Raw genomic sequence first — 461,373 nt, forward strand, 5'->3', positions numbered from 1 at the left:
CTCGACGAGGGACAGCTTCAGAAGCAACAATCGCTGGAGGCGGCTGGGCTTCTAGCCACTCCAACGCTTCTCGTTCACCATCTTCCTCACCTGCTTCAGCCCATTCAGCAACAAGGGCTGAAAAAAGCCTTGCTGGCTCGGGAGGCCATTCGCTGGCCTTACGATCGTTGTATGCCGTAGCTACAAATCGTCCAGTGAGGAAATTGACCTCTACGGCAAGCACTGCTTACTCCCCAGGAGTCTCACGGGCAGAAACTTCACGGCTACGGCGGAGCAATTCAAGTAGTTTAGGGGCTGGTTTAAGCTTGATTTCAGCAGTCTCCCAACTTAAACCTAGATCGGCTGATGCTTGAGCTGCTTGCCCAACTATCCCTATAGCGACATCCCGGTTTACGTCTATAACTTCCGGTACTGAACCGTCCCGGCTGACTAATTCTATCCGAGGAGAATGTTGAGGAATTAACAAGCATCGAGAACGCAGGTCGTGATCCATCTCATATTGAAGAACGACAGCAGCCACACCTAGGGCTGCAATTGCTGTGCGAGCAGCAGTCTCGACTTCTCGACTATAACCGGCGAGACGCAGGCGTCTTAGTGCAGCCAAGGAAATAACGGTGGTCTGCACCGCGTTAGAAATTGTTACACCGCCAGCAGTGGCATCAATGCTGGGAGCTATGTTCCCATGATTTATCTCGGACGGACGTCCATCGTTGCCAGCCCGTTTAGGCTTGCTCTTTTCTACTGCTGCTTCATCTTCTTTCAGTGTCCAACTTTGATCTGGATCGTGATGCTCGTATACGACCGCTGCATCACGTTCGATCTGAAGTGGATCTAGTCTGCTTCCTACTTTTGTGCCGATTTGAACATCATGACCGACGATTTCTGAAACATAGGCTCGTTGGAACTTTGACCCCAGACCACCTTTGGGGCCAGTGGAGTCCCATTGACCAAATAAGAGGGTGGTGGGTGCATACCGGAACAAGGCAGTAGCATTGCGGGGTTGTGCATCGGTGATAGCCCGACCCACCTTAGACAGGCGGAATAACGTGTCGTCGAGAAGACTGTCGCGGAAAATTGCGTCGGCAAGTCGGTGAGGTGCTTCCAAGACGGTCAACCGGCCGATATCATTGAACTCGCCGTCCTCGGTTGAGAAGTCTACGTAGGGAACGGGGAATTTCAACTCACCCGCCTCCCAACTGTCGAGCAGTGCCAACTCAGCCCTATTGGCCTGCGAAGCAACCGAGTCAAGAAGTACGGTCTGTACCTCCCGATCACCTACTTGACGAGTTTCGGTGGCGTACTTGTGTGCAGCAGTAACGGCATAGGTGGGTGGGAACACCTTGCCACCCGGGCCATCCACGGGCTGTAGCTCGGTTCGGGACCTCAAGGCAACGGCCCCTCCGGCCACGGCACCCCGTAGTTTGTCGTAGGTCAACGTGGTCATTCGTCCTCCTGATGTTTTCGATTGCTTTCCGCCTAGTTCTTAGCACAGGGCGATGACAATTGCTTCTTATCACCTGGGAGTGACAACTTTGTCTAGCTCACGTTCGTGGTTTGCGTCACTGCGCGGGCCGATTGCGGCATCCGCCGACGAGCTTGGCGAGGTACCGCATCCACCTCGCGGTGGCCGCTGAAATATGGTGCGGGTGGATGCGGGGTGGCGCAGGAAGGCTGCGATCGCCATCGGCGACACACTCACATCACGTGTCAACAACCCTCGCGAATGTTACATCTACTACTGAAATAGTTCGATATGACAGGTTATACCTGGTGCTTCCGCAAGGCGAGCGTCTCCGGTGATGAGCAAGCAGCCAAGACCTTCGGCAAGGGCCACATAGCATGCGTCGTAGGGAGTGACATTGTCTCTCAACTCCCAAGCCCGTGAGAGCAACGACTTCGTAGGGTAGGTGATTATCGGCAATGCCAACAGGTTACCTACGGCCAATTCAGCCTGATGCGGTTCCAATCTGCCATGGTGCAGTTGTCGTCTGATGGCTGAGAGGCACTCCACCCGGATCAGGTCAGGAGCATCCAGGCGCTCCCCACGTATCCGCTGCCTGGCTCTGCGGCCTGCACCGGTACCATCGGCAACAACCGGCAGGAGCACCGAGGCATCAACGACGGGCACGCTCGGCTTCCAGCGCTGCAACTGCATCCTCACCGGTGAGTCGTCCCAGGTCCTGACCCTCGATGCGGTCTAGAACATCATCTACCGTAGGATGGAGCACCATCTGGCACAACTGGTCAAAGAGATACTGTTGAAGCGATTGACCGGCTGCTCTTGCTCGGCTAACCAACACGCTATGTACCTCAACCGGAACGTTTCTCACTTGGACATTTGGCATGCATGCATTATACATTCACAGATGAGCATCCAAGAAACGTCCATCTGGAAAAGCCAACGCTGGGAGCAAACCTGATCGATGGAAACCGCCATTGATACCTTGCTGATCGAGTTCGGGGGTGTCGTGCTGGGTCTTGCCATCACGGCCCGCCTGGCCCACCGGTTCGGTCTGCCGGTTCTGCCCATCTACCTGCTGGCGGGGCTGGCCTTCGGGGAGGGCGGCGTGCTGGAGCTGGGGGCGGCCACGGGGTTCATCGAAGTCGGCGCAGAGATCGGCGTGATCCTGATGCTGCTCATGCTCGGCCTCGAGTTCTCGGCCCACGAGCTCATCACAAACGTCCGCAGGTCAACCCTGGGCGGGCTGGTGGACCTCGTGTTGAACTTCACCCCCGGCTTCGTGGCCGGTCTGCTGCTCGACTTCGACATGGTGGTGGCCGTGCTCCTGGGTGGCGTGACCTACATATCGTCCTCGGGCATTGTGGCCAAGCTGGTTGCCGATCTCGACCGGGTACGCAACCGTGAAACCCCGGTCATCCTGAGCCTGCTCATCGTGGAAGACCTCGCCATGGTCATTTACCTGCCCATCGTCACCGGCGTTCTGTTCGGCAACTCCGCGGCGGAAACGATCATCATCGTTGCCATCTCGTTCATCGCCGTTGTCGGCATCTTGTCATTCGCCTACTACCACGGCGACCGCCTGAGCGAGATGGTGCTGAGCCACTCCAGCGAGGTGCTGCTTTTGACACTGCTCGGCAGCACCCTGATAATCGCCGGACTGGCCGAGCGCGTCCATGTCTCGGCCGCGGTGGGGGCCTTCCTCGTGGGCATCGCCCTATCCGGCAAACTCGTGGAACAGGCCCGCGAGCTCCTGGAGCCCCTGCGCGACCTGTTCGCCGCCTCGTTCTTCGTCTTCTTCGGCCTCCAAGTGGACCCCTCGCTCATACCCAACTTCGTGCTGGTGGCCATAGCCATGGGAGCCATCACGACCGTCACCAAGCTCGGCACCGGTTGGGTTGCGGCCCGCTCCGAGGGCCTCGGCACCCAGGCCCGGATCCTCGCCGGCATGGCACTCGTGGCTCACGGGGAGTTCTCAATCGTGATAGCCGAAATAGGAGTGGCCCGCGAACCGGACCTGGGGGCGGTTGCGGCAACCTACGTCATCTTCACCGCCGTTGTCGGGGGACTTCTCTACCACTTCGGCGACACGCTGAGCACTCGCCTCACCCTGCGCAAGACCAAGCGCCAGTAGCCAACAGGGAAATAAACTTCCGAAATAGCGGCAAATTCGCAAGGTTATCCAGAATAAACTTCCGAAATGGCATCGGATTCGGAAGGTTATCCAGGGCATTACCTCGAAACGGAGTGGAACGGGCGGCCGGTTCAGGCTTGGGTGCCTGCGCCGCTCAGCGAACGCAGCCTTAATCTTACCATTTAATCTTACCATTTCCACAATCTTACCATTTCCACAAAACGAGCCGGCGAGCAAGCCTGCGCCGCACTGAGGCTGGCCGATGCCCGGCTACCCGACCGCTGGGAGCCACTGGCCCGACTGCTTCTGCGCAACGAGGGGGTGGCCTCCAGCAGGATCGAAGGGCTGAACGAGCCCATGGAATCGGTGCTCATCGCAGCACGAACCGGCATGGGCGGTAACGCAGGCTGGATGGCCGACAACCTGGTGGTAATCGACTGGGCCCTGGACACCGCTCTCGCCCCGCTGACCATAGCAAAATTGCATCACTGGCATCGCCGACTCATGCGACACGCCCCGGCAATGGGCGGAACTTTCAGAACAGCGCTGGGGTGGGTTGGGGGTACCACTCCCCTGGACGCGGCTTACATTCCCCCACCCCCATCCGAGATCCCCCGGCTGATCGAAGACATGATCGCTTTCGCCAACAGCACCCCACCAAACCTCGATCCGCTATCCCACGCCGCAGTCATCCACGCCCAATTCGAAGCCATCCACCCCTATGGCGACGGTAACGGGCGTCTCGGACGGGTGCTCATCAGCCGAACGCTGCGGCGACGGGGCATCACCCTCCGCTCAACCGTTCCCATCAGCATGGCCATCGCCCGCGATCCCGGGGGCTACCTATCAGGTCTCCGGCTATTCGAGCAGGGGCAACTCGACCCATGGATCAGATGGTTTGCCGGAGTCGCCGAAACAGCCGCCACCGCCACCAATAGGATCATCGATCAGGCGGCCACCCTCATGGCCAGATGGGAGCAAGCAATTGCCGGGCTACGAGCCGACCATTCCGCACGAGCCCTGCTCACCCACCTACCCGCACACCCGATCCTCAGCGCCGGTGAAGTGGCCACGCTGCTCGGTGTCAGCGAACGCACTGCTCGAACCGCCCTAACCACGCTCGCAGACCATCAAATCCTGTCTCCCGCCGACTTCCCCACCCCCGCTCCAGGCCGTAACCGCCACTGGTTCACCGCCCCCGACCTGCTCCGGCTATGGGGCATCTGACACTGTGACATCCTGGTCGTGGGAGCGGAAGTGGGGGATGACCCGGTGGCCGAACTGGCGGATGGTCTCGAGCATCACTTCCTGGGGGATGGTGCCCATCTGGATCATGCACATGATCTCGTCGCAACCGATGGCCTCCAGCTCGCTCACGTAGCGGATGGCGTCCTGCGCGTTGCCGTAGGCGTGCTCGATGTTGAACGTGCTGGTGGCGTTGGGGCTGAGCGGTATGTTCATCTCGCTGATCTTGGCGTGGACATTGCCCACCGCCTCATCGATGGCCGCGGCGGTGTCCTCGTCGGCCGATCCGGCTCTCGGCGGGGGCGTACCCAGGTTCCAGTGCATTATGGCTTCGGCAAAAAATCGCTGACCCCGGGCCCCGACCCGGAAAGCCTCGTCACGGTCGTCGAGGATGGTGGTGGGGCACAGGGCCGAGAACCAGTCGTTGGGGTGGTCGCTCACGAAGCGCTCACCGGTGCGGGTGGCGATGGCCTCGTCGTAGGTCTGCTTCATCAGCCTGATCTCGTCGGCTCCGGCGAACCCCAGCACCAGGGCCCCGATGCCCCACTCGGCGGCCAACCTCACGGTGTCCACCTTGGTGCAGGCCAGATACAACGGAGGATGGGGATCCTGCACCGGCCGGGGCAAGATGGGGTGGGGTGAGATGTCGAGCAGGCCCTCCCACTCGAACTCCTTGTCGCGCCAGCAGTTGGAGATGATCCTCAGCGACTCCTCCACCTGGGCATAGGTGTCCTCGGGGCGGACCCCGAACGCCGACATCTCCTGAAGGGTGGCCCCCCGACCGGCCCCCACATCCAGCCGCCCGCCCGACAGCACATCGAGCATGGCGATCCGCTCGGCGGCCCGCAGCGGGTGGTTGTAACCGAACGGCATGCAAACCACCCCGTGACCGATGCGTATGCGAGAGGTCCGGGCCGCCACCCAGGTCAGGAAGATCTCGGGAGCACTCATGTGGGCGTACCACTTCAGGCAGTGGTGCTCCACCGCCCACACCCGGTCGAAGCCCACCTCCTCGGCCAGCACGGCCTGCTCCACGCAGTCGCGAATCACCTGCTGCTCAGCCGGCCGGGACGTATCAGCCATCTGAGCCTCGAAGATCATCGAAAATTTCACGCCGCCATTGAAGCACCCAACGCCACCTCGATCCGAATGCTGAAAACGGGGCGGGTAGGGGCAGTGCCGGTTGGTACTGCTTGGCGGCACCGCCGTGGCTACCATCAACCCGGCATGGACTTCGACGAAACCCCCCAGGAAGCCGCCTTCAGGGCCGAGTGCGTGGAGTGGTTGGATGCCAACCTGCCCCCCGACGGTGGCGGCCCCCGGGACCAGACCGCCATGACCATCACCGACCCCGAGGTGGAGCTGGCCTACGTGGCCCGGTGCAAGGCCTGGCAGCGCACCAAGTACGACGGCGGCTGGGGATCCATAACCTGGCCGGTAAGGTATGGGGGCCGGGGCCTCGGCGGCATCCAGGACGGCATCTTCAAGGAGGAGGAGGCCCGGCGGGTGTCGGCCACCGGGGTGTTCGCGGTGGGCATCGGTATGGCCGGTCCGACCATCATCGCCCACGGCACCGACACCCAGAAGGAACGGTTCCTGCCCACCATGCTCAAAGGTGAGGAGGTCTGGTGCCAACTGTTCTCGGAGCCGGCGGCCGGCTCCGACCTCGGTGGTTTGCGCACCACCGCGGTGCGCGACGGCGACGAGTGGGTGGTCAACGGTCAAAAGGTTTGGACCTCGGGGGCCCAGCACAGCGACTGGGGCATCCTGTTGACCCGTACCGACCCCGACCAGCCCAAGCATCGGGGCATCACCTACTTTTTGGTCGACATGAGGACCCCCGGCATAGAGGTGCGCCCGCTGGTGCAGATCACCGGGGCGGCCCACTTCAACGAGGTCTTCCTGTCGGACGTGCGGATCCCCCACGAGAACATCCTGGGCGAGGTCAACGCCGGGTGGGGGCCGATCATGACCACCCTGTCCAACGAGCGGGCGCTGATCGGTGGCGGCGGCAGCCGGTCGAGCTTCGAGGACATGGTGAGGCTGGCCCGGGTCACCGGTTGTGACCGCGACCCGGTTGTGCGCCAGGAACTGGCCCGGGCCTACACCCGGATGGAGGTGTTGAAGTACCAGGGCTACCGGGTGCGGACCGCGGCCAGCCGGGGCGAGCAGCCCGGACCGGAGAGCTCCACCATGAAGCTGGGGGTATCGCTGCACTACGGCCTTACCGGCGATCTGGTGATGGCCATGAACGGTGCGGCCGGGATGCTCAGCGGAGGCAGTGCCCGTGACGGCGGGCGTTGGCAGAACGAGTTTCTGGGTCAGTGGGCGTCGCGCATCGGCGGCGGCACCGACAACATCCAGCGCAACACCATCGGCGAGAAGGTTCTGGGCCTACCACCCGACATCCGGGTGGACAAGGGCATCGCCTTCAGGAACATCCCCGGCTGAACGGGGCGCTAAAGGGGTCAGCCGGCCCCGTAGACCGGGGCCGGAGAGGGAGAGGCGGTAATGGAGGTGTGGACCGCTTCGGCGATCTCGGCGGCCGAGTACTTGCGGCCCACGTCCACCACGTGGCCGTGCTGCCAGCCGTCGCACACGTTCAGCGCCCCGCCGGCGATCTCGAACACCCGCCCGGTCACGTCGCAGGCATCCGAACCCAGCCATACCACCAGCGGGGAGGCATTGGCCGGATCCTTGTCGTCCCAGCCCTGGGGGGCTTGCTCCTCGTACATGATGCCCGCCGTCATCCGGGTACGGGCATCGGGGGCGATGGCGTTCGCCCTCACCCCGTACCTTCCCCACTCGGCGGCCTGCTGAATGGTCAGTGCCGCCACCCCGGCCTTGGCCGCCGCGTAGTTGCCCTGGCCTATGGAACCCATGAGCCCGGCCCCCGAGCTGGTGTTGATGAGCCGGCCCCTAACGTCCTCCCCGGCCTTGGAGCGGTCCCGCCAGTGAGCGATGGCGTGGCGGGCCGGAGCGAAGTGTCCCTTGAGGTGCACCCGCACGATGGCGTCCCACTCCTGCTCGTTCATGGTGGCCAGCATCCGGTCGCGCAGAAAGCCGGCGTTGCACACCAGCGTGTCGAGGCGACCCCAGGTTTCAACGGCCTGGGCGATCATGGCCCCCGCCTGGTCCCAGTCGGCCACATCGGCGGCGTTGGCCTCGGCCTCGCCCCCCCCTGACCGGATCTCGGCCACCACCTCCCGGGCCGGTTCCGATGCGCCACCCGAGCCGTCGCGCTCCACCCCCAGGTCGTTGACCAGCACCCTGGCCCCCTCGGCAGCAAACTCCAGGGCGTGGGCCCGTCCCAACCCCCGCGCCGCCCCGGTGATCACCACCACCCGGCCGTCAACTATCCCGGCCATGCTCACAACCTCACCCCTGGCTCAAACACCCCGGCCACCGTCACAACCTCACCCCTGGCTCAAACACCCCGGCCACCGTCACAACACCGGGTTCAGCTCGGACGACACCATCCACATGGCGAAGTACTGGGCGGCCCCGCCGTAGGCATGGCCGATGGATATCTTGGCCCCCGGCACCTGGTACTCGCCGGCGGTGCCCCGCACCTGGTTGGCCGCCTCCAGGCAGCGGATCATGCCCGATGCCCCGATGGGGTTGGACGAAAGCACGCCGCCCGACATGTTCACCGGGAACGATCCTCCCAGCTCGGTGTCACCGGTGTCGGTCATCTTCCACCCCTCGCCCTCGGCGGCGATGAGGTGCCCCTCCAGCCACATGGGCTCGTACCACGAGAACGGCACGTACAGCTCGGCGCAGTCGATCTGCTCGCGGGGGTTGGTGATGCCCGCCTTGCGGTAGAGCGCCTCGGAACATTCCACCCCGGCCTGGGGTCGCACGGTGTCGCGCCCCGGGAACTGCCCGAACTCGGTGCGCTTGGCGTGGGATATGACCCAGGCCGGCGGGCGACCCGACCTTTTGGCCACGTCGTCGTTGCCAAGCACCATGGCCGCGGCCCCATCCGATGAGGGGCACGACTCCAAGAAGTGAAGGGGATCCCACAGCATGGGCGACTCCCGCACCTTTTCCACCGAGATGTCGGGAAGGTGGAGGTGGGCGTAGGGGTTCTTCAGTGCGTTGAGCCTGTCCTTCACCGCCACCATCCAGCCGATGTGCTCGGGAGCCTTCGAGCGAGCGATGTAGTTGCGGATCCACGGGGCGAACGTGCCCCCCGCACCCTGGCCGCCGCTCTTGCCCCCCGACAGGGCCCAGGTGGCGTTGCCCTCCGACTGCTTCTCGTAGGCCACGGTCAGCACCGTGTCGTACATGCCCGATTCCACCAGGTTCACCGCGGAGATGGCGGTGGATGCCCCCACCGACCCGGCGGTGTGGACCCGGTGGATGGGCTTGCCAACCGCACCCAGGGCGTCACACAGGCTGAGTAGGGGCATCATCACCCCCTCGAGGGCATCGGGGGCCTTGCCGAGCACGATTGCGTCAATGTCGTCGAAGGTGGCCCCGGCATCCTCCAGGGCCCGCAGGACGGCCTCGCGCACCAACCCGTCGAGGGTCAGGTCGTCGCGGCGGCGCTTGTACTTGGTCTGGCCCACGCCGATAACCGCACAGGGTCGAGGTGCCATCAGTTGCTTCCTTCCAGGAGGCATGTATAGGTGGCGCTTCCAAGTCGAGGTGCCATCAGCTATTCCCTTCCAAAACGCAGAGCAGGTTCTGTTGCAGGGCCGGCCCGCTGGATGCGTGCGCCACCCCCCGGCGGGCTTTTCCGTTCGTGATGGCCCGGGTCAACTCGATGACCCGGGTGAGCCCAACCGCCATGAACGGGCTGCCGGTGAGCGGCCCCCCCGAGGGGTTGACCTGTGTGTGCTCATCCAGGCCGAGCGCAGCGCGCAGGATGATCTCCTCGGGGCTGTAGGTAACGGTGAGCTCGGCCACGTCCACCGGGCCGTCATGCAAACCCACCCTTTGGGCCGCGGTGCGCACCGAGGGCGAGTCGGTCAAGTCCCGCAGCGTTGGATGGTGCGACTCGATCCGGTGGTCGATGGCTCTTATCCATACCGGGTTGTCGCACAATTGCTCGGCCTTTTCGGCCCTGGCGATGATCATGGCCGCCGCCCCATCGCTGGTGGGCGGGCAGTCATGGCCCCGCAACGGTTGCTGCACGTAGGGCCGGGCCAGCAGTTCCTCCACCGACGGGTCCCCGCTGAGCTGGGCATAGGGATTGCTCCTGGCGTTGGCGTGGCTGCGGGCCACCACCCCGGCGAAGTCCCGCTCGGTGGCCTTTCCCGCGGCGATGAGGGCCTGCGCCTGGAAACCGGCCTGGGTCCGGGGATCCAAGCCGAGGGGGGCGTGCACGTAGGGGTCGGTCTGGAGCGAGAAGCCCTCCCGGTAACTACCCGGCGAGCACTTGCCCGAGCCCGACACCAACACGGTGTCGATGTCGCCCGATTGCAGCCGCACGAACCCCTCGAACAGGGCCCAGGCCCCGTCCATCTCCACATGGCTCTCGTACACCGGCGGCCACGCCCCCACCGCGTCGATGTTCATGACGAAAGCGAACGGCATCCCCGACAGGTAATCGCAGCTCCCCGCAATGGTGAAGTCGATGTCGTGGCGGTCGAGGCCCACCTGCTCGACCACCGAGTTCACGCACGGCATGATCATGGCCGGCTCGCTGTCGTCGAAGCGGGCGTGGGAGGGGGTCTGCGCGAACGCAACGATGGCCACGTCCTCAGCCAGGCTCACCATGAATGCTCCTTTAGCTGTTCAACCAGGCTCACCATGAATGCTCCTTTAGCTGCTCTGTGGGAACGTCGGGCTCTCCGGTGGGTTCGAATCGCTCGTACACCGTCTCGGGGATGTTGCCGTAACGGTTGTCGATGTCGGCCACCGATCTTTCCTCGGGGTCGCGCCAGATGCAGCGCACCCTCATCCCCACCCGCATTTCGTCCACGGTCATGTCACGGATGTCTATGCCCACCACCGGCTGGTCGGATCCGTCGAACAGGATGGAGCACCGTACATAGGGTTCGGTCTCGGTCTGGCCGTAGTACTGAACCGGGTTCAGCTCGGTGAAGGCCACCACCGTGCCGGTGTCGGACACCTCCACCTCGTCCTCGGGTCCCATGAGCACACGGGACATATTGTCGTAGCCCCGGCCGGGCACGTACACCTTGGCGGTGACCGGGCTGCGCTGGCCGATGATCCTGCCGTCCAGCAGGCCTTGGGCGAACCGGGCCCGGTGGGGGTACAGCGGCTCGTTGATGCGAAGGCTGATCAGGTGCTCGGTGATGGTCACGGGCTCGTCCCCCGGTTGGATCGCCTGGTCGGCAGCATCGTCCTCGGGTACGAAATACACGTCGGTTACCGAACCGTGGCGATCGGGGCGGTACTGGGCCCGTACCCTCATGCCGGTGCTCATGGCCCGGGGGTCGCCCCCGGTGTCCACCGCGTGAACCAGAGCGGTGTCGGCCCCGTCCAGCTTGATGAAGGCAAACCCGAAAGGACGGTCGAAGGGGTGCTTGGCCGAGGGCTCAGCCACCCAGGTCCAGTTCACCACCTCCCCGCCGGGGCCCACCTCCACCAGGTCGGGCTCAAGCGTGGCGAAAGATTCCGGGTCGAACTCCATGGGCGGGCACAGCACCCGATCACCACAGCGCTGACCGAGAATGCGGCCATCGCGCAGCCCGGTGAGGAACGGCCCGATGACCGGCCCGGTGGTGCGGGTGTAGGGGTATTCGAGGGTGTAGTCGACCTCATGCAATCGGGGCACGCCCGCTAGTTCACCACACCCCCACCCCCCTTCCCAAAGCAGGAGTTCTCGACAAGCTGGAACTAATGAACTAAGTCGGGCTAAGCTAGGTTTGTGACTACTTTGATGGTTAATATTCATGCAGCGAAGAGCCGCCTGTCCGAGTTGCTCAGGGAGGTCGAGGCCGGTACCGATGTCATCGTCGCACGGGCCGGGCAACCTGTAGCCAAACTGATCCCGTGGCCCCCGGTGCAGCCTGAGCGGGAGATCGGCTTTCTGGCCGGCGAAATACAAATATATGAGGACGACGTCATCAGCTCCGACCCTGAAGTCGTTGCCGCTTTCGAGGAGTCCGCGACAACAGATCTGCCATGAGGCTCCTGCTCGACAGCCATGTTGTGCTCTGGGTGGCAGGGCTGGACCCTTCGCTCGGCAGCCAGGGGCGGGCAATCATCAAATCGGCCGGAGAAACATTTTTCTCGGCCGCGACACTGTGGGAGTTGGGCATCAAGCGTTCAAAAGGCAAAATTTTTTACCCGGACAGCCTGATTTCGAGCTTGAACGCCAACGGGTTCGTTGAACTGCCGATAACCGCAGCCCACGCCGAACGTGCTGCCGTGCTGCCCTTGCATCACCAGGACCCGTTCGACCGGATGCTCGTGGCCCAAGTCCAGATCGAGGCGCTCACTCTGGTCACCGCCGACCCCGTTCTCTCTGCTTACCCCGTGGAGGTGATCGACCCTCGTAAGTGACGGCTCGTGGCTATTCCAGACTGGTAAAGTAGTCGGTTACGTCGCTGATGTAGAGGTCGGGGGCTTCGAGGGAGGCGAAGTGGCCGCCACGGGGCATCTCGGTCCACCGCACGATGTTGTACCAGTACTCCACCCAGGGTCGGATCGGAACAATGCCATCGCCGGGAAAACGGGCAAAGGCGGTGGGTACCTCCACCCTCCCGTCGGGGGCAGCTGCCCCCCGACCTCCCTTTCGGGTCTCGTAGTAGAGGCGGTTGGCCGAAGCGATGGTACCGGTAACCCAGTACACCATCACGTTGGTCACGAGCTCTTCCCTGGTGAAACTGCTCTCCATGTCGTTATCGGGGCCGATGTCGCTCCACACCAGGAACTTCTCCACGATCCAGGCGGCCAGCCCGGCGGGGGAGTCGTTGAGCGCCACCGACAGCGACTGAGGGCGGGTGGCCTGCTGTTCCCGGTAGCCCCGCTCCACCCGATTACGAACCCGGGCCTCCACCCGGGCTGCCCTCTCCTCCGGTGTGAGATCGGGCACGTTACCCGGAGGCGGCTCGGGGGCGATCGCCATATTCAGGTGGATACCCACCAACCGCTCGGGAGCCCGAAGGGCCATTTGGGTGGTGATCGATGCCCCCCAGTCCCCGCCCTGGGCCCCGAACCGGTCGTAGCCCAGGCGGCTCATGAGCTCCAGCGAGGCTGCCGCCATCCGCCGGGGTGTCCATCCCGGTTCGGTGGTCGGCCCCGAGAAGCCATAGCCGGGAAGCGACGGGCAAACCACATGGAACCGTTCCGCCAGCGGCTCGATCACCTTGGTGAACTCGGTGATCGACCCCGGCCACCCGTGGTGGATCACCAGAGGCAAGGCCTCGGGGTGCCGGCTGCGAGCGTGGATGAAGTGGAGCCTCTGGTTGTCGATGGTGGTGATGTACTGGGGAAACCGGTTGAGCCCGGCCTCAACGGCCCGCCAGTCGTAATCATGGCGCCAGTAACGGCACAGCTCCCGGAGGTAACCGAGGTCGGTCCCCTCATCCCACCCGGCTCCCGGCAGGGGATCGAACCACCTGGTCGCATCCAGGCGGCGGTGCAGATCATCCAGCACCCCATCAGGCACCTCGATGGCAAACGGCTCAACGGTGTACATGCCCCGCCCACACTACAACCCCCCGGAGACACATCCCCCGGACCCGTGAAGGCTCTAGTCATTTGGAGTGGTGTAGGCCCCCTTCAACCCTTTGGTAGGGTTGTGCGATGCATGTGGCCGATCCGCCGATCCTGCTCACCGATGTGCTCTCGGATGTCGGGGCTGCCGTGGAGTTGCTGGCTCAGCAAGCGCCCTACGCTCCTCTGGGAGGCTGGTACAACCCTGGGGCCGATCCGCAGGCGCGCACCCGGCCGCTGTGGTTTCGTGGCGACTGGGTGAACGAAACCTATGCAATGCCTGGATCGGACCTGTTCCTGCACCACCAGGCGTACATCGAATGCTCCAAGGAGTTCTACGGTGCCGAGATTGTCGAACCCCACAGTGTGTATGTAAACCAGATGATGGCCATGGGCGAGGCGGGGCCGGCCCATACCGACAACCCCCGTTTCGCCGGGCGGGATCGAACCAACACCCCGATGTGGTTGCTACGAGCCATGCTGTGGTCGGGCCTGTTCGATGACATGAGCCTTCCCCAGGCCACCGCGATTTGGTGGCTCAACGATGTGGAGGGGGGCGGGTTCCGCTATTGGCCGAACGGCCCCGACGAGCCCCCTGAGGAACATGTCGAGGGCATGGCCAACTCGGCCTTGTTGGGCGACAACCACGGCATGTTTCACCAGGTGAACGCAGTGGGCCCATTCGAGTTCGGCACTCCTCGAGTCACCCCGATGGCACGGCTGGCCCCGATGTCCAACCCAGAGGGGAAGTGGATTGTAACCGACCACGACCAGGAGATTTACCGTTCGCAACTGTCGGACATTCGCGTGAGCGTGCTCTGGAAGGCCGACGTTTACCTGGATGCCGAGCACCGCCACCGGCTGGACTCCAACCCCTTGAGCCTGGCTGACATAGCAAACCGTTTCGACGCGGACCTGGCCGAAAGAGATGTGGATATAACCTTCGACACTTGCCGAATAAACGATCCTGATCACATTGCCGAGATCACCGGGCACTACCCCGAGGCTCGCCCCGTGGAGGCGCTACCCTCCATATTCGACTACTAGCTGCCGCGCCCGGCCACTGCCTATTCCCAGTGGTCGGAAACCTCGTAGAACTGTATGTAGAACTCGGCGTTGGGGTTGGGTACCACATGGTGCTTGAGGTTGGGGGTTATGGTCACGGGATTGCCGGGAGTGGCGGTTTGCGATCGGCCCGTCTCCTCGAGGAACTGCACCGATCCCCTCACCACGGTTAGCTCAGCCCACACCGTGGCGATGTGATCCCTGCCCAGCGCCGGTGGCATCGTTCGGGCGTTGAACACCGGGGTCTTTCGCCCGGTGACCGCACCGGAAGGGATACGGGGTTCGTTGCTGCCCATCCAAAAGCCCCCGGGACATCAGAGATCGGCCAGGCGCACCAACCTCGTGGTGATCTCGGGAACCGACTCGTGCTCCACGAACCGCAGGCCCATCACCCCGTGATCGCGCCCGGAGGTGTCCACCCAGATACCCGTGGCCGGCTTTTGGGCCGCCACCACCAGTCGAACCACGCCGCCGGGGTCGGCTTGAACATCTTGTGATGAGGCGTAACCCTGGCCGGTGAAATAGTTGGCCAGGTTCTCCATCCAGTGGTTGCAGAGCTGGAAGTTCCAGTGCCGGCACACCGGCGGGGTGAACTCCACCACGAGTGCCTCGCCGTCTCCCACTCGCCAGTAACCGAACTCGAAATGGCGGTCATCAGGAGAGCCGCCCACCCTCAGATAATGCTCGTTGGTGAGTTGGAGTTGGTTCTCGGCCTCAAGCAGCGTGTCCGTCCAGTCGGCGTAGTCGGACTGCACGGAAAGAACCATCTGGGCGGCGATGGATAAGCGTTTCGACATCTCGGCGGCGCTGGGGGTGAGATTCAACGGGATCGGCTTCAACGGTTCGATCATGAGCCGGGGCGGCGACTGGGAGGATCGGTCGTCGTAAACGATTCTCATCATCAACTCACGGGTTTGCGGTGCTACTGGCATCCAATTGTCAACCCCCGGATCGTCCACCGATAAAACGAAATCCACGTTGCCACCACCGTCGGTGAACTCGTCCAGAAGGGCGGTGTGAGGCGTTTGCGACCAGCTCGGGTTGAACTCCTCCAACACGGCCACGGCCCGCTCCCCCACCGATTCCACACCCACCCAACCGGGTATCTTGGGGGTCCAGGCCGACATGTGCACGTAGGGTGCCGAACCACGCTTACCGGTTACCCGATAGCGGTTGGATGAGTCGATGGCCTGAACCACGTGATCCTGGTCGGGGGATTGAACCCCCTGGCCTCCCATCTTGGGGGGTGGCATGACCCTAACCGGCATCTTCACCATCGGGGGAAGGTTCTCGATGCAGCGGCCGTAAGCCATCACCGACATGCGGGTCAGGTAGCGGAACCCCTCCACCCTGTCCTGCTCATCGGAGTTGGGGGTGCGGTCGATCACCACCTGGCCGGCGGCCCGCAGCGTGTCGCAAAAATCGTTCCAGGCCTCGCCAGACATCAGCCGGCGGCTGGCCCCCGCATCATTATCATCGGTCATGGGATTGGACATATCAGGACTCCTTGCGTTCGCACCCGCCGCAGCAAACAATGCCACCAAGCATCATCGGTCATGGGATTGGACATATCAGGACTCCCCCAGGCTGGTGGCAGGAAGCGGCAAATGGGCATCAATGGCTGAGACGTAGGGACGAGGGTCGCCGTCGCCGGCAAGTGCGATCAACTCCTGGCGGGTGCGGCGGCTGCTCAGAGCGCGATGGGCCTCCCAGGCATCGGCCCGCAATGTCCAGCCGGGTTCACCATCACCGCTCACCAGTCGAACCTCGCCGGTGTCCACGCACAGCGGAGCCAGGCCGGCTGTTGCCAGATGGCTGGACAGAGCACTTACGCTGGTCGCCAACTGCGAAGCCAGCTCGGGAGCATCCTTTTGGGCAGTGGAACCGAGTGCCCCGTAAAGATCGCCTTCGTGGATGAACAGGTCGTCCACCAGCAACGCCGCGTTTGCCAAAAGGCCGCTGAGAGCCTCGTCGTTGCTGCACCACCAGCCGGTCAAGTCTTGGATGCTGCGTTGGCCATGCCGCACGATCAGCCGATCTATCCAGGTGGCGGCCTCGGGACCCTCCGGAAGGTCGCCCGCAATTATCGACAGGGGCATGGAGACCACGTGGGTCAACAACTGCTGGATCGTCCAGTCGGGGCAGGCAGGAACCGTGGTTTTCAACTGCTCATCATCAAGATCGGTAACCGCCTCAACTAACCGCCCTCGAATGGCAAAATACTGTGCTGCCGGGCCCTCACCCGATGCATCGCCGCTCATCAGCTCTCCTTCTCTTGTGGCTATACATCTTCTATGTACCTATACACCTTCTATGCCGGATCTTCTGTTCCGGCCGCATCTTCCCAGATATCCGCGATACCCGCCAAAGGAGCGGGATCACCGGCACCGGCGATTTAGGATGAGGCAACAATGAGAATCGGGCGGCATTTTTGGGCCCTGATCTGCTGGCCCGGTTCATCACCGAAACCACCACGGCCCCGTTCATCAGCGCCAACCTGGACTTCTCGGCCGAGCCGACCCTTGCCGCCTTGGCGGAGCAGGGCCGGATCGCCCCGTCGGTGGTGGTGGAGAGGCGACCGCTTCTCCTCGCCGGTGCCGCCACGGTACTGCTGGGGCTCCTGCTAACCGCATCGGCCTACCTTCTCCTCCTCCGCCGCCAGCGCCGCCAGCAACTGACGATCTAGGCGAAACGAAACCGGGAAACAACCTCCATGGGCCCTCCACGGGCGTTACATCCAGGTGGGTTGCCTACCTCCACGGGCGTTACATCCAGGTGGTTTGCCTACCTCCACGGGCGTTACATCCAGGTGGTTTGCCTACCTGGACGAACCGGTCTTGGCTTGCTGGTGTTGGTTCGATTTGTTCAACCGGTGCGGTTGTGGAGGGGGCCAGGGGGGAGGCGGCCGTCGATGTCGGTGAAGCCGTAGGTGGCGGCCAGATCACGAGCAGAGATCGCCCGGCCGGTGTGACGGTAACGGTCGGGATCGGTGGCCAGGGCGGTAACGGCCCGGCCGGTGAACCGGGGGGACTCGGCCACCGACACATCCAGGCTGGGGGGCAAATCCACCCCCGCCTCCACAGCCACGTCGATGCGTTCGGTACGAACGAAACCGGGCCACACCGACACCATCGACACCCCGGAACCCTCGAGTTCACGGGCACAATCGGCGGTCATGCGGTCGAGGGCGCACTTGCCCACCCCGTAGGCCACGTGCCAGGCGTACTCGACCGCTCCCGACGAGCTGATGTTGACAATCAAACCGTCGCCCTGGCCGATCATCACCGGGGCGGCCAGCACCGAGGCCACGTAGGCCGACCGGGTGCCCACCTCGATGATGTCGTCCCAGTTGGAGATGGGAACCTCCCAGAACGGCAAGCCGGAGGTCATCTCGTCGGGGATGGCGAAAGCGTTGTTGACCAGGATGTCGAGGCGGCCCCGGTCGGCGGCGATCCGGTCGAACACCGCCTTTACCGCCGTGTCGTCACGATGGTCGCAGGCCACCGCGACCGCGGTGGCACCCGCTCGGGTGATCTCATCCGCGGTGGCACCCACCGTGCCGGGCAGCGGGTGCTGGCCGGGTTCGGTGGTGCGTCCGGTTACATACACGGTGGCCCCGGCCAGGGCCAGCTCCACCGCGCATCCCTTGCCGATGCCCCGGCTGGCCCCGGTGACCAGGGCCACCCTGCCGACCAGGGGCGAACTCTCGAATGGGCTCATGGCGGTGTCGGTGAGGGTGATCGGATGGACCCTGCCGGCCAGGGGCGAACCCTCGAATTGGCTCATGTCAACACCTCCGGTGGGTTGGCGATGGCCATGGGGGGTGATGAGCACGACGTGGACCCCCTGGCCCTGAACGGGGAGTGGCAGAACACGAACCGATCCACCCCGGCGGCGGCGATCTCCTCGCAGCTCAGCGACTCGGCCATGCGAATGCCCTCCTTGACCAGCATGATCTGATGACCGGCCGACATCCACCCCCCGGTGGCCTCCACATCCAGAACCCCCCACATCCAACTGTCGGTGGACACCAGCGCCGGCCGGTGGGAGGCCAGCCACTTGTTCTCGGCGATCCACGGGCCGGGCGACCCGGCCAGAAACCGCTCGGGATCCTCCCGGGTAAGGCTGATCCACCCGGTGCGCAGGCACAGGGCATCGCCTGGTGAGGGGGCGGGCAGGCCCTGGCGATCGCAAGCCCCCTCGATCTGCTCGACCGTGATGCGGTGGCTATCCACGAGCCGGGGTAGGCCGGCCCGGTTGATCTCCACGTTGCCGCTGGTGGCGGCCACCTGGGCGGCGATGTCGATCATCAGCCCCCGGGTGAGCAGCGGCGACCCCCACGAGCTCACGTCCATGGCGGTCACCCCCTCGGTGCCGGCCAGTTCGGCCCCCCGGTGGCCGTTGTAGAAGGTGCCGTCCACCGCCGCGTGGGTGAAGCCGTTGATCTTGGAACTCATGTTGAAGGTGTAGGCCACCCGCTCCTCGGTGTACCCCAGCTTGGACGGCCCCAAGGGCTCCCGGCCTCGGGGGAGCTCGCCCTCGAAACCCTCGCCGGGGTCGTAACCGGCAACAACCAGCGTTTGCGAGAACCGGCGGTCACCGAAAGCCGGGTACCCGGGCCAGATGCCGTCGCCCATTGAAAAGGTGCGTACCGGCCGGGTCAGGTCAATCATTCCCAGGGCTTCGGCCCGCTTGCGGTCGGTGACCTCGTTGTAAGTGCCCAGCACATCGTCGGGCCCGTACCGGCTCGGTGCCCACGCCCCGGCGGCCACCGCCTCGACATCGAACCTCTCGTCGTCAAACATCCAAGCATCCAAACGTCACGCCTCCAGCCTAACCGCACCCCCAAGTCGGGTTTACGGGTGTTCAGGCGGGGGCGGCGACGGTGAGGCGAGCCATCTCCCGGCGTTGGGGGAAATGGTCGGCCACCGCGAAGTGCTGGGTGCAGCGCTCGTCCCACACGATCACGTCACCCTCGGTCCACTCATGGCGGATGGTGTAGTTGGGCTGGGTGGCGTGCTCGTACAGGAGATTGAGCACGGCATCGCTCTCGGCCCGGTCGAAACCCACCAGATGGCTGGTGAAGTTCTTGTTCACGTTCAGATGGCGGCGGCCGGTGTCGGGGTGGACGGCGATCACCGGGCGTTCGGTGCCGGGGAACTGCTCGCGGGTGCGTTCCACCAACTCGCCCCCGGCCTTGGAGATGAACGCCTGGCCCGGTCCCATGTCGTGCCAGGCGGTCAGGCCCTCCAACCGCTCCCTCAGGGTCTCCGACAGGCCGTCGTGGGCCGCGTACATGCTGGCAAAGATGGTGTCGCCACCCCGGGCCGGCATCTCGACGGCCCGCAGGCTCCCCACGATGGGGGCATCCGGGTCCCAGGTCACGTCGGTGTGCCACTTGTCCTGGTAGGGCGGGCGCTCCCCGTCGTCGACGATGCGTTCCACCTTGGCCTCCACCATCCCGGCGGTCCGGCCGATGGGATGGATGTAGGGTCGCCCCCACGACGACAGCAGGTCCATCTGGTGGTCGTCGTGGATGGCCTGCTCGGGGAACACCAGTACCAGGTGCTCCAGCAGCAGCCCGTACAGTGCGTCCCGATCCTCGTCGCTCAGCGGCCCCCGCAGGTCGATGTCGCCCACCCGGGCCCCGAGCGTCCCCCCGATCGGTTCCACTGTCCATCCGGCCATATCTGCCTCCCCGAAGAACTAGAAGAACCCGCGACCCTGGGCCGCGGCGCTGGCCAGCCACACCTCGAAGTCCTGGATCGACTGGGACATGGCCTGGCCGATCAGGTCCAGCTTGCGCACCTGCTCGATGCGAGCCGATGCCTGCTCCAGCTCCCGCTTCGAGAGCAGCTCCCCGAAGATCCCGCAAGCGTGAGCAAGGCAGATGATCACCACGTCGCGGGGACTGGGGATCTCGTTGCTGAACAACACTCCCATGATCCGCAGCTTGACCTCCTTTTCGGCCTCACCGTCGACCATCGGGTAGCGCCGGGAGCGGAACACCCACAAGAAGCGGTCGTCCTGGCGCTCGAGGATGCCCCGTTCGACCAGGCGGTCAAGGGCTTTCTCACGAATTTCCGGTGCCTTTCGGGCAGTGCTCTCCACCCAGTGGCGGGCGTCGCTCCGCTCCTCCCCGGTCTCTTCCGCGATCAGGGCCAGAGTGGGATCCAGCAGGTCGTCACCCACCGGAGTGCCGTCGATCAGAAGCAGGTGATCCAGATCGGTGTCGATCCGGTTCTCCATGGCCAACTCCATCAACACCGCACCGGCTACGGCCCGATCCATGGACGACTGGGAAACCCCGATGAACTTCCCATCGTCGTCACGCAAAAGAAGCAGGATTATCTCTTCGACGAATCTCAGCATGGCCTCAAAGATAGGCGATTCAAGACAGTGGATGACCTTACAGGGAGGCGATTACTTCCTCGCCGTACTGCCCGATGGCCTCCGCTACCTGTGAACGGGTGTCGCCGGTCAGGTAAGCCGCTATCGAGGTCACTCCCAGCTTCGACAGCGCGGCGATGTTCTCCAGATGAAGCTGCGGGTTCCAAGCCGGTGAACCAACCGCGCCCACCTGGATGTCCATGTACTGGATGTCGATGGGCTCGGTGCGACCCACCGCCTCGGCGTGGTCACGCATGTAGGCGATCATCAGGGCCAGTTCGTCGAGGGTTTCCAGGGGGGCGGAGCGGCGGCGGGAGGCCAGCGACCTGGGGTTGGGCATGGGCATCCACCCCTGGGCGCTCTCGGCCACCCGGCGGCGGGAGAGCTTGGAGTTGCCCCCGATCCAAACCGGTACGGGCGATTGCACCGGCGTGGGCAGGGCGGTGCTTTGGGCGATGGAAAAGTTGGAGCCCCGGTAGTTCACCGACTCGCCGGTCCAGATCATGCGCATGACCTCCAGGCACTCGTCGAACAAGGCGTTGCGCTGCGCGAAATCAACCCCCACCGCTTCGAATTCCGACTCCAGGTAGCCCACCCCGGCACCGAGAATCACCCGCCCACCGCTGAGCCGATCCAGCGTGGCCACCGTCTTGGCCAGAATCGCCGGGTTCCGGTAGGGCACGGGGGTGAGGTTGGTGAGCAGCCGCAACCTGGTGGTGGCTGTGGCCGCCACTGCCAAGGCCACGAAAGGATCCAGGGCATCGTGGCCACCGCTGGTCAGCCAGGCGTCGTTGGGCAGGGGGTGCTCGGTGAACGAGCAGGAATCGAACCCGGCCGCTTCGGCGGCCCGAGCTAACTCGGCAATGGCCGGGGCCGCCAAGAAATCCGGGTTCTGCGGATGGGCCATGAGCGGGAAACCGAAACTGAACCTCATCTCGACCCTTCCGTAAACAAAGACGGCTGGTTACTGGCCACCTTCGGTAACCTGAACATCCTGGCGAGCGTAGTTGTTGCCGAACACATCGTGGCCGGCGGCTCGGAGATTATCCACGGCCTCTTGGGCTATGTCGGTGCGAAACGCTCCCGCGTCGGGGGCAGATGCCAGCACCCCCTGGGATGTGGCCACCTCGATGGTCTGGTCGTACAGCGCCTGATCCATGATGCCCACCCCGCCCGGTGAGGGCCAGATGAGGGCGTTGATCTCGTTCATCATCCACGCCTGATGGCCCGGCCCGCCAAGCGGGGACGCCGCCATGATTATGTCCACACATTCCTGGAAGTTGTCGCGGCAGTGGATCCACCCTCGCAAGGATGCCTCCACGAAACGAACCGCAATGTCGCGGTACTTGGCATGGCTTTCCAGGCGGTCGGCATCGGCCCAGATGGCATCCTGGAGCATGGCTGTGCCCACTTCGTTCCAGTCGATAACACGGAGGTCTTCGGGTTGGAACAGTTCGCCGGTTTCGGGGTTGATGGTTTCCAGAACCTGGGCGTACTCGTTGTAGATCATCGCCTGGGCTGCGTCGATGTCACCGTTGATGAGCGCGGTCATGTTGAAGTCCTGCTGCACCAGGGTGACATCGGACTTCGGATCGAGGCCGACGCTGTTGAGCCCGGCAAACAGCTCGAACTCGTTGCCGAAGCCCCAGTTGCCCACCTTCTTGCCGGCCAGGTCGGCCGGTTCGTTTATGCCGGCCTCGGCGAACGACACCTGCAAGGTGCCGCTGCGCTGGAACACCTGGGCGATGTTGGTGATGTTCAAGCCCTCCTCGCGGGGCACAAGCCCCCGCGGCACCCAGGAGATGGCAAAATCAGCACCCCCGGAGTCGAGCACGGTTGCCGGCACGATGTCCAAGCCGCCGTCGATGATTTCCACGTCCAAACCCACATCTTCGTAAAAGCCCAGGTCGCGGGCGGCAAAGTAGCCGGCGAACTGCGATTGCGGCACCCACTGGAGCTGTAGCGACACCTCGGTGAGCTCGGCTGGCTCGTCCTCGCTACCGGCGGCAGGCATCTCCGGCTGTTCACCCTCACCACCTGCGGTCGGTGACATCGTGGCTTCGGGCTGCTGGGTATCGCCGCCGTCATCGTTGCCGCAGGCGGTAGCCACCATGACCAGGGCACCGAGCAGAGCCAAAAAGCGCCAGAGTTTAGGTTGGCGAAAAATCTTTGCCTTCATGCTTTCCCTTTCGGTGGCGCATAAGCGAATGCCAGGGCATGGCCATCCGTTCGACCACAGTAACAGCCAGATAGAGCACTGCGCCTATGGAGGTGCCGGCGAGCACCGCGGCCCACGCCTCGTCGTAGCGGGCGAGGCCCGCCGACTGGGTTATCAACGGGCCAAGCGCATCCTGCCGCCCACCGAAGTACTCGGCAACTATCGCGGCGATTATCGCCAGCGAAGAGGCCAACTTCAAGGCGGTGAAGAAGAACGGCATGGCGCTGGGTATCCGTACCTCGCGGGTGATGCGCAGCTTTCCCGCCGCGTAGGACTCCATGAGCTCGACCTGGCTTCTGTCCACCTGGGTGAGCCCCCTGGTGGTGTTTATGAAGATGGGAAAGAAGACCAGCGCCACCACTATGGCCTGATTGGAGCGGGGTGAGGTGATCCCGAACCAGTTGTTGAAGATGGGTGCCAAAGCAATGATGGGCACGGCGTTGATGGCCACTGCCAGGGGGGTGATGGTTTCGTTGGCGGTGCGAAACCGCGACACCAGCAAGGCAGCAACAACCGCCAGAATCATGCCGGCCACCAACCCCGATACCACGACGAAGCCGGTGATGCGAGCCCCCCTGAACACCTCATCCCAATTGTCGATCAGAGCCCTTACTATCTCGTTGGGGGGCGGCAGCACGAACCCTTTGGGATTCACAAGGGCGAGCGTGCCCTCCCAAAAACCCAGAATCGCTGCCCCCGCAAGGGTGGGGGCCGCAAAATGTTTCGGTACCCTCACCCCTCCAACTCCCGCAAGGCGGTGCGCAACTCGGTTACCTTGGCAAAGAACTCCGGGGTATCGCGGGTTGCACCGTCGCGATCGTTGAGGTTCACCTCAACGATTGAGGCGATCCTGCCGGGGCGGGGCGACATCACCACCACCCTGGTGGAGAGATAAACGGCCTCCGGAATCGAATGGGTGACGAAAACCAGGGTGGTTCCGGTCTCCTGCCATATACGCAGCAACTCGTTCTGCATATGCTCGCGGGTCATCTCGTCGAGAGCGCCGAAGGGCTCGTCCATGAGCAAAAGCGACGGGCTGAACGACAGGGCTCGGGCTATGGCCACGCGCTGTTGCATACCCCCTGACAGCTCCTGGGGATGGTGGTTGGCGAAGTCCTCGAGCTTCACCAGCTCGAGCATCTGCCGGGCTCGCCGGCGGCGGTCGGCTTTCGACCATCCCATCAACTCGAGAGGCAACTCGATGTTCTTGGTCACGGTGCGCCAGTCGAACAGGCCGGAGGTTTGGAAGGCCATCCCGTAATCCCGATCCAGGCGGGCCTGCTCGGCGGGCTTTTCGTTGACCGTTACCGACCCCTCCGATGGCGACACCAGGGAGGCAATCAGCCGCAACAGGGTGCTCTTGCCACACCCGGACGGCCCAATGAGCGTGACGAACTCTCCCGACGCCACGGTCAGATCAACTTCCGCCAGGGCCTCCACCTGGTTGGGGCGGCCCGGGTTGAACACCTTGGTCGCCCCTTGGATTTTCACCATTGAACGTTCGGTCATTTGCCTAAATCCTGGTTCTGGGAGTACCCGGTCATTCGCCTAAATCCTGGTTCTGGGTGCCGACCACCGCTCGCTCCACTCCGCTTACCAACAAGAACACGAGGATTCCCAGGGCGGCCGCCCCCAGCACGGCGGCAAACAAACGATCGGGTCCGGTGGTGTAGTTGAACGCCTCGTGCAGGATGCGGCGGCCCAGCCCACCGTTGACCCCGGCGGATATCTCCCCCACGATTGCCCCCACGATGCTGGCCGTGGCTGCAATCTTCAGCGCGGCAAAGAGGTAAGGCAGCGACGCGGGCAGGCGCAGGTGCCGCAGCGTCTGGAACCAGCTCGCGGCATACGAATCCATCAACTCTGCGTTCTCCGGCTTGGGGGATTGTAACCCTCTCAGCCCGTTCACAGCCACGGGAAAGAACGTGAGGTATGTGGCGATGACCGAGACCGACATCCAGTCCTGCCATTCCCACGGGAAGAAGTCGATGTTCTTGCGGCCCCAGATCACGATGATAGGGGCGATGGCGATGAGCGGAACGGTTTGGCTGGCCATCACATACGGCAGCAGGCCCCGCTCGAGCCACCGCCATTGGGCCAGCGCTATGGATATGGCCATGCCGATCACCAGGCCCACCAGGAAACCGAAGAACGCTTCCCTCAGGGTGAAGCCCGCCTCGCCGAGCAGGATGCGAGCGTATACCTGGTTCTCGCCCCCCGGTGTCTCACCGAACTGCCCGATGATCTCGCTCACCGGCGGCATGCTCAGGTCGTCGGTACGGGGGAGCACCGAACCCACAAAGGGCCAGTCCTGCTGGCGGTCGCCGATGGCTTGACCGAAGGCCTTGTAGCCGGTGTAAGCCCCGACCAGGATGGCAATGAAAACCGCGAAGGTGATCGCACGGCGAAACAAGTTTCGGATTGATGGTTTCATTTGAGGTCGCTAGCTGTAACCCTTATGGAGGTTGTTGACAGTTCGGTTGGGTGAGTCTCGGATCAACGGTTGGGCCTCTACTTGCTCATTGCGGGTTGCTCATTGCGGGAATGATGCGCTGCCCGTAGGCGTTGAGGGTCTCGTCCTTCTGGTCATGCATGAGGTAGATGGCGAATTGATCCACACCCAGTGACTCCAACTCGCGCAACCGGGCCAGGTGGTCCTGCTCGTCGCCGAGCAGGCAGAACCGGTCGATGATCTCATCGGGGACGAAGTCGGTGTGGTCGTGCCCCGCTTTGCCGTGCCCGCGGTAGTCGTAGCCCTGGCGGCCGGCAATGTAGTCGGTTAGCTCTCGGGGTACGCCGGTGCCCTGATCGCCGTAGCGAGCCACCAGATCGGCCACATGGTTGCCCACCATCCCACCGAACCAGCGGCACTGTTCCCGCTGATGCGGAATGTCGTCGCCCACGTAAGCGGGTGCGGCCACGCAAATGTAAAGGCTTTCGGGGTCGCGACCGGCCTCCTCGGCGGCACGATGGACGGCGGCAATGGTCCACCGGGCGATGATCGGATCGGCCAACTGGAGGATGAAACCATCGGTCCGGCTCCCGCACAGGTGCAGAGCCTTGGGACCGTAGGCCGCCATCAGCATTTTGAGCTCGGACCTGCCCGCCCACGGGAAGTGCTGTCGGGTGCCGTTGTAGAGGGCTTCCCGACCCTCGGCGAGGTCTTTTATCACCGCCATGGCCTCGCCCAGGGTGGTCAGGCTGGCGGGCGGTTGGCCGATCACCCGCATGGCGGAGTCGCCCCGACCGATGCCGCACGCGGTGCGGTTGCCGAACATGTCGTTGAGCGTGGCGAACAGCGATGCCGTGACCGTCCAGTCGCGGGTACCCGGGTTGGTGACCATGGGTCCCACGATCATGCGTTTGGTGGCAGAAAGCATCTGGCTGTAGATGACGTAGGGCTCCTGCCACAGAACATGGCTGTCGAAGGTCCAGCCGTGGCTGAAGCCGTGCGACTCGGCCCGCCGGGCCAGGTCAACCACCCGCCACGCCGGGGGATCGGTTTGCAACACAACGCCAAAATCCACCACTACCTCCCCTTTGGCTGGTGTGAGTTGGTTCGGAACAGGGGGTTACTCATGGGTCGGAAAGCCCAGATCGACCGAGCTCGTGGCGGGATCGGGCCACCGGCTGGTTATCACCATGGGTCGGGTGTAGAAGCGGATACCCTCGGGGCCGTACATGGTGGTGTCGCCGAAGAGGGAGTCCTTCCACCCGCCGAAGGAGTGGTAGCCGACCGGCACCGGGATGGCAACGTTGATGCCCACCATGCCCGCGCCGGCATCGGTCTGGAAGCGGCGGGCCGCGCCCCCGTCACGGGTGAAAATGGCAGCACCGTTGCCCCAGGGGTTGCCGGCGATGAGCCCCACCGCTTCGGTATAGGAGCCGCACCGCACAACGCTCAGAACCGGTCCGAAGATCTCGTCGGTGTAGGCATCCATTCGGGGGGTGACGTTGTCGAGCAGCGATGCCCCCAGAAAGAAACCGTCGCCGTCGAATCGGGCCCCTCGACCGTCAACCACCACGGTCGCTCCCTGCTCGGCGGCAGAACCCACATAGCCGGCCACCCGGTCGCGGTGCTCGCGGGTGATGAGCGGCCCCATGTCGGATGCCGGGTCGGAGCCGTCACCAATCACCAGCTTCTCCATGCGCACCTTGATGGCCTCCACCAGGGGGTCGGCCACATCGCCCACCGCCACCACCACCGAGATGGCCATGCAGCGCTCGCCGGCCGAGCCGTAGGCCGCGGACACAGCCGAGTCGGCCGCCAAGCCGATGTCGGCATCGGGCAGTACCACCATGTGGTTCTTGGCTCCCCCCAGGGCCTGCACCCGCTTTTTGTGCGAGGTGCCCGTGGTGTACACGTGGCGGGCGATGGGGGTGGAACCCACGAAGCTGATGGCTTTCACGTCCGGGTGCTCCAGGAGCCGGTCAACCGCCACCTTGTCGCCGTTCACCACGTTGAGCACGCCGGGCGGAAAGCCCGCCTCACGGAAAAGCTCGGCGATGAACATGGGGGCCGAGGGGTCACGTTCGGAGGGCTTCAACACGAACGTGTTTCCGCAGGCCACGGCGTTGGGCAACATCCACAGTGGGACCATGGCCGGGAAGTTGAACGGCGTGATCCCCGCCACGACCCCGAGGGGACGGCGTACCGTGTAAACATCCACGCCGGTGGAGGCCGACTCGTTGTGATGACCCCCGAGGTGCTGGGCGAGACCGCAGGCGTACTCGATGTTCTCCAGGCCCCGGGCCACCTCGCCCAGGGCATCATTGTGAACCTTGCCGTGTTCGGCGGTGAGCAGCCGCGCTATCTCGGTGGTGTTCTCGGCCACCAGATTGCGGAACGCATACATGGCCGAGGTGCGCCGGGCCACCGACACCGTGCGCCACTCATCGAACGCCACCTTCGCCGAAGCAACCGCGGCATCCACCTCTTCGGCCGATGCCAGCGACACCGAACCGGTGCGGTGGCCGGTGGCCGGGTTGAACACCGGCGATGTGCGACCCGATGAGCCCGCAACGGATTGGCCATCCATCAGGTGATGGATCTCGTGCATTCCTCCCCCCATACCAGAACTAGATCAAGTAGGAGCTGAGCCCGCGGCGCAAGTACCGGCCGTCGCCCATGGCCCCCAGGTACCGGTTGCTGTCGATGATAACCCGGCCCCGCAACAGCACGGTGTCCACGTGGCCGGTCACCTCGATCCCCTCGTAGGCCGAGTGGTCGATGTTCATGTGGTGGTTGTCAACGCTGATGGTCCAGGTGGCTCGAGGGTCGTATATCACGATGTCGGCATCGGCGCCGGGTTGGATGGTGCCCTTGCGGGGATGGAGACCCATCATGCGAGCCGGCGTGGTCGAACACAGCTCCACCCAGCGGGGCTGGGTTATCTCCCCGTTCACAACCCCCTGATAGATCATGTCCATCCGGTGCTCAACCCCACCGATGCCGTTGGGGATCGCCCGGAAGTCGCCCTCACCCAGCTCCTTCTGCTCCTTCATACAAAACGGGCAGTGGTCGGTGGACACCACCGCCAGGTCGTTGGTGCGCAACCCTTTCCAGAGTTCTTGCTGGTGGTGTTCGTGTTTGGAGCGGATGGGGGTGGAACAAACATACGCGGCACCGTCCCAACCCCGATCCAGGTGATCCTCGAGGTTGAAGTACAGGTACTGGGGGCACGTTTCGGCGAACACGTTGGCACCGTCGTTGCGGGCGATGGCCACCTGCTCCAGGGCCTGTTTGGCGGACAGATGCACGATATACAGGGGGGCTGCGCCGACTCCTGCCAGTTGGATGGCCCGGTGGGTGGCCTCGGACTCCAGCTCGGCCCGGCGCACGTAGCCGTGGTTCACGGGGTCGGTCTCGCCCCGCTCGACCGCCTGCTGGGCGAGCACGTCGATGGCGATCCCGTTCTCGGCGTGCATCATCAAAAGGCCACCGTTGCCGGCGCACTGCTGCATGGCCCGAAGAATCTGGCCGTCGTCGCTGTAGAACACACCGGGGTAGGCCATGAACAGCTTGAAGCTGGTGACCCCCTCGTTCACCAGCAGGTCCATCTCCTTGAGGGCGGCATCGGTAACGTCGCCGATAATCATGTGGAAGCCGTAGTCGATGGCGCAACGGCCCTCGGCCAGCTCGAGGCGGGCCTCGAAGCACTCCCGCACATCCAGCCCGTAACTCTGGGTGGCGAAGTCCACGATGGTGGTGGTTCCCCCCCAGGCCGCGGCGCGGGTGCCGGTCTCGAAGTCGTCGGAGGCCACGGTACCGCCGAACGGCAGCTCCATGTGGGTGTGAACATCAACCCCGCCGGGAACCACCAGCTTGCCCCCGGCGTCGATCACCCGATCGGCCCCGTTCTCGGCCGACCGGGCCAGGTCGGATCCCGGTTGGAGCACACCGGCAATGGTCTCGCCATCGATCAGCACCTCGGCCGGATCGGCCCCGGTTGAACTCACCACCGTGCCGTTCTTGATGAGCGTGGTCACCGGGCTAAACCTCCCGGCTTCTTGATAAGCGTGGTCACCGAGCCAAACCTCCCGGCTTCGCCATTCGTACCCTGCCGTTCTTGATGAGCGTGGTCACCGGGCTAAACCTCCCGATCCATCTGTTGGATAGTTTCCACGATGGCTGTGACACCTTCGTCGATCTCGGCCTCGGCCACATCGAGCATCGGGGTGATCCGGATGGCGTTGCCATACAGACCCCCCTTGCCCACCAGCAACCCCCGCCGCTTGCAGCCCTCCAGCAAATCGGTGGCCCGGCCGGCGTCGGGCTGGATGGAACCCGGCTGCACCATCTCGATGGCCTGCATCAAGCCCTTGCCTCGCAACTCCGCGATCCACGGAGTCCGCTCCACCACCGGCAGCAACCGGTCCCGAAGCCGGGTTCCCATGCGCAGGGCGTTGCCCTGAAGATCCCGCTCCCGCACGTACCTCAGCGTGGCCAACCCGGCCGCGGCCGACAGCGGGTTCCCGCCGAACGTGGAGAAGCTCAGGGCCGAGATGGTGTCCATGATCTCGGCCCGAGCCACGATGCCGGCCAGCGTGATGCCGTTGCCCACCCCCTTGGCGAACGTGAGCATGTCGGGAACCATGTCGTGAGCCTGGTAACCCCAGAAGTGCTCACCGGTGCGCCCCCAGCCGGTTTGAACCTCATCGCTCACGAACAGGATGCCCCGGTTGGCCAGCACCTTGTGCAGGGAACCGAAGAACCCGTCGGGAGGGGTGGCGAACCCGCCCACGCCCTGGATGGGCTCGGCTATGAGGCAGGCCGCATTGCCGGTGGTCATCATGTCGATCACCTGGCGGAGATCCTCGGTGCAAGCCTCGGTGAACCCGTCGTCGTCCAGGTGCCGGAACGGGCTGCGCAGCCGGTACGGCCCATGAACGAAGCTCACCGAGAGGCCCGAGATGGCGGTTGACGACCATGATGAGTGCGAGGTGAGGGCCTGGGCGGTGAACGAGCGGCCGTGATAGCTGTTGCGCAGGGCCAGCACCTCGTTGGAACGGCGGAAACTGGTGGCCAGCAGGATGGCGGTGTCGTTGGCTTCGGTGCCCGAGGTGGTGAAGAACACCCTGGCATCGGGAATGCCACTCAGCGCCGCGATCTCCTCGGCCAGCTCGATCATCGGCTCGCAGAGATAAAGCGTGGAGGTGTGCAGCACTTTGGCGGCCTGGGACTGGATGGCCCCGGTGACCACAGGGTTGTTGTGCCCCACCATCGTGGTGAGCACACCTCCGAAGAAGTCCAGGTACCGGTTGCCCTCCACGTCCCACACATAGCTCCCCCGGCCCCGCTCGATGCTGATCGGCTCGGCATAGAGCGGTTTCACGTATGAGGGAAGAACCGCCCGGTAGCGCTGGTGGAGTTCGGCGCTGGTGGTACCCGTCATCCGGGGGTACTCATGGTCGCCCCGGCGAGCCGGCGGCGATGAAACTCTGCGCTGGCCGTGGGGCTCATGCCTGGGCCAGGTCCCCGTACAGGTCGGGACGGCGATCGCGGTAAAAGGCCCACTGGGCCCGAACCTCGTCAATCATGGCCAAGTCGAGGTCGCGGATAATCAGCTCCTGGTGCCGATCGGATGCTGCCTCCTCCACTATCTGGCCCCGAGGGTTGGCGAAGTACGAAGTCCCGTAGAAGTCATTGTCACCGAGCGGCTCGGTGCCCACCCGGTTGATCGCCCCCACGAAGTACATGTTGGCCGCCGCCGAGGCGGTCTGCTCCAGCTTCCACAGGTACGCCGACAGGTTCCGGCTGGTGGCCGAGGGGTTGAACACCACCTGGGCACCGTTGAGCCCGAGAGCGCGCCAACCCTCGGGAAAGTGGCGGTCGTAGCATATGTACACCCCCACCTTGCCCACCGCGGTGTCGAACACCGGGTAACCGAGGTTGCCGGGGCGGAAGTAGAACTTCTCCCAGAAGCCCTTCACCTGGGGAATATGGGTTTTTCGGTACTTGCCCAGGTAGGTTCCATCGGCATCTATTACGGCGGCGGTGTTGTAGAGAACGCCGGGCTGCTCCTGCTCGTAAAGGGGCAGCACCAGCACCATCCCGTGCTTTTCGGCGACTTCCTGGAAGCGCTTGGTGGTGGGTCCATCGGGGATGGCCTCGGCGTAGGCGTAGTAGCCGGCATCTTGTACCTGGCAGAAGTAGGGCCCGTTGAACAACTCCTGAAAGCACATCGCCTCAACCCCGCTGGAAGCGGCCTGGGCCACGTACTCCTCGTGCTGGGCGATCATCGACTCCTGATCCCCCGTCCATGCGGCCTGCACCATTGCGGCTCTCACAACCTCCATAAGGTTTACCCCTAACTACGCGCCGGCTCGAAGCAGCTTGCCGGCTCGAAGCGGCTTGCCGGCTCGAAGCAGCTTGCCGGGGCGGGCACCGGTGTCGGTGCCGTTGCGCCGGGTTACAACGCCGTTCACCAGGGTGGCCACGTAGCCGGTGGCCCTCTGGTCGAAGCGGCGGCCCCCGGCGGGGAGGTCGGCCACCAGCCGGGGCGGGTGCAGCGTGAGGCGCTCGTGGTCGATGATGTTCAAGTCGGCCTTCATGGCAGGCTCAATGGTGCCCCGGTCGGTGAGGCCGAACAGCCGGGCGGTGTCCCGGGATTGCTTGCGCACCACGTACTCCAGGGGCAGCTTCTCGCCCCGCCGGCGGTCACGGGCCCAGAAGGTGAGCAACCAGGTGGGCATGGAGGCATCGCAGATGGTTCCGCAGTGGGCTCCGCCGTCGGACAGCCCCGACACCCCCGACGGGTGCAGGAACATCTCTCGCACCGCGTCGGCGTTGCCATCGCTGTAGTTGAGGAACGGGAAGAGCAGCAGGGCCCGGCCCCCGTCCTCAAGCAGCAGGTCATAGAGCAGGTCTTCGGTGTCGCGCCCCTGAGCCTTGGCGATCGCCGCCACCGAGCGCTCGGGGCCGGGCTCGTAGTCGGGCGGGTCGCCCAGCACGTAGATGCGGTGAAGCTGGGTGCCCATGTATTCGGCGAATTGGTTGTCGAACGAACTCTGCTCCGACAGGATGGCCGCTTTGCGCTCGGGCCGGCTCAACTCGCCCACAAGCTCCTCCAGCGGGAGATCGGCAACCTCGCCGAAGCTGGGACGGCTGCTGAAGGCGTGATTGGTTTGAAGCCCGATGAGGATGCCGTTGCAGCGAGGTGCCACCTGGGGGTGGAGTTGGGCCCCATCGGCGGCGGCATCCGCGGACAGCTCCATGATCTCCCGCCACAGTTCCGGGGCGGCATCCACCTGCACGAGGGCAAAGGTCACCGGGCAACCGATCTCGGCCGACAGCCGGCGCATCCAGTCCACTTCCTTGGCGGGAGCAGCCAAGTCCTCTCCGATCACCCCGGCGGGGGCCAACTCGTACAGGCCATGCCCCACCTCCGAAATTGCCCGGCCGATTCCGAAAAGCTCCTCCTCGGCGGCAAAGGTGCCGGGCACCGGTTCGCCGTCTATGGCCATGTGGGCGATGGTGCGAGATGTCGAGAAGCCGAACGCACCGGCCCGCAAGGCATCGGCCACGATCTCGCGCATCCGGGCGATGTCGTCCGGGGTGGCGGGTTCGTTGCGGGCCCCCCGCTCGCCCATCACGTAGGCTCGCACGGCTCCGTGGGGCACCTGGCAACCCACGTCCAGGGCAAGCGGCTTGCGCTCCAGGGCATCCATGTATTCGGGGAAAGTCTCCCACTCCCACTCGATGCCCTCCGACAGGGCGGCACCGGGGATGTCCTCCACCCCCTCCATGAGCTGGATGAGCCACTCCTCGGTCCCGGGCCGCACCGGGGCGAAACCCACGCCGCAGTTGCCCATCATCACGGTTGTCACCCCGTGGTGAGCCGACGGTTCCAAGATGGGATCCCAGGTCACCTGGCCGTCGTAGTGGGTGTGGCAGTCCACGAACCCGGGGGTGACCAGCAACCCGGAGGCATCGATGATCTCCCGGCCCTCCAGTTCGGGGTTGCCCCCGGGATACACCCCGGCGATCCGATCCCCATCGATGGCCACATCCCCGGTGAACGGCTCCCCCCCGGTGCCGTCCACAACCAAGCCGCCCCTAATCACCAGATCGTGCATGGCGCAATGCTAGTAGGCAGCCGGCATTCTGGGAGGGCCGAAGTCGTGGAATGAAAACAAAGGTCCGTACCGGGAACCTCAGAGGACCGCTTGACCTGCTATCGCACCTTGTGCTGCATGACAAAATGCACAACTATCCGACACCCCACCGCAGAGCAGTTGGCGGGGGTGGGTCCCCGCCGGGGTTGACCCAGGGTGGTGGGGGACACCCCGGCGGGGAGAAATAGGGTGGGGGTGGGTTAGTTGTTGCAGATGTCGTTGTTGAGATCGGCAACGCCGTCGCCGTAGTTGCCGCGGCCCAGGCGGCGGCACTCCTCGGCAAGGATGGTCTTGTACTCATCGCGATAGGTAGCGGCCAGGGTGTCGCCGGCTTTTTGGCGGGCTATGGCCTCACGACGGGTGTAGGGCAGCGAACACACATCGGCCACCCCGTCACCGTCGCTGTCCAAGGGGTAAGTGGTGGGCCCACCCAGGGAGCGGTTGGCGCAATATGAGGGGCCGGTGATGGTCCCCGAATAATAAGGACCCCCATCGTTGGGTGGCGGGAAACCGGGTGCGGCCAGGGTGTCGCCGCCGCAAGCCTCGCTGCCGGGCTGGTTGGCGCACTCGGCGTTGACGAGTTGGCGGTACAGGTCGGGGTAACGGTTGGCCAGGGTGATAACCGCGTTGTGGCGGGCTATGGCCTCGCGCCGGGTGTACGGCAACGAGCACACATCAGCCACCCCATCACCATCGCTGTCGAGGGCAAACAGGCGGGCCCCACCCAAAGAGAACTCCGCGCAGAAACTCGGGCTATTGACGGGACCGGTGTAGTAACCCTCATCACCAGCCCGATCATCACCAGGAACCACGGTGGGCGAGGTGCCCGCGGGGCCGGCCCCCACCGCGTTCACCGCTCGCACCTCAAAGGTATAGGCCACCGGACCGGTGCCGGTGTTGGTATCGGTTATAACCGTGCTGGTCGTGGCCGCACCAACATCGGCCCAATCACCGAACCCGGAGCTCCCGACCCGGGTGCGCAACTGCCAACCCGTCACCACAGAACCCCCATCACCACCCGCCATCCAAGTGACGGTGATGGTGCCATCGGTAGCCGTCGCTGTGACGCTGGGAGCAGCCGGTACCGCAGCAGGTGTCGCCGACACCGAAGCCACCGCACCAGCACCCATCGCGTTCTGAGCCCTTAGGTGGAACGTGTAGCTGGTGCCATTAGTCAGGTTGGGCACCGGCACCGAAGTGGCATCAGCGCCCAAACCCATACCGGTCAAATCCACCCACTCACCATCATCAACCCGCAAATGCCAACCCGTCACCGCAGAACCCCCATCGGTGCCGGGTGTCCACGACAAAGTAACGGTGCCGTCACCGGGCGTGGTGGTAACCGTGGGCGCGGCGGGGGCGGTAGCAGGGGTTGCGGTGTCAACGCCGACCGCGCCGGCACCCATCACGTTTTCGGCTCGAACCTGGAACGTATAAGTAGTGCCGTTGGCGAGATTGGAGACGGGCACCGAGGTGGTACCAGCAGGATAGTTGGCCCACTCACCATCGCCGGTGCGCAACTGCCAACCCGTCACCGCAGAACCCCCGTCATCGCCCGGTGTCCAGCTCACCGTCACCGTCTTGTCACCAGCCGTGGTGGTAACCGTGGGCGCTTCGGGCACCGTCGCCGGTGTCGCCGTCGCAACAGCGGCAGTACCAGCACCAATCCTGTTCAGCGCTCGGACCTCAAACATATAGGCAACACCGTTGGTGAGACCATCAACCTCACGGGTGGTGGTAGCGGCAGGCACATCAACCCAAGCGCCGTAACCAGCGGTGCCGGTTTTCATCCGATACTGCCAACCAGTAACAACAGCAGCCCAATTGGACTCCCCCACCGCACCGCCAGCAACAGGACTCCAGTTCAAAGTGACCTTCATATCCGCAGCGGTGGCGGTCACCGACGGTGCCGGAGGCACCGCTGAGGGGGTGACCGGGGTGGACTCGAACGCCGCCCCAATCACCTGAACATTGGTGGTTATGGCTCGCACCTGGAAGGTATAGGCCCGACCGTTGGCGAGATCATCCACCACCAGGCTACGAGCCATCGCCCCACCGGTGACGGCGGTCCATGAACCGTAACCCCCACCATCAGTTTTCATGCGATACTGCCAACCCGTAACCGTGCTACCCCCCGTGTTCGCCGCTGCCCACGACAACGTGACCCGCCCATCACCAGCAACAGCAGACAGCGAACCCCCAACAGGTGCGCCCACCGGCGTAACCGGACCAACCACGCCTGCGGCGGGGCCAGCACCGAACTGGTTCACCGCCCGCACCTCAAAGTCATAGCCCACCCCATTGACCAAACCCCGCACCAGCACACCAACCGACTCCGCCAAATGGCGGGCCGGTGGAGTGACACGAGCTCCCAACGATTGCCACGCATCAAAACTGCTGCTACCGCTGCGCCGCATCCGAACCTCATAACCCAAAACCGCAGAACCACCCTGAGGGGCCAACAAAGAGACCCTCACCCCACCATCACCGGGCACCACCCGCACCTGGCGAGGCGCAGTGGGCGTATTGCCAGGGGTAACCGGCAACGACTGCGCCGGCGCACCCTTGTTGACAGTGGTAGTCACAGTCTCCAAAACACCCTCGCTGTCGAAGACCGCCAAAGCATTCACCGCCCGCACCCGGAACCGGTACGACGTGCCATTGGTCAAACCCTTTATCACCCCTTGAGTCCTCGACGGCCCCGAACCCGAAACCGGTGTCCAATCGCCCCAAGTACCAAAATTGTCAGCGTTCGCGGCTCGACTCTGTAGACGGTATTCCCAACGGATGATCGGCGGACCCCCCGACCCCACCGACATCCACGACAACGACACCTGACCATCACCACCCGAAGCAGCCAACCCTGCCGGTGCAGGCGGTGCCACACCCGGGATCACTACCCTGTCCGGCATCACATCGCCAGCTTTGCTATTCAAACCGGCACCGTTGGAATACAACACCGGACCCGCCAACCAACCGGTACCGTGCCGGTTCCGCGCCCTAACCCGGAACTCATAAGCCACCCCATTACGCAAACCCGACACCGTGATCCCATCACCAGCCACATCAGCGCTGCTCGCATCCCGATCAGCGAACCTTTGACCCACATTGGACACCGCCCACGGCGACCACTCACCACCGGCAGGACGATACGAATACTCCCAAACCGTCTCACCAGAATAAGTACCCTCGGTATCGGTGAAAGCATTATCATAACCAACCACATAATCACCACTGCGGCTTATAAACGTTGATTTGGGTCGAACGATGTTCAACTTCACCTGACCATTACCCGGCACCGCCGACACCTCCGGACGCGTGAAGGCTAAACCCGACCAACCATCAGCACCAGGCAAAGGCGGAGCCCCGAAAACAAACGGTTCCGACTCAATCGCATAACCCACACCTAAATCAGACACCGACCGGTGCCTGAACGTGTAAATCTCCCCAACCCGGAAAGTCATCTCATCAAAAAGCTCAGTAGCACGGGTCAAGCTACCCTGTTGAGTAACCCAACCACCCCACTGCCCATCACCCACCTTCCACGACCACTCAAACCGCAAATGCGTGCCACCATTAAGATAATTCAAAGGCAAGCCTACCCCCATATGAGGGCGACCATCGGTGCGGGGATCACCAGTGTAACCCCTCAAAAACGCGTTCACCGGCATAGCGGGAACACCATTGGGAATGTTCACCCTCACAACCCCCGACTCCAAACCCTCACCCCTAGCGTTCTGCGCCCGCAACACAAAATAATGATCCCCCACACCCAAACTACCCACACACAAATTAACAAGACATTCAGTTGCATTCTTATAATCAAAGGTCCGACCCGTGGGCAGCGTAACCGTCGACAATCCCGCACAGGTAGGATCCAACCCCGCTGTGTTATCACACAAATCATACCACGTCGCGCTGGTCAACTTCCCCACATTAGCCGCACCTTCTACCCGCTTCAGTTGCCACTTCGTCACCGGAGAACCACCATTGGAACCCGTCCACGACAAAACCACCTGATGCAACCCTATCGTATAATCCGACACCACCTCCGCAGACAACACCGGCGCCAGCGGCTCCGTACCCGGATAAACAACCCCCGTTTCAGCCACCGCACCAGCACCAACACTAGTAACCGCCCGCACCCGGAACCGATACCCGGTGCCCGCAGTCAAACCCTTAACCTCAAAACTTATAATAGCGAGATCCGCGTCACCCGGTACCGTCACCCAATCACCCCAATCACCATCACCGGCTCGCAGCGAATACTCATAACGCCGAAACGCAAGAACATCATTACCACCACCTAAATTAGCCGGCTTGTTCCACCTCAACGTCACCGACGACTCCGTCACCGTCGGCATCCGCAAATTACCAGGCGCCTCCAGTAGCTTACCCAAATACACAAACCCAGAACGCGCCCCCAAACCCCCACCCAACGCGTTGACAGCCCGCACCTCAAACGAATAACTCTCGTTATTATCCAAACCGGTCACATAATAAGACCTGGCCCCAGCCCCACCAGGAACCCTCAACCATGGAGCATCCGACGGTACCCTCATCCCTGACTGCCAGCGGACTTCCCAACCCGTTACCGGCGAGCCAACCACCCCCGGCGGCTGCCACGACAACAACGCCGACTTATCACCCGACATCACCACAAAGTTACGAGGAGCACCCGGCGCACCACCCACCACCACCGGTCCCACCTCACCCGCAGCACCGTTGCCATGCTTGTTAACCGCCCGCACCCGGAACGAATACCCAACATCGTTAACCAAACCCAAAACCACGAACGAATCACGATTCCCAGCCGCCAAAACCGAACTCCCACGCATCAAATCCGGCATCGACGACCACGCCGACCAACCCCCATCACCCCGTTTGATCGCATACTCATACCGCAAAATATCAGAAAACCCTGATCCCGCTACCTCACCCAGAGCCTTGGTCCACTTCAACTCCACCTGGGAATCGGAAACCTTAGCCCGCAAACCCCCCAGCACCGGCGGAACAACAGACATCAAATGCCCATCCACCGCGCCACTAAGCTCAACAATGTACCCCGCTCCCGCTGCGTTCACTGCCCGCACCCAGAACTTGTAACTGCTACCAAGCGTCAAACCCGACACCACCACCGAACGAGCAGCCCCACCCCCGGGCACCGACCGCCACACAACCCCACTACGATCCCCCGAAACAGGCGCTAAATTCGTAGAAGTATCCTCCACCCTGTTCTCCGGTGGAACCCAACTGCTCTGACCAAACGCCTGCTCAGAATACGTGTACTCATAACCCGAAACCCCCACAGCATCCGGCGGCGGCCCCCACGACAACCGCACCGCACCACCACCCAACACCACCACCACCGGCGACGACGGAGAATTCGGCACCGACTGCGCACCCACATCCCCCACCGAAACCAACACCGACCCCAACAGGATCAGGGGCCCAAACCAGGGCAGCCCTAAACGCCTACCCCCCCCCCCCCCGGCTAGAGCCCAAACCAACCCGCAAAAAACTCAACATAACCCCCTACTATAACAACCCCCCCCCCCCCCTTAGCAAGCATTCCAGCCCCAAATGTCGTACCGCCCTAAAGCTCAACTATCGGGTGCCGCGCACCAACCGGCCGGGACGGGCTCCGGTGTCGGCCCCGTTGCTTCGGGTTATCTCGCCGGCCACCACGGTGGCCACGTAGCCAACCGCCATCTGGTCCAAGCGACGACCCCCGGCCGGTAGGTCGTGAACCACCCGGGGGGAGCGCAGGGTCAGCGCCTGATGATCGATCACGTTGATATCAGCCCGTTTGCCCACCTCCAGGGTTCCCCGGTCGCCCAAACCGTACAGCGAGGCAGTGTCATGGGTCTGCTTGCGGACCACCCACTCCAGGGGAAGCTGCTCACCCCTGGTTCGATCCCGGGTCCAGTGGGTGAGCATGAAGGTGGGAATGGAGGCATCGCAGATCATGCCGCAATGGGCTCCACCGTCGGACAGCCCCGAAACCCCGGCGGGATGCAGGAGCTGCTCGCGGATGACATCGTGGTTCTCCTCGTAGTAGTTGAACATGGGCAGCATCATCAGCGCATGGCCGCCGTCGGCCAGGCAGAGGTCGTACAGCATCTCCAGCGGGTCCACCCCCCGGGCCCGGGCCATGGCTGCCACGGTGCGGTCGCCGGTGGGCTCGTAGTCGGGCGGGTCGCCGATCACGTAGAGCTTGTGGATCATCGAGGCCACCAGGGCGGGCATCCGGTCGAACAGCACGGTCGGGTCGGGGGCCAGGTCGTCCTCGGCCAGGATGGCGGCCCGAACCGGCGGCCGGCGCAACTCTGCCACCATCTCCTCGAAGGGCAGGTGGGCCAGCGACACGAAAGTGGGCCGCTTGGCAAAGGCATGATTGGTCTGGAGGCCGATCAGCATCCCGAACGGGCGGCCGGCAACCTGGGGATACACCCGAGCCCCCTCGTCCACCGCTCGCAACGACTCGTCCATCATCTCCCGCCACAGGTCGGGGGCGGCCTCCACCTGCAACAGGGCGAACGACACCGGCACGTCGAAGTGGGCCGATAGGCGGCGCATCCAGTCCATCTCCTTGGGTGGGGCCACCAGGTCCAGCCCGGCGGCCCCGGCGGGAGCGAGCTCGAACACGCCGGAACCGGCATCGGCCAGCGCCCGACCCAACCCGAACAGCTCGTCCTCGGCGGCGAAGGTGCCCGGCACCGGCTCACCGTCGATGGCCCGGTGACCCAGGGTGCGGGAGGTGGACACTCCCACCGCACCAGCCTCGATGGCCTCGCGCACGATGGCGTACATGGCCTCGATGTCGTCCGGGGTGGCCGGCTCGTTGCGGGCCCCCCGCTCGCCCATCACATAGCCCCGCACCGCCCCGTGGGCCACCTGGGCGGCCACGTCTATGGCCAGGTGGCGCTGCTCCACCACATCCAGGTACTCGGGGAAGCTCTCCCATCCCCACGAGATGCCCTCGGACAGGGCGGCACCGGGGATGTCCTCCACCCCCTCCATGAGCTGGATGAGCCACTCCTCGGTGCCGGGCCGCACCGGGGCGAACCCCACCCCGCAATTGCCCATAACCACGGTGGTCACCCCGTGAGCAGATGACGGCTGGAGCATGTCGTCCCAGGTCACCTGACCGTCGTAGTGGGTGTGGCAGTCCACGAACCCGGGAGTGACCAGCAACCCGGAGGCATCGATGGTCCGGGCCGCCTCGGGGGCAGGACCGCCGCTGCGGTCCACCACCGCCACCTTGCCGTCCGTGACTCCGATGTGACCGGTGAACCGGTCGGCACCGGTGCCGTCAACAATGACTCCACCCTTGATCACCAGATCGTGCATGGCGCGATGCTAGTAGGAAGCTAATGTTTGGGCATGGCTGACATTACCGTTTATCACAACCCCGGTTGAGATGGCTGGCATCACCGTTTATCACAACCCCGGTTGAGGCAATTCCCGGGGCGCGCTCGACATCCTCGAGTCGCGTGACGTCGAGTTCGACGTGGTCCGCTACCTCGACAATCCCCTGAGCCGATCCGACCTCGAAAGGTTCCTGGAGATCCTGCCCGGGGATCCCACCGATCTGGTTCGGGAGGATAACCATTTCAAGGAACTCGGCCTGAGCATCGACGACTACCGGAGCGCCGATGCCGTGCTTGATCTGCTGATGGAGCACCCCAGGCTGATGCAACGACCGGTGGTGGTCCGGGGCGACCGGGCCGTGATCGCCCGCCCCCCAGAGGTGGTCGAAGAGCTGCTGTGAGCACAGTGACCTCCCCGGCGAGCACCGAAGAGCTGCCTGAGGGCCGCAGGATGGTTGCCGGCCCCGGTGGCAACCCCTATCCCGTGGCGGTGCTGTGGCGGCGAGTGCTTGCCCGGCTCATCGATGCCATAACCGTGTTCTTCATCCAGTGGATGCTGACCGTGATCCAATTGCTGTGGTTCATGGACAGCGTGTCGAGCCGGTGGCAACCCGAACCCTGGGGGCGGGCCACGGCCGCGGTGCTCGCTTACATCTTCTTCCATTTCGTGTACACAATGGTGTTCTTGCGCTGGAACGAGGGGCAGACCCCGGCCATGGACCTGATGAAGCTGCGCGCCGTGCGCACCACCGACGGCAGCCACATCGGGTTGGGCCGATGCGCGGCCCGCTGGGTGGTGGGGGGAGCATCGTGGATAGTGCCTCCGGTGGCACTGGGTGGGCTGGTGGTCAACGCCGCGACCTACCTGACCGCGCCGGTGGACCGGCGCCGCCGCACGGTACCGGACTGGTTGGCCGGAACCACGGTCATCGCGTATGACCGCGACCGGGAGGATCCCGACGGGACCCCCGAGGAAGTTCTGGACGAGCACGGCCGGCCGATGTCGGTGCGAGCCCAGATCCGGCGCAAGTACGGGTTGTCGGGGCTCTTCGGGGGCTATGGTGAGCGACGTGGAAGCTGAACGACCGCTGCCCGAAAGCGACGCAGAAGCTGAACAACCACTGCCCGAGAGCAACGCAGAAGCGAAACGACCACTGCTGGAGGTGGAGAACCTTCGCACCTATTTCGACACGCCGCGGGGCATCCTGAAGGCGGTCGACGGGGTGAGCTTCTCGCTGGACCGGGGCGAGACCATCGGAATCGTGGGCGAGTCGGGTTCGGGCAAGTCGGTGCTGGTGCGCTCGATCATGAACATCTTGACCAGCAACGCCATCATCCCCGACGGCTCGAGGGTGATCTTCGACGGCAAGGACACCCGGAACCTGAGCCGAAGCGAGGCGAAACACTTCTGGGGCACCCAGATGGCAATGATCTTCCAGGATCCGATGACCTCGCTCAACCCGGTCAAGAAGGTGGGCGTGCAGATCACCGAATCCATCCGCTACCACCTCGGGGCGTCCAAGCAGGAGGCCATGGAGCGAGCCCTGGAGCTGATGGTGCAGGTGGGCATCCCCGAGCCCCGCAAGCGGCTCCGGGAGTACCCCCACCAGTTGTCGGGCGGGATGCGCCAGCGGGTCACCATCGCCATCGCGCTGGCCTGCAACCCCAAGCTGCTGATTGCCGATGAGCCCACCACCGCGCTGGACGTGACGGTGCAGAAGCAGATCCTCGACCTGCTTGGATCCCTCCAGGACGAGCTGGGCATGGCCATGATCCTCATCACCCACGATCTGGGCGTTGTGGCCGGCCGGGCCCGCCGCATCGGGGTCATGTACGCCGGGAAGATGGTGGAGACCGCCGGCACCACCACCCTGTTCCACCACATGAACCATCCGTACACCGAGGCGCTGTTCAAGTCGATCCCCAGGGTGGAGCACACCAGCCACACCCGGCTGGATGCCATCAGCGGCCGCCCGCCCGACATGGTGCTCGACCTGGTGGGTTGCCGGTTCGCCCCCCGGTGCCGCTACGCCCAGCAGAAGTGCCTCATCGAGGAGCCGACGCTGTTCGAGACCGGTCAGTCCGATCACCGCCAGGCCTGCTTCTTTCCGGTGGGATCACCGCAGAACCGTGAGGCGCTGGCTGCCAACCAGCAGGACGGGGTCACCGCCGCCGGTCTCGATCTGCACGCCGCCGCCGTCTCATAGGCCATAGCCCAGGAGGATCCAACGCATGGCTGGAACAGGCAAAGCCCATCTGAGGGGAGCCGAGGCCCTGGTTTCCGTCGAGGACCTGGTGGTGGAGTTCCCCGCCGGGCGCAAGGCGGTGGTGCACGCCGTGTCGGGCATCAGCTTTGACATCCTCGAGGGGGAAACCCTGGGGGTGGTAGGTGAATCGGGCTGCGGCAAATCCACCACCGGTCGAGCGATGATGCAGTTGCCTCCCCCCACCTCGGGATCGGTGCGTTTCGATTCCGTGGAGATGACCAAGCTGTCCAAGGAGGAACTGCGGCGCACCCGCACCCGGATGCAGATGATCTTCCAGGACCCCATCTCGTCGCTGAACCCCCGGCGCAAGGTGAAGGACATCGTGGCCGAGGGCCTGTCCATCTGGCACAACAACACCGGCAACCTGTCCACCCAGAAGGTGAACGAGGTGCTCGACGCGGTCGGGCTCGACCCCGAGGTCGTATCCGACCGTCGCCCCCACCAGTTCTCCGGCGGCCAGTGCCAGCGCATATGCATCGCCCGAGCCCTGGTGCTGGACCCCAAGGTGATCATCTGCGACGAACCGGTGTCGGCGCTGGACGTGTCGGTGCAGGCCCAGATCCTCAACCTGCTGGAGGACATGAAGGCTCGCTACGGGCTGACCCTGGTGTTCATCGCCCACGACCTGGCCGTGGTCAAGAACGTCTCCGATCGGGTGGTGGTGATGTACCTGGGCAAGGTGTGCGAGGTGGCCGGCCCCGATGCCCTCTACTCCCACCCCGCCCACCCCTACACCGACGTGCTGCTGGCCTCCATCCCCGAGCCCGATCCCGACCATCCGGTGTCCGACCGTCAGATCGAGGGGGAACTGCCCTCGCCCATCAACCCCCCGTCGGGGTGCCGGTTCCGTACCCGGTGCGAGAAGGTGCAGGATCTGTGCTCGACCGAGGAGCCCGAACTCCGGGAGATAGCCCCCGATCACTTCGTAGCCTGCCACTTCCCCAACGAGGTCCCGGTCGCCGTCAACGGCAGCTAGATGTAACCCTTATGGAGGTTGTTGACAGTTCGGTTGGGTGAGCCTGTGATGCCATTGTGGTGGTTGTAAAGCATCCATCTGGGTGGCAGTTCCGCCATCGCCCGCAGGCGGGGTCGGATTCTGTTGATTGTGGTGGTTGTAAAGCATCCATCTGGGTGGCAGTTCCGCCATCGCCCGCAGGCGGGGTCGGATTCTGTTGATTGTGGTGGTTGTAAAGCATCCATCTGGGTGGCAGGGAGGGGGCTTTGTGTCACATGGTAATGCGCTTTTATATCCGCGAGGTGGGTGTTGGTGGTACGAAGGGTTGAGTCGGGTATGGCTCAGGCTGATCACCATCGGTTAACCCTTTTTCTCGTGTTCAAAGGCAGCGCCGGGGGTGTCGAGGTCGCTTGCTGATCGGGTGGGTCTACATCATAGATGTTATATAAGGTCTGGTCTGTACCTATTTTTCCGGCCCTTCGCGTTTTGTGGGGTGGGGGGTGGTTTGGGGTCCTTGTGTGGGGGTCGAGGCCCTGTTGGAATCGGTGTTGTCAATACACCGAGTCTTGGAGGGCCTCGATGGTTGGAGATGTTATTGCGGTGCGGTTGGGTTTGAGGGTGTTGAACGCGAAGGCTCATTTTTCCTACTATTTTTCAGATTTTCAGAAATATGTTTATGTTTTGGGTGGGTATTGTCACCCTTGCTGATAGTATTGAGGGTATGAAGTTCGACCCCAGTGTTTCCGAACCTGAAACCAATTCTGATGCCAATGCTGCCGGCAGTTACGATGCTGGTGGTGGGGATGTTTTGCGGTTGGAGATGGTTGATTTAGATGACATGGATTCCAAGGGTTTGTTCGATTTGCTGTTCGAGATCAACGCGGCCCGCTGCACGCTGGACGGGTACATGACCGAGGTGTTGAACCGTTACGGTGATCTTTTGGGCGAGGGCGAGGTGCAGGCTCTTTGCCTCCAGTTCGGAATGGGCCGCTACCTGGCCAACCGCCAAGCCAGAACCGCTGGCGCTTTGCGGGAGCTGCCGGCCACGGTGGATGCGGTCAAAGCCGGCGGGTTTTCCATAGATCATGCTCGCTTGCTGGGGGAGTCTCATGGTCGGGCACCTTTGAACCGGGCCCAGGAAGACGAGTTGATCGACAAAGCCAAAACCGAGAACCTGGACAAGTTCAGGAAAACCCTGGCTCGCCAGGAGGATGACCGGCGCGGCACCGACGGTGAGTCGCGGCTCGATCAGCAGCGCCGCCGCCGCAAGGCCACGGTGTTCAACGGTGATGACGGCATGGTGGTGCTACACGCAGAACTCGACCAGGTGACCGGTGAGCGGGTCAAAACCGCACTCGATGGCATGTGTGATCGCATGTTCCGCGACGACTCCAAAAATGGCAACGACCGCACCCACCAGCAAAGAGCCGCCGACGCGCTCGCTGCTTTGATAACCCAAACCCCCCACAAGAACCCCAAAACCGCCAGTGGCACCTGTGGTGGTCATGGTGGTGACGTGGCGGTGCAGCCCACCACGCTTTTGGTGAAGGTTGACTACGACACAATCACCGGTCAACTCAAAAACGCCGGGCTCATGGACGACACCCCCATCGAGATAGAGGAGTTGCGCCGCATCGCTTGCGACGCAGCGCTAATACCATCCATTTTCACCGCTGAGGGGGTGCCCCTGTATTTGGGTCGTAAGCAACGCTCCGCCACCCAAAAACAAAAACTTGCTCTCTATGCCCGTGACCAACACTGCGTCAACTGCGGGCTGAGAGCTACTGCTTGTGATGTGCACCACATCAAGCCCTGGGAACACGGCGGCAGAACCAGCATCAACAACCTCGTCCTGCTCTGCCCCACCTGCCACGCCGAAACCCATAAACAGCAACCCCAACCACCACCCACCCCATGGACCCGAAAACCCATCTACAGCAACGTCCTACTCAGCACCTAACCAACACGCCAACCCACCGCGACCACCAGCGAAGCCTGCCAACCCCAACCGAACTGCCAACAACCTCCATAAGGATTACAACTAGATGTTTTTAGATGCTTTCTTTTGGTTCAATTTTCTTTGAACGTATACCGGTACACATTGGTGTCACGGGCAGCAAAACCTAGGCGCAGGTAGAGGCGATTGGCGGCTTCCCTCGACGGGCGGGAGGTTAGGTCCACGCTCACCGCCCCGGCATCGCGGGCCAGCTCCAGGGCTGCCTCGTTGAGCGCCCGGCCCACCCCCCGGCCCCGGGCCCCATCGTCCACCACCACGTCCTCGATGATGGCTCGCAACCCGGTGGGAATCCTCACCATAACCAGGGTGAGGCTGCCCACTATGGCCCCGTCCACCCGGGCGACCAGCAGCCTGGTGGCCTCCGAGCCGGCAATGGCACCCAGGGAGTCGGCCGCGGGCGGCGGGCTGGACGACGAGAGCTGGGGGATGAGCCGCTCGAACGCCTCCACCAGCTCCGCGGTGACCCGGCTTATCTCGGTGATCTCAACCGCCATGGGGCGAGACTACCGGCACGAGGCACAATCACCCCGCCAAAGGCGATAGTTTGAGGGGATAGTGGATACCACGCCAAGCAAGGCAACGGCACTGAGGATTACCCCGCCAAAGGCGATAGTTTGAGGGGGTGGCCTCCCCCAACCGGTTTCGTCGAGACAAGAGGAAAGCGGATCAGGTGTCGTTGATCGAATGGTTGAACGAGTCCCCTGCTAGCCAACCGCCCCTGGTGGTTGCCTTCGGTGGTTGGAATGATGCCGGCGAGGCCGCCTCCCTGGCGATGATGTGGATGAGCGGGCGCTGGAGTTCCACCATGATGGCCACGCTGGATCCCGAGCCGTTCTACGACTTTGCCGAGACCCGACCCGTGCTGAAGCTCGGCGACGACGGTTCCCGGTCGCTGATATGGCCCACCAACCTCCTGAGCCTGGCCACCGTCGGCACCTCCGACACCCCCGATGGCCGCGAGACCCAAGTAGCCCTGTTGCTGGGCACCGAACCCCAGCTCAGGTGGCGGACCTTCGCCCGCCAGGTTGTAGCCATGGCCCACCGGCTCGAAAGTCCGCAGGTGATCACTCTGGGGGCACTGCTGAGCGATGTTCCCCATACCCGCCCCACCCCGGTGCACGGAAGCTGTCCCGACCCGGAGATGAGGAAGAGGTTGAAGCTCTCACCGTCCAACTACGAGGGCCCCACCGGCATCGTGGGGGTGCTCAACGATGCCTGCACCACCGCCGGGCTGCCCACCACCTCGCTATGGGCCGCGGTGCCGGGCTACGCCTCCGAACTGCCCTCCCCCAAGGCCTGCCTCGCCCTGATGCAGAAGCTGGGAACACTGCTGGACATCAACCCCAACACCGAGGATCTGGAGGAGATGACCCAGGGCTACGAGCAGCACGTGTCCGAACTGGCGGCCCAGGGCGAGGATGCCTCCGACTTCATAACCCAGTTGGAGCAGGACTACGACCAGCAAGCCGGCAAGGCCAGGGAGATGGAGCAGATGCACTCCACCGATCCCGACGAATTCGTGGACCAGATAGAACAATTCCTCCGCGACCAACCCCAGTGACAACCCTGGCCCGGCAGTGACAACCCCGGCCTGATGGGTCGGGCCGGCAGTGACAACCCTGACCTGACAACCCAACCCCAATAGTTGGGGTCGGGCCACTACTCAAAGGGTCAGCTACGCGATCAGCTACGCCAGGGTGGGGTGCGGGGGTGATCGAAGAGGAACTCTATGGGATCGCCCCGGATGGCGGAGAAGGCGTGGGACAGCCACCAGTCGTTGCCCGGCATGCCGTCGGGCAGGTTGTCGGGACCGAAGAAACCGACATCCCGGCACTCGAGGGGATGGGGGACCAACTCGCCACCCACAGCCCAGCAGAGGAACACCATCGAGTACATCGGTACGGTGGTGAACCCCCGGCGCAGGCCGTCATGGATGGCAATGGGCCGCTCCACCTCGCAGATTATGCCGGTCTCCTCGAACACCTCCTTGACCACCACCTCCGAGGGGGAATAACCCACATCGGCCCACCCGGTGGGATAGAGCCACACCCCGGAGTCGGCTCGCTGCATGAGCAGCATCTCGCCGTCGTCGTTGCCCACCACCGCACCCACCGCCACCTTGGGGGTGATGTATCCGGGCACGCCGTCACCCACCGACTTCATCCACTCGGCGTAGAACTGCTCCGAGGTCCACCCCTCGCTCAGCGTGGCCGACATCTCGGCGGCCACATTCAACACCTCCTCGAACCGCTCCTGCTCGTACTGGTTGCGGGTGAAGGCCAACCCGGTGCGGGCAATCCCGGCCAGGGCCTCCGACCACCGCCGCAGATCGCCCTCGCCCACCACCGGCCGGCCCCCAGCAGTCATCGCCGGCTGGAACGGGGGTGAAGACAGGGGTGAGGCACGATCACACCCATCCGCACAATCACACCCGACCGGGATAGGTGTGGATGGCGTGCTGGAGAGCCAGATCGATCTCGTGCAGGTGATCGGGATCGGTGACCTTGGCCCCCTCACCGTTGCGAACGTAATAGGCGTGAACCACATCGCCGCCGAGATCCTGAACCTTGGCGCTGAGAATATCCAGATCGAGCTGGGACAAAGCGCCGGTAACCCGGCTCAGCAGGCCGATGCGGGCCTGAGCGGCCAACTCGATGATGGTGGCGGTGGAGGAGGAGTGGTTGTCGATGGTCACCTTGGGAGCCACCACCGGGCGGGGGGTGAAATCGGGGGTTGCCTCGTAGGTGTTGATCCGTTCGGCCAGGCGAGCCTCGATGGCCAATCGCCCGGCCAGAGCCTGCTCGACATGAGCGGTGACCTGGGGCCAGTCGATCTCGAGGCCCAGCGCGCTCTCCACCCGGAACCGCTCCAGCGCCATCCCGTACTCGGTGTGGGCCGCGGCCAGAAGCACTCGCAGCCCGCTCAGCGCCAGAGCCCCGGTCACCCGGGAGAACATCCCGTGGCGATCGGGGGCGATTACCACCAGGGTGTCGCCCTCGCCCAGCACCAGGCTCTCACCGGCCTCCATCATCCTCCGCTGCTCGGGGGTGGGAACCCTCGGCGTGATCTCATCGATGTCACCACCCTCCATGACATGGGCACAGCGGGTAATGAGCTCACGCACCAGGGTGGCCTTCCAGGTGCTCCACGCCGAGGGGCCGGTGGCCACCGAGTCGGCTTCGGTGAGCGCCCCCAGCAGGCGCAACGTTTCCACCGTGCGAACCTTGCGGGTCACCTCGGCAATGGTGTCGGGATCCTCCAGGTCGCGCCGGGTGGCCACATCGGGCAGCAGCAGGTGGTGCTCCACCATGGCCACCAGAACATCCACGTCGGTGGGTGGGTACCCCATCCGGTGGGCGATTTCGGCCACCAGCACCATACCCACCTCGGTGTGATCACCGGGATAGCCCTTGCCGATGTCGTGGAGCAGCGCGCCCAGAACCAGGAGGTCGGGACGGTCCACCCGGTCAACCAGCCCGGCAGCCAGGGCGGCGGCTTCGCACAGGTGCCGGTCCACGGTGAACCGGTGGTAGGCGTTGCGCTGAGGACGGCTGCGATTGGGGGCCCACTCGGGCAGGATGCGCACGAACAGATCCATCTGATCCAGCGCCTCGATCACCGGCAGGGCGGCCGGGCCGGTCAGCAACACATCCACGAACAGCCCCCGGGCCTCATCGGGCCACTCCCCGGACAGGGGAAGCATGTGCTCGTTGAGCCGCTCCAGACTGTGGCGATCCATTCGCAGCTCGTGGGAGGCGGCGGCTCGGGCCAGGCGTAGCATGGTGCAGGGGTCGGTGGCATCGGCATCGCCGGCCAGCCTCACCCACCCATCATTGACCAGCACGCCGGTGTCCGGTGCGGTACCGGTGCGGTTGGGCCGGCGGCGCAACCTCCGCTTCCAGTCGCCGGGCAAATCGGAATCCCCCAACCGGGCCCAGGTCTCGTCACTGCGCCATGCGATGGAGCGGGCCGAACCGGCGATGGCAGCCATCAGGTCGTCGGCATCGCCGTAACCCAGCGCGGCCGCCACCCCATCCTGCTCCTGGAGCAGGAGCAGATCACCGGGGCGGTCGGAGGTGCGATGCAACTCCACCCGGGCGGCCAGGATCACCTCGTAGTCGGCCCGCAGCCGGCGGCTCTCGGCCTCGTCGGCGGTGAAAGCAGCCGCCTCCACCCAACCCAGCGCGTGCACGTCCCGCATACCCCCACGACCCTGCTTGAGGTCGGGCTCCAGCTTGTAGGCCACCTCGCCGCTACGGCGATGGCGCTCGGCCACCCGCTCGGCCAGTACCGGAAGCCAGCGCCGGGCGTTGCGCCGCCATTGATTGGCGTTGTCGGCAGTGAAATCACCGGTCATGTCGCCATCGCCGGCGATATGGCGAGCATCCAACAGCGACGTGGCCGTGTCCAAATCGGTCTTGACCAGATCCCTGGTCTCCCGGGGCGTTCGCACCGAATGACCCAGCTTGAGCCCCTCGTCCCAGATCGGGTACCACAGGCGGGGGGCGATATCACCGATGTCGGGACGGTCACGGTGCAGCAGCAACAAGTCGATATCGCTGTGGGGGCACAGCTCCGACCGGCCGTACCCCCCCACCGCCACCAGTGCGATGCCTTCGCCATCCACCACCTCGGCCAAGAAGATGTCGTGGAGCCACTCATCGACCCGGCGGGCCAGGGCTCGGCACCAGACGGTGCCCGCCATGGTGCGATCAGCCAACAGCTCATCGCGACCCAGCACGCCGGTTCTGACCTCGCCGATCGCCACTACCCGCCGAGGCTAGCGGTTTCCCCCGGTTGACCAGCCCCGGGGCGGGAAACCAGTTGTTGTACGCGGTCTCGGCGTGCACCGCGGGGAGTCAGTTGTTGTACGCGGTCTCGGCGTGCAGCGACTGGTCGAGGCCGCTGCTCTCGTCGTCGGCCGACACCCGCAGGCCCATGGTGGCATTGAGCACCCAGGAGATGGCGTAGGTAACCACGAAGCTATAGGCCATGACCGCCAGGATGGAGATGATCTGGTTGAGCAGCAGCTCGCCGCCACCGAAGAAAACGCCGTTGAGGAAGTCCCCCCCCTCGATGGCACCGGAATCGGCGAGGAACCCGATCAACACCCCGCCGACTATGCCGCCGAACATGTGTACCCCCACAACATCGAGACTGTCGTCGTACTTGTAGCGCAGCTTGAGCCCGATGGCCAGAAAGCACACCACGCCGGCCAGAGCCCCGATCAGGATGGAGGCCATCGCCCCGACATGACCCGCCGCCGGGGTGATGGCCACCAGGCCGGCGACGATCCCCGAGGCCATGCCCAGAGCGGTGGGCTTGCCGTTCTTGAAGGTTTCGACCACCATCCACGCGCCCATCCCGGCGGCCGCGGCCAGAAAGGTGGTGAGAAAGGCGTGAGCGGCAACGCCATCGGCGGCCAGGGCCGACCCGGCGTTGAAACCGAACCAGCCGAACCACAAGATACCGGCCCCCAGCAGCACCAGGGGAAGGCTGTGGGGAAAATCAACGTCCCGGGGCCACCGCTGGCGGGGACCGAGCACCATGACCAGGGCCAGGGCCGCAGCACCGGCGTTTATGTGGATGGCGGTGCCGCCGGCGAAGTCGAGGGCCGGCAATTCACGGATCCAGCCATTGTCGCCGTAGACCCAGTAGACCACCGGCGAGTACACCAGGAACGACCACACCGGCACGAAGATCGCCCACGCGGTGAACTTCATGCGCCCGGCCACCGCACCGGATATCAGGGCCGGGGTGATGACCGCGAAGGTCATGGCGAACACGAACTCCCGATTGGCCGCCACCCCCTCGACGCCGTTGAGCAGCACCGCATCGAAGTTGCCGAAAAGGGGGAAACTCCAATCGCCGGTGGCGAACCCGAAGCCCAGCACCGCCCACAGGATCGGGATTATCCCCAGGCAGTAGAGGTTCATGTTGAGCATGTTGAGCACGTTCTTGGTGCCAACCATGCCTCCGTAGAACAGGGCCAAACCCGGCACCATGAACATCACCAGAGCCGCGCACACCAGTACCCATGCGGTGTTGGCAGCCATCTCTCCGGGATGGTGCGAAGCGGCCGTTATGCCTCCCAACACCAAAGTCCATGCGGTATCAGCAGCCATCTCTCCCCCTATCGTCCGGCAGCAACCCTGTTGAGGTTTCCTGCTGAGGCCAATCAGTATGACAGATTAACCGATCCCCGGGAAAGCCTCAGCCCGGCCCGCGGTGGCGGTGCACGAAGGCCTTGGCCGCACCCCAGGCAATTCCGGGGTCTCGCAGGTCGGGATGGATGTCGGAAAAGGACGCGGGCACCAAGTCGTAGGCATCGTCAGGAAACCGGGCGATGGCGAAATCGTCCCGATCCACCGGGACCACCCCCGCGGCCCGAAGCACCCCGGTGGGATAGCGCACCGCCCGGCGCAGAACAGCCAGGGGATTCTCCCGCTGGTTGTGGATGCCGGCCGCCAGCAGCTCGGCCACCTCCTCGCCAACCACCACCGCGGCCTGCGCGCCGGCCGCCTCGGCAGCTTGGCGAACCTCGAGGTCCATGTCGGGCAGCCGGCTATGCACCGCCGACACCACCCATCCGGGCAGGGCGGCCCGGATACCCTCGGCCAGTATTCGTCCGTGCTCCACAAGCTGCCGCTCAGCAGCTTCCAACCGCACTCGACCCCTGGCCTTTCCCCGTCCCACTGGCGAGAGCCGCCCCATCACCTTTCCCCATCCCACTGGTGAGGGCCGCCCCATCACCTTTCCCCATCCCACTGGTGAGGGCCGCGTTCAGGTTACCGGAGCGCAACCCTTCCAGGTCCAGCGTCACGTACCGGTAGCCGGCGTGGCGCACCGCTTCGACCACCGCAGCCCGCTGGGCCACGACATCATTCAAACGATCATCGGGCACCTCGATACGGGCCAGCTCCCCGTAATGGCGCACTCGCAGCTCGCCGAAGCCCAGGTTCCGCAGGGCGGCTTCGGCATCGCTCACCGAGGCCAGCGCTCCCAGCGTCACCGGCGTGCCGTAGGGAATCCGGGAGGCCAGGCACGGGGCAGCCGGTTTGTCCCAGGTTCGCAACCCCAGCCGCTTCGACCACTCCCTCACATCAGCCTTGGAAAAGCCGGCATTCACCAGGGGGAATACCGCCCCCCGCTCGGCGGCTGCCTGCTGGCCGGGACGGTGGTCACCCAGATCGTCGGTGTTCACCCCCAGCACAACCGTCGCCGACCGGGCCTCGGCCAGTGGCGCCACGACCTCCATCAGCGCGTCCTTGCACCAGTAGCACCGGTCGCCGTTGTTGGCAACGTAAGCAGCTCGTTGCATCTCCGTGGTGTGAACCTCACTCCACTGCAACCCCCATTCCCGGGCCAGAAGGGCGCAATCCCGCCGCTCGGCAACGGCCAGCGAGGGTGATACCGCAGTGACGGCGTGGGCCCGGTGGCCCAGCACATCATTGGCGGTCCAAGCCAAGAACGAGGAGTCGGCACCTCCGCTGAAGGCCACCACCACCCTGCCCAACTCCAAGAGATCCCGTCGCAGCCGTACCCAATCACCCATTCCCCCCCATTGTGGCCCCTCACCGGCACCCGGCAGAAAATGGTTACAGGACATGGCTATATTTACCAGGAATGCGGAAGTATGCCTTGGCCGCCGTTCCTGCCCTTCTGGTTGCCCTGCTGTGGGGAGCCACCGCAGCGGCCCAGACCCAAGACGATACCGACACTTTCCCGACAACCGCTCTGCAAAACGATACCGACACCTCCTCGCCAACTTTGCTGGTGGGCACGTTGCGGCTGGGTTTTGACCAGTTCTTCGAAGGCGTGGAAATCACGGTCGAGGATTCATCCGGCAACCGGGTCGGGCAAGCAACCACCGACTCCGGCGGGCGATGGTCGGTTGAGGTCCCCGGGGAGGGAACCTACTTGGTTACCCTGAACGAAGACACCCTTCCCGAGGGGGTCGGGTTGCGCGAGAACAGCCAACCCACCGTGGAAGTGACCGCCGGCGCGGGAACCTCCCAGGGGGTGGTCTTCGCGGTGGGAGATGCCCCGAAGGGAACACCTTTCAGCGAGCGATTCGCCCAGACGGTGTTCAACGGTTTCAAGTTCGGTCTGATCATAGCCATGAGCGCAGTCGGACTGTCCCTGGTGTACGGGACCACCGGCCTGGTCAACTTCGCTCACGGTGAGCTGGTCACTTTCGGGGCGGTCATCGCCTGGTACTTCAACAGCTCCTGGGGAGGGTTCAACCTGATCATCGCCGCGATCTTGACCGTCGCGGTGTGCGGGATGCTGGGTGCCGGCCTGGAATCGGGAATGTTCCGCCCGCTGCGGGCCCGAAAGCTGGCGGTGTTCCAGTTCGTGGTCATCACCATAGGCCTGTCGCTGCTGGGTCGGCAGCTCATTCAGCTCTTCTTCGGGGCCGAACCCTTGCCCTATCGAGATTTTCAGTTGCAGGACCGGTGGGAGTTCGGACCGTGGGCGATCACCCCCCGGGAACTCATCACCGTCGGGGTAATCATCGCAATCCTGGTGACGGTGGGGCTGATGCTCCAGCAAACCCGGTTCGGAAAAGCCACTCGAGCGGTGGCCGACAACGCCGACCTGGCCGGGGTGTCGGGTATCAACGTGAACCGGGTTGTGCTCATAGTGTGGGTGATAGGAGCGGCTCTGGCCGGCTTGGGGGGGGTGTTCGTGGGGTTGGACTCCGACATCGACCCGTTCCTGGGCTTCCAACTCCTTTTGCTCGTCTTCGCCGGAGTTGAGTTGGGAGGGATGGGCACGGCCTACGGAGCGCTGGTCGGGTCGATCATCATCGGCCTGTTCACCGAGCTCAGCACGCTGTGGATCTCACCGGAACTCAAGTTCGTGGTTCCACTGACCGCTCTAATCCTGGTGTTGCTGTTGCGACCCCAGGGCTTGTTCGGAATCAGGGCCCGGGTGGGTTAGATGGGCAGCTTCGGAATCAAGGCCCGGGTGGGTTAGATGAGCAGAAACTCATTGTTCGAGCCGGTGGTTTGAATGGATTTCGACATCATCTTCGGTAACGCGGCCCGAGCAGCCCTGGGCCCCGAGGCTGTGATCCTGAGCCTGGCCGCCATCGGGCTGAACGTGCACTTCGGTTTCACCGGCCTGCTGAACTTCGGGCAGGTCGGGTTCATGCTGCTGGGGGCCTACGGCACCAGCGTCACCGTGGCCACCTTCGGCTGGTCGCTGTGGATGGGCATACTGGTGGGCCTTTTCCTGTCCCTGGTGCTGGCGGTGGCTCTGGGTATACCCACGCTGAGGCTGCATTCGGTGATGTTCGCCATCGTCACCATTGCCGGTGCGGAGATAATCCGCATCCTCGTCGGCTCCACCGATGCCATCGGACTCACCGGTGGGCCGCTCAGCGTGAGCTTCGATGCCGGTGCCTTCTTCGATCTGAACCCCTACCCCGACGGCCCCCAAGATCGATACGGGTTCGGTACCTTCTCGTTCACCGGGCAACAGATGTGGGTCATCACCGTGGGGTGGGCGCTGGTGGCGCTGACCAGCCTGGGCGTGTTCCTGATCGTGCGCAGCCCGTGGGGTCGGGTGCTCAAGTCCATCCGGGAGGACGAGGACGCGGCTCGCAGCCTGGGCAAGAACGTGTTCCGGTACAAGATGCAAGCCCTCATCATCGGCGGGGTCATCGGCGGGATGGCCGGGGTCATCGATGCCATCAAGACTTCGGGGGCCGACCCCAACGGCTTCAAACCCCAAGTCACCTTCTTCACCTACACCGCCCTGCTGCTGGGAGGGGCGGCCACGTACCTGGGACCGGTGCTGGGAGCAATCCTGTTCTGGTTCCTGCGGGAGTGGATTGAATCGTTCTTGCGACAACTGGCCGCCGAGGCCTGGTTGCCCGACCCGGTGGCCGGCTTCCTCGAGGGCAGCGAGGGCATAATCAGCCTGTCCATGGTGGGGGTGACCCTGATCGTGCTCATGTTGTTCCGCCCCCAGGGCCTCACCGGTAACCGCACAGAAATGCAACTCGATGCCCAGTGACCTGAACCCGGAGATCGAGTCATCCCCCGAGGCGGCATCGCCCCCGGTAGCTGCATCGGCACCCGAGATTGGGTCGGCCCCCAAGTCTACATCGGCACCGGCAACAACCGCTGAGACCGAACCCATTCTCACCGTAACCCCGGTACCGGGGGTGGCCAAACCCAACCCCATTTTGACCATTGACGGGCTGCGGCGGAGCTTCGGCGGCGTAACCGCGGTGGATGTGGACCATCTCGAGATCGAACGGGGAATAGTCACGGCCCTCATCGGCCCCAACGGCGCGGGCAAAACCACCATGTTCAACCTGCTAACCGGCTTCAGCCGGGCCGAATCCGGCCACTGGACGTTCAACGATAAAACGGTTACCTCCTTGTCGCCCGACCGGCTGGCCCGCATGGGCATGGTCCGCACCTTTCAGTTGACGAAGTCGCTGGCGAAACTCTCGGTACTCCAGAACATGCTGCTGGGTGCTACCGGCCAGACCGGTGAGAAGCTGTGGGCCGCCCCCTTCCGCAAGCTGTGGCAGAGCGAGGAGCGGGCCAACACCGAGCGGGCCGACGAGCTGCTGGAGCGATTCAACCTGGCCCAAAAGCGCGACGATCTGGCCGGCACGCTGTCGGGGGGTCAGCGCAAGCTGCTGGAAATGGCCCGGGCGCTTATGTCCGACCCGGAGCTCATCATGTTGGACGAGCCCATGGCCGGGGTGAACCCCGCCCTGGCCCAATCACTGGTGGAGCACATAACCCAACTGGCCATGACCGGGGTCAGCGTGGTGTACATCGAACACGACATGGATGTGGTGTCGGGCATCAGCGACTGGGTGGTGGTGCTGGCCCAGGGACGGGTTATTGCCGAGGGAGGCCCGTGGAAGGTCATCCACGACGAAAAGGTGATAGATGCCTACCTGGGCCGCCAGCGAGGTGACAACAGGACATGACCGGAAAGCAAAGTCCAGCCCTGGACGCGACATCGCCAACCACCACCGAGGCCGGCTCGGACACAGCACCGCCAACCACCACCGAGGCCGGCTCGGACACAGCATCGCCAACCACCACCGAGGCCGGCTCGGACGCGACATCGCAAACCACGACCGAGGCCGACCTGTTGCTGTCGGTGGATGAGATGGTTGCCGGTTACCTGCCCGGCATCAACATCTTGAACGGATGCTCCCTGGAACTGCGCCGGGGAGAGATAATCGGGGTCATCGGCCCCAACGGGGCGGGCAAATCCACGTTGCTGAAGGCCATCTTCGGGCTGGTGGATGTCCGGGAGGGCACCGTCAGCCTGGAGGGGGAGGACATCACCGGACTCAACCCTCACAAACTGGTGGCCAGGGGCATCGGGTTCGTTCCCCAGTCCCACAACGTGTTCCCCCGACTGTCCATCCGGGAGAACCTGGAAATGGGGGTATTTCAAACCCCCAAGCAGTTCAACGATCGCTTGAAGATGGTCACCGAGCTGTTCCCGATGCTGGCCGAACGCAGTGACCAGCGGGCCGACGGGCTGTCGGGAGGGGAGCGCCAGATGGTGGCCATCGGCCGAGCTTTGATGATGGCCCCCACGGTCGTGCTGCTGGATGAGCCCTCCGCCGGCCTCTCCCCCGCTTACCAGGACAAGGTGTTCGAACAGATCACCGCCATCGCGGACCATGGGGTATCCCTCATCATGGTTGAGCAGAACGCCCATCGCTGCCTCCAGATATGTGACCGGGGCTACGTACTCGACCAGGGGATAAACGCCTACACCGGCACCGGCCAGGACCTCCTTGATGATCCCAAGGTGATCAGCCTCTACCTGGGTACCCTGTCCCGAGCCTGAACGAGCTTGTCAACCGCCCAGGGCTCGGAACGGAGGATCAGCACATTTAGTTTCGGTCCACTTCCTGGCTGTCGATGGGGGTGAGAACACCGTCCTGGAACTGGGAAACGACGTAGCGTCCCCAGGTGGGATCACCCACATCGTCGAGGTCCAGCGGTCCGGAGACTCCGTCGTAGTCGATGTTCTCACCGTCGGCGATCAGCCCGGCGCATTCCTCGTAATCGAAGCACTTGGTCCCATCCCTGGTGACACCCTGCACCTCGTCCATTATGGCCCGACCATCGGTGGAGCCCGCCGCCAGTGAGGCCAGTGCCAGGACCACCACACAGTCGTAGGCCTGGCCTCCGTAGGTAAGTTTGTTATCGGTTTCTTGAAGCAGACGAGTGCTGAAATCCTCATCCAACTGGTCGAAATCGGCGGAGAAAGCGATCAAACCGTCAACTACATTGGGATTGGATCGGTCCACTTTATCGGCCAGGTCAAGGTCATAAAGACCGTCGCTAGCGAAGATGGCGGTCGGGGGTACACCGGATTCCAGCAAGCCTCGAAGTATCTGGATCCCCTCGCTGAAGGAGATGAGAACTATAGCATTTGCTCCCATGCTGACGGCTTCCCCAATCGTGCCGTCGTAGGAAGGCGCATCCTCGTCGTAGGAGATAATCCGAGAATCAACCCCGGCATCGGCCAACTCGGCCTGGGTCAGCTTGCTCAGTTGATTGCCGTAATCATCAGCTCTGGCGACAATGGCCACGTTGGTAGCTCCTCTGGCAGCCACATGATTAGCCAGCAGAGGTGCTTGTGCATCATCTGGAGTCACCGTGCGGAAGTAGAATCCGGCGTTGTCCTGGATGCTGAAAGACGGTGATGTGTTGGAGGGTGAGCACTGGGGGATCTGAGCGTCGAAAAGGGTTTGGATGAACGACTGCGATACCCCCGACGAGGCCGCCCCCACAATCACGTGGGCTCCCTCGCCCAGCAGACGATTGACCGTCTCGGGGGCCACATCCAGGTCGGTGGCGGTGTCGCCGGTGATCATCCTCACGTTCCCGCCCGCAGCCTGGATGTCCTCAACCGCCAGCCTGGCCCCCACCACCATCGGTGGTGCCAAAAAAGCGAGGGAGCCGGTCTCGGGAAGGACTCGACCGATAACCAACTCCATAGCCGTGGGTTCCGAGGAGCTGTCATCATCATCCCCGCAACCAGCCACCACCAAGGCAACGGCCACCACCATACCCAGCAAGGGCCACAAGAACTTTTTATTCATCTTTTCCTACTTTATCTCAACCCGGTCCGAGGACAATCTTCGCAGGATTATATCAATGGGTGCCACCATGCCTGCATAAAAACTGCCGAACTCAGCATACTGGGCTGATGCCTCATCGTACCGCATCTTGTATACCACTTCCTTGAGGTCGTCGGGGTGGCAGCAGAACAGGGTCACCCCCCACTCGTAGTCGTCGATCCCGGTCGAGCCGGTGATTAGCTGTAGAACCCGGCCCGAGAACTTGCGACCGGTGGCTCCGTGCTCGTACATCAGCTCGCGGCGGCGGTCGAAGGGCAGCTCGTACCAGTTCTGCCCGGGGTTGCGGCGCTTGGACATGGGGTAGAAGCACCACGCCGGCTTGCCCTGTGGGGGAAGCTGGGGATGCAGCCGAGCCTGCTGGGCCTCCTCGGGCAGCCCGGCGGCGTACTCCGACAGCTCGGTGAGCGACACATAGGAGTCCACGATTTCGACACCGGCCCGACCCAGCCGGGTCTGAAGATCCCGCAGTTGCCACAGGTCGGGGTGCAGGGCCATGATCCCGAGGTCGGCCTTGTGACCCAAAACGGCCACCGCTACCACCTGGCCGCCACCGGCCCGGATGCGTTCGACGGCTTCCTGCACGGCCGTCGGATCGACAGCCGGACCCAGCTTGCCGAACAAATGAACAACCCCCAGACCGACCGACGGTTCCACCGGCGGCAATGCCTCAACCGGCTGCTCACCCCCAGGGTGGTAATCGCTCATTGCCGGCAAGCCTACGAACTCTTGGAGACATCCATGTCGATTATGTCAACCACCTCAAGGATAGTCAACGATGTCAACCACCTCGATGACACCGCCGCGCACCTCGGCAATGGCGTAGCGGCCCACCGTGGTGTCACCAACATCGTCGAGCTCCAGCGGGCCGGAGACACCGTCGTAGTCGATGTCCACCCCGGCGGCCAGCAGAGCGGCACAATCGGCGAACGAGGTGCACTTCTGGCCGTCCCGGGTCACACCGGGCACCTCGGCGATCAGCTCAGGACCATCGGTGGTGCCGGCGGCCAGCGTGGCCAGCGCCAACACGATCACGCAATCGTAAGCTTGACCACCGAAAACTATGTTGCCGCCGACGAACTCGGACAGCCGCTGGTTGAAATCGTCACCGCCCGACGCGGCGTAGACGGTGAACCCATCCAGTCTCTCCGGTTGGCCCGGACTCACTCGGGAGGGCAGTTCGAGGTCGTACATGCCCGCACCGCCATGAATCGCGCTGGGCGGCACCCCTTCCTCGAGCAGGCTCCGAACGATCTGTGCACCCTCGGCGAAGGCCAGCACCACAACGGTGTCCGCCCCCGTCCTGCTCGCCGCCAGTGCTACGTCCTGGAAGCTGGGGGCCTCATGGGAGAAGGGCACAACTTCGGAAGTTATGTTGAACTCCCCCAAGCTCTTCACCATCTGCTCGGCCAGCGACTGCCCCCAATCATCGGATCGGGCCAAAATGGCCACGCTGGTGCCCCCCTTCCGGGCAATGTTGCCAGCCATGATCGGCGCGTCCACCTCGGTACTGGAGACCGTTCGGAAGAAGTACTCGGCGTTGCTTTGAGTACTGAACTTGTGGGATGTGTTGGACGCTGCGCACTGAACCACCTGGGTCTCGTGCAGGGTCTGGATGAACGATTGGGATACCCCGGAGGCCGCAGCCCCAAAAATCACATCGGCCCCCTCGCCCAGGAGCCGGTTGACCGTCTCCACCGCGGTATCCGGATCTGTGCCCGAATCGCCGCTCAAAACCCTTACCCGACCTCCGGCGGCTCGGATGTCGTCCACCGCCAGCTTCGCGCCCGTGCTTTCGGGTGGAAAAACATAGCTGAGCGATCCGGTCTCGGGCAGCACCACGCCGATGGTCAGTTCGGGGCCGGCAGCCAGAAACTCCGAAAGGTCGGTGTCCGACGGCTCGGAAGCAACCGGCGGTAAAACAACTTCGACTTCTTCCACCACCTGGAATGCCCCGTTACGGACCTCGTTTATCCCGAGTCGCATGACCGTGGTATCACCCCCATCGGTGAACTCCAGCGGGCCGGACATCCCGTCATAGTCGATGTCCACCCCATCGATCAGCAGTTCCGCGCACTCGGCATACGAATAGCACTTCCGACCATACCGGGTCAGACCCGGAACCACCTCGATCAGTTCGGGTCCCGAAGCCGTTCCCGCCGCCAGGTATGCCAGCGACAGGAGCACAACACAGTCGTAGGCTGCCCCGCCACCCCACGCTTTCTCCCCGACAATTTCCATAACACGCTGCTCGAACTCATCATTGCTGGCAACACCGGCGTGACTACGCAGTCCGTCCAACTTCTTTAGATCATCGGGGTTGAAGTGCTTGGGCAGGTCATCGGAAAGGAGGCCGGAGCCCGCATGCACCTGCTCGCCGGTGAACCCATTTTCGAGGAGCCCCCTGAGAATGGGGATACCTTCATCGAATGCAATCAACCCCACCGAATCCGCTCCGCTGGCCACAACCTTCTCCACCAGATCATCGGGGTCGGAAGCGTCCGGGGGATAGGGAATGATCACTGAGTCAACCCCGAGCTTGCCCAACTCATTTTTCAGAAGATCGGCCAAGGCGCTGCCGTAGGCATCGGTCCGGGCCACCAGAGCAACCAGATTCGCCTCCCGGGAGTGCAAGCTGGCCGCCATGACGGGAGCCTCGGTCATGCTGCTGGCCGTCGTGCGGAAGTAGTACTCGGCGTTGGCTTGGGTGCTGAACGCCGGATCTCCGTTGGACGGTGAGCACTGGGGTATCCGAGCCTCGTACAGGGTTTGGATGATGCCCTGCGACACCCCCGAAGCGGCCGCCCCGACTATTACCTGAGCTCCCTCGTCCAGCAAGTCATTCACGGCTTCCAGCGCAATGTCGGGATTGGTTCCGGAATCACCCTTGAGAAGCCGAATCCGGCCACCGGCGGCAATCACATCGGCCACGGCCAGGTCCACCCCCGCAATGATCGGTTTCCCGACCTCCTCCAACCCTCCTGTCTCGGGAAGCACGCTGCCGATCACCAACTCCGAATCGACTTGGCCAGAACCATCCGAAGGTTCGATCAAGGGTGGATCGGGGGTGGCCGGGATCACCAACTCCGAATCCGAGTTGCCGCAAGCAGAGGTGACCAATGCCAAAACCGCCACAAGCGCAGGCACCAGAACCGGCACGGCGGACCTCCACCGGGGGCGTTTGCTACCTATTGTGGTGCCTATTGCCATCGGTCTACGTTCAACCACCGAACCCGTTCACCAGCACCGCGAAATGACGGCTGGTGGAGTCGTGGCGCTTTCCCACCACTGCCCTGTAAGCCTCCGATTCCCACACCTCGCGGGCTTTCTCCCTGGAGTCGAACTTGATCACGACGGTCTGATGGCCGGCGGTATCCCCCTCGATCACCTCTGACTCGGTGTCGAACGCAACCAGTTCACAGCCCTCCCCGATGCCGAGCGCACCAGCCGCACCCTGCATGTACTCGCCGTAAAGCTCGGGGTTGTCCACCTGATAGTTGACGATGATGTATGCAGCCATGAACAACTTATAGCAGGCCGGCTCAACCCCCAACGAACAGGAAGACCCCGCCCCGCAACCCAACCACGACCGATGACGGAGACTCAACCCCCAACGAACAGGAAGGCCCCACCGGGATGGCCGCCCCCGGTGGTGGCCACCACGACCTCGGCCGCATCGACCTGCCGGCCGCCGCCGTGACCTCGAAGCTGCACCACCGCCTCGTGCAGGAACCCGTACCCGTGCAAACGGCCGGCCGAGAGCTGACCCCCGTGGGGGTTGAGCGGGATCTCCCCGTCGCGGGCTATGCGGGTGCCGCCCTCCACGAACGCCGCCCCCTCGCCCCGACCGCAAAAGCCCAGGGCCTCCAACCACGACAGCGCGTTGAAGCTGAACCCGTCGTAGAGGAGGGCCACATCCACATCCTCCGGTTTCAGGTCGGTGCGGCTCCAAAGATGGCCGGAAGGACCATCCACCATGGGCTCATGCAGCAGCGTGCCCTGGTCCCATGACATCCGTTCCCGCATCTGGGTACCCACCGCCTCCACCAGCACCGGGCGGTGGGGGCGGTCGTGGGCGGTCTCCACCGCCGACACCACCAGGGCCGTGGAACCGTCGCAGGGCACGTCGCAGTCGAACAGGCCGAACGGGGTGGTGATCATGCGGGCATCCAGATAGTCGTCAATGGTGAGAGGGGCCTGGTAAATGGCCGACGGGTTGTGAGCGGCACCGGCCCGGGCGGTCACCGGAATCCACCCGAGCTGCTCCCGAGTGGCACCGTAGCGGTGCAGGTAATGGCCGGCCATGAGCGCTATCCAGTTGCCCGCCGACATGGCCCCGTAGGGCAGCCGCCATTCCATGTCTCCCGATACTCGAGCTCCCCCATCCACGCCGCTGTTGCGGCGATTACCCCAGGCGATGGACGTGGTCTCCCACACGGTGCGAAAGCACAGCACATGGCGGCACAACCCGGCGGCCACCGCCAGCATGGCGTTCACCACCGCACCGCTCTGGCCCGGGGTCTCCATGGTGCCGCAGAACCAGGTGGGGTGAATACCCAGGCTATCGGCCACCGGGTAGATGCCGCCCTCGGAATGACCCCCATCCCTGGCCCCGCCACCGGGATAGGTGGACAGGCCGTCGATGTCGTCCATGGTCAGCCCGGCATCGGCCACCGCAGCCCGGCAGGCATCCATGGCCAGGCTCATGGGATGGCGGCCCAGGCGGCGGCCCACCTCCGACATGCCTATCCCGGTGATGGCCACCCGGGACTCGAACTTCTCGGCCACCGCCATGGGCCTTACCGGTGCCGGGCTGGGTTCGGGATATTCGACCACCCCCGATGCGGGCTCGTCGGTGGGGGCGAACACCGGCAACCACACGTCGTCGTGCTGCTCGAACCGCACCGCCACCGGCAGGCCGATGACCACGTGGTCGGGATCGGCATCCACAATCAGCGTGGTGAGCCTCACCAGGGGGTCCTCCTCGATGGCCACCAGCCCGATCACGTAGGGAACCTTCATGTCGGGCAACCACGGCTGGTGGTTGACCGTGAACCCCACCACCGTTGCCCGGCCCGACACCGGTCGCACCCCGGGAACGCCCCCACACCGGGAGCAAACCACCCCGGGGGGATGCAAGTAGCGGTCGCAGGTGCCGCAGTACTGGAACCGCAGCTCCCCGTCGGCACCGGCCGTCCAGAAGAACTCGTTCTCCGGGGTCAGCTTGGGCAGTGGTCGCATGAGGGCTCCTTCTTTCCAGTGGCACCAGCGGCACGGAGAATAGAGGTTTCTTTTGGCACTAACCGTAAGGAGAATAGAGGTTTCTTTTGGCACTAACCGTAAGGAGAATAGAGGTTGAGCCGGCCGTCGCGGGCGAAGCCGGCCAGGCACAAACCGGCGGCCCGGGCGGTCTCCACCGCCAGCGAAGACGGGGCGCTCACCGCCACCACCGTGGTGAACCCCGCAGCCCACGCCTTCTGCACCATCTCGAACGATGCCCTACCGCTCACGAACAACCCCCGACCGTGAGCGGGCAGATCCCCATCCAGCAGCAGGCGACCCACAACTTTGTCCACCGCGTTGTGGCGACCGATGTCCTCCCGAACCAGGGTGGGCCGACCCCCGGCGGTGAAGGCGGCCGCGGCATGAACTCCCCCGGTCGTGTCGAACAGGTCCTGAGCAGCCCTAACCCGGTCGGGTACCGCGGCCAGAACGTCCATATCCCCAATGGGCTTCCCGCTCCCGGGCAGCGGGCCCAACTTGTTGCGCAACGTTTCGATGCTCTCGGTACCGCAGAGGCCGCAGGACGAGGTGGTCAGCCCCAGGCGGGGGGTAGCCGGGGGTGCCCCATCGGTCTCCACCGTCACCAGGTTGTACCCGGTGGCGATGGCAGGTTCGCGGTGGCGGGATGGAGCCGGAGGAACGTTGGGATGATCTCCGCTGGCGATGGCAGGTTCGGTGTAGCAGTAGCGGATGGTTGTTACCGAGGCATCGCCCAGAAGGCCCTCGGTGAAGCAGAAGCCGGCGGCCAGCTCGAAGTCGTGGCCCGGGGTGCGCATGGTGGTGGTTACGGTCACGCCGTCCAACCGGATGGTGAGCGGCTCCTCCACCACCAGATCATCGGGCCGGCGATGCTCATGGGAACCGTCCCAGTGGCGCATCAGTACTCGCTGGGACCGCCCCCGGGTCATGGCACCCGGCGCAACTCGGAAGCCACGTGGTGCTGGAGCCCCAACCCCATGGCGGCCATGGCCACCGAGGCGTGCAATACCTCACCGTCAACCCGAAAACACCGCTCGGTGGCGGCTACCGGCTTGGCCGTGGCCGTGCCCACCACTGCGGTGGAGACAAGTTGGATGTGGCGATCGGCAACCGTGCCCTCGAGCAACTCGGCTATACCCGAGGGCTGTACCAGCAGCAACTCCAGGTGCCCACCCTTGTGGGGGCGCAAGTATCCGGACTCGGCGTGCAGGGGCAGGCCGGTGCCGGCATCCCGGGTCTTTTGGGCATAAGCCACGAACGGCTTACCTGTATGGGTGAAAGCCACCTCCTCGGTATAGGAAAAGTCCCGAATGGTTGGATATTCCCCTACCCCGGTGCCCTTCCACGTTCCGAGCAAGAACTCCAATGGAGCGCACAAAGGGTGAAGCTCAACCATGGCAAGACGTTACCGCCCTTTGCCGGGCAGGCTTGAGCCGCTGCTGGTGGCTATGGCTGGTGGCTACTGCTGGTGGCTACGGCTGGTGGCTCCTAGAAGTCCATGTCGGGCATGCCGCCTCCGGGCATGCCGCCGCCACCCTCCTCGGGCTTGTCGGCCACGACCGCCTCGGTGGTCAGGAACAGGCCGGCGATCGACCCCGCGTTCTGGAGTGCCGAGCGAGTGACCTTGGCGGCATCGATGATGCCTGCGGCCATCAGATCCTCGTACTCGCCGGTGTCCGCGTTCAGCCCGAAGTTACCCTCCAGGTTGCGGACCCGTTCCACGATCACGCCCCCCTCGAGGCCGGCATTGACCGCGATCTGGGTCAAAGGACCCTCCAGAGCCTTGGCCACGATTCGGGAACCAGTGGCCTCATCGTCGTCCGCCAACCCCTCGGCCACGGCGTTCACCGCCACCTGGGCCCGCAGCAGGGTGACACCGCCGCCGGCGACCACGCCCTCCTCGATGGCCGCCTTGGTGGTGCTGACCGCGTCCTCGATCCGGTGCTTCTTCTCCTTGAGCTCCACCTCGGTAGCAGCCCCCACCTTGAGCACGGCCACGCCGCCCGACAGCTTGGCCAGGCGTTCCTGCAACTTCTCCCGGTCGTAATCGGAGTCGGTGTTGTCGATCTCACCCTTGATCTGGGCGATGCGGCCGTCAACATCGCTGCGGTTGCCGGCCCCCTCCACGATCGTGGTCTCGTCCTTGGTGATGACCACCTTGCGGGCCCGGCCCAGCAGGTCGAGGGTGGTGTTCTCCAGCTTGAGGCCCACCTCCTCGCTGATGACCTGGCCGGCGGTCAGTATGGCCATGTCCTGAAGCATGGCCTTGCGGCGGTCACCGAAGCCGGGGGCCTTCACCGCAGTGGAGTTGAAGGTACCCCTGATCTTGTTGACCACCAGGGTGGCCAGCGCCTCACCCTCAACATCCTCGGCGATGATCAGCAGCGGCTTGCCCGCCTGCATGACCTTCTCCAGCACCGGCACGATGTCGCGCACCGCGGTGATCTTGGTCCCGACGAACAGGATGTAGGGGTCGTCCAGCACGGCTTCCATCCGCTCGGCATCGGTCACGAAGTAGGGGGAGATGTAGCCCTTGTCGAAGCGCATGCCCTCGGTGAAGTCGAGCTCCAGGCCGAAGGTCTGCGATTCCTCGACGGTGACCACGCCATCCTTGCCCACCTTGTCGATGGCCTCGGAGATGAGCTCGCCGATCTCGGCATCGGCGGCGGAGATGGCAGCCACGTTGGATATCTGGGCCTTGTCGGAGGACACATCCACCGACTGTGAGTGGATGGCCTCCACCGCAGCCTCCACTCCGGCCTCGATGCCCTTCTTGATGGACATGGGGTTGGCCCCGGCGGCCACGTTCCGCAGCCCCTCACGAACCATCGACCAGGCCAGCACGGTGGCGGTGGTGGTGCCGTCGCCGGCCACGTCGTCGGTCTTCTTGGCCACCTCCTTGACCAGCTCCGCCCCGATCTTCTCGTAGGGATCCTCCAACTCGATCTCTTTGGCGATGGACACGCCGTCGTTGGTGATGGTGGGCGCTCCCCACTTCTTTTCCAGCACGACGTTGCGGCCCTTGGGACCAAGCGTCACCCGCACCGCGTCGGCCAGTTGGTTCATTCCCGACTCCAGCGCCCGCCGAGCCTCTTCATCGAACGAGATGATCTTGGGCATCCTTGAACACTCCCTTTCCTCTTGCTGCTCGTGCAGCAACTCTTTTAGAAGGTTTTAGCACTCTCAGTATGAGACTGCTAAAGACTAGCCAGGAGTACCCCAACCGGCCAAGCTCAAGTTGAAACCCAGCAACAAATCAGCCCCCGGCCACTGCGGGCACGATCGCCACCGTCTGGCCTTCGGGAACCGGCGTGGCCAGACCCTCCCGGAACCGCACATCGTCGTCATCCACGAACACGTTGACGTACCGGTGCAGGCGGCCGGACTCATCGATGAGCCGGTCCATGAAACCGGGATGAGCGGCATCCAGCGAAGAGATCACGTCGCGGATCGTCGCCCCCTCGACGGTAACCTCGCCGGCCCCTCCGGCCAGCGGACGAAGTGTGGTCGGTATCCGGACAGTCACGCTCATGGGCCATCATGCTATTCGAGTGAAGCAGTGGAAACGACTTATGAGACCGAGTCCACAATGAACGGGAGGCAACCATGAGACCTAGTCCACAATGAACGGGAGGCAACCATGAGACCGAACCCACAATGAACGGGAGGCGAAGGTTCGTGGCCGGGGAGTTCTTGGCCGATGAGCTGGTCGAGCGCAAGGGGGCAACGACGGTATCGGTCTGCCTGCCCGCCCGCAACGAGGAAGCCACGGTGGGGGCCATTGCCGAACTGGTCCGCACCCAGTTCATGGACAGGTTGGGACTGGTGGACGAGCTGATCGTGATGGACGACCACTCCACCGACGGCACCGCCGCCGCTGCCGCCGCCGCCGGGGCCACCGTGGTGGCGTGCTCCGACGTGCTGGCCCATCTGGGCAACCAACCCGGCAAGGGTGAGACGCTGTGGAAGTCGCTGTTCGTCTCCACCGGGGATCTGGTGGTGTGGTGCGACAGTGACGTGGCCAACTTCGCCCCCCACTTCATAACCGGTTTGCTGGGACCGCTGCTCATCGACGACTCCATCAGCTACTGCAAGGGCTACTACCACCGGCCGGTGGGAGCCGACCAGAGGGGCGGGGGGAGAACCACCGAGTTGGTGGCCCGACCGCTCATCGCCCTTTTGTTCCCCGAGTTGAGCGACATTGTCCAACCCCTGGCCGGGGAGTACGCCGGGCGGCGTGAAGTGCTGGAGCGGGTACCGTTCGTTCAGGGGTACGGAGTGGAGATGGGGCTGCTCATCGACATGTGCAAGCTGGCCGGTTACAGCACGATCGCCCAGGTGGATCTGGGCGTGCGGGTCCACCGCAACCGACCGCTGCACGAATTGTCGTCACAGGCGACCGAGGTTATGCAGGTAGCCCTTCACCGGGCCGACCGCACCCTGGTGAACACGGCTATCACCCTGCGCCGCCCCGGGTTCGGCGACACCGAGATCACCATGCAGGAGCGCCCACCCCTGATCGAAGTACCTGGATACCCCGGCGGTGGCCGTTGACCACTGCCTATTTCCTCAGAAACTCCGCTACCGCCTTCCCGGCAAGGCAGGCGGTTTGAGTCATGGCCAATTCAGGACCGTAGAGTTCGCTCAGGCTGATCAGGTCCCCGTGGGGGGGAGCAGTAGCTCCGTCCACTCGCCCCACCACGGTCAGCACCGGCAACCCGGCGGCGGCCGCCATCTCAACCACGCCCCCCACCACCTTGCCCTGGAAAGATGTCGGGTCCAGGCCCCCCTCGCCGGTCACCACCAGATCGGCCCGCTCGATGCGACCGTACAGGTCCACCTCATCGGCCAGCAGCTCGAAGCCGTTGCTCAGTTCGGCTCCCAGGCACGACAAGCCTCCGGCCAGCCCCCCGGCCGCACCCGAGCCCTCGATGTCGTTCACCATCACCCCGTAGGTATCGGCATACACCTGGCAGAGACGCTCCAGCCGCCGGTGGAGCAGCTCCACCTGCATGGGTCCAGCCCCTTTTTGCGGCCCGAACACCGCGGCGGCCTCGATGAAGCGGGTTCTCACATCGCAGGCCACGGCCAGCTCCACTCCCTTGAGCCGTTGCACCGGATACAGCGCCCGCAGTGCCCCCAAACCCCCGTCGGTACTGGCCGAGCCTCCCGCCCCCACCAGCACCCGCCGGGCCCCCCGATCCACCGCGGCCTCGATCAGCTCCCCGGTCCCGTAGGTGGTGGCTCCGAGGGGGTCGTTGCCCCCGGCCCCACCCGCAAGCGCCAGACCCGAGGCTCGGGCCATCTCGATCACCGCCACGTGCCGGTGCAGCCGCCACTCAGCCTCAACCGGATCACCCAGGGGACCGGTGACCATGGTGGTGCGGTTGGCCCCACCCACCACTTCCAGGGTTCCCTCTCCCCCGTCAGCCATCGGAACCGGCTCTGCGGTTGCGCCGGCCTGCTGGGCGGCAGTTACTACCGCCCGGGCGATTTGGGCCGCGGTGGCCGTGCCTCGGAACTTGTCGGGCGCGACAACGACATGCATGCTGCCACTTCCCTCACACCCTCAACCTGGGCCACTCAGCTATCACACCCTCAACCCAAGCCACTCTGCCCTCACACCCTTCAGCCGGGACTCCGGGCCAGGCTGTCGGGGCCGATCATGACCAGCACATAGGCTTGGCCCAAAGTGTCCAGGGTGATGCCTCCCGGAGGAGGATCGGTCATCGGGAAGAACGGTCCGGAGCTGGCCCCCAGCTTTTCGGCCACACACTGGGCGTCAACCCGGTAGCCGGCCCGGTAGTAGAAGGCCGAGCTGGTCTGGGGGCTGGCATTCACCGGTGCCAGCACCACATAGTTGGCGATGCCCAACTCGCTAGAGAGCCGGCCGGCAGCCCCGGTGACATCGGTGCCGTTGGCCACCAGCACCTGGATGGTGGCCGGATCACGGCATTGCAGCTCCTCGGTGGGGTCGGAGGCGGGCGGCTGGGGCTCCTCGGTGGGGTCAGTGGTGGGCGGCTGGGGCTCCTCGGTGGCCCCTACGGGGGTGGAGGCCGGGTCATCGCTGTCGGGCGGGGAATCAACCGGCTCGGAATCCGGTTGCGATGTCGGCTCGGCCTCCCCGACCGGCTCGTTGCCGTTCTGAGCAGTAACCGGTGCGGGATCATCATTGAGGCCGCGAGCCAGCACGAAGGCACCGGCGGCAATCAGGGCAAGAACCAGCACCACTCCCCTGATGGCCATCTGGTTGCTGGGTACTGGGTTCGACTCCATGATGTCTCCAACTCCGGACTGTTACTGCGACGGCTGCCAGCCAACCGAGGTGTGGCCGAATCTGGACCGTCTGCGGCGATCACGAACCCGCCGCAGACGCCTTACAACCATGGGGTCGTACTCCATTGCATCCGCCTCTTCCAGTAGTTCGTTCAGTAGTTGATAATAACGGGTGGTGGAAAGATCGAAACGCTTTCGGATAGCGACCTCCTTCGATCCGGTCCCCTGCCACCAGGTACGCTCAAAATCCAGGATTTCCCGATCTCGCCTCGTAAGAGCCATCCCAACCAGAGTTACCCACACAAGGGCACTATTCAAGCACCCTCCCCAAACCCGCACCTCTTATACTTTTCCCGGATCCTGAATACCCTCCAATAACCACCCACAAATGCCCGAGTAGCTCACCAGCACTCGAACAAATGCCCGAGTAGCCCGCCCGGCTCTGGGGCCACATAACCGAGTAGCTCACCAGCACTCGAACAAATGCCCGAGTAGCTCAGTCGGTAGAGCAGCTGTCTTGTAAACAGCCGGTCGCAGGTTCGATTCCTGTCTCGGGCTCTCGTGAAGCAGGCTCTGGCCGAGGAGTTCCACCCCTACTCAGACCTTCCTGTCTCGGGCTCTGGTTCAGCGGGTTTTCGGGAACCGGCAGTGCGGCCGCACCGAGATCATCGACCCGATCCTCGCGGGGAAGCTGGTTCAGCGGGTTTTCGGGAACCGGCAGTGCGGCGGTGACGGGCGACTTCAAAGCAACCGATGGCGGTGGCGGCCGCGGCGTTGAGAGAACCGAGGTTGCCCGACAGGGGGATGGTAACCACGATGTCGCAACGTTGGCGGACCAGACGGGACAAGCCCCGACCCTCGCTGCCCACCACCAGCGCCACCGCATCGGCAGCCACATTCATCTCGTACACCGTGATCGGCGCAACCGTGTCCAAACCCACCGTCCAAACCCCGAGTTCGGCCAGGCGACTCAACGCGGTGGGTATCCCCGCCACCACTGCCATGGGTACGTGCTCCACCGCGCCGGCCGCAGCTTTGGCAGCCGCCGGGGTGATGTGTGCCGATCGGTGCCGTCCCAGGACCGCGCCGGTAACCCCAGCGCCCTCGGCGGTCCGCAACGCCGCCCCGAGGTTGCCCGGATCGGTGATCCCGTCGAGCACCAGCAGAAATGGGGGGCGACCGTCGGAGGAGCTAGCCAGCTCGTCCAGATCGTGCTCTGTGAGGGGAGCAGCTCGGGCCATCACTCCCTGCGGGACCTCGGTGGCGGCCATCGACTCGAACTTGCTCATCGCCACCTCCTTGATCGGCACCCGCAACTCGGTAGCCAACTCCACTATCTGAGCCAGAGCTCCGGTGCGGTTCTGACCGGCACCGATCACAATTTCATGGACGGGGCGGGTCCCGGCCAAAAGCAACTCCCGAACCGCTTGGCGGCCCTCCACCCGATCCCCACCCAAACCGGACCGCGAGCGGGCTTGGCGGCCCTCCACCCGATCCCCACCCAAACCGGACCGCGAGCGGGCTTTTTGGCCACCCGAGGATGGGCGACCCCCGCCCCGGCGACCCCCGCCCCGGTCATGGCCACGCCCCCGTCCCCGATGGCGAGAACTCATGGCCGCTCGATCAGCGCGACCGCCCAGCAGGCCAGACCCTCACCTCGACCCAGCGCCCCCAGGGCCTCGGCTCGCTTGCCCTTCACCGTTACCGGGGCACCGACGACACCGGTCAACCGGGCCTCCATATCTTGGCGGTACGGGGCGATGCGGGGGGCCTCGGCCACCACGGTGCAATCGGCGTTAACCACCTGCCATCCCCCGGCAACCAACCGGCTCACCGCGCCGGCCAGCATCCGCAGGCTGTCGGCACCGGCCCAGGCATCGTCGGTATCGGGGAACATCCCGCCGATGTCACCCAAACCGGCGGCGCTCAACAGTGCATCGGTTAGGGCATGAGCCACCGCGTCACCATCGCTGTGACCGACCAGTCCCGGTGTGCCCTCGAACCGGACTCCACCCAGGATGAGGGGGCGGTCCGGGTCGGCGCTGAACCGGTGGGTGTCGAACCCGTGACCCACCCTCATGGCCACGGTCATGTCGCCAACCAGGCCTCGGCCACCACCCTCAAGATCACGTCCCCGGGAGTGGTCTCGCTCGGAACGGTCATGTCGCCAACCAGGCCTCGGCCACCACCAGGTCATGGGGGTGGGTGATCTTGATGTTGCGGGGATGGCCCTCAACCGCAACCACCGGATACCCGGCTGCTTGCACCAGACCGGCATCATCGGTGGCATCACCGGCACCGGTGTGAGCCATCCGCAACAGCTCGGCTCTGAACGCCTGCGGGGTCTGCACGGCCTGAAGCGTGCTGCGATCCACCACCTCCCCGTCCACCCTGCGAATGGTATCGGTCACCGGCACCACCGGCACGGCCCCGCCGGCCCCCGCTCGCACCTCACCGACAACCTTGTGGTAAATGTCGGGGCCGGCCAGGGGGCGGGCCGCATCGTGGACGCAGATGATGGCCGCTTCCGGGGGTACGGCGGCCAGCCCGTTGCGGACCGAGGCAGCCCGGCTCGGCCCCCCAGCCACCACCGCGGTCGCGGCCGAGCGAGACGACTCGGTGCTCACATCCGCCGGGGGCACCACAACCACCACACCGTCACTCACCTGGGCGGCGGCGGCCACGCTGCGGTCCACCACCCGCATGCCGGCCAGCTCCAGGTATTGCTTGGCCCCCCCGAAGCGGGTGCCCGAGCCGGCCGCAACGATCACCGTCCACACCGGAGTTCGGTCATCCATCGATGTCAAGGCAGACCCGGTTCTACCGGCAATGGCGCACCATGCATCCACACCGGGGTTCGGTTCTGCATCGATGTCAAGGTAAACCCGGTTCTACCGGCAGAGGTTCGGTCATCCATCGATGTCAAGCGCTCAGGAACTCGATGGCCCGAGCCCAGGCATCGGCGGCGTCCTTTGGGCGATGGGTCGGGCGGTCGGGATCATGGACGAAACCATGATTGGCATCCTCGTAGGACACGATCACCGCCCCGGCCTCCTCCAGGGCGGCCACATCAGCGGCCGGGGTGAACGGATCCTGAGTGCCGACGATGGCCAGCAGCGGGCAGGGGTCGCCCCCGGCCAGCAGCTCCAGTGGCTCGCTCTGACCGGGACCCCGCCAGTGCTCGGGCAGGCGGATCATCCCGTAGAAGGCGGCCGCCCGGTGGAACCGCCCGGTGGCTGAAGCCTTGATGGCATACATACCACCCATGCAGAAGCCGGTTACCACTACCGTGCTGCACCCGGTGGCATCGGCCGCGGCTGAAACGTCGGCCAGTACCTGCTGGTCAACCAGCTCGGCTGCCGCCGCCATCCGCTCCTCGACCGTGAGATGCTCCCGACCGGCAAAAAGCTGAGGAGCGCACACGGTCCAGCCCTGCCCGGTTGCGATGCGGGCAACGTGATCGTCGAACAGGGGGCGCAATCCCATTATGTCGGGGATGAGCACCAGCCCCCGCTCGGCCCCGTCAACCCGAACCAGCTCGGCCGGTGTCCCGGTCGGCAACTCAACGCGCATACCCCTTGTCTACCGCATCGCCGGCGCGCCATCAGCAGCGCACAACGGGCAAAGGCCCCCAGCAACCCCGCCCCTTACATCCCCGCCCGCCATCAGCAGCGCACAACGGGGCCGGGGATGGGAACATTGGAGAATGCCTCTGGAGTTGATCGCCCGACCGAGACGGAACCGGCGCACCCCCGCCATCCGGGACATGGTGCGCGAGACCGAGCTGACCCCGGCCCACCTCGTGCTGCCCCTGTTCGTTCACGGAGGTTCCGACGAACCCATCGACTCGATGCCCGGCGTGAACCGCTGGAGCACGAAGGGCCTGGTGGACGAGGTGGGACGGGCCGCCGATCTCGGGGTTCGGGCTGTGGTCCTGTTCGAAGTCACCCCCGAGGAGTTGAAGACCCCGACCGGCGACGAGGCCTGGAACCCCGACGGGCTGGTACCCCGAGCCATCGAAGCCATCAAGGCCACCCATCCCGACACGGTGGTGATGACCGATGTGGCCCTCGACCCTTACAGCAGCGACGGCCACGACGGCATCGTGAGCCCCGACGGTACCGTCCTCAACGACGAAACCGTGGAGGTGCTGTGCCGCCAGGCGTTGATGCATGCCGATGCCGGGGCCGACATCGTCGCGCCCAGCGACATGATGGACGGTCGGGTTGGGGCCATCCGGGAAACGCTCGACCACCACGACCACCACGGCGTGGGTATCTGCGCCTACACCGCCAAATACGCATCGGCTTTTTTCGGGCCGTTCCGGGGGGCACTGGACTCGGCCCCCCGCCATGGCGACAAGAAGACCTACCAGATGGACCCGGCCAACAGCCGCGAAGCCCTGCGGGAACTGGAGCTGGACACAGCCGAGGGGGCCGACATGGTGATGGTCAAACCCGCCGGCCCCTACCTGGACGTGGTGAGGAGGTTCGCCGATGCATCGGTGGTGCCGGTGGCGGCCTACCAGGTCAGCGGCGAGTACCTGATGATCAAGGCGGCCGCCGCGTCGGGATGGCTGGACGAGCAAGCCCTCATCAGCGAGACTCTCACCGGTATCCGCCGGGCAGGAGCGGATGTGATCCTGACCTACTTCGCCACCCAGGCCGCCAAACACCTTTGATTTTCACCTACTTCGCCACCCAGGCCGCCAGGCTGATCTTATAGTTGCCCGGGGTCTTCTAGTTGCCCGGGATCTTCTAATCACCCGGGGTCGGGTCAGGAGCGGGGGCGGCGGCGGAAGAAGTCGGAGAAGCTGGTCACAACCGCGTGGCCAGGGGCCTCGGGGCGAACCTCGGCCAGCAGCGCGGTGGACATACCCAGCGCCTGGGCGGTGTCCAGATGTTCAACCCTCACATCCACCAAGAGCGCGTTCTCGTAAGGAATCGCCGTCGTCCGGCGCAGAGCCTCGTAGATACCGGGAGCGGGCATGCACACACCCACCTCGCTGCTCACTATCCAGGTGCCCACGGTGTTTATCTGGAGCCGATCCCGCAGCGCCGACGACCACAGGGCGATGTCGTTGGTGAGGCAGGCCACCGGCAGCTCCCGGCGAGCCATCTCGCCCACGAAATCCCGGGCCCCGGACCTCACGGTGTACTGATCCAGGTACTGCTCGGTGAGTTCGGCGGGGTCGCCGTCCAGTCCCAGCCCGGACCACAACTCGGCAGGGGTTATGCGGCCGAGAACCGCCTGGTGGTGGAGGTTGTACACGCTCTCGTCGTCCATCTCCCCGCCACGCTCGGCCACGAAGGAGGCAAGAAGCCGGGCCGGCTCGTCCGCCGGTTCGAACAGCACCCCGAGCGGGTTCAGAACCACCAACCGCAACCGGCGAGCCGGGGGTGGGGTCGCCGCGGGACCGGCGGAGCGGGCAGGGGATTCCTGGGCCATGGTCGGATCGGTGCTGAGATCCCGGGCTCGCCGCTCCAGCAGGTACCCGGCCCCGGCAATGAGCACGGCCAGGCCCAGTAGCGCGAACGCGGCCCAGGCCACCCACCGGAGGGTCACCGCGGTGGCGCTCTCCTCCTGGCCGGTCATCTCGATACTAATCGGGGCCCCTCCCAGCTCCAGGATCTCCTGCTGCTCGGTACCCACCGGCATGTCCAGGACCAGCCGCACGGCCACCATGTCGATCAGCGACCCTCCCAGCTCGGCCTCCAGCTCGGAGATGGGGCGCCCCAGGGGTTGCCCACCCAGGCGCTCGGTGAGTTCGGGATGAGTGAACAGGTCCAGCCCGCCCGACAGATCGACCACCCCGGTAACCCGGTAGTTGGTCTGAGCGAAAGGAGTGGACCGCTCGAACTTGAAATCCCGGAACACCTCCTCGGAGCCGAAGATCTCGTCCAGCACCGATTCGAGCTGGCCGGGCGACCCGAACGGTTTGGACGCGGAGAAGTTGGTCCGGCCCTGGTCGTCGATCCTGGGTTCGTTGTATATCCAGCCCGAGGCCGGATCCTCGATGTCCTCGGTCAGCAACCGGGAGGTGATGCCGGGGGCCAGCGCCACCGCTTCCCCGTCCAGCGCCACCTCCACCGTGACCACCCCGGAGCCGTCCTCGTTGAAGTCGATGCCCACCTCGATGTCCACCTGGCAGGCGGTCAGCCCTAATACCAATGCCAAAAGAAGGGCTACCCGGCGGAACCGCGAAAACCCGAGGACCACCGAGGGCCCCGACACCGCCGCACCCTCAGCCGAAACCCGGCGGAACCGCGAAAACCCGAGGATCACCGAGGGCACGCTCGTCCATCGTCTCGCGGCCTGCATGCCGACCCGCTCGGGCATGTCTACTGGGTGCCGGCCAGTTCTTCCACCGGGGGCGGCTCGAAGCCCTCGGTGGCCCGAAAGCAGATCCGCTCCGAGCCGGGCTCGTCGGGATCGTCCTCGGCATCCACCAGGATGATCTCACCCGCCCGGAACTCCTTCCACAGGAGACGCTCCGACAGCGGATCCTCCACCAGGCGCTGGATGGCCCGGCGCAGCGGGCGGGCCCCCAGCGTCGGGTCGTACCCCCGCTGGGCCAGCAATACCTTGGCCATATCGGTGAGCTCCAACCCTATGCCCTGAGCCTCGAGCTGGTTCTGCAACCGCTTGATCATGAGGTCCACAATCCGGGTTACCTCCTCCCGGGTCAACTCGTGGAACACGATGACCTCGTCTATGCGATTCAGGAACTCGGGGCGGAAGTGATCCTTGAGGGCATCGGTGACCTTCTCCTTCATACGCTCGTAGGTAACGGCCCCGTCGGCCTTGGTGAACCCCAGGTTGGCCTTGCGAAGGTTCTGGGTGCCCAGGTTGGAGGTCATGATGAGCACGGTGTTGCGAAAGTCCACCGACCGACCCTGGCTGTCGGTCAAACGACCCTCCTCCAGGATTTGCAGGAGGGTGTTGAACACATCGGGATGGGCCTTCTCTATCTCGTCGAACAGGACCACCGAGAACGGTTTGCGACGCACCGCCTCGGTGAGCTGCCCGCCCTCCTCATAACCCACGTAACCCGGCGGTGAACCCACCAACCGGCTGACCGTGTGCTTTTCCATGTACTCCGACATGTCCAGGGAGATGAGGGCCTGCTCATCGCCGAACAGGAACTCGGCCAGCGTCTTGGCCAGCTCGGTCTTGCCCACGCCCGACGGACCCAAAAAGATGAATGATCCGCTGGGCCGCTTGGGATCCTTGAGGCCGGCCCGAGTGCGGCGAATGGCTTGCGACACCGCCTTGATGGAGTCCTCCTGGCCGATGACCCGCTTGTGCAGCTCGTCCTCCATCCGCAGGAGCTTGGCCGTTTCCTCCTCGGTGAGCTTGTAGACGGGGATGCCGGTCCAGATCGACAGCACCTCGGCCACGGCCTCCTCGTCCACCTCGTCGAACAGATCCACGCCCTTGGACCGGATCTCCTCCTCCATCTTCTCCTTGCCGGCCAGAAGTTCCTTCTCCTGATCCCGCAGCCGTCCGGCCTCCTCGAAGTCCTGCTGCTCCACCGCGCTCTTCTTCTGGGCCACGACCTGGGCGAGCTGGTTCTCGAAGTCCCGGTAGTCGTTGGGGGTGTCCATGCGCTTGATTCGCAGGCGGGAGCCGGCCTCGTCGATCAGGTCTATGGCCTTGTCGGGCAGGTGGCGATCGGAGATGTAGCGGTCGGCCAGGTTGGCCGAGGCCACCAGGGCCTGGTCGGTGATGGTGACCTGGTGGTGCGCCTCGTAGCGATCCCTCAACCCCTTGAGGATCTCAATGGTGTGGGCGATGGTGGGCTCCTCGACCTTGACCGGCTGGAAGCGACGCTCCAGGGCGGAGTCCTTCTCCAGGTGCTTGCGGTATTCGTCCAGGGTGGTGGCCCCAATGGTCTGAAGCTCGCCCCGGGCCAGCATGGGCTTGAGGATGGAGGCGGCATCAATGGCCCCCTCGGCGGCCCCCGCTCCCACCAGGGTGTGCAACTCGTCGATGAACAGGATGATGTCACCCCGGGTCTTGATCTCCTTGAGCACCTTCTTGAGACGCTCCTCGAAATCCCCCCGGTAGCGGGACCCGGCCACCAGCGCGCCCAAATCCAGGGTATAGAGCTGCTTGTTGCGGATGGTCTCGGGAACGTCGTCGACCGCGATCCTCTGGGCCAGGCCCTCGACAATGGCGGTCTTGCCCACACCGGGCTCCCCCACCAGAACCGGGTTGTTCTTGGTGCGGCGGGACAGCACCTGCATGACCCGCTCGGTCTCCCGCTGGCGACCGATGACCGGGTCCAGCCCCTTATCCCGGGCCATCTTGGTGAGGTTGCGTCCGAACTGGTCGAGCACCAGCGAGCCCGATGGGCTTCCGTCACCGCTACCGCCGGGAGAGGTGGTTGCCTTCTCCGAGCCGCCCACCCCATGGGGGCCGCCAAAACCCGACAGGAGCTGGATGACCTGTTGACGGACCCGGGACAGATCGGCACCCAGCTTGACCAGGACCTGGGCGGCCACCCCCTCGCCCTCCCGGATCAGGCCCAAAAGGATGTGCTCGGTACCTATGTAGTTGTGGCCGAGCTGCAACGCCTCCCGCAGCGACAGCTCCAGAACCTTCTTGGCCCGGGGGGTGAACGGGATGTGCCCCGACGGGGACGACCCGCCCTGACCGATGATCTCCTCAACCTGCTTGCGCACCGCCTCCAGGGAGATGCCCAAAGATTCCAGGGACTTGGCGGCCACCCCCTCGCCCTCGTGGATCAGGCCCAGAAGGATGTGCTCGGTACCTATGTAGTTGTGGTGAAGCAGGCGCGCCTCCTCCTGGGCCAGCACAACAACCCGGCGGGCACGATCGGTGAATCTCTCGAACACAGCAGTCTCCAGTAGGGGAGGGGGTTAGACCTGAAGTGTAACCATCCCACTGCCCCCTTTCGTTCCCCAAGCCCGAACCCGGTCGGATGGGGCCCGAACCCGGTCGGATGGGGAGAAAGCGGGCAGGGCCACTACGCTTGACGGCGTGGCTCGCAGCCCCCTCGATCTGATTCCCACCATGGGGCGCGACCTGGAAAGGCTGGAGCTGCGCCTGGAGGCCGCGGTACAGACCCAGGATCCATTCCTCACCGAGGTTGCCGGCCACCTCATCCGGGCCGGCGGTAAGAGGGTTCGGCCCGGGTTCGTGATCGCCGCCGCCGCCATCGCCCACAACCGGCCCGGACCCGCGAACGACGATGTGCTCACCGGGGGCGTGGCGGTGGAGCTGGTTCACCTCGGCTCGCTGTATCACGACGACGTGATGGACGAGGCCCAGGTGCGCCGCAACGTGGCCAGCGTGAACGCCAAGTGGGGCAATCTGCGGGCCATCCTGGCCGGCGATTTCCTGCTGGCCCGAGCGTCGGAGCTGGCCGCCTCACTGGGCACGGAGGTGGCGGGGCTGCTGGCCGCCACCATCGGCCGGCTCTGCGAGGGACAGGTGCGGGAGTTGCAGGACACCGGTAACCCCAATCGTACCGAGACCTCCTATACCGACTCGATCGAGGGCAAGACCGCCTCCCTGCTCGCCACCTCGTGCCGCATCGGTGGGTTGGTGGCGGGGCTGGACCGGCTGATGGTGGACGCCCTCACGGAGTTCGGCCGCTGCTACGGGCTGGCCTTCCAGGTGGTGGACGACATTCTGGACATCGTCGCCACCGACGAGCACCTGGGAAAGCCGTCGGGCAACGACCTGCACGAGGGGGTCTACACCCTGCCGGTGATCCGAGCGCTGGGTTCCGATTGCGGCCCGCAGCTCCGGGATTTGCTGGGCGGAACGGTGTCGGACGCCAACATCCGCTCGGCCCTGCAACTGGTGCGGACCAGCGGCGGGGTGGAGGAAGCCCTGGACACGGCCCGGCGCTACGCCCAAGAGGCATCGGCCAACCTGGAGAAGCTGCCACCCACCACCACCACCGCAGCCCTCGGTATGGCCACCGATCACCTGATCGACCGAGCCCGCATCCCCCTCGGCGACCGCTGACCAACCAATCGTGGCCCAACACGGAGTGGGTTAGTTAGGGCATACCATCTGGGTGATGCGGGGTCGGCCACCAAGAATCGTTTGAAAGGAATCGGTTGAAAGCAAAGGTGGGTCCCCGCCGGGGTTGACCCCGGGTGGTGGGGGACACCCCGGCGGGGAGAAATAGGGTGGGGGTGGGTCAGTTGTTGCAGATGTCGTTGTTCAGATCAGCCACGCTGTCGCCGTAGTTACCACGACCCAGGCGGCGGCACTCCTCAACCAGAATGGTTCTGTACTCGTCGCGATAGGTGGCAGCCAGGGTGTCACCGGCTTTTTGGCGGGCTATGGCCTCGCGGCGGGTGTAGGGCAACGAGCAGACATCGGCCACGCCGTCACCATCGCTGTCGAGGGGGTAGGTGGTTGGCCCTCCCAGGGAACGGTTGGCGCAATAGGAGGGGCCGGTGATGGTACCCGAGTAATAGGGACCCCCGTCGTTGGGAGGTGGGAACCCCGGTGCGGCCAACTCCTCGCCACCGCAAGCCTCGTTGCCGGGTTGGTTGGCGCACTCGGCGTTGACGAGTCGGCGATACAGGTCGGGATACCGGTTGGCCAGGGTGATAACCGCGTTTTGGCGGGCTATGGCTTCGCGGCGGGTGTAGGGCAGCGAGCAAATATCGGCCACCCCATCACCATCACTGTCGAGGGCGAACAAGCGGGCCCCACCCAAAGATAACTCCGCACAAAAACTCGGACCGGTGACCGGGCCGGAGTAATAAACCTGATCACTGGGGGTGTCACCACCAGGAGCATCGTCGCCGGAGGTGATGGTGGACGAGGTACCCGCGGGACCGGCACCGATGGCGTTTACGGCTCGCACCTCAAAGGTATAGGTCACCGGACCGGTACCAGTATTAGTACCGGTTATGACCGTGCTCATCGTGACCGCACCAACATCGGCCCACTCACCAAAACCGGCACTCCCGACCTGGGTGCGCCACTGCCAACCCGTCACCACAGAACCCCCATCACCACGCGCCATCCAGGTGACGGTGATGGTGCCATCGGTGGCCGTCGCAGACACAGTGGGGGCCTCAGGCACTGCGGCGGGTGTCGCCGTGACAGAGGCGACAGCACCGAGGCCCATCGCGTTCTGGGCTCTTATGTGGAACGTGTAACTGGTGCCGTTGACCATGTCCGACACCGGCACCGAGGTGGCATCGGCACCCAAACCCATCGTGGTCAGTTCCTGCCACTGGCCATCATCGACCCGCAAATGCCAACCGGTCACCGCAGACCCCCCATTGGTACCGGGTGTCCACGACAAAGTAACGGTGCCGTCACCAGGTGTGGCGGTAACAGTAGGCGCAGCAGGGGTGGTAGCAGGCGTCGCGGTCACAACCCCAACAGCACCAGCACCCATCGCGTTTTGAGCTCGAACCTGGAAGGTGTAAGCGGTGCCGTTGGTGAGATCCTGCACCGGCACCGAGGTGGTACCAGCAAGATGGTCCGCCCACTGGCCATCACCGGTACGCAACTGCCAACCCGTCACCACCGAACCCCCATCACCACCCGGTGTCCACGACACTGTCACCGTCTTGTCACCAGCCGTGGTGGACACTTCCGGCGCATAGGGCACCGTCGCCGGCGTCGCCGTCGCAGTACCAGCGGTTCCGGGACCCATCTTGTTCTGAGCCCTGACCTCGAACATGTAAGCGGTGCCGTTCATCAAATCACCAATATCAACGGTGGTGGTCGCGGTGGGAAGATCAGACCAGGTGCCGTAATCACCGTCGGCGGGTTTGGCCCGGTACTGCCACCCGGTAACGGGGGCAGCCCACGACGATTCCCCTACCGCCCCGCCAGCACCGGGGTCCCAGTTCAAAGTGACCATCATGTTGCCCGCGGTGGCGGTCACCGTGGGTGCGGGGGGCACCGCTGAGGGGGTGACCGGATCGGACTGGAACGCCGCCCCGATCACCTGGGTGTTGGTGGTGATGGCTCGCACCTGGAACGTGTAGGCCCGGCCGTTGGCGAGATCATCCACCACCAGGCTGCGCGCTGGGGCACCCCCGGTGACGGTCGTCCATGAACCGTAACCCCCACTGTTGGTTTTCATTCGGTACTGCCAACCCGTAACCGTGCTACCCCCCGTGTTCACCGCATCCCACGACAGCATGACCTGACCATCGCCGGCGGTGGCTTGCAGCGAACCCCCGGTGGGTGCACCCACCGGTGTTATCGGACCAACCACCCCCGCAGCCGGGCCGGCACCGAATTGGTTCACCGCCCGCACCTCGAAGTCATAGCCCACCCCGTTGACCAGGCCCCGCACCGGCACCCCAACCGACTCCGCCAAATGGCGAGCCGGTGGGGTGATACGAGCTCCCAACGATTGCCACGCATCAAAACTGCCACTACCGCTGCGACGCGTCCGAACCTCATAACCCAAAACCGCAGAACCACCCACCGGGGCCAACAAAGCGATTCTCACCCCACCATCGGCCGGTGTCACCCGCACCTGGCGAGGCGAGGTAGGTGTCTTGCCCGGGGTGACTGCCAACGACTGCGCCTCCGCGCCGTTAGCGGCGGTGTTAGTTCCAAGATTGAAAACACCACCGCTGTCCAAAGATGCCAGCGCGTTCACCGCCCGCAACCGGAACCGGAACGTCGTGCCATTGGTCAAACCCTTTATCACCGCCGAAGTCGTAGACGGCCCCGAACCCGGAACCGGTGTCCAATCGCCCCAAGTACCAAAATTGTCAGCGTTCGCGGCTCGGCTCTGTTGACGGTATTCCCAGCGGATGATCGGCGGGCCTCCAGACCCAACCGACGTCCACGACAACGTCACCTGGCCATCGCCACCCGAAGCGGTCAACCCTGCCGGCGCGGGGGGTGCCACACCGGGTATGGCCACCTTGTCGGGGTAAACATCGGCGGATTTGTTAGTCAAACCGGCACCGTTGGAATACAATGCAGGACCCTCCAACCAACCGGTGCCGTGCCGGTTCCGCGCCCGAACCCTGAACTCGTAGGCCACCCCATTACGCAAACCCGACACCGTTATCCCATCGGTATGCACATTGGTGCTGCTCGCATCCCGCCCCGCGAACCTTTGACCCGTGTTGGACACCGCCCACGGCGACCACTCACCACCCACAGGACGATACGAATACTCCCAAACCGTGTCATCATAAGTACCATCGGTATCGGTGAAAGCATTCTCATAACCAACCACAAAAGCACCACCACGCCTTACAAAAAGCGCTTTGGCTCGGATGATGTTCAACCTCACCTGACCATTACCCGGTATTGCCAAAACCTCCGGGCGCGTCAAGTTAGCACCTGCCCAACCATCAGCACCGGGCAAAGGCGGAGCCCCGAACACAAACGGTTCCGACTCACCCGCATAACCCGCCCCCAAATCAGACACCGTCCGGTACCTGAACGTGTAAGTCTCCCCAACCCGAAAAGTCATCTCATCAAAACGCTCAGTAGCTCTAGCAAGGGTACCATCTTGAGTAACCCACCCACCCCACGGCCCATCACCCACCCTCCACGAATACTCATTCCGCAAACGCGTACCACCATGAAGATAACTACCAGGAGAATTTGCACCCATATGAGGCCGACCATCGGTGCGGGGGTCATCAGTATAACCCCTAAAAACCACCGTCAACGGCATAGAGGGAACACCCTTGGCGATGTTCACCCTCACCACCCCCGACTCCAAACCCACACCCCTAGCATTCTCCGCCCGCAACACAAAATAACGATCCCCCGCACCCAAACGCCCCATACACAACCTAAGAAAACACGTAGTTGCACTCAGATAATCGAAGGTCCGATACTGGGGCAACGTCACCGTCGACAACCCCGCACAGGTCGGATCCGCCCCCGCTGTGTTATCACACAAATCATGCCGCACCGCGCTGGTCAACCCGTCCACCGTTGTCGCATGTTTCAACTGCCACTTCGTTATCGGGGAACCACCATCACCACCAGTCCATGACAAAACCACCTGATGCAACCCTATCGTGTAATCCGACACCACCTCCGCGGACACCGCCGGCGCTGCTGGCACCGTACCCGGATAAACAACCCCCGTCTCTGCTGCCGCACCCGCACCAACACTATTCACCATCCGCAACCTGAACCGATAACCCACACCCGCCGTCAAACCCGGAACCTCATACTCTCTGGTCCTGTAGTCGCCCGGTATCGCCACCCAACCACCCCAGTCATCATCACCAGCCCGCACCGAATACTCATACCGCCTAAACCTCACACCACCACCACTACTATCGAAATTAGCCGACTGATCCCACCCCAATGTCACCGACGACTCCGTCACCGTCTTCGCCTTAAACTCACCAGGCGCATCCAGCAGCGCACCCAAATACACGAACCCAGAACGCGCCCCCAAACCCCCACCCAACGCATTAACCGCTCGCACCTCAAACAAATAACTCTTGGTATTATCCAAACCACTCACAAAATAAGACCTGACCCCCACCCCACCAGGAACCCTCAACCACGCCGCGCTATCCAGACGGCTGTAAGTCCCCAAATTCGTCCACCGCACTTCCCAACCCGTTACCGGGGAGCCAACCACCCCCGGCGGCTGCCACGACAACAACGCCGACTTATCCCCCGGTGTCACCACAAAGTTACGAGGAGCACCCGGCGCACCCCCCACCACCACCGGCCCCACCACACCGGTGGCACCATTGCCATGCTTGTTAACCGCCCGCACCCGGAACGAATACCCAACATCATTAACCAAACCCGAAACCACGAACGAATCACGATTCCCAGCCGCCAAAACCGAACTCCCACGCATCAAATCCGGCATCGACGACCACGCCGACCACTTTCCATCACCCTGTTTGATCGCGTACTCGTACCGCAAAATAGGAGAAAACCCGGACCCCGCAACCTCACCGGAAGCCTTGGTCCACTTCAACTCCACCTGGGAATCCCCAGGAACCGCCCGCAAACCCGCCGGCACCGGCGCAACACCAGACATCAAATCCCCCTCAGCCACGCTACTAAGCTCACGAATTAGCCCCGCTCCCGCAGCGTTCACAGCCCTTACGAAGAACCGGTAGGTGCTACCAACCACCAAACCCGACACCACCACCGACCGAGCAGCCCCACCCCCCGGCACCGGCACCCACACAACCCCACTACGATCCCCCGAAGTAGGCGCTAAATTCGTAGAAGCATCCACCACCCTATCCACCGGCGGATCCCACGTGGTACCCTCATCGGTCGACCGCGAAAACACATACTCATAACGCACCTCACCCGACCCCGGCGATTCCCACGACAACCGAACCTGACCACCACCCAACACCACCAACCCCGGCGATCGCGGATACGACGGCACACCCCCCTGCGCACCCACACCCCCAACCGAAACCAACACCGACCCCAACAACCCCACCAAAACCAGGAGCCCAAACCAGGGCAGCCCTAAACGACTACCCCCCCCCCGGCTAGAAACCAAACCAACCCGCAAAAAACTCAACATAACCCCCACTATAACCAAACCCCCCCCCCCGCGCAAGTACCCCCTACAAAACCGTCACGACCACCAGCAGAGCTAGCCCACTGTCAACAACCTCCGTAGGCGCTACAGCTAGGAGTAATGCCTATGGAGCTTCGGGGCGTAGGGTGGGGAACAGGATCACGTCGCGAATGGAGGGCACGTCGGCCAGGAGCATGGCCAGCCGGTCCATGCCTACCCCCAGGCCACCGGTGGGAGGAAGGCCGAACTCCAGAGCCCGCAGGTAGTCGGTATCCACATCCATGGCCTCGGTGTCGCCCGCGTCCCGGTCGGTGGCCTGCTCCTCGAAGCGGGCCCGCTGCTCGTCGGGATCGGTCAGCTCGCTGAAGGCGTTGGCCAGTTCCCGGCCGGCCACGATGGTCTCGAAGCGCTCGGCCCAACCGGGGTGCTCGCGGTGGCGGCGGGCCAGGGGCGACACCTCCTCGGGGTAGTCGCACACGAACACCGGGCCCCACAGTTCGGCCTCGGTGGTCTTCTCATACAACTCCAGCAAGAGCTTGCCCGGTCCCCAACGGTCCTCAACCGGTATATCCCGGGCCGTGCAGTGCGAACGTAACTCCTCCAGCGGGGTCTCCAAATCCACATCCAGGCCGCTGTGCTCGGTGAGGAGGTCGATGAACCGGGCCCTGCGCCATGGAGGGGTGAGGTCCAGCTCCCGGCCGCCGTAGCTGATCACGGTGGTGCCCTTGAGTTCGCGGGCCAGATGGGCAACCAGCTCCTCCACCAGTTCCATGACATCGCCGTAATCGGCGTAGGCCCAGTACAACTCCAGCATGGTGAACTCGGGATTGTGACGGGTGGAGATCCCCTCGTTGCGAAACACCCGGGCAATCTCGAACACCTTCTCCATTCCCCCCACCACCAGCCGCTTCAGATACAACTCGGGGGCGATCCGCAGGAACAGGTCCATGTCCAAAGCGTTGTGGTGGGTGCTGAACGGTCGAGCCAGCGCCCCCCCGGGAACCGGGTGGAACACCGGGGTCTCGACCTCGCAGAACCCCCGATACTCCAACCACCGGCGGGTCAGCGACATCATCTCGGACCGTAACCGGAATGTCCGGCGAGCCTCTTCGGTAACCCACAGATCCACATACCGCCGGCGGAACCGGATGTCAGGATCGGACAGACCATGCCACTTGTCGGGAAAACCCCGCCGAGCCTCGGCCAGCAATTCCCACCGCTCCACCTTCACCGACAATTCCCCGGCCCGAGTTCTCATCACCTCACCGCTCACCCCGACCCAATCACCCAACGACAAGTCGCCGAACCCGTCAAAATCGGGAGTGACCGCAGCCGGGGCGAACAACTGGATACGCCCGGTGGAATCCTGAAGCGTGGCAAAGACCAGTTTTCCCAGCACCCGCCGAAGCATCACACGCCCCGCCACCGACACCTCCTCACCGGTCTCAACACCGGCCTCGACCCCCCCGAAACGCTGATGACACCAGGCCGCCGTGGCCGTGACATCGAACCGGTACGGAAAACTCACCGGTTACGCCCTACCAACGACCGGCGGGGGCCGATGACGACCAGGGCGACCTCGAACCGGTACGGGAAACTCACCGGTTACGCCTATGGACCAGCCACAGGCCATGCAAGGTCAAGTAAGGCTCCACATGCCCAATACTCACCGACAGCGGAGCGATCAAATGAGCCAGACCACCAGTGGCGATCACCGCAACATCTGTACCGTCCCCGTTCTTGTCCAGAACGGCGGAGAACCGATCCACCATCCCGTCGATCTGGGCCACGAAGCCGTATATGACCCCCGACTGGATGGACTCCATCGTGGTCTTGCCGATAACGCTTCGGGGCTCGGTCAACGCCACCGGACCCAGCGCCGCGGCCCGACCCACCATGGCATCCAGGCTCACCTCGATGCCCGGACCTATGGCTCCCCCGAGGAACTCCCCGGCCTCGGAGACCACATCGAAGTTGTTGGTGGTGCCGAAGTCCACAATCACCGCGGGACCACCGTAGAGATGGTGGGCAGCCACCGCGTTGGCGATCCGATCGGCCCCCACCTCGCGGGGGTTGTCGTACAGGATGGGAATGCCGCTACGGGTACCGGGCTCGATCACTACCGGCTCGAATTGCAGGTAGCGCTGCACCATCATCCTCACGCTCTCCCGGATCTGGGGTACGCCGGAGCACACCGCCACTCCGGTGAGATCATGTTCCATGCTCACGCCGATGCTGTCCAGCAGGCTACGAATGAGCACCGACACCTCATCGGGAGTGCGTTCGTGAACGGTGGACAGGCGCCAGTGCCCGATCAACCCGTCCTCGGCGCGGCAGTCCTCGGCGCGGTCGGCCTCATACAGACCAACCACCGTCTGGGTGTTGCCAATATCGATTGCCAGCAACATGAGAACCCCGTTTATACCGCCCGATCCCGGCCCGGGCCACCATCCCCATCCGGGGCTATGGTCCCATCCGGGGCTATGTCCGTTGCATCCAGGGCCATGTCCAGGGCGGGGGCTGAGTTGGTGATGCGACCCACCGAGATGAAGTCCACTCCGGTGGCAGCGTACTCGGCCACCGTCTCCTCGGTGACACCACCGCTCACCTCCAGCAGGCAGTCGTGCCCTTCGGCCCGGGCCACGCATACCCGCACCTCGTCAGGGGCCATGTTGTCCAGCAACAGGGCATCGGCACCGGCCACCAGGGCCTCATCCACCTGCTGGATGTGATCGCACTCCACCTGAACGGTGCGACCAGGCCACCGCTGCCGGGCCGCGGCCACCACTTCGGCAATGTCGATACCAACCAGGTGGTTGTCCTTGAGCATGATCCAGTCCGACAATCCCGACCGGTGGTTGTGGCCCCCGCCGGCCCTTACCGCGGCCTTCTCCAAGGATCGCAAACCGGGGGTTGTCTTGCGGGTGTCCCGGATGCGAGCCCTCCCTGCCGCCGTGGCCAGGGCCGCGTACCGGGAAACCTCGGTGGCGATACCCGACAGATGACTCAAGAAGTTGAGCGCGGTTCGCTCCGCGGTCAGCACCGAGGCCCGGGGTCCGGCGACCACCGCCAGCATCTGGCCCGGAGTTACCGGATTGCCATCGGCAGCCCGCCAACTCACGGTGACCGAGGGGTCAACCTGGCGGAACACCTCGACCGCGCAGGCTCGCCCGGCCAGGCAACCCGCGGCCCGGGCCACGATCTCGGCGGTCATACCGGCCGGGGTCAGAAGCGAGGAGGTGAGATCGCCCAGTAACCCCACATCCTCGGCCAGAGCCCGCTCCACCACAGCCCGCACCTCATCCGCCGGGGGATCGAAATCAGCCGAGGGATCACAGTCAGCCGGGGGATCGAAATCAGTCACAGCTCACCCCCAGATTGTCGATCAGGCGGGCCCGGCCGATCCGAGCGGCCACCAGCAGTCGCAGCTCGCCGGCCAGGACATCGGGACGATCCAAGGTGGTGGCATCAACCACCGCAACATAGTCGGGAGATGCCTTGGGCTCGGCAGCCAGCACCGCGGCAATGGCTGCCTCCACCTCACCGGGATCCCGGCTACCCCCGACCACCGCGTCCCGTCCGGCTTGCAGAGAACGCCACAGCACGGTGGCTGCCGGTCGCTCGCCGGTGGATAGGTAGACATTCCGGCTGGACATGGCCAAGCCATCGGGCTCCCTGAAAGTGGGGCAACCCACCACCTCGACCGGCAGGCACAGATCGGCCACCATGCGCCGGATGATCACCAGTTGCTGGTAGTCCTTCTCACCGAAATAGGCCCGGCCCGGCCCCAGAATGGAGAGCAGTTTGGCCACCACGGTGGTCACCCCGTCGAAGTGGGTCGGGCGGATTTGGCCCTCCAGCATGGCGTTGAGCCCCTTGACCGTCACCGAGGTGATCGGGGTTTGGGGATACATCTCCTCAGCGGGGGGAGCGAATACAAGGCCGGCCCCCGCGGCGGCGCTCATCTCGGTGTCCCGGTCCAGATCCCGGGGATAGGTTCCGTAATCCTCCCCCTCGGCGAACTGGAGCGGGTTCACGAAAACGCTCACCACGGTCAGATCGTCACCGGCGGCCGACCGGGCCACCAGCGACTGGTGACCCTCATGCAGGTAGCCCATGGTCGGCACCAAACCAACCGAGCCGCCCCGGCGGCGGACGGCCTCGACCGCAGCCCGCAACTCGGACACCCGCTCGATGACCGGTAGTTGGGTGGCGGTATTCACCGGCCGCCCCATCGAAGAGAAAACCGGGCCCCGATGCTCACCGGCCGCCCCCGCGGGGGGAAGGCGCCAAATCGGCCCAGTCCCCCAGGCGACGGCAACCCCCGGGGTCGGGGCCGATCCGATCCCCGACCAGATCGGGAGCCAGTTCGGCCAGGGGTAACATCACGAACGCCCGCTCGAACATCCGGGGATGGGGCACCACCAGATCGGGTTCGTCAACCACCTGCCCGTCCACCCACAGAACATCGACGTCCAGCGTGCGGGGACCCCAGCGGACCTCCCGCATCCGGCCGGCAGCAGCCTCCAGCGCCTGGCCCAGTTCCAGCAGGTCCCGGGCCGACCGCCGGGTGTCCAACTCGACCACCGCGTTCAGGTACCGGCCCTGGTCGGGACCGCCCACCGGCTCGGTCTCGTACACCCCGGAGACGGCGACGCGGTCGGGAACGCCGGCCACCGCGCCCTCGAGATACCCAATCCGGTTGCCCAGGTTCGACCCCAAACCCAAAAAGGCCTGGGTCATTGAACCCAACTCACGTTCATGGGCGAGACACGTAGCATGAAGCTGCCTGAGGATCGAAAGCACCCACAAGCACACTCACGTTCATGGGCGATAGCGAGTGATGCGCACCCCGCTGGTGGACAGGTGCTGGGGTACCGGGGGACGCAGCTTGCGGACCTCCACGGTGACCCACTGCACCCGCCGGTCACCGGCCAAGCAGGCTTCGGCCACTCGCTGGGCCAGGGCCTCCATCAAGGTGAACTGCTCACCCTCCACCGCGGCCCCCACCGCGGCCCCTACCACCCCGTAGTCAACGGTGTCGGCCAGATCGTCGGAACCGCCCGCGGGCATCAGGTCGGCACCGATGTCCAGATCCAACTCGAAGGGTTGGGGTCGAACCTTCTCCTCCGGCAACGCCCCGCAAAGGGCCATCAACCGCAAACCGCGAAGCACCAGGCAGTCCTCAACCATCCCCGCCGCGCCCCTCATCTTCATCGGGCTCCCCGGTTTCGGCCACCGATTCCGGCGCAAGGGCGGGTGGGTTCAAGCCCTCATCTGTATCGGGCTCCCCGGTTTCGGAAACTTGTTCTCCCGGTTTGGGAAGTGTGAGGGCGATGCTCACGATACCGCGACCCACCGAACCCAGAGGGCGCCCAGTCAACTTCTCCACCACCACCACCACCTGCGGCTCGCTGGCAACCATACCGCTCCACAACAGGTACCCAGCCGTGAAGCCGCACACCACATCACCCAGGGCTCGGCGGTGGACCAACAGCTTCTCCCCGGCGGCCAGCAGCGATCGCAACTCGACGAACAGGGGGCCCAGCCGCGCCCGATAGTCCTCGTTGTCGGCGATGGGCCAGTGATTCCAAGCAATGTTTTGCTCGCTGTAGTTGTGAAGGTTATGGGTGGAAGGGATCAACGACACCACCCGGGTAAACCCCTGCTGGCGGATCCAGTTGATCTCCTCGGTACGCCGAACCCGGCGGTGGCTCTCACCCCGACCGCCCGGGCGCTCGCAGATCGCGAAGCGGTCCCTCATTATCCAGTGGAAGTTGCGGGGACAAATACCCGTCACCCACTTGTTCCTCATGCTCCCACCACCTTCAATACCCGGACCGAGGCCGCCTTGTTCCTCATACCACCACCTTCAATACCCGGACCGAGGCCGCCACATCGTGGGCCCGGACAACCGATGCTCCTTGGGCCAACGACCAGGCCGCGGTGGCCAGCGACCCCTCCAGGCGGTCGTCGACGGGCACTTCGGGCACTTTTAGTCCGTCACTGCGGGCGTGCAATTCCCCGATGAAGCGCTTGCGGCTGGCCCCGACCACGACGGGTTGTCCCCGGGCCACGATCCGGCTCAGGTTGGCCAGTAGCTCCAGGTTGTGGGTTGTGGTCTTGCCGAAGCCTATTCCGGGATCCACCCAAACCTCGGGCACCCCGGCGGCCAACCCCCGCTCGGAAGCGGCAGCCAGAAAGTCACCCACCTCAACCACCACGTCGGCATAGTGAGGATCCCTCTGCATGGTGGCGGGGGTCCCCTGGCAATGGACCGCTATCCAAATCATGTCCAACTCGGCCGCCACCTCGTGCAGGGATGCCGAGACATCGTTGATGATACCGGCACCGGCGGCGGCGGCGGCTCGGGCCACCTCCGGTTTGGTGGTGTCGATGGACACCCGGCCGCGGGGGGCCAGGCCGGCCACCACATCCACCACCCGGGCCAGTTCCTCGTCCAGGGGTACCGGGCGGGCTCCCGGGCGGGTGGACTCGCCACCCACATCCACCACGGCAGCCCCCTCGTCGAACAGCTCGAGCCCCCGGGTCACCGCGGCCTCGGGGGTCAAAAACCGGGCACCGTCATAAAAGGAGTCCGGAGTCACGTTGACTATACCCATGACCAACGGCTCCATGGTCAACGATCAACGAACCGCATCGCCTCGGCGCGGGTGGCCATGTCGGTACGGAACAAACCCCGCACTGCCGACGTGACCGTGTTGGCCCCCGGCTTGCGGATGCCCCGCATCGACATGCACAGGTGCTCGGCCACCACCACCACCAGCACGCCCCGAGGATTCAATATGGTCTCGATGGCATCGGCTATCTGGGTGGTGAGCCTCTCCTGCACCTGGGGCATGCGGGCATAACCCTCCACCACCCGAGCCAGCTTGGACAGCCCGGTGATGCAACCGTCGTTGTTGGGGATGTAACCCACGTGGGCCTTGCCCAGAAACGGAATCAGGTGGTGCTCGCACAGCGAGTACAGCGGTATATCCCTCACCAGGATCATCTCGTCGTGGTCGGCCTCGAACTGCCGGGTCAAATGGGTTGCCGGATCCTGGTGCAGACCCTCGCAGATGGTGGCATACATGCGAGCCACCCGGCTGGGCGTGTCCCTCAGACCATCCCGGTTGGGGTCCTCACCGATGGCGGCCAGGATCTCTCGAACCGCGGCCTCTATCCGGGGTTGATCCACCGATCCATGCCGGTGTTGAGTTGGTTGATCCACCGATGCCTGCTCGTTGCCTGCCACCGGCCAAGACAGTAGTTCACTAGTCTGGGGAACTCATGGTTGCGGGGGAGCTCATGGGTACAGGAGAACTCATGGTTGGGCGACCGGCACTGGATGGGGTTCGGGTTGTCGATATGGGCTGGGGTATCGCCGGGGGCTATGCCACCAAGCTGCTGGCCGACGCCGGAGCCGATGTGGTGAAGGTGGAGCTGCCCGGCGGCGACCCGCTGCGGGGCTACTCCGCCTCGTTCGCACCCATCCACGATCACGGACCCCTGTTCGGATTCCTGAACACCACCAAGCGGAGCGTGGTGCTGGACTACCGGACCGCCGGGGGACGGGACAGGCTGCTGGAGCTGTACGCCACCGCCGAGTTGGTGATTGAGCGGTCCGAACCGGGAGAGATGGAAGCCCTGGGAGTCGGTTGGGAGGCGCTGTCCCGGTGCCGGCCCGGAGCCACCATGGTGTCGGTGTCCAACTTCGGCCGGGGTGGACCGTGGAGCAACCGTCCGGCCAACGAGTTCACGCTCATGGCCATCGCCGGATCCACCGCCACTCGAGGCCGGCCCGGACGAGCCCCGTTCAACGCCGGTGGTCGCATCGGGGAGTGGATGGGCGGGGTCAGCGCGGCGGTGGCGGCCATCGCCGCGCTGCGCAGGGCTCAACGAACCGGGGTCGGCGACCACGTGGACCTGTCCCTGCTCGAGACCATCACCCCCACCTGTACCAACGTGCAGACCCTGTGGGGTTCGTTCACCGGCGAGTACGACACCAGGGCCCTGCTGGAGGTGCCGTCGGTGGAACCCACCCGGGACGGCTACGTGGGATTCTGCGTGTTCACCGGCCAGCAGTGGCAGGACTTCACCGTTCTGATCGGTCGACCGGAGTGGGGCGACGATCCCCGGTTGGCCACCATGGGCAGGCGCATTGCCGCGGGGGAGTCCATTGCCGGACCCATCAGGGAGTGGACCGCGGCTCGTACCACCGAGGAGGTGGTGGCCGAAGCCATACTTCTCCGCATCCCGGTCGCCCCGATCGGCAATGGGGCCAACCTGGTGGAGTTGGATCACTTGGTGCAGCGAGGGGTGTACGTACCCCACCCCGGTGGTGGATTCGTTCAACCCCGGGTGCCCTATCGCAATGCCGCCCATCCCCCGGTTCCCTTCCGGCCCACCCCCCTGCTGGGGCAGCACACCAACGAAGTGCTGGGCGAGACGCAACCCACGAGGCATCCTCTTGGCCAACCGGTGGGTGGCACCGATACCGCGGTACCGGCTGATTCCATGCCCCTGAGCGGGGTCCGGGTGGTGGACATGACCGCCTTCTGGGCCGGTCCCTATGCCACGCTGGTGCTGACCGCCCTGGGGGCCGACGTCATCCACATCGAGTCGGTGCAGCGACCCGACGGGATGAGATTCGGCTCGGTCCGCAACCCCGATGACGACTGGTGGTGGGAGTTCGGCCCCACCTTCCACCACGCCAACGTGGGTAAGCGATCGGTGACCCTGGATCTGACCCGACCCGAGGGTATGGAGTTGCTGCACCGGCTGATCGGGGTGTCCGATGCCCTGGTGGAGAACTTCTCGCCCCGGGTGATCGACCAGTTCGGCCTGAATTGGGATGTGGTCAGCGAGATAAACCCCCGCCTGGTGATGGTGCGGATGCCGGCTTTCGGGCTGGACGGGCCGTGGCGCGACCGGGTGGGCTTCGCCCAAACGATGGAGCAGGTCAGCGGTATGTGCTGGCTGAGCGGCTACCCCGACACCTCCCCCCAGCTCGCCCGGGGCCCGTCCGATCCGCTGGCCGGTCTGCACGCCGCCTACGCGGTTATCTGCGGTCTGCACGCCCGGGAGCGCACCGGCCGGGGCAGCTTCGTGGAGGCAACCATGGTGGAGGCTGCGCTGAACGCGGCGGCCGAGCAGGTGGTGGAGTACTCGGCCACCGGCCATCTCATGTCGAGAGACACCAACCACCACCCCCACGCCTGCCCCCAGGGGATTTACGCCTGCTCGGATGGCAGGCTGATCGCCCTCTCGGTGGAGACCGATCAGCACTGGACGGGTCTGCTGGCCGCCGCCCCCGAACTGGAGCTGGACCGGGTGGCGGTCTCGGCCTCGCCGGCTGACCGTTTCGCGGCCCGCCACGCCTTCGACGAGCGGCTCAGCCGGTGGTGCGCCGACCTCCCCGCCGCCGATGCCGTGGACCGGCTCATCTCGTTCGGTGTTCCCACCGCCGAGTTGGGCACACCCCGGGGAGGCGACCGCAACCCCCAGGTCAACGCCCGAGGCTTTTACGAGGCAGTAGAGCATCCACTGGTCGGCACCCACCGCTTCCCGGCCCTACCGGTGCGCTTCGGTCGCCGGCCCGAGCGATGGTTCACCCGCCCCGCCCCCATGCTGGGAGAACACAACGCCGAGGTTCTTGGCGGCCTACTGGGTGTGAGCAAGAACGACCTGGCCCGCCTCGAAGCCACCCAAATCATCGGCACAAGGCCAACTTTCGCCTCCCCACCACAGTAATCTTCGCTTGCATTGGTATCTGAACCATTGGGTTGTTCAGGTAGGCTGACACTATGAAGCCAGTAATACGGTCTGGACAAGAATTACTGGATTTAGAATGTAGCAGATGAGTGGGCAGCTCCGATATGGAGGACTTACGGTTCGCAGCAGGCGGCAGCTTGTTGCGCTGTTTGGCGCTGGTCAGCGAGCGGTCACAGTTGAGGCTGCGGCTGAGACACTAGGAGTGAGCCGAAACGTGGCTGCTCGGCGACTTGCTGCCTGGGCTGCCAACGGCTGGCTACGACGGGTGCGACGGGGACTTTACATAGCAGTTCCCGTCGACGCTCGTGACCCAGCGACTTGGAGTGAGGATCCGTGGTACCTCGCAGATCTGGTATGGAGTCCCTGCTACATTGCCGGCTGGTCTGCGGCACACCACTGGGCACTTACCGATCAGGTCTTTCGATCAACTGTCGTTGCAACCGCACAACGGGTCCGCCATGTAGACCAAGTGCTCGCCGGGGTGCCATACCGGATACATCATGTCCCGGCGGACCGGTTAGCTTGGGGACTCGATCAAGAATGGCGCGGTAACAAGAAGATCAAGGTGTCGAGCAGAGAGCGCACAGTCGCAGATATGTTGTCAGAACCTGCGCTCGGCGGTGGGATCCGTCACACGATGGAGGTACTCGACGCTGCCCTCCAGGACTCGGCGGACGAAATGGTTGTTGATATCCTGAAAGCTCTTGAGCGTCTGGGCAACGGAGCTGGAATCAAAAGGCTCGGGTACCTAATGGAAGCACTTGGCTATGAGACATCGGCGATCGCGCGACCACTGACCACAGGGTTCCCACTGCTTGACCCAGCGCTGGGGGCAAATGGGTCGCGCTCAAGCGAGTGGGGTCTTATAGTCAACGCAGACATCTCCGCGTGATCAGAAACCGGGAGATAGCAAACCTCGCGGGTCAGTGGCAGCTCGCACACCACGTTGTCGAGAAGGATTACGTGCTGGGATGGCTACTAGCTGGCATCGCAGCACATCCGAGGACGCAGTCGTGGGCGTTCAAGGGCGGGACGTGGGTAGGCTCTATTGGTGATCGCGACAGAGTTTAGTGTAGATGGTTTGGGCGGGTTGCCATTGGTGGATTCTGCGGGGCATGGTGTTGATGAGGTCTTCGATGATGGCGAGGCGTACCGGGCCGATGTTGAGGTTGGTGCTTTTGGGTAGCCAGCGTCTGAGTGTGGCGTTGTTTTGTTCGTTGGTGGGTCGTTGCCAGGGGGATCGGGGTTCGCAGAAATAGACCTGTATGTTGAGGGTTTTTTCGATGTCGGCCCATTTGGCCATTTCTGTTCCTTGGTCCCAGGTCAGGGTTTTGACCATTTCGGCGGGTTGGCGTTTGAGTGCGGCGGTGACGGCTTTGGCGGTGTTTCGGGCGTCGTAACCATCACATAAAGGCACTACCAGGGTGTGGCGGCTGGTGCGCTCCACCAGGGTGGCTACGGCTGATTGGTTGTTCGCACCGATTATCAGATCACCTTCCCAGTGGCCCGCCTCGGCTCGGGTGTCGACTATTGCGGGGCGCTGCGCTATGGGCCGGAAATCACCCAGCACGGAGCGTTTCGCCTGCTCACAACGGCTTCGGGGTTTGCGCCGCCGGCGACGGCGCACCAGCAGTTTCCAGCTATCGGCTGCTAGGCCGCTGCGTCCGCTGGGGTCGTAACACGCCCGGTAGATGGTTTCTGCGCACACCCGCAGCCCTTGTTTGCGGAGAGATTCTGAGATCGCATGAGGGGACCAACGAAGCGCCAACAACTCGGCCACCGCGTCGGCCAACACCGGATCTGTGGCCAACTTGGATGGGCGAGGCCTCAAAGCCCGCACATCGGCAACGGCTTGGGCCGCATCGGCCCGATACACCGAACCACCCCCGTTGCGCCGCAACTCCCGCCACACCGCGGAGCGGCTCCTGCCCAACCGGCGGGCCATCTCAGCTGTCCCCACCCCCATCCCAACCATAGTCTCGATGCGGGCACGCTCGCCCGCACACAACCTCTGTGCCATACTGGAACACCTCCACCGGTGATTCGCCAATGTTTCTGATCGACCATCATGGCCGACCTGTCGCGATCACCGGTGGAGCCTTCCGTGCCTCAGGAAATGCTGGTTTGAGACTTACCGATTCTCCGAAGACCTGGACTTCACCGTTACCAAGGCCGACCTCAATACGAGTCACCTGATAAAGATGTTCACGGAGATTGCCACGTGGCTTGACAATCAGTGTGGGTTGCGCCTCATTGTTGACAACAGATCGTTTCGTCAGCGCCAAAACAAACGAGGCCACCCGACCATTGAAGGACGGCTGGCCTACATCGGCCCGCTCGGGTCGCCGACTCCGCCAAAGGTGAAGCTCGACCTCACAGCCGATGAAGTCCTGGTTAGAGAACTAGAGCTACGACCAATCTTTCATCCGTTCAGTGATATACTGCCCAACTCCACGATGGGTCAACTCACAAATGTCATTTGCTACTCGTTGCCTGAGCTTCTTGGCGAGAAAATCCGGGCGCTTTTCGAGCGATGCCGACCGCGCGACCTCTACGACGTTGTCCATACTTATCGGCACCCGGAACTAGCCGGTCGCGCCCTTGATGTCAGGGCTGTCCTTGAAGCAAAGTGTGTGCATGCCGGAATAGAAATACCCACGCTCGAAACAATCCATGCCACACCATTCCGAAAAGAGATCGAGACTGAGTGGTCCAACATGCTCGGCCACCAATTGCCATTCTTGCCCCAGTTCGAGAATTTCTGGTCACAACTCGATAATGTCTTCTCGTGGCTTGAGGGAACGCAACCTATGCTAGTTTTTACCGAAATCCAGTCGGAGGAAGAAACTACTGACTGGCGACCAGCGCGCCATATGACCACATGGCAAGAAGGCTTGCCGATTGAACTGATCCGCTTCGCTGGAGCGAACCGCCTCAAGGTCACAATTAATTACCGCGCACTGAAAGGACGAGTCGGGCCGCGAACCGTTGAACCTTACTCCTTGCGCTACTCGCAACAGGGAAACCTCCTTGTCATGGTGGTCAACGACCAAAGTCAGATCCGAAGCTACCGAGCTGACCGGATTGCTAGTGTGCGTATAGAACCCGAGAGTTTCTTGCCCCGATACCTCGTTGAATTCTAGAAAACATACCCACTTCCTCTAACCAGTACATCCACCCTGAACGACACTGACACAGCCCAAAATCCACAAAATTGCGACGGCTCAAGATCAATGAATTATACTTAGAAATGTATTGACCATTAGCCACTTGAATTTATGCTTATGAGTTATATGCTAACTGCTTGTACTATTGTGGTTCCGACTATAGTACTGTATACATTCTTTGTATGTAAAAAATCATGAAATTACTGTAATTGATTTTATTGACCATTCTCCCTAGACTGGCTTACGCATGACGGCCACCGAGCCGAGCCTCAGCTACCAACTTTCCGACCGCTACACCAACGAGTACGGGACGGTCCTGCTCACCGGTATACAAGCCATGGCTCGGCTCCCGCTGGAGCAACTCCGGGCCGATCGGGCTGTGGGACTGAATACCGCGGTGTTCGCGGCGGGCTACCCCGGCTCGCCGCTGGGCGGGCTCGACTCGGCGCTGGAACGGGCCGTGCGGGAATCGGGGGAGGGGGCCGTCACGCTGCGGCCCTCGGTCAACGAGGAGTGTGCCGCCACCGCGGTGATGGGCAGCCAGCTCGCCGCCTCGAGGCCCGATGCCCGCTTCGACGGTGTCATCGGCATCTGGTACGGCAAGGCCCCCGGAGTGGACCGGGCCACCGATGCCATCCGCCATGCGACCTTCGCCGGTGCCTGCCCCAACGGCGGTGCGGTGCTGCTGGCCGGCGATGACCCCAACGCCAAGTCCTCCACCCTGCCGTCCACCTCGGCCGGGGTGCTGGCCGATCTGCACATCCCCGTCCTGTACCCCGGCGATCCCGCCGATGTGCTGGAGCTGGGCCGCCACGCCATCGCCATGAGCCGGGCCACCGGCCTGTGGGTGGGGATGAAGATCGTGGCCGACGTGGCCGACGGCTCGGCCAGCGTGAGGCTCGACCCCAACCGGGTCGAACCAACCATACCCCTGCACGAGGGTGCACCCTACCGGCACCGCCCCGACCCCCGGCTGCTCACCCCCTACACGCTGGACATCGAGCGGGAGATAGTCGAGGTCCGCACCGATCTGGCCCTTCGCTACGCCCAGATGAACCACCTCAACCGGGTGGTGGTGGACTCTCCCGATGCCTGGATCGGGATCATCTCCTCGGGTATCACCTACTGGGAGGTGCGCGAGGCGCTGGAGGTGCTCGGCCTGGGTAGCGACGAGAAGCTGGCCGACTCCGGCATTCGCCTGCTTCGCATGGGGATGCCCATCCCGTTCAACACCTCCACCATCCGGGAGTTCGCCACCGGCCTGGAGGAGATCCTCGTCATCGAGGAGAAAACCCCCAACGTGGAGTCACGGGTCAAGGATGCCCTGTACAACACCCCCCACCGACCCCGGATCGTGGGTGGGTTCGACGAGTTCGACCGGCGCCTCATCAAGAGCCACGGTGCCCTTCACGCCGACGATCTCATCGAGCCGCTGCGCAGCCGGCTGGCCCGGTTGTCCGACCGGCTGGCCCCGGTGCCCCGAGTCCGGGAGCGCATACCTCTGAGCGTCAACCGCACCCCGTACTTCTGCTCGGGATGCCCCCACAACCGCAGTACCGTGACCGGCACCGACACTGCGGTGGGCGCGGGCATCGGCTGCCACACCATGATCCTGCTGGGAGGCGAGTCCCGCTACGGCGACATCGTTGGGCTCACCTGCATGGGCAGCGAGGGCACCCAGTGGATCGGCATGGCCCCGTTCGTGGACACCCCCCATCTGATCCAGAACATGGGCGACGGGACGTTCTTCCACTCCGGGCAACTGGCGATTACCGCGGCCATAGCCGCCGGGGTGAACATCACCTACAGGCTTTTGTGGAACGGTGCGGTGGCCATGACCGGGGGGCAGGATCCCACCGGCGGCATCGGTCTGGATCGGGTTTGCCGGGTTCTGCTGGCCCAGGGGGTGGCCCGCATAATCATCACTTCCGACGACCCCGATCGCACCCGCCGCTCGGGGCTGCCCCGGGAGGTGGAGGTCAAGAACCGCACCGAGCTGGCCGGAGTCCAAAAGCAACTGGCCGGGGTGAGCGGGGTGACCGTGCTCATCCACGACCAGAGATGCGCCGCCGAGCTGCGCCGGGACCGCAAGCGGAACCGGATCCCCCAACCCCGAACCCGGGTGGCCATAAACCATCGGGTTTGCGAGGGGTGCGGACACTGTGCCGAGATATCCAACTGCCTGTCGGTGCAACCCATCGACACCCCGTTCGGCCGCAAGACCACCATCGATCAGGACAGTTGCAACGTGGACCTGTCGTGCCTGGAGGGAGACTGTCCCGCGTTCATCACCATCCGCCGCCCCCGCCGGCGCTGGTGGCATCCAGACCGACGCTCAGCCCCCGTGGCGGTCACCCCACCGGTGCCCCCCACACCCATCCCGGCCCCACCGGAACCGGCCGGCACCGATGTGAGCATCCGCATCACCGGAATCGGCGGCACCGGGGTGGTCACCACCGGCCAGCTAATCGCCACCGCGGCCATGCTCGACGGGTTCGACGTGCAGGGTCTGGATCAAATCGGGTTGTCGCAGAAGGCCGGACCGGTGGTGAGCGATCTGCGCATCACCCGAAACGGCCGCTCGGGAAGCAACCGGCTCGGCGACCACCAGGCCGACCTGCTTTTGGCCTTCGACCTGCTGGTGGCGGCATCGGATGCCGGTCTGGACACGACCGACCCAACCCGCACATCGGTGGTGGGATCGCTGGATCTGGTACCCCCCGGGGTCAAGACCGCTCATCCCGAGATCGACATGCCCACCGCCTCCGAGTTGCTGGAGCGATTGCAAACCGAGACCCGGCCCGATGCCCGGTTCTGGGCCCGGGCCTCCGACCTGGCCCAGGCGCTGGTGGGCGACACGGTGGGGGCCAACGTATTCGTCGTGGGCATGGCCACCCAGACCGGGTTGCTACCGGTATCGCCCGAATCCCTGGAAACCGCAATCGCACTCAATGCGGTGGAGGTGGAGATGAACACCGCCGCGTTCCGCTGGGGCCGGTGGTGGGTGGCAGATCAACCCATGGTGGAGCAAGCTGCCGCCCGCGGCCCAAAATATGCCCCCGCCGGCACCCCGGCCACCGGAGGAACGCCCAACGACGCCGCGTTGAAAGGACGTTCCTCTATCCCCGAACCCGCCAGCACCCCCGCCACCGGCGGAATGCCCAACCCCGGAAACCGGGCCGTTCTGGGACAGGAGCTGAGCGACCGCATCGAAGGTTTGGCCAACGGCGACACCGTGCTGGGGGCCGCGGTGGAGATGTTCGGCGCGGAGCTGGTGCGGTTCCAAAACCGGACGCTGGCCGGCCGCTATCTGGACGGGATCGCCGAGTTTGCCGCGGTGGAGCGCCGGGTGAACCCGAACTCCACCGCGCTGGTGACGGCGGTGGCTAACGGCCTGTTCAGGCTGATGGCCTACAAGGACGAGTACGAGGTGGCCCGATTGCTGCTCGACACCGGCGGGCACGCCCCGGCCCTGGCCGCTTCCCAACCCGGGGACCGGCTGGCCTGGCAACTGCATCCACCCATCCTGCGAGCCCTGGGCCGGAGCAGCAAGATCTCCTTTCCGGTAAGGCGATGGAGGCCACTGATCGGTTTGCTGGCCCGGGCCAAGCGCCTCCGGGGCACACCGTTCGACCCCTTCGGTCGGGCCGGAATCCGCCGGCAGGAGCGCCGGCTCCCCGGCGAGTACCTAACCGCTCTTCGCCACGCCACGAAGGGGGCCACAACCCCTGACGACCTGGCCCCCGCCGTGGCCATCGCCGAAGCCGCCGACCTGGTCCGCGGCTACGAGGACATAAAGCTGGCCAACATCGAACGTTTCCGATCAGCCATAAAAGCCGACAACAAATAACCGATCAGCCATCAAGGCCGACAACAAGTAACCGATCAACCATCAAAGCCGACGACAAATAATCAACGAATAACCGATCAGAGCTGGGTTTCGCGGGGGTCCCAGCGCTCGCGAGCCTTGTCTCCGATCCGGTTGAGGGCGAACACTGTCATGAACATCACGATTCCGGGTACGAACACTATGTGGGGATGGTCCTGGAATCGCTCGAAGCCCCCCCTGATCATGTTGCCCCAGGTGGGTTCGGGGGGTTGGATGCCCACCCCGAGGAAGCTGAGCGAGGCTTCGGCCACGATCAGCACCGCGGTCACCAGAAAGGCATACGATGCCAGCGGCAGAGCCACGTTGGGCATCAACTCCCGGAATATCACCCGCCGGTTGTCCGAGCCCATGGCCTTGGCGGCCAGAACAAACTCCCGCTGGGCGAATGTCAACGTGTTGGCTCGGGACAACCGGATATAGGTGGGAATACCCAGCAGCGATAGTTCCAACGCCATGGTCCACTGGTTCTGGGTGAACACCGTTGCCACCGCCACCAGCAGGATGAGCGGGGGGAAAGCCAGAAGGGAGTCGGCCAGGATACCCACACCGGTATCCAACGAACCCCGGAAGTAGCCCGCGGCGATACCGATCACCCCGCCGATCAGGATGCCGATGGCCACCGCGCCCAAGCTGATGATGAGCGAGGTGCGGGCCCCCCACATGACCCCACCCAGGATGTCGAGTTCCTGGCTGTTGGTACCGAACGGATGGCGGGAGAACAGATCGGGGCGGAGCCGCAAACCCTCACCGAAGGAGTTCTTCACCAGCTTGGATTCCGGCAGGGGCAGCCACGACACGGTGATGGCCGACAACCCAATCATTACCAGCCAAATCCCCGACAGCCATGCCGAGGTGTCGAAACCCGCCCCCCATCGTTTCTGGCAGGCGGCATCCAAACCCAGGTAGGCGGCCACGATACCCACCAGGACCAGCAGAACCCTGATCTCCGCGGTGGTGCCGTTGAGTGTTTTGGTGCCGATAAAGATCAAAGCGATACCGATGGGCAGCAGCAGTGCCAGCCAGAACGGCCTCGGCTCGGAACTGCGGGCCCGAATCTCCGGCTCGAACGCGGCCATAGGCTCGGCAGCGGCCATAGGCTCGGCAGCCATAGGTTCGGAGGAAGCCGCAGTCGGCACCTCAGACACGGCCTCGCCTGATTCTGGGATCCAGATACTGGTAGGAAATGTCAATAACAGCGTTCAGCAGCACATAGGCCACCGCGAAGACCAGCACCCCACCCTGCACGATCGTGTAGTTCTTGGTGAGCACACCCATCGCCACCACCAGCTTGCCCAAACCATCCAGCCCGAAGATGACCTCGATGATCAGCGTGCCCCCAATGAGCCGGCCCAGGGTTATACCCGCAATGGTGATGAGCGAGAACGACGACGGCCGCAGGGCATCACGCAAAAGGATCCTCCAAGTGGGCATCCCCTTAGCCCGCGACGACAGCACGAACTGCTCCTGAAGCGTGGAGATCATGTCGGCTCTCAACAGGCGGGTGAATATGGCTATCTCGGTGATGGCCAGGGTCAGCGCGGGTAAGAACAACGACCGGAGTTGCTCCCGCCAGTTGTCGTCATAACGGTGGGATGCCGTGCGGGGGAAGTCGGGCCACTGGACGAATACCCAGGACATGAGTCCCGCAGCCACCAGCGCGGCGGCGGCGTACCCCAGCCAACCGGATACCTCGAAGGGGTCCTCCCAGTATCGGGTCACGGCCAGGTAGCCCAACCGCAGGACGATAAGCCCTACCCCTACTAACCACAAGTAGCGGGGAACGGATTCCCTGAACACGAAGAAGAAGATGAACAGCACACCGGCCAAGAACGGCGGAACCGATATGAAGCCGAACATGGTGCCGCTCACCAGCCGATCGGCTCGATTCCCGGCGGCATGGGCCGACCACACCCCCAGGAACAGGGAGATCACGATGGACATGCCCAGAGCCATGGCCGCCAACCGCAAAGTGGGTCCCACGCTGACCTGCAACAGGTCGGAAACCGGCTGGTTGGGGGGCTTCAGTGACTGGCCCAGGTCGCCGGTGAGCGCGCTGCCTATCCAGTCCCCGTACCGCTCGACTATGGGCTTGTCCAAACCCAGCGACTTGCGGATCGCCTCCAGGTCTTCGAGGGTGGCATCCGTCCCCAACGCCGCGGCGGCCGGGTCGCCGGGTATGAGGTCGATCATGAAGAACGTGGCCAAAGAAACGAGGAAGAGCACCGGCACGAGCCGGACCAACTTCAAGCCGATCGCTCGCAGCACGGTGCTCTTCCCCCTGGAGTTCTATGAACCCGGTTGACCGGTTGGGATCAGTTCTCCATGTAGGCGTTGCCGAACAGGAACAGGGTGGTCATGCTGCGCTGCACACCCTTGATGTTCGGGGCCAGTGCCAGACCCTCCTCGTTCACCGACCAGATCACGCTGGGTAGGTGCTCGGCCCAGAGGCACTGCACCTCGGCCAGCGCCGCCCGCTGGTCATCCAGGGTGACGGCCTTGTACAGATTGAGCAGCGCGGCATCCATGTCCGGGTGGCTGAAGCCGGTCCGGTTGGACGTGCTCTCGGAGTGGAAGTTCTGGTTCACTGCCGATATCCAGGAAGCACCGTCCATGTTCACACCCCAACCGGCGACCTCGTAGTCGGCCTGGACTATGACCCGGGGAATGAGAACGGTGGTTATGCCCCCGTACTCGGTGGTCACGTCGAAGCCCACCCGCTCCAGCAGACCCTCCAGGGCCTGGCCGATGGCGGGGGCGGGGTCCTGATCGGTGTAGACGAAGAACAGCGACCCGTCCCAGCCGGTTTCATCCTTGACCTCCTGCACCAGCGCTGCGGCGGCATCGGGATCGTACTGCGGCTCCCCATCGGCGCATTCCTGCATCTGCGGCGACCACAGCAGTGTTCCCTCGTGGGCCAGGGCGTTGGTCACGACACCCTTGCCCTCGAACGCCCGATCGTTGATGATCTGCCGGTCGATGGCGTGGTGAATGGCTCGGCGGATGCGGATGTCCTGACCGATCCGGTCGGCACCTCGCACCCCGTTGTTGATGAGGAACACCCCGCCCACGTTCTGGATCTCAGTGTTCAACGACGCACCCGCCTCGCGGGCATCGGCGAACACCCTGGGATCCCGGAGGAAAGCGGCGTTGAAATCACCGGCCTGGAAGGCCTCCCAGTTGGCCGTGGAGCTACCGGGGAAGGTGAACTCGATTTCCTCGATGCACACCGGGCCGCCCCAGTAATTGTCGCGGGCCCGGAGCACGGTCTTGACCGAGGGTTCCACCTCGACCACCTCGTAGGGGCCGAAGCTGGCTTTGTTGATGAGATCGGGGCTAACCGCCATCCGGTTGCGGACCAACCTCTCCGCGCTGGTCTCCTCGGTGGCGTTGCCCGACTCCTCCTCCAGCAGTTGGGCGATCACCCGCGGGTTCACGATCATGCCGGCCTCGTCCCCCAGAACCAGCGGGAACGTGGTCCAGGGGTCGGTGAGATGAAAGACAACGGTGTTGTCGTCGGGCACCGTGGTGGCCTCGAAATCAACGATTCGCAAGGAGCCTTCGATGGTGTTGGTCACACCGTTGCCCCGCCCCTCCCTGAACCGTTTCATGGAATCCACCACGTCCTGGGCAACCAGGGTTTCGCCGTTGCCGTAGGTGATTCCCGAGGGGATCTTCAGCGTCCACTGAGTGAAGTCGTCATTGGGGGTCAGCGACTCGGCCACGTGGCCGTTGTAAACACCGGCATCGGGATCAAAGGTCATCATGACATCCCACACGTTCACGAGCTGGGTGCCACCCACCAGCGAGCCGCTGCTGGCGGTTGGATCCAGGCTGGAGTTGGGTGAGTACACCGCGTAGTTGATCTTGGTGCCCGGTACCGTGGCCTCGCAGCCACCGGCCAGCTCCTCCTCGGAAGGTACTGCGGGCTCGCTGGCCCCGTCATCCTCCACCGGAGCGGACACGCTGCTGTCCCCACCATCGTCATCGGACGGAGCGGGTTCTTCGCCATCATCATCGGACGGAGTCGAGGGCTGCTCTTCAGCCGCCTGGGTGGGATCCGGCTCGCCCGAGCCGGTGGACACCCCACCGTCGTCGTCATTTCCGCATGCCGCGGCCACCAGACCGCATGCCAGCAGCAACGCCAACAGTTTCAAGAACCGTGAACGCATGAATAATCCCCCTCTTGGTATAAGGTCACGACACTTTAGGGAACCAGGCCGGCGCTAGCAACCTACGGACCCTACAACTCCGATCCCCTGACTCCGGGATGCCCATTGCTATAGCCCCGTCCCTCAACCATGGGAGGCCCATTGCTCACCTCATGGGCCATGGCCGCCGCGAACTCCCCAGTGCTCAGATCCTCCAGGTGCCAGGTGGTGTCGGGAATCTGGGGGAACCGGCAAACGCTGCTTCGGGCTCCGCGCCGTACTTCCCCGGGGATCTCGAATCGAGACAGCGCCCGGGCGGAGGCAATGCCCCGGCCCTGGGCTTTCGCCACCGCCTCCTTGAACGTCCAGAGGCGCAACAACAGCCGAAATCTCTGGTCATCCTCAAGCTGCTCGAAATCAGCCTGCTCATCAGGGCTGGAAATAGCCCTGATCACTGCGTCGGGATCATGGCGACGCAAAGCACGATCCTCGATATCCACCCCCAGTTGCCCACCAGCAGCCACAGCCAACAATCCATACCGGCCGCTGTGGCTCACGCTGAAGCTCAGAGGCACCGGATTCCCATCCACTTGGGCCGTGGGTTTGCCCTGCTCAGCGGCCGTGAACCTCAACGAGTCGTTGGCACAGCCGGTCAGACGGTGGATAACAGCACGGAGCGCAGCGCGACACAGCAGGAATCGCCGCCGAGCATCAGGGGATTCAGCCCGCTGATGACGCGAGCGCTCCCGGTCGTCGAGCCAGCCCCAAGCTTCGACCTCGTGACCCTCGTGGGGGGCCAGATCGACAGAAAAAATCGCAGCGCCATCTATCTCCCTGAACAACCTCCACCAACGAGAGGTGCCCATACTGAGAGGCACGGGCCGGGGAGCGGTATCCACGAACTACCAATCGACCCGCCTGCTCAGAGCTTGGTTTCTCGGGGATCCCAGAGGGCCCTGAGGGATTCCCCGATGCGGTTCAGCGACAGCACGGTGAGGAACATGAGAACTCCGGGCACGAACACGATGTGGGGGGCACCCTTGAGCACGGTTTGCTGGCGCCCCTCGCTGATCATGTTTCCCCAAGTCGGGGTGCTGATGGGATCGATCCCCACGCCCAGAAAGCTCAACGAGGCTTCGGCCACTATCACCACCGCAACGATGATGATGGCGTAGGAAGCCAGAGGCAGCGCCACGTTGGGCATGATCTCCCGAAAGAGAATGCGATTGCTGGTGGATCCCATGGCCCTGGCCGCGGTGACAAACTCCCGGGCAGCGAAGGTCAACGTGTTGGCACGGGCCAGCCTGCCCATGGTGGGGATGCTCAGCATGGAGAGCGCCAGCGTGACGATAAGAACGCTGCCGCCAAAAATAGCCACGATCGTAAAGAGAAGGATCAGAGCCGGAAACGCCAGGATGGAGTCGGTGAGCACGTTGAATACGGCTTCGGGAACCCCTCGAAAGTAGCCGGCAACCAAACCGAGAATTGTTCCCACCGCCAAACCTATGCCCACCGAACCCATTCCCACTATGAGCGACACCCTGGCCCCCTGGATGGCCTGATTCATCACGCTCTTGCCCACACGATCGGTGCCCAAGGGCTCATGGGTACTGAACTTCGGCGGCTGCTCCCGGTTCGAGAAATCGGCCGTCAGGTTGTCGAAAAAACCCGCGAGCTGCAACAGCACGAACACGACTACCACAACCATCCACGCCACCGACATCCATGTGGCGGGATCAACCTGGGAACCGAACACTCCCATGATGAGCATCCCCAGGCCGGTAATCAAAGCGTAGAAACCGGCCAGGGTAACTATTACCTGGAACCACGCGTTGCTGTCGTACAACACGTTCAACTGCACCAGCAAAAGGGGCACTCCCAGGACGACGCGGATGCTGCCCTCAAGCAGGTTGCGTCTGCGGCGCTGCCGCTCGGGGTCGATTAGGAGGGGCGGTGCCATGGCGGTGGCCGGCGGTGCCATATCAGCCACGCCTGATCCTCGGATCCAGGAGCGCATACGTGATCTCAACCAGCAAGTTCAACAGCACGTAGGCGACCACCACCACGATCACCAATCCTTGCAACATCACAAGATCGTTGCCGGTGATCGAGTCCACCATCTTCCTTCCCATGCCGGGGATAGTGAACAGCACCTCTATGATGACCGTCCCCCCGATGAGCCGCCCGGTGCTGACTCCCGCCAGGGTGATCAGCGAGAACGAGGACGGGCGCAGGGCATGCCGGAACAGAATGTGAGTGGGCGACATACCCTTGGCCTTGGCGGTGAGCACGAAGTCGTTCTGAAGTGTGGCCATCATGTCGGCCCGCAACAGGCGCTGGAATACGGCGATCTCGGTAAGCGAAAGGGCAACAACCGGCATGATCAGGCGCTGTATGTGATCCCACCAGTTCCATTCGGTGAGCCGGGTCCATCCCTGGGGCGGCAGCAGGTCGAGCTGGTTGAAAAGGATTAGAACCAGCAGGATTCCCACCAGGAACTGGGGCACCGAAATGGCGGCGAACGAGGCCGAGTTCAACGTTCTGTCGGCCCTCGAACCCGCCCGATAGGCGGCATACACCCCCAGGGGAATCGCGATTAGCAGCGCGAACGCCTGGGCCACCAGGGCAAGCTCCAGGGTGACCGGCAACCGGTTCCGCAACTCCGACACGACGGTCAAACCCGGGGTTTTTACCGACTCGCCGAGATCGCCGGTGACCACATCACCCAACCATTTGCCGTAGCGAACCACCACGTTGTCGTCCAGGCGCAACTCGCGGTTGACCAACTCACGCGCCCCCGGCTCCTGGGCCCGTTCCTGACCCAGCAGCCGTACCGCCGGATCACCCCCCAAGAACTCCACATAGGAAGAGGTGAAGAAGCTGACGATCAACAGCACGGGGATGAGCCTGATAATGCTGCGCCCGATGCCTTTCAACAGCACTCACCTCCCAGCGGGCCACTGCACGGTTGTCGAAGCACAATCTCCAACATCATGCTCCAACTTCATGCCTCGGCGAGGAAGGGGGATGAGCGCCGAACCGCACCCAACCCCCTCCGCCTCCAATCGAAGCTTGAGCTACCCCTTGGCGGTGAACGCCAGCAGGACTATGCCCGTTTCCGATTGGAAGATACCCGACACCTCGTCGGTGTAGTAATAACCGGTTTCCGGCTTGTCCAGGATGATGATGGGTACCTGTTCGGCGAACTTCCGCTGGAAGCGGCTGTACCCCTCGTAGCGCTCCTCGAAGGTAAGCCCTTGACGGCCCATCGTGAGCGCTTCGTCATACTCCGGGGAGCAGGCCTTGGCCCAGTTGCGGGAAGAAACCCCCTCGCCGCACACCCCGTCCTCGGGGGAATCGCCCCAGTACAGGTCGTACATGTAGTCGGGATCGGCCGCCGGTGCAGCCCATGGGTTGGCCAGAGCCTCACCCGCGAACACGGCGCTCACCATCTCACCCACCTCCGAACAGTTGGCGGTGGCGTTGATCCCAACCGCTTCCCACATTGCAATGAGGGTCTCAGCAGTCAAGACATTGGTCGGGTCGGTGGTGCACCAGGTTTCGAATTCCATCGGACCACCCAGGGCGGCCTCACACTCGGCCAGGGCCGCAGCCGCAGCTTCGGGATCGTAGCCGGGCAGGGTGGCTTCGGGGTCGTGCCAGGGAGAGCCTTCCCGCATCAACTGGCGCGGCACCGACCTCAAGCCATCCCAGGCAATATCATTGAGCGTGTCGTAGTCAACTGCGTGAGCCGCGGCCTGGCGGCAGGCTCTGATGTTGAACGGTTCCTTCTGGTTGTTGAGCATCCAGTAGCCACCGTGGTTGTCGGTACGGGTGACAGTGTTCACGCCGTTGTCCCTGGCGTCGTTCACGTTGATGGGGTCCCGGTCGAATGCGATGTCGAGATCGCCCGCCAAAAAAGCGTTGTACCGGGACGGATTCTCAACGATGGGCTTGAAGACAATCTTGTCCAGATACGGGCAGCCCGGCCGGAAATAGTCCGGGTTGCGCACCAGAACGGCCTCGTCGTCCTGCACCCAGGACTCGAAGATGAAGGGGCCGGCCCCTGCGCCCACCGGGTTCACGTTGAAATCCGAGTTCAAGCCGGTCTCCGGATCCTGACCGTCCTGGTAAGCAGTGGGGGACATCATCCACGCCAAGCGGTTGGTGAAGATCTGCGGGAACGTGGCGTTCACGGATGTGGCGGTGAGCACCAGCGTGTGGTCATCAACCTTGTCCATGTTCTCGATGAGGTTGGCCTGCGAGGCGGATTGCGATCCCGCCGCCGTCTGGTGGTGCACAATGTTCCACATGAACGCATCGGCATCCAGCGGCGTGCCATCGGTGAAGTTGATGCCCTCACGCAGTTTCAGGGTGAAGACCTGGCTGTCCTCGGTGGTGATGCTCTCCGCCAGACCGGGCACGATCTGGCCGGTGGTTAGATCCAGGTAGAACAGCGCGTCGTACAGGGCGGTCATCTGGGTGCCCCCCAGCGAGGCCCCTCCCTGAATCAGGGTTGGATCCCAACCGGTGATCTCACCGAACGTTCCCATGGTGAGGGTGCCGCCGGTGGGCCGGCCATCGCTGCACTCGGTGGTGAGGATGGCACCACTGGTATGGCCGGTGTTGCCCGTGGGCACGAGGCCGTCCCCAACCTCGTCTTCCGACCCTTCAATGGTTACCTGAATCTCCTCGGTGGGTTCGGGCCCAGCCTCGTCGGACGGGGCAGGAGCGGGCTCGGCAGGCTCCTCCGGTGCCGGCTCTTCCGGACCATCGTCACCGGTGTCACCGGGTTCCTGGACCGGAGCAGATGTCGCAGTCCCGGCCCCGGCCTCCATGCCCCCTGGGTCGTCGTCATCGTCATTGCCGCAGGCAACGGCCACCACCGACAGTGCCAGCAGGACGGCAACCAGCCTCAACCAGCGATACTTCATGAGAATGTCCCCCTCGGGTTCGTTGTGAACGGCCGGACCCAGCCCGGCTACAAGTTGTCAGACTTTAGGGACTCAATACGGTATTTGCCAAATGCCACCCGATCACCCAACCCATTGACCGGCGGATCACAAGTACTTCTCAACCGATTCGGGCCGCGGCCGGAGCCAACTCTTTTCCCAACCGGTCGGCAACACCTCTGAAGCAGGCCAGGGACTCGCCAATGGGATCGGGTATCTCATCGGCGGCTCGGCCCATGAACCGGGGATCGGACTCGCGCTCGCGCCGGGCTGCCAGGCCAGCCACCCATTGGCCCGCATCGACTCCGTTGCGAGCGCCCTCCGAAACAGCCAGCCGGGACAACTCAGCCGGCAGGAAAACGGCTCCCGCTTTTTGCCGGTTGCGGGCGGCTACTGCCCAGCCGTGGTTGCGGGTCATGGCCACGATCAAGTCGGCGGTGTCAACCAGGTAATGGGAGAGGCGACTGCTGCGATGGGTTGACAGATCCAGTCCTCGCTCGGCCATGGCGGCGATGGCATGTTCGTGGGCAGGCTGCCCGCTCCAGTCCATGGTGCCGGCCGAGACCACCTCCACCTCCGGCGCCATGGACGCGAACAGTGCCTCGGCCATGGGAGAGCGGCAGATGTTGCCGGTGCAAACGAAAAGTACCTTGATATTGGCAGTCTATGGCTCGGCTGCGCCCCCAGAACGGCTACGACACCAGAATATGATTGACAGCGCTTTGGCGATCCAATACGATTGAATGTGCCGTCGAAGCTGGCAAAGTCTTCGGACGACGGACTTCCCCCAAGCAAACAACCAGGGGAATCCCGATGCCGATCACGGAAATGCAACGCACGAGTCTGGCCAACCAGCTCATAGAGACAATCGGAGAGGAGAGCACTGATACCCTGATGCAGTCCCTCATCTTCGAAGGTCGAGACCAACTCGCCACCAAGGCGGACATCCTCGCCACCAAGGCCGACATCAAAGCCACCAAGGCCGACATCGCCGAGGTCAAGGCTGAGCTCAAAACCGACATAGCCGGCCTCCAGACCCAAATGGCCGAATTGAGAGCCGATCTCTTCGAACAGTTCTTCAAGCTCACTCGCTACCTCACCTTCTTGATCGTTGGCTCGATGGCCACCACGTGGGCCACCATGATCCCCCTCATCCTCGCCACCTAGCAGATCTCCCAGCACCGCCCTCCCCCGGAAGGAGCAACTGGCGGTATTGGTCTGATACCACCGCCTTTCTATGCTCATGCCCATGGCAGGACCGATGGATGGCGTGAAGGTAGTGGAATTGGGAGTGTGGGTGGCCGGCCCCGCGGCTGGTGGCATCCTGTGCGACTGGGGGGCCGACGTGATCAAGATCGAGCCCCCCTCCGGGGATCCGGCCCGGACCTTCCAGCGGATGCTGGGTGGAGACATGCCTACCAATCCGGTTTTCGAGCTGGACAACCGTTCGAAACGCTCGGTGGTCGTGGATCTGTCCCGCACCGAGGGTCGGGCCGTCGCCACCGACATCATCGCCCGCGCCGACGTGTTTCTCACCAACCTGCGGCTGGGCGCGCTGGACCGGCTGGGGCTCGACTACGAATCGCTGGCCGCCCGCAACCCGGCGCTGGTTTACTGCGCCATCACCGGCTACGGGGTGGAGGGCCCCGATGCCGACCGTCCGGCTTACGACATAGCCGCTTTCTGGGCCCGTTCGGGTATCGCCGCTCAACTCACCCCACCGGGCGGGGCCCTGCCCTTCCAGCGGGGGGGAATGGGCGACCACAACGTGGGCCTGGCCGGGGCGGCAGCCATCAGCGCGGCCCTGTTCCACCGGGAACGCACCGGCGATGGCCAAATGGTGTCCACTTCACTGTTCCGGGAGGGCATGTACACCATCGGATTCGACATCAACGTGCTGCTGATGTGGGGGTTGTCGATGGCGGTGGGAACCCGGGAGGCGATGGGCAACCCGGCCATCAACAACTACACCGCGGGCGGCGGGCGGCGGTTCTGGGTGGTTGGACTCGAAGGCGACCGCCACTGGCCTCCCCTGGCCCGAGCGGTGGGCCACCCCGAATGGATCGACGACGAGCGGTTCGCCACCGCCCGGGATCGAGCGATCAATGCCGCCGAGTTGATCGCCGCGCTGGACGAGGTGTTCGCCACCCGTCCCCTGGAGGAGTGGGCTGAAATCTTTGCCGCCGAGCCCGACATGTTCTGGGCCCCGGTGAATACTCTCGACGACCTGCTGTCCGATCCCCAGACCGTGCCGTCGGGAGCGCTGGTAGAGGTTCCCGACGGAGCCACCGGCACCACCATGCTGGCCACCCCGGTGGACTTCCACGGCACCCCCTGGTCACCCCGCAGCCTGGCCCCAACCCTGGGGGAGCACACCGACCAGATCCTGGCCGAGATCGGCCATAGCCCCGATCAAATCGCCCACCTCCGAGCCGGCGGCACCGTAGCCTGACCCCGATATAAGCGCCGCCAACCGAACCAACCCGTCCAACCTACCCCCCCCCCCCCCCGAACCAACCCGGAAGCGGTGGGCGCTGCGCTGGTGGGCATCAGCCGTAGTGGTGGGCGACGTTGTCCGGGTAGCTGCGCGAGAAGTAGTTCCAGAGTTGCTCGCCGTAGGTGGAAGGGCGATGGGAGCTGGCCATATCGCCCACGCCGCTCTCCGTTTCGACAATGCTGGCCATGAATCCAGCGGTTCTGTGATGCGGGCTGGCAGCCACCGCGGCTGCGAAACGATCATCGAGGGGCAGCGGAGCCAGGCTCACATCAAGAGAAGGGCCATGAAAATAGCCCGCGGAGTAACGTTCGCCGGCGGTGATCACCCGGTGGGCGGTGGCCACCAGGTAGTTGCCGGTCATGGCTTGAAGCGTCTCACCCAGGTTGATGACGAACGAACCTTCCACCGAGGGTACGTCGATCCACTGGCCCGCCTGGTTCTGCACTTGCAGGCCCGCGGTGGGACCCGGATCCAGCACGGTCAGAAAACCGGTGTCGTGATGCGCATTGACCCCGGCGGAGCCTTCCGGAGTGGGGGGATAGTGGATGAACTTGGCCAAAGACATGGTCTCATCACCGAAGTACTGCTCCAGGTAGTCCTCGGCCAACCCGAGCCCCAACGAGAGCAATCGCATCAAACGGTTGGCCAACCCTCCCAACTCGTCGAACCACTGCTTGGTCAACTCCTGATTCCCGGGCAGCACATCATCGGGCAGCCACTGATTGGGACCGAGCAGGCGCAGGTAGTAGGGCTCCACATCCTTGGGGCGGGCAGGCCACTCGGTCCACCAGTCGATCTGCTCCCGGATGTCGGGACGGTGGTTGGTGTACTCGGCTCCCACCGGTTCCCATCCCCGGAAATGGGGGGAGCGCCGCTTATCGATCATGGCCTTCTGCTCGCCGGGCAAAGCGAAGAATCGATGCATCATGTCGAAGATGGCATCGCGCAATCCGGCCGACACTCCGTGATTCACCACCAGCAAAAACCCGATCTCGTGGCAGATCCGGCCCAGCTCCTCAGCCAGCTCCTGCCGCTGTTCGGACGATCCCGACAACGGCTCCAGATCCAACACCGGAATCCGACTGAACACCCCCGGATCCACCACCGGAATCCGGCTGAACATCCCCGGAGAAGTCACCCGATCCAGCGTAGCGGTCATAACGATAAAACCCGGCCCGGCATCAGGCGAACACCCCACCGGAAAACCAGCGCTGGAAGGCCGGGCGCATGGCCGCATCGATCAGCTCGATCCTCTGACCTGTGGGAGGCATCAGGAAGGCGAAACCCTCCAGCGTGCCCCCGGTGCCGGCCCCGCCGTAGAGCAACTTGCATCCCCCGGCCTGGAGTGCGGCGATGTCGTCGTGCAGGTTCTCGGTCCAGTAGCCGAGGTGGTTCAACCCGCCGTAGAGGTCAACGTCCCAGAACGATCCCGGCGGACCGGAGGCCAACTCGATCTGCAACGGCCCGTCCACCGAGTAGGTGAACCGGACGGCGGCAGGCACCACTTCACCTTCCACCAACAGGTTCAAATCCACGCTCTGCACCGAGTGCCAAGCCAGCCCGGCGGCCTCCGAGATCTGGGCCATGGCCTCCTCGACATCGGCCACCACTATGCCTACGTGAAATGGATCGGTGAGCGCAATCATGCCAGCACCTGGAACGGGCGATCCTCGTCCGCTATCGCCTCGACGTGAAATGGATCGGTGTCGTTGGGGTGGGCATCCAGGTGACGTCGGCCCTGGCGGCGCATGAGGGTCCAGGTTTGCTCCAGGTAGCCGGCCTGCTCGTCCACCAGCTTCTTGAGTCCGAGCCGCAGGTCTTCGGGTATCTCCGGCGCTTCGGTGGGCTCCAGCATCACATCGAGTTGGGCCTGGTCCTCCAGGGTGGCATGGAGAGCAGCGGCTCGGGCCAGGGTGTCCCCCACGGTTATGGCTCCATGCCACGGGATGATCACCGTGTGATTGCTCTCTATGGCTGGTCCGATCGACTCGAACCGGTCGTCGGGGCTGAGCACCTGATCGTCGTGGAAGATGCAGCACAGGTTGTGGCGCATCTTCAGCGGTCGGGCCATCGAGGCCAGCGCGGTGATCCACCGTCCGTGACTGTGGACGATGGCGTTCACATCGTCACGGTGCTGGTACACCCCGGCGTGAAACTCGAACCCCAGGCTTACCTCCCGACTCCCCTCCAGCAGCTTGCCGTCGAAATCCAGCTTCATCACGTCGGCCGAGGTGATCTCGCCCAGGGTCCGGTCGAAGGCATTGATCCAGAATGCGTCCTCCCCGGCGGCCCGCATGCTCACATGACCACCGATGCCGGTATCGCACCCCCGAGCGGCCAAGGCGCGGCAAGCCAGCACAATATCGTTGACGATCTCCTGAGCATCCATGGCTCTAGGCTATGTCACAAATGCGAAATGGCCGATGACGACCGGGACAAAACCCATGCCCACCACCCCCCGAAACACACCACCACCAACGGAAAACGGCCGATGACGACCGTGGTTGTGCTGGGGGCGGGGGCATTGGGGTCGGTGTACGGGGCATGGTTCGCCCAAGCCGGGGCCGAGGTGACCCTTGTGGCCCGCCCGGCCCATGCCGAAGCGGTGAACCGGCGGGGGCTGCTGATCGACGATCAACCCCCCGTGGCGGTCAGAGCGGTCACCGATTCTGCCGAGGCCGGCGACTGCGACATCCTACTGCTGGCCGGCAAGGCATTCGACAACTCCGAACTGCTGGCCGGCTATCGAGGTTCGGCCCGAGCCGCCTTCTCGGTACAGAACGGGGTGCGCCAGGCCGAGCCCCTGACCGCGGCTTTCGGTTCCCGCGCGGTGGGGTGCGTGTCGCTGGTGGGGGGTACACTGGGCCAACCCGGCCAGGCCCATCACACGTTCGACGGTGCCACCCTGCTGGGTGATCTGCCCACCACTACCCCGGGCACGGCAGCCGCCATAGCCCGAGCCCTGCCCGGGCGCAACGTGGAGGTTCACGACGATATTGCCCCCGCACTGTGGTCCAAGGGGGTGCTGGCCGCGGCCGCCATGGGAGCAGTGGGGCTCACCCGCCTGGTGTACCACCGGATCTTTCTCAGGCCCGAGACCCGGGACGTGTTCTACGACCTGGCCTGCGAGTGCGCCTCCATAGCGTCGGCCGAGGGGGTGGAGCTGATCGATGGCCACGGTCCGTTTCAGGTTCGGGCCCTGACCCGGGAGAGTCGGGCCAAGGCCCACCAGCGGCTGACCGCGGTGGGTGAACGCATGGAGGCGGCGGGGCAGACCGAGGTGAGGGTATCCATATTGCAGAGCATCGACCGGGGCCGACCGTTCGAGGTGCAGGCGGTGTTCGGGGATCTGGTGGAAATAGCCGACCGCCATGATCTGGCGGTACCCGTGCTGCGAACCGTGACCCGGCTTTTGACCGCAGCCATGCCCGGAACCGGAACCGGGGCTAGGACCATGAGACTGGGACTAGACCCGAAACCCGAATCATGAGACCGGAACCTAGAACCGAGACCAAAACCACGAGACTGGGACTAGAACCATGAGATTTGGCGAGTTGAGCCGGATGCTGGCCCGGACTCCGAAAGGAGCCGGCCGGTGGCACACCTACGACGACTTCCGGCTAAAAGCCCGGCGATGCCTGCCCAAGATGGTGTTCGATTTCGTGGAGGGGGGTGCGGAGGGTGAGCTAACCATTGCCGCCAACCGGGCAGCCATCGACGCGGTGCAACTGGCTCCGAGTTTCCTGGTGAACGTGGCCGAGCGGGAGATGTCCACCACGGTGCTGGGCCGCCCGGTATCCCTGCCGTTCTTGCTGGCCCCCGCCGGGCTGGCCACGCTGGTCCACCGGGAGGGCGAGCTGGCCGCGGCCCGAGCCGCTGCCGCCGCGGGCACGGTGTTCGCCGTGAGCACCGGGTCGGGCTATTCGCTGGAGGACATCGCCGCCGCCGCCCCCGATGGGAGGAGGTGGTTCCAGCTCTACCTATGGCGCAGTACCGAAGTGGTCAGATCGCTGGTCAACCGGGCCCGGGATGCCGGATACGAAGCTCTGATACTGACCGTGGACGTGCCGGTGGTGGGCAAGCGGGAGCGCGACCTTCGCAACGGCATGTCGCTGCCTCCCCGCATCCGCTGGAACCGCGCCCTGGACACCGCCCGGCGACCCCGATGGCTGCACCAACTGGTGACCGGCCCGGACATAACCTTTGGCAGCCTGGTGGGGTTGGGCATCGGCAACGACGCCAGTGCCATAGGTGCCTACGTGGATCGCGAGCTGGCCGACCCATCCCGCACATGGGAAGACCTGGCGTGGCTACGAAGAGAGTGGGATGGCCCGCTGCTGATCAAGGGGGTCATCACCGTGGCCGATGCCGAAGCCGCGGTGCAGTGGGGTGCCGATGCCGTGATCGTGTCCAACCACGGCGGCCGCCAGCTCGACTCGGTGCCCGGTGCCTTCGCAATGCTCCCCCGAATTGCCGATGCGGTGGGCGACCGGGTTGAGGTGCTGGTGGACGGCGGGTGTCAAAGGGGCACAGATGTGGTGAAGGCTCGGGCCCTGGGGGCTAGAGCAGTGATGGGGGGGCGGAGCTGGTTCTGGGGCCTGGCGGTTGACGGCGAGGCCGGGGTTGCTCGGATGCTCGACATCTACCGAACCGACATCGACCGCACCCTGGCCCTGGTCGGTCGCCGCTGCTTCGACGACATCGGCCCCGACCTGCTGGCCTGACCCCATCCCTGCTGACCCCGTTCGGTCGCCGCTGCTTCGACGACATCGGCCATAACCCCATCCCGGGTCGGGCCTCAAAGATCTCCCACCTGGTTGGCGCGGAAAAAGCAGGCGGCGGCGGCAACGCTGCCCAGGGCCATGAACAGCCAGGCCCAGGTGTAGGTGCTCAGCCAGTCGACCAACGCCCCGAAACTGACCGGGGTGGCCAACGCCCCCAGGTAGTAGCCGGTCATGGTAACGCCGGTGGCGCGAGCCACCGCGTGGGGAGCCCGGTCGACCACGGCGGCGTGCATGGTCCCTATAGCCGCCAATTGGACGATCAAGCCGGCGAACAAACCGGCAGAGGCCACGGCCAAGCCCAATCTCAGACCGCTCATCACCACCAGAATGGCCCCGGTCAGCACCAGGCACAGCCCCACGATGAGCGGTACCCGCCTCCGGCGGCCTATGCGGTCGGCCCGCAAAGCACTCAAGGACATGCAGATGGCACCAACCCCGGAGGCTGCCCCCGCTATGGCCCCGGCAACCGGTTTGGATCCGCCCAACCCCTCGTCGAGGTAGGGCACCGCCCATGAATACAGTGGCTGCGAGGAACCCACCAGGAAGAATGCGGACACGGCGAACCACCAGAACCCCCTGGGAAGCACGGGCTCACCAGCCCGGGACCGAAGCCTCGAAGCAGGAGACCAAAACCGGCCACCTCCAGATCTGGCCGGGACGGGCTCACCGGCTTGGGGCCGAAGCCGGACCGACCGGCGGTCGGGTATGACGGCGGATGCAATCAGCGCGCCGGCCACGGCGGCAGTCCCGGCCACCATGAGAACGATGTTCCAACCCCAACGGTCGGAAGCCCAGGGCACCAGGACCGCGCCGATCAACGCCGCCAGGGGAATCCCGGATGTCTTGGCCGACAGGGCCAGCGTGCGGCGAGTTTCCGGCACCGCGGCGGCCACGACCTCATTGGTGGCGGCATTGGCCAGCGCATAAGCGAAACCGGCTAGAACCGAAGCCACGAGCAAGGCGGCATAGCTGTCGAGGATGGCGGCCCCCCACGCGGCCCCGGCCACGATCACCTGGTCGGCGACCACCGCAGCCCGAGTCCCTATCCTCTCCGTTATCCGAGCACAGATGATGGATCCCAAACCAGTGCAGCCGAAGTGCAGGCTGACCAGTAGCCCCACCTGGGCCCGGGAGATACCGAGATCGTCGCGGACCGCGGCAACAAAATAACCGGGCAGAAAGCCCAGGCTCGACCCGATACCCAGCACCACCATGCTGACCACGACCACGGGCACACCCTGGCCTGCGGTCAGCTTTGCCCTCATGCGCATCCCCCACCCAACACTTCAGGCGACATTACCGGCCGGCAAACCATTCCCAACGATCAAAAACCGATGAGGGGTCCAGGCATCGGCAAAGCGACCAGAGGGTCATGGCTTTGTCGATACACTTCAACGGTGGTCTGGGCAAAATAATGGTCTGGACAACCGCGGACCTGATACGGTCGGCCCCATGACCACCCCGAACCCCACACCCGCACCCAACCCGGACAACACCCCGATGACCCCGACCGGGAGCTTAAGCCCAATCAACACCGCGCCTCCACCGAAACCGTTACCGACCTCGTTGTGGTATCGCTTCTTCGCACATTCGGAAAACACTTTTGTAAATCTATCAAGGTGTGTGTTGTTGCTATTCTTTGGATTTTCGTTTGGAATTTTTCACTATTGGTATGGTTTAGATAAACAACTTGGTTGGGCTTTATCTATGATATTTAACTGGACATATGCTTGTTATTTATATAGAGATGCCAAGAAGCGGTTCGAGCTTGAGGAGTATTATAAGGGTAGGGATGGGGGAGGGTGTTCGTGAAGAAACTGTTGGTGTTTGTTGTTGTTGCCGGGTTGTTGGCTTCGGTTACTCCTAATGTTGCGCTCGCGCATGATCCGGAGACTAAAACTGAGGTTGTAACTCCGGCGACCACTCGAGAAGAAGCCATTTTGGAGTGGCGTAATGAGGAATATAGGGCTAGAGTTCCCCCCTATACAAAGGAAGTTACCGATCGGGTTCCTTATACAGTGGAAGAGGATTGTACTGTGCGAACGCCTTATACTGTTAATGTTTACTTTGGTGTTCGTATTGGTGCTCGTAAGACATCGAGCGGTATTAAGGTTGAGTTAGCTTTACAACGACGCGGTACTGGGCTGACTGGTTCCTGGGGTAGCACAATATACCCTACATCTCGTTTCTTCCCGGCAACTACTACGGTTGGAAAATGGTTGCATACTTCCGCAGTTACCGTTGGTAGCACTTCGGTGCGTATTGTTGCCCGCAAGACGGCGAGTAACAGTGTTGAGGTAGCTTTACAACAACGAGTTGGTAATTCTTGGGGTGCTTATATATATCCTTCTGGCCGTTTCTTTCCCCTATCTACTGCCGCTGGGGAATGGAAAATAGCAACCCCAGTCACCATTACCTACCCCGAAACCAGGTATAGCGAAGCAACCGAGCGGTGTGAGGTTACTAAGTATAGTGAGGTTACTAAGAGCGCGCGCAGATAGGTTAGTCGGGGTTGAGTTTGGTGAGTTTGATGGTGATGATGAGGGTGATGGCGAGTGCGAGTTGGCCGAGGCGTGCTTTGGTGTTGCGGTCGGTGTTGCGGCGTAGTTGTCCGAAGTTGGATAGCCAGGAGTTGGTGCGTTCTATGGTCCAGCGTTTCCCCAGGGGTATGGGTTTGGGTTCTTGGGGGGTGGTGGCGGGTGCTCGTTTGGGAGCGCAGACGATGTCTTCGATTCCGTAGCTCCAGCAGGTTCGGCGGACGGGCTCACCGGTATAGCCGCGATCTAGGTGCAGGGTCTCAATGTCTAGGTGTAGACCGCGTTGTGCTGTGGCCGCCAAAGTGGGAGCGAACAGTTGCTGGTCGTGACGGTTCGCGGCCCCAGCGGCCCAACCCACTGGGATAGCTGTTACGGTGCGCCAGAAGCGACCATTTCCACCCGGATTTGCCCCTGTCAACAGGGCTTTTACCCGTTCCCTCCCCACCGCAGGGTGCTTTGTGGGTCGAGGTGTCCACCGATGCTTCGGACAAATCGATGCCCACAACGCGGTCGTAGCCCTCTATGGCTTCGGTGACGACACCTTCGAACACACCCTGGGCGTTCCACTCGTTGAACCGGGTGCGCAACACCGTTTCACCGCCTTTGCCCAACCGGCCGGCCACATCCCAAGAGCACCCGGTCACCAATCGCAACAAGATCCCCTCAAACACGTCACGGTCAGGGATCCTCGGCCGGTGACAACCCAACGGATGGAACACCTCCCCCCGCACCGGCACAAACGGCTCCACCGCCGCCCACACAGCATCCACCACCCGCGGATCCAAAGCACCCATGATCACAACACCTCCACCATGTCGTTGTCGTTGAGTAACTACCCGACATCAAAGCCGGACCAACACAACGACAGGTGGATGGTCACCTATCTGCGCGCGCTCTAAGATTGTTCCCGCGTACAATTATGAAACTAGAACAAAAAGAGTGCAAAGACCAACCGGAAGAACTAGAACAGTTCAAGTCCCCGCCGTGACAAGAACTGTTACCAAGCATACACCACATGAAGACTGCCCAACAGGAAGCTATACTGATTATACTTGGAGAGCGCAGTTAGGTAGATTGTTGATTGATGATAGAGGCAATACTTATATGCATAGTCAAATATACCAAGTATGGGCCGAGTATCAGAGAGCAGGGCGAGATCCTTTTCCTGTATACCCGACAGTAGGAGTAAAAAATAATGAGTATCATCCTAACTGTATATACCCAGTTCGTGACCGTACACGGGATACAGAAAGTAGCGATAACCTATTCAGGATAAGAAGTAAATACCCTGAGTTTTATTACTACCTATGCCATTATGGCAGTTGGAGTAATGTAGGGACAGCTGGGGCCAGCGCAGCGTTTGCGGCATCTATGGAAGCCTCGAAAGGGGCTGCGTGGGTGGCTAAGTTTGCTCCAGCGATAAAAATTATGAGGACAGCGGGTTGGACTGGTGTCGCTATATCTGCTTTGCTTACGGTTATGTGTTTGATTTGGCGGCCTAATTGGAGTCCTTCTGATGTTGTTCCTGTGCCTTCTAGGGTGTCTTCTAGGTGTTCGGTTGATCGTCGTACTTCGAGGGTTGCTTTGGCTGTTAGTTGGGGTGCTGCTAGTGGGATCGTATCTTATGAGGTGAAGGTGGGTGTTGAGCCTAATAAGAGGGTAAATAATGTTACTTCTACTACTTTCACTGCGTCTCCTGGTCATGCTTATTCGGTTAAAGTAAGAAGTGTTAAGTCTAGTGGTAATACTGATAAGTATTCGGATTGGGTTACCCAGACTGGTAATACTACTTGTCCTGTGCCTGCTCCTTCTAGTGTGTCTTCTAGTTGTTCGGCTGATGGCCGTACTTTGACTGTTAGTTGGGGGGCCGTTGAGGGGGCTACATCTTATCGAGTGGGTTTGGGTTACCCTGAAGATCCAAAGATAGTGAGAGCTCCTGGTACTTCTACTGTTTCTACTACTATTCCCGTGGCTTCCGGCGGTACTTACACACCTCAAATACAAACTGGTATTAGGGCTACTATTAGTGATAGAGATATTTACAAGTATTCGGATTGGGCTTTCCAGTCTGGTGCTACTACTTGTCCTAATCCTAATCCTGCCCCTGCGCCTTCTAATGTGAGAGCTAGTTGTTCGACTAGTGGCCGTATCTTGAGTGTTACATGGACACCTGCTGCAAGGGCTACTTCTTATGAGTTCAAGGTGGTTAGTGGGTCTGCTGAGACGGTGGATGCTCCTGCTACTTCTGGTACTCTTACTGTGTCTCCCGGCCGTGCTTATACTGCTCAAGTAAGAACTTTTCTAACTAGAGATGGTAATAGTGGGTATTCGGGTTGGGTGAGTTCTAATAGTGTTACTTGTATTACGACGGTGCCTGTGCCTGCTAATGTGCGGGCTAAGTGTGTCACTCCTAGTCGTAATCCGAATGATCCTAGAACTGGTGTTATAAATGTTGTTGTTGAGTGGGATGCTGACCCGATGTTTGTAACTACGGACTACAGTGTGAAGGATCTTAATCGTCCTTTGGGGGTGACCAAGAGAGTAAAGGGTGTTACTAGGGCTGTGTTTCCTCGTACTGTGAATGGTACTTATCGGTTTGTGGTTGCCGGGTATTCTAGGCCTTTGAATAAGTGGTCGCATTGGTCTTCTCAGTATAATAGTAATGCTCATGTTACTTGTAATGTTCCCACTCCCACTGTTACGCCTGATAATAGGCCGATGGTGGTGCCTTCTAATGTGGCTGTTGGGTGTTATGCCGGTGGGATAAAGGGTAGGGCTGGTGTTGTTAGTGTTATTGTTAGTTGGGATGCTGACTCGACGGGTAGGACTGAGCGTTATGAAGTGGAATCGAATGCGTCGCTTGGTAATGGGTTGTCTAAAATTGTGATCGGTGCTAATACGGCTACTTTTATTAGGACGGATAGCGGTAGGTATAGTTTCAGGGTTCGCGGGTATTCTTCTGGGTCTGGGTTGGGTTGGTCGGGTTGGTCTTCTTACAGCCCTGTTAAGACTTGTAATGCTCCTACGGCTTCGCCATTGGGGGTTCCTTCTGGGTTGATTGTCAATTGTCTTTCTAGTAGCACGCCGGGCACGGTGAATGTTTATGTTAAGTGGGTGAGCGGTGATATAAGAACTCAGAGTTTTAGTGTTAGGGATACGCTGAGTTCGGGGTTGACTAAAACAGGAGTGACTGGTATTTCGACTATGTTTCCTCGAACGGTGAGAGGTGCCTACCAATTCCAGGTCCAAGCCCGAGCTTCCGGTATACCTAGCTCTGAGTGGTCTTCTAAGAGTACTCGCATCACTTGCACCCCGCCCGCCACTAACACCCCTGCCACCCAGCCTACTGCTACACCTACCCCCACGCCTACTGCTACACCTACCCCTACTCCTACGCCTACTGCTACTACTACGCCTGCGCCTACGGTTGTTCCTGCGCGGTTGGGGGTGCCTTCTGTTTATCGTGTTGATTGTGTTGCTAGTAGTACGCCGGGTACGGTGAATGTGTCGGTTGAGTGGCGTAGTGGGGATAGTAGGACTCGGAGTTATGCTGTTCGCGATGTGTTGGGTTCGGGTTTGTCGAGAACTGGTTTGATTGGTACTTCGGTTTTGTTTCCTCGAACGGTGAGGGGTACTTATCAGTTCGAGGTTCAGGCCCGGGCTTCTGGTATTCCTTCTTCTGAGTGGTCTTCAAGGAGTATTCGATTTAGTTGTTCCCCGCCCGGTTAGGTGTTTGGTTCTGAGACAGGATCGGTTGAGGGTTTGACTTTGTTACGGGACGCTTTAGCGGGTGAGGGTTTGCCGTCGCTACAGGAGGCGTTGGTTGGGTTGGTCGAGGTTGTGGCCGAGGCTCCCAGCGATGGGTTGGCTGAGGCGTTGGAGGGGGTCGAGCGAGATCGAGCGTGGACCACCAGCACCCGGTGGAGGTGAGGCTCCTGGCGAGGCGTTGACGGCCACATTGAGCACTCTAGGAGAAACTCTGACCGCGAGACTGGCCGAGGCGGTGGCGGTGCTCATGGCAACCCTGGTGGCTCCTATGGTGGCTATTCGCGTTTGAGCGGGGTTTTGTGGGTTCTGATTCTTGTGGTGGGTGTATTTTGGTGGGGTTTGTGGCCGGTGGCAACTAGGATGCGGAGTCGGTAGTTGCCGATGTTGGTGTAGCCTCTGGCTTTGCGTTTGATGTCTTTGATTTTGGCGTTGGCGGCTTCGGTTCGGGCGTTGGTGGTGGCGGTGGCGACGCTGGTTATGGTTTCGGTGTGCCAGCGGTTGAGGGTACCGGCGAGGGCTTGTAGTTCTGGGGGTGCGTCGGGATCGGAGCAGTAGGCAATAGTGTCGTCGAGGCGTTGGGCGGCGGTTTGGGGGTTGGTGGTTTTGAAAATGGATCGGGTTTGTTCTTTGGCTTGCCAGCACTCGAGGACCTCATCGCAGGGGTCACCGGCTTTGAGGGCTTGGTGTAGGCGTTGCCAGCCTCGGGGGTCCAGCCGCTCGGCGGCCATCAGTAGGAGTTTGCGGATACCGTAGAGAGGGTCACCTTTGCGGCCCCGGTGACCGGTGGTTTGTTGCTGGGTGCGTTGACGGGCCCGAGTGATGGCCTGGTTGGCCAGCCGGACGATGTGGAACGGATCGGTGGCCAACCGTGTGCCGGCTGGTAACAGGCCCTGGGCTATGAGGGCTCGAATGGCTTTTCTGTACCCCTCGTGGGGATCACAACACACCACCCGAATATTTTGTCTCCACCCCCGGGGTTGTGCACTCACCCATTTGTGCAGGTCATTGGCATCGCGGCCGTCGAAGACATCTATGACCTGGCCGGTCGCGGTGTCCACCGCGGCGGTGATGTAGCGGCACCGGCGCCGGCGGGTGGCGGAGTTCATCACGGTCTCATCGAATCCCACCCCGAAGGTGGCCCCCACCCTGTCGGGATCATCGGCCCGCTGTTTTAGTTCCGGTTCAACTGCTGACCAAACGGTGTGCCAACCCGACCGCCAAACTACGAGCCACACCGGCGACCGAGCCCTCCACCGCGGCCAACACCTCAACCGCGTGAGCTGCGGCCCGACGTGTGAGCTGGCAGCGAGGCTTCGCCAAACAGTGCTGCTCAGTCCATGTCTTGGTCTCACAATCAGCGTTCCCGCAAACCCATAAACGCTTGTTCCACACCACCCGCACCCGGTGACCCCCCGGGATGCAAGCATCCCGCAACCGGGTTCTGCGTCGCCCCTTGGACCTGGCCCTGTGACCGCACCGCTCACAACAAACCCGCCGACCTGGAGGTGTTTCCACCTCCACCACCACCTCGCCATCAACCACACACTGGCCGGTCACCACCAAACCCAACGCACCGTAACCCAACACCCAACTAACATCAACCACCAGGGACCTCCCGACTCCACGACTATGTGACAGTCACAAGAATCGGCGAGGCCCCCACCCAAAAGACAGACCCCACCCAAAAACACCCCCTCCCCACTCAAACGCGAAGAGCCGCTTATGTCCATGTTCCAACTTACAAAACCCCATTTCAGAATGGGTGCGTCAACACAAATATATAATTCCCAAAATAATGGTCTGGACAACCGCGGACCTGATACCGGCGGTGGTGGGGCGAGCGGTTGCCGAGGTGTTCGACGGGCGGTGCCATCATTTCCACCTTTGATCTAACCGCTTCGGCGGTGGGGCGAGCCGTTGCCGAGGTGTTCGACGGGGTAAGCCTCCGACCTCGGGTGCGGCGTATGGGCCGGGGGTACTCGTGGGTGACGCTGGCGGTGGACGGCGTGATTGTGCGGGTGGCTCCTGCGGGAGGCACGCTCGACCCCTACGACCCCCGGGAGGAAGCCCGCAGCCTGCGCCGGGTTGACGGTGTTGTGCCCGCACCCCGAGTGCTGGCTGTACAGCCCGACCCCGACAACCCCATCGGTCGGCCTTTCGGCGTTCACTCCCGGGTACCGGGTCGGGTGCTCCGGCTGGATGAAGTGACCGAGGATCGCGAGCGATACATCACCGCTACGGCCCGGGTATTGGGGAAACTTCACCGTTTGGCCGCCCCGGTGACCGTGGCCGAGGCTTACGATGCCGAGCTGGACCGAGCCGAGGCCGCCTACCGGCGAGCCGCTCCCGGGCGGCACCCCGAGTTCGAGACCGCACTGGCCTGGCTCCGAACCCACCGGCCTCCCAGCAAGGACCCGGCGGTCTGGTGTCACGGCGACTTCCGGTTCGCCAACCTGAGCTGGGTGGGACCGGGAGAGTTGGGAGGAATCCTGGACTGGGAACGGGCCTGGGCCGGCGATCCGATGTGCGATGTGGCCTTCACCCGCGGTTTTTCCGGGTGGTGCGCAATCGGGGACACCACCGCCTACGGCCATTCACTGGATCAGAGCCGGCTGGCCTACGCCACTCGCTTTGAACAAGTCCGCTCCTACACCGCGTCGATGAGGGGACTGCGAGCCTGGCTGGACGGCCGCTCCGACGATCCCCGCCTGCTGAGAATCGGCCGCCGGGGCGAGATCGCCATGAAGAAAGAACTGGGCTGGGCAACCGTCCAGTGACCAACCCTAAGCACGACCCAGAACCATCACATTGTGATACTGGGCATTCACTTGGTTCGGTCACGGTGTCCCAACCCTAAACGCCACCCAGAACCATCACATTGTGATACTGGGCACCGGAGCCGGCCCCGGTCACCAGAGCAACCTCGGCATCAGGAACTTGGCCGGGACCGGCGGTCCCCCGCAACTGCCTCACCGCCTCGACGATCTTCAGGGTGGGGCCGCCCCATCCTATGTGGCTGTAGCCGAGCAGGCCGCCGTCGGTGTTGATCGGGTGACGGCCGCCGGCACCGATGCCCACCTCCCCCAGGTAGTCGGCCCCCTCGCCCTCGGCGCACAGCCCCAACATCTCGAACTGGCGCACAACCTCGTAGGTGTTGATGTCGTAGAGCTCGAACACGTCCACATCCTGAGGGCCCAGCCCGGCCGCCTCGAACGCCCGGTGGGCGGCATCGGCTCCCAAACCCCAAACCTCGTCGTAGCGGGGTGGGTTCACGTACTGCTGGCGGTGCCATTCCGAGCCCCCGCCCAGAATGGTCACGGGGGGTCGGCGGAGATCCCGGGCACGCTCAGCGGTGGTGAGCACCATGGCCGCGGCCCCCTCGGTGGCCAGGCACAGATCCAGCAACCGGAAAGGTTCGGCCACCAGGGGGGAGGCCAGCACGTCGTCGGCGGTGTAGGGGCCGCGCCCGGCCATCACCGCCGCCGGATTGGCATGGCCGGCGTTGCGGATGGTCGCGGCAATGGCGGCCATCCGCTCGGGGTCGGGGGCGAAACGATGCCGGTAAACCTGGGCCACCAGGGCGAACTGGGCCGCGGTCAGCGAACCCCAGCAGGCCACGAACTCATTGTCGGGGCGGGTGTAACCAGCCACCGCCGCGGCACCCAAGACCTGATCAGAGCCCTCCTGTCCAGCCGATTGGCGGGTGTAACCAGCCACCGCCGCGCCACCCAAGACCCCGGCCTGGCCGCCGAACACCACCGCCACCCGGCACTGCCCGGCCGCGATGGCCGCGGCGGCATCCAGCGCGCCGGGCACCCCCTGGGGATAGGTGTCTCCCACCCACCGCAGCGGCCGGCCGAACACCTCGGCCCAATCGGCGGAACCGGGCTGGAACACTGCTCCCCCCGGTCCGGGCCAGCGAGCGGCCACGCCGTCCACATCGGTCGCCTCCAGTCCGGCATCGTCCAGGGCCGCCAGCGCCGCCCTGAGGGATACCTCCGCCGAGGTGGTGTCCAGCCGCCGGGCCATCTCGGTGGCCGCCACCCCGACAATGGCCACCCGATGAAGCGGATGCGAACCGCTCATACCCGACGACCCTCTCCCCAGTAGCAGCCGGGGCTCATACCCGACGACCCTCTCCCCAGTAGCGGGCCCGCAGCTCCTGTTTGGCAATCTTGCCCACCGCGTTCTTGGGCAGCGAGTCGGTGAACTCCACCCGTTCGGGAACCTTGATGGAGGTCAATTCCGATTGGCGGCACCACCGTTGCAGTTCCTGGTCGCCGACCACCGCCCCCTGCTTTAGGGCCACCACGGCCACGATCGCCTCGCCCCACTCGGCATCCGGCACGCCGATCACCGATGCCTCCAGCACCGCGGGATGGCGGTAGAGAACGTTCTCGATCTCGGTGGGGGCAATGTTCAGCCCACCCCGGATTATCAGGTTCTTCATCCGATCCACGATGTGGATGAAGCCCTCGTGGTCGATCTCGGCCACATCGCCGCTGTGCATCCACCCATTCCGCAGCGATTCCGCGGTGCGTACCGGATCCCGGAAATAGCCCTTCATCACGTGGGGGCCGGCGAATATCACCTCGCCCCGCTCACCCACACCCACGTCTCGACCATCGGGATCCACCACCCGCACATCCACCGCGTAAGACGGCTGCCCGCAGGAGGACAGCAGCTCGGGCCGCTCCTCGAGGCCTCGCACATGGTCCTCCTTGCGCAGGATGGTGCCGATGGAAGCGATCTCGGCCATGCCGTAGAGCTGGTTGAACACCGGCCCGAAACGCTCGACCAACTCGGCCAACCGGTCGGGAGAAATGGGCGACGAGCCATAGCCCAGGGTGAGCAGCGACCCCAGGCGGTGGTCATCGGCTGGTTCCAGGTGATCGAGCAAGCGCATGAGCTGGGTGGGGACCAGAAACGAGTGGCTGACCCCATGCTCCTCGACCAGGCGGGCATAGCGCACCGGGTCGAAATGGCGACTGTCGACGAACCCCTGGGCCGCGCCCACCAGCAGGCACGGGAGAATGGTGATGTTCACGCTGGAGTTGTGGGGAATCTGGATGAGATAGCGACTGTGGCGATCGATCTCGTACTCGAGGCAGGCCACGGCGGCGTGCTGGAGCACCCGGGCGTGGTCGAAGTGGACACCCTTGGGTCGCCCGGTGGTGCCGCTGGTGTAGACGATGCAGAAGTCGTCGCTGGGGCCGACCTGGTGGAGGGTGTCGGGCGGTGCAGCCGAGCCCTCCTCGGCCAGGGGATCCAGGTCGCGATCGATATCTATGATCGGCAGGTCGAACCCGCTGAGCTGCTCCCGGTGCTCGCTGTCGGTGATGGCCAGCACCGGGTCGGCGTTGTCGAACACCTGCTCGAGTTCTACCGGGCCCAATCGAAAGTTGAGTCCCACGTAGCATCCACCGGCCTTGGTGATGCCACCCATAACCTCCACCACCTCCGGGCGGTTGGCCACCATCAGGGCCACCCGGTCGCCCCGGCCCAGGCGATGGGCCCCCAGCAACGCGTTGGCAATGCGGTTGGTTCTCTCGTCCAACTGGCGATTGGTCAGTTCGCGGTCACCGAACAGCGCCACCTCCCGGGGATGGCGGGCACCGTTGCGGGCAAAGGCCAACCCGACGTTCATCCCAACCCGACGTTCATCCCAACCCGACGTTCATCCCAACCCGACGTTCATCAAAGTGCCCCGTCGGGGGCGAACGCCGGGAGGCGGTGACCGTCGGGGCCGCTTATGAACCTCACCCTCACCGCCATGTCGATGGCAACATGATCGGGTTCGCAGTCCACGATCCAGGTGAGCAGGTGCCACCCCTCCTCCACATCCACATCAGCCAGAACATAGGGGGTGGCGAACTCCGGGGTCGGGGGGCGGTAAACGGTGGTATGGCTGTACACCCGGCCCCGGCCGCTGCTGGGTTGGTAGGCCCAGCTTGTGGCCTGGCACCGGGGGCAGGCGAACTGGGGCACGAAGAAGCTCCGGCCGCAGCGATCGCATACCGGGCGAACCAGCTCCCCCCGATCCACCGCGGCCCAGAACTCCCCGGTGAGCGGCCGCTGGGTGCGGTCGTTGGCAATAATCACACTCCTGCTGTCGCCTACCGGAAAACCACCGGGTAGCGCCCCCACCAGACCCTGGTGATGTTGGGATCCTGCTGCGGGGGATCATCGGGATCGGGTTGGGCACCGCGGGCCAGCAGGCCCCGCAGTATCAGCGCGACCGTGCCCAGCAGGATGGGCGCACCGGTGGTCTCGTCGGCGGGAACTCCCCCGTCGAGTTCCATGCCGATGCAGGCGTGGCGCCCACCACCGAAGGTGTGACCCCATCGGGGGACATCATCTCGAATGTCCCGAAGGGGATTGAACCGGTCGGCATCGGCCCCGAACACTTCGGTGTCCCGATTGGCCGACCAGAGGTCCATCACCACGGTGTCACCCACCTTCATCTCGGTGCCATCCCGCAGCGTTGCCGGCTCGACCGCCTCCCGGCGGGCAACCGGGCTGGCCGGGTGCAGGCGCATGGACTCGTGGACGCAGTGCTGAAGGAAAACGGGATCGTCAAGCATGCGCTTGCGGTCGTCGGGGTGGTGATCGAACCATCCGAACGCGCCGTGAACGGCGTGGGTGGTGGCCGCCCCGGTGGAGTGCATCCCGGCCAGCATGTAGAAGGCCACCTCCCTACGGATCACGTCGCGGGGCAGATCCAGGGAGTCCTGATTCCGCACCAGCACGGTGAGGACATCCCGGGGCAGGTCGTCCTCGGCAACCTCGCCGGTGGCGAATCGCTCGAACAGCCCGGTGCGGCGAGCCAGTGACGGTCCGAAGAAGTCCTCGTCCCAGCGCTCCAACGCCTCGACCACCTCGGCTCTCAACTCTGCCGGATCCCTGGTGCTGTGGACCGCAGTGGCCCCCTCGCTGAACTTGACCGCGTAGGAATACAGGCGGTCGGTTTCCGCAGGGGTACCCTCGGAACGATCCACCCCGGCCGCGGCCGCAGTGAGGTTCACCACTATGCGACGGGCCAGGGGCACCACGTCGCCCCGGCCACTGGCCGCCGCCGGATCCAGCACCTCGTCAACGGCTACGGGCAGCAGGTCACGCTCATAGTGCTCGAAGGTATCCCGGCGAAAGAGCCGATTCTCCAGGCGGCGCCGACGGCGGTGCTCATCGCCCCACAAGGTGAGCACCGTGTCGGCCATGATCACACCGGCGGCATCGTACAGCGCCTGCTTGAGGCCCTTCTGCCGGTAGGCGTCGCGCACCTCATCGAACCGGGTGAGGGTTATCTCTGCCATTTCAGGTTGCCTTTCTGGGTGATGGGGTTGTGCTGTTGGGAGTCAGCGGGCATCGCTCACACCGTCTATGTGCTGGGGGCGGGGCATCCCGGCCAGCACGGTCGATACCACCCCTCCGTCCACCACCAGGTTGTGGCCCGAGACATACCCGGCATCGTCGGAACCCAGCCATAGAACCGCTCTGGCGATATCGGCCGCGGTGCCCAGGCGTTGGATGGGGGTGCGGGCCGAGCGGGTCGCCCTGACCTCAGGGTCGGCCAGGATGGGGGCCGACATGCCGTCGTCGATGATGCCGGGGGCCACCGAGTTGACCCGGATGCCGGCCGGGCCCCATTCGATGGCCATCTGCCGGGTGAGTTGGATCACCCCGGCCTTGGTCGCGCTGTAGGCCCCCGAGTTAGGGCCGGGGGCTATGCCGTTGATGGAGGAGACGTTGACGATCGTCCCCCCACGACCCTCGGTGATCAGCCGGCGAGCCACCGCTCGGCCACAGACGAACGGGCCGGTGAGGTTCACCTCCACCACCGCCCGCCAATCGGTTTCCGAATGATCCAGCAGCGGGCTGAAGCGGACAATGCCGGCGTTGTTCACCAGCACATCGGGAGTCCCGAAAACATCGAGTACGGCCTCCACCACGTCCGAGTCGGTGGTCGAGGCCTCCAGAGCCACCGCCTCGGGTAGTTCTCCGGCAACCCGCTCAGCCGCATCGGTATCAATGTCCAACACCCCCACCCGGTAACCATCCCCAGCCGCCTGCCGGGCTATCTCAGCCCCGATCCCCCGCCCGGCCCCGGTCACGATCATCGATCCAGCCATGAGCCCCAACCATAGTGGGATGTCGGGTTGCCGAAGCGGGCCGGGGTCTGCGGATAGGTCACTCCAGGAGGTTGCCGGAGGAGTCGTACACGCTGATGGCTCGGGAGGGGCAGTTGCGGGCCGCCCTCAGGATTTGCTGGTCGGGCAGATCACTGACCTCGGGTAGAACCACAGCCAGCTCCTCGTCATCGAAGCCGAAGGCGGTCGGATGGTCGGCCACGCACCGCCCCGAGCTCATGCACTCGTCCCGATCAATCTCCACCCGATACGCCATAGCTTTATCCTAGTAAGGCAGCACCCACATTGATGCTCAGCCCTGGCACTGGCATTCAAGGTCCAACAATGCTTTTGAAATGAAATAGCTTGATCGGTTGATGAAGTCAATCCTCGGAATGTCCATTTTGATTACCGGTGGTGGATCGGGCATAGGTGCGGGAGCAGCGGAGCACCTGGCCGGCCTGGGAGCCCGGGTGACCATCACCGGTCGCCGGGCGGAGCGGGTGCAGGCAGTGGCGGAGCGGAGCGGCGATCGGTGCCAGGCAGTGGCCGGGGACGTGACTGTGGCTGAGGACCGAACCGCCATGATCGAAGCCGCCGTGGAGCACGGCGGTGGCCTGGATGCTTTGATCAGCAACGCCGCTAACATGTACCGCGGCCCGGTGGAAGACCTGGAAGAGCAGGCCTTGCTGGATGTTTTTCACACAAACGTGGTTGCGGGCATGATGCTGGTGGGCTCGGCGCTGCCCCATCTGCGAGAGCGTCGAGGTTGTGTGCTGTTCGTGGGGTCGGTGCATACCCAAAGGGCGTTCCCCGGGGTGGCCCCCTATGCCGCCACCAAGGGGGCGCTGGAGGCGCTTACCGGGGTGCTGGCCGCCGAACTCGGCCCTCAAGGAGTACGGGTGGGGTGCGTGAGACCGGGCGCGGTGTTCACCGAGATAAACCAGCGAGCCGGGCTGATGGGCGACGACGAGGCCAGAGCTCGCCTCGAGGGGTTGGGCCCAGCCCACGCCCTGGGGCGTATCGGCACCGTCACCGAAATCGCCGAGGCGTTCGAGTACCTCATCGGAGCCGAATGGGCCACCGGCTCGGTGCTGACAATCGACGGCGGCCTCAGCCTCGGCGTGACCAATGCCTGATCTCGCTGATCTACACTCCTGTCGCGCCAGTCAACGGGGCTTTCCCACCCGGGTGGGCTACGACCTTAGCCGCCCATTCCGCTGGGGTCGGTGGCTGCGGGGAAGTCTGCTCCGGCCAGCCAATCCAGGAATGCCTGCCGGCGGGCTGCGTCCACCAGTTCGACCCGGAGCCCGGTGGTCGGGAGCCAGTGGTAGGTGAATCCCAGCGGGCGACCATCGGGATGGTCGGGGTTGTCGTAGGAGGCCAGGCACTCATAGCCGGCATCGGCCAGCCTCCGAGCATCGGCCACCAGGTCGTGGCTCCAGTAACCCAGATGGTGGATGCCACCGGCGGTGGACGGATCCCACACCGTACCCGGGGTGGCGGAGATGAACTCGATGTGGGGCGGTCCGGCAATGGAGTAAGTGAACCGGAAATCGGCCTGCACCACCCCGTTGGGCTGGCGCACCATGAACTCCCGATGCTGAACCCCGGCCCAATCCATGCCGTGAACGGCACTCCACTCGGCCATGGCCGCGTCCAGGTCGGGCACCACCATGCCGAAGTGGTAGAAGTCTTCGAGGGGCAGGATCGGACTCAACACCAACGCTCAGTGCCCCAAATAGGAACGGACGAGGTCGTGGGATGCTCGCAGCTCCGAGGACGGCCCGCTGATGTCGTTGTTGCCGGTGCGCAGCACGTAGGTGCGGTCGGATACCTCCAGCACTCCGGCGTTCTGCTCCACCAGCAAGAAGGTGGTGCCGCCCTCCTCCCGCAGATCCACCACCAGCTCGAACAGTTGGTCCACCAGGTTGGGAGCCAGACCGAAGGACAGCTCGTCGATCATCAGCACCGTGGGCCGGGTGATCATGGCCCGGGCCAGCGCCAGCATCTGCTGCTGGCCACCCGACAGCGAGGAGGCCTGCTCGCCGATCTTCTCGGCCAAAGCGGGCAACAGGTCGAGCAGGCGGTCCCGGTCCCTGCGGATGGCAGCAGCGCCGTCGGAGCGAAGCCCCAAGCCGAGTTCCAGGTTCTCCTTCACCGACAGGTTTTGGAAGATGCCCCGCCCCTCGGGCAGGTGACCCAGCCCCCGCATGGCCCGCCGTTCGATGGCCAAACCACCCAGATTCTCGCCCTTCAGCACCACCGAACCCGACCAGGTGTCCAGTACCCCCGAGATCGCCCGCAACAACGTGGTTTTGCCCGCGCCATTGGCACCCAGCACCGAAACGATCTCGCCCTGGGACACCGACAGCGAAACCCCGTGCAGCACCTCCAAGCGACCATACCCCGACACCAGATCCTTGACCTCAAGCAGCATCAGGATTGTTCCTTCTGATCAGTCTCGGCTTGGTTGCTTTCCTTCTGATCAGTGTCAGCACCGTTGCTTTCCTTCCGATCGTGATCGGTGTCGGCATCGACCGGCGAGTCCCCTTCGTCGCTCCAAACCTCCGATAACGAACTTTCCTCCTCGACATGGTCGATGTGGTGGTGCTCCGATAGCGGGCCTCGGGTCTCATGGATATCACCACCGGCCTCGGCCTCGAAGCCATGGCCAAGGTAGGCCTCGATAACCGCCGGATCGGAGGTCACGTGCTCGGGACTGCCCTCGGAGATGATCTTGCCGAAATGCAGCACGCTTATCCTGGGGCAGAGGCTGGTCACCAGTTGCAGGTCGTGCTCGATGATGATCACGCACAAGCCACGCTCGGCCACGATGCCCCTCAAACCCCGCAAAAGCACGGTCACGTCGTCGGCCCCCAACCCGGCAGCGGGCTCGTCCAGCAACACCACGGTGGGGTCGGCCACCAGGGCGCGGGCCACCTCAACCAGCTTCTGCGATCCCAGCGACAACGCCCCGGCTTCCTCGTGAGCCACCTCGGCCAGGCCGAACCGGTCGAGCATGCCCATGCAGATGCGCCGGGCTTCGGTCTCCTCACGACGCTGCTGGGGCAGCAACAACAACTCGGCCAGGTGCCCCCAGCGAAACAGGTGGTGGCGACCCAACAGGGTGTTCTCCATGACGGTGGCATCCAGGATGAGGCGGGGGGCTTGGAAGGTGCGGCCGATGCCCGCCTTCACCCTCCGGGTACGCGACATCGACAGCAAATCCTGACCATGCAGGCGCACGCTGCCCTGGCTGCGCCGAACGTAGCCGGAAATCACGTTGAACACCGTGGTCTTGCCGGCACCGTTGGGTCCGATGAGGCCGTTGAAACCCGGGGTGAACTGCAAATCCACCCCCAACAATACCCGGTTGCCCCCGAAAGCCACATGGAGGTCATCGACGGTCAGCGAAGCCGCACCTCCGCCATTACTGGAATCTACAGGGATTGTGTCGACAAGGCTCATGATATTCAACCGGTAAACATCTCGAATCTTCGCTGGAGATCCTTTGCCCAGCGACTGTCACTAATACGCTTGGGGAGTGCGGCAATGCCACTGGGCAGTATGAGCACAGCCAGGATGAGGGTTATACCCAGAATCAGAAAGAGCAGCTTTTCGGTGCCTTGGAGCTTCTGACGCAAGAAAATAAAGAACACCGCACCGATCAACGGCCCCCACTTGTGGCTCAACCCACCTACGATCAACACCACCAGCAAGAATACCAGCATCCGGGTGCGGAAGGCTGAAGGGTTGGCAAAGGAACTGTTCTGCGCCCACATGGCCCCTGCCAGCGCCGCGGCAAAAGCTGATAGCCCGAAAGCCAGCAGCTTGTAGTAGGTGGATGATATACCCAGCGGTCCGGTGGCAATATCTATGTCTCGTACCGCTTTTAGAGTGCGACCGAGCCGGCGGCGAGTTAGTACTATATAGGCCACCATTATTATGAGCAGTGCACCTAGCGACAGCATGTAATAACTGAGAGCACGATCCAGGCCAGGGACACGGAATTGTGGAACCTGCTTGCCAGTTCCTCCGTTTGTCTTGAGTCCAGCCCAAACTTTTTCGTCAAGTCGGATGATTGTAATAATCAACTCACCCAGGGCCAAGGTGGCAATTGCCAGAAAGAACCCTTTCAATCGAGCGGCAGGGAAACCCACAACAACACCGATAATTGCCGCAGCAATACAGACAACCGGCAATGCAAGAAAGAATGGCCAGTCGTATCCTGCCAATGCTTCGCGAGCACCGCTTGGCGCTGAAAGCACTGCCGTTCCGTAAGCTCCCAGAGCGAACAGGCCGGCTACTGCTAGACCCAGTGTCCCGGAGTAGCCTACCAGAAGGTTGAATCCCACTGCCGCAACTGCAAAAGCAAAAACAAAAGCCAGGTTACCTCGCCCATAATTGTTGCTGCTATCAAAGATTTCGGTCCAACTCAGAGCCCATCCCATCCATGGCAGGCCCGCTAGAAAGCCAAACACCGCAGCAGTGGTGACCCATTCGGGCACAACCCGGCGGAGCGTGCTTCTAGGTGGATAAAGCGGAGTATCCACGTGGTCGGCCATGACTTTACACCTCGCGCGTTCGAGCCGAACGACTGAACCCACCAGGAGCAACCAGCAACACGACTACCACCACTAGCAAAGCGATGGTTGGCTGCAAGCTGGTGCTGATCTGCCCCCCGGCCAGAGCTTCACCCACACCAATAAGCAGCCCTCCGATGAAGGTTCCACCAAGGGAAGTGAACCCACCCAACACTGCGGCAATAAACCCCTTGAGGATCAACCCCTCGGCACTACCCAACTCCAGCACCGTAGAGCTGGTGTTGAGGATCATGGCTGCTCCAGCTACCAAAGTTCCGATTGCCCAGGCAATTAGCGACACCATCCCGGCGTTGATGCCCAGCAAGCGAGCGGTTGGCCCGTCTTCGGCAATAGCTCGCATCCTCACACCCCATTTCGACCAGAAGAACAGAGCCATTGCGATAGCGATAGCAATACCTACAGTTATGGTTACTACTTGATCCCAACCAATACGGGTACTGCCCAGATCGAAAGTCTCGCCAGACCAGGGAGCGTTAAAACGTTTTGGAGTGGATCCCCAAATATTTTCGATAACTGAACCCAATGCAAAGTTCAACCCTATGGTCAGCAATAGTAGTGGAAAGTGATCCACTATGGCTAGTGGCTTAACCCAATGGCGGATCATCAAATACGTGAGAACCACCGTGAATATAGCCAGTATAATTGCTACTGCGAGAGGGAACCCTCCCTTGGTAACCGGGAACCAATCCAAGAAAGATGGAAGGCCCTCATCATTGATGAAACCGACGCTAGCATAGCCCAGTCCCAGTGCAGCAAATATGGCTAGAGGTTGGTTCGACAGTCCCGTAAGTGGACGCACCAAGAAGAACTGAGTAATAGCCCCGAACACCGCAGCAAAAGCCAGGGCCAGGACGATAGCCAACCAGAAGGGCCACCCCACCCCCCCCTTATCCGGATCTCCGGACAGGAACCAGGCCATGAACGCTGCTACCAGGCCCATCTCGGCCATGGCAAAGTTGGGCACGTCGGTTGACTTCATGATGACCACAACAGCCAAGCCGATCAGAGCGTAACTCGAGCCGGTTTCCAGCCCGGCAACAATTTGCTGGAGGAGTTGGTCCACCTATGGCGCTCCTATGAATTGTCAGCCCGGGATTGGCGCTTGCCAACCCCGGGCCGGCAAGCGAATTAGCTCACTGGTGCCAGGAAGTCCCTGATCTGAACCCAGGACTCGGTTTCGGCATCGTACTCCGAAATTCCAGCACCGGAAGCGCAGCTATGCCCACCGGGGAGCGGCCCGCAGGCCACTATAGGAATGGAGGGAACCATGATGGGATCATCAACCAAGGCCTCAGCGGTGGCGTGGAAGTTCTCGTAGGAGTAGTCACCGTTGAGCCGGTCAAAAAGCTCGAAGAAGGCGATAGCTATGGAATAGGTCTGAAGACTGAAGTTGGGGGCAAGGCTCTCGGATCCAGGACCATCGTAAGCCTCCCACAGTTCTGCCCAGTGCTGCACGAACTCATCCTCGGAGTCGGGCAGAGCCACCTGGAGGGCACCCAAGTAACCGTCGGCAGCCTCCGGGACGGCCAGACCAACAGTTGTCTGGCCCCCAGAACCGGAGGAACCGGCATCGGAGCACACCAGCGGATCGAAACCGGCCTCATGGAACTGGTCGAGCACCAAGCCGTTCTGCGTGCCGTCCAGCGCGGTTAGCACCGCATCGGCACCGGAGTCGATCACCGACAGCACCGCAGGGGCTACCGCGTCGGAGAGTACCTCGACCTCTTCCTTGGCCACGATCTCCATGCCATGAACCGGTGCCTGCATGTCGATGGCGTTGAACGCCTCCTCACCCAACTCGTTGTCCTGGCCGATGGCGGCAACCTTTTTGGCCCCCTGCTCGGCGAAGTAGTCGATGCAGATGCGGCCCTGCTCGGTGCGGGTCGGGTTGGTGAGGTAGACCTCCTGGATGTCCTGGTCGGCGGGCGAGACCGGACCCCACAGCGGGGTGCCGGCAGCTTCGATATCGGGATAGGTGGAAGGAATGGCCTGCGATCCGGCGGTACCCACGAACGCCCACACCTTGTCCTGCTCGATCATCTTGCGGACGTTGGTGACCATCTGCTCGATCTCGAAGCGGTCGTCCTCCCAAACCAACTCGAACGTGCAGCCGTCGATGCCGCCGTTGGCGTTGACCTCGGCCACCGCCATGATGATGCCCGCAATCAGGCCCTCACCTGCTACCGCAGCTCGCCCGGTGAAAGGCTGGGAGGAGCCGATGGTGATCACGCCGTTCTCCTTGTCCACCCCTCGAACATCGCCCTCGGTGGCCGAAGCGCACTCACCCATGCCGTCGGAACCGGCCACCTCGTCACCGTGATCATCGTCATCACCATCACCGTGATCATCGTCACCGTGATCATCGTCATCACCATCACCGTGATCATCGTCATCACCATCACCGTGATCATCGTCACCATCACCCATGCCCCCATCCGAGTCGGGGGCCTCGGTAGAGGCTGGGGTAGAGGTTGGGGCCGGTTCTCCGGCTCCCGTACCGTCGTCATCGTCATTGCCGCAAGCAGCGGCTACCAGAGCTACCGCGAACAGCAACGCCAGAAGCTTCATTACCTTACCCATGGAATCCCCTCCAGGTGTTTGGGCTTACAAGATTTCGAGACTCTAACAGATGGACTTGCTAGGGCAAAATGTTCGGGCAACAGCAGTCATCCGAGCAAGTCTCGGGTGAGGCTTCGAGCGGCCCAGTTGGCCACCTTCTCACCGGGGATAGGAGCTCGGGTGGGCCAGGGGCGATCGAGATCCACGGGCCGGCCGCGACTGATCACCTGGCGCAGATTGGACCGATCGGCCAGGACAGTGACATCGGCGGCCGGATTGCCGTTCACCACCAGCACATCGGCGGCCATGCCCGGCACCAAAGCACCCACCTCGCCCTCCATACGCAGCGCGATGGCTCCGTTGGCGGTCGCGCAGGCGATGGCCTGCACCGGGGACAGCCCCACCGATTCCACCAGCACCTGCATCTCCCGGGCGTGCCAGTGGCCGTAGGGGGTTAGGGCGAATCCCGATTCCGACCCGCACAGCAGCGGAACGCCGGCATCGTGAGCCCGGGCCATCATCTTGGCGGTGGCCTCGATCTCGCCCCGGAACACATCCTTCATCCCTGCCCCGGCCCCAACCAGATGGCCGTAGTCGGTCAGGTTGGCCAGGAAGGTGAAGGTGGGCATGAGGGCGGCCCCGGCATCCACCACCGCCTCCAGGGCGGGGTCGTCCATGAACGAGGCGTGCAGGATGAGATCCACCCCGGCCTCGGCGCAGGCCCGAGTGCTTTCGGCCGAGCGGGCATGAGCCATCACCGGGGTCTCCAGCTCATGAGCGGTTTCGCACACCGCCTTGAGTTCCTCCAACTTCCACGCCAGCAACTCCCCCCGGTGGCGGGGGATGGATCCGGTGGCGTGGATCTTGATCCAGTCGGCACCATATTTGATGTGGCGGCGGGTTATCTGGATCATCTCATCGATGGTGGTGACCACCTGGGCATAGCCCACCACCCCGGTGTCGGGAATAAGCCGCCCGGCGGTACCACCCACCGCAGTGACCAGCGCCTGCACCCCGGTGGCCATGCGGGGGCCCTCCACCACACCGGCCTCAATCGCATCCCGAAGCGACGGCCCCATTGAGAACAAGGTGTCGGGGTCGCAGAACCCGGTCACCCCGGCCAGCAGCAACTTCTGAAGGTTCCGGGCCGCAATCAACGCGGCCAGGGTGTGGTCGCGATGGAAGAACAGCTCATCGTTGGACTGGACATCATCGAACGTGCAATGGACATGGGCATCAATGAGCCCGGGCATCACCGTGCATCCCGTGGCATCGATGACCCTGACATCGGAACCGGCCCCAGACACCTCGGGGGCGGACGAAACCGTTTCTGGGCCGACGGCCGTGATCCGGTCACCCTCCAGGAGCACCGGCGTGTCGGGCCGGGGCGGGGTGCCGGTGCCGTCCAGCACCGTGCCGCCGGTGATCAGGATGGGTATGGGCTCGGGCATCTCTCTCAATCCCTCAGCCATCCAGCAGGGCCGCGGCCGCGTCCCGGACAGCCATACCCACATCCACACCCCGGTCACGGGCCGGCTGATTGCATGCGCTGATGATCCCCTCATCGTAGGCCTTGAAGGCATCGCCCACTGGAGCGCTCCACGCGTCGCAGCACGCTCCGGCCAGCCCGTGGGTCTCGGTGATCTCAAGACCAGCAATGCCGGCGTCGTTCTTGCTGCGACCCCCGTCGGAGCAAATGAAACCGTGGGGGCTCACCTCCAGCAAGAACGCGGCCCCGCTGCGCCCGGTGTGCCCGGCGGTGACCAGCACGTTGCGGGAGTCCTCGGGTAGGGCGAACACGATGGAGTCGGTTACCACGATCTGGCGGCCGGCCGCCGAGGTGGCCTTGACCTCACGGCGAATCTTGGTGCCCTCGTCCACCTCGCCGGGATCATTGGTGAGCAATAACCGGGCGGCCTCCGACACCGCCATCCCCTCTCTGACCCCGCACCGCTCGGCGTAGATGTTGATCCGGGAGATCACCCCGGTTTCGTACAGGTCGAGGCCGTTGCCCAGCTCGGCGCTCATCCCCTCGGCGGCAGCCGCGGGAATGCCCAGCGCCTCCAGGAACCACAGCCCGGCGATACCGGCCCCGTCCTTTCCGATACAGCCGTCGTGGCCGATAATCCCTCTCGGGCGGTGGGGAGCCATCAACCGAGCCGGCAGCACCCCAAGATACGACGACGGCACCACCACATCGGTGCGGTGGTTACGGCCGTCCACGTACCGGGCCGAGTCCATGGCCACGATCCGGCGGTGGCCGTCGGTATGGACCACCTCCTGGGGATGATCGCTCTCGTTGGCCAGCAGAGGTGCTTCTTCAGCCATGATTCAGACGTTACTCGGTTGGTCCTGGCAGGGCGGGGGTCCTCGCAGAACGCTTTTACATCTACATTTGCCTTTATATATGGCTACTATATATGGCTACATATGGCGATACACGCCAACCCCGACGCTGCCTCCATTGCAGGAGAAAACTAAAAGCCACAAAAACACTAAAGTTCACAAAAACACTAAAGGCTGCAAATCCTCTAGGATGAGGTTGTGGCGGTCAAGGAACCAGGCGGCCCGACGGCTCGCAACCCATTTGCGCCCAGCTTCGGCATCTCACCACCCGTCCTCGCTGGACGCGGCGACGTGCTTGACGGCATCGGTGACGCTCTGACCACCGGCCCGACCCACCCTGACTACACGATGCTTCTGGTCGGAGTGCGGGGTGCGGGCAAGACGGTGACGCTCAATGCGGTGGAGGAACTGGCACGTCACCGAGGCTGGTTGACGCTGGCGGGGAGTACCTCACCGGCTGATCTAGCGAGTCGAAGCTGGCCGACATCGCCGCTCGACTCGGAGTCAACACCAGCTACGCCGGTGTCTACCGCAACCGCCTGCTGCGAGTCGGCCTCATCATCGCCACCGGACGGGGTCACATCGCCCTTGCCCACCAATCAGCCCAAGACTGGATCCGCAACCAATCCACCGACCACCAAACACTTTGGAACCAGTGATGGCTTAGCATCCTGCTGCGACTATATTATGATGTTGAAAAGATATAATGTTGAAAGCCTAAGGTTAGTCAAAACTAGGATGCTAAGGACATGGTGACTCCACGTTTGACAAGACTTGCGGTCTCTAATTTCCGATCGCTGGAAAAAGTGGACATTCCATTGGGCACACTAACTGTCATGATAGGGCCAAACGGATCGGGAAAAACAAACGTGCTCAACCTTCTCCGCTTTCTGGCATCCACCGTTAGGTTCGACCTAGCGGCAACCATAGAACAATGGGGTGGCCTTGAGCATGTGAAGCGCCGCTCCTCCGTGGGCAACCAAAAAGTTACGATAGAAGTCAGTGGCTTGTTGACCGAGCATGCGAGCGATACAGCCCTTGACCAGTACAAGCTAAGTTTCCACTCTACCCCCAAAGGTGCTCTCAAACGTTCGGAGGAATTCACCTTCAAACGCACCAAGGGACGTGGACGACGTATCAATACCCACATCAACGTTAGCGGCAGACAAGTCAAGATTCGGCCTGAAGGTGAAATTACTGGTACCGAGACTGATCAACGAGAACTAGCTACTGAACAGTCAACTGGACTTTCAATTCTACCGCGGCTAAGTGATGAAGAAGGCGGTGAAGGCATACGCTCTTTGGCAGATTTCTTATCGTCTATTCGCGTTCTGGAACCAAATGTAGATAGCGCTCGGTGGCCTTCCCGACTGGTATTTCGAGAAAGCATTGCCGACGACGCTGACAATCTTTCCTCAGCCCTGTATAACCTATATAGCACTGCTGAGGAATCATTTAACAGTTTGGTTGAAGAATTGCGAATTTGCCTTCCGGGCCTTGATGCTATCGAATTCTTGCCTGTGGGAGGGCCCGGTAGGGGTGTCATCATAGCTCTGAAGGAAAAAGGGCTTACCTCGCCAATTGAGCTGACATATGCTTCATTTGGGACCATCCGCCTTTTAGCACTCCTCACCGCACTTCATGAGCCCAACCCTCCGCCTTTCACTGCTATAGAAGAAGTAGACCACGGACTACACCCATATGCCTTGGATGTGCTCGTTGACCGTCTGAGGGCTGCGTCGAGAAACACTCAAATTCTCATTACAACCCACTCACCTACCCTAGTAAATCGGCTTGAACCCTCCGAGCTAGTGATCTGCAACCGTGACCCCAAAACGAGTGCCTCCATAATTCCCTACAAGAACAGCGCCACCCTAGCTTCAGCTCAAGAAAAGTCATCTCTCCCACTCGGCGAACTTTGGTTTGCTGGTGCATTGGGTGGTGTACCCGACAACGACACATGAAAGCTAAAGCTTCTAAACAGGATCGTTTCATAGTGCTGGTCTTTGGTGAGAGTCTTCATGATGCCAAAGCCATAGCACATTTGATCAGGGTGCTATGTCCACCCTTGAAAGACAAAGTACGCTCACGACCAAGGCCCATATCATTGAATCGGAATGCGTCACAGTCCAAAGTAAAGGCTTGGATGGATCAACTTCGTAGCGCTGTTGATGCCTATGAAGAACAAGTTGTCTGCGTTTTCGTGCATAGAGACGCTGACACCCCTGATCTGCAAGGTGAAGTTGAGCAGCAATTGCAGGCAAATTTACGTAAAGCTGGCATAGATCAGGCACACGCAATCGTACCTGTAGAGGAGATAGAAGCGTGGTGGTTATTGTTCCCCACTGCTACCGAAAAGTTGAAACAATCATGGTCCGACACTCTCAAAAAACAACCTGGAAATGTAGATATGATCTCCAACCCCAAACATGAGCTAATCCAGCGCACAGGACGTAACACCAAAAGAGATGCCTATACCGAGGCGGACTCCTCAAAAGTTGCTGAAAGGGTAGCAGCAGCAATCCAAGGGGGTTCGCTGCCATCAGGCCAGAGTAACTCCTACAACCGCTTCAAGTCATCAGTTGAGGCTTGCTGCGACTATGTACATAATTCATAAACACCTTGAGGCTATCTATTTTATCGAAATATCCGGGCTTGCACCCATCAAACCCCACAGATTCTGAGTTGGTTATGACACTTTAGGTGGAGCGAATGCAAATGCGACAGGACCATAGCCCGTATCGTTCACTGCGCGTAGTTCGAATTGATGCGACCTACGATCTATCCCACTGGAACGTGTATAACCGATAGTCATACCAGTCACTGTGTGTCGGATTGTGGAAGCGTCGGAGCTCTCAATATCGGTCCATTGACCCCATCGGCGTCCGGTTCGACGTTGCCTCAGTTGATACTTGGTGATTGAATCATCTCCAGGACTATCCCAAGACAGCACAAACGTCTCATTGTTATTGATGGGCGTGATTTGGAAGTTTTTCGGCTTCCCAGGCTTAGACGGAACTGGGGGGGTAGTTTCTTGCTGAACCGATTCCGGCTCCGTGGTTGTGGGATTAGCCCTAAGTGGCGAAGTGGCTATGGTATTTGACTTGCGGCTCTTGCCTCCATCGTTCACGGCGCGTATCCGAAATTGATAACCCCTGTTATCAATTTTACCTGTTCGAGTATTTGTGGCAGGCAAAATTACTGTGTAAGTAGTGGTGGTAGCGCTGGAGTTAGGAATATCGGTCCATTTGTCCCAGCGCTTCCCGTTCCGGCGCTGCCGCATCTGGTACTTCGTGATCGATTCGTCTCCGGGATCATCCCATGACAGGATTACCGAATTGAGCGCCGGCTCACCTCGGAGGTTCTCGGGCCTGTCAGGCGCTGCCACACCGACCTGAGCCTGCACCGGCTGAGGCAGCAGAACCGCGATCAGCGCTACCGTCGCAACGACTGCGAGAACCGAGTGGCGACCCCTACCTGCAACTTGGCCGGCCCAGCACCGCCCAGTCATCAGAACGGGGGGGGGGGGGGGTAGTACCCTTGTGCTGATATCTGTCCTGCCTACCATCGGTGGCCTCCCATTGGCATCAGGGGGAACTCTGGCATCTAAGCTAAAGTTCCCGTTAGCTCACCCTAAAACTTCGGGTGCTACAAGTTCTACTAGCACATGGGGCCTGCGGTGTCAAGAGCATACAGGGTGATCTTTGCGCATCCGCGAGACGATCCCGGCGATGGCCATGACCAGAGGCTCAGCCCATCAACGAAGCCAGCCGGTTCGATCCCGCTTCTATCCACCTGGACGTATTGAACGAAGCCCTGCTCGCCGATGGAAGGCCGCCAATCGAGGACGACCATGAAAGCATTGTCAGGGCACTGGTGGATTTCAACGTGGCCGAGCGATCCCAGGACCCGTCAACCCCGGGAGTAATCGCGGCAGCACTGGTGTTGTTCGGCAAAAAGCCCGAACAGCAAATTCCAGGTGCTCGGGTGCAACTCATTCGCCGTCCCGGAATCGGCCCCGGTCCCGGCCCTACCTCCGCAAGGGAGGAGTGTACGGGGCCACTGAGCAGGGTCCTGGACATGCCCCCACCCCGGGGGGTGGGGGCATCGGTGGGTGGAGGAGTGTACGGGGCCACTGAGCAGGGTCCTGGACTGCTGTTTGGACTTCATTACCCGGCACACCAGGCAGTTCGAGATAGTAGTACGTCGCAAGCGCGAGACAATTTCTGAGTACCCCGAAGCCGTACCGCGCGAGGCAATTCTCAATGCTCTGGCCCACCGCGACTACGGGCTGGTGGGAACGACCATCGACATCACGGTCTGGGATAATCGCATCGAGGTACAAAGCCCCGGCCCGTTGCCCGGGCACATAACCGTGGACAACATGCGCGTCGAGCACTACAGCCGCAACCCCAAGATCATGCGAGTGTTGAAGACAATGGGACTTGTAGAGGAGTACGGCGAAGGCGTGGACCGGATGCACCAGGAGATGGAGGTTCGCCTCATGGAGCCGCCAATCTTCAATGTCACCACCGACTCGGTGACGGTCACCCTGCTCAACAGGTCGATCGCATCGGTGGAGGATCAGGTTTGGCTGGCAATGCTGGGAACTGAGCAGTTGAGTGCCGACGAACGCCTTGCTGTGTTCCTAGCTCAAAACGAGATGACCGTTACCCCGCGCCGTTTGCGACAGATACGTCCAGAGTCGGATGCCGGCGGCATTCTTGACGTTGCCGTAACCAAGGGACTTCTTGTACGCACAGGCAAGCGAGGAGGCTCCCGCTACGAACTATCCCTCGAGATGAGGTTACGTGTGGGGGCAACTGGTATCGCGGCCCAGACCCGCAAGCAGCAGATGTTAATTGAGGAGATCCATCGGCGGGGAAGCATCTCGACTGCTGAAGGCACCAAGCTCCTTGATGAGTCGATGGCAACAACTCGCAGCCTGCTGAACGGTCTGGTACAAGAAGGTGCAGCCCGAGCCGAAGGCCAGACCCGAGCCCGCCGCTACTACCCATTCGATTAACGTAACTTGACTATCAACAGCCATTTTAAGCCTATTTATTTGAAAGATATTAATATCTTTCAAATGTTCCTGGGACAGCAAACCTTGAACTCAGCATACTACCCCCAACCTCTGAGATAGCCCCGTGCCGGTCGGCTACACTTATCTATACCTAGGTTGAACAGGGAAAATACTGATGGAGAAGCAGATGACACCAAGAGAGGAGAGCCTGAGTAGAGCAAGGTTCAGCCGAGCCGAAGACCAAACCCGAGGCCATCACTGCTATCCCATTCGATTGACACAACTTGGCTACCAATAGCCACCCTAAGCCTATTATTCCAAAAGATATTATTATCTTTCAAATGGCTGTATCGAGAACGGTGCCCAGCTTCTTGGGGGGTTTGCGGTCGGCCTCGGTGGGGGTTGGGAGGTCTGAGGCGGGGATCAGCGGGCCAGCAGTGATCCGCTCCAGCAGGTCGGCGGCTTTCGGGGTGACCTCGACGGTGTGCTCAATGATTGACAGAACCAGGAGGAGTTCCTCGGTCTGAGTCCAGTGGGTGGGGCGGATGTCGTCGAGAGGGCTGGACTTTCTGCCCTTGCGGACTCGCATCCGGTAGCCGAGCCAGGACTTGAGCACTTCGTGGCCGGAAACCTCGAAGTCCCAAACCTCCGGTGCAACAGGGGCAAAGGTACCTGAGCCGACCGTCAAGGTTCGAGTGGCGGGGTCGTAGTCATATCTATCGGGCATTTCGACCACTGGATGCACTTGCTTGGCGCTGCCGGGCGGAAGCTCCCGGTGGCCAGGCGGAGCGAAGCGCTCTCCCCATGTGTGCCACCACAGCAGATCGCGACCGAGGGCCACCGCTTCGGCAAAGAGTTCGGGGTCACGAGTGATCGGGATACGAACCGGACCAGTTGCCTCGGCCAGGCGCTCACCGAATTTGTCGCTGAACGCTGGGGTGGCCCCGAGGCCGTAGACATAAGCCAGCAGATCCTCGGCAGCCACCTCGGTACCAAGTATCCGGCTGAGAGCGGGGAGCAGTCCCTGGGTTATATTGGGAATTGTCGCGGCTGTGTCGCGATATAGAGGTATGGTGTCCCTGGCACCTCGACCACTGAAATGATGAAGGTCAGGTACATAGGGAGTAGCAGTTAGTACTGGACCTTGACCGAGTTTTGTGGAGGTAAGGGTAGTCAAGTACACCTGCCTAGAGCCTCGGACATGCCAAAGGTAAGGGCCTGGGGCATCGCAGAGACGGTTGTCAGCAATCAGCCATTGCCGGTCAAAGCTCCTATATCCATATCGTACTATACCTTCAAAAAATTGAGTAGATTCCAAGTTTTCTACTGGGGTGAGTTTAGGGCCAAAAGTTAGCAAAGGATCAAGGTAACTAGTTGAACGTCGGCCGGTTGGCCTATCAACAAATAGCTTATATCGTTGCCCTTTAGCTTCCGATACCAATTCTTGCTGTCGAAGTTCTAAACTGGCCACATTCTCTGCTATAGGCCATGTTCTCCCAACCTTGCAGCCAGAACGTATCCATGGCAATAAGTCGGTAATATCAGGCCAACTATAGTACTCACTTTCGATAAGGGGAGTGAAATTGTCCAGCCCTGAACCAGATACTGCATCAGTTACTTCTTCAAGGCTGAGCTTGTACAGGCGCTGAAGTTTATCAGCCCGAAAGTCGGACACCCTGAGATACCTCACCTGGCAATCCTTGTTTTGTTCCTTCCCAGTTCGGATTCCTAAACCGATCGTTACCGGGGTTTTAATGTCAAAGATGTTGTCATCTATATAAGCCCCACGACCCTCACCACCTAGATCGATTATCCATAGCTCGTCAAACCTGTCTCGGAGGAGGTGGCGCAAACCACCGAAAGAGACTCCCTCTACATATGACGACGCGGTGATAAAGGCAACTACACCAGGACCCGGATGTAACTCGGTGGCCTGCCACAGGGCCCAGCGCCAGAAATATATATAGTCATTGTAAATATTTTTGAGATGGCGACCAAGGCCAGCCTCTTTCATCGGCTTGATAACTGCTTCAAGTAACGGCGGTATACCGGGCACTCCATGTCGTACTACTCCGCCTTTACGCCTACCGGTTTCATCAATAGCTCGCTGTTCCCGATCGTAGGGAGGGTTGCCAATTACCACTGTGAACCGCTCCGATTCCTTGAGGTTGGCGGCTCGCTGGCCCTCTAGGGCGACGGGATTGGAGTCGATGCCTAGCTGGCCTTGCTTGGGTGCGTGATCAAGCGTGTCAGTGAGCAAAATCTGGGTCTCAACACTGCTGGCACCGGAGTCGTGCAGTTCTAGGGCAACCTTGAGGTGGGCAATGGCGTAAGGAGCGAGCATCAGCTCAAAGGCGTGCATCGATTTAATCACATGGTTCTTGAGATGTGCCGGCCAGTCATCGCCGGTGTAGGACTTCTTGGCCCGCTTCAACCACTCCACTAGGAACGTGCCCGTGCCGGTGGCGGGGTCGATCATTGACACGAAAGGCTTGGCGGGATCAATGCCTTCGGGTACCTCAAAGCCGTTTCGTTCGGCCACCTGTTGCCAGGTGGAGGCATCGGCTATGCCCATCTCCAGGTTGAACCGAGTCCGTAGCACCTCGTCAACCGCCCGCACGATGAACTCGACCGCGGGCTGCGGGGTATAGAAGGCACCGGCATTGAGGCGTTCTTTGGGATCATACTTCTTGAGGAAATCCTCATAAAAGTGAATGACCGGATCACCGCCCTTGGCAGTGCTGCCAATTTGATCGAGGATTGCCTCAACGTTGGTCTCGCGCAGGTCGGCCACAAGCTGAGACAAGTCGCTTCCGGTTAGCTCATGGGCTTCGACCTGGTCGTGAACCTGCTCAAAAAACGCCTCCAAAAACGGGTTGGCAAGCGGAACCGTGGAGAAGATGGGGCTGGCACCAAAATCCTCGGGGTTGGTCACCCGGCTGCTGAGCATCCCATAAACCAGAGTCTGAGCACACATGTTGGCAAAGCTCTCGGTATTCACATCGCTTACGAGCTGGGTGCGTACCTCTCCCATAAGTTCGGCAAATGCCCCCCCCCCCCCCGTTCTTCGGCTATGAGAACACAGCGAATCTGATCCCGAAGGTCGCGGGCCGTGTCAGCCATGCGCTCAACAAGTCTTTTCGCATCAGTGATGGGCTGCCCAGGTCGAAGTTTGAATGCTTTGCGCCACTGCTGTCGCCAATTCTCGACATCCCTCTCATCGTTTGGCCAGGTCAGATGTGGTAGTAGCTCTTCGTGAAGGCGTCTGAGGTGCCTGTGGGGTGAATGAGTCGGACACCAGGAGAGCGTGCGGAACTCTGCGATAGCATGATTATCGCCACTAAACGCCAGCAAGTGGAGCTCAACTGGGTCATCACTGCCGGTAAGAATCACAAAGAGCAAATCATCCAGACTCCACGTAGGGTGGGTAGCGGTGGAAGAACGTTTGCGGCGCACGAGAGCCTGCAACAGGCGGCGCACCTGGGTTCTAGGGAGCCTGGAACCTGCAAATTCTAAAAAGAACACACCCCACGGCTGACCAGTGGTAATGGGCCGCAACTGCTGGAACCGCCTGAGGTCTCGCACCTGATCCTTTGGGATACCAAGTTGGCCTGTCTCCCATTCGTAGATGACAGATGCAAGATCTTCATCATCCAGCAAATCGTCCCGTTCTGCTGGCCAGCCGAGATCATCCACCAGATAACTGAAAACCTGTGTGAACTTGCGAATGCGTCGCAGTGCCTCTTCGGGGCTCTCGGTAGCCACATGATCTGCCATCAGTTGAGCTCCATCCAGCAATGTAACTTCGGTTTAGGGGCATCCCCTGGGGCTTGTACCTGCTTCAGATAGGTGTTACGCACATGATGGAGCACCTTCTTGCGAACTTCCTTGAGAGTGGACCGCGACATCGTGCACCGGCGGGGAGTGTTGGGGTTGGAGCGGATGCTGTCGGCTATCTCTCCCGGGGAGTCAGCGATGGTGTCGTTGGTGAGGTCGTAGAGGTACCAGCGAGTGGGGCCGGCTTCCAGGGTGAACTCCCCCACCGAGGTGTCCATAGCCGGCAGGGAGTAGCAGAAGAACACGCCGCGGGTACCCTTGCTGAGCTTGCGACTACCCGAGAAGACCGAGCCGGGGAAACCTTCGAGACGCTCGGAGAGGCCGGGGTGGGCCTTGAGCAGTGCCTGATACTCCAACTGCATCTCCTCAATCGCAGAACGCTTACCCTCATACTTTGCGTTGAACTCTCGTAGCTCATCGTAGTCGTCGTCAGGGTGCAGCAACTTACGGCCCTCGATACCGAGCGTCTCGGAGATCAGAAGCGTCTTACCGCTCACCCGCTCGTAGAGGTTCAGGATACGTTCGAGTTCGTCCGGGGGCAAAAAGTTCCAGAAGCGGACAGCCCCCCGATCCTTGGCGGCTTCGGGATGGTCGGTAACCAAGCGAGCTTCGATTTCGGAGTTCATGCGCCGATCAACCCGGCCGATGCGCTGCATGAGCCTCACGGGGTTCCAGTGCAAATCGTAGTTTATGAGCCGAGTGGCATCCTGAAGATTGAGTCCTTCCGAAAGCACGTCGGTGGATACCAGCACCTGGATCTCGGTTTGACCAGCACGGGCAAGCTCGGCAGTACTGGATCCGTTGTAGTAGGGTGAGAACCGGCGAATTGCCTCGGTCCGATTGAGCGTTGAGCCACTGTCTATGCGTTCCAAGCCTTCAATTTCGGCGGCTTTGAGTTCATTCTCCACATAGCGAGCAGTGTCGGCAAACTCCGTGAAAACTAACACCTTGAGCCCCGCAAGCTGGTTGGATCGCAGTAACCTGACGAGCTTTTGCACCTTGTCGTCCTGGGTGGGAGTGAGACGGCGGGTGACCTCCAGAAACTTGGCGATCTCATCGAGGTCATCAAAGGTCTGCTCCAATATGGTTTCCAGGTCGTACTCGTTGCGGGGCAAGACCTCGACCGCCTCAAGCATTTCGGGTGGGATCACATCCTCGTCTGCGTCGGCATCGTCCTCGTTTTCCTCGTCCTCCATATCGCCAAGGGCCAGGCTTAGCTGTGTCTCGGGCCGGTAGTTGACGATTTTTTTATGCTGTTGCCGCCAGTGGTTATACCGGTCAAGCTCAGCACCCGGTTCGCTGTTGGCTCTCACGAAAGCAAGTAGCTTGCGCATCAACCGGTCGAGTGACTTCTCGAACGCATACACCGAGCTCTCAAACCGCTTGAGAAACATGGTTCGAATCAGGCCCACTACCTGTCGCTGGCGATTTTTCTCGAAAGCATCGACTTCTTCGGAACCGGTGTAATGCGCCAGCGGGTAGTAGATGGCCAGCGAAAACAACGGATGCTCGCGGTTGCAGGCCTCTTCGAACATGTCCAGTACCCGCTGATACTGTTTGCGAATGGTGTAATCGGCCACCTGGGGGCGCTCCCGCTGGGGGAACGCTGCTGATTGGCCGATTTCCTGCATCTGGCTGGCCCTGGCGTAGGACCGGCTGCGCTGCACCACCAGAGCCCCGAACACCACATCATCCGCCAGGGCCTCTTGAGCCTCAGGTGTCATCCCATCGACCAGACCCGTTGCCATATCCGCAGATCCGGTTCTGCTTTCAGCTAGGTATTCCCGAAGGGCGTGTTCCTTCTGGTTGAAGTGTGCCGACAGATTGTTCACCCCGAGGCTGCCGGCGAAGTAAGCCTCTTCGCCGCGGGTGAAAAGTTCGGCCATGTGGCGAAAGTCGGCCAACCTGTTGTTGATCGGGGTGGCGGTGAGCAAGAACACCAACTTGGAGCGTTGAGCCTCATCCAGCATGTCGTAGAGACGCCAATAGCGAGACCGGCCATCTTGAACGCCTTCGGTATCTGCCGCCATGTGCCGGGAACCTTGACTGCCCCGGTTGCGGAAGTGATGGGCCTCATCGACTATCACCGCGTCGGCCAGTTCGGTAATTCGCTTGAACCTCTCCGGGAACTCCTTGCCTCGGCTCAGATCGGTATGGTTGAACACGCTGAGGCTGGAGAAGTCCTCTCCACCGCCTACTCCCCCAATATGGGGCAGCCACTCCCGCAGGTGCGGATCCCACACCCCCTTGCGTGCCGCCTTGGGGGCGAACAACACCACCCGCTTGTTCTCGTGCAGCACCAGCCGTTCGATCAGCATCAACCCCACAAAGGTCTTGCCCAATCCCACCCCGTCGCATAGGAACGCACCACCGTGCCGGCGGGCGATCTTCATCAGCGACCCGTACGCCTCCTGCTGGTAGCGGTCGAGCTGGGGGAACATCCTTGACCGGGTTTGGTCCCATTCCCCGGCGGTGAGTTCTCGACCCCTAAACAGTTCGTACAGAGCCTTGGCGTACACATCAAACGGCGTGAACTCGGCGGTGTGGCGGGTGACAGTGTGCAGGATTTCTGCGGTCACATCCTCAGCTTCGACCCAGTGGGCCTCAAACCAGTCCTGGAGTTGTGTGACCTCCCGGCCGCTCTGAACCTGAATGTTCAACTCGATGTTCTTGGTGAGGCCCGCTCGGGTGAAGTTGCTCGACCCTACCAGCGCCTGAGCACCCACGACATCGAACTTGGCGTGAGTTATGTAGGCCTTGGCGTGAAACTTGTCCCTTCTGTAGACCCGGCACTCGATTTTCCCCGCCGCAATGGCCTCCACAACTGCCTCCACCCCCTCCAGAAAGGGGTTCTGCTCCTTCTCCCTCTCCAAGCTGTTGGCAAAGTGATCCACCCTCTTGGCCAAGGCTTTCTCAAAGGCCTTGAGGGTGCGCAGCGACACCTCATCACCCATCAGAAGCCGGATCTTGTCCAACTGCTGCCACTTGCCGTCGAGAGCCAGCAGCGCGCCGATCTCGAAGAAGCCGGTTGCTATGTCGAACGAACGGGCCAAGTCGCTCCACTGCCGCAGATACTCCAGCCCCGTCCACCCCGACACGCTGTTGTCGACAATGAACAGATCACCGCCGCTGCCGTCGCTCACGCCCGACACTGTAACCGGGTCATGTGATCACTACGGGAAAAGTACCGAGCAAACGGCTTGCCCTTCATAGCCACTACCAGCAGGCGAACGGTAGCAAGTGCTCCTAAGCCACTCTTTTCTCAAGTTTGCGACTGAGATATGTTTTTGAATCAAGAGACGAAATCATTTCTCCACCTACATCGGAAAGCCTTGCAATGTCAAGCCCTTGTATCTCTGCTAAATCACGAAAAACTATTATCGACTCAAATTCTAAATTATGTCGATGAAAATGAGCCAGTTTTATTGTTGCAAGATGTGCCTTGTCACGATTGAGGATCCCATATACAAAAAGAGGAATGTTATTTTTTCCCTCAATCCTGTAGTCAACAGAATAAGCTTCGGCATTTGGAACATCTGGAATGTAATCACGATATATTTTACTCTCACCCACAAGACTTTCTAAAGTAGTAGCCAGGTCATCATAAAAAGTGGAACCTACATTAGTACGAGATAGAAATGTTAGATCATATATCCTAGTTAGAGCTTGTCCAAAATTAAAAATAGATTCAGGGAGCCGTTCCGCAGAGGTATCAATATAAAACACTCCGCCATCGTAGCAGATTTGATTTTCTCCGATGACTTGCTCAAGTAGAATCCATCGCTTTCCAGTAAGAAATGAATCAATATCATGCTCATAGCTAATATGCATTAGCGTATGTCCGTCATCTGACAGACGGAAACCGCCAGCAGGTGCCTCGGCCAGGTGAAATGGGAAGCTGTCACCGTCAGGAAAAGTGAAATGCGTCCGTAGCATAAGTTCCCCGTCCGGGCGACGCTCAACTTCGATGTCTTCACATAGGCGCTCACAAAGCAGTGCCCTCAATGATTCTATATCGAAAGCCATTAGAAGAGCCTCATCTTTTCCCCTACAGGTGGATCTATCCCCCTAAGTTCAAAATCTTCAATCAAACAGCGAAAAGCGCCTTCTAGCGTGGTAAATCGGTCAGTCTCAATAGCTTCAAACTCGGGTTTTTTGCCTGCTGCTATAGCTTTAGCAGTAGCTTTATGAATATGTGATTGGTATTTGATGTCCCCATGCCTGTGGCTCGGGCCATTATATCGAGCCAATGTTATCCGAGTGCCATCAGCCACCGGAAGGTAAGCTATTCCACAAGAGAAGTCTTTGCTGTCCTTAAGGCTCTCCCGCTGGAACACCTCAAAGTTGCTACCGCCATCACCAGCAACCTTATAGGTACGCTGGCGATGGCCTGGCTTTTCGACCCAGCGAGCACCTGGGTTGGTTACCCACTTTGGAATCAAGCGGAAACTGGTGAGTTCTTCATCACTGTAGAGGCTGAAGGTCACAATTGCCTCAATGGGGGCGAACGGCTCTCGTGCTTGGAATGCCCTGTGAATTGGCTTGGGGTGTCAATAGCGGGTGCAGGCAGCCCATGTATCCCTCCAACTGGTTGCTTGGTTACTCAACCTACCACCCACTGGATCCCCATGTCCCACAATTTTTGCTCGGGATTGCGGGAGCCAAACTGCTGAGCAAGCACACGGTGCCTACAAACCTATGCGGCCGGCCTCGCGGATCATGGGGGCGTAGTCGGCGAAGCCGGGGGCATCGGGGCGGGCTCCGGTGGTGTAGCCGGCATCGGTGGTGAGGCAGTGGCCGCTGGTGTAGCCCGATTCCTCGGAGGCCAGCCACAGGGCGGCGTTGGCCACGTCGGTAGCCAGGCCGGGGCGGCCGATCAGGGGGGAATTGGCGGCCAGTTCGGCCCGGGCACCGTCCATGTTGGTGTGGTCGCCGGTGTGGGCGAAGGCCACCATGGGGGTCAGCACCGAGGCGGGGGCGATGCAGTTCACCCGGATACCGAAGCGGCACAGCTCGGCCGCCGCGTTCTTGGTCAGCCCCACCACGGCGTGTTTGGCGGTGGCATAGGCGTGGGGCCCGAGGCCGCCCATCACCCCGGCGGTGCTGGCCATGGAAATGATCGACCCCACCATCCGAGGCTTCATCACCCGGGCGGCGTGCTTGACCCCGTAGAACACCCCATGTAGAAGGATGTCGATGCTGGCGTGCCACTCATCGGTCGGGGTGGTGTCGATGGGGCCCACCGCGCCGACTATGCCGGCGTTGTTGTACATGATGTCGAGATGGCCGAACCGGTCCACCGCGGTGTCCACCAACCCGGCCACATCGTCCTCGGAGGTCACGTCGCAACGGGCGAACACCGCGCCGTCGCCCAGCGACTCGGCCAGCGCCCGGCCGGCATCATCCTGGATGTCGCCCAGGACCACCTCGGCCCCCTCCTCGACGAACCGCTCGGCTGCGGCCCGACCGATGCCGCTGGATGCCCCGGTGATGGCCGCCACCCGGCCTGCCAGTCGCCCGCTCATACCAACCTCCTATCTCAATGAATGAGTTCTCATGAATGTCCAGTGGGCAGCACCGTAACCTGGGTGGCCTATGAATACCCGATCAGAAGACCTCATGACCCTGGATGTGGGTCGCCTCCGGAACCTGCTGGACCGAGATGCCATCCGCCACATCCAGATCCGCTACGCGTGGTCACTGGACAGCCACCGCTGGGACGCGCTGGCCGAGGTGTTCCTGGCTGATGCCGTGGCCGACTACAGGGGCGAGCGCTTCGAGGGACTGGCGGCCATCGTGGCCAAGTGTGCATCCTCCCTGGAACCGGCGGATGCCAGCCAGCACCTCAACGGCTGCCACTGGGCCGATGTGGACGGCGACAAGGCGGTGGCAGGCTGCTACTTCATCGCCACCAAGTATGTCGCCGGCACCCCCGGCGGCGACACCTTCATAGTCGGCGGCAAGTACATCGACCAGATGGTGCGCACCCCCGACGGATGGCGCATCGCCCACCGCCTGCTGGAGCAGACATTTCTGGACGGCAACCCCGAAGTGGAAACCGCCTGCCAGACCCGCTGGGCAAGCCGTCAAAACCAGTAGACCGGCTGGTCCAATACATTCAGAGCCTCAGTAGGCGGGTGGCGTTGGCGTTGAGGATGCCGGCCAGACCATCCACTGCGGGGCCGGTGCCCCGATCCCAGCCACCGAAGTTGGTGCCGTACACCAAGCGGTCGGTGCCGTACTGCTCCAGCGCCAGGGCCAACTCGGCCCCACCGGTGACGTGGCAGTCGAACCAGAGGCGGCCAAGGGCTCGATCGAAGGCCCCCGGCTCCTTGATCCACTCGGGGGTGGCAGGGCGGCGCTCGGCCAGCTTGCGGAGCTTTGACAAAACCATGGGGGTGGTACCCCCACCGTGGGATATGCACAGATCCAGGTCGCGGTGGCGCTCGGTGACCCCGCCGAACACCAGGGTGGCCACCGCCACCGCCTCCTCGTAGGAGTACTCCAACACCAAGTCGAGGTCCCAGCGACGGAGCCGGGGGTCGAGCAACGGGCCGTCGATTCCCGACTGGGTGGGGTGCAGGAAGTGGGGCACATCCAACTCGGTGCACAACGACCAGAGCTGATCGAGGGCGGGATCGTCCAGCGGGGTGCCGAAGTCGGTGCCGGTGTAACCCCCCAGCAGGCCCAGCTCCCGAACCGCCCGGCGCAGTTCGGCGCAGGCGGCATCAATATCCTGCATGGGCAACGCCGCCAGCCCGACGAACCGGTCGGGGTGGGCAGCCACTGCGGCAGCCAGATCGTCGTTGTGGCGGCGGCAGAAGTCGATGGCCAGACGCGGTTCGACGAAGTGCAGGTAGGTGAGCGGGTTGGGTGACAGGGCCTGCACCGAGATGCCCTGGGAGTCCATCGCCTCCAAACGCAGTCCCAACTCGATGAACAACGACCCCCGGTAGGCCACCCCGTCGAGCCGGTAACCGCCCACCCGGAACCAGGGGGTGCCGTCGTCGTGGGAACCGATCTCGGGACCGCACGGCCCGGCTGCCCACATCGTGCCCTCCAGCACGATGTGGGCGTGAACATCAATCAGCCCGGCCACAGCCTCAAACCCTCTTCGTCCGACCAGGCTGCGGGCAACAGGCCGAAAGTCACCGCAACCAAACCGGCCACAGCCTCAAACCCTGCTGGTGGGGGACAGCGTCAACGGCCCTCCATGATCCCGTCGGCACCGGGAAGCCAGGAGGCCACGCCCGATATGGGAATGGCACACACCACCGCCTCGGTAATCTCGGCCTCGCTGGCCCCGGCCTTGCGGGCACCGTTGGCGTGCACGTTCACGAAACGACTGGAGAACTCAGCGGCGTTTATTGTGCACAGCAACAGCTCCACGTGCTTGGCTTCGAGCATGTTCTCGGCCAGCGACCACTGCCGCATGAGCACGTACCCCTCCAATGCCCGGGGAGCGTCGTTCGCCATCAGCTCCACATAATCGGGCACGAACCCGAAGTAGCTCTCGAAGTATTCCAGCGCAGCTTGCCGATCCAGCGAGTACTCGGGAATCGGTTCGCTCCCATGACCCACCGTCTGGTCGAACACCTGGTCGACGGCCCGGGCAAACGCATCGTAAGTGGCCTCCCCCCGGGAGATGAGCACCGCCAGCGATGCGCCCCGGGCATCGCTCAGGGTCAACCCCAGGTCGCGGGACCGGGCCAGCTCCCGCCGGGCCAGCTCGTGCTGACCCCGCACGGTGGCTGCGCAGGCCATGTACAGCGCCTTGGCCCAGGCCGGGCAGGCCCCATCGCGGTCGGTCACGTCGCGTATGCGGGCGTAACCCTCGGCAAACTTGGGGGACACGGCGGCCAGCTCACCACCCGACAGAGCGGAGCTGGCCAGCTCGTGATGCACGGCGTTTTTGGCCATGCTTTGAGGGGATGAGGCTTGGTTGGATGGGGCTTGCAGGGTCATGGCTTGTTCCTGGATGGGGCTTGCAGGGTCATGGCTTCCTCTCGGGTTTGCTCACAGTTTGGACACTTCTCCGCCGTCGATCACAACACACGATCCGGTTACGAATGCGGACAGTCCCGATGCTAGGTAACAAACCAGCGGCCCGATCTCATCGGGCAACCCCATGCGGCGCACGGGAATCCGGCGCAGCCGGGCGGACAAGGTGTCGGGGTCATCCAGCACCGCGGACTGGGCCGCAGTCTCGAACGCTCCGGGGGCGATCACGTTTACCCGGATACGGTGCCGGGCCCACTCCCCGGCCAGGGCCTCGGTCAACCGCAGCAGGCCCCCCTTGGATGCCGAGTAGGCGGCCAGCAGAGGTTTGCCCCTGAGCCCGGAGGTGGAGGCCACATTGATGACCGAACCGGGACTGCCGGTGCCGATCCAATGGTGAGCGGCTCGACGGGCCAGGGCTGCGGGCGCGGCCAGGTTGACCGCCAGAACCTCGTCCAGCACCTCATCGGGCTGGCTGACGAACGTTGATGCCGGGGCAATACCCGCGTTGTTGACCACCGAGTCGAGGCGGCCGAACCGGCTGATCGCCTCGTCCACCAGGCCGGCAACCCCGGTCCGGTCACGCATGTCGCACGGCACCGCGGCCACTGCGTCGCCCAGCTCGCCGGCCAGCGCCTCGAGAGCATCAACCGAGCGGGCCGCAGCCACCACGCAGGCTCCTTCGGCCACCAGTGCCCGCACTGCGGCTTCCCCCAAACCCCGGCTGGCCCCGGTTACCACCGCCACATGGTTGTCCAATCCCAGTTCCATCGCCACCGCCCCCTACTCGTCCAATCCCAGTTCCATCGCCACCGCCCCCTACTCGTCCAATCCCAGTTCCATCGCCGCCACCCCCTACTCGTTGGCCTGCGAGGCGGTGACGTCTTGGCACAGGCGATTGGCGATACCCAGGCGAAGCACCTCGGAAGCCCCCTCGTAAATCCTCATGGGTCGGGCCTGGCGGTAGTAGCGCTCAATGTCGGAGCCCTGCACCAAACCCCACCGCCCCATGACCTGCACGCATCGGTCCACCACCCGGCTGGCCGCTTCGGTGGCGGCCAGCTTGGCCAGCGAGGATCGATCCAGATGGGCCGAGGGGTCTTGGCGGGCCGCCTCGGCGGTGGCGTAGGCCAGCAAACGGGTGGCCTCCAACTCGGCCCAGGAGTCGGCCAGGAGCCCGGCCACCGGCCCCAGCCGCACCAGGGGGCGACCGAACTGCTCGCGGGTGGCGGCGTGATCGGCGGCACAGGTCAAGGCCCCGTCCATGAGCCCGACCGCGGCTCCGGCCACCGATATGCGGAACACCGACAGGGTAGCCAGTACATGACGAAACCCGGTGCCGGGCTCACCGAGGCAGGCCGAGGCGGGCAGGCGCACCCGGTCGAAGGTCACTTCACCCAGTACGTGAGGGGCGATTATCCGTGGGGAGGGCTCGACTGCCACCCCCGGGGCATCGGCGGGCACCAGCACCAACGAGAAGCGGTCGCCCTCCCGGGCCATGGTGGTGTAAAAGCCGGCCGCACCCCCGTTGGAGATGAATGACTTGACCCCGTTCAGCTCCAGCTCGGTGCCATGGTCGACCAGCGTGGTTCGAATCGCCCGGAGGTCGGACCCGGCCACCGGCTCGGTGAGGGCCAGAGCGGCCAGCACATCGGCGGTGGCCACTCGGGGCAACCAGTGCCGGCGCTGCTCGCCGGTGCCGGCCAGAGCGATGGCGTAGCTGCCGATGCCCTGAAGGGCGAACAGCGAGTCGAGATGCGAGGAGGCCCGCATCAGGACCTCCCGAACCACGCACACCGCCAGCGGGTCCACCCGCTCGTGGCGACCACCGTGGGCGGCGGGCACCATCAGCGAGCACAGGTCACTGGCCCGCAACACTTCGAGGGTGGGTTGATGAACATGGCTGGATTCGTCGGCCTCCGCGGCGAACGGCCTCACCCGGCGGGCCACCTCCTGGGCCTCCTGCTGGATGGCCAACATGTCGGGGTCGAGCTCAAAGGCCATACGATGCCGGACAGTACGCGCTGCGTGAAAGGAAGACCACCGTGAACAACGTCATATTCGAAAGAAAAGGCCGCATCTTATGGATGCCGTGAACGACATCATCGTCGATAGGAAAGACCGCATCGTATGGATAAGGCTGAACCGGCCCGAGCGCCTCAACTCCTACGACCGCAACACCATCGATGAGATCATCACCGCATTTCGAGAGCACATGGATGCCGGTGTGGTGGTGATCACCGGGCAGGGGCGGGCGTTCTGCGCCGGTGGATACCTGGCCAACCTGGCCGAGGCCGACTTCTACGAGCTGCGAGGTATGTTCTACGGCTCGCTGGAGTTGTTCGATGCCATCCGCAACGCCCCCATGCCGGTGATAGCCGCCGTGAACGGCCCGGCGTTCGGAGGGGGCAACGAGCTGGTGGTGGCCTGCGACTTCGCCATCGCCGCCGCCTCGGCCGAGTTGGGCCAGACCGGGGTCAAGGTGGGCAGCGCCCCGGTGCTGGGGGGCACCAACCTGCTGGCCATGACCATCGGGGAGAAACGGGCCAAGGAGGTAGCTTTCTTGTGCCGCCGCTACACCGCCCAGCAGGCCCATGACATGGGCTGGATCAACGCGGTGGTGCCCGACGACGAGCTGGAGGCCGAGGTCCAGCGATGGTGCGACGAGCTTCTGGCCATGAGTCCCCGCTACCTGGAGGCCGCCAAGATCAGCTCCAACGTGTACTGGAACCAGCTTCGCGACAACATGGCCTCGGGACTGGGGATGCTGGCTCAAGCAATAGGGTCGCCCGACATGATCGAGGGAGCCACCGCATTCATGGAAAAGCGCCGCCCGCAGTTCCCCCCGCGAGCTGCCCGATGAAACGGAACACGGATCCCCGAACCGGCACAAACCCCCCAACCACCAACCCAGGAACAACCCGATGAGCACGAGCACCGGCCCCCGAACCGGCACAAACCCCCCAACCACCAATCCGCGAGCTGCCCGATGAGCACGAGCACCAGCAAGCAGACCGAGGTGCTGGCCACAGGGCGGGGGCGGGTGATGTGCATGGACTCGGCCTACGACGTGGACGCGACCAACCGGGGGCGGGACGTGTGTGTCAACTCGTCCTACTGCGGGGTGCTGCCCGCCCGGTTCATTGCCGAACACCGGCCCCGGGCCGCCATCGGAATGGACTGCGGGGTGGGACCGGAGGGCTCAGCCATTGCCGGACTTTGGTACCTGGAGGCGCTGGGGGTGCCCGCTGCGGCCGCCGATGTGATGACCGCCCACCTGGGCGACGGAGTGCACCTGTTCGAGAACGGGGTGATCAGCTTCGCCAACCAGCCGGCCCTCGACTGCGGGGTGACCGCGGGCATGGCGGTACGGGAGGCAGCCCAAGCGCTGCTGGATAACGACCCGATCGCAGCGGGGGCGGCCGAGATAACCAACCGCACGGTGATGGAAACCACCCCCGACGGGCGCTGCGTGGTGGCGGCCGACTCCATAGCGTTCGGCACCAGCGAGGACACGGGTCGCAACGTGCTGGTCACCGCCGGTCACACCGGCCGCTCCGCGGTGCCTTACCTCCGCCGGATCGCACCGTTCGGGTTCATATGCTCCGACGGTGGCCGGGGCTTGGAGGACTCGGGCCTGGCCGGCCTGTACATCGTGGAAACCGACGGCCTGGCCGGGGCCACCGTGGATGCCCGCCGAGCCCGCATGGGCAGCGGCCTGTCCCACTACCACGACGGCATCATCTCCGCCGCCAACACCCTAGCGGTAGCCAGCGGCATCGAGATCGGCATGCCCTGCCCCCAAGCCGCCCATTTGCTGCTCAACCGAACCACAACCAATGACTGACGGGGTGGTTACTCGAAGGACTGCATGGCTTCAAGACGCAACCGTCACAACCCATAAGTACTGGTGGAATGCATGGCTTCAAGACGCAACCGTCACAACCCATAAGTAGGGTGACCGAGGTGGTAGGTCAACCATTGCGTTACCCCCATGCGATTCCAATCGAAGCTTTAGTAGCCCAAACCGGCATACCAGGCTGCCCCGAAAGCGTGGAGGAGGCTGTAAAACAGCTCCTGGAGAAAGAGGCAACAGCCCAGGCCGCGCCCAGCCGCTGAGACCGGTATGAACCAGATCGTTTTCAGGCTCTTGTTCCCCTCCGCCCGAGATGCCGATCCCCTCTTCGACGGCTCCAAGGATGAGGTGCTTGCCTACCTCAAAGGCAGAGCTCCCCAAGTGGAGCAAGCCCTCCACCAGCGCCGCTCCTGCACCGAGTAGTTGGCCTTCACCGGAGCTGGTGATCCTTCAGGTGGGTGCGCTTGCCCGAGCGGAGGGCAGGTGAACAAGGTGGGCAGGTGAACGAGCGGAGGTCAGGTGAACAAGGTGGGCAGGGTATCCACGTGGTGAAGCCATTCGTCGGCGGAGCGGGCCAGGGGTACCAAAAGCACGTGCTCCAGTCCGGTGTTGATGTAGGGGGATAGCACCTCGGCCATGTGGTCAACGTCGCCCACCACCATCTCGCGATCGCCGTAACCGTCGCCCACCACCGACCAGCGACCGGCGGTGCTCAATTCTTCACCCAGGCGAAGCTCCATATGGATGGAGATGGTGGTTTCGCCGGGGAAGCGGCCGAGGCGGCGCTGCTCGGCCCGCAGCATCTCCAGGCGATCGGCGAACACCCCGGGCGGGGCCCACGTGCCCATCCAGCCGTCGCACCGGGCGGCCCGGCGGAGCGCCCCGGGTGACGATCCGCCGATCCAGATGGGTACGGGCACCGCGGGCCGGGGGTTGATCCGAACCCCGGTGAAGCTGAAGTGCTCGCTGCGGTACTCGGTGGCCCCCGACCAGGCCGCCCGCCACCCGTCCAGGTAGTCGTCAAGCCGCGGGGCCCGGCGGATCATGGGCACGCCGCAGGCCTCGAACTCCGCCTCCAGCCATCCGGCACCCACCCCCAAAATGGTGCGGCCCGGTGCCAGCCAGTCGAGCGTGGCCCACTGCTTGGCGAAATGCATCGGGTTCCGGTACGCCGGAACCAGCACCGACGTGCCCAGACCCACCCGCTGGGTGTGGGCCGCCACCGCAGCCAGCAGCGGAACCGGCTCGGGGAAGAACGAAGGCATGCCCTCCAAGTCAACGGGCACGGCCACATGGTCGGCTACCCAAACATCTTGGAACCCCCCGGCCTCGGCCCGCCGGGCCACCTCCACCAGCAGATCCAGCGAGGCGGCCCGACCGAGCTGGGGCAGATGGATACCCCATTTCACAGAATGCGCTCCATCACAGGATGCCCCATTTCACATCGGTATCGGGCACATCAATACCGGTAGCGGGGCCAGGGCGGGTGGATCGAGTACTCCACCACTCCGTAGCCTCGCTCGCCGGTCTCCACCACCTCGAAATCGAAGAACGGCTCGTGGCAATCGAGTCTGACCTCGGCATCGTTCTCGTCGCGCATCAGCCCGTTGCGCGTGTGGGCATGCTTGCGACCGGTGCGAACGGTGAGCACCTCGCCGCTGGTGGTCTCGAAGGTCATGTCGAAGGCCATGGCCGTGCGCTGGTCCTCCTCCAGGCGGGGCACGCAGGTGGCCGACCGCAGCGGCCGGGTGCCACCGGCATCGCCGATCCAGCCCCCCACCGCGGGGGTACCATCGGGCAGCGGCTGGGTGGGGCTCATCCATCCGAAGGAGTTGAGGTGGCGGTCGGCGAGTTGCACCGATGGCCAGAAATGCCCCCACGACTCGGCCTGGGTGCGGCGGTGACGCACATCCCAGGGACCGGGACGCTCGAAACGGTGGGTCCAGGAGTGGTCCCGGTGTGACCAGCACGCCACCGGACGGCGCTCCCCGGCCCGCGGACCACCCCGGGTTTCCAGCTCACCCCGGCACACCAGCGCCTGCTCGTAGTGACCGCCGTAGCCCTCGTAGGCCCCCAGCGGGTTCCCGCCCAGGCAGTGGTTGTAATCGAACACGCCGAAACGGTCGTCGAAGGTCAGATCAAAGCCGAAGCGGGGGGCATCGAGCTGCCAGCGATAGCGGGCAAACGGCTTCTCAACGGAATACGACAGCCGGCCATCGCCCAACACCGAGAACATCGGATCGGCCTCGAGTGGTTGGCGGGAGGCCCACTGCACCGCCATACCGTCGATGACGTAGAACGCGCTGGCCCGCAGGTAGCCGTGCGACAAGCTGGCATGAATATGGTTGATACCGAAGACATCGGCATCCCGGTCGCAAACCGAGAACCAGAAGTTGTCGCTCCACAGGGCACCGCCGGACGGCGGCGGCCTATGGAGGTACTCATCGGAGTCGCTGAGCGGCGCTGAAGGACTACTTGGCATCAGGGGACTCATGGCGCTGAGGGGCATTGAGAAACTCATGGCGCTGAGAGACTACTTGGCATCAGGGGACTCATGGCGCTGGGGAACTACGTGGTGTGAAGGGACGGCGCGGCACTGTCCGGCTATCAAGGGGCTACCAAGGCCCGCCGGGTTCCCCCACGAGCCGGACCCGGCCTTCGCCCTTCTCGACGGCCCCCACCACCGTGGCCCGGTGACCGCCGGTTCGCAGCAGATCGATGGCTCTGGTGGCATCGCGGTCCCGCACCACCACCACCATTCCCAACCCGAGGTTGAACACCCGAGCCATCTCCTCATCGGCCACCCCACCGATGTGCTTCAGCTCGGCGAACACCGGGGGCTGCTCCCAACAACTCCGGTCGACAACGGCATCCACCTTGCCCGGCAGCACCCGGGCCAGGTTGCCGACGATGCCCCCTCCGGTCACATGGGCGATGGCCCGGGCCTCGACCTTGGCCAGCATGGCCCCAACCGCGGGGGCGTAGATCACCGAGGGCAGCAACAGCTCATCGGCCACCGAGTGCGGGCTTCCCTCCCAGGCGGGGTCGTCCAAGCCCCTGCCTGCCACCTCGAAGTAGAGCCGGCGAGCCAGGGAATAGCCGTTGCACCGCAGTCCGGGCGACGGCAGACCGATCAGCGTGTCACCGGGGCGCACCTGAGTACCGGTTATCAGCCGGGACCGTTCCACCACTCCCACTGCGAACCCCACCAGCTCGAACTCATCCCCCGGTTCCCCCGTGCCTGGGTCCCCAGCCCCTTGATGATCACCCTCCTGGTTGGGACCGGCGGGGGGATGCTCGGCCATCTCCCCACCGATGAGCGCGCAACCCGCCTGCCGGCACCCATCCACCACCCCTATGACCAACTGCTCGATCCGCTCGGGATCCAGCTTGCGGACCGATATGTAGTCGAGGAGAAAGAGAGGCTCGGCCCCCTGGCACACCAGGTCGTCCACGCACATGGCCACCAGGTCGATGCCGATGGTGTTGAACCGACCGGCCGCCGAGGCCACGTAGGCCTTGGTGCCCACCCCGTCGGTGGTGGAGACCAGCACCGGCTTCTTGTAGCCGTGGTGGGTGAAATCGAACAGCCCCCCGAACCCGCCGATGTCGCCGACCGCCTCGGGGCGAAACGTGGAGCGCACCCTCTGCTTGATGCGCTGCACCGCATCCTCACCGGCGGCGATGTTCACCCCCGAGGAGGCGTAGGTCTCAACCACCGGCGACTGCCCCCAACCGGACCTCAACCACGACTACCGTTCATGGGCCTCACATCCACCGGATAGTCCCCGGTGAGGCAGGCATTGCAGAAACCGGCACCCACCGCCCCGGTTGCCGCGGTCAGCTCCTCCATCTCGATGAAGACCAGCGTATCCGCACCCACGTAATCCACCATCTCGGCCACGGAGAGGCGGGCGGCCAGCAGCTCGGACCGGTCGCCGGTGTCCATGCCGAAAAGGCAGGGCCAGCGGTAGGGGGGAGAGGTTATGCGCAGGTGAACCTCGGCGGCCCCCGCCTCCCTGAGCATTGCCACCAGGGCTCGGGTGGTGGTTCCCCGAACGATGGAGTCGTCCACCACCACCAACCGGTTGCCCTTGATGTTGTCCCGCAGGGGGTTGAGCTTCATGCGTACCCCCAACGACCGCATCTGCTGGCTGGGGGCAATGAACGTCCTGCCGATATAGCGGTTCTTGACCAGACCCTGACCGTAGGGAATGCCGCTGGCCCGGGAGAACCCCTCGGCCGCGGGCAAGCCCGATTCGGGCACCCCCATCACCAGGTCGGCATCCACCGGGGCCTGACGGGCCAGCAGCTCCCCCATGCGCACCCGGGCGTGGTGCACGCTCTGGCCGTAGATCACCGAATCGGGCCGGGAGAAGTAGACGAACTCGAATATGCACAGGCGGGGATCCACCCGATCGGTGGGAAACGGGTGGTTCGACCGGACCCCATCGCCGTCGATCACCACCATCTCTCCCGGGGACAGCTCCCGCACGAAATGCGCACCCACGATGTCCAGCGCCGGTGTCTCCGAGGCCAGAACCCATCCCCGGTCGAGCCGACCCAGGCACAGGGGGCGAAAGCCGTTGGGATCCCGCACCCCGATCACCCGCTCCTCATCGGCGAGCACCAGCGAGAAAGCCCCTATGAGCCGGGGCAATACCCGCTCCAGGGCCCGCTCCAGAACCCGGCCCCGGACCTGATCGGACGGAGCCATCGCCGATATCTCCATTTGAAGCAGCTCGGCAATCAAGTTGCTGTCGGAGCCCACCATGCCGGGCAGGATCGACGTCTCGGTGGCCAACGACCCCGTGTTGACAAGGTTGCCGTTGTGGCCCAGCACGAACTGGTGGTTGGCCGTGCTGCGATACACCGGTTGGGCGTTCTCCCACGAACTGGTGCCGGTCGTGGAGTAGCGGGTGTGGCCGATACCCAAAACGCCCCCCAGGGTGGCCAGCGTGCGCTCGTCGAATACCGAGGCCACCAGGCCCATGTCCTTCACCACGGTGATGTCATCGCCGTTGCTCACCGCGATCCCTGCCGATTCCTGGCCCCGGTGCTGCAACGCGTGGAGAGCCAGGTAGCTCAGATGAGCAACAGAATCGCTCGGGGCGTAGATTCCCACCACCCCGCAGGCTTCCCGGGGAGAGTCACTCGTACAGGGAGTGACCGGCTCTACTCCTGGCACCCCCCGGGGGGGCTCATCCACGGGAAGAGCCACTGCCCTAGTTTGTCATGGCCGATTGCCGGCGGGAAGTCAACTCGGCAATTCCCATATCGACCAGACCCTTGATTGAGAAACGGTCACCGGTGGCCAGGCCCATGCGAGTGACGGTCACCCCGGCCGCTCCGGCCATCTCCTCGACCTCGGGCAGCAATTCAGGATCCACCGCGGCCACCACCCGGGAGGAGGCTTCGCTGAACAGCTCGGCGTGGTTGTGAATGCGAGCCCCCCGAAAACCCACCCCGGAAGCGGCGGCCATCTCGGCCAGGGCCACCCCCAATCCCCCGCCGGACACGTCGTGGACCGCCGACAGCCGGTCGCCGGCCACCAGGTGCCTGACCAGCTCGGCCACTCGCCGGTGCTGGTCGTAGTCCACCGGAGGCAGGATCCCCCGCTTGTGGCCCGCGGTGGTCGCGGCCCACAAAGATCCCGACAAACCGGGCTCGCCGGTGCCCAGGACCACCACCCGCTCGCCTTCCCGCCAGGCCAGGCCGGGAGGTATGCGGGTCAGGCTGTCGATGATCCCCAGGAGGCCGATCACCGGAGTGGGATCGATGTTGTGGTCATGGAATTCGTTGTAAAGGCTGACGTTACCGCCCACCACCGGGATGTCGAAGGCCCCGCAGGCCTCGGCCATGCCGTCCACCGCCTCGGAGAGCTGCCACATGACCTCGGGATGCTCGGGGTTGCCGAAGTTCAAGCAGTTGACCAGAGCCAGCGGGCGAGCTCCCACGCAAGCCAGGTTGAGCACCGACTCGGCCACGGTCATGGCCGTGCCGGCCCGGGGGTCAACCGCGCACCAACGGTGGTTGCCATCGACGGTGAGGGCCAGCCCCCTTCCGGTATCGGCACCGGTGGTGGGGTGCTTGAGCCGCAGAACGGTGGCATCCCCACCGGGGCCGACCACCGTGTTGCAGAACAGCATGTGGTCGTACTGGCGGTAGACCCACGAAGGGTCGTCCAAAAGATCCAGCAGGTCGGCGGCCAGGTCAGCGGGCGGGGGCAACCGCTCGGCTCCATCGGCCCGAGCCTTTTGCCAATCGGTTGGGGGGCGGCGAGGCCGGTCCAGCAGCGGGGCCTCCTCGTGCAGGGAAGCCGCCGGCAGCTCCCCCAGCACCGGACCATCGATTCCATCCCTGACCCGGAGCTGCCCGCCCGCGGTGACCCGCCCAACCACCGCGGCCCGAACGTCCCAGCGGTCGCAAATGGCCAGAACCTCACCCAGGTCGTCGGGAGCCACTATGGCCAGCATCCGCTCCTGCGACTCGCTGGTAAGCACCTCGAAGGGTTCCATGCCCGGCTCCCTTTTGGGCACCGCCGCCACATCCACGTCCATACCCACCTGGCCCCGGGACGCGGTCTCGCTGGTGGCGCAGGTGAGTCCCGCCCCCCCGAGATCCTGGATACCCACCACCAACCCGGCATCCAGCAGGGCCAGGCAAGCCTCGATGAGACGTTTCTCCTCGAACGGATCCCCCACCTGCACGCTGGGGCGCTTGGTGGCCTGCTGCTGCTCGTCGCCGAAGGAAGCGGAGGCCAGCACGCTCACCCCACCAATACCGTCACGCCCGGTTGCTGCGCCCAGAAGCACCGCAAGATTTCCCTCACCGCTGGCCCGGCCAAGCACTAACCGATCGGCAGGCATCAACCCCAGACACAGGACATTCACCAACGGGTTGCCGGCATAGGTATCGTCAAAAACGGTTTCACCACCCACAGTCGGCACCCCCACCGCGTTGCCGTACCCCGAGATACCCGACACCACTCCCTCGGCAATCCAACGGCTGCGGGGGTCATCGGGACACCCGAATCTGAGCGAGTCCATAACCGCCACCGGGCGAGCCCCCATGGTGAAGATATCCCGCAGAATACCGCCAACCCCGGTAGCTGCCCCCTGGTAGGGCTCGATAGCCGACGGATGATTATGGCTCTCAATCCGGATGGCAGCAGCAATGCCATCGCCAACATCCACCACCCCGGCGTTCTCACCGGGACCAACCAGTACCCAGGGTGCCTCGGAGGGCAACCGGCGCAGATGGAGTCGGGAGGATTTGTACGAGCAGTGCTCCGACCACATCACCGCGTACATCGCCAATTCGAGAGGGTTCGGAGGACGTTTCAGAATGTTCCCAATGGCATCGGCCTCTTCATCGGTCAACCCCAGTGACCGGTGCAGCGGCTCGTTCATCTCGAATCTCCTGACAAGGTCGGAGGCACTAAATCCTCATGAATTGGATAGTTTGCCGAAAAACTTGAAATGGGACGCAAAACATAGTTGTATATTCGGACGTACAGCAGTGCAATCACTACTGCAACCCAAACCAGGAGGCATAATGGTTTCTGAGGAAGTAAAAAGCGCTCGAGCGATCGGGCAAGCGCAGGGCCGCCAGGTCAGCCGTTACTTGAATGCCCTGGATTCGACCAAGCCCAAGCGGGGCAGGCAACGGTCCACCGAGAAGATGGAGGCTCGCAGGGACGAGCTCCCCGGTGAGATCGCTCAGGCCAAGCCGCTCAAGCGTGTTCATCTCATCCAGGAGCTCATGGATATCGAGGCCGAGTTGGCCAAGGAATCCGACCCGATGGACATCAGCAGCGCGGAGGGAGATTTCATCGCTATCGCTGCCGACTACAGCCAGCGCAAGGGGATTTCCTACGCCGCATGGCGTGAGATCGGGGTTCCCGCCAGCGTGCTGAAGTCTGCGGGAGTGCCCCGCACTCGCTCATCCGACTAACCGTCACCGAGCAACCCTTTCAGTAGGGCAACACCGTCGGTGCTGCCCAACAACGGGTGAGCGGCCCGCTCGGGGTGGGGCATAAGACCCACCACGTTGCCTTGATCGTTGCAAATCCCGGCGATATCGGCGGTTGACCCGTTGGGGTTGTCCTTATAGGTCAACACGATCCGGTTCTTGTCATGCAACTCGTCCAAGGTTACCTTGGAGCAGATGTAGTTACCTTCGAAGTGGTTGATGGGGATGTTCAACTCGTCGCCCTCCTTCAGTGCCCGAGTCAGTACCGAATCGGTTGAAGCAACTCGCAGCATTGCGTTCTGGCACAGGAACTTGAGTCCTCGGTTCTTGTAGAGGGCACCCGGCAACAACCGAGCTTCGGTGAGTATCTGAAATCCATTACAGATGCCCACGACCGGCCCACCGTCGTGAGCAAAGCGTTCCACCGCCCTCATGATCGGGGAAAACCGAGCCATTGCACCGGTACGGAGATAGTCGCCGTGGGCGAACCCCCCGGGTAGCACCACTGCGTCGGCATCTCCCAAATCCGTGTCCTTGTGCCAGAGAAGCTTGCCGGACCCCCCAATCGAATCAACCGCCTCCACCACGTCGTGTTCACAGTTGGAACCGGGAAATACCACCACACCGACCGTGATGGTCACCACCACACCCCCACTGCCGTTGAGACGAGTGCCATGCTTCCCCGATAGTGGTTGGCGAATGCCGTCACAAGGCTTCCCCGATAGTGATTACCGCATCCTCGATCACCGGATTGATCAAGAAGCGCTCGCACATTGCTTCGACTTGCCGGCGGGCATCGTCCTCATCGACAGCGTGCAGGGTGAACCTCAGACACTTGCCCACCCGAACGCCGCTCACTGCGGTAAAACCCAGCGCCGGTAATGCCCGCTCGATGGTCAACCCCTCGGGGTCGGCCACACCTTCCCGAAGCCTAACCTCAACGGATACATGGAAAATCCCGGTCACGAGAACCCGTTTCCCCCAGGCCAGTCACAGAAAATACCAGTCACGAGAACCCGTTTCCCCCGGGCCAGTCACAGAAAATACCAGTCACGAGAACCCGTTTCCCCCGGGCCAGTTGGCGAAGCTCCGGCCGGTGATGATCTCGTAAGCGCTTACATAGCGGGCCGAACTGGCCGCCACCACCTCATCGGGCAGCGCCGGTGGCGGGTACTGCTTGTCCCAGTCCAGCGTGCTGAGGTAATCGCGCACGGGCTGCTTGTCGTATGACGGGGGCGTGGCTCCCGGCTTCCAACCATCCACGGGCCAGAACCGGGAGGAGTCGGGAGTGAGAACCTCATCGGCCACCACCAGAGTTCCGTTCACCAACCCCATCTCGAACTTCGTGTCGGCAATTATTATGCCCCGTTGCGCGGCGGTCTCGGACGCCCGGCGATACAGCTCCAGCGACGCGCTCCGGGCCTGTTCGGCCAGGTCGGGACCCACCAACTCCACCGCCCGGTCGTAGGAGATGTTCTCATCATGACCGGACTCGGCCTTGGTCGAGGGGGTGAACACCGGTTCGGGCAACTTGGCGGACTCCAGGAGCCCGGCCGGCAGGCGCTGACCATGCATGGTTCCCCGGCTCCTGTACTCCCGCCAGGCCGAGCCGCTGAGATACCCCCGGACGATGCACTCAATGGGCAGCATGTCGGCCCGGTGGCACAGCATGGCCCGGCCGTCCACCCCATCCACCCGGGCCTCCTCGGGCAGATCGGCCCAATTGGTGGAAATCAGGTGGCTGGGGAGCACATCGGCCAGGGTCTCGAACCAGTAGGCCGACATGGCGGTCAACACCCGCCCCTTGCTGGGGACGGGCTCGTTCATGACGACATCGAAGGCCGAGATGCGATCGGAAGCGATCATCAAAAGCCGGCCGTCACCAGCATCGAAGATGTCGCGGACCTTGCCGGAATGAACCGGTGGGAGATTGATGTTCAAAGATTTCAAAGGATCGACTCCGGCTGGTAATGGGCGGTATCAGGATGTTTCTCAGCCAGGAGTTCAGCCTGCTTGGCAAACTCCCGGGCTTGGGTGGACGCGGCCCCGCACAGGCGCTGCTTGTAGTGGACAACGTCGCCGAGCTGGTCCCTGGTCAAGCAAAGGCGCGGGTCGCTCTCCAGAGAATCCAGCAGATCCGGTACGTCAACGGATGAGCCCGCCGCCCGCACTCCCAGCGGGCGGGAACTCATTTTCGAGCGGTACCCAACAAGATGCTCCGTGATCGCCCGATGGGCTTCCTCGCGGTTCGCCCCGGCCCCGACCGCGGCCATCAACAACGGGGTGGCCAACAAATCCGGTATGTACATGGTGAGTTCGGCGTCGATCTCATCACCGAACACCTCCAGCTCGTTCAGCACGGTCAGAGCCGCCTCGAGTTGGCCGTCGAGAGCCAGAAAAGCTCCGGGCAGGGCCACTCGCCGCACCACCGAGCAGCTCACATCACCCTCGTTCCATTGGTCACCCACCAGGGAGGCAACCATGTCGGCGTACCCCTGCACCACGATGGAAAGACCGCAGATGCGCTCGCAAGTGCGGGCGTTGCGCTTGCCGGGCATGGCTGAGGAGCCCACCTGGCCGGCTCTGAAGCCCTCGGAAATCAGGCCGTGGCCAGCCATGAGCCGGATGGTTCGGGCCAGGTTGGCGGGGGCCGACGAAACCTGCACCAGCGCCGAAACCACGTCATAGTCCAGAGATCGGGGATACACCTGCCCCACGCTTCCCATCACTGCCTCGAAACCGAGGCCGGCCGCCACCCTTTGTTCCAGTCCGGCCACCTTGTTGATTTCTCCGGGCTGCATGTCCAACTGGTCTTTCTGGATACCCATGAGCACGTCCAACTGGTCCTGCTGGGTTCCCACCGGCCCCTTGAGACCGCGCAGCCGGTACCGACCCAGCAGATCCTCCAGGCGGTCCAGGGCAACCAGCGCCTCCTCGCCGTAGTTGGCAAAGCGCTTGCCCAGGGTGGTGGCTTGGGCGGGCACGTTGTGGGAACGACCCACCATCACCAGTTCGGCGTGCTCGGCGGCTCGGCGGCCCAGGGCGCAAATCACCGCCACCAGCTTGTCCCGCACCAGTTGCAGGGAATCCCGGATCTGGAGCTGTTCGATGTTCTCGGTCAGGTCGCGCGATGTCATCCCCTTGTGGATGTGCTGATGACCGGCCAGAGCGCAGAACTCCTCAATGCGGGCCTTGACATCATGGCGGGTGACCCGCTCCCGCTCCCGGATGGAGTCCAGATCAACCTCATCCATGACCGCCCGGTAAGCCTCGACGACCCCATCGGGCACGCCGACCCCGAGATCCTGCTGGGCCTCCAGAACCGTCACCCACAGGCGACGTTCGGCCATGACCTTTCCCCTCGGCGACCAGATGGTCACCATCGCCGCACTAGCGTAACGATCAGCCAGAACGTCAGGAATATGGTGGTTTTCAGCCACCCCCGGAGTGAGCGGCAACGCCTTTTCAGCCACCGGCCGTCTCGGTGCGCCGGGCGGCCAGGCGATCGGCCAGTTCGGGGTCGGATACCGCCAGGATCTGAATGGCCAGCAAAGCAGCATTCATGGCTCCGTTGATGGCCACGGTGGCCACGGGCACTCCCTTGGGCATCTGCACGGTGGCGTACAGGGCATCAACCCCGTTCAGCGCCCCGCCGGCCAGGGGAACGCCAATCACAGGCAAGGTGGTCTGGGCCGCGGCCGCGCCGGCCAGGTGGGCGGCCATGCCCGCCCCGCAGATGATCACACCAAACCCGGCGTCGCGTGCCCCGGCCACGAACCGGCGGACCTTCTCGGGGGTCCGATGGGCCGACATGACCTCCCAGTAGCACTCCACCCCGAACTCCTCCAGCGTGGCGCGGGCCGGCTCCATGGTGCTTTCGTCGCTTTGCGACCCCATGATGACGGCAACTCTCAAGCTCATCCGACCCCTCCCGAAGCGAGGCTATCCACCGCAGCAGCGGCAATATCAAAGCGAACGTAGCGGCCCGGCCAGCGGATGTGCGCGATGCCCGCATAGGCCCTATTTCTGGCGGTAACCAGGTCGGGACCTTGACCGGTTACGGTCAGCACCCGACCCCCGGCTGTGAGCATGCTCTGACTAAGCATACTCTGACCGGCCCCGCTGGGCGCACCACCGGTAACACCACCCCCGGGCATCGAAGACACCCCGGCGCAGAACACGGTCACGCCCTCCTCCGCGCCGGCAGCATCGATGCCGGTGATGATGTCTCCGGTTCGGGGGGATGCGGGATACCCCTCGGCGGCACAGACCACGGTGACCGCGGCGTCGTCGCCGTAAACCGGGGGCTCCCCCAGCACACCGGCGGCCGCGCCGGCCAGCAGATCGGCCAGATCCGACCGCAGCCGGGGCAGCACCACCTGAGCTTCGGGATCACCGAAACGGACGTTGTACTCCAGCACCTTCATGCCCTGGGGGGTGAGCATCAAACCGGCATACAGCACACCCCGGTAGTCGATACCCCGCCGCCGAAGCTCGGCCAGCGTGGGCAGCACGGCGCGGTCCATGACCTCGGCCACCACCTCGTCCCCGGCCACCGGCACTGGGGAGTACGCCCCCATGCCCCCGGTGTTGGGACCGGTATCACCCTCGCCGATGCGCTTGAAATCCTGAGCCGGGGCCAGGGGAACAGCGTGGCGACCATCGCACACCGCCAGCACCGACAACTCGGGACCGGTGAGCCCCTCCTCGATCACCACCCGCCGGCCGGCATCCCCAAAGGCCTGCCCCGACAGGTAGGACCGCACGGCATCAACCGCCTCCCCCCGATCCTCGGTCACCAGCACCCCCTTACCCGCGGCCAGACCGTCGGTCTTGATCACGAACAGATCCCCCATACCGTCGAGAAACCGGATGGCCTCACCCGGCTCGGTGAACGAACCGTGACCGGCGGTGGGCACCCCGGCGGCCACCAGCAGCTCCTTCATCCACGCCTTGGACCCCTCCAGGCGGGCCCCGTCGGCACCGGGGCCGAACACCGGACAACCCGATGCCCGCAACTCATCGGCCAGACCGTGCACCAGGGGGGCCTCGGGCCCGATCACGTAGAGGTCGGCTTCGATCTCGTTGGGTGGTGCCGGGGTGGAACCCGCGATACCAGGATTACCGGGGGTGACCACCACATCGCACGACCGGCCGAGCACATGAGCCAGCGCATGCTCCCGGCCGCCCCCTCCAACCACACAAACCTTCACAGGACCAACCCCCACTGCCCCCCGCACACAACCCCGACCCGGCCCAACCAACCGCTCAACGCACCAACCCCCACTGCCCCCCGCACACAACCCCGACCCGGCCCAACCAACCGCTCAACGCACCAACCCCGACCCGGCCCAACCAACCGCTCAAGAAACCGAGCTGTAGGGGAGGAACTGATCCCGGCCGGGGCCCACACCCACCAGGGAGGCGGGCACTCCGGCTTGTTCCTCGATAAAGCGCAGGTAGTCATCGGCCGCTGGTGGCAGCTCGGAGCGATCGCTGACCCCGGTCAGGCTGGTGCGCCAGCCGGGCAGCTCCTCATAAACCGGTACCGCCCGATGGAGTTCCGACTGGTGGTAGGGCAGCGAGTGATGACGCTCGCCGTCCACTTCGTAAGCCACGCACACCTTGATCGGATCCAGAGCGTCCAGCACGTCCAGCTTGGTTATGGCCAGATCCGACAGTGAGTTCACCCGCACCGCGTGGCGCAGCATCACCATGTCCAGCCACCCGCACCGGCGGCGGCGCTTGGTGTTGGTGCCGTACTCGTGGCCCACCTCCACCAGATGGTCACCGATCTCGCCGGTCAGTTCGCAGGGAAAGGGTCCCGAACCCACCCGGGTCACGTAGGCCTTGGTCACGCCGATGACCCGGTTGATGTGCCGGGGGCCGATACCCGCACCGACGCAGGCCCCCCCGGCCACCGGGTTGGAGGAGGTGACGAACGGGTAGGTGCCGTGGTCGAGATCCAGAAAAGTGGCCTGGGCCCCCTCGAGCAGCACGTTTTGGCCTGCTTCCAATCCATCGTGGAGCAGCCCCACCGTGTCGGCGATGTGCGGTGCCAGCCGGGGGCCGCACACATTCAGGTAGTGATCGGCCACCGTGTCAAGATCGAACGGCAACCGGTTGTACACCTTGGCCAGCAGCGGGTTCTTCTCGTGCAGGACCACGCCGAGCTTCTCCCGGAAGATCTTGGGGTCGAGCAGATCCTGGAGCCGCAACCCGACCCGGCTGGCCTTGTCGGCGTAGGCCGGACCGATACCCCGCTTGGTGGTGCCCAGCTTGTTGCGCCCCAGGTGCCGCTCGGCCACCACGTCCAGCGTCTGGTGATAGGGGAGGATGAGGTGGGCGTTCCCACTCACCCGCAGTCGATCGCAGTTGACTCCCGAGGCGGCCAGGCCGTCCATCTCGGCGATGAGCACCACCGGATCGACCACGACCCCATTACCGATGATCGGGGTGACATGGGAATAGAGCACGCCGCTGGGAACCAGTTGGAGCTTGAAGGTCAGCCCGTCCACCACCAGGGTGTGGCCCGCGTTGTGCCCTCCCTGGTAGCGCACCACCATGTCCATTTCGCGGGCCAGGAGGTCGGTGAACTTGCCCTTCCCCTCATCACCCCATTGCGTCCCTACGACCACCGTTGCTGGCAAAACGCTACCCCGTCAGCGTGGCTCACGAACCGACACTACTGGCACCATACTCCACCATCCGGGAAAGGGTCAGGGCGTAGTCACCCCGGGAATCGGTCCACAGGTGCTCCATGACCAAACCCACACCGGCCAACTCCGGGCCGATGGCCTCGGGGCGGAACTTGGCGCTGATCTCGGTCCGCATACGCTCACCCTGGGCGAAGTCCACGGTCATGCCCAACCCCTTGATGGTCACCCGCTGGGGGCGGCGGGACCGCAGCCACATTTCGACCCACAGTTCGTCGGGATCGAAACGAGCCTCGTGCTCGAACTGCCCGAGGTCGAAGTCGGCATCCAGCCGGCGGTTGATCACCGCCAGCACGTTGCGGTTGAACGCCGCGGTCACCCCCTCGGGATCGTCGTAGGCCGCGATCAGCCGGTCGTGGTCCTTCACCAGGTCGAAACCCAGAAGGAAGGTGTCCCCCGGGATCATGGTCGCCGCCACGGTGGCCAGGAAGTCTTTCCGGGCGGGCGGGGTGAAATTGCCGATTGTGCCCCCCAGAAGCATGATCAAACGGCACCCACCTTGAGGGATGTGGGCCAGATGGTGTTCAAAGTCGCCAACCACCCCATGAACTTCCAGCCCCTCGTAGGCCGCTGCCAGACCAGCGGATGCGTTGCGCAGCGTGGCCTCGCTGCTGTCGAACGGCACGTAGCGGCGCAGCCGGCCGGTGGCGGCCAGGGCATCCAGCACGATCCGGGTCTTCTCCGACGTACCCGAACCCAGCTCCACCACGGTATCGGCCCCCGACCGTTCGGCAATGGCGTGCACCTCGCGCTCGAGGATTTCCCGCTCCCGCCGGGTCGGGTAGTAGTCGGGCAGCCGGGTAATCCGGTCGAACAGCTCGCTGCCCCGGTCGTCGTAGAACCACTTGGGGGGCAACTCCTTGGGCCTTGAGGTTAGCCCCTCGGCCACATCATCCCTCAGCGCCCGGTCAATCCAGGCGCGATCCAGATGGATGTCGATTAGCGGTTCGATCACGCAGCATCCCCAGCACGAACGTCGATTACCGGTTCGATCACGCAGCATCCCCAGCACGAACGTCGATTACCGGTTCGATCACGCAGCATCCCGAGCCAGGCGCAACCCCGAGAAGTGCCAGCGGGTGTGAGGGTGGAAGAAATTGCGGTAAGTGGGCCGAATATGCCCTGGCGGGGTGACGCAGGCCCCACCCCGGAGCACGAACTGATTGACCATGAACTTGCCGTTGTACTCCCCCACCGCACCGGGAGCGGTCCGGAATCCGGGATAGGGGCCATAGGGGCTGGAAGTCCACTCCCACACATCCCCGTAAAGCTGGTCCAGGCCCGAACCTGGCTGGGCCCGAACAGGGTGCCACCGGCCCCGGTCACCCAGATTGCCTCTCGGCTCCTGCCCGGCCGCGGCGTGCTCCCACTCGGCCTCGGTGGGGAGCCGGGCACCGGCCCAGCGGGCGAAGGCATCGGCCTCGTAGTAGGACAGGTGGCAAACCGGCTCGTCCAACGACAGCGGCTGCAACCCGTGCAGGGTGAACACCCGCCAGCCCTCATCAGGATGGAAGTCCCAGTAGGAGGGCGCTTCCCAGCGATGCTCCAGCCGCTGGTGCCAGCCGTCCGACAACCACAAAGTGGGGGTTTCGTAACCACCGGCGGCCATGAACTCCAACCACTGGCCGCAGGTCACCAGCCGGTCGGCCAGAAGGTAGGAAGGCAGGATGGTGCGGTGGCGGGGGCTCTCGTTGTCGAAGGCAAAACCGTCGCCGTCATGGCCCACCCCGATCTCGCCGCCGGCAAAGCGGGTCCAACCCCCAGCCGATCGACCGGGGGCCGCCGAGACTGCCGAGACCGCCGAGACTGGGGGCGACTCCGGTAGCTCCTGGTAGGCGGGCCACAGCGCCCGGTTGGTGGACAGGACATGCTTGATGTCCATGAGCAGCAATTCCTGGTGCTGCTGCTCATGGTGCAGACCCAAGGTCACCAGATCGGCGGCGGGGCCATCCAGCGACCGGGCCAGCAGCTCGGCCATGGCCAGATCCACGTAGGCCCGGTAGGAGTCCACCTCCGCGCACGACGGCCGGGAGAGGTTGCCGCGTTCGGGTCGGGGATGCCGCCGGCCCACTGTCTCGTAGTAGGAGTTGAACAGGTAGCCGAAGGCCGGGTCGAAATCGACATAACCATCCAGATGGGGTTTGAGCAGGAAGGTCTCGAAGAACCAGGTGACATGGGCCCGATGCCACTTGGTGGGGCTCACGTCGGGCATCGACTGGATGCACTGGTCTTCGCTGCTCAACGGAGCGGCCAGCGCATCGGTGTACGACCGAACAGCTCGGTAGGCCACCAGGAGGTCGGGAACAAGGGTGGTGGTTACAGGCACGGATAGGACATTGCGATGGGGGCTGGACCCAACCTTACCGCCCCCGGCCCGGACTTTTCGACTCAACAGGGCCCAGACCCAACCGCCTGGGGATGCCGGGACTTTTCGACTCAACCCCTGCGATACAGCACTATCTCGGCCCGCCGGGACTCCAATTCCCGGGTGAGGCGCTCAACTTGGGCCTTGAGCTGGGCAACCTCGGCTTCGAGGGCCAGTACCTGCTCCACACCATCCAGGTTCATACCCTCGCTGGTCAGCTCGTACACCCGGCGCAGCTTCTCGATGTCCGCGTCGCTGTAGCGCCGGCTCCCCCCACCGGTGCGAGCCGGCTGAACCAAACCCCGGCGATCGTAGATCCGCAAGGTTTGGGGATGAATGCCCGACAGCTCAGAAGCCACCGAGATGATATAAACCGCACGATCCCGGCCGCGAGGATCAATCATGACTGCTTCCCCATCGTTTTATCGAAAACGACGACATAAACCGCACGATCCCGGCCGCGAGGATCAATCATGACTGCTTCCCCATCGTTTTATCGAACGCCTCCAGGGCCTGGCGTTGCTCGTCGTTCAGCTCACTGGGCACCTCCAGAACCACCGTCACCAGCAGATCGCCGGTTCCCTTGCCGGTTTTTACCCCCCGACCCCGCACCCGCAGAACCCGACCGGGCTGGCTACCGGGGGGCAGGCGCAGCCGCACCGGATCACCCTCGAACGTGGGCACCGATATATTCGCCCCCAGCGCAGCCTGGGTAAACGTCACCGGAGTGGTGACGGTTAGGTTCTTGCCCTGGCGACCGAACACCGGGTGGGGGTTGACCTTGACGGCCACATAAAGATCGCCGGGGGGACCACCGTTGACCCCCGGCTCCCCCTTACCGGCCAGTTTGATCTTCTGGCCGTTGTCGACACCGGCGGGGATCCGCACCGAGATAGAGCGACTGGCTGGGCCGGTAACCCCGCTCAGCACCACATCGGTGGTCAAACCCTGCACGGCATCGGCAAAATCCAAAACCAGATGGGCTTGGATATCGTGCCCCCGCATGGGCCGAGTATGGCCGCTGAACGGGGGACCGCCCTGGTCGAAGCGGCCACCGCCCACTAACGCCGAAAAGATGTCAGCCAGGTCCCCCTCCATGGTGAACCCGCCCGGCCCGGCTTGAAAGTTCATCGGCCCCATGTGGCGCACCTGGTCGTACTGGGCCCGACGCTCGCCATTGCCGAGAACGTCGTAGGCCGCCGACACCTCCTTGAATTTCTCCTCGGCTCCCGTGTCACCGGGATTGGCATCGGGGTGGAACTTGCGGGCCAACTGGCGGTAGGCCTTGGTTATCTCCTTGTCGGATGCGGACGGAGATACACCGAGCACCTTGTAGTAGTCGGTCTCCAACCACTCCCGCTTGACATCCATGACCTCGGATAATCCTCTAGCCGCGAACCTTCACCATTGCCGGCCGCAGCACCCGGCTGTTCCACCGGTAACCGGCCCGCAGGACTTCGGTGATCACCGCCCCTCCATCACCGGGCTCGTGGACAACGGCCTCGTGGCAGTTGGGATCAAAGGCCTCGCCCAGGTCTCCCACCCGGGCCAGACCCTCTCTTTCCAGCGCACCGAACAACGCGTCCCTGATGGGTACGACATCCTCAGCCCCCTGGGCTACCGCCGCCTCGCAGGCATCCAGCACCGGTAGGATCTTCTCGGCCATATCGGCCGCGGCCATGGCAACGGTGTCCTGCTGGCGCTCGGCCGCCTTACGGCGGTAGTTGGCGAACTCGGCTGTCACCCGCTGGAGGTCGTTGAGGTAGCCATCCCGCTGGGCGAGCAGCTCCTCCACCGAGGGCAGCGGCTCACCCCGGTCCATGACCTTTTCGGAGACGACCTCTTGGCCCGCGACCTCCTCGGCGGCGACCTCTTGGCCCGCGACCTCCTCGGATGCTGATCGGCCTCGATCAGAGGGGTCCGCAGCCGGCTCTTTGCCAACCCGATCCCCGGCCGGTGGATCGACCGCCGACCGACCCCGATCCCCGGCCGGTGGGTCGACCGCCGACCGATCCCGATCCCCGGATGGCGGATCGGTGCCGAGCACTTCGCTCACCGGGACTCCCCGTCATCTTCCTCGATGATCTCGGCATCCACGATGTCGTCTTCCTCGACCGAGCCATCAGCCCCGCCATCGGGATTGAAACCTCCCGGCGCGTTGGTGGCCGCGGCCTGCTCGTACATCGCGGCCCCGATCTGCTGGCTGATGACCGACAGCGCCTCGGTGGCTGAGCGCATGCCATCCAGATCCTTGGCCTCGATGGCCGACTTCAGCTCACCCAGCTTGGCCTCCGCTTCGGATCGGCGGTCGGTGTCCAGCGAGTCACCCGCTTCGGCCAGCAGCTTCTCCACCTGGTACACCAGGCTGTCGGCGTTGTTGATCGCCTCGGCCTCCTCCCGGCGGCGGGCATCCTCGGACGCATGGGCCTCGGCATCGGCGATCATCTGATCGATGGTGCTCTTGTCCAACGAAGTCTGCCCGGTGATGGTGATGGACTGCTCCTTACCGGTGGCCCGGTCCTTGGCCGACACATGGACGATCCCGTTGGCGTCGATGTCGAAGGTGACCTCGATCTGGGGTACCCCCCGGGGGGCGGGGGGAAGGTCCACGAGCTGGAACTTGCCCAGCGTCTTGTTGTAGCCGGCCATCTCGCGCTCACCCTGAAGCACATGGATCTCCACGGTGGGCTGGTTGTCGTCAGCGGTGGTGAACACCTCGGTCCGGCGGGTGGGGATGGTGGTATTGCGCTCGATGAGTCGGGTCATCACTCCCCCCTTGGTCTCTATGCCCAGCGACAGCGGGGTCACGTCCAGGAGCAGCACATCCTTGACCTCACCCTTGAGCACGCCGGCCTGCACCGCGGCGCCCACTGCCACCACCTCGTCGGGATTGACCCCCTGGTGAGGCTGGGTGCCGGTCATGCCGGTGACCAGATCCACCACCGCGGGCATCCGGGTGGACCCGCCCACCAGGATCACGTGATCCACATCGCCGGAGGACAACCCGGAATCGGAGAGGGCCTGCTCGAAGGGCTTGCGGCACCGTTCCAGCAGGTCGCTGGTGAGGTCCTGGAACTTGGCCCGGCTCAGCTCGTAGTTCATGTGCAGGGGACCGGCATCGGTGGCGGTGATGAACGGGAGGTTCACGCTGGTGCTCTGGGTTTGCGACAGCTCGATCTTGGCCCGCTCCGCACCCTCCTTGAGCCGCTGCATGGCCATGTTGTCCTTGCTCAGGTCCACCCCGTGGTCGTTACGGAACGAGTCCACCAGCCAACCGATCACCCGGTCGTCCCAGTCGTCGCCACCCAGGGCGGTGTCACCGCTGGTGGATTTCACCTCGAAGACCCCGTCGCCGATCTCCAGCACCGATACATCGAAGGTGCCCCCGCCCAGATCGAACACCAGGATGGTCTGATCGGTGTCGCCCTTGTCGAGCCCGTAGGCCAGGGCGGCCGCAGTGGGCTCGTTGATGATCCGCAGCACCTCCAGCCCGGCGATGGTGCCCGCCTCCTTGGTGGCGGTTCTTTGGGCATCATCAAAATAGGCTGGGACGGTGATGACCGCCTCGGTCACATCGGTGCCCAGATAGGTCTCGGCATCCCGCTTCAACTTCTGGAGGACACGGGCCGAGATCTCCTGGCTGCTGTAGTCCTTGCCATCGATGCCCACCGACCAGTTGGTGCCCACATGGCGCTTGACCGAACGGATGGTGCGATCGGGGTTGGTGATGGCCTGGCGCTTTGCCACCTCCCCCACCAGCACCTCCCCCTCCTTGGAGAAGGCCACCACCGAAGGGGTGGTGCGAGATCCCTCGGCGTTGGCAATCACCGTGGGCTCACCCCCCTCGAGCACGGCCACAACGCTGTTGGTGGTACCCAAATCGATACCGACAACCTTTCCCATCTTGTTTGACTCCTTGTCAGATTTGGCCCTGGGGTTTGATTACCAGGGTTTGATTACCGGGGTTTGATTACCAGGTTTGATCCTGTGCCTCCTATGCTACCCCTATGTTTGGCATATGGCAAAACTTGAGTGATATTCACTAAGGGTTTATATCGCTACCATGACCGGCGTGCACCCCACCATGTTGATCCTGCTCCGTCACGGGCAGAGCCAATGGAACGCCTCCAACCGGTTCACCGGCTGGTACGACTGCGACCTGACCCCCAAAGGTGAGGCCGAGGCCCGGGCCGGGGGGTCGGCTCTGGCCGAAGCCGGAATCCGGCCCGATGTCGTGCACACCTCGGTGCAGACCCGGGCCATCCGTACCGCCGAGCTGGCTCTGGCCGAGATGTGCCGATCCTGGGTACCGGTGAAACGACACTGGCGGTTGAACGAGCGCCACTACGGCGACCTCACCGGGCTGGACAAGACCGATGCCCGCAAAACCCACGGGGAGGAGCAACTCCATGCTTGGCGCCGGGGGTATCGCACCCCGCCCCCGCCCATCGCCGACGACAACCCGTGGAACCCCAACCACGATCCCCGCTACGCCCACCTCCCGCCCGAGGTGATCCCCCGAAGCGAGTGCCTGGCCGACGTGGTGGAACGGCTGCTGCCCTACTGGTACGACGCGGTGATCCCCGATCTGCGGTCCGGCCTAACAGTGCTGATCTCAGCCCACGGCAACAGTCTGCGGGCGCTGGCCAAGCATCTCGACCGGATCGACGACGACACCATTGCTGAACTAAACATTCCCACCGGTATGCCGCTGGTGTACGAGCTGGGGCCGGACATGACACCGGTTGAGGCGGAAACGACGCTCGCCCGCTCACTCGACCCGGTGGCGGCAACCGAAGCCGCCGCAACCGTGGCCAAGCAAGCGGGCTGAGCACCAGCGGCCCCGGAACCGCCCGGAGGAGCGGGAGAACCGGGAGCAGCGTCCTACACCCGGAACCTCCCGGTTAGGGCCTCACCGGGAGGTGATGTCTGGGCCGTAGCCGGGCAGGCCGTGCTCGTGGAGGTCGAGACCGCCGATCTCCTCCTCCCGGGACACCCGAAGACCCATGGTCTTTTTCATCACCGCGAACAGGATGCCGGTGGTGACGGTCACCCATGCGAATACCAGCAGCACGCCGAGCAACTGCACCACCAACTGGTCGATACCCCCGCCGTAGAACAGGCCGGCCTTGTCGGTGGCCACGAACCCGTCGGCGTAGCGGGCGAACAAGCCAACAGCCAGGGTACCCCACACCCCGCACACTCCGTGTACCGAGATGGCCCCCACCGGGTCGTCAATACCCCGCCGGTCGAAGAACAGCACCGAGTAAACCACGATGAACCCGGCTATGGCCCCGGTAACCACCGCGCCCATCGGGTTCATGGTCGCGGTTCCCGCGGTGATCCCCACCAGACCGGCCAGAACACCGTTGGCGGTCATGGCCACATCCAGCGAGCCGGACCGGCGCCAGATAACCGCCCCGGCGGTGACACCCCCAGCAGCCGCGGCCAAAAGAGTGGTTAGGGCGGCGTGCATCACCACGTTGTCGGCGGCCAGCTCCGAACCGGGATTGAACCCGAACCAACCGAACCAGAGAATGAACACGCCCAGCACCACGAAGGCAATGTTGTGGCCGGGCATGGCCCGGGGTTTGCCGTTCTCGTCGTACTTGCCGATGCGGGCACCGAGGAAGATCGCCCCCATCAGGGCGGCCCAGCCGCCGGTGCTGTGAACGATTGTGGACCCCGCGAAGTCACCGAACTTGGCGTCGCCGATCTTGAGGTCGGCGATCAGACCCTCGCCGCTCCAGAAGGAATGCACCACCACCGGATAGATCAACGCGGTCATGAAGAAGCTGAACACCAGGTAGGCGGAGAACTTGGTCCGCTCCGCCATGGCCCCCGAGGCGATGGTCACCGCAGTGGCCGCGAACACCACCTGGAAGAAGAAATCGGTGGGGCCGCTCAAGCCACCGTCGATGACATTGGACATGCCGCTCAAAAAGAACTTGTCGGTACCGAACAGTGACCCGGCATCGGTTCCGTAGGCGATCCCGAACCCAAAGGCGAAAAAGGCCAGCGCCCCGATGCACATGTCGGCCAGGTTCTTGGCCATTATGTTGCCGACATTCTTGGCCCGGGTCATCCCGGCCTCGACCATGCCGAAACCGGCCTGCATCAAGAACACCAGGACACCGGCGATGAACACCCACAGGTTGTCCATGATCGCTTGAACCGCTTCGGCACCGCCGTCCTGGGCCATTGCCGGAACAGCCCCTATGAGCACTGTTCCGGCGGCGATCAGCGCTCCCACTCCAAATTTTCTTCTCATTGGTACTCGGCCCTCCTCAGCCGTTTCCTGCGCTCACGCCACGGTTGGCACCAGCGCAATCGGGGCCAAGGTAGAGGGGCCAGGTTTCACCATTGTTTCTGCGCTGTGAATTCCGAGCGCCGAGCCACCCCCACAAGTACGGATGGGGAGCAAGCACGGATGGGGGAAGACCGCGGCGACCACCGGCGAGGCCGGCGACAAGCCACCCCTACAAGTACGGATGGGGGGTTACCGACCACTAGGTTGGCGTAACCATGGACCGAAAGAGGCTGCGCCCCTTCCACATAGTGCTCGGCCTCGGGCTGGGCTTCGCTGCCTTCACCATCGCCTCGGGCATCGCATCCACCATCACCGAATTCGAGAGCTCGGCCCGGATAACCCGCCACCCGTGGGAGAACATTCCCAACGGCTGGAAGGCAGCCTTCTACACCATCATCCCCATCTTCCTGGTGTGGTCGGCCTGGGAGTTCGCCAAGCGGGTCAAGAACTGGGAGCGGGGAGGCCCCGACAACCGGCGCACCACTACGGCGAACGTGAGAACCCGCCTTGAGGATCTCCGGCGGGGCGTGTACATGCGGACGCTTCTCCGGGAACCCGGGGCCGGGATCATGCACTCCATGATCTATGTCGGGTTCATCATCCTTTTGGGGGTGACCACCACCCTGGAGATCGACGAGCAGTTGCCCGACGGGGCCAAGTTCCTGCACGGTCGGGTGTACCAGGTGTACTCCGCAGTGGGCGACATCGCGGGAGCGGTCTTTCTGGTGGGGGTGCTGTGGGCCATCGTTCGCCGCTACGGCCCCCGGCAACTGCGGCCCTACCGCATACGCATAAAGTCCCGACCCGAGCACGCGGTGATTCTGGGCACGTTCCTCGCCATCGGCATCACCGGGTTCGGGGTCGAAGTGTTCCGGATCGCCCACCACGGCGTGCCCGACTTCGAGAAGTGGTCGGTCATCAGCTACCAGATCGCCGGGCAGGTGAGAGGTCTGGAGGGACTCGACCACTGGCACCAGTTCTGGTGGGTCGGCCACGTAATCACCTTCGTGGCCTTCCTGGTGCTACTGCCCATTACCATGCTGCGCCATATGTTCACCTCCCCGGTGAACATGTACCTGGGGGACAAGGATCGGCCCAAGGGAGCCATGAAGCCGATGCCCAACCTGATGGAGACCGATCTGGAGTCGTTCGGCGCGGCCACGGTGGAGGATTTCACCTGGAAACAGCTTCTGGACACCGATGCCTGCACGATGTGCGGCCGATGCACATCGGTGTGCCCGGCCCACGCCACCGGCAAGCCGCTCGACCCCCGGGAGATAGTGCTCAAGACCGGGGAGGTCATGGCCGCCACCGGCGACCCGGTGGTCAGCCCACCGCTGGGAACGGTTCCGGAGATCAAGGTTGAGGCCAACTCGCTGTTCGAACGGATCACCGGCGAGGAGATCTGGGCGTGCACGTCCTGCAAGGCCTGCGACGAGATCTGCCCGGTGAACATTGAAATTTTGGACAAGATCCTCGATATGCGGCGCTACCTGTCCCTGATGGAGTCGGACTTCCCCTCCGAGCTGGGCCAGGCCTACCGGTCGATGGAGAACTCCGGGAACCCGTGGGGTATGTCCCAGGGCGACCGGGGGGCGTGGGCCGAGGAGTTCGAGGGCATCACCGTGCTGGACGGCGGCAACCCGCTGGAATCCGAGTACCTGTACTGGGTGGGATGCGCAGGCTCGTTCGACGACAAGAACCGCAAGGTCACCCGGGCGGTGGCCAAGCTGTTGCAGCGGGCCGGGGTCAGCTTCTCCATCCTGGGGCCGGCCGAGAACTGCACCGGCGATCCGGCTCGGCGGTCGGGCAACGAGTACATCTTCCAGATGCTGGCGATGCAGAACATCGAGACCCTCAACAAGATGGGGGTCCGCAAGATCGTCACCCAGTGCCCCCACTGCTTCAACACGCTGGCCAACGAGTACCCCCAGCTCGGCGGCTACTACGAGGTGGTTCACCATACCCAGTTCCTGGAGGGGCTCATCGACAGCGGCCGCCTCGACATGACCGGGGCCCGCCTGGACGAGCGGGTGGTGTACCACGACTCCTGCTACCTGGGCCGTCACAACGATGTGTACCTGGCCCCCCGGCGGGTGGTCGGGTCGCTGGGCGGCGTTGAGGTGGTGGAGGCCCCGCGCAACGGCACCAAGGGGATGTGCTGCGGAGCGGGCGGAGCCCGCATGTGGATGGAGGAGACCATCGGCAAGCAGGTCAACGTGGAGCGATCCCAGGAGCTGCTGGCCACCGGGGCCGACCGGATCGCCACCGCCTGCCCGTTCTGCTACATAATGATCGACGACGGCGTAAAGGCCGAGGGAAGCGGCGAGGACGTGGTGGTGGGGGATATCTCGATGCACCTGTTGGAGGCGTTGGAGAACCGCGACACCGACCGGGAGGCCGCCCGCCGGGCCGATCTGCTCACCGTGCGCACCCGGACTCCGAGATCCGAGCCGGAAACCCTCGAACCAGCAGCCCAACCCCAACCCCTCGAACCCGCAGCCCAACCCCAAACAACCGAACCCGCAGCCACCCCAGATACTGCCCCCGACCCCACCCCCACGAGGACACCGGCAGCGGAACCAACCCGGCAGCCGGACGACTTCACCCGCATCAAGGGCACCGACCCGGCGCTGGCCCGGGCCCTACCCGAGCACGGGATCAACACCTATGAGGATCTGGCCGCCCTGGATGCCGCCGCGGTGCGCGACCTCGAAACCGCCCTGGAGATTCCCGGTCGAATCAGCAAGTGGAAATGGCCCGCCCAGGCGGCCGCCCTCATAGCCGAACACGAAGAACCCGACTGACCAATACCCCCCTCCCATGTATAAGGCGTGGTAAGCGCGGATCGTTGGCGGTCTTGATCGAGCCGGACGGACTCAGCGGATCGAGGTGGCAACAAGGCTGAGCACCAGTAGGCCCAGCATCACCCGGTACATGGCGAATGGGGCGAAACTGCGGGTGCGGACCAGGGCCAGCAAACCCCGTACCGCGCCAAACCCGGTCACCGCCGAGGCGATCATGCCCCAGATGAATCCGGCTCGGGCATCGGTGGGAATACCCCCCCACCCGCCGATGTCGATGAACAGGTACAGACCGGCACCGGCAATCACCGGAACGCTCATGAGCATGGCCAGCCTGGCCGCCGCCTCCCGGTCGAAGTCCAGCAAGCGTCCGGCGGTCATGATCACCCCCGACCGGGACACCCCAGGCTGGAGCGAGCACGCCTGGGCCAGTCCCAGCAGCAGCGCGTCGCGCACCCCCGCCTCTCCGGCAACCCGCCGGCCCGAACGGCGATCCGCCCACCACAGCAGGATTCCGAACCCGACCAGCATTATCCCGGTCAGCCATACCTGGTCATCGGCCCTGTCGATCACCGCCACCCCCCCCACCACCGCCGGCAAAGTGGCAAGCACCAGCAGCCATCCCAACTTGCCCTCGGTGGTCACCGGTGCCCGGCGCCATCCCAACTTGCCCTCGGTGGTCACCGGTGCCCGGCGCCATCCCAACTTGCCCTCGGTGGTCATTGGGGCCAGGCACCTGACCATCAGGCCGATCCCGTCGCGCAGCAACGACCACAACTCCCGCCGCAGGCACACCACCAACCCCACCAGCGTTCCCAGGTGCAGGGCCACGTCGAATGCCTTCTTGAGGTCGTCACGGTTCTCGAAATCGTTCCAACCCGCCAACCAGGGGATGATCTGCAAGTGCCCGCTGGACGAAACCGGCAGGAACTCGGTGAGCCCCTGGGCGATGCCCAGCAGGATGGCGTGCAGGACCGGCATGGCCCTAACCGGTTAGGGTTACGCGCCGGACATGGTGACCCCGGTCACCACCAGCGACACCCCGGCGGCGCTCATCGGCAACCAGGTGAGGTCGGATCCCACGGCGGCAACGTCCAGCAACATCCGCTGGAGGGTGGAGGCGATGGTGATCTCCCTGACCGGTTCGGCCAACTCGCCGTTACGGATCCTGAGGCCCTCCGCGCCGGTGGAGAAGTCCCCGCTAACCGGATTCACCCCCGAGTGCAGACCCGAGACCCCCTGCACCAGCACCCCGCTGTCGATACCGGCGATGAGATCGGCCGGCGACCGGGTGCCGGGCACCAGCGACAGCGCCTGGCAGCCCACCCCGGGGGTGCTGGCATAACCCCGCACCGCAGAACCGGTGGATGCGGTGCCTGACCGCCGGCCGGTGTAGCTGTTGTGCAAGAACCGCTTCAGCCTGCCGCCATCGATGAGCTGGTTGCGGCGGGTGGCCAGGCCCTCGCCGTCGGCATCGGCGGCGGTGAACGCCTCCGGGTTGGTAGGGTCGTCCACCAGACTGATGACCGCGGCCCCGACCTGGTCGTTCAGGCGATCGGCGAACAGCGAGCGCCCCTTGAGCACCGCCTCTCCCGACAGGGTGCTCCCGATGATGCCCAGGAACTGGGCGGTCACGAACGGATCCAGCACCACCGTGACCCGCTCGGTGGGGGGCTGCACCGCGCCCAGCATCCGGGTGGCCCGCTCCACGGCATCGGCCGCCGCCGCCGCTATGTCCAGAGTGTTGGGGTCCCGGCCCACCGAGAAGCCGAAACCGGTTTGGGTCTCATCACCCTCGGCGGCCAGCGAGTAAGCGGTGAGATAGCAGGAGGTATCCCGGCCGAAGCTGCGGATTCCGGTGGTGGTGACAATGGCATCGGCGCTCACCGAGTCGGCGTAGTCGGCCGATTCCACCCCCACGATGCGGGGGTCACCGGCCCGAACCGCCTGCTCCAGCTCCAGAGCCAGGTTGATCTTGGCCTCGGTGCCAAACCTCAGCAGCGCCTCGTTGTAGAGATCGAGCGGCGGCGGGTCCACCCCATCGGGCTCGGCCAGGCCGAAGAACTCATCGGGAGAGCCGAACGCCGCGTTGTCGCGGGCCTCGTCCAGGGTCTCGCCCAGCACCTCGGGGTCAAGGGTGCCGGCGTGGGCGAACCCCTGGCGACCCCCGGTGATGACCCGTATGCCCACCCCCTGCGAGTCGGCCACCGACAGCGACTCGATCTCCCCGTCGTACACCCGCACCTCGGTCTCGTGGCTATGACCAACAATCGCCTCGATCTGCTCCCCGTCACGCCCCCAACCCACGATCCGCTCAGCAATCCCCAGCAGCTCCTGAGGGTTCACAACGCAACACTCCCAATCATCCCCAACAGCTCCTGAGGGTTCACAACGCAACACTCCCAATCATCCCCAACAGCTCCTGAGGGTTCACAACGCAACGCTCCCAATGGCCTCCCGCAACCGGGATGGGCTCATGCTGCGGTTCCGCCCACGGTCATCGACGCCACCCGGAGCGTGGGGGTGCCGTCACCCACCGGTACACCCTGGCCATCCTTGCCGCAGGTGCCCGGTGATCCCATGGCGAAGTCGTTGCCCAGTGCCTCGATCCCGGCCAGCACCTCCGGGCCATTGCCGATCAGGTTCCCCTCCCGGATCGGGGGCCCGATCTCACCGTTCACGATCAGGTAGGCCTCGCTCATACCGAACACGAAGTCGCCGGTGGCGGTATTCACCTGCCCGCCACCCAGGTGGGCCACGTACACACCCCGGTCGGTGTCCCCGATGATGTCGCCGGGGTTCTCACGGCCGTTGGCCAGATAGGTATTGGTCATACGCACCATGGGCAGGTGCTGGTAGCTCTGGCGGCGGCCGTTGCCCGAGCTCTCCCGCCCCTTTTTGCGAGCCCGCAGCAGATCCCACATGTAGTCGGTGAGCACGCCGTTCTTGATGAGCACGTTGCGCTGGGCGGGACGACCCTCGTCGTCGATGGCGTAAGCACCCCACTCTCGGGCCATTGTCCCGTCATCCACGAGGGTGACCTCGGGATGAGCCACCTGCTCACCCACCCGGTTGCGGAACACCGAGGCCTGCTTGGCCACCAGATCGGCCTCCAGACCATGACCGCAGGCCTCGTGGAACAGCACCCCGCCCCCACCGGCACCGATCACCACCGGCATGGAGCCGCTGGGCGCGGGCTGAGCGGCCAGCTTGATGATCGCCCGGTTGGCCGCGGTGCGAGCCAGGGTGTCCACCTCGTACTCGTCAAAGAGCTCGAATCCCACGGGGCGGCCCACGCTCTCGAATCCGGTCTGCATGCCGGTGTCTCCCACCGCCACGCACGACACCGCGAACCGGGTACGAACCTGGTCGTCGCCCGCCAGCAGCCCGTCGCTGTTGGCCACCAGGATGCGACGGCGACCGTCGGCGTAGCGGGCCGACACCTGGGTGATGGCCGAACCGGCCCCCCGGGCGGCCTCGTCGGCCCGTCGCAAAAGCTCGACCTTGGCCGCCTTGGCCACCGACTCGGGCAAAAGCTCCACATCGGGGGACACCGGGACATCCAAACGGTCGAGCGTCACCACCCGGTGGCCACCCCCACCTCCCCGGGCCGCGGCCGCGGCCGCTCGGGCCGCCCCGGCCAAGCCGGCCTCGCTCAGATCGGAGGTTTGGGCGAATCCGGTGGTCTCCCCCACCACCACTCGGATCCCCGCCCCCCGGGTACGCCCCGAGGCCAGTTCCTCCACCTTGCCGTCGTCCAGCAGCGCCGAAGAGGATCGCCTGTCCTCCACGAAAACCTCGGCGAACTCACCACCGGTGGCCAGCGCCTCTGACAGCGTACCGGCAACAACTGACTCGTCGATCACAACCATTCTCCCCATCTCCAGATGTTGCAGCCTACCCGCTTCATAACCCAACCGGGAACAGTTACGCCCAGCTACTCACCATCACCCCAGCCCACCGCTGGGCCTACCGCTTCATAACCGAACCGGGAACAGTTACGCCGGCACTTCAAGTGCTGATCAAATGCGTCAAATGGGCGGAAACTGTGTCGCTTCTCGGGCTGGGTCTTCGATTTCAGCCCAGGTTGGAGCGGCGGGGGTAGGCGTGTTCGGGGTCGCAGATGATGTTGACCAAGTAGGGCACCCCGGCATTCAATGCCCGCTTCAGGGCGGGGGCGATGGCATCGGGACGCTCCACCGTCTCGCCGGCACCGCCGAGGGCGGACACCACCTGGTCGTAGCGGCACCCGGGCTGGAGGTCGGCGGCCACGTCGTAGCCGTAGATCTGGCGCATGGGGTGCTTCTCCAACCCCCAGCAACCGTTGTTGCCCACCACGATGGCCACGGCCAGGTTGTGGCGCACCAGCGAGTCGGCATCCATCAGCGAGAACCCCGCGGCTCCGTCGCCCAACAGCAGCACCACCTGGCGATCGGGATGGGCCACCCGAGCGGCCATGGCGTAACCCAAGCCGGTTCCCAGGCAACCGTAGGGGCCGGGATCCAGCCAGTGGCCCGGCCGGTGCGAATCCACAAACCTCCCGGCGTAGGAGACGAAGTCGCCACCGTCGCCAATCACCACCGCGTCCCGATCCAGCAACCGGCGCAGCTCCCCGTACACTCGGGTGGGCAGGATCGGTTCGGTCGCCGCCGCCAGCAACCCCTCCTCCCCCAATCGAGCCTCCTCCTCGGCATCTCGCAGTTCGGCCACCCACCGGCCCCGCTCGTTCGGGTGAGCCGGAGAGGGGCCGCCGGCCAGTGCCCGCAGTACCCGCACCAGGTCGCCAGACACCGATGCGGCCGGCTCGGTATGGGTCGATACCGATGCGGCACTATCGGTGAGGTGCACCACCCGGGCATCGCCGAACCGGCCGAACGAAAGCCGGAAGTCGAGCGGGGTGCCGGCCACGATCACCAGGTCGGCATCGGTACGCAGCCGCCCCCGGGTGCGGCTGAAGAACAGCTCGTGGTCGGCAGGCAGGCACCCCCGACCCAGACCGTTGGCAAATGTGGGCAACCGCTGGGCCTCCACCCAGGCGCGGAGGGCATCCCAGGCACCGTCCCAGTAAACATCGGTTCCCACCAGCACCGCGGGCCGAGAGGCTGTGGACACCATGGCGGCCACCGCGGCCACCCCGCCGGGATCGGGGGCGGCTCCGGCCGGCATGGGCTCGCCGGGCACAACCCCGGTGCCCTCGGAGAACAGCACATCCATGGGGTAGTCCACGAACACCGGCCCCCTATGGGGGGTCATGGCCTGCTGCACCGCTCGGTAGGTGACCGTGGCCAGATCATCACCGCCCCTCGCGGTGAGCGACCGCTTGGTTACCGGGGCCAGGATGGGAACGTGGTCCAACTCCTGGAGCGACCCCGACCCCCAGCGGTTCTCCGGGGCCCGCCCCCCCAGCACCACCAGCGGGGCACCGTTGAACCAGGCGGTGGTCACCGCGCTCACCGAGTTGGTCACGCCGGGACCGGCGGTAACCGCAGCCACCCCCGGCCGGCGGGTCAGCTTGGCCAGAGCCTCGGCGGCGAACACCGCTGTCTGCTCGTGCCGCACGTCGTAGAGCGTGACATCGCCCCGCTTCACCGCCGCGTCGTACAGCGGGAATATGTGGCCTCCCGACAGGGTGAAGAGTTCCCGTACCCCGAAGGGAGCCAGCGCGGCCATCACATGATCGCCCCCATGACCGATAATCCGCATGCCCGACATTCGCCTTACCGTAATGTCCAATTACCAATACCGGCCCGACATTCGCCTTACCGTAATGTCCAAGTAACCCCTGTTGGGGCAATAGTGTTGGCCGGGTGACCCCGATGGCCGCCCCAGACGGTTACGCGGGCCCGGTTTGACCGCTAGGCAAACCCGGCGCCGCCGAGTCGGCATCGCCGTGAGGGTGGCCATCAGCATGGCCCTGCTCGGTCTGCTGGTGGTGTGGGTGCCATCGTTCGATGCCGACAAGCTCTGGCCCGACTTCAACCCGGCCACCCCGTTCTGGCTGCTGGGGGCGTTCGGTCTCACCCTGGGCAGCATGGTACTGGCCACCGCCCGGTGGTACGAGGTGGCCCGGGCCCTGGGGCTGCGCGTCAAACCCCGGCGCATGTTCTCGCACTACATGGCGGGAATCTTCATCTCCAACTTCGTGCCCACCACCGTGGGGGGCGACCTGCTGCGAATTTCCCGTCTCAGCAACGACACCAACAACGGCCCCCACAGCTTCGCCTCGGTACTGCTCGAGCGGCTCAGCGGCTGGATCGTGCTGCCGGCCTTCACCTTGCTCGGCTTGGCGCTGGACGAGGAGTTGCGGGGTCTGGGGGCCCCCACCCGGGTAGCGGCCATCACCGCGGGCCTCACGCTGCTGGCCCTGGGCCTGATCCTGGTGCTGGTGGGCAACCAGGGCTTCGGTAACTGGGTCCGCCGGCACAACGGCTGGGTCCGCTTCGTGAACGGGCTGCACACCGGCATCGACGAACTGCGAACCAAACCCCGGGACACCGGCCGGGTTGTGCTCACGGCCTTCGCCTACCAGGCTGTGCTGCTCGCCGCGGCCGGCTGTGCCGCCAAGGTGGTGGGAATCAACGGGTTGGGACCGACCGAGCTGATGGCGTTCATCCCCGCGGTGCTAATCATCCAGGTGCTGCCCCTGGGGTTGGGGGGGCTGGGTTTGCGAGAGAGCGCGCTGGTTCTGTTCCTGCGCGATCTGGGGGTGGCCGACGAGCGGGCCGTCGCCATGGGTCTTCTGCTCTACTTGCTCACCCTGGTGGCCAGCTTGGTGGGCCTACCCACACTGGTCTTCGACCGGCGCCTCAAGACCCCCCACTCCGATCCGGAATGAACCCCAAACACCGCACCAGGCCCGACCCGGAATGAACCCCGGCCCCAAACACCGCACCAGGCCCGACCCGGCATGAACCCCAAACACCGCACCAGGCCCGACCCGGAATGAACCCCAAACACCGCACCAGGCCCGACCCGGAATGAACCCCAAACACCGCACCAGGCCCGACCCGGAATGAACCCCAAACACCGCACCAGGCCCGACCCGGAATGAACCCCAAACACCGCACCAGGCCCGACCCGGAATGAACCCCGGCCCCAAACACCGCACCAGGCCCCGCTGGTACCTGGAGTTGGCCGTCATCGGTGCCTTCTACGGCGTCTACTCCTGGGTGCGCAACCGGTTCGGCTCCGCGGCGGTGGAACCGGCCGAGGCTCAGACCAACGCCGAACGAGTGATCCACTGGGAGCGCAGCATCGGGTTGTACTTCGAGCGCGACCTTCAGGACCTGTTCATCGGCTGGGTGTCGTTCATCCAGTTTTGGAACCTGTTCTACGGGTTGATGCACTTCGCGGTCACCGCCCTCACCCTCATATGGCTCTACTACCGTTTCCCCCGCCACTACCCGTTCTGGCGCACCACCGGGTTGTTCACCACCGGATCGGCCCTGGTGGGGTTCGCACTGTTCCCGCTGATGCCTCCCCGCCTGCTGTCGGCGGGTGGCCGTTACGGGGGCACCCTGCCCGAAACCGGATACGTGGACACGGTGACCGAACTGGGCGGCCTGTGGTCGTTCACCTCGGGAGCGGCCGAGCAGCTCTCCAACCAGTACGCCGCTATGCCCAGCCTGCACTTCGCCTGGAGCCTGTGGTGCTTTCTGGCGCTGCGCAAGCACCTGGTGAACCCGGTGGCCCGGTGGGCCCTGGCCGCCTACCCCTGGCTAACCCTGTTCGCCATCGTGGTGACCGCCAATCATTACTGGCTGGATGCCGCCGGCGGGCTGGGTGCGCTGGGCGTGGGCTGGGTCGGGGCCCGGGGCTATCACAAATGGCGGGAGCGCGAGTAGTCTGGAACCCCCCGAACCCATGGGAGGGACATGGGCACCAACCACCTCCACAGGATCAGTTGTCCGGCCGACCTGCGCCGGATGAGCGCTGATCAGTTGACCGAACTGGCCGGGGAGATCCGCCAGTTCATTGTCGAAACGGTCCAGACCACCGGAGGCCATCTGGGCTCCAATCTGGGCGCGGTGGAGCTGACGCTGGCCCTGCATCGGGTGTTCGACTCCCCCCGGGACATCATCCTGTGGGACACCGGCCATCAGGCTTACGTTCACAAGCTGCTGACCGGAAGGGCGAGCCGGTTCGACACTCTGCGCCAACCCGGTGGCCTGTCGGGATACCCCAGCCGGGAAGAATCCCCCCACGACTGGATCGAGAACAGTCATGCCTCCACCGTTTTGGGTTATGCCCACGGTCTGGCCACGGCCCAGCAGTCGGAGGGTGGCGACCAGCGGCGGGTGATCGCCGTGGTGGGCGACGGTTCCCTCACCGGGGGCATGGCCTACGAGGGGCTCAACAACTTGGGGCACTCGGGTCGAAGCGTCACCATCGTGTTCAACGACAACGGACGGTCATACGCTCCCACGGTCTCCCGGCTGTCGGAGAGCCTTATCAAGGTCCGCATGGACCCCAGGTATGTCCGCACCGACAATCAGGTTCGCAAGGTGCTGAGGGACATACCCTGGGTCGGCGATCTGGCCGGCCGGGCCCTGGGAGCCACCAAGGCGGCCGTGAGAGAGATGTGGGAACCTCGCACGTTCTTCGACGAGCTGGGCATCCGTTACTTCGGCCCCTTCGATGGCCACGACATGGCCGAGTTGGAGCGGGTGTTCAGCCGGGTGGCCAAGCTGGAAGGTCCGTGCCTGGTGCATGTTCTGACCCAGAAGGGTCGGGGATACGCCCCGGCCGAGAACGACCCGGTGAAGAACATGCACGACACTTCGTACGCCAAGCCGGGCAGCTACACCGAGGCGTTCACCGAGGCATTGATAAAGGAGGCCGAGGCCCGGCCCGAGCTGGTGGCCATCACCGCCGCCATGCCCGACTCCACCGGGCTGCTGCCGTTCGCTGAACGATTCGGTGCGCGGTGCATCGACGTGGGCATCGCGGAGCAACACGCGGTGACCGCAGCCGCGGGCATGGCCATGGGCGGGCTCCGACCGGTGGTGGCCATTTACTCAACGTTTTTGACCAGGGCCATCGACCAGGTGAACCTGGATGTGGGCCTGCACAACCAGCCCGTGGTGTTCTGCCTGGATCGGGCGGGCATCACCGGCGACGACGGGCCGTCACACCACGGAGTACTGGACATGGTGCTGCTCACCAAGGTACCGGGCATGACCGTGTTGGCACCGTCGTCGTACCAGGAACTCCAGCAGATGCTCCATGATGCCCTGGAGATCACCACCGGCCCGGTGGCCCTACGCTGGGCCAAGACCGCAGCCCCCTCTGTGCCCGATGACCAGGTGGGCTACGGCCTGCGGGGCCGCAAGGCCCGGGACGGCACCGACGTATGCCTGCTGGCCGTGGGCAAGATGCTGGCTGCCACCACCGAAGCCGCCGACCTGCTGGCCGCCGAAGGCATATCGGCCACGGTGTGGGATGTCCGCTGCGTCAAACCGCTCGACCCCGACATGCTGGCCGATGCCGCCACCCACCGAGCGGTGGTGACCATCGAGGACGGCTGGCGCGAGGGCGGGGCCGGTAGCTCCATCGCCGACCACCTGGCCCACTCCGGCAACAACGGCCCCGTGCCTGCCATCCGGGTATTGGGGGTACCCAACCAGTACATCCCCCACGGCAAACCCGATCAGATCCTCGCCGACTGCGGCCTGGACGCCCCCGCCATAGCCACCGCCGCCCGCCAAACCCTCACCTAGCGCCGGCCCCGCTAAAAACTCTGTGCCCTGCTAAAGGGAACTACATACGTAGGTTGGCAACACTGAGCTTAAGCGGTGCTTTCACCCTCAAAACCCCAGCTACAAACCTTCTATCAACCCAAATATACAATTCCCTTTATTTTTGGGGATTACATACTTAATTACCCAAAGGTGGGGTTTAGGTGGGGTCGGTGGGGGTTTGGCGGTCTTGGGCGGTGTGGCCCTCCAGGTACCGCCATTGTTGTTTGGGTGGCTGGGCGAGGATGGCCCGCGCGATGTTTTCGGGGGTGTCGTCGATGGGGTCTGGCATCGTGCGGGGGGTGCGGTGGCGAGTCATGCAACTATGCTAGCCCGCCGATGCCTGTAGATGCCTACGCCAGCGGAGGCGGTTAGAGCGATTCCAGCGATGAGCACGAGGTACAACCCTTCCCCGACCCTGACTAACCCCTCCGAGTCATCTGTTAGGCTTTCTATGTCACCGATGTAGTAGAGGGCGATGAAGGCGATGATGATGCCGCACAGGGTGACCAGGACGGCCATCCAGAGTTTGCGTCGGGCTGCGAAGCCTGCCGTCAGCATCAGCGCTACGGCAGCGACCACCACCACGATCACACCATCTCCTTCGGCACCAGATACGGAAATGAAGGCGACTTTGGCCCAGGGCAGGAACGCTCCGATGCCTGCTGCGACGCAGGACAGGCCAGCGGTCCAGTCGGCAACGGTCATTTTGGGGGATGTTGTCATGGGAGGCTCCCTTCGGAGAGTCGAGGTTCGTTTGCTGTCGAACGCCATGACGGTGCCGAAGGGAGCCAGGGGTGATCCCCGGCTCCTTCACGTCATGGCTTGTTTTCGACAGCACCCGGCAAACTAGCCCAACCGACACGGCGTGTCCATCCGACTGGCACTGACCCCGCAACCCCGCTACCATCCTTGAGGCACCCATCACCCCCAGGAGACGTAATGAGTTCAGAAACAACCCTAGAGAGGCGATCCAGCCGCAAAGCTCTCACCTATGCTGAGGAGGCAGAGATGTGGGCCGAAGCCGACAAGGAAATCCGGCGGCTGCACGAAGCGGGGGAACTGGGCCGCAACGCCGCCAACGGTGCTGAACTGCGCGCCAGGATGGAAGAGGCAGCGAGACGCTGTGGTGTCTGCCTTTGATGCCCTATTGGCGATGGGAGCGGGATAAAGAGTGCATTGAAGAATGGGCAGAAGGCCACGCCCCTAACGAGGTTAGGGAAGTCATAGATGTCGTAGATCGGGTTACTCAAAACAGCCCAGATAATTGGCCCGGCACCATAATACGCGACAGCCCATCCGAAGCATTTAGAGAACTTTGCGTGGGACAAGCTGTCATCAAGTTCACGGTCTGCGACTCGTTCGCGCGTGGAATTCTCTACATGGTCTGCATTCAAGACGTTTAGTTGGATATTAACATGTCGTAGGGGAGCCGCCGCCCGTCGAGTTGGGCGGCCATGCGTTCCAGTTGGTCTGCGGTGTGCATGGGCCGCTGGTTGTGTCTGCCCGCGAACTCCGCCACGTACCGGCCTAGATGCTTCGGGCTTACCTGGTGGTAGGTGCCGTGGTAGCCGCGTTTGAGCATCGCCCAGAATGATTCGATGCCGTTGGTGTGGGCTTGCCCGTCCACCCACTCCCCAACCGAGTGGCGCACCGTTCGATGGGCAAACCCGAAGCGGGGTAGATGCCGGTAAGCGGCGTGCTCGTCGGTGAACACCATAGCCCCCTCCGCCGTGGTGTCCTTGACCATACCCACCAGGATCGGAGCTGTCGTGTCCCCCACATGTCTGGCCGCGATTTTGCCGGTCGCCCGGTCTCTGGCCCCGGCCACAACCTCCTTGCCCACTATTCCGCGCCCTGCGTTCAGCTTCTTATGGGCGTGTTTGTTGGCTTCCTTGCCGCCCACGAACGTCTCATCCACCTCCACCGGCCCGCAAAACGCTTCGGCCTGTCCATCCACCCAAGACTCGCGAATGCGATGGGCCAGATGCCATGCCGTCTTCTGCGTCACCCCAAGATCACGGTGCAACTTCATAGACGACACACCCTTCAAGCTGGTGGACATCAGATAGATGGCTAACACCCAAAGCCTGCACCCCAACTTCGACGCGTGCATCAACGTCCCGGTCTTCACCGAGAAATCTTTGCGGCAAGCCCGGCACCGATACGGTTGCGGCTTACGTGTCGCTCGCTCTTGCACATTGGCTGACTGGCAATCTGGGCAGCGCACCCCGTCGGGCCACCGCTGTTCAACAAACCACCGTTCCGCAGTCTCATCGTCTGGGAACATCTCAAACAGTTCCACCAAACTGATCCCCGTGCGATCCGCGCGACCTGGAGCTTTCCCCTTCATTGGCTGCTTCCTCTCTTGACTAGCTGTACACTCATTAGGAAACACTTTACCCGAAGGGTGTGACAGTTACCCCCACCCACCCACCAATGCGGGTAATTAGGTATATAATCCCCTTATTTTTACCCTTATCTTTATCTTTATAATAAGTCAGGGGGGTAAGTGTCACTGGGGTTGGTAGACTTGTAAACATGGCAGTTGAACCCATCAGCCAACACAGACACCTAAACAAAACAACCCAGCATGAAGCAACCCAGAGTTGTTGTGTTTGCCCTTGCTGTGGCGGTGTTGATTATTCCAGCATGGATTCCGGTGAGGTGGAGATAATCGGTTTAGCCATAACCCAGGATTTGGACGAGTTCAAAAAAACCGTGCTCCACAAAGAAGACCTGCGCCGCAGCGACGAAGCCCCCACCCGCATTGAACGCCAGCGTCGCCGCCGCAAAGCCGTGGTGTTCAACGGTGACGACGACATGGTCATCCTTCGCGCCGAACTCGACAGCATCTCCGGTGAGCGGGTCAAAACCGCCCTGGATGATTTGTGTGACCGCATGTTCCGCGACGACTTCCAAGCGGGCCGCGACCGCACCCACAAGCAACGCTACGCCGATGCGCTGGTGAGCCTCATCACCAGCACTGCCACCCCAGCCGGCGACAACCAAACCGACCCGGCACCGCAAGCCACCACCCTTTTGGTCAAGGTTGACTACGACAACCTCAAAGGCCAACTCAAAGATGCCGGCCTCATCGACGGCACCCCCATCAGCGTAGACGAGCTACGCCGCATCGCTTGCGATGCCGGGGTGGTACCAGCCATCTTCAACACCAACGGAATGCCCCTATACCTGGGCCGCAAGCAACGAGCAGCCTCCCAAACCCAGAAACTGGGCTTATATGCCAGGGACCAGCGCTGTGTGGGATGCCGACTCAGAGCCACCGCTTGCGAAGTTCATCACATCTTGTGGTGGGAACAGGGCGGAACCACCAACATCGACAACCTCGTACTGCTCTGCCCAAGCTGTCACACCAAAGTACACAAACACGGTTACACCATCACCACCGATCCCAAAGGCCGACACCGACTCAAACCCCCACCCCCGCAAAGGCCTCCTTCCCCAGGGGGTACATCCCCCAGAATCACGTTTCTACCAAAACGGGGCAACTCCATTTAGGTTCACATCAGAAATCGGGCAAGGGTAGATCGCCCATCGTCCTGCGTCCAGGCTTCTTGGCTGATCAGGGGAACTCACGGAGAACTTTTTTGATGTCTTCACCATAGGTATCGAGCTTGGCGGGACCGATACCGGAAATGGCTAGAAGTTCGGCATTGGTGGTTGGACGGCGAGTGGCCAGCTCTACCAGGGTGATGTTGCTGAACACAACGAAAGCGGGCACACCATCAGTTCGACTGCGTTCAAGCCTCCAAGCCTTCAGGGCTTTGAACGCAGCTTCGCCTACGATGTCGTTGGGGCGTTGGAGCTTGGGACGCGGGGTTGATTTTCTGGGGGCCGGTTCTACTGGTGTTACCGGCCGGGTTCGGGCGGCCCGGTCGGTGGAAGACACCGGGTTCGATTCGGGAGGGGGCCGGTAGCGAGCATCGAGTTCTTCCAGAAAATCAGTAGGCGGGTCGCCGCATATGAGGGTGACCGATTCCGAACATCGGGTGAGGGCCACGTGGAACACCCGCCGCTCCTCTTCCAGGTCTTTGGACAAGCGGTGGGGCATCAGCCCCTTGGAGGCCTCATAAATAATCACGTGGGGCCATTCGAGGCCCTTCACCTTGTGGATGGTGGCCAGCCGGATGCCCAAATCGCTCCCGCCCCCACCCATCAGCCGGTCGGTCAGCCATTCCCGGAAATCGGTGGGGTCGGGATGCAGGTGCGCCACCGAGATGAGCGCTCGCAGGTCGTCGCCGTGGGCTGACCGATCCACCGAACGGCGGGAGGTGTCCAGCCGGGTGTCCAAGCTCCGGCCGAGACCCATCTCGTCCCGCACCGTCTCCAGCAGGAATCTGGTGGTGACATGATCACCGCCATGCCGGGTTCTCAACCGCAGCGTGTTGATGTCCTTGGCCAACTCCTGCACCTTCTTTGAAGAACGTTCATCCTTGATGCGGCTTGCCAGGGCCTTCATCTGCGAGACGCTCTGCTGCTCGGCGATCCACTCTATGACCCGGGGGGAGATACCTCGGGGCGGGCGGCGGGCCGCTTCTGCCAGCGCCCGGGCCGGCAGACCCCGCTCGGGAGCGGTGGCAATGTCCAACCAGGCCAGCGCGGCGGCCACCCCGGTGCGCTCCAAGAACCCGCGGCCCACCGGGCGGGTGGACAGCACCCCCATCTCCCCCAGAACGATCTGAGGAACCAGCAGCGTGCTGTTGACCCGGGTCAGCACGGCAATGTTCTGGGGATCGGTACCGGCTTCGAGCAAGGACTCAACAGCTTGCCGCAGCTCCGGCGCTCCGTCCGGAGCCGTAAGCACGGTGAGGGGCGGAACCTGATGGAAGCTGCCGGAGCGGTTGAGGCTGGAACTATCGGGGCCAGAGCTATCGCCATGATCGGGCTGATCCTGAGCTGCGGTGATCCGCTTGTCGATGCGCTGATGGTTGTGGGACAAAAGGTTGGATGCCGCATCCACCACTTTGGGAGGGCAGCGGTAGTTGACATGCAGTTCGTGACGCTGGGCTCCGGGGAAGAACCTGTCGTAATCGATCAGCCACTCCGGGGAAGCCCCCGAATAGCCGTAAATGGTCTGGTCGTCATCGCCCACCCCGAATACATCGGCCCGGGGCCCGGCCAGTAACCGCACCAGCAGCAGGTGCGCGGGGGTGAGATCCTGGAACTCATCCACCAGCAGGATTCCGCACGCCCGCCGGGCCGCGGCCCGGGCCTCGGGATCAACAAGCAGGATTTCGATGGCCCGAATGATCTGCTGGTCGAAATCCACCAGGCCCCGAGCGTCGAGCAGATCAACGTACTGGGGAGCGATCTTCGAGAAATCCGGCACATCGGGCTGGAAGTCGCGCTCCACCTCCTCGGGATCCCGCAAACCCAGCCGGGACGCGCCCAGCGCTTCGATCCAGGGAGCAATCTGGTCGGTCATCGCCCGCCGCTTGCGGGGCACCATGCCGTCGAGCAGGTCCCGCACCCCCCGCTCCTCGACCACCTCCACCCGGCCGTGGTTACGGGGGCGAGCAAACGGGCCGGTGCCGTTGGCCACCGCCAGCGCCAAGCTGTTGAGCGTGCGCACCTCCAAACCCGGTAGATCGGCGGTGCGTTCGGCCATCTCGGCCCGAGCCCGCACGTTGAACGCCACCAGGCAGACCGCCCGGGGATCCACCCCGAGGTCGCGCACCAGGTAGCGGGCCCGTTCGGTGAGCACCCGGGTCTTGCCCGAACCGGCCGGGGCAACGATGCAGGCCCCACCGCCCCGGTGACCGACCGCGGCCATCTGGTCGTCGGCAAGATCGGCTTGGGGCAGCACTGAAGCCACGGGTTTCAAGCTCCCAACAGCCAGATTTACCGCCGGAACCAACCCGGCACCCAGCATTTCGGGGCTGAATACATCGAACGGTCCACCGTCGCACCAGATCGGTCCGGCCCCGGTAACCACATCACCGGGCTCGCCCTTTGCAGTTGGCCGGGCCCCCAGCGCCACCGCCCGCTCGGCCGGCTCGAACCGGGGCCGCCGGGGATCGCGCCAATCCACGGTGTTGGCAACCAGAAGATGGCAGAACACCTCGGGCGGCATGGTGAACTTCGGGGTCAACTCCCACCATTTCCGCGGCATCACGGGCTTGGCCTCCGGCAAGTCGCCGTCCAGCTCGATCACCAGCGGGGTACGCCCCACCCACGCATCCCTCAGCTTTAGCCCCACCTCACGGCTGAAATCGCCGGCCCGAACCACCAGCCGCTCACAATCCTCCCAACCCGCAGGAGCCGGCTGCCCCACCCCAACAAGAGCGCTCCGGCCCAGGCAACGAGGAGCAGGAGAACTCAACGCGTATCGCTCGTGGACAATGGTTTGGGGCGAGCACTCACCGGCCGGGAGGCTGAGGGAGGTTCAGATACGAGCGAAGTAGGGGTGACGAAAAGGCTCAGGTACGAGCAAAGTAGGGGTTGTCGCCCGCCGCATGGTCGGTGGTATCCACCACATCGGTGATCTCGGGGATGGCCTCGGTGATCATCACGGTAATACCTTCCCGCAGGGTGGCCGCGCTCATGGCGCAACCCTGACAGCCACCACCCATGGTTATGTAAGCGGTGGAGCCGTCCACCCCCATCAGGTTGGCGAAACCGCCATGGGAGGCCAGCGAGGGGTTGATGTGCTGGTCGAGGAGCTGCTGAAGCTTTTCGGGCACCGTACCGGTGAGTTGCAGGTCGGCCCCGGCCAGAAGATCGGGCTTGTTGGGGTTGCGGATGACCAACCCACCTTGCATGGGGTTGTTGGGCAAGTCCAGGGTTGCCCCGGTCAACGCCTCGACCGACTCCTCGGGGATCATCACCGTGAGACCCCCGGCGATGATGCTGCGATGGCCCTCCTCACACTGAGCCAGCTCCTCGAAAGCCAGATCGTAGGTGTAGTCGGAACCGCTGACCCCGGTTACCTCGATGCGCAGGCCGAGGGACTCGGAGTCACCCTCGTTGGACCGGATCTCAAGCACCTTGGCAATGGCCGCCTCGGTCACCTCGAACAGTTGGGCTTCAACGGTTTCACTCACGATCACCAGCCTACCCGACCCTGACCCCGGACTTCATGTCCCGAACCTGGAAAACCTCCACCGGCCGATCACGGATACCTATAACCGACCATCACGGTAACCGGCCATCACGGTCGATCCGTCGCAATCGCCAGTGTCGCTTTGGTATTCGACGAGGACAGGCCGAGCGCTTCCAACCCGCCGGCTACACCAGCGAGCCGGAAGCTCCGGCCCTCGCGTTACCCGCCTGTTAAATCCGCCATGTGAAGCTATTACCTGTGGACCACTTGTTGTCACACGCCATATAGGTTACCGCGAAAACCGTCACCCGTAGCCTGGACCCAGTTCCCAGGTTTTCGCCACTAAAATCAATGACCTTTGACAGGCTCGCTTCAGAGGAGGTGAAAAACACGTCGGCGATCATCTTACCTGTATTCAGATTCTCTAAATAGTACTTGTAACCTATCGTTGTATTGGCATGGTTACCACCGCTATTAGTATAGGTACAGCGGATATTAGAGTTGCCATTAAGGGGCTTCATCCAGTTAATAGTCACCTGGTTGCTAGTACTGGTGTTTACCTGCAAACTCCTCACCGGGTTAGGAGCGAGTAGCTTATTAGGTGAAAGCGCGTCAACCGTTCCCGCGGAGGATGTAGAGGTCAAGAACCTAGTTGTTGCCCGATTAGCGGAGTAGTTCCCACAAGCCGAGCCAAATGCATAGACCTCAGCCGTGTACCAGACACCCGCGCTCAAACTACTCACAGACCAACTGGTAGCACCCGTGATAATCTCTGACTCCTTAGCCACAGGTTCCGGATGCCCCAGTTTTGAATTTTCATACACTCTAACCAGATACCCGGTAGACGGGCAGTTACCACCCACACCACTACCGCCACTGGACCAAGAGATAACTGCCGTGTCATTGTCTTTCTGGACAGTAAGGCCAGACGGCGTACTCGGCCTAACCGGTTCCGAAACCTGAAGCTGATACTGAGGTGGAGTAGGCTCAGCTTGAACAATGATCTCAGTGGCAACAGCAGGCTGTGTGGTGATCACGGGGGCACTATCGTCATTGATGATAGTACCGGTAGCTTTGAGTTTTCTTTTACCACCAGCGAACTTTACTCGAGGGTCGTTTGTCCGCAGATTGCTCAACTTCAAGATCAGCGTCTCGTCTTCTTCGACAACCGTGTCGCCCAGCACTGATACTGTGACTGTCTGAGATAGATCAGCCCCCGTAGCGTTAGCTGGGAACACAACCTGTCTGAACCTGTAATAGTGTATAAAGTCCCGACCGGCTCCGTAGCCTCCTGTAGCTGTGCGGGACTTAGCCTCCGCGCTGACTCTCACCTCGTGGCTAGGAGAACCACTCAACGTGACAGTGAAATTCATGTCAGTCTTACTGCTGTCCCCCTCAGCCACGCTCACATCCGACGTGGAAATCGTCAGCTCAGCCCCAGTGGGCGGCAGCTCCTGGCTAGCCGCACCACTCAACCCGAAAGCAACAACGGTCACCAACAAGCCCGCAACGACCACCAACCACGAGGCCGACCGCCGGGGGGGACCACTCATCTCGGTCCCATACCGTGATCCACAACTATTCAGCATCAAATGCTCCTCTCTCCATCGGTTTGAATATGGACACCGGGCAGCGTCCAGGAAAAAGCTACCTCTCACCCCCCCCCCCCCCCCGTCAAGTCAAGTCGGCTAGAACCACCAGCGAAACCAGCACCGCTTCAACCCGAGGTGGCATGGGACCCGACCCAACCTCGGCGGATACGGCCCCGCAACGATCCATTCAACCTCGGCGGATACGGCCCCGCAACGATCTAAAAGCCAGCGTCTGAGCCAAAAGCCCCACCACCGCCAGGGACAAAAGCGCCCGGCCCAGCGCCCAGCCGTCCCAGCCCGAGAACAACGAGCGCATACCCTCCAAGGCATAGGTCATGGGGTTGAACCAGGTGATGGCGGCCAGCCAATCGGTCATCACTTCCCGGCTCACCCAGGCGGTGGTCAGGAACATGAAGGGGAAGAACAGCAAGAAGCTGGAGTTCACCGCGGCGGGATTCCCGGTGCGCAACGCGATGGCGTAGGGAAACCCGGTGTAGGCCAGCCCCCACAGCGCGCCGATCAGCACGAACACCACCAGGCCCGGCAACCCGGTGGCCCCGAAGCTCACGCCGATGGCGAACCCCAGCACGATCACCGGCACCGACATGACCACGAACAGCGTGAAGTCAGCCACCATCAGCCCCAGCAGCAGGGCGTGACGGTTCACCGGGGTCATGAGCAGCCGGTCGAAGTATCCCTCGGAGATGTCGGTCACCAGCGAGTTGGCCCGGGACATGCCGGTGACCGCGGTCATTATCGCCACCGGAAGCTGGAATGCCTTGTAGTCGATACCCGAAACCGCCTCACCGGCCAGGTTCTGGATGGCCCCGATGGTGACCACCAGGAAGAACAGGGGAACCAGCATGGCCGGGACGATCGCCTCCAAGTCCCGGGGCAGCAGCCGCAGTGCCCGGCTGGAAACCGAGGCCATATCGGTGAAGAACCCCGACGGGCGAGCCCCGATCACCGGGGTGGCCGGGCGGGCGGGCGGGGCCGTCCCGCTCATTCCTCCACCTCTATCCGGGCCCCGGTGAGTTCGAGGAACACGTCATCCAGCGTGGTGGGATGAATCGACAGGTCGGACACCTCCACGCCGGCCGCCGCCAGCGCCACCGCCACCGGGCTTATCACCGAGGCCCCGTCGCCGGTGGCCGCACTCACCTCGTTCTCGTAGATCTCGACGTTGTCTATGCCCGGTACTTGACCTATGGCCCCGGCCGCCACTTCGGGGTTGCCGACAACCCTGACCACCACCACGTCGGAGCCAACCGTGCGCTTGAGATCATCGGGTGTCCCCTCGGCCACGAGGCGGCCCCGGTTCAAGATGCCCACCCGGTGGGTCAGCACGTCGGCCTCCTCCAGATACTGGGTGGTGAGGAAGATGGTCATGCCCAGCTCACGGTTCAACCGCCGGATCTGCTCCCATACCGTGGCCCGGCTGATGGGATCGAGCCCGGTGGTGGGTTCGTCCAGGAACAGAACCCGGGGGTTGTGCATCAGCGCGGCCGCCAGATCCAAGCGACGCTTCATGCCCCCCGAATAGGTGGACACCCGCCGGTCGATGGCATCCATCTCCAGCAGGGGAGCCAGCTCCTCGATGCGAGCGGCAATGGACTTACGCTCCAGGCCGTAGTATCGCCCCTGGAGAATCAGCGTTTCCCTCCCGGTCAGCTTACCGTCGAGGGCCGCCTCCTGGAGGGCTACCCCGATGCTGAGCCGCACCCGGTCGCCCTGGGTGGCCACGTCGTAACCGGCGACCGAAGCCGTCCCCGAAGTCATGGAGGCCAGCGTGCACAGCATCCGCACCGCGGTTGACTTACCCGCACCGTTGGGGCCCAGAAATCCGTAGACCTCCCCGTCCGCAACCTCCAGGTCCAGCGAGTCCACCGCCACCACCTCCCCGTAGGTTCGGCGCAAACCGTGAACGGAAATAGCAGATGCCACGGTTGATGATCCTAATGCTGCTGATCCTGGTTACCACCGCCGTTTCTAATGCTGCTGATCCTGGTTACCACTTACAATCCAACCACCCGAACCCACCTCATGGTTGCTGCTGATCCTGGTTACCGCCGCCGTTGGTGCGGTAGGGTCATCGCCCATGTCGGAGACAATCAGCGCCTCGGTCGGCTACGAACCGGTCGGCGATGTCGCCATCATCCGGCTGGATGACGGCAAGGTCAACGTACTGTCCCACGAGGTCATCGCCGGCCTGCACTCAGCACTCGACCAGGCCGCCCGGGAGGCCAGGGCAGTGGTGATGATGGGACGCCCGGGCCGGTTCACCGCGGGCTTCGACCTGAAGGTGATGGAGTCCGGCCCCGAAGCGGCCCGAAACCTGTTCCGAGCGGGCATGGACCTATTTCTCAAGCTGTACGAGTTCCCCATCCCGGTGGTGGCCGCCTGCACCGGTCACGCCCTGGCCGCCGGAGCCATCTGGTTGATGAGCTGCGACGTGCGCATCGGCGCGGACGTACCGGCCAAGATCGGGCTCAACGAGACCGCCATAGGCATGGTGCTGCCCGCGTCGGTGATCACGCTGGCCCGGGATCGGCTCTCCCCCCGCCACGTTCACTCCTCGGTGTTGCTGGCCCGGCTCTACTCACCGGCAACAGCGGTGGATGCGGGCTATCTCGACCGGGTGGTGCCCGACGCAGAGTTGGAGGAGGCCGCAACGGCCGAGGCCGCGGGGCTGGCCGAGAGTCTGTCGCTCAAGGCTTTCGCAGCCACCAGGCGCATCATCCGGGGCCCGGTTGCCGATGAGATACACCGGCTGCTCGACAACGACACCCAGTCGTTCACCGTGGGCCTGACAAAATGAGCAGCTCTGAGGCTCGGAACCGTGCCCGCGGGTGGGTTGGCAGCATGAGAGGCCTGACAAAATGAGCAGCAATCCATCCAGCGGAGGGCCACCGGAATGAGCGACCCGGTAATCGAGTTGCTGGAATCGGTCTGGGACTCCATTGCCGGTCTCGGTGCCGATCTGAGCGACGAGCAGTGGGACACGCCCACCGAGTGCCCCGGCTGGTCGGTGCGCGACCAGGTGAGCCACATCATCGGCACCGAGCTAATGCTGGCCGGGATGAAAACCGAGCCCCCCGCCGGTGAGGGCGGATTGAACGACATCGCGGCGTTCAACGAGGCTCAGATCGCTCCCCGGCGATCCCGCCCCGGCCCGGAGGTGCTGGCCGAGATGGTGGACATCTGTGGCCGGCGGCTGGAGATGCTGCGAATCATGCCCGCCGAGAAGTGGGACGAGATGGGCTTCACCCCGATCGGCAAGGCCCCGTACCGGACGTTCATGCACATAAGGGTTTTCGACTGCTGGGCCCACGAGCAGGACATGCGCCGGGCGCTGGACATACCCGGTCATCTGAGCGGCCCGGTGGTTCAGCACTGCCTCGACTGGCACGCCCGCAACATGGGCTTCGTTGTGGGCAAGAAAGCCGGCGCTCCCGAGGGGAGCAACGTGGTCTTCGACATCGATGGCGATGCCGGCAGCCCCCGGGGTGTGGCAGTTATCGATGGCCGAGCCAAGCCATCGGCCCCGGCCCCCCACCCCACCGTTACCGTGCATACCGATGTTGATACCTACAACGCGCTGTGCTGCGGCCGCATCGATCCAGGGGCAGCACTGGCAGCCGGGCTGGTAACCGTGGGCGGCGACACCGAACTGGGAAAACAGATTGTGCTGTCACTTCCCTACGTGTCGTGAGTTGGAATCCCCAGTCGCGGTCCCGACCAATCACCCCGTGGCTGGCATCCAGACCCTACGTGTCGTGAGTTGAAACCCCTGCAATCATCCCACCGTTACCATCCAATCCCTACGTGTCGTGAGTTGAAACCCCCGGTCGCCGGCAATCACCCCGTGGCCGCCATCCGGGATTCCAGGTTGAGAGCCCGGTGGCTTACCGATAGGTCGAAGTCTGAGCTACCCAAAACCGAGTCGTTCCAAACCTCCCGATCCACCAGCCAATTGGCCCAACCGGAGAACCACCCGTCGTGATAGGACGAGAACTGGGGTGCCCACCAGTCCCGCAGAGGTAATCGGGTGGTCTGGTAAAGGCCCGGATCGGGGAGCGACTCGAGGACGTTGTTCGACGGCAGGTGCAGGACAAAATCGGCGGTCGGCGGCGACGCCGAGTTGGCGGAAACCCACGTAAGGGCCTCGTAGTCCCGGAAGTACCACAGGTTGGGCACACCCATAGCCACGTCTATAGCCACCGTTACCGGACCCTCATCGATCGACCGGCTGTACTCGTCGAGTGCTTCGATGCGTTGCACAGTGCTCACGTACTCATGGGTGGTGTGAACCTGGGTGAGCAGTTCCCGGGGGTCGCGCTGATTCACGTAGTTGGCGGTGTAGGAGGTGTACAGCGTGGTGACCAGAAGCCCCAGCAAAACCACTCCGGCTAGACATGTCCCCGCTCGGCGCAACCCGTTGAGGCGCGTCCCCACCCAACTTCGCGCCTGCCACAGCACCTGGATGCCGTAACCGGCCAGAAAGCTCATCGGCACCAGAAGGTGCAGCGTCAACCAGGGGAACCGCTCGGCGGCCCAGGAGTACGACAACCAGCTCGCCCCGGCGGTCCACACCATGAACTTGCCGGTGAACGTGGGGTTGCGGAATACGTGGACGCTGCCGATTACCCCCAGCGCGCACACCAGGTACTCGTACAGCGGGACGGTGTACAAGTAGTAGTACCACGGCTCGCCACCCCGGTTGGTGCTCTGCTCGCCCCGCCAGTAGGTGATGCCCTCGGTGAAACCGTCCCAAAAGCCGTCCATCTGAGTGAAAAAAACTGTGAACCACAAGGCGAAGAACACCAGGAACACCGCCGCCGCCAACATCCACCCCCAAAAGGGCACGCTCCGCACAATCCGCACCGTGGGCAGCCCGCCGATGGCCCGGAACCCGGCCGGAGCCCAAACGGCCGCCACCAGCAGTATCCCGTAGATACCCAGTGTGATGAAGATCTCCAGATCGAACAGGGAACTGACCACGTATGCGACCCCCATGGGCACCAGCCCGGCGGGCAGCATCCACGACCACCCGGTCGACCCGCCCCTTGTGCCTGGGTTTGGGGGAGTGGCCCCCCGCGAGCGACCGCCCGATGGCCCCGAGAAATCCGTGCCCGTGGCTCCGGAAAAGGCCTGCTCGGCCAGCAGGGCCAAGAAGAAGGATCCGAAGATGAACAGAACGATGAACGTGGTTTCCTTGACCGCGAACCCGGCGGCCAGCAGGAACCCGAGCAGGGAGGGGAACATCAGCAGGGGGCGGTCCATGAACCTTACGATCACGACCATCATCGCCAGCGTGATCAGGGCAATCAGCGCGTCCTCCCGACCCAGCCGGGTCATGTACAGGGCAATCGGGCTGAACGCCAACACCGCCGACGCGGTCAAGGTGGCGACCGGGCCCAGGGATCGGCGCAGGAACCACGGCAGAACGATCAGTCCCACCCCAGCCAGAACCGAAACCAGGCGGGCGGTGGTGTGCGACTCCCCGAATGCCCAGAACACCCCCCCGGTCAGGTAGAACCGCAGCGGCCCGTGGTACACCGGGTCGTACCCTTCATAGGTACCCTCCAGGAACTTCCACGAGTACCAGGCATCCAGGCTCTCATCGTGATGCAGCGGGCGTTCGGCCAACTCGACGAGCCGCAGGACCAATCCGGCCACCGCCATCGCACCAATGGCAATGGCCAGCGCCGTCTCGGGTCGACGGTGCCAGAACTCCAGAAGGTTCCTACCCCCCGGGGACCCCTCCTGCTCGCGGACCATCGCCGGCACTGCTCAATTCACCTCGGGGTCAGTTCACCCTGTAGATGGTGTACTCGCCCTGGGCGAAGGCCGGGGTTCCCCGGGATGCCCAGAACGACTCGTTGACCCCGGCACGACGCTCGATCGGCCCGACCACCACATAGTCCACCCCGTAATCATCCAGCAGTTGCTCCGTGCCCGCCGAGCCACTCAGCATTGTCCGGGCATGGTCATGGCGTTCCCCCCAGTCGATGACCCCGAGGTCGTTTATCCAACCGGCGTATCCCACCACGGTTTGGCGACCGCTGAGCGCCGGCACCGGATGGGTGTGCTCGAAACCGATCAAGAACACGCTGCCGGGTGGGGTTTGATCCCGGGCCCACTCCCCGGCGGCCACGCCATCGCCCGAGGCTATCGGATGGGGCCACGCGTTTACTTCCGGATCCACCGCCTTCCAGACATCCAGGGCACCGGCAAAAGTCAGGGCGAACAGCAGCACGGCAACGCCGGATACCCCCCAGTTTCCGATTGAGGCAAGCCGCGCCAGCACCGCGGCCACCAGTAGCGAACCAAGCAGGATGAACGGCACGAACCAATGGGTGTTGTTCCAGGGGTGCGATGGGGCCACATGCACGAAATTGGGCACTATCAGCCAAAGCCACAAGGGGATGGATGCCCACAACAGGGTGCGGGGCAGCGTGTTCCGCCACAGTTGCGCCACCAGCACCAACACCAGGAAAACCCCGGCGTTGCGCCACCAGAAGGTGAGCAAGTTGTCCGGATCGATGGAATACGAAGGGGGTTGCATCCACGGGCCGTCAACCCACCACTCCCACTCAATGGTTGTGTTCAGGGGTTTGATCCACAACGCCACCGGTACGGAGAGAATCAACGCCGGCAAAGCGAACCAGAGCCACTGCCGGCGACGGTCGAACACCGCCCAGATCAGCCCGAGTCCCAGAGCCACTGCGAAGGAATAAACGTGGAACAGGGGCATCAGCCCCACAATCAGCCCCGTAGCGGCGAACAAGCGGCGTGATCCCGATTTGTGACCCTCCCGCAACAACATGACGGTGATCAACAAGAGCGAGAACCCCGCCAATGTCGGGCGCTGGGGAAAGAGGTTGCCGGTGACCGCGTTCTCCATGAGGATGTTTCCCTCGTGGTGGCGGGTGTAGTCGGTGGGCAGGTTCCAGATGACACTCCAACCGCCCTCGGCCACATCCTCGAAGAAGCGAAGCCACCCCAAACCGCCGAACAGGGTGAACACCATCACCGCGAGCGCCGCCGGTGCCCGGCTGTCGAACAGTCGCACTCCTACCAGGTACATGACCGGCACGAACGCGAACGCCAGATAGCCCGAAGACACCTCCAAACCGCCGAAAGCACTCAACCCGGCCCGGTCGAGCATGGCGGCAAAGAAGTCGATACCGAAGTGGTAGGGCAGCCGGTCCACCCCGGCGGCTGTCGGTAACTCCGGGGGGAAATTCTCGGCGTGGGCGAACGAGGAGGCGTAGATGAGATGGGCCTGCCAGTCGGTGTAGGACGAGAGGTGGCCGGCCATCACGCCGCCGGAGCCATCGGGCAGGTAGGCCCGGTTGAGGATGATCACGGTGAGCACCCAGGCCGGAGCGGTCAACAGGAGAAGGGGTGCCGGGTTATCCGGGTGGTAGATCGAACGCCCCAGACGGCGCCTGAAGTGGCGGCACTCCCCGCCGATGTATCGAACACCGGTCCGCCAACCGGCCACCGATATCGCGGTGGCCACCAGGGCAGCCCCGGCCACCACCCAGCCGTTCAGCGCTCCCCACACCCACCCGGTGGCATAACCGATCAGGGTCACCGCCACGAACCCCAGCACCGATCCGTAAGCCACCCGCTCCTCGACGCGCAGCTTCAGCCCGGTCAGATAGGTGAGGCCGATGCCTACGACCACACAGTTGGCAAGAAACAGAGCGACCCAGAAGATCATTCGCTCACGAAACTAAACCCGGACCAAAGCCAGCGGCAACCATCCCCAAGACCGAAGCAACCTCAAGGCCGGGGCAACCCCAAAACCGGGGGCGGAACTAGGGCAACCAGCGGCCGCAGTAATCCCGGGGCCAGGGCTGGGCTCCCCTTCGGGCGTACAAAAGGCGGGCTCGGGCATCCTGCTCCTCGGGCGGGGCGTGAGCGGGATTGCCGGTGCCCCCCACTGTTCTCCATGTTCGGGGCTCGAACTGGTAGGCACCGTAGAACAGGCCATTGGAACTCTCGATGCTGTAGTTGTTGCGGGATTCGCACCACCGGAGGTTGTACCAATGGCGCTCGGTGGGCTCTATCCATCCGTTGGCGGCCAGCTCGCGGTCGGCCAGATCGTTGATCTCAGCGATATACACCACCCACTCGGCCGCAGCCACCGATTGCTCCGCGTCAACGAGACGGTCGTTCAGGTACGGGACGGCGTCGCGGAGTCGCCCGATGCGAGCCTCCGTTCGCTGCCGCTCCCCGGGTACATCACCAGTGGCAACCAAGGTTCCGCCGACCACCTCGGCCACCTCCGACAGCAGGGCATTGCGCCAGATGGCATCAGTGGCTTCGGATACCCCCAGGACGAACACCAGATCCTCGAGATGGCCCCCATGCATGTACTCCTGCACGACCAACTGCCGGGCCTCCGACTCCAGCAACCGCCTGCCGGTATCAGCGTTGCCGAGCTGATCCAGTCGACCCATTTCGTGGTTCAGCTCGCCAGTGATGCGGCTTATGGCCCCCTGCACGCTGTCACGGGCCGCCACGGCGGTCTTGAGGTCCTGGCGGGCCCGATCCAGATCACGCCACGCCGGCTCGGCCGACTCGACCGCTACGGGCAGGACCGGATCGTCGCTTCCCTGGATCTGCCCGAGAGCAACCCCGCCGGCAACCGCCAGGGTGGTGGCCACAGCACCGAGAAGAACTGTCAATCGACTGCGTTCTCGAGCCCGCAAACTCTCTCCCAAGTCCGGTTACCCTCAAAATGGGTTCACACCACTACCTTGCTGGGTGACAAAACCCCTACCCCGTTACCAAACCATACCGACTATGCCCACCCCACCCTCAACCGCAATACCTGGATCCGACCCCGGAGCGCTCCTGATCGTGTCGTTCGGAGGCCCCGAGGGGCCCGACGATGTCATGCCGTTCTTACACAACGTCACCCGGGGGCGGGGCATCAGTGACGAACGGTTGGCCACGGTGGCCGAGCATTACTACCTGTTCGGCGGCATCAGTCCCATCAACCAGTGCAACCGCGACCTGATCGCCGCCCTGGTCGGCGAGCTGTCCGGACGCGGGGTGGAGATTCCGGTGTACTGGGGCAACCGGAACTGGACCCCCATGCTGGCCGACACCTTGGCCCAGATGCGCGACGACGGCATCACCCGGGCAATAGGGTTCGCCACCTCGGCCTTCGGTTCCTACTCGGGCTGCCGCCAGTACGCCGAGGACATCCACCGGGCCCGGGCCGCGGTAGGTCCCGGCGCACCGATCGTCGACAAGCTGCCCCCGTTCTGGGAGCACGAGGGCTTTCTGTCGGCCATGGCCGGTAATCTGGCGACCGCCCGAGGGGCAGAGCCGAGTGCCCCGGTGGTGTTCACCGCCCACAGCATTCCCCACTCCATGGCGGCCACCGCTCCTTACGAGTCCCAGCTCCACCGGGCCTGTCTCGAGGTAGCTGCCCGCACCGGGACCGACCAGTGGTCGCTGGCCTACCAGAGCCGCAGCGGGCCGGCCCGGGTTCCATGGTTGGAACCCGACATAGGTGACGAGCTGGACCGGTTGGCCCAAAACGGGGCCGGCGCGGTGATCGTGGCCCCCATCGGTTTCGTATCCGACCACATGGAGGTGATCTACGACCTCGACACCGAGGCCCGCCGGCGAGCCGACTCCCTGGGACTCCGGTTCACCCGGGTCCCCACCGTCGGCACCCATCCCGCATTCGTGGCCATGATCGCCGACCTGGTGCTCAGCCCCCCACCCCCACCCTGCCCCCCCAACTGCTGTTTGCGGGAGTCGCTTTCCGTCCGGGAGTTCACACCCGAATAAAACCAATTTATAGCGATCTGCGCGACTTTTAAAAGAATCTGTTAAAAGCCGTGCAGATCGCTATATCTGCCCGGGGCGTTCCCCGGGGTTACTCGCGGGAACCGATCTCGGTGTTGATCCAGGCTAGGAGCTGTTGCTGGTTGCGGGTCTGGGTCAAGATGTCGCCGGGGCCGGTGAAGTGGAACACGAAGCCCTCACCCGACTTCATCGACTGGATCGAGCGGCCCTCCACCGCCCGGCGCAGCTCGTAGCTGACCGTGTCGGGGAAGGCCAGCATGTGGCTGGTGTCCACCACCACCGATTCGCCGGCTGCCAGCGATATCACATCGATGGCCCCGTAGGAGGCCACCACCACCTTGCCGGTGCCCTCGGCGTGGACCATGAAACCGCCCTCGCCGCCGATCAGCGACTTGAACCCGCTCCACTTGGTGTCCACCACCACCGAGGCATCGGAGGCCAGCCAGTTGCCCCGCTCGATCACCCACGCCTGCGAGCCGTCCAACTCCAGCACCCGCAGATCGCCGGGCAGCTTGGCGGCCACATCCACCCAACCCCCTGGGGCCGGGGCGGTGAACGTGGACAGGAACAGCGACTCACCCCCCAGGATGCTCCGCTTGAGCCCCTTCAACACACCCCCATCCACCTTGGCCTCCAGCGACATCCCGGTGGAATGGGCCGACATGGCCCCCGCCTCGACCTTGACCTGCTCCCCCCCACTCAGAACGCACCGGGCGACCGCAAAACTGGGGGCATGACGTATCTCAACCTGCATGCCCACCAGCCTACCCACCGGAGGCTCGGAAGCGGGCCAGGGCTGGCCAATGGGTCGGTACGGAAGCGGGCCGGGGCTGGCCAATGGGTCGGTACGGTTACCCGACGTTGCTGTCCCGGTCCTGCCAGTAGGGGGCTCGTAGCTCCCGCTTGAGCACCTTCATGGCTCCCGATAGGGGCAGTGGCTCCGAACGGAACTCCACCGACTTGGGCACCTTGTACCCGGCAATGGACCGGCGGGCGTGCTCGCAAACCTCCTCGCTGGTCAACTCCTGACCGGCGACGGGAACCACCACGGCATGCACCGCCTCCCCCCACAACGGATCGGGAATGCCGATCACAGCCACCTGGGCGACGCTCGGATGGGTGGATATGGCGCTCTCCACCTCGGAGGAGTACACGTTCTCGCCCCCGGAGACGATCATGTCCTTCACCCGGTCGACCAAAAACAGGTACCCGCCCTCGTCGAGGTAGCCGGCATCGCCGGTGCGGTACCAGCCGTCCCGGAAGACCTCGGCGGTCGCCTCGGGCTTGTTCCAGTACTCCTTCATGAAGTTGCCGCCCCGGGCACACACCTCACCGATCTCGCCATCGGGCAGGACGTTGCCGCCTTCGTCGCGGATCGAAAGGTTCACCCCGAGCAACGGGCGACCCACCGACCGCAACCGGGGGCTACCGATCCGATGGTCCTCGGGAGACAGGAAGGTGAGCACCGATGAGCACTCGGTCATTCCGTAACCCTGAAGCAGGCTCACATCCGGCAGGTGCTCCAGAAGGTGATTCAGGATGGCCTCGGGCATCGGTGAGGCCCCGTAGATCAGCTCGCGCAGAGAGCCCAGCCGGTCGGGCCGGTACTCGGGGTGCTGGATGCACATCCCGATCATGGTGGGCACCATCACCGTCTGGGTGACCCCCTCGGCCTCGATGAGGTTCATCACCCCGGCCGGGTCGAACGCGGGAATGGTCACCATCTTCGACCCGGTGGCGGGGATGGACAGCAGGCTGGCCATGGAAGCGGCATGAAACAGCGGGGTCTGGCTCAAGAACACCTCGCTCTCCGACAGGCCACCCAACCCGATGGCCACGTGATAGATGTTGAGCATCTCGGCCCGCTGCTGGATCAGCACCCCCTTGGGCCGGCCGGTGGTGCCCCCGGTGTACATGAGCACCACCGGATCTTCCTCCTCCGGCTCCGGCGGTACGACGTTGTCACCCGCGGCGATCAAGTCCTCGTAAGCCACATCGTGGGGAACGTCACCTTGTCCCATGAGTACCACGGTGCGGATGGGGGTGTCGCCGGCGGCTTTCATGGCCTCGACGAAGGGTCCGGCGAAGAAGGGATCCACGAACGCCACCTCGGTGCCCGAGTCCCGCACGATGTAATCCAGTTCGGGGCCGGCCAACCGCAGGTTCAGGGGGTTCACGATACCCGCGCCCAGGTAGCAGGCATGGTACAGCTCGAGGTAGGCGGCGCTGTTGAGGGCCATTACCGCCACCCGGTCGCTCTTTTCGACCCCCAGCTCGCTTCCCATGGCGTTGGCCAGCCGGGTGACCCGCTCCCCGTGGGCCTCGAAGCTCACCCGGTGGCTGCCATCGACAACCGCCTCCTTTTTGGCGTACCGTTCCACCGCCGGGTAGAACAACCGGTGATATACCAGCTCTTTCATGGGGCCACCGTAGCGCGAGGACGGCGGCCCGGATGGGGAAAACGGAGGCGAGATGAACATGGAAGCTACGGTGGGCTGGCTGAAGGATCGAGAGCTCATAAGGGATTTGCCCTTGCGGTATGCCCTCGGGGTGGATCGAATCGACTTCGACCTGGTGCGCTTCAACTTCCACCCCGACTGCCAAGTTAAGGGCACGGTGGTGTCCGGGCCGCTGGACCCATACCTGGACTGGACCGAAGCCGAACTGCGCAAGTTCGACTCCACCCTGCACGTGATGGGGAACCAGTACGTTGAGCTGGACGAAGGTGCCGACGAGGGCCGCATGGAAACCTACGCGGTGGCCTACCACATGCGCCCCGAAGAATCGGGAGTTGATGATCTCATCCTGGGCTTGCGCTACTGCGACGATGTGGCCCGATTCGGGGATCGCTGGCTCATAACCGCCCGCACCGCGGTTCCCCAATGGGTTCGGGGCCCGATCCCCAACGCCCCCGAAGAGCTGAAGAGCAAGTGGCACGGAAAGACCTTCCCCAGTGTCTAGCAGGAGCGGGCCGACAGACCTTCCCAAGCGTGCAGCAGGAACGGGGGCCGACAGAACTTCCCCAGTGTCTAGCAGGAACGGGCCGACAGACCTTCCCAAGCGTGCAGCAAATGGCAATGAGTGATCGACCGGTGGCTTTTGTCACCGGGGCCAGCCGGGGAATCGGCAAGGCGTGTTCGGTGCATCTGGCCCGGGTGGGCTTCAACGTGGCGGTGTCGGCCCGCACCGTGCAGGACGGGGAACAGCGGGAGCACTCCTCGACGGTGAAAAGGTCGGACACCTCCCCCCTGCCCGGCAGCCTGTCGGCCACCGCCGGCCTGGTGTCCGAGGCGGGTGCCGATTCGCTGGTCGTGGCCGCCGACCTGCTCGACTTCGACTCCCTGGTGGCAGCGGCAGAAACGGTGCTGGAACGCTGGGGGCGGGTGGATGTGCTGGTGAACAATGGCCGCTACATCGGACCCGGCCATATGGATCGCCTGCTGGACACGCCCATCGAACTGCTGGATGCCCATCTCAAGGCCAACTGCCTGGCCCCCTTGGTGCTCACCAAGACCTTGCTGCCCCAGATGATCCAGCGGGGTAGCGGCACAATCGTGAACATCACCTCGGCCTCGGGCTATGCCGACCCCACCACCGCGGCCGGTGACGGGGGCTGGGGCATGGGCTACGGCATCAGCAAGGGGGCCTTCCACCGGGTGGCCGGCTTTTTGGCCGTGGAGCACGGCAGCGACGGCATCAACGCCTTCAACGTGCAACCCGGCTACATATCCACCGAGCGCATCGCCCAGGACATGGCCCGGTTCGGCTTTGACGACACCGGCCAGCCTCCCGACGTTATCGGCGCGGTGGTGGCCTGGCTGGCCACCGACCCCGAGGCCCGGCAACTCAACGGCACCAACGTGGAAGCCCAGTTCTTCTGCCACGAGCGGGGCCTGCTGGCGGGCTGGGACGGGCCGGAGCCCAACACCGCCGCCATCAGCTACGACCTGAGCGGGGCCATACTGGCTGAGCACGAAGCCCGACTACTCGCCCAGCGCACCCCGGAGGCGTGACCGCCGAACCTCCCCCACCGGCGGATAAACCCATGACCTCCGAACCTCCCCCACCGGCGGATAAACGGCTGGATCTTTGTGCGGTCATGCCGGTGTACAACGAGGAGGGGATCATCGCGAAGGTGGCCGAGGATTGGCTCGGAGTTCTGGGCCACCTGGGAATCCGGTACGAGCTGGTGGCCATTGTGGACGGGGCCACCGACGCCAGCGAGCAGATTTTGCGTTCGATGGCCGAGCAGCATCCCCGCCTGGTGGTGGATGTCAAGGTGAACAGCGGGCACGGCCCCACAATCCTGAGGGGCTACCGGCGGGGGGTGATCACCGCCGACTGGGTGTTCCAGACCGACTCCGATGACGAGATGCCCGCTGACGCTTTCGGCGAGCTGTGGAACCTTCGCCATGAGGTGGACGCGGTGATCGGCATCCGCACCAACCGGAACCAGTCGGCGGGCCGGCGGGCCATCTCCCGGGTGGCCCGGCTCACCACCCGAGCTGCTTTCGGCTGCCGGCTGGCCGACGTGAACTGCCCCTATCGGCTGATGCGCTCGACCGTGCTGGCCCGATTGTCGGCGCTCGTGCCCGACGACACCTTTGCCCCCAACGTGGTGATCTCGGGGCTGCTGGCCCGATCCGGGACCCGGCTGGCCGAGGTGCCCGTGCCCCACCGGGATCGCACCACCGGGCAGATCTCCATACTGGGCCTGAGGGCGCTGCGAGCCGCCGCGGTTTCTTTCGGCCAGACCGTGCGGCTCAGTCGTATCCCCATCCCGCCCACACCGGCGAGCAACTGACTTCCAGCTCGCGTTGCCCTGAATCAGGCACCCCCATCCCGCAACGATGATTTACCCATAATCGTCGCCTCCACCGGGTACCGTCTGGCTAGGCGCAACAACCCTGCTCGCCCCCGAGAACCTGCCAAGGCAACCATGACCCCAACAACACAGCTATCGCTCCCCACCGGGCCCGGCGACTCCGAAACCGGGGTTGATTTCGCCCGCGAGCTGGTCAGGGTCCCGGTGGCCGACGAGATGTCCGAGTCTTTCCTGGCCTACTCCCTGTCGGTCATCACCTCCCGAGCCATACCCGACGCCCGTGACGGCCTGAAGCCGGTGCAGCGCCGCATCCTCTACTCGATGCTGAACATGGGGATACGCCCCGACGGTCCCCACCGCAAGAGTGCCCGAGTGGTGGGCGACACCATGGGCAAATACCATCCCCACGGGGATGCCGCCATATACGATGCCCTCGTTCGGCTGGCCCAGGAGTTCTCCCGGCCCATCCCGCTGATCGATCCCCACGGCAACTTCGGTTCCCCGGACGACCCCCCGGCCGCCCCCCGCTACACCGAGTGCCGCCTGGCCGAGGCCGCCATGGAGATGCTGGCCGAGATCGACGAGGACACCGTGGACCACCGATCCACCTACGACGGGGAGAGCTCGGAACCCGAGTGCCTGCCGGGGCGGTTGCCCAACCTGCTGGTGAACGGCACCACCGGTATCGCGGTGGGCATGGCCACCAACATGGCTCCCCACAACCTGCGGGAGGTGGCCGAGGCCATCAAGCTGGTGATGAACAAGCGCCGTCCCCGGCCAACCATCGATGAGTTGCTGGAGGCGCTGCCCGGCCCCGATTTCCCCACCGGGGGAAGGATCATGGACCTGGAGGAGGGAGGGTTGCGCCAGGCCACGGCCACCGGCCGGGGATCTTTCCGCATCCAGGCCCGGATGAAGCCGGTGCGGCTGACTCGTAGCCGCTGGGGCATCGAGGTCACCGAGCTGCCCTACATGGTGGGGCCCGAGAAGGCGGTGAAGCGCATCAACGAGCTGATAGTGGACGGCAGGCTCCCCGGTGTCCACGATGCTCGCAACCTGTCCGACCGCCACCACGGCCTCCGCATCCTCATCGAGTGCGAGCCCAACGTGAAGCCCGAGAAGCTCTATTACGACCTGTGCCGCCTCACCCCCCTGGAGGAGACCTTCGCGGTGAACAACGTGGTGCTGGTGAACGGCATCCCCACCACCGTCGGCCTCTACGACCTGTGCCGCCTCTACATAGATCACCGCCTCGACGTGGTGGTGCGCCGCACCCGGTACCGCCTGGGACGGGCCCGCGACCGCCTCCACATTCTCGAGGGGCTGATTATCGCGCTGGACAACATCGACGAGGTGGTGGCCATCATCCGGGGGTCAGACGATGCCGCTGCCGCCCGCCGCCGGTTGCAGGACGCCCTCAACCTGACCGAGACCCAGGCCGCCCACATCCTGGACATGCAGCTCCGGCGGCTCACCGCGCTGGAGAAGCAGAAGATCGTCGAGGAGCGCAACGAGCTGATCACCCTCATCACAAGGTTGGAGAAGCTCCTGGGCTCCGAGCAGCGCCAGCGTTCGGTGGTTCTGAGGGAACTGGACGATCTGGTGGCGCGATTCGGGCAGGATCGCCGGAGCGAGATCGTGGCCCATCAGGACACCCCGGTGTACGAGGCCACCCCGGGGGCCGAGCCGGTCCCCACCGCCGATGAATCGTGCACGATCACGCTGTCCACCACCGGCATCGTGGGCCGGGCCCCGGCGGGGGGACGCCGTCGATCCCGGTTCGGGCGTCACGACGTGCTGGCGGTATCTGTGGAGGCCGGCATCGGAGAAACGGTTCTGGCCGTGACCTCGGCGGGACGGATCATCACCTCACCTGTGGCGGCCCTGCCCGAGGTTGCCGGTCGCAGCCGGGGGGCACCCGCATCTGAGGTGTTCGGAACCATCCGCAGCGAGGCGGTGCTCAACCTGGTCACCCCGGGTGGCGATCCTCTGGTGATGGTCACCGCCACCGGCGGGGCGAAGCGGGTCGACCTGTCCGAGGCGGCCCGGGGTCGGGTGACCAAGCAGATCATCAAGCTGAAACCCGGCGACAGGGTGGTTGCCGCTTTCTGCGCCCCACAGGACGCGGAGATGGTGCTGGTCAGCGCTCAGGGCCGGGCCCTGCGAGCCCCGGTCGCATCGGTCCCGGTGCAGGGACGGGGCGCAGCCGGGGTTGCGGGCATGAAGCTGCGAAACGGTGACCGCATCATCGCCGCCGGCGGGGCGAGTGCGAACGAGGCGATCATCACGGTCAGCACCGGAGGGTCGGTGAGCATCACCCCGGTGACCGACATCCCGGCCACCGCTCGGGGCGGGCTGGGCACACCGTTGAGCGGGGATGACCCACCGGCCATGGCCGTGGTGGCCCCCCCGGCCGACCTGCTGGCCGAGGTGGGCGAGAACGGTAAGCCGGCCAAGGCCCCGGTGCCGCTCCCCCGGGCGGGCCAAGATGTCGATGACGTCGATGACGTTGCCGTCCTGAGCGTGGGAATACCCCGATGGTGACCCGGACCGGCTCCGCCTCCCGAACCTCGGGGCGGGGGGACAACCTTCTGGCCTCCCCCCCGGCCGGTAACGGCAACGGCCGCTACGATGCCGCCGACATCGTCACCCTGGAAGGGTTGGAAGCGGTCCGCAAGCGCCCCGGAATGTACATCGGGAGCACCGGCAGCGACGGCCTCATGCACCTGGTGTGGGAGCTGATCGACAACGGGGTGGACGAGGCCGGGGCCGGATTCGCCACCCGCATCGACGTGACCCTCCATGCCGACGATTCGATCGAGGTGGGAGACAACGGCCGGGGGATTCCAATCGACCCTCACCCCACCAAGAAGGTGTCGGCCCTGGAGGTGGTGCTCACCGAACTGCACTCCGGCGGTAAGTTCGGGGGCGGGGTCTACAGTGCCTCCGGCGGGTTGCACGGGGTGGGGGCCTCAGTGGTGAACGCCCTGTCCACCCGACTGAGAGCCGAGGTGGACCGCGACGGTGCCACCTGGCAGCTCTGGTTCTCCAACCAGAAGGCGGGCCAGTTAGACGGGAACCGCTTCACCAGGGGCCACAAGCTCCACAAGGCCCGCACCACCCGCCGAACCGGCACCCGCATCCGCTTCTGGCCCGACCTGGACATGTTCGATCCCGATGCCACGGTGAGCTTCGAATCCATCGGGGAACGAGCCCGGCAGGCCTGCTTCCTGGTGCCCGGGTTGCGGATCAGGCTGGAGGACAAACGGCGGGGCAGTGACAACGAACCGGTGGATCTGATCTCCCACGGGGGGCTGGCCGATATGGTGAGCCACCTGTCGGCGGCGGAGGCCGTGACCGAGATCATTTCCATCCCCGGAGAGGGCACCTTCGAGGAGAAAGTCCCGGTGGACGGCAGCATGACCATGGTCAACCGCCAGTGCCAGGTGGACATCGCCATGCGCTGGGTGAAGAACTACGACACCCGGGTGGCCACGTTCGTCAACACCATTCCCACCCCCCACGGCGGCACCCATCTGGCCGGATTCGAGCGGGCCCTGACCCGAGCCATCAACGACAGCTTGCTGGCCGACTCCAAGAAGCTGGCCCGCCTGGCCAAGCAGGGCAATGATCGGGCCCAGCGGGAAGATGTACAGGAGGGCCTGGTGGCGGCCATCAAGGTCACCCTGCCCGAACCGCAATTCCGGGGTCAGACCAAGCAGGAGCTGGGCACCCCGCCGGTTCAGTCCATCGTCTACAACGTGCTGAAGGACGGGCTGGAGAGCTGGTTCCAAACCGGGCCCAAGAGCCATGTCACCGCCTTGCAGTCCAAGATTGTGGACGCGGTGGTAACCAGGGTGTCGGCCCGCCAGACCCTGGAGAACAGGCGGCGGGCCGCGTCGTTGGGCTCCACCGGGATGCCCGACAAGCTGGCCGACTGCCGGGTCCACGGCCCGGAGTCCGAGCTGATCCTGGTGGAGGGCGACTCGGCCGCCGGACCGGCCAAGGCCGGGCGCAACGCCGAGAACATGGCCATCCTGCCCTTGCGGGGCAAGGTGGTGAACGCGGCCAAGTCATCGGTGAAACAGGTGCTGGACAACGCCGAGGCCCAGGCCCTGTTCACCGCCATGGGGGCTGGTTCGGGTGAGGGCTTCGACATGACCAGGATCAGGTACGGGCGCATCATCATTTTGTGCGATGCCGATGTGGACGGCAGCCACATCCGCTGCCTGCTGCTCACCCTCATCCACCGGTTCATGCGCCCGATGCTGGAGGCGGGCCGGGTGTACGCCGCCCAACCCCCCCTGTACACCGCCAAGGTGGGTGACCGCACCCACCGGGCCTGGTCCGACGCCGAGCGGGACCGGAAAACCGCCGAGCTGTCGAGAGGCAACCGCAAGGCCGAGAACATTCGGTGGTCCCGGTTCAAGGGGTTGGGGGAGATGGACACCGACGAGCTGGCCGAGTGCGCCCTCGACCCGACCACCCGCACCCTGCGCCAACTCACCCTGGGCGACGGCACGGATGCCGAGGAGATGTTCGAAACCCTGATGGGCTCCGATGTGGGGCGCCGCAAGGACTTCCTGATAACCCACAGCGAGCTGGTGGACCGTGACGCTCTCGACTACTGACCTTTTGACCACCGACCTTTAACCATCAACCTGCAAGGAGAAAACCGATGACCGGAACCACGATGGCAGAACCCGCCGAACTAACCGGAGCCGGCAACCGGGATCACAACCACGCGCCGCTGCTTGGCTCCCCCGAACCCGGCAACCGGGGTCACAGCCCCACTCCCCGACCTGGCTCCCCCGAACCCGACGGCACCTTTACCGGTGAACAGCTCCTGGAGATCCCCGAACGCTACGCGCCCAAGTACCTGTCCCCCTCCAGTGCTTCCTCCTACCGGGAGTGTGCCCGGCGCTGGAAGTTCCGCTACGTGGATCGCCTGCCCGACCCGCCCGGCGAAGCCGCGGTCACCGGCACCTTCGCCCACATGGTGCTGGAGAGATTGATGCAGGAGCCGGTGGAGGAACGCACGGTGCCACGGGCCAAAGAGTTGGCCCGTGAACTCTGGCCCCGGATGGAGAACCACCCCGATTACCGGGGCCTGGAGCTGGACGAGCGGGGAGGGTTGAACTTTCGCATCAACGGCTGGAAGGCCATAGAGGGTTTATGGGACCTGGAGGACCCCCGCGAGGTCAAGGTGGCTGCCACCGAGCAGGATGTGCGGGTCAAGATCAACGGGGTACCGTTCCGAGGCATCATCGACCGGGTGGACGATACCGGCGACGGCCTGGTGGTCACCGACTACAAGTCGGGCAAGGCCCCCTCCGAGCGGTTCTCATCCAACTACGCCACCCAGATGCTGCTGTATGCGGCCGCGTTGACCGAGCTGGAGAACCGCAGGCCGGCCCGGGCACAGTTGCTGTACCTGGGCCAGAAGGTGGTCGAGGTTGAGATCACCGACGAGAACCTCACCGAGGCGCTTGAAGAGCTGAGAGTCACCTGGCTGAACATCATGAATAGCTGCATAACACTGGAGTTCCCCGCCTCAACCGGCCCGCTGTGCGGCTGGTGCCCATTCGTGGCCCAGTGCCCCGAGGGCACCGACGAGGTGCTCCATCGTGACCGGACCGGGCAGTTGCGCGCCGACGCTCCCGCCCTCGAACGTATCGCCCGAGCCGGCAACCCCTCACCGGACTCCCATAGCAATTGACCCCGCCCACGACCGGCAACGAAACCGGAGCCGAGCTGAATCATAAGAATGTTCTGACCGTTGGCTCCACAACCGCCAACCAAACCGGAGGCGGGCAATGAGCGAAACCGGAGGCGGGCAATGAGCGATCTGGTTGCTGAGGTGGCGCGGTGGGTTGAGGAGTGCTGCGGGCAGCCGGTGGCCACGGCGGTGCGGATTCCAGGGGGTGCCTCTCGCCAGGCCTGGACGGTGACACTGAGAAGCGGTGAGCGGCGGTTCCTGCGAATGGATACCGGCACGTCGCCGCTGTCCATCGAGGGATACGACCTGGCCCGGGAAGCCCGGGTTTACCAGTGGTTGGCCGCAAAGCCGGTCCGGGTGGCCGGGTTCTGCGGGGTGAGCCCCGACGGGCGAGCGTTGCTGCTGGAGTTCGTGGATGGAACGGCGGGACCACTGGATGATCCTCACCTGGCCCGGCAATTCATGGACCAGGTAAACGCCCTCCACGCCCTGGAATCACCCCATCACCTGCTGATGGACGACTTGGCTCTATGGACCCGGGTCTACCGGGAGCACTGCCCCCAACCCGATCCGCTCATCGATCTCGGCCTGCGCCAACTGGCCAGGGCCGCGCCCGAGCCTCCCGAGCGCGCGGTTCTAGTACACGGCGACCTGGGACCGGGAAACGTGCTTCACGATGGCCACCGGGTGAACGGTTTGTGCGACTGGGAGCTGGCCCACGTCGGCGATCCCATGGAGGATCTGGCCTGGATCACGGTGCGGGCCATGCTCACTCCGTTCCTGGATATTGACACCGCGTTCGGATGGTACGACGGTCCGGTGGATACCGATCGGGTGGGTTACTGGCAACTGGCCTGCCAAATCCGCAACCTGATCGGCCTGGGAATGTCGGGAGCGGCCGGTGGCGACCTGGGCATGGGCAAGCTATTCGCCACTCTCCACCGCCGGGTGGCCGCCGAGCTGGTTTGCCAAGCTCTGGGGGTGGAGATCGAACCCCCTGAGCTACCCGAACCCCTGGACACCGGCGTTAGTCACATATATTCCGCCGTTCTGGACGACCTGCGCACGGTAATCACCCCGGCCCTGGACGGGTACGCTGCCGCCCGGGCCAAATCAATGGCCCGCCTGGTTCGCTACCTGGACATGACCGACCGCATCGGCCCGCTGCTGGCCCAGCAGGACATGGCCGACCGAAATCGCCTCAACCTCGACGACGACACCGAACTGGCCTGCTACCTAGCCCGGAACGCAATACGAGAACAAGCACTCATGGCCCCGGCCATGGGCCGCCTCGCGAACGTTCAACTAACCCGCTTCTGAAGCCACCATGTTTTGGCCATCAAAGCTACCATAGATAATGGTTTCTTGGTTATTTAAATCTTTTAAATTGTCAGATATGGTTTCATTCCCAATTAAACTGGTTAATAACTCTTGGGTAGCTAGTAAAGTTGTTTGCGCTTTTTCTAAGAGTTGTTTAAATCTTTGTAAGTGTTTGTCTTCAATTTGGGGCATGGTGTTTTATTTGTTTATTCCGGGAAGGTGAGGTGTTGGAAGTATTCATTAAACCCGCCACCAACTTTTCTGACTAAATCTTTATAATCTTTAAAATAACGATTATAATATTCATCTAAATCTGGCGTACGATCTTGATAAGATGGCATATTCGCTCCTGAATTAGCAAAGAGTTCGGTTAAAAACATCCAATGGTCGGGTTCATGATCTCGGGGTATGTCGCCAAATCGCATATAATTTTCAATCCTGGTTTGCAAATAACTACTTTGAGCATACAGTTGTCTTAATTGTTGGGTAATATTAGCAAAATCTTTGGAACCAACTAGTTTTTTAAAATAGACCGCGTGTAAGAATTCATGCATTAAATTTCTTATAGTTCTGTATTGTTTTGTCTTAGAACGGGTCACATATATAATCCCATAGTTCGGATCATAACAAACACAAGGGTTGCCACTACCTTTTATAACTACCTTGACATCATAAAAGACTTCTTTGCCAAGGTCTGTTAAACCCATCGCGTTAGCTATTTCAACTAAATATTGAGGTTTGGTTTTTTCAATGGCAGCTATCCTTTGGGCTAAGGTTTGGTTGGGGTTAACAGCCGGGGCGAGAATAGTCGTCGTCGTTGTTGTAGTTGTGGTCGCTGGAATGATAGTCGTGGTTGTCGTAGTGGTAGTTGTCGGTGGGATTATTGTAGTAGTGGTTGTTGTGGAAGGAATTGGTGGTTGAGTGGTGGTTGTGGTTGTGGGGTTGCAGTTGTTGGGGGTTAGGTGGGTGTCGATGTTGTATTTGCAGCGGTAGACGTTGAGTAGGTTTTCCTGGTTCCGGATCAGCAGGTCACGGGTTGTGATCTCTTGGGGGGTGGGGGTACCGGTGAAAAGCACCGGGGGTGGGGGAGGCTGGGTGGGGTGGCCATCGGAGCAGCCGCCGTCAACGATGTGGGTGTCGATGTCGAACATGCACCGGTAAACGTTCAACAACGCTTCCTGATCAGCTACCAAACGATCCCGCAACCGAACATCACCAACAGTCACACCACCGCCACCAGCCGCCACCGGGGCCAACCCGAACACCACCACAACCACCACCCAACCAACCAACAACAAACGCCTCACAACACGCCTCCCAACACCTGGGCATCTATTCTTACGCCAGTAAATATAGATGCCCACCCGATACGGAACCCCAACCGCAGCCGGCCAAAACATGCTATCCACAACCCAAAACATTCCTTGACCTGGTGAAATACACCAACTGTCACCCCCCACCCCTACAATCGCAAGCATGGTCTTACGAACCGAATACACCCCATACGGCGAACCCGCTCGCAACCGGCTGGAAACACTCATACACGAGCACAAGAGCAACGACCCGCTTCAAACCGTCACCGTAGTTGTACCCACCAACATGGCCGGAGTTGCCACCCGGCGAGCCCTTGGCGCAAAAAAGCCGGGGATCGCCGCGGTGCATTTTCTCAAACTGTTCGACTTGGCCGAACGATTGGCAAACCCAACCAATCAAAAGCCTCTGCCAGACCCGGTGCTCAGCGCGACCCTGAGAAGCGTGCTGGATGCCGACCCCGGCCTGTTCCAAGCCTCAGCCCGACATCCCGCCACCGAACAAGCTCTGGTTCAGGCCTATCGTGACCTTCGCAACCTGACCAACGAGCAACTCGATGTGTTGGCAACACAGAGCCGCCGAGCCGCCGACATGGTACGCGTTTGCCGCCAGGCCCGCGACAGGCTGAAGGGCGAGTGGTACGACGGCCAGGATCTGAACGAACTATCCATAACGGCGCTGGAATCGGGGGCGATCAGCCCCATTCTCAAAGAACTCGGTCCGGCGATCATTTACCTACCCCAGCGCGTCACCCACTCCCAGGGATGCATGGTTTCTGCCCTGGCCAAAAAAACACCGGTGGCGGTTATTGCCGGGCTAACCGGCAACGCTGGTGCCGACACCGCCGTGCTGGAGTCGGTAAACAACATGGGAGGAGAACTCAACGTTGGCGTGGAGATCAACCAACCGCATGGGGAGTGGATCATCAGCACAACCAGCGCCGACGAGGAGGTGCAGGTGGCGGTCCGTGAGGTGCTCAACGCTACACGAGAAGGGATTGCTTTGAACCGGATCGCCGTTTTGAGCGGCGGGGGCATGCCCACCATCCGCCACCTCCAGGATCACCTGGAAGCTGCCGGCATCCCATTCAACGGCCCCAGCGGGCTCACGCTGGCCGAATCCCTGGTGGGTCGGGGCCTTCTGGCCCTGCTCAACCTGCAAGACCGTGACTTCCGTCGGGATGAAGTGTTCAACCTGTTATCGGTGGTGGAACCCTTCACGACCGTTCCAACCCAAATCAGCGCCCAAACCTGGCCTCGTGCCATTCCGGTGACCGCTTGGGATCGAATAGCGCGCCGGGCTGGAGTGGTTCGGAGTGCCGATCAGTGGAGGGAGCGGCTCGAGGCTCACTACCAAAAACTACAACAGGCCGCAGAACAGAAGAAGGGCGATCCGGACGAGATCGAAAGCTGGGCCGAGTGGAACCGGCGAGAAATCAACCACACCAACTCCCTGATCGAGTTCATGGCCGAACTCATTGGCGATCTATCCCCCGACCCTGAACCGGCCACCTGGAAAGCGTGGTGCAAGTGGATCAAGGGCCTGATCGACAAATACCTGACCGGCGACCGGGCCCGGTCCGGTTGGCCCGAGGCCGAGCAGGAGGCAGCCGATCAGATCGAAAGCATCCTGGACAGTTTTACCAACCTGGATCGGATCGAGCCGTCTCCCCGTCCAGCAGCCTTCCGGCACGCCTTGATCTCCGAGTTGGCTGCACCCACCAAGCGCGCCGGTCGGATCGGCCAAGGGGTGTTGACCGAGCAAATCGGTGGCTCCACCGGCATGGAGCAGGACAGGACAATCCTCATCGGCCTGGCCGAGGGAACATTCCCGCACAGCCCCTCCGACAATCCGCTGCTTCCCGACCGGGAGCGCAAGGCCGTGAGCGACAACCTGACCCTGCTATCCGACCGGTTGGAAGAACAGCACCGGCACTTCTTGACCGTACTGGCCTCCTCCGCCACCAGCACACTTGTCTACGCTCGAGGCAATTCGAGGCAGGCTTGTGAACAGCACCCGTCCCGCTGGCTCCTGGACACCGCCACCGCCCTGGCCGGAAAGCCGGTGGACAGCACCAACCTTGAAACGCCGGCAGTCGACCGAACCATCGGCTGGTTCGAGCATGTGCCCTCGTTCTCGGAAAGGGTGCTGCGCGCCGATTTCCCCACCACGGCCCAGGAGTTCCGGTTACGGGCTATTACCCGTGCGAACCGAGCCGGACAGCCGCTCAACCAGCAACCAGCAGCCCCCGCTGCCGTTACGAACCGGACCGAACAGCCGCTCAACCAGCAACCAGCAAACCTCAATACCACCCCCGCTGCGGTTGCGAACCGGACCGCATACGATCTTCTGGAGAACGATCCGGTGCTGGCCCGGGGAGCCGAGCTGGTTGCCGCCCGATCCTCGAATCAATTCACCCGTTTCGACGGCAACCTGGCCGGTGTGGACACAACCGGGCTGATCGGAGGTTTGGTATCGCCGACCAGCCTGGAAACGTGGGCCGACTGCCCGATGCGCTACCTGTTCCAGCATGTCCTCGGGGTGCAGGAAGCAGACCAGCCCGAAGAGGTACTGGGGATATCCGCCCTGGACAAAGGCTCGCTGATTCACAATGCTCTCGACCTTTTCTTGCGCGAGCAGATGGAAACCGGCCAGGTTCCGCCACCTTGCCAACCCTGGAACACGGACCAGCGAGAGCGGCTCCGCGCCATCGGAACCGAACAGTGCGATCAAGCCGAAGCCCGGGGGCTGACCGGCTACTCGGTGTTCTGGCACTACGAACGAAACCAAATATTGAAAGACCTGGACCGCTTCCTGACAGCCGACGACGAACATCGCGGCCAGGAAAATGTCACCCCGGCTGCCAGCGAGCTGGGCTTCGGGACACCCGATGATGACCTGGATGCGATAACCGTTGAACTGCCCCGCGGCCAGAAAGCCCGGTTCAGGGGCCGGGCCGACCGGGTGGACGAAGGCCGCAGCGGCAAGCTGGTGGTCATCGACTACAAGACCGGCAGGGCCGATGGTTACCGGGGTCTGAACGAGTCAAGCGCTAACCGGGATCCCGTCCAGCGGGGAACCCGGCTCCAGCTTCCGGTGTACGGGCTGGCCGCCCGGGCCCACACAGAGCATTCCGAGGCTCCGGTAGCAGCCCGATACTGGTTCGTCACCAGCGAGGCACGGTTCAAAACCGTCGGCTATCCGATGGACGGCACGGTGATGGATCGTTTCGCCTCGGTGGTTGGCACCATCACCGAGGGCATCGAGGCCGGAGTGTTCTGCGACCGGCCCCGACCCGATAGCTCCGGGGGCCAGTACAGCCAGCGCTGCGGCTACTGCAACGCCGACCGGCTCGGCACCGGCGACCGCCGCCGGCAGTGGGAGACCATGCGGGAACGAGAAGAGCTGGCCGCCTACCGCCAACTGGCGGAGCCGCCCGAAGATTCGGAGCAGGAAGAGCAATGACCATGGCTGGCGACAAGAACAACGCCCGCGACCGGACCCCCTTCGTCACCACCGGGAAGGTCACTAAATAATGCCCGCCACCAACACCGCCCGCGACCAACCCGACCGGGACGCCATCGTCGCCGAGCTCGATTCGACCTTGTTCGTGGAAGCCGGGGCCGGATCGGGCAAGACCACCGAGCTGGTCAACCGGGTGCTGGCCCTTATCGACTCCGGGGTGGCGATGGAGAACATCGCGGCCATTACCTTCACCGAGAAAGCCGCAGCCGAACTGAAGAACCGCCTGCGCCAGAAGCTCTCCGCCTCCGGTGAGCACCCCGAGGCCCTCAACCACCTGGACGGCGCGGCCATCACCACCCTCCACGGGTTCGCGCTCCGCATTCTTTCTCAACATGCCATCGAAGCCGGGCTGCCCCCCCGCATCGAGGTGACCCCCAACGAAGCATTCGAGGATCGCTGGGACGAGCATCTGCACCGCCTGCTGAGCGACCCCGATCAGCAGCACTGCCTGGTTCTGGCTCGAACCTTGAACGTCAAACCGAACCATCTGCGGGAGCTGGCCCAAGAGCTGCACAGCAATTGGGATTTGGTGGCTCAACGAATGGGCAACGAGCCACCCCCCAGCGGGCCGATGGAACTCCCCAACCTAAGTGGTGCCTTCAAGCGGTTCAGCCGAGTAGCCGCCTTGCAATCGTACTGCAAGGACCCCGACGACACGATGGTGGCCAAGCTGAGCAAGATTGCCGAGCGGGCCGAGTTGCTGCGCCAGGCGGGAGACGACCGCGACCAGATCCTTCAACTGCTGTTCGAGACCGAACCGAAGAACTTCACCGGAGCAGGCCGTAAAGCCAACTGGCCCGACGAAGACGAAGGGGCACCATCCTTGACCGAGGTGGCCCATGAGCTAGCCCAACTCGGGGAAGCCATCGAAGATCTGAGGGAGCGCGTGGCCGATGATGTGATCCGGCGGTTGACCCTGGTTCTGGGAGCGTTCACCCTTGAAGCCGCCGAGGATCGCCGCCGGCAGGGAGTGCTGGAATACCACGACCTGCTGGTGATGGCCCGGGATCTGCTGCGGCACCCCCAGCACGGCATGGAAGTGAGGCAAGCGCTGTCCGAGCGCTACCAAAAATTGCTGCTGGACGAGTTCCAGGACACCGACCCCATCCAGATCGAACTGGTCAAGCTGATCGCCGCACCTCCTGACGACACCCGAGGCTGGCCCGAACTACGGGACGAACCTGGACAGCTCTTCTACGTGGGCGATCCCAAGCAATCCATCTACCGGTTCCGCCGGGCAGACATCGACCTGTTCACCCAGGCGGGGCGCTCCCGAACCGTTGTTTGCAAATCGCTCACCCGCAACTTCCGATCGTCCGAACCGGTGGTTCGTTGGATAAACGCCCTTTTCGATGAGTTCATGGTTTCAACCGGTATCCAGGATTCGCACATCCAACCCGATTATCAAGCCCTGGAGCCGGTTCGAGGATCACCACCCAAGGGGCCACCGGTGTCGGTGCTGGACTGTGAACACCCCAAAGAGACGAACATGCCCGAACTGCGTGAGGGGGAAGCACAGCAGGTGGCGCAGGTCATCTCTGCTGCCATCAGCCAGGGCTGGTCGGTGGGCGACGGCAAGGACGGCAACGGCCGGGATTGCTGGCGACCGGCCCGGCTGGAGGACATCTGCATCCTGCTGCCGACCCGCACATCGCTACCGCAACTGGAGGAGGCGCTGGAGGCACGCAACATCGCCTACCGTATCGAAGCCGGCTCGCTGATCTGGGCCAGCCGCATCGTGCGGGAGGTGATGGCCACGGTTCGAGCGCTGGCCGACCCCACCGACGAGGTGTCCCTGGTGAACGCCTTGCGCTCCCCCGTTTTCGGCTGCGGTGACGACGACCTGTTCGATTTCAAGGTAACCCACGAAGGCCGGTGGGACTACACAGCGCGCCGACCCGAACTCCTGGCTGAGGACCACCCGGTGGGTGAGGCCATGGCCTGGCTTGAGGGCTTGCACGCGCAGGTGCGCTGGTTGCGACCCAGCCAGTTGGTCGAGCGCTTGGTGCACGAACGAAGGCTGCTGGAATCGAGCTGTTACGGCCACCGCAGACCTCGCGATGTGTGGCGCAACCTCAACCTGGTGATCGACCAGGCCCGCCAGTTCGAGGAGTCCGGCGGGCGGGGGCTGAGGGAGTTCGTAGCCTGGGTGGACCGCAAGATCCACGAGCGAGCCAGGGAATCCGATGTCATACTGTCGGAGACCGATGACGACGCGGTTCGCATCACCACCATCCACGCCGCCAAGGGACGGGAGTTCCCCATCGTCATCCTGTCGGGTACCCACACCCAGCGCCGGTACGTGCCGGCCACGGTGCTATGGCCCACCACTGGTGGGTTCGAGGCCGGGTTCAACAAGTCGTTACGCACAAAAGCATTCGCAAAGCACCAGGAGTACGAGGATCAGAGGCAGCGCGCCGAGCAAGTACGCCTGCTGTACGTGGCCCTGACCCGGGCCAGGGACCATCTGGTGGTGTCAACCCACCGCCAGGCAAGAAGCGAGAACAGCAACGCCGAACCCTCCATGGCCGAGATGGTGGTGGACAACGCCGCAGAGCTTCCCCAAGCATTGTGGATGGCCGAACACCCGTATCCCGACAAATCCCCTTCGGCGGTTTCCAAACAGCCCCGCGATACGAGCGAGCACCGGCTTGGCGAGCACGGAAGCCGGACATCTTTTCGAGACTGGGAAAGCGGGCGGCAAGCTCTTCTGGATCGGGCTGCAAAGCCGTCGGCCACAAGCCCCTCGCAAATCGCCCGGGCCGGCACCGGAGAGCTGCAATCGCAAATCGCCCGAGCCGATCCAGGAGAGCTGCAATCGCAAATCGCCCGAGCCGATCCAGGAGAGCTGCAATCGCAAATCGCCCGAGCCGATCCAGGAGGGGTTGAACCCACCTCCAAATCCGACCACCCCGGCTACCTTGGCCTCGATAAGGACAAAGCCGACGACGGCGACGATGATCAACCCCCGGGGCGCAGGGGTCGGGGCGGTACCCAGGTGGGCCGGGCAGTCCACGGCGTGCTGCAAGACGTGGAGCTGAACCCCGACTCCGACCGCTTGGCGCCGCTCGCGAAGGAACAAGCCAGAACCGAGGGCATTCCCCAAGCCACAAGCACCGTCCGCTCTCTGGCCGAATCCGTGCTCAGGTCGGACACCGTCAAGGAAGCCGCCGCCGGCGCTCACTGGAAGGAGCTGTTCGTGGCCGCCCCGGTGGAGGGCATGGTGGTGGAGGGTTTCGTGGATCTGCTTTACCGCACCGGCAACGAATTGGTGGTGGTGGACTACAAAACCGACGACATCCACGATGACGAAACCCGGCAAGCCAAGATCGACCTCTACAGGCTCCAGGTGGCTGCCTACTCCCTTACGGTGGAGCAGGCGGTGGGTGAGCCCGTGACCCGCTGCGTGCTGGTGTTCGCCCGAAACGGCCGGCCGGCCGAGGAGGTCACCATCGCCGGTGACGACCTAGCCTCGGCCCGCGCCGAGGTAAGGCGGAGGCTGAGCGGGACCGCCGCCTGAGAGCGAGACAAGCGAGCAAGGCTTAGCATTGGTGTCCGCCCGGGTCTTGGTGGCATCGGCGGTAGCGAGACAAGCGAGCAAGGCTTAGCAAGGCTTAGCAAGGCTTAGCAAGGCTTAGCAAGGCTTAGCAAGGCTTAGCAAGGCTTAGCAAGGCTTAGGAGGTCACTGGTGTTCACTCTGGTTGTTATGGCCGCTGGATTGGGATCGCGTTTTGGGGGGACCAAGCAACTCGCCCCGGTGGGAGCCCATGGCGAGGCCTTCCTGGACTTTGCCATCACCGATGCCCGAGCCGCGGGCGCTGACCGAGTGGTGCTCATCGTGCGAAGCGACATCGAGGACGACGTGAACCGGCACTTCGAGGGTCGCGGCGGGCCGCCCGCCGATCTTGACGTGATCTTCGTGCGCCAGGATACCCACGGCCCACCCCGACCCAAACCATGGGGCACGGCCCACGCCGTACTGTCGGCCTCCGCAGCGGTGAGAGGCCCGTTCGTGGTGTGCAACGCCGACGACTACTACGGCCCCACCGCGTACACCGCCCTGGCCCGAGCCATGAAGGAAATGGCCGGCAACGAGGCCCGGCTGTGTGGCTACCGGCTCGACCGCACCCTGCCGGCCGAGGGCTCGGTGACCCGAGGCGTGTGCCGGGTTGACGGTGACCGGCTCACCGGCATCTTCGAGCAAGAGGGCATCTCTCGAGCCGGCAACGATTTTCCCGCCGGCACCCTGGTGTCCATGAACCTGTGGGGCTTTCCCCCGGCGTTCATGAACAGCCTGCGGGACGGCTTTGCCCGGTTTCTCGAGAACAACCGCCACAGCCCCACCGCCGAGTACCTCTTGCCCCACGCCGTCGCGGCCCAAATGGAGGCCGGGACGCTCACCGTCCGAGTTGTCCCCACCGACGAATCCTGGATAGGGGTCACCAACCCCGAGGACCTGGAAACCGCCCGCCGCACCCTGGCCCACCGCCGGTAAGCCCCTGCTACATATTCTGGCCCACCGCCGGTAAGCCCCTGCTTCGTATTCGTGCGACAATCGGGCTGGTGCCCGAACTGCCCGAAGTGGAAACGATCCGCCGCCAGCTCGCACCCCGGCTACCGGGGCGACGCATCCTGGCCGCCCACACCCACCCCTCGGACAAGTTCACCCCCGCCCGGGCAGCCACCGGTACCACGATCCAGGGCATCAACCGCCGGGGCAAGTACCTGATCGCCCCCCTGGACGACGGCCGGGAACTCATCATCCACCTGGGCATGACCGGCTCCCTGATGGTCATGGCCGAAAGCAGCCCCGAGCGCAACGAGGATCCCTACATACGGGCATGGTGGCAACTAGATCACGGGGAGAGCCTCATCTTCCGGGACATCCGCCGCTTCGGTCGGATCCGTTGCGTGCCCGCGGGCCGCTACGACACCATTCCCACGCTGGCTGCCCAGGGCCCCGATGCCCTCAGCGCAGAGTTCACCCCCGAAGGCTTTTACCAGGCCCTGCGCCGGAGCCGGCGGCGCATCCCCACCCAGTTGCTGAGCCAGAAACCGGTGGCCGGGGTCGGCAACATCTACGCCACCGAGGCCCTGTGGATGGCCGGAATCCACCCGGGCGAGCGCCGGATCAGCCGGATCCAGGCCGCGAAGCTCCACACCACCCTGGTCCAGGTTCTCGAGGCCGGGCTGGCCAACGGCGGCACCACGCTGCGGGATTATCGCAACGCCGACGGTGGCCGGGGGAGTCACCAGCACGCCCTGGCCTGCTACGGCCGCTCCGGCCAGCCGTGCCTGAGCTGCGCAACCCCGCTCCAGCACCGTACCTACGATGCCCGCACCCTCACCTTCTGCCCCCAATGCCAATCGCGCTAACGTCCACTGCGGCAAAAGGGGGAGCATGAGCGATGACATGACGGGGGAGCAAAAGCAAAAACGCGAAGCTGGTCGTGACGATCCCGGGAGCATGAGCGATGACATGACCGGGGAGCAAAAGGAGGCGTTCCTCGCCGAGCTACGCCGGCAGGTTGGCAGCACCGGCACCCCGACCACTGCTCGTGACCCGGTGAACCAGCCCATGATCCGCCACTGGTGCGATGCCATGGACGACGCCAACCCCATCTACACCGACCCCGATGCCGCCCGCCGCGGCCCCCACGGCGAGATCACCGCCCCACCGGCCATGCTCAACGCCTGGACGATGGTCGGCAACGTTCCCAGGGTCAACGACCCCCAGGATCCCGCCTCCGGGGTGTACGCCATGCTGGATGAACACGGCTACGCCGGCGTGGTGGCCACCAACTCCGAGCATGTCTACCACCGCTACCTCAGGCTTGGTGATCACCTCACCGGAACCGTGAAGCTGGTGGAGGTCTCCGACGAGAAGCAGACCGCTCTGGGCATCGGCCACTTCGTTACCACCGAAACCGAGTACCACGACCAGCATGGTCACCACGTCGGGTCGATGTTCTTTCGCATCCTCAAGTTCCGGCCCGGCACGGGACGCAGTACCGGCAGTGGCGATGGCGACGGCGCGAACCAACCCCAGCCCCGCCCCCGCCCCAGCCGAAACCAGGACACCGACTTCTTCTGGCAGGGCAGCCGGGTCGGTGAGCTGCGAATCCAGCAGTGCCTCGGATGCGGGCACCTCCAGCACCCACCCGGCAACCGCTGCCCGGCCTGCGGTGCCACCGAAATGGGTTACCGCGTCACCTCCGGCCGGGGCACCCTTTACTCCTACGTGGTGGCCCACCACCCCCGGGTGCCCTCGTTCGACTACCCGTTGAACATCGGGTTGGTGGAGTTGGAGGAGGGGGTTCGCCTGATCAGCAACGTCACCGACTGTCGATCCGATCAACTCAAGGTGGGCATGCCCCTGGAGGTCTGGCACATGCAGACCCACGAGGATGTCAGCCTGCCGGTGTTCCGGCCCGCTCGGGTTCCCCGCAACCCGACCACCCTCACCATCAACGAGGTGGGGGCCGGCGACGAGTTGCCGCTGTGCCCGATCCCGCTCACCCCCACGCTGATCGTGTCCACCGCCATCGCGTCACGCGACTACCAGGAGGTCCACCACGACCGGGACATGGCCATCCGGAAGGGGTCCGAGGACATATTCATGAACATCTTGACCTCCAGCGGCCTCTCGGCCCGCTACCTCGGTGACTGGGCCGGCCCCAACGCCATCCTCAAGAACCTGAGGATACGCCTCGGTGTCCCCAACTACCCCTACGACTGCATGACCATGTCGGGATCGGTCACCGCCACCCAGGAGGTGGACGGGGTGGCAACCGTCACGGTTTCCTTCCAGGGCCTGAACAGCCGGGGACCGCACGTGACCGGAACAGCCGAACTGGGCCTACCCCGGCCCTAGGAGAACGCCATGACCCTGCAATACGCCTATCACTGCGCCATCGCCGGTATCGGTGCCACCCGGTTCACCAAGAACTCGGGCCGCACCCCCATGGACCAGGCGGTGGAGGCCTGCCTGGCCGCCTGCGAGGATGCCGGCCTGCCCCCCGAGAAGGTGAACGGCATGGTGACCTACTCGGCCGAGCAGAATCCCGAGATAGAGCTGGCCCGAAACCTGGGTATCCAGGAGCTGACCCACTTCTCCATGGTCCACCACGGGGGGGGTGCAGCTTGCGGGGTGATCGCCCTGGCCTGCCAGGCCATCTACTCCGGGGCCGCCGACCACGTGCTGTGCTACCGGGCTTTCAACGAGCGCTCCTGGCACCGTTTCGGCACCGGAGTGCAGGATCGACCCGCCGGCGCGGAAGCCACCGAGGTCAGCTTCTCGTGGAGTTCACCGTTCGGCCTGGTCACTCCGGCCTCCTGGGTGGCCATGTTCGCCACCCGTTACATGCACGAGTACGGGGCCACTTCCGAGGACTTCGGTCGGGTATCGGTGGTGGACCGATCCTTCGCGGCCACCAACCCCCACGCCCACTTCTTCCAGCGACCCATCACCCTCGAGGACCATCAGAACAGCCGCTGGATCGTGGAGCCGCTGCACCTGCTGGACTGCTGCCAGGAGACCGACGGGGCTCAAGCACTGCTGGTGACCTCCGCCGAGCGGGCCGGGGACCTTCAGCAGAAGCCGGCCATTATCGCGGCCGCCGCCCAGGGCGTGGCCGAGGACCAGCACATGATGAGGAGCTACTACCGGGACAACATCACCGGCATCCCCGAGATGGGGTTGTGCGCCCGCCAGCTCTACCGGTCGAGCGGGCTGGCGGCCAGCGACATCCGGACCGCCATCGTCTACGACCACTTCACCCCCCTGGTACTGCCCCAGCTCGAGGAGTTCGGCTTCTGCGACCGGGGCGAGGCCAAGGACTTCATCCGCGACGGCAACCTCGAGCGGGACGGCCGCCTACCCATCAACACCAACGGTGGGCAGCTCGGGGAGGCCTACATTCACGGCCTGAACGGCATCGCCGAAGCAGTGAGGCAGATCCGGGGCACCTCGGTTAACCAGATCGACAACGTCGAGAACGTGCTGGCCACCGCCGGTACCGCCGTACCCACCAGCGCGCTCATCCTCTCCCAACCCCGCTGATCCCTCCCCGCCACCGGGGGCGGGCACCGGCATCCCGGTGCCGAGATGCCGGCACCGGGAACTGCACCGGGGGCGGGCCACCCGTCACCGCTGTTGGCTTGTGTATAGTTCTGGTTGGCAAGATAGCCGGCAACCGAATGCAAAAAGAGAGGCAGCCGCCATGGAATTAAGCCACAATCGCACCGGCGATGTATTGGTCATCAATGCTTCGGGGCGGGTGGACGGATCCAACGCATCCGATCTCCTCGAGTCCCTCCAGGGCCTGTTCGACCCCGCCGATCAGAAGGTGATCCTGAACCTCGCCGGCCTCGAATACATAAGCAGTGCCGGTTTACGGGTACTGCTCATGGCGGCTCAGAACCTCGACAAGCAGGACAAGTCCTTCAGCATCTGCGCCTTGTCGGACACCGTGGGCGATGTGTTCCGCATCAGCGGCTTTGACCAAATCATCGACGTATTCCAATCGGTGGAAGACGCCAAACAGGGGTAACCCCTTGAATTCGCCCTACAGAATCCTGGTCGTCGACGACGAACCGGATCTTGAGCCTTTAATACTTCAGAGGATGCGGCGCAAAATCCGCTCCAGCGAATACGAGTTTGTTTTTGCCCAAAACGGGTTGGAGGCACTGGAGAAACTCAACGCCGATCCGACCATCGACATGGTTCTGTCGGACATCAACATGCCCAAGATGGACGGCCTCACCCTGCTCCAACAGCTTCCCGGGGTTGATCCCAATCTCAGAGCGGTGATTATCTCCGCCTACGGGGATATGGACAACATCCGCACCGCCATGAACCGGGGTGCCTTCGACTTCGTGACCAAGCCCATCGACTTCGACGATCTCAAGATCACCATAAGTCGCACTCTGGAGCACCTGGCCGAATGGCGGGAAGCACTGTCGTCCCGAGACCAGCTAGTGGCCCTTCAGAACGAGCTGAGCATCGCCAGCCAGCTCCAGCAATCAATCCTGCCCAAAACTCCCCCCGTCAACGATAAGTACGAGGTTTCGGCCAACATGGAGCCGGCCCGCAATATCGGCGGCGACTTCTACGACTATTTCACCCTTGATAACCAGGTCGCCCTCGTGGTGGCCGACGTTTCCGACAAGGGAATCCCCGCCTCGATGTTCATGATGTCCAGCCGCACCGCGCTGAAGGGAGCGGCCATCGGTGTCCGCACCCCCGAGATGGTGGTGGGCGAGGTCAATAACCAACTCCATCAGGACAACCCGACTTTCATGTTCGTGACCCTGATCTATGCCCTGTTCAACCCGGACACCGGATTGTTCACCTACTCCACCGCGGGCCACGACCCCCCGCTTCTGGTGAGCGGTGAAGGTACGGTCACCGAGTTGCCGCTCACCAAGGGTGTAGCCCTGGGGGTCGCCCCCGACATCGCCTACAGCCAGCATACGGTTACGTTGGCCCCCGGGGACACCATCGTGTTGTTCACCGATGGGGTGACCGAGGCCATGAACGCGAGCAAAGAGCAGTTCGGTATGCAGCGATTGATCGAAGTCTTCAACGGCCGCCCCCCCAGCAGCGCCTCAGCAGCCACCGAAGCGGTGTTCGAATACGTGAGAGAGTTCACCGGTGATGCCCCCCAGTCCGACGACATCACCTGCCTGACACTTCGTCGCCCCTAATGACCCCAACAGCTCGCGCGCTGACAGTCAGAGGGCCATTGATAACCGCCACCAACCCTAACACCCCCTAATGACCCCAACAGCTCGCGCGCTGACCATGGAGGAGGGCCACTGACATGCAGCGCTCCCTACGCCTGGTTATGCCCCCGGAACAGGGCGAGTACTCGGCTGTTTTGTCACCGATAGAGAACGTCCTGGAAGAGATGGCCGCAGCGGAGAACTGGCCGGTGACGCTGACCATGAGGGCCAACCTGATACTGGAGGAGCTGGTGCTCAACACCTTTACCCATGGTGCCGCCGGCGGGCTCACCGCCGTCGAGCTCGAACTGGATTTCAGTGACGAAACCCTCACCATCCGCATAACCGATGACGGGGCCCCCTTCAACCCGCTGGAGGATGCCCCCGACCCCGATTTGACCTTGTCGCTGGCCGAACGGCCCATCGGCGGTCTGGGACTCCACCTGGTGCGGAGCCTGGGAAAGGATTTGGAGTACCGCAACAAAAACGGCCGCAACCACCTCAAACTGGCCGTAATTGCCGAGTCGTGAGACGCGCCTCCCGACCGAAAATACGCGCCCTTTGGCAGGTGGGACTGGCAAGACGCGCCTCCCGACCGAAAATACGCGCCCTTTGGCGGGTGGGACTGGTCATCGCCGTTTTGGCCCTGGTCGCACCGGCATGCCGATCGGGGGGATCCGACCCGGCCGCCTCTGGTTCAACCCCCACCCCGACTCCCGAACCCACCCTGGTCGATCGGAAGGGGATCGGGGTTTTCGACGACCGGGTGATTTTTGGGCAGTCGGCGGCTTTCAGCGGTCCGGCTCAAGAACTGGGCATCAACATGAGGCTGGGCATCCAGGCCGCCTTCAATGAGGTCAACCAGCGGGGCGGGGTGCACGAGCGCCGCCTGGAGTTGATCTCACAAGACGATGAATACGAGCCCGAGGCCGCCATAACCAATACCCAGGAACTCATCCATGACAAGCAGGTTTTTGCCCTCATCGGTGCGGTGGGCACCCCCACGTCGCGTTCGGCCACTCCGGTGGCAGCCGGCGCCGGCGTCCCCTACATAGCCCCGTTCACCGGAGCGGGCTTTTTGCGCGATGACGATCGGGACAACATCGTCAACCTTCGAGCCTCCTACGCCCAGGAGACCGAAGAGATGGTTGAACGCCTCACCACTGATGCCAACATCACCCGTATCGCAGTGATGTTCCAGGACGACTCGTTCGGGCGGGCCGGATACAACGGGGTGCTAGCCGCACTGGACAAGCGAGGAATGGCCCTGGTGGCCACCGGTGTGTATCCCCGCAACACCACCGCAGTGAAATCGGCGTTGCTCGACCTGAGGCAGGGCAATCCCGAAGCGGTGATCCTGGTGGGGGCCTACAAACCGGTTGCCGCCCTCATATCCTGGGCCCGCCACATCGGCTTCGACCCCGAATTCATGACGGTCTCCTTCGTGGGCAGCAACGCGTTGGCCACCGAACTGGGCCCGGGCGGAGAGGGTGTTTACGTCACCCAGGTGGTTCCCTTCCCCCAGGACAACTCCATCCCGGTCGTAGCCTCCTACACCCGGGCCCTAGCCGCGTTCGATCCCACAGCCGAGCCCGGTTTCGTGTCCTTGGAGGGATACCTGGCCGGCAGGCTGGCCATAGCCGGGCTGGAGGGGTGCGGTGCCGACCTGACTCGCGACTGCTTCCTGGAGAACCTCCTGGGTGCCGGTCGAATCGACATCGACGGATTCGTGCTCGACTTCGGCAGCGAGGCGGACCGGGCCGTGGACAACCAGGGTTCGGAGGCCGTCTTTTTGACCGTTATAGATTCCGACGGCCAATACCGGTCCGCAAGCTCTCTGGGAGACACCGGCCCATGACCGAGACGACCGGCCCCCACCCCGCCGAAGCCGAGAACAACACCGAAGCCGAGAACAACACCGAGGCCGAAAGCAACACCGAAGCCGGTCAACGGCCCGCGCTGCATCGGCGGATCTCCACTCAACTTTATGCCGGTATATTCGGGGCACTGGCTCTTACCATCGTAGCCGGCGTTGTGAGCTGGATATCGTTCACCAACATAAGCAAAAGCCAGAACCGGGTGAACGAGGAAAGCGTTCCCGAGTTGGCCGGCGCGTTCCGGCTGGCCGAACTGAGCAACTCCCTGGTGGCCGCCGCACCCCGGCTTACCACGGCCTCGCCCAGTCAATTCTGGACCATCTCAGAAGAGGTTCGCACCGTGCGGCAGGAGTTCAAGAAGAATCTCGAACTCCTGGATAGCGAAAACCCCGAGGACGTTCACGTTCTGGGCATCAAGGAATCCGCCAGAACGTTGGAGATAAACATAGCGACCATCACTTCCGACATGCCCCATTACTACAACCTGACCCGGCAGATCGAAGTACTTCAAAGCCAGATCCCGGCTCTTCACGATCAGGCCGCCGGCATCATCCTGCCCGCCATCGACGATCAGCTCTTCTTCCAGGTGACCGGTTACCGGGACTTGGATTCCGAACCGGTCGATGCTAGTACCCGGACATCGGGGGACGAACTACTCCTCTACCGGCATCTCAACGCTTTGCAGGCCGATGTGGCCCAGGTATCCGAGTTGATGGGCAGCGCTCTCATTGCTTCCACCGCTGAATTCGTCGAACCTCTACAGGAAAGCTTCGAGTCGGTCGAGGGTCGCATCCGGATCAGCCTGGCCTCGGTTGCCGCCTCAGAACAGATGGTCCCGGAACTGAGATCAGCGGTGAACGAACTGCTGGCTCTCGGTCGTGACGATCAGAGTGCCTTCAAAGTATCCGTTGATCGCCTGGAGATCATCGAGCGCCAGAACGAACTTCTGGCCCAGAACCAAGTTGTGGCGGTCGAACTCCTGGACGAGGTCCGCGCCCTGGTGGAAGCCGCTCGAGACGGTGCCGACCAAGCCACCGAGAACTCCGCGCAAACCATCACCACCGCCCGGATCCTTCTGGTGATCATCAGCATCATCGGCATAATCGGGTCCGGGCTGATCAGTTGGCTCTTCGTGGGCCGGGTGCTGCTACGGCGGATCGGCCGCCTGTCCGGTCGCATGCGGACGCTGGCCGGCGGGGATTTGGAGGAGGAGGTGGAGGTCAGCGGCCGCGACGAGATCGCGGAGATGGCTTCGGCCCTTGAGGTGTTCCGCCGTCACGCCCTGGAGATCCAGCGGTTGAACCTGGTGGAGGAGCTGGCGCAGGAGCTGAGCTCGCGCAACGACGAGCTCCAATCCGTTCTGGAGGAGCTGAGCCAGGCCCAGGATCAGATCGTTGCCCGGGAGAAGCTGGCCGCGCTGGGCGAGGTAACCGCCGGCGTGGCCCACGAGATTCGTAATCCGCTCAACTTCATCAACAACTTCTCGGCGGCATCCGCCGAGTTGCTCGAGGAGATGAACGAGATAGTGGAGGAGTTCAGCGACGACCTTACCGGCGAGCAGCGGGACCTGCTGGAGGAAATCAACCAAGACCTGAACGACAACCTGGAGCGCATTCAATCGCATGGAAACCGGGCCAACAGGATCGTCCAGGACATGCTTCTCATGGGCCGGGGCGGGGGCGATACCCAACTTACCTCCATCAACGACCTTATCCATGAGCACTCCTTGCTGGCCTATCACAGCGCTCGAGCCCAGGACCCGGACTTCCAGGTCACCCTGGAGGAGGAGTTCGATCCGGACATGGGCCAACTCGAGGTCGTCCCTCAGGACCTGGGACGGGTGTTCTTGAACTTTGTGGCCAACGCCGGCTACGCAACCAACAAGAAACAGAAAGAGCTGATCGAATCGGGTTCGAGCGAGGCCAACGATTACTCCCCCACCATCGTTCTGAGAACCCGCCGTACCGATGAGAGCGCCGTTCTCATCGTGAAGGACAACGGAAACGGGATCCCCCCGGAGGTGGCCGAGAAAATCTTCGATCCTTTCTTCACCACCAAACCCACCAACGAGGGCACGGGTCTGGGCCTGGCCCTGTCCAACGACATCATCCGCGAACATGGCGGCACCATCACCGTGAATACCGAACCCGGTGAGTTCACCGAAATGGTCGTGGAATTACCATTGACCCGCTCCTCCTCTTAGGAGGGGTCAGAGCTGACCCGCTCCTCCTCTTAGGAGGGGTCAGAGCTGACCCGCTCCTCCTCTTAGGAGGGGTCAGAGCAATCTCGGTCTGAGCAATACCCCGCTCAAGGAGGCCGCAGCTCCTCCGGCATAGGCAACGAACAGGCCCGAACCAACCCGACTTCCTGCCGTGTCCAGACCCTCGTCCATGGCCAGCCCCTCCGAAACGCAAAACCCCATAACGGCCAAACCGGCGACCAGCATCACCAGCCACACCCGCCGGTTGTTGCCGGTCAACGACACAACCAGCACCGCCCACAGCATCACCGCGGCCATCGGTAACAGCAACCAGGAATCGGCCACCCCTCCCGGACCCACCAGCCACGGTATCTCGCCGTCCAGCACCCCCTGGCGGGCCGAACCGGTTTCAGCCCAGGGAAGCAGCAGCCCGGCGACCACCAGGGCCACCCCGGCCCCCAGAAGGGCAAGTCCGACTCTTTGACGGCTGGGGGATGACCGGTTACCGCTTGACCCAACCGGCAAACCGATGGGCTCGCCCGCGCCGGAGGCCCACGCCTGCCCATCCCAGTACCGGTAACCGCCTCGACCCTGCTCGGCATACCAGCCCGGTGGGGCCCGGCGTGCCGGTTGGTCACTCACCCCGACTCCCCTGATGTCACGAATGCAAAGCTAATGCAGTGCCGGGCCAACACAGCGCAAAGCTAAAGCAGTTCCCGGCCAACACAGCGCAAAGCTAATGCAGTGCCGGGCCAACACAGCGCCGGGCCGGTAGCGTCGAAAGTATGGACCCCAAGACCGGCAGGCTCACGGCCTACAGCCACGGTGCCGGTTGAGCCGGCAAGCTCGGACCGGCCGAGCTGGCGCAGGTCATGCGCTCCCTGCCCATCAGCACCCACGAGAACCTGATCGTGGGCCCAGAGACCGGGGACGACGCTGCCGTCTGGCGACTCGGAGATGGTTGTAACCTGATCTCAACCGCCGACTTCTTTGCCCCGGTGGTCGACGATCCCCATACCTGGGGACGGATCGCGGCGGCCAACGCCGCCTCGGATGTGTATGCCATGGGCGGCACTCCCCGTTTCGGGTTGAATCTGGTGGCCTGGCCTCATGGGGATCTCCCACTGGAGGTGCTCTCCGAGGTGCTCGCCGGGGGAGCGGCCACCGCTTCGGAGGGGGGATGGATCGTGGTCGGTGGCCATACGGTTGACGGCCCCGAACCGCTGTACGGCCAAGCCGTGACCGGGGAGGCGGACGAGAGCACACTGCTCACCAATGCTGGGGCCAGGCCGGGGCAGTCCCTGGTGCTGACCAAGCCGCTGGGGACCGGCCTGCTGGCCACCGCGGTCAAACGCTCCAACCCGGATGCCGTTGAGCCGGGCGGCCAACTGGCCGAGACCTACCACGCCGGCGTGGCCGAGATGACCCGGCTGAACGACCGGGCCGCGGCGGCCGCGCTGGGTGCCGGAGCCACCGCGGCAACCGACATAACCGGTTTCGGGCTGCTCGGCCATCTCCAGAAACTGGCTGCGGCCAGCGGAACCGGGGCGGTGATACAAGCAGAATCGGTACCGGTTCTTCCCCAGGCGTGGGAACTGCTGGACCAGGGATTCGTACCCGGCGGCACCGCCCGCAACCTGGACCATGTACGACCTCGACTACGGGGATCGGACGACGAAAGAACCCTCACCATGCTGGCCGATGCCCAGACCTCGGGCGGCCTACTGTTTTGCTGCCCGCCCCCAGGGGCCGGCGATGCGGTTGCCCAATTGGCCGCAACCGGTCACACCGCGGCAATTATCGGAGAACTCACCTCAATCGACCCCGGCACGATCCTCGTGATCTGAGCGGTCGGCCGGTTCGGTGCGAGCCGACAGCCCGGCCAAATGGGCGGCATCGTTGTAGCGCGCCAGTTGCCAAACCCCGGGATCATCGGTGGCCACGAACTCGGTAATGGAGGTGTTGAGGGTCCAGAGGACGAACTGCCTGCTCATACCCAAACCCATGAAGAGCCGCATGGCCACATCGATCACCCCACCATGGCACACCACCATCATCGTGGTCCCGGGGTTGCCCTCGATGAGTTCGTACAAGGCCCTGCCGGTCCGGTAGGAGAAGGTGGCCAGACTCTCGCCGCCCGGTGCCAGCGGTATGTGGGGGTGGAAATCGCCGGTCCACTCGAACAAGGATCCGAACTCCTCGTAACCCACCCCGTCGGCCTCACCGGGGCGGCGTTCCACCAGGTCGACGTGGGTCTGCACCAGCAATCCTCCCAGTGCGGGAGACAGCAGTTCTGCCGTCTCCACCGCTCGGGGCAACGTGCTGGCCCACAGTGCATCCACGTTGGGTTCGTAACCCCTGGCCCATCGCTCACTCAGAGCTTGGGCTTGACGCCGGCCCAGATGCGACAAACCCGTGCATGACAAATCGCCACCGATGATCTGCTTGACCGTCACCTGCGATTCGCCATGGCGGATCAACAGCAATCGGGTTCGCGGGCGAGAGCTCATCGTTGACCAGCAATCATCGTTACCCAGTACTCATGGTTGACCAGTAATCATCTCGGCCCCAACCGGGTTGGTTGACCAGCAATCATCTCGGCCCCATCTTGTCACGTTCTGCTTCGGTGCCGGGCGGTGTTGCTGGGAACCTGTGGCAAAGGAGCGGTGATATGGGGCAGAATATCCCCTGATGTGGGGGACGATGGTGCTGATGGTCGCTTTTGCGGCCGGGGCTGTGCCTTTCTCCTATCTCATGGCGCAGTCGCTGGCCGGTACCGACCTTCGCCAGGTCGGTACCGGGACGGTTTCGGGTACCGGTCTCTACCGAGTTGCCGGTTTCGTTCCTTTGGTGGCCGGCGGTTTGCTGGACGTGGGCAAAGGCGCACTCGGACCTTTGCTGGCCGGCGACCGCTGGTTGTTGATGGCGTTCGCCGGTGCCGTGTCGGTAATTGGTCACAACTGGTCGTTGTTCATCAATGGGGCCGGCGGGCGAGGCCTGTCACCGGCACTGGGAGCCTTCGCAGTGATCGCCTGGCCCGCGGCGCTCTTTTTGCTGGGGGGATTGGCCGCGGGTCGCATCCTGCGCCAAACCGGGCTGGTGGTGTTCCTGACCATGCCTGCCCTGCCCGGATTCCTGCTGCTGGTGGGCGATGGCCGGGCCGCCGTAGCCGGAACGCTGATCATTCTGCCCATACTGATCAAGCGGGTCCTGGGCAACGAGCCCCTGCCAACCCCCAACCGCTGGAGAGCCGCCGCCCACCGGTTGGTATTCGATAACGACAGTTGGGTCTCGACATCCCGGGCCGGCCATTGAGCTTTGAAGCCTCGATCCACTCAGTCCCGGGCCGGCCATTGAGCTTTGCAGCCTTGATCCGCTCAGCCCCGGGCCGGCCATTGAGCCCCGACATCTTGATCTGCTCAGGACGGCTTCGGGGCTGTTGAACCTTCTAACCCGGGCCGCCTTCCGCCGCCTTCTCATCGGTCAGGGGGCATCAGCTCTCGGAGACTGGATGGGCACCTTCGCCCTGATGGCGCTGGTGGAACGGCTGAGCGGCTCGGCCGCGGCTGTGGGCGGCATCCTCGCCTTCAGGCTGATCCCCGCGGCACTGGGCGGGACGCTGGCCGCCAGGCTGGCGGGGCGATGGGACCGCCGCCGAACCATGATCACGATGGATCTGCTGCGAGCGGGGATGATCGCCGTGGTGCCCTTCGTGCAAGAGCTGTGGTGGGTCTACTTGTGGGCATTCGCACTGGAGGCTCCCAGCGTGGTGTTCTTGGCATCCCGGGATTCGGCGATCCCCGATCTGGTGGAGGAATCCGACCTGCCACTGGCCAACGCCGCCATGATGGGATCCTCCTACGGCAACATCCCGGTGGGAGCGGGCCTGTTCGCCCTGTTCGCCGCGCTTCCGCTGAACGAAGGTTGGCTGGGGGCGCACCCCTACGCCCTGGTGTTCTGGATCGACGCAGCAACCTTCGGGGTCTCAGCCTATTTCATTGCCCGGATCCTGGAACTTCGGGAACGGGGACCAGCCTCCGCGACGACCACCGTTGACACGCCTGGTACTCCCAATACATCTGAGGCTCCCAATCCATCTGAGGCTCCCAATACATCTGGGACTCCCAATCCATCTGAGGCTCCCGGTCCATCCCTAACCCCCGGGCGGCTTCGAGATGCCTGGTCGGTACCACTGGTGCGTATGATCCTGCCGGCCACCGCGGCTGCCGCGGTGGGGCTGGGGGCGTTGTTCTCGCTGGGCATCAAGCTGGTTCAGGAGGAGTTGCAGGCATCCGACATCGAATACGGCGTGCTCATCGTTTTGTTCGGTGCCGGCGCGGGTGTGGGCCTGGCTCTCACCCACAAGTCTCGACACGTGGATCTGCTGGTGCTCACCCGGCGGGGTGCCCTGGTAATGGGTGCTCTGGTGGCGTTGATGAGCCAGAGTCCCACCATCTGGCTGACCTTTCTGGGAGCGGCCGGCTTCGGGGTCGGGACCACCGTCACCCTGACCGCGGGGATGAGCGCGCTCCAGTCCCGGATTCCCCAGGAAGCAGAGCGGGTGCTGGCCTTCTCGGCGTTTCACGTAGTAATCCGCATCGGGTTGGGGGTCGCCGCACTGGGGGCCGGCGCCATAGGCGATGGCTTGAACCAACTTGGCCTGCCCGGTACTCGCTCGGTGCTCACGGCCTCGGGTTTGCTGGTTCTGGCCTCAGCCGCCACCGTGCGCCCCATGATCGAAAAGAAAATCCGCTAGATGGCAGTAGGCATTATCACCGACAGCACTGCGGCGTTGCCCGAAGAGGTGCGGTCTCGCTGGAACATCGCCGTGGTCCCGCTCATGATCACCGTTGACGGCCTTACGGTGAGCGACGGCGAGCTGGCCACCGCAGACATAATCGCCGCCCGGAACCACTCCTCCTCGAGCCCACCGCCAGGAGCGTTTACCGAGGCCATAACCGGCCATGATCAGGGTGACGGGGTGGTGCTGGTAACCGTGTCCTCCACCTTGAGCAGCACCCACCAGTCCGCGGTGCTGGCGGCCAGGAGCGCGCCCGGCCCGGTAGCGGTGGTGGACAGCCGAACCGCAGCCGGGGGCCAGGGGCTGGTCACCGTGGCCGCCGCCCGAGCCGCCCGAGCCGGAGCCTCCCTGGACGAAGTGGTGGCCCGGGCCGAGGAGGTGGCCAGACGGGTCAAACTGGTGGGAGCGCTGGCCAACCTCGACCAGCTCATCCGCAGCGGGCGGGTGCCAGGTCTGGCGGGCCGGGCCGGCAACCTGATCGGGGTGCGGCCCCTGTTCGACATCCACGGTGGAGTCATCGGTAGATTGCGCCCGGCTCTCAGTGACGAGGCCGCCATGCAGCGCCTTTTGACCATCTGGCGGCGCACCCGGCCGGCCGGCGAGGCCCGGTTGCATCTGGTCTGCCTCCATGCCGATGCCCCCGGCCCGGCCTTGGAGCTGATGGCAACGATCACTGCCGAGGTGCAACCCGCCGACGCGTTCATCAGCGGCTTCGGGCAGGCCATGATGATCAATTCCGGCACCGGGGTCCGCGGCCTGGCCTGGTACTGGGACTAGAACCAACCCGAACCCACCAACACCCTGCCCACACCGGGGTTTGGGCCTGGCCTGGTACTGGGATTAGAGATGGCTCAGATCAATTCCGGGCGTACACCCTCGCTAGAGATGGCTCGGATCAATTCCGGGCGTACACCTCGGCGGCACCCTCTCCGCGGGGCGTGCGGGTGAGGATCTCCGCGCCGTCATCGGCGCACAGCAGGGTGTGCTCGAACTGGGCGCTGCGGCGCTGGTCGGCAGTAACCGCAGTCCACTGGTCGTCCCACAGATACAACTCGGCGGTACCCAGGGTGAGCATGGGTTCGATGGTGAAGCTCATACCCGTCTCCAGCAAGGTGGTGTGGCGGCGGTCGAAATAATGGGGAATCTGGAGCCCGGAGTGGAACTCGGTGCCCACCCCGTGGCCGATGAACTCGCGCACCACCCCAAGATGGTGAGCCCGGGCGTGGGTCTCGATGGCCCGCCCGATGGCGTGCACCGGCACACCGTTTCTTACCGCACCAATGCCCAGGTACATGGCCTCTCGGGTTTCCCTCACCAGCAGGCGGGAATGCTCATCCACCTCGCCCACCTCGAAGGTAACCGAGGTGTCACCGTGGACCCCGTCGAGATAAACGGTCACATCGATGTTGACAATGTCACCATCGGCCAGCGCCCGGCTGTCGGGAATGCCATGGCAGATGACCTCGTTGACCGATGTACACACCGACTTGGGATAACCCCGGTAGTTGAGCGGGCTGGGATAGGCCCCCCGGCGCACGATCTCTTCATGCACCTCGGCGTCAATACGATCGGTGGTCACCCCCGGAACCACCAACCTCCCGGCAAGCAGCAGCACCTCGGCGGCCACCTGCCCGGCCCGGCGCATGGCCTCGACCTCGGAAGGGCTGCGCACCATGGACGAGACCGGCGGCCCCGGCTCCCCCGTCCGGGCATAAGGAGGACGCCCGATCTGGCGGGGCACCCGGCGACGGGGACCGATCAGTCCCGGCCTAACCGGCGGATCCGAGACCGGCACCCGCTCCAATGTTGCCACCCGAGTCCGCTTACGCTTGGCCATCCCCAACCAACTCTACTTCTCCACCATCAACCACAAAAACAAACACTGGAGACAAATCTCACCGCAGGTAGCGGGTCAGGCTCTCCACCACGCAGGCTGGTTTGGGGCTGCCCTCCACCTCGACGGTGATGGTGATGGTCGCTTGCACGCCACCGGTGATCTCGTCCACCGCGCTCAGTTCGGCACCCACTCTGATGCGTGATCCCACCGGGACCGGGGCCGGGAACCGCACCTTGTTGACACCGTAGTTGATGCCCATGGAGATCTGCTCCACCGTGATCAGTTCGGGCAGGAACATGTTGGTGAGCGACAGGGTGAGGTAACCGTGGGCGATGGTGGTGCCGTAGGGGCTCTCGGCTGCGGCCCGCTCGGGGTCGATGTGGATCCACTGGTGGTCACCGGTGGCATCGGCGAACCGGTTCACCCGTTCCTGGGTGATCTCCATCCAGTCGCTCCACCCCAGGTGCCAGCCGGCAGCAGCAGCAACATCGGTAACAGTGGCAAAAACGGTTCCCATGGGTGGACAAACTAGTTTCCCCGGCGGCCCGACCACGACGGGGAGCGCTTGGCCAAAAAGGCTTCCATGCCCTCCCGGGCATCGGTGGTGGTCGCATTGGTGGCCATCACCTGACGGGTCAGGTCGTAGGCCTCGGGCTCACCGCAGTCGAGTTGGCGGTAGAACACCTGCTTGCCGATGGCGATGGTGTGGTCGCTGAACCGGGTGATGCGGGCGGCCAGATCGTCCACCGCCGACCGCAGCTCATCGGGTGGCACCACCCGGTTCACCAGTCCCCACTCGGCGGCGGTGTTGGCATCGATGGGATCACCGGTGAGCAGCATCTCCATGGCCCGCTTACGCCCCACCGCCCGGGAGATGGGCACCATCGGCGTGGAGCAGAACAGACCGATGCGCACCCCGGGGGTGGCGAAGGTGGCCTCGGCGGAGGCCACGGCCAGGTCGCAGGCCGCCACCAACTGGCAGCCGGCGGCGGTGGCCACCCCAGCCACCTCGGCAATCACCGGCTGGGGCACCTCATGGACAGCCGCCATCAACTCGGTGCATACCTCGAACAGCCGGGTGTAGAACCCAGCATCCCGGTCGACCATCTCCGACAGGTCGTGGCCGGCGGAGAACGCCGGTCCCTCGGCCCCGATCACGATCACGGCAACGTCGGTTCGCTCCCCCAGCTTGCGGAGCGCCTCGATGAGATCCTCCATCAGCCCCAGGCTCAGCGCGTTGCGCCGCTTCGGGTTGGTCAGCGTGATCCGAGCCACCCGTTCCTGGACATCCATGCGGAACACGACACGAGACTACCCGCCCTGGGTTGTGGCATGGCCGCTGACCATCGCAGTGCTGCTGTGGAAGATACCGACCAGCGGGTCCTGGGTGTGCTACTCATTGGGCATGGCCGCTGGAGGAAGCACCAAGGCCGTTTTGGCCGCCCTCCTGGCCAACCTGGCCATTGCCATCGCCAAGTTCGTGGGATACGTCATCACCCGCTCGGCCTCCATGCTGGCCGAGGCGGTCCATTCCTGTGCCGATACCGGCAACCAGGCCCTGCTCCTGCTGGGAGGCCGCCTGGCCAAGCGGGAACCCACCCCCCGCCACCCGTTCGGCTACGGCAGGGAGCGCTACTTCTGGTCGTTCGTGGTGACCATCATCTTGTTCACGCTGGGGGCGCTGTTCGCCATCAACGAGGGCATCGAGAAGCTGCGCCACCCCCACAAGTTGGAATCACTGGGCATAGCCATCGGGATCCTCATCTTCGGCATAGTGGTCGAGTCGCTGTCGTTCCGCACCGCCATCGTGGAATCCAACCGGGTGCGGGGCAAGCTCTCGTGGGGAACGTTCATCCGCCGCTCCCGCACCCCGGAGCTGCCGGTGGTGCTGCTGGAGGACTTGGGGGCCATGCTCGGCATGGTCATCGCACTGGTGGCCGTGGTGCTGGCCGAGATCACCGGCGAGCCCCGCTGGGACGGTGCCGGAACCCTGGCCATCGGCGTGCTGCTGGGCCTGATTGCCATTGTTCTGGCCATCGAGATGAAGAGCCTGCTGATCGGCGAGAGCGCCACCGCCAAGGATCGAGCCCGGCTGCGGGCCGCACTGGAACAATCGCCCGAAGTTGACAAAGTGGTGGATCTGCGCACTCAGCATCTGGGGCCCGAGGAGTTGCTGGTGGCCGCGGAAGTGGATTTCGCCGACCACCTCCCCAATGATGGGATACCGGCGGCGGTAGCAGCGATAGAGGCCCACCTCCGAGCCGAGGTCCCGGCCGCCACCCGGATCTACCTGGAACCGTCCACCGCCACCGACTCGAACTAGGGCGAGGAACCACCCACCGCCACCGACTCGAACTAGGGCGAGGAACCACCCACCGGCTCGAAGTAGGGCAGGGTGATCTCGTCGCTCATCTCCACGAAGGTGACGCTTACCCTCATCCCGACATGGACAGCATCCACGGCGCAGCCGACAAGGTTGGACAGCAGCCAGAAGCCCTCGTCCAGTTCAACGATCACCGCCACGTAGGGGACGGTGAACGCCGGGGTCTGGGGTCGCCACACCGTTGTCCACGAATACACCTCGCCCAGCCCGGTGCTCACCTCCCAGCTCAAGTCCGAGGAGAAGCAGCCCGAGCAGGCCGGGGCCGGGTCCATGGTGATGACCCCGCAGTGCCGGCACCTCTGGTAGCGCAGCTCACCGATCCGGCAGCCGTCCCAGTAGGGCTGGGAGTAAAGGGTGGGAACCGGCAGGGGGATACCGGGGGACTGGGGTCGCAGCATCTCACTCATGGGGTCTGACCCTCCTCGAGTTCCGAAACGGAAGCGTCCAGCAGCAATGCTGGGTACAAGGCACTCACGAAAAAGGCACTCATGGGGTCTCGGTTCCCAGCAACATGACATCGGTGAACAGCGCCCCGGCCCCACCGTTGGAGCACATGGCCACCCCGGCCCCCGGCACCTGAGCCGTGGCGCAGGTACCCCGGAGCTGCTCCACCCCCCGGATCACCCTTTGGAGCTGCTGCACCGCGGCCCCACCGTGGCTGAACGACATGGTGCCCCCGTCGGTGGTCACCGGGAACCGGCCACCGGGCCCGATACGCCCGTCCATGACGAAATCGCCCCCCTCACCCTCATCGCAGAACCCGTAGGCCTCGAACTGGCGGATGATCTCGAACGAGAACGGATCGTAGAACTCACACACGTCCACGTCGGCGGGCCCAAGGCCGGCCATGGCGAACGCTTTGGCTGCGGCCCACCGACCGGTGTAGCCGTTGTTCCGGCCATCGGGACCGGCCAGATCCCACGCCGGTGGATGCTGGTAGGACGGGCCGAAGCTGTCACCGGCCCCGCCCAGGATGTAAACCGGATCGGTCGGCAGGTCCCGGGCCCGCTCCCGGGTGGTGAGGATCAAAGCACAGGCCCCCTCCGAGGTCATGGCGCAGTCGAGCAGGTGAAACGGATCGGCCACCATGCGAGAGGCCAGGATGTCGTCGGGGGTGAACGGCCCTCGCCCGTGGTACACCGCATCGGGATGGGCATGGCCGTTGTTGCGAATGGTGGCGGCCACAGTGGCCAACTGCTCGGGGGTGGTGCCGTACATGTGCATGTGGCGCTGGGCAATGAGGGCGAACTCGGCGGCGGTGAACATACCGTAGGCCACCACGAACTCGTTGGCCGGCCGGGTCCACGGGGCTGTGGATGCCCGCTCGGTGTAGATACCGGCCGATCCGTGAGCCACCAGCACGGTGTGGCACTGACCGGTGACGATGGCCGCGGCCGCATCCAGGATGATGGGGATGGAAGGAGTCATGTAGTGTCGCCAGGCCGGTCCGTTGCGCATGTAGTAGGTGAGCGGGCCACTGAACGGGCCGGCGGCAACCCCGTCTATGTCCGATGGGGACAGGCCGGAATCGGCCAGCACCCGGCGCACCGCCTGGACGGTGATGGTCATGGAATCGTGACCCTCCAGCACCCGGGCCTGCTCGGAGTTGGCAATGCCGACGATGGCGACATCGTGAAAAGGGTGTTCGCCCATGCCCCCTTGTTCTAGTCGCGCTGGTAACAGCTTGGGGAATGCTAAGCATCGTGGAGGGTTCCCCCACCCCACCCTCGCTTGGCCGCATGAGCCGCTACCCGGGAGATGGTAAGCAAGGAGATATGAAGCCATTGGACGGGATCCGGGTAATCGACTTGACCAGGGTGGTGTCGGGGCCGGTATGCACCTGGATGCTGGCATCGCTGGGAGCCGAGGTCATCCGGGTGGATCCTCCGGGCGGGGACGTGACCTGGCGCATACCTCCGTGGGTGGGGCCGGGCGGTGAGCAGTCCGAGGCCCAGGGACCCGACGACATCGGCATCAGCTACCTCCGCAAGGGTCGGGGCAAGCGCAGCGTGGTGATCGACCTCGGTCGGCCCGAGGGGGTGGAAGTGCTCCGGCGGCTGGTGGCCAAAACCGATGTGCTGGTGGACAACTTCCGCCCCGGAGTAATGCTTTCGTTGGGCTTGGACTACGAGTCACTGGCCGAGTTGAACCCTCGGCTCGTCCAGGCATCCATCACCGGTTTCGGGCCGGATGGGCCGGATGCCGACCTCGCATCCATGGATTTGATCATCCAGGCCCGCTCGGGCTTGATGGCCAAAACCGGCTTTCCGGACGGCCCTCCCACCAAGGCCGGTGCCACAGTGGGTGACCAGTTCCCGGCGGCGCTCTGCGCACTCGGAATAGTCGCAGCGCTGCGGCAACGAGACATTGACGGGCGCGGTCAGAGCATCGACGTTTCCATGCTCGACGGCTTGGTCTCGATGCTGTGGGACGAGCCCCTCGATCTTTACCACCACCAGGGTTTGCCCGACAGGATGGGAAACGGCGACCCCAGGGGTATTCTCGACACCTTCGCCACCCAGGACGGTTGGGTAGCGCTGGTGATCACCACCGATGCCCAGTTCCAGAGGCTCGCACGCGAGATGGAACGTCCCGACCTGCTCGAATTGGGCCCCACAGTACCCGCCCGGGCCGAACACCGGGAAGAGATCTGCAAACTCGTGGCCACATGGATGGCAGATCGCACCACCGAGGCCACTCTGGATCGCCTCCGCGCCATCCGGGTTCCCGCCGGTGCTGCGGCCTCGGCTTCCGCTGCATCCGAGGACCCTCAAATACAGCACCGCCGAGCCCTGGTACCGCTGCGCCATCCCCGAGCATCCGAACCCTCCCGCTGGCTCGGACCGGCTTTCCCGGTCAAGTTCTCCCGGGCCGACACCGACCAGGTACCCGCCGAGACCCTCGGAGCCAGCACCCATGCCGTGCTCCACGACATCGCCGGCCTCACCCCCGAAGAAATCGACCACCTAAGAGCCGCCGGAGTTCTGGGATAGGAGCTCCGGGGCCAAAGTTATGCCAGTGACCGGGGGTTGAACCCAGAACCCGGCCCAGATCAAGCAGAGTTCCGGGGTAGGAGTTATGCCAGTGGCCGGGGGTCTGGCAGGCTGGCGGGATGTTCAGAGCCCTGCTCCTCAGCCAGGATGACGACGGAAACCGGTCCCATGCCATCACCGAGTTGGATGATGCCGCTTTGCCCGACCGGCCGGTGCTCGTGGCCGTGGACTACTCCACTCTCAACTACAAGGACGGTTTGGCCATCTTGAACGGTGCCCCCATCGTGCGCACCTGGCCCCTGGTACCGGGGATCGACCTGGCCGGCACGGTGGCCCGCAGCACCGACCCGGCGTGGTCACCGGGCGACCGGGTGATAGTCAACGGCTGGGATGTGGGCGAGTCGTACTGGGGGGGCATGGCCACCCGGGCCGCCCTGGACGGCGGTTGGCTAACCCCCCTGCCCGATGCCTACTCCACTCATCAGGCCATGGCGGTGGGCACCGCGGGCTACACCGCCATGCTGTGCGTGCTGGCCCTGGAGGAGCACGGCATAACCCCCGATTCCGGGCCGGTGGTGGTCACCGGCGCGGCGGGTGGGGTGGGCAGCGTGGCCGTGGCCGTGCTGGCCCAACTGGGGTACGAAGTGGTGGCCTCCAGCGGGCGCATCGACACCGAGGGTGACTACCTGCGGGGGCTGGGAGCAGCCGAGCTGATACACCGCGACGAGTTCTCGGAGGCGGCCCGTCCCCTGGGCCGAGCCCGTTTCGCCGGGGGCATCGACACGGTGGGCAGCCACACCCTGGCCAACATTGTCTCCCAGGTCCAACCCCACGGGTGCGTGACCGCCTGCGGGCTGGCCCAGGGCATGGACTTCCCCGGTTCTGTGGCCCCGTTCATCCTGCGGGCGATCACCCTGGTCGGGATCAACTGCGTTCACGAACCGGCCGAGCGCCGGGCCGAGGCCTGGAGCCGCCTGGCCCGAGACCTCGATACCACCAAGCTGGACACCATGACCACCACCATCGGCCTGGCCGATGTCCCTGCCGCTGCCCTCCAGATCCTCGCCGGAGAGATCCGGGGTCGGGTAGTGGTGGACGTAAACCACTAGATTGCCCACCAGCAGGGGTGGTGGGCGCAAACCACTAGATTGCCCACCAGTGGGGGTGGTGGACGTAAACCACTAGATTACGGCAGTGGGGAAACCATGGATCATCACATCGTCATAAGCGCCGACACCCATTGCGGGGCCGACCTGTGGGACTACAAGCCCTACCTGGAGTCGCGTTACCACGCCGAGTTCGACGAATGGGCCCGGTTCATGGAGGACCACAACCAGCGGCGCAAGGCCACCTACGCCGGCATGGAGCGGTCGCCGCTGGAGGTGGGGGTGGACGGCGATCCCGAGGTTTGGGGCCACCGCAACTGGTCGTCGCCGCATCGTCTGGCCGAGCAGGAGACCGACGGTTTCATAGCCGAGGTTCTGTTCCCCAATACCCAACCCCCGTTCTCCCCGCCGGCGGCCACCGCTTTCGAGGCCCCACCCTACAGTGACAACTTCGAGCACCGCTGGGCCGGGCTGCGGGCCCACAACCGGTGGTTGGTGGATTTCGTGAATCAGGCCCCCGGACGCCGGGCGGGCATCATCCAGGTGTTCCTGGGGGATGTGGAAGGTTCGGTGGCCGAGATCGAGTGGGCCGCCGATCAGGGGTTGACCGGCGGCGTGCTGATTCCCGGGGCCCCGCCCGACTCACCGTTCGAACCGCTGTACTCCCAAACCTACGAGCCCATCTGGGCCGCCACCGCCGCGGCCGGGTTACCGCTGAACCACCACGCCGGCGGCGGCTCCCCCAATTACGGCAACCACTTCCCCGCGTCGCTGGCCATGTTCATGCTGGAAGCCACCTGGTGGACCCAGCGAGCTCTCTGGCATCTCATCTTCTCGGGAGTGTTCGAACGCTACCCCACGCTGAAGTACGTGACCACCGAAACCGGCACCGCCTGGGTACCAGAAACCCTGGAGAAGCTGGACAGCTTCTTTCACCGCATGAGGCATTCCAAGTACGGCTCGGAGTCGGTGTTCGGCGGCCTGGCGGTGGCCGGGCTGTCGCTGACCCCCAGCGAGTACTTCGCCCGGCAGTGCTACATCGGGGCGTCGTTTCTGCGACCGGCGGAGGTGCTGATCACCCGGGCCATCGGCACCGACCGCATCATGTGGGGCTCCGACTACCCCCACATTGAAGGGTCCCACCCCCATACCCACGAACACCTGAGATTGACGTTCGCCAACCTCACCGAGGAGGAGACCACTCGCATCCTGACCACCAACGCGGCCGAGGTCTACGGGTTCGACCTGGAGGCTCTGGCCCCGCTGGCCGAGCAGCACTGCCCCACCAAGGCCGAGGTAGCCACCCCCATCGACTATGCCGAGATCCCCGAGCGGGCCAAGGGGTGCCCGGGCATGAACCCCCTGAACCAGATCCGACCCGCGGCCTAGCGGGTTTGCATCGAGTTATCGGAGGGGTGGTCAGACACTCGGCCCACGCGGATAGAAAGCACGACTGCGGCCCGATCGTTGCATCGAGTTACCGGATGGGCGGTTAGATACTCGGGGTCAGATCGGCCAGGAACTCCCGGGTGCGCCGGCTGGAGGCCACCAGCTCGCCCCGGTCTTCGCCGATGGGCAGCACCCGCACCGAAAGGTCGGTGACCCCGGCATCAGCGAATGAGCGCAGCCGATCCAGCACCGCGGTCTCGTCACCCACGGCCATGATGTCGGACACCCCCCGGGCATCGCCCCGATCCAGCAGCCGCTGGTAGTTGGGGGACACCTCGGCTTCGGCCAGCAGCCGCTCGGCCCGGTCCTTGGCCATCCGAACCTGGCCGGGAGCGCAGAGACACACCGGCACACCGGCCACGATCCGGGGAGGGGGGCGGCCGGCGTGGGCAGCCGCCTCGGTGATCCGGGGAACGATGAACTCGCCAATGGCCCGCTCGTCGGCCAACCACAGCACCGTACCGTCGGCCCGGGCCCCCGCCAGCCGGAGCATCACCGGCCCCAGAGCGGCCAAAAGCACCGGGGTGGCCGCCCGATCGGTGATGTCCAGCGGGTTGTCTATTTGAAAGTACTCGTTCTTGACCCGCACCGGTCCCGGGCCGGCCAGGGCCTGCTCCAGCACGTCCAGGTAGGCCCCGATCCGGGGAGCCGGCCGGTCGTAGGACAAACCCAGCATGTTTTCCACGATCCAGTGGTGTGACGGGCCCAGACCCAGGGTGAATCGCCCCTCGCAGGCGATCTGCACCGACAGCGCCTGCTGGCACAGGGCGATTGGGTGGCGGGTCTGCGCCACCACCACTGCGGTCCCCACCTCCACCGTCGAGGTGGAGTTTCCGATCAGAGCTGCCGCGGTCATGGCATCAAACTCGTCGGGAATCTGGGGAATCCACACCGACGTGAACCCCCCGGCCTCAGCCCGCCGAGCCGCTTCGACCATGCGATTCGCCTTGTCGAAATACCGGTGCCGCTCGGGCCCGATCATCAGTCCGATACGCACGACACCTCCTGGTGCTAATGACCCCGAAACAGCACCTTTTCATATAAAACCGTTCTGCTTGTCATCAGCCCGGTCATATTGAATCGCATCAATCCCGCAGGAACCATGGTTGTTGAATCGCAGCAATCCAGCAGGAACCATGGTTGTTGAATCGCAGCAATCCAGCAAGAACCATGGTTGATTCCGGACTCCGCAGGGTCGGTTACCATCGGGTGGATGCCCGGAGATGACCGGTCGAGCGGTTCGGTCGAGAAAACGTCCGGCGCCGAGAGCAAGCCTCGCATCGCGCCGCTGGACTTGCCGGACTGGACGGTCGAGGCAATGGCAGCCATGGAGCCGATGCGCCCGCCGTCCGGTACCACCTACGACCGGCGCAAAACCGATCGCAACCGGCAGGCCCGGCGACCGAACAACGCCTTGTCGGTTCTGGCCCATCACCCCGAGTTGGCCGAGGCCTTCCTGATGTTCAACCGTCACCTGCTATACTTCAACACCCTCTCCGAGCGGACCCGCGAGCTGGTGATTCTGCGGGTGGCCTGGCACCGCCGGAGCGAGTACGAGTGGGCCCAGCACGCCGCCACTGGGCTCGAGGTGGGGCTCACCGCCGGGGAGATCGACCGCACCGCCACCGGCTCGGTTGACGGGTGGTCGCCCGGGGATGCCCTGGTGTTGCGGGCGGTGGACGAACTCCACCACAACGGCAACTGGGACGACCCCACCTGGAACGAGTTGGCCGGAACATTCACCACCCGCCAGATCATGGACCTGCTGTTCACCGTCGGGGCATACGACACCCTGGCGGTGGCGTTCAACTGCTTCGACCTGCCTCTGGATCCCGAACTGGAGACCAGGGGCTTCCCACCCGGCACCGGGCAGTGAGCCGTGCCCCCGACTTTTCTCCCACTAAAATACCCGAAACCCCAGATCAAAACGGTGTAAGGGATCGGCGTGACGGTGCCCCCGATCTTCCCCCCACTGCAATACCCGAAAGGAACCAGCCTTCAGAGCTTGCTGGAGTTGGCCGCCAGCCGGTTCGGCGACCGGGTGGCCATACGGTTCGGAGACCGGCTGCTGACCTACCGGGAGTTAAACCGGCAAGCCGACGGGTTCGCCCACCTGCTGGCCGCACGCGGCGTGAAAGCCGGGCAGCGGGTAGCGGTCATGGCCTCCAACCGGCCCGAGTTCTTCACCGCGATGTTCGGGATCCTCAAGCTGGGCGGGTCGGCCGTGATGATCAGCCCGGCGTGGAAGCAAGCCGAGACCGCTCACGCCACCGGCCTCACCGAGCCCGTGCTGACCATCACCGACGGTGACACCCACCGGAACCGGCCCGATCATTCCCCGAACCGGGTGATCCACCTGGACCAGGACTCCGCAGTGGCGACCCTGGCCCACCACCCGTGCGAACCTTTCCAAACCCACCGGGATTGGGACCGGTCCGAGGCCGTCCTGGTGTTCAGCTCCGGAACCACCGGGCTGCCCAAAGCGGTGCGCCACACCCACGCCAGCATCGGGGCCGCCACGGTCCAGTGGGCGGCCACACTCGGTTTGACCCCTGACGACCGGTTCCAGATCGCCACCCCGCCCTTTCACATTCTCGGTTTGCTGAACATGCTCGCCTCCGTGGGGGCCGGATCGTCGGTGCGGCTCCACCCCCGGTTCGACCTCGACGCGGTGCTGGCCGCCATCGAGGCCGACCGGGTAACCCTGGAGATGGCAGTGGCCCCGATTGCCCTGGCCCTGGCCAACCACCCCCGCTTGGAGGAGTACGACCTGTCGTCGCTGCGCTACATCATGTGGGGGGCCACACCCGTTACCGAGAGCGTGGCCCAAAGGGTATCCGAACGCACGGGGGTTGCCTTCATGCCCGCCTACGGGGCCAGCGAGGTACCGGTGATAACCAGCAACCCTGTGCATCATCCCGACCGGTGGCGGCTGGACTCTCCCGGCCTTCCCGTGCCCGACGTCGAGATACGCATCACCGATCCAAGGACCGGTACCGCCCTGCCGCCGGGCGAGACGGGCGAGATCCAGGTCCGCAGCCCCGCGACGATGGCCGGCTACCTGCCCGACGAGGCCAACGCCGAGGCCTTCTCCGGCGGGTGGTACCGCACCGGGGACATGGGCTGGATGGAGCCGGAGGGTTGGTTGCACATAACCGACAGGTTGAAGGAGATGATCAAGGTCAAGGGCTTCCAAGTAGCCCCCGCCGAGGTGGAGGCAGTGCTGTTGACCCATTCCGAAGTGGTTGATTGCGCAGTATTCGGAGTGCCCGATGCCGAATCCGGCGAGGCCGTGGAGGCCGCCGTGCAACTCGCCGGCGGATCCACGGCCACCAGCGGTGACCTCAAGCACCTGGTGGCCGGCACGCTGGCTTCCTACAAGCACCTCCGGGCGGTGCACATGGTGGATTCCATCCCCCGGTTGCCCTCGGGCAAAACCTTGCGGCGGGAGCTGAGGCACACGCTCCGGCCACCCACCGGCTAGTGGCCGGCCGGTGGGGTTACCGATCCCGACATGGCTTCCAATTGGGTTTTCATCACCTTTCCGATGGCGTTCAGCGGGAGTGACTCCAGGAACACAACCGACCTTGGGGCTTTGTAGTTGGCCATGCGTTCCCGGCACCAGGCGATGAGCTCGGCCTCGTCCATGGAGGCTCCGGGCTGGGGCACTATGTAGGCCCTACCCACTTCCCCCAACCGCTCGTCTGGAACCCCGACCACCGCCGCCTGGGCCACACCGGGATGACCCATCAAAATGTTCTCCACCTCTGCGGGATAGACGTTGAACCCCCCCACTATGAACATGTCCTTCAGCCGGCCGACGATCCTCAGGTAGCCCTGGTCGTCCAGGTTTCCCAGGTCCCCGGTGTGCAACCAACCGTCGCCGTCAATGGCCGCGGCGGTGGCTTCGGGGTCGTCGAGGTAGCCGGCCATCACGCTGAAACCCCGAACAAGCACCTCACCGGTTGCCCCCCGGTCGGCTTGCTCATCGCCTGGCTGGTCGGCCCCCCGCTCGGCTTGCCGGTCGCCTTCGGCAACCTTCACCTCCAAACCGGGCATGGCCCGCCCCACGCTGGTTGCGATGGTCTCGGGATCGTCCCCGGGCCGAGTTCCGGTGCAGGTACCGGCCTCGGTGAGTCCATAACCGGTACAGATCCGCTGAAACGGCAACTCCCGGCGCATCCTGCGGATCAACTCCACCGGGATGTCGGCCGCCCCGGTGACGGCCACCCGCAAGCTGGACAGGTCCCGGCCAGGGCGGGAGGGATGATCCAGGATGGCCTGGTAGATGGTGGGCGGACCGGGAAGCACTGTTATCCGCTCGGTTTCCACCAGTTCCAGCACCCGGCCCACATCGAACACCGGGATCGGATACATGACAGCCCCCCGCAAGAGGCAGGCCAGCCAACCCGCCTTGTAGCCGAACATGTGGAAGAAAGGGTTGATGATGAGGTACCTATCTCCCCGCCGCAGGTCGGCAAAATCGCACCAGTCGGAGAACTGCCGCAGGGTCTGACCGTGGGTCATCATCACGCCCTTGGGGGCTCCGGTGGTGCCCGATGTGAACAAGACGTCGCTGATACCGGCTGCATCCACCCCCTGATACCGGGCCGTAACCGCAGCTTGGGGCACCCTGTCACCGGCAGCCAGAAATTCGGCCCACGACACCCCTGGATAATTGCCGGTTTCCGGTTGGTCGGTTTCGGGGTCGGTTTCCGGTTGACCGGTTTCCGGTTGGGCCGGAGGCAGCACCACGACCTGCTTCAAACCGGACAGGCCGGGCTCATCGAACAGGGCGGCCGGGTTGATGCCCGCAAACCCGGATTCCACCACCAGTATCCGGCTCCGGCTGCGAGCCAGGATGTGGGCAGCCTCAGCCGGTTTGAACCGGGTATTCACCGGCACCAGCGCGGCCCCGGCACCCTGGAGCCCCAGCGCGGCGATTATCCACTCCGAGCGGTTGGAGGCCCAGATCGCCACCCGATCGCCGGCCCGGACCCCACCAGCCTGCATGGCGGCCGCAGCCCGGTTGGCCCACCGGCCCAGTTCGGCGTAGGTCACCACCTTGTCGCCCTCAACCACCGCGGGGGCATCCCCGAAACCGGTCGCGGCCGCCTGAGCCGCCTGAGGGATGCCGGCCCACTCCCCCGAGGCGCGCATTCCGGCTGGGTCCGACCGTTACCCGGCCGGTTCGGCCAGGGTCTTGATCTCGAGGAACTCCTCGAATCCGGCCACGCCCATCTCCCGGCCGATGCCCGATTGCTTGAAACCTCCGAAGGGGGCATCGGGGGCGTAGTACAGGCCGCCGTTCACGCTGATGGTGCCCGAGCGGATCCGGCGAGCCACGGCGCGGGCCCGATCGGGATCGGCGCTGCTAACCGCGCCCGACAACCCGTAGATGGAGTTGTTGGCAATCCGGACCGCCTCGTCATCACCCCCCTCATAGCCGATTATGGCCATTACCGGCCCGAAGACCTCCTCCTGGGCCACCAGCTCATTCTCGCCCACTCCGGCCAGCACGGTGGGTTCGTAGTAGTAGCCGACCGGCAGATGATCCGGCCGCCGCCCGCCGGCCACCAGCTTCGCCCCCTGATCCACCGCGGTGGTCACCAACCGGTGCACCTTGTCCCGCTGGCGGGAGTTGATGAGCGGCCCCATCATCACCCCGGGATCGGTGGGGTCGCCGTAGGGGATGCCGGCCATCGTGGCCGCGGCCACCTCGGCGGCGAGTTCGGCCTTCGCCGCGGGGACCACCAGGCGGGTGGCAATGGCACACCCCTGCCCGGCGTGGGTGCATACCATGAAAGAGTTCATGGTGGCCGCGGCCTGCACATCAGCATCGTCCAGCACCACATGGGCGCTCTTGCCCCCCAACTCCAAGAAGGTCTTCACCGTGGCGCTCGCCGCGGCCATAACCCGCCTCCCGGTGGCGGTGGAACCGGTGAAGGTCACCATGTCCACATCCGGGTGGGTGGTCAGCACCTCGCCCACCGAAGTGGTCGAAGAACTCAAGATGTTGACCACACCGGGGGGTATGTCGGTCTCTTCGGCGATCAACCGCCCCAGGGCCAGCGCCGACAACGGCGTGTCGGGGGCTCCCTTCAGCACAACCGTGTTACCGGCACCCAGCGCCGGGGCCAGCTTGGCCAGGTTGAGCTGAACCGGGAAGTTGTAAGCAGTAATGGCGGCCACCACCCCCACCGGCTCCCGCTCGATCCACCGCCGGTGGTTGGTCCCGTAAGCCTCGATCACTCCCAGTTCCTCCACCCACCGGTAGTCATCCATCATCTCCGCCACCCACTTGACCGAAGCCACCGGGGCCTCGAGCTGCGGGCCCCCGTGAGTGAGCATCACCGGCGTGCCCACTTCGGCCACGGTCAGCGCCCGCAACTCCTCCAAGTGACGCTCCATGGCGGCGTGGAACTGGTGCAGGCAGTGGGCCCGAAAACCATGATCCCGGGCCCAGCCGGTGGTGTCGAACGCCCGGCGGGCGGACTCTACTGCGGCCCGAGCATCGGCCTCGGTGGCATCGGCCGCCCCACCCATGACTTCCTCGGTGGCCGGGTTAACCACCTCGAACACCCCACCCCCGCCGGCAGCCCTCAACTCCCCGTCGATCAGCAATCGTTCCTCATGCCCCATGGTTGGTGCACCCCCCGTCATCCGAGAACCGGACCAACCCTAGTGGCAACATTCGCGGAGGTTGTTGACGCATGATGCGAGTCATCCGCGGAGGTTGTTGACGCATGATGGCGGTGGGGCGGGGTTCATCGGGGCTCGTCCCCCTCCAGGGTGATGCGGTGCATTATCCGGCACCGGCCGTGGTAGTCATTGATGGGATTGTGCATGGTGCAGCGGTTGTCCCAAAGCGCCAGCGACCCCACCTCCCAGCGGAACCGGCAGGTGAACTCGGGGCGCGACTGGTGAGCGAACAGGAACCCCAGCAGGGGTTGGCTCTCCTCCTCGGTCATGGACTCGAAGCGGGCGGTGTGGGCCACGTTGACATAGAGAGCGGGGCGGCCGGTCTCCGGGTGGGTACGAACCACCGGATGAACCGCCTCGTAATCCCCGATTTCCCCATATCCAGTAATGACCGCGTCCTCAGGTTCCCCATATCCAGTAATGACCGCGTCCTCAGGTTCCCCATATCCAGTAATGACCGCGTCCTCAGGTTCCCCATATCCAGTAATGGCCGCTTCGGCCATACGGTCCTCACGGGTTCTGGATACGTCGGCCAGAGCCGAGCTGTTCACTGCCCCAAGACCCCGGAGGAACCGCTTCAGGCCATCGGAAAGCGCGTCGTAGGCGGCGTACATGTTGGCAAACTCGGTGTCGCCACCAGCAGTGGGCACCTCCCGGGCCAGCAGCAGCGAAGCCATGGGCGGCCTTTCCAGGTAGGCGGTGTCGCTGTGCCAGATACCCCCGAAATTGACTGTCTCGCCGGGCAGCTTCTTGACCTCGATGATCTCGGGATGGCCGGGAAGTCCGGGTACGAATGGGTACCGGCCCGGGGTGCCGATACGGCGGGCGAACGCCGAGAACTGATCCAGAGTCAGTGGCTGATCGCGAAAGAACACCACCAGGTGGGTCAACCATGCCCGGCGAATCTCGGCGACCACCTCGTCGGGCAGGTCAGCCCGCAAATCCACGTTGCTGATTTCCGCACCGATGCAGCCGCCCAATCGCTCTACTGCCAGGTGGCGGTAACCGGTTTCCGATTCCATTGCATAACCTTGGGCTAGAGATGACCTCCAGTTCGAGGAGGTTGCTCTAGGGTAGCTTTGGCATGCCAAAAGTACTGATGGCTGAACCTTTGTGCGACCGGCGGTTGTACCGCGTATGTCCCAGATAGCGGGCATGGCTGATGGCTGAACCTTTCGATCTGGCAGGAAGGGTGGTGCTGGTCACGGGGGCCAGCCGGGGGGTGGGCGCGGCCATAGCCCGGGCCGCGGCGAGCCGGGGGGCCAAGGTGGCGTGCGCGGCCCGATCCACCCGGGCTTCGCCCAAACCGCTGCCCGGCACCATCGATGAAACCGTGGAGGCGGTGATCGCCGCCGGAGGCGATGCTCTGGCCGTACCCACCGATCTGACATCGGCCGACAGCATCGAGGCCATGGTGGCCGCCCCGGTAAGGAAATGGGGCCATCTGGATGTGGTGGTCAACAACGCGGCGGTCACCTTCGTGGGTGAGGTGGACATCCCCCTGAAGCGTTACGACCTCATCATGGACATCAACCTGCGAGCTCCCATGCTCACCGTTAGGGCCGCTCTGCCCCACCTGCGGGCGGCGGGACGGGGACGCATCCTCAACCTTTCGTCTCAGGCCTCGCTGCGCCCGGTACCCGGCCTGATGGCCTACGGCATGTCAAAGCTGGCTCTGGAGCGGATGACCACCGACCTGGCCCGGCAGTTTTATCCCGACCGCATCGCGGTCAACTGCTTCCGTATCGACATTCCAGTGGCTTCCGAGGGGACGCTGGCCAACATGGGTGATATCGACCTCACCGACTGGGAGCCCACATCGGTGCCGGCCGAGGGCATCATCTGGATGCTGGAACAACCCGACCACTACTCGGGTCGCTGCGAGAGCATGTGGGATCTGCGCCGCCGGGAGAAGATCATGCCCAGCCGAGCCAAAAGGGAGTTCGCCACCGAGCCTCCGCTTCAATTCATCAACGGCCTCTACGACCTCGACACCCAGGACGCCTTCGCCCAAGGCGCGAAGAAATCCGGCAACTAACCAATGGTGGATCTTCGGGGAAGAACCGCTCTGGTCACCGGGGCGGCATCAGGAATCGGCGCCGCCTGCGCCCGCCGTTACGCCAGGGCCGGGGCTCACGTCATCTGCACCGATGTGGCCGACGATGCCGGCCGGCGGGTGGCTCACGATATCGGCGGGCGGTACCACCACCTGGATGTGGCCGACTCCCGGGCCTGGGCCGCCCTGGCCACCGAGCTGGCTACCGACCCGGGCCATCTCGATCTGGTCCACCTCAACGCCGGCATCAGATCGGGGGTGGGAGACATCACCACCCTCAGCGACGACGACTACCTGCGCATCATCGGGGTCAACCAGCACGGCGTGGTGTTCGGCCTGCGAGCCGCGGTCCCGCTGCTGCAAGCAGCCGGCGGCGGGCATGCGCTGATCACCGCGTCGATGGCCTCGTTCAGCCCGCTGCCATTGGACCTGGGCTACTCCATGTCTAAGCACGCCGTGGCCGCCCTGGTCCGCAGCGCGGCCCCAAACCTGACCGGGCAGAACATCAACCTGAATGCGGTCTGCCCGGCTACGGTGGACACCGGGTTCCTGGACGGCAACCGCGACCGCCTGGAGGCCGCAGGGATGACAATCATGGAGGCAGAGGAGGTGGCCGAAGCGGCCATGACAATTTTCTCATCGGGTCTCACCGGTGAATGTTTCGCACTGCTCGCGGGCCGCCAACCCGAACCCTTCCGGTTCGCCACCATCCCCGGTGCCGACTACCGATCACGTCGCTAACCGGCCATGACCAAACCCACACACCCCAAACCCACACACCCCGGATCGGGACACCCCAAACCAACACACCCCGGATCGGGACCCGCGAGCATCGGTCTCACCGTGGCCGAGTCCACCCCCCACCATCCCGAACTATCCCGAGTACCCCGGGGAGCACCCAACGTGCTGATCGTCCTGCTGGACGACACCGGTTTCGCTCAACTGGGCTGCTTCGGTTCCGACATCGCCACCCCCAACATTGATCGGCTCGCGGCCGGTGGGCTGTCGTTCAACCGCTTCCACGTGACGGCCCTGTGCTCACCCACCCGAGCCGCTCTTCTAACCGGACGCAACCACCACGCGGTGGGCATGGGTTTTCTGTCCGACATGGCCATGGGCTTCCCCGGCTACACGGCCCGCATCCCCCCGTCGGCGGCCATGATACCCCGCATCCTCAGAGATGCCGGTTGGGGGACCATGGCCGTGGGCAAGTGGCACCTCACCCCCCGGGGGGAACGCAGCGCGGCCGGCCCGTTCACTCTTTGGCCCACCGGGGTGGGCTTCGAGCGCTACTACGGGGTGCTTCACGGCGGGGCCAACTACTGGACCCCCAATCTGGTGCGCGATCAGCACTATGTAGACCCCCCAGGTGACTACGAGGATGGCTACCACCTCAGCGCCGACCTGGCCGATCGGGTGATCACCACCATTACCGACCACAAGCACGCCGCCCCCGGCAAGCCGTTCTTCTGCTACTACGCCGAAGCGGCCACCCATGCCCCCCACCATGTGGCCCCCGATTGGGTGGAACCCTACCGGGGGGCGTTCGACGACGGGTGGGAAAGATGGCGGGAACGAACTTTCGAGCGCCAACTGGCATCGGGCATCGTGCCCGCCGGAACCAGGCTCACCGAGCGTCCCCCCTGGGTGCAACCCTGGGACGATCTGGACGGCGACTCCCGGCGGCTGTTCACCCGGATGCACGAGGTGTACGCCGGGATGCTGACTCACACCGATGCCCAGATCGGCCGGGTAATCGACCACCTGGAGGGTATCGGCGAGCTGGACAACACCGTGGTCATCCTGTGTTCCGACAACGGGGCCAGCGCCGAGGGCGGCCAGGTGGGATCGGTCAACGAGCACCGGTTCACCAAGGGCCTGCCCGAGTCGGTGACCGCCAACCTGGAATGGTTCGACGAGCTGGGCGGGCCCCGCACCTACAACCACTACGCCTGGGGATGGGCATGGGCCGGCAACACCCCCTTCCGGTTGTGGAAGCGGTACGCCTGGCTGGGCGGCACCCGCACCCCACTGGTAATACGCTGGCCCGCCGGCATAACCACCCGCGGCGAGGTGCGCAACCAGTTCTGCCACGCGGTGGACCTGGCCCCCACGGTGCTTGAGCTGTGCGGGGTGGACTCCCCCGAATCGGTTGACGGGGTAACCCAGATGCCCATGCACGGGGTTAGCCTGGCGGCCACCTTCGACGACCCCGATGCTCCGTCACCCCGATCCGAGCAGTATTTCGAGATTCAGGGGTCACGAGCCATGTACCTGAACGGTTGGAAAGCCACCACCGACCATGTGGGCCAGGCCCACGGCGACGAGATCGCGCTGATGGAAGGTAGCCTCTCCTTTCCGGACGACAACTGGTCGCTGTTCAACCTCGACGATGACTTCTCCGAGGCTCACGACCGGGCCGCCGAGCTTCCCGAGAAGCTGGCCGAGCTGAAAGCCGCCTGGTGGGAGGCGGCCCAGCGCTACCACGTGCTGCCTCTTGATGATGGTTACGCCGGGCGTATGACGGCCATAAGCCCGGCGGCCCATCCGCCCCCGACCTACGCCCGTTACCGGCCCGGTGCCGGCCGGGTGGCCGACGAGGTCCTGCCGGTGCTGGTGAGGGGCTTTACCATCGAAGCCGAGGTAACGGTGGACCCGAACGGAGCCAGTGGCATCGTGTGGGCCTTGGGGGATTGGACCAGCGGCATCGCCCTTTACGGCCTGGAGGGTACCCTGGTGCTGGGCCTGTGCCTTTCGGGCGACCAGTACCGGTTGGCCACCGACCGGAGGATTCCCCAGAACACTACCGGGTTGGGGTGCCGTTACCAGCCCACATCGGTGGCATCGGGCCTGGTGGAGCTGCTGGTGGACGGCGATCTGGCCGTCCGGCTGGAGCTGGACCGCACGCTGCCCAACTCCTGGCAAAACGGCGGTACCGGTCTGATCATCGGTTACGACACCGGCTTCCCGGTCAACGGCGAGTACCGGCCCCCCTTCCCCTGGACCGGCACCATCCACCACATCGACATCACCACTCCCAGTGCCGCACCCCCCAACCCCGCCCGGATCATTCAAGAATCCCTCAACGCCGATTAGGCGGCCGATGCGCCATCGGCGTGAGCCGGACCGGAAAAAGCTGCTAGACCTCGACTGTTAGCAAAGCGCAGGAGGTGCCATGAGCATCGACACCCCATCCGAACATCTCTCCGAACATCTCGCTGTCAGCAAGCTCGATGTCAGCAATATGGTGGCGGTGGTAACCGGCGGGGCCGGCGGAATAGGCAAGGGGATCGTTACCGCCCTTTTGCAGCGAGGATCCACCGTGGTGATCGCCGACATCGAGGCCGGCACCACCGAAGCCACCGTGAACGAGCTGTCCGAGCTTGGTCCGGTGTCGGGATGGGCCACCGATGTGAGCGACGAGGGGTCGGTGACCGCATTGGCCGAACATGTCTACGACACCCACGGACGTTGCAATCTGCTGTTCAACAATGCCGGGGTGACCTCCGGAGGGGGTGGCAAACCCTGGGAGCAGGAGCCCAATGACTGGCGCTGGTGCTTCGGCGTGAACGTGTTCGGCGTGGCCATATGCACCACCGAGTTCGTGCCCCGCATGATTGCCGGCGGCCGGCCCGGCCAGATAATCAACACCTCCTCGGGTGACGGCGGGTTCGCCCCCGTACCCACCGCTTCGGTCTACGCCGCGTCCAAGGCCGCTGTGAGCTGTTTCACCGAGGCCCTGCACACCAACCTGGTCCGGGAGGGCCACAATCTGCGAGCCTCGGTGCTGTACCCGTCGGGCGGCATGATGGATACCGGCCTGTTCACCGCCCAGCGCAACCGCCCGGCCCACCTCGCCCGGGTGGGCGAATCCACCGGGCGGCGCAGCATGACCTTCACCGAGCTCAAGGAGATAATGACCAAAGTCCGGGGTTACGAACCCGAAGTGGCCGACCTGGTGGAACACGGCAATTTCGTGATTGATTGTGTGGAGGCCCGCCGCTTCATCATTGCTCGTGACCTCGAGGACACCGTCGCGCTGCTGCACCGCCGGGCCGAGGCCATCGGCCGCTTCGAGGTTCCCGACCACCACAACCTCGGCCTATGAACCCCCCACCATGCAAATCCCGACGAACCCGCAAATCCCATGGTTGACAGCGAGCAGAGCTGCCGGTACAGTGAGGCCAAGCAATCGGAGCCGGCTTCGTTTTTGAGCGTCAATGGGTTCCCTCCAAGAAAACTCTCGGAGGAATTCGAATGACAATCAGCGAACTTGAGCGCACAGAATTGGCAAGCAACCTGGTAGTTGCCATCGGGAAGGAACCAACGGAAACCCTGATGCAGTGCATCCTCCCAGACGGGCGCGAGCAACTTGCCACCAAGGACGACCTGAAAGTCCTCCGGAGCGAGATGCGAAGCGAGATCAGCGAACTCCGGAGCGAGATGCGAAGCGAGATCAGCGAACTCCGGAGCGAGATGCGAAGCGAGATCAGCGAACTCCGGGGATACATAGACTTGGCGCTCTCCAAGCAGACCCGCATCTACTTGGTGACCATGATCGGGTTCATGGTCACCATCTGGGGCACATTGGCGGTGCACTTCGTCGCCTAACCGGAAACCGGTCCCAACTCCTTTCTCCGGGCCGGCAATGCCTCCGGCTGGAGGTGCCCATCGGTGCGGCGTGGCATGGATCTGCTGTGGGTGCTCATCTCACCGTGGCTCGGCCCCTGTCCAGCAAGATGGAACCCCGGTTGGAGACCACCCGGAACAACACTTCGCGGTCCTCACCGGGGTTATGCCAGATTTGGGCGGTGAGAACATCACCGTTGTAACCGGGAGCGGCAAAGCGCCCCGACATCGATCCCAGGACCCCGGGGTTGCCCTCGCACACCGTCTCCACCAGAGCCCGGCAGGCGAAACCATACGTGTTCAACCCCATGAGGATGGGGCCGTCGAACCCGGCCGCCCCGGCCACCGAGGGGTCGTAGTGGATGAGGTTGGGGTCGTTGCCCCCATGCCGGTAAAGCAGCGATTGCACCGGCAGGGTTTGCCAGTCCACTTGGACATCGGGGGCCTCGTCACCCACCGGCCAGGCCGGTGCTTTCGGACCGGGATCACCACCGAAACCACCCTCGCCGATGATGAACAGCTTGGAACCCACTGTGAACACCGGCTCACCGGTGGCAGCATCCACCGCCTCGCCCCGGGAGTGGACCACCGCCCCGGAGCCTTTGTCGTAGATGCCCACCACTGTTGAGGTGCTAATCACCGATCCCGACGGCCCTATCTCCCCGTGGATGGTCAACTCCTGCTCACCGTGAACCAGTTGATGAACCTGGTAATCACCGAACCGGAGCATGGAGCCATCGTCCTGACCGGTGCCGTCGGACCGCCCACCGGAGCAAACGAAGCTGGGATACACCTGCTGGGGAAAGCCTGCTGCCCGCTCCCCCACGAACGCCAGATCGTCGAATCCCGCCCCCACGCTGAGGGCGTACAAAGTGCAATCCCGGGGCAGCCAACCCCGCCGGCGGGGTTCGCTCTGGTGCCCGATCATTTCCAAGTTCATCGCCATGGTGTCATTCTCCTCAATAAAATCGGCAAACCCGGCACGCTCTCCACATTCTCCTCAATAAAACTGGCAAACCCGGCATCGGCTAGACACCCCGTTATCGGCTAGACACTGGGTATGGCCGATGATCGAGTACAGCTCACAGTGGACGGGCCCATAGCCGTCATCACCAACAATAACCCTGCCAAGCACAACGCCTTCGACGACGACATGGATGTAGCGCTGTTCGACATCCTGGGCGAACTCAAAGCCAACAAGTCCATCCGGGCGGTGGTGTGGCGGGGTGAGGGCAAATCGTGGTCATCGGGCCGGGATGTGGCTGCCATCGGCGGCCAGCAGGTGGAACTGGCCCACCACGCCCTGATGGAGCGAGGCCAGAAGGGTATCCAGCAGATCTGGGACATCGACGCCCCCATCATCGTGGCCCTCCATGGCTGGGCTATCGGGGGATCGTTCCAGCGGGCCCTTCTGTGTGACATCCGGGTGGCCGCCGAGGGGTCCCGGTTCATGCTGCCCGAGGTGACCCACGGGGTGATCCCCGACACCGGTGGCGTGGGTCGCCTGTTTGAGATTTGCGGGTCGGGCCTGGTCAGCGACATGGTGCTCACCGGCCGGGTGCTGAGTGCCGAGGAGGCGCTGACCCATGGCATTGTATCCCGCATCGTGGCCCCCGAAGCGCTGGACGACTGCGTGATGGAGATGGCCGCCGGTATCGCCGCCGCCCCTCCCTACACCGTCCAACTCGCCCGCCGGGTGATCCGCAACCTGGCCGACGAGGGGTTGCGCCGCTCCATGAACGACGAGTACGCCTACCAGACGCTGATCAACCGGTCGGACGACTTCGCCGAGTTCCGAGCCGCCCGAGCCCAACAGCGCAACCCCGATTACCACCGGTCCTGAGAAGAACCACTGCCAATGCTGACCACCGGTCCTGATAATCGGTACTTACCACCGGTCCCGAGGAGGAAATGAGCCATGGCTGAGATCATCGGACTGCCCGAGCCGGCCCCGGAAGGAGCCACCGCTCTGGTACCGGGCACCTACCAGGATCAGACCGTTCTGGTCACCGGTGGGGGTACCGGCCTGGGCAAAGCCATTGCCACCGAATTCGCCCGGCTGGGGGCCAACCTGGTTATCGCCAGCCGTAAACCCGAGCACCTCGAAGCCGGGCGGGCGGCCATCCAGGAAGTCGGTGCCGAAGTGCTGGCGGTGAGTTGCGACATCCGCCAGGCCGAAAATATTGCCGAAGCCTTCGACGCGGCCACCGATCGATTCGGCCTGCCCGATGTGCTCATCAACAACGCGGCAGCCAACTTCCCGGTTCCGGCCGAGGACATGTCCCCCAACGCCTGGCGCACGGTGGTGGACATCACCCTCAACGGCACGTTCTTCTGCGCCCGGGAGTTCGGACGCCGCCATCTGGCCGCCGGCACACCGGGCTCCATTGTCAACATCGGGGCTTCCTACGCCTGGACCGGCGGACCCGGGTTCGCCCACTCAGCCGCGGCCAAAGCCGGGGTCAAGTCGATGACCGAGAGCCTGGCGGTGGAGTGGGGCCCCTACGGCATCCAGGTGAACGGCCTGGTACCAGGACTGTTTCCCCACGCCGACATGACCAGCGACATCCGCTCCAGCCTCGACCGGACCCACGAGAAGGACCCGTGCCAGCCTGCCATGAGGGTGGGGCAGGTGCGCGAGCTGGGGTGGGCAGCAACCTTTTTGGCCTCCCCCTTCGCCCGGTTCATCAGCGGCCATACCATGGTGGTGGACGGTGCCAACTGGCAGCGGCGCTCCATGACCAACCCGGCCGTCGTCACCATCCGCGACCAGATGGGCAAGGGACCGTTCCAACCCTGATGCCCGACCGACCCGAACACCTGACCGAACCCTGATGCCCGACCGACCCGAACACCTGACCGAACCCTGATGCCCGATTGACCCGAACACCGTTCCAACCCTGATGCCTGATTGACTATGACCGCATGGACGGCCTCGCCCTGACCGAACCCGGTAAGAGCCCGAGCGACCCGGTCGCGCTGGAGGTGGTAAAGAACGCCCTGGCCGCCATAGCCGAGGAGATGGGGCTCACCACCGTGAGGGCGGCCTATTCCTCGGTGGTGAAGGAGGGTGGTGATTCGACCGCCGCGGTTTTCGACCACCGGGGCCGGTTCATCGCCCAGTCGATGGGTGCCCCCCTCATGCACCTATCCAGCCTGCGCCCATCGCTGCGCTCTCTACTGGACCACTTTCCCCCCGAGTCGATGACCGATGGTGACGTTTACGCCTCCAACGATCCCTACCGGGGTGGTATCCACTCCAACGACGTGATGGTGTTCCGCCCGGTGTTCATCGACGACATCCTGGGGTTCTTCACCTGCGCATTGCTGCACGTGGCCGATCTGGGGGGTATGGCCGCCGGCGGGTTGCCGGCCAACGCCACCGAGATGTTCCAGGAGGGTCTGGTGCTACCCCCCGTGCCCCTGGTCGTCGCGGGGCAACCCAACCAACCCATACTGGACGTGATAGCAGCCAACAGCCGCACCCCCGAGAAGGTTCTGGGCGACATCCGAGCCATGATGGCAGCCACGAACCTGGGAGCGGGCCGGCTGGGCGATCTGGCTACCCGTTACGGCCTGGCCCGGCTGCACCGGATCACCGGCGAGCTGCTGGACTACACCGAACGCCGCACCCGGATGGGCATAGAGGCATTGCCCGACGGCACCTACACCGGCTCGTTCGTCATCGACGACGACGGGGTGGACCCCACTGCTGATCACGAGGTGCGGGTAACCCTCGTGGTTGACGGCTCGACCATCACCGCCGACTTTGCCGGAACCTCCACCCAGGCCCCGGGGCCCATCAACGCCTCGGTGTCGCAGACCACCTCGGGGGTGCTGTTCGCCATCCGCTGCATGCTGGCCCCGGACATCCCGGTGAACGACGGCACCTTCCGACCCCTTGAGCTGCGCCTGCCCCCGGGTACGCTGGTCAACCCCAACCCGCCCGCTGCGCTGAACGCCCGCATGGCCACGGTCATGGCGGTGGCGGAGGCCATGCTGGGAGCGTTCTCCCAGCTCGACCCGGCCCGGGCGGTGGCCGCCTCCTGCAACGTCCATGTCTACATAATGAGCGGCATCGACAGTGGCGGGCAGCCGTGGGCGTTCATGGACCCCCAGTTCGGCGGCTCCGGGGCCCGCTCGGATCGGGATGGGGTTGACGTGACCGGCCCGCTGGTGTTCGGCTCCGGCGGGGCTTTCCACACCGTGGAGGCTTACGAGCAGGAGCATCCCGTGCGTTTCGAACGTTTCGAGTTGTGGACCGACTCCGGGGGGGCGGGCCGGTGGCGGGGCGGCACCGGGTCGCGCCGCGATATCCGTATCCTGACCGATGGTCGGTTCACCGGCCGGGCCACCGACCGATGCCGCCGCCCACCCCCGGGGATTCTTGGCGGCTCTCCCGGTGCCGGTGGTGGCTGGGTGCTCAACCACGGCACCCCCGATGAGCAGCCGCTACCGGCCAAGGTGACCGCCCATCCCCTGCGGGCCGGGGACATGATCACCATGTTCACCTCAGCGGGGGGAGGCTACGGCGACCCGCTGGAGCGCGACCCCGAGCTGGTGGCCGCCGATGTGGGCGACAATCTGGTGTCGCCCGAGGCCGCCCACCGGGATTACGGCGTGGCCATCAACCCCGAAAACGGAGAGGTTGACCCCCTGGCAACGGCCGCACTGAGAAGCAAATGACCAAAGCCATGGGCATCGACATTGGGGGGACGTTTACCGATGTGGTGCTGATCGACAGATCCAGCGGCGACATGGCCACCACCAAGGTGCTCACCACCCCCGACGATCCCACCACGGGAGTGCTGGCCGGAATGGTCGAACTGCTGACCAGCACCGGGATTGACCCGGCCGATGTGTCCCAGGTCGTCCACGCCACCACCCTGGCCACCAACCTGATCCTGGAGCGCAAGGGCGGCCCGGTGGCCTATGTCACCACCGCCGGATTCGGCGACATCTTGATCATCGGAGACGAGCGCAAGGGTGACCGCGAGAAGTACGACCTCTTCTACACCAAGCAGGCCCCCATCGTCGCTCGGCGGCACATAATCGAGGTTCAGGAACGAGTAGGGGCCGGCGGCTCGGTGGTTGTACCCCTGGATGCCGAGCAGGCCCGCTCTGCGCTGCTCGACCTTTTGGAGCGCGAACCGGTAACGGCGGTGGCGGTGTGCCTTCTCCACTCGTATGCCAACGGGGACCACGAACGCCAGGTTGCCGGCATCATCGCAGAGCTGGACCCAGATATGTACGTGGCAACGTCCGGGGAGGTGTGGCCCGAGTACCGGGAGCTGCCCCGAGCATGCACCACGGTGATATCGGCCTATGTGGGCCCCACCGTCACCCGCTACATCGCCCGGTTGGACACCGAGCTGGCCCGCCAGGGGATTGGGGCAGGATTGCAGATAATGGGCTCATCCGGGGGGATCATCTCGGCGGCCACCGTGGCCCGCAGACCAGTGCAACTGGTGGAGTCGGGCCCGGCCGCCGGGGTGATGGCCGCCGCCCACATCGGTCGCCTCACCGGCATCGACAACCTGATCTCCTTCGACATGGGGGGTACCACCGCGAAGGCCGGGCTGGTACGGGACGGGCGAGTGGCCATCGCCCACGAGTTCTACGTGGGAGGTACCGCGTCGGCGGGGCTCAAGCAGATCAAAACCGGCTACCCGATCAAGATCCCGGTGATCGATCTGGCCGAGGTGGGGGCGGGGGGTGGATCCATCGCCTACCGCGACAGCGGCGGCGCGCTGAGGGTGGGTCCCGATTCGGCCGGGGCCGAGCCGGGGCCGGCCTGCTACAACCGGGGCGGCACCCTACCCACGGTGACCGATGCCAACCTGGTTCTGGGCTACCTGAATCCCGATCACTTCCTGGGAGGGCGCATGACCATCCGGGCAGATCGAGCCCTACACGCCCTGGCCGGGCTGGGTGAATCCATGGGTCTGAACCCGAACGAGGCCGCGGCCGGGGTGTACGAGGTGGTCAACGCCACCATGGCCGCCACGGTGAGGGTGGTGACGCTGGAGCGGGGCATCGACCCCCGGGACTTCACCCTGCTGGCCTCGGGAGGAGCGGCGGGAATGCATGCGGCCCGCCTCGCCGAGGAGTTCGACATCGGCGAAATAGTCATCCCCACCAATCCCGGCGTGGGCTCAGCGGTGGGCCTGCTGACCTCCGACGTGGTGACCGATCATGTCCGCACCCGAGTTATCGGCCCGGTTGCTGGGGTCATCAGTACTGGGGAAATTGGTACTGGGGAAATCAGTGCCGAGCACATCAGCGCGGTGGAGGAGATCTACGCCGAGTTGGAGGCAACCGCGGTGGCCGAGATCGTCTCCGAGGGCTTCGCAGCCGGCGAGATCGTGCTGGAACGGGAGATCGACGTTCGCTACCGCCACCAGGCCCACGAGCTGACCGTCCCCCTGGATGGCTGCGACCTGGGCCGAGCCGCCATTGCTTTCGGCCACCTCTACCAGCAGTTGTACGGCATCCGCCCCGCCGATCCGGTGGAGTTCGTCAACTACCGGGTGCGGGTGATCGGGCCGGTGCCCAAACCCGACTGGTCCACCAGCAAAGTATCCTCCATCCCGCCCGAGCCCCACTCCCATCGCCCAGCCTGGTTCGGCGGCGGCATGGTCGACACCCCTGTTTATCGCCGCGACACCCTCCTTCCCGGCCCCATGATCTCCGGCCCCGCCATCGTTGAGGAGTCGTCCTCGACCGTGATCATTCCCCCCGGCTGGACCGCCTCCACCGACCGGTGGCTCAACCTGGTACTACGGTTTGGTTAGCCCTGGTCAGCCGGGGCCAGGCCGCGGGTGTTGATCTTGGGGTTGTTTTGATCTTTGAAGTCGCCCGATCTTGAAGTAGTCCGATCTTGGAGAAAATGATGGAACTGCGCCAGACAATCAGCCCGGCGACCACCGCTCTGGTGCTCCAGGAGTGCCAGAACGGCGTGATCGGTGAGCTTTCGGCCCTGCCTGCGCTGGCCGAGGCCGCCCGGCAGGGGTTGATCCCCAACCTGGCCGCACTGGCCACGGCGGCCAGAGCTGCGGGGGTGCGGGTTGTTCACTGCACTGCCCAGCACCGGGTTGACGGCTGGGGCGGCAACCGCAACGCCCGCCTGTTTCGGGCCATGCCCAAGATGCCGGTGCAGCTACATGCAGGTACCCCGGCGGTGGAGGTGGTACCCGAGATCGGCGTGACCAGTACCGACATGGTTCTGCCCCGCCACCACGGCTTGTCACCATTCGAGGGCACCGAGTTGGACTCGCTGCTGCGCAACGAGAGCATAAACACCATCGTGATTGGTGGGGTGTCGGTGAACGTGGCCATCCTCAACCTGACCTTCGACGCAGTCAACGCCGGCTACACCGTTGTGATCCCCCGCGACGCGGTGGCCGGAACCCCCAGCCACTATGTGGATGCAGTGTTCGAGCACACTCTCAGCCTGGTCTCCACCATCACCACCACCGAGGCTGTAATCAAAGCGCTGAAGCAATCAGCGCTTTGAAACAAGGATAGGGGGTGGAGGTTTGAGTCGGTGCCGGCCTTTGGGGTCGGTGGCGGCCGTGTTTGTGTATTTTGGTGTGACAGCTCGGGCAGAGCAGTACAAGGTTGTCGATGTTGGTGGTTCCACCCTGTTCCCACCACAAGATGTGATGAACTTCACAAGCAGTGGCCCTCAGCCGGCATCCCACACAGCGTTGATCTCTGGCGTGTAAGCCCAGTTTTTGGGTTTGGGAGGCTGCTCTTTGCTTGCGGCCCAGGTACAGGGGCATCCCGTCTGAGTTGAAAATTGCTGGTACCACCCCGGCATCGCAAGCTATGTGGCGTAGCTCATCAACGCTGATGGGGGTGCCGCCGATCAGGCCGGCATCTTTAAGTTGGCCTTTGAGAGTGTCGTAGTCAACCTTGACCAAAAGCGTGGTGGCCTGCGGCACCGGGTCGCTTTGGTCGTCACTGGTAGAGGTTTCATTTCCGGGGGTTTGGGTTATGAGGTTCACCAGCGCGTCGGCGTAGCGTTGCTTATGGGTACGATCGCGGCCCGCTTGGAAATCGTCGCGGAACATGCGATCACACAAATCATCCAAAGCAGTTTTGACTCGCTCACCGGAGACGCTGTCGAGTTCGGCGCGAAGGATGACCATGTCGTCGTCACCGTTGAACACCACAGCTTTGCGGCGACGCTGCTGTTCACCACGGGTGGGGGCTTCGCCGCTGCGGCGCAGGTCTTCTTTGTGCAACACGGTTTTTTTGAACTCGTCCAAATCCTGGGTTATCGCCAAACCGATTATCTCCACCTCCTGAGCAGAAGTGAAAGACACCCGCTGGTTCGACTCACCAATCAAGCGGGCGTGATCCACCGACACCAAACCCTCAGCCGTGGCATCCAGCGTGGCCGCCAAACCCTTCAACAACCACGTGCCTTTGGCTTGACGGCGAGCCGCGTATCGGCCCCTACCGAACTGCTCGCACACTTCTTCAACCGAATCGTTACCTTCCAACTCGCCCAACCGAACCAGCATCTCAGCCACCAAACCTTCCAACTTGCGGCGGGTACGGTCAGTGCTAAGAATCAACTGCACCAACTCGCCGGAATCCGTACCGGAATAATCAACACCGCCACAGCAAGGGCAACCACAGCAATGCTGGGTTGGTTTATGCTGGGTTGTTTCATTTAGGGTTTCGGGTTGGCTGATGGGTTCAACTGCCATGTTTACAAGTATATCAACCCCGGTGACACTTACCCCTCTGATTTGCCATAAAATCAGAAATAACTTCAAAATTAGCCGAATTCATACAGCTTTAGGGGCAAGCCTGGCTCCGCCCTGGTTGGGGCCGAGACTGTTCAAATCTGCGGGAATTATATCTGAAAGTGGCGTAAACCGGGTCTGACCTGGGAAAACAGGCAAATCGTCGCAGAGTGCTCCTTGCTGAGCCGGATAGGTGAGGCGACCTCCCGTTATGCGCAAGATGGCTGGGCTGTGCGCCACTTTCAGATATAAGCCCCTATTATTTGGTCTTACCTCAGCCTTTTAGCGGTATCTTGCTGTTAGCGTGAAGGAACTATTATAGGGGAATTTCGGAGCTCTGCTAAATCCATGTTTGCTTGGTGAAGCAACTGTTGCAACGCTTCCAAGAATTCATCTAACCTCTCATGAAAAATAGCGATTCCGAGTTGCACTCGTTCTGCCGCTATTTCAGCTTCTATTTCGTCACAATCCATGGCAATACCGGAAACTTTGACCCGGCTTGAAACAGGTAACAGCAGCAAAATCAATTTTTTCCAATCATACAGCTGATAGGACAATATTTTCGACCATAAAAATTCTCTTGTCTGCTTTTTACCGACATATACGGCGCGTTGAGTCGTGACCACAAAAGTTCCGTTATTGTCTATCAGCGCTTGCTCTTCAGGTGCCTGATTAACTCGACCTCTGTGCTGCCCGGTGCGAACAGTCAGACCCTTAGCTACGCGTATCGACACTCCAGCTGAACCGCCTTGATAGGTTGTCTGCCCGCGCCTTGTTTCAGTGAGTCCTACGCCTTCCATGACAAACAACAATTCTTCACCCTTCTTCATAACCAAGTGAGAGTACTCAATCTCGGAGAAGATCGACTCGTAGTTTCTATAAGTTATTATCCGGTTTTCCAACGACTCAACATCAGCTTCAAACTCTCGGATTTGTTGATTTCGTTGAGCAGCAGCTTGCGCCGCAATCCTTTCTTCTTTTGCGCGGCGTTTCTCTTCGCGTAGACGTATTTTTTCTTCTCGTAGACGTCTTTGTTCTTGATGCCACCGTTCACGCCTCTCAGCCTGCTTTTTAGAAAAGTTCCGAAATCCCATTCCTCAACTTTACCGCATTTTCGACTTCAACTCAAATACAATTTGGGAATTATATCTGAAAGTGGCGTAAAACGGGTCTGACCTGGGAAAACAGGCAAATCGTCGCAGGGTGCTCCTTGCTGAGCCGGATAGGTGAGGCGACCTCCCGTTATGCGCAAGATGGCTGGGCTGTGCGTCACTTTCAGATATAAGCCCCAAATCTGCCAGTTGGGTTACAGCAAGCACTGCGCAATCGCTCCGGTTGTTTTGCTGAGCCATCAGGATCGCCGGGCCCTGCGGGGAATGCCCCCCCCCCCCCCGTCATTATGGAGATGGAGGTCATAAGCCGAATCAGTGGCCAACGGGGTGGAGTACTGGCCTCGGGAACCGCCGGAGCGCTTTATGACTATGGCACCCTGCGAGGTATCAGGCGGCTCTGCATCGACCCCTTGAGCGCCGCCAGGTCCGATGGTACCGGGGTCGCCAGAATCGTGAACGGGCTGGTCGGCGGCGGGGTTATCAGGATCGCCCACTCCACTTGGGTGCCCCCCTGGTTTGCCTGCCGGTAACGCAGAGGTCGTAGATGATGTTGCCGGCCAGCGCTCCGAACGGGATCTGGTCTGTGAGGTTGAAGAGAATGAACGGGCTGGTCGGGGGGGGGGGGGGGGTTACGGGGTTGGATGCCGGAACGCTGCTCGCGTCTGCTGGCCCGCCGCCAGCAGGTGAAGATCCATCAGGTTGCTGGCTGCCAGCACGCTGAAAACTGCCATGTTCGACGGGCCGGTTATCGAGATCGCCAGGGGATGTACCGGCAAGCGGCGGCGATTCCGGCTGATTTGAGGTCGCCGATCCGGTTGCTGGCCAGTGTGCAGAAGATCGTCGTGTCGGACGGAGTAGAGATGATGATTCGGGGGGGGGGGACATCGGAAGCAGGGAACATCTCCGAGACAGCCCTACCAGCCGACAGGATACGGTAGTCCTCGTACAGCCATTTTTTGAGGAATGGGCGATACAACACCTCCCGGATGCGGGACTCATCGAACTCCAGCAACTCTCCGGTGCGCACGGCCTTCTTCAGGGACTGCTTCAGCCGGCCAGTCCATTTTATGCTCGCTAAGTCATTATGTTCTGTGGCATCTTCTAGGGTGGATAGCTCTGCATAGGTGTCCTCCAACGCATCATTGAAAGCATCAATCAACCTTTTAACCTTCTGTATAAGTTCATCCCTAGAAAAGGCATAGACATAAGAGTCAAGGTTTGTTGTTATTCCAAGAGCATGAGAGCGCATAGCTACTTCCCTGTTGGGGCTTATATATGTGACTAGCCAAACTACTGTTGACCTGGGGAATTGGGCCACAGAGAAAGTGTCGCTTGTGTTGGTATAATAGTAAATATGGAGAATAATAAATCCTCGGGTAAAGGGCCGGGACGGTCGGGCAGGAAAGGCATTTCCTTGCCTCAATTTTTTCGACTCTTTCCCGACGATCAAAGTGCAGAAGCTTTTATAGAAGCGGCGCGGTGGCCGAACGGTGTGGCCTGTCCACGATGCCAAAGTGAACGGATCAGTCGTATAAGAACCCGCCAGCCGATGCCCTTTCGGTGTAAGGACTGCCGTAAGCATTTCTCAGTGAAGACCGGCACGGTGATGGCCGACTCAAAGCTCTCCTGCCAGACATGGTTGTTAGCCGTGTATTTGTTCAACACCGGGTTGAAAGGTGTGTCTAGTATGAAGTTGCATCGTGATCTTGGGGTGACGCAGAAAACGGCGTGGCATTTGGCGCACCGGATTCGTGAGGGGATGAAGGTTGACGATTTCCTGTTTGTCGGCCCGGTGGAGGCCGATGAGACCTATGTGGGCGGGCTGGAGCGCAACAAGCACCAGCACAAACGGATGAAAGCAGCAGGCGGCCCATCGGGGAAGGCTATCGTCGCCGGTGTGAGGGAGCGGACAACGGGTCGAGTTGCTGCCGGTGTGGTGGCTGACACCAAAGCTGCTACCTTGACCGCCGTGGTCACCGACCACACTGAGAGGGAGTCTGTGGTGTTCACCGACGAGGCCCCCGGCTACCTGCCGTTGAACAGGGCCGGGTACAAGCACCACGCCGTTACGCATTCGACAGGTCGCTGGGTTGATGGGATGGCCCACACGAATGGGCTGGAATCCTTTTGGGCGTTGCTCAAGCGCGGCTATCAGGGCACCTACCACCACATATCGCCTGAACATCTCCACCGCTACATCGCTGAGTTCCAGCACAGGCACAACGAGCGTCCCAAGAACACGATTCAGCAAATGGCGGATGCGTTCTCCATGATGGAGGACAAACTACTAACCTATGACCGTCTAACCGCCGAGGGGGTCCAAGCGAATGCAGCCTGACTATCCCACAGAGGAAGAACTAGCGGATACGCTCCGAGCCGTGCTCATCATGCCACCCGACGCTGTGGACACAACCGATTTGGAGGATAGCGTCTAATGCGGAAATTATATACAAAGCTAACCACATCTGTTTTGACCAGGGCTTTTCTCTCTAACCAGTCAAAAAAATCCCAGGCCAGATGTAGTTTGGCTAGTCACATATATAAGCCCCTCCCTGTTGCCCTTATTGGTATCACATATAGCCAGCAACTCATCAAAAGATCCGTCGGATAGATTCACCCAATCGTGGCTAACATTTATCGGAACAGTAACGAACTGGTCCCCATTAGTAACATCACCGATCCCTTCGAGCCAGGCGAACTTGGCCTCCAGCAACTGCCCTTCCGGCACCTCGGCGTAGTGCAACACTGCGGATTCGGATTGCTCCTTGGCCGGGTTGCGAACCAGAACGGTGATCTGGACCCCGTTGCGCGAACCTGGTCCGAATATTTGATCGCCCTCCCGGCGGAACTCCTCGCCGCTGGTGTAGGCATTTCCCCGGAGATTGACAACGTATATGTCAGTGAACTCGTCGCGCAGGGCGGCCCGCATGCCAGCCAGTGATGTTGCGTTCAACAATGAGTTGGGATGAACAATGGCGATGATCCCGCCTTCTTGTTCATCCAACCGGTCGCTTGCCCATCTGATAGCCTGCACATAGAGATTACCGGATGCTTTGCCAGCCCCTCTGCCAGTAACCTCCCGGTGTCGTTTGCCGTAGGTTTGCTGGACACGCTCGGCAATCTCTTCGTAGTCCTGATTGGGGTTGTCGTCACCAGCCGATTTCTGGCCGGCTGACCAGGGTGGATTGGCCACGATCACCTGTATCTGGGTGGTGGCCTGGTTCAGACCCCGCTCGGAGTTGCCCTGGCCGCTTCGCATGGTCTCCAACTGCTCTTGCCTAACCTCATCGGACAAAAGGAACGTGTCACCAAAAACGATGCCCGGAAACTCCCGATAATCAGCATCCGGTCTGCGCTCCGAGTAACCGGCTTCGATCTTGAGCGCAGCAATGTAGTAGGCCAAAAGCACGATCTCGTTGGCGTGAAGCTCGCCCTCATACTTGCTGGTCAGTTCATCGTCGCTGATGAACGGTTCACCGTCGGTGCCGGTGCCGGTCAAGAGCCGGTAGATGAAGGTTCCGGTACCGCTGAACGGGTCGAGCACGTTTACACCGGCCGCGCCCAAGCCCTTGCCGAACTCCTGCTTGCACACCGCATCGGCCGATCTCAATATGAAATCCACCAGCTCCACCGGGGTGTACACGATGCCCAGGCGCTTCACCGTGTCGGCCATGGCGTGATGGAAGAAGCCCTCGTACACCTGGCGCAGGATGTCCACCCGCTCCGCCGAGTCGATGGCCCCGTCGAAGGTCTTGTTCATCGAATCGTAAGCCCGCTTCAGTGGTTCAAGCTCCACCTCGAACCGGGTTTCCTCGGGGTCGATCACCTCCAGCAGCTTCTGGATCGCCCGCGACACCGGGTTCAGCTCGGCGAAACGTGACTCGGCGAACATGTGGTCGAACACGGGCATGGTGACGATGTGCTGGGCCACCATCTCCGCCGCTTCGGTTTGGCCCACCGAGGGGTTGAGCGTGGCTCTCATCCACTCCACAAAACGGTCGAACTCGTGGCGGGCCTCTGCGGTTTCGTTCACTGCTTCCTCGACCCGATCGTGTACTTGCCGGCACACCCCGGCGGCTTTCTCGCCCCAGGTGATCCACGACCGGCGGTCGCCGCACATTTCCACCAGCTTGGATGCCACCGCCTCCTTGACCTGGGCAAATATGAGCTGCAATTGCTCATCGGTGGCTTCGCCCTCGGGGCGGTCGGTTCTGGAGTCGAGAACCTTGACCCGCACCTTGTCTTTTTTCGCCACCGTTTTGGGGTGGTTGATCCAGTAGTCGATGCGCTCGTCGTGCGACCGCAGCGCCCGCACCACATCCCACACCACCTTGAAGTCCGACCCGTTCAGCACCTCCTGGTCGGTCACGTTCTTGCCCTCGGGCACCACCACCGGGATGACCACCCGGCCGATCTCCTTGCCCGGAGCACGACGCATCACCCGACCCACGGCCTGGGTTATGTCGATCTTGGAGGTGCGGCGCTCGAAGAAGATGATGGAGTCCAGCGCCGGAACATCCACCCCCTCGGTGAGCACCCGGGCATTGGTGAGCACCCGGCAGGAGTTCTCGGGCCGGCCCCCGGCTTCTTCGTCCTTCAGCTTTTGCAGCATCTGCCCCCGCCGCAAAGCCGGGGTGGAGCCGTCGATATGGTTCACCTCTATGTTCAAGTAGTGGCCCCCGAACCGGCTGTCGGGCGTGTGCCGCTCAACCACTTGGGGCCAGCATTCGGCCAGGGTCTTGGAAACCTTCACCGTGTTGGTGAAGGCAATGGCAGAGCGGGCGTGATCGGAGTGGGCCATGCCCGCTTTGCGGTCGGGATGCTCACCCACACCCCGGGTGGTGGGGTCGGCCAGCGCATCCCAGCAGCCCAGCAACTTCACCGCCTGCTCGTTGGACAGGTTCACCCCGTTGCCGCTTGCGATCCCATAGCGGTGATCGGGCGTGTCGGACACCGCAATCACCAGCACCTGGTAATCGCTCAGCAACCGCTGGTCGATGGCATCGGCGAAGCTCATCTGGTGGAACACCGGGCCGTAGAGCTTCTCGTCGTCCATGCAGTAGGAGTCCACATCGAACCCGTAACCGGCCCGCTCGGCCTGGCGGGCCGCTTTCTTCTTGGCCTGCTCGGTGTACACCCGGGGGGTGGCGGTCATGAACAGGCGGCGGTCGGCCACGAGCCGGTCTTTTTGATGGATGAGGGTGAAACCCGAGGGATCGTCAATCGACAACCTGTCCACCGCCGCCAACCCTGTGGTGCGGTGGGCTTCATCACATACGGCCAGATCGAAGCGCACCCCCGATTTCAACTGAGCATCGGCGACTACTTTGGCCGACTGGTAGGTGCTGAACACCACCCGCAGCGCATGGCCCGCCGGCTGCTCCAGCGCTTCGGCCAACTGCCCGGCATCGGTGCTCACCGGCATGGCCAACTCGCTCATGGACAAACCCGAATCGTCGTCGCGCCGCCCGCTGGTGTGATCCGAGCACACCCCCAGGTAGGTGTGCGGCATGGTCTTGTGGCGCGCCCACTCGCGCATGGTCTGGCCCATCAGCGAGATGGACGGCACCAGATACAGCACGCTTCCCCCGCGGCCGACCAGATTCTCAGCGGCCCACATCGCCAGCACCGACTTGCCGGTACCGCACGGCAGGATCACCTTGCCCCGGTCGCTGTGCTCAAAGCCGGCGGCGATGTTGGCCAGCGCCTCTTGTTGGTCGGCACGAGGCGTGTGCTTGGTCAACCCGTTTACCTTGAGGGCATCGGGATTGTCGAGGTACTCACGCCAGTCCGTCACCCACTCGTCCATGTCGGCCACCGCCAGCAATTCGCAGCGGGGCGATGCCGACTCCACGCGCTTGCGACCCCTTGCCGGCAACTCGGCGGTGGCGATGAGGATTCTCGAGGCGAACCTGCCCTCGGAGGCAGCCAGGAAGCTGTCGATGTCCTTCGCCGGAATCTGCCCGCTGGGAGCGTAGAACTTGCATTGGATGGCACAGAGGGTTCCGTCCACCTGCTCGGCCACTATGTCGATGCCGTGATCCGGCCCGTCACGGGCGGGCCAATCCGACCACAGCCACACCTGGGTGAACCGGCTCGTACCGTACTCACCGGTATGCGTGGCCAGGGCTTGGCGCATGAGGATCTCGAAGCTCCGCCCCTTGCGGGCCTGGTTACCTTCGGATCTCTGCCGCAGTACCTCCAACGCCTCGGCCAAGTAAGCCATCAGAGCCTCCTGTGTAGATGAGGGGTTTCAGCCATCGGCATCGGTCGCGGCTGCCCCCACCCCACCGTCCAGCAACGCCTCCTGTGTAGATGAGGGGTTTCAGCCATCGGCATCGGGCAGTGACGGGGGCAGGGTGGTGATGATCTCCGCCGACCTCGTTCCCACATAAGCCAACCGCCGCAGGTGGCGGATCAGCTCGAACGGCTCATCGGCCCAGGCGTGCCAGCCGTTGGGATCATCCACCACCCCCGAGTCCTTGTCAGTTTTCACGGTTAGCGCGTTCACCATCCACTCCAGCGGGGAGCGGCCCGAGACCTCGTAGATATGGGTTTGGGGAGGTATGCCCGTCAACCGGCACCGGTCGTTCACCTCCAGCACCGACTGGTCGTGCTCGCGGGGATTGTCCGGGTTCTTGCCCCACCGCAACTTGCCCAGCCGGTACACCTCGGTATCGGGGTGATTCCCCTCGTCGGGCACGCCGTCCACCTCGCACACCACCTCGGGATGTTCCGGGCAGGTCTCGTAGCCGATGTGCAGAGCCATCAGCTCCTCACCGGCCCGCCGGAACGCCTCGAAGTGAGCGGCCAGCGGCACCCTGGGCAGGCTGCGCTGCAAATCGTGTTTGTACCGCTCCCGCCAATCGGGCGCGTGCATCACCCCGTACAGGTAATGCCAGATGTCGTCCTTGTTTAGGTCTAACTCGGGATAATGATCCCGGAATTGCGAAAGGCACCAGTCGGTGATGTTGTCGCCATCATCGGTGATACCCCCCCCCCCCCGGCTAGATCGAGCGGGAGCGTCGGAGTTTCTTGCCTCCCGCTCATGGCCGAATACTAAGAGCGCCAGCCATTACCAGCAACCCGGCATCAGCCCAGGCCCGCCCATACATAGTTGGCCACCGCGGTGATCTCGGCGTCCGTCAGCTTGGAGCCGAACTCAGGCATCTCACCAGCGCCGTCGCGGATCAGCCCGGTCATCTCCGCTGCCGATGAATACTTGACCTGAATATTTCCAGGACGAATGTCGGGACCGACGATGCCGCTGCCGTCAAGAGCGTGGCAACCCACGCACCGCCGCAGGTACACGCTCTTGCCGCCCGAAACCGGCACCGCCTCGCCCGGCTCGGGCGGAGCTGGCTCGGCCTCGACCGGCTCGGGCGGGGCTGGCTCGGACACCGGCGCAGCATCAGGAACGGAAGGTCCACCCGAACCCGGCTCCGTCCCGGTGCTGCATCCGGCTACGAACACCAACATGGACACCAGCGCCAGGCAGCTTCCCAGCCTCACCCCGGCTGCCGGCATCTCCCCGCTTCCCAGCATCACCCCGGCTGCCGACATCTCCCCGCTTCCCAGCCTCACCCCGGCTGCCGGCATCTCCCCGCTTCCAAGCCTCACCCCGGCTGCCCTTTTCTTGGAGCGGGAACGGGGTGGCATCAACCTCGCAGCGGGGCGCTCGGGGTGAACGTGACCGGCATACCCTCGGGACCGACGATGAAGTTGGAGGCCCGAAACGGCAGGGGTTCATCGTTGGCCAGTTGGATATCGGGCATCCGCTCGGCCAGGCGCTGGAACATGATCTTGAGTTCCAGCCGGGCCAGCGACGACCCGAGGCAGAAGTGCGTGCCCCAACCGAAGGCCAGATGGTGGTTGGGCTCCCGGGTCAGGTCGAACCTGAACGGGTCCTCGAACACCGTCTCATCCCGGTTGGCCGACGGGTAGAACAGGATGATCTGATCACCCTCGCCGATGATCTCGCCGTGCATCTCCACATCCCGCATGGCGCTGCGGGACATGTTCTTGATGGGGGTCACCCACCGCAGCATCTCCTCCACCGCCCGCTCCATCCAGGCATCATCGCCGGCCCGCTGGTTGAACAGCTCCCGCTGGTCGGGATGCTCCATCAGCGCCAGCATCCCCCCGCTGATCACGTGGCGGGTGGTCTCGTCACCCCCGATGAGGATGAGCAGCGTCTCCTGCACCAGGGACTCGTCGTCCAGCCTCTCGCCGTCCACCTCGGCGTGGCACAGCACGCTCACCAGATCGGGTTGGGGTGGGCGCGAGCGGCGGTCGGCGATCACCCCCAACTGGAACTCCCGAAAGGCGATCCCGGCCAGCATCCCCTTCTCGGCCGCCGCCGGGTCGGTCTCGGTGGTGGCCCGGATCATGTCGTCCGACCACTCCAGCAGGTCGCCGTAACTCTCCCGGGGAAAGCCCAGCATGTCGCCGATCAGGATCAGCGGCAGGGGAGCGGCGATGTCCCACACGAAGTCGCACTCACCCCGCTCGCACACCTTGTCCAGGATCTCGTCGCAGATGGCGGTGACCTCGGCGGCCCGGTCCCGCACCCGCTTGGGGGTGAAACCCCGGTTCACCAGCTTGCGGCGCTGCTTGTGCATGGGGTCGTCCATGGAGATCATCATCGGGAGCGGATCGCCGTGGGGGCGGGGGCTGCGCCAAGACGAGAAGGTCTTGGGATCCTTCTCTATCTCCAGGATGTCGTTGTAGCGGGAGATGCCCCATATGTCGCTGTTGGCGTCGTAGTAGACGGGGGCGTTCTCCCGCAGCCACGTCCAGGTGTCGTGGGGTTCGTGCTGGTACCAGAAACCGTCGAGGAAGTTGATGTCGTCTCGGGTGGGGTGATTGGGCACGATCGGCTCCTCGTTGCTAGTGGTGATCGGTTACCGGTGGCTAAACCTCGCCCATGAGCCGGGCGATCATCCTGGCACCTTGCTCGGCATCATAAGCCGCCACCATGTCGGCGATCCCGTCCTCCCACGAAACGGTGCACGGCCCGGTGATGGCCCGGCGCCTGGTGCTGTCGAAGGCCCGGCTGTGGGTACCCACCGGGGCGTACTGGAAATCGGGGGTCACTCCGGCCAGCTCTCCCATGCGCCGGCACATGTCCTCCATGCTCACGTTCTGGTCGCCTCCCCAATTGACTACTACCGCCGGCACGGTAGCCGCCTCCAGGAAAGCCTCGGCGTGAGCGCACATGTCGTCCTCGTGCACCGGAGCGAACACGTTGGGCTCGGAGTCCTTGAGCATCACCGGCATGTTGTTCATCATCATGGCCAAAAGGATGGCGGGCAGACCCCCGTTGCGTCCGTAGGCCACGTTGATGCGACCGATCACCGTGGGCAGCTCGTAGAGCCGGCACAGGGTGCGGGCCACCGCCTCGGCGGCCAGCTTCGACACGGCGTAGGTCTCGGAGTAGGGCTGCTCGCTGTCGCCCAGCGGATCACCCTCGGCGTAGGGGTGGGTGTGATCGGGGTTGTTCTTGTAGGACGCCGCGGTGGCCGCGTGCAAAAAGCCCCTGGCGTTGCGGCAGTGAGCCATCAGCAGGCCGGTGGCCTCGGCATTCTGGGCGAGGGCGTAATCGAAATCGGAGCCGCCGGCCATGAAGGCGGCCATGTGGATCACGTAGTCGAAGTCGTCGGGCAACCCGTTCAGCTCACCGGAGGCCAGATCGGCGGCGTGGGGTATGGCTCCGGCCTCCTCGACTTGCCGGCGCGACCCGGGCTGGCTGAACCGGGCCAGTCCCCATACCTCGTTGGTCCGGGCGAAATATCGGGTCATGGGTAGGGCGATCTGCCCCGCACACCCGGTTATCAAGATCTTCTGACCATCCACTGCCGTACCTCCTGGATTGCGCGGGATTGCGACTCACCTTTTGCTAGCACGCTGGGCACCCGATATTGCCATGGCCATGATAGGGAAGTGGGAGTTCGAGCAATAACATCCTGGACCAAGTACCAGCCTCACCCCAGGAGTTGCGCCATGATAGGGAAGTGGGAGTTCGAGCAATCATTTCCTGGACCAAGTACCAGCCTCACCCCAGAAGTTGCGCCATGATAGGGAAGTGGGAGTTCGAGCAATCATTTCCTGCGTGGCTGCGGCCGGGTTGGCGTTTGCCGGCTTGTCACTGGCAGGAATCGTTAGCGCCTGGGGGTTCGACTGGGTGACCATCGAGTCCGAGGAAGCCGCCCCCACCTCCACTGCCGAGGCCTCCCCCACCCCCACCGAAGAACCCCTGCCCGAGCCGAACCTGGAAATAGATTCCCGCTACCCACCCGACTCGCAGTGGACGGTCTTCGATGTGGCCGCTGCCCTCAATATCCGAGCCGGCCCTCACACCGGCCATGAGATCCTGGGTACCGCCGGCCTGGGCACCACCGTCACCCTCACCGGCCAGGTGGCGGAATCCCCCACCAGCGGCACCTGGGTTCAAATCCGCACCAACACCCTGACCGGCTGGGTCTTCGCCGCCTACCTGACCCCCGAGGCTTGACAAACCCCGGATCGAGCAGGAAAAACTCCGGAGTGGCGCTTGCAAAACGATGCTATCAATGGCATTATGCAAGCATGGCGATTCAGATAACGATCAGGGGCGTACCCGAGGAAGTCCGCGACGAGTTGGCCGCCAGAGCTGCCCTCACCCGCCAATCCATGCAGCAGTACCTCCGAGGTGAACTGGAACGGATCGCAGCACGGCCATCGCTTGATGCCTGGCTTCAGCAGGTGCAACAACGCAAGGACGCCTTCGGCACCAGCATTCCCACATCAGCAATTCTCGAAGCTCGCGACGCCGACCGTAGATGACCGCAGTCGTCGACCCGATGAGCGCCGATGATCCACCGCGACGCAGACCGTAGATGACCGCAGTCGTCGACGCTTCCTTGCTGGTTGGGGCGCTGATTTCCTCCGGCTCGGACGGGCGCTGGTGCGAGACGGCCATAGCGCGTGGTTCCCTCGCCGCGCCCGAACTGGCTCTGGTCGAAACCACCAACATCCTCCGCCGGCTGGAGCTTTCGGGGGCCACCTCAGGACCGGAAACGACCGCCGCTCAGCGCGATCTGCTCCGGCTGGATCTAACCCTCTATCCCTTTGCTCCCTTCGCGGCCCGGGTGTGGGAGCTCCGAGCCAACCTCACCGCCTACGATGCCTGGTACGTTGCCCTGGCCGAAGCACTGAACTGGCCGCTGATCACACTCGACCGGCGAATCGGGGGGGCCAACGGACCGCGCTGCGAGGTCATCCTTCCCCCATCAACCCCCTAGTTGTAACCCTTATGGAGGTTGTTGATGGTTCGGTTGGGTGAGTCTGTGATGCCATTGTGGTGGTTGTAAATTATCTCGGTGGTGGGGGAAAATATTGATCAGAATTATTTTTATATTTCGGGTGGGTATTGTCACCCAGTCTGATAGTATTTGGGGTATGAAGTTCGACCCCAGTGTTTCCGAACCTGAGACCAATTCTGATGCTAACACTGCTGGTAGCAGTGATGCTGGTGGTGGGGATGTTTTGCGGTTGGAGTTGGTTGATTTGGAGGGGATGGACTCCAAGGGTTTGTTCAATTTGATGTTTGATATCCTCGCTACCCGCCACATACTCGATGGGTACATGACCGAAGCGTTGAATCGTTACGGCGATCTTGTGGGCGAGGGCGAACTACGGGCGCTTTGCCTTCAGTTCGGTATGGGCCGCTACCTGGCCAACCGCGAAGCCCGAACCGCCGGCGCGTTGCGGGAGCTGCCGGCCACGGTGGATGCGGTCAAATCCGGCGGGTTTTCGATAGATCATGCCCGCTTGTTGGGGGAGTCCCACGGTCGGGTCCCTTTGACCCGGGCCCAAGAAGACGAGTTGATCGACAAAGCCAAAACCGAGGACCTGGACCGGTTCAGGAAAACCCTGGCCCGCCAGGAGGACGACCGGCGCTGCACCGATGGCGAGCCGCGGCTCGATCAGCAGCGCCGCCGCCGCAAAGCCGCTGTGTTCAACGGTGATGACGCCATGGTGGTACTACACGCCGAACTCGACCAGGTGACCGGTGAGCGAGTCAAAACCGCACTCGACGGCATGTGTGATCGCCTGTTCCGCGACGACTCCAAAAATGGCAACGACCGCACCCACCAACAGCGCGCAGCCGACGCGCTGGCCGCGCTAATCACCCAAACCCCTGGTAAGAACCCCAAAACCACCGATGACACCTGCGGTGGTCATGGCGATGACGTGGCGGTGCAGCCGACGACGCTGCTGGTGAAAGTCGATTACGACTTGCTCACCGGCCAGCTCAAAAACGCCGGGCTCATGGACGACACCCCCATTTCGATGGACGAGTTGCGCCGCATCGCCTGCGATGCAGCCCTAATACCAGCCATCTTCACCGCCGAAGGAATACCCCTATACCTGGGCCGCAAGCAACGCTCCGCCACCCAAAAGCAAAAACTCGCCCTCTACGCCCGTGACAAACACTGCGTAAACTGCGGGCTAAGAGCCACCGCCTGCGATGTTCACCACATCAAACCCTGGGAACACGGCGGCAAAACCAACATCAACAACCTCGTCCTACTCTGCCCCACCTGCCACACCCAAACCCACAAACACAACCCCCCACCACCCACCCGACGATTCAAACAGCCCATCTACAGCAACGTCCTACTCAGCACATAACAAACCAACGCAACCAACCCATCACAACCACCGGCGAAACCTGCCAACCCCAACCAAAGCATCAACAACCTCCAAAAGGGTTACACCTAGCGAGGCCCCTCAGCAATCAAACCCGGCAACAATCAAGCCCGGAACGATCAAGCCGAACAATCAAGAGGTTCCCAGGGGATCGACGACGGGGATGTGCTCGTCGGGTAGAGGTTCCAGGGGGATGCGCCGGGCCAGAGCGGCTTGGATGTGGGGGGCCAGGCGGGTGGCTTTGGCTGCTTCCCGGTCGGCCTCGCCCTCCTTGAGCACGGGCATCACCTCGTGGGCGAACAGCTCCAGCGACTGGCAGATGTGCTCGTGGCGGTTGCGGCCCGATTGCTGGATGAACATAACCTGATCCACCCCGGCCTCGGCGTACCCCCGGAGCTGGTTGGTGACCTGATCGGGGGTACCGATGCCCAACGTCTCGCCCAACCCCTCGAAAGAGTGGTTAGCGGCTCGGAAGCTGTCCCACACGCTTGTCCTCCCCGGCTGGTGTCGGCCACTCACGTAGTAGTGCAACAGGCCGTGGCCGAAGAACCGGAACCCTTCGAGACCCCGACGCTCGGCCTCTTGTTGGTCGGGATGTACCGACAGCCCTACCACCATGGCGATGTTGGCGTTGACGGTGTGGCCGATGGGCACGCATTCGGTTGACAGGATCCGGTAGTAATCATCCACCCAGTGGGCAGCCTCGTCGGGGTCCACGAAGGCAAAGGTCAACGCCCCCATGCCCAGCCGGGCCGCCAGCTTGATGGTCTCCCGGTTCGAGCACGCCACCCAGAGAGGAGGATGGGGCTTCTGAGCCGGTTTCGGTACCACGTTGCGGCACGGCATGGAGAAGTACTGGCCCTCAAAACCCGGATATGGATCCATCACCATCATGTTGCAGCACTGCTCGGTGGCTTCGGCCCACGCCGGGCGCTTGTCGGCATGGGCGATGTTGAAACCGCCCAGCTCCACCGCGGCCGATGACTCACCCGTGCCGAACTCCACCCGCCCGTTGGAGATCAAATCCAGGGTGGCGATGCGTTCGGCCACCCGAGCCGGATGGTTGTACGCCGGGGGCATTTGCACGATGCCGTGACCCAGCCTGATCCGCTCGGTGCGCTGGCTGGCCGCGGCCAAAAACACCTCGGGGGCCGATGAGTGCGAGTACTCCTCCAAGAAGTGGTGCTCCACCTCCCAGGCGTAGTCAAAACCCAACTCATCGGCCCGCTCCACCTGCTCCAAAGCCTCATGCAGCAGCCGCTGCTCATCTCCGTCCCGCCACGGTCGAGGCAACTGATGCTCATAAAAGACACCAAACTTCACACCCCCAGCCTACGCCGTGAGCCTTTGACCCGCTAATAACGGTTCGGACTCGGTGGTCAGTTATAAATGTTTGCCCTTAAAAGGATGTCTAATGTTTGGCCATGTATTCACCAAACATTTTTACAAATATTTTTTGTTTCGGATCGCCTCAGCAACAACTACTCGTCCAAGCGAACGATCCAGAAAGAATACTGGTGGCGGTGGTTCAGGCCGCTTGCTGGGCCGGCCAGATGGCATGAATCGCTTCGGTTATTTCATCGCCTGGGACACCGTAGTCTTGTGAAACTGACTTGACCGGCTCACCAGCTATAAGGCGGGAACGTACTGCTGAGAGCGGTGCTCCCCCGTTGATGAAGAGGGGATCACCACCCTGCACGCTGGGCAAAGCCCGAAGCCTCGTGCCCACGTTCTAAGGGTTGAAGGGTGCATACCCACGAACCGGGCTGCTTCGGCAACCGTGTACAGGCGGCGAGCAAAACGCTCATCATCTTTCACGGTGCCTCCTCACTTGTGTCTACGGGGCCGAGTCTAGAGGTGGGTAGTGGCCACCATTGGGTTATTGCCGCCCCCCATCCCGAGTATTCGCAAGAACGGCGCGACAACCCCCGTGGGCTTCAGTCAACCGCGACACCGACGGGGCAGGTCACGCCGGTACCGCCCAGGCCGCAGTAGCCGTTGGGGATCTTGGCCAGGTACTGCTGGTGGTAGTCCTCGGCATAGTAGAAGGGCGAGGCGGCGATGATCTCGGTGGTGACCTCCCCGTAGCCGGCATCTCGCAGGCGGGGGGCGAACCGGTTGCGGGATGCCTCGGCCGCGGCTCGTTGGACCTCGTCGAAGTAGTAGATGCCCGACCGGTACTGGGTGCCCACATCGTTGCCCTGACGCATGCCCTGGGTGGGGTCGTGGTTCTCCCAGAACAGGGCCAGCATCCGCTCGTAGCTGGTGGCAGACGGGTCGAACACGGCCAGCACAACCTCGTTGTGACCGGTAAGGCCGGTGCAAACCTCCTGGTAGGAGGGATTGGGGGTGAAACCCGCGGCATAACCCACCGCAGTGGTGAACACCCCGGGTGCTTGCCAGAACACCCGCTCCGCCCCCCAGAAGCAGCCCATGCCCACCATGATCTGCTGCATCCCGTCAGGAAACGGCGGCTTCAGCGGGTTGCCGTTCACAAAATGGGCCTCAGGCACCGCCATCTCGACCTCCCTGCCGGCCAGCGCATCGCCAGGAGCCACCATCATTGTCTTGTCACGCCCGAACAACCCCATGATAAGCAGTCTATAGGCCACCACCCCCAACCCCTCCAGCAGCTACTCTAAACCTACTCTAAACCAACTATTTTCCCTGGTAGATGGGCTATTTTTTGTCTACTATAAAGCTACTATAAATTATTTAGAGTAGGTGTGAGCAGGGTCGCCGTAGCAACCGACCCAGCACGCCAGCAGGGCTAGATCAGGTGGCCCTGCCATAGGTGGCGGGCGAAGTCGGTTGCGGGGAGGATGTCTATGCCCTCATCGGTGCGCCGGGGGCGGGGCTCGATGCAAACAACCACCCTGCGACCCAAACCTGGATGCTCCGCAGCCAGGGCGCGCAGTCCCTTCAGGTGCGAGCTGGTTACTCTCGCGGTGGCCTTGGCCTCGATCGCCAGCCGCAGGTCACCCACCACAAAATCCACTTCAATACCGCTGGCCAGCCGCCAGTACGTGAGTTCGTCGTCAATCTCCCGGTAGGACACGAAAGCCGAAAGCTCGTGAAAAACCCAGTTCTCGAACGCCTTGCCGTAGGCATCGGAACCCCGCAGAAGCTCACCCCGGCGGGCCAGGCGGTTCACCACGCCCACATCTTCGAAATAGAGCTTCGGTGCCCCAGCGAGGCGACGCTTCATCCGCCTCTGCCAGCGCGGAAGCCAGCGGGCCAGCAGCGTGTCGGTGAGGATGCCGAAGTATGCCTTGACCGTGGTTGCCGATACCCCGCACTCACGGGCGATGTTCGCGTGATTGACCGGATCACCATCGCTCAAAGCAGCGGCATCGAGAAAATCCGAGAACGCGGGCAGGTTTCGCACCAGGCCCTCGGCGGCAACCTCTTGGCGCAAGTAATCGGCAATGTAGGCATTCAGCAGGCGTCGGGGCTGGGCCGATTCATAAATCCGGGGCAGGTAGCCATGATTGAGGGCCCGATCCAGATCGAAATCCTGCCCGATCTCACCTGCGGTTAGACCTCTAAGCTCGTAGCGCAGGGCCCGCCCACCCAGCAGGTTCGCAGCACCGTGGCGCACCTTGCGGGCACTCGATCCGCACAGGGCAAATCGCAAACCACGGTTCTCGATCAACCAGTGCACCTCATCAAGAAGGGCGGGAACCTTTTGTATCTCATCGATTACCACTTGCCGGGATGCGCCCGGGGCCGTGAAGGCAAACTCACCTCGGAATTGCTCACCCGGCATCGGCCGGGATGCGCCCGGGGCCGTGCAGGCAGACTCACCTCGGGATTGCTCACCCGGTATCGACCGGGATGCGCCCGGGGCCATGGCTTCGAGTTCCTGGCGCAACATCTCGGGGCGAACGGCGTAGCGTCGATACTCTTCGGACTTGAGCAAATCCACCCAGATCGCATCGGGATATCGCTGCTTGAGCAGGGTGCTCTTGCCCGCCTGTCGCGGCCCCCAGAGAAAGAACGTCTCCGCTCCAGCCTCGGGCAGCGACAGCGACCGTTCGTACACCTCCCTCAGGTTATCGCGGACTTTGCTTGTAATACCAAAGGATAACTTTGGATTATCATGATAATTCACAGTACTGCTTTGATTGGGAAGCAGCGGTAACCCGATAGGGGCACTCGCTCGGTGCGCCAAACCGGCCCCATCCGCGAGACTGTCGGCCATGACTGCCCGTTTGACCGGCCAGAGCGTCGACCGAATCGATGGGCCCCGCCTGCTGCGAGGGGAGGGGCGCTTCACCGGCAACATCCGCCATCCCGACCTTTTGCACATAGCCTTCGTTCGCAGCCAGATGGGTCACGCCCGCCTCGAAGCGGTGGATACCGCGCCGGCCGAAGCCACCCCCGATGTGGTGGCGGTGCTGACAGCGGAACACCTGGAGGGAGTGGTCGCCCCCATCGCGGTCACCGGCCCCCCGGAACTGGCCGTCACCCCGTTCACCGCGCTGGCCGGGGACCGGGTCCGAACTGTGGGCGAGCCCATCGCCGTGGTCGTCGCCCGCACCCGCCAAGCCGCCGCCGACGGGGCCGGCGCAGTGGTGGTGGACTACCACCCCCTTCCCGTAGTGGTGAACATGCACGAAGCCGCCGCCCCCGGAGCTCCATTGCTGTTCGAGGACCTGGACACCAACGTGGTGTACGAGACCGCACAGTCGTGGGGGGCCGACATCGACCAAACCTTCGCCGCCGCCGACCACGTTTTCGCCCGCACCTTCACCCAGCACCGCTTCGGCCATGCCCCGCTGGAGGGCCGGGCGATGGTGGCTTCCTACACCCCCTCCGACGGCCGGCTCGACATAGAGCTGGCCACCAAGCGCCCCCACGCGGTGAAGCTCTACCTGTCGAACCTTCTGGGCATCCCCTTCGGCAACGTCCGGGTGCGCACCGGCGACATAGGGGGCGCGTTCGGCTCCAAGGGCCAGGTGGGGCGGGAGGACATCTGCGTGGCCGCGGCCGCCATGGCAGTGGGCGGTAGCGTCCAGTGGGTCGAGGACCGCACCGAGAACCTCCAGATGGCCGGACACAGCCGCGAGGAGGACATAACCGTGGAGATGGCGGTGGACAACGACGGCACCCTGCGGGGCATCCGGGCCGCCATGACCATGGATCAGGGGGCCTATCCCATGCCGCCCTACCCGTCGTCGCTGTTCTGCAACCTGGTGAAGATGCTGATCCCCAACGCCTACCGGGTGGGGGCCTACGCCTTTGAGGGCCGGGTGGTGGCCACCAACAAGTGCAGCTACATCGCCTACCGGGGACCGTGGGCCGCGGAGACCTGGGTGCGGGAGCGGATGCTGGACGAGATCGCCGCCGAGCTGGGGATCGACCGGGTGGAGATCCGCCGCCGCAACCTCATCGACCAGGACCAACCCACCCGCATGATCACCGGCCCCACCATCTCGGGCATAGCCGCCCGCCAAACCCTGGATCGGGCCGCCGAACTCATGGAAATGGACGGCTTCGCAACCCGGCAGGCCGCGGCCCGCGCCGAGGGCAAGCTGCTGGGTTTGGGGTTTGCCACCTTCATCGAGATCGCCCCCGGCCCCCCTGATTTCGCCCGGTCGGCCGGCTTCGACCTGCGAGGAGAGCTGGCCCGGGCCCGTTTGGAACCCACCGGCGACCTGACCATCGCCAGTTGCCAGTCGCCCCACGGCCAGGGCCACGAAACCACCATCGCCCAGGTTGTTGCCGATGAGCTGGGGGTTGGCCTCGACCGAGTACGGATCGTGTTCGGCGACACCGACACCACCCCGTTCACCACATTGGGCACCGGCGGCAGCCGAGCCTCGATGATGGCCTCCGGTGCGGCCCGCGCCGCCACTGCCGAGGTCAAGGCCAAGGTGCTGGCCATCGCCGCCGATCGGTTGGAGGCCAACCCGGCCGACCTGGAGATAGTCGACGGTACCGTCTCGGTGCGGGGCACTCCGGGCCGGGGCATTGCCCTCACGGAAATCGCCCAGCAGGCCTGGTTCGCGCCGTCGTCGCTGCCCGATGGCATGGACCAGGGCATCGAGGCTCAGGTGGAATATCGCACACCCCCGGGCGGTTGGGCATCGGCCACGCACTGCTGCTGGGTGGAGATCGACCCCGACACCGGCGAGATCACCATCGACCGCTACGTGGTGGTGGAGGATTGCGGCCGGATGATCCACCCGGCCATCGTGGACGGCCAGATCCGGGGCGGGGTGGCCCAGGGCATCGCCGCCGTACTGTTCGAACGCCATTTCTACGACCACGACGGCAACCTGCTGACCGCGTCGATGGCCGACTATCTGGTCCCCTCGGCGGCGGAAATGCCGATCATCGAGGTGGAACATCTCGAGGTCGAGCCCCTGCACGATGCCGACTGGCGGGGAGTGGGCGAGGGGGGCCTCATCGGCGCTCCCGCAGCTATCACCAACGCGGTGGCCGATGCGGTCCGCCATCTGGGAATCGACATCTGCGAGCAGCACCTCCCACCCCAACGGATGCGGGAGCTGCTGGAACCCACGCCGATCAGCGACTAACCCCGACCCTCAATTGGCGGTTAGGCTCATCGGCATATCGTGGAGCGAGCTCAGAATCCATTACCGCAATCCACACAATCCGCAATCCACGCAATCCATAGGGGGATATTGATGGCTGTCGAACCGGAGAAGATCCGCAACGTCGCGCTGGTGGGATCTCAGGGATCGGGGAAGACCACCCTGGCCGAGGCGATGCTGTACCGGGCCGGCACCATCGAACGGACCGGGAGGGTGGAGGACGGCACCACGGTGTGCGACTTCAGCCCCGAGGAGAAGGCCGCCGGCCACAGCCAATCACTGGCGTTGGCCAGCTTCGACTGGCACGGCCACAAGATCAACCTGATCGACACCCCCGGTGCCCCCGACTACGCCGGCGAACTCCACGCCGCCTTCCAGGTGGCTGACCTGCTGGTATTCGTGATCGATGCCTCCAGCGGCGTGGACCACCGGGCCACCGCCATCTGGCACCAGGCGGCCGATGCCGGGCTGGCGCGCATCGTGTTCATCAACAAGCTCGACCGGGAGCATGCCAGCTTCGAGAACGTGCTGGCCGAGTTGCAGGATGCCTTCGGGGCCGGCATCGCCCCCCTGGAGCTGCCCATCGGCAACGGCCCGAACTTCCACGGCATCGCCGATCTGATCACCGACAAGGCCTACATCTACGACAGCGGCTCGGCGGAGGAGGCCGAGATCCCCGCCGAGATGGAGGATCAGGAGCAGGAAGTCCACGAGCAGCTCATCGAGGGCATCGTCGTGGCCGACGACGACATGCTGGAGCGCTACCTGGAGGGCGATGTCCCCAACCCGGCCGAACTGGAGGTGGTTCTCGGGCGGGGAGTGGCCGATGGCTCGGTGTTCCCGGTGGTGTGCGGCTCGGCCACCGGTCCGATCGCCGTGGATCGCCTGGTCAACTTCCTGGTGGAGATCGGCCCTCCCCCCACCGATCGCACCATCACCGTGACCATGAGCGATATCGACACCGAGCCGGCCTGCGACCCCGGCGGCGACCAGCTCGCCTGCGTGTTCAAGACCATCAGCGACGACTACGTGGGCCAGATATCGCTGTTCCGGGTTCTGTCGGGCACAATCCGCAGGGACGACAACCTCACCAACTCCTCCACCGGCAACAGCGAGCGGCTGCGAGGTCTGGTCAGCCTGGTGGGGGGCAAGCAGCAGGACATCAACTCCGTATCCGCCGGGGACATCGGCGGCGTGACCAAGCTTCAGCAGACCCACACCGGCGATACCCTCACCAACGCGGGCCGAGCCGTCATCCAACTGGAGCCATGGCCAGAGCCGGTACTGGCCTACGGGCTGGTGCCCAGAACCAGGGCAGCGGAGGACAAACTGGGCACCGGGCTTCGCCGCCTCATCGACGAGGATCCGTCCCTGCAACTGGAGCGCAGCGAAGAAACCCACCAAACCCTGCTGTGGGGTTTGGGTGAAGCCCATTTGAGGCTGGCGATATCCCGCCTCGACCGCATGGGCATAGAGGTGGACACCGAGGACATGCGGGTTCCCTACCGCCAGACCATCACCGGGACCGGCGATGCCGAGGGCAAGCACAAGAAGCAGTCCGGCGGGCACGGCCAGTTCGGTGTGGCCTATGTGCGCATCGAACCCTTGGCCCGGGGTGCCGGCTTCGAGTTCGTGGATGCCATAAGTGGGGGGTCGATTCCCCGGCAGTACATACCCGCGGTGGAGGCCGGTGTTCGCGAGGCCATGGCCGATGGTGCCAGCCTGGGCTTTCCCATCGTGGACATCAAGGCCACCGTGTACGACGGCAAGCACCACTCGGTGGACTCCTCGGAGTTCAGCTTCAACATGGCGGGCAAGCTCGCCTTCAACGCCGCCTTCGCCCAGGCCGGTCCGGTGGTGCTGGAACCCATGGCCCGGGTGGAGATAACCGTGTCCTCCGAGTACCAGGGAGATGTGATGGGCGATCTGTCCTCCCGCCGGGGCCAGGTGCAGGGCACCGAGTCCGGACCGTGGGGCGAGCAGGTCATCCACGCCGTCGTTCCCGAGTCGGAACTGGTGCGTTACGCCATCGAACTGCGGTCGCTGACCGGCGGCCGGGCCCGGTTCAAGGCCGAACGAGTGGCCTACGAAATCCTGAGCGGGGCACTCCCCGAAGCAGCAACCGCGTAGAATCAAAGGATGCCCGAGCCGGAGGAAACCGAGGATCTGGAGTTCCAGTGGGATGACCCCCGGGACTACCAGCCGCCGGAGGGTCTGATCCGCAAGGCCACCGGCACATCGGCCGGTTCCGCCCTCGGGGCGGCGATGGTAGCTTTGGGCGAGATCCTGGAGCCGGAGAAGATCCGGGTGGAGATCCAGCAGGAGGATGACGAACCCGACCCCGACCTACCGTTCACCATCGACTTCGGTGATCTCCCACCCCTGAACTAGCCGCCCGCGATACCCTGCCCGCCACCGGCTACCCCGGCTACCCGTGGCTGGGACGGCCTTTCCCGCTCATGGTCGCCCCCGCGGCCGGCGACCACCGGGCAACGAGAGCCGAAAGCGAGGCGATGGCCGCCGCCAGTACGAAAACGGCGAAGAACCGCTCGGGCGAATCGCTCGATCCCAGAACGGTGATCATGATGGTGATGCCAGTAGCCGCCCCTATGTGGCCCAGCGTCTGCAAGAATCCCGAGGCCGATCCCAGGTCGGTGTCGTCCACCGAATTGGCCACTGCGGTCACCGCCGCCGGCCGGGTGGCTCCCTGGCCCACCCCGGTCAAGAACAGCAAAACGATGACCGCAGCCAGCCAGCCCGCCAGTATGGATACCCCGGTTCCGGCCAGCGCCACCGACATGATGAGTGCCCCCGAGACCATGATTGCCCGCCCGCCCCGGCGGGATTCCACCCGTCCGGCGTACCACGCTCCCACGCTGAACCCCACCGGACGGGCGATGAGGGCTGCCGACCGGGTGCTGACCTCGGCAATGCCGAAGGCTCCCTCCAGCATGAAGGGGGCCACCACCAGCGTGCCCATGTACGCCATGTGACCCAAAAACGTCATAAGGTTGGGGATGACGAAGCCGCGACGGCGCAGAAAATCCAGGGGCAGTATCGGGTCGCGGGTCCGGCGCTCGACGGCCCAGAACACCGCCACGGCCACAGGGCCGCCGACCAGTCCGACCACCACCAGCGGGTGAGTCCACCCCCATTCCGGACCCCGGTTGATGGCCAGAAGCAGGGCGGCCACCGCCAGGCCCAGGCTCACTGCGCCGCTGATGTCGAAGCGCACATCGGGTTTGCGGGGGGTTTCGGGCAGCAGCGGGATGGCGGCCAGCAACGCCAGCAAGGACGGTACCGCCTGGACGTAGAAGATGGTCCGCCAGCCGAAGGCATCCACCATGAACCCGCCGAAAGCCACCCCGATGGCCGGCGACAGGGCAGTGACCGCCGACCAGTAGCCCATGGCCAGCGCCCGCTCCCTCCGGGCGAACACCGTCATGATGATGGCCATGGAAGCCGGCAGGGTGGCCGCTCCGATGAACTGGCCCAATGTCCGCATCGCCACCAGTGAGCCCACATTCCACGACAAGCCGGTGAGAACCGTGAACCCGGTGGCCAGCGCGTATCCCCACAGGTACAGCCGCCGGTGGCCGTAGAGATCGCCGAACTTGCCGGCTATGGGAGTGCCCACCGCCATGGCCACCAGGGGGGCGGACTGCACCCAGCTCACCGCGCTCTCCGAGGTGTTGAGATCGGCAGCGATCTCGGGCAACGATGCCGACAGGACGGTTATCGGAAAGCTGGTTGAGGCGATGCCCACCATGGTGAGCCCCAGCACCGCCCAGCGGTAGTGGGGCCAATCCTGAAACCGCCGCCGCCGCTCATCAAGACGGGACCCAGCGCTCACCCCCCGGGCGTTGTGATGGGACCCAGCGCTCACCCCCCGGGCGTTGCGATTGGATCCGGCGCTCACCCCCCGGGCGTTGCGATGGCAGGACCGGAGTTGGGGCCAAGCTTGGTCCGCAGGTCGGCTTCTAGGGCTTTCATCATCTCCCCCGCGTGCTGATCGCGCAGCTCGTTCAGCCGGGGAGCGCCGGCAGCCGACTCGGTGTCCCACTCGTCCGCGAACCGGCCCGAGGCGATCTCACCGGCCAACTCCCTCATGGTCGTACCCACATCCAGGTGGTCGAACCGGCCCCGCCGGGAGAGCTGGCCGTACTGGCTGGCCGGGGAGTGGTGGTTGAGCTGGGTCACAAAGCCCTCTTCGCGCAGCAACCGGTAATTACGCTCCACCTCGCCGGAGTAGAACAACTCGGTGGTGATCGCCTCCAGGGGGATGCCCAGCTCCAGCATCACCATAGCGAACGTGGCATTCACATGGGTCAGAGCCGGCGACAGGAGTTGCTCCACCGCAAGATCCAGTACCGCCTCCTGGTGGGGGGTCATGGAAATGGCACCCTGGCGCAACCCGCCGATGGCCTTGGCCACCGCCAGCATCCGGGGTTCGGCGGTACCGGTGACATCTTGATGAACGCCGACGGCGGTGATGAAGCCAACCCCCTCGGTGTAGCAGCGCCTCACCTCCGGGCCCAGCATCCGGGGGGCGACCATGGCAATGTCACCACCCGGGGTGAACCGATCGAATGCCAGTGTGTAGCCGCTGGCCACGATGGTCAGCGCTTCCGGGCGGGGGGACAGGCCCAGACCGGGAATGGCATCGTCGGGCACCAGCACGCAGACCACATCGGCCGCTGAAGCACTGCCGATGCCGGCAGCCTCGAACCCGTCGGCAACGGCTTGGTCCCGGCTCTCATCGGCCCGCACATGCACCGACACCGAAACACCCGAGTCCCGCAGGTTCAGGGCCCACGGCCTGCCCTGGTTGCCGTAGCCGACCACCGCCACCCGCTGCCCATCCAGTGCCGCCGGATCAGCGTCCTGCTCGTAGAAGAATCCGCTCATAACCTTCACTCTCCCACTTCTTGCGGTCTGGAGTCGATCTTTTGGAACTCGATTATTTAGCTACCCTAACCTCGTGGCGTGAAAGTTGTCGGTTGATTACGGGAGCTTTTCCAATTTGAGATGGTCCATTTTATGAAAGCATCCAGAATGGCAATAAAAATCAAAGAAGGCAATATGATCCAGTTTGGAATGGCAACAAAACCAAGGGCAGCAGTGCTACTTTCATCCATCTCCGAATTTACAATTGCTATGTTCATCGGATATCCAACCAAAATCACACCACTACCTAGCAATACAGCTAGACGAGACCGTAATGCAAACAGATAGAATGCAAAGGGTGGCAACCATCCAGTTATTGGAAGTATGAGAATCTGTTGAACTTCCTCCCACCCCAACCCATCATTGACGTAGTACAACACCACAGGGTGAGTAGCTATTGCAACAATAACAACAGCAATTCTGAGCTTCAGTAAGTACTGCACCGGATTTTTCAGTAAGTACTGCAACAAATTACAACTTTCTAGCAATACCTGATCCGAGATCATCATACCAAATAAGAATCACAAATGCGCCAAAAACCCTTTTCAAAAAGTGACAACTTAATGTCACTTTTTGAAAAGGGTTTCAGTATATTTATTATCTTTTCAATCAATTTGAATGCACCAGGCTGTCAAGCTGGCTGGTATCGGGCCTCTGAGCAACAAAGCCCTGGCCACAGCAACGCTGCAACCAGGGCTTTTATGGTGGCGGGGGCGGGATTTGAACCCGCGACCTTCGGGTTATGAGCCCGACGAGCTACCAGACTGCTCCACCCCGCGTTGATTGGATTAATCATATTACCCCAACACCACCGGGATGTCACCTGATTTTGGCCTGATTTTTTGATTCGTATGCGATGACGGCCCGGCGGGTCACCCGGGGGCATGGGACAGGGCAACCCATCCGGAGGTGGCGAGGGCCTGAACCTCGGCTACGGCAATGGGGCGGGGAGGGGCGACAAGCACTTGAGTGGGGACCGCGGGGAGCGGGTTGGGGCAGGGGCCGCCGTTGAACTCGCACTGCACCGAGACCTCCCAGTAAGCAGTCACCACCACCGAGTAGCGGAGGTCGGGACGGTTGACCGACGGGTGCCGGTAGTAGTGGAAGCATCCGGACGGCTGGTCGAGCGGGTCACGGGTGGGGTCGAACTCCACCACGTCCTGGGCATCGCACCAAAGCGTGTTCCCATCGCCCATGTCGGCCCGCAGAAAGCCCAGGCGGCGGGGGTGGGCCGTGGCGGTGAGGCTCAGCTCCTGGCCCTCCAGAGTGGTGGCAATTGTCGCGGAGATCGGGGTGCGATCGGCGGCAGGCACCCATACATAGGTGGGGATATGGACGACTGTGACGCGGCTGGGGGCCATATGCGTAGCCGGCTCGGGAATGGCCAGTTGGCCCCAAGCCTCGTTGCGCAGCCGGGTGGTCTCCCGGACCGTGGGTGCCGGTGGCGGCACGGGTTGATAAACCCAGAAGGTGGCAAGCTCGAAATCCTGATCGGTCTTGCAGATCTTGAGGATATACACCTCGCCCGGATCGGGACCGGCCACGTAGTGGTTCTCCAACCAGGCCATCAGCTCACTGAAATGGCCCTGCCGCAAGTAACAGACGGGCCCGCCGGGGTTGCCGGAGTTGCCCCCGGGGGTTACCGAACCGGGGATGACCACCTCGAGCCACACGCCCAACCTCACCTCCCCGTCCTTGGAATCCACCGAGGAACCTCCACCCTGCTGCGGGCGAGACACCGGGGGGAGCAGCGTGTTCTTCTGGTAGGTAACCGAGGAACCTCCACCCTGCTGCGGGCGAGACACCGGGGGGAGCAGCGTGTTCTTCTGGTAGGTAACCGAGGAACCTCCACCCTGCTGCGGGGGAGACATGGCTCCTGGCCCGCCCGGTGTGGCAATGGCACCCGAGGCCACCATCGCCGAACCGCAGGTCAGAACCAGGACCAGAAGCGTGCAAGCCCGCATTGTGCTTCCCTTCGTATGATGCCGGACACACTCGGCGCGACGAGGGGGAAGTTCAAGGCGAAGGTGCTCACTTTGCTAAACCCGCTGAGCACTGTCAATAGGCAATTCTGCAACTGGCCCCTCATATGCCCTTTACTTGTATGCCCTTTGCAATCAGGCCGGTACGATTCAGGTACGGGTCAAGGGGCAACCGCCGGGCCGGGGCGGACCAGCGTGCGGCTCACTAACAGCGCTATCCATGCCAGCGACCCGCCGACGAAGAAAGCCGCCGGGCGGGACGAGAGCCACACCACCGCCCCCATGGTCAAGCCGCCCAGACCTATGGCCAGGTCAAAGGCGATGCTGAAGGTCCCTATGGCCTGGCTGCGCCTATGGATAGGGGCCGATTCAACCGCCATCACGAACAGCGCGGGAAACAGGAACGTCTGGCCCACGGCCAGAAGGGCGGTCCCCACGAACACCCCGATGATCTGCTGCCACGAGGCGATGGTCCACAGGCCGGCGGCCGAGAACAGGTACGACATCGTGCTGGTGCGCTGCGGACCGAGCCGGTCGGGGAGGCGAGCCAGCAGGATGCGCAGACCGATCACCATCACCGCAAAGGTGGTGAATACCGCCCCGGTTGGGGCGAACCCGAGGTGCTCGACGTGCAGGGCGATGAAGGCCAGGAATCCGGAGTAGCCGAGCAGCCCCAACCCCAGCAGCAGGGCGGGACGGAGAGCGGGGAAGTACAGCAACGTGTTCGGCCACCCCGAGGGGGCGTTGCGGGGAGGTCCGGGCATGCATACCCCCAGCAGCATGCCCATTGCGCAAAGTATTCCGCCCATGATCCACACTGCGTCGGCCCCACCCGCCGATTCCAGGGCCTCGCCGATGACCGGCCCAACGGCCAACCCGGTGTACACGGTGACCGAGAAGTACGAGGTGGCCTCACCCCGGCGGTTTTCGGGGGCCATGTCCTGGGTGGCGGCGGCAATGCCCACGAAGAAAGCAGCCTCGCCCAGCCCGGTGAGCAGCCGGAACAGGACGGCCGCCGCCACGTTGACGGCCCACAGGTTGCCGAGAATGCCGAATCCGGCCAGCACACTCCCCCACATCACCACGAAACGCCGACCCTTGGAGTCGCCCAACGGTCCCACGAACGGGCGGGCCACCGCCGCCGACAGCCCGAACCCACCAACGGCCAAGCCGACCGCCACCGGCCCACCACCCAGCTCGTTCTCCACAAACCCGGGGAGTACCGGGTAGACCAAACCCAGCGACATGAAATAGAACATCCCGCACAGACACAGCAGGACGAACCGGACAGTGATCAGCGGTTGAGGCGCTTGCGGCATCGAACAGTTACCAGCGGTTGAGGCGCTTGCGGCATCGAACAGTTACCAGCGGTTGAGGCGCTTGCGGCATCGAACAGTTACCAGCGGTCCAAGCTCTTGCGGCATTGGCGGGCTAGCGCCGGTCGTCAAGAAACCCGTAACGGGATCGAGCCCCCTCAACCGCCGCCGGATCGATGTCGGCGTAGACAACCGCCTCCCCGGAATCAGGGGCACCGGCGATCTCAGCCCCCAACGGGTCGATGACCACGGTGTCGCCGGAGTAGTGCAAGCCTCCCCCGGTACCCACCCGGTTCACCCCCACCACATAGGCCTGGTTCTCTATAGCCCGGGCCACCAGCAGCGCCGACCAGTGGGCTCGCCGGGGTGCCGGCCAGTTGGCCACCACCAAATAGCAGTCGGTGTCGGGGGCCAACGCCCAGAACTCGTCGGAGAACCGGAGGTCGTAGCACACGAACGGGCTGATCCTCACCCCCTCGACGGTGACGGTGATCCGCTGGGTACCGGCGGCGTAGTGCTCGTGCTCGCCGCCGTAGGTGAACGGATGGATCTTGTCGTAGACCGCAGCCACCCCGCCCGGTCCGGCCAGCACGAACCGGTTGTAGGGCAGTTCGGCGCTCGACGGATCCTTGACCGGAATCGAGCCGCACACCCACACCTGGTGGGTGGCGGCCTGGTCAACCAGAAAGGTGGTACTGGGTCCGTCGGGGGGCTCAGATATCCGGTCAACGTTCATGGAGAACCCGATTGAGTACATCTCGGGCAGCACCACCAGTCGAGCACCCTTGGCCGCGGCTCGGGCAATCCCGGGTCCCAGCTTGCTGAAATTGGCCTCGCGATCCTCCCATACGATGTCGTGCTGCACCGCCGCCACCCTCATGAACCATCACCCCCCAGGCCAGCCAGGCGGGCCAGCCGCTCCACAGCCTCGTCGAGCACCTCGGGGCGCTTGCAGAAGGCGAACCGCACCAGGTGCCGACCCTCGTCCTCGTTGTCATAGAACACCACATTCGGCACGGCCACCACCCCGCACATCTCGGGCAGCCCCCGGCAGAGGGCCATACCGTCGTCGAACCCCAGGGGTCGCACATCGGCGGTCACGAAGTAAGTGCCTGCGGGGCGGTAGACCTCGAACCCCGCCGCCGCCAGCCCGGCGGTGAGCTGATCCCGGCGGGCTCGCAGGTTGCGACGCAGCCCGTCGAAGTAGCCGTCACCCAGCCGCAGGCCCACCGCGATGGCGTGCTGAAACGGGGTGCCGTTCACGTAGGTCAAGAACTGCTTGGCCGTGGTGACCGCATCCAACAACCTCGGGGCGGCACACACCCAGCCGATTTTCCACCCGGTGAACGAGAACGTCTTGCCCCCCGACGACACCGTGATGGTGCGCTCCCGCATCCCCGGCAGCGTGGCCAGGGGGATGTGCTCACCGTCGTAGGCCAGGTGCTCGTACACCTCGTCGGTAACCGCCAGCAGGTCGTGGTCGCGGCACAACCCGGCGATCAGTTCCAGCTCGGCTCGGTCGAACACCTTGCCAGTGGGGTTGTGGGGGGAGTTCACCACGATCATGCGGGTGCGAGGGCCGATGGCGGCAACCAGATCGTCGGGATCGAACCGGTAGTGGGGAGGCCTCAGGGTCACCAGCCGACGATGGGCTCCGGCCATGGCGATGCCGGCCACATGGGAGTCGTAGTAGGGCTCGAACAGCACCACCTCGTCGTCCGGCTCCAGCAGCGAGAGCATCACCGCGGCGACGGCCTCGGTGGCCCCCGCCGTTACGAGCACCTCACTGTCGGGATCCAAATCCAAGTCGTAGAACCGCTTCTGGTGCTCGGCCACCGCCCGTCGCAGATCGGCAATGCCCCGACCGGGGGGATACTGGTTGTGCCCGGCCCGGATGGCCGCCACCGCCGCGTCGGCCACCTCGGAGGGGCCATCGGTATCGGGAAACCCCTGACCCAGGTTGATGGCCCCGGTGGCAACGGCCAGTGCCGACATCTCGGCAAAGATGGTGGTGCCGAACTCGGCCAACCGGCGGTTCAAGAAACGCTCAGGCATGGCAGCAACCACTGCCCGAAATGCAAGTGCAAGCGCCGGCCACGACCAAGCAGCCTAATGGCCCACCGGGGTGCTCCTGCGCTCCATAAGCCGGTGTGCTAGCAACCACCCATGACATCTGAGGATCAAAGCTCCGCTCAAAGCTCCGCTCAAAGCTCCGCTCAAGGCTTCGGCGGTGTGGTGGGTGACACGGTGGGGGAGTCCATCCCGTGGTGGCCCGATCCGGTGACCCCGCCGCCGGGCAGCCCCAATGTGGTGGTGATCGTTCTCGACGATGTGGGTTTTGCCGATCTGGGTTGCTTCGGCTCCGAGATCGACACCCCGAACATGGACGACCTGGCGGCCCGCGGCCTGCGATACAACAACTTCCACACCACGGCCGTGTGCTCGCCCACTCGGGCCTGCCTGCTCACCGGGCGCAACCACCACTCGGTGGGCATGGCGGTGGTCAGCAACTGGGACACCGGCTTTCCCGGCTGTACCGGGCGCATCACCAACCGGGCCGCCACGCTGGCCGAGATGCTCCGCCCCGCGGGGTACTCCACCTTCGCAGTGGGCAAGTGGCACCTGGCCCCCATCGAGGACACCACTCCGGCCGGCCCGTTCGACCAGTGGCCGCTCCAGCGGGGTTTCGACCGTTTCTACGGGTTCATGGATGGGGCCACCAACCATTGGGATCCCGACCTGGTGGCCGACAACCACCACATCGACCGGCCCGACCGGCCCGACTACCACCTGACCGAGGATCTGGTCGAGCAGGCCATCGGCATGGTAACCGGGCAGACCTCGGCATGGCCCGAGCGGCCGTTCTTCCTCTACCTGTGCTTCGGCACCGGTCATTACCCGCTACACGCCCCCAAACCCTACATCGACCGCTACAACGGCCGTTACGACGCCGGCTGGGGGGCCATCCGCCAGGAGCGGTTCGCCCGCCAGAAGCGCACCGGGATCATTCCGGCCGGCACCGAGTTGCCCCCGTTCAACCCCGGTGTGCCCGACTGGAACGAGCTGAGCGCGGACGAGCAGAAGGTGGCCGCCCGGATGCAGCAGGCCTATTCGGGAATGCTCACCCACACCGACGAGCATCTGGGCAAGCTGGTGACCACCCTCCGGGAGATCGGTCGGGCCGAGAACACCGTGTTCGTGCTGCTGTCCGACAACGGGGCCACCGCTGAGGGCGGTGTTTCGGGCCATGAGAACGCCATGCGCTACATCAACGGCCTCGACCCCCGACCCCTGGACCAGCAGTTGGCCGACATCGACGGCATCGGCGGCCCCAACTCGTGGACGGTGTACCCGATGGGATGGGCCATGGCCGGAAACACCCCGCTCAAGTGGTACAAGCAGAACACCCATGCCGGTGGGGTGCGCGATCCGCTCATAATCTCGTGGGCCGCGGGGATAACCGAAAACGGGGCCATCCGTACCCAGTACCACCACGTGAGCGACATCGCCCCCACGCTGCTGGAGATCATTGGTTTGAACGAGCCGGCCGAGATGGGCGGGGTGGCCCAGATACCGATGGAGGGCACATCCATGGCCTACACCTTCTCGGACAGGCACACCGCCACCGCCAAAACGGAGCAGTACTACGAGATGCTGGGCCACCGGGCCATGTGGGCCGGCGGCTGGAAAGCGGTCACCCGCCACATTCAGGGGGAGAGCTTCGACGACGACCGCTGGGAGCTGTACCACCTGGACCGGGACTTCTCCGAAACCCGGGACCTGGCCGGCACCGAGCCCGAACGGCTGGCCTCGCTCATCGACCGCTGGTGGGCGGCGGCCCGGGCCCATCAGGTGCTACCCCTGGACGACCGCATCCTGGAGCGCTTCCACGTGCCCAAACCCCGACCCATCACCAACCGGTCCCGGTTCGTGTACTACCCGGGCGCCTACATACCCAGCGACGGATGCCCCGACCTCAAGAACGTGTCCTACGGGATAACCGTGGAACTGGACCGGGCCGGTAGCGACGACGGCACCCTGGTGGCCTGCGGTGACGTGTCCTCGGGCTTCGCCCTGTTCATCCGGAACGGCCGGCTGGTGTGGGACTACAACATGGCCTGGGATCACTACACGGCAATGTCGGAAAGTACCCTGCCATCAGGACGGCTCACGGTGGCGGCAACCTTCGAGCGCACCGGCAACCACGCCGGGGTGGGCCGGCTGCTGGTCAACGGTGACGAGACGGCATCGGTGGCCATGCCCCACACCCACAGCACCCACATCCACGCGGTGGGCATCAGCGTGGGCTTCACCCGGGCCCCATCCCCCAGCCGGCGCGTCACCGGCCGATTCCCCTTCACCGGCCGCATCATCCGAGCCACCATCGACCTGGGCGACGACCGTGAACCCTCCGACCAGGCCTTGATCCTGGACTGAGCGGCCCAAGATTCAATAACCCCTCCAATACCCTTTCGGCTGATTGATTCAATAACCCCCCCAATACCCTTTCGGCTGATTGGTGGTGCGATAGCTTGGCCGGGTGGCCGTGGTGGACCAGAAGTGGAACTTCGTGGTCGCGGCCAACCGGCTCCCGGTAAGAAGGGTGTGGGAGGGCGACACCGCCCGTTGGGTTCCGAGTCCCGGCGGGCTCGTGTCGGCTTTGAGGCCGGTCATGTCGGGCAACCCCGATGCGGTCTGGGTCGGCTGGTCGGGGATTCCCGGGGCCGGAGCCGAACCCTTCGAGACGGACGGGTTCCAGTGCCATCCGGTCGGCATTAGCCAGGGAGAAATCCAACAATTCTACGAAGGATTCTCCAACGCCACCCTCTGGCCGCTCTTCCACGATGCTCTGGTGCCGCCCGAATACCACCGCACCTGGTGGGATGCCTACCGGACCGTCAATCAGCGCTACGCCACCACCGTGGCCGAACTGAGCCAACCCGGGGCCACGGTGTGGATCCACGACTACCACCTGCAACTGGTGCCCGGCATGCTGCGGCAGGTCCGTCCCGACCTCAGGATCGGATTCTTCCTCCACATCCCCTTCCCCGCCCGTGAGCTGTACATACGCCTGCCCTGGCGGACCGAGATAATCAACGGCCTGCTGGGGGCCGATCTGATCGGCCTGCAAACCCCGCTGGGAGTTCACAACTTCTGCCGGTCGGTTACCCGCATTACCGGAGCCAAAACCACGGGCAAGGTCATCGAACACGACCGCATGACCACCCAAGTGGAGGCCTTCCCCATCGGTATCGATGTCAACCGGGTTGTCGGGCTGGCCACCGATCCAACGGTGCGGACCCGGGCAGCCGAGATTCGCCGCACCCTGGGCTCGCCAACCACCGTGCTGCTGGGGGTGGATCGCCTCGACTACACCAAGGGCATCGAGGTTCGGCTGCGGGCCTTCCGGGAACTACTGGCCGAGGGTCGGCTGCCGGTTGACCACTGCGTGCTCGTGCAGATAGCCGAGCCCAGCAGATCGCGGGTGACCGGTTACACCGAAGTCCGCCAAGCGGTGGAGCAGCAGGTGGGCGACGTGAACGGGAACTTCGGGGTGATGGGCCGACCCGTGGTCCACTACCTGCACCGGAGTCACCCCATCGAGGAGCTGGTGGCCATGTACCTCATCGCCGATGTAATGCTGGTCACCCCTTTGAGGGACGGCATGAATCTGGTGGCCAAGGAATATGTGGCCTGCCGAACCGATAATTCGGGGGTTCTGGTTCTGTCGGAGTTCACCGGAGCGGCCCAGGAACTGCGAACCGCCGAGTTGATCAATCCCCACGACATCGAGGGGTTGAAAACCACCATGGAAGCTGCTGCTCACCGCTCCGATACCGACGCCGAACCGGCCATGCGGGCCATGAGACGGGTGGTGAGGACCAACACCGCCCAGCGATGGGCCGAGCGCTTTTTGACCCGACTGGGGAAGCTCCGGTGAAAGAGCGCTTTTTGACTCGACTGGGGAAGCTCCGGTGAAAGAGCGCTTTCTCGCTCGTTTGGAGGAACGTCATTGAACGAGCACAACTCCAGCAGCGCTCACACCCGCGGCTCGATCCTGGTGGGCAAGGATGTTGAAACCAGGCTCAAGGAGCTGGCCCGGGTACCGGTGCTGCTCGTGGCCTGCGACTACGACGGCACGCTTGCGCCCATAACCGACAACCCCGATAAGGCCCGTCCCACCCGGGAGTCGGTGGCCGCGGTGCGACAACTGGCCTCCATGCCCGACACCCATGTGGCGGTTATCTCCGGACGGGCGCTGCGGGATCTGGCCGCGCTGAGCCGCCTTCCCGAGGAAATTCACCTGGTGGGGAGCCACGGCAGCGAGTTCGACGTGGGCTTCGCCGACGATCTGCGGCCCGAGCAGCAGGACCTGCGCGATCGGTTATTGAAAGAACTGAACCAGATCGCTCGCCGGGACCTGGGGTTCATCATCGAACCCAAACCGGCAGGGGTGGCCTTTCACTATCGCAAAGCCGACCCCGAGATCGCCGCGGAGGCGCTGGACGCGATATTGAACGGCCCGGGCAAATGGGAGGGAGTCCATCTCAAAAGCGGGAAGATGGTGATGGAGCTGTCGGTGCTGGACCTCAACAAGGGTCACGCCCTGGATCGGCTGAGAGCAGAAGTATCAGCCGAGGCCGTGGTTTTCGCCGGAGACGATGTGACCGACGAGCAGGCATTTGCCCATCTGGGAGGCCCCGATCTGGGGCTCAAAGTGGGCCCCGGTCTGACCCTGGCCCATGCCCGGCTGGAAAACCCATTGGAGGTGGCTCAAGCCCTGGCCCTGCTGGCCGAGCGGAGAAGAGCCTGGCTGATGGGTGAACACGCCCTGCCCATCGAGCGCCACAGCCTGCTCAGCAACCAGAGCACCGTGGCACTGGTAACCGCCGATGCCTCGGTGAACTGGATGTGCCACCCCCGAGCCGACTCCCCAGCGGTGTTCGCGGGGCTGCTGGGAGGGGCAAGGGCCGGCCATTTCTCCATCAGCCGCCACGACAAGAGCCCACCCATCTCGCACCGCTACCTGGACGGCACCATGATCACCGAGACTCGCTGGTCGGACATAACGGTGACCGATTACCTGGACTGCTCCGACCAGGGGTCATCGGTATCGCCAGAACAGGTTCAGATACCTAGTGGGCCACTACCAGAACAGGTTCAGATACCTAGTGGGTCGTCAGCATCGGCGGGCCGCACCAACCTGATCCGGGTCGTCGAAGGAACCGGGCGTATCCGTATCGAGTTCGCCCCCAGGCTGGACTTCAGCCGAGCCCCCACCGGGGTGCACGTAACCAACGGTGGTCTTGGGGTGTGGGGAGCGGCCGAGACCATGATCCTGCTATCCCCCGGAGTGAGCTGGGACATTGTCAACGACGGCCCTCACCAGACCGCAGTAGCGGATGTCCAGCTCGACGGGACCCCTCTGGAGTTGACCCTGTGCCTCGGTGTCCACCTCCACCCTCCCCGATCCGGGAGGGCTGAAACCGACCGCCGCCGGATCACCAAACAGTACTGGCGAGACTGGGTGGAGGGTTTGACATTGCCGCCGGTCGCCGCCGAGGAGGTCGCGCGGTCGGCGCTGGTACTGAAAGCGCTGTGCTACAAGCCTTCCGGGGCGGTGATGGCCGCCGCCACCACCAGCCTTCCCGAGGTCATGGGCGGGGTACGCAACTGGGACTACCGGTACTGCTGGCCCCGGGATGCCAGCATGAGCGCAGCCGCACTGCTGTCTTTGGGCAGCACCCAGGAGGCCGGTGCCCTGCTGGACTGGATTCTCGACCGGGTGGAGCACCTCCCCAGCCCAGAACAGCTACGACCGGTGTACCCGCTGGTGGGGGACGAGGCCCTGCCCGAGGCGGTGCTGCCCGAACTGGCCGGGTATGCGGGAAGCCGTCCGGTGCGGATCGGCAACGCCGCCGAGCACCAGGTGCAACTCGACGTGTTCGGCCCGGTGGTGAACCTGGCTTGGCAACTGTGCCAGGTCGGAATGACCCTGACCGAACGGCACTGGCAACTGGTGAAAGCGGTGGTGGGGGCGGTAGCCACCCGCTGGCACCAACCCGACCACGGCATCTGGGAGGAACGTCGCCCACCCCGCCACCATGTGCACTCCAAGGTGATGTGCTGGATGGCGGTGGACCGGGCCATAAAAATCGCCCAGAGATTGGACCGGGATCTGGCCCGATGCTGGAGCCCCCTGCGCCACCGGATCGCCGCCGATGTGATCGAGAACGGATGGAGTGAACAGCGCCGCTCCTACACCTCCGCCTACGGCTCCACCGATATCGACGCCGGCTTGTTGTGGATCGGCCTCAGCGGGCTTATACCTCCCACCGACAGCCGGTTCGTATCCACCCTGAAGGCGGTGGAGAGCGAGCTGCGCGACGGCCACACCGTGTACCGCTACCGTCACGACGACGGGCTGCCCGGCATGGAGGGCGGATTCCTGATCTGCACCTCATGGCTGATCGAGGCCTACGTGCTCATCGGCCAACTCGACGATGCCCGCACCCTGTTCGACCGCTACCTGGATCTATGTGGCCCCACCGGGCTGCTCCCCGAGCAGTACGACCCCAGAACGGAGCGACTGCTGGGCAATCACCCCCAGGCCTACTCCCACCTCGGCCTCATCAACGCGGCCCTGGCCCTGTCGTCAGCCAACCACGGCTGACCAGCACTCGAGAAGCAAGCCTGGAACGCCGGCACCCCTAATTCGTGGCAGCGTTGCGGAACTCGCCCAGCATTTCCATCCACAAGCGGTTGGTGATTGCGGTGTTGCCGGGCAGGGAGGTCAGGCAGTCGTCAACCTGGGCCACCATCTCAGGCATATCGGCGGCCACCAGCCGCAGATCCAGCAGACCGTCCACCACCCGGGAACGGCTGGTGAGTTCCCCATCAATGGCATCCAGCAGCCGATCCACCAACTCGGTGATCTCGATCAGGGTCGCTGGGTCACGGACGGTTTCCAATGTCACTGGCATCTCCCTTTAACTAACCGATTGAAGGCTACAACCACTGCACCCCTGGATGTGTTCCCACGGTTGCCCACCCCTGTATCCGTTCCCACGTTTTCATGGGTTCCTATGGCTGGATCCGTTCCCACGTTTTCATGGGTTCCTATGGCTGGATCCGTTCCCACGGTTTCATGGGTTCCTATGGCTGGATCTGTTCCCACGGTTTCATGCTACCGGCTGTGGTGACAGTTGGTTACCGGCACGAGCACCCAACTCGAACCCAAAGCGATAGGATCCACCCATGGCCGGGGCGATCATCTCCGCTCGGGGGGTGCAGAAGAGCTACGGCTCCAACCATGTGCTGAGAGGGTTGGACTGCGAGGTACGGGGAGGGGTCACCGGACTGCTGGGATCCAACGGCGCGGGCAAGAGCACCTTCATGGGGCTCATCCTGGGCCTGCGCCCCCGCCAGGGTGGCGAGCTGAGCGTTCTGGGAGCAGACCCCGATCGGAGCGGGGCCGAAATACGGGCCCGTCTGGGTTACGCCCCCGAGCACCACGACCTTCCCGGCGATGTGCAGGCCGCCGATCTGGTGCGCCACATTGCTCAACTTCACGGGCTGCCCCGCAGAGCCGCCACCGAGCGGTCGAGCAACGCTTTGTGGCAGGTCGGGTTGGGGGAGGAGAGGTTTCGACCCATCGGCACCATGTCCACCGGCCAGCGCCAGCGGGTGAAGATAGCCCAAGCCATCGCCCACGATCCCGATCTGCTGCTGCTGGACGAACCCACCGACGGGCTGGATCCGATGCAGCGAGACGACATGCTGGAGCTCATCCGGCGGGTGGGCCGCGAGTTCGGCATCGACATATTGCTGTCGTCCCACCTGCTGGAAGAGGTTGAGCGGGTGTGCGACTCGGTGTTGATCCTCACCAACGGTGTGGTGGGACACAGCAGTTCTCTCCGGGACATGAAGGACACGAGCAACGGCATCAGGGTGGAGTTGGATGATGATCCCCGCCCGCTGGCCGAGGCATTGGCCGCCAGGGGCGCTCAAGCAAGCGTGGAGGGGCAAGCGGTCACCGTTACCGGAGGTGGTGAGGTGGGCGACCTGGTGAGAGACCTTGTTGCCGATCTGGGCCTGGGCTTGCGCCGCTTGGAGCCCGGACGTACCAGCCTCGAAGACGTGTTCATCGAGGCCTCGCAATGACAACCCTGCAAGACGTGTTCATCGAGGCCTCGCAATGACAACCCTGCAAGACGTGTTCATCGAGGCCTCGCAATGACAACCCTGCAAGACGTGTTCATCGAGGCCTCGCAATGACAACCCTGCAAGACGTGTTCATCGAGGCCTCGCAATGACAACCCTGCAAGACGTGTTCATCGAGGCCTCGCAATGACAACCCTGCAAGACGTGTTCATCGAGGCTTCCCGATGACCGAGGCCCGCATATACGACCGGGGCTACGTGGCCTACGAGGGTCCTCGCCACAGCCCCGGTAGCGCCATGTTGAACTTGGCCTATCACACCGTGCAGCGGGTGCTCGGCCTGAAGCGGTCCAACTGGCAGAAGGTGCTGCCTGCGATCACCTTGCTGATCGCTTTCGTGCCCGCCATCGTGTTTGTCGGTATAGCCGCCTTGCTTCCGGGCACCGACGAGCTGCCTATGGGCAAGTCGGGTGATTACTACGACATCATCGTGTGGGCGCTGTTCCTGTTCGCCGCGTTCGTAGCGCCCGAAGCGGTCTGCACCGACCGCCGCAGCGGCATGCTCGGTTTGTACCTGGCATCCCCGCTGAACCGGGACACCTACCTGGTAGCCAAGTTCGCCGCAGTGGTGGCTGTTTTGGGAATAATGACCATGGGGCCTCAGCTTTTGATGCTCATAGCATTCACCTTGGATGGTACCGGCCCTGACGGGGTTAATGCCTGGTTCGCAGAGTTGGGGCGGCTGCTTGCCGCGGGGGTGATGATGGCGGTGTTCTGGGCATCGCTATCGCTGGCAATTTCCAGCCTTACCGATCGGCGCACCCGGGCCAGCGTAGCCGTTTTCCTAATCCCGCTGGTGAGCCTGGCTATCGGTAGAGGCCTCTCCGAGGGTGCAAAATGGGGCGATTCGTGGGCGCTCGTGGATTTGATCTCCTTGCCGGTGGAAGCGGTCTTTCGCATTTACGGCGAGGTTGGTATTGAAGATTATGTAATCAGGCACGTGGATACGTGGTCGGTGTTTCTGGCCGCCGTTGGCTTCATACTCGCAGCCGGACTGTTCGCTCGCTGGCGCTATCAGAACATCGAGGTGAAGGGATGAACACCGCTGGACACCCGCCTCCCGCACCGCCAATGGGGGCCGCAACACCGCAGCCCACCGCACCGCCAATGGTGCAGGCCATCGGGGTGTCCAAATGGTTCGGCGATTTGGTGGCCGTATCGGATGTGAGCTTCAGCATTGGAGCGGGTGTCACGGCCTTGTTGGGGCCCAACGGGGCGGGCAAATCCACCCTTTTGCGGATCATGTGCGGGCTGGCCAAACCATCCAACGGAACCGTAAACATACTGGGCAAGAACCCCCGAGCCGACGTGGGGGTACTCGGACGCCTGGGCATGGTGCCACAGCAGGAGTCACTGCTGGATCATATGACCGGCCGGGAGTTCGTGGAGTTGGCGGCCAACCTGTACAACGTTGCCAACCCCTCCGAAGCAGCCCGACACGCCATACAAACGGTGGAGTTGGATCCGGATGACCACCGGCACCTCTCCACCTACTCCAAAGGCATGCGTCAGCGCATCAAACTGGCACAGGCCATAGTCCACGATCCTGTGGTGATCGCCCTGGACGAGCCCCTGACCGGCCTCGACCCCCGGCAACGCCGGGAGATGATCGCGCTGTTTCATCGTCTGGGTGAGCAAGGAAAGTGCGTGATCGTGTCCAGCCACGTGCTCGACGAGGTGCAGCGGTTCGGCTCCCGCGTGCTGGTGATAGCCCAAGGCCGGTTGGCAGCCGAGGGCGACTTCCACGAAATCCGCAACCTGATGGACGACCGGCCGCTGCGCATCAACATTCGCACCGACAAACCCCGAGCCTTGGCCATAGCCCTTCTGCACAAAGGGGTTATCTCCGGATGCCGGCTGGAAGAGGACGATTCCGTTGTGGTTCACACCTCCGATGCGTTGGCGTTTCGCCGGGCAGTGGCACCTGCGGCCCGCGATGAGAGCGCCTCGCTACTGGAACTGCGACCCCTGGACGACGACCTGGAGAGCGTGTTCAAATACCTGGTGGGGCAATGACAATGACGTTGCCAAAGATGAACCCGGTGGGGCAATGAACACTCATGTGTACCGGGTGTTGGTTCGCAGCCAGCTCAACCCCGGCCGACTCATAGCTCTGGCCGGCCTGAGCGCCGTGGCCATCTTGCTGGCCTTCGTGGCCCGGACCACCAGCAATCGACTTGAATCCGCCACCGAGAGCATTGCCAATTACGGCATCAACATCTTCGTCCCGTTCATTGCCCTGTCGTTGGGCTCAGCCGTGCTGGGCGACCTAGTGGAAGACCGCACGCTGGTTTACCTCTGGCTTCGCCCGGTGGGTCGCTACCGGATAGCCGTAGCGGCCTATGCGGCGGTGGTGAGCGTGGTGGGCCCCCTTGCGGTGGCGGTTACCGTGACCGCCGCAGCAATAACCGGGGTGGAACAACTTGTAGGAGCCACCGCGGTGACAACCGCGCTGGCGGTTGTGGCCTACTCGGGGATATTCGTCTCCCTGGGTTTGCGTTTCAAGCGGTCGCTGCTGATCGGTCTGGGCTATATCGCCATCTGGGAACTGCTGCTGTCCCAGTTGGGCGACTGGTTCGCTCGCCTATCGGTGCGCAGCTACCCCTTGAGTATCCTGTCGGATGCCACCGGCGTGAGCATACGCCTGGCCGAGCGCTCCGTAACCATGTCGTATGTGGTACCCGTTGCCGTGGGTTTGGCCGGGCTGATCTACACCTCATGGCACCTCACCAGCACCGAGATCGACTGAGTGGCTCGAGCCGAACTACCCCGCCGGAGGGTTTAAAGAGAGTTTCGAGCTAACCGCCGGAGGGTTTACAGAGAGTTTCGAGCTAACCGCCGGAGGGTTTACAGAGAGTTTCGAGCTAGCCCTCGGAGGGGTCGAGCAGGGTTTCGAGTTCCTGGATGAGGCCATCCAACCGGCGGCGATCCTCGTCAATGGAATCCTGGGTGGTTCGCAACTCCGAAATGAGCTCGCTCAGAGCCTGCCGGGTGTCTTCATCCAGGGGAGCCTCACCGGTAACCGGAGGCTCGCCCGCGGGCGCCGGCTGGGAATCGTCCGGTTCGGGTGCAGCCCGGGGCGGCTGAATGGGGGGTGCCGAAGGATCGGAAAGGGCGGCCAGAGCCTCCTCCAGCGTCGGACGAATGCGCAGCACGAAGTCGTCGTCGTTGCCGACACCGGCAATCACCCGCTTGACCTGGGGCAACTCGGTGTCCCCGGTGGCCTGCACGTAAACAGGCCGCACGAACAGCAGCGAATCGCCCACCGGGATCATCAGCAAGTTGCCCTGGAGCACGGTTGATCCCTGCTGGTTGAGCAGGGTGAACTCTTCGGCTATCTGAGTATCGGCCTGAATCTTGGCATCAACGATGCTCGGACCGGGAATGCTGGTGTCGGGCACGGTGTAAACCACCAGCTCCCCGTACTCGTCCTTGTCGCTCTTGGCCGCAATGAACGCGGTCAACTCCTTGCGTTCATCCTCCTCATCACCAGACCCGGAAACCGGCACGAAGGTTCTGAATATCACGAAGTCCAGATCCTCTTCCTCGGGCAACTGGAGGAGCTGGTAGAACGGGCGGATCCTGCGCTCTAGCTGGCGAGTTGCCGATGCAGTGGCCGTCTCCTCGGCGGCAATGGCATCGGTAACCTCATCGAGGAAGGTGCGAGCGGTGATGCGGGTACCAGGGTCCTGAGCCACCGCCCAGGTAACGGAGTTGGCGTAAAAAGTCTCGGCATCATCTATGAAGTAGCGGGCCCACATGGTGGTCTGAACCCGGAAAAGATCTTCCGGGTAACGCAGGTGGTTCTGAAGGTTGGCAGGCATCTTGTCGAAATCCTCGAACAGGCTCGGAAACACCTTGCGCCACACCTGGATGATGGGGTCTTCGGGGTCGAGCACGTAAAAGGTGGTGTCGCCGTTATAGGCATCCACCACAACCTTCACCGAGTTACGCACGTAGTTGAACTTCTTGCGCAGACCGCTTTGAGGGGCTAGGTCCCCCACATCGGGAACCTGGCTGTAGGGATAGCGGTCGCTGGTCGTGTAAGCATCCATGATGTACACAACCCTGCCGTCGTGGATAACCGGATAGGGATCAGCATCCAATTCCAGGAATGGTGCCAGTTTCTGCACCCTGGTGCGAAGGTCACGATTGAAGATGATCCTGGAGTCGCCCTCTACGAAACCTGAGATCAAAGGATTGATGTCGCCGAACCTCAGGGCAAATGCAACCTGGCGGAAGAAGCTGCCAATTCCGACACCTTCGCTGCCACTATAGGTATACGGCACGGTCTCGTTGGCCTCGGTGTAGTCAACCTCGGGGATCGAGGCCCCCACGATGGCGTAACCGGTAAGGTTCTCCCCGATGTAGAGCTGCGGGCGGGTAACCTTTAAATCGCTCTTGGCCACAACCGGCACATCTCCCACCACAAAGTCGGGAGAACCCTGGGTTGTAACCGCATTCACAGGAGCCACCGCAACTCCGTAACCGTGGGTGTACTGGATGTGCCGCCCCTCCCAGGAAGGCTGGGGGATGTCATCCACGTTGAGTTGGCGGGCTCCCACCACCACTTCGGTTACCTCGCCGTCGATCTCGTAGCGGTCTACATCCACCTCATTGTTGAAGGTATAAAAGGTGCGCTCCGCCTGCTCCACCTGAAATGCGTTGGGCACGATATCGGGATCCAACAACCTGATGTTGCTCACGCTCGGACTACTACCCAACTCTTCCACGGTGATCTCGGTGTCGGGAGAAAACTGCCGTTCGATCACGTTGTCGATGCCCAACGCATGGCGCGTGGCTTCGATATTGCGTTCTATGTAGACAGCTTCCTTCTTCGACTCCTCCGGTTCGGCCCGAAAGCGCTGGATAACCGCCGGATAGATCGCCCCCATGATGATGGCGACAACCATCCACAAACCCACCGCGGTCACCGGCAGCACCCAACCCCGCTGCCATATGTTGATGACCAGCAGGACCGCCGACAGCACCGAGATCAACAGCAGCAGGTTGAGCGCGGGCAACTGGGCGTTCACGTCGGTGTAGGACGCCCCGTGTACCGGACCCCGGGTGGAGAAGTTGAGACTGTAGCGGTCGTACCAGTAGCCAACGGCCCGAACCAGGGCAATGAGGGCCAGCAGCACCGACAGATGCACCTTCACCTGGGGGGTGACCCGCTGCCCGTTGGTCTGGAAGCGAATGCCGCCGTTCACATAGTGGGCGATCGCGGTGATTACCGCCACGATGATGAGCGCCCGGAACACCCAACTGACCAGGAACTGGATGAACGGCAGCCGGAATATGTAAAAGCCGATGTCCTGGTTGAACTGCGGATCGTCCAAGCCGAAGTCCATGCTGTTGAAGAAGAGCATGGCTTTTTGCCATTCCCCACCGGTACCCCCACCCACGATAAGGGCCAGCAGCACGGCTATTACGACGCTCACCAACCGGCGGCGATGACCCACTGCGGTGTAGTAGTGGCGAAGCAAGTCCTCCTCCGGCCCGGGCGGTCGGGAGGAGGGAGCAATGCGGTCGGCAAGTGCCAGGTTGGAGTACAGCAACAAAAAGAACAGGACGATGAAAACGACCGAAATAACTATCTTGTAGATCAGGATCTCGCCCCAGACCCCCCCGTGGCCGAGATGGTCGAACCACAAGTAGTCGGTCCAGAGACGAGCAAGGCCCCGCAACGACAGGATGGTGACCAGCAGCACCAACACGATGAGCCCCAAGATGATCTTGGATCGGCGCGAGAACCGCGGCCGAGATGGTTGGCGCGATCCGGACGCACTTCTGGGAACTCGCATACCGGGGTAAGGCTACTCGTCGCCGGCTGGGATCTTTGCAGCATCCCGCATGATTTCGCGATCTTCCTGCGGCGGATCGCTGCGGGATCGCAGGCGGGCAAAGACGGCCTCCACCTGCTTGCTGTCCTCCGCACCAGCCAGCACGGGATGCTCAACCACAACCGGATCGCACTCGCCGTCCCCCGCACCAGCCAGCACGGGATGCTCAACCACAACCGGATCGCACTCGCCGTCCCCCGCACCAGCCAGCACGGGATGCTCAACCACAACCTCCACCGGACCGCTATCCGGGATCATTCCCACGGTTTGGGCATCGTCCAACTCCGACAGCAGAGCCAAGTCGGAGGGGCCGGTTTCTTCCTCAACCCTACGAGCAGCGGTATCGGCCACAACTTTGGCCTCGGCCAGCGACAGCTTGGCCAATTCCAGGGACTGGTCGATGGAATGCCGGGCTTCGAGCAGGGTAGCCATCAGCTTGTCACGTCCGGCCCGGAGCCGTTCGACCTGGACTCGTGCCGTCTGGCGACGGCGGGCCATGTCCCTCAGCACCGTCAGCCGGAGTGTCTTGGCCTGCTCCACGATCTCCCGGCCCTGGGCCCGACCCTTTTCGACCTCGGCTTCGGCCTGCTCCCGAGCCTGCTGAAGCAACTCGACCTCGGCTTCGGCCTGCTCCCGAGCCTGCTGAAGCAACTCGACCAATGATCGGGCCCGCTCACCGGCCTGCTCCAACAATTCCACCACTTCGCCGGCACTCGGTATATCCGGCCGCGACCCCATGGCCTCGGCGGTTCTCTCCAGCTCCCCGACCAGCCGGTCTATCCGGGATACCACCTCAGTGAGCTCGGCATGCCCCGGCACTGGGGAGGACCCCACCCCACCGGGATCCAACCGTCCAAAGGAAGGCTCTACGGGAGGGCGCTCAACCATAGTGCAAATCGTAGCCCCGTCACGACGGGGCCAGCGCGTCCAGAGCCTCTTGCAGAGATGTGACCCCCACTACCTGCATGTCGTCACCAGCGTGGGCAACGGCTTCGCTCAAATTGGCGGCCGGCACCAGCAGAAGATCCACACCGGCCCGGACCGCGGCGATGGCCTTTTGATCCACTTCCCCGACGGTACCCACTGAACCATCGAGGGAGATCGTGCCGGTGGCCGCCACCCTCCTTCCCCCGGTAAGCTCGCCGGGGGTCAACAGGTCGATGATCCCGATCGTGAGGGCCAAACCGGCAGATGGCCCCCCGATCCTGCCGCTGTCGATGGCAACGTCCACCGGTAACTCGTCCACGGCAATCCGCTCGCGCGCCCCAATACCGATCACAGGCCGGCCGGCCCCATTGGGGAACTCGATCAACTCCACCTCCACCAATTCCACCGATTCGCCACCCACCCGATCCACGTCCAGGGCAACCGTCTGACCGGCATCGAAAGAGGTTAGAGCGCCGGTCAGGTCGGCCAGATCAGCCACGGGAACCCCTTCGATCCCTACGATCACATCGCCTGGTTCCAACACCTCGGCGGCAGGAGTCCCGCTCCTCACCTCGACCACCACGACCCCGTCCCGAGGTATGTCGTAACCCAGATGCTCCAACGCCACCACAACGGCGGTTTCCTGGGAGGACTCCATCCGCCGCTGGTTCAGCTTCCGCAGTTCGCTGCGGGTCCCGTCGCCGGTGAAGGACCGCTCGGGTTCGATGTCCACCCCCGACTCGAACTCCACACCGATGCGCTGCCAGATGGTCAGGCGTTCGCTCACCAACACGGTCACCAGTGCCACCTGGCTTTGGGGGGGGAACACCTCCGCACCCGAAATGGTGATCCGGGAGGGCACTTCCTCCACCGAGCCGGGTCGAACTGCCACCTGGTCGGTGCGCCAGAAGCTGAACACCACCGCGAGGATCGCCAGGATAACCACCAGCCCGGCCCCGGGTATCAGCCAGGCCAGATTGCGCCGCCACCACGACGGTGTACGTTGGCGATCACGCCGCCGGGGTCGTATCAGCCAGGCCAGATTGCGCCGCCACCACGACGGTGTACGGTCCATGTCGAGCGGAGCTATCCTGGGGTTTTCTGTGATTGACTGGTCGCGCATTCGTGGATCCCGACTCGACGATACTCCGATGATGTCATCGAGCTGGTGGCGGAAACGGTGGGCGAGCCGGCGAGCGCAAAGGCAGGAGCGGGATGTGCTCGCATCGTACCGGGCCGACTACGGCGAGAGATCCCGGTTCCGCTGGTGGCACCGCCTGCGGGCGGGGGTTGCCCTCATCGGTGTGGTCATACTCATGGGGGCGGGGCTGACCGTTCTGGTCGGCCTGTTCTTTGTCGGCATCACCATCGGGCTGGAAACGCTGGTGTGATGGGCAAACTCGAAGAACCCCCCGAGCCCAAACGGAAAGCCGGGAGGTTCAGCCGCCGCGACGTGGTGGTCGCCGGCCATGTGGGGGACATGGCAACCGCAAGGTCAGCCAAAAGCCACGCTGACCCCGCCACACGGGCTTCGGCCTACGGTGCCCTCGCCCGGATGGGGGCGCTGGACAATGAGGATCTGACCGGCGCGCTCAGCGACCCGTCACCGAAGGTGCGGATGCGGGCCATCACCCTGGCTGTGGGACATCCTGAGGCTGTGGGACATGAGGCTGTGGGACATGAGGCACCGTTCACCGCTTTGCTGGACGACTCCTGCGATGAGGTGGTGGAGGTCGCGGCCTGGGCTTGCGGGGAGCAGGAGGCGACCGCTCCCAGCACCGTGACCCGCCTGGGGGAGTTGGCCACCGGCCATCCCAACCCTTTGGTGCGGGAAGCGGCCGTCGCCGCCTTGGGAGCGGTGGGCGATCCGGATGGGCTGGATGCCATCCTGGCGGCCACCACCGACCGGGCCGCCGTCCGGCGCCGGGCGATACTGGCCCTGGCCCCGTTCGACGGCCCCGAGGTGGAAAGCGCCCTCCGCCGAGCAGCAAAAGACCGCGACCGGCAGACCAGGGATGCAGCCGAGATGCTCATCCAAGCCGAGTTCACTCCATGAACATGGCCTGAACATCATCGCTCAATAAGCACCCCGACCAAGCCGAGTTCACTCCATGAACATGGCCTGAACATCATCGAAGGACTCGAGGCATCGGCCCGCTCCCACCACCACCGCCTCCAAAGGGGCACCGACCAGACTCACGGGAACTTCAGCGGCCTGAGACAGCCGTTCGGTCATTCCCCGCAGCAGCGACCCCCCACCGACCAGGTGGATGCCGTGGGTGATCACATCCTGCGACAGCTCGGGAGGAGCTTCGACCAGGCACGACACCACCGAGTCAACGATGGCCATGACCTGCTCGCTTATGGCGGCCCGCACCTCGAACGGAGACAGCACAATGGTTTCCGGCAAACCGTTCATGAGATTGCGACCTCGAACCTCGGCACTGCACTCACCAGCCGTGTAAGCCGCGGAACCGATGGTGATCTTGACCCCCTCGGCGGTGCGCTCCCCAATGGCAATGCCGAACTGGTGCCGAACGTAGGCCTGGATGGCGGCATCGATATCGAACGACCCCACCCGGATGGCTTTGAGAGCAACCACCCCGCCCATGGAGATCAAGGCGGTCTCGCTGGTTCCCCCCCCTATATCCACCACCATGTTGCCGACGGGCTCATTGATCGGCAAGGAAGCCCCGATGGCCGCGGCCAGCGGCTGCTCGATGAGCCGGGTCTCGGCCGCCCCCGCCCGGCGGGAGGCCTCGATCACCGCCCGGCGTTCGACCGCGGTAATCGCCGATGGCACGCAGACAACCACCTTGGGGCGACTGAATCGATTGACCCCGGCCCGCTGGAGCAGCAACCGGATCATGCGCTGGGTGATCTCGAAATCGGTGATCGCCCCCTTACGCAGCGGGCGGACGGCCACGACGTGAGCCGGCGTTCGGCCGATCATTTGCCAAGCCTCACGCCCCATGGCCAGCACTTCGTTGGTCCTCCGGTTCAGCGCGATAACCGAGGGCTCGTTCAGAATGATCCCCTGGCCGCGGGCGTAGACCAGCGTGTTGGCCGTACCCAGATCGATAGCCAGGTCCCGGGCCATGGGATCAGCCGGTAGCCCCGCCTGCTGAGGAGGAAATCACAGCTCGGGAGGGAGTCGATTGCGAATCCTGGGGATCATCGGCATCCCCGAGAGCGAACGCCTCGGCAATGTGCTGGGACTCCCCGAGAGCGAACGCCTCGGCAATGTGCTGGGACTCCAGACCCCAGCTCTCACCACCCTCCCAGATCTCGCGCTTCCAAATCGGAACCGTCGCCTTCAGCCCATCGATGCAGAACCGGGCCGCGGCAAAAGCCTCCGGGCGGTGCGGGGCGGATACGGCAACCACAACTGCCGAATCACCGATCTCCACCCGGCCGGCACGGTGCAGCAACGCCACCCTTGCGATGCCGGGCCATCGAACCCGGGCTTCGGCAGCCAGAGCCTCCAGTCGAGGTACCACTTGCTCATGGTATGCCTCGTACTCCAGCACACTTACCCCCTGGCGGCCCTCGGAATGGTCACGGGCGGTTCCACTGAACAAAACGATGCCCCCACAATCCGGTCGACCCACCCAGGCCAGCACCCGATCCAGCGACAGCGGCGCTTCGCTGAGCCCCGTCCAAGTCTCAGCGGCTTCGGGCGGATTCACAGACGGGCTGGGGTTCATGGGATAACAACATGACTGACCGTCCAGGTCTCAGCGGCTTCGGGCGGATTCACAGGTTGAGTGTAAACCCGCAACCGCACCGCTAACGCAGCAGGCGGCGGGCGACCGCCAGAAATCCCCACAACAGCCCCAGCACCCCCGCAACCGCAACTCCCAGTGCCAGTTGCTGGCGGCGGCGGGAATCCAACATGCCCCACCGGTGGCCCTTGTGCCCGGATATGTAGGCCAGATCGCTGGTGTACTGGGGGGTCCACCCCGCGGCCCGGAGTCGATCGCTGCCCACAACCCAGGGAAACCGGGCATACTGGAACACGCTGGGGCAGGTGGGTACCAAACTGTGCCTCCCGCTCAAACGGCCGAGCAACGTCGGCGACTCCACTGCTGCACCTCCAACGTTGGGTCGGTGCCTCCACCACCACATGCTCAGGCGACCGAGCAACTGCTCCGGCAGGCGGACACGGGGGGTGAGCCCCTCGAGATCGAGGGTGGTTCCGCTGCTGATCCAGCCTTCCGGGGCGACGTTGTACACCCCGCTCAGATCGCCCACCACCGCCAGTTCGACCGCAGCCGCCAGATCGTCCAGGTGGAGGAATTGGACCGGAACCTCACCCTCGCGGGTGAGGTTGGTGGCTGAGCGCAAAGACCGGGCCACCCACCCCACATGATCCTCAGCCAGGCTGGTCGTGGGCCGCAGGGTGACGATGTCCACCGCGGGGTGATCCTCGGCCCACCGGGCAGCAAACCGCTCCTGTTCGGCCTTGTTCACCGCAAAGCTGAAGCCGGGTACCGGCCGCAAGGGAGAGGCCTCGGTGAGCGGAACAGGGTTATCGGGCCATGCGCCGTACACCATGGCCGTGGACATGAGCACGAGCCGACCTACCCCGGCCGACCCAGCAGCCTCCAAGAGCGTTCGGGTTACCTCACCATCACTGGCACCATCGGGAGCCCGGGCTGCCCCTGCCGGTGGACGAACTCTCCGCGTTCGGGTTACCTCACCATCACTGGCACCATCGGGAGCGCCGTCGGGCCACGGTTCCAGCGCTGATACCAGATGGACAAGCACATCCACTTCGCCAAGCCGGGTGTCGAGGTCAATCTCGGTGATGTCGCCGGAGACGTAATCCACCCCGGCGATCCCGGGATCGGCCCGCAAATCAAGGCCGACCACCGTACCTACCCGAGGATGATCCACCAGTCGCCGACATACCCGGTGGCCCAGCGGTCCGCCCGCACCCGCCACCACAACGGTCAACGGACTCATGTTCTTGCGGTTGTCGTCCAACAGGTCGGCACGGTCCCGCCCGCCCCCGCCACCACAACGGTCAACGGACTCACGGCAGTAGCATAAAGCAGCGTGGACGGCTTCGACTCACCTGACGAGTTCAATCCCTTCAAGGATCTACCCATCTTCGGGGACTTGAGCAAGCTTCTCTCCCAGCAAGCCTCATCGGTGTGGGAGGGGGCGCGCCAGTTCGCAGTGGCACTGGCCACCGATGGGCAGTCCGAACCCAATGTTGACCCCGCCGACCGGATGGCCCTGAACGAGCTGGCACGCGTGGCCGAGCTTCAAGTGGTCGATACCACCGGACTGTCGATCACCCGGGATGGCCGGACCGCGTCGGTGGTGCCCGTGACCCGAGCGCAGTGGGCCACCGCCACGTTGGACTCCTACCGGCATCTGTTGATGCCCATTGGAAAGATGGCCAGCCAGGACCCCACCGAGGACACACCCGATGATCCGACTCAGGCCATGTTCAATCAGATCATGAAGATGCTCAGCCCGACCATGCTGAGCATGACCGCCGGCAGCATGGTGGGAAATCTGGCTCGCCGGAGCCTGGGCCAGTACGACCTACCCATTCCCCGCGACGGGGAGGAACTGATGGTGATACCGGCCAGCATCGATGCCCTGGCCAAGGATTGGAGTTTGGACTCCTCCGACCTGCGGCTGTGGGTGTGCCTGAACGAATTGACCCATCACGCGGTGCTGTCGGTTCCCCATGTGGGGCAGCGGTTGAACGAGCTGCTGGTCAACTACGTCTCCAGCTTCAACACCGATCCCGGTGCGCTGGAGAGCCGGATGCGGGACCTGGACCTGGCCAACCCCGATTCGTTGAGCAGCCTCCAGTCGGTGCTGGGCGATCCCCAGGTAATCCTGGGGGCCATCCAATCGCCGAACCAGCGGGTTCTGCTACCGGAGATCACCGCTCTGGTGACGGTGATAACCGGCTATGTGGACTGGACGATGGACAGCATCGGGCACGGGCTTATCGGCTCATACTCGCGCCTCAGCGAGGCCCTTCGCCGGCGGCGAGCAACAACCGGCACGGCCGACCGCTTCATCGAACAGCTATTCGGCCTCAAGCTCACCCAGGATCAGTACGACCGGGGAGCAGCCTTTGCCGGCGGGGTGGTGGAGCGGGCCGGGGCCGGCGGTCTGGCCCGGCTGTGGAGCTCCGCGCGTGAACTCCCTACTCCTGCCGAGGTGGATGCCCCCGGCCTGTGGCTGGCCCGAATCGATCTACCAGATTAGGGGTGTACATCATCCAAAGTTTCAGGCCGGCCATCGCCGCCGCCACAGCGATGAGGAAGAACCCCAGCCGGGCCGGGATGGGAACGACCACGGGAATCAGCGCACCCATCACCCAGAAGAGCTGGAAGCGGGTCTCGAATGTGGCGAAGGCGCGCCCATGGTTGGCCCCTTCGGCATCGCGCTGCACGATGGAGTCGAAGGCCAACTTGCCCACGCTGGCCGTGGCACCCACGCCCAGAGCCAGCAGCAGCGTCGAGCCGAAACCTCCCCCCCAGGCCGCCACCACGCCCACAACGAACAGCCCGGCCAGCGCAGTGGCAATCACCGCCTCCTCCAGGAACCGATCCCGCAACTTGGGGGCGACCAGCGATCCGGTCAGGAACCCGCAGACGGTGGCCACCGCCACGAGCCCCAGCTTCCACACCGGGCTGGCATCGGAAGCCACATCGCCCTGGAGAGCATGACGGACACCCGCTCCGAATGCCTTGCCCACCCCGGAAAGGTTGACGTCGTCGGCACCACCCCGAAAAGCGAACGCGGCCAGAAACGTCATGAACCCGACAATGCCCCGCAAAGTGCCGGTGGCCAATGCCGCTCTGCGAATCCCGACACCCCGCAGCTTGCTCGACTCGTGATGGTCGGCCTGCTCCGGCACCGTTTCACCCTGGGGCAACCCGAACGAGACCAGGGTGCACAGTACGTAAACCACCATGGCCAGACCAACCACCCATGAAGCTCCCCCTATCAGGTTGACCAAAAGAGCAGGACCCGCGCCGAGGATGCCGGAGAGGCTCCCCACCAGAGCCAGGCGGGCGTTGCCCCCCACGAGTTGCTTTTCGTCACGAACGGTGAGGGGCACCATGGAGGCTTTGGTCACGCCGTAGCTCTTCTGAAGCACCAGCATGGCGAAAGCAACCGGGAACAGCAGCAAGGAATCAACGTTGGAAATCATCAAGAAGGCGAAGAACGCCCTGGCGGCGTTTATGGCGATGATCGTGTGCCGCCGACCCCCCCGGAAACGGTCCAGGGCGGGGCCGATCAGCGGTCCCACCACCGCGAAGGGGGCCATGGTCAGAACCAGGTAGAGGGTGACTCGAACCCGAGCCGCGCTGGGGTCTATGGAGAAGAACAGCGACCCCGCCAGCGCGATGGTGACCATGGCATCGCCGGCCGCCGAAAGGGTATGGACCCTGACCAGCCGCAAGAACTGGGTGCTGATCACATCGGGCAGACTACGGCGGAACCGCCCCACCCGAAACTTTGGCCGGGACGGCTTCGGCGACGACTCCGGTTACGTACTTGTAGCCCAGGCCGCGGATGGTCACTATATGGCAGGGATTCGAGGGGTCGGTCTCGATCTTGGAGCGCAGGCGCTTGATATGAACATCGAGCGTCTTGGTGTCACCCACATAGTCACTGCCCCACACCCGGTCGATCAAAGCATCACGGGTCAGCACCCGCCCCGCGTTGGCCATCAGCAACCCCAGCAGGTCGAACTCCTTCAGCGGCAACTCGATCTGCTCGCCCCGAACCCATACTTCGTGCCGCTCCGGGTTGACCGTAACATCGCCCACCTCAATGGTTTCCCCCCGGAAAATCTCGCTCTCCATGGTCCATCGAGACCTCCGCAGCAATGATCGCATCCGGGAAATCAACTCCCGCAGCCGGTAGGGCTTGGTCACGTAGTCGTCCGCCCCCACCTCCAGGCCGACCACGGCATCGATCTCCTCACCCTTGGCGGTGAGCATGATGATGGGAACCCGGGAGCAGGCCCGGATCTGGCGGCACACATCTATCCCCGAAACCAGGGGCAGCATCACATCCAGCAACACGATGTCGGGAGAAATCGCATTGAAAAAATCAAGGGCCTCCTTGCCATCGCGGGCTACCCGCACGGTGAACCCCTCACGGGTCAGCCCCACCGTCAACGCTTCGACGAACGACTCCTCGTCCTCGACAACCAGCACACGACCCGACCCGCTCACAATTACGCTCCCACCGGCTGCGCCGAACGGTGATCCGGCTGCATTCCCACCGCCAGGGCCGAACGTGAACCACTCCAGGCTGCTAGGTCCAGGTCGTGGCTATCAGCCTCGGGCTCCGGCGCGCCATCGGAGATCGGTACCAGGAGCTTGAACGTGGATCCCTCCCCCACTTTGGACTCCACCTTGACCTCGCCCCCGTGATTGGTGGCCACATGGCGAACTATGGCCAGGCCCAAACCGATGCCGCCGCCGGTCCGCTCCCGGGCCGGATCCACCTGGTAAAACCGCTCAAAAATACGTTTCTGGTGGTTCAGGGGTATTCCGTATCCCTGGTCGCGCACTTCCACCTCGACGCAATCACCATTGATCCGGGTGGTGACCCCAACCTGACTCCCGGCCTCGGAGTACTTGATTGCATTGTCCAGCAGGTTGGACACCGCAGTGGTGAGCTGCCGGCGATCGGCTCGAACCACCAGGTCCGGGGAGGGCAGAACCACATCCAGGAGCATCTGCTTTTGATCGGCGGCGGGCTTGACCCGAGAGAGGGCTTCGGTGACCACCTGCTGGATCACCACCGGGTATCGCTCAGAAGTCTCGTTGTTCTCGATCCGGCTGAGTTCCAGCAGGTCATCCACGATATCGGACAGCCGGGTGGCCTCGGTCTGCACCCTCACCGCCAGCCGGGACACCACTTCGGGATCGGTCTCACCGATCAAGGTCTCGGCCAAAAGGCTGAGTGCCCCCATCGGGGTTCTCAACTCATGGCTGATGTTGGATACGAAGTCTCGGCGCATGGCATCCAGCCGCCGGGGTTCGGTGACATCATCAATGAGGGCCACCAAGCCGAAGTCCTGGCCCACCAACCCGTATTGGCGGTTGAGGTTGTCGAGTTCCGGCCCGCTTTGGCGGTTGAGTTGATCGAGTTCCGGCCCGCTTTGGCGGTTGAGTTGATCGAGTTCCGGCCCGCTTTGGCGGCTGAGTTGATCGTCGCTGCCATCGAGGGCAGAGGCGAACCGCAACGGCATGGCGCAGATGAACAAGCACCGGCGAGGAGGGCCGAACAACTCCACCTCCCGCTCCGCCACCCTTCCCCCGGCCGCCTCGGCAAAGAGTTCAGCCACGGTTGCCTCCACCAGAGCCTCGCCGTGGCGAGCTTCGGTGAACGGCTGGGCGTAGGGGTTGCGGTACAGCACGGCACCGGATGAATCGGCCACTATCACCCCCTGGGTAATGGCATCCAGCGCCAGCCTGAGGCGGGTTTCGCTCCTGGCCAACTCACCCATCCGGCGGGAGTGCAGCGCTTCGTTGCGGCGACGATTCTCCTCGGCTCCCACAAAACGCCGGTGCTCACGCCACGCCACCACACCGGCCAGAACCAGACCCGCCAGCAATAGGACGAACACCACGATACCCCCGGCCCAGGGCAGGTGTCCGGTGACGTTCACAGAACTCACTCCGGGGCCTCGGAATCGATATCGTAGTCCTTGCGCATCTGCAATCGCGCCGAACCGGTGTACTCGGGAAGCCACCCGGTGACCATGTACACCACCCGTTCCCCGATATTCACGGCGTGGTCGCCGATGCGTTCGTAGTACCGGCTGATCAGGCAAAGGTGCACCGCGGCCTGAAGGTCGATGGACCCTTCGTTGTGAGCCTGGAACACCGCCTGCACGCATTCGCGGTTGAGGTTGTCGAGTTGATCGTCGATGTCATCGAGGGCCGCGGCCAGACCGGCGTTGCCATCCACGTAGGAGTCGATGGCCAGACGCACCAGCCGGCAGGCCTCCTCGCTCATCCTCACCAGAAGGCCCCGAAGAGCAGCGTCATAGCGGGTGCCGTAAATGCGTCGGGTGGCCTTGGCGATGTTCACCGCCAGGTCGCCCGACCGCTCCAGCTCGGCATTCAGCCTGAGAGCAGTGCTGAGAGCTCGCAGGTCGCCGGCCATGGGAGCCTGAAGGGCGAGCACGTTGTGGCAGCGCTCCTCGAGATGAACCGACAGGTCGTCGAGACGGTCATCAGCATTAATGAGCTGCTGGGCCAATTCCAGGTTGGACTCCAACAGCGACTCGGTTGCCCGGGGAACGGCCTCGGTTACCAGCGCGGCCATGTGAACGATGCCCGTTTGGATCTCGTCCAGCTCCTCGTGAAAGGACTTTCGCAGTTCCCCCACCGCGACCTCCTGCTCATTCTGCATGCTATTCAGCCAAACCTTCCGGTCACATAGTTCTTATTGTTCACCCGAAACTTCCGGTCACATAGTTCTCATCACTCAGCCAAACCTTCCGGTCACATAGTTCTCGGTTCGCTCGTCTGAGGGGTTCGAGAAGATGGTCTCGGTCCGGTCGTATTCCACCAGGAGACCGCACCGCTGATCGGTTGTGGCATCGAGCTGGACAGTGAAGAAGGCGGTGCGGTTGCTGATGCGAGCGGCCTGTTGCATGTTGTGGGTGACGATCACGATGGTGTACTCGCTCTTGATCTCCTGCATCAGATCTTCGATACGGGCGGTGGCAATGGGGTCGAGAGCCGAGCAGGGTTCGTCCATCAGCAACACATCGGGGTCAACGGCCACAGCCCGGGCTATGCATAGCCTTTGCTGCTGACCCCCGGAGAGCCCCAGCGCGGAGTCCTTCAGCCGGTCCTTCACCTCGTCCCACAACGCAGCCCGATTCAACGACCGCTCCACAATTTCGTCCAATTCTCTTTTCTTTCTGGCCATACCGGTAACCCGGGGACCAAAGGCGATGTTGTCATAAATGGACTTGGGAAACGGATTGGGCTTTTGAAACACCATACCGATGCGCCGGCGAACCTCGACCGGATCCACCCGAGGATCGTAAATGGGCACGTTCTGGAAGTCCAAGCGACCCTCCACCCTAGCTCCGGGGATGAGGTCATTCATCCGATTGAAGCAGCGCAAAACCGTAGTTTTACCGCAGCCGGAAGGACCTATCATGGCAGTTATCTCGTGTTTGTGCACCGTAAAAGTAGCATCATGAACAGCCCGGAAACTGCCATAATACACGTCAAGGTTTTCCACCTCGAAAACCGCTTCTGCTTTGGGCTCAACAATCTGCGCTTCTCTTCCCAGATTCAGGTCGATGCTAGAAAAGGTTTCCTGCGCTAGTTGCTCATCTCTACCGGTAGTGGTTTGCTCATGCATTGTTTCCACAAATCAACCTCTTTTGTTCTCGAAATGGTTGCGCATCAAGATGGCTGTCGCATTCATCAGAACAACGAAAACCAACAGCACCACGATGGCGGCTGCGGCCGCTTCGGCAAATCCCGGGTCTCGGCCTGAGTTCTGCACCCACTCGACGATGATAACCGGCATGGCCATGAAATGCTTTGCGTTGATGGCGCTGAGGTCGAAAAAGCTCGGATTGGTCCCCAACCGGCCGGTGACCGCGCCGACGAGAAGCAGTGGTGCGGCCTCTCCGATGCCTCGGGACATGGACAGCAGTGTCCCGGTGAGTATGCCGGGAGCGGCGTAGGGCAGAACCTGGCTGCGAATCATGGTCCATTTGGTGGCTCCGACACCGTAGGCACCCTCCTTGAGCCCCTGGGGTACGGCCCGAATGGCCTCCTGGGCGGTGATGATAACGATGGGCAATACCAGGATGGCCAGGGTGATGCCCGCGGAGGCTATGGACTTGCCCCCGGTGACACCTTCCAGGTGCTTCACGAACAGGAACAGCCCGAGCAGACCGTAGACAACCGAGGGCACCCCGGCCAGGTTGCGAATGTTCAACTCTATGAACCGAGTGAAGCGATTCCGGGGGGCGTACTCCTCCAGCCAGATCGCGGCACCGATGCCGATGGGAAAGGCCAGGACCGCCACGAACACCGCAATCCAGAACGTGCCCACCAAAGCCTGATGCACCCCCAGTTGGGGGTCGTCGGACAGGGATCGCATGGTGCCGTTCAAAAAACCACCGGGTCTGCCGGTGAGGATGCCCCAGCCGTCCACAACCACGTCAACCACCAGCACGCCGAGAACGAACAGCGACACCAGCAGGGTCAGCAGCAGGCTGATCCGGAAGGCGCGGCCCCTCACATCCCGGGAACGGCGCTCCATGGCCAGCACCATCTTCTTGCTGGTGCGCTCGCCAACGACCCTGCCGGCGGCCATCAGCAGGTACCGGGCCTTCCTGGAACCCACCTGGTGGGATCGCCAACAACCATCAGTACTGCTCCCTCACCCGGCTGACGAACCGGTCGGCCACCAGGTTCAGGCCGAAGGTGATCAGGAACAGCACCAGACCCACGAAGAAAAGGCTCTGGAAGGTAAGGCCCTCACCCACCACGTTGTCGGTACCCCGAGCCAAAGAGGCCATACCCGCGGTCATGGTGAGGCTGGAGTCGGTGATGCTGTGGGTGTAGGTGGCGGTCTGGGCCGCACCCCCGGCCAGGAACACCACCATGGTCTCGCCCAGAGCTCGGGAGACGGCCACGATGAACGAAGCCACCAATCCCGAGATCGCCGCGGGCAGCACCACCCGGATGGTGGTGGTGATCTTGCGGGCCCCCAACCCCGAGGAGGCCTCCCGCAGCGACATGGGCACCGCCTTCATGGCGTCCTCGGAGATGGATGCCACCAGCGGAATGGTGAGCACCCCGACACCGATACCGGCAGCCAGCAAAGATCCGGCAGAAGGTCCGTCGAAGAGCTTCGCCACCACGTTGGGGGCGATCCAATCCAGGGCGAAGAAGCCGAGCACCACACTGGGGATGCCGGCCAGGATCTCCAGGATGGGTTTGAGTGTTCGGCGAACCCCGCGGCGGGCGTACTCCGACAGGAAGATCGCCGCTCCCAACCCCAGCGGGATGGCCACCACCATGGCGATGCCGGTAACCAGCAGGCTGGCGACAACCAGGGTCTTGATGTCGTAGATGCCGCGACGGGGAAACCAGCCGATGTCCCAGACGGACCCCCAGTCCACCTCAACCATGAACGTCCAGGCCTCGGAGAAGAGCGACCAGATGATCAGGGCGGAGATGAGCACCGACACCATCGCGGTGGCCCCCAGGGAGGTGCGAACCAACCGCTCCTTGCGGGCCTGCCGGGGGTTCGCTCTCAACTCCTCGATGGAGAACCCTCCGGCAGGGTCGGCCTTCGTATCAGCCACAGCCACAAGCTAGTTCGTGCGGAAAGCTGACTCGTGCTGGAGCAAGCTAGTTCGTACCGGCCGGCTATTTGCGCCCGCGGTTTGCCCTAGCGGCTCGCCCTAGCGGCTCGCCCAGGCGTTTCTGGTCTCGTTCTTGGCGCTTTCGGTGAGGTTCACGTACTTCACGGCGCTGACTGCGATACCAAGACCCTGCTCACTCATGTGAAAGTCCACATATGCAGTAACCGCCGGGTTGGCCTCAGCCTTGGCCTTGTTCACGTAGATGTACAAAGACCGCGACACCGGATACTCACCCGACGCGATGGAAACGGGAGTGGCACTCACACAACCATCACCACCATCAACCTGCACAAACTTCACACCCCGGGCATTGGTCGCAAACGCGAACCCAACCCAACCCAAGCTGGTGTCACTCGACTGGATACCCTGAATAATCACATTGTCATCAGCGTTGGCGTTGTAATCAGGACGGGTAGTGGCATCCTGACCCCGCTCATCGGCAATGTCCTCCAACACGATCTCGATGAAGCTGTCGAACGTACCCGACTCCTCACCAGGACCGTAAATGTCAAGAGAAGCATCCGGCATCACAGAATCGGAACCCAACTCCGAAGCCAGAGCCTGAGCATCCGACCATTTACCAAACCCAGTGGACTCAGGGCCTACCAAACTATAAACATCAGCAAAGTTCACACACTCCACCGGATTGTTCTCATTGGTCATAACCGCAATACCGTCGATACCCACCCGCAACTCGACATACTCGATACCAGCCTCAGCACAAGCCTCAGCCTCACTGTCCTTGATCTGGCGAGAAGCATTTGAAATGTCGGTCTTGCCCTCACAGAACAACTTGAACCCATCACCAGTGCCCGGCCCATCAACCGTCACGGCCACGTCGGGCTGCACATCCTCAAACAACTCAGCAACCCGAACCGAAATCGGCTCCACCGTAGAAGAACCCGAAATCGTAACCGACCCCGAAACCGGTGCCTGCCCACCAGCGGGCTGCTCCATCGGTTCCGAACCGGCATCGCCGCCGGGCTGCTCCATCGGTTCCGAACCGGCATCGCCGCCGGGCTGCTCCATCGGTTCCGAACCGGCATCGCCGCCGGGCTGCTCCATCGGTTCCGAACCGGCATCGCCATCATCTTCGTTGCCGCAAGCAGCCGTGAGGAGCGCAAAGGACACCAGCAACCCGATTACCAGGACGGGCAGTTTACGTAATCTCAATTTATCCTCCTTGGATGCACGCCGGACACACCGACCGGCGACTTGGATCACCCAAAGGTTAGGAGGGGCTGGTTGACGTAATACAGAGATTGCTTGAACAGGGGGTGAACTGAAGCGAAACCTTTGAAGCCGCCGGGCTCAGACCAGCATGCCGGCACCGGCAAGCGCCAGGAATGCGCTCACCGTCTCGAGATCGCGCCGGTTGGTGAAGTAGTTCAACGACTCCACCAGAGGTACCCAGGCCACAGCGTCCACCTCCGCGTTGGGAGTAAAGCTGCCGCTTATCACGTCCATCTCCCAGTAGTGGACCTGGCGGGCCCGTCCCCGTCGATCAACGTAGTCCACCATGCCCAGTGCCCGTCCCAGCTCACATATGAGCCCGGTTTCCTCGTACACCTCGCGCAAGGCGCACTCGGGCAGGCTCTCACCCGGTTTCTGCTTACCCGCCGGTAACGACCAGTCGCTGTGCTTGGGCCTATGGACCATCAACACCTCCAACTCGCCGTCGTTGTGCCGGGTTATCAGACCCCCACCGCCGAGCACGACTGCCACTTTTTCAAACTGCACGATTTACAACGGTAGGACTTGGATACAACAAGAATGCGGATACCCAGGCCAAAGAGAAATAGCGTCACCGTATGTATTGCCGGTATTGGGGGCTTCGAGGATCAACCATAGGCCCGGTTTCACCTCCCAGAGGTCGAGCACGGGATCATCCTCGGCGGCCAGAGCCGAGAATGTGTCCACCGCTCGGCGGCGGTTCTCGCGGTGGGCGGCCAGGGCGAGTGTCCGGGCGAGGTCGTCTGCGGTATAGGTTCGGCTGACGGCCCGTGTGAGTAGGTCTCGGCGCGGGCCCGCTCGCTCGCACCCAACCTCTGTGCCATACTAGAACACCTCCACCGGTGGATCGCCAATGTTTCTGATCGACCATCATGGCCGACCCGTCGCGATCACCGGTTGAGCCTTCCGTGCCTCGGCCACCACCTCGGCCAACCCAACCAACGCCTCCTGTAGCGACGGCAAACCCTCAGCGCCCAAAGCATCCCGCAACAAAGTCAAACCCTCAACCAACCCTGCCTCAGAAGCAAGAACCTAACCAGGTGGGGAACAAGTAAAGCGGATACTCCTAGTAGACCACTCAGAAGAAGGAATACCAGAAGCCCGGGCTTGAACCTCGAACTGATAAGTACCCCTCACCGTTCGAGGAAACAAAGTCGAAGTGCCAGTCAAACCAGTTTTAGACAAACCCGAACCCAACGCATCGCGAACAGCATAACTCCGAGTCCTACTATCCCCACTACGCCACTCAACCAACACATTCACCGTACCCGGCCTACTACTAGAAGTACAATCAACACGATAAACAGAAGGAGTCCCCAACCGTGCAGGAACCGCAGTAGCAGTAGGAGCCGGTATAGGCGTAGCAGTAGCAGTAGGAGCCGGTGTGGGTGTGGGGACATTACAAGTAGTCGTGCCACTCCAACCAGACCAACGCGAACTATCCAAATCATCAGCATGACCCCGAACCCTAAACTGATAACTACCGTTCACACTCCGAGAAAATGTAACCGAAGTACCAATCAAACCAGTCCTGGACAAACCCGACTGGCGGCGCTCCGAAACAGAATAACGCTCAATCCTACTATCCCCACTACCCCAACTAACAACCACATCCACCCTCCCAGCCCTCGAACTAGCAGCACAACTAACCCTCACATTAGAAGGAGTCCCCAACCGCGCAGGCGCAGCCGGAGTAGCAGTAGGTGTGGGGGTAGCAGTAGGCGTGGGAGCGGGAGTACGGGTGGGAACATTACAAGTAACATGAGCATTAGTATTATCCTGAGAAGACCAATGCGACCATTTCCCCAAAGACCTGGAATACCCGGCAACCAATATACGATAAGTACCGTTCACAGTCCGAGGAAACACAGCCCTAGTAACACCCACAACTGTCTTGGCCATCCCGGGAGCACGATCAAAATCCCTCACACTGTACTTCGAGGTAACACCCGTCGGGTCAGCATCCCAACTAACAACAATGTTCACCCTACCAGCCGACCCAGCCGAACAACTAGCCCTCACATTAGAAGGCACAGACACCGTCGTAGGAACAGCAGGTGGAGTACAGGTAATACGGGCACTCCTGGAAGACCACTGCGAAGAAGGTATACCGGCGGCCCGGGCCTGAACCTCGAACTGATAGGTTCCTTTCACTGTTCGAGGAAACACCGCCGTAGTACCAGTCAAACCGCTCCGAGACAAACCCGAACCCAACGCTTCGCGTACAGCGAAACTCCGAGTTCTGAGATCACCGCTCAGCCACCTAACAACCACATTTACAGTACCCGGTGTACTACTAGAAACACAATCAACACCAGAAACAAAAGGCACCCCCAACGGCGAAGCCGTAGGAGCATTACAAGTCTTAACCGGGCTGTAAGAAGACCAACCCGACCAACCCAACCCAGACTTAGAAGAATACCCGCGAACCTTGAAACTATACCTACCGTTCCCCGTCCTAACAAAAGTAGCCGTAGTAGCACCGACCACAGTCTTAGACAACCCATTAACAAACGTCGGCACCTCCGACGCTTTCACCTCATAATGCTCAGTCCTACCCGTCGAGTCAGCATCCCACTCAACAATAACACTAACAACACCAGCCCTACCCTTAATCCCACCAGCATAACACCTAACAGATACATCAGAAGGAACCACCATCGGCCTACTATCAGAACAAGTAACACTACTCGAACTAACCGAAGCCGAATACCTAACACCACCAGACACAATACTTCTACTTCTCACTTCAGCCATATAAGTAACACCAGGAGACACAGTAGTAGTGGTAGTAGCAGTAGTGGGAGACCCTTTACTAACAATAGAAGTAGCATGTAGCGTCTTACTAGACCCTCTAAACACCTTAACCTCATAAGAAGTAATCCCACTAGCAGGCCTCCAACTAACACTCAAAGTACCACCATCAGCCGAACAACTAACCGAAACACTAGAAGGCAAAGGCACAGGCGGGGGAGTAGGTCTAGAAGAAAGAGCATCACCCCAATGCTTGCACCCATAAGCAACAGCTGCGGCTGAACCGATACCTGCAAGGGTTCCAAGACCACCGCCTGCAGCACCTGCACTAATCATCGTTGTTAGTTGTGAAAGAGCTTTTCTTTTCGCTGCTTGATTAACAATAAATCCCGCTCCTCCCATAGTTCCGCCGCCAACAGTTCCCCCAATTGTCTTTGGGGTATGTTCCCAACAAATAACTATGTACAGATGAGGGGCTCCATTTTTAATGTATTTAATACCTTCCTTATATAAATCAAATACAGGGTTCGGTGACCCAGTATAAATTGCTGCTCCAACACTCCTAATAGTCTTCGTTAGTGCTGTAGTAGCAACTTTAGCTAGATTTTTAAGGTACTCAGCTAATGTTAAACCTTCAGGAAACACTGGTTTATAACAAGGATGGGTGGCATCTATTCTTTCCCAATAGTAAGCCTCTGACGTGCTCTTTCGGGTTCTTATGGGAACTAAAGGAACTACTGGCCCAACAGGACTAGGGATTGAAGGATAACTTGAGATTGTAATGGATTGAGGGAATGGTTGTTTATAATATCCGCTTTTACAGTCATGAGGATCATGAGTGGTAACGGTTGTTGTCCCAGTCTTTTCTTGTATAGTGGTAGTGCCTGTTTGTCTCCGTACCTTTTGCTTTGATATCACGGTATAGTTATTGGGGGGAGGGTCGGTAACCTTACGATACCGGGTCTCAGTCCGATACGTTGTTTCTGTGAAGCCAACGGTAACTGTGGAGGTATACAACCATTTCCCAGTAGCAGTAGACAAAGGAAAAAACCTTTTAGAAGGATACTTATAAGTACCCCAGGTATTACCAACGCGTGGTTGTAAAGCAATCTCAACCCTACTATTCGCCGTCTTACGAGCAGCTATACGAACCGTAGCATTACCAAAACTGATCGAAGCGCTATGCAACCATTTCCCAGTGGCAGTAGACAAAGGGAAAAACCGAGTAACAGGATACTGACGGTCACCCCAGGAAACAATAAGAGCAACTGCAATACGCTCCTGTAACGCTAACTCAACCCTACTATTCGCCGTCTTACGAGCAGCCATACGGAAACTCAAAGAACCAGGTGTATAATTAGGAACCCTTACAGTTTCTTTCCAAAAATCCTCATAAACAGGAACTACCTTATCCTTATAAACAATCTCAGTCCTAGTCTCAGGGTCATGCGCCAACACAACCTTCGGAGCAACCGAAACCAACAACCCAGCAACAACAACAAACACCAACGGTCTTCTCATAGCTACTCCTTTATTCTCCAGTACTGCCATACAACATAAGCAATAGCAACCACGAGCATACCTATAAAAACAACAAGATATTTTATCCAACCCTCAACTAAAGAATGCGCAAAAGTTATAGGCATTATCATTGCTGTCCCAAATGCCCATAACTTCCAAAAACTGAGTGGTCGGTCTTTACGGGCTTCGGTAGTACTTGGGGTGGATGCGGTGCCCTCGGTCGAGGTCATCGGGTCGGGGTGGTGCGGGGTGGTCATGGGGCCGATGGTAGCCGGGTGGGGTGGTGTTGTCATTTGGTGGCCCCCTTCAGAGGGCCGGGGCTGAATATCTGTCAAGTGAGACTGCCGAGGGCCGCCGCTGAACGCTGCCTGAGGGCCGCTAGACAACCGGCCCCCACCCCTTTGCCCGCTGAGAAGCGAGACACCGCTACAGGCCCGTTCCTGCCTGTTTGAGAGGCTTTGGCCGCCGATGCCCGCTGGGGCTAGCAAGGGCCGGGCCGATGGTTTGCAAACTCCGAGACGATACAGGGTCTGGGCCGCCCAGCACGGCTCACCAGTCTCCAGGAGCCACCAACGGGCCACCAGTGGTGTAGGAATGCTTCTCAGCGGCTGGCCGAGGACGAAGGCCCGGGTTTGTGTACGGTTCAGGTGCTAAAGGGTGCTTGGGTGAGGCCCAAAGCCCACAACTCGCCTCTCAGCGGCCCAGATACTGCCTGTGGGGCCGGTTCGAGACCTACCAGTGTCCAGAGTGCTCTAAACGGTACAGAGCCGCCCAGAACCTCAAGCCGAGGCCTGTGGGGTACTCAAGCGGTCGAGGTACGGCCCCACAGCATCAAAGTTCAAGTAATCGGGTTTGGCATCAGCCACCAACTCGCTCAACGGCCCGCCCACTATCCAACGCCAACCCTCCACTAACCCGGCCACCGCCCCAACCTCAGGCAACGACCCCAACAAACCCGAGTTTCTGTGAAGCCAACGGTAACTGTGGAGGTATACAACCATTTCCCAGTGGCAGTAGACAAAGGGAAAAACCGGGTAACAGGATACTGACGGTCACCCCAGGAAACAATAAGATCAACTGCAATACGCTCCTGTAACGCTAACTCAACCCTACTATTTGCCGTCTTACAAGCAGCCATACGGAAACTCAAAGAACCAGGTGTATAATTAGGAACTCTTACAGTTTCTTTCCAAAAATCCTCATAAACAAGAACTACCCTATCCTCATAAACAGCCGGAATGGTTACAGTTTGAGTCTCCGGATCATGCGCTAACACAACCTTAGGAGCAACCGAAGCTAACAACCCAGCAACAACAACCTTCTCATACTCATAAACTCCTACCCACTTGGTCATCTCTTACCCTCACCCTACGCCTGTATTTGCTAAAACACCGGTGAAACAAAACAAACACTTGAAGCATCAAAGCAAGCGAAATGCAAAACAGTAAAAACTGTAATATCAATTCAATAGGCTTACTTGCTTCAACTACATCTACAAGTTCTAGCGGAAAACCCACTATTAAAATAGCTAGTATCCACTCAAAAGCCCTCAGGTCATTGATGGTTATCTTGTATTGAGTAGAAGCAGCCGAGGCGACATCCTCGGTTGAGGTTGTTGGCGATGCGGTGTTGTCCGGGGTGGGGTGGTGCGGGGTGGTCATGGGGTCGATGGTAGCCGGGTGGGGTGTTGTTGTCATTTGGTGGCCCCCTTCAGACTGGCGTTGAGCTTCAGTTCATAGGAGCGTCGCGGTCAGGGCCGAAGGGAGCCATGAGGTGAACCCCAGAACGACTTTTGATCCCGACCACGAGGCATATACCCCAGCGATACTCCTATGAACGCTGGGGAGGTCAGGGGGTGGGCCGCCGGTTCGCAAACTTCGAGGCGATACGGGGCCTGTCCTGCCCAGCACGGCTCCACAGTCTCCGAGGGGCTGCCTGGGGGTGTGGGGTGGCTCTCAGTGTTTCACGGGGCCTGGGCTTCGAGGATGGCCGGTTTACGGTTCGAGGGGGGGTACTTCAGTGAGGCCCGAACCCCGTAACGGGCCGCTCAGCGAACGGGATCGGCTCTGTGGTGGTCGGTTCGGGGCCTGTACGGTTCAGGTGCCCCCAGCGGCCCTGTGGTGGTTCAGGGCTCTCGCTCGCTTGATCCTCGACCATGACGGAAAAGCCGAACGCTTCAACCGCAGCCTCACCAACGAGTTCTTCCACAACCACGAATTCACATCGCAAACCCACCACCGAAACCAACTCCAACACTCGACCCACCACTACAATCACCACCGCCACCCCCGACAGCACACCCGCACACAACCTCCATAAGGGGGTGCGCGGATAGGCAGGATGTAGTCTGATTTTTCGGCTGATTTGTTGGGATTGGGCCGCTTTCATACTACCTATCCGCGTGTGCTCTAAGGGTTACGCCCTAGGAAGCGGCTTGCACAGCCAGTTGCTCGAAAGCGCTGTGGGCTTCGAAACCCACTCGGTTCGCGACCCGGCACCAGGTACCGTCAGCCATCAAATCCCAAGCCAGCACATCATCGGTGAGATTGATCTCCAGGATTTGGTCGAGCTGCCGGCGCAGGTCCGGATCGATCACCTCAACCAATGCCTCTATCCGGCGGTTCAGATTGCGGGGCATGAGATCGGCCGAGCCTATGTAGTAGGCCGGGACACCGACCCCCTCCCCGTTGCCGAAGTAGTAGATGCGGCTGTGCTCCAGGTAACGCCCGATGAGGGAGCGAACCCGGATGGTGTCGGACATACTGGGCACCCCGGGCCGCAGGCAGCAGATGGCCCGAACGATGAGGTCGATTTCAACCCCGGCTCGGGATGCCTCGTAAAGAGCTTCGATCATGGCGGAGTCGGCCAGGCTGTTCATTTTGATGATGATCCGGCCCTCGGCCCCCCGGGTGGTCTCGTTCTCGATCAACTCCAATATCTTCGGGCGCAGGCTCTGGGGCGCAGGTACCAGGCGACGGAACTCGATATCGCGCCCATAGCCGGTCAACGAGTTGAAAAGCTGAGTCAGGTCCACCCCGATCTCGGGATCGGTGGTGAACAGACCCAGATCGGTGTACACCCGAGCGGTGATGGAGTTGTAGTTTCCGGTACCGATGTGGCAGTAGCGGCGCACGCCGTCGGCCTCCTCCCTAACCACCAGGCAGGTCTTGGCGTGAACCTTGAGTCCAACCAGGCCATAGGCCACATGAACACCGGCTTGCTCCAGGCGGCGGGCCCACTCGATATTGGCCTCCTCATCAAAACGGGCCTTCAACTCGACCACCACCGCCACCTGCTTGCCGCTCTCCGCCGCCCGTATGAGCGACTGGACGATGGGGCTGTCTCCCGATGTTCGGTACAGGGTCAGCTTTATGGCCAGAACCTGGGGATCGTTGGCCGCCTGCCAGATGAACTCCTGCACGGTGGCGGTGAAGGAGTCGTAGGGATGATGCACCAGGATGTCACCCTCCCGGATCCGGGTGAACAGGTTGACCGCCTGGTCGCCCGGCACACCCGAGGGCAGGGGGTTGACCGGTTTCCAGACGGGGTTCTTGAGGCCGGGACGATCCAGGGCGTGCAGATCCCGTAGGCTGGACAGCTCCAGCAGGGTGTCCGATTCGTAGACATCCTCACGCTCGATATCAAGTTCGTCGATCAGCAGGTTGCGGATCTCCGAGGAAACCAGGTGTTCCACCTCCAGGCGGACCACGCTGCGGAACCGGCGACGGCGCAGCTCCAGCTCCACTGCGGCCAGCAAGTCCTGAGCCTCGCCCTCGTCCACCGCCAGGTCGGCGTTGCGGGTCACCCGGAAGGCCACCGTCTCGGTGATTTCGAGGCCCGGGAACAGGGTTGGCAGATGGGCGGTCACAACCTGTTCAACGGGTACGAACCGGGTCTCACCGGGAAGCCGGAGAAAGCGGCCGAAAGTGGCCGGAACCTTGAGGCGAGCAAACCTCTGGTGACCGTCAACCGGATCCACCATCAGCACGCCCAGGCTCAATGAGAGGTTGGAGATGTAGGGGAACGGATGACCGAGATCCACGGCGAGCGGTGTCAACACCGGGTAGATACGGTTGTCGAACTCGCCGGAGAGGTACTTGCGATCCTCGCCGTCGAGGTCGTCCCAGTCCAGAATCTCGATGCCGGCATCCGCCAAACCTGCCATCTGCTTATCGAGGCAGGCTGCCGCCCTATCCATCTGGGCATCCACCGCCACCCGTATCTCGTGCATCTGCTGGGTGGCGGTGCGACCGTCGGGAGTTGTGCCGGTGAACTGACCGGCGATCTGGTCCTTGAGGCCGGCCACCCGGACCTGGAAGAACTCGTCCAGGTTGGAGTACCAGATGGCGCAGAACTTGACCCTCTCCAGCAGGGGCACCGATGGATCCTCGGCCTGGGCCAGCACCCTGCTGTTGAACTCCAGCCAGGAAAGCTCGCGGTTGATGAAACGTCCGGAATCAGCCTCGATGTCGATCAACTCGGAGGCCATAACGGGTCACCTTGGCCCTTACCCCTCGTTGATGTCGCCAATTCCGCTTTCCCCCCTACCCCTCGTTGGCGTCGCCAATTCCGCTTTCCTCCTCCTCGTCGTATCCCAAGTCCCAGTCGATGAGCAGGTTCTCCCGGTCGGCATCCCTGATGATCCTCTCCCGGTTCCGGCGGAACTGCGGATCGTGGGGGGGAAGCAAAAGCAAGCGGGCCTGAGCTCGAGCCTTGAACTGCTCGATCATCCCCTTATCGCCGAAATCGGACACAAAATCCCAGTGCGGAGCCACAGGACCCAGATAAACCACCCTGACGTGCCCAACAGGCGGTTCGGGTTGGGTTTCCATGGTATCGGTCATCGCGTTGCTCCTGTGGAAAATGGGGCGGGGACATTGTGCCACATCGGGGGGCACCCTGAACATTCGCTCCATCCAGGGATCGAATATCGAGGGATCGAAATGTGCCGGGCCCGGGAACCACTGGTCGGGTTGGGGCGTCTTAAAGGGTAAAAGTCGGTACGTAACCCATGGAGGTGCACATGAGCAGGAGTTGGATGGCCTACGGAAAGTGCGCCGGGAAATCGACCCGAGATTTCTTTCCCAGCACCGGCCTCGGAGTGGAAAAGGCCCGGAAAGTATGCCAGGAGTGCCTGGTGCAGGAGGCTTGCCTAAACTATGCCCTGAGCAACCGCATCAGGTACGGCGTTTGGGGGGGACGCTCCGAGCGTGAGCGCCGTCGCCTGCTCCGCCGATCAGCAGCCTGAACGCCGTCGCCTCCTGCGCCGATCAGCAGCCTGAACGCCGTTGGGTCCGGCCCAGCACCGAGCGGGTGGCGGCCAGAACCTGGGAGGCCATGATCTGGGGGCCGGCTTGGGCCAGGGTGCTGCTGAAGACCTCGGGAAACCAGATGGGAGAGGCACCGGAATCGGAGATGATGCCGATCACCTCGGCAAAATCGACCGCCCCCTCACCGGGTAGGAGTCGGGCGGTCATGGTCTCGGTGGCCATGTCCATGCCGCCGGGAGGCTCAGCCGGCGCATCGCAGAGCTGAACCACCCGTAGCATCCCGGAGGGGATCCGCCCCAGCCGATCGGGGTCGGGACCACCGGGCTGGCGGAGCCAGTGCCACGTGTCCACCATGATGCCGCTGTTGTCGCAATCCGCTCGTTCGATGATCTCCCACGCGGTGGCCAGGTTGGCAATACCCGTCCAGGGCAGGAACTCCATGCTCACCCCCAGCCCGGCGTCGGCCGCAGCCCGACACAGCGTTCGGAAGCGGGTGGCAACCTCGCCCATGGGGGGCAGCGTGGGCTCCATGGTGACCGCCACCAGCTCCCGGCCTCCCACTGCCGTCGCGTAGGAAACCAGGTTGGAAACTTCGGCGGCAGCCGCATCCCGATCAGGGTTCAACCAGCCGAAGGCGGCTTCGGCCACCGGATGAGTGAGGTGGAGTTCTTCCAACCGATCCACCAGCCACGGCACATCCACTCCGGCCATTCCCAGGTTGAACGGCCAAACGCTGACCCCGGTGTAACCCGCGGCAGCCGTTGCGACCAGGGAGGAGTCCAGCTCGTCAAAGGACAAGCCGAAGGGATCCACCGACAGCGTGGCCAGTGACATAACCAGCTCTTCGGGCGGTGAGGTTTCGCTCATCTCCTCGGACGGCAGCGTTTCGCTCCTGTCGCTCGTGTCGCTCATGGGCCCGTAAGGGGGAGGAGATCAGGTGTCGGTGGTTTTCTCCTCGGGCTTCGACCCATCGATGACACCCTGCTTGAACTCCTTCTGGGCCTGGCCCAGCGAGCGGGCCAGCTTGGGAAGCTTGGCCCCACCGAACAGCAGCAGCAGGATGATGAGGATGATGATCAGCTCCGGCGGCCCAATATTCATGATCCCAGGCTACCCCGAAACCGCCGCGGTGGTGTAAGCGAAGTGCCCCGAAACCGCCGCGGTGGTCGTACAGGCCGGGGGCCTGTCCGGGTCATGCCCCCGGGCTGTCGGCCACCGCGGTCCTCGGCTCCCGCACCCGGGTAAGCCCCCGGGCCCGGCGGACACGGCGCCGTTCCCGCTCGCTCATACCCCCCCATATGCCGAACTTCTCGCCGTTCACGATCGCGTACTCCAGGCATTCCTCCCGTACCACGCAGGCCCGGCACACCTCCTTGGCCTCCCGGGTGGATGCACCCCTCTCCGGAAAGAAGAGATCGGGATCCACCCCCAAGCAGTTGGCCAGGTCCTGCCAGGCTCGATCACCCCCATGTGCCTCCGGCTGCTCAGCATTGATCTGCACCAGTCCCATTACGACCTCCCGGTCCCCAGCGCCCCGAAAACCCTGGCCCCCGGTGCTGTCCGGCCGGCTGGCCGGCAACAACGGTGGAAACCAAAGTTCCGTGACTTACGGGCTTGTAATTTCAGTAATGTAACCTTGACACGCAACCGCAACAAACGCAAGAGAAAAAAATTTTCGAGCCGGAGATGCCTCGAAAAATGTCTTGGGAGTGGCGGGGATCAGCGGTGGCGGCTGCTCAGCAGCTTCCGCTTGTGCTCCACGAAGTCCACCAGCACGTAGTCGCCCAGGGTCTCCGGAGTGGTGAAGAAGGCCCGACCCCCGTTCATCCTGGAGATCTGCTCGATGAAGCTGGTGAGGTAGGAGGTGGCATCCAGCATGAACGTGTTGATGCGGATGCCTTCCCGGGTGGCTCGCATAACCTGCTCGAGGGTTCTGTCCACCGTCTCCCGGGTCGGGGGGTAGGAGAAGAAGGGCCGCCCGTACTCGTCCACGTGAGCGGTGGGCTCGCCGTCGGTGACCATGATGATCTGCTTCGTACCGCTGTGGTGGGCCAGCATCTGCCGGGCCAGCATGAACCCGTGCTGCATGTTGGTGCCGTAAACGAAGTCCCACGACACCTCGGGAAGCTGCTCGGGCTTGACCTCCCGAGCGATCTCGCTGAAACCCACTATGCCCAAAAAGTCGTGGGGGTACTGCGAACCGATGAGCGAGTACAGGGCCATGGCCACCTTCTTGGCCGGCAGGAAGTTGTCCCTCATCGGCATGGACAGGGATAGGTCCAGCATGAGCACGGTGGCGGACCGGACGATGTTCTCGGTGCGCTCCACCTCGAAGTCATCGGATGACAACCTCACCGGAACACCGCCCCCGGTGCGGCGGATGGCATTGCGAATGGTCCGCTGGATGTCCAGGTTGAAGGGATCGCCGAACTCGTAGGGTTTGGTGTGATACTCCCGTTCATGGCCCGCACCGAACATCTCCACGGAATGCCTACCCACCCGATCCTGCTGGAGCTTCTTGAACAGGTCGGACAGTGCGTTCTGCCCGATCCGGCGGATCGCCCGGGGGGTGAGCTGCATCCGCCCCTCCCGGTTCTCGATGAGTCCGGCCTCCTCCAGCATCCGGGCCATATCGGCCATGTGCTCCAAACTCCGGGCCGCCTCGTCCCCCACTAGCTCCCGAACCCGGTCGATGTCCACCTCGGCCAGCGCACCGGGGTTATTGACCCCCCGCAGCAGGTTGTCCATCTGGTCCAGATCACCCAGCTCCTGCATCATGCGGGCGGCGGAGGCGAAGTCCAGCGGATCGGACCCGCCGAAATCGTAGGAGTTGTCCCACCCGGCATCGGGAAACATGGCTTGGAGGTTCCTGGAGAGCTGGTCCGCCTGCCAGCGCAGATCCATGTCCTGGAGAAGCTGCTCGGCCAAACCCTGGAGCTGAGCCCGCTGCTCGGGTGTCATCGAGGCCATCATCGAGGCCATGGCCGCCATTCGCCGGGCCATCACCTCAAGCGGCTCGCTCAGCGTCTCGGGGGACTCGGGGAAGAAATCGCCGAAACGCTCCATGAAGCTGTCAAAATCGGACTGCAAGCGCTCGTCCAGCATCCGATTGCGCTCGGAGGGTTCGTGGGCATCGGCCGGGAGCTGCTCGGATTCCATCTGACGCTTCTCCAGGAGCCGGTTCAGCTCGGCCATCATGTCCTTGGCCCGGGCCATGTCCTCGGGTGACAGGTTGTTCATGCCGTCGGTCATTTGGTTGACGTAGCTCTGGAGGAGCTGCTGGCGGAGTTGCTCCACCAGGTCGTCGAATCGCTGCTGAGCCTCGGCCGAGGTGAACTGGTAGTTCTCCAGCTCCCGGATCTGACCAGCCATGTCGGGGGGCAGCATGTCGAGCTTGAACCGGCGCTGGGCCACGTCCTCTTCGGTGATGGCCGCCCGGCGCTCGTCACCCGAGTTGGCCGCGGTCGCAGCCAGCTCGTCCAAAGCATCCCGCTCGGCATCCATCACGTCGCGCAGTTCCTGGGCGATGTCGTCGTAGACCCCACCCAGGTCGTGCTGCTCCAACCGCTCCCGACGCTTTTCGCGGATTTGTTCCAGCAGGTTTCGAAGGCCCTGAACCCGCTGGCCGTCCACATCGAAACCCTGCTGGAGAAGCCGTCGCAGGGCGGCGTTGACATCGCCATGGTAGAGGAGATCGTCGTTCATCCGGGCAAAGAGATCGGATGCGGACAGGTCGAACCCGGTCTGGGTGCCGTCCCAGCGGGAATACGCCACCCGATTGGCGGATCGCAAGCGAGACCTTCGCCATCTCCGGAGCATCCCGACAACCTACTCCCCCGCTCTATCGATCGCGGTAGAATCCTACGTTTCCTCGGGTGGATCGGGGTGGATCAAAAGCTCAGGTTCTGCCCCGGTAGACGGCTGCGCCGGCCAGGGATTCCTTGTTGAGACGCTTGGACAGATGGAGGCCCTCCAACACGAACTCGATCCCGCTGGCCACCAAAGCAGGGTTCTCCAGGTCGCCGGGTTCATAGCCCAGTGCCGTCAACGCACTGGTAAAGGCAGGTACCTCGTCCACCAGGGCGGCGTAGTCGGTGGAGGAGATGTCCTCCCCGGCATCCACCACCCGACCCTCCTCGAAGACCTCGATCACCTCCTGCTGCACATCCACATCCACGGCTTCCCTGAAAGTCTGGCGGACCGCCTCCTTGCGGAGGTTCTCCACGATCTCGGCGTCGCGACCCTCATCCATGGTCTCGATCTCGATCTTGCCCATGGTGGAGGGGGTCAGGGCCTCCAGGTCGGTCACCCGGGGTACGGCCACGGGCTCGCCCGTGCGCAAAGCCCGCCTGATGGCTGCGGCGGCCAGTGTCTCGTAGTTGGACACCGTCAACCGTACCGACACCCCCGAGCGTTGGTTGATATGAGGGTTCTGCCGGGCCATATGGGTGAGATGAACCAGCACCTCACCCATGAAGTCGGGCATGATCACCGGAACATCGGTATCGGGCACCACCGCCTCCTGCTCGGTGATGTCCAACTCAATATCCACATCGGTCGGGTAGTGGGTGCGGATCTGGGCCCCGAATCGGTCCTTGAGCGGGGTGATGATGCGCCCCCGGTTGGTGTAGTCCTCGGGGTTGGCCGAGGCAAACAGCAAGATGTCCAACGGCAGGCGGATCTTGTGCCCCCTGATCTGCACATCCCGCTCTTCCAGCACGTTGAGCAGCCCCACCTGAATACGCTCGGCCAGATCGGGCAGTTCGTTGATGGCGAACACCCCCCGGTTGGTACGAGGCACCAGACCGTAGTGAATGGTGAGCTCGTCGGACAGGTAGCGACCCTCGGCCACCTTGATGGGATCCACCTCACCGATCAGATCGGCAATCGACGTGTCGGGGGTGGCCAGTTTCTCACCGTAACGCTCGCTGCGGTGGACCCAGCTCAGCGGAGTGTCGTCCCCCTCGGCCGCGATCAGGTCCTTGGCGTGCTTGGACACCGGGCGAAACGGGTCGTCGTTCACCTCCGAGCCGGCCACAATGGGGATCCATTCATCCAGGAGATCCAGCACCAGGCGAATCATCCGGGTTTTGGCCTGGCCCCGCTCGCCCAAGAAGATCACGTCATGGCCGGCCAGCAGGGCGACCTCCAACTGGGGGATGACGGTGTTCTCGTAGCCCCAGATTCCGGGGAACAGATCCTCGCCGGCTCGGATACGGCGGACAGCATTGCGGCGGATCTCGTGCTTGACCGGCACCGATTGCCATCCATCGGCCTTGAGTTCGCCCAGCGTGGCGGGTTGCGACATAGCAGTGAAACCTATCTCACCCTTCTAGCGCTGCTCGTCAGTCTATGACTCCTCAAGGCGGGTTGCGACATAGCAGTGAAACCTATCTCACCAGCAAGCGGCAAAGGACACCTGGGGGTACACCCACACCTGGACCCTTACCCACCTAGTGAAACCTACCCCGCCAGAACCCTATGGGGGGGAAATAGACTGGGCAGAGTGGATCTGAGCGGGATTTGGGTAGGGTCTCCGGGGGGAGGGGGACTGCTGCCGGGATTTCCCGAGGATCGGTTCAACGACTCCGACTGGCTCCCGGTGGAAGTACCGGGCCACTGGGCCCGGGTACCGGGATTATCCGACGCCACCGCGGTGCGATACCGGCGGCGCTTCAACCAGCAGCCTCCGGCCGCTGGAGAACGGCGGTGGCTGGTCTTCGAGGGGCTGCTGTATCAAGCCGATGTCTGGTTGAACGGAACCTACCTGGGCGACATGGAGGGTTACTTCATGGCCCACCAGTTCGACGTAACCAACGCCATGGCCGGTCGCCGCGAGCACATCTTGGCCTTGGAGCTGTCGTGCCCCACCCGCTCCTCCCGAGTTTCGGGCCACCACATGCTGGGATCACTGGGCATGGCCTCGGAGCTGTTGCCCCCGGGTAACCCCGGAGGTATATGGGCACCGGTGGGAATCGAGAGCACCGGCGAGGTTCGCATCCTTGATCTTGGAGTGGCTACCCGGAGTTGCTCCGACCGCCGGGCGGTGGTGGTCCTTCAAGCCGACCTGGATGCTTCCCGAGCCGGACTGGTACGTATGCACACCACCCTGGGCCCCACCCAAAACGAGGTGGAACACACCACCCTGGGCCCCACCCAAAACGAGGTGGAACACACCACCCTGGGCCCCACCCAAAACGAGGTGGAACACACCACCCTGGGCCCCACCCAAAACGAGGTGGAGAACACCAGTGACCACGTGCTGGCTGCGGGCCTCAACCATGTGGAGTGGCAGGTGGAAGTACCCCGACCCCGGCGGTGGTGGCCCCATCGACTCGGGGATCGGCCTCGCTACGAGGTGACCGTCGAGGTGGGCACGACGCAGGGTGGTCTGAGCGATCGGCGGCGGGTGCGCACCGGGTTGCGAGAGGTGAGTATGGAGCAGTGGCGGTTCTCCATCAACGGCGTGCGGATGTTTCTGAAGGGCACCAGCTTCGGACCGGCATCCCCGTGGTGGGCCGAGGTGGACAGAGCCGACATGTACCGCGATGTGGAACTGGCCAAGAACGCGGGGCTGGACCTGATCCGGGTGTACGGCCACGTGGCTCCACCCTCCCTGTACGAGGCCGCTGACGAGGCCGGCATGCTCGTATGGCAGGATCTGCCGCTCATGGGGCCGTTCTCCCGGGGCAGCCGGAACGCGGCCACCGCCTGCGCCCGAGCCGCGGTGGGAACAGTGGGAGCGCACCCCAGCGTGGTCCTGTGGTGCGGCCATGTGGACCCCCTGGGCGACAGCACCGGCGATCCAACCGAGAACCGGAAGGGGAGCGAGAACCGGAAGGGAAGCAAAAGCAGGAAGGGGACCGAGAATTGGAAGGGGACTAAGAGCCGCAAGGGGACTAAGAGCCGCAACGGCATGGCCCGGCGGCTGGTTGGCCATCAGCGGCCCAGTTGGAACCTGTCCGTGCTGGACCGGGGGGTCAAACGGGAGCTCGAGCGGCGAGACCCCACCCGGCCGGTGGTGGCCTACTCGGGGGTACTTCCCCATCTACCCCGGCTGGACGGAACCGACACCCATCTCTGGCTGGGCTGGAAGTGGGGTCACGAGCGGGATCTGGAACAATTCGCCGCCCGCTGGCCCAAAGCGGTCCGGTTCGTGTCCCAGTTCGGAGCCCAATCCCCGCCGGGAGACCAACCCCCACCGGCAGACCAACCCCCACCGGGAGAACTGCTGCTGCTCGACCCGGCGGCCTGGCCCGATCTCGACTGGGTGGGACTAGCGCGCGACCACGGTCTGGACATCCTGGCCATGAACCGTCACGTGCCTCCCGGCGATCACACCGACCCTGCCCTATGGAAAGAGGCGGCTTGGGCCTATCAGGCCATGCTGGTGCGCCGGCACATCGAGACCTTGCGCCGGCTCAAGTATCGACCGGTGGGAGGGTTCTGCCATCACTTCTTCGCCGACTCCCACCCGGCGATGTCCACCGCCCTTTTGGACTGGCAAAGGTGGCCCAAACCGGCCTACGAGGCCCTGGCTCAAGCCTGCCGGCCAATCATCGTGGTGGCCGACCGGCTACCGGCCGAGCTGGCCGGCGGCGAGGAGCTGGAAATTGATGTCCATGTGGTGAGCGACCATCACGAGCCAGTGGTCGGGCTCCAGGTTGAAGCCACCCTGGAATGGTCCGGGGGTGAACGGGCATGGAGTTGGGCCGGCGCGGTGGGCTCCGACGAGTGCGTCCGGGTGGGAACGCTGCGCTGGCGAGTCCCCGCCGTTTGCGGCCCGGCCACACTGCGGCTTCAGCTCCTGGGCCCCGCAGAAGCCACCAACCGCTACGACGCGATCATCGGTGGCTAGCATGGATCGGACCATGATGAGAGTGAGCACACCACCGCCGGTGCGGTCGGCACCGAGAGTGAGGCTCCCGTGGCCGGCAAGCATCTACCAGACCGCGGTGGGCAAGAAATGGGTTATGGCCCTGACCGGTATAGCCCTCCTGGGCTTCGTGGTGGTCCACATGATCGGCAACCTCCACCTCTACGAAGGGCCCCTGGAGATTCACGAGTACGCCGAAACCCTGCGGGATCTGGGCACCAAGATCGTACCCCGCACCTGGCTGCTGTGGGCCATGCGCATCGGGCTGATCATCGCCTTCGCCCTCCACATCCACTCGGCATACAGCTTGAGCCGGATGAGCATGGCCGCCAACCAGCGCTACCCCGGGGGGCAGCGCTACATCGCCGCCAACTACGCATCGCGCACCATGCGGTGGACCGGCCCGATCATCGGGTTGTACCTCTTCTACCACCTGGCTGACCTCACCTGGGGCTGGTTCAATCCCGATTTCGTGCGGGGCGACCCCTATCACAACGTGTCGGAAAGCCTGAGCAGCATCCCGGTGGCAATCCTCTACATCGTGGCGAACATAGCCCTGGCCGTTCATATCTTCCACGGCTGCTGGAGCATGTTCCAGAGTCTGGGAATGAACAGTCCCCGCTACAACCATCTGCGCCGCTACCTGGCCGCAGGGCTGGCCGGAATAATCCTGGTGGGCAATCTGAGCTTCCCGATCTTAGTGCAAGCCGGGGTGATAGACGACGGCGGCCGCTCGCTGGTGGAGGAACTCCAGCACCATGGAGCCACACAGGAGCGAACGGGCTGATGCTCGGCACCCTCGACGCCCGCATCCCTCCGGGGGGACTCCAGGACAAGTGGACCGATCGCAAGTTCTCCATGCGGCTGGTGAGCCCCAGCAACAAGCGACGCTTCGACGTGATCGTGGTGGGATCGGGGCTGGCCGGGGCATCGGCGGCGGCCTCGCTGGGGGAGTTGGGCTACCGGGTCAAGGTGCTCACCTACCACGATTCCCCCCGCCGAGCCCACAGCATCGCCGCCCAGGGGGGCATCAACGCGGCCAAGAACTACCAGAACGACGGTGACAGCGTTTTCCGCCTGTTCTACGACACCATCAAGGGGGGCGACTACCGGGCCCGGGAGGCCAACGTGTACCGCCTGGCTGAGGTATCGGTGGACATCATCGACCAAGCCACCGCCCAGGGGGTGCCCTTCGCCCGGGAGTACGGGGGGCTGCTGGACAACCGCTCCTTCGGCGGGGCCCAGGTCAGCCGGACCTTCTACGCCCGGGGCCAGACCGGCCAGCAACTCCTGCTGGGAGCCTATTCGGCGCTTATGCGGCAGGTGGCGGCGGGTACGGTGGAGCTGCGTACCCGCTCGGAGATGTTGGAACTGGTGATGCACAACGGTCGGGCGGTGGGCGTGATCACCCGCGATCTCATCACCGGTGAGATCGAGCCGCATTCGGCCCACGCCGTGGTACTGGCCACCGGCGGCTACGGCAACGTTTACTTCCTGTCCACCAACGCCAAGATGTGCAATGTCACCGCGGCGTGGCGGGCCCACCGGCAGGGGGCGCTGTTCGCCAACCCGTGCTACACCCAGATCCACCCGACTTGCATACCTGCCAGTGACGACTTCCAGTCGAAGCTCACTCTCATGTCGGAGTCGCTGCGCAACGACGGTCGCATCTGGGTACCCCAGGTTCATGAGGACGGGCGCGATCCCCACGAGATCCCCGAAGCCGAACGGGACTATTTCCTGGAGCGCAAGTACCCGGCCTTCGGCAACCTGGTGCCCCGCGACGTGGCCTCCCGCAACGTCAAGACCGTGGTGGACGAGGGTAGGGGGGTGGGAAACCGGCACAACGGTGTCTACCTGGACTTCTCCGATGCCATCACCCGGGACGGAGCGGCCGCGATACGGGCCCGGTACGGCAACCTGTTCGACATGTACCAGCGCATAACCGGCGAGGACCCCTACACCGTGCCCATGCGCATCTACCCGGCTACCCACTACACGATGGGTGGGCTGTGGGTGGATTACGAGCTGATGAGCAACGTACCCGGCCTGTTCGTGCTGGGTGAGGCCAACTTCAGCGACCACGGGGCCAACCGGCTGGGAGCCTCAGCCCTCATGCAGGGACTGGCCGACGGGTACTTCATCCTGCCCTACACCATCGGCAACTACCTCTCCGACTTCTTGGGCGAGCCCGCATTGAGCACCTCCGAACCGGTGTTCGCCCAAGCCGAGTCGGCGGTGGCCGGCGAGACCGCCCGCTGGCTGTCCATCGGGGGGACCCGCTCGGTGGACCACTATCACCGGGAGTTGGGCAGGCTGGTGTGGGATTACATAGGCATGGCTCGTAACCGGACCGGGTTGGAGAAGGCGCTGTCGGAGATTCCCGCGCTGCGCGAGGAGTACCACCGCAATGTGCGGGTGCTGGGCTCGGCCGACACATTGAACCAGTCATTGGAAAAGGCGGGACGGGTGGCCGATCTGTTCGGGTTGGCCGAGCTGATGGCCCGGGATGCCCTGGCCCGCGAGGAGTCCTGCGGGGGGCACTTTCGGGAGGAGCACCAGACCACCGATGGCGAGGCCCGGCGCGACGACGCCAACTTCGCCCATGTGGCCGCCTGGGAGTGGAACGGCGAGGATGCCCCCCCGACCCGCCACCAGGAGCAACTGGCGTTCGAGAGCGTGGAGCCGACCCAGAGGAGTTACAAGTGAGCCGGGAGATCAGCCTCACGCTCAAGGTGTGGCGCCAGCCCGGGCCCCAGGCTTCGGGTTGCTTCGTGACCTACGAGGTGGACGGCATCAGCACCGATGCCTCGTTCCTGGAGATGCTGGACATCCTCAACGAGCAGCTCATCGAAAAGGGCGAGGAGCCGATCGTGTTCGAGTCCGACTGCCGGGAGGGCATCTGCGGCACCTGCGGGCTGATGATAAACGGTCAGGCCCACGGTCCCCAGAAGGGTACGGCCACCTGCCAGCTCCACATGCGGAGCTTCAGCGACGGTGACCACATAGTGATCGAACCCTGGCGAGCAACATCGTTCCCCGTACTGCGGGATCTTGCGGTGGACCGCCGAGCCATGGATGCCATCGTGGCCGCGGGGGGCTACATATCGGTGAACACCGGGGCCGCGCCCGATGCCAACCTGACCCCGGTGCCCAGGGAAACCTCCGAAACCGTCTTCGATGCCGCGGCCTGCATCGGCTGCGGCGCTTGCGTGGCTGCCTGCCCCAACAGCGCGGCCCAGCTCTTCACCGCGGCCAAGGTGCAGCACCTGAATCTTCTTCCCCAGGGTCAGGCCGAGCGGTGGACCCGCACTGAAGCCATGGTGGAGACGATGGAGGAGTTCTTCGGGTCGTGCACCAACCACGGCGAGTGCGAGGAGGCCTGCCCCAAGGAAATCCCCATCGACTTCATCGCCTGGACCAACCGGGATTACCTCAAAGCAAAGCTAAAGAATCGCAAGCTGGCCGGCCAGAGATAACCCGGAACCATGGACAGTGGCACGGGCAGTGGCGCGCTGAGGCATCGCCTCGTCGAGGTCACCCTCCACGGGCTGCGGGGTGCTCTCATGGGGGCTGCCGATGTCGTCCCGGGGGTGTCGGGGGGAACGGTGGCCCTTCTGCTGGGCATCTATACCCGGCTGATCGACACGGTGCGTTGCGGTGCCGGTGGGCTGGCCGCGTTGATGCGGGGCAACCGCGGGGATGCACTGCGAAGCCTGCGCCGCGTTGACTGGTGGTTCGCCATCCCGCTGCTGGTGGGCATCGCCGGTGCGGTGGTGGCTCTCTCCTCGCTGATGGATGAACTCCTGCTCAACCATCCCGAAGCCATGGCCGGGGTGTTCTTCGGACTGGTGGGGGCATCGATTATTGTTGCCTGGCAGCTTCTGAGGCTCCCGAAAGCCCACCACGCGCTGGTCGCCCTGGCGGTTGGGGCGGTGTTCTTCGGATTGCTGGGATTCCAGTCCGAGCCGGTGGCCGACCCGCCGGCGATGGTGCTGGTGGGGGCGGGAACGGCGGCGGCGTGCGCCATGCTGCTTCCCGGCATCTCCGGAGCCTTCATCCTGTTGATGATCGGGGTTTATCCCGCGGTAATCGGGGCTGTGGATGATCGGGTTTGGACCGATGTGGCCGTTGTGGGGGCAGGAGCGGTGCTCGGAGTGGTCTTGTTCTCCAAGCTGATCGGGCATGTGCTCGACCGCTGGCACGATCCCACCCTGGCGGTAATGATCGGCCTGCTGGTGGGATCGCTGAGGGTTCTGTGGCCCTGGCCCAACGGCGTGGGCGTGATCAGCCGCCATGCCGAAACCGCCATCGACGGCACGGGCCTGGGGTGGGCACCGATCGGTGAACTATGGCTGCCCACCACGCTCGCCATCTCAGCCGCCACCCTGATAATGGTCCTGCACCGAGTAGCGCGTCCTACTCAGACCGCTCGCAGGTAGGTGGGCCAGCTCTACCAAAGTTGACCCAGGGTGGTGGGGGATCCCCGCCGGGGTTGACCCAGGGTGGTGGGGGACACCCCGGCGGGGAGAAATTGGGTGGGGTGGGTTAGTTGTTGCAGATGTCGTTGTTCAAATCAGCAACACTGTCGCCATAGCTGCCGCGACCCAGGCGGCGGCACTCCTCAGCCAGCGCGGCCCTGTACTCGTCGCGGTAGGTGGCGGCGAGGGTGTCGCCGGCTTTTTGGCGGGCTATGGCCTCACGGCGGGTATACGGGAGTGAGCAGACGTCGGCCACACCATCACCATCGCTGTCCAGGGGGTAGGTAGTGGGCCCACCCAAAGAACGGTTGGCACACCAGGAGGGGCCGGTGATGGTGCCCGAGTAGTAGGGGCCCCCATCGTTGGGCGGCGGGAACCCGGGTGCGGCCAGGGTGTCGCCGCCGCAAGCCTCGCTGCCGGGCTGGTTGGCGCACTCGGCGTTGACGAGCCGGCGGTACAAATCCGGGTATCGATTCGCCAAAGTGATCACCGCGTTTTGCCGAGCTATGGCCTCACGACGGGTGTAGGGCAGCGAACAAATATCGGCCACCCCATCACCATCGCTGTCCAAAGCGAACAAGCGAGCCCCACCCAACGAGAACTCCGCACAAAAACTCGGACCGGTAACCGGACCGGAGTAATAAACCTGATCACTGGGGCTATCACCACCAGGAGCATCATCGCCGGAGGTGACGGTGGACGAGGTACCCGCTGGACCAGCACCGACGGCGTTGACGGCTCGCACCTCAAACACATAGGCCACCGGACCGGTACCGGTATCAACCCCGGATATAACCGTACTCATGGTGGCTGCACCAACATCGGCCCACTCACCGAAACCGGCACTCCCGATGCGGGTACGCCACTGCCAACCCGTCACCGCTGATCCCCCATCGGCACTCGCCATCCAGGTGACGGTGATGGTGCCATCGGTAGCCGTCGCGGTGATGGTGGGAGCTTCGGGTGTCGTGGCTGGTGTCGCCGTAACAGAGGCCACAGCACCAGCACCCATCGCGTTCTGGGCTCGTATGTGGAACGTGTAGCTGGTGCCATTAGTCAGGTTGGGTACCGGTACCGACGTGGCATCAGCGCCCAAACCCATGCCAAACAAGTCCTGCCACTGGCCATCATCAACCCGCAAATGCCAACCCGTCACCACAGACCCACCATCGGTACCGGGCATCCACGACAACGTGACCCTGCTGTCACCGGGTGTGGCGGTAACCGTCGGCGCAGCAGGGACCGTGGCAGGGGTCGCGGTATCAACCCCAACAGCGCCGGCACCCATAGTGTTTTGCATAGCGTTTCGGGCTCTAACCCCGAAGGTGTAGGTGGTGCCGTTGACCAGGTTCTGCACCGGCACCGAAGTGGTATCAGCAGGGTGGTCCTGCCATTGGCCATCGCCGGTGCGCACCTGCCAACCCGTCACCGCAGACCCACCATCGGCACCCGGTGTCCAGCTCACCGTGACCATCTCATCACCAGCAGTAGCTGTCACAGTCGGGGCGGCGGGCACGGTGGCGGGGGTCGCGGTGACGGTGGTGGCGGTGCCGGGGCCCATCTTGTTCTGAGCCCTGACCTCAAACATGTAAGCAGTGCCGTTCATCAAATCACCGATGTCGCTAGTAGTGGTAGCAGCAGCCACATCAACCCAAGTGCCGTAATCACCATCGGCGGGTTTAGCCCGGTACTGCCACCCCGTAACGGGGGCGGCCCACGACGATTCACCCACCGCCCCGCTAACACCAGCGGTCCAACCCAAAGTGACCATCATGTCACCAGCGGTGGCGGTCACCGTCGGGGCGGGGGGCACCGCGGAGGGGGTGACCGGATCGGACTCGAACGCAGTGCCGATCACCTCGGTATCGGTGGTCACCGCCCTTACTTGGAAGGTGTAGGCCCGCCCATTGGCCAAACCATCCACCACCAAACTACGAGCCGCCGCCCCACCGGTGACCGCCGTCCACGAACCGTAACCCCCACCAGCAGTTTTCATACGATACTGCCAACCCGAAACCGTGGAACCCCCCGTGCTCGCCGGTGTCCATACCAGCGTGGCCTGCCCATCACCGGCGGTGGCTTGCAATGTGCCGGCTGCGGGCGCACCGGTCGGTGTCACCGGACCAACCACGCCTGCGGCGGGGCCGGCGCCGAACCGGTTCACCGCCCGCACCTCGAACTCATAGCCCACCCCATTGACCAAACCCCGCACCGGCACACCAACCGACTCAGCCGGATGTCTGGGTGTGGCGGTGGCCGGTGACGGGTTCTGCGGCTGCGGAATCGGGGTACCCAACGCCTGCCACGCATCAAAAGTGTTGCTACCGGTGCGGCGCACCCGAACGTCGTAACCCAAAACCGATGTCCACTTCACATCCCCCGCAGAAGCACCCCGAAGCGGGGCCACCACAGTGATCTTCACCTCACCATCACCTGCGGTTGCGGTGACCTGGCGGGGTGCTTGGGGCACCCGACCCGGGACAACTTCCAACGACTGCGCCGCCGCACCATCACCAGCACCCGCGGCCAACTGACCCGAGGGCACCCAATCAGCCAGCGCGTTCACCGCCCGCACCTGGAACCGATACAAAGTGCCATTGGTCAAACCACTCACCACAGCCGAGGTCGTCGACGGCCCCGAACCCGCAACATTAGTCCAAGCCTTGGACTGAGTAACGCTGGGACTACCGCCGGTAACGTCGGTGGTATCAGCCCAAGCAGACCAAGTAACGCTCGTAGCAGCAGCGGGAGCGGATTGGTAACGGTACTGCCACTTGGTGATCGGCGGACCCCCAGAACCCGCCGAGGTCCACGACAACGCCACCTGACCATCACCACCAGTCGCGGTTAACCCTGCCGGGGCCGGGGGGTTCACACCCGGTATCACCACCTTATCGGGGAAGGTATCGGCAGCTTTAGTTGTCAAACCAGCACCGTTGGAATACAACACCACACCGGGCAACATGGTGGTACCGTGCCGGTTCACCCCCCTAACCCGGAACTCATAGGCCACCCCGTTGCGCAAACCCGACACCGTAATCCCATCAGTAGTCACAGCGGTACTGCCCTCCTTCCGACCAGCGAACCTCTCACCAATATTAGCTACCGCCCACGGTGACCACTGGCCTTCAATCGGACGATACGAATACTCCCAAACCGTATCAGCATAGGTACCGTTAGGGTCAGTAAAAGCATTACTATAAACAATCACGTTGTAGGTAGAACCGTTGGCACCGGTGCGCTGTTCTTCGCTGGGTTTGACAATGTTCAACCTCACCTGGCCATTACCCGGCACCGCCAACACTTCGGGACGCACCTTGGGGCTACTTATTCCTCCATTGCCGCCAGGCAAGGACGGAGCCCCGAAAATGAACGGCCCAAACTCGCCTGCATAACCTGGACCTATATCAGTCACATTCCGCCAACGCATTGTGTAAGTTTCACCAACCCGGAAAGTTATCTCATCAAAACGCTCAGTGGCTCTAAACAAACTACCCTCTTGAGTTGTCCACCCAGTCCACGGCGCGTCGCCAACCTTCCACGACCACTCATTCCGCAAACTCGTACCACCATTCAAAGGACGTAAAGTAATATCAATATGAGGCTTAGCACCGTCTGTGCGAGGATCGGATGTGTAACCCATCAAAAAGAAGTTCTGCGGCTTGTTGGGAACCTCCTTGGGAAAATTCACCCTGACAACACCCGACACCAAACCCTCACCCAACGCGTTATGTGCCCGTACCAAGAAATAATGATCCCCCACAGCGAAACCCGGATTACAGTTACCAATACAAAGAGTACCACCAAGATTATTGCTGGTCCGTCCCTCGGGCAAGGTTTTTGACCGTAATCCAGCGCAGGTAGGATCCGCTCCCGCAGTGTTGTCACACAAATCCTTCCAATCCTCAGAAGCCAACGTCGCTAACTCACCCGCATCTTCCTTGCGCGCGAACTGCCACTTCGTTATCGGGGAACCACCATCATCCACCGTCCACGACAAAACCACCTGATGCAACCCTATCGTGTAATCCGACACCGCCTCCGCGGTCACCACCGGTGCTGCCGGCACCGTACCCGGATAAACAACCTCCGCCGTTTCTGCCACCTCACCGGCACCAACTTGGTTCACCGCCCGCAGGCGGAACCGATAACCCACACCCGCCGTCAAACCCGGAACCTCATACTCTCCAGTGTTGTATTCACCCGGTATCGCCACCCAACCACCCCAATCATCATCACCAGCGCGCACCGAATACTCATAACGCCTAAAAGTCTCACGACTTTGAATACCAGCCGGCCGGGACCACTCCAACGTCACCGAAGACAACGACACCGATCTCACCTGAAAATCAGGAGGCGCTCCCAACACTGGGCCCGGCCACACCCTCCCAGAACGCGCCGGTGTACCCGCACCCAACGCGTTAACAGCCCGCACCTCAAACACATACCTCCCGGTAGTAGCACCACCCACAAAATTATCCAAACCACTCACATTGTAAGACCTGGCCCCAGCCCCTCCAGGAACCCGATGCCAACCCGCTCGCGGCAACTCCGTATAAGCCCGAGCCCACCGAACCTCCCAACCGGTAACCGGCGAAGACACCACCCCCGGCACAGCCCACGACAGCAACGCTGATTTGTCACCCGGTGTTACCACGAAGTTACGGGGAGCACCCGGCACTCCACCCACCACCACCGGCCCCACCTCACCGGTGGCACCAGCACCATGCTTGTTAACCGCCCGCACCCTAAACGAATACCCGACATCGTTAACCAACCCCTTGACCACGAACGATTCACGATCCTTAGCAGCGTTACCATCATCGGCCATCACCGACCATCCCGACCACTGCCCATCACCCTGTTTGATCGCGTACTCGTACCGCAAAATATCGGTGAATCCCGACCCCGCAACCTCACCGGCAGCCTTGGTCCACTTCAACTTCACCTGGGAGTTTCCGGGAACCGCCTGCAAACCCGCCGGTGCCGGCGGAACACTAGAAATCAGATACCCATCACCGTCCGAACCCACATGCCTAATCCTGCCCGAACCCGCAGAACTCACCGCCCGCACCCAGAACCGGTACCTGCTACCAACCGTCAAACCCGACACCACCACCGACCGAGCAACAGCACCACCGGGCACCGTCCTCCACACAACCCCACTACGATCCCCCGAAGTGGGCGCGTTCCCCGAACGATCCACCACGCTCTCCTCCGGCGGAACCCATGTGGTCCCCCCATTGGTGGAGCGCGAAAACGTGTACTCGTAATGCGAAATACCCGCAGCACCCGTATCCGGCACCCCCCACGACACCCGCACCTGCCCGCCACCCAACACCACCACCTGGGGCGACGACGGAAAATTCGGCTGCGCACCCACACCCCCCACCCAAACCAACACCGACCCCAACAACCCCAACAGAATTAGGGGTCCAACAAACCAGGGTAGCGCTAGATGTCTACCCCCCCCCCCCCCCGGTTAGAACCCAAACCAACCCGCAAAAAACTCAACATAACCCCCACTATAACCACACCCCCCCCCCCGTCAAGCACTCCCACAAACTCACCGTGACCAGGGCAAAGTCCACCGGTTGAGCTTGCCGATGCCCCCCTTATCGGTGATGCCAACTCCAGGGGGCGTGTTGTGACACCAGCTTGATGGATAGCATCATTCTTGGTGCCGACATACTTGAGCAAGGAGTGGATCCGCCAGGCCGATGCCGCGCTGCGAGCATCGGGGCTGCGCACCACGGGCGGCAAACGGTTTGCCGTGGAACAACGTGTCGATGGGACGGTTCTTCACATGCTGTTCGACGCTAATGGTGCCTGCGTGCGCCCGGGCCCGGCCGATAACCCCACGGTGGTGTTCAGCCAGAGCCGCTCCACTGCCGCAGCCATTGCCCGGGGGGAGTTCTCGGCCGAGGAGGCGGTGCTGAACGGGCAGACCGCTTTCGAGGGCGACCCCAAGGCCCTGGTGGCCAACCACCATATTCTGGCCACTGCCGATGACGTGTTCGCCGACTTGCGGTCCCGCACCATCTGGGACTGAACCGGCTCAACACTTTCTCGCCCCCGCTGCCGGCACCATCCAAGGGAGTAGCTGCGGGAGGGCTAAGCGCGCGCAGATAGGTTAGGTGGGGTTGGGTTTGGTGGCTTGTTTGGTGAGTTTGATGGTGATGATGAGGGTGATGGCGAGTGCGAGTTGGCCGAGGCGTGCTTTGGTGTTGCGGTCGGTGTTGCGGCGTAGTTGTCCGAAGTTGGATAGCCAGGGTTCTATGGTCCAGCGTTTCCCCAGGGGTATGGGTTTGGGTTCTTGGGGGGTGGTGGCGGGTGCTCGTTTGGGAGCGCAGACGATGTCTTCGATTCCGTAGCTCCAGCAGGTTCGGCGGACGGGCTCACCGGTATAGCCGCGATCTAGGTGCAGGGTCTCAATGTCTAGGTGTAGACCGCGTTGTGCTGTGGCCGCCAAAGTGGGAGCGAACAGTTGCTGGTCGTGACGGTTCGCGGCCCCAGCGGCCCAACCCACTGGGATAGCTGTTACGGTGCGCCAGAAGCGACCATTTCCACCCGGATTTGCCCCTGTCAACAGGGCTTTTACCCGTTCCCTCCCCACCGCAGGGTGCTTTGTGGGTCGAGGTGCCCACCGATGCTTCGGACAAATCGATGCCCACAACGCGGTCGTAGCCCTCTATGGCTTCGGTGACGACACCTTCGAACACACCCTGGGCGTTCCACTCATTGAACCGGGTGCGCAACACCGTTTCACCGCCTTTGCCCAACCGGCCCACCACATCCCAACAACAACCGGTCACCAACCGCAACAAGATCCCCTCAAACACGTCACGGTCAGGGATCCTCGGCCGGTGACAACCCAACGGATGAAACACCTCCCCCCGCACCGGCACAAGCGGCTCCACCGCCGCCCACACAGCATCCACCACCCGCGGATCCAAAGCACCCATGATCACAACACCTCCACCATGTCGTTGTCGTTGAATAACTACCCGACATCAAAGCCGGACCAACACAACGACAGGTGGATGGCCACCTATCTGCGCGCGCTCTAAGTCGGGGGAGAACAACAAAGGCCCGTCCTCCCGCTGGTACCCCGATACCATTATCCAACGTTTGCAGAACATCGAGGCCCATAAAGCACGAATCATGTTCTGCGAAACCGACGGCCTCGGACTACTGGAAGTAGCGGTCGGAATCCCCGATGTCGTGGCTTTCATAGATCCCCCTTACACAGTGGGAGGCAAAAGAGCTGGCAACCGACTTTATGCTCATCATCAAATCGAACACCGGCGGCTATTTAAGATTCTGGCCGAGACTACCGCGGACTTCCTGATGACTTACGACCGCTCACCAGAAATAGTAGAACTCATCAAAGAACACAGATACCATGCCGTTGAAGTCGTGATGCGCAACACGCACCATGCCCACATATCAGAACTACTCATCACCCGACGACCGCTATGAACCAGCGGGGTACCAGCTTTAAAATGAGTACAGATGGGTTGGGTGGGGTTCGGTTTGTCGTGGCTCAGGGGTATGTGTCACAGGTGGATGGTACGGTGTTGGCATGGAGCTCAGCGATATGGATACCAATTTAGTTGTTGAGGAAAACCCGGTTGGGGGTGACCGGACCGGGGTTGTGGCTGAGGCTGTTTTGGCTTCTGATGGAGGGTTTGTTGTTTGTGTTGCCCACCAGGATATGGGCGGCCTGTCTTTGGGTGAGTTGGATGATCGTATTGAGGAGCTTGGTAAGGCCAGGTCCAGGATTGAGGGTTGTTTGGCTGAGGTGTTGGCGGAGAGAGCCCGCCGGAGCAGTAATCGCGAAACAGCCGCGGTGTTGAGGGAACGGGTGTTGGAATCGGCGGGTCGCGCTTCGGGTGAAGTGAAAACAGCGGTGTCTTTGGCGGAAAACTTTCCCTCCACCCTGGAAGCGTTGATCGGCGGTGAGATCAACTCCGGTCACGCTCGGGTCATCAACCGGGTGGCTGGGAAACCCGATTACCGGGGTGAGGAAGAAATTTTGGGGTCTGCTCGGGTTGTGCCTTCGGATTTGCTGTCCAGGTACGCGCTGCGCCACACCCCGGTTGAAGATCGTGACTACAGCAAGTACCAGCAGCAGCGCCAGGATCGGCGGGCGATGATGACCCAGGAACCCGACGGGTCGTGGAAACTGTATGCCCACCTCGATTACATGGCAGGGCGGCGGGTGAGCATGGTGTGGGCGAAGATGGCGGAAGCGTTCCGCCGTGAGGAGTCCCCCAACAGCAAAATCACCTACCTGCAACGCAACGCCGATGCCCTGGTGCAGATGATCACCCGCGACGCTACGCAACGAGCAGCGCCGGCGAATCTCATGGTTATCAGCGACTACAACACCACTACCGGTGAGTTGGGAGCGCCTCGCCTCGACGACGGCCAACCCGTACCCCCGGAGCTGCTGGAGGGAATCCTGGAAAACGTCGAAGTGTACACCGCGTTCGTGGACACCAAAGGCCTACCACTGTGGCTGGGCCGCTCGAAACGATCAGCATCGCTGAACCAAAAACTCATGCTCGCCGCCCGAGACGGCGGCTGCATCGGCTGCAACACCCCATCGGAACGCTGCGAAGCCCACCACATCCACCATTGGGCCAACGGTGGCGAAACCAACATCAACAACCTCGTCCAACTATGCCCCGGCTGCCACCACCTCACCCACGACACCAACTGGCAAGTCCACCAAAACCACCAAGGCCGACACTACCTCAAACCCCCACCCGACCCATTCCCCAACACCGCAACAACCACCCACCAACCCAACCAACACAACCCCATACTCCAAACCTAAGGGGGGGTTGGATGGTCACCTATCCGCGCGCGCTCTAATAGTCCAGACCCTTTTTGGCCAGGATCTTGCTGTCGAAAGCGTGCTTCACCTTCACCATCTCCGTCACGGTGTCGGCCGCTTCGATCACCTCTTCAGCCATGTCCCGGCCGGTCAGGATCACGCTCACGCTCTCGGGTCTCGCCTTCAACGCCGCCGCCACCTCGGAGGCATCTATCCAATCCCACGTCATGGCGTAGCTGATCTCGTCCAGCACCACGAGGCGATATTCGCCCCCGGCGATGAGTTGAGCCGAGAAATCCCATGCCGCCACCGCTTTGGCCCGGGTTTCGTCCAGGTTCTCGGAGTCCCAGGTGAACCCGTCACCGGCCGAGAACCACTTCACCCCCAGCTCTCGGCACACCTTCTCCTCACCGGTGTTCCAGTCGCCACTCTTGAGGTACTGCACCACGGCAACCGGCCAGTTCTGGGACACCGCCCTCAAGATGGTGCCGAACGCCGCGGTGGACTTGCCCTTGCCGTCACCAGTGTTGACCAGAACCAGCGAGGATGCCCGGCACATACCCGATAGGTCATACGGGCGCTCTTCCTGGGGGTTGGAATGTGTGCTCATCGAGCCTCCTTCTTCCTGGGGGACGGAATGTGTGCTCATCGAGCCTCCTTCTTCCTGCGGGATGGATTCTGTACTCACCGAGCCTCCTTCGGGGGTTGGGTTCGGCGGCGGGGTAGCGGCAGCACCACCAACTCCCCGCCAATATCGTGAACCTCAAGCGGAGTGGCGTAGATCGCTGACAAAAGGTCGGACTCCAGAACCACATCCGGGGTACCCTGGGTAACGATCCGCCCCTCGTGAATGAGAGCGAGCCGGTCGGCAAACCGGGCCGCGGTGCTCAAGTCGTGCATGGCGGCAACCACGCTGAGCCCTTCTGTGCGACGCAGATCGTCCACCAACTCGAGCACCGACACCTGGTGACCCATATCCAGAGCGCTGGTGGGCTCATCCAACAGGAGTACCGGAGCCTTTTGAGCCAGCGCCCTGGCCACCACCACTTGCTGAGCCTCCCCACCCGACAGCGTGGAAACCAGGCGATCGGCAAAATGCCAGAGCGAGAGGCGGTGAAGAACCGACGACACCACCCGGCGATCGGCCTGCGAGTCCCGCGCCAGCCACCCCAGATGAGCGGTACGGCCCAGGAGCACGTACTCGGCCACGGTCATGCCCCGGGGCAGAACCGGCGACTGCGGCACCAGGGCGACTCCGGCCGCCGATAACCCGCGCCCCCCCTGAAGGGACACCGTGCCCCTGCAAGCGGTGAGCCCCGCCATGGACCGCAAAAGCGTTGACTTGCCCGCCCCGTTGGGGCCTATGAGCCCCAGCCATTCGCCGGCCAGAAGGTCGAGATCCACCCCGCAGACCACCTCGCTGCGGTGGTAGGACACCCTGATGCCGCGGCAGGAAAGCGCCACGGCTTCGGCAGCAACGCTCATACTGCGCCCCAACGGTTCCTCCACCGGCCATCACCGAGATAATCGCCCGCAACGCTCATACTGCGCCCCAACGGTTCCTCCACAGCACGAAAGCGAAGCAAGGAGCTCCGACCATAGCGGTGATCACCCCTACCGGAAGCTCCGATGGGGCCAAAAGGGTGCGGGCCCCAATATCCACGAAGGCCAAGAACGCGGCCCCCACCAGCGCCGAGAGCGGCACGATAACCCGGTAACTGTGGCTTACCAGCAGGCGGACAACGTGGGGCACCACCAGGCCAACGAAGGCGATCAAACCGCTCACGGACACCGCGGCCGCGGTGAGCAACGAGGCGGAAACAATGAACACCAGCCGGGACCGGGCGGGGTCCAGCCCCAGCGACCGGGCCTCCTCATCACCCACCCGCAGCACATCCAGGTGCCGGCGGTGGATGTACAGTGCTGTCCCGCACACCCCGGCGTAGGTGGCCAGAAGCCCAACCTGCTTCCACCCGCTGGTGTTCAACTGCCCGAAAAGCCACGACAGCACCTCTCGGGCCCGGTTCTCGTTCAATCGCTGGATGGCGTAGGTCTGCGCGGCCGAGAACATGGCGGCCACGGCCACCCCGCCCAGCAGCAGTGTGGCCGGCGAACTACCGCCACCGCGGGCGATGACCAAGGATATTCCCACCGCCACCAGCGCCCCCACGAAAGCGGCTGCCGGCACCGTGTCGAACGGGCCCCAGCTCAAGTCGAGGCCGAAACCCAGGGCCAGCACCGCTCCGAAACCGGCCCCCGCCGACACTCCCAGCAGGTAGGGGTCGGCCAGCGGGTTCTGGAACACGCCCTGGAAGGAAGCGCCGGCCATGCCCAAAGCCCCTCCCACCAGCATTCCCAGCACCAGCCTCGGGAGCCTTATCTCGAACAGGATGCTCTCCTGGGAGGCCGAGAGCGAGGACTCCACTCCCAGCAGGGGCACCCAATCGGCCAGCGCCGCCAGCACCCCCCCGACCGGCAACCCGGCTGCCCCGCTGGTGGCGCTCAACAGCCCCACCGCCACCAGCACAGCCAGCCCGACTACCGAAGCCACAAGCGGCACTCCGAATGCTCGCTGTATCGCCCGGGGGGTGGCCTCCGGGTCGGGCTCAACCTTCCTATGGGCAATATCGGAGTCGGGCTCAATCCTCCTATGGGCAATATCCGGGTCGGGCACGGCGGATGCCGGAATGGGTGGGCCGGTCATGAACTTGCTCATGCGAGCTTACGAGACCGGCTCGACCACTGATTGCAGGGCTTCGGCTATCGCGGCAATGAACCGGGGCAGCCGCGGCCCCCAGCGAGATGCGATGTCGGCGTTGACCGTAACGATATTGCCGTTGCGCACCGCCGCAACCTCTCCCCAGCCGGGCCGGGCCGCCAGGTCAGCGGCGGTGTAGCTCACCTGGTCGGTTATGACGATCAGCTCCGGGTCGGCTTCCACTATGTATTCCTCGGTGAGTTGGGGGTAGCCGGAGCCATCACCATCGGCCTGGTCTGCAATGTTGGTTGCCCCCATGGCGGAGTAAACCGCGCCGATGAAGCTGGCCGAGCTGGCTGAGAAGTAGGTTTGGTCGATTTCGTGGTACACCCGCACCGGCGCATCGGGGGCTGCCTCCAGTGCTGCGGAGATCTCGCGCCGCAAGCGAGCCACCAGATCGGCGGCCTCGTCCACCCGTCCAGTGGCGATACCCAACTCGGCAAAAGTCCCATACCAGGCTTCCAGGTTCATAGGTGCCGGGCTCAGATGTAAGGCCACCCCGGCCGCGTTCAACCCGGCTACCAGATCGTTGGCATCGTTGGATATCACCACCAGATCGGGTTCGTAGGAGAGCACCGCCTCCACGTTGGGATTCCACCCCGACAGGTCGGTAACCGGGGCCCCGGGCGGGTAGTTGGAGAACTCCTCCACCGCCACCACCTGCTCGCCCGCACCGATGGCGAACAGCATCTCGGTAGCGGTGGGCGACAGCGACACGATCCGTTGCGGGCGCTCAGGTTCAGCCACCTCAGGCTCTTCGACAATACCGGTGCTCTCAGCAACACCAGGCTCTTCGACAATACCGGTGCTCTCAGCAACACCAGGCTCTTCGACAATACCGGTGCTCTCAGCAACACCAGTGCTCTCAGCCACGCGGTCATCGCCACCATCGCCGCAAGCTGCGCCAACCACGGCAACGAGCAAAAGGGCTACCGCAAGCAGGCGGGAACGGAAACCGGGCATTTGACTCTCCTTCGAATCGAGGAACGGAAGCTCGAACGGCAGGGAGCCTGCCCTCAAACCAACCCACCCTCGGGGCTTATGGCTCGTTTCGGCGCAAAGCTCGACCGGACTTGCTGGCCATGATGCCAGTTCACCGTTGCGGGGCAGTGCCGGAATGCAACCGGACTTCGTCCTCGCGCCGACCAGCAGCATAAGCGACCCCACCAGAAATAAACAACCAGGGGGTTGATCGACCAGTAAGAGACGGGTAGGGTCACAACCCAAGACGAAGGGAACCGTACATGGGCGACACCTGGTCAGCCGCTGACTTCATCGGTGGCCTTGTGGGCCAGGCTGATGGGGGGTCTTCGAAATCCAGGCTGGCCAACCTGAAATTGCGCGACTCCCGATGACCGCAAAAGAAAAAACAGATCTCAAGAACACCCGAGAAGTCCTCGAAGCCATCCAGCGGCATCCCGAAGCAACCGCATCCATCAAGCTTGCAGTTGCGATAGCCCTTGATCACCTGGATGCCGGCGACTCTGAGGAGGCGTTGGCGGTCATCAATGAGTTTCTGCTGGATGGGCCCCGCTAGATCAGGCCCAGATCGGCCACCGTGTCGCGCTCCTCGACCAGTTCGGCCACCGTGGTCTCCAACCGGGACCGGGAGAACTCGTTCAACTCCAGGCCCCCCACTATCGACCACTCCCCACCAGCCGTGATGCAGGGAAACGACGAGATCAGCCCCTCGGGCACCCCGTAGCTGCCGTCGGAAGGCACCGCCATGCTTACCCAGTCACCCTCGGCAGTGCCATGCACCCAGTCGTGAACGTGGTCAATGGCCGCGTTGGCCGCAGAGGCTGCACTCGACAGGCCCCGAGCCTCGATGATGGCCGCCCCCCGCTGCTGCACTGCTGGTATGAACTCATCCACCATCCAGGTTTGGTCGTCGACGGCCTCGGCGGCTGATCGACCACTCACCCGGCAGTTGAACAGGTCGGGATACTGGGTGGCCGAGTGGTTGCCCCAGATGGTCATCCGGCTCACCTCCATCACGGTCACCCCCAGCTTGGCCGACAGTTGAGCCACCGCCCGGTTGTGGTCGAGGCGGGTCATGGCGGTGAACCGCTCAGCGGGAATACCGGCGGCGTTGTTCATGGCAATCAGGCAGTTGGTATTGGCCGGGTTTCCCACCACCAGCACTCGAACATCGCCGGACGCTCCGGCAGCCAGCGCCCTGCCCTGGGTGGTGAAGATGGCCCCGTTGGCCTCCAGCAGGTCGCGGCGCTCCATACCCTTGCTGCGGGGCCGCGACCCCACCAGCAGAGCGTAGTCCACACCCTCGAAGGCCTCGTAGGGATCGTCGGTGCAGACCTTGCCGGCCAGCAGCGGGAAGGCGCAATCATCCAGTTCCATGGCCACCCCGGTCAGAGCACCCATGGCCGGGGGGATCTCCAGCATATGAAGCATCACCTGCACGTCGGGGCCAAGCATCTGCCCGGAGGCGATGCGAAACAGCAGGTTGTAGCCGATCTGCCCTGCCGCTCCTGTTACGGCTACTCGAACCGGACTCACTTGCCGGCTCCTAGAGGCGGTCCACGATGGCCGAAGCGAACTCCGAGCACTTCACCTCGGTTGCCCCCTCCATGAGGCGGGCGAAGTCGTAGGTTACGATCTTGTCGCCGATGGTGGCCTCCACCGCGTTGATGATGTCGGCAGCGGCGGCATCCCAACCCAGGTGCTCGAACATCAGCACGCCCGACAGGAGCACCGAGGACGGGTTCACCTTGTCCTGGCCGGCGTACTTGGGAGCGGTGCCGTGGGTGGCTTCGAACACCCCGTGGCCGGTGACGTAGTTGATGTTGGCCCCCGGAGCGATGCCGATGCCCCCCACCTGGGCCGCCAGCGCATCCGACAGATAGTCGCCGTTGAGGTTCATGGTGGCGATCACATCGAACTCGGCGGGGCGGGTGAGCACCTGCTGAAGGGCAATGTCGGCAATGGTGTCCTGCACCAGGATCCTGTCACCGGCATCACCACCGCAATCGTCCCAGCCCACGGCCACATCGGAGAACTCCTCCCGGACCAGCTCGTAGCCCCAACCGCGGAAAGCCCCCTCGGTGAACTTCATGATGTTGCCCTTGTGAACCCAGTGGACCCGCTTGCGGTTCCGCTTCACCGCGTAGTTGAGGGCGGCCCGCTGGAGGCGCTGCGAACCCGACTTGGACACCGGCTTGATGCCGATGCCGGAATCGGGGGCAATGTTCCAGCCCATGGCGTCATGGAGCAGCTCGCGAATCTTGGCCGCCTCGGGGCTCATGGCCTCCACCTCGAGGCCGGCATAGATGTCCTCGGTGTTCTCCCGGAAGATCACCATGTCCACCAACTCGGGGTTCTTCACCGGTGAGGGCACGTTGGTGAACCAGCGCACCGGGCGCAGGCACACGTACAGATCCATGATCTGGCGGATCGACACGTTGAGGCTGCGGAAACCGCCCCCCACCGGGGTGGTCAACGGGCCCTTGATGCCGATGAGATACTCGGTGAACTTCTCGATGGTGTCCTGGGGGAGCCAGTCGCCGGTCTCGTTGAACGCCTTTTCCCCGGCCAGAACCTCGACCCACTCGATGGTACGCCCGTGCTTGGCGGCGGCGGCGTCCAGCACGGTTCTGGCCGCCGGCCAGATGTCCACTCCGGTTCCGTCACCCTCGATGAACGGAATAACGGGGTTGTCGGAGACTTTGAGGACACCGTCGCCACCGATTGTGATCTTGTCTCCCATACCGGGCGAGCATACCGACGAGCCTCAACACCCAACGAAGCCAGGCAACAAGTGCAGGCAACAAGTGATGGTGACGGTTCTGGGGTAACGGCGAACAATGCCGGGTGATCGGGTACCGGATCATACGCTGGCGGGGAGTGAGTCGAGTTGTGGATCTGCTGGGCACCCGGCCGACTTTGTCGTTCGAGTTCTTCCCCCCTGGTGATGGGAATGCTCGAGAGCAGTTGGCCGAAACGCTGGACACGCTGAGCGGGCTGACCCCCTCGTTCGTATCCATAACCTGCGGGGCGGGTGGTAACGGTCACGACCGGACCAGGGACATCGTGATCGACATCTGCGGTGACCGACCCTTCCCGGCCATGGCCCATCTGACGTGTGTCGGCCACACTCGGGGAGAAATCGCGGCCCTGCTGGACGACTACGCGGCCGCCGGCGTGGTCAACATACTGGCCCTGGCCGGTGACCCCCCCGGCGGGGCGACCATCAGCAGCGACTTCCGCTACGCCTCCGAACTGGTTGAGATGGTCCGAGCCCATCCCGCCGGATTCAGCGTGGGAGTGGCCGCCCACCCCGAGAGCCACCCTCGCTCACCCGACCGGGAATCCGACCGGCGGTTTCTGGCCACCAAGTTGAACCGGGCCGACTTCGCCATCACCCAGTTCTTCTTCGACCTCGCCGACTACACCCGTCTAGTGGAGGAACTGGCCGACCTGGGGTGCCACCGCCCGATCATCCCCGGCGTGATGCCGGTTATCTGGCCCAGAAACGTCCGCCGGTACGCCGGCATGAACGGCTCGACGGTGCCCGAAAACCTGTTCACCCGCCTGGAGGGGTTGTCCGGCCCCGACAGAACAATCGCGGCCGCCGAAGCCGCCACCGAGTTGGCCCAGTCCCTGCTCGACGCCGGCGCTCCCGGCATCCACCTCTACACCCTCAACCGCTCCGAGGCATCGATGCTGATCGCCGCATCGCTCAGCCCTCAATGGCGAAAATGACGCTCCCCGGGCATCACCTCAACGCTCACAACTATCAATGGCGAAAATGACGCTCCCCGGTGAACACCATGGCCATGTCGTGCTCGTTGGCGGCGTCGATCACCTCCTGGTCGCGCACTGAGCCTCCGGGCTGGATGACAGCCGCGCAGCCGGCCTCGGCCGCGGCATCCAGGCCGTCCCGGAACGGGAAGAAGGCATCGCTGGCACAAGCCCCACCCCCGGCCCGGCCGGCAGCCTTTTGGGCCGCAATGCGACCGGCATCCCGGCGATTCTGCTGGCCGGCACCAATGCCCACCGCCTGGCGGTTCTTGACCAGCACGATGCAGTTGGATCCAACCCGAGCCGCCACCGGCCAGGCCAGTTCCAAATCGTTCCACTGATCGTCGGTGGGAGATCGTTCGGTGACCACCCGCCACGCCGAGCGGTCCATGGTCACCGTGTCGGGGGTCTGAACCAGAGCGGTACCGCCGGCGGTACGAATCTCCAGATCGCCGGACTCCGGCCGCGGTGCCCGGAGCACTCGCAGATTCTTCTTGCGCCCGAGCAGCACCAGGGCCGCCTCTTGATAATCGGGGGCAATGAGCACTTCGGTGAACACATCGGCCATGGCTTCCACCATCTCCACTGTGACTCGACGGTTGACAGCCACGATCCCGCCGAACGCCGAAACCGGGTCGCACTGGTGGGCCCGCCGGTAGGCATCGGCGATTTCATCGGCAATGGCCACACCGCACGGGTTGGCGTGCTTGATAACCGCGGCCGCCGGGTGGTCGCCCAGGTCGTGAACCAGCCTCCAGGCGGCATCGGCATCGAAGACGTTGAGATACGACATGGCCTTGCCCTGAAGCTGATCGGTCTGCTCCCACCAGCTCGGCCGGCCGGCGATACGGTAGCGGGCACCCTGTTGATGGGGGTTCTCGCCGTAGCGCAGAACCTCTCGGCGTTCCAGGGTCAAAGCAACGTTGGACGGGAGCCGATCCCCAGCCTCGGGGGCGGGATCAGGAGCGGGGGCGGAGGTGGCCTCGGAATCGGGGGCGGAGGTGGCCTCGGAATCGGGGGCGGGGCCGTCCGGTGAACCGAGCCAGCCGGCGATGGCGGTGTCGTACTCGGCGGTGTGGGCGAAAGCGGCCCGGGCCAGTTGCCGCCGGGTGGGATCCGACAGCCCACCGTCGGCCTCCAGTTCATCGAGCACATCCGGGTAGTCGGCGGGTCGAACCACCACACCAACCCGCTGGTGGTTCTTGGCCGCAGCCCGCACCATGGCCGGGCCGCCGATGTCGATCAGCTCCACCGAGGGATCGGAGCTAAACGGGTACAGGTTGCACACCACCAGATCGATGGGCACGATACCCCGCTCCACCAGGTCGTTCACGTGGCTGGGGTCGGTGGTGTCCGCCAGCAGGGCACCGTGGATGAGGGGATGGATGGTCTTGACCCGCCCTCCCAGCATCTCCGGCGCACCGGTGATCCGCTCCACCGGAATGACCGGGATCCGGGCACCGGCCAGCGCGGCGGCGGTCCCCCCGCTGGATATGATGCTCCACCCCAGGGCCACCAGCCGCTGCGCCAACTCGATCACCCCGGTCTTGTCGTAAACCGATACCAGCGCTCGGGGCGTGCCGATGTCTTTCCCGGCACTTTTGCTGCTGCTCACAAGACACGCCCCCTATCGAGCACCTCACGAATGGTGCATATATACATGTGGCGCTCCACCGCCTTGATGCGCTCGTGCAGGGTGGCTTCGGTGTCATCGGGCTTCACCTCGACCGGTCGTTGGGACAGGATCGGCCCGGCATCGGGCTCCAGGGTGGCCACGTGCACGGTGCAGCCGGTCACCTTCACTCCGTATTCCAAGGCATCCGCCACCGCGTGCCAGCCGGGAAAGGCGGGCAGCAGCGAAGGATGAGTGTTGAGGATACGGCCGGCGTAAGCATCGAATACCGGTTGCTCCAGTACCGTTCCGAACCCGGCCATGGCCACCAACTCGATGCCGGCTGCTTGCAAGCGTTCGGCGACCCGCCGCGAATAGCCGGCTCGGTCGAAGTCCGCACCGAAGCTCAGCCGTTGCACCAGCTCGCAGGGCAGCCCGTGTCCGGCGGCTACCTCTTCGGCCTGGCAGGGTCGGTCCACCAGCACCAGTGAGATGGGTAGCCCCCCGGCGGCCATGGCATCCAGAATCGTCCCGCTCCCCGACGCCAGCACCGCCAGTCGCATCACCCCCAGCCTACCACCGCCTGCTCCGTCGTCGTCATCAGCCCCTGCGCCAACCCAACCCACCACCCGCAAGCCTCTCCCACCCAGCCGGATCACCCCCTCTGAAAGCCGACCCGAACGGCGATGATGTACGGTATGAACGTGACGGCGACGGGAGGCACCCTGACCGCAGCACCTACGGCTGCTCCCGGTCTGGAGGTTGCGCAGCGCGTAGCAGATGTGTTCGTAGCCGAGCACGATGTGGCCGAGGTAGCAGTGTTCGGGTCGGTGGCACGCGGTGATGCCACGGAAGGCTCCACCGGTGATCGCGACAGGTCGGCCATGATGGTCGATCAGAAACATTGGCGAATCACCGGTGGAGGTGTTCCAGTATGGCACAGAGGTTGTGTGCGGGCGAGCGTGCCCGCATCGAGACTATGGTTGGGATGGGGGTGGGGACAGCTGAGATGGCCCGCCGGTTGGGCAGGAGCCGCTCCGCGGTGTGGCGGGAGTTGCGGCGCAACGGGGGTGGTTCGGTGTATCGGGCCGATGCGGCCCAAGCCGTTGCCGATGTGCGGGCTTTGAGGCCTCGCCCATCCAAGTTGGCCACAGATCCGGTGTTGGCCGACGCGGTGGCCGAGTTGTTGGCGCTTCGTTGGTCCCCTCATGCGATCTCAGAATCTCTCCGCAAACAAGGGCTGCGGGTGTGCGCAGAAACCATCTACCGGGCGTGTTACGACCCCAGCGGACGCAGCGGCCTAGCAGCCGATAGCTGGAAACTGCTGGTGCGCCGTCGCCGGCGGCGCAAACCCCGAAGCCGTTGTGAGCAGGCGAAACGCTCCGTGCTGGGTGATTTCCGGCCCATAGCGCAGCGCCCCGCAATAGTCGACACCCGAGCCGAGGCGGGCCACTGGGAAGGTGATCTGATAATCGGTGCGAACAACCAATCAGCCGTAGCCACCCTGGTGGAGCGCACCAGCCGCCACACCCTGGTAGTGCCTTTATGTGATGGTTACGACGCCCGAAACACCGCCAAAGCCGTCACCGCCGCACTCAAACGCCAACCCGCCGAAATGGTCAAAACCCTGACCTGGGACCAAGGAACAGAAATGGCCAAATGGGCCGACATCGAAAAAACCCTCAACATACAGGTCTATTTCTGCGAACCCCGATCCCCCTGGCAACGACCCACCAACGAACAAAACAACGCCACACTCAGACGCTGGCTACCCAAAAGCACCAACCTCAACATCGGCCCGGTACGCCTCGCCATCATCGAAGACCTCATCAACACCATGCCCCGCAGAATCCACCAATGGCAACCCGCCCAAACCATCTACACTAAACTCTGTCGCGATCACCAATAGAGCCTACCCACCCCTGACAGTGACATCGACCTGGTGGTGATCTACCCGGACATGGACTACACCCGGCGCAGCACTTACCGCCACGACCTCTCCAGCGTCGCCCGAACCATCGCGGGACGAGCGGTGGACGTGTGGGTGACCGACTGGGCCGAATGGAAATTGCGGTCATCTGAGGTCACCGTGAGTTTCGAGCACGGGATACTTGATGAATGCATAGTCTTGGCCCGCCAGCACACCCCTTACCAGCATATTCGTAAAACCAAAATAGGATTACCCATGAGCAACAAAGAAGAAACTGCTCGGCGTTTGCAAGACTGCAAAAAAGCCATCGGCAACATAGATAGGGCGATCCCTATTTCTCCCTTTGAGCGTGATGCTATGTTGGAAAAAGACGAAGAGCAACGCGAATGGAGATTAAGCGAAAAGCGGATAGAGCGACTACGGGATGCAGCCGCAGCAGCATCGTTGTGCATTGAACACTCGTTGAAAGTTTTGGTAGCTTTGGAAGACCGTCATGTGCCCAAAACCCATTCTACACTGGATTTGATAGCATTATTACCCGATTTTATATCGAGCCAAATTTCGCAGTTATTGACTGAACAAGAGTGGAAGGATGTTGGGGATTGGAGGCAAGCTGGAACCTATATTGATGCTTGGGAAAAATTAGAGCTATCAGAAATGGAAGTAGTTGAAAACATTGAACGATATTATCACACTATAACAGTAATATTACCTTTTTGTGTTGAAGAGTACGAAAAACACTACGGTACATCCAGGTTCACAGATGGCTTGAGAAAAGACTTGATGGACTTGGATAAACGTTTTAGCGCTTTGGATTTGTTCAGCGGCGGTGCCGCCATGCCCTTCAAAGGGTGGTGACCACCTTGGCCATTAGATCGCCGGCTTCGCTGGGGCTTTGGCCGACGAGGACACCGGCGGCAGCAAGAGCCTCCATCTTGGCCTGGGCGGTTCCCTTGCCTCCCGACACTATGGCTCCGGCGTGGCCCATCTTCTTGCCCGGTGGGGCGGTGAGCCCGGCTATGTAGGCGACCACCGGTTTGGACACGTTGGCGGCGATGAACTCGGCGGCCTCCTCCTCGGCCGATCCCCCGATCTCACCGATCATCATTACCGCCTGGGTTTCGGGGTCCTCCTCGAAAGCGGCCAGGCAGTCGATGAACGACGTGCCCGGCACCGGGTCGCCGCCGATGCCCACGCAGGTGGTGCAGCCGATGTCCTTCTGCTTGAGCTCGTACAGTGCCTGATAGGTGAGGGTGCCGGAACGGCTCACGATGCCCACCGGACCGCCCTCCTTGGCTATGTGTCCGGCGGTGATGCCTATGTTGGCCTTGCCGGGGCTGATGAGGCCGGGGCAGTTGGGGCCCAGAAGCCGCACATCGGGGTAATCGGCCCTGAGCTGGTTGTAGAAGTGGGCCTCATCGTGCATGGGCACGCCCTCGGTGATGACCACGATCAGCTTCACCCCACCCTCGGCGGCCTCCAACACCGCGCTTCGCACCCCGGCAGCGGGGATGAACACGCAGGAGGTATCGGCCACGGTGGCTTCCACCGCTTCGGCCACGGTGGCGAATATGGGCACGCCGTCCACATCGGTACCCGCCTTGCGAGGGTTGGTGCCGGCCACCACCTGGGTGCCGTAGTCCCGGTTCAGCAAGCCGTAGTACCGGCCCTGACTTCCGGTGAGCCCCTGGTAGACAACCCGGGTGTTCTCGTCGATGAATATGCTCATGACCCTTCCTCCGCGAGAGCAACCGCTTTTCGGGCTGCTTCCAACATGGTGGGGGCCATGATGAGCCGGTCGTCGAGGTGGGGCACCAGTAGCGCACGGCCCTCATCGGCGTTGGTGCCGTCCAGGCGGATGACGATCGGTGAGCTGATGTTCACCCGGGCCATGGCCTCGATGATGCCGTTGGCCACCTCCTCACCGCGGGTTATGCCCCCGAAGATATTGATGAAGATGGACTGCACGCTGGGGTCGTTGTTGATGACCTCCAGGGCTCCGGCCATCACATCGGCGTTGGCCCCGCCCCCGATGTCGAGAAAGTTGGCCGGGCTACCCCCCACCTGGTTGACCACATCCACCGTGCTCATGGCCAGACCGGCACCGTTGGCGATGACCCCCACCGAGCCCTCCAGCCCAACGTACTGGAGGCCCCGGGCGTGGGCGGCAGCCTCCCGCTCGTCCCGGGGCTGGGTGGCATCGAACGGAGCCAGGTCGTGGCGAAAGCCCGCATTACCGTCGAGGGTGACCTTGGCATCGAGCACGTGGACTCGGCCCTCGGGGGTCACGATCAGAGGGTTGATCTCCACCAGGTCGGCATCGCCATCGGTGTAGGCCCGATACAACTTGAGCAGCAGTTCCACCGTCTGGTCGGTGACCTCGGGGGCGAGCCGGGCGGCCAGAACCCACTGGCGGCACCGATCCTCGGTGAGGCCCTCCACCGGGTTCACCCATATCTTGGCGATGGCATCGGGATTCTCCTCGGCCACCGTCTCGATCTCCACCCCACCCTCGGCCGACAGCATCCCCAGGTGCTTTTTGGCCGACCGGTCGAGGGTGAAGCTGGCGTAGTACTCCTCGGCAATGTCGGAGGCCTTCTCGATCCACAAATGCCTCACTACGTGACCCCGGATGTCGAGCCCCAGGATGGCGGTGGCATGAGCACGAACGGCATCGATGTCGGCGGCGAACTTGACCCCCCCGGCCTTGCCCCGGCCGCCGGTGTGAACCTGGGCCTTGACCATCACCGGGGGCTCCAGCCGCTCGGCCGCGGCTACTGCATCCTCAACCGTCATGGCCACCTCGCCGGGCGAGACCGGCATGCCGTATGACGCGAAGAACTGTTTTCCCTGATATTCGAATAAGTCCACTGGCTCCCCAATACGGCGCTATGGCCATGTATGCGGTGGGAATACGGCACCGGTTCGTTCTGCCGGCTCCTCGCCGCGATACTAGGGGCAAAGCCGACTGTTGGAGCGAACCGAGGGAAGGACACGTGCCGGTTGCATCTGGTCCCAGGATCACCCCGTTACGGGCCGCGACCTATTCCATCCTGAGCATCGGGCTGGGAGTGGGGTTGGTGTTCGCGGTGGTGTCGCTGGCCGGGTCGGACCGTATCGAGGTCAAGTTGGGCGACGACGACTTCAACGCCGGTGACGCTCAGGATCTGTCCGCCGAGATCGCCGAGCGGGGACCGGTGCCCTGGGCCCCTTTGAGCCGGGGCCGCAGCATCTGGATAAACCACATGGGCCAGGAGTCCGACAAGGGGTGGTTCGCCTTCGATGTCCAGTCCCCCGGGGCGGGCAAGGGTTGCGTGGTGGACTGGGACGGCGACCGGCGGTTGTTCATCGACACCTGCGACCCATCGCTGATCTACCCCGCCACCGGTGAGGGGCTGACCCAGTTCGGGGTGTGGGTGGACGGCAACGGCGACCTCATCGTGGACGTGAACGCCAACGACGGCGACCGCTGAACCTGAACTGGCCGGCGCGGACCAGCCGGCCCGGTTGAGCCTCGCCAGGAAATGCGGACCAGCCGGCTAGTGCGAGCCGTTGAGAATCACACTTTTTCGAGGCGGGCGTAGGCGGCGACCAGAACCCGGGTGCCGGCGGTGGTGAAGTTGACGGTGATCTCGGCATCGCTCCCCTTCCCCTTCACACCGATCACCACCCCGAGTCCGAAGGTGGCGTGGTTCACATCGTCACCCACCATCACCGGGACGGGGTTGGGGTCGGCCTCGACGGGAGTACGGGCCGTGCGGGCCGCCTCCACCATGCGCTCCCGCCCCGCGAACGAGCCCCCGGTGCGGTCGGTGCTGCGGCTGGAGCGGAACCCGTCCGAGTCAAACCTGTCCGAGCGGAACCGGTCCGAGCGTCTCCGGCTGCTGCCCAGGGTCTTCACCAGTTCTTCGGGGATCTCCTCCAGGAACCGTGAGGGAGCGTTGTACACCTTGGTGCCGTGGACGTGCCGCGACCAGGCGTGGGTCAAGTACAGCCGCTGCTGGGCCCGGGTGATGCCCACGTAGGCCAAGCGGCGCTCCTCCTCCAGCTCAACGGGCTCGGTCATGGATCGGAAGTGGGGGAATATGCCGTCCTCCATGCCGATCAGGAACACCACCGGGTACTCCAGGCCCTTGGCCGAGTGCAAGGTCATCAGCGTGAACATGGAGTCTTCGACCAGGTTGTCGGTATCGGACACCAGGCTGACCTTCTCCAGAAAATCACTCGCGTGTTCATTCTCCGCAGCCACGCTGATCAGCTCGTAGAGGTTATCCAGCCTCCCCCGAGCCTGCACGCCGACCTCGGCCTCAGCCTCAGCTTCGGCTTCCAACCAAGCCATGTAGCCGCTGGCCTCCAGCAAGTACTCCAGCACCGGGGCGGGGCCGCCGCCAAGCAAGTCGCTACCCTTGTCGATCACCTTCAGGAATGCTTCAATACCGCTCAGCGCCTTTCCGCTCACTCCGGCCTCCGGGGCGTACCTCAAGGTGTCCATCAGCGTCAGACCATGGGTTAGGGCCCAGGCCAGAAGCTTGGCCACCGATCCGTCGCCCACGCCCCGTTTGGGGGTGTTCAGCACCCGCCGCAAGCTGACCGCGTCGGCGGGGTTGACCGTCACCCGAAGGTAGGCCAAAGCATCCTTGATCTCCTGACGGTCGTAGAAGCGGGTTCCACCGATGAGTTGGTAAGGGATGGTGGCCTCCGCCAGCAACTCCTCAACCACCCGGCTCTGGGCGTTCGTGCGGTAGAACACCGCCATCTCATCCCAGCGGTGCTGCTCGTCGTCATGGAGCCGGTACGCTTCTCGCACCACCCAGCGGGCCTCATCGTACTCGTCGGAGGCGCAATAGCGAACGATGGGCTCGCCACCGGACCGGTCTGTCCAGAGGTTCTTGGGCTTACGATGCCCGTTGTTGGCGATCACCGCGTTGGCTGCCTTCAAGATTTTCTCGGTGGAACGATAGTTCTGCTCCAGCAGAATCAAGGTGGTGTCCTCGAAGGCCCGCTCGAAATCGTTGATGTTGCCGATATCGGCCCCCCGGAACCGGTAAACCGACTGGTCGGCGTCACCCACCACGAACACGTTGCGATGCTTTTGACCCAGCAGCAGCACCAGCTCGTTCTGCACCCGGTTGGTGTCCTGGTACTCGTCCACCAGCACGTGCTGGAATCGGTGCCGGTAGCGCTCCAGAACGGCGGGGTGGCGCTGGAACAGCCTCACCGCCTCCAACAGAAGGTCGTCGAAGTCCATGGCCCCGTCCCGGCGGAGGCGTTTCTGGTACTCCTCGTATATCTCGGCGATGCGGCGCTCGTAGATGTTGGAGGCCCGGTCCTTGTACTGGGTCGCGTCGATCATCTCGTTCTTGGCTGCGCTGATGGCGGCATGAACCGACCGGGGCGGAATCTTTTGGGGATCGAGGTCGAAGTCCCGGCAGATGTAGCCGGTGAGCCTCACCGCGTCGGCATGGTCATAGATGGTGAACTCGGAAGGGTAATCAACAACATCGGACCCGGACTCGTAGCGCAGGATGCGGGCGCACGCCGCATGGAAGGTGCTCACCCACATCTTCTCGGCCACCGGACCGATCAGGGCCCCCAGCCGGTGCATCATTTCCTGGGCCGCCTTGTTGGTGAAGGTGATGGCCAGGATGTCGAACGGGGAAACATCCTGGTTCTGGATGAGATGGGCTATCCGGTGGGTGAGCACGCGCGTCTTGCCCGAGCCGGCTCCCGCAATCACCAGAACCGGCCCTCCCGGATGGGTGACCGCGTCGGCCTGGGCCGGGTTCAACCCCTCGGTGAGCGCGAGCGATGCCATCCGGCCACCCTACCTACACCCCCGGACAGTTTGAGGACGAGCCCGCGTTTCCTTGCCATGGGGCCGAGAGCGCGGAGAACCTATTCGATATTCGGGTTGGGGCCACTAATGTGGTGGTGTCTATGTCTGAGGTGGAAACCACCCTGGAATCCGAGTCCCAACCCGCAACCGCGCCCGCAACCGAAACTGAGCCAGAAAAAGATAACCAGGCCCCCGCGGAAACTGAACCCGCAACCGGGCCCCAACCGGAAACCTCCCAGGAAGCAAAACCCGCAGCCGGGCCCCAACCCAAAGCGCCGGCGGGGGATCCGGCCCCGGCCCGGGTTCACGGGCTGGCCGGGGGGACCATCGTGGCCGGGTCGGTCCAGAAGAAAACCGTTCACGAGGTGGAGTTGGATCTGGGTGGCGGGCGGATCGGGGTGATCAGCCAGCGCTACTGGGGCGACGATCCGGCCGCCGACCTGACCCGGGAGTGCGTTTTGGGCGAGGTGGTGAACGCCGCCGTGCTGGTGCGAGAAGACCACAAGGGGCGTATCGTGCTGTCCCGCCTGTGGGCCATCCAGCAAATCGCCTGGGTTACCATCGCCCGGGCCTCAGCAGCCGACGAGCCGGTAACCGGAACCATCACCGCAGTGATCAAGGGGGGGCTGCTGTGCGATGTAGGGGTAAGGGGGTTCATTCCGACCTCGCTGATCGATGTGGAGCCGGTTGGGAATCTCCGGGCCCTGGTCGGGCGGGAGGTGAAATGCAAGGTGGTGGAGGCCGACCAGGCATCGGGAAAACTGGTGCTGTCGCGCAAGGCGGTGATCAGGGCCGAGCGGCGCAAAGCGGCCCAGCAGTTCCTGGAGGAAATGGCAGTGGGGGACGAGCACACCGGAAGGGTGGTGGATATACAGGATTTCGGTGCGTTCGTGGACATCAACGGTATCCGGGGGCTGGTGCATACCACCGAACTGGCCTGGAAGTGGGTGCAAAATCCCGGCGAGGTGGTCAGCGTGGGCGACGAGGTTCGAGTGCGGGTCAAGACGCTGCAAAAACCCAAGCAAAGGGTGGGCCTAACCATGAAGCTGACCCCCGATCCCCTGTCCGAACTCGAGGTGGGCGGGTTGGTGAAGGGCCGGGTGACCCGTCTGGTTGACTACGGCGCGTTCGTGGCCCTGAACGACGATGTCGAGGGTCTGGTCCACATAACCGAGATGTCGGAGTATCGGGTGTATCACCCCGAGGAGGTCGTCCTGCCCGGCGAGGAGGTGTGGGTGAAGGTTCTGGCCGTGGACCAAAAACGCCGCCGCGTCGAACTCTCCATCTCCCAAGCCATCGCCGGTTGATCGCCGATCATGCAGCACCGCAGGTGCCCGTAGCGAATACCCTCAGCGCGCTTGGAGGGACTCGAACCCCCAACCTTCTGATCCGTAGTCAGATGCTCTATCCAATTGAGCTACAAGCGCAAGCAGCAACCCAGTGTACCTGTGCCCTCGAACACCGTCGCTACCGGATTACCAGGATCATGCCTCCACCCGGATCGAGCGGGTCAGCATAACTCCCCCCACCAGGGCCACCAGGGGGCCGGAGCCGAACAGGGGGCCGGGCAAGAACCATCCCATGGCCAAACCCAACACGTTGGCACCGGCAATCACTGTTATGGCCGTACCCGCCACCTGGCTCAGCATCAGGAGCACCCGTCGCCCACCCATCCCCTGCTGCTGGAATATGAGTTCGACGGTAAACACCAGAGCAACCCCTGCCAGTATGAGGACGGGGAGCCCGAACAGCACATCCCTGTTCACACCACTTGCATTTTCCCAGAAGCCCTCGAACGGGAAAGCAGGCCCTACCCAATCCAGCCAGAACGAGGCCACAACCGCCAAAGCCGCCCCCAGCGCCGCCGATCCGGGTTGGAAATCCAAGACAGTGGGGTGGTCCCTCGACTCGAAAGCCTGATACAGCGCTCCCAGAACCGCCAGAGCCGTTCCCGCCAAGCCGATCCACGCCCCGAAACCGAATGAGCTGTCGCCCGGTCCGATCAGAACGATGAAGATCAAAGTGATGGCCAAGCTGCCCAACGCCAGGCCCAGGGTGGTTCCGACCGGCTGGGGTTTCAGCAGGAGCACCAAACCCACCAGGAACACCATCAGGCCAACACCCAGTGTCGAGGTTCCGACCCCGGCGAAGTTGGGAAAGCTGTCCTGTCCCACCTCCAGCCAACTGAACAGCGTGGAAATGGCCATGACCGCCCCGCCCAAGCCGACCAGCAAGCGGCTTATCGAGGGTATCTCGAAGAACACCACAATCGGGTTACCCGTATCCGATTCGCCCTCGCCGGCGGTTTCGGATGCGCCAGCGGCCACGGGCTCCTCAGAAGCGGTGTCCCCGGTGAGCTCATCCGGCTCCTCAGAAGCGGTGTCCCCGGTCATCGGTTCATCTGCTTCGGTGGTGGGAAGATCGTCGCTCATGCCTGTACCCCCTGTACCCCGTTGGATGCAAGAAGACTTTACAACAAACGGCGCACCAAAGGCCCCAAACCCGAGTCACAATATTTTTTGATTTCTGGGAACGTCACCTGGCGGAAGGTGTGGGATTCGAACCCACGGTGACCCGGAGGCCACAACGGCTTTCGAGGCCGCCCCATTCGTCCGCTCTGGCAACCTTCCACTCCTCAGGGTAGCGGGCGGCAATATTCATATCCCATCCATATCCCAGCCCTTATCCTGAGCCCGTGACCGATGACCGCCGGCGGATCTGAACGAGGACGTACCGTTGGCCCGCTTGAGTCCGCTTATCCTGAGCTCGTGACCGATGACCGCCGGCTCATGGCTCTGGCGTTGGCCGAGGCTCGGCGGGCCGGGGAGCAGGGCGAGATACCCATAGGGGCGGTGGTGGCGATTGACAATGAGGTGGTGGCGGCCCGGCACAACGAGCGGGAGGGCAGCGGCGATCCGACCGCTCACGCCGAGATGCTGGCCCTGAGGGATGCGGCATCGGCGTTGGGTACCTCCCGGCTCGACGGAGCGGTGCTGGCCACCACGCTCGAGCCTTGCCCGATGTGCGCAGGAGCGGCGGTCGTGGCCCGAGTGGCCCGAGTGGTGTTCGCGGCCGAGGATCCCAAGGCGGGAGCCTGCGGCACGCTCTACAACCTGGGGACCGACCCCCGGCTCAACCACAACTTCGAGGTGATCTCCGGCGTGCACAGGGACGAGGCCGCGGCCCTACTCCAAGCTTTTTTTGCCGCCCTCCGTCGAGAGCCCCGCAAGCAACGCCTGCGGCTCGACTTGTCGTAATTCCCCCGACCTCTTGTCGTAATCCCCCCGACCATTCTCAAATGGTCTCAAGCACGCCGAAGGCGTTTGCGCCGGGGCCAGAACAACCATCCGGCCATAACGGCGGCCACCGCAAAGACCACCACCAGCACCACCGTTCCACCGCTACCGCTCGACCTTCCGGCGGGGGGTTCGGGAAGCCACTCCGGTGGGGGGGCAGCCGGGTCGTAGGTGAATGCGAACTGTTCGGTGGTCCAATCACCGTCGCTGTCGTCCACCAGCCCCCATTCAACCGTGTAATCACCGGGCTCGGTCAGCGGAGCAAACCGGCCCCCGGCCCGAGGCCCGTCCACGAACAAAGCCGCCGACCGGCGGGTGCCGTCAGGATATTGCAACACAATATGGTTGGCTTCGTGGGGGCGGATGGACTCCCGGAACTCCAACTCCACCCGATCCACCCGCCCACCGACCACTTGAGAGGGCCTCGGGGCCGACCGGCGAATTTCGGCGTGGGCATCAACGCCACTGCTGAACACCGCCAGAAGCGAGAACAGAATAGCCATCACGATTGCCAGCGCCACCACGATCGCCACTGCCCTTTGGGTCCGAACCCGCATACAGCAACCCTACGACGACCAGATCATCAAGTCCGGCAAAGGCGATCAGATCTCCGAGTCCGAACCCGCATACGGCAACCCTACGGTCCTCCAAACCTGTTCGCCGACCCCGAACGGTGCAGCATCAGCAACCAAGAACCCGCATAAGGCAACCCACAAACCCCATAAAGTCACCGGAGGGGCATATCGTACAGCAAATGTACGCGATGGGTGGCGCTCACGGCGCCATCGGCCACGACCCGCAAGGGGTCAAGGACAGGCAGATAGCCGGGCAAACGATTCGCCGGGTGGCCGGCTTCGCGCGCCCCTACCGGGGCATGCTCGTGGGATTCGTGGTGGTGCTTCTGCTGGGGGCGCTGCTGTCGCTGGTCCCGCCGCTGCTGTTCCGCCAGATCATCGACGACGCCATCCAGAACCGCGACCGGGGTCTCGTGCATCTGCTGGCCGCCATCATCGTGCTGGCTGCCTTCGGGGAGGCGGCCCTGTCGTTCATCGAACGATACTGGTCGGCCCGCATCGGTGAGGGACTCATCTACGACCTGCGGGTGGGTCTGTACGACCACGTGCAGCGGATGCCGATGGCGTTCTTCACCCGGGTGCAAACCGGCTCGCTCATCAGCCGGATGAACAACGACGTGATCGGGGCCCAGCGAGCGTTTACCGGCACGCTGGGGTCGGTGGTGTCCAACTCCATCGTGCTGTCCACCACCCTGGTGGCGATGTTCTTGCTGGAGTGGCGGCTCACGCTCATAGCCCTGGGCCTTCTGCCGGTGTTCATCCTGCCCACCAAGCGGGTCGGCCGGCGGCTTCAGGCCCTCACCCGGGAGTCAATGGAGCACAACGCTTCCATGAACATGGTGATGACCGAGCGGCTGAACGTGTCGGGCGCGCTTTTGGTGAAGCTCTTCGGGCGCCACGGCGAGGAGAGGGACCGGTTCGGGACCACCGCCGGGCGGGTGCGCGATATCGGGGTTCGCAGCGCCCTGTACGGCAGGGCCTTCTTCATCGCACTGAGCCTGGTGGGGGCGGTGGGGGCGGCGGCCCTGTACTGGGTGGGCGCGCAACTGGTTATCTCCCGGACGATCACCGTAGGCACCCTGGCCGCCATGGGGCTGATGGTGGTGCGGATATACACGCCGCTCACCAGCCTGACCAACGCCCGGGTGGACGTGATGACCGCACTGGTGTCGTTCGAGCGGGTGTTCGAGGTGCTGGACACGCCCAACCCCATCGCCGACCGCCCCGGGGCGGTGGAGCTGCGCAACCCCCGGGGCAGAATCGAACTGGCGGACGTGAGCTTCACCTACCCGCCCGGCGACGACCGGCTGGCCTCGTTGCAAACCGGCACCGCGACCCCCGGGGCCACCGGGGCCACCGGGGCCACCGGGGCCACCGGAAAGCCGGTGCTGAGCCACATCAGCCCCGCGCACCAACCGGGGACACCTTTACCCGAGACCACCGGAAAGCCGGTGCTGAGCCACATCTCGACGGTGATCCAACCGGGCCAAACCGTTGCCCTGGTGGGGCCGTCGGGATCAGGAAAAACCACCCTGGTCTCGCTGCTGAGCAGGTTGTACGACGTGAGCGAGGGGGCGGTTCTCATCGACGGCACCGACCTCCGGGAAATCACCCAGGAATCGCTGCGGGCATCCATGGGGGTGGTCCCCCAGGATCCGCACCTTTTCCACGAGACGGTGGGCGACAACCTGCGCTACGCCCGACCCGATGCCACCGAGGGCGATCTGGATGCCGCCTGCCGCTCGGCCCACATCCACGACCTCATAGCCTCGTTGCCCGACGGCTACGACACCGTGGTGGGTGAGCGGGGCTACCGCCTGTCGGGAGGCGAGAAGCAGCGGCTGGCCATCGCCCGGATGCTGCTGAAGGACCCGGCAATCGTGGTTATGGACGAGGCCACCAGTCACCTGGACAGCGAGAACGAGGCGTTGGTGCAGCAAGCCATGGTCACCGCACTGCAAGGGCGAACCTCGGTGGTGATCGCCCATCGCCTGTCCACGATCACCGGTGCCGATCTGATCCTGGTGCTCGACCGGGGAGAGCTGGTGGAGTCGGGGGTCCACAAGGAGCTGCTGGCCACCGGGGGCTTGTACTCCGAGCTGTACCACACCCTGGTGCGAGACGAGCAGCGGTCACCGGTGCTCAGCGCGACATGAGCCTGTTCTCCACCACCTCGGCCGAAGAAACCGGCGAACCGATGGCGTTCACCGTGGCCCAACTGGCCGACCGGATCAAGCAGGTGCTGAACGGGGCCTTCGACGGTGAGCTGGAGGTGGAGGGTGAGATCCGGAACCTGGGCCGGGCCCGCAGCGGGCACATGTACTTCGACCTGGTCGAGCCTCCACCCGCCACCAGCATCGGCAAGCAGCCCGAGGCATCGGTATCGGTGGCGCTGTTCAAGTTCAACCGGGCCCGGGTGGAGGAGACGCTGAGCCGTTACGGCAACATGGTGATGGAGGACGGGATGAAGGTTCGCATCCGGGGGGAACTGGACTTCTGGCCCCCCCGGGGGCAGCTCAGGGTGCGGATGACCGGCATAGACCCCAGATTCACGCTGGGGGAGCTGGAGGCCGAAAGGCAGCGACTGCTCGAAAAACTGCGGGATGAGGGTCTGCTGACCAGAAACCGGGCCGTCCCCTTCCCGTTGGCCCCGCTGAGGATCGGGTTGGTCACATCCAACGGGAGCGCCGCCCACCGCGACTTCTGTGAAGAGCTGGAGGCCAGCGGACTGGCCTGGGAGGTGGTGCTGGTCGATACCCCGGTGCAGGGAATGGACGCTCCGGCGCGCATTGCCGCAGCCATCGCCAGGGCGGGCCGGGCCGGGGTGGACGTGATCGCGGTGGTTAGGGGGGGTGGAGCCCGCACCGATCTGGTGGCCTTCGACGACGAGGCTGTGGCTCGAGCCATCGCCGCCGCTCCCGTGCCGGTGCTCACCGGGATTGGCCACGAGATAGACCGCACCATCGCCGACGAGGTGGCCCACGAGGCCCAAAAGACACCCACCGCCTGCGCGGGGTTCGTCGTGACCGCGGCTCGGAACCACCTGGTTGCCACCGAGCAGGCCTGGAACGCCATAACCGCCCGAACCGAGCGGCTGCTGGACGACTCCGGTTTGCTGCTGGCAACGGTCAGCCGGACCACGGCTCGAGCCGCCGAGGACCGCCTGCGCCGAGCCGGCAACGGGTTGGACGGCCGAGCCGGGAGAATCCGGGATCTGGCCCAGAACCGGACCCGAATCGAGGTCCGCCGGGTGGATACCTTTGCCGGAACCGCCCGCCACCGGGCCGCGGCCGCCGTCACCCATGGTCGGCGCACGCTGGAACAGGCGAGGTTGACGGTAGCGACCCGAGCCCGGCGGACCCCGGCAGCCGCAACCCGGGATCTGGCCAACCTGGAGGACCGGTTGCGCCTGCTGGATCCTCGGGTGATCCTGGCCCGTGGTTGGTCGATCACCCGCCACCGGGGCAAAGTGGTGCGCGACCCGGCATCGCTGGGGGTGGGCGAGGAGTTGATCACCACCCTGGCCCGAGGCGACCTGCACAGCACCGTTTCCGAGAACCGACCATGAGAATCAACCGGGAATACACCCGGCACCTCTTCCCATCGAGGCGCTTTTTTGAGAACCGACCATGAGAATCAACCAGGAGAGAACGATACGATGAGCACACCGGCAATCGGCTACGCCGACGCATTGCGAGAGCTTCAGGAGATTCTGGCCGAGCTGGAGGCCGAGAACATCGACATCGACGTGCTGGCGGCGAGGGTCGAGCGGGCCGCGGAGCTGATCCGGGTGTGCCGGGGCCGGATCAACGCCGCCGAGGTACGGGTGAAGGAGATCGTGGCCGGATTGGACCGCGAGCAGGACAACCCTCCCGAAGGCAACAGGAGCGAATTTTGACCATGGAGAAACTCAACACCGTCGATGCCTTCATCGTGTTCGACCTGGCCGATGCCTCCGAGTCCGTGGGCGCGGTCAGGTCGGGGCGAAAGATCCTGCCCGGCGGGGCCCGCGACCTGGCCCGATCATTGACCTACACCTTCGCCACCTTCGAGATGCGCCGGGGTGGGGCCTCGGCGGGCATCAACGCCGCGGACGAAGACCGGCCCGACGCATTGGCTCGATTCACGGACGAGATCGCCCCGATGGTGGCCTCGGGCCGCTTCTTGCCCGAGCCGGGCACCCGGGTACCCCGAAATGCGCTGGAGTCCCTGGCCGCCGCCGACCCCCGAGCGGTGGTGGGGGAAGGAGCCGATCACGCCACCGTCGCCGGGGTTATGGCCGCGGCCACCTCGGTCATGGGCGGGCTGGAGAACCGCACCGTGGCCATTGAGGGATTCGACCGTACCGGCCCGGCGCTGGCCGCCGCCGCGATTGATAGAGGGGCCAGGGTGGTGGCGGTGACGGCCGGTAACCGGGGAGCCATCGACCGGGGGGGGTTCCCCACCGCTGCACTGAGCACGCAGGGAAGAATCCCCGAGGGTGAGCAAACCGCGACCGAAGCACTGGCCGAACCGGTGGATGTGCTGCTGGCCGGCTCCAGAATGGGGGCCGTGAACCACACCGGAGCCGAACTGCTCAACGTGGGCACGCTGGTACCCCACGGTCCGATACCGGTAACCGCCCGGGCCCTGGCCGTTCTCAGCCGAGCCGGCACCACCGTGGTGCCCGATTTCATCTCCACTGCCGGGCCGCTGTTTGCCTGGTGGCCCACCGGTGAACCCACCCCCGACGCGGTGGCCACCGACGCCGCGGCCCGGATAACCGCCTGCATGGAGGAGATCGCCGATCACCCCGACGGTTTGTTCCTGGCCGCGGCCCGCCGGGCCGAATCCTTCCTATCCACCTGGCGGGACGTGCTCCCCTTCGGTCGCCCCCTGGCCTCCTGAACCCGACCCCCATCCCGGGGGTTCGGTCAGGGTTCGGCCATATCCGGTTCAGCCGCTTCGGGGAACCTGGTTGAAGGGGAGGTCGCGGTCGGCGGCGGGTTCCCGGGGCATGCCCATAACCCGCTCGCTGATGATGTTGCGGGCCATCTCGGTGGTGCCACCCCCGATACAGCTCTGCTGGCGCTGCACAAAATCCACGCCGTAGGCACCGGTGGACTCGCCCGGGTTCCACACCAGGGCCCGATCACGCTGGAACTCCGCGGCCGCCGTCTGCCTCTCGGCCTGGGTCAAACCGTGGGACAAGCGCACCAGCGATCCCGCCGGAGCGGGAAAGTAGCCGCTCTCGATCCCCCTCACCACCCGCCGGGACAGGAGCCGGTCCACCCGGCTGAGAGTTTCCATCCGCCCCAGGATCTGGCGCATCCTCCCCAGGTCGGTACCGCCGTTGCGACGGGCCATCGCGGCAAGATCCTCCAGCCCGTCGGCGGAGCGGTTCCGGTGGCGTCCCTGAGTGTACGGGGAGGCACCCCCCACCGCGGCCCGCTCGTGAAACAGCAGGCGGCTGGCCACCGTCCAACCGTCGTCCACCTGGCCAACCACGTTGGCCGCCGGAATAATCGCATCGTTGAAGAACTCCTGGCAGAACTCCTCCGTGCGATCCACCATCTGGATGGGGTGTATCTCGATGCCGGGATGATGGATGGGCACGATGAACATGGTCAGCCCCCGGTGCTTGGGAACCTCCCAGTTGGTCCGGGCCAGCAAGAGGGCGTAGTCCGAGCGCTGGGCGAAAGTGCTCCATATCTTGGAGCCGTTGAGGATGAACACGTCACCGTCCCGGTCGGCCCGGGTGAGGGCACCGGCCATGTCGGATCCGCTGCTGGGCTCGGACATGAACTGCACCCACAGCTCGTCGCCCCGGATCCAAGCCGGGATGTAGCGCTGCTTCTGCTCCTCGGTGCCGAATTCCAGCACCGTCGGGCCGGTGATGGACAGGGTGGGCACGCTGAACAGCAGCGGCATGTCGAAGTCCATGCTGACCTCATCGATGATCCGCTGGTGGCCAATGGTCAGGCTCTGGCCCCCGTACTCCCTGGGATAGCACACCGCGGCGTATCCCCCGTCGTAAAGACGCCGCTGAAGCTCCCGGTTGCGGCTGGACTGGGCATCGTCATCATGGGTGGGGTGCCAGGGGTTGTCATGGTTGCGCCGGGGCATGTTCTCGCTCATCCAGCTCCGAACCTGCTCCCGGTACTCCTCCAGCTCGGCGGGATCGGTATGGGCGTATACGAAATCGTTCACTGCTGTACCTTTCCTTTTTTCTTTATAACCCCAACGCCATCGCCAAGCGTTCCCGGTCCCCAACTACTGCCCCAGCGACCACAACAAACCTCATAATCCCAAAGCCATGGCCAGGCGTTCCCGGTGATCGGCCGAGCTGCCGAACAACCCCCGGTTCACCGTGACCCGGCGCAGGTAGAGGTGCAGGTCGTGCTCCCAGGTGACCCCAATGCCGCCGTGGAGCTGCACGCAGTCCTGCATGAGCTCCACCGAGTGATCCCCCACATAAGACTTGGCCACGCTGACCATGCGAGCCTCATCCTCACCAGAGGCCATGGCATCGGCAGCCCCATCGGTCACCGCCTGGGAGGCCTCCGACCACAACTTCATGTCGGCGAAGCGATGCTTGAGCGCCTGGTAGGATGCCAGTGGTCGCCCGAACGAGTAGCGGTTGAAGGCATACTCCACGGTGAACTCCAGCACCCTGGCGGCTGCCCCCGCGCTGTCGGCGCACTGGAGAACCAGCATGATCCGGCACTGGCGCTCCACATCGGCGCTGGTGGCCTCTCCGGGCACCCCTACCAGGGTGTCGGGGCCGGCGAAAACCTCGGCGAACCGCACCTCGGCGAACCGCCGACCCAGGTCCAGCGACTCCTGAGGGGTGATGGTTATCCCCGGGGTATCACCCGGCAGCAGGAACTGCGCCGGCCCGTCGGAGGTCCGGGCGGTGACCAGCAGGTGGTGGGCCTGCGCGCCGGCCTCCACCGCAGTCTTGGTGCCGGTTATCACATAGCCGCCGCCGGTGGGTACTGCTTCGGTGGCAACATGGTCGGCGGTCCAGTCTCCGCCCGGTTCGCAGAACGCCCAGGCCGGCACCACGCCTCCGGCCATCACCCCCTCCAGCAGCGCCTGCTGATCGGGAGTGCCCGACCGGGCCAGGGTATCGGCCACCACGTTCACCGGCATGAACGGACCCGGCACCAGACCCCGGCCCATCTCATCGGCCACGATTGCCAGATCCACAATGGGTCGCCCCGAAACGCTGCCGCCCCCCAGCGACTCGGGCACCATGAGCGATGTCCAGCCCAGCCCGGCCGCCGCCTGCCACCAGCTACCGGGGCAACCGTCGGGGTGGTCGTGCCACTCCCGGATAACGCTGATCGGAGTCTCCGACTCGACGAACCGCCGGGTGGTCGCCCGGAAGAACTCCTGATCGTCGTTCAGATCAACTCTCACCAGCACCATTCCACCACGAAGCTGCGCAGCGGGCCTACCGGAAACCCAATTGAGCAGCACCGGAGAAAGCCAGCCAGTACGCTTGGACTGTCTGGGGGCTGTAGCTCAGTCGGCTAGAGCACCTGCTTTGCAAGCAGGGGGTCGTGGGTTCGAGTCCCATCAGCTCCACTTGGCAGGACAACCGCAGCACGGGTCCGATACCTCAGGAAAGCGGGAGTTCCCGGTGAGCCGAGCCGGAAATCGAGTCAATGTCACCCGGCCCAGTACTATGGCCCGCACCGGGCATGGCACGCTTGTGCCAGTCCAGTACGGGCCGGACACACGGAGGGGCACTCATGCAGACCAGCAGGACACGGTGGCTGATCGCACTGCTAGTTGCGGTGGTCATGATTATGGCCGCTTGCGGCAACGACGACAACGACAATGGCGGCAACGGTGAGCCCTCCCCCACCGCGGCCACTCCCGATGATCCCGACGAACCGCCTGGGCCCGAAGAACCCGAACCCGCTGAGACCGGCGACGAGAGCACCGAACCCGCGGAACCGGAAGAAACCACCGATGCCCGATCCGAGGAAACCGGGCCCGAGCCCGCACCCACCCCTGAACCGGCACCGGAGATCGTCCTCACCGCCACCGCCCGGGGGGTGACCGCCGAAACCATCACCATAGGTGTCTCCTACCTGGACGTGGACCAACTGGTCCAAATGGGATTGTCCCCGGTTAGTTGGGGCGACCAGGAGAAGGTCATTCAGGCGCTGGTTGACGACATCAACAATCGGGGGGGCATAAACGGCCGCCGGGTCGAGGTCGTCATGGAGAAGTACAGCCCCCTCGGCTCGGCCGAGGCCGAAGCGGCCTGCCTCCGGCTGACCGAGGACAACGAGGTGTTCGCGGTGCTGTTCGGGTTCCTCGGCCCCGCCGAGGTGGCCAATACCTGCATCGTGGGCCAGCAGGAGACCATCCTGATCGGCGGAACCCTTACCGATGAGCGCCTGGCCGAGGCCAAGGCCCCATGGGTCACCGAGCGGGCTCCGCGCCATCGCATCATCGCCGCCCTGTTCTCCCTGCTCGATGCCAACGGGGAACTCCGGGGACGTTCCATCGCCGTTGTGGCCGATCCCCCCTCGGCCACCCAGTTGGACGGGGTGGTGGATCAACTGCGTGAGTTGGGCATCGAACCGGTGCTCGAAATCACCACCTCCTCCCCCGTGGGTGACATCGTGGCTCAGACCCAGGAATGGACTGCTCTGGCTGAGCGCATCCGAACCGCGGGGACCGACACCGTTCTGCTGATCGGCAACCCGTCGGCCGGGATACAGAACCTTGCCCTCAATGGTCTGGAGGTGGACATCTGGACATCCGATGCCTCCGGTCTGAACAACCTGGGCTCCAACGTTGATCCCCAGTCGGCGGAAGGGGTCATCACCGCGTCGAGCATGACCGATGCCCAGGTGTACGAGTCCGACCCTCAATTCAAGAAGTGCCTGGACACGTTCAACGCCGCCCACCCCGATATCGAGATCAAGCACCCCGACACCTTGGAGGAGGGCGAGCCGTTGTGGTTCACCAACCTCTTCGGTCACTGCCGGTTCGTGCAAATGTTCGAGCTGCTGGCCACCAAGGCCGGGCCCAATTTGACCCATGAAAGTTTTGCCAACGCCATCGAGACCATCGGACAGTTCTCGATAGCCAGCCAGCCCTACGCCTCGCTCGGGCCGGGCAAGCTGGCCAGCAACGACTCGTTCCAACTGATCGCATTCGACTCGTCGCTGGGCGCACGGGGCCAACCCGTCCCCATCGGCCCGTTGCGAGACACCACCCCCTGAGCAGAAGACCCGAGCAGATCCCTGAGCACCTGAGTAATAGTCGGCATAGCCGAAACGGCGGTCGAAGCCCGATCAGAAGACCCGAGCAGATCCCAATCCAACCCTGGGGTAAATCGTAGGGGATACGGTGGCGGCCATGAGCGACGTTGCGGCCGGTAACCATCCCCTGGATGAGGCTTTTGTTTCGGGCCGCCCGGCGCTGGGAGCCTGGGCCAGCCTGCCGGTGGCGATGGGGTGCGAGATCATGGCCCGAGCCGGCTTCGACTACGTGTGCATCGATATGCAGCACGGGCTGGCCGACTACTCCGATGTCCTACCCATGCTGGCAGCCATAGACCTGGGTACATCCTCACCGGTGGTACGGGTACCGTGGAACGAGCAGGGCATCATCGGCCGGATCCTGGATGCCGGGGCCTCGGGTGTCATCATCCCCATGGTCAACAGCCGGGCCGAGGCCGAGGCCGCGGTGCGGTCGTGCCGATACGCTCCCGAGGGTTCCCGCAGCTTCGGCCCCACCCGGGTTTCGTTGCGCGATGGAACGGGCTATTTCGCCCACGCCAACCGGGCGGTGAAGTGCATTCCCATGGTGGAAACCGCCACCGCGCTGGACAACCTGGACGGCATCGTGTCCACGCCGGGGGTGGATGCCGTTTACGTCGGCCCGGCTGACTTGTCGGTGAGCCTGGGGTTGCCACCGGGCAACAACGATGGCGAGGCTGCCTTCGACGAGGCGCTGGCCGCCATCGTGACCGCCTGCCGGCGGCATGGCGTGGTACCCGGCATCCACTCCACCCCGATACTGGCCCCCACCCGGGTCGAGCAGGGGTTCCGCATGGTCACCGTCACCGGCGACTCGGTGGCTCTGAGCTCGGCGGTGAACTCCCACCTCCAAACGGTGCTGGTCGCGCTGAGCGGCAACACGGCCGGCAGCGGGGAAAGGGACGGTGAGTCTCCCTACTGACCCTCCTGGGGGGGTTTGCAAACGATATGTTGATATGTTTTTCATATCATGGTTTGATACATTAATTCAGAGTGCCGCCCGGGATCTTCACCACCCCTGAGCCGGAAGACGCCGATCTGCTGGTTGTGGGGGAAATTGAGCGATTGAGGCGCGAACTCTCCCAATTCGTGCGCCATAGGCCCCGAAGGTGGGCAGGCCATCTCCGAAGAATGAGCTTTGGCCGGGCTGTGCGGGGCTCCAACTGGATCGAGGGCTACCGGGCGTCACTCGACGATGTGCTGGATGTCATCGATGGTCAGAAACCGCTTGATGTCTCCCAGGAAACCAGGTTGGCCCTCACCGGGTACCGGGATGCCATGACCTACATACTCCGATTGGCCGAGGTCGGAATCACCATTGATCAATCCCTGCTGAAGTCGCTCCACTTCATGATGACCAAGCACGATCTGCGGGTGCAGCCCGGCCTCTACCGGACAAGCAACGTATGGGTCGCCGATGAAACCGGGGCCAGAGTTTACGAAGCGCCCGATGCCGAACTAGTTGAGAACCTCATGGACGAGCTGGTCAGGTCTCTGGATCACGACGATTCCAAGCCTGCGATGTTCCGTGCCGCCATGGCCCATCTGAACCTGGCCATGATTCACCCGTTCCGGGACGGGAACGGACGCATGGCCCGCGCACTGCAAACGATGGTTCTGTCAGCAGAAGGCATAGCGTCGCCCGTCTTCTCGTCGGTCGAGGAATACTTGGGGCGAAACACTGACGCGTATTACGCGATTCTCTCCGAAGTCGGGCAAGGGAGCTGGCACCCGGAGAACTCGGCTCGACCCTGGATCCGGTTCATGCTGAGGGCCCATTATCAGCAGGCGTGGACATTGCAAAGACGAATTCACGAAACCGAGCACTTGTACGACAGCATCTCCCAACTCCTCAATCGCCACAACCTGCCGACCCGAGCAACCGGTGCTCTGGCCGACGCGGCTCGGGGCCGCCGGCTACGCCGGGCGGTCTACGCAAACCTGGTGGAGTTGGTTGATGGCGACCCGATTTCTGACCTCTCCGCCAGCCGAGACCTGAAGTCCATGGTCGATGCCGGGATTCTTGTCCCACAAGGCACGGGGCGGGGGCGCACCTACCACGGATCCGAGGAGCTGCACAGGGTATGGCTCGACATCCGCTCCAGCCGACCCCCGGCCCCCAATGACGACCCCTACACAACCCTGCCCCAACCACCCCTACCCGGCATCTCGACCTAACCAATCAGAGGTGGGCACTGTTCGGTAGCTCCCCCGTGTTAGCGGTAGCGGCGGATGATGGAGGTGGCGTCAAGGCGGTTGTCGCCGGCAGAGGCGGTGTCGGCCATGTAGCGGCGGCATAGCTCCACCAGGGGGACGGGAGCACCCAGTTCGGCAGCGGCATCGGCCACCAGAACCAAATCCTTGAGCATCCAGTCGACCGCGAAGCCGAAGTCGAATTCGTCGGCCACCATGGTGTGACCCCGGTTCTGGAGGTACCAGGACCCGGCTGCGCCCCTGGTTACCGCGGCCAGCACCCGCTCCATGTCCAACCCGGCCCGCTCCCCGAAGGCCAGCGCCTCGGCCGCCCCCTGGATGGCACCGGCACACAGGATCTGGTTGACCATCTTGGCGAGCTGGCCCGATCCGGCCGGCCCTATGAGGGTGACCGCTGAGGCGTAGGCGTCGATAACCGGGCGGGCAGCCTCGAAGTGACCGGGCTCACCGCCGCACATCACGGTGAGCACACCGCTCTCGGCCCCGGCCTGTCCACCGGAGATGGGAGCGTCCAGCCAGCCGATCCCCCGGGCGGCACACACCCCGGCCAACTCCCGGGCCACCACCGCCGATGCCGTGGTGTGATCCACGAACACCGCCCCCGCAGCCATGGCCCCCAACGCGCCATAGCCGCCCCCGCCGGGACTGCCGGAGCTGCCGGAGCTGGAGGAGCTGGAGCCCCCGCCGGGACCGGCGGAGCTGCCGGAGCTGGAGGAGCTGGAGCCCCCGCCGGGGCCGGCGGTGTCAGTGCCCCCCAGCGCCACCGCTCGCAGGTCGTCGTCGGCCCCCACGCAGGTGAAAACGAACCCGGCCCCGTCGGCCGCCTCGGCCGGACTGGCCGCCACTGCGCCCTCGTAACAGCCGGCCCAGCGCTCGGCTACCGCAGTGGTCCGGTTGAACACCCTTACCTCGTGGCCAGCAGCAGCCAAATGCCCCGCCATGGGGAACCCCATGTTGCCCAGGCCGATAAACGCGCAAACACTCACGCCGATCACGTTATCCATCCCGCCCTCCATGCAGCCGGGACACACCGTCTGGCACCGCTATCCAAAGGCCGCCCCCCACCCACACCATGCAGCCGGACCCACGGGCGGCGCGTAGCATCGGCGGCGGTGAGCAGTACCGGGTTCGATGGGTTATCCACCCCCCACCCCATGGACAGGATCGGGGTGGTGGACCTCATGCTCGGGGTGCCTCCCAACCGGGATGCCTGGTTCGCCGGTTACGAGAGACTGCTCAAGGACGACCAGAGCCGAAAGTTCGGCCATGGCGCAGGCTACATGTTCAAGGATTTGCCCCGGGTGGACGGCACGGTGGACTTCCTGGCCTACCTACTGGCCGAGATGGATCGCTGGGGAATTGACAAGGGGTTGCTGCCGGTCAGCTTCGGTGACACCTGGGGCACCCGGGGCATAGCCGAGCACCCCGACCGCCTCCATGGCAGCTTCCTGGTGGATCCCAACCTCGGAATGCAGGGGGTACGGGACCTGCGCAGGGCGGTGGCCGAACTGGGAGTGGTGGCCGCGGCCTGCTTCCCCACCGGGCTTCACCCCCAGGTGAACATAGGCGACCCGGCGATGTACCCGATCCATGCGGCGTGCTGCGAACTGGGGATCCCCATATTCATCAACGCCGGAGTGCCGGGACCGAGGTTCCCGTTCGGCCCCCAACACGTCGAGCATCTGGACCGGGTGTGCTACGATTTCCCCGAACTGGTGCTGGTCACTCGTCACGGAGCCGAACCATGGGAGAACCTGATGGTGAAGCTCATGTTGAAATGGCCGGGGCTGCACTACTCGACCTCGGCGTTCGCCCCCAAGCACTACCCCACAGCCATCATCGACTACGCCAACACCCGAGGGATCGACAAGGTGATGTACGCCGGCTACTTCCCGTCCGGCCTGTCCCTGGAGCGGATCATGACCGAGATGCGCGATGTGCCGTTCCGCCCTCACGTGTGGCCCAAATTCCTGCGGGAGAACGCATTGCGAATACTGAACCTGAAATGAGCAACCGAAATGAGCGCCCGCTTCCGAATCGTGAGCCATCACGGCTCGACAAAATGCCCCGCGCCGACAGGACGGAGGGCAGCCGGTAGGAAATAGAGTGGAGCGGGTCGGGAGCAAAGCGAGAGGAGCGCAGCCATGGCAGAGCGGAACAGCTACGCCCACGGAGATTTCAACTGGGTGGACCTGGCCACCGACAACCCCGATGCGGCCAAGACATTCTACTCGGCACTGTTCGGGTGGAGCTTCGTGGACGATATCGATGAGAGCGGCAACATCTACAGCCTGGGGTTGAAAAACGACCGCCCGGTGGTGGGTCTCATGGCCAAGACACCGGAGATGGTGGAGATGGGGGTGCCCAACGTCTGGGAGACCTACATCAAGGTGGACGATGCGGACGCGGCCCTGGCCGGAGTCGAGCCGGCCGGGGGAACCCCGATGGGGCCGGTGATGCAGGCTGCCCAGGCCGGGCGGCTGGCGGTGGTGACCGACCCCACCGGCGGTGTGGTGATGCTGTGGGAACCCATCGACCACCAGGGGGCTCACTTCAAGAGCGAGCACGGCGCGCTGTGCTGGAACGAACTGGTCACCTCCGATGTGGACGCGGCCATGGCCTTCTACTCCGCGGTGCTGGGCTGGACCCCGGTAAAAATGGGCGACGGCGGCGTGGTCGGTATCCGCCAGGGAACCGAGATCATCGGTACCGCCACCCCCGCTCCCCATGACGGGGTACCCTCCCACTGGGCGGTGTACTTGGCGGTCAACGACTGCGATGCCGTCGCCGACCACTGCCGGAGTCTGGGTGGATCGGTGAACGTGGCCCCCATGGACACGCCGCCGGGCCGCATGGCTCAGCTTGCCGACGACCAGGGGGCCATCTTCTGGGTCATCACTCCCGATCCCGACTTCTCCATGGACTGAAACGGGGAAACCAAGACCATGACTATGCCTCAGGGAATCGGCGTGGTGGACCTTATGATCGGGTTCCCGTTCGCCGACAAGAAACAGGTGTACGAGTACTTGCAGGCCGGGCTGAAGGACCGCCAGTCCAGCGACGAGTTCGTCATGCCTGCGGAGTACATGTTCAAAAACATTCCCGACGAGGCCGAGGAGGGCTCCGACCCCATCGAGTACACCATCGCCGAGATGGACCGCTGGGGTATAGACAAGGGATTGTTCGGACTGTCGGAGACATCCATCGAGGCCAAGCGGCGCCATCCCGGCCGGGTTTACTTCGTCACCGAGGTGGACCCCAACGACGTGATGGGCACCATCCGCCACCTGAAGAAGGCGAAGGCCGAGCACGACCTCAAGGCGGTGAGCGTGTTCCCTTCCGGGGTGGTCCCCCAGGTGGCGGTGGCGGATCCACTCATGTACCCGCTGTACGCCACTGCGATAGAACTGGACATCCCGGTCATTGCCAACGCCGGCGTGGCCGGACCCCGGTTCCCCAGCGCGGTACAGCACGTCGAGCACTTCGACCGGGTGTGCTACGACTTTCCCGAGCTGCGCCTGGTAATGCGCCACGGGGCCGAACCGTGGGAGAAGCTGGCCATGAAGCTGATGCTGAAGTGGCCCAACCTTTACTACATGCCCTCGGCGTTCGCCCCCAAGCACTACCCCAGAGCCATCATCGACTACGCCAACACCCGGGGAGCCGGCAAGATCATGTACGCCGGATACTTCCCCGCCGGCCTGTCCCTGGAGCGCATCTTCACCGAGCTGCCCGATGTGCCGTTGCGCGACCACGTGTGGCCCCGGTTCCTCCGGGAAAACGCCCTGCGGGTGTTCAGGATGGACGGCTGACGCTTCCACCACCGACCCGCTGCCATTGCCCCCCCCGTCACCCCTCGTCACCCCCACCCAGCAAGCCACCGTCCAGCAAGCCCCCACCCAGCAAGGAGGCCCCCATGGCCGACCAGATACCGACCGGGCCAACCGTAAGCCCCGAGCCCTACCAGGGATGGCAAGGACAACTGGGGCGAACCATGGCCGGATCGGACCCGTGGTGGGCCGATGCGGTGCGGGCCCGAAAGGGGGCACCCAACATCGTGGTGGTGCTGGTGGACGATCTGGGCTACGCCGACCTGGGTTGCTACGGGTCGGAGATCGACACCCCCAGCATCGACCGGCTGGCCGCCGAGGGGTTGCGCTACCTCAACTTCCACGTCAACCCCATGTGCTCGCCCACCCGGGCGTCCCTGCTCACCGGGCTCAACCATCACGACGTGGGTGTCGGCCACGTGTGTCACTCCGACCCCGGTTTCCCCGGCTACACCGCCGAACTCACCGATCAATGCGCCACTGTGGCCGAGATCCTGCGGGATGCGGGTTACGCCACCCTGATGGTGGGCAAGTGGCACCTGTGCAAGGACTCCAACCTGGTGGGGCCCCGGCACTCCTGGCCGCTCCAGCGGGGGTTCGACCGCTACTACGGCATCCTCGACGGCTTCACCAACTTCCACCACCCCCACCGGCTCATCCGGGACAACAGCGTGGTCGGCACCGACCGCTACCCCGACGGCTATTACTTCACCGACGACATCACCGACGAGGCCATCGCCATGGTGCGGGAGCAGAAGGCGGCCCGGCCCGACCAACCGTTCTTCCTGTACCTGGCCCACGGAGCGGTGCACGCCCCGCTCCAAGCCAAGGAGGCCGATATCGCCAAGTACCGGGGGGCCTACGATGCCGGCTGGGACGAGATCAGGGTTCGCCGCTACCACCGCCAGATCGAGCTGGGCATCATCGATGCCGGCATCCCGCTGCCGCCCCGAAACGCCGAGGAGGGCAACGATGTCACCCCCTGGGACGAGCTCAGCCCTACCCAGCAGGAGCTGTTCGCCCGCTACATGGAGGTGTTCGCCGCCATGGTGGACAACGTCGACCAGAACTTCGGCAGGCTGCGGGCGGCCCTGGAGGAGCTGGGCGAGTGGGACAACACGCTGGTGCTGCTCACTTCCGACAACGGGGCATCCCGGGAGGGCGAGGACACCGGATGCTCGCAGTACTTCGAGGTTTTGTCACCCACCCCGGGATCCATCGACACCGACCACGGCCGGCTGGAGTTGATCGGCGGGCCCCAAACCCTGGCCCACTATCCCCGGGGTTGGGCCATGGCCGGTAACACCCCGTTCCGGCTGTACAAGTGCAACACCCATGCCGGAGGGCACCAGGTGGCCATGATCTCGTCGTGGCCGGGACGGCTGGCCGACCCCGGCGGGTTCCGCCGCCAGTACCTGCACATCACCGATGTATTGCCCACCGTGCTCGACATCGTGGGGCTGGACGCCCCGGCGGAGCGCAACGGGCAGGCGCTGAAGGGACCGCTGGCCGGATCGAGCTTCGCCGCCACCTTCACCGATGCCGAAGCCCCCGAGTCGCACACCGAGCAGTACTACGAGCAGCAGGGTCACCGGGGTTTCTACCGCCAGGGTTGGGAGGCGGTCACGCTGCACCGCCCGATGACCCCGTTCGGCGACCACGAATGGGAGCTGTACAACCTGGTCGACGACCCCACCGAGACGGTAGATCGGTCGGAGGCCGAGCCCGAACGCCGTCGTGAACTCACCGAAGCCTGGGAAGTTGCTGCCCACCGCTACCAGGTGTACCCGCTGGACGAGGGGTCGATGCTGAAGTTCACCCAGCGGCCCCCGTCGGAGGAGGTCTACGAGACGCCGGTGCGGATCGTGCCGGGCACCGACACCCTGGAGCGCTACCGGAGCATGAAGCTGATCGCGGCCCGCTCCTTCACCGTGGACCTGGAGTTCGACCACGCCGCCGGCGACACGGGGATGCTGGTGGCCCACGGCGACCAGGGCGGGGGCTACGCCCTGTACATCGAGGACGGCGAGCTGGTCTATGCCCACAACGGCTACGGCCACATGCGCCTGCTGCGAGGCGGGTCGCCGGCGGCGGGGCGGCGCACCGTGAGGCTCGACTACACCATCACCGATGGGTTCGCCTGGGATCTGCGGGTGCTGGTCGACGACACCGAGGTCGCCGGCGGCGAGGGATTCACCGGGATGTGGACCATGGCCCCCTTCGAGGGCATAGACGTGGGCATCGACCGCCGGTCACCGGTGTCCTGGGACATCTACCGGCGCCACGGCCCCTTCCCCTACACCGGCACCATCGAGTCGGTCACCTACACCCCCGGCCCCCAGGGCCGCATGGCCGCAGCCAACACCGTCGAGATCCTCAAGAAAATGGGCTCCCGCTTCGAATAGGCCACCCGGCCCAAGAATCCGACCCAGAACCGAAACCGTGTTCAACTCACCGGAGCCGTTCCCAGACATTGCTGCTGGGATTTCCGTAGGTCGTGGCGGCGTTTACCCGTCTGTGGAGGAAAAATCGGTAATGGGTTGATCGGGGTAGAGGTCGTTCATGCTCCAGCAGATGATCTGGCGGGAGGGGTCGGCAACTTCGTGAAACGACGGAGCAAAACCACCGGCGGAGATGAACCAGAAAGGCGAGTTGGGCATGAGGGCCTCCCGGGCCCAGCCGAGGCCACTATCGGCCAACCGCTCCAGGGCTATCACATGGTCGAGATAGGTACGCGCTCCGGCGGGTCGGGTGCGGAACTTCACCGAGCCGGTGACCACCGTGCCATCGAGGGTGCGACCGGCCAGGTCGATCTCCACTTCCCGGCGGGACCGGTCACGCCCGACCCACTTGCCCCACTCGGCCATCGCAGGCAGCCCTCGTTCGGGGGCCCAGCGCCGGCAGGCCTGGCGGGCCACGTCTTCGAAAACATGGCTACCCACGTATGTCGGAAAAACTTCGGGCTCGATCCGGGTCCGCCAGGCGGTCTCGGCCCCCAGCGTGGCCACCGCCGACTCGGATAGCAGCCCGATGCCGTAGTGGAAGCGAGCCGCCGGGTCGGCCAGCCGGTACCTCTGGGTAGAACCCCCAAAGTTGGCCTCACGAACCAGATATGACATGCCCTCAAGCTGGTTGACCACCCGCCTCAACGGTGTGTCGACTCGCTGACCCATCTTCGAAGCGACTTCACCAACTGTTCGGGCACCTAGCCCAATGCCGGCCAGCACCGCCCGGTACCGGGCGGTGTTTCGCAAACCCTCCTCCTGGTCGATCTCGGTTAGCAGGCGAGTGCGCACCACACCATGAGGGGACAGCAACAACTCGGTTATGTTCTCCCCCACTGAGCGGGAATCGTCCACCACCGCCAGATTGGCCGGCATGCCCCCGAAGGCGGCATACGCCCGCACCCGGTCCCGTAGTGAGTAGCGGGCCACCATCATGCCGGCGTCGTAATAGTCGAAAGGCTTGATTGAGAGCTGAAGGTCAAGCCTCCCGTAGAGAGGAGAACCGCCCGCGGCCAATGCCCGCAGCGTGCTCACGGCCGATCCGCACAGTGCCACCAGCAAACCTGAAGAGCGGGACAGCCCCGACTCCCATACCGCGTTCAACTCTGACGCAATCTCACGCAACCCGCTCTCACCATCGGCCAAGTACTGGAACTCATCCAGAACCACGACGACGGGCTCATGGGGCCGGAGGTTGAACAGGGTACGGAACACCGCGCGCCATGTGGGATGATCCTCAGCTCGCAACTCCTGGCCCGACCATCGGGCGGCTTCCTCGATCAGCACCCTTCGGTTGATCGCCGCAGCCGTGGACGATGCCGGGTAATACAGCACCTGCTCGGGGGGCCAGAGCTGGGTCAGCAGATAGGTTTTGCCCACCCGGCGCCGCCCGTAAACCAATGCCAGCGCCGGTTTACCCTTGTCAAGCAAACCTCGCAGCTTGGCCGCCTCAGCCCCCCGGTTGACCAGATTTCTGCTTACCATCACATCATCCTATAAAGGCTATTCCCATAGATATACTAATATAATAGTATACTACTGTATTAGTGTCCTAATACAGTAGTGATTAGCACAAACATCCGGGTTTGCCTGGCCCTCGACTCACAGTGAAGCTGTGTCACGGTGAACCTATCCCCAACCCCTGACCAGGAGACATTCCGGGCCGAGGCCCAGGAGTTGTTGGGGCGTATCGGCGTGAACCTGATCGGCCCCACCATCACCGGCGGGTTCGCCTGGGATCTGCGGGTGCTGGTCGACGGCACCGAGGTCGCCGGCGGCGAGGGATTCACCGGGATGTGGACCATGGCCCCCTTCGAGGGCATAGACGTGGGCATCGACCGCCGGTCACCGGTGTCCTGGGACATCTACCGGTGCCACGGCCCCTTCCCCCACACCGGCACCATCGAGTCGGTCACCTACACCCCCGGCCCCCAGGGCCGCATGGCCGCAGCCAACACCGTCGAGATCCTCAAGAAAATGGGCTCCCGCTTCGAATAGGCCACCCGGCCCAAGAATCCGACCCAGAACCAGAACCGGGTTCAACTCACCGGAGACATTCCCAAACATTGCTGCTGGGATTTCCGTAGACACCGGAGCCATTGACTAAGAGCGCGCGCAGATAGGTTAGTCGGGGTTGAGTTTGGTGAGTTTGATGGTGATGATGAGGGTGATGGCGAGTGCGAGTTGGCCGAGGCGTGCTTTGGTGTTGCGGTCGGTGTTGCGGCGTAGTTGTCCGAAGTTGGATAGCCAGGAGTTGGTGCGTTCTATGGTCCAGCGTTTCCCCAGGGGTATGGGTTTGGGTTCTTGGGGGGTGGTGGCGGGTGCTCGTTTGGGAGCGCAGACGATGTCTTCGATTCCGTAGCTCCAGCAGGTTCGGCGGACGGGCTCACCGGTATAGCCGCGATCTAGGTGCAGGGTCTCGATGTCTAGGTGTAGACCGCGTTGTGCTGTGGCCGCCAAAGTGGGAGCGAACAGTTGCTGGTCGTGACGGTTCGCGGCCCCAGCGGCCCAACCCACTGGGATAGCTGTTACGGTCCGCCAGAAGCGACCATTTCCACCCGGATTTGCCCCTGTCAACAGGGCTTTTACCCGTTCCCTCCCCACCGCAGGGTGCTTTGTGGGTCGAGGTGTCCACCGATGCTTCGGACAAATCGATGCCCACAACGCGGTCGTAGCCCTCTATGGCTTCGGTGACGACACCTTCGAACACACCCTGGGCGTTCCACTCGTTGAACCGGGTGCGCAACACCGTTTCACCGCCTTTGCCCAACCGGCCGGCCACATCCCAAGAGCACCCGGTCACCAATCGCAACAAGATCCCCTCAAACACGTCACGGTCAGGGATCCTCGGCCGGTGACAACCCAACGGATGGAACACCTCCCCCCGCACCGGCACAAGCGGCTCCACCGCCGCCCACACAGCATCCACCACCCGCGGATCCAAAGCAAGCATGATTACAATACCTCCACCATGTCGTTGTCGTTGAGTAACTACCCGACATCAAAGCCGGACCAACACAACGACAGGTGGATGGTCACCTATCTGCGCGCGCTCTAAGTGAATATCACGCAATTTCTGTGCCCGTTGCTTGGCATCTTCATAGCGACCTCTAAGATCTTCAACCTTACTTGATTTTAGACTCTTATTCACTATAATATTAAGAGCCTGAGCGCGGCGTTGAGCATCACGATTCTGAATATGGGCAATCTGGTCCTCATAGTGTAAAATTAGCCAAAGTTCAAAACAGGGGTTGGAAAGTGCAACACTGATATTATGTTCCTGAGCTAAATCTAAAGCATCTTGCAGGTTTGAGTGCTGATCCACATCAAACACACACCAAATTTCGTCAAAATCACTGTCTCTGTGTGCGGACTTTGAGCGGCGGCTATATTTTTGTTTTGTTATGGCCTGTTTCACAATATTCAACGGCGACTTTCCAGAGTCTCTATCGAATTGGATGTGGACATTACGATTATCTTGTCTCCATATGTTTAAGTAATCCCGTTCAGTGACTGCTCCTTCAGTGAGAATATGAATAACACGACGTTGCTCTCTCTTGCCAGGAATGCGCTTTGGTGGACTTTTCGTCGGTCGCTTCATGTTCTGATTGGCTCCAGACTGGTTTGTATCTCGGCTGGGTTGATGTTGGGAACCGCACCAAAGCGGCCTTGCAGATAACGCCGGGCAAGAGCTTCATCCCGGCGGGGGCGAAAGTCTGCTAGGGGGTAGAGTATAGTTGCACCCTCGTTACCTTTTTCAGTAAACCAAATTTGATCCCTACCCAAAACTTCTTGACTGGAGTCTCCAAGGACATTCGTATCATGCGCGTTGAAAACAAGTTGAGCACATCGGGGGTTCAACTCCGGGTCTTGAAACATGTTGACAAGTTCTGAGACCAGGTAAGGATGAAGACTGGTATCCAGTTCATCGCACAGGAACACGAGCCCGTTTTCCAAGGCTTCGAGCACAGGTCCGATCAGCCCGACCCAAACAATAGTACCCTCTGACTCCAACTCAGGGTTAAGCACAACACTTCCAGTAGATCCTTGGTGCTTGAGGCAAACTAAATCTGGAAACGAAATTTTTATATTGTTATCTATGGTCTCAGGAATGTCACTAGAATCTTCCAGTTTTCGTAGAATTATTTGAATCTGTTCTGCAACTTCTGAGGGAACTGCTATACGTTCTATGCCCACCACACCAAGGTCGGCAGCGTGAATCAAACCCATAATCTGTTCTTTTGCAACATGCCTTTTAATGCGCTCAGCGGTGTATAGGATGCGGGATGAACGGTTTTCTGACCGCGCCAGGCGAAGGTTGTTGACGAACCACATGAACAAGGGCCCGAGGTCTTCGTCGTCCGCAGCACCGGCAACTGACAACAGCAGCGCGTTGTTGCGTAGAAGCCGACAAAGTAGGTGACCCGAGTGCCGGAACGGGGAGCCGAACGAGATGTCGTCCTGGGTCCGCTCGAACACCTTGGCTTGCCGACCTTTGGGATAGTGGTAGGCGTACTCTTCGAGGACTCGCTCATCATTGATCTCAAAGCCGTACTGCCAGCGCACCCTGTTCAGGATGAGATCAATCTGGAAGCTGCTGGGTTGCACCCTGCTGTCATCTTCAAGAGCGAAAGGAACACGGTACATCCCGCTTGAGGGTGTGCCGCGGCGGAAGGAGCTGACGACCACCTCGCGCATATCGGTGAGAGCGAGGAGCAGGGCTGTCTTCCCCGAGGCGTTGGCACCAAACACTCCAGCAGCCGGCAGCACCCCGACTGGAACGCTGGATGATGGGGTCTGGATGTCTCTGCGGACACCTTCGCGGGCCAGACGGGTGGCCAGCAAGGAGAGGTGTACCTCGTCACGGTACGAGCGAACATTGCTGGCCGTGAAGGACAGCAGCGCACTCGGGGAAGTCTCAGGCACTGGATTGCTCACACTGCTATTATTATGGAAAATCCCCAATAGAACAACTGGCAGCATCTAAATTCTCTAGCAATGGGCTTTCAATCGAGGAAAAAACTCTTAGATGCCGACTAAATATGATGGGATCGCCTTGGTAGTAGCTTACTCATATATTAGTTCTTGGTAGGCAACATCCGGGTTTGCCTGGCCCTCGACTCACAGTGAAGCTGTGTCACGGTGAACCTATCCCCAACCCCTGACCAGGAGACATTCCGGGCCGAGTGCCGCCGGTGGCTCGAGCAGAACCTGCCGGGGGGATACGGCCGGGGTTTGCCCCTGCTGTTCGACGACCTGGCCGAGGAGGTGGCCTTTTTGCGCGGGTGGCAGGCTGCTTTGGCCGAGGCCCGCTTCGTGGGGGTGGCGTGGCCGGCGGCTTACGGGGGGCGGGGAGCGGGGCCACTTCACCATTACATCGTGCAGGAGGAGCTGGCCCGGGCCGGGGCCCCGGAGTTGGTGGGACGCATCGGCGTGAACCTGATCGGCCCCACCATCTTGGCCCACGGCACCACCGAGCAGCAGCAGCGCTGGCTACCCTCGATCCTTCCTGCCCACCAACTCTTCTGCCAGTTGTTCAGCGAACCCGATGCCGGCAGCGACCTGGCCTCCCTGTCCACCAGCGCCACCCCCACCAACGGGGGCTGGCTACTCAACGGGCAGAAGGTGTGGACATCCTACGCCCAGTTCGCCGACTGGGGCTTGTGCCTGGCCCGCTCCCATCCCGCTGCTCCCAAGCACCAGGGCATCACCGCGTTCGTGATCGACATGCACACCGACGGTGTCGAAATCCGCCCCCTGCGCCAGATCACCGGCGAGGCCGACTTCAACGAGGTGTTCCTCAACGACGTGTTCGTGGCCGACGACCAGGTGCTCGGCCCTCCCGGCGAAGGCTGGCGGGTATCGCAATCCACCCTTGGCGTGGAACGGGGCACGAACCCCCGCCAGCTCGTGATCCACATCCAGCTTTTGGACGAACTGCTACGGGCAGCCGCTGAAACGGGCCAAAACGCCGACCTCCGCATTCGCCAGTCCTTGGCCCGGGCCTACACCGAGGTCCGCCTTTTCCAGTTACAGAACTGGCGGGTGCTCTCCCGGCTCACCGGCGGTCACGGCGGCGGCCCCGAAGCGGCCACCGCCAAGCTCTTCTGGAGCGAGATGAGCCAGCGGTTGCACGAAACCGCCCTTGAGGTGCTCGGCCCGGCGGCTTTGTTGTGGCGAGATGACCCTCACAACCCGGGCGGAGGTCGCTGGCAGCGGTCGTGGTTGTACTATCGGGCTGCCAGTATTTTCGCCGGAACCAGCGAAATCCAGCGAAACATCATCGGCGAACGAACCCTCGGCCTGCCCCGAGAATCCCGCAAGGAGTAATGCCAGGAGCAACTATGAGAACCTACTTCGACTCGATCCAACACAGTCGCATCAGCGTGAAAAGGTGCGAACATCCATGACCACAACCTTCGACACAATCCGGTACCGAACCGAGGGGGCGGTGGCGACCATCACGCTGAATAGGCCCGAGGTGGCCAACGCCCAGAATACCAGCCTGATCGACCAACTCGACACCGCCTTCGACATTGCCGGGGCCGATGCCGAGGTGAGGGTGGTGATAATCAACGCCAACGGCCGCCACTTCTCGGCCGGGCACGACCTCAAGGCGCTGGTGGGGGATGTGGAACCCGACAAGTGGCGGCTCATGCGGAACACCCCCGAGGGCAAGTTTCACCACGAGAAGACCATGTACTTCGACCGCTGCCTGCGTATCCGTGACTTTCCCAAGCCCACCATCGCCGCGGTGCACGGCAAGTGCATCGCTGCCGGGGTGATGCTGGCCTGCATGTGCGACCTGATCGTGGCCTCCGAGGATGCCTCGTTCCAGAACCCCGTGCTGCGCATGACGGGAGCGGCGGTGGAGATCCTCATAGAACCCTGGGAGATGCCACCACGCAAGGCCAAGGAGTTCCTGCTCACCGCCCAAACCATCACCGCCGCCGATGCCGAGAAGCTGGGCATGGTCAACCGTGTGGTGCCCCGCGAGAAGCTGGACGCGACCGTTAGGGATATGGCCGATGCCATCGCCCTGGTGCCCCCGACCACCGCCGCCGTGGTGAAGCGCTCCATCAACAAAACACTGGAGCTCATGGGGCAAAAGGATGCCTGGGACTACCACTTCATGGCCCACCACTGGATGCACAACACCGACACCGCCCTCGGTGCCCTGGAGCGGCGCATGCAGAAGACATCGATGTCCGAGGTATTCGCCGAACACCGCGACGGCTGACCCGGCCCCACAGCCGATGCTGTCACCTTGCCCAGTTACACTCGGAGTGGCAGATTCCAAAGCCGCCTAGAAGGAGAGCAAGCAATGGCGCACGCGCAAGTCGCATTGGCTCGTGACGTAGCATCGGAGATCGAGCAGCGGCTGCCCGGTGTCGGGGAAGTCAAGCTGCACAAGCTGCTTTACTACGTGCAGGGCTACCACCTGGCGTGGGAGGGGTCACCGGCATTCGCCGAGGACATTGAAGCATGGGAGCGCGGCCCGGTTGTCGCCTCGCTATGGAGAGAACGCAAGCATGGTGACGGCAAGCCAGCAAGTGCCTTACCTGACAGCGTGCGAGACATCACCATCAACGTCCTCAACAGGTTCAGACTTCATAGCGGGATCGACTTGATCGGTGCCACCCATGCTGAAGACCCGTGGAAACGAGCCACTGACGGGGGCCGGCACATCGCCAACCAAGTGATCTCCCACCAGTCCCTCATCGACTACTTCAGCGTTGAGCCCGAATGGGTTCGCCATATGAGAGAACACGTGGCAACCATCCGCAACAACCAAAAATTTGTACCCGACCCACCGGGTGCCCTTGATGCCGTCATATCAAAGCACTTCTCTGGATAAGTTCCGTTGGCCTCCCAACCCTGGCAAACCAACGCCAGCACGCGCGTCGAAGAGTTCATAAAACGCACAAACCCCAACAAAGCCGACATACAAGCCATCCAGCAAGCTGTTCGCCGGTTAGCTGTCTTCGGTGTCGCCTATACTATGACCTGATGAAGCAGGAACCTCATATCACGTCTCTACTCGGCCCAATCTTGCGGGAACTAAGCCCGCTTTGGGAGCATGAGGGGCTGAAAATCCAGGAAACTAGAATTTTTGACACAGCTCGTGCGGAGGCACCTGATCTACTGGTCCACCCGCGGGGCCACGCCCCCATAGTTGTTGAGGCAAAGTTTGAACAGAACAAGAGTGCTCTAGAAGACCAGGCACAGGACAGACAAAGCAAGCTGATCCATGGCGAACAAGTCGAAAAAGTGATTATGATAACCTATCCTCCAAACTGGGCTGAAGAATCAGATGAAAATATTTACCATCTGCTCAAGTCATCGGAAGCATGTTTGAAATGGGCAATGTGGTCTCATACAGGGCGGATGCCTTCACGGGGATGGGCGGAGACCAACCTGGGTGAGCTCGCTGATATCCTAGAAATTGCTGGCATGTCAGCTACCAAGCTCCACAACGCTGTTGCAGACCTTTCGTCCGCTGTCAGAATTGCCGGCCGAGGTATAAGCAATACCAACAGCGCTGACAAAATATCAGAAATACTGCGCCAACATCACGATCCTGATGCCAGTCGTGCTCAAAGTTCTCGTATGGCAGCAATGCTGATACTCAATGCCTTTGTCTTCCAAAATGTACTCTCAGAACAAATACCTGAAGTGCCAAGAGTAGAGTCAATGCGGACACAAACTGTGGAACTCAGTGATGGTAGCATGGAGATGCGTTTTTTAGTTTCTGTTGTTAGGGCAGCTTGGGAGAATATACTGCAAATCAACTGGTGGCCTATTTTTGAAATTGCCAAACAACTTATTTTGGAATTGCCTCCTACTAGAGCTCCAATAATTCTTAATCAAGCTGCAGCTGGTGCTGAACAATTAATCAATGTCAACCTCGGTACAGTGCAGGATATAGCTGGACAAATGTTTGGTAGACTTGTAACAGACCGTGATTTGATAAAAGCACATTATACTCGTGTTGAAGCAGCAGCTTTACTGGCTGAACTTGGGGTATCTCTAATGCACAATCCTGGCTGGGATAACAGTGAGCATGTGACAAACCTGCGCATTGCTGATTTCGCGTGTGGCACGGGAATGCTATTATCAGCCACATACAGAAGGATCATATCCAGGACCAGAAGAACAGGAATTAATGACCGCGACCTTCACTCAGAAATGATGGAAAATGTATTTATTGGCATGGACGTTCTACCATCTGCGACCCATCTTACTGCCATGTCGCTCTCATCATTTCATCCCGACATTATATATAGGAAGTCCAACATCCATTTGGTGCCCCTGGGTTGCAATAAAAGTAACAATGGCAAAACAATTACGAGCCTTGGCTCGTTGGAATTGCTGGATGACGAAGCAGGTGCTCAATCACTGTTTGGGCGACGATCTGACCTGCATATTGCCGCCACTGATAACAGAGTTGCTCAAGACGACTACCTTGTTAAGATAGATGCCGGAACCTGTGATCTAATTATAATGAATCCTCCTTACGGGCGTGCTACAAAGCACAGCCGATTAGGAGCAGAGCACTCGGGGGTAACTAGGGATGTCATCCCTCCATTTGCGGCGTTTGGGGCTAGCCCGCAAGACCAGAAAGAGATGTCTGATCGTCTTAAGCAACTCTCTTCGAAGATTTCTAAGCGTGCTGCGCACGGCAATGCAGGTCTAGGCTCGTATTTTTTCGACCTGGCCCATGCCAAACTACGCCCAGGCGGTGTGCTGGCTATCATTCTTCCACTTACAGCGGCCACCGGGAAAGACTGGGAGGGACTGCGTAACCTGCTTGAATCTCACTACGACAATATTACGTTCGTGGGGCTGGCTGGTGCCACTGACGAAGAGCGACAATTTTCCGCTGATACTGGTTTAGCAGAATTGCTACTTATCGCGAAACGTCGAACTTCTTCGCGATCAAAACACGAACCCTCACCGCAAGTCCGATGGGTAACCCTTTATCAGAGACCCAAAACAGAGGTTGAAAGTATAATAGATGCTAGGCTGATTGCTGCATTATACCCAGCTAATGGGGAGACTGCACATCTTCGCTTTGGGCAAGATATAAAAGGCAGGATAGTGGCTGCTGGAATCAACGATGGCGGGCTGCTGGCCATCCGTTCCGATACTGTTTTGAATACTGCAATGAACATTACCCGTGGATCAGTATACCTTCAGAGATTTGAGCCTATTCCCATTCCCATCTCCCGCCTCGAAGAACTGGGTCAGCGCGGGCCCATCCATCGGGATGTTGCAGTACACCGAGACCGGCAAAGTAGCCAAACTGATAGAGCCCCATTTTTTATAGATCCACCCCCTCCATTAGGAACTGACCCATTCCCACTGCTGTGGACACATGATGTGGCCAGTGGCCGCGAATCAAGACTGGAAGTACAGCCTGACTCATCTGGAACTATCCGACCAGAAAAGTCAAAAGAAGCTAGAACCATATTTTGGGATCATGCAGTATGCTTTCATATAAACCAAGATTTTGACTTTGGCTCACAAAGGCTTGCTGCGTGTATCACACCAGAAAAAACATTGGGGGGAACAGCCTGGCCTGGCTATAAACTCTATAACATAGATTATGAACGCTTTTTAGTTTTGTGGATGAATACCACATTGGGACTGATATGCTTTTGGATAACTGGCAGCCGTCAACAGAAACGGCGATCGCGGATCACTGTCACTCGTCAAGCTGAGATCCCAGTTTATGATCCGCGCAGCCTCACAGCAAAACAACTAGAGGAAGCATCAGACCTTTATGAACAAATTAAAATGTTGGACTTCAAACCAGCTAACCAGGCCCATGAAGATGCCAACCGCAAGCACCTCGACCGGGTTGTCCTATGTGACTTGCTTGGGCTTCACACCAAAGGTGGCGTAACAGAAAATTATTTCCTGGAAGCACTGGGAATAGTAAGGGCTGCATGGTGCGACGACCCCCACATAAAACGTAGGTGACTGTTTGGAGTCACGGTGGGGTTTGTGGCCTTTTGGCAACTAGAATGTGGAGTTTATATGCGTAAACCTCTGGCTGGGTTGCGGGTGTTGGATGTGGGGACCCGGATCGCGGCCCCGTTTTGTGCGGGCATTCTTGGCGAGCAGGGGGCCGAGGTGATCAAGATCGAGCAGCCGGGGGTTGGCGATCCCATGCGCACCATCGGCCCCTTCGCCTCTCCCGACGAGGGGGCGGGGGAGGCCGACCAGCACCCCTACTCCCTGTTCTGGGCGGTGGAGGGTCGGGGCCGCAAGTCGATCACCCTGGATCTGCGCCAGCCTCGGGGCCAGGAGCTGTTCCGGGAACTCGCCGCCCGTGCCGATGTGTTGTGCGAGAACTTTCGGCCCGGAACGCTCGAGCGCTGGAACATAGGCCCCCCGGTGCTGAGCCGCCGCCTGGTCACCGTGCGCATCAGCGTGTTCGGCCAACAAGGACCCAAGTCGCTGCGGCCCGGGCTGGATCGCAACGGGGTGGCCTACGGGGGCCTGCTTCACCTGACCGGTGAGCCCGACCGACCCCCGGTTCGCCCCGGTGTGACCATCACCGACTATCTCACCGGGGTGTTCGCCGCCCAGGCCGCGGTCGCACTCCTGTACCAGCGAGACACCGGCGACACCGGCGAGGGCGGGGTGATCGACGCTTACTTGTACGGCTCGGCCCTGCGCATCCTGGAATGGACCCATGCCGCCTACCATCACCTCGGCCTGGTGAGAAACCGCACCGGCAACCGGCTCGAACACTCGGCCCCGCTGGACAACTATCCCAGCCGCGACGGGCGCTGGGTGTGCATCGCGGCTGCTATCCAGGCCAACTTCGACCGGCTGTGCACGGCCATGAACCGCCGGGACCTGCTTGACGACCCCAGGTTCGCCACCGCCGGTGCTAGGGCGGCCAACGGCAACGAGATCAACGCGATAGTGGCCGGCTGGACCTCCCAGCTCGATGCCGGCGACATCGAGGCCCGCTGCGTGGCCTGCGACGTGCCGGTGGCCACCGCCTACGATGCCGCCGATATCGCCGCCGACCCTCACATGATCGCCCGGAGCGACCTGATCCAGATCGACGACCCGGTGATCGGTCCACTACGCCAGCAGGCACCCTTCCCCCGCTTCGACCACCACCCGCCCCCGGTACCCGCCGGTGCCCCCCGACTGGGCCAGCACACCGACGAAGTTCTCACCACCCTCTGCAACCTGACCGCCACCGACCTGGCCGAACTCCGGGCCGCCAACATCATCTGAACAGCCCGAACAGCCCGACCCACCGCAGCCAGCTTGAGGTCATTGGTAACCAAAACCGGCAACATCACCTGAGTAATCCCACCCGCATCATCTGACCGGAAAGGCTGCTTTGAGGCAAAGTAAGGGGGATGACTGTCGCCGCCGACGCACTGGAGCTACAGCCGGACATCGGGCGACTCCGCCGGGAGCGGTACGCCAAACTACAGGCCCGGATGGCGACCGGCGGCCTCGATGCCCTGGTCCTGCTCCACGCCCCCCACGTGGCCTACGCCACCGACTGCCTAACCCGAGGAGTTGATGTCACCCATGCTTCGGCCAACCGGGCCGTGGCCGTGGTCCTCGCCGATCATCCCCGGCCCTACCTGCTGGGGGGCGACCCGGCCGGGCTGGACGTGGAGGCCCGGCCCGGCACCTGGCCCGAGATCGACGAGGGGGCTGGCGACCTCGGAGCCCAGCTCGACTCGATCCTGGGGCACCGGGCCCGCGGCGGACGCATAGCCATCGACTCCATGACCGGTGCCATGCGCCGCACCGGCGTGCTGGCCGGTGCCGAACTCGTGGATGCCTCAGTCACCATGTCAGCGGTAAAGCTTCACAAGACCATCGACGAGCTGGCCTGCATCCACCAGGCCCAGTCCCGCACCAACCGGGCCATGACCACGGTGGCCGAAGCCCTCACCCCCGGCGTGCGGCGGAGCGAGCTGGCCGCAGTGTTCCTGCGCCGCCTCCGGGAGGAGGGCATCGACACCAACATGATTGACGTCATCTTCCAGCCCATGGCCCGGCGCATGACCGACGGTCCCCGCACCACCACCGGCCACCTGGCTTTCCCCACCTGGTCGGGCGATCCGGTCTACGCCGAGGGCGACCTCATCTGGGTGGACGCCGGCTGCGACTACCACGGCTATGCCTCCGATTTCGGTCGTACCTGGGTGGTGGGCCGCCCCCCCACGCCCGCCGAGCAGGAATGTTTCGAGCGGTGGCTGGCGGTCATGGATGCCACCTACGCCGCCATCGCTCCCGGTGCCACCTTCGCCGAGGTGGGCGCGGCGGCCACCCGAGCCGATGCCCCCCACCAGGCCGATGGCCGGCGGCCGTGGATGCCCCACTTCTACCTGGTTCACGGCATCGGCATCGAGAGCGCCGAAATGCCCTTCCTGGGCACCGACCACGGCCCCGACTTCGATGCCACCCACACCCTGGAACCCGGCATGGTCATGGTGCTGGAACCGGCCATCTGGGAGGACGGCACTGGTGGCTACAGGGCCGAGGAGATAGTGGCCGTCACCGAGGACGGCTGGATCCCCCTGGGTGCCGGCCACCCCTACGACCCCTACACCACGACATGAGCCTGAACCACCACCGCCGCAACCGAGTCCGCTACGACTTATGAGCCTGAACCGCCACCGCCGCAACCGAGTCACCTTCACCACGACATGAGCCTGAACCGCCACCGCCGCAACCGAGTCACTGAAGCCCTGGTCGGCGCGGGGATCGATATTTTGGTGTGCGGGCGGCAGGACAACGTCAACTACATCACCGGTGCCCACCAGCTCTGGACCGCCGGCACCCGCCCGTTCGGTCCGATATGCACCCTGAACACCGCCACCGGCGAGGTGTTCCTGCTGTCCACCTGGGACGAGGGCATCCCCGACGACATCCCCTTCGACCACCTGCACGGCATCACCTGGAACGGGTCGGAGGTTACCCGGCGGGTGGCCGCCACCCCCGGAATGGCCACCGCCCGGCGGGTGGGGATCGACTCCTGGTCGCCGGGCATGGCCGCAATGCTCGGGGCGGTGGCCCCCGAAGCCGAGGTGGTACCGGCTGACGATGCCCTGGCCCGGGCCCGCCGCACCAAGCTGGCCGGCGAGATCGATGCCATCCGGGCCGCTTGTGCCGTGGCTGCCGCCGGGGTGGCCGCAGCCACGGCCCGAGCCGGAACCGATACCGAGCGGTTGGCCGCCGGGGTGGAGGCCATGGCCCTGGCCGGATCGTCCACCCCGGCTTCGGAGCCACTGGTCCGGGGCTCGACCGTTGACTTCGGTTGCATCCGGTACCACTACGAGGGAGGCCTGAGCCGCACCGCCGGCGGCGACCCCGAACTCACCACCGGGCTCATCCGGGCCTGCGTCCCCGGGGCCACTGCGGCCGACCTGCGCCGGGCCGCCCCCGATGCCGGCTGGCTGGTACGGGGATGCGGCATGGGCCATGAGCCGCCGGTGATCAATTCCCGCTACGGTACCGGTGAGGTATTGAAAGCAGGCATGGTGCTGAGCGTGGGTGCCGACACCGGTACCGACCATCGGCGCGACATCGTCCTGGTTACCGAATCCAACCCCGAGATCCTTTCCCCGGAAGCAACATGAACATCGAAACTCTTTCCCCGGAGGCAACATGAACATCGAAACTCTTTCCCCGGAGGCAACATGAACATCGAAACTCTTTCCCCGGAGGCAACATGAACATCGACTACGACGTCTACGACGCCGACAACCACCTCTACGAGCCGGTGGACTCCTTCACCCGCCACCTTCCCGAGCGGTACCTCCCGGCCATCCGCTACGTGGAGGTGGACGGTCGCACCAAGATCGCCATCAAGAACAAGATCAGCGAGTACATACCCAACCCCACCTTCGAGGTGGTGGCCGCCCCCGGGGCCTGGGAGGAGTACTACCGGGGCAACAATCCCGACGGCAAGACCCTTCGGCAGCTCACCGGCAAACCCATCCGCTGCCACCCGGCCTTTCGCAACCCCGATGACCGCATCGAGCTGCTCGAGGAGCAGGGGGTGTACGGCACGTTGCTGTTCCCCACCCTGGCGTCACTGCTGGAGGAGCGGATGAAGGACGACATGGAACTCACCCATGCGGCCATCCGGGCCTTCAACCGGTGGATGCTGGACGAGTGGACGTTCAACTACCAGGGCCGCATTTTCCCCACCCCGATCATCACCCTGCCCGACCCGCGGCGAGCCATCGAGGATCTGGAGTGGTGCGTGAGCAACGGTGCCCGGGCGGTACTGATCCGCCCCGCCCCGGTGCCGGGGGTAAGGGGCTCGCGCTCCATGGGCCTACCGGAGTTCGACGACTTCTGGAACGCGGTGGAACAAACCGGAATCCTGGTCGCCTGCCACGCCTCCGACTCCGGCTACGACGCTTACGCCGGCGACTGGGAGGGAGGTCGCGACGAGTTCCTGCCCTTCAAGCCCGGAGCTTTCCGCACGGTCATCAGCCACGGCCGCCCCATCTTCGACACCGTTGCCGCGATGATCTGCCACGGGCTGTTCGAGCGCCATCCCAATGTGCGGGTGGCCTCCGTCGAGAACGGCTCCACCTGGGTGGCCCCGCTGCTGGTGGAGCTGGCCGAGGTTTACGGCAAGATGCCCCAGGAGTTTGCCGAAAATCCGGTGGACACCTTCCGCCGCCACATATCGGTGAGCCCGTTCTACGAGGAGGACATCGCCGGCCTTATCGACCGCATAGGTATCGACCGGGTGCTGTTCGGCTCCGACTTTCCCCACCCCGAGGGTCTGGCCCGCCCCCTCGACTTCGCCAAGGAGGTGGAGGGCTACAGCCCCGAGGACCAGCGTAAGGTGATGTCCACCAACCTCAAGGAACTCCTCACCCTGCGCCCGACCCCATGAGCGAACAAACCGAATCCTCGCCCGACCCCATGAGCGAACAAACCGAATCCTCGCCGGACTCCGGTGTTTTTTCCCGGGTCGGAACCGGCGAGGTTGCCGAGACCGAACGTACCCGGGGGCTGGTGGATCCCGTAGCCCTGGGGGCGTGGATGGATGCCCAGGGTATACCCGGCCGGGGCGAGCCGATCACCACCCGGTTCATCTCCGGTGGCGCTTCCAACGAGATCTTCGAGATCGGCCGGGGCGAGCACCGCTGGGCCCTGCGCCGCCCACCCCGCAAAGTTCCCCCCGGTCGCAACGAGACCATGATGCGGGAATACCGCATCCTGGCCGCCCTGGCCGGCACCGATGTTCCCCACGCCCGGGCGGTGGGGGGCTGCGAGGACACCAGCGTTCTGGGCGCGGCCTTCTACCTGATGGACTTCGTCGACGGCTGGTCGCCGATCAGCGAGCCCGGCTGGCCCGAGCCCTTCGCCTCCGACCCCGATGCCCGTCCCGGCCTGGCTCACGAGTTGGTGGATGCCATAGCCAAGCTGTCCAGGGTTGACTGGAAAGCCGGCGGGCTCGAGGGTTTGGGCCGCCCCGAAGGTTTCCACGAGCGCCAGGTTGACCGCTGGTACGCCCACCTGGACCGGTTCAAGTTCCGCGACATACCCGGTCTCGACGAGGCCGCCGGGTGGCTTCGGGGCCGCACCCCCCGCAGCTACGAACCGGGCATCATGCACGGCGACTACCAGTTCGCCAACGTCATGTTCCACCACGGTGCCCCCGCCCGGATGGCCGCCATCGTCGACTGGGAGATGGGCACCGTGGGCGACCCGTTGCTGGATCTGGCCTGGGTGGTGATGAACTGGCCCGCCGGCGAGGCCGACCGACCCTCGGTGGGTTACGTGAACTACGAGGGCCTGCCCCTTCGTGATGAGCTGCTGGAGCGCTACGCCACCATGTCGGGTCGCGACGTGGACGAGATCGACTACTACGTGATCCTGGCCCGCTTCAAGCTGGCCATCGTCCTGGAGGGTGGCTACGCCCGCTACGTGTCGGGAGGAGCCGACAACCCCCGCATGGAAGCCTTCGGCCGCGTAGTCCTCGACCTGGCCCGCGACGCCGCCCACCTAGCACAAACAACCAAGCTGTAGCCGGCGGCCGGTAGTCACCCGCCGTCTAATCTGTGTTGCATTACGGCACACATAAGTCATCGCGGTGTTGCGCGGCCGGTAGTCACCAATCCCGATGCATTGAGATTCGAACCCCACCCAATCGGGGGCTTGGAAGCCTCAAGTGTCCCAAACCACTTTCAGCTCGTGGGGGGCTCGGAAGGCCAAGCCGGTGATGGTGGGGGGATCGGCCTCGGGATCCAGGCACAGGCCGGGGAGGCGGTCCAGCAGGCGCTCCAGAACCGCTCGCATCTCCATGCGGGCCAGGTGGATGCCCAGACACAGGTGCGGGCCGGTGGCGAACGCCATGTGGGGTTTCTGCTCGCGGAATATGTCAAACCGGTCGGGATCATCCCAGCGGGAAGGGTCGTGGTTGGCCGACCCCAAAGAAGTGTTCACCGCCGCCCCCGCTGCGATCCCGAAACCCTCAACCTCAACGTCGGTGGCCGCCCGGCGGGAAATGCCAGTGAGCGGCGGCTCCCAGCGCAGGGCCTCCTCCACCGCAACCGCCACCAGTGACCGATCGGCTCGAACCGCCTCCAGTTGCGCCGGGTCCGACAGCAGCCCCACCATCATGTTGCTGGCTGCCCGGTAAGTGGTTTCAGCCCCTGCCGGCAGCAACAGGCGGCAAAAGGCGATTATCTCGTCGTTGGTCAACCGCTTGGCATCCAGCTCGGCGTGCGCCAGCAGGCTGATCAAATCCCCCTGGGGCTCGCGGCGGCGATCCTCCACCACAGGCTCCAAGTAGTTGTACAGCCACTGCGAAGCGGCAAACCCCCGCTCGATCTCGCTAGCCATGTTGGTGATCTCCACCGCCCGCCGGTAGAAAGCAGGCAAGTCGGCCTCAGGAAGTCCCAACGCAATGGCAATCACATGCACCGGGAACACGAACATCAACTCGCCCACCAGGTCGGCACGCCCCCGATCAATGAAAGCATCGATGTAATGGTTCAGCACCGGAATCACGATCTCGTGCTCCCACCTCTCCATCTCCCGGCGGGTGAAAGCCTGCTGGATCAGCCGGCGATACTGCCCGTGCTCGGGCTCGTCCATCTCCAGGATGGTGTGACCCATCACCAAACCCATCGACTCGGCGTAACCCGCCGAAGAGAACGTGGCCCCATCCCGCAGCACCGCCTCCACGCCGTCGTAAGACAAAACGTTGGCAATCTCCCGGTCGCCCGCCAAAAGGTCCGACATGTTCACCGTGCCGGTGATGTTGGACATGCTGCCCCGGTAAACCGGCCCCCGAGCCAGAAGATCGGCGAAAAGCTCATAGGGGTTGATTGAATTGTCGGCCCCCTGGGCCTGGTCGAAAGCGTCGAACGGGTCGTAGCCCTCGTCGCCGGGCTCGGGGGCCCGGGCAGCCGCTAGTATCTCGCCCGGTGTCATCTCGAACTTCATATCGAGTCACTGTAAGTCCACCCAGGAGAGTGCGGTAATCCCATGACCATCGATTTCTCGATAGATCCCGAGTTCCAGGAGCAGCTCGACTGGATGGACAGTTTCGTCACCACCGAGATCGAACCCATCGACCTCTATTTCCGGGGGGAGGCCAACCCGTTCGACCGCACCAACGAGACGGCCAACGCCCTCATCCGGCCGCTCCAGAAGAAGGTTCAGGATCGGGGTCTATGGGCCTGCCACATCGGCCCCCACCTGGGGGGCCTGGGTTACGGCCAGGTGAAGCTGGCCCTGATGAACGAGATCCTCGGCCGAGCCCTGTGGGCCCAGGTGGTGTTCGGCTGCCAGGCCCCCGACTCGGGCAACGCCGAGATAATCGCCCATTACGGAACCGACGAGCAGAAGGAGCTCTACCTTCAGCCCCTGCTCGAGAGCAGAATCTCCTCCACCTACGCCATGACCGAGCCCCAGGGCGGGTCCGACCCCAACTACTTCACCTGCCGGGCCCACCGCGACGGCGACGAGTGGGTGATAAACGGTGAGAAGTGGTTCGCCTCCAACTTCCGCTACGCCACCTTCATGATCGTCATGCTCATAACCAACCCCGACGTGCCGGTGTACCGGGGTTCTTCGATGATGCTGGTGCCCACCGACACCCCGGGCATCGAGGTGGTGGCCAATGTCGGCCTGGGTACCGAGCCGCTTGATCACGGTGACCACGCCTACCTACGGTTCAATGACGTTCGGGTGCCCGCCGAGAACCTGCTGGGCGACGAGGGTTCGGGCTTCAAGATCGCCCAGACCCGACTGGGCGGGGGCCGGGTCCATCACGGGATGCGCTCGGTGGGAGTGGCTCAGCGGGCCCTGGACATGATGTGCGAGCGGGTGCTGTCCCGGGAAACCAAGGGCTCGCTCATCGGCGAGAAGCAGTCCATCCAGCACTGGATCGCCGACTCCTGGATCCAGATACAGCAGTTCCGCCTCCAGGTTCTGCACTGCGCCTGGCTCATCGACACCGAGGGGGACTACGCCAAGATTCGCCAGCACATCGCCGGTGTCAAGGTGGCCACCCCCAAGGTGCTCATCGACGTGGTCTACCGGGCCATGCACGCCCACGGGTCCCTGGGGGTGTCCAACCTCATGCCCCTCACCTCCATGTGGATGTCCGGCCCGGTCATGGGCATCGCCGACGGCCCCACCGAGGTTCACAAGGACACCATCGCCAAGCAGATCCTCAAGAGCTACAAGGCCTCCGACGGCCTGTTCCCCTCCCAGCACCTGCCCAGCCGCATCGCCACGGCCCGCTCCTACATCGAATCCCGCCTAGAACACGAAATAGCCAACCTCTAACCCAGCACTACAGTTCGTCTATCTGCGTGTCGAGTCGCTCGTACACCGCGGCGCGGGGAGGACGGCCACCAACAAGACTACCGGCACCCTCGATTTGTTCGCTCACAGCAAAACCAAGTGTACAAAACAAAAGTGAATTTGTTCGCTCACAGCAAAACCAAGTGTACAAAACAATGGTTACTTCGGGGTAATTTGAAAATCCCTGGTCAGAGGGTTGCCTGAGGGCGGGAGGGATCTGCTAGCGGGCCGTGGGAACCCGGCCGAATATGTAGGCCAACCCCACAATCCCCAAACCGATCACGACCAATCGCCACAACCACGATCCCAGCAACAGGCCCGTGCTGATCCCCACCGCGGCCACGATCATCGTGCCGGCGATTGCTTTGGCCCGCAGTGGCATTCCCAACCCGGCCCGGTAATCGGCCACCAGCCTCCCCACGCCGGGCAATCCCAGCACCCAGCGCTCCATCCGCTTGCTGGAGCGGGAAAATGCCGCCGCCGCCATGATGAAGAACACCGTGGAAGGCAGCCCCGGCACGATAACCCCTACGGCTCCCACTGCCACGCACGCCAGGCCGGCCACCACCCACAACCCCCGCACCAGCGGGTTGCGGGCCACCCTGGAGTGGTCCAACGCTGCGGGATCGCCGGGCTCACCCGGCAAGTTCGGTGAGATCACCGGCCATCAGGTAGCCCAGCAACACGATCACCGCCGCGTTCACCATGCTCACCGGCCACTTCAACCGATGGTTGGCCCGCCAGAACCGCCGGATGCTCAACCCGTTGAACACGATGGCCACCACCCCGATTACCACCCCCAGCGTCGGCCCCACCGTATCTGCCAACCCGAGCACCGGCAGCAGGTACGGGAACACCAGGTAGGTCAGCAGGCATCGGGTGCCCGATACCACCATCGACTGGCTGAAGCGGCGTTCGGCAGTGCCAGTGGCCTCCACCTCAGCCGGCGCGGTCTCAACGGTCATTACCGATCCAGTCTCCCACCCCCGGCCCAACCCCGCCACACCCAACCCCAATCGGGCATCGGGGGCAACCAAGCTCTACCGGTGGTCGCTACAGGGTTCAGCGCAGATGGTTTGATTTCAAAACCCGAACCGGCGAATCCTGCCCTCAGCCCATAATTCGTTGTTTTGGCTACGATGCTCGTTGTGCGCATACGAGTGGATGTTGATACCTGCCAGGGGCACGGGCGCTGCTACGTGCTGGGGCCCGACTTGTTCGAGGCCGATCTTCCTGGAACTGCTGGGGCCCGACTTGTTCGAGGCCGATCTTGCTGGAACTGCTGGGGCTGCCGGTGAGCGGGGTGGATGAGTTCCTGGCCCTCAAGGATGGCATCAACCGGGAGCTGGCCCGGTGAACGATCCAACCGATTCCCATCGCCCGAACCTTCCCCTCGACGGCATTCGAGTGGTCGAGGTGGCCAGTTGGACATTCGTGCCCTCCGGGGGGTCGGTGCTGGTCGACTGGGGGGCCGAGGTCATAAAGGTGGAACACCCGGTCACCGGCGACCCCCAACGGGGGCTCATAACCTCGGGCCTCGTCCCCGGTGGTGCCGGCGGCGTGAACTTCATGATCGAGCAACCCAACCGGGGCAAGCGCTCCATCGGGTTGAACCTGGCCCACCCCGACGGCCGGGAGATGCTGCTCAAGCTGGTGGAGACCGCCGACGTGTTCCTCACCAACTACATGCCCCCGGTGCGCCGCAAACTCCGCATCGACATCGACGACCTTCGGGAACGCAACCCCCGCATCATCATTGCCCGGGGCACCGGTCAGGGCCCCCACGGTCCCGATGCCGAGAAGGGCGGCTACGACGGGGCTTCCTTCTGGGCCCGGGGAGGTATGGGAGCCACCCTGCCCCAGCGGCCCGACGGGTGGCCCATGAACCAACCCGCCCCCGCGTTCGGCGACGTAATGGGGGGCATGGCCACCGCCGGTGCCATCGCCGCCGCCCTCTACCAGCGTGAGGCCACCGGACAGCCGTCCATCGTGGACGTGTCCCTGCTGGCCACCGCCATGTGGCAGCTCTCCCCCCTGGTGGTGGCCGCCGGGCTGTTCGGTCTGGAACGTTTCCCTCAGGCCGATCGCACCCAGGCCATCAATCCCGGGGTGAACATCTACCGAACCTCCGACGGTCGCTTCCTCAGCTTCATCCTGTTGCAGACCGACAAGCACTGGGCGCAACTCTGCCAATGCATCGGTCGGCCCGGCATGGCCACCGATCCCCGGTTCGTGGACATGGCCGCCCGGGCCGAGAACAACGAAGCCTGCATAGCCATCCTCGACGAGGTTTTCGGGGCCCAAACCCTGGCCTACTGGAAGGAGGCCCTGGCCGACTTCAGGGGGGTGTGGGTGCCGTTCCAAACCCTCAGCGAGTTGTTCGAGGATCCCCAGGTCGCCGCCAATGGCTACCTGCCCACCATGACCGCGGCCAACGGCACCGAGGTGCGACTCGTGGCCAACCCCGCAATGTTCAACGAGCAGCCCGTCAACGTCGAGCGGGCCCCCGAGCACGGTGAGCACACCGAAACCCTCCTGCTCGAAGCCGGAGTTCCCTGGGACCGGATAGCCGCCATGAAAGAAGCCGGCGCCATCCTCTAGACCACCGCCCGCCGATCAGACCATCCTCTAGACCACCTAGACCACCGCCCGCCGATCAGGCCATTCACTAGACCACCTAGACCACCGCCCGCCGATCAGACCATTCACTAGACCACCTAGACCACCGCCCGCCGATCAGGCCATTCACTAGACCACCTAGACCACCGCCCGCCGATCAGGCCGTCAGCTTGTGAACAGGGTGCCGGCAATGGAATCAGCGATCCGGGACGGATCCTGAAGAGGCCCGAAATGGGTCAGGTCATCGAAGCGGACCAGGGAGCCGTTGGGCAGCCGCTCGACAATCATCGGTGCCGCCATTGCGGGAGGATCGGTGCCGGCACCGGTGGCCACGGTAACCGCCGCGGTAACCTCGCCCAGCCGGGCGAACCCCACCAGATCGTGGTTCTCGAAGATGGTGGCCTCTACCTCCCGCGGGCATTTCATGGTCACCGAACCGTCGGGCTGCTTCTGGAAACCGTTCTCCACATAGGCCCTCAACACCTCGGGGTGGAGCAGGCTGAGCGGAGGTCGGGCCGCATACCGGTCGTAGACCGCCCGGCGCGACTCGAACGTCTCCTGCCGCCTCCGGGCGATGGTGGCCAGCACGTTCACGCCCCCTCGAGGGATGGTCCCGGCGGGGATGATGACCGGCTCGTACAACCAGACCCTGTCGAAGGTACCGGGGCGGGCCTGCTCAGCCTTGAGGATGGACGCCCCGCCCAGGGAGTGGCCCGCGGCGAGCCGGGGGGCGGGGTCAAGCGCATCCACAGCGGCCAGAACGTCGTCGGCCATTCCGTCCCAGCCGTAGTCCTCATCGGGCGAGACCCGGCTGTCGCCATGGCCCCGAAAGTCCAGCGCCCAGCACCGGGCCATGGATACCAGCGCGCCGGCCACCGGCTGCCACATCTGCCCGCAAAACCCATTGGCGTGGGTCAAAAGCACCGGCGGCCCGTCGCCACCCAGGTCGTGGAGCGCCACTCGGGCCCCCCTGGACGAGGCAATGAGCCGGGGTTGGCTCATCGGGGTTCGCTCATAAGGAACCGATGGCTATGACCGCAGTGGAGACAGGCATCGATTCGCAGGTTACGGTGGGCAGCCATGAGCGACAACATCATCCTGATCGACGATCCCCGGCCCCATGTCCGGCGCATCACCATGAACCGCCCCGATAAGCGCAACAGTCTCGTCCACCCGCTGCGGGGGGCCATCCTCGACGCGCTGGCCGAAGCCGACCAGGACAGCAGCGTGAAGGTGAGCATCATCCGGGGTGCCGGCCCGTCCTTCTCCGCCGGCTACGACCTGGGTGGGGGCAACGAGGGTTACGAACTGCCCTACTACACCCCGGGCGGCGAGGGTCAGTGGCCCCGCCACGTCACCGAGGGCTGGATGAGCATCTGGGACCTGGCCAAACCGGTCATCGCCCAAGTGCACGGCTACTGCCTGGCCGGGGGCAGCGAGCTGGCCACCGGATGCGATCTGGTCTACATGGCCGAGGACGCCAAGATGGGTTACCCCGCCGTCCGCTTCGGGGTGCCGGACATGCACTTCCACCCCTGGTTCCTGGGTATGCGCAAGGCCATGGAGATGATGCTCACCGGCGACTACGTGTCGGGCACCGAAGCGGTGGAGAGGGGCTGGGCCAACGCTGCCTTTCCCGAGGGGGAGCTGGAGGATGCTGTTCTCGAGGTGGCCGAACGCATAGCCCAGGTGCCCGCCGAACTGCTCCAGATGAACAAGAGGGTGGTGCATCGCCAGATGGAGCACATGGGCATGCGAGCCGGCCTGCGAGCCGGAACCGAGTTGTGCGCGCTGGGTACCCACACGCAGGCCATGGCCGATTTCGTGACCTCGATCCGCGACAAGGGCCTAACCTCCACCCTCACCCAACGCGACTCCAAGTTCGGTGACTACCGCACCAGCCACTGACCCCGCACCAAGTTGCCACTGACCCCGCTCCCCGCACCGAGTTGATCGAATTGAACTAGTCTGGGCGGAAAACACGAGGGGGGACTATCAATGTTTGCTCGTTCATGGAAGCTGATGCTGCTGATCGCGGTTCTGGCTCTGCTGGCCGGGGCCTGCGGTAATGCCGGAAACGACGACGGGGGTGGATCCCCGGCAACCACCACCGCCCCCGAGCCCGACGAACCCGGCACCGAGCCCGACGAACCCGACCAAACCACCGACGAACCCGAGCCCGACCAAACCGGCACCGAACCCGACGAAACAACCGATGAACCCGACCCTGCGCCCGAAGAACCCGACCAAACCACCGACGAACCCGCCCCCCAACCCGAAGAGCCCGACCACCGCCACACGTTCGTGCCCATTCAAGGCGTGCCCGGGGTGAACGACTCCGAAATCAAGGTCACCTCCATAGTCACCATCAGCAACAACGCCCTGGGGACCAACATCGCCTCCTACAACGATGGCATCGAGGCTTACTTCAACTACATCAACGACACAGGCGGCATCTACGGCCGGAATCTGGTGCTGGACAAAAAGCGCGACGACCAACTCGGTATGAACCAGTCACAAGCCCTGGCCATGGTGGAGGAGGACGACTCCCTGGCCGCTTTCGTGGCAACCTTGCTGTTCCTGGGGGCCGACATCTTGAACGAGGCCGGGGTACCCACCTTCGGCTGGGGAATCCACCTTGAGTTCAGCGATCGGCCCGCCCTTTTCGGCCACGTCGCCCCCAACTGCATCGGATGCACGCACCAGAACGTGCTGTGGATCGCCAACCAGGTAGGGGCATCTCGTGTGGGCATCTTCGGCTACGGCAACACCGAGAACTCCAAGCTCTGCGCCGAGGGCTACCGCGACTCCATCGAACAATACGGTGCCGACGCCGGTGGGGTGACCGTGGAGTTCTTCGACACCACCATCGCCTACGGTCTCGCCGGTGGGGTGGCTCCGCAAGTCTCGGAGATGAAGGACAAGGGGGTGGATTTGATCCTCACCTGCCTGGATCTCAACGGGATGCGCACCATCGCTCAAGAGCTGGTCAAGCAGGACTACCGCGACCAGGTGGTCATGTATCACCCCAACACCTACAACCACGACTTCGTAGCCAGCAACGCCGATCTGTTCGAGGGTGACCTGGTGTTCACCCAGTTCGTACCCTTCGAGGCGAACATAAACAGCGACCTGCAAGCCAAGTTCTTCGAATACACCGAAGGCATCAAACTCGAGGAGCAAACCATGGTCGGCTGGCTCAACGCTCACCTGTTCTACGAAGGTTTGCTGGCCGCAGGCCCCGAATTCGATCGGGCCTCGCTGATCCAGGCGATCCGCTCCTTCACCGATTACAGCCACGACGGGCTCACCATCCCGGTGGATTGGGATCGCCAGATCGACAATCCCCGCAACAACCCCGATGCCGATTACGATTTGCGCTGCCTGACCGGAGTGCAAATCCAAAACGGTGCCTTCGTTCAGTGGACGGGTGAAGCCGGCAAACCCTGGGTATGCTGGGAGAGAGCGCGCGAGGACTGGCACGAACCCGAGGCCACCTCTTTCGCAGGGTAGCCGGCAGGCCCCGCTGGAGCGTAGGTAGCAGGTAATCAACCTCTCAGCCATGGGGGACCAATTGCTGGCCGCCGGAGTGGTGGAAGAAACCGTCAGGGCGTTCTTCCAGGGCCTACCGGTGGGCGCGGGTTTCGCCCTGGTGGCGATGAGCTTCGTGCTCACCTACAAGACCTCGGGGGTGTTCAACCTGGCCTTCGGGGCTCAGGCTTTCATCAGCGCCGCCACCTATTACGAGCTCCACGTGAGGCGTGATTGGCCCATATGGGCGGCGGTGCTGGTTGCGGTGGTGCTGGTGGCCCCCCTGCTGGGGTTGCTGCTGGAGCGGTTGATCTTCCGCCACGTGCACGCAGCTTCGGCCGTCGCCAAGCTGGTGATCTCGTTGGGTTTGCTGGTTGCGCTGCCCGAACTGTTCAAGCTGGTGGTGAACTACGACCGCGAGCCACCCTACGGAGCGGTGGGCATCATGCCCGACGGCGACAGCGCGGTCTTCTGGCTGTCGGGGCGCTCCGTCAGCCGGGACGAGATAGCCGCCTTCGCCATCATGGTGGTTGCTGCGGTGGCCCTGGCCGCCCTGTTCCGGTACACCCGCATGGGGCTTCGCATACGGGCTGTGGTGCAAAGCCCCCGCATGACCGAACTGAACGGCATCAACTCCGACTGGGTGTCCTCGGGTTCGTGGATGCTTTCGAGCCTGTTCGCCGGACTGGCCGGGGTGCTGCTGGTGCCCATCACCTCCACCCTGGGCACGGCGCTGGAACCCGGTGGGTACTTCCCCATCGTGATCTCCGCCCTGGCGGCCGCGGCGCTGGGACGCTTGGTGAGCCTGCCCGCCGCCCTGTTCGGGGGGCTCCTTCTGGGAGTGATAACCACCGAGTTGCGCACCCACCTTCCCCACGACAACGTGATCCTCAACGAGCTGCGGGGCTCGGCGCTGCCCTACGTGATGCTGTTCGCCATCATCGTGTTCTGGCCGGCCATCCGCCGCCAGGTAGCAGGGGTCGATCCCCTCCTCGGAGTGGCCCCGCCCCCGCCGGCTCTGGCCGCCACCGCCCGCAGCCGAGGTCTCACCATCTACACCCGCATCATGGCCCTGGCCTTCTTCACGGTTGTGGGCATCTGGACGTTCGGCTACGCCAACAACTTCTGGATCTCCCGCATCACCCATTCGGTGATATTCACCATCATCTTCCTGTCCATCGTGGTGTTCACCGGCCTCGGTGGCCAGATAGCCCTGTGCCAGGTCACCTTCGCCGCCATTGGTGGCTTCGGGGTAATGCAATTGGCCCAACGCTGGGACATCTCGGTGATGGTGGGCATGCTGGTCGGTGCCGCCATCGCGGCGGCGGTGGGCGCGGCGTTGAGCGTGCCGGTAATGCGCCTCGGCGGTATCTGGCTGGCAATAGCCACCTTGTCCTTCGCCCTGTTCTTCGACGACGTGCTGGTGAAATACGGCTGGGTCGGCGGCAGCATCTCCCAGGGAAGAGGGGTCCCCCGCCCCCAGCTCCTCGGCATCGACTTCACCAGCCACAAGAACTTCCTGGTGCTGTGCATAGCGGTGCTGGTGCTGGTGAGCGTGCTGGTGATATTGATACGCGAAAGCAGCACGGGCATGGCTCTGCGCGCCTTGAGGGGTTCGGAGACGGCGGCCGAGTCCATCGGGGTGATCGCCTGGCGATCGAGGGTGATCGTGTTCTCGATATCCGCCGCCATCGCTGCCATCGGCGGGGGGCTTTTGGCCATGGAGGAACGCCTCGTGAGCTACGACGCCACCTACGATCCCCAACTGGGCCTCTTCTGGCTCGTGATCGTGGTGGTACTGGGAGCACGCACCGTGGAGGGGGCGGCCCAGGCGGGCGTAGCTTTCATTATCTTCCCCGTGCTGGTGCTGGAGCGCTGGCTGCACCTGGACGGGGCTTGGCGCTTCGTGCTCTTCGGATTCGCGGCGATCACGTTCGCCCGCCACCCCGAGGGCCTGCTCGAACACGGCAAGCGCCGCTCGCAGATCCTCATGCAACGCATATTCGCCGGTGGCGGTCCAAACATTGCCGAGAAGCAAACATGAGCCTGCTGACCGCCACGGGTGGATCGCCAGAAGAGGACGGGTTGTGAGCCTGCTGGCCGCCACCGGGATCACCAAGCGGTTCGCGGGCATCACTGCTCTCGATGATGTGCGGATCGCGGTTGACGAGGGAGAACGGGTGGGGCTTATCGGCCCCAATGGTGCGGGCAAGACCACCTTGTTCAACTGCTTGCTGGGACTGCTGCGAGCCGACGCGGGAACCGTGAGCTTCGACGGGAGCGACATAACCCGCCTGCCGGCGTATCGACGGGCCCGCCTCGGCATCGGGCGTACCTTTCAGCGAGTAGAGCTGTTCAGCGGCTCGTCGGTGCGCGACCACCTGCTGTTCGCCCACCGCATCCGCAGCGGTACCGGTGCCCTCTGGAAGGACATCCTCGGTCTGGGTCTTCCCAAGCCCCAAGAGCTGGCAAGCTGCGATGCCCTGCTGGAAAGTCTCGGGCTGGAAGGCATGGGTGGCGAGCCCATCGAGACTCTCAGCCTGGGCCAGAGCCGGCTGGTGGAGGTGGCCCGGGCCCTGATGACCCAACCCCGGATCCTGCTGCTCGACGAGCCCTCCTCGGGCCTCGACAGGGCCGAGACCGCAGCTCTGGCCGGCACCCTTATGCGTATCCAGACCGATCAGGGCTTCGGCCTGCTTCTGGTGGAGCACGATGTGGAGCTGGTGGCAACCTTCACCGATCGCACTTACGTTCTGGATTTCGGCCGGCTCATCACCCACGGACCCACCGCCGAGGTTATGAAGGATCCCCAGGTAAAGACCGCATACCTGGGAGACATGCTGGTGGACACGCCGTGACCACCTCGCAATGCATGAGTGCCCCGGTTTTGTTGGATCTCTTGATGCTGGTGGACACACCGTGACCACCTCGCAATGCATGAGTGCCCCGGCCCCGCTTTCGGTCCCCGTGTTGGAGATGCGCCAAGTGAGCACCGCCTACGGGCCCTTCAAAGCCCTCTTCGACGTGTCGTTCTCGGTGGGGGAGGCCGATACCGTGGCCCTTTTGGGACGCAACGGTGCCGGCAAGACAACCGTGGCCAGGGTGGCCAGCGGTCTGGTGGTGCCCACCACCGGGCAGGTGATGATCGACGGCAACGACTTCACCAACGTGCGGGCCTACCGCTACGCCAAAGCAGGCGTGGTGCACGTGCCCGAGGGGCGGGCCGTGTTCGCCGATTTCACGGTGGAGGAAAACCTCACCCTTGCCTTATCCCGCACCCGCGACCGCTCCGGCTTGAGGGCAGCCCTCGGGCGGGCCTACGAGCTTTTCCCACCCATAGCCCAGCGCCGCCGCCAGTTGGCCGGCACCCTGTCGGGGGGCGAGCAACGGATGCTGGCCATGGCCCGGGTGCTGGTGGATGCCCCCCGGCTGCTCATCGCCGACGAGCTGTCATTGGGGCTGGCCCCCATCATTACCGACGAGGTTTACGAAGTGCTGGCCCGCATCCGTGACACCGGAACTTCCCTGCTCATCGTCGAGCAGCACATGGGGCACGCTCTGGCCCTGTGCGATCGGGCCATACTCCTGCACCACGGCTCCATCACCTGGCAGGGCCCTTCCACCGAAGCTGCCGAGGTGGTGGGTGCCTCCCTGTTCGACACGACCGGCCAGTAATTGCCAGCCACTAATTAATTGTCAGACGTGGCCGGTTGCTCCTCGGTGCCGATCACGATTCGCAAAAGAGCAAGAGCAGCTACGGGCTGAAGGTGCCGGTGTCGCCCTCGAACGAGATGATGTCGCTAACGGGCACGTAACGAGCGCCATCGGCATCCACCACCAGCTCTTCCACGCGCCCGGCTTCAACCATGTAGGAGTCGATGGCACCATCCAGGCGCCGCAAGGAGTTGCCTATGGCACCCCTGGATTCGAAGTCCACCTGCCACATGGCCCGCATCAAGTTGGTGCGGTTCACGCCGCCGTCCATCTCGGCTGCGGCCAGCAGAACCTGGTGCAGAACCTCGGCAAAGGTGTAGCCCAAAGCGTGGGATGCCTCCTCGGGATCAATGCCTTGGGCATTCAGGCTGTCTCGCACGAATCGCACCCACTCATCGTCGGCCATCGAAGTGTCGGCCACGTCCTTTTGGGTGTTCACCAGCCTGACCCCGTTGGCCAGAGGCCCGATCGGCACCCAGAAAAGCGAGATGCTCTGGCACCCGTTGGCCACGAACACCATGGGCTCCCACGGCAGGCTGGCAACGCTGGCAACCGCCTGCGGGCAGAACGCCCCCGACGAAGCCACGATCAGAACCTCGGCATTGCTGGCCGCCAGGTTGATCACATCGGAGCCCACCGAATCGGCCTGAGGATCGTGTTGTATCTCATCCAGAACTTCGATACCTGATTCGCTAGCACAATCGTTGAAGGCCACTCTCCACGCCTCGCCGGCATCGTTGCCCAGCGATAGAACGGCCGCTGTGGTTCCCTCACCCAACTCATCAGAAATTTGGCGGCACCAAACCCGGGCCTCCGTGTCGTATGACATCAACCCGCCCGTGGTCCACGGGTAGTTGGTGGGATCACCCCAATCGGGCAGGCCCGTCAGATTGAAGAGCTGCGGGATGCAGTTCTCGTTGAGTGTGTCACGCACCGCCAGGTTGTTGGGACTGCCCAGGATTCCGGCGAAACCGAGCAGGTTCTCCACGTCGATCATCTCCTCCACGTTGGTCACCGTCCGGGCCGGTACATAACCGTCGTCGCGGCTCACCATCACCACTCGACGGCCATCAATCAGGCCAACCTCCTCATTGTCGAAATAAAGCTGGATGCCGTCGCTGATGGTGCCGAACCCGGCCAGCGCTCCCGCCCGGGGCAAGCTGCTGCCAAAGCGGATCTCGGTGTCGGTCACCCCGGCGTAGTTGTCCCACTCCTCGGGGCACTCGGCGACATCAATGGCCGCACCACCGCCCAATTCCACGAGGGTCGAGGGTTCCTCGGTCGGTGCGGGTTCGGGCTCATCAGGCTCCTCGGTCGCCGGAGCGGGTTCGGGCTCATCAGGCTCCTCGGTCGCCGGAGCGGGTTCAGGTTCCTCGGGCTCCTCGGTCGCCGGGGCCGGTTCCTCGGGGGCTTCGGTGGCTGCCGGTGGGTCGGCAGCATCGGGACCGTCGTCATCGTTTCCGCAACTGCTGGCCACCAGGGCAAGGGCGGCGAGCAGCACGAGCCAGTAGCGCAGGGGCCGGAGTATTGAAGATTTCGACATTGAGTTCGACATTGAGACTGTCCTCCTGGGGTCAATGCAGTCCAATAACACTACGCCGGGATCATGACAATTACAGATTGGTACAGGTTTTAACCGGTGGCGGGATCGAAAAAGGGCGGGCTAAATCAACCCACTGGCGGCTTGGGCACCACCGGCAGGAGCCGGTTCTTGATCCGCCGGAACCCCTGGGCCACCCCGCCGGGCAGCGCGAAGGTGATGGCGATGAGCAGCCCGCCCAGGATGGCCGTGCCGTATGGCCCCTCCAGGGCTACGTCGGTGCCCGGCACGGTTTGGGTCTGGCTCGACCACAGGGGGATGAACTGGATGGCCAGGCCCCCCACCACCGCGCCATGCAGCGTCCCCGCACCCCCCACGATCAGCCCCACGATCAGCATGATGGCCATCTGGAAACCGAACTCATCGGGTCCCAAGAACCCCGAGTGCATGGCCAGCATGGTCCCGGCCACCCCACCCACCGCCGCGCTGATGCCGAAGCTGAGCGTTTTGTAGGCAGCCAGGTTCACCCCGTTGGCCGCCGCCCCCAGCGGATTGTCCCGGATGGCCACCATGGCCCGCCCCACCCGACCGGCCAGGATGTTGCGCACCAGCCAGAAGCACACCAGGGCCACGACCACCAGCAGGAAGTACTTGTACACCGCCTCCTCCTGCCGCCCGGTCAACCCGTCGGGCACCCGGGATCCCACCAGCGGCAGCGAGTGCAACCACTCCGTAACCCGGTCCAGCGGTACCCACGACGGTGCCTCCAGGTCACTATCAATCAGCAGCCCGTTGCTGCCCCCGGTGCGAGCGGCCACCTCGTCGAGCCGGATGATCGACGGGAACACCGCAGCCACCGCAAACGTCAACAGCCCCAGGTACAGCCCCTGGATACGCAGCGCGGGTATCCCGAACAGCACCCCGAACCCGAACAATCCCGGTACCACCACCCCCAGCGTGGCCACATACGACCAATCGAACTCATTCACCAGCACCGCGGTGAGATAGGCCCCGCACCCCACGAAGAAGCTATGACCCAAAGAGAGCTGCCCGCTGTAGCCGGTGGCGATGTTCAGACCCAGCACCGCCACCATCAGGGCAACGGCTTGGCTGAGATTGGCCAGTCCGAACGTGTAGCGGTTGCCAAGGATGGTCGGGCTGTAGGTGTCGGCGATCAAGAACGGCACCAGAGCCACCACCAGGGCAAACAGGGCCCACCCGATGATCTGCCTCCGCCGGTGCTGCCAACTGCCGGCCTGCACTCCGGCTGCCCTCATCACACCCGCTCCACCCGGGTGGACCCGAACTGCTGTAAGAAATGATGAATTGAAATCAAAATTGTTCTCATCACACCCGCTCCACCCGGGTGGACCCGAACAGGCCGGTGGGTCGGGCCAGCAGCACCACCAGGATCACCACCACCGCGGTGGCCAGCGCCAGCTCGCTGAGGTTCAAGAACGTCACCAGCAGGTTGCGAGCCAAACCCACCACCAACCCGCCCAGCACCGCCCCCACCATGCTGTCGAGTCCACCCAGGGCGGCGGCGGCCAGAGAGAAGATCAGCACCCGCAGCATCACCGACGGTTCCAGCAGCAGATCGGGTATCACCAGTGACCCGCCCAGCGTTCCGATGGCGGCGGCCAGCGCCCACCCGAACCCCAGTGTCGGCCCCACCCGGATGCCAACCAGCTTGGCCGACTCCAGGTTTGACGACACCGCTCGAAAGGCCAACCCCATCTTGGTGCGCGACAGCAACAGATACAGCAGCCCCACCACGGTGAACACCGTGCCCAGGTTGCCGATGGTCCGCCAGGTGAGCTGGGCGATACCCCACTCTATGGGGGCACCGGCGGGGAACATGCTGGGCAGGCTGCGGGTGCGAAAGCCCCACACGATGCCCACCGCCGAGTCGATGATGAGCAGCAGGCCCAGCGTGACAATCACCAGGGGCAACACATGATCGGGCGGGAACGGCCGGATGAACACCCGCTCTATGAACGCCGCCACCACCGCGCTGGCCCCCATGGCGCACACCACCGCCACCGCCACCGGCAAACCCTGCTCCACGCTCAGCACATAGGCCAGGTACACCCCCAGAAGAGCCAGCGAACCCTGGGCGAAGTTGATGAACCCGGTGGACTTGTAGATCATCACCAGCGCCAGCGCCACCGATGCGTAGGTGGCCCCGTCGCTCAGCCCCCGGAAGAACTGGGCCAACCACAGCTCCCCATCCGACAACTTGTCGATGGAGACATCGAACACCCCCAGAACCGATGCCGCGAAGCTCATCCCTCAATACCCCAGATAAGCCCGGCGGACATTGTCATCGGCAGCCAGCTCATGGGCGGGGCCCGATAGCGCCACCTCCCCGGACTCCAGAACGTAGGCCTGGTCGGCCACCCCCAGGGCCAGCCCGGCATTCTGCTCCACCACCAGCATGGTGGTCCCCATCTCGGCGTTGATGATGGAGAGCTGATCGAACAGCGCCCGGGTGACCATCGGTGCCAGCCCCAGTGACGGCTCGTCCAGCAGCAACAGCGACGGCCTCAGCATCAGCGCCCGGGCGATGGCCAGCATCTGTTGCTCGCCCCCGCTGAGGCTTCCGGCTGCTTGGCTGCGCCGCTCGCCCAGCACCGGGAAGGTGCCGTAGAACCGTTCGATATCGGCCCTCACCTGCCCATCGGTGCGCACGAACCCCCCGGCCAGAAGGTTCTCCTCCACCGACAGTTCGGGAAACGTCCCCCGACCCTGGGGCACGTGGGCCACTCCCCGGCGCACGATGTCGGCGGTGCGCTGCCCGGCCAGCTCCTCGCCCGCCAGCCGGATGGAACCCTCCACCGTCACCATGGCGCACAAGGCCCTCAGCGTGGTGGTCTTGCCCGCCCCGTTGGCCCCCAGGATCACCGCTATCTGACCCTTGGACACCGTGAAATCGATACCGTGCAACACTTGGATGTTCCCGTAGGCCGCCCTCAGCCCACGCACCTCCAGGTAATCGGTGCTCACTGCGCGCTACCCAGGTACGCCTCCACCACCGCCGGGTCGTTCTGCACCTCGGCGGGGGAACCCTCGGCGATCCTGGCCCCGAAATCCAGTACCACCACCTTGTCCGACACCCCCATCACCATCCCCATATGGTGCTCCACCAGCAGCAGGGTCAGCCGGTGTCGCTCCCGCAGCGCCACCACCAGTTCGGCCAACTCGCTCACCTCGGTCTGATTCAGCCCGGTGGCGGGCTCGTCCAGCAGCAGCAACCGGGGCCGGCCGATCAGCGCCCGGGCCAGCTCCACCCTCTTCAACGTGCCGAACGGCAGCCCGCCCGCCGGGTGGAAGGCCACATCGGTGAGTGACATCTCGTCCAGAGCCGCCCAGGCCTGGCCGGCCAGCTCGGACTCCTCCCGGCGCGACCCCCACCTCAGCGCGGCCCGCAGCGCCCCGATCCGGGAGCGGTGGTGGGCCCCTACCATCACGTTCTCCAGCACGGTCATGGTCGGCCACAGCGCCAGATTCTGGAAGGTGCGGCCGATGCCCAGCCCGGTTATGGCATGGGCCGGATGGCTCAATACATCGTTACCGTCGAACCCCACCACGCCCTGCTCGGTGTCGTACACCCGGCTGATCACGTTGAACATGGTGGTCTTGCCCGCCCCGTTGGGCCCGATCAGCCCGCAGATGCTCCCCTCATCCACGGTGAACGACAGGTCGTTAAGGGCGATGACCCCCCCGAACCGCACCGTAACCCCGCTCACCTCCAACAGGCTCATAACCACCCAACCCTACTCCGCCCCGGTGCCGCGCTTTTGAAGGCTCACCCCCCGATCAGGCTGGCAATGGCCCACACCACGATCACCATGCCCACCACAATCATCACCACGCTGCGCCCGACCCGGGGGGTAGCTGCCTCACCGTTACCACCGGAACGGTCCGGTTGGGGCCGCCGGGCCCCTTGCGGGTTGATCAGAGCGGCCAGGTTACCCACCGCCAGCGCACCCCCCAGCGCCAGCAACAGGTAGGTGATGATGTCCGGCCCCCCCAGCACCCCTCCAGTATCAAACGTGCGCCCCACCGGAGCAACTCCCAATCAGGGTTCAACGTGGCGCTCCAGGAAACTGGCGGCTTCCTCAGCGGGTATGAGCCAGCCCAGTTCGCTTATCTGATCCCATGTGATGGTTCTGTACGTTGGGACTCCAATGAAGAAGCCACGCGAGTTGAACGCTGCCCCTCCGCTGTTGCCAGGAAATATATCAGCATTGGTTTTCAGGACAGCATGGCCGTTGAGGTGGTCAATCCCTGCATATACGCCTTCGGTCGACGTGATTGTTTGGCCTCCAATCCCCGGATAACCAAGAACTGTGATGTCCTCGTTGAGGTCAAGTTTTTGGGCACTAATAGGGATGCTGGGCTGATCAACTCGGTGAGACAACTTGAGCACTGCCAAGTCCGGTAATGTCACATACCCCTCCGAATCCAAGCCATCCAACTCTTTCCCCACCACCGTAGCGTCGATCCATGTTGTAGGCTCTTCTTCAAAGCTATCGCTGAATCCGACCTCAAGATTCGCACATACTTTGCCGGAATCCGACACCACAACGTGAGCATTTGTAAGCACGTATCTTCCATCGAGAACCAGAGTGCCCGAACCGACTTTTCCGCATCCAGCCGCCGAAACCATGCCAATTGAGCGAGCGATTGTGGCCGCATCCGTATTGCTGGGGGCTTCGCCACCTCCTCCGAGGGTCAGGGCCAGCGGCAGAGCAATCGCCAATGCGAGGGCTAATCCAAAAGCACCAACAACCAGAGGGCGACGATGCCAACCATCGGTGAACCTCGCCGAGATACCGGCACCAAGTTTGGAACCCGAACGCCGGTTTCCAGGCGGTTTAGCTACTGGGGTACCAGCAGCCGATGGAGGTGGCGACAAACGCTGATGTGTCCGGCTGGATCTCGGTGGTGGCTCAGCACGGCCCGAGCCCGCTTCCGGGGTGGGCTCGCGCTCCGGGGGGCGTTGGCGATGTAGAGGGCTGTCAGCCACAAACCTCGAATCCCTATGGTTAGCCCAACCCGAAGCTGGGAGCCGCCGGTTGAGGGTCTTCGCCGTCCGGGTCTTCTGGTGGCGTTGAGCCGCCGGCAAGCTGGTTTTCCAGCATAGGATCGGAAATGTCGAGCCTCACCGCCAGGTAAGAATCTTGGCCGGGCGACCTGACCGCCTGCACAACTCTTGGACGGGTATCGGAGGCGGGAACCTCCAGTCCATCGGGCCACCACCAGGTGCTGTCCATTTCAACGCTGTCCAGGGTGGCCGCACCAGGGCCGACCAGGCCGGCAGGCAGCTTTCCAGGCTTCACTGGGGCTATCTCGCTCAAGAAGCTGCCCTCGGCATCATCCAGTGATGCGTCTACGGCTATCGATGAATCTGCCACCAAAGCATCATCGAACTCGCCGGAACAGAGCCGGTGGGCAAATTGCCAGCGCGGGTCGGGGCCGGGATCCTCCAGCAGGTCCCGCTTCACGGAGCTGACCATTGTGCTCGTCTCCGGACGGTTGGAATCCCCATTCACCGGACGGGTTTGGAACCGCGAGTAGGCGGCAACAACCGCCTCGTACTGCGCGCTCAACCACCCGGGTGCCGGTGGTGGGCTGAACACGTTGCGATAGCGTGCCGCCAGTCGAAACAGCGGTGAGCGGAGCTCACGGGACTCGCCGGCAAATACCGGCTCGGCGGGGATATTCCAGCGCAGGATGTAGTCGAGCGCGACGGCAGTGCCCAGCCAGTTGACCCGCAAGCCTCGCAACAGCGACAGCAGTTCCCGGCGCCCGAGTTCGCTTTCGAGCTCTCGAATTGCCGCGATGGCCAGTCTGCGCTTGCGCTCACGGCCCCTGTCGCTAACCACCAGCATGACCAGGGCAATCAGGAACAAGAACCCAGCCACGGCCAGCGCGGCATACCTGATTTGCTCGCCCCAGTCCTCGAAGAAGTTTCGGATGTTCTCCGACTTGTTGAAAGCCGATGAATCCAATTTGGCATAGGCAAAAAAGCTGGCTATCAGGTAGCAAATTGTCCACGCCAACACTAGAGCTCGGCTCGCTGGGCGCTGGCGCGCTTTCGGCGACAGCAGTACGTATACAAACAAGAACAACGTGAGAGCGATGAACACAAAAGGCACCATGTCCGGCCCCGAAATGCTATCGAACAAGTCGGCAAAGCTCGCGCCGGCAAAAAATAATCCCAGCACGGTAAGAACAGCCAAAGCGAAAGATCTTCGCAGCAAGTACGACTGGCCATCTCTCGGGTCGTCTCGCTGAGGGGTAAGTGAATACAGCAAAAATAGGCAGGTAACCGCCAACCCCCCGATGCTAATACGTGTTCGAGCCACAGGGCTGACATCGCTGAGATCGAACATATCAAGCAGCAACGCGTAGCTGGCCAGCACGGTGTACAAGGTGATCAAAAAGGCTTTGACGGTGATAACCAGATCAGCGGAAGGGCGGAACTTCTCGGTTGAATCCCTCAGCGCTTTTTGCTTTTCGAGTTCGGCTTGTTGCTGCCTGCGCCTATCCTCAGCTTTTTGGATCTCGTCGCAGAACTTATCGTCCAGCAACGTCAACAACGCTCTAGGGCTACCCCAGTCCTCTGCGTGATCAGCCGCTTCCTCCTCGCCAGCCGGTTCCTCGTCAAACGACCCCTCATCATCATCGACCGGCTCCTCAACAAGCTCAGCTTCGTCCGCGTCAACCGACTCTTCCGCGTCAACTGGCCCTTCGTCAGCCGGCTCCTCAGCAACTTCGCCTTCGTCCTCCTCAACCGGCCCCTCTGCATCAACTGACTCCTCCTCAACCGGCTCCTCAGCAACTTCGTCTTCGTCCCGCTGCCCACCGGCTCGTATACGTTCTTCGAGCACGCCGTCAACAAGGCTTTCGGGTGTCACGAACACGTACTCCTGGTTGCCGGCGGCCTCGCGGGCTCGGATGGCTACAGCGGTCCTGCCCCCGTCGACAACCCCGAACACATTGCGAACGAGATCGGTCCATACCTTCGGGCTGAACCCCTTGAGAACCACCGTTGCCTCGTCGGCCTCCGCAGGCCCCTGAGCACTGGAAGCCTGCCCGTCGTCATCGGATTCAAGATCTCCACCGAAGGCTTTGGAGAACTCAACGCGAAGCATCCTGGTAAACCCTGTCAGGCCGGCCGCCAGCGGTGGGAAAATGCGACCCAAGCCGGCACCAAGCACTTCCATAATGTTGCTGCGCCGGCCGGAAGCACCCGGCTCGCCCGCCAGGCGGTCCAGGCGGAACTCAGCAGGATGCAGCAAATCCACGGTGGATGCGACGGCCTCGGGAGCAGGCGTGGGCGAGAAACCATCGGCCACGGGCAGAAAATCTTCGGCAGCCAATTCCCGCCGGCGAATCAGCACGAGCCGAGCCGAGGATCTGACAAACTTGAACGCACACCCTTCTATTCCGGTAACCCTTATTTCCGGCCTCCACGGGTTTTCGTTGGTGGCACGCCACAAAGATGTCAAAGTGGCCAACTCAAGCGCAGCATGCCACGAAGCTCTTTGGGCATCGGCAAAATCGATGCCGGCAGCCATGCCGCTGGCAAACTGCCAGTCGGTCGGAAGGGCTACGAAGTTGGCGGTTTGGGCCGTGAAAAAACCTTTGGCAGGCAAGAGGCTTTCACCATCTCGCAACTCCGGCACCGCCAGGCAACTGGGAACAACAATGATCCCACCCGCCAGCTTCTCCGCCTTGCGAGCGATTTCGCCAAGGGCTCTGGCGAGCGCTAGTTGAGCCTGTGGTGCCAGTACGCCAGAGACAACTGCGGTTACATATAATTTGCTTTCTGCCGGGGGGCCGGATCGGGCCAGCGCGTCGTACAGTCCCGTTTGCGTGGCCTCCGATGCTCGAACACAAGTGGCAAGAGGCTGCTCGGTGGGTGGCTCGCCCTCTTTGATGGGCACGAGCGCCATGTCGTTGAGCAGCCCGTGAGAAGAGAGGTCACGAAGCACCCTTATTGCTTTGCTGATAACACCATCGGCTTCGTGATAAAGGATGGGTATCACGCGATAGCTCCTGCCTCCGGTTGCTGCCAGTGGCTCAGCTAGCCGAGGCTTTCCTCGGGAGAGTGTTCGACAATTTTATCGCTGAGCTTTTGAAGTTCCTCGCCCAGCAATGGCCACAGCCCGGTCCAGAGGGGAACGCGTGAGAGCAGGCCAGGGTTGAAACCCCAGTCCCTCTGGTAATTAGCATACTCGTTTTCGTAGCGCTTACTTTCCCCGTCCAACACCCCGGCAAGAGCTTCGGCCCGTTCTCCCCAGGTGGCCGTTTCGGGCATGTTGGCCAATCGGGCTGGCTTCATGGTGGTTATGGCACCCTTATCCGGCTGGCCGGTTTCGATCCATTCGGCCAGTCGCCGGTTGACATTGTCGTAGTGCAGGACACCACCGTCACCCGACCTTCCCAACTCCAGCAAGCTCACATACGACTCCAGCGGCTCCAAGGTGGCACTGGCCGCGGTTTCGACATATGCCAAACTGAGCGACTCCAGTAGCGGACCCAGCCGGTCGCCGCGCTTGATCGGCGATAGCAACGGGTTCGGGAAAGTTGTGGGGCTTTTACCATCCCGGGCAATTTGAATGGAACCATCAGGCCCGTCGGTGTCCAGCAGCCCCAGCACCTGGGCGGTGAACCAACCTCGCACCAGGCAGCGCAAGTGGGCCTGGGGGGCAGGCACGAATCGTTGCAAGTATTGGGCCCGGCGGTGGTGCCAGAACTGCTGGCGAGCCACTTCGCCAATGGCCTTTTGCCCGTCCCAATCCTGGGCGATGGGCGCTAGAACCGACTTCAGAGCCAGTATCGATTGGGGGGCGGCAAGCTGCGAGGCCACGTCGATGTGACGGGTGAGTTGATCGTATTTCATGAGTTCCTCCACCTGATCGGCCTTGAGGTACTTGGAAAGCAGATCTGTCACCTTTTCCGCTATGGGATGAGAGCCGTCGGGCCCGGGGCCGAACGGCAACTTGCTGAAATGCCTCACCAGATCCTTGCCCGCTTCGTTACCAACCAGCCCCTCCAGCGCCGGGTCGGTATCGACCAGAGGAGCGGAAGTGGGGATGGCAGCGTTGAGACATGACATAAAGCGCTGCTGATACTTATGCCGTTCAGAAGCAGCGATTGTCGTGCCCGCAGCGGCCCGGGTGTCCAGAGCACTCCGGAGGCTGAGGCCGAGAAGTTCGCCAAAAGGCCCGCCATCCACGTTCAGCCAGGCAGTGGCGCTACCCTCCAGAAGTTTCCTGGTGGAACCGACGGTTACGGCCACGTTTGACGGTACGTCACTCCAGCGCTCATTGGGCGACCAGTTACGAACCAGCTTTACGAACTCATCGCCGGAATCCGGTTCAACCTCCTGGCAACCGATAACAGCTTCTCTCAGGCTTTCGTACTCGTTGCCATCGAACGTTTCGCGCAGTAACCGGTCGAACAGTGCTTCGTAGTCATCCTTTTGAATCAAACAAAACTCGTTCTCGGGTGGTCCGAAGCGGAACGAGTCTGGAATATCTTCGTTGCGGAGGCGCCTATAGGCATCCTCGATTGCTTCGACGATGGGCTTGAACAGCCGGTCGGTAGCTTCTCTAGCCAGCCGTTCTGCCCTTTCGGCAATGAGAGCATCCGCAGCAAAGGTACGATGGTGAACCGCTGATGCCACATACTCAGTGATTCGACCGTCGGTATTTTTCAGTTTCCCTCTGGCACCTTCCAGTACCTGCCATGCCGACTCCTGCCAGTCACCGGCCCATCGCTTTAGGGTCAGAACAACGTTGGCACGAAGATTGTTGACAACCTCATCCTGCAAGTGCTTGACTGCATCGGAGCAAAGTTGGGCGGTAACTTTAAGCCCATACCTGGATATAGAAGCCAGGACAGTGGCGCACATCCTTTGCTCAATGGTTTTGACATATTCGCGTGATTGAGCATCAAGCTTTTCGCCAATCTTCTGCTCAAAATCAGGGAAACGGTTCTCAATAGCTGGTTCGATTAGAGCTCGCCATTCGATAGCCGTCCGGCTGGCCTCAACGTCAAGTGATGCCTCCAATTCAACCTGCTGCTGGTAGTCGCGGCATGTTTCTTCCAACCGATCTACACTTCCATCCGTGGGCCACAGCTCACGCCTTATGGGGCCTGTATCAGTGGTGTCGATCTCTTCGATCTGTAGCTCTCTGAGGAACCAGGCTCTGTAATTCTCGGCAAGGTACTTGATGACGGCCGTTGGGTCTTGCTTGTTGATCGACCGAACAGCCTGCTTGGCATCCTCCGAGTTGGAGTGGTATTCAACGAGGTGTCGATAGGAGTCCTGCACCACCTTATTCACAGCAAAACGCTCGAAGTGGTCGGTGCCCACCGACACCCGCGCGAACCCGAGCGCCGAAAATAGTGGTAGGCCAACGGATCCCGGCTCCCCGACATCCACCAGGGCCTGGCCCCGGATATTGGATGAAGCATTTTGCTTGAAGTTGCCAATCGTATAACCGATGAAAGACCCTGCGACCTCCTCGTCGGTTACCCACGAAAGCAAAGCCCGCCCTACTCCCTCGAAAAGAGAGTCTGATGTGCCGTAGTTGACACCTTTTGCATTCTGACGTCCAACCAGAAATGGGTAAGCCGGACCGCTCATGTTCAGAGTCCCCGCGATGCGAGCAGCTTGCAAGAACTTATCGGTGATCGGCCCAACGACTACATCATCGTCAGCTCCCGAATCTCCATTCCACCAGAAGCCGTTGAGCAACTCGGATACAGCGGCAAGACCATTGCCATGCACGCCAGCCTTTGTTGCCGAAGCCAGCTCGTTGAAGACCTCGGATGTATAGATGATCCCGAACATGTCTCTACCCCGAGCCACATCCATTCCCCTGATCAAATCGCACACGATGTTGAGTATGCCTGCGCCGGTGCCTCCGGCCAGAGATGATATGACAAAGATATTGGTTGCTACGTCGCTCGTGCCCGTCGCCGTGTTGGAGTTCGCCGCGGTTTTTTGAATTTGCGTGTAAACGTCATTCAAATCCTGGATTGCTTTGCTCTCGTTGAGCCGGTTCACCTTTTCCTCGATACGACTTTTGATTCGCTCAGCGTGGAGTGCGCCTATGGTACGTCCGACCGCTCGATACTGACCGGCCCCGGCCTCAATGGGTATTTTCAAACCGGTTGGTTCCACCCTCCAGGCTCGCAGTTCTTCACTCTTTTCGCTCGATGTGTCGAGTTGGGCCTGAACGTCATCGAAGGCAACACCAGCATCCACCAGCCCGCAGTATTCGTTGGGCGCTAGGTGGTCCACCCGGCTGTTCAGCTCGTCACCATCCGGCCGAGAGGGCACGTCGATGTGAAGAAACTGCCAACCCGAGGGGATACCCCCTTCGATTTCATTTTCTTTCATCCACCGTATGATCTGATCCTTCAGGAAACGGAGCGTCTTGCCCCCCGAGCCGCCGAGTCCGACGAACAGAAAGCGGTTGTACACGTTGGTTAGCCTTTCGGTTGGTTAGGAGCCGGGGCATCCGGTGAGCCGCGGAACTTGCTTTGCGATTCGCTCAGTGCTTTGCGCAGTTCAACCAGCACTTTGTCAAGGTTCTTCCTGGCGTTCTGATCGGTTGAGCCCTTGCCCTTACCGGAACGGGTCAGGATCCAGATTTGCCCCGTATGTTCGCTGAGCCCGGCCTTCGACCCGATTGGTGTGCGCTGGATGGCCACGATCACCGCTCCATCATCAAGGCTCACCGGCAAACAATCCGACCTTTCGGACGACGGCGAGACCGCAAGCAGCGAGTCGGCACCCATGTCTTTGGGAATTGCCCTGGCCCTGCCCCCACCCAGAAGGTCTCGCGGGCTCCACCAGCGCAACGTGGTGCGAATCTCAAGCCCAGCGGCATGAAGCTTTGATCGCCGGCCACTGAGCGGGTATTTGTTGTCGGCCACCGCAGCAGCCAGATCAAAGCCAGCCAACTCCAAGCGACTGCCGGAGGCGACCTTTGCTTTGATGCCCTGGTGCGCCACACGATACTGCCCCGGCCGAGCCGGACGGCTAACCCGCCGACCCACCAGCCACAAGATAAGCCAAACAATGATGAGCCCAGCAAGTATAAGCAAAAGGGTAACAAGCAAAGCCAAAGGAGTATCAGGCCGCGCCCGCAACGCTATAGTAATTTTTCCAGATTCCTGGTCCTCATATGTTGTATTACCGCTCGGGGACTTCCATGTTGCAGTGATAGTGAAATCTGAATTGATGTCGTAGCGCCGGTTTGCAAGAGGATCGGTAGTTTCGATAATAATCCGGTGTTCATCATCATCAGGAACAAGCTCAATATCTTCAACCATCTGCCAATCAATGTCATCAACATCACCCTTCACACTGTAGGTGACTGGGCCCGCCAAGGGATGTGGCAAAAGTGTACAGCCAGTATCCACAACCAGCGGCCCGGAGGGCACTTCGGCAGAAGAGTTAATAAGTTTCGGATCTTCGTTACACTTCAGTAATTCCTGAGGCTGTGGAATATCCGGGATTTTCACCACTACTTCTTGTGGTTCGGGAATGTTGTCCGACTCAGTATCTTGCTTTGACCAGGTTACTTTTACATTAAAATTGGCCGGAAGCGGCAGCAATTCCACTGGAACTACATCTAGTATGGCATCAATGTCAAAAGACTCACCTCCGGGTTCGACATGTAGAGAGAGTCCCTTCCTTCCCTCTTCATGTTCACCCTCGCGAGTTAGTTGCCACTGCAAATTTTGCGTTGCCTCAGTAATATGAACCTCTAGCTTGCCTTCCGGGGGTGGAAATATCGTACATACTCCTCGTGCCACAGCTCTAATGTCCAAGCCTTGTTTTTCAAGTTCAACATCAATTGAATCCCAACAGTCTGCTTCGGGTGAGTACTCCCCACCAGCTAGTACTCGGATGCTGATATCCTTGATTGGCTGTTTTGCTAAGACCTCTCCACCTGGTTCGTACCAAGTCAAAATAACAGTGAGATCGTCGGTAAATTGCTCGGGTAAACCATCGATGATCGTTCTAGGTTCCTTTGAACTGGTACCAAGAATTATGGAATCATCACTGCTCTCAAGAACAATGGAGTCATCACTTGGAGTTTGACCGTCACGTGTAGTATCCCAAGAAAGTTTGTTTTCTTGTGAGGGTTGGAACGTGATCACATAATTCCCTGCGCGTGCAGGTGGGGGTTCTATTTCACACAAGCGACTTGCTACCACCTTATAGTTCGAACCTGTTGTCCTCCTTGCCCGCTGAGAAGATACACAATCAAACGATTTGTCAATCCAGTACTTTTCGCGGTCGGGAGCATAAAAGGTAACCTCCAATGGCTGCGGGACCTCAGGTGGCTGGTCTGGCCACTCAGGTTGCGGACCTGGAGTCCAAAGCAATTTGATCTCAACCGTAGCTTCAAAGTCGCCAAAAGCCTGGTCTCTCGGCAACTCCCTTGACACAATATCAAAACTAAATGCTGAGTCCCCAGCTTCAAGTCGGAAGTCAGGCTCAGGATTTGTCCCGTTGTCAATGAACCACTCCACGCCAGAGGCCTCATTCATACCGGTAAGGGTTAGGGTTGCAAATCCATCACGGGGAGGTGTGACCTCACACAGCTTCTTTCCCGATTGATCCGTAACCCTCAAATGGTGTGGCCATTCATCAGTTAACTCAACTTCGTTGGAACTTGGCTCGGTCGCACAGCTCACGTGGGGCCCACGCAAGCCTAACTCAATTTTCCTAATTGCATCCTCCAACTCATCGGTGAGTTTGCTGATGTTATCAAAATCAATAACCTTGCCAGCTTGATTTTCTGACCAAGATTCACACCCAGAAGCTGCAGAAATACCGTCAAGTAATGGTGAACTGTCATGACCAGTCAGGGCCAAAAATGACTGCTTAGAAGCATCTAATAGTTCATTCTGGTGAGGATCACCTGCTCTTTGAATAAAGCCGGATTTTGCAAGCACAGCTACATAAGTTGAAACCCCAAGTTGATCCATGTGATACCGGTAGCCATTTGTACTACTACTGCACAAGTTTGACAAAAAATCTGAAACTCTTTTTTCTGCTTCTGCCTCTTTAGTTTTATCACCGCTATTTTCTCCCACCACGGTGCCAAAAGGATCCATAATCCCATCGGTGAAAAACACAAGAATGCGGCAAGCCGGATCAGGGTTTCTATCTTGTGACTTCTTAAACTGCTCCAGCGCTAGTTCAATTGCCGGGCCGTAGTCGGTGTGTACTTCAGTTTTGAGTGCCTCTTCTATCTTTGTATTTGATGGATGATTGGAACTGACAGGCCCAAACTCGGCAACGACCTTGGGAGGGTTAGGCTCTGCACTAAAAACAACTAGAGACACATCAATGTCAAATGAGGAGCCATCTTGCGATAGCCGCTCCTGAAGTTCTGTGAGTTGTTTTCGGGTAGCCTGGAGTGCTTTACGGC

The 461,373-nt window shown here is 63.3% G+C and carries 392 protein-coding genes, 5 tRNA genes, 6 pseudogenes and 1 riboswitch (2 of these 404 cut by a window edge); of the genes and pseudogenes, 159 read left to right on the forward strand and 244 right to left on the reverse strand.

From position 1 onward, the window contains the following. From csb2 to ACOGXC_RS10190, 3 genes are all read right to left on the reverse strand, one after another. Positions 1–223, reverse strand: partial view of a type I-U CRISPR-associated protein Csb2 gene (gene csb2, locus ACOGXC_RS10180; RefSeq protein ID WP_419918086.1) — the start only. The gene continues 1,457 nt to the left of window position 1, outside the view; only the first 223 of its 1,680 coding nucleotides appear in the window; its start codon is at positions 221–223; the stop codon falls past the left edge of the window. Positions 224–226: 3 nt separating this feature from the next. Then, on the reverse strand, positions 227–1,444 hold the full coding sequence (gene cas7u / locus ACOGXC_RS10185) for a type I-U CRISPR-associated RAMP protein Csb1/Cas7u (protein WP_419918087.1): 1,218 nt from the start codon (positions 1,442–1,444) through the stop codon (positions 227–229). 291 nt (positions 1,445–1,735) lie between these two features. Further along, positions 1,736–2,155 (reverse strand): type II toxin-antitoxin system VapC family toxin, encoded by a 420-nt coding sequence (locus tag ACOGXC_RS10190; RefSeq protein ID WP_419920058.1) that lies wholly within the window; start codon positions 2,153–2,155, stop codon positions 1,736–1,738. 268 nt (positions 2,156–2,423) lie between these two features. Between ACOGXC_RS10190 and ACOGXC_RS10195 the strand changes: the two genes are divergently transcribed. Both ACOGXC_RS10195 and ACOGXC_RS10200 read left to right on the forward strand, forming a co-directional pair. After that, entirely contained in the window at positions 2,424–3,593 is a 1,170-nt protein-coding gene (locus tag ACOGXC_RS10195; protein WP_419918088.1) for a cation:proton antiporter, read from the forward strand. A 321-nt stretch (positions 3,594–3,914) separates the two neighbouring features. Then, positions 3,915–4,820 carry a Fic family protein gene (locus ACOGXC_RS10200; protein WP_419918089.1) on the forward strand — a complete coding sequence of 302 codons (906 nt, stop codon included), beginning with the start codon at positions 3,915–3,917 and terminating at the stop codon, positions 4,818–4,820. Here ACOGXC_RS10200 and ACOGXC_RS10205 read toward each other — a convergent pair. After that, a complete protein-coding gene (locus tag ACOGXC_RS10205; protein WP_419918090.1) occupies positions 4,806–5,951 on the reverse strand; it encodes an LLM class flavin-dependent oxidoreductase in 1,146 nt (381 codons plus the stop codon). The genes ACOGXC_RS10200 and ACOGXC_RS10205 overlap by 15 nt on opposite strands. Positions 5,952–6,065: 114 nt before the next feature. On the opposite strand from ACOGXC_RS10205, the gene ACOGXC_RS10210 reads away from it, so the two are divergent. After that, a complete protein-coding gene (locus tag ACOGXC_RS10210; RefSeq protein ID WP_419918091.1) occupies positions 6,066–7,289 on the forward strand; it encodes an acyl-CoA dehydrogenase family protein in 1,224 nt (407 codons plus the stop codon). Positions 7,290–7,306: 17 nt separating this feature from the next. Here the strand turns inward: ACOGXC_RS10210 and ACOGXC_RS10215 are convergent, their stop codons facing one another. From ACOGXC_RS10215 to ACOGXC_RS10230, 4 genes are all read right to left on the reverse strand, one after another. Beyond that, complete coding sequence (locus tag ACOGXC_RS10215; RefSeq protein ID WP_419918092.1) at positions 7,307–8,206, reverse strand: SDR family oxidoreductase; 900 nt, start codon at positions 8,204–8,206, stop codon at positions 7,307–7,309. A gap of 78 nt (positions 8,207–8,284) precedes the next feature. Next, complete coding sequence (locus tag ACOGXC_RS10220) at positions 8,285–9,442, reverse strand: thiolase domain-containing protein (RefSeq protein ID WP_419918093.1); 1,158 nt, start codon at positions 9,440–9,442, stop codon at positions 8,285–8,287. A gap of 55 nt (positions 9,443–9,497) precedes the next feature. After that, positions 9,498–10,565: a lipid-transfer protein gene (locus tag ACOGXC_RS10225; RefSeq protein ID WP_419918094.1), complete on the reverse strand. Its 1,068-nt coding sequence runs from the start codon at positions 10,563–10,565 to the stop codon at positions 9,498–9,500. Positions 10,566–10,593: 28 nt separating this feature from the next. After that, positions 10,594–11,589, reverse strand: a complete 996-nt coding sequence (locus ACOGXC_RS10230; RefSeq protein WP_419918095.1) for a Zn-ribbon domain-containing OB-fold protein — start codon at positions 11,587–11,589, stop codon at positions 10,594–10,596. Positions 11,590–11,682: 93 nt separating this feature from the next. On the opposite strand from ACOGXC_RS10230, the gene ACOGXC_RS10235 reads away from it, so the two are divergent. Then, on the forward strand, positions 11,683–11,943 hold the full coding sequence (locus ACOGXC_RS10235) for a type II toxin-antitoxin system Phd/YefM family antitoxin (RefSeq protein ID WP_419918096.1): 261 nt from the start codon (positions 11,683–11,685) through the stop codon (positions 11,941–11,943). Beyond that, complete coding sequence (locus ACOGXC_RS10240; RefSeq protein WP_419918097.1) at positions 11,940–12,320, forward strand: type II toxin-antitoxin system VapC family toxin; 381 nt, start codon at positions 11,940–11,942, stop codon at positions 12,318–12,320. The genes ACOGXC_RS10235 and ACOGXC_RS10240 overlap by 4 nt, the downstream gene beginning before the upstream one ends. A 10-nt stretch (positions 12,321–12,330) precedes the next feature. Here the strand turns inward: ACOGXC_RS10240 and ACOGXC_RS10245 are convergent, their stop codons facing one another. Further along, entirely contained in the window at positions 12,331–13,458 is a 1,128-nt protein-coding gene (locus ACOGXC_RS10245) for an epoxide hydrolase family protein (RefSeq protein ID WP_419918098.1), read from the reverse strand. A gap of 107 nt (positions 13,459–13,565) precedes the next feature. On the opposite strand from ACOGXC_RS10245, the gene ACOGXC_RS10250 reads away from it, so the two are divergent. Beyond that, positions 13,566–14,522 carry a hypothetical protein gene (locus tag ACOGXC_RS10250; protein ID WP_419918099.1) on the forward strand — a complete coding sequence of 319 codons (957 nt, stop codon included), beginning with the start codon at positions 13,566–13,568 and terminating at the stop codon, positions 14,520–14,522. Positions 14,523–14,542: 20 nt separating this feature from the next. On the opposite strand, the gene ACOGXC_RS10255 is transcribed toward ACOGXC_RS10250, so the two are convergent. The 3 genes from ACOGXC_RS10255 to ACOGXC_RS10265 all read right to left on the reverse strand — a co-directional run bounded on the left by ACOGXC_RS10255 (position 14,543) and on the right by ACOGXC_RS10265 (position 16,801). Continuing rightward, positions 14,543–14,836: a DUF1971 domain-containing protein gene (locus tag ACOGXC_RS10255; RefSeq protein WP_419918100.1), complete on the reverse strand. Its 294-nt coding sequence runs from the start codon at positions 14,834–14,836 to the stop codon at positions 14,543–14,545. 18 nt (positions 14,837–14,854) lie between these two features. Further along, complete coding sequence (locus tag ACOGXC_RS10260) at positions 14,855–16,024, reverse strand: hypothetical protein (protein ID WP_419918101.1); 1,170 nt, start codon at positions 16,022–16,024, stop codon at positions 14,855–14,857. Positions 16,025–16,111: 87 nt separating this feature from the next. Continuing rightward, on the reverse strand, positions 16,112–16,801 hold the full coding sequence (locus ACOGXC_RS10265) for a maleylpyruvate isomerase N-terminal domain-containing protein (protein ID WP_419918102.1): 690 nt from the start codon (positions 16,799–16,801) through the stop codon (positions 16,112–16,114). A gap of 170 nt (positions 16,802–16,971) precedes the next feature. Here ACOGXC_RS10265 and ACOGXC_RS10270 point away from each other — a divergent pair, with 170 nt between their 5' ends. Beyond that, positions 16,972–17,226, forward strand: coding sequence for a hypothetical protein (locus ACOGXC_RS10270; RefSeq protein ID WP_419918103.1), 255 nt, complete (start codon positions 16,972–16,974; stop codon positions 17,224–17,226). Positions 17,227–17,405: 179 nt separating this feature from the next. Here ACOGXC_RS10270 and ACOGXC_RS10275 read toward each other — a convergent pair whose 3' ends face one another. The 17 genes from ACOGXC_RS10275 to ACOGXC_RS10355 all read right to left on the reverse strand — a co-directional run bounded on the left by ACOGXC_RS10275 (position 17,406) and on the right by ACOGXC_RS10355 (position 41,118). Then, on the reverse strand, positions 17,406–18,326 hold the full coding sequence (locus ACOGXC_RS10275; protein ID WP_419918104.1) for an SDR family NAD(P)-dependent oxidoreductase: 921 nt from the start codon (positions 18,324–18,326) through the stop codon (positions 17,406–17,408). Continuing rightward, on the reverse strand, positions 18,323–19,345 hold the full coding sequence (locus ACOGXC_RS10280; protein WP_419918105.1) for a cyclase family protein: 1,023 nt from the start codon (positions 19,343–19,345) through the stop codon (positions 18,323–18,325). The genes ACOGXC_RS10275 and ACOGXC_RS10280 overlap by 4 nt, the downstream gene beginning before the upstream one ends. A 61-nt stretch (positions 19,346–19,406) precedes the next feature. Next, entirely contained in the window at positions 19,407–20,228 is an 822-nt protein-coding gene (locus tag ACOGXC_RS10285) for a TauD/TfdA dioxygenase family protein (RefSeq protein WP_419918106.1), read from the reverse strand. A gap of 18 nt (positions 20,229–20,246) precedes the next feature. After that, entirely contained in the window at positions 20,247–20,912 is a 666-nt protein-coding gene (locus ACOGXC_RS10290) for a GOLPH3/VPS74 family protein (RefSeq protein ID WP_419918107.1), read from the reverse strand. A gap of 37 nt (positions 20,913–20,949) precedes the next feature. Further along, a complete protein-coding gene (locus ACOGXC_RS10295; RefSeq protein WP_419918108.1) occupies positions 20,950–21,864 on the reverse strand; it encodes an LLM class F420-dependent oxidoreductase in 915 nt (304 codons plus the stop codon). Between the two features lie 30 nt (positions 21,865–21,894). After that, entirely contained in the window at positions 21,895–23,109 is a 1,215-nt protein-coding gene (locus ACOGXC_RS10300; RefSeq protein ID WP_419918109.1) for an ABC transporter substrate-binding protein, read from the reverse strand. Continuing rightward, positions 23,081–23,884: an ABC transporter permease gene (locus ACOGXC_RS10305; RefSeq protein ID WP_419918110.1), complete on the reverse strand. Its 804-nt coding sequence runs from the start codon at positions 23,882–23,884 to the stop codon at positions 23,081–23,083. The genes ACOGXC_RS10300 and ACOGXC_RS10305 overlap by 29 nt, the downstream gene beginning before the upstream one ends. Next, a complete protein-coding gene (locus tag ACOGXC_RS10310; RefSeq protein WP_419918111.1) occupies positions 23,881–24,657 on the reverse strand; it encodes an ABC transporter ATP-binding protein in 777 nt (258 codons plus the stop codon). The genes ACOGXC_RS10305 and ACOGXC_RS10310 overlap by 4 nt, the downstream gene beginning before the upstream one ends. Positions 24,658–24,688: 31 nt before the next feature. Continuing rightward, positions 24,689–25,582, reverse strand: a complete 894-nt coding sequence (locus ACOGXC_RS10315) for an ABC transporter permease (protein ID WP_419918112.1) — start codon at positions 25,580–25,582, stop codon at positions 24,689–24,691. A gap of 85 nt (positions 25,583–25,667) precedes the next feature. Beyond that, a complete protein-coding gene (locus ACOGXC_RS10320) occupies positions 25,668–26,675 on the reverse strand; it encodes a TIGR03842 family LLM class F420-dependent oxidoreductase (RefSeq protein WP_419918113.1) in 1,008 nt (335 codons plus the stop codon). Positions 26,676–26,720: 45 nt separating this feature from the next. Further along, the gene (locus ACOGXC_RS10325) at positions 26,721–28,208 is read right to left on the reverse strand and encodes a CoA-acylating methylmalonate-semialdehyde dehydrogenase (protein WP_419918114.1); all 1,488 of its coding nucleotides are present in this window, start codon (positions 28,206–28,208) and stop codon (positions 26,721–26,723) included. Between the two features lie 19 nt (positions 28,209–28,227). Next, the gene (gene hydA, locus ACOGXC_RS10330) at positions 28,228–29,637 is read right to left on the reverse strand and encodes a dihydropyrimidinase (protein WP_419918115.1); all 1,410 of its coding nucleotides are present in this window, start codon (positions 29,635–29,637) and stop codon (positions 28,228–28,230) included. A 101-nt stretch (positions 29,638–29,738) separates the two neighbouring features. Then, positions 29,739–31,043 (reverse strand): aspartate aminotransferase family protein, encoded by a 1,305-nt coding sequence (locus ACOGXC_RS10335; protein WP_419918116.1) that lies wholly within the window; start codon positions 31,041–31,043, stop codon positions 29,739–29,741. 64 nt (positions 31,044–31,107) lie between these two features. Further along, positions 31,108–31,947, reverse strand: coding sequence for a nitrilase-related carbon-nitrogen hydrolase (locus tag ACOGXC_RS10340; RefSeq protein ID WP_419918117.1), 840 nt, complete (start codon positions 31,945–31,947; stop codon positions 31,108–31,110). Positions 31,948–31,962: 15 nt separating this feature from the next. Further along, positions 31,963–33,726, reverse strand: a complete 1,764-nt coding sequence (locus tag ACOGXC_RS10345) for an N-acyl-D-amino-acid deacylase family protein (protein ID WP_419918118.1) — start codon at positions 33,724–33,726, stop codon at positions 31,963–31,965. A 239-nt stretch (positions 33,727–33,965) separates the two neighbouring features. Further along, positions 33,966–39,173, reverse strand: a complete 5,208-nt coding sequence (locus ACOGXC_RS10350) for a fibronectin type III domain-containing protein (protein WP_419918119.1) — start codon at positions 39,171–39,173, stop codon at positions 33,966–33,968. A gap of 199 nt (positions 39,174–39,372) precedes the next feature. Next, a complete protein-coding gene (locus ACOGXC_RS10355; RefSeq protein WP_419918120.1) occupies positions 39,373–41,118 on the reverse strand; it encodes an N-acyl-D-amino-acid deacylase family protein in 1,746 nt (581 codons plus the stop codon). 160 nt (positions 41,119–41,278) lie between these two features. Between ACOGXC_RS10355 and ACOGXC_RS10360 the strand changes: the two genes are divergently transcribed. From ACOGXC_RS10360 to ACOGXC_RS10380, 5 genes are all read left to right on the forward strand, one after another. After that, positions 41,279–41,539, forward strand: coding sequence for an ArsC/Spx/MgsR family protein (locus ACOGXC_RS10360; RefSeq protein WP_419918121.1), 261 nt, complete (start codon positions 41,279–41,281; stop codon positions 41,537–41,539). Beyond that, a complete protein-coding gene (locus ACOGXC_RS10365) occupies positions 41,536–42,219 on the forward strand; it encodes an RDD family protein (protein WP_419918122.1) in 684 nt (227 codons plus the stop codon). The genes ACOGXC_RS10360 and ACOGXC_RS10365 overlap by 4 nt, the downstream gene beginning before the upstream one ends. After that, complete coding sequence (locus ACOGXC_RS10370; protein WP_419920059.1) at positions 42,209–43,345, forward strand: ABC transporter ATP-binding protein; 1,137 nt, start codon at positions 42,209–42,211, stop codon at positions 43,343–43,345. The genes ACOGXC_RS10365 and ACOGXC_RS10370 overlap by 11 nt, the downstream gene beginning before the upstream one ends. Positions 43,346–43,370: 25 nt before the next feature. Next, complete coding sequence (locus tag ACOGXC_RS10375) at positions 43,371–44,381, forward strand: ABC transporter ATP-binding protein (protein WP_419918123.1); 1,011 nt, start codon at positions 43,371–43,373, stop codon at positions 44,379–44,381. Between the two features lie 700 nt (positions 44,382–45,081). Beyond that, a complete protein-coding gene (locus ACOGXC_RS10380) occupies positions 45,082–46,320 on the forward strand; it encodes a DUF222 domain-containing protein (RefSeq protein WP_419918124.1) in 1,239 nt (412 codons plus the stop codon). 110 nt (positions 46,321–46,430) lie between these two features. Here ACOGXC_RS10380 and ACOGXC_RS10385 read toward each other — a convergent pair whose 3' ends face one another. Then, complete coding sequence (locus ACOGXC_RS10385) at positions 46,431–46,871, reverse strand: GNAT family N-acetyltransferase (RefSeq protein WP_419918125.1); 441 nt, start codon at positions 46,869–46,871, stop codon at positions 46,431–46,433. A 128-nt stretch (positions 46,872–46,999) separates the two neighbouring features. Between ACOGXC_RS10385 and ACOGXC_RS10390 the strand changes: the two genes are divergently transcribed. Continuing rightward, entirely contained in the window at positions 47,000–47,938 is a 939-nt protein-coding gene (locus tag ACOGXC_RS10390) for a PAC2 family protein (protein WP_419918126.1), read from the forward strand. Positions 47,939–48,060: 122 nt separating this feature from the next. On the opposite strand, the gene ACOGXC_RS10395 is transcribed toward ACOGXC_RS10390, so the two are convergent. The 5 genes from ACOGXC_RS10395 to larE form a co-directional block, all read right to left on the reverse strand. Then, the gene (locus ACOGXC_RS10395) at positions 48,061–48,744 is read right to left on the reverse strand and encodes an NUDIX hydrolase N-terminal domain-containing protein (protein WP_419918127.1); all 684 of its coding nucleotides are present in this window, start codon (positions 48,742–48,744) and stop codon (positions 48,061–48,063) included. Positions 48,745–48,802: 58 nt separating this feature from the next. Further along, positions 48,803–51,145 carry a [protein-PII] uridylyltransferase gene (locus ACOGXC_RS10400; RefSeq protein WP_419918128.1) on the reverse strand — a complete coding sequence of 781 codons (2,343 nt, stop codon included), beginning with the start codon at positions 51,143–51,145 and terminating at the stop codon, positions 48,803–48,805. Between the two features lie 91 nt (positions 51,146–51,236). Then, positions 51,237–52,502, reverse strand: coding sequence for an ammonium transporter (locus tag ACOGXC_RS10405; RefSeq protein ID WP_419918129.1), 1,266 nt, complete (start codon positions 52,500–52,502; stop codon positions 51,237–51,239). Positions 52,503–52,590: 88 nt separating this feature from the next. Next, entirely contained in the window at positions 52,591–53,040 is a 450-nt protein-coding gene (locus tag ACOGXC_RS10410; protein WP_419918130.1) for a hypothetical protein, read from the reverse strand. Beyond that, the gene (larE, locus tag ACOGXC_RS10415; protein WP_419918131.1) at positions 53,027–53,932 is read right to left on the reverse strand and encodes an ATP-dependent sacrificial sulfur transferase LarE; all 906 of its coding nucleotides are present in this window, start codon (positions 53,930–53,932) and stop codon (positions 53,027–53,029) included. The genes ACOGXC_RS10410 and larE overlap by 14 nt, the downstream gene beginning before the upstream one ends. Positions 53,933–54,003: 71 nt before the next feature. Here larE and ACOGXC_RS10420 point away from each other — a divergent pair, with 71 nt between their 5' ends. The 4 genes from ACOGXC_RS10420 (at position 54,004) to ACOGXC_RS10435 (ending at position 58,221) form a co-directional block, all read left to right on the forward strand. Then, a complete protein-coding gene (locus tag ACOGXC_RS10420; RefSeq protein ID WP_419918132.1) occupies positions 54,004–55,323 on the forward strand; it encodes an ABC transporter permease subunit in 1,320 nt (439 codons plus the stop codon). Positions 55,324–55,395: 72 nt separating this feature from the next. Then, the gene (locus tag ACOGXC_RS10425) at positions 55,396–56,403 is read left to right on the forward strand and encodes a branched-chain amino acid ABC transporter permease (RefSeq protein ID WP_419918133.1); all 1,008 of its coding nucleotides are present in this window, start codon (positions 55,396–55,398) and stop codon (positions 56,401–56,403) included. Then, positions 56,393–57,340, forward strand: coding sequence for an ABC transporter ATP-binding protein (locus ACOGXC_RS10430; RefSeq protein WP_419918134.1), 948 nt, complete (start codon positions 56,393–56,395; stop codon positions 57,338–57,340). The genes ACOGXC_RS10425 and ACOGXC_RS10430 overlap by 11 nt, the downstream gene beginning before the upstream one ends. Further along, positions 57,337–58,221 carry an ABC transporter ATP-binding protein gene (locus ACOGXC_RS10435; RefSeq protein ID WP_419918135.1) on the forward strand — a complete coding sequence of 295 codons (885 nt, stop codon included), beginning with the start codon at positions 57,337–57,339 and terminating at the stop codon, positions 58,219–58,221. Before ACOGXC_RS10430 ends, ACOGXC_RS10435 begins: the two co-directional genes overlap by 4 nt. A 46-nt stretch (positions 58,222–58,267) precedes the next feature. Here the strand turns inward: ACOGXC_RS10435 and ACOGXC_RS10440 are convergent, their stop codons facing one another. From ACOGXC_RS10440 to ACOGXC_RS10480, 9 genes are all read right to left on the reverse strand, one after another. Beyond that, the gene (locus tag ACOGXC_RS10440; RefSeq protein ID WP_419918136.1) at positions 58,268–59,485 is read right to left on the reverse strand and encodes an ABC transporter substrate-binding protein; all 1,218 of its coding nucleotides are present in this window, start codon (positions 59,483–59,485) and stop codon (positions 58,268–58,270) included. A gap of 6 nt (positions 59,486–59,491) precedes the next feature. Continuing rightward, entirely contained in the window at positions 59,492–60,229 is a 738-nt protein-coding gene (locus tag ACOGXC_RS10445; RefSeq protein ID WP_419918137.1) for a chlorite dismutase family protein, read from the reverse strand. A gap of 54 nt (positions 60,230–60,283) precedes the next feature. Next, positions 60,284–62,680 (reverse strand): ABC transporter substrate-binding protein, encoded by a 2,397-nt coding sequence (locus tag ACOGXC_RS10450; protein WP_419918138.1) that lies wholly within the window; start codon positions 62,678–62,680, stop codon positions 60,284–60,286. Positions 62,681–62,741: 61 nt separating this feature from the next. After that, positions 62,742–63,041 (reverse strand): DUF1330 domain-containing protein, encoded by a 300-nt coding sequence (locus ACOGXC_RS10455; RefSeq protein ID WP_419918139.1) that lies wholly within the window; start codon positions 63,039–63,041, stop codon positions 62,742–62,744. Positions 63,042–63,124: 83 nt separating this feature from the next. Continuing rightward, a complete protein-coding gene (locus ACOGXC_RS10460; protein ID WP_419918140.1) occupies positions 63,125–64,762 on the reverse strand; it encodes a thiolase C-terminal domain-containing protein in 1,638 nt (545 codons plus the stop codon). A gap of 92 nt (positions 64,763–64,854) precedes the next feature. Then, a complete protein-coding gene (locus ACOGXC_RS10465; RefSeq protein ID WP_419918141.1) occupies positions 64,855–65,712 on the reverse strand; it encodes a formate dehydrogenase accessory sulfurtransferase FdhD in 858 nt (285 codons plus the stop codon). Next, positions 65,709–66,179 (reverse strand): FABP family protein, encoded by a 471-nt coding sequence (locus tag ACOGXC_RS10470; RefSeq protein ID WP_419918142.1) that lies wholly within the window; start codon positions 66,177–66,179, stop codon positions 65,709–65,711. Before ACOGXC_RS10470 ends, ACOGXC_RS10465 begins: the two co-directional genes overlap by 4 nt. 92 nt (positions 66,180–66,271) lie before the next feature. Further along, the gene (groL, locus tag ACOGXC_RS10475) at positions 66,272–67,903 is read right to left on the reverse strand and encodes a chaperonin GroEL (protein WP_419918143.1); all 1,632 of its coding nucleotides are present in this window, start codon (positions 67,901–67,903) and stop codon (positions 66,272–66,274) included. A gap of 136 nt (positions 67,904–68,039) precedes the next feature. Further along, entirely contained in the window at positions 68,040–68,315 is a 276-nt protein-coding gene (locus ACOGXC_RS10480) for a ubiquitin-like small modifier protein 1 (RefSeq protein WP_419918144.1), read from the reverse strand. A 125-nt stretch (positions 68,316–68,440) separates the two neighbouring features. Between ACOGXC_RS10480 and ACOGXC_RS10485 the strand changes: the two genes are divergently transcribed. Next, positions 68,441–69,337 (forward strand): glucosyl-3-phosphoglycerate synthase, encoded by an 897-nt coding sequence (locus ACOGXC_RS10485; protein ID WP_419918145.1) that lies wholly within the window; start codon positions 68,441–68,443, stop codon positions 69,335–69,337. 7 nt (positions 69,338–69,344) lie between these two features. On the opposite strand, the gene ACOGXC_RS10490 is transcribed toward ACOGXC_RS10485, so the two are convergent. From ACOGXC_RS10490 to ACOGXC_RS10500, 3 genes are all read right to left on the reverse strand, one after another. Next, positions 69,345–70,331 (reverse strand): glycerate kinase, encoded by a 987-nt coding sequence (locus ACOGXC_RS10490; protein ID WP_419918146.1) that lies wholly within the window; start codon positions 70,329–70,331, stop codon positions 69,345–69,347. 80 nt (positions 70,332–70,411) lie between these two features. Continuing rightward, the gene (locus ACOGXC_RS10495) at positions 70,412–71,059 is read right to left on the reverse strand and encodes a LytR C-terminal domain-containing protein (RefSeq protein ID WP_419918147.1); all 648 of its coding nucleotides are present in this window, start codon (positions 71,057–71,059) and stop codon (positions 70,412–70,414) included. A 21-nt stretch (positions 71,060–71,080) separates the two neighbouring features. Continuing rightward, positions 71,081–71,341 (reverse strand): DUF3263 domain-containing protein, encoded by a 261-nt coding sequence (locus ACOGXC_RS10500; protein ID WP_419918148.1) that lies wholly within the window; start codon positions 71,339–71,341, stop codon positions 71,081–71,083. Between the two features lie 203 nt (positions 71,342–71,544). Between ACOGXC_RS10500 and ACOGXC_RS10505 the strand changes: the two genes are divergently transcribed. Continuing rightward, positions 71,545–71,617: transfer RNA gene (locus tag ACOGXC_RS10505), tRNA-Thr, on the forward strand. Positions 71,618–71,724: 107 nt separating this feature from the next. On the opposite strand, the gene rlmB is transcribed toward ACOGXC_RS10505, so the two are convergent. The 4 genes from rlmB to ACOGXC_RS10525 form a co-directional block, all read right to left on the reverse strand. Next, positions 71,725–72,672, reverse strand: coding sequence for a 23S rRNA (guanosine(2251)-2'-O)-methyltransferase RlmB (gene rlmB / locus ACOGXC_RS10510; RefSeq protein WP_419918149.1), 948 nt, complete (start codon positions 72,670–72,672; stop codon positions 71,725–71,727). Next, positions 72,669–73,151 carry a 2-C-methyl-D-erythritol 2,4-cyclodiphosphate synthase gene (gene ispF / locus ACOGXC_RS10515; protein ID WP_419918150.1) on the reverse strand — a complete coding sequence of 161 codons (483 nt, stop codon included), beginning with the start codon at positions 73,149–73,151 and terminating at the stop codon, positions 72,669–72,671. The genes rlmB and ispF overlap by 4 nt, the downstream gene beginning before the upstream one ends. 67 nt (positions 73,152–73,218) lie before the next feature. Continuing rightward, the gene (gene ispD / locus ACOGXC_RS10520) at positions 73,219–73,857 is read right to left on the reverse strand and encodes a 2-C-methyl-D-erythritol 4-phosphate cytidylyltransferase (protein ID WP_419918151.1); all 639 of its coding nucleotides are present in this window, start codon (positions 73,855–73,857) and stop codon (positions 73,219–73,221) included. Positions 73,858–73,981: 124 nt separating this feature from the next. Continuing rightward, the gene (locus ACOGXC_RS10525; protein WP_419918152.1) at positions 73,982–74,632 is read right to left on the reverse strand and encodes a dienelactone hydrolase family protein; all 651 of its coding nucleotides are present in this window, start codon (positions 74,630–74,632) and stop codon (positions 73,982–73,984) included. 133 nt (positions 74,633–74,765) lie between these two features. On the opposite strand from ACOGXC_RS10525, the gene hemB reads away from it, so the two are divergent. Beyond that, entirely contained in the window at positions 74,766–75,740 is a 975-nt protein-coding gene (gene hemB, locus ACOGXC_RS10530; protein WP_419918153.1) for a porphobilinogen synthase, read from the forward strand. Positions 75,741–75,835: 95 nt separating this feature from the next. On the opposite strand, the gene ACOGXC_RS10535 is transcribed toward hemB, so the two are convergent. Both ACOGXC_RS10535 and ACOGXC_RS10540 read right to left on the reverse strand, forming a co-directional pair. Then, a complete protein-coding gene (locus ACOGXC_RS10535; RefSeq protein ID WP_419918154.1) occupies positions 75,836–77,398 on the reverse strand; it encodes a hypothetical protein in 1,563 nt (520 codons plus the stop codon). Positions 77,399–77,400: 2 nt separating this feature from the next. Next, positions 77,401–79,920, reverse strand: a complete 2,520-nt coding sequence (locus tag ACOGXC_RS10540) for an ATP-dependent Clp protease ATP-binding subunit (RefSeq protein WP_419918155.1) — start codon at positions 79,918–79,920, stop codon at positions 77,401–77,403. A gap of 145 nt (positions 79,921–80,065) precedes the next feature. Between ACOGXC_RS10540 and ACOGXC_RS10545 the strand changes: the two genes are divergently transcribed. After that, positions 80,066–81,061, forward strand: coding sequence for a polyprenyl synthetase family protein (locus tag ACOGXC_RS10545; RefSeq protein WP_419918156.1), 996 nt, complete (start codon positions 80,066–80,068; stop codon positions 81,059–81,061). Positions 81,062–81,239: 178 nt separating this feature from the next. On the opposite strand, the gene ACOGXC_RS10550 is transcribed toward ACOGXC_RS10545, so the two are convergent. From ACOGXC_RS10550 to folE, 10 genes are all read right to left on the reverse strand, one after another. Further along, positions 81,240–86,447 carry a fibronectin type III domain-containing protein gene (locus tag ACOGXC_RS10550; RefSeq protein ID WP_419918157.1) on the reverse strand — a complete coding sequence of 1,736 codons (5,208 nt, stop codon included), beginning with the start codon at positions 86,445–86,447 and terminating at the stop codon, positions 81,240–81,242. Between the two features lie 247 nt (positions 86,448–86,694). Then, on the reverse strand, positions 86,695–88,098 hold the full coding sequence (gene lysS / locus ACOGXC_RS10555; RefSeq protein WP_419918158.1) for a lysine--tRNA ligase: 1,404 nt from the start codon (positions 88,096–88,098) through the stop codon (positions 86,695–86,697). A gap of 70 nt (positions 88,099–88,168) precedes the next feature. Beyond that, complete coding sequence (locus ACOGXC_RS10560; protein WP_419918159.1) at positions 88,169–88,978, reverse strand: type III pantothenate kinase; 810 nt, start codon at positions 88,976–88,978, stop codon at positions 88,169–88,171. Positions 88,979–88,989: 11 nt separating this feature from the next. Next, positions 88,990–89,934, reverse strand: a complete 945-nt coding sequence (nadC, locus tag ACOGXC_RS10565) for a carboxylating nicotinate-nucleotide diphosphorylase (protein WP_419918160.1) — start codon at positions 89,932–89,934, stop codon at positions 88,990–88,992. After that, positions 89,927–90,793: a pantoate--beta-alanine ligase gene (panC, locus tag ACOGXC_RS10570; RefSeq protein WP_419918161.1), complete on the reverse strand. Its 867-nt coding sequence runs from the start codon at positions 90,791–90,793 to the stop codon at positions 89,927–89,929. The genes nadC and panC overlap by 8 nt, the downstream gene beginning before the upstream one ends. Before the next feature lie 37 nt (positions 90,794–90,830). Further along, the gene (folK, locus tag ACOGXC_RS10575; RefSeq protein ID WP_419918162.1) at positions 90,831–91,313 is read right to left on the reverse strand and encodes a 2-amino-4-hydroxy-6-hydroxymethyldihydropteridine diphosphokinase; all 483 of its coding nucleotides are present in this window, start codon (positions 91,311–91,313) and stop codon (positions 90,831–90,833) included. 81 nt (positions 91,314–91,394) lie between these two features. Beyond that, positions 91,395–91,787: a dihydroneopterin aldolase gene (gene folB / locus ACOGXC_RS10580; protein ID WP_419918163.1), complete on the reverse strand. Its 393-nt coding sequence runs from the start codon at positions 91,785–91,787 to the stop codon at positions 91,395–91,397. Beyond that, positions 91,756–92,385 carry a hypothetical protein gene (locus ACOGXC_RS10585; RefSeq protein ID WP_419918164.1) on the reverse strand — a complete coding sequence of 210 codons (630 nt, stop codon included), beginning with the start codon at positions 92,383–92,385 and terminating at the stop codon, positions 91,756–91,758. Before ACOGXC_RS10585 ends, folB begins: the two co-directional genes overlap by 32 nt. Before the next feature lie 43 nt (positions 92,386–92,428). Beyond that, positions 92,429–93,208 (reverse strand): dihydropteroate synthase, encoded by a 780-nt coding sequence (folP, locus tag ACOGXC_RS10590; protein WP_419918165.1) that lies wholly within the window; start codon positions 93,206–93,208, stop codon positions 92,429–92,431. Between the two features lie 2 nt (positions 93,209–93,210). Then, positions 93,211–93,828, reverse strand: a complete 618-nt coding sequence (gene folE, locus ACOGXC_RS10595; protein ID WP_419918166.1) for a GTP cyclohydrolase I FolE — start codon at positions 93,826–93,828, stop codon at positions 93,211–93,213. A gap of 71 nt (positions 93,829–93,899) precedes the next feature. Between folE and ACOGXC_RS10600 the strand changes: the two genes are divergently transcribed. The 3 genes and pseudogenes from ACOGXC_RS10600 to ACOGXC_RS10610 all read left to right on the forward strand — a co-directional run bounded on the left by ACOGXC_RS10600 (position 93,900) and on the right by ACOGXC_RS10610 (position 97,239). After that, entirely contained in the window at positions 93,900–96,326 is a 2,427-nt protein-coding gene (locus ACOGXC_RS10600; protein ID WP_419918167.1) for a CaiB/BaiF CoA transferase family protein, read from the forward strand. Positions 96,327–96,432: 106 nt separating this feature from the next. Then, a pseudogene (locus tag ACOGXC_RS10605) lies at positions 96,433–96,621 on the forward strand (hypothetical protein); the annotation flags it as partial. Between the two features lie 363 nt (positions 96,622–96,984). Continuing rightward, a complete protein-coding gene (locus tag ACOGXC_RS10610) occupies positions 96,985–97,239 on the forward strand; it encodes a hypothetical protein (RefSeq protein WP_419920100.1) in 255 nt (84 codons plus the stop codon). A 153-nt stretch (positions 97,240–97,392) separates the two neighbouring features. Here the strand turns inward: ACOGXC_RS10610 and ACOGXC_RS10615 are convergent, their stop codons facing one another. Next, on the reverse strand, positions 97,393–98,367 hold the full coding sequence (locus ACOGXC_RS10615) for an IS30 family transposase (protein ID WP_419918168.1): 975 nt from the start codon (positions 98,365–98,367) through the stop codon (positions 97,393–97,395). Positions 98,368–98,464: 97 nt separating this feature from the next. Here ACOGXC_RS10615 and ACOGXC_RS10620 point away from each other — a divergent pair. From ACOGXC_RS10620 to ACOGXC_RS10630, 3 genes and pseudogenes are all read left to right on the forward strand, one after another. After that, positions 98,465–99,097 (forward strand): annotated as a pseudogene (locus ACOGXC_RS10620) (nucleotidyl transferase AbiEii/AbiGii toxin family protein); the annotation flags it as partial. 123 nt (positions 99,098–99,220) lie between these two features. Further along, on the forward strand, positions 99,221–99,490 hold the full coding sequence (locus ACOGXC_RS10625; RefSeq protein WP_419920060.1) for a WYL domain-containing protein: 270 nt from the start codon (positions 99,221–99,223) through the stop codon (positions 99,488–99,490). Positions 99,491–99,761: 271 nt separating this feature from the next. Next, entirely contained in the window at positions 99,762–103,364 is a 3,603-nt protein-coding gene (locus tag ACOGXC_RS10630; RefSeq protein WP_419918169.1) for an indolepyruvate ferredoxin oxidoreductase family protein, read from the forward strand. Positions 103,365–103,441: 77 nt separating this feature from the next. On the opposite strand, the gene ACOGXC_RS10635 is transcribed toward ACOGXC_RS10630, so the two are convergent. The 8 genes from ACOGXC_RS10635 to ACOGXC_RS10670 form a co-directional block, all read right to left on the reverse strand. Further along, positions 103,442–104,512, reverse strand: coding sequence for an ABC transporter permease (locus tag ACOGXC_RS10635; protein WP_419918170.1), 1,071 nt, complete (start codon positions 104,510–104,512; stop codon positions 103,442–103,444). A gap of 28 nt (positions 104,513–104,540) precedes the next feature. Further along, positions 104,541–105,668, reverse strand: a complete 1,128-nt coding sequence (locus ACOGXC_RS10640; RefSeq protein WP_419918171.1) for an ABC transporter permease — start codon at positions 105,666–105,668, stop codon at positions 104,541–104,543. A gap of 47 nt (positions 105,669–105,715) precedes the next feature. Next, a complete protein-coding gene (locus ACOGXC_RS10645; protein WP_419918172.1) occupies positions 105,716–107,572 on the reverse strand; it encodes an ABC transporter substrate-binding protein in 1,857 nt (618 codons plus the stop codon). 71 nt (positions 107,573–107,643) lie between these two features. Continuing rightward, on the reverse strand, positions 107,644–108,417 hold the full coding sequence (locus tag ACOGXC_RS10650) for a 4'-phosphopantetheinyl transferase family protein (protein ID WP_419918173.1): 774 nt from the start codon (positions 108,415–108,417) through the stop codon (positions 107,644–107,646). Positions 108,418–108,473: 56 nt separating this feature from the next. Then, positions 108,474–109,532 (reverse strand): ABC transporter permease, encoded by a 1,059-nt coding sequence (locus ACOGXC_RS10655; RefSeq protein ID WP_419920061.1) that lies wholly within the window; start codon positions 109,530–109,532, stop codon positions 108,474–108,476. 1 nt (position 109,533) lies between these two features. Further along, complete coding sequence (locus tag ACOGXC_RS10660; protein ID WP_419918174.1) at positions 109,534–110,487, reverse strand: ABC transporter permease; 954 nt, start codon at positions 110,485–110,487, stop codon at positions 109,534–109,536. A 141-nt stretch (positions 110,488–110,628) separates the two neighbouring features. Then, entirely contained in the window at positions 110,629–112,485 is a 1,857-nt protein-coding gene (locus tag ACOGXC_RS10665; protein ID WP_419918175.1) for an ABC transporter substrate-binding protein, read from the reverse strand. 139 nt (positions 112,486–112,624) lie between these two features. Beyond that, positions 112,625–113,158 (reverse strand): hypothetical protein, encoded by a 534-nt coding sequence (locus tag ACOGXC_RS10670; protein ID WP_419920062.1) that lies wholly within the window; start codon positions 113,156–113,158, stop codon positions 112,625–112,627. A 158-nt stretch (positions 113,159–113,316) separates the two neighbouring features. Here ACOGXC_RS10670 and ACOGXC_RS10675 point away from each other — a divergent pair, with 158 nt between their 5' ends. Both ACOGXC_RS10675 and ACOGXC_RS10680 read left to right on the forward strand, forming a co-directional pair. Next, complete coding sequence (locus tag ACOGXC_RS10675) at positions 113,317–113,670, forward strand: hypothetical protein (protein WP_419918176.1); 354 nt, start codon at positions 113,317–113,319, stop codon at positions 113,668–113,670. 82 nt (positions 113,671–113,752) lie between these two features. After that, on the forward strand, positions 113,753–114,955 hold the full coding sequence (locus ACOGXC_RS10680) for a CaiB/BaiF CoA transferase family protein (protein WP_419918177.1): 1,203 nt from the start codon (positions 113,753–113,755) through the stop codon (positions 114,953–114,955). Positions 114,956–115,052: 97 nt separating this feature from the next. Here the strand turns inward: ACOGXC_RS10680 and ACOGXC_RS10685 are convergent, their stop codons facing one another. Genes ACOGXC_RS10685 through ACOGXC_RS10695 form a run of 3 tightly spaced genes read right to left on the reverse strand, consistent with a single transcriptional unit; the run spans position 115,053 to position 117,389 of the window. After that, the gene (locus tag ACOGXC_RS10685; RefSeq protein WP_419918178.1) at positions 115,053–116,159 is read right to left on the reverse strand and encodes an isopenicillin N synthase family dioxygenase; all 1,107 of its coding nucleotides are present in this window, start codon (positions 116,157–116,159) and stop codon (positions 115,053–115,055) included. Between the two features lie 22 nt (positions 116,160–116,181). Next, entirely contained in the window at positions 116,182–116,646 is a 465-nt protein-coding gene (locus ACOGXC_RS10690; protein ID WP_419918179.1) for a VOC family protein, read from the reverse strand. Next, positions 116,643–117,389: a class II aldolase/adducin family protein gene (locus ACOGXC_RS10695; RefSeq protein WP_419918180.1), complete on the reverse strand. Its 747-nt coding sequence runs from the start codon at positions 117,387–117,389 to the stop codon at positions 116,643–116,645. Before ACOGXC_RS10695 ends, ACOGXC_RS10690 begins: the two co-directional genes overlap by 4 nt. A gap of 102 nt (positions 117,390–117,491) precedes the next feature. Here ACOGXC_RS10695 and ACOGXC_RS10700 point away from each other — a divergent pair, with 102 nt between their 5' ends. Beyond that, positions 117,492–118,490 carry a ketopantoate reductase family protein gene (locus tag ACOGXC_RS10700; protein WP_419918181.1) on the forward strand — a complete coding sequence of 333 codons (999 nt, stop codon included), beginning with the start codon at positions 117,492–117,494 and terminating at the stop codon, positions 118,488–118,490. Between the two features lie 49 nt (positions 118,491–118,539). After that, a complete protein-coding gene (locus ACOGXC_RS10705; protein ID WP_419918182.1) occupies positions 118,540–119,724 on the forward strand; it encodes an alpha-hydroxy acid oxidase in 1,185 nt (394 codons plus the stop codon). Positions 119,725–119,798: 74 nt separating this feature from the next. Here ACOGXC_RS10705 and ACOGXC_RS10710 read toward each other — a convergent pair whose 3' ends face one another. Then, the gene (locus ACOGXC_RS10710; protein WP_419918183.1) at positions 119,799–121,049 is read right to left on the reverse strand and encodes an MFS transporter; all 1,251 of its coding nucleotides are present in this window, start codon (positions 121,047–121,049) and stop codon (positions 119,799–119,801) included. 543 nt (positions 121,050–121,592) lie between these two features. On the opposite strand from ACOGXC_RS10710, the gene ACOGXC_RS10715 reads away from it, so the two are divergent. Further along, positions 121,593–122,285 (forward strand): hypothetical protein, encoded by a 693-nt coding sequence (locus tag ACOGXC_RS10715; protein ID WP_419918184.1) that lies wholly within the window; start codon positions 121,593–121,595, stop codon positions 122,283–122,285. A 1-nt stretch (position 122,286) separates the two neighbouring features. On the opposite strand, the gene ACOGXC_RS10720 is transcribed toward ACOGXC_RS10715, so the two are convergent. Beyond that, complete coding sequence (locus tag ACOGXC_RS10720) at positions 122,287–122,679, reverse strand: transposase (RefSeq protein WP_419917674.1); 393 nt, start codon at positions 122,677–122,679, stop codon at positions 122,287–122,289. Then, positions 122,582–123,115 carry a transposase gene (locus ACOGXC_RS10725; protein WP_419918185.1) on the reverse strand — a complete coding sequence of 178 codons (534 nt, stop codon included), beginning with the start codon at positions 123,113–123,115 and terminating at the stop codon, positions 122,582–122,584. The genes ACOGXC_RS10720 and ACOGXC_RS10725 overlap by 98 nt, the downstream gene beginning before the upstream one ends. 2,968 nt (positions 123,116–126,083) lie before the next feature. Between ACOGXC_RS10725 and ACOGXC_RS10730 the strand changes: the two genes are divergently transcribed. Further along, positions 126,084–126,251: a hypothetical protein gene (locus tag ACOGXC_RS10730; RefSeq protein ID WP_419918186.1), complete on the forward strand. Its 168-nt coding sequence runs from the start codon at positions 126,084–126,086 to the stop codon at positions 126,249–126,251. Positions 126,252–126,364: 113 nt separating this feature from the next. Here the strand turns inward: ACOGXC_RS10730 and ACOGXC_RS10735 are convergent, their stop codons facing one another. After that, on the reverse strand, positions 126,365–127,324 hold the full coding sequence (locus ACOGXC_RS10735) for an ISL3 family transposase (protein ID WP_419917649.1): 960 nt from the start codon (positions 127,322–127,324) through the stop codon (positions 126,365–126,367). Positions 127,325–127,993: 669 nt separating this feature from the next. Here ACOGXC_RS10735 and ACOGXC_RS10740 point away from each other — a divergent pair. Then, entirely contained in the window at positions 127,994–128,866 is an 873-nt protein-coding gene (locus ACOGXC_RS10740) for a phosphotransferase family protein (RefSeq protein ID WP_419918187.1), read from the forward strand. 76 nt (positions 128,867–128,942) lie between these two features. Here the strand turns inward: ACOGXC_RS10740 and ACOGXC_RS10745 are convergent, their stop codons facing one another. Genes ACOGXC_RS10745 through ACOGXC_RS10770 form a run of 6 tightly spaced genes read right to left on the reverse strand, consistent with a single transcriptional unit; the run spans position 128,943 to position 134,492 of the window. Then, on the reverse strand, positions 128,943–130,175 hold the full coding sequence (locus ACOGXC_RS10745; protein WP_419918188.1) for a thiolase family protein: 1,233 nt from the start codon (positions 130,173–130,175) through the stop codon (positions 128,943–128,945). A 34-nt stretch (positions 130,176–130,209) separates the two neighbouring features. Then, on the reverse strand, positions 130,210–131,736 hold the full coding sequence (locus ACOGXC_RS10750; protein WP_419918189.1) for a class I adenylate-forming enzyme family protein: 1,527 nt from the start codon (positions 131,734–131,736) through the stop codon (positions 130,210–130,212). Positions 131,737–131,786: 50 nt separating this feature from the next. Beyond that, positions 131,787–132,191, reverse strand: a complete 405-nt coding sequence (locus tag ACOGXC_RS10755) for a Zn-ribbon domain-containing OB-fold protein (protein ID WP_419918190.1) — start codon at positions 132,189–132,191, stop codon at positions 131,787–131,789. A gap of 14 nt (positions 132,192–132,205) precedes the next feature. Beyond that, the gene (locus tag ACOGXC_RS10760) at positions 132,206–133,402 is read right to left on the reverse strand and encodes a cytochrome P450 (protein ID WP_419918191.1); all 1,197 of its coding nucleotides are present in this window, start codon (positions 133,400–133,402) and stop codon (positions 132,206–132,208) included. A gap of 42 nt (positions 133,403–133,444) precedes the next feature. Further along, positions 133,445–134,218 (reverse strand): SDR family NAD(P)-dependent oxidoreductase, encoded by a 774-nt coding sequence (locus ACOGXC_RS10765; protein ID WP_419918192.1) that lies wholly within the window; start codon positions 134,216–134,218, stop codon positions 133,445–133,447. A 58-nt stretch (positions 134,219–134,276) separates the two neighbouring features. Continuing rightward, on the reverse strand, positions 134,277–134,492 hold the full coding sequence (locus ACOGXC_RS10770; RefSeq protein WP_419918193.1) for a ferredoxin: 216 nt from the start codon (positions 134,490–134,492) through the stop codon (positions 134,277–134,279). Positions 134,493–134,592: 100 nt separating this feature from the next. Between ACOGXC_RS10770 and ACOGXC_RS10775 the strand changes: the two genes are divergently transcribed. Next, complete coding sequence (locus ACOGXC_RS10775; protein ID WP_419918194.1) at positions 134,593–135,354, forward strand: SDR family NAD(P)-dependent oxidoreductase; 762 nt, start codon at positions 134,593–134,595, stop codon at positions 135,352–135,354. 65 nt (positions 135,355–135,419) lie between these two features. Here the strand turns inward: ACOGXC_RS10775 and ACOGXC_RS10780 are convergent, their stop codons facing one another. The 10 genes from ACOGXC_RS10780 to ACOGXC_RS10825 all read right to left on the reverse strand — a co-directional run bounded on the left by ACOGXC_RS10780 (position 135,420) and on the right by ACOGXC_RS10825 (position 144,323). Further along, on the reverse strand, positions 135,420–135,938 hold the full coding sequence (locus tag ACOGXC_RS10780; RefSeq protein WP_419918195.1) for a VOC family protein: 519 nt from the start codon (positions 135,936–135,938) through the stop codon (positions 135,420–135,422). A 6-nt stretch (positions 135,939–135,944) separates the two neighbouring features. Next, complete coding sequence (locus ACOGXC_RS10785; RefSeq protein ID WP_419920063.1) at positions 135,945–136,652, reverse strand: ABC transporter ATP-binding protein; 708 nt, start codon at positions 136,650–136,652, stop codon at positions 135,945–135,947. Positions 136,653–136,654: 2 nt separating this feature from the next. Beyond that, on the reverse strand, positions 136,655–137,686 hold the full coding sequence (locus ACOGXC_RS10790; RefSeq protein ID WP_419918196.1) for an ABC transporter ATP-binding protein: 1,032 nt from the start codon (positions 137,684–137,686) through the stop codon (positions 136,655–136,657). A 5-nt stretch (positions 137,687–137,691) separates the two neighbouring features. Then, a complete protein-coding gene (locus ACOGXC_RS10795; protein ID WP_419918197.1) occupies positions 137,692–138,783 on the reverse strand; it encodes a branched-chain amino acid ABC transporter permease in 1,092 nt (363 codons plus the stop codon). 4 nt (positions 138,784–138,787) lie between these two features. Then, positions 138,788–139,885 (reverse strand): branched-chain amino acid ABC transporter permease, encoded by a 1,098-nt coding sequence (locus ACOGXC_RS10800; protein ID WP_419918198.1) that lies wholly within the window; start codon positions 139,883–139,885, stop codon positions 138,788–138,790. 65 nt (positions 139,886–139,950) lie between these two features. Next, positions 139,951–141,402, reverse strand: coding sequence for an ABC transporter substrate-binding protein (locus ACOGXC_RS10805; RefSeq protein WP_419918199.1), 1,452 nt, complete (start codon positions 141,400–141,402; stop codon positions 139,951–139,953). Positions 141,403–141,488: 86 nt separating this feature from the next. Then, positions 141,489–142,832, reverse strand: coding sequence for an amidohydrolase family protein (locus ACOGXC_RS10810; protein WP_419918200.1), 1,344 nt, complete (start codon positions 142,830–142,832; stop codon positions 141,489–141,491). Positions 142,833–142,845: 13 nt separating this feature from the next. Beyond that, positions 142,846–143,709 (reverse strand): hypothetical protein, encoded by an 864-nt coding sequence (locus tag ACOGXC_RS10815; protein ID WP_419918201.1) that lies wholly within the window; start codon positions 143,707–143,709, stop codon positions 142,846–142,848. A gap of 279 nt (positions 143,710–143,988) precedes the next feature. Beyond that, positions 143,989–144,147 carry a hypothetical protein gene (locus ACOGXC_RS10820; protein ID WP_419918202.1) on the reverse strand — a complete coding sequence of 53 codons (159 nt, stop codon included), beginning with the start codon at positions 144,145–144,147 and terminating at the stop codon, positions 143,989–143,991. Further along, a complete protein-coding gene (locus ACOGXC_RS10825; protein ID WP_419918203.1) occupies positions 144,144–144,323 on the reverse strand; it encodes a hypothetical protein in 180 nt (59 codons plus the stop codon). The genes ACOGXC_RS10820 and ACOGXC_RS10825 overlap by 4 nt, the downstream gene beginning before the upstream one ends. Before the next feature lie 153 nt (positions 144,324–144,476). On the opposite strand from ACOGXC_RS10825, the gene ACOGXC_RS10830 reads away from it, so the two are divergent. After that, on the forward strand, positions 144,477–145,691 hold the full coding sequence (locus ACOGXC_RS10830; protein WP_419918204.1) for an AAA family ATPase: 1,215 nt from the start codon (positions 144,477–144,479) through the stop codon (positions 145,689–145,691). 182 nt (positions 145,692–145,873) lie between these two features. Continuing rightward, positions 145,874–146,344 carry a hypothetical protein gene (locus ACOGXC_RS10835; protein WP_419918205.1) on the forward strand — a complete coding sequence of 157 codons (471 nt, stop codon included), beginning with the start codon at positions 145,874–145,876 and terminating at the stop codon, positions 146,342–146,344. Between the two features lie 72 nt (positions 146,345–146,416). Here the strand turns inward: ACOGXC_RS10835 and ACOGXC_RS10840 are convergent, their stop codons facing one another. Then, complete coding sequence (locus ACOGXC_RS10840) at positions 146,417–147,295, reverse strand: fibronectin type III domain-containing protein (RefSeq protein ID WP_419918206.1); 879 nt, start codon at positions 147,293–147,295, stop codon at positions 146,417–146,419. Positions 147,296–147,841: 546 nt separating this feature from the next. Here ACOGXC_RS10840 and ACOGXC_RS10845 point away from each other — a divergent pair. Beyond that, positions 147,842–148,753 carry an ATP-binding protein gene (locus ACOGXC_RS10845; RefSeq protein WP_419918207.1) on the forward strand — a complete coding sequence of 304 codons (912 nt, stop codon included), beginning with the start codon at positions 147,842–147,844 and terminating at the stop codon, positions 148,751–148,753. A gap of 337 nt (positions 148,754–149,090) precedes the next feature. Here ACOGXC_RS10845 and ACOGXC_RS10850 read toward each other — a convergent pair whose 3' ends face one another. From ACOGXC_RS10850 to ACOGXC_RS10875, 6 genes are all read right to left on the reverse strand, one after another. Next, positions 149,091–151,754 carry a type ISP restriction/modification enzyme gene (locus ACOGXC_RS10850; protein WP_419918208.1) on the reverse strand — a complete coding sequence of 888 codons (2,664 nt, stop codon included), beginning with the start codon at positions 151,752–151,754 and terminating at the stop codon, positions 149,091–149,093. Positions 151,755–151,759: 5 nt separating this feature from the next. Beyond that, positions 151,760–152,530, reverse strand: a complete 771-nt coding sequence (locus ACOGXC_RS10855; RefSeq protein ID WP_419918209.1) for a hypothetical protein — start codon at positions 152,528–152,530, stop codon at positions 151,760–151,762. After that, positions 152,530–155,733: a helicase-related protein gene (locus ACOGXC_RS10860; protein ID WP_419918210.1), complete on the reverse strand. Its 3,204-nt coding sequence runs from the start codon at positions 155,731–155,733 to the stop codon at positions 152,530–152,532. Before ACOGXC_RS10860 ends, ACOGXC_RS10855 begins: the two co-directional genes overlap by 1 nt. 103 nt (positions 155,734–155,836) lie before the next feature. Then, positions 155,837–156,616 carry a DUF1828 domain-containing protein gene (locus ACOGXC_RS10865; protein WP_419918211.1) on the reverse strand — a complete coding sequence of 260 codons (780 nt, stop codon included), beginning with the start codon at positions 156,614–156,616 and terminating at the stop codon, positions 155,837–155,839. Beyond that, on the reverse strand, positions 156,616–157,077 hold the full coding sequence (locus tag ACOGXC_RS10870) for a hypothetical protein (RefSeq protein ID WP_419918212.1): 462 nt from the start codon (positions 157,075–157,077) through the stop codon (positions 156,616–156,618). Before ACOGXC_RS10870 ends, ACOGXC_RS10865 begins: the two co-directional genes overlap by 1 nt. A gap of 201 nt (positions 157,078–157,278) precedes the next feature. Beyond that, the gene (locus ACOGXC_RS10875; protein WP_419918213.1) at positions 157,279–158,115 is read right to left on the reverse strand and encodes an SDR family oxidoreductase; all 837 of its coding nucleotides are present in this window, start codon (positions 158,113–158,115) and stop codon (positions 157,279–157,281) included. Positions 158,116–158,185: 70 nt separating this feature from the next. On the opposite strand from ACOGXC_RS10875, the gene ACOGXC_RS10880 reads away from it, so the two are divergent. After that, positions 158,186–158,689, forward strand: a complete 504-nt coding sequence (locus ACOGXC_RS10880; protein WP_419918214.1) for a nuclear transport factor 2 family protein — start codon at positions 158,186–158,188, stop codon at positions 158,687–158,689. A 19-nt stretch (positions 158,690–158,708) separates the two neighbouring features. Here ACOGXC_RS10880 and ACOGXC_RS10885 read toward each other — a convergent pair whose 3' ends face one another. The 4 genes from ACOGXC_RS10885 to ACOGXC_RS10900 form a co-directional block, all read right to left on the reverse strand. Further along, the gene (locus ACOGXC_RS10885; protein WP_419918215.1) at positions 158,709–159,689 is read right to left on the reverse strand and encodes an amidohydrolase family protein; all 981 of its coding nucleotides are present in this window, start codon (positions 159,687–159,689) and stop codon (positions 158,709–158,711) included. A gap of 101 nt (positions 159,690–159,790) precedes the next feature. Next, on the reverse strand, positions 159,791–160,510 hold the full coding sequence (locus tag ACOGXC_RS10890; protein WP_419918216.1) for a carboxymuconolactone decarboxylase family protein: 720 nt from the start codon (positions 160,508–160,510) through the stop codon (positions 159,791–159,793). Between the two features lie 96 nt (positions 160,511–160,606). Further along, a complete protein-coding gene (locus ACOGXC_RS10895) occupies positions 160,607–161,359 on the reverse strand; it encodes an SDR family NAD(P)-dependent oxidoreductase (RefSeq protein ID WP_419920064.1) in 753 nt (250 codons plus the stop codon). An 84-nt stretch (positions 161,360–161,443) separates the two neighbouring features. Beyond that, positions 161,444–162,592: an acyl-CoA dehydrogenase family protein gene (locus ACOGXC_RS10900; RefSeq protein ID WP_419918217.1), complete on the reverse strand. Its 1,149-nt coding sequence runs from the start codon at positions 162,590–162,592 to the stop codon at positions 161,444–161,446. 79 nt (positions 162,593–162,671) lie between these two features. Here ACOGXC_RS10900 and ACOGXC_RS10905 point away from each other — a divergent pair, with 79 nt between their 5' ends. From ACOGXC_RS10905 to ACOGXC_RS10915, 3 genes are all read left to right on the forward strand, one after another. Continuing rightward, positions 162,672–163,451: an enoyl-CoA hydratase/isomerase family protein gene (locus ACOGXC_RS10905; protein WP_419918218.1), complete on the forward strand. Its 780-nt coding sequence runs from the start codon at positions 162,672–162,674 to the stop codon at positions 163,449–163,451. Positions 163,452–163,577: 126 nt separating this feature from the next. Continuing rightward, a complete protein-coding gene (locus ACOGXC_RS10910; RefSeq protein WP_419918219.1) occupies positions 163,578–164,435 on the forward strand; it encodes a hypothetical protein in 858 nt (285 codons plus the stop codon). Between the two features lie 279 nt (positions 164,436–164,714). Then, positions 164,715–164,867, forward strand: coding sequence for a hypothetical protein (locus tag ACOGXC_RS10915; RefSeq protein WP_419918220.1), 153 nt, complete (start codon positions 164,715–164,717; stop codon positions 164,865–164,867). Between the two features lie 92 nt (positions 164,868–164,959). On the opposite strand, the gene ACOGXC_RS10920 is transcribed toward ACOGXC_RS10915, so the two are convergent. The 5 genes from ACOGXC_RS10920 to purL form a co-directional block, all read right to left on the reverse strand. After that, a complete protein-coding gene (locus tag ACOGXC_RS10920) occupies positions 164,960–165,853 on the reverse strand; it encodes a TIGR03619 family F420-dependent LLM class oxidoreductase (RefSeq protein WP_419918221.1) in 894 nt (297 codons plus the stop codon). Positions 165,854–165,903: 50 nt separating this feature from the next. Continuing rightward, positions 165,904–166,965 carry a hypothetical protein gene (locus ACOGXC_RS10925; protein ID WP_419918222.1) on the reverse strand — a complete coding sequence of 354 codons (1,062 nt, stop codon included), beginning with the start codon at positions 166,963–166,965 and terminating at the stop codon, positions 165,904–165,906. A 94-nt stretch (positions 166,966–167,059) separates the two neighbouring features. Beyond that, positions 167,060–168,163 carry a phosphoribosylformylglycinamidine cyclo-ligase gene (gene purM / locus ACOGXC_RS10930; RefSeq protein WP_419918223.1) on the reverse strand — a complete coding sequence of 368 codons (1,104 nt, stop codon included), beginning with the start codon at positions 168,161–168,163 and terminating at the stop codon, positions 167,060–167,062. Positions 168,164–168,186: 23 nt separating this feature from the next. After that, positions 168,187–169,665 (reverse strand): amidophosphoribosyltransferase, encoded by a 1,479-nt coding sequence (gene purF, locus ACOGXC_RS10935; protein ID WP_419918224.1) that lies wholly within the window; start codon positions 169,663–169,665, stop codon positions 168,187–168,189. 4 nt (positions 169,666–169,669) lie between these two features. Beyond that, positions 169,670–171,856: a phosphoribosylformylglycinamidine synthase subunit PurL gene (gene purL / locus ACOGXC_RS10940; RefSeq protein ID WP_419918225.1), complete on the reverse strand. Its 2,187-nt coding sequence runs from the start codon at positions 171,854–171,856 to the stop codon at positions 169,670–169,672. Between the two features lie 145 nt (positions 171,857–172,001). On the opposite strand from purL, the gene ACOGXC_RS10945 reads away from it, so the two are divergent. After that, positions 172,002–172,400, forward strand: a complete 399-nt coding sequence (locus ACOGXC_RS10945) for a hypothetical protein (RefSeq protein WP_419918226.1) — start codon at positions 172,002–172,004, stop codon at positions 172,398–172,400. Here the strand turns inward: ACOGXC_RS10945 and purQ are convergent. The 13 genes from purQ to dnaK form a co-directional block, all read right to left on the reverse strand. Beyond that, entirely contained in the window at positions 172,397–173,059 is a 663-nt protein-coding gene (gene purQ, locus ACOGXC_RS10950; RefSeq protein WP_419918227.1) for a phosphoribosylformylglycinamidine synthase subunit PurQ, read from the reverse strand. The genes ACOGXC_RS10945 and purQ overlap by 4 nt on opposite strands. Positions 173,060–173,123: 64 nt before the next feature. Then, positions 173,124–173,384: a phosphoribosylformylglycinamidine synthase subunit PurS gene (gene purS / locus ACOGXC_RS10955; RefSeq protein WP_419918228.1), complete on the reverse strand. Its 261-nt coding sequence runs from the start codon at positions 173,382–173,384 to the stop codon at positions 173,124–173,126. A gap of 84 nt (positions 173,385–173,468) precedes the next feature. After that, positions 173,469–174,368 (reverse strand): phosphoribosylaminoimidazolesuccinocarboxamide synthase, encoded by a 900-nt coding sequence (locus ACOGXC_RS10960; protein WP_419918229.1) that lies wholly within the window; start codon positions 174,366–174,368, stop codon positions 173,469–173,471. Next, the gene (purB, locus tag ACOGXC_RS10965; RefSeq protein WP_419920065.1) at positions 174,365–175,858 is read right to left on the reverse strand and encodes an adenylosuccinate lyase; all 1,494 of its coding nucleotides are present in this window, start codon (positions 175,856–175,858) and stop codon (positions 174,365–174,367) included. The genes ACOGXC_RS10960 and purB overlap by 4 nt, the downstream gene beginning before the upstream one ends. 25 nt (positions 175,859–175,883) lie before the next feature. Then, positions 175,884–176,339, reverse strand: coding sequence for a 5-(carboxyamino)imidazole ribonucleotide mutase (gene purE / locus ACOGXC_RS10970; RefSeq protein WP_419918230.1), 456 nt, complete (start codon positions 176,337–176,339; stop codon positions 175,884–175,886). Further along, on the reverse strand, positions 176,336–177,631 hold the full coding sequence (gene purD / locus ACOGXC_RS10975) for a phosphoribosylamine--glycine ligase (protein ID WP_419918231.1): 1,296 nt from the start codon (positions 177,629–177,631) through the stop codon (positions 176,336–176,338). Before purD ends, purE begins: the two co-directional genes overlap by 4 nt. Positions 177,632–177,781: 150 nt before the next feature. Beyond that, a complete protein-coding gene (locus tag ACOGXC_RS10980; RefSeq protein WP_419918232.1) occupies positions 177,782–179,068 on the reverse strand; it encodes an adenylosuccinate synthase in 1,287 nt (428 codons plus the stop codon). 22 nt (positions 179,069–179,090) lie between these two features. Continuing rightward, the gene (gene egtD / locus ACOGXC_RS10985) at positions 179,091–180,137 is read right to left on the reverse strand and encodes an L-histidine N(alpha)-methyltransferase (protein WP_419918233.1); all 1,047 of its coding nucleotides are present in this window, start codon (positions 180,135–180,137) and stop codon (positions 179,091–179,093) included. Between the two features lie 30 nt (positions 180,138–180,167). After that, the gene (egtB, locus tag ACOGXC_RS10990; RefSeq protein WP_419918234.1) at positions 180,168–181,460 is read right to left on the reverse strand and encodes an ergothioneine biosynthesis protein EgtB; all 1,293 of its coding nucleotides are present in this window, start codon (positions 181,458–181,460) and stop codon (positions 180,168–180,170) included. Between the two features lie 110 nt (positions 181,461–181,570). Next, on the reverse strand, positions 181,571–181,903 hold the full coding sequence (locus ACOGXC_RS10995; protein ID WP_419918235.1) for a heat shock protein transcriptional repressor HspR: 333 nt from the start codon (positions 181,901–181,903) through the stop codon (positions 181,571–181,573). A gap of 67 nt (positions 181,904–181,970) precedes the next feature. Further along, entirely contained in the window at positions 181,971–182,870 is a 900-nt protein-coding gene (locus ACOGXC_RS11000) for a DnaJ C-terminal domain-containing protein (protein ID WP_419918236.1), read from the reverse strand. Positions 182,871–182,886: 16 nt separating this feature from the next. Next, positions 182,887–183,555, reverse strand: a complete 669-nt coding sequence (locus tag ACOGXC_RS11005; RefSeq protein ID WP_419918237.1) for a nucleotide exchange factor GrpE — start codon at positions 183,553–183,555, stop codon at positions 182,887–182,889. Further along, positions 183,552–185,402 carry a molecular chaperone DnaK gene (gene dnaK, locus ACOGXC_RS11010; protein ID WP_419918238.1) on the reverse strand — a complete coding sequence of 617 codons (1,851 nt, stop codon included), beginning with the start codon at positions 185,400–185,402 and terminating at the stop codon, positions 183,552–183,554. The genes ACOGXC_RS11005 and dnaK overlap by 4 nt, the downstream gene beginning before the upstream one ends. A gap of 160 nt (positions 185,403–185,562) precedes the next feature. Here dnaK and gpmA point away from each other — a divergent pair, with 160 nt between their 5' ends. Beyond that, entirely contained in the window at positions 185,563–186,330 is a 768-nt protein-coding gene (gpmA, locus tag ACOGXC_RS11015) for a 2,3-diphosphoglycerate-dependent phosphoglycerate mutase (protein ID WP_419918239.1), read from the forward strand. A gap of 81 nt (positions 186,331–186,411) precedes the next feature. Here the strand turns inward: gpmA and ACOGXC_RS11020 are convergent, their stop codons facing one another. Next, positions 186,412–187,770 carry an ammonium transporter gene (locus ACOGXC_RS11020; protein ID WP_419918240.1) on the reverse strand — a complete coding sequence of 453 codons (1,359 nt, stop codon included), beginning with the start codon at positions 187,768–187,770 and terminating at the stop codon, positions 186,412–186,414. A gap of 254 nt (positions 187,771–188,024) precedes the next feature. Here ACOGXC_RS11020 and ACOGXC_RS11025 point away from each other — a divergent pair, with 254 nt between their 5' ends. Next, the gene (locus ACOGXC_RS11025) at positions 188,025–190,616 is read left to right on the forward strand and encodes a heterodisulfide reductase-related iron-sulfur binding cluster (RefSeq protein ID WP_419918241.1); all 2,592 of its coding nucleotides are present in this window, start codon (positions 188,025–188,027) and stop codon (positions 190,614–190,616) included. Between the two features lie 72 nt (positions 190,617–190,688). Here the strand turns inward: ACOGXC_RS11025 and ACOGXC_RS11030 are convergent, their stop codons facing one another. The 4 genes from ACOGXC_RS11030 to ACOGXC_RS11045 form a co-directional block, all read right to left on the reverse strand. Further along, positions 190,689–191,594, reverse strand: coding sequence for an undecaprenyl-diphosphate phosphatase (locus ACOGXC_RS11030; protein ID WP_419918242.1), 906 nt, complete (start codon positions 191,592–191,594; stop codon positions 190,689–190,691). 18 nt (positions 191,595–191,612) lie between these two features. After that, complete coding sequence (locus ACOGXC_RS11035; RefSeq protein ID WP_419918243.1) at positions 191,613–192,959, reverse strand: TldD/PmbA family protein; 1,347 nt, start codon at positions 192,957–192,959, stop codon at positions 191,613–191,615. Positions 192,960–193,087: 128 nt separating this feature from the next. Further along, complete coding sequence (locus ACOGXC_RS11040) at positions 193,088–194,494, reverse strand: TldD/PmbA family protein (protein ID WP_419918244.1); 1,407 nt, start codon at positions 194,492–194,494, stop codon at positions 193,088–193,090. A 196-nt stretch (positions 194,495–194,690) separates the two neighbouring features. Continuing rightward, positions 194,691–196,316, reverse strand: coding sequence for an acetolactate synthase (locus ACOGXC_RS11045; RefSeq protein ID WP_419920066.1), 1,626 nt, complete (start codon positions 196,314–196,316; stop codon positions 194,691–194,693). 145 nt (positions 196,317–196,461) lie between these two features. Between ACOGXC_RS11045 and ACOGXC_RS11050 the strand changes: the two genes are divergently transcribed. The 3 genes from ACOGXC_RS11050 to dxs all read left to right on the forward strand — a co-directional run bounded on the left by ACOGXC_RS11050 (position 196,462) and on the right by dxs (position 200,332). Then, a complete protein-coding gene (locus tag ACOGXC_RS11050; protein WP_419918245.1) occupies positions 196,462–197,448 on the forward strand; it encodes a lysylphosphatidylglycerol synthase transmembrane domain-containing protein in 987 nt (328 codons plus the stop codon). 247 nt (positions 197,449–197,695) lie between these two features. Further along, complete coding sequence (locus ACOGXC_RS11055; RefSeq protein ID WP_419918246.1) at positions 197,696–198,457, forward strand: phosphatase PAP2 family protein; 762 nt, start codon at positions 197,696–197,698, stop codon at positions 198,455–198,457. A 30-nt stretch (positions 198,458–198,487) separates the two neighbouring features. After that, positions 198,488–200,332 (forward strand): 1-deoxy-D-xylulose-5-phosphate synthase, encoded by a 1,845-nt coding sequence (gene dxs / locus ACOGXC_RS11060; RefSeq protein ID WP_419918247.1) that lies wholly within the window; start codon positions 198,488–198,490, stop codon positions 200,330–200,332. 178 nt (positions 200,333–200,510) lie between these two features. On the opposite strand, the gene ACOGXC_RS11065 is transcribed toward dxs, so the two are convergent. Further along, entirely contained in the window at positions 200,511–200,669 is a 159-nt protein-coding gene (locus tag ACOGXC_RS11065) for a hypothetical protein (RefSeq protein ID WP_419918248.1), read from the reverse strand. Beyond that, complete coding sequence (locus ACOGXC_RS11070) at positions 200,666–201,058, reverse strand: hypothetical protein (RefSeq protein ID WP_419918249.1); 393 nt, start codon at positions 201,056–201,058, stop codon at positions 200,666–200,668. The genes ACOGXC_RS11065 and ACOGXC_RS11070 overlap by 4 nt, the downstream gene beginning before the upstream one ends. A gap of 234 nt (positions 201,059–201,292) precedes the next feature. Here ACOGXC_RS11070 and ACOGXC_RS11075 point away from each other — a divergent pair, with 234 nt between their 5' ends. Continuing rightward, the gene (locus ACOGXC_RS11075) at positions 201,293–201,493 is read left to right on the forward strand and encodes a hypothetical protein (protein WP_419918250.1); all 201 of its coding nucleotides are present in this window, start codon (positions 201,293–201,295) and stop codon (positions 201,491–201,493) included. Between the two features lie 259 nt (positions 201,494–201,752). Here ACOGXC_RS11075 and ACOGXC_RS11080 read toward each other — a convergent pair whose 3' ends face one another. Beyond that, complete coding sequence (locus tag ACOGXC_RS11080; protein ID WP_419918251.1) at positions 201,753–202,703, reverse strand: IS1595 family transposase; 951 nt, start codon at positions 202,701–202,703, stop codon at positions 201,753–201,755. 299 nt (positions 202,704–203,002) lie between these two features. Between ACOGXC_RS11080 and ACOGXC_RS11085 the strand changes: the two genes are divergently transcribed. Next, positions 203,003–203,872, forward strand: coding sequence for a DUF222 domain-containing protein (locus ACOGXC_RS11085; protein WP_419918252.1), 870 nt, complete (start codon positions 203,003–203,005; stop codon positions 203,870–203,872). A gap of 64 nt (positions 203,873–203,936) precedes the next feature. On the opposite strand, the gene ACOGXC_RS11090 is transcribed toward ACOGXC_RS11085, so the two are convergent. The 5 genes from ACOGXC_RS11090 to ACOGXC_RS11110 form a co-directional block, all read right to left on the reverse strand. Beyond that, positions 203,937–206,648, reverse strand: a complete 2,712-nt coding sequence (locus tag ACOGXC_RS11090; RefSeq protein ID WP_419918253.1) for a UvrD-helicase domain-containing protein — start codon at positions 206,646–206,648, stop codon at positions 203,937–203,939. A 145-nt stretch (positions 206,649–206,793) separates the two neighbouring features. After that, positions 206,794–207,417, reverse strand: a complete 624-nt coding sequence (locus tag ACOGXC_RS11095) for a NifU family protein (protein WP_419918254.1) — start codon at positions 207,415–207,417, stop codon at positions 206,794–206,796. 229 nt (positions 207,418–207,646) lie between these two features. Next, a complete protein-coding gene (locus ACOGXC_RS11100) occupies positions 207,647–208,912 on the reverse strand; it encodes a fibronectin type III domain-containing protein (RefSeq protein WP_419918255.1) in 1,266 nt (421 codons plus the stop codon). 283 nt (positions 208,913–209,195) lie between these two features. Beyond that, on the reverse strand, positions 209,196–210,014 hold the full coding sequence (locus ACOGXC_RS11105) for an ABC transporter permease (RefSeq protein ID WP_419918256.1): 819 nt from the start codon (positions 210,012–210,014) through the stop codon (positions 209,196–209,198). Continuing rightward, positions 210,011–210,952 (reverse strand): ABC transporter ATP-binding protein, encoded by a 942-nt coding sequence (locus ACOGXC_RS11110; RefSeq protein WP_419918257.1) that lies wholly within the window; start codon positions 210,950–210,952, stop codon positions 210,011–210,013. The genes ACOGXC_RS11105 and ACOGXC_RS11110 overlap by 4 nt, the downstream gene beginning before the upstream one ends. A 154-nt stretch (positions 210,953–211,106) precedes the next feature. Between ACOGXC_RS11110 and ACOGXC_RS11115 the strand changes: the two genes are divergently transcribed. Further along, the gene (locus ACOGXC_RS11115; protein WP_419918258.1) at positions 211,107–211,826 is read left to right on the forward strand and encodes a crotonase/enoyl-CoA hydratase family protein; all 720 of its coding nucleotides are present in this window, start codon (positions 211,107–211,109) and stop codon (positions 211,824–211,826) included. 96 nt (positions 211,827–211,922) lie between these two features. Next, a complete protein-coding gene (locus ACOGXC_RS11120; protein ID WP_419918259.1) occupies positions 211,923–212,720 on the forward strand; it encodes a maleylpyruvate isomerase family mycothiol-dependent enzyme in 798 nt (265 codons plus the stop codon). Between the two features lie 146 nt (positions 212,721–212,866). Here the strand turns inward: ACOGXC_RS11120 and ACOGXC_RS11125 are convergent, their stop codons facing one another. From ACOGXC_RS11125 to ACOGXC_RS11135, 3 genes are all read right to left on the reverse strand, one after another. Then, the gene (locus ACOGXC_RS11125) at positions 212,867–214,789 is read right to left on the reverse strand and encodes a flippase activity-associated protein Agl23 (RefSeq protein WP_419920067.1); all 1,923 of its coding nucleotides are present in this window, start codon (positions 214,787–214,789) and stop codon (positions 212,867–212,869) included. A 28-nt stretch (positions 214,790–214,817) separates the two neighbouring features. After that, positions 214,818–216,740: a hypothetical protein gene (locus tag ACOGXC_RS11130; RefSeq protein WP_419918260.1), complete on the reverse strand. Its 1,923-nt coding sequence runs from the start codon at positions 216,738–216,740 to the stop codon at positions 214,818–214,820. Positions 216,741–216,837: 97 nt separating this feature from the next. Next, a complete protein-coding gene (locus tag ACOGXC_RS11135; RefSeq protein WP_419918261.1) occupies positions 216,838–217,710 on the reverse strand; it encodes a transglycosylase family protein in 873 nt (290 codons plus the stop codon). Between the two features lie 118 nt (positions 217,711–217,828). On the opposite strand from ACOGXC_RS11135, the gene ACOGXC_RS11140 reads away from it, so the two are divergent. After that, the gene (locus ACOGXC_RS11140; RefSeq protein WP_419918262.1) at positions 217,829–218,830 is read left to right on the forward strand and encodes a ferrochelatase; all 1,002 of its coding nucleotides are present in this window, start codon (positions 217,829–217,831) and stop codon (positions 218,828–218,830) included. Positions 218,831–218,918: 88 nt separating this feature from the next. Here the strand turns inward: ACOGXC_RS11140 and ACOGXC_RS11145 are convergent, their stop codons facing one another. Beyond that, entirely contained in the window at positions 218,919–219,602 is a 684-nt protein-coding gene (locus ACOGXC_RS11145; RefSeq protein WP_419918263.1) for a TIGR00266 family protein, read from the reverse strand. 97 nt (positions 219,603–219,699) lie between these two features. Then, a complete protein-coding gene (locus ACOGXC_RS11150) occupies positions 219,700–221,268 on the reverse strand; it encodes a long-chain-fatty-acid--CoA ligase (RefSeq protein WP_419918264.1) in 1,569 nt (522 codons plus the stop codon). Positions 221,269–221,320: 52 nt separating this feature from the next. Between ACOGXC_RS11150 and ACOGXC_RS11155 the strand changes: the two genes are divergently transcribed. From ACOGXC_RS11155 to ACOGXC_RS11185, 7 genes are all read left to right on the forward strand, one after another. Continuing rightward, a complete protein-coding gene (locus tag ACOGXC_RS11155; protein ID WP_419918265.1) occupies positions 221,321–221,809 on the forward strand; it encodes a nuclear transport factor 2 family protein in 489 nt (162 codons plus the stop codon). A gap of 110 nt (positions 221,810–221,919) precedes the next feature. Next, positions 221,920–222,861 carry an SDR family NAD(P)-dependent oxidoreductase gene (locus ACOGXC_RS11160; RefSeq protein ID WP_419918266.1) on the forward strand — a complete coding sequence of 314 codons (942 nt, stop codon included), beginning with the start codon at positions 221,920–221,922 and terminating at the stop codon, positions 222,859–222,861. Positions 222,862–222,893: 32 nt separating this feature from the next. Next, positions 222,894–223,652, forward strand: a complete 759-nt coding sequence (locus tag ACOGXC_RS11165; RefSeq protein WP_419918267.1) for a glycosyltransferase family 2 protein — start codon at positions 222,894–222,896, stop codon at positions 223,650–223,652. Positions 223,653–223,787: 135 nt separating this feature from the next. Further along, on the forward strand, positions 223,788–226,217 hold the full coding sequence (locus tag ACOGXC_RS11170) for a DNA gyrase/topoisomerase IV subunit A (RefSeq protein ID WP_419918268.1): 2,430 nt from the start codon (positions 223,788–223,790) through the stop codon (positions 226,215–226,217). After that, positions 226,211–228,304 (forward strand): DNA gyrase/topoisomerase IV subunit B, encoded by a 2,094-nt coding sequence (locus ACOGXC_RS11175; RefSeq protein ID WP_419918269.1) that lies wholly within the window; start codon positions 226,211–226,213, stop codon positions 228,302–228,304. The genes ACOGXC_RS11170 and ACOGXC_RS11175 overlap by 7 nt, the downstream gene beginning before the upstream one ends. 47 nt (positions 228,305–228,351) lie before the next feature. Continuing rightward, entirely contained in the window at positions 228,352–229,392 is a 1,041-nt protein-coding gene (locus tag ACOGXC_RS11180; protein WP_419918270.1) for a RecB family exonuclease, read from the forward strand. Between the two features lie 120 nt (positions 229,393–229,512). Continuing rightward, on the forward strand, positions 229,513–230,712 hold the full coding sequence (locus ACOGXC_RS11185; protein WP_419918271.1) for a phosphotransferase family protein: 1,200 nt from the start codon (positions 229,513–229,515) through the stop codon (positions 230,710–230,712). Here ACOGXC_RS11185 and ACOGXC_RS11190 read toward each other — a convergent pair. Together ACOGXC_RS11190 and ACOGXC_RS11195 are read right to left on the reverse strand one after the other, a co-directional pair. Then, positions 230,698–230,904, reverse strand: a complete 207-nt coding sequence (locus ACOGXC_RS11190; RefSeq protein WP_419918272.1) for a hypothetical protein — start codon at positions 230,902–230,904, stop codon at positions 230,698–230,700. The genes ACOGXC_RS11185 and ACOGXC_RS11190 overlap by 15 nt on opposite strands. 14 nt (positions 230,905–230,918) lie before the next feature. Further along, a complete protein-coding gene (locus ACOGXC_RS11195) occupies positions 230,919–232,019 on the reverse strand; it encodes a hypothetical protein (RefSeq protein ID WP_419918273.1) in 1,101 nt (366 codons plus the stop codon). Between the two features lie 169 nt (positions 232,020–232,188). Here ACOGXC_RS11195 and ACOGXC_RS11200 point away from each other — a divergent pair, with 169 nt between their 5' ends. The 11 genes from ACOGXC_RS11200 to ACOGXC_RS11250 all read left to right on the forward strand — a co-directional run bounded on the left by ACOGXC_RS11200 (position 232,189) and on the right by ACOGXC_RS11250 (position 249,354). After that, a complete protein-coding gene (locus ACOGXC_RS11200; RefSeq protein WP_419918274.1) occupies positions 232,189–235,488 on the forward strand; it encodes a PD-(D/E)XK nuclease family protein in 3,300 nt (1,099 codons plus the stop codon). Between the two features lie 70 nt (positions 235,489–235,558). Further along, a complete protein-coding gene (locus tag ACOGXC_RS11205; protein ID WP_419918275.1) occupies positions 235,559–239,068 on the forward strand; it encodes a UvrD-helicase domain-containing protein in 3,510 nt (1,169 codons plus the stop codon). A gap of 168 nt (positions 239,069–239,236) precedes the next feature. Continuing rightward, complete coding sequence (locus ACOGXC_RS11210; protein WP_419918276.1) at positions 239,237–240,043, forward strand: nucleotidyltransferase family protein; 807 nt, start codon at positions 239,237–239,239, stop codon at positions 240,041–240,043. Between the two features lie 68 nt (positions 240,044–240,111). Continuing rightward, complete coding sequence (gene mutM / locus ACOGXC_RS11215; protein ID WP_419918277.1) at positions 240,112–240,924, forward strand: bifunctional DNA-formamidopyrimidine glycosylase/DNA-(apurinic or apyrimidinic site) lyase; 813 nt, start codon at positions 240,112–240,114, stop codon at positions 240,922–240,924. Between the two features lie 25 nt (positions 240,925–240,949). After that, a complete protein-coding gene (locus tag ACOGXC_RS11220; RefSeq protein WP_419918278.1) occupies positions 240,950–242,422 on the forward strand; it encodes an FAS1-like dehydratase domain-containing protein in 1,473 nt (490 codons plus the stop codon). Positions 242,423–242,431: 9 nt separating this feature from the next. Next, positions 242,432–243,610 (forward strand): lipid-transfer protein, encoded by a 1,179-nt coding sequence (locus ACOGXC_RS11225; RefSeq protein ID WP_419918279.1) that lies wholly within the window; start codon positions 242,432–242,434, stop codon positions 243,608–243,610. 160 nt (positions 243,611–243,770) lie between these two features. Further along, positions 243,771–244,100 (forward strand): STAS domain-containing protein, encoded by a 330-nt coding sequence (locus ACOGXC_RS11230; protein ID WP_419918280.1) that lies wholly within the window; start codon positions 243,771–243,773, stop codon positions 244,098–244,100. 4 nt (positions 244,101–244,104) lie between these two features. Continuing rightward, positions 244,105–245,256 (forward strand): PP2C family protein-serine/threonine phosphatase, encoded by a 1,152-nt coding sequence (locus ACOGXC_RS11235; protein ID WP_419918281.1) that lies wholly within the window; start codon positions 244,105–244,107, stop codon positions 245,254–245,256. Between the two features lie 116 nt (positions 245,257–245,372). Beyond that, positions 245,373–245,804, forward strand: a complete 432-nt coding sequence (locus ACOGXC_RS11240; RefSeq protein WP_419918282.1) for an ATP-binding protein — start codon at positions 245,373–245,375, stop codon at positions 245,802–245,804. Positions 245,805–245,893: 89 nt separating this feature from the next. Further along, on the forward strand, positions 245,894–247,132 hold the full coding sequence (locus ACOGXC_RS11245; RefSeq protein ID WP_419918283.1) for an ABC transporter substrate-binding protein: 1,239 nt from the start codon (positions 245,894–245,896) through the stop codon (positions 247,130–247,132). Then, entirely contained in the window at positions 247,129–249,354 is a 2,226-nt protein-coding gene (locus ACOGXC_RS11250) for a sensor histidine kinase (protein WP_419918284.1), read from the forward strand. The genes ACOGXC_RS11245 and ACOGXC_RS11250 overlap by 4 nt, the downstream gene beginning before the upstream one ends. Positions 249,355–249,426: 72 nt before the next feature. On the opposite strand, the gene ACOGXC_RS11255 is transcribed toward ACOGXC_RS11250, so the two are convergent. After that, positions 249,427–249,993 (reverse strand): hypothetical protein, encoded by a 567-nt coding sequence (locus tag ACOGXC_RS11255; RefSeq protein ID WP_419918285.1) that lies wholly within the window; start codon positions 249,991–249,993, stop codon positions 249,427–249,429. Positions 249,994–250,136: 143 nt separating this feature from the next. On the opposite strand from ACOGXC_RS11255, the gene selD reads away from it, so the two are divergent. After that, positions 250,137–251,198, forward strand: coding sequence for a selenide, water dikinase SelD (gene selD / locus ACOGXC_RS11260; protein ID WP_419918286.1), 1,062 nt, complete (start codon positions 250,137–250,139; stop codon positions 251,196–251,198). Here the strand turns inward: selD and ACOGXC_RS11265 are convergent. After that, positions 251,166–251,861: a histidine phosphatase family protein gene (locus tag ACOGXC_RS11265; RefSeq protein ID WP_419918287.1), complete on the reverse strand. Its 696-nt coding sequence runs from the start codon at positions 251,859–251,861 to the stop codon at positions 251,166–251,168. The two genes, selD and ACOGXC_RS11265, sit on opposite strands and share 33 nt — an antisense overlap. Before the next feature lie 202 nt (positions 251,862–252,063). Here ACOGXC_RS11265 and ACOGXC_RS11270 point away from each other — a divergent pair, with 202 nt between their 5' ends. From ACOGXC_RS11270 to ACOGXC_RS11280, 3 genes are all read left to right on the forward strand, one after another. Beyond that, complete coding sequence (locus ACOGXC_RS11270) at positions 252,064–252,666, forward strand: glycerol-3-phosphate acyltransferase (RefSeq protein WP_419918288.1); 603 nt, start codon at positions 252,064–252,066, stop codon at positions 252,664–252,666. Between the two features lie 124 nt (positions 252,667–252,790). Beyond that, positions 252,791–254,107, forward strand: a complete 1,317-nt coding sequence (locus ACOGXC_RS11275; RefSeq protein ID WP_419918289.1) for an MFS transporter — start codon at positions 252,791–252,793, stop codon at positions 254,105–254,107. Then, positions 254,108–254,929 (forward strand): DegV family protein, encoded by an 822-nt coding sequence (locus tag ACOGXC_RS11280; protein WP_419918290.1) that lies wholly within the window; start codon positions 254,108–254,110, stop codon positions 254,927–254,929. Positions 254,930–255,047: 118 nt separating this feature from the next. Here the strand turns inward: ACOGXC_RS11280 and map are convergent, their stop codons facing one another. Genes map through ACOGXC_RS11295 form a run of 3 tightly spaced genes read right to left on the reverse strand, consistent with a single transcriptional unit; the run spans position 255,048 to position 257,282 of the window. After that, the gene (map, locus tag ACOGXC_RS11285; RefSeq protein WP_419918291.1) at positions 255,048–255,989 is read right to left on the reverse strand and encodes a type I methionyl aminopeptidase; all 942 of its coding nucleotides are present in this window, start codon (positions 255,987–255,989) and stop codon (positions 255,048–255,050) included. Between the two features lie 58 nt (positions 255,990–256,047). Then, the gene (locus ACOGXC_RS11290) at positions 256,048–256,506 is read right to left on the reverse strand and encodes a MaoC family dehydratase (protein WP_419918292.1); all 459 of its coding nucleotides are present in this window, start codon (positions 256,504–256,506) and stop codon (positions 256,048–256,050) included. An 11-nt stretch (positions 256,507–256,517) separates the two neighbouring features. Further along, complete coding sequence (locus tag ACOGXC_RS11295; RefSeq protein ID WP_419920068.1) at positions 256,518–257,282, reverse strand: enoyl-CoA hydratase; 765 nt, start codon at positions 257,280–257,282, stop codon at positions 256,518–256,520. A gap of 34 nt (positions 257,283–257,316) precedes the next feature. Between ACOGXC_RS11295 and ACOGXC_RS11300 the strand changes: the two genes are divergently transcribed. Next, complete coding sequence (locus ACOGXC_RS11300) at positions 257,317–258,312, forward strand: cation diffusion facilitator family transporter (RefSeq protein WP_419918293.1); 996 nt, start codon at positions 257,317–257,319, stop codon at positions 258,310–258,312. 32 nt (positions 258,313–258,344) lie between these two features. Here the strand turns inward: ACOGXC_RS11300 and ACOGXC_RS11305 are convergent, their stop codons facing one another. Further along, on the reverse strand, positions 258,345–258,779 hold the full coding sequence (locus ACOGXC_RS11305; RefSeq protein ID WP_419918294.1) for a Zn-ribbon domain-containing OB-fold protein: 435 nt from the start codon (positions 258,777–258,779) through the stop codon (positions 258,345–258,347). Between the two features lie 79 nt (positions 258,780–258,858). Further along, positions 258,859–260,025 carry a thiolase family protein gene (locus ACOGXC_RS11310; protein WP_419918295.1) on the reverse strand — a complete coding sequence of 389 codons (1,167 nt, stop codon included), beginning with the start codon at positions 260,023–260,025 and terminating at the stop codon, positions 258,859–258,861. 122 nt (positions 260,026–260,147) lie between these two features. Here ACOGXC_RS11310 and ACOGXC_RS11315 point away from each other — a divergent pair, with 122 nt between their 5' ends. The 3 genes from ACOGXC_RS11315 (at position 260,148) to ACOGXC_RS11325 (ending at position 263,860) form a co-directional block, all read left to right on the forward strand. Next, positions 260,148–261,365 carry a CaiB/BaiF CoA transferase family protein gene (locus tag ACOGXC_RS11315; RefSeq protein WP_419918296.1) on the forward strand — a complete coding sequence of 406 codons (1,218 nt, stop codon included), beginning with the start codon at positions 260,148–260,150 and terminating at the stop codon, positions 261,363–261,365. A gap of 119 nt (positions 261,366–261,484) precedes the next feature. Next, on the forward strand, positions 261,485–262,474 hold the full coding sequence (locus tag ACOGXC_RS11320; protein WP_419918297.1) for an MDR family oxidoreductase: 990 nt from the start codon (positions 261,485–261,487) through the stop codon (positions 262,472–262,474). Between the two features lie 96 nt (positions 262,475–262,570). Further along, the gene (locus tag ACOGXC_RS11325; protein ID WP_419918298.1) at positions 262,571–263,860 is read left to right on the forward strand and encodes an amidohydrolase family protein; all 1,290 of its coding nucleotides are present in this window, start codon (positions 262,571–262,573) and stop codon (positions 263,858–263,860) included. 103 nt (positions 263,861–263,963) lie between these two features. Here ACOGXC_RS11325 and ACOGXC_RS11330 read toward each other — a convergent pair whose 3' ends face one another. Then, positions 263,964–264,917 (reverse strand): TIGR03564 family F420-dependent LLM class oxidoreductase, encoded by a 954-nt coding sequence (locus tag ACOGXC_RS11330; protein WP_419918299.1) that lies wholly within the window; start codon positions 264,915–264,917, stop codon positions 263,964–263,966. A 216-nt stretch (positions 264,918–265,133) separates the two neighbouring features. Between ACOGXC_RS11330 and ACOGXC_RS11335 the strand changes: the two genes are divergently transcribed. Both ACOGXC_RS11335 and ACOGXC_RS11340 read left to right on the forward strand, forming a co-directional pair. Beyond that, the gene (locus ACOGXC_RS11335) at positions 265,134–265,796 is read left to right on the forward strand and encodes a carboxymuconolactone decarboxylase family protein (protein WP_419918300.1); all 663 of its coding nucleotides are present in this window, start codon (positions 265,134–265,136) and stop codon (positions 265,794–265,796) included. Between the two features lie 165 nt (positions 265,797–265,961). After that, positions 265,962–267,404 (forward strand): class I adenylate-forming enzyme family protein, encoded by a 1,443-nt coding sequence (locus ACOGXC_RS11340; RefSeq protein ID WP_419920069.1) that lies wholly within the window; start codon positions 265,962–265,964, stop codon positions 267,402–267,404. Here ACOGXC_RS11340 and ACOGXC_RS11345 read toward each other — a convergent pair. The 3 genes from ACOGXC_RS11345 to ACOGXC_RS11355 all read right to left on the reverse strand — a co-directional run bounded on the left by ACOGXC_RS11345 (position 267,401) and on the right by ACOGXC_RS11355 (position 271,644). Continuing rightward, a complete protein-coding gene (locus ACOGXC_RS11345) occupies positions 267,401–269,080 on the reverse strand; it encodes a FadD3 family acyl-CoA ligase (protein WP_419918301.1) in 1,680 nt (559 codons plus the stop codon). The genes ACOGXC_RS11340 and ACOGXC_RS11345 overlap by 4 nt on opposite strands. Positions 269,081–269,098: 18 nt before the next feature. Then, complete coding sequence (locus tag ACOGXC_RS11350; protein ID WP_419918302.1) at positions 269,099–270,562, reverse strand: aldehyde dehydrogenase family protein; 1,464 nt, start codon at positions 270,560–270,562, stop codon at positions 269,099–269,101. Positions 270,563–270,687: 125 nt separating this feature from the next. Then, positions 270,688–271,644 carry a TauD/TfdA dioxygenase family protein gene (locus tag ACOGXC_RS11355; protein ID WP_419918303.1) on the reverse strand — a complete coding sequence of 319 codons (957 nt, stop codon included), beginning with the start codon at positions 271,642–271,644 and terminating at the stop codon, positions 270,688–270,690. A gap of 140 nt (positions 271,645–271,784) precedes the next feature. On the opposite strand from ACOGXC_RS11355, the gene ACOGXC_RS11360 reads away from it, so the two are divergent. From ACOGXC_RS11360 to ACOGXC_RS11380, 5 genes are all read left to right on the forward strand, one after another. Next, a complete protein-coding gene (locus ACOGXC_RS11360) occupies positions 271,785–272,660 on the forward strand; it encodes an SDR family NAD(P)-dependent oxidoreductase (RefSeq protein ID WP_419918304.1) in 876 nt (291 codons plus the stop codon). Positions 272,661–272,663: 3 nt separating this feature from the next. Then, on the forward strand, positions 272,664–273,419 hold the full coding sequence (locus ACOGXC_RS11365) for an SDR family NAD(P)-dependent oxidoreductase (protein WP_419918305.1): 756 nt from the start codon (positions 272,664–272,666) through the stop codon (positions 273,417–273,419). A 102-nt stretch (positions 273,420–273,521) separates the two neighbouring features. Beyond that, positions 273,522–275,774 carry an arylsulfatase gene (locus ACOGXC_RS11370; RefSeq protein WP_419918306.1) on the forward strand — a complete coding sequence of 751 codons (2,253 nt, stop codon included), beginning with the start codon at positions 273,522–273,524 and terminating at the stop codon, positions 275,772–275,774. 79 nt (positions 275,775–275,853) lie between these two features. Then, positions 275,854–276,786: an SDR family NAD(P)-dependent oxidoreductase gene (locus ACOGXC_RS11375; RefSeq protein WP_419918307.1), complete on the forward strand. Its 933-nt coding sequence runs from the start codon at positions 275,854–275,856 to the stop codon at positions 276,784–276,786. A 149-nt stretch (positions 276,787–276,935) separates the two neighbouring features. Continuing rightward, positions 276,936–277,289, forward strand: a complete 354-nt coding sequence (locus ACOGXC_RS11380; protein WP_419918308.1) for a hypothetical protein — start codon at positions 276,936–276,938, stop codon at positions 277,287–277,289. Positions 277,290–277,383: 94 nt separating this feature from the next. Here ACOGXC_RS11380 and ACOGXC_RS11385 read toward each other — a convergent pair whose 3' ends face one another. Beyond that, positions 277,384–278,253 carry a MaoC/PaaZ C-terminal domain-containing protein gene (locus tag ACOGXC_RS11385; RefSeq protein WP_419918309.1) on the reverse strand — a complete coding sequence of 290 codons (870 nt, stop codon included), beginning with the start codon at positions 278,251–278,253 and terminating at the stop codon, positions 277,384–277,386. Between the two features lie 114 nt (positions 278,254–278,367). On the opposite strand from ACOGXC_RS11385, the gene ACOGXC_RS11390 reads away from it, so the two are divergent. The 5 genes from ACOGXC_RS11390 (at position 278,368) to ACOGXC_RS11410 (ending at position 284,823) form a co-directional block, all read left to right on the forward strand. Further along, the gene (locus tag ACOGXC_RS11390; RefSeq protein WP_419918310.1) at positions 278,368–279,150 is read left to right on the forward strand and encodes an enoyl-CoA hydratase/isomerase family protein; all 783 of its coding nucleotides are present in this window, start codon (positions 278,368–278,370) and stop codon (positions 279,148–279,150) included. Between the two features lie 75 nt (positions 279,151–279,225). Then, positions 279,226–280,107, forward strand: coding sequence for an SDR family oxidoreductase (locus ACOGXC_RS11395; RefSeq protein ID WP_419918311.1), 882 nt, complete (start codon positions 279,226–279,228; stop codon positions 280,105–280,107). Between the two features lie 125 nt (positions 280,108–280,232). Next, a complete protein-coding gene (locus ACOGXC_RS11400) occupies positions 280,233–281,993 on the forward strand; it encodes a hydantoinase B/oxoprolinase family protein (RefSeq protein WP_419918312.1) in 1,761 nt (586 codons plus the stop codon). After that, positions 281,990–284,101, forward strand: coding sequence for a hydantoinase/oxoprolinase family protein (locus ACOGXC_RS11405; RefSeq protein WP_419918313.1), 2,112 nt, complete (start codon positions 281,990–281,992; stop codon positions 284,099–284,101). The genes ACOGXC_RS11400 and ACOGXC_RS11405 overlap by 4 nt, the downstream gene beginning before the upstream one ends. A 95-nt stretch (positions 284,102–284,196) precedes the next feature. Next, positions 284,197–284,823 carry a cysteine hydrolase gene (locus tag ACOGXC_RS11410; RefSeq protein WP_419920070.1) on the forward strand — a complete coding sequence of 209 codons (627 nt, stop codon included), beginning with the start codon at positions 284,197–284,199 and terminating at the stop codon, positions 284,821–284,823. Here the strand turns inward: ACOGXC_RS11410 and ACOGXC_RS11415 are convergent. Beyond that, positions 284,795–285,898: a DUF222 domain-containing protein gene (locus tag ACOGXC_RS11415; protein ID WP_419918314.1), complete on the reverse strand. Its 1,104-nt coding sequence runs from the start codon at positions 285,896–285,898 to the stop codon at positions 284,795–284,797. The two genes, ACOGXC_RS11410 and ACOGXC_RS11415, sit on opposite strands and share 29 nt — an antisense overlap. A gap of 467 nt (positions 285,899–286,365) precedes the next feature. After that, a complete protein-coding gene (locus ACOGXC_RS11420; protein ID WP_419918315.1) occupies positions 286,366–287,160 on the reverse strand; it encodes a hypothetical protein in 795 nt (264 codons plus the stop codon). A gap of 311 nt (positions 287,161–287,471) precedes the next feature. Between ACOGXC_RS11420 and ACOGXC_RS11425 the strand changes: the two genes are divergently transcribed. After that, positions 287,472–287,708, forward strand: a complete 237-nt coding sequence (locus tag ACOGXC_RS11425; protein ID WP_419918316.1) for a hypothetical protein — start codon at positions 287,472–287,474, stop codon at positions 287,706–287,708. A gap of 215 nt (positions 287,709–287,923) precedes the next feature. On the opposite strand, the gene ACOGXC_RS11430 is transcribed toward ACOGXC_RS11425, so the two are convergent. Next, positions 287,924–288,427 (reverse strand): type ISP restriction/modification enzyme, encoded by a 504-nt coding sequence (locus ACOGXC_RS11430; protein ID WP_419918317.1) that lies wholly within the window; start codon positions 288,425–288,427, stop codon positions 287,924–287,926. 105 nt (positions 288,428–288,532) lie between these two features. Here ACOGXC_RS11430 and ACOGXC_RS11435 point away from each other — a divergent pair. Then, positions 288,533–288,748: pseudogene (locus ACOGXC_RS11435) on the forward strand (transposase); the annotation flags it as partial. An 18-nt stretch (positions 288,749–288,766) separates the two neighbouring features. Continuing rightward, positions 288,767–289,516: an IS1595 family transposase gene (locus ACOGXC_RS11440; protein ID WP_419919999.1), complete on the forward strand. Its 750-nt coding sequence runs from the start codon at positions 288,767–288,769 to the stop codon at positions 289,514–289,516. A 159-nt stretch (positions 289,517–289,675) separates the two neighbouring features. Here the strand turns inward: ACOGXC_RS11440 and ACOGXC_RS11445 are convergent, their stop codons facing one another. From ACOGXC_RS11445 to ACOGXC_RS11465, 5 genes are all read right to left on the reverse strand, one after another. Further along, the gene (locus ACOGXC_RS11445; protein WP_419918318.1) at positions 289,676–293,404 is read right to left on the reverse strand and encodes a DEAD/DEAH box helicase family protein; all 3,729 of its coding nucleotides are present in this window, start codon (positions 293,402–293,404) and stop codon (positions 289,676–289,678) included. A gap of 99 nt (positions 293,405–293,503) precedes the next feature. Further along, complete coding sequence (locus tag ACOGXC_RS11450; RefSeq protein ID WP_419920071.1) at positions 293,504–294,250, reverse strand: type ISP restriction/modification enzyme; 747 nt, start codon at positions 294,248–294,250, stop codon at positions 293,504–293,506. 20 nt (positions 294,251–294,270) lie between these two features. Continuing rightward, the gene (locus tag ACOGXC_RS11455; protein ID WP_419918319.1) at positions 294,271–294,798 is read right to left on the reverse strand and encodes a c-type cytochrome; all 528 of its coding nucleotides are present in this window, start codon (positions 294,796–294,798) and stop codon (positions 294,271–294,273) included. A gap of 38 nt (positions 294,799–294,836) precedes the next feature. Beyond that, on the reverse strand, positions 294,837–296,051 hold the full coding sequence (locus ACOGXC_RS11460) for a cytochrome P450 (RefSeq protein WP_419918320.1): 1,215 nt from the start codon (positions 296,049–296,051) through the stop codon (positions 294,837–294,839). A 40-nt stretch (positions 296,052–296,091) separates the two neighbouring features. Further along, positions 296,092–297,033: an NAD-dependent epimerase/dehydratase family protein gene (locus ACOGXC_RS11465; RefSeq protein ID WP_419918321.1), complete on the reverse strand. Its 942-nt coding sequence runs from the start codon at positions 297,031–297,033 to the stop codon at positions 296,092–296,094. 229 nt (positions 297,034–297,262) lie between these two features. Here ACOGXC_RS11465 and ACOGXC_RS11470 point away from each other — a divergent pair, with 229 nt between their 5' ends. The 4 genes from ACOGXC_RS11470 (at position 297,263) to ACOGXC_RS11485 (ending at position 299,853) form a co-directional block, all read left to right on the forward strand. After that, positions 297,263–297,691, forward strand: coding sequence for an SH3 domain-containing protein (locus ACOGXC_RS11470; protein ID WP_419918322.1), 429 nt, complete (start codon positions 297,263–297,265; stop codon positions 297,689–297,691). A 74-nt stretch (positions 297,692–297,765) separates the two neighbouring features. Beyond that, positions 297,766–298,002 carry a FitA-like ribbon-helix-helix domain-containing protein gene (locus ACOGXC_RS11475; RefSeq protein WP_419918323.1) on the forward strand — a complete coding sequence of 79 codons (237 nt, stop codon included), beginning with the start codon at positions 297,766–297,768 and terminating at the stop codon, positions 298,000–298,002. Between the two features lie 53 nt (positions 298,003–298,055). Then, complete coding sequence (locus ACOGXC_RS11480; RefSeq protein ID WP_419918324.1) at positions 298,056–298,460, forward strand: type II toxin-antitoxin system VapC family toxin; 405 nt, start codon at positions 298,056–298,058, stop codon at positions 298,458–298,460. Between the two features lie 157 nt (positions 298,461–298,617). Beyond that, on the forward strand, positions 298,618–299,853 hold the full coding sequence (locus ACOGXC_RS11485) for a DUF222 domain-containing protein (protein WP_419918325.1): 1,236 nt from the start codon (positions 298,618–298,620) through the stop codon (positions 299,851–299,853). Positions 299,854–300,003: 150 nt separating this feature from the next. Here the strand turns inward: ACOGXC_RS11485 and ACOGXC_RS11490 are convergent, their stop codons facing one another. The 4 genes from ACOGXC_RS11490 to ACOGXC_RS11505 form a co-directional block, all read right to left on the reverse strand. Further along, positions 300,004–301,194 carry an LLM class flavin-dependent oxidoreductase gene (locus tag ACOGXC_RS11490; protein ID WP_419918326.1) on the reverse strand — a complete coding sequence of 397 codons (1,191 nt, stop codon included), beginning with the start codon at positions 301,192–301,194 and terminating at the stop codon, positions 300,004–300,006. Positions 301,195–301,500: 306 nt separating this feature from the next. Then, on the reverse strand, positions 301,501–301,689 hold the full coding sequence (locus ACOGXC_RS11495; protein ID WP_419918327.1) for a hypothetical protein: 189 nt from the start codon (positions 301,687–301,689) through the stop codon (positions 301,501–301,503). A 119-nt stretch (positions 301,690–301,808) separates the two neighbouring features. Next, positions 301,809–302,462, reverse strand: a complete 654-nt coding sequence (msrA, locus tag ACOGXC_RS11500) for a peptide-methionine (S)-S-oxide reductase MsrA (RefSeq protein WP_419918328.1) — start codon at positions 302,460–302,462, stop codon at positions 301,809–301,811. Positions 302,463–302,641: 179 nt separating this feature from the next. Beyond that, positions 302,642–303,916: an ATP-binding protein gene (locus ACOGXC_RS11505; RefSeq protein WP_419918329.1), complete on the reverse strand. Its 1,275-nt coding sequence runs from the start codon at positions 303,914–303,916 to the stop codon at positions 302,642–302,644. Between the two features lie 157 nt (positions 303,917–304,073). Between ACOGXC_RS11505 and ACOGXC_RS11510 the strand changes: the two genes are divergently transcribed. The 3 genes from ACOGXC_RS11510 to ACOGXC_RS11520 all read left to right on the forward strand — a co-directional run bounded on the left by ACOGXC_RS11510 (position 304,074) and on the right by ACOGXC_RS11520 (position 308,825). Further along, on the forward strand, positions 304,074–306,416 hold the full coding sequence (locus ACOGXC_RS11510) for a xanthine dehydrogenase family protein molybdopterin-binding subunit (RefSeq protein WP_419918330.1): 2,343 nt from the start codon (positions 304,074–304,076) through the stop codon (positions 306,414–306,416). Between the two features lie 111 nt (positions 306,417–306,527). Continuing rightward, positions 306,528–308,564, forward strand: a complete 2,037-nt coding sequence (gene fusA, locus ACOGXC_RS11515; protein ID WP_419918331.1) for an elongation factor G — start codon at positions 306,528–306,530, stop codon at positions 308,562–308,564. Between the two features lie 9 nt (positions 308,565–308,573). Next, positions 308,574–308,825: a hypothetical protein gene (locus ACOGXC_RS11520; protein ID WP_419918332.1), complete on the forward strand. Its 252-nt coding sequence runs from the start codon at positions 308,574–308,576 to the stop codon at positions 308,823–308,825. A gap of 37 nt (positions 308,826–308,862) precedes the next feature. Here the strand turns inward: ACOGXC_RS11520 and ACOGXC_RS11525 are convergent, their stop codons facing one another. The 8 genes from ACOGXC_RS11525 to ACOGXC_RS11560 form a co-directional block, all read right to left on the reverse strand. Further along, the gene (locus tag ACOGXC_RS11525; protein WP_419918333.1) at positions 308,863–310,353 is read right to left on the reverse strand and encodes an MFS transporter; all 1,491 of its coding nucleotides are present in this window, start codon (positions 310,351–310,353) and stop codon (positions 308,863–308,865) included. After that, positions 310,350–311,342 (reverse strand): NAD(P)-binding domain-containing protein, encoded by a 993-nt coding sequence (locus ACOGXC_RS11530; RefSeq protein ID WP_419918334.1) that lies wholly within the window; start codon positions 311,340–311,342, stop codon positions 310,350–310,352. The genes ACOGXC_RS11525 and ACOGXC_RS11530 overlap by 4 nt, the downstream gene beginning before the upstream one ends. Positions 311,343–311,407: 65 nt before the next feature. Beyond that, positions 311,408–311,890 carry a hypothetical protein gene (locus tag ACOGXC_RS11535; protein WP_419918335.1) on the reverse strand — a complete coding sequence of 161 codons (483 nt, stop codon included), beginning with the start codon at positions 311,888–311,890 and terminating at the stop codon, positions 311,408–311,410. 193 nt (positions 311,891–312,083) lie between these two features. Further along, positions 312,084–312,160: transfer RNA gene (locus ACOGXC_RS11540), tRNA-Met, on the reverse strand. Between the two features lie 93 nt (positions 312,161–312,253). Further along, entirely contained in the window at positions 312,254–313,345 is a 1,092-nt protein-coding gene (locus ACOGXC_RS11545; protein ID WP_419918336.1) for a hypothetical protein, read from the reverse strand. Between the two features lie 179 nt (positions 313,346–313,524). Continuing rightward, the gene (locus ACOGXC_RS11550) at positions 313,525–314,682 is read right to left on the reverse strand and encodes an MFS transporter (RefSeq protein WP_419918337.1); all 1,158 of its coding nucleotides are present in this window, start codon (positions 314,680–314,682) and stop codon (positions 313,525–313,527) included. Between the two features lie 112 nt (positions 314,683–314,794). Further along, the gene (locus ACOGXC_RS11555) at positions 314,795–315,559 is read right to left on the reverse strand and encodes a nitrilase-related carbon-nitrogen hydrolase (protein WP_419918338.1); all 765 of its coding nucleotides are present in this window, start codon (positions 315,557–315,559) and stop codon (positions 314,795–314,797) included. Further along, positions 315,556–316,734, reverse strand: a complete 1,179-nt coding sequence (locus tag ACOGXC_RS11560) for a pyridoxal phosphate-dependent aminotransferase (protein WP_419918339.1) — start codon at positions 316,732–316,734, stop codon at positions 315,556–315,558. The genes ACOGXC_RS11555 and ACOGXC_RS11560 overlap by 4 nt, the downstream gene beginning before the upstream one ends. A gap of 111 nt (positions 316,735–316,845) precedes the next feature. Between ACOGXC_RS11560 and ACOGXC_RS11565 the strand changes: the two genes are divergently transcribed. The 3 genes from ACOGXC_RS11565 (at position 316,846) to otsB (ending at position 323,353) form a co-directional block, all read left to right on the forward strand. Further along, the gene (locus tag ACOGXC_RS11565; protein ID WP_419918340.1) at positions 316,846–319,116 is read left to right on the forward strand and encodes an arylsulfatase; all 2,271 of its coding nucleotides are present in this window, start codon (positions 316,846–316,848) and stop codon (positions 319,114–319,116) included. Positions 319,117–319,228: 112 nt separating this feature from the next. After that, the gene (locus tag ACOGXC_RS11570; RefSeq protein ID WP_419920072.1) at positions 319,229–320,620 is read left to right on the forward strand and encodes an alpha,alpha-trehalose-phosphate synthase (UDP-forming); all 1,392 of its coding nucleotides are present in this window, start codon (positions 319,229–319,231) and stop codon (positions 320,618–320,620) included. Positions 320,621–320,692: 72 nt separating this feature from the next. After that, complete coding sequence (gene otsB / locus ACOGXC_RS11575) at positions 320,693–323,353, forward strand: trehalose-phosphatase (RefSeq protein ID WP_419918341.1); 2,661 nt, start codon at positions 320,693–320,695, stop codon at positions 323,351–323,353. Positions 323,354–323,390: 37 nt separating this feature from the next. Here otsB and ACOGXC_RS11580 read toward each other — a convergent pair whose 3' ends face one another. Continuing rightward, a complete protein-coding gene (locus ACOGXC_RS11580) occupies positions 323,391–323,657 on the reverse strand; it encodes a hypothetical protein (RefSeq protein ID WP_419918342.1) in 267 nt (88 codons plus the stop codon). A 280-nt stretch (positions 323,658–323,937) separates the two neighbouring features. On the opposite strand from ACOGXC_RS11580, the gene ACOGXC_RS11585 reads away from it, so the two are divergent. From ACOGXC_RS11585 to ACOGXC_RS11600, 4 genes are all read left to right on the forward strand, one after another. Then, positions 323,938–324,843 (forward strand): ABC transporter ATP-binding protein, encoded by a 906-nt coding sequence (locus tag ACOGXC_RS11585; protein ID WP_419918343.1) that lies wholly within the window; start codon positions 323,938–323,940, stop codon positions 324,841–324,843. A 224-nt stretch (positions 324,844–325,067) separates the two neighbouring features. Further along, a complete protein-coding gene (locus ACOGXC_RS11590; protein ID WP_419918344.1) occupies positions 325,068–325,940 on the forward strand; it encodes an ABC transporter permease subunit in 873 nt (290 codons plus the stop codon). Then, the gene (locus tag ACOGXC_RS11595; RefSeq protein ID WP_419918345.1) at positions 325,937–326,917 is read left to right on the forward strand and encodes an ABC transporter ATP-binding protein; all 981 of its coding nucleotides are present in this window, start codon (positions 325,937–325,939) and stop codon (positions 326,915–326,917) included. The genes ACOGXC_RS11590 and ACOGXC_RS11595 overlap by 4 nt, the downstream gene beginning before the upstream one ends. Before the next feature lie 34 nt (positions 326,918–326,951). Further along, a complete protein-coding gene (locus ACOGXC_RS11600; protein WP_419918346.1) occupies positions 326,952–327,650 on the forward strand; it encodes a hypothetical protein in 699 nt (232 codons plus the stop codon). A gap of 115 nt (positions 327,651–327,765) precedes the next feature. Here ACOGXC_RS11600 and ACOGXC_RS11605 read toward each other — a convergent pair whose 3' ends face one another. The 3 genes from ACOGXC_RS11605 to ACOGXC_RS11615 all read right to left on the reverse strand — a co-directional run bounded on the left by ACOGXC_RS11605 (position 327,766) and on the right by ACOGXC_RS11615 (position 332,749). Beyond that, complete coding sequence (locus tag ACOGXC_RS11605; RefSeq protein ID WP_419918347.1) at positions 327,766–330,708, reverse strand: UPF0182 family protein; 2,943 nt, start codon at positions 330,706–330,708, stop codon at positions 327,766–327,768. A 12-nt stretch (positions 330,709–330,720) separates the two neighbouring features. Further along, entirely contained in the window at positions 330,721–331,566 is an 846-nt protein-coding gene (locus tag ACOGXC_RS11610; protein ID WP_419918348.1) for a hypothetical protein, read from the reverse strand. A gap of 88 nt (positions 331,567–331,654) precedes the next feature. Continuing rightward, positions 331,655–332,749 (reverse strand): PDZ domain-containing protein, encoded by a 1,095-nt coding sequence (locus ACOGXC_RS11615; protein ID WP_419918349.1) that lies wholly within the window; start codon positions 332,747–332,749, stop codon positions 331,655–331,657. Positions 332,750–332,891: 142 nt separating this feature from the next. Between ACOGXC_RS11615 and ACOGXC_RS11620 the strand changes: the two genes are divergently transcribed. Next, positions 332,892–333,065: a hypothetical protein gene (locus ACOGXC_RS11620; protein ID WP_419918350.1), complete on the forward strand. Its 174-nt coding sequence runs from the start codon at positions 332,892–332,894 to the stop codon at positions 333,063–333,065. Next, positions 333,065–333,730 carry a HEAT repeat domain-containing protein gene (locus ACOGXC_RS11625; protein ID WP_419918351.1) on the forward strand — a complete coding sequence of 222 codons (666 nt, stop codon included), beginning with the start codon at positions 333,065–333,067 and terminating at the stop codon, positions 333,728–333,730. Before ACOGXC_RS11620 ends, ACOGXC_RS11625 begins: the two co-directional genes overlap by 1 nt. Before the next feature lie 48 nt (positions 333,731–333,778). Here the strand turns inward: ACOGXC_RS11625 and ACOGXC_RS11630 are convergent, their stop codons facing one another. From ACOGXC_RS11630 to ACOGXC_RS11640, 3 genes are all read right to left on the reverse strand, one after another. Further along, positions 333,779–334,774: a rod shape-determining protein gene (locus tag ACOGXC_RS11630; protein ID WP_419918352.1), complete on the reverse strand. Its 996-nt coding sequence runs from the start codon at positions 334,772–334,774 to the stop codon at positions 333,779–333,781. Between the two features lie 4 nt (positions 334,775–334,778). Beyond that, positions 334,779–335,381: a molybdenum cofactor biosynthesis protein MoaE gene (locus ACOGXC_RS11635; protein WP_419918353.1), complete on the reverse strand. Its 603-nt coding sequence runs from the start codon at positions 335,379–335,381 to the stop codon at positions 334,779–334,781. A gap of 82 nt (positions 335,382–335,463) precedes the next feature. After that, complete coding sequence (locus ACOGXC_RS11640) at positions 335,464–336,624, reverse strand: NAD-dependent epimerase/dehydratase family protein (RefSeq protein ID WP_419920073.1); 1,161 nt, start codon at positions 336,622–336,624, stop codon at positions 335,464–335,466. Between the two features lie 111 nt (positions 336,625–336,735). Here ACOGXC_RS11640 and ACOGXC_RS11645 point away from each other — a divergent pair, with 111 nt between their 5' ends. Next, a complete protein-coding gene (locus ACOGXC_RS11645) occupies positions 336,736–337,914 on the forward strand; it encodes a zinc-dependent metalloprotease (RefSeq protein WP_419918354.1) in 1,179 nt (392 codons plus the stop codon). On the opposite strand, the gene ACOGXC_RS11650 is transcribed toward ACOGXC_RS11645, so the two are convergent. From ACOGXC_RS11650 to pstB, 5 genes are all read right to left on the reverse strand, one after another. Next, a complete protein-coding gene (locus tag ACOGXC_RS11650) occupies positions 337,853–339,136 on the reverse strand; it encodes an MFS transporter (protein ID WP_419918355.1) in 1,284 nt (427 codons plus the stop codon). The genes ACOGXC_RS11645 and ACOGXC_RS11650 overlap by 62 nt on opposite strands. A 10-nt stretch (positions 339,137–339,146) precedes the next feature. Next, positions 339,147–339,899, reverse strand: coding sequence for a response regulator (locus tag ACOGXC_RS11655; protein WP_419918356.1), 753 nt, complete (start codon positions 339,897–339,899; stop codon positions 339,147–339,149). Between the two features lie 2 nt (positions 339,900–339,901). Then, positions 339,902–341,353 (reverse strand): sensor histidine kinase, encoded by a 1,452-nt coding sequence (locus ACOGXC_RS11660; protein ID WP_419918357.1) that lies wholly within the window; start codon positions 341,351–341,353, stop codon positions 339,902–339,904. Beyond that, positions 341,350–342,093 (reverse strand): phosphate signaling complex protein PhoU, encoded by a 744-nt coding sequence (gene phoU / locus ACOGXC_RS11665; RefSeq protein WP_419918358.1) that lies wholly within the window; start codon positions 342,091–342,093, stop codon positions 341,350–341,352. The genes ACOGXC_RS11660 and phoU overlap by 4 nt, the downstream gene beginning before the upstream one ends. Before the next feature lie 75 nt (positions 342,094–342,168). After that, entirely contained in the window at positions 342,169–342,939 is a 771-nt protein-coding gene (gene pstB / locus ACOGXC_RS11670; RefSeq protein WP_419918359.1) for a phosphate ABC transporter ATP-binding protein PstB, read from the reverse strand. Here pstB and ACOGXC_RS11675 point away from each other — a divergent pair. After that, a complete protein-coding gene (locus ACOGXC_RS11675) occupies positions 342,895–343,026 on the forward strand; it encodes a hypothetical protein (RefSeq protein ID WP_419920101.1) in 132 nt (43 codons plus the stop codon). The genes pstB and ACOGXC_RS11675 overlap by 45 nt on opposite strands. Before the next feature lie 48 nt (positions 343,027–343,074). Here the strand turns inward: ACOGXC_RS11675 and pstA are convergent, their stop codons facing one another. From pstA to ACOGXC_RS11730, 11 genes are all read right to left on the reverse strand, one after another. After that, positions 343,075–344,061, reverse strand: a complete 987-nt coding sequence (gene pstA / locus ACOGXC_RS11680) for a phosphate ABC transporter permease PstA (protein ID WP_419918360.1) — start codon at positions 344,059–344,061, stop codon at positions 343,075–343,077. Between the two features lie 22 nt (positions 344,062–344,083). Beyond that, positions 344,084–345,028 (reverse strand): phosphate ABC transporter permease subunit PstC, encoded by a 945-nt coding sequence (gene pstC, locus ACOGXC_RS11685; protein WP_419918361.1) that lies wholly within the window; start codon positions 345,026–345,028, stop codon positions 344,084–344,086. A 99-nt stretch (positions 345,029–345,127) separates the two neighbouring features. Further along, the gene (locus ACOGXC_RS11690; protein WP_419918362.1) at positions 345,128–346,261 is read right to left on the reverse strand and encodes a substrate-binding domain-containing protein; all 1,134 of its coding nucleotides are present in this window, start codon (positions 346,259–346,261) and stop codon (positions 345,128–345,130) included. Positions 346,262–346,399: 138 nt separating this feature from the next. Beyond that, positions 346,400–346,828: an NUDIX hydrolase gene (locus tag ACOGXC_RS11695; RefSeq protein ID WP_419918363.1), complete on the reverse strand. Its 429-nt coding sequence runs from the start codon at positions 346,826–346,828 to the stop codon at positions 346,400–346,402. A 363-nt stretch (positions 346,829–347,191) separates the two neighbouring features. Continuing rightward, positions 347,192–347,320, reverse strand: coding sequence for a hypothetical protein (locus tag ACOGXC_RS11700; protein ID WP_419918364.1), 129 nt, complete (start codon positions 347,318–347,320; stop codon positions 347,192–347,194). Positions 347,321–350,598: 3,278 nt separating this feature from the next. After that, complete coding sequence (locus ACOGXC_RS11705; RefSeq protein WP_419918365.1) at positions 350,599–350,853, reverse strand: hypothetical protein; 255 nt, start codon at positions 350,851–350,853, stop codon at positions 350,599–350,601. Positions 350,854–351,506: 653 nt separating this feature from the next. Next, on the reverse strand, positions 351,507–351,950 hold the full coding sequence (locus ACOGXC_RS11710; protein WP_419918366.1) for a hypothetical protein: 444 nt from the start codon (positions 351,948–351,950) through the stop codon (positions 351,507–351,509). Beyond that, positions 351,925–352,257 carry a hypothetical protein gene (locus ACOGXC_RS11715; RefSeq protein ID WP_419918367.1) on the reverse strand — a complete coding sequence of 111 codons (333 nt, stop codon included), beginning with the start codon at positions 352,255–352,257 and terminating at the stop codon, positions 351,925–351,927. The genes ACOGXC_RS11710 and ACOGXC_RS11715 overlap by 26 nt, the downstream gene beginning before the upstream one ends. A gap of 355 nt (positions 352,258–352,612) precedes the next feature. Further along, on the reverse strand, positions 352,613–352,894 hold the full coding sequence (locus tag ACOGXC_RS11720; protein WP_419918368.1) for a hypothetical protein: 282 nt from the start codon (positions 352,892–352,894) through the stop codon (positions 352,613–352,615). 124 nt (positions 352,895–353,018) lie between these two features. Next, the gene (gene ppk1, locus ACOGXC_RS11725) at positions 353,019–355,085 is read right to left on the reverse strand and encodes a polyphosphate kinase 1 (protein WP_419918369.1); all 2,067 of its coding nucleotides are present in this window, start codon (positions 355,083–355,085) and stop codon (positions 353,019–353,021) included. Between the two features lie 55 nt (positions 355,086–355,140). After that, positions 355,141–355,440, reverse strand: a complete 300-nt coding sequence (locus ACOGXC_RS11730) for a hypothetical protein (RefSeq protein ID WP_419918370.1) — start codon at positions 355,438–355,440, stop codon at positions 355,141–355,143. A 179-nt stretch (positions 355,441–355,619) separates the two neighbouring features. Here ACOGXC_RS11730 and ACOGXC_RS11735 point away from each other — a divergent pair, with 179 nt between their 5' ends. Continuing rightward, positions 355,620–355,844 carry a WhiB family transcriptional regulator gene (locus ACOGXC_RS11735; protein WP_419918371.1) on the forward strand — a complete coding sequence of 75 codons (225 nt, stop codon included), beginning with the start codon at positions 355,620–355,622 and terminating at the stop codon, positions 355,842–355,844. A gap of 22 nt (positions 355,845–355,866) precedes the next feature. Here ACOGXC_RS11735 and ACOGXC_RS11740 read toward each other — a convergent pair whose 3' ends face one another. The 5 genes from ACOGXC_RS11740 to ACOGXC_RS11760 form a co-directional block, all read right to left on the reverse strand. Then, on the reverse strand, positions 355,867–356,778 hold the full coding sequence (locus tag ACOGXC_RS11740; protein ID WP_419918372.1) for a sugar phosphate isomerase/epimerase family protein: 912 nt from the start codon (positions 356,776–356,778) through the stop codon (positions 355,867–355,869). A 21-nt stretch (positions 356,779–356,799) separates the two neighbouring features. After that, positions 356,800–356,967 (reverse strand): Sec-independent protein translocase subunit TatA/TatB, encoded by a 168-nt coding sequence (locus tag ACOGXC_RS11745; RefSeq protein ID WP_419918373.1) that lies wholly within the window; start codon positions 356,965–356,967, stop codon positions 356,800–356,802. A gap of 91 nt (positions 356,968–357,058) precedes the next feature. Continuing rightward, positions 357,059–357,376 carry a WhiB family transcriptional regulator gene (locus ACOGXC_RS11750; protein WP_419918374.1) on the reverse strand — a complete coding sequence of 106 codons (318 nt, stop codon included), beginning with the start codon at positions 357,374–357,376 and terminating at the stop codon, positions 357,059–357,061. A 209-nt stretch (positions 357,377–357,585) separates the two neighbouring features. Then, the gene (locus ACOGXC_RS11755; protein ID WP_419918375.1) at positions 357,586–359,658 is read right to left on the reverse strand and encodes a hypothetical protein; all 2,073 of its coding nucleotides are present in this window, start codon (positions 359,656–359,658) and stop codon (positions 357,586–357,588) included. A 106-nt stretch (positions 359,659–359,764) separates the two neighbouring features. Then, complete coding sequence (locus ACOGXC_RS11760; RefSeq protein ID WP_419918376.1) at positions 359,765–361,174, reverse strand: magnesium chelatase; 1,410 nt, start codon at positions 361,172–361,174, stop codon at positions 359,765–359,767. Positions 361,175–361,372: 198 nt separating this feature from the next. Between ACOGXC_RS11760 and ACOGXC_RS11765 the strand changes: the two genes are divergently transcribed. Genes ACOGXC_RS11765 through ACOGXC_RS11785 form a run of 5 tightly spaced genes read left to right on the forward strand, consistent with a single transcriptional unit; the run spans position 361,373 to position 368,184 of the window. Beyond that, positions 361,373–363,724, forward strand: a complete 2,352-nt coding sequence (locus ACOGXC_RS11765) for a glycosyl hydrolase 2 galactose-binding domain-containing protein (RefSeq protein ID WP_419918377.1) — start codon at positions 361,373–361,375, stop codon at positions 363,722–363,724. 13 nt (positions 363,725–363,737) lie between these two features. After that, a complete protein-coding gene (locus ACOGXC_RS11770) occupies positions 363,738–364,529 on the forward strand; it encodes a succinate dehydrogenase cytochrome b subunit (protein WP_419918378.1) in 792 nt (263 codons plus the stop codon). Next, positions 364,529–366,451: a fumarate reductase/succinate dehydrogenase flavoprotein subunit gene (locus tag ACOGXC_RS11775; protein WP_419918379.1), complete on the forward strand. Its 1,923-nt coding sequence runs from the start codon at positions 364,529–364,531 to the stop codon at positions 366,449–366,451. The genes ACOGXC_RS11770 and ACOGXC_RS11775 overlap by 1 nt, the downstream gene beginning before the upstream one ends. 8 nt (positions 366,452–366,459) lie before the next feature. After that, complete coding sequence (locus tag ACOGXC_RS11780) at positions 366,460–367,221, forward strand: succinate dehydrogenase/fumarate reductase iron-sulfur subunit (protein ID WP_419920074.1); 762 nt, start codon at positions 366,460–366,462, stop codon at positions 367,219–367,221. 9 nt (positions 367,222–367,230) lie between these two features. After that, entirely contained in the window at positions 367,231–368,184 is a 954-nt protein-coding gene (locus ACOGXC_RS11785; RefSeq protein ID WP_419918380.1) for a DUF368 domain-containing protein, read from the forward strand. Positions 368,185–368,290: 106 nt separating this feature from the next. On the opposite strand, the gene ACOGXC_RS11790 is transcribed toward ACOGXC_RS11785, so the two are convergent. Beyond that, positions 368,291–373,606, reverse strand: a complete 5,316-nt coding sequence (locus ACOGXC_RS11790) for a fibronectin type III domain-containing protein (RefSeq protein WP_419918381.1) — start codon at positions 373,604–373,606, stop codon at positions 368,291–368,293. Positions 373,607–373,903: 297 nt separating this feature from the next. On the opposite strand from ACOGXC_RS11790, the gene ACOGXC_RS11795 reads away from it, so the two are divergent. Continuing rightward, a complete protein-coding gene (locus ACOGXC_RS11795) occupies positions 373,904–374,275 on the forward strand; it encodes an SCP2 sterol-binding domain-containing protein (protein WP_419918382.1) in 372 nt (123 codons plus the stop codon). A gap of 81 nt (positions 374,276–374,356) precedes the next feature. On the opposite strand, the gene ACOGXC_RS11800 is transcribed toward ACOGXC_RS11795, so the two are convergent. Beyond that, complete coding sequence (locus ACOGXC_RS11800; RefSeq protein WP_419920102.1) at positions 374,357–374,752, reverse strand: hypothetical protein; 396 nt, start codon at positions 374,750–374,752, stop codon at positions 374,357–374,359. Next, positions 374,655–375,188, reverse strand: a complete 534-nt coding sequence (locus tag ACOGXC_RS11805) for a transposase (RefSeq protein ID WP_419918383.1) — start codon at positions 375,186–375,188, stop codon at positions 374,655–374,657. The genes ACOGXC_RS11800 and ACOGXC_RS11805 overlap by 98 nt, the downstream gene beginning before the upstream one ends. 620 nt (positions 375,189–375,808) lie before the next feature. Between ACOGXC_RS11805 and ACOGXC_RS11810 the strand changes: the two genes are divergently transcribed. After that, the gene (locus tag ACOGXC_RS11810) at positions 375,809–377,068 is read left to right on the forward strand and encodes a DUF222 domain-containing protein (RefSeq protein ID WP_419918384.1); all 1,260 of its coding nucleotides are present in this window, start codon (positions 375,809–375,811) and stop codon (positions 377,066–377,068) included. 34 nt (positions 377,069–377,102) lie between these two features. Here the strand turns inward: ACOGXC_RS11810 and cobO are convergent, their stop codons facing one another. The 4 genes from cobO to ACOGXC_RS11830 all read right to left on the reverse strand — a co-directional run bounded on the left by cobO (position 377,103) and on the right by ACOGXC_RS11830 (position 380,789). Further along, a complete protein-coding gene (cobO, locus tag ACOGXC_RS11815) occupies positions 377,103–377,678 on the reverse strand; it encodes a cob(I)yrinic acid a,c-diamide adenosyltransferase (RefSeq protein WP_419918385.1) in 576 nt (191 codons plus the stop codon). A 74-nt stretch (positions 377,679–377,752) separates the two neighbouring features. Then, positions 377,753–378,553 carry an ABC transporter ATP-binding protein gene (locus tag ACOGXC_RS11820; RefSeq protein ID WP_419918386.1) on the reverse strand — a complete coding sequence of 267 codons (801 nt, stop codon included), beginning with the start codon at positions 378,551–378,553 and terminating at the stop codon, positions 377,753–377,755. A 55-nt stretch (positions 378,554–378,608) separates the two neighbouring features. Next, complete coding sequence (locus ACOGXC_RS11825; RefSeq protein ID WP_419918387.1) at positions 378,609–379,784, reverse strand: FecCD family ABC transporter permease; 1,176 nt, start codon at positions 379,782–379,784, stop codon at positions 378,609–378,611. Between the two features lie 6 nt (positions 379,785–379,790). Next, entirely contained in the window at positions 379,791–380,789 is a 999-nt protein-coding gene (locus ACOGXC_RS11830) for an ABC transporter substrate-binding protein (RefSeq protein ID WP_419918388.1), read from the reverse strand. 52 nt (positions 380,790–380,841) lie between these two features. Beyond that, positions 380,842–380,983: riboswitch (adenosylcobalamin (AdoCbl) riboswitch) on the reverse strand. Between the two features lie 194 nt (positions 380,984–381,177). Here ACOGXC_RS11830 and ACOGXC_RS11835 point away from each other — a divergent pair. Continuing rightward, positions 381,178–381,363 (forward strand): hypothetical protein, encoded by a 186-nt coding sequence (locus tag ACOGXC_RS11835; protein WP_419918389.1) that lies wholly within the window; start codon positions 381,178–381,180, stop codon positions 381,361–381,363. Here the strand turns inward: ACOGXC_RS11835 and ACOGXC_RS11840 are convergent. Then, positions 381,360–382,343 carry a malate dehydrogenase gene (locus ACOGXC_RS11840; protein WP_419918390.1) on the reverse strand — a complete coding sequence of 328 codons (984 nt, stop codon included), beginning with the start codon at positions 382,341–382,343 and terminating at the stop codon, positions 381,360–381,362. The two genes, ACOGXC_RS11835 and ACOGXC_RS11840, sit on opposite strands and share 4 nt — an antisense overlap. A gap of 10 nt (positions 382,344–382,353) precedes the next feature. After that, positions 382,354–383,550 (reverse strand): NADP-dependent isocitrate dehydrogenase, encoded by a 1,197-nt coding sequence (gene icd / locus ACOGXC_RS11845; protein WP_419918391.1) that lies wholly within the window; start codon positions 383,548–383,550, stop codon positions 382,354–382,356. A gap of 137 nt (positions 383,551–383,687) precedes the next feature. Between icd and ACOGXC_RS11850 the strand changes: the two genes are divergently transcribed. Further along, the gene (locus tag ACOGXC_RS11850; RefSeq protein WP_419918392.1) at positions 383,688–384,545 is read left to right on the forward strand and encodes a methylenetetrahydrofolate reductase; all 858 of its coding nucleotides are present in this window, start codon (positions 383,688–383,690) and stop codon (positions 384,543–384,545) included. Positions 384,546–384,579: 34 nt separating this feature from the next. On the opposite strand, the gene purH is transcribed toward ACOGXC_RS11850, so the two are convergent. Both purH and purN read right to left on the reverse strand, forming a co-directional pair. Then, the gene (gene purH / locus ACOGXC_RS11855; protein WP_419918393.1) at positions 384,580–386,199 is read right to left on the reverse strand and encodes a bifunctional phosphoribosylaminoimidazolecarboxamide formyltransferase/IMP cyclohydrolase; all 1,620 of its coding nucleotides are present in this window, start codon (positions 386,197–386,199) and stop codon (positions 384,580–384,582) included. Next, on the reverse strand, positions 386,196–386,759 hold the full coding sequence (gene purN / locus ACOGXC_RS11860) for a phosphoribosylglycinamide formyltransferase (protein ID WP_419920075.1): 564 nt from the start codon (positions 386,757–386,759) through the stop codon (positions 386,196–386,198). Before purN ends, purH begins: the two co-directional genes overlap by 4 nt. A gap of 135 nt (positions 386,760–386,894) precedes the next feature. On the opposite strand from purN, the pseudogene ACOGXC_RS11865 reads away from it, so the two are divergent. The 4 genes and pseudogenes from ACOGXC_RS11865 to ACOGXC_RS11880 all read left to right on the forward strand — a co-directional run. Continuing rightward, a pseudogene (locus ACOGXC_RS11865) lies at positions 386,895–387,020 on the forward strand (hypothetical protein); the annotation flags it as partial. A gap of 110 nt (positions 387,021–387,130) precedes the next feature. Continuing rightward, positions 387,131–388,105, forward strand: coding sequence for an IS30 family transposase (locus ACOGXC_RS11870; protein ID WP_419918168.1), 975 nt, complete (start codon positions 387,131–387,133; stop codon positions 388,103–388,105). A gap of 21 nt (positions 388,106–388,126) precedes the next feature. Beyond that, positions 388,127–388,249, forward strand: a pseudogene (locus tag ACOGXC_RS11875) (hypothetical protein); the annotation flags it as partial. A 36-nt stretch (positions 388,250–388,285) separates the two neighbouring features. Then, a complete protein-coding gene (locus ACOGXC_RS11880; RefSeq protein WP_419920076.1) occupies positions 388,286–388,984 on the forward strand; it encodes a HEPN domain-containing protein in 699 nt (232 codons plus the stop codon). Here ACOGXC_RS11880 and sucD read toward each other — a convergent pair. Next, positions 388,971–389,855 (reverse strand): succinate--CoA ligase subunit alpha, encoded by an 885-nt coding sequence (gene sucD, locus ACOGXC_RS11885; RefSeq protein ID WP_419918394.1) that lies wholly within the window; start codon positions 389,853–389,855, stop codon positions 388,971–388,973. The genes ACOGXC_RS11880 and sucD overlap by 14 nt on opposite strands. After that, a complete protein-coding gene (sucC, locus tag ACOGXC_RS11890; protein WP_419918395.1) occupies positions 389,852–390,997 on the reverse strand; it encodes an ADP-forming succinate--CoA ligase subunit beta in 1,146 nt (381 codons plus the stop codon). Before sucC ends, sucD begins: the two co-directional genes overlap by 4 nt. A gap of 125 nt (positions 390,998–391,122) precedes the next feature. Here sucC and ACOGXC_RS11895 point away from each other — a divergent pair, with 125 nt between their 5' ends. Continuing rightward, positions 391,123–391,599, forward strand: coding sequence for a hypothetical protein (locus tag ACOGXC_RS11895; RefSeq protein ID WP_419918396.1), 477 nt, complete (start codon positions 391,123–391,125; stop codon positions 391,597–391,599). Between the two features lie 86 nt (positions 391,600–391,685). Here the strand turns inward: ACOGXC_RS11895 and ACOGXC_RS11900 are convergent, their stop codons facing one another. After that, positions 391,686–393,941 carry a UvrD-helicase domain-containing protein gene (locus tag ACOGXC_RS11900; protein WP_419918397.1) on the reverse strand — a complete coding sequence of 752 codons (2,256 nt, stop codon included), beginning with the start codon at positions 393,939–393,941 and terminating at the stop codon, positions 391,686–391,688. Between the two features lie 122 nt (positions 393,942–394,063). Between ACOGXC_RS11900 and ACOGXC_RS11905 the strand changes: the two genes are divergently transcribed. Next, on the forward strand, positions 394,064–395,269 hold the full coding sequence (locus ACOGXC_RS11905) for a S1 RNA-binding domain-containing protein (RefSeq protein WP_419918398.1): 1,206 nt from the start codon (positions 394,064–394,066) through the stop codon (positions 395,267–395,269). Positions 395,270–395,315: 46 nt separating this feature from the next. Here ACOGXC_RS11905 and ACOGXC_RS11910 read toward each other — a convergent pair. The 3 genes from ACOGXC_RS11910 to ACOGXC_RS11920 all read right to left on the reverse strand — a co-directional run bounded on the left by ACOGXC_RS11910 (position 395,316) and on the right by ACOGXC_RS11920 (position 396,592). Then, a tRNA-Arg gene (locus ACOGXC_RS11910) sits at positions 395,316–395,389 on the reverse strand. Between the two features lie 57 nt (positions 395,390–395,446). Beyond that, positions 395,447–396,394 (reverse strand): hypothetical protein, encoded by a 948-nt coding sequence (locus ACOGXC_RS11915; protein WP_419918399.1) that lies wholly within the window; start codon positions 396,392–396,394, stop codon positions 395,447–395,449. A 108-nt stretch (positions 396,395–396,502) separates the two neighbouring features. Continuing rightward, positions 396,503–396,592, reverse strand: a tRNA-Ser gene (locus tag ACOGXC_RS11920). 138 nt (positions 396,593–396,730) lie between these two features. On the opposite strand from ACOGXC_RS11920, the gene ACOGXC_RS11925 reads away from it, so the two are divergent. Beyond that, positions 396,731–397,219: a nucleoside deaminase gene (locus ACOGXC_RS11925; protein ID WP_419918400.1), complete on the forward strand. Its 489-nt coding sequence runs from the start codon at positions 396,731–396,733 to the stop codon at positions 397,217–397,219. A gap of 47 nt (positions 397,220–397,266) precedes the next feature. Here ACOGXC_RS11925 and ACOGXC_RS11930 read toward each other — a convergent pair whose 3' ends face one another. Beyond that, on the reverse strand, positions 397,267–397,815 hold the full coding sequence (locus ACOGXC_RS11930) for a copper resistance CopC family protein (protein ID WP_419918401.1): 549 nt from the start codon (positions 397,813–397,815) through the stop codon (positions 397,267–397,269). Positions 397,816–398,012: 197 nt separating this feature from the next. Between ACOGXC_RS11930 and ACOGXC_RS11935 the strand changes: the two genes are divergently transcribed. The 4 genes from ACOGXC_RS11935 to ACOGXC_RS11950 all read left to right on the forward strand — a co-directional run bounded on the left by ACOGXC_RS11935 (position 398,013) and on the right by ACOGXC_RS11950 (position 402,720). Beyond that, a complete protein-coding gene (locus tag ACOGXC_RS11935; protein ID WP_419918402.1) occupies positions 398,013–399,989 on the forward strand; it encodes an ABC transporter ATP-binding protein in 1,977 nt (658 codons plus the stop codon). Then, on the forward strand, positions 399,986–401,401 hold the full coding sequence (xseA, locus tag ACOGXC_RS11940; RefSeq protein WP_419918403.1) for an exodeoxyribonuclease VII large subunit: 1,416 nt from the start codon (positions 399,986–399,988) through the stop codon (positions 401,399–401,401). The genes ACOGXC_RS11935 and xseA overlap by 4 nt, the downstream gene beginning before the upstream one ends. Before the next feature lie 90 nt (positions 401,402–401,491). Beyond that, complete coding sequence (xseB, locus tag ACOGXC_RS11945) at positions 401,492–401,731, forward strand: exodeoxyribonuclease VII small subunit (protein ID WP_419918404.1); 240 nt, start codon at positions 401,492–401,494, stop codon at positions 401,729–401,731. Positions 401,732–401,733: 2 nt separating this feature from the next. Beyond that, positions 401,734–402,720, forward strand: coding sequence for a hypothetical protein (locus ACOGXC_RS11950; RefSeq protein ID WP_419920077.1), 987 nt, complete (start codon positions 401,734–401,736; stop codon positions 402,718–402,720). Positions 402,721–402,768: 48 nt separating this feature from the next. Here the strand turns inward: ACOGXC_RS11950 and ACOGXC_RS11955 are convergent, their stop codons facing one another. Together ACOGXC_RS11955 and ACOGXC_RS11960 are read right to left on the reverse strand one after the other, a co-directional pair. Next, on the reverse strand, positions 402,769–404,022 hold the full coding sequence (locus ACOGXC_RS11955; RefSeq protein ID WP_419918405.1) for an acyl-CoA dehydrogenase family protein: 1,254 nt from the start codon (positions 404,020–404,022) through the stop codon (positions 402,769–402,771). A 90-nt stretch (positions 404,023–404,112) separates the two neighbouring features. Then, entirely contained in the window at positions 404,113–405,237 is a 1,125-nt protein-coding gene (locus tag ACOGXC_RS11960; RefSeq protein WP_419918406.1) for an acyl-CoA dehydrogenase family protein, read from the reverse strand. Positions 405,238–405,331: 94 nt separating this feature from the next. Here ACOGXC_RS11960 and ACOGXC_RS11965 point away from each other — a divergent pair. From ACOGXC_RS11965 to ACOGXC_RS11980, 4 genes are all read left to right on the forward strand, one after another. Then, a tRNA-Ala gene (locus ACOGXC_RS11965) sits at positions 405,332–405,405 on the forward strand. 167 nt (positions 405,406–405,572) lie between these two features. After that, entirely contained in the window at positions 405,573–407,063 is a 1,491-nt protein-coding gene (locus tag ACOGXC_RS11970) for an ABC transporter substrate-binding protein (protein WP_419918407.1), read from the forward strand. 136 nt (positions 407,064–407,199) lie between these two features. Then, positions 407,200–408,024: an HpcH/HpaI aldolase family protein gene (locus ACOGXC_RS11975; protein ID WP_419918408.1), complete on the forward strand. Its 825-nt coding sequence runs from the start codon at positions 407,200–407,202 to the stop codon at positions 408,022–408,024. A gap of 209 nt (positions 408,025–408,233) precedes the next feature. Next, a complete protein-coding gene (locus ACOGXC_RS11980) occupies positions 408,234–409,280 on the forward strand; it encodes a Fic family protein (RefSeq protein WP_419918409.1) in 1,047 nt (348 codons plus the stop codon). A gap of 38 nt (positions 409,281–409,318) precedes the next feature. Here the strand turns inward: ACOGXC_RS11980 and ACOGXC_RS11985 are convergent, their stop codons facing one another. Further along, positions 409,319–410,320: an NAD(P)-dependent oxidoreductase gene (locus ACOGXC_RS11985; RefSeq protein ID WP_419918410.1), complete on the reverse strand. Its 1,002-nt coding sequence runs from the start codon at positions 410,318–410,320 to the stop codon at positions 409,319–409,321. Positions 410,321–410,428: 108 nt separating this feature from the next. Here ACOGXC_RS11985 and ACOGXC_RS11990 point away from each other — a divergent pair, with 108 nt between their 5' ends. From ACOGXC_RS11990 to ACOGXC_RS12005, 4 genes are all read left to right on the forward strand, one after another. Beyond that, a complete protein-coding gene (locus tag ACOGXC_RS11990) occupies positions 410,429–411,325 on the forward strand; it encodes an amidohydrolase family protein (protein ID WP_419918411.1) in 897 nt (298 codons plus the stop codon). A 135-nt stretch (positions 411,326–411,460) separates the two neighbouring features. Then, complete coding sequence (locus ACOGXC_RS11995) at positions 411,461–412,243, forward strand: VOC family protein (protein WP_419918412.1); 783 nt, start codon at positions 411,461–411,463, stop codon at positions 412,241–412,243. Between the two features lie 18 nt (positions 412,244–412,261). Continuing rightward, positions 412,262–413,128, forward strand: coding sequence for an amidohydrolase family protein (locus ACOGXC_RS12000; RefSeq protein ID WP_419918413.1), 867 nt, complete (start codon positions 412,262–412,264; stop codon positions 413,126–413,128). Between the two features lie 104 nt (positions 413,129–413,232). Beyond that, on the forward strand, positions 413,233–415,551 hold the full coding sequence (locus tag ACOGXC_RS12005; protein ID WP_419918414.1) for an arylsulfatase: 2,319 nt from the start codon (positions 413,233–413,235) through the stop codon (positions 415,549–415,551). A 102-nt stretch (positions 415,552–415,653) separates the two neighbouring features. Here the strand turns inward: ACOGXC_RS12005 and ACOGXC_RS12010 are convergent, their stop codons facing one another. Continuing rightward, on the reverse strand, positions 415,654–417,135 hold the full coding sequence (locus tag ACOGXC_RS12010) for an AAA family ATPase (RefSeq protein WP_419918415.1): 1,482 nt from the start codon (positions 417,133–417,135) through the stop codon (positions 415,654–415,656). Between the two features lie 138 nt (positions 417,136–417,273). Here ACOGXC_RS12010 and ACOGXC_RS12015 point away from each other — a divergent pair, with 138 nt between their 5' ends. Continuing rightward, positions 417,274–417,648 (forward strand): hypothetical protein, encoded by a 375-nt coding sequence (locus ACOGXC_RS12015; RefSeq protein ID WP_419918416.1) that lies wholly within the window; start codon positions 417,274–417,276, stop codon positions 417,646–417,648. A 126-nt stretch (positions 417,649–417,774) separates the two neighbouring features. Here ACOGXC_RS12015 and ACOGXC_RS12020 read toward each other — a convergent pair whose 3' ends face one another. From ACOGXC_RS12020 to ACOGXC_RS12035, 4 genes and pseudogenes are all read right to left on the reverse strand, one after another. Next, positions 417,775–418,167, reverse strand: coding sequence for a transposase (locus ACOGXC_RS12020; protein ID WP_419917674.1), 393 nt, complete (start codon positions 418,165–418,167; stop codon positions 417,775–417,777). 190 nt (positions 418,168–418,357) lie between these two features. Further along, a pseudogene (locus ACOGXC_RS12025) lies at positions 418,358–418,603 on the reverse strand (transposase); the annotation flags it as partial. A gap of 48 nt (positions 418,604–418,651) precedes the next feature. After that, the gene (locus ACOGXC_RS12030; protein ID WP_419918417.1) at positions 418,652–419,251 is read right to left on the reverse strand and encodes an RloB family protein; all 600 of its coding nucleotides are present in this window, start codon (positions 419,249–419,251) and stop codon (positions 418,652–418,654) included. Further along, the gene (locus tag ACOGXC_RS12035) at positions 419,248–420,633 is read right to left on the reverse strand and encodes an AAA family ATPase (protein WP_419918418.1); all 1,386 of its coding nucleotides are present in this window, start codon (positions 420,631–420,633) and stop codon (positions 419,248–419,250) included. The genes ACOGXC_RS12030 and ACOGXC_RS12035 overlap by 4 nt, the downstream gene beginning before the upstream one ends. A gap of 159 nt (positions 420,634–420,792) precedes the next feature. Between ACOGXC_RS12035 and ACOGXC_RS12040 the strand changes: the two genes are divergently transcribed. From ACOGXC_RS12040 to ACOGXC_RS12080, 9 genes are all read left to right on the forward strand, one after another. Then, positions 420,793–421,980, forward strand: coding sequence for an acyl-CoA dehydrogenase family protein (locus ACOGXC_RS12040; protein WP_419918419.1), 1,188 nt, complete (start codon positions 420,793–420,795; stop codon positions 421,978–421,980). 76 nt (positions 421,981–422,056) lie between these two features. Beyond that, positions 422,057–422,890, forward strand: coding sequence for an enoyl-CoA hydratase (locus ACOGXC_RS12045; protein WP_419918420.1), 834 nt, complete (start codon positions 422,057–422,059; stop codon positions 422,888–422,890). Between the two features lie 84 nt (positions 422,891–422,974). Then, positions 422,975–423,508, forward strand: coding sequence for a Panacea domain-containing protein (locus ACOGXC_RS12050; protein WP_419918421.1), 534 nt, complete (start codon positions 422,975–422,977; stop codon positions 423,506–423,508). A 152-nt stretch (positions 423,509–423,660) separates the two neighbouring features. Next, positions 423,661–426,636 carry a hypothetical protein gene (locus ACOGXC_RS12055; RefSeq protein ID WP_419918422.1) on the forward strand — a complete coding sequence of 992 codons (2,976 nt, stop codon included), beginning with the start codon at positions 423,661–423,663 and terminating at the stop codon, positions 426,634–426,636. 57 nt (positions 426,637–426,693) lie between these two features. Next, on the forward strand, positions 426,694–427,914 hold the full coding sequence (locus ACOGXC_RS12060; protein WP_419918423.1) for a CaiB/BaiF CoA transferase family protein: 1,221 nt from the start codon (positions 426,694–426,696) through the stop codon (positions 427,912–427,914). 128 nt (positions 427,915–428,042) lie between these two features. Further along, positions 428,043–429,263: a M24 family metallopeptidase gene (locus ACOGXC_RS12065; protein ID WP_419918424.1), complete on the forward strand. Its 1,221-nt coding sequence runs from the start codon at positions 428,043–428,045 to the stop codon at positions 429,261–429,263. A gap of 87 nt (positions 429,264–429,350) precedes the next feature. Further along, complete coding sequence (locus tag ACOGXC_RS12070) at positions 429,351–430,283, forward strand: aminopeptidase P family N-terminal domain-containing protein (protein ID WP_419918425.1); 933 nt, start codon at positions 429,351–429,353, stop codon at positions 430,281–430,283. Positions 430,284–430,375: 92 nt separating this feature from the next. Next, positions 430,376–431,560, forward strand: coding sequence for an amidohydrolase family protein (locus ACOGXC_RS12075; RefSeq protein ID WP_419918426.1), 1,185 nt, complete (start codon positions 430,376–430,378; stop codon positions 431,558–431,560). 149 nt (positions 431,561–431,709) lie between these two features. Further along, on the forward strand, positions 431,710–432,699 hold the full coding sequence (locus ACOGXC_RS12080) for a phosphotransferase family protein (protein WP_419920078.1): 990 nt from the start codon (positions 431,710–431,712) through the stop codon (positions 432,697–432,699). Positions 432,700–432,837: 138 nt separating this feature from the next. Here ACOGXC_RS12080 and ACOGXC_RS12085 read toward each other — a convergent pair whose 3' ends face one another. Continuing rightward, positions 432,838–434,121 (reverse strand): cytochrome P450, encoded by a 1,284-nt coding sequence (locus tag ACOGXC_RS12085; protein ID WP_419918427.1) that lies wholly within the window; start codon positions 434,119–434,121, stop codon positions 432,838–432,840. A gap of 42 nt (positions 434,122–434,163) precedes the next feature. On the opposite strand from ACOGXC_RS12085, the gene ACOGXC_RS12090 reads away from it, so the two are divergent. Next, a complete protein-coding gene (locus tag ACOGXC_RS12090) occupies positions 434,164–435,471 on the forward strand; it encodes an acyl-CoA dehydrogenase family protein (RefSeq protein WP_419918428.1) in 1,308 nt (435 codons plus the stop codon). Positions 435,472–435,709: 238 nt separating this feature from the next. Here ACOGXC_RS12090 and ACOGXC_RS12095 read toward each other — a convergent pair whose 3' ends face one another. Then, the gene (locus ACOGXC_RS12095) at positions 435,710–436,150 is read right to left on the reverse strand and encodes a YbaN family protein (protein WP_419918429.1); all 441 of its coding nucleotides are present in this window, start codon (positions 436,148–436,150) and stop codon (positions 435,710–435,712) included. Beyond that, positions 436,125–436,454, reverse strand: coding sequence for a hypothetical protein (locus tag ACOGXC_RS12100; RefSeq protein WP_419918430.1), 330 nt, complete (start codon positions 436,452–436,454; stop codon positions 436,125–436,127). The genes ACOGXC_RS12095 and ACOGXC_RS12100 overlap by 26 nt, the downstream gene beginning before the upstream one ends. 174 nt (positions 436,455–436,628) lie before the next feature. Here ACOGXC_RS12100 and ACOGXC_RS12105 point away from each other — a divergent pair, with 174 nt between their 5' ends. Then, entirely contained in the window at positions 436,629–436,787 is a 159-nt protein-coding gene (locus ACOGXC_RS12105) for a ferredoxin (protein ID WP_419918431.1), read from the forward strand. 55 nt (positions 436,788–436,842) lie between these two features. Beyond that, on the forward strand, positions 436,843–438,090 hold the full coding sequence (locus ACOGXC_RS12110; protein WP_419918432.1) for a CaiB/BaiF CoA transferase family protein: 1,248 nt from the start codon (positions 436,843–436,845) through the stop codon (positions 438,088–438,090). Positions 438,091–438,273: 183 nt separating this feature from the next. Here ACOGXC_RS12110 and ACOGXC_RS12115 read toward each other — a convergent pair whose 3' ends face one another. Further along, positions 438,274–439,110: an alpha/beta fold hydrolase gene (locus ACOGXC_RS12115; RefSeq protein WP_419918433.1), complete on the reverse strand. Its 837-nt coding sequence runs from the start codon at positions 439,108–439,110 to the stop codon at positions 438,274–438,276. Between the two features lie 78 nt (positions 439,111–439,188). Here ACOGXC_RS12115 and ACOGXC_RS12120 point away from each other — a divergent pair, with 78 nt between their 5' ends. The 5 genes from ACOGXC_RS12120 (at position 439,189) to ACOGXC_RS12140 (ending at position 445,314) form a co-directional block, all read left to right on the forward strand. Then, positions 439,189–440,016, forward strand: a complete 828-nt coding sequence (locus ACOGXC_RS12120; protein ID WP_419918434.1) for an enoyl-CoA hydratase-related protein — start codon at positions 439,189–439,191, stop codon at positions 440,014–440,016. Positions 440,017–440,106: 90 nt separating this feature from the next. Beyond that, on the forward strand, positions 440,107–441,621 hold the full coding sequence (locus ACOGXC_RS12125; protein ID WP_419918435.1) for an ABC transporter substrate-binding protein: 1,515 nt from the start codon (positions 440,107–440,109) through the stop codon (positions 441,619–441,621). Positions 441,622–441,670: 49 nt separating this feature from the next. After that, complete coding sequence (locus ACOGXC_RS12130; RefSeq protein WP_419918436.1) at positions 441,671–443,683, forward strand: ABC transporter permease; 2,013 nt, start codon at positions 441,671–441,673, stop codon at positions 443,681–443,683. A gap of 43 nt (positions 443,684–443,726) precedes the next feature. Then, the gene (locus ACOGXC_RS12135; RefSeq protein ID WP_419918437.1) at positions 443,727–444,497 is read left to right on the forward strand and encodes an ABC transporter ATP-binding protein; all 771 of its coding nucleotides are present in this window, start codon (positions 443,727–443,729) and stop codon (positions 444,495–444,497) included. Between the two features lie 61 nt (positions 444,498–444,558). Further along, the gene (locus ACOGXC_RS12140; protein WP_419918438.1) at positions 444,559–445,314 is read left to right on the forward strand and encodes an ABC transporter ATP-binding protein; all 756 of its coding nucleotides are present in this window, start codon (positions 444,559–444,561) and stop codon (positions 445,312–445,314) included. A 79-nt stretch (positions 445,315–445,393) separates the two neighbouring features. On the opposite strand, the gene ACOGXC_RS12145 is transcribed toward ACOGXC_RS12140, so the two are convergent. The 10 genes from ACOGXC_RS12145 to ACOGXC_RS12190 form a co-directional block, all read right to left on the reverse strand. Then, entirely contained in the window at positions 445,394–446,896 is a 1,503-nt protein-coding gene (locus tag ACOGXC_RS12145) for an ABC transporter substrate-binding protein (protein WP_419918439.1), read from the reverse strand. A gap of 125 nt (positions 446,897–447,021) precedes the next feature. Beyond that, positions 447,022–448,170 (reverse strand): branched-chain amino acid ABC transporter permease, encoded by a 1,149-nt coding sequence (locus ACOGXC_RS12150; RefSeq protein ID WP_419918440.1) that lies wholly within the window; start codon positions 448,168–448,170, stop codon positions 447,022–447,024. A 70-nt stretch (positions 448,171–448,240) separates the two neighbouring features. Beyond that, entirely contained in the window at positions 448,241–449,182 is a 942-nt protein-coding gene (locus ACOGXC_RS12155; protein WP_419918441.1) for a branched-chain amino acid ABC transporter permease, read from the reverse strand. 3 nt (positions 449,183–449,185) lie between these two features. After that, a complete protein-coding gene (locus ACOGXC_RS12160) occupies positions 449,186–449,899 on the reverse strand; it encodes an ABC transporter ATP-binding protein (RefSeq protein ID WP_419918442.1) in 714 nt (237 codons plus the stop codon). Then, the gene (locus tag ACOGXC_RS12165; protein ID WP_419918443.1) at positions 449,896–450,657 is read right to left on the reverse strand and encodes an ABC transporter ATP-binding protein; all 762 of its coding nucleotides are present in this window, start codon (positions 450,655–450,657) and stop codon (positions 449,896–449,898) included. Before ACOGXC_RS12165 ends, ACOGXC_RS12160 begins: the two co-directional genes overlap by 4 nt. Positions 450,658–450,701: 44 nt before the next feature. After that, positions 450,702–450,959 (reverse strand): hypothetical protein, encoded by a 258-nt coding sequence (locus tag ACOGXC_RS12170; protein WP_419918444.1) that lies wholly within the window; start codon positions 450,957–450,959, stop codon positions 450,702–450,704. Between the two features lie 15 nt (positions 450,960–450,974). Next, on the reverse strand, positions 450,975–451,658 hold the full coding sequence (locus tag ACOGXC_RS12175) for a S1 family peptidase (RefSeq protein ID WP_419918445.1): 684 nt from the start codon (positions 451,656–451,658) through the stop codon (positions 450,975–450,977). Between the two features lie 286 nt (positions 451,659–451,944). After that, on the reverse strand, positions 451,945–454,953 hold the full coding sequence (locus ACOGXC_RS12180; protein ID WP_419918446.1) for a hypothetical protein: 3,009 nt from the start codon (positions 454,951–454,953) through the stop codon (positions 451,945–451,947). Between the two features lie 38 nt (positions 454,954–454,991). Continuing rightward, positions 454,992–458,405, reverse strand: coding sequence for a tubulin-like doman-containing protein (locus ACOGXC_RS12185; protein WP_419918447.1), 3,414 nt, complete (start codon positions 458,403–458,405; stop codon positions 454,992–454,994). Between the two features lie 5 nt (positions 458,406–458,410). Next, positions 458,411–461,373, reverse strand: partial view of a vWA domain-containing protein gene (locus ACOGXC_RS12190; RefSeq protein ID WP_419918448.1) — the 3' portion only. It continues 49 nt past the right edge of the window; only the last 2,963 of its 3,012 coding nucleotides appear in the window; its start codon lies off the right edge, out of view; the stop codon is at positions 458,411–458,413.

This window comes from Candidatus Poriferisocius sp., from assembly GCF_965202595.1.
In the GTDB taxonomy this organism is placed as follows: Bacteria; Actinomycetota; Acidimicrobiia; order Acidimicrobiales; family Bin134; genus Poriferisocius.

Coding starts and splice junctions, on each gene's coding strand:
- ACOGXC_RS11310 (WP_419918295.1), bottom strand. CDS start 260,025: ATGGGCGAACACCCTTTTCACGATGTCGCCATCGTCGGCATTGCCAAC.
- gpmA (WP_419918239.1), top strand. CDS start 185,563: ATGACCGGCGTGCACCCCACCATGTTGATCCTGCTCCGTCACGGGCAG.
- ACOGXC_RS11305 (WP_419918294.1), bottom strand. CDS start 258,779: ATGAGTGAGATGCTGCGACCCCAGTCCCCCGGTATCCCCCTGCCGGTT.
- ACOGXC_RS11710 (WP_419918366.1), bottom strand. CDS start 351,950: ATGACCAAGTGGGTAGGAGTTTATGAGTATGAGAAGGTTGTTGTTGCT.
- ACOGXC_RS10255 (WP_419918100.1), bottom strand. CDS start 14,836: ATGGGCAGCAACGAACCCCGTATCCCTTCCGGTGCGGTCACCGGGCGA.
- xseB (WP_419918404.1), top strand. CDS start 401,492: ATGAGCACACCGGCAATCGGCTACGCCGACGCATTGCGAGAGCTTCAG.
- ACOGXC_RS10695 (WP_419918180.1), bottom strand. CDS start 117,389: ATGGATGCTCAGGAGATCGTCAACGATATTGTGCTGGCTTGCCGCGCC.
- ACOGXC_RS11935 (WP_419918402.1), top strand. CDS start 398,013: ATGTACGCGATGGGTGGCGCTCACGGCGCCATCGGCCACGACCCGCAA.
- ACOGXC_RS12100 (WP_419918430.1), bottom strand. CDS start 436,454: ATGACCGTTGAGACCGCGCCGGCTGAGGTGGAGGCCACTGGCACTGCC.
- ACOGXC_RS10610 (WP_419920100.1), top strand. CDS start 96,985: ATGGAGGTACTCGACGCTGCCCTCCAGGACTCGGCGGACGAAATGGTT.
- ACOGXC_RS10750 (WP_419918189.1), bottom strand. CDS start 131,736: ATGAACGTCGGGTTGGCCTTTGCCCGCAACGGTGCCCGCCATCCCCGG.
- ACOGXC_RS11735 (WP_419918371.1), top strand. CDS start 355,620: ATGAGCAGGAGTTGGATGGCCTACGGAAAGTGCGCCGGGAAATCGACC.
- cas7u (WP_419918087.1), bottom strand. CDS start 1,444: ATGACCACGTTGACCTACGACAAACTACGGGGTGCCGTGGCCGGAGGG.
- ACOGXC_RS10665 (WP_419918175.1), bottom strand. CDS start 112,485: ATGAAGTATCGCTGGTTGAGGCTGGTTGCCGTCCTGCTGGCACTGTCG.
- ACOGXC_RS11000 (WP_419918236.1), bottom strand. CDS start 182,870: ATGGATGTCAAGCGGGAGTGGTTGGAGACCGACTACTACAAGGTGCTC.
- ACOGXC_RS11430 (WP_419918317.1), bottom strand. CDS start 288,427: ATGCGCTCTCATGCTCTTGGAATAACAACAAACCTTGACTCTTATGTC.
- ACOGXC_RS10500 (WP_419918148.1), bottom strand. CDS start 71,341: ATGGCTCTTACGAGGCGAGATCGGGAAATCCTGGATTTTGAGCGTACC.
- ACOGXC_RS12120 (WP_419918434.1), top strand. CDS start 439,189: ATGAGCGACAACATCATCCTGATCGACGATCCCCGGCCCCATGTCCGG.
- ACOGXC_RS10375 (WP_419918123.1), top strand. CDS start 43,371: ATGGCTGGAACAGGCAAAGCCCATCTGAGGGGAGCCGAGGCCCTGGTT.
- ACOGXC_RS10585 (WP_419918164.1), bottom strand. CDS start 92,385: ATGAGGAACAAGTGGGTGACGGGTATTTGTCCCCGCAACTTCCACTGG.
- ACOGXC_RS10275 (WP_419918104.1), bottom strand. CDS start 18,326: ATGAGCCAATTCGAGGGTTCGCCCCTGGCCGGCAGGGTCCATCCGATC.
- ACOGXC_RS11200 (WP_419918274.1), top strand. CDS start 232,189: ATGGTCTTACGAACCGAATACACCCCATACGGCGAACCCGCTCGCAAC.
- folP (WP_419918165.1), bottom strand. CDS start 93,208: ATGGAGCCGTTGGTCATGGGTATAGTCAACGTGACTCCGGACTCCTTT.
- ACOGXC_RS11030 (WP_419918242.1), bottom strand. CDS start 191,594: ATGCCGGTCCTGCACGCCATCCTGCTGGGCATCGCCCAGGGGCTCACC.
- ispD (WP_419918151.1), bottom strand. CDS start 73,857: ATGGATGACCGAACTCCGGTGTGGACGGTGATCGTTGCGGCCGGCTCG.
- ACOGXC_RS10445 (WP_419918137.1), bottom strand. CDS start 60,229: ATGAGCGATTACCACCCTGGGGGTGAGCAGCCGGTTGAGGCATTGCCG.
- ACOGXC_RS11730 (WP_419918370.1), bottom strand. CDS start 355,440: ATGACCGATACCATGGAAACCCAACCCGAACCGCCTGTTGGGCACGTC.
- ACOGXC_RS10490 (WP_419918146.1), bottom strand. CDS start 70,331: ATGCATGTCGTTGTCGCGCCCGACAAGTTCCGAGGCACGGCCACCGCG.
- ACOGXC_RS11810 (WP_419918384.1), top strand. CDS start 375,809: ATGGAGCTCAGCGATATGGATACCAATTTAGTTGTTGAGGAAAACCCG.
- larE (WP_419918131.1), bottom strand. CDS start 53,932: ATGGGTGATTGGGTACGGCTGCGACGGGATCTCTTGGAGTTGGGCAGG.
- ACOGXC_RS12080 (WP_419920078.1), top strand. CDS start 431,710: ATGGATGCCCAGGGTATACCCGGCCGGGGCGAGCCGATCACCACCCGG.
- ACOGXC_RS10535 (WP_419918154.1), bottom strand. CDS start 77,398: ATGCCCGAGCGGGTCGGCATGCAGGCCGCGAGACGATGGACGAGCGTG.
- ACOGXC_RS10680 (WP_419918177.1), top strand. CDS start 113,753: ATGGCAGGACCGATGGATGGCGTGAAGGTAGTGGAATTGGGAGTGTGG.
- ACOGXC_RS11205 (WP_419918275.1), top strand. CDS start 235,559: ATGCCCGCCACCAACACCGCCCGCGACCAACCCGACCGGGACGCCATC.
- ACOGXC_RS11375 (WP_419918307.1), top strand. CDS start 275,854: ATGAGCATCGACACCCCATCCGAACATCTCTCCGAACATCTCGCTGTC.
- ACOGXC_RS11625 (WP_419918351.1), top strand. CDS start 333,065: ATGGGCAAACTCGAAGAACCCCCCGAGCCCAAACGGAAAGCCGGGAGG.
- ACOGXC_RS11385 (WP_419918309.1), bottom strand. CDS start 278,253: ATGGCGATGAACTTGGAAATGATCGGGCACCAGAGCGAACCCCGCCGG.
- ACOGXC_RS10705 (WP_419918182.1), top strand. CDS start 118,540: ATGAGATTTGGCGAGTTGAGCCGGATGCTGGCCCGGACTCCGAAAGGA.
- ACOGXC_RS10440 (WP_419918136.1), bottom strand. CDS start 59,485: ATGAATAAAAAGTTCTTGTGGCCCTTGCTGGGTATGGTGGTGGCCGTT.
- ACOGXC_RS10765 (WP_419918192.1), bottom strand. CDS start 134,218: ATGGCTGGATCGATGATCGTGACCGGGGCCGGGCGGGGGATCGGGGCT.
- ACOGXC_RS10425 (WP_419918133.1), top strand. CDS start 55,396: ATGGATTTCGACATCATCTTCGGTAACGCGGCCCGAGCAGCCCTGGGC.
- purN (WP_419920075.1), bottom strand. CDS start 386,759: ATGCGACTGGCGGTGCTGGCGTCGGGGAGCGGGACGATTCTGGATGCC.
- ACOGXC_RS10225 (WP_419918094.1), bottom strand. CDS start 10,565: ATGGTGAGCCTGGCTGAGGACGTGGCCATCGTTGCGTTCGCGCAGACC.
- ACOGXC_RS11040 (WP_419918244.1), bottom strand. CDS start 194,494: ATGGGGAGAATGGTTGTGATCGACGAGTCAGTTGTTGCCGGTACGCTG.
- ACOGXC_RS11995 (WP_419918412.1), top strand. CDS start 411,461: ATGGCAGAGCGGAACAGCTACGCCCACGGAGATTTCAACTGGGTGGAC.
- ACOGXC_RS12085 (WP_419918427.1), bottom strand. CDS start 434,121: ATGAAGTTCGAGATGACACCGGGCGAGATACTAGCGGCTGCCCGGGCC.
- ACOGXC_RS11605 (WP_419918347.1), bottom strand. CDS start 330,708: ATGCGAGTTCCCAGAAGTGCGTCCGGATCGCGCCAACCATCTCGGCCG.
- ACOGXC_RS10525 (WP_419918152.1), bottom strand. CDS start 74,632: ATGCGCGTTGAGTTGCCGACCGGGACACCGGCCGAGCTGGTTCGGGTT.
- ACOGXC_RS11225 (WP_419918279.1), top strand. CDS start 242,432: ATGACCCTGCAATACGCCTATCACTGCGCCATCGCCGGTATCGGTGCC.
- ACOGXC_RS12070 (WP_419918425.1), top strand. CDS start 429,351: ATGAGCCTGAACCGCCACCGCCGCAACCGAGTCACTGAAGCCCTGGTC.
- ispF (WP_419918150.1), bottom strand. CDS start 73,151: ATGACCGTGGCCATGAGGGTGGGTCACGGGTTCGACACCCACCGGTTC.
- ACOGXC_RS12125 (WP_419918435.1), top strand. CDS start 440,107: ATGTTTGCTCGTTCATGGAAGCTGATGCTGCTGATCGCGGTTCTGGCT.
- ppk1 (WP_419918369.1), bottom strand. CDS start 355,085: ATGGCCTCCGAGTTGATCGACATCGAGGCTGATTCCGGACGTTTCATC.
- ACOGXC_RS11775 (WP_419918379.1), top strand. CDS start 364,529: ATGCTCGGCACCCTCGACGCCCGCATCCCTCCGGGGGGACTCCAGGAC.
- sucD (WP_419918394.1), bottom strand. CDS start 389,855: ATGAGCATATTCATCGACGAGAACACCCGGGTTGTCTACCAGGGGCTC.
- ACOGXC_RS11400 (WP_419918312.1), top strand. CDS start 280,233: ATGGACGGCCTCGCCCTGACCGAACCCGGTAAGAGCCCGAGCGACCCG.
- ACOGXC_RS11715 (WP_419918367.1), bottom strand. CDS start 352,257: ATGACCACCCCGCACCACCCCACCCCGGACAACACCGCATCGCCAACA.
- ACOGXC_RS10745 (WP_419918188.1), bottom strand. CDS start 130,175: ATGAGCGGTTCGCATCCGCTTCATCGGGTGGCCATTGTCGGGGTGGCG.
- ACOGXC_RS11595 (WP_419918345.1), top strand. CDS start 325,937: ATGAACACCGCTGGACACCCGCCTCCCGCACCGCCAATGGGGGCCGCA.
- ACOGXC_RS10650 (WP_419918173.1), bottom strand. CDS start 108,417: ATGGGCACCTCTCGTTGGTGGAGGTTGTTCAGGGAGATAGATGGCGCT.
- ACOGXC_RS11585 (WP_419918343.1), top strand. CDS start 323,938: ATGGCCGGGGCGATCATCTCCGCTCGGGGGGTGCAGAAGAGCTACGGC.
- ACOGXC_RS11590 (WP_419918344.1), top strand. CDS start 325,068: ATGACCGAGGCCCGCATATACGACCGGGGCTACGTGGCCTACGAGGGT.
- ACOGXC_RS11045 (WP_419920066.1), bottom strand. CDS start 196,316: ATGCGGATTATCGGTCATGGGGGCGATCATGTGATGGCCGCGCTGGCT.
- ACOGXC_RS10770 (WP_419918193.1), bottom strand. CDS start 134,492: ATGGCGTATCGGGTGGAGATTGATCGGGACGAGTGCATGAGCTCGGGG.
- ACOGXC_RS11705 (WP_419918365.1), bottom strand. CDS start 350,853: ATGACCACCCCGCACCACCCCGACCCGATGACCTCGACCGAGGGCACC.
- ACOGXC_RS10700 (WP_419918181.1), top strand. CDS start 117,492: ATGACGACCGTGGTTGTGCTGGGGGCGGGGGCATTGGGGTCGGTGTAC.
- ACOGXC_RS10995 (WP_419918235.1), bottom strand. CDS start 181,903: ATGATTGATCCTCGCGGCCGGGATCGTGCGGTTTATATCATCTCGGTG.
- purL (WP_419918225.1), bottom strand. CDS start 171,856: ATGAACGAGCCGCTGCACCGGTCACTGGGGTTGACCGATGAAGAGGCC.
- ACOGXC_RS11835 (WP_419918389.1), top strand. CDS start 381,178: ATGACCGCAAAAGAAAAAACAGATCTCAAGAACACCCGAGAAGTCCTC.
- ACOGXC_RS11380 (WP_419918308.1), top strand. CDS start 276,936: ATGACAATCAGCGAACTTGAGCGCACAGAATTGGCAAGCAACCTGGTA.
- ACOGXC_RS11760 (WP_419918376.1), bottom strand. CDS start 361,174: ATGTCGCAACCCGCCACGCTGGGCGAACTCAAGGCCGATGGATGGCAA.
- ACOGXC_RS11445 (WP_419918318.1), bottom strand. CDS start 293,404: ATGGCTTACTTGGCCGAGGCGTTGGAGGTACTGCGGCAGAGATCCGAA.
- ACOGXC_RS11820 (WP_419918386.1), bottom strand. CDS start 378,553: ATGAGCGTTGCTGCCGAAGCCGTGGCGCTTTCCTGCCGCGGCATCAGG.
- ACOGXC_RS11600 (WP_419918346.1), top strand. CDS start 326,952: ATGAACACTCATGTGTACCGGGTGTTGGTTCGCAGCCAGCTCAACCCC.
- ACOGXC_RS11630 (WP_419918352.1), bottom strand. CDS start 334,774: ATGGCCCGGGACCTGGCTATCGATCTGGGTACGGCCAACACGCTGGTC.
- groL (WP_419918143.1), bottom strand. CDS start 67,903: ATGCCCAAGATCATCTCGTTCGATGAAGAGGCTCGGCGGGCGCTGGAG.
- ACOGXC_RS11165 (WP_419918267.1), top strand. CDS start 222,894: ATGACCTCCGAACCTCCCCCACCGGCGGATAAACGGCTGGATCTTTGT.
- ACOGXC_RS12090 (WP_419918428.1), top strand. CDS start 434,164: ATGACCATCGATTTCTCGATAGATCCCGAGTTCCAGGAGCAGCTCGAC.
- ACOGXC_RS10380 (WP_419918124.1), top strand. CDS start 45,082: ATGAAGTTCGACCCCAGTGTTTCCGAACCTGAAACCAATTCTGATGCC.
- ACOGXC_RS12165 (WP_419918443.1), bottom strand. CDS start 450,657: ATGAGCCTGTTGGAGGTGAGCGGGGTTACGGTGCGGTTCGGGGGGGTC.
- ACOGXC_RS11905 (WP_419918398.1), top strand. CDS start 394,064: ATGTCTGAGGTGGAAACCACCCTGGAATCCGAGTCCCAACCCGCAACC.
- ACOGXC_RS10760 (WP_419918191.1), bottom strand. CDS start 133,402: ATGGCAGAGATAACCCTCACCCGGTTCGATGAGGTGCGCGACGCCTAC.
- ACOGXC_RS10675 (WP_419918176.1), top strand. CDS start 113,317: ATGCCGATCACGGAAATGCAACGCACGAGTCTGGCCAACCAGCTCATA.
- ACOGXC_RS10250 (WP_419918099.1), top strand. CDS start 13,566: ATGCATGTGGCCGATCCGCCGATCCTGCTCACCGATGTGCTCTCGGAT.
- ACOGXC_RS11140 (WP_419918262.1), top strand. CDS start 217,829: ATGCCCACCCCACCCTCAACCGCAATACCTGGATCCGACCCCGGAGCG.
- ACOGXC_RS10690 (WP_419918179.1), bottom strand. CDS start 116,646: ATGATTGCGCTCACCGATCCATTTCACGTAGGCATAGTGGTGGCCGAT.
- ACOGXC_RS11930 (WP_419918401.1), bottom strand. CDS start 397,815: ATGCGGGTTCGGACCCAAAGGGCAGTGGCGATCGTGGTGGCGCTGGCA.
- ACOGXC_RS11180 (WP_419918270.1), top strand. CDS start 228,352: ATGACCGGAACCACGATGGCAGAACCCGCCGAACTAACCGGAGCCGGC.
- ACOGXC_RS10865 (WP_419918211.1), bottom strand. CDS start 156,616: ATGGCTTTCGATATAGAATCATTGAGGGCACTGCTTTGTGAGCGCCTA.
- ACOGXC_RS11510 (WP_419918330.1), top strand. CDS start 304,074: ATGACTGCCCGTTTGACCGGCCAGAGCGTCGACCGAATCGATGGGCCC.
- ACOGXC_RS10915 (WP_419918220.1), top strand. CDS start 164,715: ATGAACCAGATCGTTTTCAGGCTCTTGTTCCCCTCCGCCCGAGATGCC.
- ACOGXC_RS11185 (WP_419918271.1), top strand. CDS start 229,513: ATGAGCGATCTGGTTGCTGAGGTGGCGCGGTGGGTTGAGGAGTGCTGC.
- ACOGXC_RS10830 (WP_419918204.1), top strand. CDS start 144,477: ATGGTGACTCCACGTTTGACAAGACTTGCGGTCTCTAATTTCCGATCG.
- ACOGXC_RS10625 (WP_419920060.1), top strand. CDS start 99,221: ATGACCACATGGCAAGAAGGCTTGCCGATTGAACTGATCCGCTTCGCT.
- ACOGXC_RS10240 (WP_419918097.1), top strand. CDS start 11,940: ATGAGGCTCCTGCTCGACAGCCATGTTGTGCTCTGGGTGGCAGGGCTG.
- ACOGXC_RS11335 (WP_419918300.1), top strand. CDS start 265,134: ATGCCCGGAGATGACCGGTCGAGCGGTTCGGTCGAGAAAACGTCCGGC.
- ACOGXC_RS10485 (WP_419918145.1), top strand. CDS start 68,441: ATGAACGGGAGGCGAAGGTTCGTGGCCGGGGAGTTCTTGGCCGATGAG.
- ACOGXC_RS11555 (WP_419918338.1), bottom strand. CDS start 315,559: ATGAGGGTGGCGGCGGTGCAGCACGACATCGTATGGGAGGATCGCGAG.
- ACOGXC_RS11355 (WP_419918303.1), bottom strand. CDS start 271,644: ATGGAATCGGAAACCGGTTACCGCCACCTGGCAGTAGAGCGATTGGGC.
- ACOGXC_RS12000 (WP_419918413.1), top strand. CDS start 412,262: ATGACTATGCCTCAGGGAATCGGCGTGGTGGACCTTATGATCGGGTTC.
- ACOGXC_RS10840 (WP_419918206.1), bottom strand. CDS start 147,295: ATGGTAGGCAGGACAGATATCAGCACAAGGGTACTACCCCCCCCCCCC.
- ACOGXC_RS11675 (WP_419920101.1), top strand. CDS start 342,895: ATGAACAGCCCGGAAACTGCCATAATACACGTCAAGGTTTTCCACCTC.
- ACOGXC_RS11360 (WP_419918304.1), top strand. CDS start 271,785: ATGGCTGAACCTTTCGATCTGGCAGGAAGGGTGGTGCTGGTCACGGGG.
- ACOGXC_RS10310 (WP_419918111.1), bottom strand. CDS start 24,657: ATGACCGAACGTTCAATGGTGAAAATCCAAGGGGCGACCAAGGTGTTC.
- ACOGXC_RS11550 (WP_419918337.1), bottom strand. CDS start 314,682: ATGCCGCAAGCGCCTCAACCGCTGATCACTGTCCGGTTCGTCCTGCTG.
- ACOGXC_RS10560 (WP_419918159.1), bottom strand. CDS start 88,978: ATGTTGCTGGCAATCGATATTGGCAACACCCAGACGGTGGTTGGTCTG.
- ACOGXC_RS10685 (WP_419918178.1), bottom strand. CDS start 116,159: ATGACCGCTACGCTGGATCGGGTGACTTCTCCGGGGATGTTCAGCCGG.
- ACOGXC_RS10805 (WP_419918199.1), bottom strand. CDS start 141,402: ATGGGTAAGGTAATGAAGCTTCTGGCGTTGCTGTTCGCGGTAGCTCTG.
- ACOGXC_RS10945 (WP_419918226.1), top strand. CDS start 172,002: ATGGTTTCTGAGGAAGTAAAAAGCGCTCGAGCGATCGGGCAAGCGCAG.
- ACOGXC_RS11065 (WP_419918248.1), bottom strand. CDS start 200,669: ATGACTCGCCACCGCACCCCCCGCACGATGCCAGACCCCATCGACGAC.
- ACOGXC_RS12060 (WP_419918423.1), top strand. CDS start 426,694: ATGCGTAAACCTCTGGCTGGGTTGCGGGTGTTGGATGTGGGGACCCGG.
- ACOGXC_RS10795 (WP_419918197.1), bottom strand. CDS start 138,783: ATGGCCGACCACGTGGATACTCCGCTTTATCCACCTAGAAGCACGCTC.
- ACOGXC_RS10470 (WP_419918142.1), bottom strand. CDS start 66,179: ATGGTTGAGCTTCACCCTTTGTGCGCTCCATTGGAGTTCTTGCTCGGA.
- ACOGXC_RS10190 (WP_419920058.1), bottom strand. CDS start 2,155: ATGCAGTTGCAGCGCTGGAAGCCGAGCGTGCCCGTCGTTGATGCCTCG.
- hemB (WP_419918153.1), top strand. CDS start 74,766: ATGCCTCTGGAGTTGATCGCCCGACCGAGACGGAACCGGCGCACCCCC.
- ACOGXC_RS12045 (WP_419918420.1), top strand. CDS start 422,057: ATGACCACAACCTTCGACACAATCCGGTACCGAACCGAGGGGGCGGTG.
- ACOGXC_RS11320 (WP_419918297.1), top strand. CDS start 261,485: ATGTTCAGAGCCCTGCTCCTCAGCCAGGATGACGACGGAAACCGGTCC.
- ACOGXC_RS10435 (WP_419918135.1), top strand. CDS start 57,337: ATGACCGGAAAGCAAAGTCCAGCCCTGGACGCGACATCGCCAACCACC.
- ACOGXC_RS11900 (WP_419918397.1), bottom strand. CDS start 393,941: ATGGCATCGCTCGCGCTCACCGAGGGGTTGAACCCGGCCCAGGCCGAC.
- ACOGXC_RS10645 (WP_419918172.1), bottom strand. CDS start 107,572: ATGCGTTCACGGTTCTTGAAACTGTTGGCGTTGCTGCTGGCATGCGGT.
- ACOGXC_RS10345 (WP_419918118.1), bottom strand. CDS start 33,726: ATGCACGATCTGGTGATTAGGGGCGGCTTGGTTGTGGACGGCACCGGG.
- ACOGXC_RS11975 (WP_419918408.1), top strand. CDS start 407,200: ATGAGCGACGTTGCGGCCGGTAACCATCCCCTGGATGAGGCTTTTGTT.
- ACOGXC_RS11530 (WP_419918334.1), bottom strand. CDS start 311,342: ATGAGCGGATTCTTCTACGAGCAGGACGCTGATCCGGCGGCACTGGAT.
- ACOGXC_RS10600 (WP_419918167.1), top strand. CDS start 93,900: ATGGTTGGGCGACCGGCACTGGATGGGGTTCGGGTTGTCGATATGGGC.
- ACOGXC_RS10385 (WP_419918125.1), bottom strand. CDS start 46,871: ATGGCGGTTGAGATCACCGAGATAAGCCGGGTCACCGCGGAGCTGGTG.
- ACOGXC_RS10325 (WP_419918114.1), bottom strand. CDS start 28,208: ATGCACGAGATCCATCACCTGATGGATGGCCAATCCGTTGCGGGCTCA.
- ACOGXC_RS11145 (WP_419918263.1), bottom strand. CDS start 219,602: ATGCAGGTTGAGATACGTCATGCCCCCAGTTTTGCGGTCGCCCGGTGC.
- ACOGXC_RS10855 (WP_419918209.1), bottom strand. CDS start 152,530: ATGGCAGATCATGTGGCTACCGAGAGCCCCGAAGAGGCACTGCGACGC.
- ACOGXC_RS11560 (WP_419918339.1), bottom strand. CDS start 316,734: ATGCCTGAGCGTTTCTTGAACCGCCGGTTGGCCGAGTTCGGCACCACC.
- ACOGXC_RS10630 (WP_419918169.1), top strand. CDS start 99,762: ATGACGGCCACCGAGCCGAGCCTCAGCTACCAACTTTCCGACCGCTAC.
- ACOGXC_RS11950 (WP_419920077.1), top strand. CDS start 401,734: ATGGAGAAACTCAACACCGTCGATGCCTTCATCGTGTTCGACCTGGCC.
- ACOGXC_RS11365 (WP_419918305.1), top strand. CDS start 272,664: ATGGTGGATCTTCGGGGAAGAACCGCTCTGGTCACCGGGGCGGCATCA.
- ACOGXC_RS11770 (WP_419918378.1), top strand. CDS start 363,738: ATGATGAGAGTGAGCACACCACCGCCGGTGCGGTCGGCACCGAGAGTG.
- ACOGXC_RS10260 (WP_419918101.1), bottom strand. CDS start 16,024: ATGACCGATGATAATGATGCGGGGGCCAGCCGCCGGCTGATGTCTGGC.
- ACOGXC_RS11080 (WP_419918251.1), bottom strand. CDS start 202,703: ATGAAGGGGAAAGCTCCAGGTCGCGCGGATCGCACGGGGATCAGTTTG.
- ACOGXC_RS11520 (WP_419918332.1), top strand. CDS start 308,574: ATGCCCGAGCCGGAGGAAACCGAGGATCTGGAGTTCCAGTGGGATGAC.
- ACOGXC_RS10810 (WP_419918200.1), bottom strand. CDS start 142,832: ATGCCCGAGCCCATACCCATCCTGATCACCGGCGGCACGGTGCTGGAC.
- ACOGXC_RS11295 (WP_419920068.1), bottom strand. CDS start 257,282: ATGGATGTCCAGGAACGGGTGGCTCGGATCACGCTGACCAACCCGAAG.
- ACOGXC_RS10340 (WP_419918117.1), bottom strand. CDS start 31,947: ATGGAGGTTGTGAGAGCCGCAATGGTGCAGGCCGCATGGACGGGGGAT.
- ACOGXC_RS12035 (WP_419918418.1), bottom strand. CDS start 420,633: ATGCTGCCAGTTGTTCTATTGGGGATTTTCCATAATAATAGCAGTGTG.
- ACOGXC_RS11070 (WP_419918249.1), bottom strand. CDS start 201,058: ATGACCGTTGCCGACTGGACCGCTGGCCTGTCCTGCGTCGCAGCAGGC.
- ACOGXC_RS11265 (WP_419918287.1), bottom strand. CDS start 251,861: ATGAGCTCTCGCCCGCGAACCCGATTGCTGTTGATCCGCCATGGCGAA.
- ACOGXC_RS10725 (WP_419918185.1), bottom strand. CDS start 123,115: ATGGGTGCTTTGGATCCGCGGGTGGTGGATGCTGTGTGGGCGGCGGTG.
- ACOGXC_RS11390 (WP_419918310.1), top strand. CDS start 278,368: ATGGCCGATGATCGAGTACAGCTCACAGTGGACGGGCCCATAGCCGTC.
- ACOGXC_RS11535 (WP_419918335.1), bottom strand. CDS start 311,890: ATGATGATCTCGGATCAGGTATTGCTAGAAAGTTGTAATTTGTTGCAG.
- ACOGXC_RS11120 (WP_419918259.1), top strand. CDS start 211,923: ATGAGCGACCCGGTAATCGAGTTGCTGGAATCGGTCTGGGACTCCATT.
- ACOGXC_RS10925 (WP_419918222.1), bottom strand. CDS start 166,965: ATGAGTTTCTCAATGCCCCTCAGCGCCATGAGTCCCCTGATGCCAAGT.
- ACOGXC_RS12155 (WP_419918441.1), bottom strand. CDS start 449,182: ATGAGCTTCGCGGCATCGGTTCTGGGGGTGTTCGATGTCTCCATCGAC.
- ACOGXC_RS11075 (WP_419918250.1), top strand. CDS start 201,293: ATGAGTTCAGAAACAACCCTAGAGAGGCGATCCAGCCGCAAAGCTCTC.
- ACOGXC_RS10215 (WP_419918092.1), bottom strand. CDS start 8,206: ATGGCCGGGATAGTTGACGGCCGGGTGGTGGTGATCACCGGGGCGGCG.
- ACOGXC_RS11025 (WP_419918241.1), top strand. CDS start 188,025: ATGGACCGAAAGAGGCTGCGCCCCTTCCACATAGTGCTCGGCCTCGGG.
- ACOGXC_RS11130 (WP_419918260.1), bottom strand. CDS start 216,740: ATGATCTTCTGGGTCGCTCTGTTTCTTGCCAACTGTGTGGTCGTAGGC.
- ACOGXC_RS11420 (WP_419918315.1), bottom strand. CDS start 287,160: ATGGGATTTCGGAACTTTTCTAAAAAGCAGGCTGAGAGGCGTGAACGG.
- ACOGXC_RS11230 (WP_419918280.1), top strand. CDS start 243,771: ATGGAATTAAGCCACAATCGCACCGGCGATGTATTGGTCATCAATGCT.
- ACOGXC_RS11250 (WP_419918284.1), top strand. CDS start 247,129: ATGACCGAGACGACCGGCCCCCACCCCGCCGAAGCCGAGAACAACACC.
- ACOGXC_RS11425 (WP_419918316.1), top strand. CDS start 287,472: ATGGAGGTCATAAGCCGAATCAGTGGCCAACGGGGTGGAGTACTGGCC.
- ACOGXC_RS11125 (WP_419920067.1), bottom strand. CDS start 214,789: ATGGTCCGCGAGCAGGAGGGGTCCCCGGGGGGTAGGAACCTTCTGGAG.
- ACOGXC_RS12105 (WP_419918431.1), top strand. CDS start 436,629: ATGCTCGTTGTGCGCATACGAGTGGATGTTGATACCTGCCAGGGGCAC.
- fusA (WP_419918331.1), top strand. CDS start 306,528: ATGGCTGTCGAACCGGAGAAGATCCGCAACGTCGCGCTGGTGGGATCT.
- ACOGXC_RS10635 (WP_419918170.1), bottom strand. CDS start 104,512: ATGGCTGCCGAGCCTATGGCCGCTGCCGAGCCTATGGCCGCGTTCGAG.
- ACOGXC_RS10405 (WP_419918129.1), bottom strand. CDS start 52,502: ATGGCTGCTGATACCGCATGGACTTTGGTGTTGGGAGGCATAACGGCC.
- ACOGXC_RS11085 (WP_419918252.1), top strand. CDS start 203,003: ATGGATTCCGGTGAGGTGGAGATAATCGGTTTAGCCATAACCCAGGAT.
- ACOGXC_RS11410 (WP_419920070.1), top strand. CDS start 284,197: ATGATGGAACTGCGCCAGACAATCAGCCCGGCGACCACCGCTCTGGTG.
- ACOGXC_RS11115 (WP_419918258.1), top strand. CDS start 211,107: ATGTCGGAGACAATCAGCGCCTCGGTCGGCTACGAACCGGTCGGCGAT.
- ACOGXC_RS10480 (WP_419918144.1), bottom strand. CDS start 68,315: ATGAGCGTGACTGTCCGGATACCGACCACACTTCGTCCGCTGGCCGGA.
- ACOGXC_RS10495 (WP_419918147.1), bottom strand. CDS start 71,059: ATGGAGTCGAACCCAGTACCCAGCAACCAGATGGCCATCAGGGGAGTG.
- ACOGXC_RS10285 (WP_419918106.1), bottom strand. CDS start 20,228: ATGGCCGGATGGACAGTGGAACCGATCGGGGGGACGCTCGGGGCCCGG.
- ACOGXC_RS11565 (WP_419918340.1), top strand. CDS start 316,846: ATGACATCTGAGGATCAAAGCTCCGCTCAAAGCTCCGCTCAAAGCTCC.
- ACOGXC_RS10835 (WP_419918205.1), top strand. CDS start 145,874: ATGGATCAACTTCGTAGCGCTGTTGATGCCTATGAAGAACAAGTTGTC.
- purE (WP_419918230.1), bottom strand. CDS start 176,339: ATGAGCTTGAGAGTTGCCGTCATCATGGGGTCGCAAAGCGACGAAAGC.
- ACOGXC_RS11280 (WP_419918290.1), top strand. CDS start 254,108: ATGGCAGTAGGCATTATCACCGACAGCACTGCGGCGTTGCCCGAAGAG.
- ACOGXC_RS11980 (WP_419918409.1), top strand. CDS start 408,234: ATGAGCTTTGGCCGGGCTGTGCGGGGCTCCAACTGGATCGAGGGCTAC.
- ACOGXC_RS10900 (WP_419918217.1), bottom strand. CDS start 162,592: ATGGCCTTTGAGCTCGACCCCGACATGTTGGCCATCCAGCAGGAGGCC.
- ACOGXC_RS10880 (WP_419918214.1), top strand. CDS start 158,186: ATGAATACCCGATCAGAAGACCTCATGACCCTGGATGTGGGTCGCCTC.
- ACOGXC_RS10265 (WP_419918102.1), bottom strand. CDS start 16,801: ATGAGCGGCGATGCATCGGGTGAGGGCCCGGCAGCACAGTATTTTGCC.
- ACOGXC_RS11020 (WP_419918240.1), bottom strand. CDS start 187,770: ATGAGAAGAAAATTTGGAGTGGGAGCGCTGATCGCCGCCGGAACAGTG.
- xseA (WP_419918403.1), top strand. CDS start 399,986: ATGAGCCTGTTCTCCACCACCTCGGCCGAAGAAACCGGCGAACCGATG.
- ACOGXC_RS11475 (WP_419918323.1), top strand. CDS start 297,766: ATGGCGATTCAGATAACGATCAGGGGCGTACCCGAGGAAGTCCGCGAC.
- ACOGXC_RS11405 (WP_419918313.1), top strand. CDS start 281,990: ATGACCAAAGCCATGGGCATCGACATTGGGGGGACGTTTACCGATGTG.
- egtD (WP_419918233.1), bottom strand. CDS start 180,137: ATGCTGCGTGATCGAACCGGTAATCGACGTTCGTGCTGGGGATGCTGC.
- ACOGXC_RS11870 (WP_419918168.1), top strand. CDS start 387,131: ATGGCACAGAGGTTGTGTGCGGGCGAGCGTGCCCGCATCGAGACTATG.
- ACOGXC_RS10300 (WP_419918109.1), bottom strand. CDS start 23,109: ATGAAGGCAAAGATTTTTCGCCAACCTAAACTCTGGCGCTTTTTGGCT.
- ACOGXC_RS10905 (WP_419918218.1), top strand. CDS start 162,672: ATGGATGCCGTGAACGACATCATCGTCGATAGGAAAGACCGCATCGTA.
- ACOGXC_RS12030 (WP_419918417.1), bottom strand. CDS start 419,251: ATGAAGCGACCGACGAAAAGTCCACCAAAGCGCATTCCTGGCAAGAGA.
- ACOGXC_RS11150 (WP_419918264.1), bottom strand. CDS start 221,268: ATGAAAGAGCTGGTATATCACCGGTTGTTCTACCCGGCGGTGGAACGG.
- ACOGXC_RS10875 (WP_419918213.1), bottom strand. CDS start 158,115: ATGAGCGGGCGACTGGCAGGCCGGGTGGCGGCCATCACCGGGGCATCC.
- icd (WP_419918391.1), bottom strand. CDS start 383,550: ATGGGAGACAAGATCACAATCGGTGGCGACGGTGTCCTCAAAGTCTCC.
- ACOGXC_RS11175 (WP_419918269.1), top strand. CDS start 226,211: ATGGTGACCCGGACCGGCTCCGCCTCCCGAACCTCGGGGCGGGGGGAC.
- ACOGXC_RS10455 (WP_419918139.1), bottom strand. CDS start 63,041: ATGGCTGCATACATCATCGTCAACTATCAGGTGGACAACCCCGAGCTT.
- map (WP_419918291.1), bottom strand. CDS start 255,989: ATGGCCAAGCGTAAGCGGACTCGGGTGGCAACATTGGAGCGGGTGCCG.
- ACOGXC_RS11270 (WP_419918288.1), top strand. CDS start 252,064: ATGGTCGCTTTTGCGGCCGGGGCTGTGCCTTTCTCCTATCTCATGGCG.
- ACOGXC_RS11350 (WP_419918302.1), bottom strand. CDS start 270,562: ATGGGGCATGAGGAACGATTGCTGATCGACGGGGAGTTGAGGGCTGCC.
- ACOGXC_RS11545 (WP_419918336.1), bottom strand. CDS start 313,345: ATGCGGGCTTGCACGCTTCTGGTCCTGGTTCTGACCTGCGGTTCGGCG.
- ACOGXC_RS11325 (WP_419918298.1), top strand. CDS start 262,571: ATGGATCATCACATCGTCATAAGCGCCGACACCCATTGCGGGGCCGAC.
- ACOGXC_RS11750 (WP_419918374.1), bottom strand. CDS start 357,376: ATGGGACTGGTGCAGATCAATGCTGAGCAGCCGGAGGCACATGGGGGT.
- ACOGXC_RS11745 (WP_419918373.1), bottom strand. CDS start 356,967: ATGAATATTGGGCCGCCGGAGCTGATCATCATCCTCATCATCCTGCTG.
- ACOGXC_RS11315 (WP_419918296.1), top strand. CDS start 260,148: ATGAAGCCATTGGACGGGATCCGGGTAATCGACTTGACCAGGGTGGTG.
- cobO (WP_419918385.1), bottom strand. CDS start 377,678: ATGAGCACACATTCCAACCCCCAGGAAGAGCGCCCGTATGACCTATCG.
- ACOGXC_RS12065 (WP_419918424.1), top strand. CDS start 428,043: ATGACTGTCGCCGCCGACGCACTGGAGCTACAGCCGGACATCGGGCGA.
- ACOGXC_RS11615 (WP_419918349.1), bottom strand. CDS start 332,749: ATGGACCGTACACCGTCGTGGTGGCGGCGCAATCTGGCCTGGCTGATA.
- ACOGXC_RS10815 (WP_419918201.1), bottom strand. CDS start 143,709: ATGGCTGAAGAAGCACCTCTGCTGGCCAACGAGAGCGATCATCCCCAG.
- ACOGXC_RS10420 (WP_419918132.1), top strand. CDS start 54,004: ATGCGGAAGTATGCCTTGGCCGCCGTTCCTGCCCTTCTGGTTGCCCTG.
- ACOGXC_RS11160 (WP_419918266.1), top strand. CDS start 221,920: ATGGCAATGAGTGATCGACCGGTGGCTTTTGTCACCGGGGCCAGCCGG.
- ACOGXC_RS10615 (WP_419918168.1), bottom strand. CDS start 98,367: ATGGCACAGAGGTTGTGTGCGGGCGAGCGTGCCCGCATCGAGACTATG.
- ACOGXC_RS10315 (WP_419918112.1), bottom strand. CDS start 25,582: ATGAAACCATCAATCCGAAACTTGTTTCGCCGTGCGATCACCTTCGCG.
- ACOGXC_RS10710 (WP_419918183.1), bottom strand. CDS start 121,049: ATGAGGGCAAAGCTGACCGCAGGCCAGGGTGTGCCCGTGGTCGTGGTC.
- folK (WP_419918162.1), bottom strand. CDS start 91,313: ATGACCCAGGCCTTTTTGGGTTTGGGGTCGAACCTGGGCAACCGGATT.
- ACOGXC_RS12075 (WP_419918426.1), top strand. CDS start 430,376: ATGAACATCGACTACGACGTCTACGACGCCGACAACCACCTCTACGAG.
- ACOGXC_RS11190 (WP_419918272.1), bottom strand. CDS start 230,904: ATGCCCCAAATTGAAGACAAACACTTACAAAGATTTAAACAACTCTTA.
- ACOGXC_RS10210 (WP_419918091.1), top strand. CDS start 6,066: ATGGACTTCGACGAAACCCCCCAGGAAGCCGCCTTCAGGGCCGAGTGC.
- ACOGXC_RS11155 (WP_419918265.1), top strand. CDS start 221,321: ATGAACATGGAAGCTACGGTGGGCTGGCTGAAGGATCGAGAGCTCATA.
- ACOGXC_RS11395 (WP_419918311.1), top strand. CDS start 279,226: ATGGCTGAGATCATCGGACTGCCCGAGCCGGCCCCGGAAGGAGCCACC.
- ACOGXC_RS10290 (WP_419918107.1), bottom strand. CDS start 20,912: ATGCTGAGATTCGTCGAAGAGATAATCCTGCTTCTTTTGCGTGACGAC.
- ACOGXC_RS11740 (WP_419918372.1), bottom strand. CDS start 356,778: ATGAGCGACACGAGCGACAGGAGCGAAACGCTGCCGTCCGAGGAGATG.
- ACOGXC_RS12050 (WP_419918421.1), top strand. CDS start 422,975: ATGGCGCACGCGCAAGTCGCATTGGCTCGTGACGTAGCATCGGAGATC.
- ACOGXC_RS10355 (WP_419918120.1), bottom strand. CDS start 41,118: ATGCACGATCTGGTGATCAAGGGTGGAGTCATTGTTGACGGCACCGGT.
- rlmB (WP_419918149.1), bottom strand. CDS start 72,672: ATGAGTTCTCGCCATCGGGGACGGGGGCGTGGCCATGACCGGGGCGGG.
- ACOGXC_RS12150 (WP_419918440.1), bottom strand. CDS start 448,170: ATGAGGGCAGCCGGAGTGCAGGCCGGCAGTTGGCAGCACCGGCGGAGG.
- msrA (WP_419918328.1), bottom strand. CDS start 302,462: ATGGGGTTGTTCGGGCGTGACAAGACAATGATGGTGGCTCCTGGCGAT.
- ACOGXC_RS11170 (WP_419918268.1), top strand. CDS start 223,788: ATGACCCCAACAACACAGCTATCGCTCCCCACCGGGCCCGGCGACTCC.
- ACOGXC_RS11290 (WP_419918292.1), bottom strand. CDS start 256,506: ATGGGAACCGTTTTTGCCACTGTTACCGATGTTGCTGCTGCTGCCGGC.
- ACOGXC_RS10895 (WP_419920064.1), bottom strand. CDS start 161,359: ATGGAACTGGGATTGGACAACCATGTGGCGGTGGTAACCGGGGCCAGC.
- ACOGXC_RS11635 (WP_419918353.1), bottom strand. CDS start 335,381: ATGAACCCCAGCCCGTCTGTGAATCCGCCCGAAGCCGCTGAGACTTGG.
- ACOGXC_RS11825 (WP_419918387.1), bottom strand. CDS start 379,784: ATGAGCAAGTTCATGACCGGCCCACCCATTCCGGCATCCGCCGTGCCC.
- ACOGXC_RS11220 (WP_419918278.1), top strand. CDS start 240,950: ATGAGCGATGACATGACGGGGGAGCAAAAGCAAAAACGCGAAGCTGGT.
- ACOGXC_RS11240 (WP_419918282.1), top strand. CDS start 245,373: ATGCAGCGCTCCCTACGCCTGGTTATGCCCCCGGAACAGGGCGAGTAC.
- ACOGXC_RS11345 (WP_419918301.1), bottom strand. CDS start 269,080: ATGCGCGCCTCGGGGGAGTGGGCCGGCATCCCTCAGGCGGCTCAGGCG.
- ACOGXC_RS11055 (WP_419918246.1), top strand. CDS start 197,696: ATGAACCCCGGCCCCAAACACCGCACCAGGCCCCGCTGGTACCTGGAG.
- folB (WP_419918163.1), bottom strand. CDS start 91,787: ATGAAGATGAGGGGCGCGGCGGGGATGGTTGAGGACTGCCTGGTGCTT.
- ACOGXC_RS11785 (WP_419918380.1), top strand. CDS start 367,231: ATGGACAGTGGCACGGGCAGTGGCGCGCTGAGGCATCGCCTCGTCGAG.
- dxs (WP_419918247.1), top strand. CDS start 198,488: ATGGGCACCAACCACCTCCACAGGATCAGTTGTCCGGCCGACCTGCGC.
- ACOGXC_RS10280 (WP_419918105.1), bottom strand. CDS start 19,345: ATGTTTGACGACGAGAGGTTCGATGTCGAGGCGGTGGCCGCCGGGGCG.
- ACOGXC_RS11480 (WP_419918324.1), top strand. CDS start 298,056: ATGACCGCAGTCGTCGACGCTTCCTTGCTGGTTGGGGCGCTGATTTCC.
- ACOGXC_RS10335 (WP_419918116.1), bottom strand. CDS start 31,043: ATGACGGGTACCACCAGCGCCGAACTCCACCAGCGCTACCGGGCGGTT.
- ACOGXC_RS12010 (WP_419918415.1), bottom strand. CDS start 417,135: ATGGTAAGCAGAAATCTGGTCAACCGGGGGGCTGAGGCGGCCAAGCTG.
- ACOGXC_RS12055 (WP_419918422.1), top strand. CDS start 423,661: ATGAAGCAGGAACCTCATATCACGTCTCTACTCGGCCCAATCTTGCGG.
- ACOGXC_RS11830 (WP_419918388.1), bottom strand. CDS start 380,789: ATGCCCGGTTTCCGTTCCCGCCTGCTTGCGGTAGCCCTTTTGCTCGTT.
- ACOGXC_RS10395 (WP_419918127.1), bottom strand. CDS start 48,744: ATGACTGCTGGGGGCCGGCCGGTGGTGGGCGAGGGCGATCTGCGGCGG.
- ACOGXC_RS10790 (WP_419918196.1), bottom strand. CDS start 137,686: ATGAGCCTTGTCGACACAATCCCTGTAGATTCCAGTAATGGCGGAGGT.
- ACOGXC_RS12130 (WP_419918436.1), top strand. CDS start 441,671: ATGGGGGACCAATTGCTGGCCGCCGGAGTGGTGGAAGAAACCGTCAGG.
- ACOGXC_RS11915 (WP_419918399.1), bottom strand. CDS start 396,394: ATGAGCGACGATCTTCCCACCACCGAAGCAGATGAACCGATGACCGGG.
- ACOGXC_RS10220 (WP_419918093.1), bottom strand. CDS start 9,442: ATGGCACCTCGACCCTGTGCGGTTATCGGCGTGGGCCAGACCAAGTAC.
- ACOGXC_RS10890 (WP_419918216.1), bottom strand. CDS start 160,510: ATGGCCAAAAACGCCGTGCATCACGAGCTGGCCAGCTCCGCTCTGTCG.
- ACOGXC_RS10655 (WP_419920061.1), bottom strand. CDS start 109,532: ATGGCACCGCCGGCCACCGCCATGGCACCGCCCCTCCTAATCGACCCC.
- ACOGXC_RS10245 (WP_419918098.1), bottom strand. CDS start 13,458: ATGTACACCGTTGAGCCGTTTGCCATCGAGGTGCCTGATGGGGTGCTG.
- ACOGXC_RS10910 (WP_419918219.1), top strand. CDS start 163,578: ATGAGCACGAGCACCAGCAAGCAGACCGAGGTGCTGGCCACAGGGCGG.
- ACOGXC_RS10295 (WP_419918108.1), bottom strand. CDS start 21,864: ATGAGGTTCAGTTTCGGTTTCCCGCTCATGGCCCATCCGCAGAACCCG.
- ACOGXC_RS10775 (WP_419918194.1), top strand. CDS start 134,593: ATGAAGTCAATCCTCGGAATGTCCATTTTGATTACCGGTGGTGGATCG.
- ACOGXC_RS10465 (WP_419918141.1), bottom strand. CDS start 65,712: ATGACCCGGGGGCGGTCCCAGCGAGTACTGATGCGCCACTGGGACGGT.
- dnaK (WP_419918238.1), bottom strand. CDS start 185,402: ATGGGAAAGGTTGTCGGTATCGATTTGGGTACCACCAACAGCGTTGTG.
- ACOGXC_RS10460 (WP_419918140.1), bottom strand. CDS start 64,762: ATGCGACCACTGCCCAAGCTGACCCCGGAGAACGAGTTCTTCTGGACG.
- ACOGXC_RS11970 (WP_419918407.1), top strand. CDS start 405,573: ATGCAGACCAGCAGGACACGGTGGCTGATCGCACTGCTAGTTGCGGTG.
- ACOGXC_RS11805 (WP_419918383.1), bottom strand. CDS start 375,188: ATGGGTGCTTTGGATCCGCGGGTGGTGGATGCTGTGTGGGCGGCGGTG.
- ACOGXC_RS12005 (WP_419918414.1), top strand. CDS start 413,233: ATGGCCGACCAGATACCGACCGGGCCAACCGTAAGCCCCGAGCCCTAC.
- ACOGXC_RS12145 (WP_419918439.1), bottom strand. CDS start 446,896: ATGTCGAAATCTTCAATACTCCGGCCCCTGCGCTACTGGCTCGTGCTG.
- ACOGXC_RS10430 (WP_419918134.1), top strand. CDS start 56,393: ATGCCCAGTGACCTGAACCCGGAGATCGAGTCATCCCCCGAGGCGGCA.
- ACOGXC_RS11985 (WP_419918410.1), bottom strand. CDS start 410,320: ATGGATAACGTGATCGGCGTGAGTGTTTGCGCGTTTATCGGCCTGGGC.
- ACOGXC_RS12115 (WP_419918433.1), bottom strand. CDS start 439,110: ATGAGCCAACCCCGGCTCATTGCCTCGTCCAGGGGGGCCCGAGTGGCG.
- ACOGXC_RS11105 (WP_419918256.1), bottom strand. CDS start 210,014: ATGAGCGGGACGGCCCCGCCCGCCCGCCCGGCCACCCCGGTGATCGGG.
- phoU (WP_419918358.1), bottom strand. CDS start 342,093: ATGCAGAATGAGCAGGAGGTCGCGGTGGGGGAACTGCGAAAGTCCTTT.
- ACOGXC_RS10195 (WP_419918088.1), top strand. CDS start 2,424: ATGGAAACCGCCATTGATACCTTGCTGATCGAGTTCGGGGGTGTCGTG.
- ACOGXC_RS11485 (WP_419918325.1), top strand. CDS start 298,618: ATGAAGTTCGACCCCAGTGTTTCCGAACCTGAGACCAATTCTGATGCT.